General features: G+C 69.7%; 419 protein-coding genes, 4 tRNA genes, 3 rRNA genes, 1 other RNA gene and 4 pseudogenes (2 of these 431 only partly in view). 201 read left to right on the top strand and 230 right to left on the bottom strand.

Features of this window, described 5'->3' with window-relative positions; translation table 11 throughout:
- On the top strand, window positions 1-1,862 hold the 3' portion of the coding sequence (locus BLU22_RS04030; RefSeq protein WP_090212315.1) for a DEAD/DEAH box helicase. The gene continues 58 nt to the left of window position 1, outside the view; 1,862 of the gene's 1,920 nt are visible here — the last part of the coding sequence; its start codon lies beyond the left edge, outside the window; it ends in the stop codon at window positions 1,860-1,862.
- Window positions 1,863-1,916: 54 nt separating this feature from the next.
- Here BLU22_RS04030 and BLU22_RS04035 read toward each other — a convergent pair whose 3' ends face one another.
- Window positions 1,917-2,939, bottom strand: a complete 1,023-nt coding sequence (locus BLU22_RS04035; RefSeq protein WP_157718969.1) for an amino acid ABC transporter substrate-binding protein — start codon at window positions 2,937-2,939, stop codon at window positions 1,917-1,919.
- Between the two features lie 116 nt (window positions 2,940-3,055).
- Between BLU22_RS04035 and BLU22_RS04040 the strand changes: the two genes are divergently transcribed.
- Window positions 3,056-4,459, top strand: a complete 1,404-nt coding sequence (locus BLU22_RS04040; RefSeq protein WP_090212318.1) for a GGDEF domain-containing protein — start codon at window positions 3,056-3,058, stop codon at window positions 4,457-4,459.
- A gap of 66 nt (window positions 4,460-4,525) precedes the next feature.
- Here the strand turns inward: BLU22_RS04040 and BLU22_RS04045 are convergent, their stop codons facing one another.
- On the bottom strand, window positions 4,526-5,101 hold the full coding sequence (locus BLU22_RS04045; RefSeq protein ID WP_090212319.1) for a YceI family protein: 576 nt from the start codon (window positions 5,099-5,101) through the stop codon (window positions 4,526-4,528).
- 33 nt (window positions 5,102-5,134) lie between these two features.
- Window positions 5,135-5,686, bottom strand: coding sequence for a cytochrome b (locus BLU22_RS04050; protein WP_090212321.1), 552 nt, complete (start codon window positions 5,684-5,686; stop codon window positions 5,135-5,137).
- 190 nt (window positions 5,687-5,876) lie between these two features.
- On the opposite strand from BLU22_RS04050, the gene BLU22_RS04055 reads away from it, so the two are divergent.
- Complete coding sequence (locus BLU22_RS04055) at window positions 5,877-7,283, top strand: adenosylmethionine--8-amino-7-oxononanoate transaminase (RefSeq protein WP_090212322.1); 1,407 nt, start codon at window positions 5,877-5,879, stop codon at window positions 7,281-7,283.
- Window positions 7,284-7,483: 200 nt separating this feature from the next.
- The gene (locus tag BLU22_RS04060) at window positions 7,484-8,203 is read left to right on the top strand and encodes a 16S rRNA (uracil(1498)-N(3))-methyltransferase (protein ID WP_090212324.1); all 720 of its coding nucleotides are present in this window, start codon (window positions 7,484-7,486) and stop codon (window positions 8,201-8,203) included.
- A gap of 10 nt (window positions 8,204-8,213) precedes the next feature.
- Here the strand turns inward: BLU22_RS04060 and BLU22_RS04065 are convergent, their stop codons facing one another.
- The 8 genes and pseudogenes from BLU22_RS04065 to pilG all read right to left on the bottom strand — a co-directional run bounded on the left by BLU22_RS04065 (window position 8,214) and on the right by pilG (window position 20,471).
- Window positions 8,214-8,756, bottom strand: a complete 543-nt coding sequence (locus tag BLU22_RS04065; RefSeq protein WP_231975273.1) for a chemotaxis protein CheW — start codon at window positions 8,754-8,756, stop codon at window positions 8,214-8,216.
- Complete coding sequence (locus BLU22_RS04070; RefSeq protein ID WP_090216249.1) at window positions 8,753-9,787, bottom strand: chemotaxis protein CheB; 1,035 nt, start codon at window positions 9,785-9,787, stop codon at window positions 8,753-8,755. The genes BLU22_RS04065 and BLU22_RS04070 overlap by 4 nt, the downstream gene beginning before the upstream one ends.
- Window positions 9,783-15,996 (bottom strand): annotated as a pseudogene (locus BLU22_RS04075) (Hpt domain-containing protein); the annotation flags it as partial. The pseudogene BLU22_RS04075 and the gene BLU22_RS04070, both read right to left, overlap by 5 nt.
- 21 nt (window positions 15,997-16,017) lie before the next feature.
- Window positions 16,018-16,881, bottom strand: coding sequence for a CheR family methyltransferase (locus BLU22_RS04080; RefSeq protein ID WP_090216253.1), 864 nt, complete (start codon window positions 16,879-16,881; stop codon window positions 16,018-16,020).
- Window positions 16,882-16,930: 49 nt separating this feature from the next.
- Complete coding sequence (locus tag BLU22_RS04085; protein WP_090212325.1) at window positions 16,931-18,979, bottom strand: methyl-accepting chemotaxis protein; 2,049 nt, start codon at window positions 18,977-18,979, stop codon at window positions 16,931-16,933.
- An 85-nt stretch (window positions 18,980-19,064) separates the two neighbouring features.
- Window positions 19,065-19,601: a chemotaxis protein CheW gene (locus BLU22_RS04090; RefSeq protein ID WP_090212327.1), complete on the bottom strand. Its 537-nt coding sequence runs from the start codon at window positions 19,599-19,601 to the stop codon at window positions 19,065-19,067.
- Between the two features lie 46 nt (window positions 19,602-19,647).
- Window positions 19,648-20,013: a twitching motility response regulator PilH gene (pilH, locus tag BLU22_RS04095; protein ID WP_090212329.1), complete on the bottom strand. Its 366-nt coding sequence runs from the start codon at window positions 20,011-20,013 to the stop codon at window positions 19,648-19,650.
- A gap of 47 nt (window positions 20,014-20,060) precedes the next feature.
- Window positions 20,061-20,471 carry a twitching motility response regulator PilG gene (gene pilG / locus BLU22_RS04100; protein WP_090212331.1) on the bottom strand — a complete coding sequence of 137 codons (411 nt, stop codon included), beginning with the start codon at window positions 20,469-20,471 and terminating at the stop codon, window positions 20,061-20,063.
- A gap of 238 nt (window positions 20,472-20,709) precedes the next feature.
- Between pilG and gshB the strand changes: the two genes are divergently transcribed.
- The 7 genes from gshB (at window position 20,710) to BLU22_RS04135 (ending at window position 26,514) form a co-directional block, all read left to right on the top strand.
- On the top strand, window positions 20,710-21,669 hold the full coding sequence (gshB, locus tag BLU22_RS04105; RefSeq protein ID WP_090212332.1) for a glutathione synthase: 960 nt from the start codon (window positions 20,710-20,712) through the stop codon (window positions 21,667-21,669).
- 91 nt (window positions 21,670-21,760) lie between these two features.
- Window positions 21,761-22,651, top strand: a complete 891-nt coding sequence (locus BLU22_RS04110; RefSeq protein WP_090212334.1) for an energy transducer TonB — start codon at window positions 21,761-21,763, stop codon at window positions 22,649-22,651.
- Window positions 22,652-22,699: 48 nt separating this feature from the next.
- Window positions 22,700-23,269 carry a YqgE/AlgH family protein gene (locus BLU22_RS04115; RefSeq protein WP_090212335.1) on the top strand — a complete coding sequence of 190 codons (570 nt, stop codon included), beginning with the start codon at window positions 22,700-22,702 and terminating at the stop codon, window positions 23,267-23,269.
- Window positions 23,266-23,700 (top strand): Holliday junction resolvase RuvX, encoded by a 435-nt coding sequence (gene ruvX, locus BLU22_RS04120; protein WP_090212337.1) that lies wholly within the window; start codon window positions 23,266-23,268, stop codon window positions 23,698-23,700. Before BLU22_RS04115 ends, ruvX begins: the two co-directional genes overlap by 4 nt.
- A 15-nt stretch (window positions 23,701-23,715) precedes the next feature.
- The gene (gene pyrR / locus BLU22_RS04125; RefSeq protein ID WP_090212338.1) at window positions 23,716-24,231 is read left to right on the top strand and encodes a bifunctional pyr operon transcriptional regulator/uracil phosphoribosyltransferase PyrR; all 516 of its coding nucleotides are present in this window, start codon (window positions 23,716-23,718) and stop codon (window positions 24,229-24,231) included.
- Window positions 24,232-24,241: 10 nt separating this feature from the next.
- Window positions 24,242-25,246, top strand: coding sequence for an aspartate carbamoyltransferase catalytic subunit (locus BLU22_RS04130; RefSeq protein WP_090212340.1), 1,005 nt, complete (start codon window positions 24,242-24,244; stop codon window positions 25,244-25,246).
- Window positions 25,243-26,514 (top strand): dihydroorotase, encoded by a 1,272-nt coding sequence (locus BLU22_RS04135; protein WP_090212342.1) that lies wholly within the window; start codon window positions 25,243-25,245, stop codon window positions 26,512-26,514. The genes BLU22_RS04130 and BLU22_RS04135 overlap by 4 nt, the downstream gene beginning before the upstream one ends.
- Window positions 26,515-26,576: 62 nt before the next feature.
- On the opposite strand, the gene BLU22_RS04140 is transcribed toward BLU22_RS04135, so the two are convergent.
- The 3 genes from BLU22_RS04140 to BLU22_RS04150 form a co-directional block, all read right to left on the bottom strand.
- Window positions 26,577-26,984: an NINE protein gene (locus BLU22_RS04140; RefSeq protein WP_090212344.1), complete on the bottom strand. Its 408-nt coding sequence runs from the start codon at window positions 26,982-26,984 to the stop codon at window positions 26,577-26,579.
- Between the two features lie 82 nt (window positions 26,985-27,066).
- Window positions 27,067-28,212, bottom strand: coding sequence for a PilT/PilU family type 4a pilus ATPase (locus BLU22_RS04145; protein ID WP_090212345.1), 1,146 nt, complete (start codon window positions 28,210-28,212; stop codon window positions 27,067-27,069).
- 27 nt (window positions 28,213-28,239) lie between these two features.
- On the bottom strand, window positions 28,240-29,274 hold the full coding sequence (locus BLU22_RS04150) for a type IV pilus twitching motility protein PilT (RefSeq protein ID WP_090212346.1): 1,035 nt from the start codon (window positions 29,272-29,274) through the stop codon (window positions 28,240-28,242).
- A 72-nt stretch (window positions 29,275-29,346) separates the two neighbouring features.
- Here BLU22_RS04150 and BLU22_RS04155 point away from each other — a divergent pair, with 72 nt between their 5' ends.
- From BLU22_RS04155 to BLU22_RS04200, 10 genes are all read left to right on the top strand, one after another.
- Window positions 29,347-30,054, top strand: a complete 708-nt coding sequence (locus BLU22_RS04155; protein ID WP_090212348.1) for a YggS family pyridoxal phosphate-dependent enzyme — start codon at window positions 29,347-29,349, stop codon at window positions 30,052-30,054.
- 35 nt (window positions 30,055-30,089) lie between these two features.
- A complete protein-coding gene (proC, locus tag BLU22_RS04160) occupies window positions 30,090-30,908 on the top strand; it encodes a pyrroline-5-carboxylate reductase (protein ID WP_090212349.1) in 819 nt (272 codons plus the stop codon).
- A 9-nt stretch (window positions 30,909-30,917) separates the two neighbouring features.
- Entirely contained in the window at window positions 30,918-31,511 is a 594-nt protein-coding gene (locus BLU22_RS04165) for a YggT family protein (protein ID WP_090212351.1), read from the top strand.
- Window positions 31,511-31,816 (top strand): DUF167 domain-containing protein, encoded by a 306-nt coding sequence (locus BLU22_RS04170; protein WP_090212353.1) that lies wholly within the window; start codon window positions 31,511-31,513, stop codon window positions 31,814-31,816. Before BLU22_RS04165 ends, BLU22_RS04170 begins: the two co-directional genes overlap by 1 nt.
- Window positions 31,817-31,885: 69 nt before the next feature.
- Window positions 31,886-33,025, top strand: coding sequence for a homoserine O-succinyltransferase MetX (gene metX / locus BLU22_RS04175; protein WP_090212355.1), 1,140 nt, complete (start codon window positions 31,886-31,888; stop codon window positions 33,023-33,025).
- Between the two features lie 15 nt (window positions 33,026-33,040).
- A complete protein-coding gene (gene metW / locus BLU22_RS04180) occupies window positions 33,041-33,631 on the top strand; it encodes a methionine biosynthesis protein MetW (RefSeq protein ID WP_090212356.1) in 591 nt (196 codons plus the stop codon).
- 26 nt (window positions 33,632-33,657) lie between these two features.
- Window positions 33,658-34,077 carry a DUF4426 domain-containing protein gene (locus BLU22_RS04185; protein ID WP_090212359.1) on the top strand — a complete coding sequence of 140 codons (420 nt, stop codon included), beginning with the start codon at window positions 33,658-33,660 and terminating at the stop codon, window positions 34,075-34,077.
- Entirely contained in the window at window positions 34,074-34,670 is a 597-nt protein-coding gene (rdgB, locus tag BLU22_RS04190; RefSeq protein ID WP_090212360.1) for an RdgB/HAM1 family non-canonical purine NTP pyrophosphatase, read from the top strand. The genes BLU22_RS04185 and rdgB overlap by 4 nt, the downstream gene beginning before the upstream one ends.
- Window positions 34,667-35,842: a radical SAM family heme chaperone HemW gene (hemW, locus tag BLU22_RS04195; RefSeq protein WP_090212362.1), complete on the top strand. Its 1,176-nt coding sequence runs from the start codon at window positions 34,667-34,669 to the stop codon at window positions 35,840-35,842. Before rdgB ends, hemW begins: the two co-directional genes overlap by 4 nt.
- A gap of 29 nt (window positions 35,843-35,871) precedes the next feature.
- The gene (locus BLU22_RS04200) at window positions 35,872-36,195 is read left to right on the top strand and encodes a DUF3392 family protein (RefSeq protein ID WP_090212363.1); all 324 of its coding nucleotides are present in this window, start codon (window positions 35,872-35,874) and stop codon (window positions 36,193-36,195) included.
- Between the two features lie 67 nt (window positions 36,196-36,262).
- Here BLU22_RS04200 and trmB read toward each other — a convergent pair whose 3' ends face one another.
- The 4 genes from trmB to BLU22_RS04215 form a co-directional block, all read right to left on the bottom strand.
- A complete protein-coding gene (gene trmB / locus BLU22_RS04205; RefSeq protein ID WP_090212365.1) occupies window positions 36,263-36,985 on the bottom strand; it encodes a tRNA (guanosine(46)-N7)-methyltransferase TrmB in 723 nt (240 codons plus the stop codon).
- 83 nt (window positions 36,986-37,068) lie between these two features.
- On the bottom strand, window positions 37,069-37,866 hold the full coding sequence (locus BLU22_RS04210) for a thiazole synthase (RefSeq protein ID WP_197676770.1): 798 nt from the start codon (window positions 37,864-37,866) through the stop codon (window positions 37,069-37,071).
- A gap of 57 nt (window positions 37,867-37,923) precedes the next feature.
- Window positions 37,924-38,124 carry a sulfur carrier protein ThiS gene (thiS, locus tag BLU22_RS15140; protein WP_197676771.1) on the bottom strand — a complete coding sequence of 67 codons (201 nt, stop codon included), beginning with the start codon at window positions 38,122-38,124 and terminating at the stop codon, window positions 37,924-37,926.
- Between the two features lie 80 nt (window positions 38,125-38,204).
- Window positions 38,205-38,585 (bottom strand): DUF423 domain-containing protein, encoded by a 381-nt coding sequence (locus tag BLU22_RS04215; RefSeq protein ID WP_090212366.1) that lies wholly within the window; start codon window positions 38,583-38,585, stop codon window positions 38,205-38,207.
- Between the two features lie 109 nt (window positions 38,586-38,694).
- On the opposite strand from BLU22_RS04215, the gene mtgA reads away from it, so the two are divergent.
- Window positions 38,695-39,393 (top strand): monofunctional biosynthetic peptidoglycan transglycosylase, encoded by a 699-nt coding sequence (gene mtgA, locus BLU22_RS04220; protein WP_090212368.1) that lies wholly within the window; start codon window positions 38,695-38,697, stop codon window positions 39,391-39,393.
- A 184-nt stretch (window positions 39,394-39,577) separates the two neighbouring features.
- Here mtgA and rpoH read toward each other — a convergent pair whose 3' ends face one another.
- The 4 genes from rpoH to ftsY all read right to left on the bottom strand — a co-directional run bounded on the left by rpoH (window position 39,578) and on the right by ftsY (window position 43,556).
- Window positions 39,578-40,432, bottom strand: coding sequence for an RNA polymerase sigma factor RpoH (gene rpoH, locus BLU22_RS04225; RefSeq protein ID WP_090212369.1), 855 nt, complete (start codon window positions 40,430-40,432; stop codon window positions 39,578-39,580).
- 99 nt (window positions 40,433-40,531) lie between these two features.
- Window positions 40,532-41,542, bottom strand: a complete 1,011-nt coding sequence (gene ftsX / locus BLU22_RS04230) for a permease-like cell division protein FtsX (RefSeq protein ID WP_090212371.1) — start codon at window positions 41,540-41,542, stop codon at window positions 40,532-40,534.
- Window positions 41,542-42,210 carry a cell division ATP-binding protein FtsE gene (ftsE, locus tag BLU22_RS04235; RefSeq protein ID WP_090212372.1) on the bottom strand — a complete coding sequence of 223 codons (669 nt, stop codon included), beginning with the start codon at window positions 42,208-42,210 and terminating at the stop codon, window positions 41,542-41,544. The genes ftsX and ftsE overlap by 1 nt, the downstream gene beginning before the upstream one ends.
- The gene (gene ftsY, locus BLU22_RS04240; protein WP_090212373.1) at window positions 42,207-43,556 is read right to left on the bottom strand and encodes a signal recognition particle-docking protein FtsY; all 1,350 of its coding nucleotides are present in this window, start codon (window positions 43,554-43,556) and stop codon (window positions 42,207-42,209) included. The genes ftsE and ftsY overlap by 4 nt, the downstream gene beginning before the upstream one ends.
- A 120-nt stretch (window positions 43,557-43,676) precedes the next feature.
- Between ftsY and BLU22_RS04245 the strand changes: the two genes are divergently transcribed.
- The 6 genes from BLU22_RS04245 to BLU22_RS04270 all read left to right on the top strand — a co-directional run bounded on the left by BLU22_RS04245 (window position 43,677) and on the right by BLU22_RS04270 (window position 49,692).
- Window positions 43,677-45,029, top strand: a complete 1,353-nt coding sequence (locus BLU22_RS04245) for a M16 family metallopeptidase (protein WP_090216255.1) — start codon at window positions 43,677-43,679, stop codon at window positions 45,027-45,029.
- Window positions 45,026-46,507 (top strand): M16 family metallopeptidase, encoded by a 1,482-nt coding sequence (locus tag BLU22_RS04250; protein WP_090212375.1) that lies wholly within the window; start codon window positions 45,026-45,028, stop codon window positions 46,505-46,507. Before BLU22_RS04245 ends, BLU22_RS04250 begins: the two co-directional genes overlap by 4 nt.
- The gene (rsmD, locus tag BLU22_RS04255; protein WP_090212377.1) at window positions 46,507-47,106 is read left to right on the top strand and encodes a 16S rRNA (guanine(966)-N(2))-methyltransferase RsmD; all 600 of its coding nucleotides are present in this window, start codon (window positions 46,507-46,509) and stop codon (window positions 47,104-47,106) included. Before BLU22_RS04250 ends, rsmD begins: the two co-directional genes overlap by 1 nt.
- Before the next feature lie 79 nt (window positions 47,107-47,185).
- A complete protein-coding gene (locus BLU22_RS15230; protein ID WP_090212379.1) occupies window positions 47,186-48,778 on the top strand; it encodes a GGDEF domain-containing protein in 1,593 nt (530 codons plus the stop codon).
- Window positions 48,779-48,854: 76 nt separating this feature from the next.
- On the top strand, window positions 48,855-49,334 hold the full coding sequence (gene coaD / locus BLU22_RS04265) for a pantetheine-phosphate adenylyltransferase (RefSeq protein ID WP_090212381.1): 480 nt from the start codon (window positions 48,855-48,857) through the stop codon (window positions 49,332-49,334).
- Between the two features lie 106 nt (window positions 49,335-49,440).
- Complete coding sequence (locus BLU22_RS04270) at window positions 49,441-49,692, top strand: YfhL family 4Fe-4S dicluster ferredoxin (RefSeq protein ID WP_090212384.1); 252 nt, start codon at window positions 49,441-49,443, stop codon at window positions 49,690-49,692.
- Window positions 49,693-49,758: 66 nt separating this feature from the next.
- Here BLU22_RS04270 and BLU22_RS04275 read toward each other — a convergent pair whose 3' ends face one another.
- The 3 genes from BLU22_RS04275 to mutM form a co-directional block, all read right to left on the bottom strand.
- Window positions 49,759-51,630: a Na/Pi cotransporter family protein gene (locus BLU22_RS04275; RefSeq protein ID WP_090212386.1), complete on the bottom strand. Its 1,872-nt coding sequence runs from the start codon at window positions 51,628-51,630 to the stop codon at window positions 49,759-49,761.
- Between the two features lie 132 nt (window positions 51,631-51,762).
- Window positions 51,763-52,095, bottom strand: coding sequence for a multidrug transporter (locus BLU22_RS04280; protein WP_090212387.1), 333 nt, complete (start codon window positions 52,093-52,095; stop codon window positions 51,763-51,765).
- Between the two features lie 74 nt (window positions 52,096-52,169).
- Window positions 52,170-52,982, bottom strand: coding sequence for a bifunctional DNA-formamidopyrimidine glycosylase/DNA-(apurinic or apyrimidinic site) lyase (gene mutM, locus BLU22_RS04285; protein ID WP_090212389.1), 813 nt, complete (start codon window positions 52,980-52,982; stop codon window positions 52,170-52,172).
- A gap of 148 nt (window positions 52,983-53,130) precedes the next feature.
- Here mutM and BLU22_RS04290 point away from each other — a divergent pair, with 148 nt between their 5' ends.
- The 6 genes from BLU22_RS04290 (at window position 53,131) to BLU22_RS04315 (ending at window position 60,753) form a co-directional block, all read left to right on the top strand.
- The gene (locus tag BLU22_RS04290; RefSeq protein ID WP_090212390.1) at window positions 53,131-54,693 is read left to right on the top strand and encodes a methyl-accepting chemotaxis protein; all 1,563 of its coding nucleotides are present in this window, start codon (window positions 53,131-53,133) and stop codon (window positions 54,691-54,693) included.
- 117 nt (window positions 54,694-54,810) lie between these two features.
- Entirely contained in the window at window positions 54,811-56,007 is a 1,197-nt protein-coding gene (locus BLU22_RS04295) for a class I SAM-dependent rRNA methyltransferase (protein ID WP_090212392.1), read from the top strand.
- 92 nt (window positions 56,008-56,099) lie between these two features.
- On the top strand, window positions 56,100-56,792 hold the full coding sequence (locus BLU22_RS04300; RefSeq protein WP_090212393.1) for an MgtC/SapB family protein: 693 nt from the start codon (window positions 56,100-56,102) through the stop codon (window positions 56,790-56,792).
- 220 nt (window positions 56,793-57,012) lie between these two features.
- A complete protein-coding gene (gene ilvD / locus BLU22_RS04305; protein ID WP_090212395.1) occupies window positions 57,013-58,851 on the top strand; it encodes a dihydroxy-acid dehydratase in 1,839 nt (612 codons plus the stop codon).
- 80 nt (window positions 58,852-58,931) lie between these two features.
- A complete protein-coding gene (locus BLU22_RS04310) occupies window positions 58,932-59,693 on the top strand; it encodes a pseudouridine synthase (RefSeq protein ID WP_197676772.1) in 762 nt (253 codons plus the stop codon).
- A gap of 172 nt (window positions 59,694-59,865) precedes the next feature.
- Window positions 59,866-60,753, top strand: a complete 888-nt coding sequence (locus BLU22_RS04315; protein ID WP_090212397.1) for a diguanylate cyclase — start codon at window positions 59,866-59,868, stop codon at window positions 60,751-60,753.
- Window positions 60,754-60,786: 33 nt separating this feature from the next.
- On the opposite strand, the gene BLU22_RS04320 is transcribed toward BLU22_RS04315, so the two are convergent.
- The gene (locus BLU22_RS04320; protein ID WP_090212399.1) at window positions 60,787-61,302 is read right to left on the bottom strand and encodes a dihydrofolate reductase; all 516 of its coding nucleotides are present in this window, start codon (window positions 61,300-61,302) and stop codon (window positions 60,787-60,789) included.
- Window positions 61,303-61,396: 94 nt separating this feature from the next.
- Between BLU22_RS04320 and BLU22_RS04325 the strand changes: the two genes are divergently transcribed.
- Window positions 61,397-62,776 (top strand): DUF2868 domain-containing protein, encoded by a 1,380-nt coding sequence (locus BLU22_RS04325; RefSeq protein WP_231975275.1) that lies wholly within the window; start codon window positions 61,397-61,399, stop codon window positions 62,774-62,776.
- Complete coding sequence (locus BLU22_RS04330) at window positions 62,769-64,145, top strand: GTPase/DUF3482 domain-containing protein (RefSeq protein WP_090212403.1); 1,377 nt, start codon at window positions 62,769-62,771, stop codon at window positions 64,143-64,145. Before BLU22_RS04325 ends, BLU22_RS04330 begins: the two co-directional genes overlap by 8 nt.
- A 77-nt stretch (window positions 64,146-64,222) precedes the next feature.
- Here BLU22_RS04330 and BLU22_RS04335 read toward each other — a convergent pair whose 3' ends face one another.
- A complete protein-coding gene (locus BLU22_RS04335; protein ID WP_090212404.1) occupies window positions 64,223-64,963 on the bottom strand; it encodes a hypothetical protein in 741 nt (246 codons plus the stop codon).
- A 173-nt stretch (window positions 64,964-65,136) separates the two neighbouring features.
- On the opposite strand from BLU22_RS04335, the gene BLU22_RS04340 reads away from it, so the two are divergent.
- A complete protein-coding gene (locus BLU22_RS04340) occupies window positions 65,137-65,763 on the top strand; it encodes a 2OG-Fe(II) oxygenase (protein ID WP_090212406.1) in 627 nt (208 codons plus the stop codon).
- 75 nt (window positions 65,764-65,838) lie between these two features.
- Here BLU22_RS04340 and serA read toward each other — a convergent pair whose 3' ends face one another.
- Window positions 65,839-67,071 (bottom strand): phosphoglycerate dehydrogenase, encoded by a 1,233-nt coding sequence (gene serA, locus BLU22_RS04345; protein WP_090212407.1) that lies wholly within the window; start codon window positions 67,069-67,071, stop codon window positions 65,839-65,841.
- 184 nt (window positions 67,072-67,255) lie between these two features.
- On the opposite strand from serA, the gene BLU22_RS04350 reads away from it, so the two are divergent.
- From BLU22_RS04350 to BLU22_RS04365, 4 genes are all read left to right on the top strand, one after another.
- Window positions 67,256-68,647: an FAD-binding oxidoreductase gene (locus BLU22_RS04350; RefSeq protein ID WP_090212408.1), complete on the top strand. Its 1,392-nt coding sequence runs from the start codon at window positions 67,256-67,258 to the stop codon at window positions 68,645-68,647.
- A 70-nt stretch (window positions 68,648-68,717) separates the two neighbouring features.
- Window positions 68,718-69,383, top strand: coding sequence for a fumarylacetoacetate hydrolase family protein (locus tag BLU22_RS04355; protein WP_090212410.1), 666 nt, complete (start codon window positions 68,718-68,720; stop codon window positions 69,381-69,383).
- Between the two features lie 119 nt (window positions 69,384-69,502).
- Complete coding sequence (locus tag BLU22_RS04360; protein WP_090212411.1) at window positions 69,503-70,426, top strand: SdiA-regulated domain-containing protein; 924 nt, start codon at window positions 69,503-69,505, stop codon at window positions 70,424-70,426.
- Window positions 70,427-70,486: 60 nt separating this feature from the next.
- Window positions 70,487-71,431 (top strand): SdiA-regulated domain-containing protein, encoded by a 945-nt coding sequence (locus BLU22_RS04365; RefSeq protein WP_090212413.1) that lies wholly within the window; start codon window positions 70,487-70,489, stop codon window positions 71,429-71,431.
- 2 nt (window positions 71,432-71,433) lie between these two features.
- On the opposite strand, the gene BLU22_RS04370 is transcribed toward BLU22_RS04365, so the two are convergent.
- On the bottom strand, window positions 71,434-71,772 hold the full coding sequence (locus BLU22_RS04370) for a YegP family protein (RefSeq protein WP_090212414.1): 339 nt from the start codon (window positions 71,770-71,772) through the stop codon (window positions 71,434-71,436).
- A gap of 137 nt (window positions 71,773-71,909) precedes the next feature.
- Entirely contained in the window at window positions 71,910-72,581 is a 672-nt protein-coding gene (gene rpiA / locus BLU22_RS04375; protein ID WP_090212416.1) for a ribose-5-phosphate isomerase RpiA, read from the bottom strand.
- 136 nt (window positions 72,582-72,717) lie between these two features.
- Here rpiA and ilvA point away from each other — a divergent pair, with 136 nt between their 5' ends.
- The 6 genes from ilvA to BLU22_RS04405 all read left to right on the top strand — a co-directional run bounded on the left by ilvA (window position 72,718) and on the right by BLU22_RS04405 (window position 79,791).
- Window positions 72,718-74,253: a threonine ammonia-lyase, biosynthetic gene (gene ilvA, locus BLU22_RS04380; RefSeq protein WP_090212417.1), complete on the top strand. Its 1,536-nt coding sequence runs from the start codon at window positions 72,718-72,720 to the stop codon at window positions 74,251-74,253.
- A 97-nt stretch (window positions 74,254-74,350) separates the two neighbouring features.
- A complete protein-coding gene (locus BLU22_RS04385) occupies window positions 74,351-74,830 on the top strand; it encodes an RNA pyrophosphohydrolase (protein ID WP_090212419.1) in 480 nt (159 codons plus the stop codon).
- Window positions 74,831-74,870: 40 nt separating this feature from the next.
- Window positions 74,871-77,150 carry a phosphoenolpyruvate--protein phosphotransferase gene (gene ptsP, locus BLU22_RS04390; protein WP_090216260.1) on the top strand — a complete coding sequence of 760 codons (2,280 nt, stop codon included), beginning with the start codon at window positions 74,871-74,873 and terminating at the stop codon, window positions 77,148-77,150.
- A 122-nt stretch (window positions 77,151-77,272) separates the two neighbouring features.
- A complete protein-coding gene (locus BLU22_RS04395; protein WP_090212420.1) occupies window positions 77,273-78,055 on the top strand; it encodes a sulfite exporter TauE/SafE family protein in 783 nt (260 codons plus the stop codon).
- Between the two features lie 19 nt (window positions 78,056-78,074).
- A complete protein-coding gene (gene lgt, locus BLU22_RS04400; RefSeq protein ID WP_090212425.1) occupies window positions 78,075-78,869 on the top strand; it encodes a prolipoprotein diacylglyceryl transferase in 795 nt (264 codons plus the stop codon).
- A 127-nt stretch (window positions 78,870-78,996) separates the two neighbouring features.
- Window positions 78,997-79,791: a thymidylate synthase gene (locus BLU22_RS04405; protein ID WP_090212426.1), complete on the top strand. Its 795-nt coding sequence runs from the start codon at window positions 78,997-78,999 to the stop codon at window positions 79,789-79,791.
- A 70-nt stretch (window positions 79,792-79,861) separates the two neighbouring features.
- Here the strand turns inward: BLU22_RS04405 and BLU22_RS04410 are convergent, their stop codons facing one another.
- The 4 genes from BLU22_RS04410 to paaX form a co-directional block, all read right to left on the bottom strand.
- Complete coding sequence (locus tag BLU22_RS04410; protein WP_090212427.1) at window positions 79,862-81,184, bottom strand: TRAP transporter large permease; 1,323 nt, start codon at window positions 81,182-81,184, stop codon at window positions 79,862-79,864.
- Window positions 81,181-81,711 carry a TRAP transporter small permease gene (locus tag BLU22_RS04415; protein WP_090212429.1) on the bottom strand — a complete coding sequence of 177 codons (531 nt, stop codon included), beginning with the start codon at window positions 81,709-81,711 and terminating at the stop codon, window positions 81,181-81,183. Before BLU22_RS04415 ends, BLU22_RS04410 begins: the two co-directional genes overlap by 4 nt.
- A gap of 6 nt (window positions 81,712-81,717) precedes the next feature.
- Complete coding sequence (locus BLU22_RS04420; RefSeq protein WP_090212431.1) at window positions 81,718-82,764, bottom strand: TRAP transporter substrate-binding protein; 1,047 nt, start codon at window positions 82,762-82,764, stop codon at window positions 81,718-81,720.
- A gap of 354 nt (window positions 82,765-83,118) precedes the next feature.
- Window positions 83,119-84,042 (bottom strand): phenylacetic acid degradation operon negative regulatory protein PaaX, encoded by a 924-nt coding sequence (paaX, locus tag BLU22_RS04425; protein ID WP_090212432.1) that lies wholly within the window; start codon window positions 84,040-84,042, stop codon window positions 83,119-83,121.
- 240 nt (window positions 84,043-84,282) lie between these two features.
- Here paaX and BLU22_RS04430 point away from each other — a divergent pair, with 240 nt between their 5' ends.
- Genes BLU22_RS04430 through BLU22_RS04450 form a run of 5 tightly spaced genes read left to right on the top strand, consistent with a single transcriptional unit; the run spans window position 84,283 to window position 87,685 of the window.
- Window positions 84,283-85,425, top strand: a complete 1,143-nt coding sequence (locus BLU22_RS04430) for an amine dehydrogenase large subunit (protein WP_090212434.1) — start codon at window positions 84,283-84,285, stop codon at window positions 85,423-85,425.
- 10 nt (window positions 85,426-85,435) lie between these two features.
- Window positions 85,436-85,975: a MauE/DoxX family redox-associated membrane protein gene (locus tag BLU22_RS04435; protein WP_090212436.1), complete on the top strand. Its 540-nt coding sequence runs from the start codon at window positions 85,436-85,438 to the stop codon at window positions 85,973-85,975.
- Window positions 85,976-85,979: 4 nt separating this feature from the next.
- Window positions 85,980-86,603, top strand: coding sequence for a methylamine dehydrogenase accessory protein MauD (mauD, locus tag BLU22_RS04440; protein WP_090212437.1), 624 nt, complete (start codon window positions 85,980-85,982; stop codon window positions 86,601-86,603).
- A gap of 21 nt (window positions 86,604-86,624) precedes the next feature.
- The gene (locus BLU22_RS04445; RefSeq protein WP_090212439.1) at window positions 86,625-87,146 is read left to right on the top strand and encodes a methylamine dehydrogenase light chain; all 522 of its coding nucleotides are present in this window, start codon (window positions 86,625-86,627) and stop codon (window positions 87,144-87,146) included.
- A gap of 14 nt (window positions 87,147-87,160) precedes the next feature.
- On the top strand, window positions 87,161-87,685 hold the full coding sequence (locus BLU22_RS04450; RefSeq protein ID WP_090212441.1) for a cytochrome C: 525 nt from the start codon (window positions 87,161-87,163) through the stop codon (window positions 87,683-87,685).
- Window positions 87,686-87,850: 165 nt separating this feature from the next.
- Here BLU22_RS04450 and BLU22_RS04455 read toward each other — a convergent pair whose 3' ends face one another.
- The 4 genes from BLU22_RS04455 to paaN all read right to left on the bottom strand — a co-directional run bounded on the left by BLU22_RS04455 (window position 87,851) and on the right by paaN (window position 92,799).
- Window positions 87,851-89,341 (bottom strand): aldehyde dehydrogenase family protein, encoded by a 1,491-nt coding sequence (locus BLU22_RS04455; protein ID WP_090212443.1) that lies wholly within the window; start codon window positions 89,339-89,341, stop codon window positions 87,851-87,853.
- A gap of 142 nt (window positions 89,342-89,483) precedes the next feature.
- Entirely contained in the window at window positions 89,484-90,407 is a 924-nt protein-coding gene (gene feaR / locus BLU22_RS04460; protein WP_090212445.1) for a transcriptional regulator FeaR, read from the bottom strand.
- Between the two features lie 47 nt (window positions 90,408-90,454).
- Window positions 90,455-91,048 carry a phenylacetic acid degradation protein PaaY gene (paaY, locus tag BLU22_RS04465; RefSeq protein WP_090212446.1) on the bottom strand — a complete coding sequence of 198 codons (594 nt, stop codon included), beginning with the start codon at window positions 91,046-91,048 and terminating at the stop codon, window positions 90,455-90,457.
- A 68-nt stretch (window positions 91,049-91,116) separates the two neighbouring features.
- A complete protein-coding gene (gene paaN, locus BLU22_RS04470; protein WP_231975276.1) occupies window positions 91,117-92,799 on the bottom strand; it encodes a phenylacetic acid degradation protein PaaN in 1,683 nt (560 codons plus the stop codon).
- Window positions 92,800-93,228: 429 nt separating this feature from the next.
- Between paaN and paaF the strand changes: the two genes are divergently transcribed.
- From paaF to BLU22_RS04540, 14 genes are all read left to right on the top strand, one after another.
- The gene (paaF, locus tag BLU22_RS04475; RefSeq protein ID WP_090212449.1) at window positions 93,229-94,002 is read left to right on the top strand and encodes a 2,3-dehydroadipyl-CoA hydratase PaaF; all 774 of its coding nucleotides are present in this window, start codon (window positions 93,229-93,231) and stop codon (window positions 94,000-94,002) included.
- An 86-nt stretch (window positions 94,003-94,088) separates the two neighbouring features.
- Window positions 94,089-94,880, top strand: coding sequence for a 2-(1,2-epoxy-1,2-dihydrophenyl)acetyl-CoA isomerase PaaG (gene paaG, locus BLU22_RS04480; protein WP_090212451.1), 792 nt, complete (start codon window positions 94,089-94,091; stop codon window positions 94,878-94,880).
- A gap of 1 nt (window position 94,881) precedes the next feature.
- Complete coding sequence (gene paaH, locus BLU22_RS04485; RefSeq protein WP_090212452.1) at window positions 94,882-96,399, top strand: 3-hydroxyacyl-CoA dehydrogenase PaaH; 1,518 nt, start codon at window positions 94,882-94,884, stop codon at window positions 96,397-96,399.
- Window positions 96,392-96,850: a hydroxyphenylacetyl-CoA thioesterase PaaI gene (gene paaI, locus BLU22_RS04490; RefSeq protein WP_090212454.1), complete on the top strand. Its 459-nt coding sequence runs from the start codon at window positions 96,392-96,394 to the stop codon at window positions 96,848-96,850. Before paaH ends, paaI begins: the two co-directional genes overlap by 8 nt.
- Window positions 96,847-98,052: a 3-oxoadipyl-CoA thiolase gene (pcaF, locus tag BLU22_RS04495; RefSeq protein WP_090212455.1), complete on the top strand. Its 1,206-nt coding sequence runs from the start codon at window positions 96,847-96,849 to the stop codon at window positions 98,050-98,052. The genes paaI and pcaF overlap by 4 nt, the downstream gene beginning before the upstream one ends.
- 135 nt (window positions 98,053-98,187) lie before the next feature.
- The gene (paaK, locus tag BLU22_RS04500; RefSeq protein ID WP_090212457.1) at window positions 98,188-99,513 is read left to right on the top strand and encodes a phenylacetate--CoA ligase PaaK; all 1,326 of its coding nucleotides are present in this window, start codon (window positions 98,188-98,190) and stop codon (window positions 99,511-99,513) included.
- Between the two features lie 326 nt (window positions 99,514-99,839).
- Window positions 99,840-100,832 carry a 1,2-phenylacetyl-CoA epoxidase subunit PaaA gene (gene paaA / locus BLU22_RS04505; protein WP_090212458.1) on the top strand — a complete coding sequence of 331 codons (993 nt, stop codon included), beginning with the start codon at window positions 99,840-99,842 and terminating at the stop codon, window positions 100,830-100,832.
- 15 nt (window positions 100,833-100,847) lie between these two features.
- The gene (paaB, locus tag BLU22_RS04510) at window positions 100,848-101,129 is read left to right on the top strand and encodes a 1,2-phenylacetyl-CoA epoxidase subunit PaaB (protein ID WP_090212460.1); all 282 of its coding nucleotides are present in this window, start codon (window positions 100,848-100,850) and stop codon (window positions 101,127-101,129) included.
- 11 nt (window positions 101,130-101,140) lie between these two features.
- Entirely contained in the window at window positions 101,141-101,905 is a 765-nt protein-coding gene (gene paaC, locus BLU22_RS04515; protein ID WP_090212462.1) for a 1,2-phenylacetyl-CoA epoxidase subunit PaaC, read from the top strand.
- Between the two features lie 31 nt (window positions 101,906-101,936).
- Window positions 101,937-102,521, top strand: a complete 585-nt coding sequence (gene paaD / locus BLU22_RS04520) for a 1,2-phenylacetyl-CoA epoxidase subunit PaaD (RefSeq protein ID WP_090212463.1) — start codon at window positions 101,937-101,939, stop codon at window positions 102,519-102,521.
- 43 nt (window positions 102,522-102,564) lie between these two features.
- A complete protein-coding gene (gene paaE, locus BLU22_RS04525) occupies window positions 102,565-103,647 on the top strand; it encodes a 1,2-phenylacetyl-CoA epoxidase subunit PaaE (RefSeq protein WP_090212465.1) in 1,083 nt (360 codons plus the stop codon).
- A gap of 97 nt (window positions 103,648-103,744) precedes the next feature.
- On the top strand, window positions 103,745-105,781 hold the full coding sequence (gene paaZ, locus BLU22_RS04530; protein WP_090212466.1) for a phenylacetic acid degradation bifunctional protein PaaZ: 2,037 nt from the start codon (window positions 103,745-103,747) through the stop codon (window positions 105,779-105,781).
- Window positions 105,782-106,095: 314 nt separating this feature from the next.
- Window positions 106,096-108,105, top strand: coding sequence for a DNA helicase Rep (gene rep / locus BLU22_RS04535; protein ID WP_090212468.1), 2,010 nt, complete (start codon window positions 106,096-106,098; stop codon window positions 108,103-108,105).
- 58 nt (window positions 108,106-108,163) lie between these two features.
- Window positions 108,164-109,105 (top strand): class I SAM-dependent methyltransferase, encoded by a 942-nt coding sequence (locus BLU22_RS04540; RefSeq protein WP_090212470.1) that lies wholly within the window; start codon window positions 108,164-108,166, stop codon window positions 109,103-109,105.
- A 7-nt stretch (window positions 109,106-109,112) separates the two neighbouring features.
- Here BLU22_RS04540 and BLU22_RS04545 read toward each other — a convergent pair whose 3' ends face one another.
- Window positions 109,113-110,267: an HD-GYP domain-containing protein gene (locus BLU22_RS04545; RefSeq protein WP_090212471.1), complete on the bottom strand. Its 1,155-nt coding sequence runs from the start codon at window positions 110,265-110,267 to the stop codon at window positions 109,113-109,115.
- A 114-nt stretch (window positions 110,268-110,381) separates the two neighbouring features.
- On the opposite strand from BLU22_RS04545, the gene BLU22_RS04550 reads away from it, so the two are divergent.
- From BLU22_RS04550 to BLU22_RS04565, 4 genes are all read left to right on the top strand, one after another.
- Window positions 110,382-111,650 carry a DASH family cryptochrome gene (locus tag BLU22_RS04550; RefSeq protein WP_090212473.1) on the top strand — a complete coding sequence of 423 codons (1,269 nt, stop codon included), beginning with the start codon at window positions 110,382-110,384 and terminating at the stop codon, window positions 111,648-111,650.
- Between the two features lie 120 nt (window positions 111,651-111,770).
- Entirely contained in the window at window positions 111,771-112,061 is a 291-nt protein-coding gene (locus tag BLU22_RS04555) for a hypothetical protein (RefSeq protein ID WP_090212475.1), read from the top strand.
- 167 nt (window positions 112,062-112,228) lie between these two features.
- Window positions 112,229-113,212, top strand: a complete 984-nt coding sequence (locus tag BLU22_RS04560) for a TerC family protein (protein WP_090212476.1) — start codon at window positions 112,229-112,231, stop codon at window positions 113,210-113,212.
- Between the two features lie 51 nt (window positions 113,213-113,263).
- Complete coding sequence (locus BLU22_RS04565; RefSeq protein ID WP_090212477.1) at window positions 113,264-114,295, top strand: RNA methyltransferase; 1,032 nt, start codon at window positions 113,264-113,266, stop codon at window positions 114,293-114,295.
- Window positions 114,296-114,324: 29 nt separating this feature from the next.
- Here the strand turns inward: BLU22_RS04565 and BLU22_RS04570 are convergent, their stop codons facing one another.
- The 6 genes from BLU22_RS04570 to dadA all read right to left on the bottom strand — a co-directional run bounded on the left by BLU22_RS04570 (window position 114,325) and on the right by dadA (window position 119,354).
- A complete protein-coding gene (locus tag BLU22_RS04570; RefSeq protein WP_157718970.1) occupies window positions 114,325-115,080 on the bottom strand; it encodes a DUF2780 domain-containing protein in 756 nt (251 codons plus the stop codon).
- A 268-nt stretch (window positions 115,081-115,348) separates the two neighbouring features.
- Window positions 115,349-115,771: a c-type cytochrome gene (locus BLU22_RS04575; protein ID WP_090212479.1), complete on the bottom strand. Its 423-nt coding sequence runs from the start codon at window positions 115,769-115,771 to the stop codon at window positions 115,349-115,351.
- A 154-nt stretch (window positions 115,772-115,925) separates the two neighbouring features.
- Entirely contained in the window at window positions 115,926-116,474 is a 549-nt protein-coding gene (locus tag BLU22_RS04580) for a cupin domain-containing protein (protein WP_090212480.1), read from the bottom strand.
- Window positions 116,475-116,594: 120 nt separating this feature from the next.
- A complete protein-coding gene (gene alr, locus BLU22_RS04585; protein WP_090212482.1) occupies window positions 116,595-117,674 on the bottom strand; it encodes an alanine racemase in 1,080 nt (359 codons plus the stop codon).
- Window positions 117,675-117,730: 56 nt separating this feature from the next.
- Window positions 117,731-118,081: a RidA family protein gene (locus tag BLU22_RS04590; RefSeq protein WP_090212483.1), complete on the bottom strand. Its 351-nt coding sequence runs from the start codon at window positions 118,079-118,081 to the stop codon at window positions 117,731-117,733.
- Entirely contained in the window at window positions 118,056-119,354 is a 1,299-nt protein-coding gene (gene dadA, locus BLU22_RS04595) for a D-amino acid dehydrogenase (RefSeq protein WP_090212485.1), read from the bottom strand. Before dadA ends, BLU22_RS04590 begins: the two co-directional genes overlap by 26 nt.
- A gap of 154 nt (window positions 119,355-119,508) precedes the next feature.
- Here dadA and BLU22_RS04600 point away from each other — a divergent pair, with 154 nt between their 5' ends.
- Window positions 119,509-120,000 carry an Lrp/AsnC ligand binding domain-containing protein gene (locus BLU22_RS04600; protein WP_090212486.1) on the top strand — a complete coding sequence of 164 codons (492 nt, stop codon included), beginning with the start codon at window positions 119,509-119,511 and terminating at the stop codon, window positions 119,998-120,000.
- Window positions 120,001-120,048: 48 nt separating this feature from the next.
- Complete coding sequence (locus BLU22_RS04605) at window positions 120,049-121,350, top strand: NAD(P)/FAD-dependent oxidoreductase (protein ID WP_090216265.1); 1,302 nt, start codon at window positions 120,049-120,051, stop codon at window positions 121,348-121,350.
- A gap of 4 nt (window positions 121,351-121,354) precedes the next feature.
- Here BLU22_RS04605 and BLU22_RS04610 read toward each other — a convergent pair whose 3' ends face one another.
- Window positions 121,355-122,500: an MFS transporter gene (locus tag BLU22_RS04610; RefSeq protein WP_090212488.1), complete on the bottom strand. Its 1,146-nt coding sequence runs from the start codon at window positions 122,498-122,500 to the stop codon at window positions 121,355-121,357.
- Window positions 122,501-122,591: 91 nt separating this feature from the next.
- Window positions 122,592-124,085 (bottom strand): aldehyde dehydrogenase, encoded by a 1,494-nt coding sequence (locus BLU22_RS04615; RefSeq protein ID WP_090212489.1) that lies wholly within the window; start codon window positions 124,083-124,085, stop codon window positions 122,592-122,594.
- A gap of 276 nt (window positions 124,086-124,361) precedes the next feature.
- Here BLU22_RS04615 and BLU22_RS04620 point away from each other — a divergent pair, with 276 nt between their 5' ends.
- Window positions 124,362-125,684: an aspartate aminotransferase family protein gene (locus tag BLU22_RS04620; RefSeq protein ID WP_090212491.1), complete on the top strand. Its 1,323-nt coding sequence runs from the start codon at window positions 124,362-124,364 to the stop codon at window positions 125,682-125,684.
- Window positions 125,685-125,749: 65 nt separating this feature from the next.
- Here BLU22_RS04620 and rpmG read toward each other — a convergent pair whose 3' ends face one another.
- From rpmG to radC, 3 genes are all read right to left on the bottom strand, one after another.
- Window positions 125,750-125,905: a 50S ribosomal protein L33 gene (gene rpmG / locus BLU22_RS04625; RefSeq protein ID WP_090212492.1), complete on the bottom strand. Its 156-nt coding sequence runs from the start codon at window positions 125,903-125,905 to the stop codon at window positions 125,750-125,752.
- An 11-nt stretch (window positions 125,906-125,916) separates the two neighbouring features.
- Complete coding sequence (rpmB, locus tag BLU22_RS04630) at window positions 125,917-126,153, bottom strand: 50S ribosomal protein L28 (protein WP_090212494.1); 237 nt, start codon at window positions 126,151-126,153, stop codon at window positions 125,917-125,919.
- A gap of 219 nt (window positions 126,154-126,372) precedes the next feature.
- On the bottom strand, window positions 126,373-127,047 hold the full coding sequence (gene radC / locus BLU22_RS04635) for a RadC family protein (RefSeq protein WP_090212496.1): 675 nt from the start codon (window positions 127,045-127,047) through the stop codon (window positions 126,373-126,375).
- Window positions 127,048-127,233: 186 nt separating this feature from the next.
- On the opposite strand from radC, the gene coaBC reads away from it, so the two are divergent.
- From coaBC to argB, 4 genes are read left to right on the top strand one after another with little or no spacing between them, the layout of a single operon-like run.
- The gene (coaBC, locus tag BLU22_RS04640; protein WP_090212498.1) at window positions 127,234-128,442 is read left to right on the top strand and encodes a bifunctional phosphopantothenoylcysteine decarboxylase/phosphopantothenate--cysteine ligase CoaBC; all 1,209 of its coding nucleotides are present in this window, start codon (window positions 127,234-127,236) and stop codon (window positions 128,440-128,442) included.
- A 6-nt stretch (window positions 128,443-128,448) separates the two neighbouring features.
- Window positions 128,449-128,904, top strand: a complete 456-nt coding sequence (dut, locus tag BLU22_RS04645) for a dUTP diphosphatase (protein ID WP_090212499.1) — start codon at window positions 128,449-128,451, stop codon at window positions 128,902-128,904.
- A gap of 58 nt (window positions 128,905-128,962) precedes the next feature.
- The gene (locus tag BLU22_RS04650; RefSeq protein ID WP_090212501.1) at window positions 128,963-130,348 is read left to right on the top strand and encodes a phosphomannomutase/phosphoglucomutase; all 1,386 of its coding nucleotides are present in this window, start codon (window positions 128,963-128,965) and stop codon (window positions 130,346-130,348) included.
- A gap of 15 nt (window positions 130,349-130,363) precedes the next feature.
- Window positions 130,364-131,266, top strand: a complete 903-nt coding sequence (gene argB, locus BLU22_RS04655; protein WP_090212502.1) for an acetylglutamate kinase — start codon at window positions 130,364-130,366, stop codon at window positions 131,264-131,266.
- A 61-nt stretch (window positions 131,267-131,327) separates the two neighbouring features.
- Here argB and BLU22_RS04660 read toward each other — a convergent pair whose 3' ends face one another.
- Together BLU22_RS04660 and pyrE are read right to left on the bottom strand one after the other, a co-directional pair.
- Entirely contained in the window at window positions 131,328-132,806 is a 1,479-nt protein-coding gene (locus tag BLU22_RS04660; RefSeq protein ID WP_090212504.1) for a DUF3360 family protein, read from the bottom strand.
- 194 nt (window positions 132,807-133,000) lie between these two features.
- Window positions 133,001-133,642 (bottom strand): orotate phosphoribosyltransferase, encoded by a 642-nt coding sequence (pyrE, locus tag BLU22_RS04665; protein WP_090212505.1) that lies wholly within the window; start codon window positions 133,640-133,642, stop codon window positions 133,001-133,003.
- Between the two features lie 70 nt (window positions 133,643-133,712).
- Here pyrE and BLU22_RS04670 point away from each other — a divergent pair, with 70 nt between their 5' ends.
- Window positions 133,713-134,492 (top strand): exodeoxyribonuclease III, encoded by a 780-nt coding sequence (locus BLU22_RS04670; protein ID WP_090212507.1) that lies wholly within the window; start codon window positions 133,713-133,715, stop codon window positions 134,490-134,492.
- A 51-nt stretch (window positions 134,493-134,543) separates the two neighbouring features.
- Here BLU22_RS04670 and BLU22_RS04675 read toward each other — a convergent pair whose 3' ends face one another.
- Complete coding sequence (locus BLU22_RS04675) at window positions 134,544-134,924, bottom strand: DUF4870 domain-containing protein (protein WP_090212509.1); 381 nt, start codon at window positions 134,922-134,924, stop codon at window positions 134,544-134,546.
- Between the two features lie 40 nt (window positions 134,925-134,964).
- Window positions 134,965-135,684, bottom strand: a complete 720-nt coding sequence (gene rph / locus BLU22_RS04680) for a ribonuclease PH (protein ID WP_090212511.1) — start codon at window positions 135,682-135,684, stop codon at window positions 134,965-134,967.
- A gap of 194 nt (window positions 135,685-135,878) precedes the next feature.
- On the opposite strand from rph, the gene BLU22_RS04685 reads away from it, so the two are divergent.
- The 5 genes from BLU22_RS04685 (at window position 135,879) to BLU22_RS04705 (ending at window position 140,381) form a co-directional block, all read left to right on the top strand.
- Window positions 135,879-136,742 carry a YicC/YloC family endoribonuclease gene (locus BLU22_RS04685; RefSeq protein ID WP_090212512.1) on the top strand — a complete coding sequence of 288 codons (864 nt, stop codon included), beginning with the start codon at window positions 135,879-135,881 and terminating at the stop codon, window positions 136,740-136,742.
- Window positions 136,743-136,764: 22 nt separating this feature from the next.
- Window positions 136,765-137,385 carry a guanylate kinase gene (gmk, locus tag BLU22_RS04690; protein ID WP_090212514.1) on the top strand — a complete coding sequence of 207 codons (621 nt, stop codon included), beginning with the start codon at window positions 136,765-136,767 and terminating at the stop codon, window positions 137,383-137,385.
- A gap of 101 nt (window positions 137,386-137,486) precedes the next feature.
- On the top strand, window positions 137,487-137,750 hold the full coding sequence (gene rpoZ / locus BLU22_RS04695; RefSeq protein WP_090212515.1) for a DNA-directed RNA polymerase subunit omega: 264 nt from the start codon (window positions 137,487-137,489) through the stop codon (window positions 137,748-137,750).
- A gap of 59 nt (window positions 137,751-137,809) precedes the next feature.
- Window positions 137,810-139,933 carry a bifunctional GTP diphosphokinase/guanosine-3',5'-bis pyrophosphate 3'-pyrophosphohydrolase gene (spoT, locus tag BLU22_RS04700; protein ID WP_090212517.1) on the top strand — a complete coding sequence of 708 codons (2,124 nt, stop codon included), beginning with the start codon at window positions 137,810-137,812 and terminating at the stop codon, window positions 139,931-139,933.
- 64 nt (window positions 139,934-139,997) lie between these two features.
- Window positions 139,998-140,381 (top strand): RidA family protein, encoded by a 384-nt coding sequence (locus BLU22_RS04705; RefSeq protein WP_090212519.1) that lies wholly within the window; start codon window positions 139,998-140,000, stop codon window positions 140,379-140,381.
- Window positions 140,382-140,483: 102 nt separating this feature from the next.
- Here BLU22_RS04705 and BLU22_RS04710 read toward each other — a convergent pair whose 3' ends face one another.
- Window positions 140,484-141,335, bottom strand: a complete 852-nt coding sequence (locus BLU22_RS04710) for an NAD-dependent epimerase/dehydratase family protein (protein ID WP_090212521.1) — start codon at window positions 141,333-141,335, stop codon at window positions 140,484-140,486.
- Between the two features lie 194 nt (window positions 141,336-141,529).
- Here BLU22_RS04710 and BLU22_RS04715 point away from each other — a divergent pair, with 194 nt between their 5' ends.
- The 3 genes from BLU22_RS04715 (at window position 141,530) to BLU22_RS04725 (ending at window position 146,623) form a co-directional block, all read left to right on the top strand.
- Window positions 141,530-142,465 carry a hydrogen peroxide-inducible genes activator gene (locus tag BLU22_RS04715; protein WP_090212522.1) on the top strand — a complete coding sequence of 312 codons (936 nt, stop codon included), beginning with the start codon at window positions 141,530-141,532 and terminating at the stop codon, window positions 142,463-142,465.
- On the top strand, window positions 142,462-144,540 hold the full coding sequence (gene recG, locus BLU22_RS04720; protein ID WP_090212524.1) for an ATP-dependent DNA helicase RecG: 2,079 nt from the start codon (window positions 142,462-142,464) through the stop codon (window positions 144,538-144,540). The genes BLU22_RS04715 and recG overlap by 4 nt, the downstream gene beginning before the upstream one ends.
- Before the next feature lie 160 nt (window positions 144,541-144,700).
- Window positions 144,701-146,623 carry an FAD-dependent monooxygenase gene (locus BLU22_RS04725; protein ID WP_090212525.1) on the top strand — a complete coding sequence of 641 codons (1,923 nt, stop codon included), beginning with the start codon at window positions 144,701-144,703 and terminating at the stop codon, window positions 146,621-146,623.
- Between the two features lie 78 nt (window positions 146,624-146,701).
- On the opposite strand, the gene hdhA is transcribed toward BLU22_RS04725, so the two are convergent.
- The 3 genes from hdhA to BLU22_RS04740 form a co-directional block, all read right to left on the bottom strand.
- Complete coding sequence (gene hdhA / locus BLU22_RS04730) at window positions 146,702-147,466, bottom strand: 7-alpha-hydroxysteroid dehydrogenase (protein ID WP_090212527.1); 765 nt, start codon at window positions 147,464-147,466, stop codon at window positions 146,702-146,704.
- 139 nt (window positions 147,467-147,605) lie between these two features.
- The gene (locus BLU22_RS04735) at window positions 147,606-147,989 is read right to left on the bottom strand and encodes a helicase (RefSeq protein ID WP_090212529.1); all 384 of its coding nucleotides are present in this window, start codon (window positions 147,987-147,989) and stop codon (window positions 147,606-147,608) included.
- Window positions 147,990-148,087: 98 nt separating this feature from the next.
- On the bottom strand, window positions 148,088-148,360 hold the full coding sequence (locus BLU22_RS04740; protein WP_090212530.1) for an HU family DNA-binding protein: 273 nt from the start codon (window positions 148,358-148,360) through the stop codon (window positions 148,088-148,090).
- 216 nt (window positions 148,361-148,576) lie between these two features.
- Between BLU22_RS04740 and BLU22_RS04745 the strand changes: the two genes are divergently transcribed.
- Together BLU22_RS04745 and ubiA are read left to right on the top strand one after the other, a co-directional pair.
- The gene (locus tag BLU22_RS04745; RefSeq protein WP_394327538.1) at window positions 148,577-149,140 is read left to right on the top strand and encodes a chorismate--pyruvate lyase family protein; all 564 of its coding nucleotides are present in this window, start codon (window positions 148,577-148,579) and stop codon (window positions 149,138-149,140) included.
- A 72-nt stretch (window positions 149,141-149,212) separates the two neighbouring features.
- Window positions 149,213-150,103 carry a 4-hydroxybenzoate octaprenyltransferase gene (gene ubiA, locus BLU22_RS04750; protein WP_090212532.1) on the top strand — a complete coding sequence of 297 codons (891 nt, stop codon included), beginning with the start codon at window positions 149,213-149,215 and terminating at the stop codon, window positions 150,101-150,103.
- Window positions 150,104-150,200: 97 nt separating this feature from the next.
- Here the strand turns inward: ubiA and BLU22_RS04755 are convergent.
- Window positions 150,201-150,569, bottom strand: a pseudogene (locus tag BLU22_RS04755) (COG4315 family predicted lipoprotein); the annotation flags it as partial.
- 175 nt (window positions 150,570-150,744) lie between these two features.
- Between BLU22_RS04755 and phoB the strand changes: the two are divergent.
- From phoB to BLU22_RS04770, 3 genes are all read left to right on the top strand, one after another.
- Window positions 150,745-151,434, top strand: a complete 690-nt coding sequence (gene phoB / locus BLU22_RS04760) for a phosphate regulon transcriptional regulator PhoB (RefSeq protein ID WP_090212534.1) — start codon at window positions 150,745-150,747, stop codon at window positions 151,432-151,434.
- Window positions 151,435-151,489: 55 nt separating this feature from the next.
- Window positions 151,490-152,791 carry a phosphate regulon sensor histidine kinase PhoR gene (phoR, locus tag BLU22_RS04765; protein WP_090212536.1) on the top strand — a complete coding sequence of 434 codons (1,302 nt, stop codon included), beginning with the start codon at window positions 151,490-151,492 and terminating at the stop codon, window positions 152,789-152,791.
- Window positions 152,792-152,888: 97 nt separating this feature from the next.
- Window positions 152,889-154,220, top strand: coding sequence for a hemolysin family protein (locus BLU22_RS04770; RefSeq protein WP_090212537.1), 1,332 nt, complete (start codon window positions 152,889-152,891; stop codon window positions 154,218-154,220).
- Window positions 154,221-154,231: 11 nt separating this feature from the next.
- On the opposite strand, the gene BLU22_RS04775 is transcribed toward BLU22_RS04770, so the two are convergent.
- The 6 genes from BLU22_RS04775 to BLU22_RS04800 form a co-directional block, all read right to left on the bottom strand.
- Complete coding sequence (locus BLU22_RS04775; RefSeq protein ID WP_090212539.1) at window positions 154,232-155,149, bottom strand: M23 family metallopeptidase; 918 nt, start codon at window positions 155,147-155,149, stop codon at window positions 154,232-154,234.
- 92 nt (window positions 155,150-155,241) lie between these two features.
- Complete coding sequence (phoU, locus tag BLU22_RS04780; protein ID WP_090212541.1) at window positions 155,242-155,970, bottom strand: phosphate signaling complex protein PhoU; 729 nt, start codon at window positions 155,968-155,970, stop codon at window positions 155,242-155,244.
- 82 nt (window positions 155,971-156,052) lie between these two features.
- Window positions 156,053-156,880 (bottom strand): phosphate ABC transporter ATP-binding protein PstB, encoded by an 828-nt coding sequence (gene pstB, locus BLU22_RS04785; RefSeq protein ID WP_090212542.1) that lies wholly within the window; start codon window positions 156,878-156,880, stop codon window positions 156,053-156,055.
- A 55-nt stretch (window positions 156,881-156,935) separates the two neighbouring features.
- On the bottom strand, window positions 156,936-158,606 hold the full coding sequence (pstA, locus tag BLU22_RS04790) for a phosphate ABC transporter permease PstA (RefSeq protein WP_090212544.1): 1,671 nt from the start codon (window positions 158,604-158,606) through the stop codon (window positions 156,936-156,938).
- A 21-nt stretch (window positions 158,607-158,627) separates the two neighbouring features.
- On the bottom strand, window positions 158,628-160,913 hold the full coding sequence (locus tag BLU22_RS04795; RefSeq protein WP_090212546.1) for an ABC transporter permease subunit: 2,286 nt from the start codon (window positions 160,911-160,913) through the stop codon (window positions 158,628-158,630).
- Between the two features lie 142 nt (window positions 160,914-161,055).
- Window positions 161,056-162,024, bottom strand: coding sequence for a PstS family phosphate ABC transporter substrate-binding protein (locus BLU22_RS04800; RefSeq protein ID WP_090212547.1), 969 nt, complete (start codon window positions 162,022-162,024; stop codon window positions 161,056-161,058).
- A gap of 183 nt (window positions 162,025-162,207) precedes the next feature.
- Here BLU22_RS04800 and BLU22_RS04805 point away from each other — a divergent pair, with 183 nt between their 5' ends.
- Both BLU22_RS04805 and BLU22_RS04810 read left to right on the top strand, forming a co-directional pair.
- Window positions 162,208-162,609 carry an acyl-CoA thioesterase gene (locus BLU22_RS04805; protein ID WP_090212548.1) on the top strand — a complete coding sequence of 134 codons (402 nt, stop codon included), beginning with the start codon at window positions 162,208-162,210 and terminating at the stop codon, window positions 162,607-162,609.
- A 96-nt stretch (window positions 162,610-162,705) separates the two neighbouring features.
- Window positions 162,706-163,053 (top strand): YgiW/YdeI family stress tolerance OB fold protein, encoded by a 348-nt coding sequence (locus BLU22_RS04810; RefSeq protein WP_090212550.1) that lies wholly within the window; start codon window positions 162,706-162,708, stop codon window positions 163,051-163,053.
- 71 nt (window positions 163,054-163,124) lie between these two features.
- On the opposite strand, the gene BLU22_RS04815 is transcribed toward BLU22_RS04810, so the two are convergent.
- Window positions 163,125-164,222: a TRAP transporter substrate-binding protein gene (locus tag BLU22_RS04815; RefSeq protein WP_090212551.1), complete on the bottom strand. Its 1,098-nt coding sequence runs from the start codon at window positions 164,220-164,222 to the stop codon at window positions 163,125-163,127.
- A gap of 206 nt (window positions 164,223-164,428) precedes the next feature.
- On the opposite strand from BLU22_RS04815, the gene BLU22_RS04820 reads away from it, so the two are divergent.
- Entirely contained in the window at window positions 164,429-164,974 is a 546-nt protein-coding gene (locus BLU22_RS04820; protein WP_090212552.1) for a TRAP transporter small permease subunit, read from the top strand.
- A complete protein-coding gene (locus BLU22_RS04825; protein WP_090212553.1) occupies window positions 164,967-166,343 on the top strand; it encodes a TRAP transporter large permease in 1,377 nt (458 codons plus the stop codon). The genes BLU22_RS04820 and BLU22_RS04825 overlap by 8 nt, the downstream gene beginning before the upstream one ends.
- 66 nt (window positions 166,344-166,409) lie before the next feature.
- Here BLU22_RS04825 and aguA read toward each other — a convergent pair whose 3' ends face one another.
- The 3 genes from aguA to BLU22_RS04840 form a co-directional block, all read right to left on the bottom strand.
- Window positions 166,410-167,516, bottom strand: coding sequence for an agmatine deiminase (gene aguA, locus BLU22_RS04830; RefSeq protein WP_090212555.1), 1,107 nt, complete (start codon window positions 167,514-167,516; stop codon window positions 166,410-166,412).
- Between the two features lie 86 nt (window positions 167,517-167,602).
- Window positions 167,603-168,484 (bottom strand): N-carbamoylputrescine amidase, encoded by an 882-nt coding sequence (gene aguB, locus BLU22_RS04835; protein WP_090212557.1) that lies wholly within the window; start codon window positions 168,482-168,484, stop codon window positions 167,603-167,605.
- A gap of 135 nt (window positions 168,485-168,619) precedes the next feature.
- A complete protein-coding gene (locus BLU22_RS04840) occupies window positions 168,620-169,999 on the bottom strand; it encodes a glutamine synthetase family protein (RefSeq protein WP_090212559.1) in 1,380 nt (459 codons plus the stop codon).
- Window positions 170,000-170,265: 266 nt separating this feature from the next.
- Here BLU22_RS04840 and BLU22_RS04845 point away from each other — a divergent pair, with 266 nt between their 5' ends.
- The 7 genes from BLU22_RS04845 (at window position 170,266) to BLU22_RS04875 (ending at window position 178,180) form a co-directional block, all read left to right on the top strand.
- On the top strand, window positions 170,266-171,030 hold the full coding sequence (locus BLU22_RS04845; RefSeq protein WP_090212560.1) for a gamma-glutamyl-gamma-aminobutyrate hydrolase family protein: 765 nt from the start codon (window positions 170,266-170,268) through the stop codon (window positions 171,028-171,030).
- 27 nt (window positions 171,031-171,057) lie between these two features.
- Window positions 171,058-172,416: a glutamine synthetase family protein gene (locus BLU22_RS04850; protein ID WP_090212562.1), complete on the top strand. Its 1,359-nt coding sequence runs from the start codon at window positions 171,058-171,060 to the stop codon at window positions 172,414-172,416.
- Between the two features lie 35 nt (window positions 172,417-172,451).
- Window positions 172,452-173,810, top strand: a complete 1,359-nt coding sequence (locus tag BLU22_RS04855; RefSeq protein WP_090212563.1) for an aspartate aminotransferase family protein — start codon at window positions 172,452-172,454, stop codon at window positions 173,808-173,810.
- 116 nt (window positions 173,811-173,926) lie between these two features.
- Entirely contained in the window at window positions 173,927-175,021 is a 1,095-nt protein-coding gene (locus tag BLU22_RS04860; RefSeq protein ID WP_090212565.1) for an extracellular solute-binding protein, read from the top strand.
- Between the two features lie 266 nt (window positions 175,022-175,287).
- Window positions 175,288-176,439 (top strand): polyamine ABC transporter ATP-binding protein, encoded by a 1,152-nt coding sequence (gene potA, locus BLU22_RS04865; RefSeq protein ID WP_090212566.1) that lies wholly within the window; start codon window positions 175,288-175,290, stop codon window positions 176,437-176,439.
- A gap of 17 nt (window positions 176,440-176,456) precedes the next feature.
- Window positions 176,457-177,338: an ABC transporter permease subunit gene (locus BLU22_RS04870; protein ID WP_090216271.1), complete on the top strand. Its 882-nt coding sequence runs from the start codon at window positions 176,457-176,459 to the stop codon at window positions 177,336-177,338.
- Window positions 177,335-178,180 carry an ABC transporter permease subunit gene (locus tag BLU22_RS04875; protein WP_090212568.1) on the top strand — a complete coding sequence of 282 codons (846 nt, stop codon included), beginning with the start codon at window positions 177,335-177,337 and terminating at the stop codon, window positions 178,178-178,180. Before BLU22_RS04870 ends, BLU22_RS04875 begins: the two co-directional genes overlap by 4 nt.
- A gap of 174 nt (window positions 178,181-178,354) precedes the next feature.
- Here the strand turns inward: BLU22_RS04875 and BLU22_RS04880 are convergent, their stop codons facing one another.
- The 14 genes from BLU22_RS04880 to BLU22_RS04945 form a co-directional block, all read right to left on the bottom strand.
- Complete coding sequence (locus BLU22_RS04880; RefSeq protein ID WP_090212570.1) at window positions 178,355-178,987, bottom strand: SCO family protein; 633 nt, start codon at window positions 178,985-178,987, stop codon at window positions 178,355-178,357.
- 60 nt (window positions 178,988-179,047) lie between these two features.
- On the bottom strand, window positions 179,048-179,944 hold the full coding sequence (gene cyoE, locus BLU22_RS04885) for a heme o synthase (protein WP_090212571.1): 897 nt from the start codon (window positions 179,942-179,944) through the stop codon (window positions 179,048-179,050).
- Window positions 179,945-180,015: 71 nt separating this feature from the next.
- Window positions 180,016-181,053: a COX15/CtaA family protein gene (locus BLU22_RS04890; RefSeq protein WP_090212573.1), complete on the bottom strand. Its 1,038-nt coding sequence runs from the start codon at window positions 181,051-181,053 to the stop codon at window positions 180,016-180,018.
- A 211-nt stretch (window positions 181,054-181,264) separates the two neighbouring features.
- Window positions 181,265-182,263: a hypothetical protein gene (locus BLU22_RS04895; protein WP_157718971.1), complete on the bottom strand. Its 999-nt coding sequence runs from the start codon at window positions 182,261-182,263 to the stop codon at window positions 181,265-181,267.
- A 15-nt stretch (window positions 182,264-182,278) separates the two neighbouring features.
- Window positions 182,279-185,977: a tubulin-like doman-containing protein gene (locus BLU22_RS04900; protein WP_090212576.1), complete on the bottom strand. Its 3,699-nt coding sequence runs from the start codon at window positions 185,975-185,977 to the stop codon at window positions 182,279-182,281.
- A gap of 76 nt (window positions 185,978-186,053) precedes the next feature.
- Window positions 186,054-186,446, bottom strand: coding sequence for a hypothetical protein (locus BLU22_RS04905; protein ID WP_090212578.1), 393 nt, complete (start codon window positions 186,444-186,446; stop codon window positions 186,054-186,056).
- Between the two features lie 25 nt (window positions 186,447-186,471).
- On the bottom strand, window positions 186,472-187,947 hold the full coding sequence (locus BLU22_RS04910) for a hypothetical protein (RefSeq protein ID WP_090212580.1): 1,476 nt from the start codon (window positions 187,945-187,947) through the stop codon (window positions 186,472-186,474).
- Window positions 187,938-189,377, bottom strand: coding sequence for a zinc ribbon domain-containing protein (locus tag BLU22_RS04915; protein ID WP_090212581.1), 1,440 nt, complete (start codon window positions 189,375-189,377; stop codon window positions 187,938-187,940). Before BLU22_RS04915 ends, BLU22_RS04910 begins: the two co-directional genes overlap by 10 nt.
- Before the next feature lie 179 nt (window positions 189,378-189,556).
- Window positions 189,557-191,503, bottom strand: a complete 1,947-nt coding sequence (locus tag BLU22_RS04920) for a DUF7844 domain-containing protein (RefSeq protein WP_090216274.1) — start codon at window positions 191,501-191,503, stop codon at window positions 189,557-189,559.
- On the bottom strand, window positions 191,503-191,820 hold the full coding sequence (locus BLU22_RS04925) for a DUF2388 domain-containing protein (protein ID WP_090212583.1): 318 nt from the start codon (window positions 191,818-191,820) through the stop codon (window positions 191,503-191,505). The genes BLU22_RS04920 and BLU22_RS04925 overlap by 1 nt, the downstream gene beginning before the upstream one ends.
- Window positions 191,821-191,907: 87 nt before the next feature.
- Window positions 191,908-192,225 (bottom strand): DUF2388 domain-containing protein, encoded by a 318-nt coding sequence (locus BLU22_RS04930; RefSeq protein ID WP_090212584.1) that lies wholly within the window; start codon window positions 192,223-192,225, stop codon window positions 191,908-191,910.
- Window positions 192,226-192,366: 141 nt separating this feature from the next.
- Entirely contained in the window at window positions 192,367-193,302 is a 936-nt protein-coding gene (locus BLU22_RS04935; RefSeq protein WP_090212586.1) for a DMT family transporter, read from the bottom strand.
- Between the two features lie 152 nt (window positions 193,303-193,454).
- Complete coding sequence (locus BLU22_RS04940; protein ID WP_090212588.1) at window positions 193,455-193,859, bottom strand: hypothetical protein; 405 nt, start codon at window positions 193,857-193,859, stop codon at window positions 193,455-193,457.
- A 271-nt stretch (window positions 193,860-194,130) separates the two neighbouring features.
- On the bottom strand, window positions 194,131-195,036 hold the full coding sequence (locus BLU22_RS04945) for a LysR substrate-binding domain-containing protein (protein WP_090212589.1): 906 nt from the start codon (window positions 195,034-195,036) through the stop codon (window positions 194,131-194,133).
- A 168-nt stretch (window positions 195,037-195,204) separates the two neighbouring features.
- Here BLU22_RS04945 and BLU22_RS04950 point away from each other — a divergent pair, with 168 nt between their 5' ends.
- On the top strand, window positions 195,205-196,629 hold the full coding sequence (locus BLU22_RS04950; protein WP_090212591.1) for an aspartate ammonia-lyase: 1,425 nt from the start codon (window positions 195,205-195,207) through the stop codon (window positions 196,627-196,629).
- Window positions 196,630-196,811: 182 nt separating this feature from the next.
- On the opposite strand, the gene BLU22_RS04955 is transcribed toward BLU22_RS04950, so the two are convergent.
- A complete protein-coding gene (locus BLU22_RS04955; RefSeq protein WP_090212592.1) occupies window positions 196,812-197,621 on the bottom strand; it encodes a helix-turn-helix domain-containing protein in 810 nt (269 codons plus the stop codon).
- Between the two features lie 152 nt (window positions 197,622-197,773).
- Between BLU22_RS04955 and BLU22_RS04960 the strand changes: the two genes are divergently transcribed.
- The 3 genes and pseudogenes from BLU22_RS04960 to BLU22_RS15235 form a co-directional block, all read left to right on the top strand.
- Window positions 197,774-199,213 carry an alanine/glycine:cation symporter family protein gene (locus BLU22_RS04960; RefSeq protein ID WP_090212593.1) on the top strand — a complete coding sequence of 480 codons (1,440 nt, stop codon included), beginning with the start codon at window positions 197,774-197,776 and terminating at the stop codon, window positions 199,211-199,213.
- Between the two features lie 145 nt (window positions 199,214-199,358).
- A complete protein-coding gene (locus BLU22_RS04965; RefSeq protein WP_090212595.1) occupies window positions 199,359-200,348 on the top strand; it encodes an asparaginase in 990 nt (329 codons plus the stop codon).
- A 34-nt stretch (window positions 200,349-200,382) separates the two neighbouring features.
- A pseudogene (locus BLU22_RS15235) lies at window positions 200,383-200,532 on the top strand (AEC family transporter); the annotation flags it as partial.
- Between the two features lie 57 nt (window positions 200,533-200,589).
- On the opposite strand, the gene BLU22_RS04970 reads toward BLU22_RS15235, so the two are convergent.
- Together BLU22_RS04970 and BLU22_RS04975 are read right to left on the bottom strand one after the other, a co-directional pair.
- Window positions 200,590-201,801: a YeeE/YedE family protein gene (locus BLU22_RS04970; protein ID WP_090212597.1), complete on the bottom strand. Its 1,212-nt coding sequence runs from the start codon at window positions 201,799-201,801 to the stop codon at window positions 200,590-200,592.
- Window positions 201,802-201,964: 163 nt separating this feature from the next.
- A complete protein-coding gene (locus tag BLU22_RS04975) occupies window positions 201,965-202,180 on the bottom strand; it encodes a dodecin (protein ID WP_090212599.1) in 216 nt (71 codons plus the stop codon).
- 133 nt (window positions 202,181-202,313) lie between these two features.
- On the opposite strand from BLU22_RS04975, the gene BLU22_RS04980 reads away from it, so the two are divergent.
- Complete coding sequence (locus BLU22_RS04980) at window positions 202,314-202,727, top strand: PA0061/PA0062 family lipoprotein (protein WP_090212600.1); 414 nt, start codon at window positions 202,314-202,316, stop codon at window positions 202,725-202,727.
- A gap of 68 nt (window positions 202,728-202,795) precedes the next feature.
- Window positions 202,796-203,701 carry an AEC family transporter gene (locus BLU22_RS04985; RefSeq protein WP_090212602.1) on the top strand — a complete coding sequence of 302 codons (906 nt, stop codon included), beginning with the start codon at window positions 202,796-202,798 and terminating at the stop codon, window positions 203,699-203,701.
- A 95-nt stretch (window positions 203,702-203,796) separates the two neighbouring features.
- On the opposite strand, the gene BLU22_RS04990 is transcribed toward BLU22_RS04985, so the two are convergent.
- The 3 genes from BLU22_RS04990 to BLU22_RS05000 are packed head-to-tail and all read right to left on the bottom strand — an operon-like array spanning window position 203,797 to window position 207,211.
- Window positions 203,797-204,096: a YheV family putative zinc ribbon protein gene (locus BLU22_RS04990; RefSeq protein ID WP_090212603.1), complete on the bottom strand. Its 300-nt coding sequence runs from the start codon at window positions 204,094-204,096 to the stop codon at window positions 203,797-203,799.
- Complete coding sequence (prlC, locus tag BLU22_RS04995; RefSeq protein ID WP_162274134.1) at window positions 204,093-206,180, bottom strand: oligopeptidase A; 2,088 nt, start codon at window positions 206,178-206,180, stop codon at window positions 204,093-204,095. The genes BLU22_RS04990 and prlC overlap by 4 nt, the downstream gene beginning before the upstream one ends.
- 38 nt (window positions 206,181-206,218) lie before the next feature.
- Window positions 206,219-207,211, bottom strand: a complete 993-nt coding sequence (locus BLU22_RS05000; RefSeq protein ID WP_090212606.1) for a bile acid:sodium symporter family protein — start codon at window positions 207,209-207,211, stop codon at window positions 206,219-206,221.
- An 81-nt stretch (window positions 207,212-207,292) separates the two neighbouring features.
- Between BLU22_RS05000 and BLU22_RS05005 the strand changes: the two genes are divergently transcribed.
- Together BLU22_RS05005 and BLU22_RS05010 are read left to right on the top strand one after the other, a co-directional pair.
- A complete protein-coding gene (locus BLU22_RS05005) occupies window positions 207,293-208,102 on the top strand; it encodes an AraC family transcriptional regulator (RefSeq protein WP_090212608.1) in 810 nt (269 codons plus the stop codon).
- A 34-nt stretch (window positions 208,103-208,136) separates the two neighbouring features.
- Window positions 208,137-208,688 carry a gamma carbonic anhydrase family protein gene (locus BLU22_RS05010; RefSeq protein ID WP_090212610.1) on the top strand — a complete coding sequence of 184 codons (552 nt, stop codon included), beginning with the start codon at window positions 208,137-208,139 and terminating at the stop codon, window positions 208,686-208,688.
- Window positions 208,689-208,821: 133 nt separating this feature from the next.
- Here the strand turns inward: BLU22_RS05010 and acuI are convergent, their stop codons facing one another.
- From acuI to BLU22_RS05040, 6 genes are all read right to left on the bottom strand, one after another.
- Window positions 208,822-209,805: an acrylyl-CoA reductase (NADPH) gene (gene acuI, locus BLU22_RS05015; protein ID WP_090212611.1), complete on the bottom strand. Its 984-nt coding sequence runs from the start codon at window positions 209,803-209,805 to the stop codon at window positions 208,822-208,824.
- Between the two features lie 52 nt (window positions 209,806-209,857).
- Entirely contained in the window at window positions 209,858-210,490 is a 633-nt protein-coding gene (gene acuR, locus BLU22_RS05020; protein WP_090212613.1) for an acrylate utilization transcriptional regulator AcuR, read from the bottom strand.
- Between the two features lie 32 nt (window positions 210,491-210,522).
- Entirely contained in the window at window positions 210,523-210,837 is a 315-nt protein-coding gene (locus BLU22_RS05025; RefSeq protein WP_090212614.1) for a P-II family nitrogen regulator, read from the bottom strand.
- A gap of 1 nt (window position 210,838) precedes the next feature.
- A complete protein-coding gene (locus BLU22_RS05030) occupies window positions 210,839-211,780 on the bottom strand; it encodes a sodium-dependent bicarbonate transport family permease (protein WP_090212616.1) in 942 nt (313 codons plus the stop codon).
- Window positions 211,781-211,865: 85 nt separating this feature from the next.
- Window positions 211,866-213,668, bottom strand: a complete 1,803-nt coding sequence (oadA, locus tag BLU22_RS05035) for a sodium-extruding oxaloacetate decarboxylase subunit alpha (RefSeq protein WP_090212618.1) — start codon at window positions 213,666-213,668, stop codon at window positions 211,866-211,868.
- A gap of 11 nt (window positions 213,669-213,679) precedes the next feature.
- Window positions 213,680-215,095, bottom strand: a complete 1,416-nt coding sequence (locus BLU22_RS05040; protein WP_090212620.1) for an acetyl-CoA carboxylase biotin carboxylase subunit — start codon at window positions 215,093-215,095, stop codon at window positions 213,680-213,682.
- A gap of 284 nt (window positions 215,096-215,379) precedes the next feature.
- Here BLU22_RS05040 and BLU22_RS05045 point away from each other — a divergent pair, with 284 nt between their 5' ends.
- On the top strand, window positions 215,380-216,309 hold the full coding sequence (locus BLU22_RS05045; protein ID WP_173867167.1) for a LysR family transcriptional regulator: 930 nt from the start codon (window positions 215,380-215,382) through the stop codon (window positions 216,307-216,309).
- A 7-nt stretch (window positions 216,310-216,316) separates the two neighbouring features.
- Here BLU22_RS05045 and BLU22_RS05050 read toward each other — a convergent pair whose 3' ends face one another.
- Entirely contained in the window at window positions 216,317-216,529 is a 213-nt protein-coding gene (locus tag BLU22_RS05050; RefSeq protein WP_090212621.1) for a PA3496 family putative envelope integrity protein, read from the bottom strand.
- Between the two features lie 98 nt (window positions 216,530-216,627).
- Window positions 216,628-217,497 (bottom strand): transcriptional regulator HexR, encoded by an 870-nt coding sequence (hexR, locus tag BLU22_RS05055; protein ID WP_090212623.1) that lies wholly within the window; start codon window positions 217,495-217,497, stop codon window positions 216,628-216,630.
- Window positions 217,498-217,627: 130 nt separating this feature from the next.
- Between hexR and zwf the strand changes: the two genes are divergently transcribed.
- On the top strand, window positions 217,628-219,058 hold the full coding sequence (gene zwf / locus BLU22_RS05060) for a glucose-6-phosphate dehydrogenase (RefSeq protein ID WP_231975296.1): 1,431 nt from the start codon (window positions 217,628-217,630) through the stop codon (window positions 219,056-219,058).
- Between the two features lie 108 nt (window positions 219,059-219,166).
- Complete coding sequence (locus BLU22_RS05065; RefSeq protein WP_090212626.1) at window positions 219,167-219,625, top strand: hypothetical protein; 459 nt, start codon at window positions 219,167-219,169, stop codon at window positions 219,623-219,625.
- An 88-nt stretch (window positions 219,626-219,713) separates the two neighbouring features.
- Here the strand turns inward: BLU22_RS05065 and BLU22_RS05070 are convergent, their stop codons facing one another.
- The 3 genes from BLU22_RS05070 to BLU22_RS05080 form a co-directional block, all read right to left on the bottom strand.
- A complete protein-coding gene (locus tag BLU22_RS05070; protein ID WP_090212628.1) occupies window positions 219,714-220,133 on the bottom strand; it encodes a secondary thiamine-phosphate synthase enzyme YjbQ in 420 nt (139 codons plus the stop codon).
- 258 nt (window positions 220,134-220,391) lie between these two features.
- The gene (locus BLU22_RS05075; RefSeq protein ID WP_090212629.1) at window positions 220,392-220,724 is read right to left on the bottom strand and encodes a nucleotidyltransferase domain-containing protein; all 333 of its coding nucleotides are present in this window, start codon (window positions 220,722-220,724) and stop codon (window positions 220,392-220,394) included.
- Window positions 220,721-221,143: a nucleotidyltransferase substrate binding protein gene (locus BLU22_RS05080; protein WP_090212631.1), complete on the bottom strand. Its 423-nt coding sequence runs from the start codon at window positions 221,141-221,143 to the stop codon at window positions 220,721-220,723. Before BLU22_RS05080 ends, BLU22_RS05075 begins: the two co-directional genes overlap by 4 nt.
- A gap of 241 nt (window positions 221,144-221,384) precedes the next feature.
- Between BLU22_RS05080 and BLU22_RS05085 the strand changes: the two genes are divergently transcribed.
- The 3 genes from BLU22_RS05085 to BLU22_RS05090 all read left to right on the top strand — a co-directional run bounded on the left by BLU22_RS05085 (window position 221,385) and on the right by BLU22_RS05090 (window position 224,115).
- A complete protein-coding gene (locus BLU22_RS05085; RefSeq protein WP_090212633.1) occupies window positions 221,385-222,521 on the top strand; it encodes a Fic family protein in 1,137 nt (378 codons plus the stop codon).
- A gap of 133 nt (window positions 222,522-222,654) precedes the next feature.
- A complete protein-coding gene (locus tag BLU22_RS14940; protein ID WP_157718972.1) occupies window positions 222,655-223,647 on the top strand; it encodes a hypothetical protein in 993 nt (330 codons plus the stop codon).
- A complete protein-coding gene (locus BLU22_RS05090) occupies window positions 223,648-224,115 on the top strand; it encodes a Panacea domain-containing protein (RefSeq protein WP_090212634.1) in 468 nt (155 codons plus the stop codon). It begins immediately after the preceding gene.
- A 148-nt stretch (window positions 224,116-224,263) separates the two neighbouring features.
- Here BLU22_RS05090 and trpA read toward each other — a convergent pair whose 3' ends face one another.
- Window positions 224,264-225,073 carry a tryptophan synthase subunit alpha gene (gene trpA, locus BLU22_RS05095; protein WP_090212636.1) on the bottom strand — a complete coding sequence of 270 codons (810 nt, stop codon included), beginning with the start codon at window positions 225,071-225,073 and terminating at the stop codon, window positions 224,264-224,266.
- Window positions 225,070-226,287 (bottom strand): tryptophan synthase subunit beta, encoded by a 1,218-nt coding sequence (gene trpB, locus BLU22_RS05100; RefSeq protein ID WP_090212638.1) that lies wholly within the window; start codon window positions 226,285-226,287, stop codon window positions 225,070-225,072. The genes trpA and trpB overlap by 4 nt, the downstream gene beginning before the upstream one ends.
- Window positions 226,288-226,415: 128 nt before the next feature.
- Here trpB and BLU22_RS05105 point away from each other — a divergent pair, with 128 nt between their 5' ends.
- Window positions 226,416-227,303 (top strand): LysR family transcriptional regulator, encoded by an 888-nt coding sequence (locus BLU22_RS05105; RefSeq protein WP_173867191.1) that lies wholly within the window; start codon window positions 226,416-226,418, stop codon window positions 227,301-227,303.
- Between the two features lie 4 nt (window positions 227,304-227,307).
- Here BLU22_RS05105 and BLU22_RS05110 read toward each other — a convergent pair whose 3' ends face one another.
- Both BLU22_RS05110 and BLU22_RS05115 read right to left on the bottom strand, forming a co-directional pair.
- Window positions 227,308-227,901 (bottom strand): hypothetical protein, encoded by a 594-nt coding sequence (locus tag BLU22_RS05110; RefSeq protein ID WP_090212641.1) that lies wholly within the window; start codon window positions 227,899-227,901, stop codon window positions 227,308-227,310.
- Complete coding sequence (locus tag BLU22_RS05115) at window positions 227,898-228,650, bottom strand: SURF1 family protein (RefSeq protein WP_090212643.1); 753 nt, start codon at window positions 228,648-228,650, stop codon at window positions 227,898-227,900. Before BLU22_RS05115 ends, BLU22_RS05110 begins: the two co-directional genes overlap by 4 nt.
- Before the next feature lie 27 nt (window positions 228,651-228,677).
- Here BLU22_RS05115 and BLU22_RS05120 point away from each other — a divergent pair, with 27 nt between their 5' ends.
- Window positions 228,678-228,881 carry a twin transmembrane helix small protein gene (locus tag BLU22_RS05120; protein WP_090212645.1) on the top strand — a complete coding sequence of 68 codons (204 nt, stop codon included), beginning with the start codon at window positions 228,678-228,680 and terminating at the stop codon, window positions 228,879-228,881.
- 3 nt (window positions 228,882-228,884) lie between these two features.
- Here BLU22_RS05120 and BLU22_RS05125 read toward each other — a convergent pair whose 3' ends face one another.
- From BLU22_RS05125 to coxB, 4 genes are read right to left on the bottom strand one after another with little or no spacing between them, the layout of a single operon-like run.
- Window positions 228,885-229,772, bottom strand: coding sequence for a cytochrome c oxidase subunit 3 (locus BLU22_RS05125; RefSeq protein ID WP_090212646.1), 888 nt, complete (start codon window positions 229,770-229,772; stop codon window positions 228,885-228,887).
- Between the two features lie 57 nt (window positions 229,773-229,829).
- Window positions 229,830-230,381, bottom strand: a complete 552-nt coding sequence (locus BLU22_RS05130) for a cytochrome c oxidase assembly protein (RefSeq protein WP_090212648.1) — start codon at window positions 230,379-230,381, stop codon at window positions 229,830-229,832.
- Window positions 230,368-231,972 (bottom strand): cytochrome c oxidase subunit I, encoded by a 1,605-nt coding sequence (gene ctaD / locus BLU22_RS05135; RefSeq protein ID WP_090212649.1) that lies wholly within the window; start codon window positions 231,970-231,972, stop codon window positions 230,368-230,370. The genes BLU22_RS05130 and ctaD overlap by 14 nt, the downstream gene beginning before the upstream one ends.
- 5 nt (window positions 231,973-231,977) lie before the next feature.
- Window positions 231,978-233,117, bottom strand: coding sequence for a cytochrome c oxidase subunit II (gene coxB, locus BLU22_RS05140; RefSeq protein WP_090212650.1), 1,140 nt, complete (start codon window positions 233,115-233,117; stop codon window positions 231,978-231,980).
- A 235-nt stretch (window positions 233,118-233,352) separates the two neighbouring features.
- Here coxB and BLU22_RS05145 point away from each other — a divergent pair, with 235 nt between their 5' ends.
- The 3 genes from BLU22_RS05145 to BLU22_RS05155 all read left to right on the top strand — a co-directional run bounded on the left by BLU22_RS05145 (window position 233,353) and on the right by BLU22_RS05155 (window position 235,385).
- A complete protein-coding gene (locus BLU22_RS05145) occupies window positions 233,353-234,075 on the top strand; it encodes a pseudouridine synthase (RefSeq protein WP_090212652.1) in 723 nt (240 codons plus the stop codon).
- Between the two features lie 73 nt (window positions 234,076-234,148).
- Complete coding sequence (locus tag BLU22_RS05150; protein ID WP_090212653.1) at window positions 234,149-235,030, top strand: universal stress protein; 882 nt, start codon at window positions 234,149-234,151, stop codon at window positions 235,028-235,030.
- A gap of 139 nt (window positions 235,031-235,169) precedes the next feature.
- Window positions 235,170-235,385 (top strand): YdcH family protein, encoded by a 216-nt coding sequence (locus BLU22_RS05155; protein WP_090212655.1) that lies wholly within the window; start codon window positions 235,170-235,172, stop codon window positions 235,383-235,385.
- Between the two features lie 126 nt (window positions 235,386-235,511).
- Here BLU22_RS05155 and BLU22_RS05160 read toward each other — a convergent pair whose 3' ends face one another.
- Together BLU22_RS05160 and BLU22_RS05165 are read right to left on the bottom strand one after the other, a co-directional pair.
- A complete protein-coding gene (locus tag BLU22_RS05160; protein ID WP_090212656.1) occupies window positions 235,512-236,402 on the bottom strand; it encodes a PA4780 family RIO1-like protein kinase in 891 nt (296 codons plus the stop codon).
- Between the two features lie 93 nt (window positions 236,403-236,495).
- Entirely contained in the window at window positions 236,496-237,278 is a 783-nt protein-coding gene (locus tag BLU22_RS05165; RefSeq protein ID WP_394327549.1) for an endonuclease, read from the bottom strand.
- A 189-nt stretch (window positions 237,279-237,467) separates the two neighbouring features.
- On the opposite strand from BLU22_RS05165, the gene trhP reads away from it, so the two are divergent.
- Entirely contained in the window at window positions 237,468-238,841 is a 1,374-nt protein-coding gene (trhP, locus tag BLU22_RS05170) for a prephenate-dependent tRNA uridine(34) hydroxylase TrhP (protein ID WP_090212659.1), read from the top strand.
- 42 nt (window positions 238,842-238,883) lie between these two features.
- Here the strand turns inward: trhP and BLU22_RS15485 are convergent.
- A pseudogene (locus BLU22_RS15485) lies at window positions 238,884-240,212 on the bottom strand (putative bifunctional diguanylate cyclase/phosphodiesterase); the annotation flags it as partial.
- A gap of 938 nt (window positions 240,213-241,150) precedes the next feature.
- On the opposite strand from BLU22_RS15485, the gene uvrD reads away from it, so the two are divergent.
- The 4 genes from uvrD (at window position 241,151) to BLU22_RS05195 (ending at window position 246,086) form a co-directional block, all read left to right on the top strand.
- Window positions 241,151-243,340, top strand: a complete 2,190-nt coding sequence (gene uvrD, locus BLU22_RS05180; RefSeq protein ID WP_090212663.1) for a DNA helicase II — start codon at window positions 241,151-241,153, stop codon at window positions 243,338-243,340.
- A gap of 70 nt (window positions 243,341-243,410) precedes the next feature.
- Entirely contained in the window at window positions 243,411-244,514 is a 1,104-nt protein-coding gene (locus BLU22_RS05185) for a TRAP transporter substrate-binding protein (protein WP_090212664.1), read from the top strand.
- Window positions 244,515-244,666: 152 nt separating this feature from the next.
- Window positions 244,667-245,539, top strand: a complete 873-nt coding sequence (locus tag BLU22_RS05190; protein WP_090212666.1) for a Tim44 domain-containing protein — start codon at window positions 244,667-244,669, stop codon at window positions 245,537-245,539.
- Between the two features lie 139 nt (window positions 245,540-245,678).
- Entirely contained in the window at window positions 245,679-246,086 is a 408-nt protein-coding gene (locus BLU22_RS05195; protein WP_090212667.1) for an SMI1/KNR4 family protein, read from the top strand.
- Window positions 246,087-246,159: 73 nt separating this feature from the next.
- On the opposite strand, the gene BLU22_RS05200 is transcribed toward BLU22_RS05195, so the two are convergent.
- A complete protein-coding gene (locus BLU22_RS05200) occupies window positions 246,160-247,743 on the bottom strand; it encodes a TerC family protein (protein ID WP_090212669.1) in 1,584 nt (527 codons plus the stop codon).
- Between the two features lie 391 nt (window positions 247,744-248,134).
- On the opposite strand from BLU22_RS05200, the gene BLU22_RS05205 reads away from it, so the two are divergent.
- Complete coding sequence (locus tag BLU22_RS05205; protein ID WP_090212670.1) at window positions 248,135-248,833, top strand: DUF2076 domain-containing protein; 699 nt, start codon at window positions 248,135-248,137, stop codon at window positions 248,831-248,833.
- Between the two features lie 123 nt (window positions 248,834-248,956).
- Here the strand turns inward: BLU22_RS05205 and BLU22_RS05210 are convergent, their stop codons facing one another.
- The 10 genes from BLU22_RS05210 to BLU22_RS05255 all read right to left on the bottom strand — a co-directional run bounded on the left by BLU22_RS05210 (window position 248,957) and on the right by BLU22_RS05255 (window position 257,223).
- Window positions 248,957-249,493, bottom strand: a complete 537-nt coding sequence (locus BLU22_RS05210; RefSeq protein ID WP_090212672.1) for a DUF3299 domain-containing protein — start codon at window positions 249,491-249,493, stop codon at window positions 248,957-248,959.
- 73 nt (window positions 249,494-249,566) lie between these two features.
- Window positions 249,567-250,649: a 5-(carboxyamino)imidazole ribonucleotide synthase gene (locus BLU22_RS05215; protein ID WP_090212673.1), complete on the bottom strand. Its 1,083-nt coding sequence runs from the start codon at window positions 250,647-250,649 to the stop codon at window positions 249,567-249,569.
- 10 nt (window positions 250,650-250,659) lie between these two features.
- Window positions 250,660-251,151, bottom strand: coding sequence for a 5-(carboxyamino)imidazole ribonucleotide mutase (gene purE / locus BLU22_RS05220; RefSeq protein ID WP_090212675.1), 492 nt, complete (start codon window positions 251,149-251,151; stop codon window positions 250,660-250,662).
- Window positions 251,148-251,447, bottom strand: a complete 300-nt coding sequence (locus BLU22_RS05225) for a GIY-YIG nuclease family protein (RefSeq protein ID WP_090212676.1) — start codon at window positions 251,445-251,447, stop codon at window positions 251,148-251,150. Before BLU22_RS05225 ends, purE begins: the two co-directional genes overlap by 4 nt.
- Before the next feature lie 107 nt (window positions 251,448-251,554).
- A 5S ribosomal RNA gene (gene rrf / locus BLU22_RS05230) occupies window positions 251,555-251,670 on the bottom strand.
- A gap of 134 nt (window positions 251,671-251,804) precedes the next feature.
- Window positions 251,805-254,696 (bottom strand): 23S ribosomal RNA (locus BLU22_RS05235).
- Between the two features lie 261 nt (window positions 254,697-254,957).
- Window positions 254,958-255,033, bottom strand: a tRNA-Ala gene (locus BLU22_RS05240).
- Between the two features lie 31 nt (window positions 255,034-255,064).
- Window positions 255,065-255,141, bottom strand: a tRNA-Ile gene (locus BLU22_RS05245).
- A gap of 66 nt (window positions 255,142-255,207) precedes the next feature.
- A 16S ribosomal RNA gene (locus BLU22_RS05250) occupies window positions 255,208-256,744 on the bottom strand.
- Together the 16S, 23S and 5S rRNA genes with 3 tRNA genes alongside form the textbook arrangement of a ribosomal RNA operon.
- 402 nt (window positions 256,745-257,146) lie before the next feature.
- Window positions 257,147-257,223, bottom strand: a tRNA-Arg gene (locus tag BLU22_RS05255).
- Window positions 257,224-257,532: 309 nt separating this feature from the next.
- Between BLU22_RS05255 and gabT the strand changes: the two genes are divergently transcribed.
- On the top strand, window positions 257,533-258,813 hold the full coding sequence (gene gabT, locus BLU22_RS05260; protein ID WP_090212678.1) for a 4-aminobutyrate--2-oxoglutarate transaminase: 1,281 nt from the start codon (window positions 257,533-257,535) through the stop codon (window positions 258,811-258,813).
- A 10-nt stretch (window positions 258,814-258,823) separates the two neighbouring features.
- On the opposite strand, the gene siaD is transcribed toward gabT, so the two are convergent.
- The 27 genes from siaD to rpmH all read right to left on the bottom strand — a co-directional run bounded on the left by siaD (window position 258,824) and on the right by rpmH (window position 287,477).
- Window positions 258,824-259,618 (bottom strand): biofilm regulation diguanylate cyclase SiaD, encoded by a 795-nt coding sequence (gene siaD / locus BLU22_RS05265; protein WP_090212679.1) that lies wholly within the window; start codon window positions 259,616-259,618, stop codon window positions 258,824-258,826.
- Window positions 259,619-259,623: 5 nt separating this feature from the next.
- Complete coding sequence (siaC, locus tag BLU22_RS05270; RefSeq protein WP_090216279.1) at window positions 259,624-260,004, bottom strand: biofilm regulation phosphoprotein SiaC; 381 nt, start codon at window positions 260,002-260,004, stop codon at window positions 259,624-259,626.
- 23 nt (window positions 260,005-260,027) lie between these two features.
- Window positions 260,028-260,570 (bottom strand): biofilm regulation protein kinase SiaB, encoded by a 543-nt coding sequence (gene siaB / locus BLU22_RS05275; protein WP_090212681.1) that lies wholly within the window; start codon window positions 260,568-260,570, stop codon window positions 260,028-260,030.
- A 13-nt stretch (window positions 260,571-260,583) separates the two neighbouring features.
- Complete coding sequence (gene siaA / locus BLU22_RS05280) at window positions 260,584-262,578, bottom strand: biofilm regulation protein phosphatase SiaA (protein ID WP_090212682.1); 1,995 nt, start codon at window positions 262,576-262,578, stop codon at window positions 260,584-260,586.
- 145 nt (window positions 262,579-262,723) lie between these two features.
- On the bottom strand, window positions 262,724-263,764 hold the full coding sequence (locus BLU22_RS05285) for an NADP(H)-dependent aldo-keto reductase (protein ID WP_090212683.1): 1,041 nt from the start codon (window positions 263,762-263,764) through the stop codon (window positions 262,724-262,726).
- Between the two features lie 107 nt (window positions 263,765-263,871).
- On the bottom strand, window positions 263,872-265,056 hold the full coding sequence (gene cfaB, locus BLU22_RS05290) for a C17 cyclopropane fatty acid synthase CfaB (protein ID WP_090212685.1): 1,185 nt from the start codon (window positions 265,054-265,056) through the stop codon (window positions 263,872-263,874).
- A 185-nt stretch (window positions 265,057-265,241) separates the two neighbouring features.
- Window positions 265,242-266,555, bottom strand: a complete 1,314-nt coding sequence (locus BLU22_RS05295) for a hemolysin family protein (RefSeq protein WP_090212686.1) — start codon at window positions 266,553-266,555, stop codon at window positions 265,242-265,244.
- Window positions 266,556-267,211: 656 nt separating this feature from the next.
- On the bottom strand, window positions 267,212-269,047 hold the full coding sequence (glmS, locus tag BLU22_RS05300) for a glutamine--fructose-6-phosphate transaminase (isomerizing) (protein ID WP_090212688.1): 1,836 nt from the start codon (window positions 269,045-269,047) through the stop codon (window positions 267,212-267,214).
- Between the two features lie 13 nt (window positions 269,048-269,060).
- Window positions 269,061-269,834, bottom strand: coding sequence for a DeoR/GlpR family DNA-binding transcription regulator (locus tag BLU22_RS05305; protein ID WP_090212689.1), 774 nt, complete (start codon window positions 269,832-269,834; stop codon window positions 269,061-269,063).
- 256 nt (window positions 269,835-270,090) lie between these two features.
- Window positions 270,091-271,458: a bifunctional UDP-N-acetylglucosamine diphosphorylase/glucosamine-1-phosphate N-acetyltransferase GlmU gene (glmU, locus tag BLU22_RS05310; protein ID WP_090212691.1), complete on the bottom strand. Its 1,368-nt coding sequence runs from the start codon at window positions 271,456-271,458 to the stop codon at window positions 270,091-270,093.
- 159 nt (window positions 271,459-271,617) lie between these two features.
- Window positions 271,618-272,052 carry a F0F1 ATP synthase subunit epsilon gene (locus BLU22_RS05315; RefSeq protein WP_090212693.1) on the bottom strand — a complete coding sequence of 145 codons (435 nt, stop codon included), beginning with the start codon at window positions 272,050-272,052 and terminating at the stop codon, window positions 271,618-271,620.
- A 76-nt stretch (window positions 272,053-272,128) separates the two neighbouring features.
- Entirely contained in the window at window positions 272,129-273,505 is a 1,377-nt protein-coding gene (gene atpD, locus BLU22_RS05320; RefSeq protein ID WP_090212694.1) for a F0F1 ATP synthase subunit beta, read from the bottom strand.
- A 30-nt stretch (window positions 273,506-273,535) separates the two neighbouring features.
- On the bottom strand, window positions 273,536-274,405 hold the full coding sequence (atpG, locus tag BLU22_RS05325) for a F0F1 ATP synthase subunit gamma (RefSeq protein WP_090212696.1): 870 nt from the start codon (window positions 274,403-274,405) through the stop codon (window positions 273,536-273,538).
- Window positions 274,406-274,456: 51 nt separating this feature from the next.
- Window positions 274,457-276,001, bottom strand: coding sequence for a F0F1 ATP synthase subunit alpha (gene atpA, locus BLU22_RS05330; RefSeq protein ID WP_090212698.1), 1,545 nt, complete (start codon window positions 275,999-276,001; stop codon window positions 274,457-274,459).
- A 15-nt stretch (window positions 276,002-276,016) separates the two neighbouring features.
- Window positions 276,017-276,553, bottom strand: coding sequence for a F0F1 ATP synthase subunit delta (locus tag BLU22_RS05335; protein WP_090212700.1), 537 nt, complete (start codon window positions 276,551-276,553; stop codon window positions 276,017-276,019).
- 12 nt (window positions 276,554-276,565) lie between these two features.
- The gene (locus BLU22_RS05340; protein ID WP_090212701.1) at window positions 276,566-277,036 is read right to left on the bottom strand and encodes a F0F1 ATP synthase subunit B; all 471 of its coding nucleotides are present in this window, start codon (window positions 277,034-277,036) and stop codon (window positions 276,566-276,568) included.
- Window positions 277,037-277,136: 100 nt separating this feature from the next.
- Entirely contained in the window at window positions 277,137-277,364 is a 228-nt protein-coding gene (atpE, locus tag BLU22_RS05345; RefSeq protein WP_003241387.1) for a F0F1 ATP synthase subunit C, read from the bottom strand.
- 69 nt (window positions 277,365-277,433) lie between these two features.
- Window positions 277,434-278,252: a F0F1 ATP synthase subunit A gene (gene atpB, locus BLU22_RS05350; protein WP_090212703.1), complete on the bottom strand. Its 819-nt coding sequence runs from the start codon at window positions 278,250-278,252 to the stop codon at window positions 277,434-277,436.
- A 16-nt stretch (window positions 278,253-278,268) separates the two neighbouring features.
- Complete coding sequence (locus BLU22_RS05355) at window positions 278,269-278,667, bottom strand: F0F1 ATP synthase subunit I (protein WP_090216281.1); 399 nt, start codon at window positions 278,665-278,667, stop codon at window positions 278,269-278,271.
- A 142-nt stretch (window positions 278,668-278,809) separates the two neighbouring features.
- Complete coding sequence (locus BLU22_RS05360; protein WP_090212705.1) at window positions 278,810-279,679, bottom strand: ParB/RepB/Spo0J family partition protein; 870 nt, start codon at window positions 279,677-279,679, stop codon at window positions 278,810-278,812.
- Between the two features lie 10 nt (window positions 279,680-279,689).
- A complete protein-coding gene (locus tag BLU22_RS05365) occupies window positions 279,690-280,478 on the bottom strand; it encodes a ParA family protein (RefSeq protein WP_090212706.1) in 789 nt (262 codons plus the stop codon).
- A 15-nt stretch (window positions 280,479-280,493) separates the two neighbouring features.
- Window positions 280,494-281,141, bottom strand: coding sequence for a 16S rRNA (guanine(527)-N(7))-methyltransferase RsmG (gene rsmG / locus BLU22_RS05370; protein ID WP_090212708.1), 648 nt, complete (start codon window positions 281,139-281,141; stop codon window positions 280,494-280,496).
- Entirely contained in the window at window positions 281,141-283,033 is a 1,893-nt protein-coding gene (gene mnmG / locus BLU22_RS05375) for a tRNA uridine-5-carboxymethylaminomethyl(34) synthesis enzyme MnmG (protein WP_090212709.1), read from the bottom strand. The genes rsmG and mnmG overlap by 1 nt, the downstream gene beginning before the upstream one ends.
- 547 nt (window positions 283,034-283,580) lie before the next feature.
- Window positions 283,581-284,948, bottom strand: a complete 1,368-nt coding sequence (gene mnmE, locus BLU22_RS05380) for a tRNA uridine-5-carboxymethylaminomethyl(34) synthesis GTPase MnmE (RefSeq protein WP_090212711.1) — start codon at window positions 284,946-284,948, stop codon at window positions 283,581-283,583.
- A gap of 78 nt (window positions 284,949-285,026) precedes the next feature.
- The gene (gene yidC / locus BLU22_RS05385) at window positions 285,027-286,679 is read right to left on the bottom strand and encodes a membrane protein insertase YidC (RefSeq protein ID WP_090212712.1); all 1,653 of its coding nucleotides are present in this window, start codon (window positions 286,677-286,679) and stop codon (window positions 285,027-285,029) included.
- A 242-nt stretch (window positions 286,680-286,921) separates the two neighbouring features.
- Entirely contained in the window at window positions 286,922-287,326 is a 405-nt protein-coding gene (gene rnpA / locus BLU22_RS05390) for a ribonuclease P protein component (RefSeq protein WP_090212714.1), read from the bottom strand.
- A gap of 13 nt (window positions 287,327-287,339) precedes the next feature.
- Entirely contained in the window at window positions 287,340-287,477 is a 138-nt protein-coding gene (gene rpmH, locus BLU22_RS05395; protein ID WP_090212716.1) for a 50S ribosomal protein L34, read from the bottom strand.
- Window positions 287,478-288,086: 609 nt separating this feature from the next.
- On the opposite strand from rpmH, the gene dnaA reads away from it, so the two are divergent.
- The 6 genes from dnaA to pbpG all read left to right on the top strand — a co-directional run bounded on the left by dnaA (window position 288,087) and on the right by pbpG (window position 296,074).
- Window positions 288,087-289,496, top strand: a complete 1,410-nt coding sequence (dnaA, locus tag BLU22_RS05400; RefSeq protein WP_090212717.1) for a chromosomal replication initiator protein DnaA — start codon at window positions 288,087-288,089, stop codon at window positions 289,494-289,496.
- Window positions 289,497-289,527: 31 nt separating this feature from the next.
- Window positions 289,528-290,631: a DNA polymerase III subunit beta gene (dnaN, locus tag BLU22_RS05405; protein ID WP_090212719.1), complete on the top strand. Its 1,104-nt coding sequence runs from the start codon at window positions 289,528-289,530 to the stop codon at window positions 290,629-290,631.
- 97 nt (window positions 290,632-290,728) lie between these two features.
- Window positions 290,729-291,829: a DNA replication/repair protein RecF gene (gene recF / locus BLU22_RS05410; protein ID WP_090212721.1), complete on the top strand. Its 1,101-nt coding sequence runs from the start codon at window positions 290,729-290,731 to the stop codon at window positions 291,827-291,829.
- Complete coding sequence (gyrB, locus tag BLU22_RS05415) at window positions 291,826-294,246, top strand: DNA topoisomerase (ATP-hydrolyzing) subunit B (protein WP_090212722.1); 2,421 nt, start codon at window positions 291,826-291,828, stop codon at window positions 294,244-294,246. The genes recF and gyrB overlap by 4 nt, the downstream gene beginning before the upstream one ends.
- A gap of 280 nt (window positions 294,247-294,526) precedes the next feature.
- The gene (locus tag BLU22_RS05420) at window positions 294,527-294,787 is read left to right on the top strand and encodes a hypothetical protein (RefSeq protein WP_157718973.1); all 261 of its coding nucleotides are present in this window, start codon (window positions 294,527-294,529) and stop codon (window positions 294,785-294,787) included.
- 339 nt (window positions 294,788-295,126) lie between these two features.
- The gene (pbpG, locus tag BLU22_RS05425; RefSeq protein WP_090212725.1) at window positions 295,127-296,074 is read left to right on the top strand and encodes a D-alanyl-D-alanine endopeptidase; all 948 of its coding nucleotides are present in this window, start codon (window positions 295,127-295,129) and stop codon (window positions 296,072-296,074) included.
- A 205-nt stretch (window positions 296,075-296,279) separates the two neighbouring features.
- Here pbpG and BLU22_RS05430 read toward each other — a convergent pair whose 3' ends face one another.
- Entirely contained in the window at window positions 296,280-296,855 is a 576-nt protein-coding gene (locus BLU22_RS05430; protein ID WP_090212727.1) for a flavodoxin family protein, read from the bottom strand.
- Between the two features lie 154 nt (window positions 296,856-297,009).
- Between BLU22_RS05430 and ald the strand changes: the two genes are divergently transcribed.
- Both ald and BLU22_RS05440 read left to right on the top strand, forming a co-directional pair.
- Complete coding sequence (gene ald, locus BLU22_RS05435) at window positions 297,010-298,131, top strand: alanine dehydrogenase (RefSeq protein WP_090212728.1); 1,122 nt, start codon at window positions 297,010-297,012, stop codon at window positions 298,129-298,131.
- A gap of 436 nt (window positions 298,132-298,567) precedes the next feature.
- Window positions 298,568-300,541 carry a methyl-accepting chemotaxis protein gene (locus tag BLU22_RS05440; RefSeq protein WP_090212730.1) on the top strand — a complete coding sequence of 658 codons (1,974 nt, stop codon included), beginning with the start codon at window positions 298,568-298,570 and terminating at the stop codon, window positions 300,539-300,541.
- 55 nt (window positions 300,542-300,596) lie between these two features.
- On the opposite strand, the gene BLU22_RS05445 is transcribed toward BLU22_RS05440, so the two are convergent.
- The 6 genes from BLU22_RS05445 to glyQ form a co-directional block, all read right to left on the bottom strand.
- Window positions 300,597-301,982 (bottom strand): diguanylate cyclase, encoded by a 1,386-nt coding sequence (locus tag BLU22_RS05445; RefSeq protein ID WP_090212732.1) that lies wholly within the window; start codon window positions 301,980-301,982, stop codon window positions 300,597-300,599.
- 103 nt (window positions 301,983-302,085) lie between these two features.
- Window positions 302,086-303,285, bottom strand: a complete 1,200-nt coding sequence (locus tag BLU22_RS05450; RefSeq protein ID WP_090212733.1) for a Fic family protein — start codon at window positions 303,283-303,285, stop codon at window positions 302,086-302,088.
- A gap of 176 nt (window positions 303,286-303,461) precedes the next feature.
- On the bottom strand, window positions 303,462-304,196 hold the full coding sequence (locus tag BLU22_RS05455) for a lysophospholipid acyltransferase family protein (RefSeq protein WP_090212735.1): 735 nt from the start codon (window positions 304,194-304,196) through the stop codon (window positions 303,462-303,464).
- A gap of 7 nt (window positions 304,197-304,203) precedes the next feature.
- Window positions 304,204-304,743, bottom strand: a complete 540-nt coding sequence (gene gmhB, locus BLU22_RS05460; RefSeq protein ID WP_090212736.1) for a D-glycero-beta-D-manno-heptose 1,7-bisphosphate 7-phosphatase — start codon at window positions 304,741-304,743, stop codon at window positions 304,204-304,206.
- 246 nt (window positions 304,744-304,989) lie between these two features.
- Entirely contained in the window at window positions 304,990-307,044 is a 2,055-nt protein-coding gene (glyS, locus tag BLU22_RS05465) for a glycine--tRNA ligase subunit beta (protein ID WP_090212738.1), read from the bottom strand.
- The gene (gene glyQ, locus BLU22_RS05470) at window positions 307,041-307,991 is read right to left on the bottom strand and encodes a glycine--tRNA ligase subunit alpha (RefSeq protein ID WP_090212739.1); all 951 of its coding nucleotides are present in this window, start codon (window positions 307,989-307,991) and stop codon (window positions 307,041-307,043) included. Before glyQ ends, glyS begins: the two co-directional genes overlap by 4 nt.
- 273 nt (window positions 307,992-308,264) lie before the next feature.
- On the opposite strand from glyQ, the gene BLU22_RS05475 reads away from it, so the two are divergent.
- Window positions 308,265-309,152 (top strand): lysophospholipid acyltransferase, encoded by an 888-nt coding sequence (locus BLU22_RS05475; protein WP_090212741.1) that lies wholly within the window; start codon window positions 308,265-308,267, stop codon window positions 309,150-309,152.
- Window positions 309,153-309,293: 141 nt separating this feature from the next.
- On the opposite strand, the gene BLU22_RS05480 is transcribed toward BLU22_RS05475, so the two are convergent.
- The 6 genes from BLU22_RS05480 to def all read right to left on the bottom strand — a co-directional run bounded on the left by BLU22_RS05480 (window position 309,294) and on the right by def (window position 316,886).
- Window positions 309,294-310,946 (bottom strand): methyl-accepting chemotaxis protein, encoded by a 1,653-nt coding sequence (locus tag BLU22_RS05480; protein ID WP_090212742.1) that lies wholly within the window; start codon window positions 310,944-310,946, stop codon window positions 309,294-309,296.
- A 182-nt stretch (window positions 310,947-311,128) separates the two neighbouring features.
- Window positions 311,129-312,580: a TrkH family potassium uptake protein gene (locus BLU22_RS05485; RefSeq protein ID WP_090212744.1), complete on the bottom strand. Its 1,452-nt coding sequence runs from the start codon at window positions 312,578-312,580 to the stop codon at window positions 311,129-311,131.
- Window positions 312,581-312,663: 83 nt separating this feature from the next.
- Complete coding sequence (trkA, locus tag BLU22_RS05490) at window positions 312,664-314,037, bottom strand: Trk system potassium transporter TrkA (RefSeq protein ID WP_090212745.1); 1,374 nt, start codon at window positions 314,035-314,037, stop codon at window positions 312,664-312,666.
- Window positions 314,034-315,371, bottom strand: coding sequence for a 16S rRNA (cytosine(967)-C(5))-methyltransferase RsmB (rsmB, locus tag BLU22_RS05495; RefSeq protein ID WP_090212747.1), 1,338 nt, complete (start codon window positions 315,369-315,371; stop codon window positions 314,034-314,036). The genes trkA and rsmB overlap by 4 nt, the downstream gene beginning before the upstream one ends.
- Window positions 315,371-316,327 (bottom strand): methionyl-tRNA formyltransferase, encoded by a 957-nt coding sequence (gene fmt / locus BLU22_RS05500; protein WP_090212748.1) that lies wholly within the window; start codon window positions 316,325-316,327, stop codon window positions 315,371-315,373. Before fmt ends, rsmB begins: the two co-directional genes overlap by 1 nt.
- Before the next feature lie 49 nt (window positions 316,328-316,376).
- Window positions 316,377-316,886: a peptide deformylase gene (gene def, locus BLU22_RS05505; RefSeq protein ID WP_090212749.1), complete on the bottom strand. Its 510-nt coding sequence runs from the start codon at window positions 316,884-316,886 to the stop codon at window positions 316,377-316,379.
- Window positions 316,887-317,026: 140 nt separating this feature from the next.
- On the opposite strand from def, the gene BLU22_RS05510 reads away from it, so the two are divergent.
- Together BLU22_RS05510 and dprA are read left to right on the top strand one after the other, a co-directional pair.
- Complete coding sequence (locus tag BLU22_RS05510; protein WP_090212751.1) at window positions 317,027-318,055, top strand: LysM peptidoglycan-binding domain-containing protein; 1,029 nt, start codon at window positions 317,027-317,029, stop codon at window positions 318,053-318,055.
- 100 nt (window positions 318,056-318,155) lie between these two features.
- Window positions 318,156-319,277, top strand: a complete 1,122-nt coding sequence (dprA, locus tag BLU22_RS05515; RefSeq protein WP_090212752.1) for a DNA-processing protein DprA — start codon at window positions 318,156-318,158, stop codon at window positions 319,275-319,277.
- 34 nt (window positions 319,278-319,311) lie between these two features.
- Here dprA and BLU22_RS05520 read toward each other — a convergent pair whose 3' ends face one another.
- Window positions 319,312-319,863 carry a FlgO family outer membrane protein gene (locus BLU22_RS05520; protein WP_090212754.1) on the bottom strand — a complete coding sequence of 184 codons (552 nt, stop codon included), beginning with the start codon at window positions 319,861-319,863 and terminating at the stop codon, window positions 319,312-319,314.
- Window positions 319,860-320,537 carry a hypothetical protein gene (locus BLU22_RS05525; RefSeq protein WP_090212755.1) on the bottom strand — a complete coding sequence of 226 codons (678 nt, stop codon included), beginning with the start codon at window positions 320,535-320,537 and terminating at the stop codon, window positions 319,860-319,862. Before BLU22_RS05525 ends, BLU22_RS05520 begins: the two co-directional genes overlap by 4 nt.
- Window positions 320,538-320,852: 315 nt before the next feature.
- On the opposite strand from BLU22_RS05525, the gene BLU22_RS05530 reads away from it, so the two are divergent.
- Window positions 320,853-321,410, top strand: a complete 558-nt coding sequence (locus tag BLU22_RS05530) for an L-threonylcarbamoyladenylate synthase (RefSeq protein WP_090212757.1) — start codon at window positions 320,853-320,855, stop codon at window positions 321,408-321,410.
- Between the two features lie 50 nt (window positions 321,411-321,460).
- Entirely contained in the window at window positions 321,461-322,354 is an 894-nt protein-coding gene (locus BLU22_RS05535; RefSeq protein WP_090212758.1) for an alpha/beta fold hydrolase, read from the top strand.
- Between the two features lie 12 nt (window positions 322,355-322,366).
- Here the strand turns inward: BLU22_RS05535 and BLU22_RS05540 are convergent, their stop codons facing one another.
- From BLU22_RS05540 to hemF, 6 genes are all read right to left on the bottom strand, one after another.
- Window positions 322,367-322,771 carry a DUF3301 domain-containing protein gene (locus BLU22_RS05540; protein ID WP_090212760.1) on the bottom strand — a complete coding sequence of 135 codons (405 nt, stop codon included), beginning with the start codon at window positions 322,769-322,771 and terminating at the stop codon, window positions 322,367-322,369.
- Window positions 322,772-322,844: 73 nt separating this feature from the next.
- On the bottom strand, window positions 322,845-323,327 hold the full coding sequence (locus tag BLU22_RS05545; RefSeq protein ID WP_090212761.1) for an acyl-CoA thioesterase: 483 nt from the start codon (window positions 323,325-323,327) through the stop codon (window positions 322,845-322,847).
- Window positions 323,328-323,537: 210 nt separating this feature from the next.
- Window positions 323,538-323,909, bottom strand: a complete 372-nt coding sequence (locus tag BLU22_RS05550; protein WP_090212763.1) for a DOPA 4,5-dioxygenase family protein — start codon at window positions 323,907-323,909, stop codon at window positions 323,538-323,540.
- 3 nt (window positions 323,910-323,912) lie between these two features.
- Window positions 323,913-324,737: a shikimate dehydrogenase gene (gene aroE, locus BLU22_RS05555; RefSeq protein WP_090212765.1), complete on the bottom strand. Its 825-nt coding sequence runs from the start codon at window positions 324,735-324,737 to the stop codon at window positions 323,913-323,915.
- Window positions 324,737-325,129 (bottom strand): VOC family protein, encoded by a 393-nt coding sequence (locus BLU22_RS05560; RefSeq protein ID WP_090212766.1) that lies wholly within the window; start codon window positions 325,127-325,129, stop codon window positions 324,737-324,739. Before BLU22_RS05560 ends, aroE begins: the two co-directional genes overlap by 1 nt.
- A gap of 108 nt (window positions 325,130-325,237) precedes the next feature.
- Window positions 325,238-326,155 carry an oxygen-dependent coproporphyrinogen oxidase gene (gene hemF, locus BLU22_RS05565; protein WP_090212768.1) on the bottom strand — a complete coding sequence of 306 codons (918 nt, stop codon included), beginning with the start codon at window positions 326,153-326,155 and terminating at the stop codon, window positions 325,238-325,240.
- Between the two features lie 149 nt (window positions 326,156-326,304).
- On the opposite strand from hemF, the gene BLU22_RS05570 reads away from it, so the two are divergent.
- Complete coding sequence (locus tag BLU22_RS05570; protein ID WP_090212769.1) at window positions 326,305-327,279, top strand: quinone oxidoreductase family protein; 975 nt, start codon at window positions 326,305-326,307, stop codon at window positions 327,277-327,279.
- Window positions 327,280-327,400: 121 nt separating this feature from the next.
- Here the strand turns inward: BLU22_RS05570 and BLU22_RS05575 are convergent, their stop codons facing one another.
- From BLU22_RS05575 to zigA, 3 genes are all read right to left on the bottom strand, one after another.
- Window positions 327,401-328,369, bottom strand: a complete 969-nt coding sequence (locus BLU22_RS05575) for a CobW family GTP-binding protein (protein WP_090212770.1) — start codon at window positions 328,367-328,369, stop codon at window positions 327,401-327,403.
- A 206-nt stretch (window positions 328,370-328,575) separates the two neighbouring features.
- Window positions 328,576-329,220, bottom strand: coding sequence for a DUF1826 domain-containing protein (locus BLU22_RS05580; RefSeq protein ID WP_090212771.1), 645 nt, complete (start codon window positions 329,218-329,220; stop codon window positions 328,576-328,578).
- On the bottom strand, window positions 329,220-330,437 hold the full coding sequence (zigA, locus tag BLU22_RS05585; RefSeq protein WP_090212772.1) for a zinc metallochaperone GTPase ZigA: 1,218 nt from the start codon (window positions 330,435-330,437) through the stop codon (window positions 329,220-329,222). The genes BLU22_RS05580 and zigA overlap by 1 nt, the downstream gene beginning before the upstream one ends.
- Before the next feature lie 104 nt (window positions 330,438-330,541).
- Between zigA and folE2 the strand changes: the two genes are divergently transcribed.
- From folE2 to BLU22_RS05620, 7 genes are all read left to right on the top strand, one after another.
- Entirely contained in the window at window positions 330,542-331,441 is a 900-nt protein-coding gene (gene folE2, locus BLU22_RS05590) for a GTP cyclohydrolase FolE2 (RefSeq protein ID WP_090212774.1), read from the top strand.
- Window positions 331,438-332,103: a metal ABC transporter ATP-binding protein gene (locus tag BLU22_RS05595; RefSeq protein ID WP_090212776.1), complete on the top strand. Its 666-nt coding sequence runs from the start codon at window positions 331,438-331,440 to the stop codon at window positions 332,101-332,103. Before folE2 ends, BLU22_RS05595 begins: the two co-directional genes overlap by 4 nt.
- Complete coding sequence (locus BLU22_RS05600) at window positions 332,103-332,918, top strand: metal ABC transporter permease (RefSeq protein WP_090212777.1); 816 nt, start codon at window positions 332,103-332,105, stop codon at window positions 332,916-332,918. The genes BLU22_RS05595 and BLU22_RS05600 overlap by 1 nt, the downstream gene beginning before the upstream one ends.
- A 10-nt stretch (window positions 332,919-332,928) precedes the next feature.
- Window positions 332,929-333,801 (top strand): metal ABC transporter solute-binding protein, Zn/Mn family, encoded by an 873-nt coding sequence (locus BLU22_RS05605; protein ID WP_090212779.1) that lies wholly within the window; start codon window positions 332,929-332,931, stop codon window positions 333,799-333,801.
- A complete protein-coding gene (gene hisI, locus BLU22_RS05610; protein ID WP_090212781.1) occupies window positions 333,798-334,205 on the top strand; it encodes a phosphoribosyl-AMP cyclohydrolase in 408 nt (135 codons plus the stop codon). Before BLU22_RS05605 ends, hisI begins: the two co-directional genes overlap by 4 nt.
- Window positions 334,202-334,450 (top strand): membrane protein insertion efficiency factor YidD, encoded by a 249-nt coding sequence (yidD, locus tag BLU22_RS05615; RefSeq protein WP_090212782.1) that lies wholly within the window; start codon window positions 334,202-334,204, stop codon window positions 334,448-334,450. The genes hisI and yidD overlap by 4 nt, the downstream gene beginning before the upstream one ends.
- 115 nt (window positions 334,451-334,565) lie before the next feature.
- Entirely contained in the window at window positions 334,566-335,207 is a 642-nt protein-coding gene (locus BLU22_RS05620) for a hypothetical protein (RefSeq protein ID WP_090212784.1), read from the top strand.
- Window positions 335,208-335,269: 62 nt separating this feature from the next.
- On the opposite strand, the gene BLU22_RS05625 is transcribed toward BLU22_RS05620, so the two are convergent.
- A complete protein-coding gene (locus BLU22_RS05625) occupies window positions 335,270-335,983 on the bottom strand; it encodes a carbonic anhydrase (protein WP_231975277.1) in 714 nt (237 codons plus the stop codon).
- 257 nt (window positions 335,984-336,240) lie between these two features.
- Between BLU22_RS05625 and BLU22_RS05630 the strand changes: the two genes are divergently transcribed.
- From BLU22_RS05630 to BLU22_RS05640, 3 genes are all read left to right on the top strand, one after another.
- The gene (locus tag BLU22_RS05630) at window positions 336,241-337,143 is read left to right on the top strand and encodes a D-hexose-6-phosphate mutarotase (protein ID WP_090212785.1); all 903 of its coding nucleotides are present in this window, start codon (window positions 336,241-336,243) and stop codon (window positions 337,141-337,143) included.
- Between the two features lie 177 nt (window positions 337,144-337,320).
- Entirely contained in the window at window positions 337,321-338,715 is a 1,395-nt protein-coding gene (locus BLU22_RS05635) for an aspartate aminotransferase family protein (RefSeq protein WP_090212787.1), read from the top strand.
- 166 nt (window positions 338,716-338,881) lie between these two features.
- Window positions 338,882-340,249, top strand: a complete 1,368-nt coding sequence (locus BLU22_RS05640; RefSeq protein ID WP_090212788.1) for a glutamine synthetase family protein — start codon at window positions 338,882-338,884, stop codon at window positions 340,247-340,249.
- Between the two features lie 19 nt (window positions 340,250-340,268).
- Here BLU22_RS05640 and BLU22_RS05645 read toward each other — a convergent pair whose 3' ends face one another.
- Window positions 340,269-341,447, bottom strand: coding sequence for an acyl-CoA dehydrogenase (locus tag BLU22_RS05645; protein ID WP_090212790.1), 1,179 nt, complete (start codon window positions 341,445-341,447; stop codon window positions 340,269-340,271).
- 202 nt (window positions 341,448-341,649) lie between these two features.
- Here BLU22_RS05645 and BLU22_RS05650 point away from each other — a divergent pair, with 202 nt between their 5' ends.
- Window positions 341,650-342,057, top strand: coding sequence for a hypothetical protein (locus tag BLU22_RS05650; protein ID WP_090212791.1), 408 nt, complete (start codon window positions 341,650-341,652; stop codon window positions 342,055-342,057).
- 21 nt (window positions 342,058-342,078) lie between these two features.
- Here the strand turns inward: BLU22_RS05650 and BLU22_RS05655 are convergent, their stop codons facing one another.
- Genes BLU22_RS05655 through BLU22_RS05665 form a run of 3 tightly spaced genes read right to left on the bottom strand, consistent with a single transcriptional unit; the run spans window position 342,079 to window position 345,382 of the window.
- On the bottom strand, window positions 342,079-342,855 hold the full coding sequence (locus BLU22_RS05655; RefSeq protein WP_090212793.1) for a PP2C family serine/threonine-protein phosphatase: 777 nt from the start codon (window positions 342,853-342,855) through the stop codon (window positions 342,079-342,081).
- Window positions 342,856-342,860: 5 nt separating this feature from the next.
- Window positions 342,861-343,535, bottom strand: coding sequence for a VWA domain-containing protein (locus BLU22_RS05660; RefSeq protein ID WP_090212794.1), 675 nt, complete (start codon window positions 343,533-343,535; stop codon window positions 342,861-342,863).
- Window positions 343,536-343,591: 56 nt separating this feature from the next.
- Window positions 343,592-345,382 carry a hypothetical protein gene (locus tag BLU22_RS05665; RefSeq protein ID WP_090212796.1) on the bottom strand — a complete coding sequence of 597 codons (1,791 nt, stop codon included), beginning with the start codon at window positions 345,380-345,382 and terminating at the stop codon, window positions 343,592-343,594.
- A 565-nt stretch (window positions 345,383-345,947) separates the two neighbouring features.
- Here BLU22_RS05665 and BLU22_RS05670 point away from each other — a divergent pair.
- Window positions 345,948-347,873, top strand: a complete 1,926-nt coding sequence (locus tag BLU22_RS05670; RefSeq protein ID WP_157718974.1) for a methyl-accepting chemotaxis protein — start codon at window positions 345,948-345,950, stop codon at window positions 347,871-347,873.
- Window positions 347,874-348,126: 253 nt separating this feature from the next.
- Here the strand turns inward: BLU22_RS05670 and BLU22_RS05675 are convergent, their stop codons facing one another.
- Window positions 348,127-349,629 (bottom strand): acetyl-CoA hydrolase/transferase family protein, encoded by a 1,503-nt coding sequence (locus BLU22_RS05675; RefSeq protein ID WP_090212799.1) that lies wholly within the window; start codon window positions 349,627-349,629, stop codon window positions 348,127-348,129.
- Window positions 349,630-349,963: 334 nt separating this feature from the next.
- Here BLU22_RS05675 and BLU22_RS05680 point away from each other — a divergent pair, with 334 nt between their 5' ends.
- The 4 genes from BLU22_RS05680 to BLU22_RS05695 all read left to right on the top strand — a co-directional run bounded on the left by BLU22_RS05680 (window position 349,964) and on the right by BLU22_RS05695 (window position 351,713).
- Window positions 349,964-350,284 carry an ArsR/SmtB family transcription factor gene (locus tag BLU22_RS05680; protein ID WP_090212801.1) on the top strand — a complete coding sequence of 107 codons (321 nt, stop codon included), beginning with the start codon at window positions 349,964-349,966 and terminating at the stop codon, window positions 350,282-350,284.
- A complete protein-coding gene (locus BLU22_RS05685) occupies window positions 350,281-350,715 on the top strand; it encodes a YeeE/YedE family protein (RefSeq protein ID WP_090212802.1) in 435 nt (144 codons plus the stop codon). The genes BLU22_RS05680 and BLU22_RS05685 overlap by 4 nt, the downstream gene beginning before the upstream one ends.
- Window positions 350,716-350,717: 2 nt before the next feature.
- A complete protein-coding gene (locus BLU22_RS05690) occupies window positions 350,718-351,134 on the top strand; it encodes a YeeE/YedE family protein (protein WP_090212803.1) in 417 nt (138 codons plus the stop codon).
- 108 nt (window positions 351,135-351,242) lie between these two features.
- Window positions 351,243-351,713, top strand: coding sequence for a c-type cytochrome (locus BLU22_RS05695; RefSeq protein ID WP_394327539.1), 471 nt, complete (start codon window positions 351,243-351,245; stop codon window positions 351,711-351,713).
- Window positions 351,714-351,826: 113 nt separating this feature from the next.
- Here the strand turns inward: BLU22_RS05695 and BLU22_RS05700 are convergent, their stop codons facing one another.
- The 8 genes from BLU22_RS05700 to BLU22_RS05735 all read right to left on the bottom strand — a co-directional run bounded on the left by BLU22_RS05700 (window position 351,827) and on the right by BLU22_RS05735 (window position 360,032).
- Window positions 351,827-352,522 (bottom strand): cytochrome b/b6 domain-containing protein, encoded by a 696-nt coding sequence (locus BLU22_RS05700; protein ID WP_090212804.1) that lies wholly within the window; start codon window positions 352,520-352,522, stop codon window positions 351,827-351,829.
- 128 nt (window positions 352,523-352,650) lie between these two features.
- Window positions 352,651-355,224, bottom strand: a complete 2,574-nt coding sequence (locus BLU22_RS05705; RefSeq protein ID WP_090212806.1) for a TRAP transporter permease — start codon at window positions 355,222-355,224, stop codon at window positions 352,651-352,653.
- Between the two features lie 134 nt (window positions 355,225-355,358).
- Window positions 355,359-356,330 (bottom strand): TAXI family TRAP transporter solute-binding subunit, encoded by a 972-nt coding sequence (locus tag BLU22_RS05710; RefSeq protein WP_090212808.1) that lies wholly within the window; start codon window positions 356,328-356,330, stop codon window positions 355,359-355,361.
- A gap of 98 nt (window positions 356,331-356,428) precedes the next feature.
- Window positions 356,429-357,199, bottom strand: a complete 771-nt coding sequence (locus BLU22_RS05715; RefSeq protein ID WP_090212809.1) for an N-acetylmuramoyl-L-alanine amidase — start codon at window positions 357,197-357,199, stop codon at window positions 356,429-356,431.
- A 222-nt stretch (window positions 357,200-357,421) separates the two neighbouring features.
- Window positions 357,422-358,294, bottom strand: coding sequence for an endonuclease/exonuclease/phosphatase family protein (locus BLU22_RS05720; protein ID WP_090212811.1), 873 nt, complete (start codon window positions 358,292-358,294; stop codon window positions 357,422-357,424).
- A gap of 8 nt (window positions 358,295-358,302) precedes the next feature.
- On the bottom strand, window positions 358,303-358,947 hold the full coding sequence (locus BLU22_RS05725) for a thiol:disulfide interchange protein DsbA/DsbL (protein ID WP_090212812.1): 645 nt from the start codon (window positions 358,945-358,947) through the stop codon (window positions 358,303-358,305).
- A gap of 144 nt (window positions 358,948-359,091) precedes the next feature.
- Window positions 359,092-359,697, bottom strand: a complete 606-nt coding sequence (locus tag BLU22_RS05730) for a c-type cytochrome (protein ID WP_090212814.1) — start codon at window positions 359,695-359,697, stop codon at window positions 359,092-359,094.
- Window positions 359,698-359,741: 44 nt separating this feature from the next.
- On the bottom strand, window positions 359,742-360,032 hold the full coding sequence (locus BLU22_RS05735; protein WP_090212815.1) for a c-type cytochrome: 291 nt from the start codon (window positions 360,030-360,032) through the stop codon (window positions 359,742-359,744).
- A 223-nt stretch (window positions 360,033-360,255) separates the two neighbouring features.
- Here BLU22_RS05735 and yihA point away from each other — a divergent pair, with 223 nt between their 5' ends.
- Window positions 360,256-360,909 carry a ribosome biogenesis GTP-binding protein YihA/YsxC gene (gene yihA / locus BLU22_RS05740; RefSeq protein WP_090212817.1) on the top strand — a complete coding sequence of 218 codons (654 nt, stop codon included), beginning with the start codon at window positions 360,256-360,258 and terminating at the stop codon, window positions 360,907-360,909.
- A gap of 217 nt (window positions 360,910-361,126) precedes the next feature.
- Here yihA and polA read toward each other — a convergent pair whose 3' ends face one another.
- The gene (gene polA, locus BLU22_RS05745; protein ID WP_090212819.1) at window positions 361,127-363,916 is read right to left on the bottom strand and encodes a DNA polymerase I; all 2,790 of its coding nucleotides are present in this window, start codon (window positions 363,914-363,916) and stop codon (window positions 361,127-361,129) included.
- A gap of 77 nt (window positions 363,917-363,993) precedes the next feature.
- Between polA and BLU22_RS05750 the strand changes: the two genes are divergently transcribed.
- From BLU22_RS05750 to BLU22_RS05770, 5 genes are all read left to right on the top strand, one after another.
- Window positions 363,994-364,278, top strand: coding sequence for a DUF2782 domain-containing protein (locus BLU22_RS05750; protein WP_090212821.1), 285 nt, complete (start codon window positions 363,994-363,996; stop codon window positions 364,276-364,278).
- Window positions 364,279-364,345: 67 nt separating this feature from the next.
- The gene (locus BLU22_RS05755; protein WP_090212822.1) at window positions 364,346-365,296 is read left to right on the top strand and encodes a homoserine kinase; all 951 of its coding nucleotides are present in this window, start codon (window positions 364,346-364,348) and stop codon (window positions 365,294-365,296) included.
- 81 nt (window positions 365,297-365,377) lie between these two features.
- A complete protein-coding gene (locus tag BLU22_RS05760; RefSeq protein WP_197676773.1) occupies window positions 365,378-366,559 on the top strand; it encodes a YbfB/YjiJ family MFS transporter in 1,182 nt (393 codons plus the stop codon).
- Window positions 366,560-366,958: 399 nt separating this feature from the next.
- Window positions 366,959-367,828 carry a DMT family transporter gene (locus BLU22_RS05765; protein ID WP_090212826.1) on the top strand — a complete coding sequence of 290 codons (870 nt, stop codon included), beginning with the start codon at window positions 366,959-366,961 and terminating at the stop codon, window positions 367,826-367,828.
- 203 nt (window positions 367,829-368,031) lie between these two features.
- On the top strand, window positions 368,032-370,401 hold the full coding sequence (locus tag BLU22_RS05770; RefSeq protein ID WP_090216289.1) for a penicillin acylase family protein: 2,370 nt from the start codon (window positions 368,032-368,034) through the stop codon (window positions 370,399-370,401).
- A gap of 34 nt (window positions 370,402-370,435) precedes the next feature.
- On the opposite strand, the gene BLU22_RS05775 is transcribed toward BLU22_RS05770, so the two are convergent.
- Complete coding sequence (locus BLU22_RS05775; protein ID WP_090212828.1) at window positions 370,436-373,105, bottom strand: EAL domain-containing protein; 2,670 nt, start codon at window positions 373,103-373,105, stop codon at window positions 370,436-370,438.
- 165 nt (window positions 373,106-373,270) lie between these two features.
- Between BLU22_RS05775 and BLU22_RS05780 the strand changes: the two genes are divergently transcribed.
- Window positions 373,271-374,500, top strand: a complete 1,230-nt coding sequence (locus BLU22_RS05780) for a nucleoside recognition domain-containing protein (protein ID WP_090212829.1) — start codon at window positions 373,271-373,273, stop codon at window positions 374,498-374,500.
- A gap of 114 nt (window positions 374,501-374,614) precedes the next feature.
- Here BLU22_RS05780 and BLU22_RS05785 read toward each other — a convergent pair whose 3' ends face one another.
- The 7 genes from BLU22_RS05785 to BLU22_RS05815 form a co-directional block, all read right to left on the bottom strand.
- A complete protein-coding gene (locus BLU22_RS05785; protein ID WP_090212831.1) occupies window positions 374,615-375,391 on the bottom strand; it encodes a MetQ/NlpA family ABC transporter substrate-binding protein in 777 nt (258 codons plus the stop codon).
- A 56-nt stretch (window positions 375,392-375,447) separates the two neighbouring features.
- The gene (locus tag BLU22_RS05790) at window positions 375,448-376,116 is read right to left on the bottom strand and encodes a methionine ABC transporter permease (RefSeq protein WP_090212832.1); all 669 of its coding nucleotides are present in this window, start codon (window positions 376,114-376,116) and stop codon (window positions 375,448-375,450) included.
- Entirely contained in the window at window positions 376,116-377,123 is a 1,008-nt protein-coding gene (locus BLU22_RS05795; protein ID WP_090212834.1) for a methionine ABC transporter ATP-binding protein, read from the bottom strand. The genes BLU22_RS05790 and BLU22_RS05795 overlap by 1 nt, the downstream gene beginning before the upstream one ends.
- Window positions 377,124-377,270: 147 nt before the next feature.
- Window positions 377,271-377,648, bottom strand: a complete 378-nt coding sequence (locus BLU22_RS05800; protein WP_090212835.1) for a hypothetical protein — start codon at window positions 377,646-377,648, stop codon at window positions 377,271-377,273.
- A 36-nt stretch (window positions 377,649-377,684) separates the two neighbouring features.
- Window positions 377,685-378,473 carry a zinc ABC transporter permease subunit ZnuB gene (znuB, locus tag BLU22_RS05805; protein WP_090212837.1) on the bottom strand — a complete coding sequence of 263 codons (789 nt, stop codon included), beginning with the start codon at window positions 378,471-378,473 and terminating at the stop codon, window positions 377,685-377,687.
- A gap of 2 nt (window positions 378,474-378,475) precedes the next feature.
- Entirely contained in the window at window positions 378,476-379,249 is a 774-nt protein-coding gene (gene znuC, locus BLU22_RS05810) for a zinc ABC transporter ATP-binding protein ZnuC (RefSeq protein WP_090212838.1), read from the bottom strand.
- A complete protein-coding gene (locus BLU22_RS05815; RefSeq protein ID WP_090212840.1) occupies window positions 379,246-379,731 on the bottom strand; it encodes a Fur family transcriptional regulator in 486 nt (161 codons plus the stop codon). Before BLU22_RS05815 ends, znuC begins: the two co-directional genes overlap by 4 nt.
- Window positions 379,732-379,794: 63 nt before the next feature.
- Here BLU22_RS05815 and znuA point away from each other — a divergent pair, with 63 nt between their 5' ends.
- Window positions 379,795-380,892, top strand: coding sequence for a zinc ABC transporter substrate-binding protein ZnuA (gene znuA / locus BLU22_RS05820; RefSeq protein WP_231975278.1), 1,098 nt, complete (start codon window positions 379,795-379,797; stop codon window positions 380,890-380,892).
- Window positions 380,893-381,040: 148 nt separating this feature from the next.
- Here znuA and BLU22_RS05825 read toward each other — a convergent pair whose 3' ends face one another.
- Both BLU22_RS05825 and BLU22_RS05830 read right to left on the bottom strand, forming a co-directional pair.
- Window positions 381,041-381,505 (bottom strand): methyltransferase family protein, encoded by a 465-nt coding sequence (locus BLU22_RS05825; RefSeq protein ID WP_231975279.1) that lies wholly within the window; start codon window positions 381,503-381,505, stop codon window positions 381,041-381,043.
- 14 nt (window positions 381,506-381,519) lie between these two features.
- Window positions 381,520-382,092 carry a DUF6436 domain-containing protein gene (locus BLU22_RS05830; protein WP_090212841.1) on the bottom strand — a complete coding sequence of 191 codons (573 nt, stop codon included), beginning with the start codon at window positions 382,090-382,092 and terminating at the stop codon, window positions 381,520-381,522.
- A 110-nt stretch (window positions 382,093-382,202) separates the two neighbouring features.
- Here BLU22_RS05830 and BLU22_RS05835 point away from each other — a divergent pair, with 110 nt between their 5' ends.
- Window positions 382,203-383,138: an alpha/beta hydrolase gene (locus BLU22_RS05835; RefSeq protein ID WP_090212843.1), complete on the top strand. Its 936-nt coding sequence runs from the start codon at window positions 382,203-382,205 to the stop codon at window positions 383,136-383,138.
- Here the strand turns inward: BLU22_RS05835 and BLU22_RS05840 are convergent.
- The 6 genes from BLU22_RS05840 to BLU22_RS05865 form a co-directional block, all read right to left on the bottom strand.
- Window positions 383,135-383,488, bottom strand: coding sequence for a cupin domain-containing protein (locus tag BLU22_RS05840; protein WP_090212844.1), 354 nt, complete (start codon window positions 383,486-383,488; stop codon window positions 383,135-383,137). The genes BLU22_RS05835 and BLU22_RS05840 overlap by 4 nt on opposite strands.
- 2 nt (window positions 383,489-383,490) lie before the next feature.
- Window positions 383,491-384,420 carry a ZIP family metal transporter gene (locus BLU22_RS05845; protein ID WP_090212846.1) on the bottom strand — a complete coding sequence of 310 codons (930 nt, stop codon included), beginning with the start codon at window positions 384,418-384,420 and terminating at the stop codon, window positions 383,491-383,493.
- A 112-nt stretch (window positions 384,421-384,532) separates the two neighbouring features.
- The gene (locus tag BLU22_RS05850; RefSeq protein ID WP_231975280.1) at window positions 384,533-385,852 is read right to left on the bottom strand and encodes a hemolysin family protein; all 1,320 of its coding nucleotides are present in this window, start codon (window positions 385,850-385,852) and stop codon (window positions 384,533-384,535) included.
- An 85-nt stretch (window positions 385,853-385,937) separates the two neighbouring features.
- Complete coding sequence (locus tag BLU22_RS05855; protein WP_090212848.1) at window positions 385,938-387,905, bottom strand: BCCT family transporter; 1,968 nt, start codon at window positions 387,903-387,905, stop codon at window positions 385,938-385,940.
- 237 nt (window positions 387,906-388,142) lie between these two features.
- Window positions 388,143-389,642, bottom strand: a complete 1,500-nt coding sequence (locus BLU22_RS05860; RefSeq protein ID WP_090212850.1) for a YifB family Mg chelatase-like AAA ATPase — start codon at window positions 389,640-389,642, stop codon at window positions 388,143-388,145.
- 37 nt (window positions 389,643-389,679) lie between these two features.
- Window positions 389,680-389,943, bottom strand: a complete 264-nt coding sequence (locus tag BLU22_RS05865; RefSeq protein ID WP_090212851.1) for an accessory factor UbiK family protein — start codon at window positions 389,941-389,943, stop codon at window positions 389,680-389,682.
- Between the two features lie 407 nt (window positions 389,944-390,350).
- Here BLU22_RS05865 and glnK point away from each other — a divergent pair, with 407 nt between their 5' ends.
- The 3 genes from glnK (at window position 390,351) to sutA (ending at window position 392,787) form a co-directional block, all read left to right on the top strand.
- A complete protein-coding gene (glnK, locus tag BLU22_RS05870) occupies window positions 390,351-390,689 on the top strand; it encodes a P-II family nitrogen regulator (protein ID WP_090212853.1) in 339 nt (112 codons plus the stop codon).
- Window positions 390,690-390,981: 292 nt separating this feature from the next.
- Complete coding sequence (locus tag BLU22_RS05875; RefSeq protein ID WP_090212854.1) at window positions 390,982-392,235, top strand: ammonium transporter; 1,254 nt, start codon at window positions 390,982-390,984, stop codon at window positions 392,233-392,235.
- 237 nt (window positions 392,236-392,472) lie between these two features.
- The gene (gene sutA, locus BLU22_RS05880) at window positions 392,473-392,787 is read left to right on the top strand and encodes a transcriptional regulator SutA (RefSeq protein ID WP_090212856.1); all 315 of its coding nucleotides are present in this window, start codon (window positions 392,473-392,475) and stop codon (window positions 392,785-392,787) included.
- Window positions 392,788-392,857: 70 nt separating this feature from the next.
- On the opposite strand, the gene BLU22_RS05885 is transcribed toward sutA, so the two are convergent.
- From BLU22_RS05885 to lptM, 6 genes are all read right to left on the bottom strand, one after another.
- Window positions 392,858-393,565, bottom strand: coding sequence for an HAD family hydrolase (locus BLU22_RS05885; protein WP_090212857.1), 708 nt, complete (start codon window positions 393,563-393,565; stop codon window positions 392,858-392,860).
- Window positions 393,566-393,602: 37 nt separating this feature from the next.
- Window positions 393,603-394,175: a tyrosine-type recombinase/integrase gene (locus BLU22_RS05890; RefSeq protein ID WP_157718975.1), complete on the bottom strand. Its 573-nt coding sequence runs from the start codon at window positions 394,173-394,175 to the stop codon at window positions 393,603-393,605.
- A 61-nt stretch (window positions 394,176-394,236) separates the two neighbouring features.
- The gene (locus BLU22_RS05895) at window positions 394,237-394,926 is read right to left on the bottom strand and encodes a DUF484 family protein (RefSeq protein WP_090212861.1); all 690 of its coding nucleotides are present in this window, start codon (window positions 394,924-394,926) and stop codon (window positions 394,237-394,239) included.
- Window positions 394,927-394,928: 2 nt separating this feature from the next.
- Window positions 394,929-395,759, bottom strand: coding sequence for a diaminopimelate epimerase (gene dapF / locus BLU22_RS05900; RefSeq protein ID WP_090212863.1), 831 nt, complete (start codon window positions 395,757-395,759; stop codon window positions 394,929-394,931).
- A gap of 13 nt (window positions 395,760-395,772) precedes the next feature.
- Window positions 395,773-397,020, bottom strand: coding sequence for a diaminopimelate decarboxylase (gene lysA / locus BLU22_RS05905; RefSeq protein WP_090212864.1), 1,248 nt, complete (start codon window positions 397,018-397,020; stop codon window positions 395,773-395,775).
- 43 nt (window positions 397,021-397,063) lie between these two features.
- Window positions 397,064-397,198 carry an LPS translocon maturation chaperone LptM gene (gene lptM, locus BLU22_RS05910; RefSeq protein WP_090212866.1) on the bottom strand — a complete coding sequence of 45 codons (135 nt, stop codon included), beginning with the start codon at window positions 397,196-397,198 and terminating at the stop codon, window positions 397,064-397,066.
- 138 nt (window positions 397,199-397,336) lie between these two features.
- Between lptM and cyaY the strand changes: the two genes are divergently transcribed.
- From cyaY to rnk, 3 genes are all read left to right on the top strand, one after another.
- Window positions 397,337-397,669, top strand: a complete 333-nt coding sequence (gene cyaY, locus BLU22_RS05915) for an iron donor protein CyaY (protein ID WP_090212867.1) — start codon at window positions 397,337-397,339, stop codon at window positions 397,667-397,669.
- Complete coding sequence (locus BLU22_RS05920) at window positions 397,659-397,859, top strand: DUF1289 domain-containing protein (RefSeq protein WP_090212869.1); 201 nt, start codon at window positions 397,659-397,661, stop codon at window positions 397,857-397,859. Before cyaY ends, BLU22_RS05920 begins: the two co-directional genes overlap by 11 nt.
- Before the next feature lie 239 nt (window positions 397,860-398,098).
- On the top strand, window positions 398,099-398,503 hold the full coding sequence (gene rnk, locus BLU22_RS05925) for a nucleoside diphosphate kinase regulator (protein WP_090212871.1): 405 nt from the start codon (window positions 398,099-398,101) through the stop codon (window positions 398,501-398,503).
- Window positions 398,504-398,617: 114 nt separating this feature from the next.
- Here the strand turns inward: rnk and BLU22_RS05930 are convergent, their stop codons facing one another.
- The 3 genes from BLU22_RS05930 to argH form a co-directional block, all read right to left on the bottom strand.
- The gene (locus tag BLU22_RS05930; protein WP_090212872.1) at window positions 398,618-398,854 is read right to left on the bottom strand and encodes a TIGR02647 family protein; all 237 of its coding nucleotides are present in this window, start codon (window positions 398,852-398,854) and stop codon (window positions 398,618-398,620) included.
- 47 nt (window positions 398,855-398,901) lie between these two features.
- Window positions 398,902-399,360, bottom strand: a complete 459-nt coding sequence (locus BLU22_RS05935) for a hypothetical protein (protein WP_173867168.1) — start codon at window positions 399,358-399,360, stop codon at window positions 398,902-398,904.
- Window positions 399,361-399,452: 92 nt separating this feature from the next.
- Complete coding sequence (gene argH / locus BLU22_RS05940; RefSeq protein WP_090212874.1) at window positions 399,453-400,847, bottom strand: argininosuccinate lyase; 1,395 nt, start codon at window positions 400,845-400,847, stop codon at window positions 399,453-399,455.
- Between the two features lie 196 nt (window positions 400,848-401,043).
- On the opposite strand from argH, the gene BLU22_RS05945 reads away from it, so the two are divergent.
- From BLU22_RS05945 to BLU22_RS05980, 8 genes are all read left to right on the top strand, one after another.
- Complete coding sequence (locus tag BLU22_RS05945) at window positions 401,044-401,772, top strand: LytR/AlgR family response regulator transcription factor (protein WP_090212875.1); 729 nt, start codon at window positions 401,044-401,046, stop codon at window positions 401,770-401,772.
- 95 nt (window positions 401,773-401,867) lie between these two features.
- Window positions 401,868-402,806 (top strand): hydroxymethylbilane synthase, encoded by a 939-nt coding sequence (hemC, locus tag BLU22_RS05950; RefSeq protein WP_090212877.1) that lies wholly within the window; start codon window positions 401,868-401,870, stop codon window positions 402,804-402,806.
- A complete protein-coding gene (locus tag BLU22_RS05955) occupies window positions 402,803-403,573 on the top strand; it encodes a uroporphyrinogen-III synthase (protein WP_090212878.1) in 771 nt (256 codons plus the stop codon). Before hemC ends, BLU22_RS05955 begins: the two co-directional genes overlap by 4 nt.
- Window positions 403,574-403,626: 53 nt before the next feature.
- The gene (locus tag BLU22_RS05960; protein ID WP_090212880.1) at window positions 403,627-404,829 is read left to right on the top strand and encodes a uroporphyrinogen-III C-methyltransferase; all 1,203 of its coding nucleotides are present in this window, start codon (window positions 403,627-403,629) and stop codon (window positions 404,827-404,829) included.
- Window positions 404,826-406,064 carry a heme biosynthesis protein HemY gene (locus tag BLU22_RS05965; protein ID WP_090212881.1) on the top strand — a complete coding sequence of 413 codons (1,239 nt, stop codon included), beginning with the start codon at window positions 404,826-404,828 and terminating at the stop codon, window positions 406,062-406,064. Before BLU22_RS05960 ends, BLU22_RS05965 begins: the two co-directional genes overlap by 4 nt.
- An 84-nt stretch (window positions 406,065-406,148) precedes the next feature.
- Window positions 406,149-406,640, top strand: coding sequence for a disulfide bond formation protein B (locus BLU22_RS05970; protein ID WP_090212883.1), 492 nt, complete (start codon window positions 406,149-406,151; stop codon window positions 406,638-406,640).
- A gap of 207 nt (window positions 406,641-406,847) precedes the next feature.
- Window positions 406,848-407,306, top strand: coding sequence for a sigma D regulator (gene rsd, locus BLU22_RS05975; RefSeq protein ID WP_090212885.1), 459 nt, complete (start codon window positions 406,848-406,850; stop codon window positions 407,304-407,306).
- A gap of 74 nt (window positions 407,307-407,380) precedes the next feature.
- Entirely contained in the window at window positions 407,381-408,058 is a 678-nt protein-coding gene (locus BLU22_RS05980; RefSeq protein WP_090212886.1) for an AlgP family protein, read from the top strand.
- Here the strand turns inward: BLU22_RS05980 and BLU22_RS05985 are convergent.
- Window positions 408,049-408,507: a TIGR02444 family protein gene (locus BLU22_RS05985; RefSeq protein ID WP_090212887.1), complete on the bottom strand. Its 459-nt coding sequence runs from the start codon at window positions 408,505-408,507 to the stop codon at window positions 408,049-408,051. The two genes, BLU22_RS05980 and BLU22_RS05985, sit on opposite strands and share 10 nt — an antisense overlap.
- A 68-nt stretch (window positions 408,508-408,575) precedes the next feature.
- Here BLU22_RS05985 and BLU22_RS05990 point away from each other — a divergent pair, with 68 nt between their 5' ends.
- The 4 genes from BLU22_RS05990 to BLU22_RS06005 all read left to right on the top strand — a co-directional run bounded on the left by BLU22_RS05990 (window position 408,576) and on the right by BLU22_RS06005 (window position 412,561).
- A complete protein-coding gene (locus BLU22_RS05990; RefSeq protein ID WP_090212889.1) occupies window positions 408,576-410,486 on the top strand; it encodes an ATP-binding cassette domain-containing protein in 1,911 nt (636 codons plus the stop codon).
- On the top strand, window positions 410,483-411,064 hold the full coding sequence (locus BLU22_RS05995; protein WP_090212891.1) for a mechanosensitive ion channel family protein: 582 nt from the start codon (window positions 410,483-410,485) through the stop codon (window positions 411,062-411,064). Before BLU22_RS05990 ends, BLU22_RS05995 begins: the two co-directional genes overlap by 4 nt.
- A 6-nt stretch (window positions 411,065-411,070) precedes the next feature.
- Window positions 411,071-411,829: a TerC family protein gene (locus BLU22_RS06000; RefSeq protein ID WP_090212893.1), complete on the top strand. Its 759-nt coding sequence runs from the start codon at window positions 411,071-411,073 to the stop codon at window positions 411,827-411,829.
- A 99-nt stretch (window positions 411,830-411,928) separates the two neighbouring features.
- On the top strand, window positions 411,929-412,561 hold the full coding sequence (locus BLU22_RS06005; RefSeq protein ID WP_090212894.1) for a LysE family transporter: 633 nt from the start codon (window positions 411,929-411,931) through the stop codon (window positions 412,559-412,561).
- Window positions 412,562-412,622: 61 nt separating this feature from the next.
- Here BLU22_RS06005 and BLU22_RS06010 read toward each other — a convergent pair whose 3' ends face one another.
- The 5 genes from BLU22_RS06010 to BLU22_RS06030 all read right to left on the bottom strand — a co-directional run bounded on the left by BLU22_RS06010 (window position 412,623) and on the right by BLU22_RS06030 (window position 416,716).
- Window positions 412,623-413,363, bottom strand: a complete 741-nt coding sequence (locus tag BLU22_RS06010) for a penicillin-binding protein activator LpoB (protein WP_090212895.1) — start codon at window positions 413,361-413,363, stop codon at window positions 412,623-412,625.
- A 1-nt stretch (window position 413,364) separates the two neighbouring features.
- Entirely contained in the window at window positions 413,365-413,958 is a 594-nt protein-coding gene (gene lpoB, locus BLU22_RS06015) for a penicillin-binding protein activator LpoB (RefSeq protein ID WP_090212896.1), read from the bottom strand.
- 18 nt (window positions 413,959-413,976) lie between these two features.
- The gene (locus BLU22_RS06020; protein WP_090212898.1) at window positions 413,977-414,369 is read right to left on the bottom strand and encodes a YcfL family protein; all 393 of its coding nucleotides are present in this window, start codon (window positions 414,367-414,369) and stop codon (window positions 413,977-413,979) included.
- A gap of 10 nt (window positions 414,370-414,379) precedes the next feature.
- Window positions 414,380-415,753 (bottom strand): COG3014 family protein, encoded by a 1,374-nt coding sequence (locus BLU22_RS06025; RefSeq protein ID WP_090212899.1) that lies wholly within the window; start codon window positions 415,751-415,753, stop codon window positions 414,380-414,382.
- Window positions 415,754-415,942: 189 nt separating this feature from the next.
- A complete protein-coding gene (locus BLU22_RS06030) occupies window positions 415,943-416,716 on the bottom strand; it encodes an SDR family NAD(P)-dependent oxidoreductase (protein ID WP_090212901.1) in 774 nt (257 codons plus the stop codon).
- A gap of 159 nt (window positions 416,717-416,875) precedes the next feature.
- Between BLU22_RS06030 and BLU22_RS06035 the strand changes: the two genes are divergently transcribed.
- Window positions 416,876-417,334 carry a YaiI/YqxD family protein gene (locus BLU22_RS06035; protein WP_090216301.1) on the top strand — a complete coding sequence of 153 codons (459 nt, stop codon included), beginning with the start codon at window positions 416,876-416,878 and terminating at the stop codon, window positions 417,332-417,334.
- 4 nt (window positions 417,335-417,338) lie between these two features.
- Here the strand turns inward: BLU22_RS06035 and elbB are convergent, their stop codons facing one another.
- Window positions 417,339-417,992, bottom strand: a complete 654-nt coding sequence (gene elbB, locus BLU22_RS06040; protein ID WP_090212902.1) for an isoprenoid biosynthesis glyoxalase ElbB — start codon at window positions 417,990-417,992, stop codon at window positions 417,339-417,341.
- Window positions 417,993-418,245: 253 nt separating this feature from the next.
- Here elbB and hemB point away from each other — a divergent pair, with 253 nt between their 5' ends.
- Both hemB and ppk1 read left to right on the top strand, forming a co-directional pair.
- Window positions 418,246-419,256, top strand: coding sequence for a porphobilinogen synthase (hemB, locus tag BLU22_RS06045; RefSeq protein WP_090212904.1), 1,011 nt, complete (start codon window positions 418,246-418,248; stop codon window positions 419,254-419,256).
- Between the two features lie 22 nt (window positions 419,257-419,278).
- Window positions 419,279-421,492: a polyphosphate kinase 1 gene (ppk1, locus tag BLU22_RS06050; RefSeq protein WP_090212905.1), complete on the top strand. Its 2,214-nt coding sequence runs from the start codon at window positions 419,279-419,281 to the stop codon at window positions 421,490-421,492.
- Between the two features lie 70 nt (window positions 421,493-421,562).
- Here the strand turns inward: ppk1 and ppx are convergent, their stop codons facing one another.
- Entirely contained in the window at window positions 421,563-423,065 is a 1,503-nt protein-coding gene (gene ppx / locus BLU22_RS06055) for an exopolyphosphatase (RefSeq protein WP_090212907.1), read from the bottom strand.
- 178 nt (window positions 423,066-423,243) lie between these two features.
- Here ppx and trxA point away from each other — a divergent pair, with 178 nt between their 5' ends.
- The 3 genes from trxA to ubiD all read left to right on the top strand — a co-directional run bounded on the left by trxA (window position 423,244) and on the right by ubiD (window position 426,689).
- Window positions 423,244-423,570: a thioredoxin TrxA gene (gene trxA / locus BLU22_RS06060; protein WP_090212908.1), complete on the top strand. Its 327-nt coding sequence runs from the start codon at window positions 423,244-423,246 to the stop codon at window positions 423,568-423,570.
- 239 nt (window positions 423,571-423,809) lie between these two features.
- The gene (gene rho / locus BLU22_RS06065) at window positions 423,810-425,069 is read left to right on the top strand and encodes a transcription termination factor Rho (RefSeq protein ID WP_090212910.1); all 1,260 of its coding nucleotides are present in this window, start codon (window positions 423,810-423,812) and stop codon (window positions 425,067-425,069) included.
- A gap of 153 nt (window positions 425,070-425,222) precedes the next feature.
- Complete coding sequence (gene ubiD / locus BLU22_RS06070) at window positions 425,223-426,689, top strand: 4-hydroxy-3-polyprenylbenzoate decarboxylase (protein ID WP_090212911.1); 1,467 nt, start codon at window positions 425,223-425,225, stop codon at window positions 426,687-426,689.
- A gap of 12 nt (window positions 426,690-426,701) precedes the next feature.
- Here the strand turns inward: ubiD and BLU22_RS06075 are convergent, their stop codons facing one another.
- Window positions 426,702-427,151, bottom strand: a complete 450-nt coding sequence (locus tag BLU22_RS06075; protein ID WP_090212913.1) for an EVE domain-containing protein — start codon at window positions 427,149-427,151, stop codon at window positions 426,702-426,704.
- Between the two features lie 159 nt (window positions 427,152-427,310).
- Between BLU22_RS06075 and BLU22_RS15380 the strand changes: the two genes are divergently transcribed.
- Window positions 427,311-427,442 (top strand): hypothetical protein, encoded by a 132-nt coding sequence (locus tag BLU22_RS15380; protein WP_269457642.1) that lies wholly within the window; start codon window positions 427,311-427,313, stop codon window positions 427,440-427,442.
- A 16-nt stretch (window positions 427,443-427,458) separates the two neighbouring features.
- On the opposite strand, the gene BLU22_RS06080 is transcribed toward BLU22_RS15380, so the two are convergent.
- The 4 genes from BLU22_RS06080 to BLU22_RS06095 form a co-directional block, all read right to left on the bottom strand.
- A complete protein-coding gene (locus BLU22_RS06080; protein WP_090212915.1) occupies window positions 427,459-428,088 on the bottom strand; it encodes a 5-formyltetrahydrofolate cyclo-ligase in 630 nt (209 codons plus the stop codon).
- Between the two features lie 117 nt (window positions 428,089-428,205).
- Window positions 428,206-428,383, bottom strand: a non-coding RNA gene (ssrS, locus tag BLU22_RS06085) — 6S RNA.
- A gap of 31 nt (window positions 428,384-428,414) precedes the next feature.
- Window positions 428,415-428,747 (bottom strand): cell division protein ZapA, encoded by a 333-nt coding sequence (locus BLU22_RS06090; protein ID WP_090212916.1) that lies wholly within the window; start codon window positions 428,745-428,747, stop codon window positions 428,415-428,417.
- Window positions 428,744-428,953, bottom strand: coding sequence for a TIGR02449 family protein (locus tag BLU22_RS06095; RefSeq protein WP_090212918.1), 210 nt, complete (start codon window positions 428,951-428,953; stop codon window positions 428,744-428,746). Before BLU22_RS06095 ends, BLU22_RS06090 begins: the two co-directional genes overlap by 4 nt.
- A gap of 157 nt (window positions 428,954-429,110) precedes the next feature.
- On the opposite strand from BLU22_RS06095, the gene BLU22_RS06100 reads away from it, so the two are divergent.
- The 9 genes from BLU22_RS06100 (at window position 429,111) to gcvP (ending at window position 440,994) form a co-directional block, all read left to right on the top strand.
- Window positions 429,111-429,677, top strand: a complete 567-nt coding sequence (locus BLU22_RS06100) for a UPF0149 family protein (protein ID WP_090212920.1) — start codon at window positions 429,111-429,113, stop codon at window positions 429,675-429,677.
- A gap of 19 nt (window positions 429,678-429,696) precedes the next feature.
- A complete protein-coding gene (gene pepP / locus BLU22_RS06105; RefSeq protein ID WP_090212922.1) occupies window positions 429,697-431,031 on the top strand; it encodes a Xaa-Pro aminopeptidase in 1,335 nt (444 codons plus the stop codon).
- Window positions 431,032-431,033: 2 nt separating this feature from the next.
- Window positions 431,034-432,239: a 2-octaprenyl-6-methoxyphenyl hydroxylase gene (gene ubiH, locus BLU22_RS06110; RefSeq protein ID WP_090212924.1), complete on the top strand. Its 1,206-nt coding sequence runs from the start codon at window positions 431,034-431,036 to the stop codon at window positions 432,237-432,239.
- Window positions 432,240-432,289: 50 nt separating this feature from the next.
- Window positions 432,290-433,507: a 2-octaprenyl-3-methyl-6-methoxy-1,4-benzoquinol hydroxylase gene (locus tag BLU22_RS06115; protein WP_090212925.1), complete on the top strand. Its 1,218-nt coding sequence runs from the start codon at window positions 432,290-432,292 to the stop codon at window positions 433,505-433,507.
- A gap of 103 nt (window positions 433,508-433,610) precedes the next feature.
- The gene (locus BLU22_RS06120) at window positions 433,611-434,612 is read left to right on the top strand and encodes an extracellular solute-binding protein (protein ID WP_090212927.1); all 1,002 of its coding nucleotides are present in this window, start codon (window positions 433,611-433,613) and stop codon (window positions 434,610-434,612) included.
- Between the two features lie 139 nt (window positions 434,613-434,751).
- Entirely contained in the window at window positions 434,752-436,368 is a 1,617-nt protein-coding gene (locus BLU22_RS06125) for an ABC transporter permease (RefSeq protein ID WP_090212929.1), read from the top strand.
- 84 nt (window positions 436,369-436,452) lie between these two features.
- Window positions 436,453-437,538, top strand: coding sequence for a glycine cleavage system aminomethyltransferase GcvT (gene gcvT, locus BLU22_RS06130; protein WP_090212930.1), 1,086 nt, complete (start codon window positions 436,453-436,455; stop codon window positions 437,536-437,538).
- A 98-nt stretch (window positions 437,539-437,636) separates the two neighbouring features.
- On the top strand, window positions 437,637-438,020 hold the full coding sequence (gene gcvH / locus BLU22_RS06135; protein ID WP_090212932.1) for a glycine cleavage system protein GcvH: 384 nt from the start codon (window positions 437,637-437,639) through the stop codon (window positions 438,018-438,020).
- A 97-nt stretch (window positions 438,021-438,117) separates the two neighbouring features.
- Window positions 438,118-440,994, top strand: coding sequence for an aminomethyl-transferring glycine dehydrogenase (gcvP, locus tag BLU22_RS06140; RefSeq protein ID WP_090212933.1), 2,877 nt, complete (start codon window positions 438,118-438,120; stop codon window positions 440,992-440,994).
- Between the two features lie 153 nt (window positions 440,995-441,147).
- Here gcvP and BLU22_RS06145 read toward each other — a convergent pair.
- From BLU22_RS06145 to dnaG, 4 genes are all read right to left on the bottom strand, one after another.
- Window positions 441,148-441,224: transfer RNA gene (locus tag BLU22_RS06145), tRNA-Ile, on the bottom strand.
- A 102-nt stretch (window positions 441,225-441,326) separates the two neighbouring features.
- Window positions 441,327-444,332: an EAL domain-containing protein gene (locus tag BLU22_RS06150; RefSeq protein ID WP_090212935.1), complete on the bottom strand. Its 3,006-nt coding sequence runs from the start codon at window positions 444,330-444,332 to the stop codon at window positions 441,327-441,329.
- Window positions 444,333-444,443: 111 nt separating this feature from the next.
- Complete coding sequence (rpoD, locus tag BLU22_RS06155; protein WP_090212936.1) at window positions 444,444-446,297, bottom strand: RNA polymerase sigma factor RpoD; 1,854 nt, start codon at window positions 446,295-446,297, stop codon at window positions 444,444-444,446.
- Window positions 446,298-446,365: 68 nt separating this feature from the next.
- On the bottom strand, window positions 446,366-447,164 hold the final stretch of the coding sequence (dnaG, locus tag BLU22_RS06160) for a DNA primase (protein WP_090212938.1). 1,100 nt of this gene lie beyond the right edge of the window; the window shows 799 of its 1,899 coding nt (coding positions 1,101-1,899); its start codon lies beyond the right edge, outside the window — the gene reads right to left on this strand; the stop codon is at window positions 446,366-446,368.

Genomic DNA, 447,164 nt, shown 5'->3' on the forward strand with positions numbered 1-447,164 from the left:
GCTACACCCAGCCGACCCCGGTGCAGCAACGCGCCATTCCCGCCGTCCTGCAGGGCCGCGACCTGATGGTCGCCGCGCAGACCGGCACCGGCAAGACCGGCGGCTTCGCCCTGCCGGTGCTCGAACTGCTGTTCCCCGGCGGCCATCCCGACCGCGAGCACCGCCACGGCGCCAAGCAACCCCGCGTGCTGGTGCTGACGCCGACCCGCGAGCTGGCCGCCCAGGTCCACGACAGCTTCAAGCTGTATGCCCGCGACCTGCCGTTCAAGAGCGCCTGCATCTTCGGCGGCGTCGGCATGAACCCGCAGATCCAGGCGCTGGCCAAGGGCGTCGACGTGCTGGTCGCCTGCCCCGGCCGCCTGCTCGACCTGACCAACCAGAAGGCCATCGACCTGTCGCGGGTGGAAATCCTCGTCCTCGACGAAGCCGACCGCATGCTCGACATGGGCTTCATCCACGACGTGAAGAAGGTCCTCGCCAAGCTGCCGGGCAAGCGCCAGAACCTGCTGTTCTCGGCGACCTTCTCCAAGGACATCACCGATCTCGCCGGCAAGCTGCTGCACAACCCCGAACGCATCGAGGTGACTCCGCCGAACACCACGGTGGAGCGCATCGAGCAGCGCATCTTCCGCATCGGCGCCACCCAGAAGCGCGCCCTGCTCGCCCACCTGGTGACCGTCGGCGCCTGGGAGCAGGTGCTGGTGTTCACCCGTACCAAGCACGGCGCCAACCGCCTGGCCGAATACCTGTGCAAGCAGGGCCTGCCGGCCGCCGCGATCCACGGCAACAAGAGCCAGAACGCACGCACCAAGGCGCTGGCCGACTTCAAGGCCAACGAAGTGCGCATCCTGGTGGCCACCGACATCGCCGCCCGCGGCCTGGACATCGACCAGCTGCCCCACGTGGTCAACTACGAGCTGCCCAACGTCGAGGAGGACTACGTCCACCGCATCGGCCGTACCGGCCGGGCCGGGCGCAGCGGCGAGGCGATCTCGCTGGTCGCCCCGGACGAGGACAAGCTGCTCAAGGCCATCGAGCGGCTGACCAAGCAGCGCATCCCCGAAGGCGACATGCAGGGCTTCGACCCCAGCCAGGTGGTCGACAGCGGTCCGGCCGACAGCGACGAGCGTCCGCCGCGCCAGGGTCGCAGCCACGGCCGCAAGGACCTGCCGCAGGAGCGCAAGGAGCGTCCGGCACGCCAGGGCACCGGCCGCGGCGAGAAGAGCGAGAAAGCCGCCAAGACTGACAAGCCGGCCAGCACCGACAAGGGCCAGGCCCGTCCGCCGCGCGGCGAGCGCCCGGCCCGCGGCACCGCCAAGCCGGCCGGCGAGGCTGGCGAGGCGCGCCAGCGCCGTGACGGCGGCGGCCAAGGCCGCAACGAGCGCCGCAGCAGCAAGCCGGCGGCGATCCAGCTGGCCCCCGGCGAGCTGCCGCTGCCGACCCGCCCGGATCGCGATCCGGAAGCCTTCCTCGACGACGAATACGACAACTTCGGCAACAGCGTCGAGTACGTCAGCCCCTACCAGGGCAAGAAGTCGGGCCGTGGCCAGGGCCAAGGCCAAAGCGGCGCCGCTCGCCGCCCGGCCGGCAGCGCTCCCGCCGCCGCCAAGCCACGCGCACCCGGTGCGGCCAAGCCGGCCGGCAAGTCAGGCGGCAAGGGCCCGCGCCGCAACCCGCACAGCCTGATGAGCGATGCGCCGCTGCGCGAGCCGGGCAGCGCCCGCCCGCCGCGCGACACCCAGCCGCTGATCGTCCACAAGCCGTCGCGCACCGAGCGCCTGCCGACCGCCGAGCAGCTGGAAGAGCTCGAACGCCGTCCGCGCGGCGAGAAGCCGGCGCTGCTGACCCGTCCCAGCAAGTAATCGCCGGTCCCGGCCGCCGTCGCTCGGCGGCGGCCGGCCGGGCGCGCAACGCGCTCAGCGCAGCGGCGGCGGGAAGAACAGCCCGCCGTCGCGCCACAGCCGGTTGTAGCCGCGCTGCAGGCGCAGGGCACTGCCCTGCCCCAGGTTGCGCTCGAAGATGTCGGCATAGTTGCCGACCTGCACCACGACCCGCCGCGCCCACTGCGCATCCAGCCCGAGCGCCGCCCCGGCGTCCGGCACGTGCCCGGCCAGGGCCAGCACCTCGGCGCTCGCACCGCTGTCCAGCCCGTCGACGCTGGCCGCGTTCAGGCCATGCAGCTCGGCAATCTGGGTGGCGTTGATCACCCAGCGCACCACCGCGAACCAGTGCTCGTCGCCGGCCGCCACATAGGGGCCGAGCGGCTCGCGCGACAACGTCTCGTCGAGCATGCGCCAGCGCGCCGGATCGCTGATGCGCGTGGCACGCAGCGCCGCCAGCTCCGAATGGTCGCCGCTGACCAGCTCGCAGTCGCGGCGGATGAAGCGGTTCAGGCGTTCCTCGGAGCTCTCGGCAAGCACCGCGCGCAGCTCAAGGCCCCGGCTGCGCGACAGGTCGGCGAGATTGGCCGCGGTGGTCGTGCCGTCCTGCACGCAGACCCGCAGGCCGCGCGCCTGTTGCAGGCTGCGCAGCGGGCTGTCGGCCCAGACCATCAGCGCCTGGCCGTCGAGAAAGGTCGGTGCGACGAAGCGCACGCCCATTCCCAGATCGCGCCCGTAGGTCCAGGTGGCCATGCCGAAGGCGACGTCGACCTCGCCGCGCACCAGCGCCCGGAACTTGTTGGCGGTATTGATCCGCTCGATTTCCACCGCCTCGCCGTCGCCCAGCACCGCCGCGGCCAGTGCCCGGCAGAAATCCACATCGAAACCCACCGGCCGGCCACTGGCGTCGACGCCGCCGAAGCCGGGCGTGCCGTCCACCGCACAGCGCACCGCGCCGTGCGCGCGCACCCGCTCCAGCACATCGACCGCGGCCGGCGCCAGCGCCGGCCACAGCAGCACGCCGGCGACGACCAGCCGCCATCCCCACCTATGTCGCATCCCGCCCCCCTGCACGCCCGTCATGGCGCTGTGCTAGCCTCTTTTGCAGTCAAAACAAGGTAGCACGCATTCCCGGCCAGGCCCGCAGTGCCGCGAACCGCGTTCGGAGATCCCTCATGCGCGACTCGGCACCCCCGCTGCGCGGCAGCGTCAGAGTACGCCTGCGGCGCTTCTCGCAACTGATGGGCGCCGTCGTCGCGCTGACCATCGCCGCCCTGCTGGCCTGTCACCTGTGGCTGCAGCGCAGCGCGGTGGCGCTGGAGGAAGACCTGCTGCCGCACTGGAAGATGGCCCAGCAGCTGTACAGCGACGCGCGCGCCCTCAGCGCCCAGGCGACGCGCCTGCCACTGGCGCTGAGCGAGGGCGAACTGGATACCGTGCGCGCCCGGGTGGCCAGCCAGATGCAGCTGCTGGAAGAGGATCTGGCCCGCCTGGAGGCGCACACCGGGCTCACCGGCGACAGTGCCGCCCTGGCCCTGAGCATCGCCAAGCTGCAGGACGCCATCGCCCGCGCCAGCAGCGCCGCCAGCCAGCGCGTCGCCCTCGGCTGGGGAGCGGCGCTGAGCCTGGAAGTCAGCCACGAGGTCAACGCCCTGCGCCGCATCGAGCGCGATCTGGCGCGTCTGGTCGACGAGCAGACGGTGGTGCTCAGCAGCTACGCCAGCGCCCTGGCCACCGACAGCGAGCGTCTGCTCGACAGCCAGCGCAGCGCCTTCGCCCTGCAGCGCTGGCTGCAGACCCTGCTGATCCTGTTCGCCGGCCTGAGCATTGGCCTGCTGCTGATGGCCCAGTCGCGCCTGCTCGAACGCCGCCTGCTGCGGCGCATCGACCAGTTGCGCCAGACCATGGCCAGCGGCAGCGTCGACGAGCGCCTGCTGCACGCCGACGGGCGCGACGACGAGCTGGATGCCATGCAGGTCGAGCTGGCGCGCCTGCTCAACCGCCTGACCGAGCAGAACCAGGCCCTCGAACAGCTGGCCGCCACCGACACCCTGACCCGCCTGGCCAACCGCCGCGCCCTGCACGAGCGGCTCGCCCTGGAGGTGATGCGCCAGCAGCGCTATGCCCAGCCGCTGTCGCTGCTGGCCATCGACATCGACCACTTCAAGCAGGTCAACGACACCTGGGGACACGCCGCCGGCGACCGCGTGCTGCAGGATCTGGCGCAGATCCTCTGCAGCGGCGCCCGCCAGTCCGACCTGGTGGCCCGCTATGGCGGCGAGGAGTTCATCGTGGTGCTACCCGGCAGCCCGCGCGAGGGCGCAGAGGCGATGGCCGAGCACCTGCGCGCACGGGTCGTCGCGCAGCGCTTCAGCCTGCCCGGCGGCGCGACGGTGCCGGTCAGCATCAGCATCGGCAGCGCCACCCTCGCCGCCGGGGAAAGCGCCGACAGCCTGCTGGCCCGCGCCGACGCGGCGCTGTACCGCGCCAAGCACCTGGGCCGCAACCGGGTCTGCCTGGCGCCGGAGCCGTCCGCGCCCGAGGCCGCGCCGCCGCCGGAGGCGCCCGCCGCCTGCTGAGCCGCCGGCAGCAACGAAAACGCCGCCCCGAAGGGCGGCGTTTTCGTTGCTGCAAAGGCCTCGCCGTTACTGGCGCACGCCTTCCACGGAGATGATCAGCTCGACTTCCTGGGCGGCCGGACCGAGATCCTTCTGGATGTCGAAGTCCTTGAGCTTGAGCCTGGTGCTGCCCTCGAAACCGGCACGGTAGCCGCCCCAGGGATCCTGGCCCTCGCCGATGAACCGGGCGGCAATCACCACCGGCTTGGTCACGCCGTTCAGGGTCAGATCGCCGGTGATGTCGGCCGTGCCTTCGCCGGTGGACTTCACGCTGGTGGAGGCGAAGGTGGCGGTCGGGTGCTTGGCGACGTTGAGGAAGTCGGCGCTGCGCAGGTGCTTGTCGCGCTCGGCATGGTTGGAGTCGACGCTGGCGGTCTTCAGCTCGACCTTGACGGCGCTCGCCTCGGGCTTGGCGGCGTCGAAGCTGAAGCTGCCGTCGAAGTCCTTGAAGGTGCCGTACAGCCAGCTGTAGCCGAGGTGGCTGATCTTGAAGTTGACGAAGGCGTGCTGGCCTTCCTTGTCGATCTTGTAGTCGGCGGCCATGGCCTGGGCGCCACACAGCAGGGTACCGAGGCTCAGGGCCAGCAGGGATTTTTTCAGCATGGAGTCACTCCGGGTGCAGTCGGGGGATGGGATTCAGGCGTCGCGGCCCAGCATGCGCTTGAGGGTCGCGTCGCGGTCGATGAAATGGTGCTTGAGGGCAGCGGCGCCATGCAGCGCGGCCAGGCCGATCAGTGCCCAAGCCAGCCAGTAGTGCACGGCGCCGGCGATGTCTTCCTGGCCGGGCAAGCCGCTGAACAGCGCCGGCACCTCGAACCAGCCGAACACGCCGATCGGTCGGCCATCGGCGGTGGAGATCAGGTAGCCGGAGAGCATCAGGACGAACAGCCCGGCATACAGCAGGCCGTGAGCCAGCGCGGCGCCGCGGCGGGTCGCCGCGCTGTAGCTGTCGAGGGCCGGCGGCGGCGGGCTGATCGCACGCCAGAGCAGGCGCAGCAGCATGGCGGCGAACAGCAGGATGCCGACGCCCTTGTGGATATCCGGGGCGGTGCGGTACCAGGAGCTGTAGTAGTCGAGGCCGACCATCCACAGCCCCAGCCCGAACAGGGCGAAGACCGCCAGGGCCACGCCCCAGTGCAGAAGGATGCTGACCAGGCCGTAGCGGCGGGCCGAATTGCGCCATTGCATGAGAAGGATTCCGGTTAAAAGACCTGCGAACAAGCCTATCAACAAAGCCATCGATATAAAGCGCAATTTATGCGTCAAAAGAATTCAAAATATCGATGACTTTGCCGCACTGCGATCCCCGGCGGAGGCGCCCGCGACCGGATCGCGGCTACACTGTGCGCCCGTCCGTCACCGTCGAGGAACTCCGTCGATGAGCCACAACCAAGCCTGGATGGAGCGCGATCTCGCCGTGCTCTGGCACCCCTGCACGCAGATGAAGGATCACGAGCAGCTGCCGCTGATCCCGATCCGCTCCGGCTCCGGCGTATGGCTGGAGGACTTCGACGGCAAGCGCTACCTGGACGCGGTCGGTTCCTGGTGGGTCAACGTGTTCGGCCATGCCAATCCGCGCATCAACGCGCGCATCCGCGCCCAGCTCGACAGCCTCGAACACGTGATGCTCGCCGGCTTCAGCCATCAGCCGGTGATCGAGCTGTCCGAACGCCTGGTGGCGCTCACCCCGCCGGGCCTGTCCCGGGTGTTCTACGCCGACAACGGCTCCTCGGGCATCGAGGTGGCGCTGAAGATGAGCTTCCACTACTGGCGCAACGCCGGTCGCGGCGGCAAGCAGCGCTTCGTCACCCTGACCAACAGCTACCACGGCGAAACCATGGCGGCCATGTCGGTGGGCGACGTGGCGCTGTTCACCGACACCTACAAGCCGCTGCTGCTGGATACCTTCAAGGTCCCGAGCCCGGACTGCTACCTGCGCCCGGAAGGGGTGAGCTGGGAGGACCACTCGCGGGCGATGTTCGCCCACATGGAGCACACCCTCGCCGAGCATCACGGCGAGATCGCCGCGGTGATCGTCGAGCCGCTGATCCAGGGCGCCGGCGGCATGCGCATGTACCACCCGGTGTACCTGACCCTGCTGCGCGAGGCCTGCGACCGCTACGGCGTACACCTGATCGCCGACGAGATCGCCGTCGGCTTCGGCCGCACCGGCACACTGTTCGCCTGCGAACAGGCCGGCATCACGCCGGATTTCCTGATCCTCTCCAAGGCGCTGACCGGCGGCTACCTGCCGATGGCCGCGGTGCTGACCACCGACGACGTCTACCAAGCCTTCTACGACGACTACGCGACGCTCAAGGCCTTCCTCCACTCGCACACCTACACCGGCAACCCGCTGGCCTGCGCCGCCGCCCTGGCGACCCTGGACATCTTCCGCGACGACGCGGTGATCGAGCGCAACAAGGGGCTGGCCGAGCACATGGGCCGCGCCTGCGCCCACCTGGCCGACCATCCGCATGTCGCCGAGGTGCGCCAGACCGGCATGGCGCTGGCCATCGAGATGGTCGCCGACAAGGCCGACAAGACGCCCTATCCCTGGCAGGAGCGCCGCGGCCTGGCGGTCTATCAGCATGCCCTGGCGCGCGGTGCCCTGCTGCGCCCGCTGGGCAGCGTGGTCTACCTGCTGCCGCCCTACGTGATCAGCCCCGAGCAGATCGACTTCCTCGCCGAGGTGGCCAGCGAGGGCATCGACATCGCCACCCGCGAGGCGGTCAGCGTGAGCGTGGCGGCCGGCGGCCCGGCGACCTTCCACGATCCGGGCTGACCCGCTCGCGCGGCGCCGCCAGGACAAGGCGCGGCTGCCCATGGGAGGCATCCCCGCCGCGCTGTCGCGCCGGCCGGGCGCGACCCGACGCAACGCGTCGCCAGCAGCGTGGTGCGGCCCTTGCAGGGCCGCACCACGCTGCAAGCGGCGGACGGAAACCGGTAAGCTAGCCGCCCCGTCCTCGTCTGCCGCCATCCGCCATGCGCCTATCCCGCTTCTTCATCGACGCCCCCCTGTCCCTCGGTAGCCACGACCTGCCCGAGGCCCAGGCCCACTACATCGGCCGCGTGCTGCGCCATGCCGCCGGCGACGCGGTGCAGCTGTTCGACGGCAGCGGCCAGGAGTTCGTCGGCGAACTGCTCGAGGTGGGCAAGAAGAACGTGCGGGTGGAGCTGCGCGAGCAGTTCGCCGGTCTCGCCGAATCGCCGCTGCGCATCCACCTCGGCCAGGGCCTGTCGCGCGGCGAGCGCATGGACTGGGCGATCCAGAAGGCCACCGAGCTGGGCGTGGCGGAAATCACCCCGATCGTCAGCGAACGCTGCGAGGTACGCCTCAAGGACGAGCGCGCCGACAAGCGCCTGGCCCACTGGCGGCAGATCGCCGTCAGCGCCTGCGAGCAGTGCGGCCGCTCGGTGCTGCCGGTCATCCATCCGCCGCTGCCCCTCGCCGACTGGCTGGCGCAGACCGCCGCCGACCTGCGCCTGGTGCTGCACCCGGTCGCCGAGCCGCTGAGCGGCCATGCCAGGCCGACCTCGCTGGCCTTTCTGATCGGCCCGGAGGGCGGCCTGGCGGATGCGGAAGTACGGCAGGCCCAGGCGGCCGGCTATCGGGCGGCGCGCCTCGGCCCGCGGGTGCTGCGTACCGAGACCGCACCGGTGGTGGCGCTCGCCGTGGCGCAGCAGCTGTGGGGCGATTTCTGAGCCGCCGGGCTCAGCAGTCGACGGCCTGACCGACGCCGCGCCGCGGCAGGCTCCGCTGGTCCGCTGGGAACGCCGGCGGCGCGGCCTCCGTCCAGAGCCCGGTATCCAGCAGCAGCCGCTCCAGCGCCGGCAGGTCGGGAATCCGCGCCGACTCGCCGGCCAGCGTCACCGCCTCCAGCTCCAGCGCGGCGCAGACTTCGCCGCTGGCCGCCAGGTCGGACTCGACCTTGCAGGGCCGCGGCAGGCCCTGCAGCGCCAGGGCAAGGAAATCCAGCCCCCCGTGCCCGCCGAGGGCGTGCAGCACCGCGATGCGCCGCAGCGCCGGCGGCGCGCCGCCCGTCGCCGCCGCCTCGAACGACAGCAGCGGCACCCTCCGCTCGCGCCAGCGAACTGCGCCCAGATACCAGGCAGGCGCCGCCGCCCCGCCCGGCTCGACCGGCAGGAGATTGACCAGTTCGGCCAGCGCCACGCTGGGCAGCAACAGGGTACGCCCGAGCAACGGCAACAGCAGGGCGTTGAGCGCCGGCTGCGCCGGGACGTCCGGGCGGCTCACCGCACACCTCCGGCCAGCGCGTCCGCCGCGCATTCGGCCAGCTGCGCCACCAGGGCCTCGGCCAGCTCGCGCGGCGAGCCGCTGCGCGTGCTGTGACCGGCCTCGCGCAGGCTGTCCGGCAGGCCGCTACAGACGCAGCTGGCGGCGGACTGGGTCCAGATCTGCCCGCCCTGGCGGCGCAGATAGGCCGCCGCCGCGCTGCCGTCGCTGCCCATGCCGCTGAAGGCGATCACCCCGCAGCGACCGGCAAAGCGCTGGGCCAGGTTGAGCATCATCTGGTCGATGGAGGGGCTGTAGGGTTCGGGCCAGGAGCCCGCCGTCAGGCGCATGCGGCCGTCCTCGGCAAACCCCAGCTCGCAGCCGACCGGCGCCACCACCACCTCGCCGCAACGCAGCCAGTCGCCATCGCGCGGCGCGCCGACCGTCCACTGGCTGTGGCGGCCGACGGCCTGCGGCAGCTGCGTCTCGAAGGCCGCGTCGATGTGCTGGGCATAGACGAAGGCCAGCGGCAAGCCGGCCGGCAACGCATCGAGGAAGGCCTTGACCGCCGGCGGCCCGCCCAGCGAGGCGGCCAGCAGCCAGACCTGCTGCGCCGGCACGCCCGTGGCCGCCGGCAGCGTCGCCGGCAGCGGCAGCACCGCCGCGGCGGGCAACTGCGCACCGACCCCGGCCAGTGTCGGGCCGACCGGCGCGGCCGGATCGCCCAGCAGGCGCTTGAGCTTGCCGAGCAGGCGGCGCTCCCAGCGCAGGTACTGCTCGCTGCCGGGCGGCGGCGCCTGGTCCTCGCCGAACAGCAGGGGCACGCAGGCCTGCTCGAGCAGGTGCTCGACCAGCGGCGCCTCGTCGGGGCTGGCCAGGTCGACCAGCCACAGGTCGGCCGCGCAGGCCTCCAGGCGCTGCTCGTCCAACTGCTCCGGCGCCGCACAGAGCACCACCTGGTAGCCATTGAGCAGAAGGGCTTGCTGCAACGCCTGGCGCTGCGTCAGGGTATCGGCGATGACCGCGACGCGGCCGCTGAAAGACTCGTTCATGGGATATCGACCAGCTGCTGGATGTGCGCCAGGAGATCGCTCTCCTGGAAGGGTTTGCCAAGGTAGTGGTTGACGCCGATGGCCTCGGCGCGCTCGCGGTGCTTGGTGCCGGTGCGCGAGGTGATCATGATGATCGGCAGGTCGCGCAGGCGGGCATCGTGGCGCACCTGGCTGGCCACCTCGAAGCCATCCATGCGCGGCATCTCGATGTCCAGCAGCATCACGTCGGGCAGCACGTCCTGCAGCTGAGCCAGCGCGTCGACGCCGTCCTTGGCGGTCAGCACCTGCATGCCGTGGCGCTCCAGCAAGCGCGCGCTGACCTTGCGCACGGTGACCGAGTCGTCCACCACCATCACCAGCGGCGCCCGCTGGCCAGCGACGGCCGCGTCGGCCTGGGCGCACTGCAGCAACGGCTCCGGCTGCGCCTGGCGGGCGCGCAGCAGGGCGGCCACGTCGAGGATCACCACCACCCGGCCATCGCCGAGGATGGTCGCACCGCCCAGTCCCGGCACCGCGGCGAACTGGCTGCCCAGGCTCTTGACCACCACCTCCCGCGAGCCGGCCAGGGCGTCCACCTGCACCGCGCTGGGCTGCTCGCCACCGCGCAGCAGCACCACCGGCAGGGGACTGCCTGTCAGCGGAGCGGCGAACGCGGAGAGCGCCGTCCGCCCGGAGTCCAGCAACTCGCCCAGCCGGCAGATGCGGTAGCTGCGCCCGGCATACTCCAGCGTCGGCGCCTCGTCCCGGTTCGCACGCGCCAGCTGCTCCGGCGCCACGCGGACGATGCCCTCCACCGCACTGAGCGGCAGCGCATAGAGGTCGTCGCCGCACTCCACCATCAGCGCACGGTTGACCGACACGGTGAACGGCAGGCGGATCGCGAAGCGCGTTCCCTGCCCCGCCTGCGAGTCGATCTCGATCGCGCCGCCCAACTGGCGCACCGCGGAGGCCACCACGTCGAGGCCGACCCCGCGCCCGGAAATCTGCGTCACCGCACGGGCCGTGGAGAACCCGGCGGCAAGGATGAACTGCAGCGCTTCGTGATCGGGCAACGTCTGCCCGGCGTCCAGCAGCCCGCGCTCGATGGCCTTGCGGCGCACCGCGGCGACATCCACGCCGCCGCCGTCGTCGGCCAGGCTCAGGCAGATGTCGCTGCCCTCGCGCGCCAGGCTCAGGCGGATCGTGCCCTGTGCCGGCTTGCCGGCCGCCGCGCGCACCGCGGCCGTCTCGATGCCGTGATCGATGGCGTTGCGCAGCATGTGCTCCAGCGGCGCCTGCATGCCTTCCAGCACACGGCGATCCATCTCGCCCTCGGCATTGCTCACCTCCAGCTCGACCTGCTTGCCCAACTCGGCCGCCACCTGCCGCACGATGCGGCGCAGGCGCGGTACCAGCCGCTCGAAGGGCACCATGCGGGTACGCATCAGGCCCTCCTGCAACTCGGTGTTGACCCGCGCCTGCTGCAGCAGCAGGGTTTCGGCGTCGCGGTTGCGCGCGGCGAGGGTTTCCTTGAGGTCGAGCAGGTCGGAGGCCGACTCGAACAGCGCCCGCGACAGCTGCTGCAGCTGCGAATAGCGGTCCATTTCCAGCGGGTCGAACTCCTCGTAGCCGGCCCGTTCGCCCTCGCTCTGGTGGCGGGAGAGGATCTGCGCCTGGGTCTCGGTATCCAGGCGGCGCAACTGGTCGCGCACCCGCTCGATGGTGGCCTCCATCTCGCCCAGCGTGCCGCGCATGTCGCTCACCTGCTGCTCGACACGACCGCGGAAGATCGAGGTTTCGCCGGCCAGGTTGACCAGCCGCTCGAGCAGCTCGGCGGACACCTTGGCCTGCTCCTGGCCGCCGCGCCGCGGGTTGTCGCGCGGGGCGGCGGCGCGCTTGAGGAACGGCAGCTCGATCAGCGCCTCCTCGTCCAGCAGCTGCTCGGCCGTCTCGGCGACGACCGGCTCCGCGCTCGCCAGCGGCTCCGGATGAGCCTCGCGCGGCGCCTCGGCCGCCGGCTCGACCACGGTGGGCACAGCTGCCGGCGCGCTCGGCGGCAGACCCCGACACCGGCGGATCGCCTCCAGCTGCGCCCGGCCATCGGGCAAGGGCGCGTCCTCGCGCAGGGCCTCAAGCATGCGCAGCAGGCTGTCGTGGCAGGCATGCAGCACCTCGCTCAGCGCGGCATCGGCCTGCAGGCGGCCGTGCCCCAGCGCCTCGTAAAGGAACTCCAGCTCATGGGCCAGATCGCCGATCTCGCCCACCTCGGCCATCCGCGCCCCGCCCTTGAGGGTGTGCAGGTCGCGCTGCAGGGCCGCCAGCGGCGCCATCTGCGCGGGGTCCTGCAGCCAGCAGCGCAGCGCCTCGCCCGCCGACTCGATGATGTCGAAGCCCTCGTCGAGGAAGATCTCCAGCAGCTCGACATCGCGCTCGATCCTGGCCGGCGCCGCGGCGGGCGCTGCAGGCGGCGACGGCGGGCTCGCCACCGGCTCGACAGCCGCCGGAGACGCCTCGGCAGTCACCGGCTGCGGCCGCTCGCCGCCCTGGCGCAAGGCGCGCAACGCCCCCAGCAGGGCATCCGGGGCGGACTGCGGCTGGCCCTCGCGCAGGGCGTCGACCAGACCGACCAGACGTCCATGCCCCTCGCGCAGCAGCGTCAGACACGCCGCGTCCTCTTCCAGGCGACCGTCGGCAAGTCCCTCGTAGACGGCCTCCAGCTCATGGGCCAGATCGCCGATCTCCCGCACGCCCGACATCCGCGCGCCGCCGGTGAGGGTGTGCAGATCCTGCTGCAGGGCCGCCAGCACGAAGCCGGCCGGCGGTTCCTGCTCCCAGCGCTGCAGCACGTCGCCGACACTGTCGAGGATGTCGGTCGCCTCTTCGAGGAAGATGGCCAGCATTTCCCCATCGAGCGCGCCAGCGGGCAGCGCACCCGGACGCCGCTGGATGCCGGGCTCATGCAGCTCGCCGGGCGCTGCCGGCAACGCCGCCCGCGGGTCGCCGTCGTCCATCGCGGACAGCACGCCCTCCCCGGCCGCCGGCACGTCGCGCAGCGCCTGCAGGCACTCCGGGCGTGCCTCGACTTCGAGTCCGGCCGCCAGTTGATCGAGCATGCCGACCAGCGCCTCGTGCCCCATCGCCAGCGCTGCGAAGTGCGGCGCCGCCAGCGGCGCGGCACAGGCGGCCGCCTCGCGGTGGCAGTCCAGCAGGGCGTCGGCCAGCTCGACCAGCGCGCCCAGGTCGCGGCCGGCTGCCTGCCCGCGCAGCACTTCGAGCGCCGTCTGCAGCGCCTGCTGCTCGGCGGGCGGCAACGGTGCCTCGCGCCAGCGCAGCAGCAGCACCTCGGCATCGAGCAGCAGTCCTGCCGCCTCGCCCAGCAAGGGCGGCGTTCCGTCAGCATCGCCGGCGTCGCCGCGCTCGCCACCGAAGGCGGCCAGATGGCTGGCGTGCAACTGCTGCGCCCGCGCCAGCAGCAGGCTGCCGCCGGGCAGGTCGGTCAGCGGGCGGTACTCCAGCTCCGCCAGCCCGGCGTGCAGGGCTTCGCCGGCATCGCGCAGCAGGGCCACCGCCGGCGGCGCCAGCGGTACCCGATGGCTCTTGAAGTCCTTGGCCAGCCGTTCGAGGGGCGCCGCCAGCTCGGCGATCGGTTGTGCGCCGGCTACGCAGGCGCTGCCGCGCAGGGTATGCAGCGCCCGCTGCAGTTCGTCGGTCACCGCATGGGGCTGGCCGTCGTCGCAGCCGGCGAGGAAATCGTCGAGCGTCGCCAGGTGGGCCTCGGCCTCGCCGCGGAAGATTTCCAGCAACTGCGAGTCGCCCTCGGCGGCCGACGCTGCGGAGGGCTCTACCGGCGCGGGCGGCTCCGCCCGATCCGGCGCCAGGGCAAGAGACTCGCCGGGCGCAGGCTCGGCGACGGCAGGCGGCAACGGCTGCAGGAGCGCTGCGGGCAGCGCGCGGCCCTCGGCCAGCGCCTGGGCGCGGGCGGCCAGGCGGTCGACGTCGTCGCGCTGGCGCTGGGCGCCGGCGGCGTATTCGTCGACCAGCGCCGGCAGCACGGCGAGCACCTCGCCCACCAGCGCCTGCAGCGACGCATCGCCAGCCACACTGCGCTCGATGACCCGGTTGAGCAGGTTCTCCACCGCCCAGGCCAACTCACCCAGCACCAGCGCCCGCACCATGCGGCCGCTGCCCTTGAGGGTGTGGAAGGCGCGGCGCAGCTCGCGCACCGCCTCGGTGTCGGCAGGGGCGGCCTGCCAGCGCGGCAGCAGCGCGGCAATCTCGTCGAGCACCTCGCCGGCTTCCTCGATGAAGACTTCGCGCAGTTCCTCGTCGAGGGGCGCCTCGTCGGCGGGCGGCGGCAGAATCGTCACGATGCCCGGCGCGAGCGGTCCGGTGACGGCCAGCGGCGCCTCGGAGACAGGCCCGGTGTCGGTGTCGGTGTCGGTGTCGGTGTCGGTGTCGGTGTCGACAGGCTCGCCCGCCGGAGGCGCCGGAGCATGCTCCTCGTCCGCCGGAACCCCGGCTGTCGCAGCCGGAGCGGCCGGCATCGCGCCGGCGACACGGGCCGGCGACGGAGCACACGGCGGGTAGCCGAGTCCGGCCAGGCTGTCCTCGGCCACGTCGAGCAGCGCCTCGCCCTGGCTGGCGCCTTCGGCGAGGCGCTCCAGGTAATACTCGACGCTGGTCAGGGCATCGGCCAACGCATCCAGCTGCGGCCAGCTCGGCACCCGCTGTTCGGCCAGCACCTGCTCGCCGACGTAACGGGCGCAGGCGTCGAGCAGCGCCGCGGCACGCGGCAGCGCCAGCATTTCCAGGGCGCCGCGCACCTGGCCGAGCAGCGTCGGCACGCTCTCCAGCGCGCGATGGCTCCAGTGCGAAGCGATGAACTCGATGATCGCGTCCTTGGTCTGCTCCAGCCCGCTGCGCGCCTCGCGCAGGACCAGACGCTGCACCTGGCGTACATCGGTGGTCGGCAGCAGGCTGTCCTCGCTGGCGGCGGTGTCGCTGCTGCCGACCATGCCCGACAGGCTGGCCTCGACGAACAGCAGGGCGCCGGCAACATCCATCAGCGCGGCATCGTCCGGCGGCATCGGCGCGGCGGCCAGACGCGCCAGGCTGTCCAGCTGCTCGGCCAGCACCTTGCGCTGCTGTTCGAAGCCGAGCAGCAACAGGGTGTCGACCATCTGCTTGAGCGGTGCCTGCAGCGCCTGCAGCTCGCCGGCCTGGCGGCGGTCGCCGCGCACGAACAGGTCGAGGCGCTCCTTGAGGCGCACCAGCTCCTCGCGCAGGGCGCCCACCAGCGCCTCCAGCGTGCCGCGGTCGAGACCGCCCAGCTCGGCCGGCGTACTCGAGGCCTCCTCATCCAGCCGATAGTGTGCTTTGAGCGCGGCCAGGCGCGGCGTTGCGCCCGCGCTCCCGGCAACCGGCTGCAGCAGCGCGTCGAGCAGCTCGCCGCTCGGCGCCCGATTGAGCGCCGGCAGGCCCTCTTCGAGCAGGCGCTTGAACTCGCGGTCGACCTCGCGCAGCAGCGCGTAGAGCGCCGGGCTGGACTCGATGCTGCCGGCGCGCAGGCCCTCGACCAGCCCCGCCGCCAGCGACCAGAGCAAGCCGAGCGGCGCCTCGCCGCACAGCTCCTCGAGACGGGCGAAGACCTTGTCCAGCCGCTCCAGCTGGGCCGGCACCTCCTGGCCGCGCATCAGCCCGACCAGCGCCAGTTGCAGCATCTGCCGCAGCTTGCGCAGCAACGCCGGCAGCCCCGCCTGCTCCAGCGCCGCCAGGGCCTCGGCCGGCAGGGCAGCCCGAGGCACCGACAGGTCGACGCTGAACAGCGGCGCCGCGGGAGCCACGCCGCGGATCTGGCGCAGCGCGTTGCGCAGCGGCAGCAGCAGTTGCGGCAGGTCGCACTGGACCTGCTGCACCCGCTCCAGATAGCCGGGCAGCTGCAGGATCGCCTGCATCAGGAGCTGCAGGGCCTCGTCGCCCACGGCGAGCTGCCCGTCCACCAGCGCACGCAGCACCAGCTCCATGTCCTCGGCCAGGCGTACCGCCCCCTGGCACTCGACCATCCGCAGCGTGCCATGCACCTGATGCACATGGTTCAGGCAGAAGCGCAGACCGGTCACGTCCTCCGGCTGCTCGACGAACCCTTCCAGCGCCTGGCGCGCCTGGTCCAGGGTCGCAGCGATCTCGCCGCGCACCCACTCCAGGGCGACGTAGTCGTGCCGCTCACCCATAGCCTCTCCACACATCGCTCATCATCCCTTCCGGGTAAAGGCCAGTACCTGATTGTCGGCGACCGCCTGCAGCTGCGGGTGGTGCCAATCGCCCATCTCGCCCACGCCGATCACCAGCAGACCGCCGGGGCGCAGGCGTTCGACCAGTCGGGCGAGGACCTCTCGGCGCCGCCAGCGGCGGAAATAGATCAGCAGGTTCTGGCAGAAGATCACGTCCATGCCGCCCTGCGGCGCCTGCTCCAGATCGAGCACGTTCAACTGCACGAAACAGCAGCGCTGTCGCAGCGCGTCCCTCACCTGCCAGTCGCCGTCCGTCAGTGCTGCGAAATGACGCTGGCGCAACACCGCCGACAGCCCGCCCAGACGCTCGGGCCGGTAACGTCCGCAGCGCGCTCGCTCCAGCGCGGTCCGGCTGAGATCGCTGCCGGTCACCCCGAAGCGGGTCGGCAGGCCGGCCGCCTGCTGCGCCTCGGCAGCCAGCAGCGCCAGGGCATAGGCCTCCTCGCCGGAGGCGCAACCGACGCTCCACAGCTGCCAGGCACGGCCCGCGTCGGCCGCCGAGCCCAGCGCGCGCAGGTGTGCCGCGACACAGGCGAAGGACGGCGGATGACGGAAAAAGCGGGTTTCCTGCACGGTCAGGCGATCCATCAGGCAGGCCCATTCGAACGCGCCGCGCGGCCCTTCGCCCAGTTGGCGCCGGTACTCGGCGTAGCTGTGCAGACCCAGCTCGCGCAGGCGGGCGCCCAGCATGGTCTGCAGGTAGGTACGGCGCTGCGCCTCGACCACCAGGCCGCTGCGGGTTTCCAGCAGTTCCTGCCAGGCCGCGAACTCGCCGGGGTCGAACTCCGCGAGCGGCGTCATGGCCCAGGGTGAACTTGGCTGCATGTCGCGCCCCTCGTCGATGATGGGCATGGGCCATGGCCCATGCCGGGTCTCAGGCCGTTTCCCGCTGTTGCGGCAGGGTGAAGCCGGCCACCGACTGGCGCATGTCGCTGGCCATCTTGGCCAGGGTGCCGATGCTGCGCGCGGTGGCGGTGGTGCCGGTGGAGGTCTGCGAGGTGATCTCCTGGATCACGTACATGGTGTTGGCGATGTGGCTGGCCGAGGAGGCCTGCTGGCGGGCGGCGTTGGAGATGTTCTGGATCAGCGCGGCCAGGCTGCGCGATACCTTCTCGATCTCCTCCAGCGCCACCCCGGCGTCCTGGGCCAGGTGCGCGCCGCGCACCACCTCGCTGGTGGTCTGCTCCATGGAAATCACCGCCTCGTTGGTATCGGTCTGGATCGCCTTGACCAGCGCCTCGATCTGCTTGGTCGCCGCCGAGGAGCGCTCGGCCAGACGTTGCACCTCGTCGGCGACCACGGCGAAGCCGCGCCCGGCATCGCCGGCCATCGAGGCCTGGATCGCCGCGTTCAGCGCGAGGATGTTGGTCTGGTCGGCGATGTCGTCGATCAGGCTGACGATGTCGCCGATCTCCTGGGAGGACTCGCCGAGACGCTTGATCCGCTTGGAGGTGTCCTGGATCTGCTCGCGGATGTTGTCCATTCCGGCGATAGTGTTGTGCACCACCTCGTTACCGCGGTTGGCCAGCGCCACCGAGCGCTCGGCCACCGCGGCGGACTCGGCGGCGTTGGCCGATACCTGGTCGATGGATACCGCCATCTCGTTGATCGCCGCGGAGGCGCCGGCGATTTCCTGGGCCTGGTGCTCGGAGGCCTCGGCCAGGTGCATCGCCGTGCCCTGGCTCTCGTGGGCGGCGGCGGCCACCTGCATGGCGGTCTGGTTGATGGTCTCGACCAGCTCGCGCAGCTGGTCGATGGAGTAGTTGATCGAGTCGGCGATGGCGCCGGTGAAGTCCTCGGTCACGGTGGCCTGCACGGTCAGGTCGCCGTCGGCCAGATCGCCGATCTCGTCGAGCAGGCGCAGGATCGCGGTCTGGTTGCGGTCATTCTTCTCGGACGTCTCGGCCAGGGTGCGCCGGGTGTCGCGCACCAGGATCAGCGCCATCAGCACGATCGAGGCCAGCGCCAGGAGACCCAGCACGTAACCGGCCAGGGTGTTGAAGGTGCGCCCGCCGGCCAGGCTCTCGAAACCGCCGGCCAGCTCGGTGGTGCGCTCCAGCAGGCCCTGGGAGCGCTCGAAGATGTCGCTGGCCGCTGCGCGGACGCGGAACAGCTCCGAGGAGGTCTGCAGGATCTCGTCCACCGAACCGGCGACGAACTCGAACAGCTCGGCGGTGGCGTTCAGACGGGCGATCGCCTCGCCGTCGGTGACCCGCGAGATGCCCATGGCGGTATTGCCTTCGCGCATGCCCTTGAGCACCCGGCCGAACAGGCTGGCGTCGCGTCCGAAGCTGTCGGCGGCCTGCAGCGCGTCGCCGGAGCCGGCGAGCACCCGGTTGACCGCGGCGAGGATCCGCTCGGCGAGCAGAGTCTGGCGCTGCGCGACGATCACCTGGTCGGCCGGCGCGCCGTTCTCCAGCAGGATGTCGACCACCTCCTCGTACTCGCGCTGCAGTTGCGGCACGGTCTCGGCGAGGGTCTCGGCGACCTGGTGCAGCGACAGCACCGTCTGCTCGCGGGCGAGGATCGTCTCGGTACTCGCGCGCAGCGGCAGCCAGGCCTGCTCGACCGCCGTCAGCGGATCGGCCAGTTCGGCCGGCGCGGCGGGCAGCCCGGTCGCCGGATCGCCGGCAGTCAGCAGTTGCCAGCGCTGCACGAAGTCGTCGCGCTCCTCCTTGAGCAGGGCGAAGGCCGGCGCCTTGCCGGCGGCCGCCTCCAGGGCGTTCTTGGCCAGTCCCTGGGACAGCAGGCGCAGCTCGCCGGCATGACCGATGTACTGCTGGTCGTGGTCGGCCTGCCGGCTGAGGTAGGCGAAGTTGGCGAACAGCAGTGCGACCGAGACGATCAGCACCGCGAACAGTACGCCGATCTGCTGGCTGCTATGCATGCCGCTGAATAGATTGCCTGCGTTGAATGTCTTCATCTTCTGGCCCTCGCCTGGACCGTCCTCGCTGAGTGCTTGCCAAAAAACCGGGCGCAACCGGAGTCCTCCCGGTCACGCGCATGCCCTATCGGGCCACATCCAGAAACGCCGGCCGCGCGACCAGCGCATGCGGGCTGAAGACCAGCCAGTCGCGCTCGCGCCGGAACACGCCCTGTACCAGCGGCTGCAACGGCGCCTCCAGCGCGGGCAACGCCGCGTTGAAGCTGCTCACGGCGAAATGCTGCATGCCGAAGACTTCGTCGACCAGCAGGCCGGCGAACACCTCGTCCTGCTCGACCACCAGCACCCGCCGCTGCGGGCCTGCCGCCACCGGCGCGAAACCGAGCAGCTGACCAAGGTCCATGATCGGCAACAGCCGGCCGCGCACGTTGGCCACGCCGCGCACCCACTCGCGCACCCCGGGCAGGCGGGTCTGCCGCGGCTCGTGCAGCACCTCGCCCAGCTCGCTCATCGGCACCACGCAGTGGTGCTGGCGCAGGCGGAAACCGATGCCGCCCCACTGCGCCGCCACCTTGCGCCGCGCCGGCAGCGACAGACCGCGCTGCCGGCATTGCCGGTCGATCTCGCACAGTCGCTGGAAGGGAGTCATCGCCTCGCTCATGCCGGCCTCGGCCTCGTGAGCTGCGCCGCTTGCGGGCAGCATGGGTTCAGCCGGCCTGCACGGCAGCGATGGTCTTCAGCAGGAGGTTCTCGTCGATCGGCTTGGTCAGGTAGTCGCGCGCGCCCTGACGTCTGCCCCAGACCTTATCGGTTTCCTGATCCTTGGTGGTGACGATGATCACCGGAATGTGACCGGTGCCCGGATCGCGGGTCAGCTGGCGGGTGGCCTGGAAGCCGTTGAGCCCCGGCATCACCACGTCCATGAGAATGATGTCGGGACGCTCCTGGCGCGCCAGAGCCACACCGTCGCCGCCGTTCTCGGCACGTAGCACCTGATGCCCGTGCTTTTCGAGGATGCCGGCCAGCCGGTACAGCTCGGTCGGCGAGTCGTCAACGATCAATATGCGAGCCATGCAGTTTCCCTTCTCGATGAAGTCGGCAGCGACCCTCGGCCACTGTCTCAGATGGTGGGCTGCTCCTGGGGCACGAAGCCTGGAACATGATTCTTGATGGCGCCGAGCAGTTCTTCGCGGCTGAACGGCTTGGTCAGGTACTGGTCGGAGCCAACGATGCGCCCCTTGGCCTTGTCGAACAGGCCGTCCTTGGAAGACAGCATGATCACCGGCGTGGACTTGAAGGCGCTGTTGTTCTTGATCAGGGCGCAGGTCTGATAGCCGTCCAGGCGCGGCATCATGATGTCGACGAAGATGATCCCCGGACGCGAGTCGGCGATCTTGGCCAGGGCATCGAAGCCGTCGATGGCGGTGATGACGTCGCACCCCACCTTCTTGAGCAGGGTTTCCGCCGTGCGGCGGATCGTTTTCGAGTCGTCGATCACCATGACCTTCAAGCTCTCGGAGTGCTGTTCCATGTCTGCCCTACCATTACCTTGGCGAGTTGTCGTTCCATTCGGGGCCTGTCCCGACCCCGTCGCGCCGGGGCTTGGCGCCGGCCGGCGAGCCTTGTAGCACAGTCCGCCACAGGCGCCCCATCAATCCCGAAAGCGCGTGTTTTTTCCTTGACTCAAGGCAAGCCCAAGGCCACTTTGGCGCCTTGCAATCGCCATCCGACGGCGTCCGGCCGTCATCATGCAGTGGAGGACTCCCCCTATGAGCGTTCGCCTGGGCATCGTCATGGATCCCATCGCCCGCATTTCCTTCAAGAAGGACAGCTCGCTGGCCATGCTGCTGGCCGCCCAGTCGCGCGGCTGGTCGCTGTTCTACCTGGAGCAGCACGACATCTATCTGCGCGATGGCCAGGTGCGCGCCCGGCCCCGGCCGCTCAAGGTGTTCAACGACCCCAAGCACTGGTTCCACCTCGACGCCGAGCAGGACATCGCCCTGCACGAGCTGGACGTGGTGCTGATGCGCAAGGACCCGCCGTTCGACAGCGAATTCCTCTACTGCACCCACCTGCTGGAGCAGGCCGAACGCGAAGGCCTGCTGGTGGTCAACCGCCCGCAGAGCCTGCGCGACTGCAACGAGAAGCTGTTCGCCACCCGCTTCCCGCACTGCACGCCGCCCACCCTGGTGAGCCGACGCGTCGACATTCTGCGCGAGTTTGCCGCAGAGCAGCGTGACATCATTCTCAAACCCCTGGACGGCATGGGCGGCTCGTCGATCTTCCACCACCGCGCTGGCGACCCCAACCTGTCGGTGATTCTCGAGACCCTAACCGCCCACGGCAGCCGGCAGATCATGGCGCAGGGCTACCTGCCGGCGATCAAGGACGGCGACAAGCGTATCCTGATGATCGATGGCGAGCCGGTGCCCTATTGCCTGGCGCGCATTCCCGCCAGCGGCGAGACCCGCGGCAACCTGGCCGCCGGCGGCCGCGGCGAAGCGCGGCCGCTGACCGATCGCGACCGCTGGATCGCCGCCCAGGTCGGCCCGACCCTGCGCGAGCTGGGCCTGCTGTTCGTCGGCCTCGACGTGATCGGCGAGCACCTCACCGAGATCAACGTCACCAGCCCGACCTGCATCCGCGAGATCGATGCCGCCTTCGGCACAGACATCGCCGGCCAGCTGATGGACGCCATCGCCGCCAAGCTCGACGCCCGCGCGCGCTGAGCGCGAACGCCGTCGCGCCCCGCGCAGCAGCGCATGGACTTTTGCCGGGGGCGGCGGCAGACTGCGCCGACTCCCCGTCATGCGCCCACCGATGAACGCTGCCGCCTCCCCTTCGCTTCCTCCGCGCGCCCCGGCCGGCCGCCGCCTGGGCCTGACCCTGCTGTGCGCCGCGCTGCTGCACCTCGCCGTGCTGTTCGGCGTCGGCTTCTCGCTGCCGGCTCCGGATCTGCCGAGCAAGACCCTCGACGTGACCATCGCCACCTTCAAGAGCGAGACGCCGCCGGAGAAGGCCGAACTGCTCGCCCAGCACGACCAGCAGGGCAGCGGCAGCCTGGAGCAGCAGGCCACGCCGAAGACCACCGAGCGGGCTCCGTTCCAGGACAGCCGCATCAATCCGGTGGCCGCGCCCGCCGTGCCCCGGGCCAGTCCGCCGCCACCGCCGCCGCAGGCCAGCGTCACCACCCGCGCGCCGCGTCCGCAGCAGGCGCCCAGTCAGGCGCCGCCGCCGCGCCCGGCCGAACCGCGTCCCGCCGAGGCGCCGCGCTTCGACAGCAGCCAGCTGTCGGCGGAGATCGCCAGCCTGGAGGCACAGCTCAGCGACGAACGCGAGCTGTACGCCAAACGCCCGCGCGTCCATCGCCTCAACGCCGCCTCGACCATGCGCGACAAGGGCGCCTGGTACAAGGAGGAGTGGCGGCGCAAGGTCGAGCGGGTCGGCAACCTCAACTATCCCGACGAGGCGCGCCGCCAGCGCCTCTACGGCAGCCTGCGCCTGCTGGTGGCGATCAACCGCGACGGCACCCTGCGCGAGGTCGCCTTGCTCGAATCATCCGGCCAGCCGATCCTCGACCAGGCGGCGATGCGCATCGTGCGCCTGTCCGCGCCCTTCGCCCCGTTCAGCGGCGACCTGGCCGACGTCGACGTGCTGGAGATCATCCGTACCTGGCGCTTTGCCCGCGGCGACCGCCTGGCCAGCCAGTGAGCCGGGCGCGGACTTGAAGGCGGCGAGCCGAAGCCCGACACTACGGCCATGAACAGCACAACCCAGCACTCCCTCAAGCACCACTTCCTGATCGCCATGCCGCAGATGGACGATCCGAACTTCGCCCAGACCCTGATCTACCTGGTCGACCACAACGAGTTCGGCGCCATGGGCCTGGTGGTCAACCGCACCAGCGGCCTCACCCTGGCGCAGATTCTCGACCAGCTGCAGCCCGACATCCGCGCCGACGCGCGCTGCCAGACGCGGCCGATCTATGCCGGCGGCCCGGTGCAAACCGATCGCGGCTTCGTCCTCCACCCGCGCGGCTGGCAGTTCCATGCCACCCTGGAGCTGGGCGAGCTGGCCCTTTCCACCTCCCAGGACAGTCTGGTGGCGATCGCCGAAGGCCATGGCCCCGAACAGTGCCTGATCGCCCTCGGCTACGCCGGCTGGGACGCCGGCCAGCTGGAGGCCGAGCTGCTCGACAACGCCTGGCTGACCTGCCCGGCCGACCCGGCGATCCTCTTCGAGGTCGCCAGCGAAGAACGCCTGGCGCGCGCCGCCACCAGTCTGGGCGTCGACCTCGCCCTGCTGGCCCGCGAGGCCGGCCACGCATGAGCGGCCCGCGCCTGCTGCTCGGTTTCGACTACGGCACCCGGCAGATCGGCGTCGCCGTCGGCCAGGCGATCACCGGCCAGGCCCGCGAGCTGTGCGTGCTCAAGGCGCAGAACGGCGTGCCGGACTGGAGCCAGATCGAGAAACTGGTCAAGGAGTGGCAGCCGGACGCCATCGTCGTCGGCCTGCCGCTGAACATGGACGGCACGCCCAGCGAGATGAGCGCGCGCGCCGAGAAGTTCGCCCGCCGCCTGCACGGGCGTTTCAACCTGCCGGTACACACCCACGACGAGCGCCTGACCACCTTCGAAGCCAAGGGCCAGCGTCTGGCCCAGGGCCAGCGCGGCGGCTATCGCGAGCGCCCGGTGGACGCCCTGGCCGCCGCCCTGCTGCTCGAAGGCTGGCTGGAGCAACACGCAAGCCCATCGCACTGATCCCGAGGACTGCCCATGACCCTGCCCGATCCCGCTGCCCTGCTGTCGCAGATGGCCGACGACCTGCGTGCCCACCTGAACCGGCGCGGCATCCTTGAGCCGCGCTTCGTCGGCATCCAGACCGGCGGCGTGTGGGTGGCCCGCGCCCTGCTCGCCGAACTGGACTGCAGCGAGGCGCCGCTCGGCGCGCTCAACGTGTCCTTCTACCGCGACGACTTCAGCCGCACCGGCCTGCACCCGCAGGTGCAGCCCTCGGCGCTGCCCTTCGAGGTCGAGGACCAGCACCTGGTGCTGATCGACGACGTGCTGATGAGCGGGCGCACCGTGCGCGCGGCGCTCAACGAACTGTTCGACTACGGCCGCCCGGCCAGCGTGACCCTGGTCTGCCTGCTCGACCTGGATGCCCGCGAGCTGCCGATCCGCCCCGACGTGGTCGGCGCCACCCTGTCGCTGGCCCCCGAGCAGCGGGTAAAATTGCACGGGCCTGCACTGCTCGCCCTCGAGCTGCAGACCCTCGCCGCCTCCCACTGAGAACCCCCGCATGACGCCGACCGACGCCAAGCGCCCGCTGCAGCTCAACGACCAGGGCCAGCTGCGCCATTTCCTCTCGCTCGACGGCCTGCCCCGCGAGCTGCTCACCGAACTTCTCGACACCGCCGACTCCTTCCTCGAAGTCGGCGCGCGTGCGGTGAAGAAGGTGCCGCTGCTGCGCGGCAAGACCGTGTGCAATGTGTTCTTCGAGAACTCCACGCGCACCCGCACCACCTTCGAGCTGGCCGCCAAGCGCCTGTCGGCCGACGTGATCACCCTCAACGTGTCGACCTCCTCGACCAGCAAGGGCGAGACCCTGTTCGACACCCTGCGCAACCTCGAAGCGATGGCCGCCGACATGTTCGTGGTGCGCCACGCCGACTCCGGCGCCGCGCACTTCATCGCCGAGCACGTCTGCCCCGAGGTCGCGATCATCAACGGCGGCGACGGCCGCCACGCCCACCCGACCCAGGGCATGCTCGACATGCTGACCATCCGCCGCCACAAGGGCGGCTTCGAGAACCTCTCGGTGGCGATCGTCGGCGACATCCTGCACTCGCGGGTGGCGCGCTCCAACATGCTGGCGCTGAAGACCCTCGGCTGTCCGGACATCCGCGTGATCGGCCCGAAGAGCCTGCTGCCGATCGGCATCGAGCAGTACGGCGTGCGCGCCTACACCGACCTCGCCGAGGGCCTCAAGGACGTCGACGTGGTGATCATGCTGCGCCTGCAGCGCGAGCGCATGCAGGGCGGCCTGCTGCCCAGCCAGGGCGAGTTCTACAAGCTCTACGGCCTCACCGAGCAGCGCCTGGCGCTGGCCAAGCCGGACGCCATCGTCATGCACCCGGGGCCGATCAACCGCGGCGTGGAGATCGAGTCGGCGGTGGCCGACGGCGCCCAGTCGGTGATCCTCAACCAGGTGACCTACGGCATCGCCGTGCGCATGGCGGTGCTGTCCATGACCATGAGCGGCCAGCAGGCACAGCGCCAGATCGAACAGGGAGACGCCCAGTGAAAACCAGCATCCACGGCGCCCGCCTGATCGACCCGGCCAGCCGCCTCGACCAGACCTGCGACATCCACATCGACGCCGGGCGCATCGTCGCCCTAGGCGACGCCCCGCACGGCTTCGTCGCCGAACAGCAGATCGCCGCCCACGGCCTGATCGCCGCCCCCGGCCTGGTCGACCTCGCGGTCAGCCTGCGCGAGCCGGGCTACACCCGCAAGGGCAGCGTCGCCAGCGAGACCCGCGCCGCCGCCGCCGGCGGGGTGACCAGCCTGTGCTGCCCGCCGCTGACCCGACCGGTGCTCGACACCCCGGCGGTGGCCGAGGTGATCCTCGACCGCGCCCGCGACGCCGGCAGCGCCCGGGTGTTCCCCATCGGCGCGCTGACCCGCGGCCTCGACGGCGAACAGCTGGCCGAGCTGGTCGCCCTGCGCGATGCCGGCTGCGTGGCCTTCACCAACGGCCTGGCACCGATGCGCAACAACCGCGCGCTGCGCCGCGCGCTGGAATACGCCGCCACCTTCGACCTCACCGTGGTGTTCACCCCCCAGGACGCCGACCTGGCCGAAGGCGGCATGGCCCACGAGGGCGCCACCGCCAGCTTCCTCGGCCTCTCCGGCATCCCGGAAAGCGCCGAGACCGTGGCCCTGGCCCGCGACTTGCTGCTGGTCGAGCAGAGCGGCGTGCGCGCCCACTTCAGCCAGATCACCAGCGCGCGCGGCGCGCAGATGATCGCCGAGGCCCAGGCCCGCGGCCTGCCGGTGAGCGCGGACGTGGCGCTGTACCAGCTGATCCTCACCGACGAGGCGCTCAGCGGCTTCTCCAGCCTCTACCACGTACAGCCGCCGCTGCGCTCGCGCGCCGACCGCGACGCCCTGCGCGAGGCGGTGAAGAGCGGGGTGATCGGCGCCATCGCCAGCCACCACCAGCCCCACGAGGCGGACGCCAAGCTGGCGCCCTTCGCCGCCACCGAACCGGGCATCGCCAGCGTGGAGATCCTCCTGCCGCTGGCGCTGACCCTGGTGGAGGACGGCCTGCTCGACCTGCCGACCCTGCTGGCACGCCTGACCTGTGGCCCCGCCGACGCCCTGCGCCTGCCGGCCGGACGCCTGGCGCCGGGCGAGCGCGCCGACCTGGTGCTGTTCGATCCGCGCGCGCAGACCCTGGTCGGCGAGCACTGGCACTCCCGCGGCAGCAACTGCCCGTTCAACGGTCACTGCCTGCCCGGCGCGGTACGCCAGACCCTACTCGGCGGGCGCAGCACGCACCAGGGCTGAAGCCGCCCCCGCCGCAACGACCAGGCCCGCCAATCGGCGGGCCTGGTCGTTTTACTGCAGGCTCAGAACAGCCGGGCGTTGCGGATCGAGATCTGCTCGTTGAGGGTCCAGAAGTCGTAGAGCACGCCGATCAGGAAGAAGCCGCCGGTGCACAGGTAGAGGATGCCGGTGAGCCACTTGCCCATGTACATGCGATGCACGCCGAACACGCCGAGGAAGGTCAGCAGCACCCACGCCACGTTGTAGCTGGTGCGCCCGCCATGGAAGCGCAGGTCGGCCTCGCGGTCCATGCCGGGGATCAGCAGCAGGTCGATCAGCCAGCCGACGCCGAGCAGACCGAGAGTGAAGAACCAGATCGTGCCGGTCACCGGGCGTCCGTAGTAGAAGCGGTGCGCCCCCAGGAAGCCGAAGATCCACAGCAGGTAGCCGATGGTCTTGCTGTGGGTATCGTGGTGCAGTGCGTTGCTCATGCCGTGGTCCTTGAACGAAGGGAGATGGGCCTGGCCCGTACGGGTTCGACTCGCCGACGCGCGTCGCGTTCCCCCACCCCGCTCAGCGCAGCGGCGGCAGGCCGGGATCGTCCTCGTCGGCCAGGCTCAGGTTGAGGACGCTCTTCTCCAGCCGCGTGGCGTCGGTCTGCACGTCGAGCTTGATCATCAGGCGCAGGTCGTTGGCCGAGTCGGCATGGGCCAGGGCGTTCTCGTAGCTGATCTCGCCGGCCTCGTAGAGACGGAACAGCGCCTGGTCAAAGGTCTGCATGCCCTGCTCGGTGGAGCGCTTCATCAGCGCCTTGAGCTCGTGGACCTCGCCCTTGCGGATCAGGTCGGCGACCAGCGGGGTGTTGAGCAGCACCTCGATCACCGCGCGGCGACCCTGGCCGTCGGCGCTCGGCACCAGCTGCTGGGCGACGATGGCCTTGAGGTTGAGCGACAGGTCCATCCACACCTGCGGATGGCGGTCGGCGGGGAAGAAATGGATGATCCGGTCCAGCGCCTGGTTGGAGTTGTTAGCGTGCAGGGTGGCCAGGCACAGGTGGCCGGTCTCGGCGAAGGCCACCGCATAGTCCATGGTTTCGCGGGTGCGCACCTCGCCGATCATGATCACGTCCGGCGCCTGGCGCAGGGTGTTCTTCAGCGCCACCTCGAAGGAGTCGGTATCGATGCCCACCTCGCGCTGGGTGACGATGCAGCCCTGGTGCTGATGGACGAACTCGATGGGGTCCTCGATGGAAATGATGTGGCCCTGGGAGTGGCGGTTGCGGTGGCCGATCATCGCCGCCAGCGAGGTCGACTTGCCGGTGCCGGTGGCGCCGACGAACAGCACCAGGCCGCGCTTGGTCATCGACAGCTGCTTGAGCACTTCCGGCAGGCGCAGGTCGTCGAGACTGGGGATGCTGGTCTCGATGCGCCGCAGCACCATGCCCACCTGGTTGCGCTGGTAGAAGGCGCTGGCGCGGAAGCGGCCGATGCCGCGCGCGCTGATGGCGAAGTTGCACTCGTGATGCGCATCGAACTCCTGGCGCTGGGCCTCGCTCATCGACGCCAGCACCATGTTGCGCGCCGCCTCCGGCGACAGCGCGCCCCCGGCGATCGGCAGGATGCGCCCGTCGATTTTCAGCGACGGCGCGACGCCGGTGGTGATGAACAGGTCCGAGGCGCGCTTGTCGACCATCAGGCGCAGTAGTTGTTCCAGTTCCATGCCGGCTCCTTGCGGGCAGAGTGGGACTTACAGGCCTTCCGGGCTCTTGGCCTTCTCGCGCGCCGCCTCGCGGCTGACCAGGCCGCGGCCGACCAGGTTCTTCAGGCAGGCGTCGAGGGTCTGCATGCCCAGCGCGCCGCCGGTCTGGATCGCCGAGTACATCTGCGCCACCTTGTCCTCGCGGATCAGGTTACGGATCGCCGGAGTGCCGATCATGATCTCGTGGGCCGCCACCCGGCCGCCGCCGATCTTCTTCAGCAGGGTCTGCGAGACCACCGCCTGCAGCGACTCGGAGAGCATCGAGCGGACCATCGACTTCTCCTCGGCGGGGAACACGTCGACGATCCGGTCGATGGTCTTGGCGGCGCTGGTGGTGTGCAGGGTGCCGAACACCAGGTGGCCGGTTTCCGCCGCGGTCAGCGCCAGGCGGATGGTTTCCAGGTCGCGCATCTCGCCGACCAGGATGATGTCCGGGTCCTCGCGCAGCGCCGAGCGCAGCGCCTCGGCGAAGCCCAGGGTGTCGCGGTGCACCTCGCGCTGGTTGACCAGGCACTTCTTCGACTCGTGGACGAACTCGATGGGGTCCTCGATGGTGAGGATGTGCTGGTACTTGGCGTTGTTGATGTAGTCGAGCATCGCCGCCAGGGTGGTCGACTTGCCCGAGCCGGTCGGCCCGGTGACCAGCACCAGGCCGCGCGGCACCTCGGCGATGCGCCGGAACACCTCGCCCATGCCCAGCTCCTCCATGCTCAGCACCTTGGAGGGAATGGTACGGAACACCGCGCCGGCGCCGCGGTTCTGGTTGAAGGCGTTGACCCGGAAGCGTGCCACCCCCGGCACCTCGAAGGAGAAGTCGGTTTCCAGGAACTCCTCGAAGTCCTTGCGCTGCTTGTCGTTCATGATCTCGTAGATCAGCGCGTGAACCTGCTTGTGCTCCAGCGGCGGCAGGTTGATGCGGCGCACGTCGCCATCGACGCGGATCATCGGCGGCAGGCCGGCGGACAGATGCAGGTCGGAGGCGCCCTGCTTGGCGCTGAAGGCCAGCAGCTCGGTAATATCCATGGGTGTCCCCAATCACAAACAAGCGGGTAGAATGCCGCGGACAGGCAGCGACCGGGCAGGCAGCGCAGACAAATGTCCACGATCCCAGACAATATTGCAAAGGTCCGCGCCCGCATCCGTGCGGCAGCGCAAGCCGCCGGCCGCGAGCCGGCCAGCGTCGGCCTGCTGGCGGTGAGCAAGACCAAGCCGGCCGCCGCCCTGCGCGAGGCCCATGCCTGCGGCCAGCGCGACTTCGGCGAGAACTACCTGCAGGAAGCCCTGGGCAAGCAGGCCGAGCTGGCCGACCTGGACCTCGCCTGGCATTTCATCGGCCCGATCCAGTCGAACAAGACCCGCGCGCTGGCCGAGCACTTCGCCTGGGTGCATTCGGTGGACCGCCTGAAGATCGCCGAGCGCCTGTCCGCCCAGCGCCCCGCCAACCTGCCGCCGCTGAACGTCTGCCTGCAGGTCAACGTCAGCGGCGAGGCGAGCAAGTCCGGCTGCGCGCCGGAAGCGCTGCCGGCGCTGGCCGCCGCCGTCGCCGCACTGCCCAGCCTGCGCCTGCGCGGGCTGATGGCGATTCCCGAGCCGACGTCCGATCCGAGCGCCCAGCGCGCCGCCTTCGCCCGCCTGCGCGAACTGCAGGAAGGCCTGCCGCAGTCCCTCGATACCCTGTCGATGGGCATGAGCGACGACCTCGAAGCGGCCATCGCCGAAGGCGCCACCTGGGTGCGCATCGGCAGCGCGCTGTTCGGCGCCCGCGCCTATCCGCCTCCGAGCCAGACCACGCCGGGCGCCTGAGCGCCCGCCCGCACAGCACAGACAAGGAACCGCCCATGACCCATCCGCGCATCGCTTTCATCGGCGCCGGCAACATGGCCGCCAGCCTGATCGGCGGCCTGCTGGCCCGCGGCGTTCCCACCGCCCGCATCGTCGCCAGCGAACCCCACGCCGAGCAGCGCCAGCGCATCGCCGCCGAGCACGGCATCGCCGTGCTGGAAGACAACGCCGCCGCCGCGGCCGGCGCCGACATCGTGGTCCTCGCGGTCAAGCCGCAGGTGATGAAGGACGTCTGCCTGGCCCTGGCCCCGGCGCTGCCGCAAGGCGCGCTGGTCGTCTCCATCGCCGCCGGCATCCCCTGCGCCAGCCTGGAGCGCTGGCTAGGCGAGCAGGCCATCGTGCGCTGCATGCCCAACACGCCGTCGCTGCTGCGCGAGGGCGCCAGCGGCCTGTACGCCAACGCGCGCACCAGCGCCGCGCAGCGCGAGCAGGCCGGCGAGCTGCTCGGCGCGGTCGGCCTGGCCCTGTGGCTGGACGAGGAGGCACAGATCGACGCGGTGACCGCCGTGTCCGGCAGCGGCCCGGCCTACTTCTTCCTGCTGATGGAGGCGATGAGCGCCGCCGGGCAGCGTCTCGGCCTCGACGCCGCCACCGCCAGCCTGCTGGCCCGCCAGACCGCGCTGGGCGCCGCGCGCATGGCGCTGGAAAGCGACGTCGATCCGGCCGAACTGCGCCGCCGGGTGACCTCGCCCAAGGGCACCACCGAGGCGGCGATCAACGCCTTCCAGGCCGGCGGCTTCGAAGCGCTGGTCGATCAGGCGCTGCACGCCGCCGCCCACCGCTCGGCGCAGCTCGCCGAGCAACTTGGCCAATAAGGAGCCCCGATGAACGGACTCAGTACCGCCGCCGTCTATATACTGCAGACCCTCGGCAGCCTGTACCTGCTGATCGTCCTGCTGCGCTTCGTCCTGCAACTGGTGCGCGCCGATTTCTACAACCCGATCAGCCAGTTCGCGGTCAAGGCCACCAAGCCGCTGCTCAACCCGCTGCGCCGGCTGATCCCCGGTTTCGGCGGGCTGGACCTGGCTTCGCTGACCCTGGCGATCCTCGTCCAGCTCGTGCTGATGGCGCTGACCCTACTGCTGATGGGCCTCTTCGAGGCCGCGCTACTGCCGCAACTGCTGGTCTGGGCGCTGATCGGCGTCACCTCGCTGCTGATCAAGCTGTTCTTCTATGCGCTGATCGCCAGCGTGATCCTCTCCTGGGTCGCGCCGCACAGCCACAACCCCGGCGCCCAGCTGGTCGGGCAGATCTGCGAGCCGCTGCTGGCGCCGATCCGCCGCCTGCTGCCCAGCCTCGGCGGGCTGGACCTGTCGCCGATCTTCGCCTTCATCGCGCTGAATCTGGTCGACATGCTGGTGATCAAGAACCTCATGGTGATGACCGGCATGCCGCGCCTGCTGGCCCTGCTGGGCTGATGGCCTGGTTCCGCTGGGACGGCGCGGACCTGGTCCTCGACTGCCACCTGCAGCCCAAGGCGAGCAAGGACGAGTTCGCCGGGCTGCACGGCGAGCGGCTGAAGATCCGCCTCACCGCGCCGCCGGTGGAGGGCAAGGCCAACGCCCACCTGCTGGCCTTCCTCGGCAAGGCCTTCGGCGTGGCCAAGAGCCAGGTGACCCTGGAAAGCGGCGAGCTGAACCGGCAGAAACGCGTGCGCATCCGCGCGCCGCAGAAGCTGCCGGCCGAGCTGGCCGGCGAACTCGCCGCCGCCCGCCGGCCGTAGCGGCCGCGCCCTTGCCCCTGGGGGACGCGCTCTTTAGACTGGCGCCCTTCACGTTTCTGGAGCAGGTCCGTGCCATCCGTCTTCCCTGAAGATTCCGTCGGCCTGGTCAGCCCCCAGGTATTGCATTTCAAGGAACCCCTGCCGCTCGCCTGTGGTCGCCACCTGGCCGACTACGAGCTGGTCTATGAAACCTACGGCACGCTCAATGCCGAGCGCAGCAATGCCGTGCTGATCTGCCACGCGCTCTCCGGCCACCACCACGCCGCCGGCTACCACAGCGTCGACGACCGCAAGCCGGGCTGGTGGGACAGCTGCATCGGCCCCGGCAAGCCGATCGACACCCGCAAGTTCTTCGTCGTCAGCCTCAACAACCTCGGCGGCTGCAACGGCTCCACCGGCCCCGGCAGCCGCAACCCGGCCACCGGCCGCGCCTATGGCGCCGACTTCCCGGTGCTCACCGTCGAGGACTGGGTGCACAGCCAGGCGCGCCTGGCCGACGCCCTCGGCATCCGCCAGTGGGCGGCGGTGATCGGCGGCAGCCTCGGCGGCATGCAGGCGCTGCAGTGGAGCATCAGCTACCCCGAGCGCATCCGCCACTGCCTGGTGATCGCCTCGGCGCCCAAGCTGTCGGCGCAGAACATCGCCTTCAACGAGGTGGCGCGCCAGGCGATCCTCACCGATCCGGAGTTCCACGGCGGACATTTCCAGGAAAAGGGCGCGATCCCCCGACGCGGCCTGATGCTGGCGCGCATGGTCGGCCACATCACCTACCTGTCCGACGACGGCATGGGCGAGAAATTCGGCCGCGAGCTGAAGACCGACCAGCTCAACTACGACTTCCACAGCGTCGAGTTCCAGGTGGAAAGCTACCTGCGCTACCAGGGCGAGGAGTTCTCCGGGCGCTTCGACGCCAACACCTACCTGCTGATGACCAAGGCGCTGGACTACTTCGACCCGGCCGCCGCCCACGACGGCGATCTGGTGCAGACCCTGGCCCCGGCGCGCGCCGACTTCTGCGTGATCTCCTTCTCCACCGACTGGCGCTTCTCGCCGGCCCGTTCACGGGAGATCGTCGACGCGCTGGTCGAGGCGAAGAAGAACGTCTGCTACCTGGAGATCGAGTCGGCCCATGGCCACGATGCCTTCCTGATTCCCAGCCCGCGCTACATCCAGGGCTTCTCCCGCTACATGAACCGCATCGCCGTATAAGGAAAGCTGCCGACCATGCGTGCCGATCTCGAAATCATCCAGGAGTGGATCCCCGCCGGCAGCCGGGTCCTCGACCTCGGCTGCGGCAGCGGCGAGCTGCTGGCCTGGCTGCGCGAGCACAAGGGCGTCCACGGCTACGGCCTGGAACGCGACCCGGACAAGATCGCCCTGTGCCTGGAGCGCGGGGTCAACGTCATCGAACAGGACCTGGACCTGGGCCTCGACCACTTCGCCGACGACAGCTTCGACGTGGTGGTGATGACCCAGACCCTGCAGGCGGTGCACTACCCAGACCGCCTGCTCAAGGACATGCTGCGGGTCGGCAAGACCTGCATCATCACCTTCCCCAACTTCGGCCACTGGCGCTGCCGCTGGTACCTGCTGCGCCACGGCGAGATGCCGGTGTCGGAGTTCATGCCCTACACCTGGTACAACACGCCGAACATCCACTTCTGCACCTTCCGCGACTTCGAGGCGCTGTGCCGCGAGCTGCGCCTGCGGGTGCTCGACCACCTGGCGGTGGATCGCGACCACCGTCTGCACGCACTGACCCGCCGCTGGCCTAATCTGTTGGGTGAGATCGGCATCTACCGCATCACCCGCTGAACGCGGACCCTTGAAGGAGATTCCCCATGCGCCGTCTGACCCTGTTCCTGCTCTCCCTGTGCCTGGCCCTGCCGGCCGCCGCCGAGCGCCTGCAGCGCTTCGGCGACCTCGAAGTCCACTACAGCGTGTTCAACTCCAGCTTCCTGCAGCCGGACATCGCCACCGCCGCCGGGCTGACCCGCAGCAAGACCCAGGGCGTGCTCAACGTCGCCGTGCTGCGCGACGGCAAGGCCGTGCCGGCCGCCCAGGTCAGCGGCGAGGTGAAGAACCTGCTCGGCCAGACCCAGTCGCTGCGCTTCCGCCGCGTCACCGAGGGCGAGGCCGCCTACCACCTCAGCCAGTTCAAGATGACCGACCGCGAAGTGCTGACCTTCAACCTCAAGGTGCAGGAAGGCGGCGTCAGCCACAGCCTCACCTTCAACCAGGAAGTGTTCCCCGACGAATGAAAGCCCTGACCGAACTGGTGCTGGCCAGCCACAACGCCGGCAAGCTCAAGGAACTCCAGGCCATGCTGGGCGACGCCGTGCGCGTGCGCTCGGTGGCCGAGTTCAGCACTGTCGAGCCGGAAGAAACCGGCCTGTCGTTCGTCGAGAACGCCATCCTCAAGGCCCGCCACGCCGCCCGGATCTCCGGCCTGCCGGCGCTGGCCGACGACTCGGGCCTGGCGGTGGACGCCCTCGGCGGCGCGCCGGGCATCTACTCGGCGCGCTACGCCGGCGGGCTGGGCGATGCCGCCAACAACGCCAAGCTGCTGGAGGCGCTGCGCGACGTGCCGGACGCCGAGCGCGGCGCGCAGTTCGTCTGCGCCCTGGCGCTGGTGCGCCACGCCGACGATCCGTTGCCGATCCTCTGCGAAGGCCTGTGGCACGGGCGCATTCTCTTCGAGGCGCGCGGCGCCGGCGGCTTCGGCTACGACCCGCTGTTCTGGGTGCCGGAGTGCGACTGCGCCAGCGCCGAGCTGCCCGCCGCCGAGAAGAACCGCCTGAGCCACCGCGCCCGCGCCATGGTCCAGCTCAAGCAGCGGCTGGGCCTGGCTTGAGCCGCGCCGCTCCCGCCCCGGCCACGCCGGGGCTGCTGCGCCTGCCGCCGCTGGCGCTGTACGTGCACATCCCCTGGTGCGTGCGCAAGTGCCCGTACTGCGACTTCAACTCCCACGCCGCCGGCCCCGAGCTGCCCGAGGACGCCTACGTCGACGCCCTGCTCGCCGACCTCGATCTCGACCTGCCCGCCGCCCAGGGCCGCGAACTGACCTCGATCTTCTTCGGCGGCGGCACCCCCAGCCTGTTCTCCGCGCGCGCCCTCGACCGCCTGCTGCAGGGAGTGAACCGCCGCCTGGCCTTCGCCGCCGACATCGAGATCACCCTGGAAGCCAACCCCGGCACCTTCGAGCAGGCCAAGTTCCGCGACTACCGCCGCCTCGGCATCAACCGCCTATCGATCGGCGTGCAGAGCTTCCAGACCGAGCAGCTCAAGGCGCTGGGGCGCATCCACGACGGCCTCGAAGCGGTGCACGCCGCCGAGATGGCCCGCGCGGCCGGCTTCGACAACTTCAACCTCGACCTGATGCACGGCCTGCCGGGGCAGGATGTCGAGGGCGCGCTGGCCGACCTGCACCAGGCCATCGCCCTGGAGCCGACGCACCTGTCCTGGTACCAGCTGACCCTGGAGCCGAACACCCTGTTCTGGAGCCAGCCGCCGCAGATTCCCGAGGACGACATCCTCTGGGACATCCAGGAAGCCGGCCAGGCGCTGCTCGCCGCCGAGGGCTTCGTCCAGTACGAAACCTCCGCCTACGCGCGCGACGGCCGCCGCGCGCGGCACAACCTCAACTACTGGAGCTTCGGCGACTTCCTCGGCATCGGCGCCGGCGCCCACGCCAAGCTCAGCGATCCCGACGGGCGCATCCGCCGCACCTGGAAGACCCGCCTGCCCAAGGACTACCTCGACCCGGCCAAGCGCTTCCAGGCCGGCGAGCGGGTGCTGGAGGCGGCCGAGCTGCCCTTCGAGTTCATGATGAACGCCCTGCGTCTTACCGAGGGCGTGCCGGCGGCACTGTTCGAGCAGCGCACCGGCCTGCCGCTGGCCGGCATCGAGGCGGCCTGCGCCGCGGCGCGCGCCGCCGGGCTGCTGGAGCACGACCCGCAGCGCCTGCGCCCCACGCCGCGCGGCCAGCTGTTCCTCAACGACCTGCTGCAGCACTTCCTCGACTAGCCTCGCCACTGCGCCGACAAGGAGTCCGCATGAATACCGTCCTGGAGCTGTTCGTCACCCTGTCGCGCTGGTGCCGCGGGCACCTCGACGAGATCGCCCTGGCCCTGGTCGCCGCGCTGCTGGTGCTGTTCGGGCCGGCCTGCAACGCCTGGCTGCAGCGCCAGGCCGGCAGCCTGCACTTCCTGCTGCGTACCCTGCTGTTCGTCCTGCTCTGCGCCGTTGGCTACGGACTGCTGATCGTGCAGGCCAGCCCCTGGCTGGCCAGGGCCCTGGCACAGCTCAACGACTACGCGCTGGGCCCGGCGCTGCTGCTCGCCTTCGTCGCCGTCGGCGTGCTCGCCGAGCGGCGCTGAGCCTTCCCGGACGCCAACACGACGAAGCCGGGCATCGCCCGGCTTCGTCGTGTTCGGTGGCGTCGTCTCACTCGACGCGCTGGAACTTCAGATCCCACACCCCGTGACCGAGGCGCTCGCCGCGGCGCTCGAACTTGGTCACCGGACGCTCCTGCGGGCGCGGCACGTAGGCGCCGTCCTCGGCCAGGTTGTGGTAGCCGGGCGCGGCGTTCATCACCTCCAGCATGTGCTCGGCGTAGGGCTGCCAGTCGGTGGCCATGTGCAGCACGCCGCCGACCTTGAGCTTCTCGCGCACCAGCTCGGCGAACGCCGGCTGGACGATGCGCCGCTTGTGGTGGCGGGCCTTGTGCCAGGGATCGGGGAAGAACAGCAGCACGCGGTCCAGACTGGCGTCGGCCACACACTGGCGCAGCACTTCCAGCGCATCGCAGCTGTACACGCGGATGTTGGAGAGGTTCTGCGCCAGGGCGCCGGACAGCAGGGCGCCGACGCCCGGCTTGTGCACCTCGACGCCGATGAAGTCCTGCTCGGGAGCGCTCGCCGCCATCTCCAGGGTCGAGTGGCCCATGCCGAAGCCGATCTCGAAGGTGCGCGGCGCTTGGCGGCCGAACACCTGGTCGAAGTCGCGCAGGCCGTCTTCCAGCTGCAGGCCGAACTTCGGCCAGCCCAGGTCGAGGCCGCGCTGCTGGCCGTCGGTCATGCGCCCGGCGCGCATCACGAAGCTCTTGATGGTGCGCATCCGCGGCGCATCGCCGGCGGTCTCCGGCGCTTGTTGGATTTCGTCGGTCATGCTGCTTCCTGAAAGACAGGCGCGCCCTGCCGTCGGGCAGGGCGCGCGGAGGGGGCGGGCGACGCCTGCGCCGCCCGGATGGATCAGCGGATCAGCCCTTCCAGCGGCGAGGAGGCGCTGGCGTAGAGCTTCTTCGGCATGCGCCCGGCAAGATACGCCAGGCGGCCGGCGACGATGGCGTGCTTCATCGCCTCGGCCATCAGCACCGGGTGCCTGGCGTGGGCGATGGCGCTGTTCATCAGCACCGCCTCGCAGCCCAGCTCCATGGCGATGGCGGCGTCGGAGGCGGTGCCCACCCCGGCATCGACCAGCACCGGCACCTTGGCTTCCTCGAGGATGATCCGCAGGTTGTAGGGGTTGCAGATGCCCAGGCCGGTGCCGATCAGGCCGGCCAGCGGCATCACCGCGATGCAGCCGATCTCGGCCAGCTGGCGGGCGACGATGGGGTCGTCGCTGGTGTAGACCATCACGTCGAAACCGTCACGGACCAGCACTTCGGCGGCCTTGAGGGTCTCGATGACGTTGGGGAACAGGGTCTTCTGGTCGGCCAGCACTTCCAGCTTGACCAGGTTGTGGCCGTCGAGCAGCTCGCGGGCCAGGCGGCAGGTGCGCACCGCCTCCTCGGCGTCGTAGCAGCCGGCGGTGTTGGGCAGGATGGTGTACTTGTCCGGGCTGATCACGTCGAGCAGGTTAGGCTCGTCGGGATTCTGGCCGAGGTTGGTGCGGCGCACCGCGACGGTGACGATCTCCGCGCCGGAGGCCTCGATGGCCAGACGGGTCTCGTCGAGGTCCTTGTACTTGCCGGTGCCGACCAGCAGGCGCGAATGGTAGGTACGGCCGGCCAGGACCAGCGGCGTGTCGATCGGGGAAGACGGGCTCATCGGGAGTTCCTCTGCGGGCAGGCTCGGGCGGGAGAAGGTCGGGAACGGCAGCGGCGACTAGCCGCCACCGATGGCATGCACCACTTCGACCCGGTCGCCGTCGCCCAGCAGTGTGGTGGCGTGCTGGCTGCGCGGCACGATGTCGAGGTTGAGTTCGACCGCCACGCGCTTGCCGGCCAGGTCGAGCCGCGCCAGCAGGTCGGCGACGGACAGGCCGTCGGGCAGGTCGAGGGCTTCGCCATTGAGCTGAATGTGCATGGGTATCCGCTCGCAAACTCGGGGAAAGGCGGCATTCTAGCGCCCTTGACCGGGGATCACCAAGGCGCCGGGCGGACGCTTCAGAAGCCGCGCGGCCGCGCCCGCCAGGCGGCCAGCGCCAGGCACAGCCAGCCGAGCATGAAGCACAGCCCGCCCAGCGGGGTGACCATGCCCAGCTTCAGGCTGCTCAGGGTCAGCAGGTAGAGGCTGCCGGAGAATAGCAGGATGCCGGCGACGAACAGGACGCCGGCCGCGCCGAGCAGCCGCGAGCGCCAGTGCAGGGCCAGCGCGCCGACGCCGAGCAGGGCCAGGGCGTGGATCAGCTGGTAGAGCACGCCGGTCTGGAACACGGCCAGGTACTCGGGACTCAGCCGGGCGCGCAGGCCGTGGGCGGCGAAGGCGCCGAGGGCGACGCCGGTGAGGCCGAACAGCGCGGCGAGCAGGACGAAGGGGCGCGACATGGACGGACTCCGGCGCAGGAACGGGCGCCCATGATCGCCGTCGCCGGCCTGGCTGGCAAACCCGCATCTGCCGTTATACTGCCCCTCGACCCGACCACTGCGGTGCCGCATGCCCAAGCTTCGTCGCCTGTCCCGCCTCCTCGCCCGCCTGCTGCTCGGCGCCGTACTGGCCAGCGTGCTCGCCGTCCTGGCGCTGCGCTGGCTGCCGCCGCCGGGCAGCGCGCTGATGGTCGAGCGCCGCATCGAGGCCTGGCTGGCCGGCGAGCCCCTCGACCTGCAGCGCCAGTGGCGGCCGTGGACGGCGCTGGCGGACGACCTGAAGATGGCGGTGATCGCCGCCGAGGACCAGAAGTTCGCCAGCCACCACGGCTTCGACCTCGACGCGATCCGCGCCGCGCTGGCCCACAACGAGCGCGGCGCCGGCCTGCGCGGGGCCAGCACGCTCAGCCAGCAGGTGGCCAAGAACCTGTTCCTATGGTCCGGGCGCAGCTGGACGCGCAAGGCGCTGGAGGCCTGGTTCACCGTGCTGATCGAGGCGCTGTGGCCCAAGCAGCGGATTCTCGAGGTCTACCTGAACAGCGCCGAGTGGGGCCACGGGGTGTTCGGCGCCGAAGCCGCGGCACAGCACCACTTCGCCAAGAGCGCCCGCCACCTGAGCCGCCACGAGGCCAGCCTGCTCGCCGCGGTGCTGCCCAACCCGCGCGCCTGGAGCGCCGGGCGACCCAGCGCCTATGTCAGCCGGCGCGCCAACTGGATCCGCCAGCAGATCGGCCAGCTCGGCGGCAGCCGCTACCTGCAGCGCCTGTAGCGTCAGCGCGGCCGCGCCGCCCGGATCGCGCGCCGGGCACAGCGGAGCGCGCGGGAGCAAGGGGCGTATCCGGCGACGGTCGGCCGAGTCAGGCTTGCCGAGCGACAGGAGCAGATGACATCCCGCAGAAACGCCGAAGCCGCCTGCAGAGAGGCGGCTTCGGCGGTCGCGGGGCGAACCGGCGTCAGGCCAGCAGGTGGCCCTTGAGCTTGTTCATGGCGTTCTTCTCCAGCTGGCGGATGCGCTCGGCGGAAACGTTGTACTTGGCCGCCAGCTCGTGCAGGGTGGCCTTCTCCTCGGCCAGCCAGCGCTGGTAGAGGATGTCGCGGCTGCGCTCGTCGAGGCCGTCCAGCGCGTCGTGCAGGCTGGCGTTGGCGCTGTCGCTCCAGTCGGCTTCCTCCAGCTGGCGGGCCGGATCGTAGCGGTTGTCTTCCAGGTAGTGCGCCGGCGCCTGGAAGGCGGTGTCGTCGTCGGCGTCGCTGGCCGGGTCGAAGGCCATGTCCTGACCGGACAGGCGGCTTTCCATCTCGCGCACTTCGCGCGGCTCGACGCCCAGGCTCGCGGCCACCGCGTGGACTTCGTCGTTGTTCAGCCAGGCCAGGCGCTTCTTCTGGCTGCGCAGGTTGAAGAACAGCTTGCGCTGCGCCTTGGTGGTGGCGACCTTGACGATGCGCCAGTTGCGCAGGATGAACTCGTGGATCTCGGCGCGGATCCAGTGCACCGCGAAGGACACCAGGCGCACCCCCATCTCCGGGTTGAAGCGCTTGACCGCCTTCATCAGGCCGACGTTGCCTTCCTGGATCAGATCGGCCTGGGCCAGGCCGTAGCCGGAATAGCTGCGGGCGATGTGTACCACGAAGCGCAGGTGGGCCAGCACCAGCTGGCGAGCCGCTTCGAGATCCTGCGCGTAGTACAGACGCCCGGCCAGCTCGCGCTCCTGCTCGATCGACAGCAGCGGGATGCTGTTGACCGAATGCACGTAGGCCTCCAGGTTGGCGCCGGGGACCAGGGCATGGACAGGTTGCAGAGACGTGGACATGGACATCCTCCGAGGTTGCCGAATCAGCGCAGGACTATAGCACTGCGCCATTCAGACAGGGAATTGGCGGGAAATGTTCCCGCACGGCGCGCTCTGGCCCTACTGCGGGGCCAGCGCGCGCAGGTGGCGGGCCACCGCCAGCCAGGCGCCGACCCAGCCGAGCAGCAGGGCGCCGGCCAGCAGCGACAGGCCGTCGGCCAGCGGCACGCCGGCCAGGGCGAAGTCGCTGCCGTAGAGGCCGGACAGGCCGACCACCGACTGGTTCAGCCAGCCCAGCCCGACCTCCAGACCGCCCCAGGCGACCAGCCCGGCGCCGCCGCCGTACAGCGCGCCGCTGTAGAGGAACGGCCGGCGCACGTAGCCGTCGGTGCCGCCGACCAGCTTGATCACCTCGATCTCGGCGCGGCGGTTCTCGATGTGCAGGCGGATGGTGTTGCCGATCACCAGCAGCAGGGCCAGCACCAGGGTCACCGCCAGGCCGAACACGAAGCGCTCGCCCAGGTGCAGGATGGCGCCGAGGCGCTCGACCCAGAGCAGGTCGAGCTGCGCCTGCTCGACCCCGGGCAACGCCGCCAGCCGGGCGCGCAGCGCCTCCAGGGCCGGCTTGTCGATCTCCTGCGGGGTGACCAGCACCACCGCCGGCAGCGGATTCTCCGGCAGCTCGCGCAGCGCATCGCCCAGCCCGGAATGCTGCTGCAGGCTCTCCAGCGCCTGCGCCGGGCCGATCCACTCGGCGCTCAGCACCGTATCGAGCGCCGCGATCCGCTCGCGCAGCGCCAGCCCCTCGGCCTCGGGCAGCTCCAGGCGCAGGAACACGGAAATCTGCGCGGCCCGCTGCCAGGAGCCGCCGAGGCGCTCGACGTTGTCGAGCAGCAGCGCCAGTCCCATCGGCAGGGCCAAGGCGATGCCCATCGCCAGGCAGGTGAGAAAGCTGCCGAACGGCTGCGCGGCCAGCCGGCGCAGGCTGTCGGCCAGACTGGCGCGGTGGCTGTCCAGGTAGGCGCGCAGCAGGGCGCCCCAGTCGCTGCCGGGCTCGCGCTCGGGCAGACGCTTCTGCCGCGCCTCGGCGCTGCCCTCGACGCTGCCGCGCGGCAGCCGGGTGGCGCCCATCAGGCCGCCTCCCCGTCGCCGATCAGCCGGCCGCGCTGCAGGGTCAGCAGGCGGTGACGCATGCGCGCGATCAGCGCCAGGTCGTGACTGGCGATCAGCACCGTGGTGCCCAGGCGGTTGATGTCCTCGAACACCCCCATGATCTCCGCGGCCAGGCGCGGGTCGAGGTTGCCGGTGGGCTCGTCGGCGAGCAGCAGGGCCGGCTCGTGGACCACCGCGCGAGCGATGCCGACGCGCTGCTGCTGGCCGCTGGACAGGTCGGCGGGCAGGGCCTCGCCCAGGTCCTTGAGCGACACCCGCTGCAGCGCCTCGCCGACCCGCCGCGCGATCTCGCCGCGCGGCAGGCCGAGGATGCGCAGCGGCAGGGCGACGTTGTCGAACACGCTGCGGTCGAACAGCAGCTGGTGGTTCTGGAACACCACGCCGATCTGCCGGCGCAGGTAGGGAATCTCGGCGTTGCGGATCGCGCCGATGTCCTGCCCGGCGAGCAGCAACCGACCGCTGGTCGGTCGCTCCAGGGCCAGCAGCAGGCGCAGCAGGGTGCTCTTGCCGGCGCCGGAGTGCCCGGTGACGAACAGAAACTCGCCGCGCCGGGCATGGAAACTCAGCTCGTGCAGGCCGACATGGCCGTTGGGGTAGCGTTTGCCCACCTGCTCGAAACGGATCATCCGCGCTCCTGCTCCGCGAACAGCGCCTTGACGAAGGCCTCGGCCTCGAACGGGCGCAGGTCGTCGATGCCCTCGCCGACGCCGATGTAGCGGATCGGCAGCGGCAGCTGCTTGGCCAGGGCGAAGATCACCCCGCCCTTGGCGGTGCCATCCAGCTTGGTCAGCGCCAGGCCGCTGAGGTTGACCGCCTGGTGGAACAGCCGCGCCTGGCTGAGGGCGTTCTGCCCGGTGCCGGCGTCCAGCACCAGCAGGGTCTCGTGGGGGGCCGACTCGTCCAGCTTGCCGATCACCCGGCGCACCTTCTTCAGCTCCTCCATCAGGTTGTCCTTGGTGTGCAGGCGCCCGGCGGTGTCGGCGATCAGCACGTCGATGCCGCGCGCCTTGGCGGCCTGCACGGCGTCGAAGATCACCGAGGCGGAGTCGGCGCCGGTGTGCTGGGCGATCACCGGAATCTTGTTGCGCTCGCCCCACACCTGCAGCTGCTCGACGGCGGCGGCGCGGAAGGTGTCGCCGGCGGCGAGCATGACCTTCTTGCCCTCGTCCTGCAGCTTCTTGGCCAGCTTGCCGATGGTGGTGGTCTTGCCGGCGCCGTTCACGCCGACCACCAGGATCACGTAGGGCTGGCGGGATTCGACGCGCAGCGGCTGCTCGACCGGACGCAGGATCGCGGTGAGTTCCTCCTGCAGGGCCTTGTACAGCGCGTCGCTGTCGGCCAGCTCCTTGCGCGACACCCGTTTGGTGAGGTTCTGCATGATCGCGGTGGTCGCCTCGACGCCGACGTCGGCGGTCAGCAGGCGGGTTTCCAGCTCGTCGAGCAGGTCGTCGTCGATGGCCTTCTTGCCGAGGAACAGGCTGGCCATGCCCTCGCCGATGCTCGCGCTGGTCTTCGCCAGGCCCTGCTTGAGGCGGGCGAAGAAGCCCAGCTTGGCGGGCTTGTCCTCGACCGGCGCGGGCTCGGCAACCGCGAGCGCGGCGACGGGGGCCGGCTCGGGCTCGGGGATGGGCTCGGGAAGGACTTCGGCCGGCGGCGGCTCGACGACCGGCGCCGCGGCGAGCGGCTCGGACGGTGCGACGGGCAGCGGGATGTCGATGGCGGCGGGCGCAGCGACGACCTCCTCGCGGGCAGCGCTCGGTGCCTGCGGAGCGACTTCGGGTTCGAAGGCGGGGGGTTCGACGGCGGGGGGCTCGACCGGAGCGGCGGCCGGCGCTTCCACCGGCGCTGCGCTCGGCAGCGGCGCCGCCGCGGGCTCGACGGCCTCGGGCTGCGCCTTCTTGCGGAACCAGCCGAACAGGCCTTTCTTCTCTCCGCTGTCGGAGCTTTTCTTATCGTCTTTGGAACCAAACATGTGCGGCTTGCATCTCGAATGGGCGGCGCGCACCGGCGTGGCCGCCAGGAAAATGGTTGGGTATCCTAGCACCCCATGCCCGCCGGCGCTAAGCCGGCCCGCTCCGACAGGTCGACCGCCATGACAGCCTTCACACGCCGCTTCAGCGCGGCGCTGCTTATTGCCCTGGGCCTGCCGCTGGCCGCCCAGGCCGCCGCGCCGCAAGCGACCCACGAGTTCACACTGGACAACGGCCTCAAGGTCATCGTCCGCGAGGATCACCGCGCCCCGGTGGTGGTCTCCCAGCTCTGGTACAAGGTCGGCTCCAGCTACGAGAGCGCCGGCTTCACCGGCCTGTCCCACGCCCTGGAACACATGATGTTCAAGGGCAGCGGCAAGCTCGGCCCGGGCGAGTCGTCGCGCATCCTGCGCGAGCTGGGCGCCGAGGAGAACGCCTTCACCAGCGCCGACTACACCGCCTACTACCAGGTGCTGGCCCGCGACCGCCTGGAAATCGCCCTGGAGATGGAGGCCGACCGCCTGGCCAGCCTGGCGTTGCCGGCCGACGAGTTCGCCCGCGAGATCGAGGTGATCAAAGAGGAGCGCCGCCTGCGGGTCGAGGACAACCCCTCGTCGCTGGCCTACGAGCGCTTCAAGACCGCCGCCTACCCGGCCAGCGGCTACCGCAACCCGACCATCGGCTGGATGCGCGACCTGCAGCGCATGGACATCGACGACCTGCGCCGCTGGCACGACGCCTGGTACAGCCCCAACAACGCCACCCTGGTGGTGGTCGGCGACGTCGCCCGCGACGAGGTGAAGGCCCTCGCCGAGCGCCACTTCGCCGCCATCCCGAGCCGCCCGCTGCCGACCGCCAAGGCGCCGCTGGAAGTGGAGAGCCTCGGCGAGCGGCGCCTGAGCCTGCAGGTGCGCACCCAGCTGCCCAGCCTGCTGATGGGCTTCAACGTGCCGGGCCTGAGCAGCGCCGACAATCCCCGCGAGGTCCACGCCCTGCGCCTGATCGCCGCGCTGCTCGACGGCGGCTACAGCGCCCGCCTGCCCAGCCGCCTGGAGCGCGAGCAGGAGCTGGTCGCCGGCGCCTCGGCCTGGTACGACCCCTTCACCCGCGGCGACAGCCTGTTCGTGCTCTCGGCGACGCCCAACGTACAGAAGGGCAAGACCCTGGAGCAGGTCGAGGCCGGCCTGTGGGCCGAGCTGGAAGCCCTCAAGGCCAGCCCGCCGAGCACCGAGGAACTGGCCCGCGTGCAGGCCCAGGTGATCGCCGGGCTGGTCTACGAACGCGACTCCATCGCCCAGCAGGCCACCAGCATCGGCCAGCTGGAAACCGTCGGCCTGTCCTGGCGACTGCTCGACGAAGACCTCGCCGCCCTGCGCGCGGTCAGCGCCGCCGACATCCAGGCCGCCGCGCGCCGCCTGTTCCAGCGCGAGCGCCTGACCCTGGCGCAGGTGCTGCCCAAGGAGACCCCGCAATGAACAAGCGCCACCTGTGGCTGGTCGTGGTCCTGGCCGCGCTGCTCGGCCTGTTGCTGCTGATCGCCCGTCCGGCCGCCGAGACCCCGGCCGGCGCCGGCAGCGCTCCGCCTGCGGCCGAAGCGCCGCGCATCGCCTCGCTGGCCGCCCTGGACAGCCAGGCGCCGCCGCGCCGGGCGCTGGACATCCAGCGCTGGCAGACCGCCGAAGGCGCCCGCGTGCTGTTCGTCGAGGCCCGCGAACTGCCGATGTTCGACCTGCGCCTGACCTTCGCCGCCGGCAGCAGCCAGGACGCCGGCCAGGCCGGCCTCGCGCTGCTCACCAACGCCATGCTCAACGAGGGCGTCGACGGCCTGGACGCCAGCGCCATCGCCGCCGGCTTCGAGGGCCTCGGCGCGCGCTTCGGCAACGGCGCCTACCGCGACATGGCGGTCGCCTCGCTGCGCAGCCTGTCGGCCGCCGAGCAGCGGACGCCGGCGCTGGCGCTGTTCGCCCGGGTGGTCGGCGCGCCGAGCTTCCCGGCCGACGCCCTGGCGCGGGTCCAGAACCAGATCCTCGCCGGCCTCGAACAGCAGAAGCAGAACCCCGGCAAGCTGGCCAGCCGGGCGCTGTTCCGCCAGCTCTACGGCGAGCACCCCTACGCCTCGCCCAGCGACGGCACCGAGCGCAGCATTCCGACCCTGCAGCAGGCGCAGCTGCGCGCCTTCCACGCCCGCGCCTACGCCGCCGGCAACGCGGTGATCGCCCTGGTCGGCGACCTCTCGCGCGGCGAGGCCGAGGCCATCGCCGCGCAGCTCTCCGCCGCGCTGCCCCGCGGCCCGGCGCTGCCGCCGCCGCCCGCGCCAGAGGCGCCGGCCGCGCAGCGCGAGCACATCGAGTTCCCCTCCCAGCAGACCCACCTGATGCTCGCCCAGCTCGGCATCGAGCGCCGCGACCCGGACTACGCCGCGCTCTACGTCGGCAACCAGATCCTCGGCGGCGGCGGCTTCGGCACCCGGCTGATGGAGGAAGTGCGCGAGAAGCGCGGCCTGACCTACGGCATCTACTCGGCCTTCACCCCCATGCAGGTCGCCGGGCCGTTCATGATCAACGTGCAGACCCGCGCCGAACTGGGCGAGGCGACCCTCGAACTGGTACGCCAGCTGGTGCGCGAGTTCGTCGCCAGCGGGCCGAGCGAGGCGGAACTGGCCCGGGCCAAGCGCGAACTGGCCGGCAGCTTCCCGCTGTCCACCGCCAGCAACGCCGACATCGTCGCCCAGCTCGGCGCCATCGGCTTCTACGACCTGCCCAGCACCGCGCTGGAAGACTTCATGAACCAGGTGCAGCAGCTCGACGTCGCCCAGGTGCGCGCGGCCATGGCCCGCCACCTCAGGGACGACGCCTTCGTGGTGGTCAGCGCCGGCCCGACGGTCGACCAGCAGCCGCTGCCGCCGCCCCTGGAACGCCCCGCCGCGCAACCTGCCGGCATACCGGAGCACTGATGGCCAGATCCCCCGCACGACCCGCCCGCCCCGCCGCCCGCCTGGGCCAGCTGCGCATCATCGGCGGCCAGTGGCGCTCGCGGCGCCTGAACTTCCCCGAGGCGCCGGGCCTGCGCCCGACCCCGGACCGGGTGCGCGAGACGCTGTTCAACTGGCTGGCGCCCTACGTCGAAGGCGCCCGGGTGCTCGACCCCTTCGCCGGCAGCGGCGCGCTGCTGCTCGAAGCGCTGTCGCGCGGCGCCGCCGGCACCCTGGCCGTGGAGTTCGACCCCGCCGCCGCCGCCGCGCTGCGCGACAACCTCGCCCTGCTGCGCGCCGAGGGCGCCGAGGTGCGCCAGGGCGACGCCCTGCAGCGCCTGCAGCAGGACGCCGCGACGCCCTTCGACCTGGCGTTCCTCGACCCGCCGTTCCACAAGGAACTGCTCGCCCCGGCCTGCGCCCTGCTGGAGAGCCGCGGCTGGCTGGCGGCGGACGCCTGGATCTACACCGAGAGCGAAAGCGCGCCCTCGACCCTCGGCCTGCCGGGCAACTGGCGCCTGCACCGCGAAAAGCACACCGGCCAGGTCCACTACGCCCTCTGGCAGCGCCAGCGGCCCTGACATGACAGACGGATAGGGCGGCGCGTATGCTCCGGCGGTCTTTTGCCATCATGCATGGCGACCGTCACAGGATGTCCACATGCCGCCAGCTTCCCCCGCCCCCGACACCAGTTCAGCCTTCTGCACCCACCGCTGCCAGTGGGTGTTCAGCGGCCTGCTCCTGCTGCTCGGCCTGGGCCTGACCGTGCTGATCGCCACACGCCTGCAGGACCACGACCAGCTGCTGGCGCGCACTCAGTTCGAGCACCTGGCGCAAGCGCGCCTCGTCCGCCTGCACGAGCGCCTCGACGAGCGCGTGCGCGACCTGGAGTCGGTGCGCTACTTCATGGAAGCCTCGCAGGATGTCGACCTGCACGAATTCCGCCACTTCACCGCACCCCTGCTGCGCGACAACCTGGCGCTGGTCTGGGCGCCGCACCTGGACCTCTCCGGCAGCGACGCTGGCCAGCGCATGGAGCGCTTCAGCGCCCAGGCGCGGGTCCAGGTCGGCAGCACTTTCCGGCTGATCGAGGTGGACCCGCTCGGCAATCTCAAGCCGCTGCAGCCACGGGGCATGCACTATCCGCTGCTGTTCGTGCAGAACAGCAAGCTGGCCAATCTGCCGCTCGGGCTGGACCTGGCGTCCCCCGGCCCGCGCCGCGAGGCCATGCTGCGCGCCCTGGCCAGCGACCAGACGCGGATCAGCCGCAGCGTGCGGCTGGTCGGCCCGGCCCCCGAGGACAGCCAGGGACTGATCCTGATCACCCCGGTACGTCCGCTACACAAGCGTCATGCCCACACGGCGGATACCCCGCCCGAGGGCATGCTGGCCAACGGCATGAGCCTGCGCCAGTGGCTGGAGGACAGCCTCGGCACACCGCTGCGCACGCAACTGGCCCTGGAGCTGTACGACCTGACCGAGGGGCATGGCAGCGACGCGCCGATCTACCGCAGCGGCCAGGCGGCCGACAGTCCGCTGCACTGGCAGGGCCGCTTCTCGGTCGGCGGCAATACCTATCGCCTCGACGTGCGCCCCACGCCCGAGCTGCTGGGCAACCTGCCGCAAGACTCGCCCTGGCTGGCCCTGCTGACCGGCACCCTGCTCAGCCTGCTGCTCGCCATCCTGCTGTGGGTGCTGCTCAGCCAGCGCCGTCGCGCCCTCGCCCTGGTCGCCGAGCGCACCGCCGAATTGCGCGCCCTGAGCATCACCGACCCGCTGACCGGCATCCACAACCGCCGCTACTTCCTCGAACGCTTCGAGGCCGAACTGGCGCGCAGCCAGCGCGAGCAGCGCCCGCTGGCGCTGGTCATGCTCGACATCGACCATTTCAAGCGGATCAACGACGGCTTCGGCCACGACGTCGGCGATCTGGTGCTGCAGGAGCTGTGCCGGCGCATCGCCTCGCGCCTGCGCCGCGGCGACGAGTTCTGCCGGCTCGGCGGCGAGGAGTTCGTGGTGCTGTGTCCGGCGACCGATGCCGAACAGGCCGCGCAGCTGGCCGAGGCGCTGCGCGAGCAGGTGCGCAGCCAGCCCTTCCCGCAGGCCGGCGCGGTCACCGTCAGCCTGGGTGTGGCGGCCTGCGCGGGGGGCGGCGACGGCGCCACCCTGCTGCAACGCGCCGACCGCGCGCTGTACCGGGCCAAGGCCGGCGGCCGCGACCGCGCCTGCCTGGAGGCGCCGCCGGCGCCCTGAGCGCGGCGCTTGGAGCTGTCACGGACGCTGCGCTACCATCCGGCCTTCCGCGCCGCACAACAATCAGGACAACAGGATGAACCGAGCGCTCTATCCCGGCACCTTCGACCCGATCACCAAAGGCCATGGCGACCTGATCGAACGGGCCGCCCGGCTGTTCGACGAAGTCATCGTCGCGGTGGCCGTCAATTCCAAGAAGAATCCGCTGTTCAGCCTGGAAAAGCGCGTGGAGCTGGCCTCCGTGGTCTGCGCCCACCTGCCCAACGTGCGGGTGGTCGGCTTCTCCACCCTGCTGGCGCACTTCGCCCATGAGCAGCAGGCCAACGTGCTGATCCGCGGCCTGCGCGCGGTGTCCGACTTCGAGTACGAGTTCCAGCTGGCCAACATGAACCGCCAGCTGGCGCCGCAGGTGGAAAGCCTGTTCCTCACCCCGGCCGAGCACTACTCGTACATTTCCTCGACCCTGGTGCGCGAGATCGCTGCCCTCAAGGGCGACATCAGCAAGTTCGTCCACCCGGCGGTGGCCGAGGCGCTGCGCGAACGCCTGCAGGTCTGAGCGCAAAATCGCCGCGCCGCCGCCCTGCGACCGCGCGGCGGGTGCAGGGCGGCGGCGCTTGCGGCAAAATGGCGGCAACCAAGGCCTTTGTTCCAGGAGTTGCCCCATGTCCCTGATCATCACCGACGACTGCATCAACTGCGACGTCTGCGAACCCGAATGCCCCAACGGGGCGATTTCCCAGGGCGAGGAGATCTACGAGATCGACCCCAACCTGTGCACCGAGTGCGTCGGCCACTACGACGAGCCGCAGTGCCAGCAGGTCTGCCCGGTGGACTGCATCCCGCTCGACCCCAACCACGTGGAAAGCCGCGACGAGCTGATGCAGAAGTACCTGATCATCAGCGGCAAGGCCTGAGTCCCCGCCCAGGCAAGAACGCCGGCCACCCGCGAGGGTAGGCCGGCGTTTTGCATTGTGCGCCGCTTACAGATGGATCAGCGGCGCCTCGTCCTCGCTGCGGAACGGCAGCTGCGGCAGCAGCTCGCGCGCCTCGCCCAGCCCCAGCATCAGCACGTTGCGCAGGCTCTGGCTGATCCGGCTGGCGTAGCCCAGGTCGTTCATCAGCGAACTGGCCTGCATGCCGTCCAGGCCCTTCTCGCGCACCGCGACGAACAGCCGCTCGCGGAACTGCGCGTCGAAGCGCGCCGCCTCGCCGTCGAACAGCTCCAGGCGGGCGCGCAGCGCCTCGGTGGGCAGGTCGAGCAGACTGATGGTGCGGATCTCGCGCAGCACCCAGAGCATGTGCCGGCGCAGGTCGGCGTAGGCGGCGCTGAAGGCCGCAGACTGGCCGTTGAGCTGGCGGCCGAGGTTCTTCTGCAGGTGCTTGGCGTCCTTCACCGCGTCGACCAGCTGCAGCGCCACCACCTGGCTGGCGATCCAGGCCTGCTGGTGGGCGTCGTCGAGGTTGGCCTTGAGGCGGCCCATGTAGCTGACCAGGTCGCTGTACACGCCCTTGATGTGCTGCTGGTAGAGCTGGTCGGCGTCCAGCCCGCGGCTGGCGCTCTGCGCCGATTCGCGCAGGGCGTGCTCGTCGATCTGCGCGCTGCGCAGCTGGTCGATCGGCAGGTACAGGGCGTGGCAGATCACCTCCAGGCTCAGCCGCGCCAGGTGCTGCAGCTCGCGGGCCACCGCCTGCACCGCGGCGTCCGCCGAGTCCAGCGCGTTGTCGTCCAGATAGCGGGCGCGGGTCGGCACCTTGGCCGCCTCGGGCGCGGCGCTGCCCTGCACCGCGGCGATCAGCACGTGGGGCTCGGCCACCTCCGGCAGCCAGCGCTCCAGCGCCGTAGCCAGACGTCGATGCAGAGGCAGGAACAGCAGCACGCCCAGGCCGTTGAACAGGGTGTGGAACAGCGCCAGCTCCAGCAGCGCGTTGCCGGCGAAGCCGAGCTGCGCGGCGATCAGCAGCACCAGCGCGGTCAGCGGCTGCAGCAGCAGCAGGGCGAGGACGGCGACCACCAGGTTGAAGATCACGTTGGCCAGCGCCAGGCGCATCCCGGCACGCGCCCCGCCCAGCGCGCCGACCACCGCGGTGACCACCCCGCCGACGTTGGTGCCGATGGCCAGGGCGAAGGCCTGGTCGACGTCGATCTGCCCGGAGGACAGCGCGGTGAGCACCAGCATCAGGCTGGCGTGGCTGGACTGCACCACCGCGGTGACCAGCGCGCCGATGCCGACGAACAGCAGGATGCCCAGGATCCCCGGCACCTTGAACTGCGCCGGGTCGAACATCTCGGTGGCGTCGCTGAAGCCGCCCTTGATCAGGTCGATGCCGAAGAACAGGAAGCAGATGCCCAGCAGCACCCGGCCGACGCCCTTGCTGCGCGGGCCGTTGAAGCCGAGCAGGATGCCGAACACCGCCAGCGGCAGGGCCAGGTCGCCGAGGCTGGCGCTCTGCCCGGCCAGCGCCAGCAGCCAGATGCCGCTGGTGGTGCCGAGGTTGGCGCCGAACACGATGCACAGGCCGGCGCCCAGGCCGATCAGCCCGGTGCCGAGGAAGGCGATGGTCAGCAGCGACACCAGGGTGCTGGACTGCACCGTCACGGTGGCCAGCACGCCGAAGCTCAGGCTTTTCCAGGCGCGGTCGGTGGCCCTGGCCAGGAAGCGTTCCAGCTCGCCGCCGGCCAGCAGGCGCAGGCCCTCCTCCAGGCACTGCATGCCGAACAGGAACAGCGCCAGGCCGCCGGCCAGCCGCGTCCAGCCGGCGCTGAACCAGAACGACACGGCCAGGGCCGCGAGCAGCAGCCAGATGACGATCGTGTTGGATGAGTATTTGGACAAGGCTTCCCTCCTGAGCATGATGAGCCGCCCCTGTCGACGGGGCGGCCGGCGATTGTGACCGAAAGATGAAGCGTCAGGGAGGGGGACGGACGCTGGCCGGACAATCGCCCTGGCGAGGCGGGCGCGGGCGCAAGGTGCGCCGCGCGCGACTCAGCGCTGGTAGCCGCTGGCGCAGCCCAGACAGCGCACGAAGGCCTCGCGGCCCGGCTCGATCACCAGCGCATCGCCCGCTTCCTCGACGTTGCCGCCCAGCGCGCTGAACGGCAGGGTGACCACGAACACCGCTGCGCCCAGCGCCGTACCGGCGATCAGCAGCGGTCGGGCGATCAGCAGGTCGGCGACCATCGAATAGGCACGCGGCGCGTCGGCCTGGTACATCGGGTCGCTGCCGGCGCTGGCGGCGGCGAAGCTGGCCTGCAACGGCAGCAGGCTCAAACCGGCGCCGAGCAGCAGGGCGGGAAGCAGGGAACGGAGGCGGGGCATGGCAGGGGTCCTTTGCGCAATGACGGGCTGCCCCGACTATAGCAGCGTCGCGCGCCGCGCCTGCGTGAAGCCCATCAACGCTGGCAGCGCGGGCAGTAGACGCTGGCCCGCTGGCCCAGCTTGACCTCGCGCAGGGTGCCGCCGCAGACCGTGCAGAACTGCCCGCCGCGGCCATAGGCCAGCAGGGTCTGCTGGAAATAGCCGGGCTTGCCGTCGCCGCCGACGAAATCGCGCAGGGTGGTGCCGCCGCAGTCGATGGCGGCGGCGAGGATGCGCCTGATCTCCTCGGCCAGCTTCAGGTAGCGGGCGCGGGAGATCGATCCGGCCTCGCGGCGCGGGTCGATGCCGGCGGCGAACAGCGCCTCGGTGGCGTAGATGTTGCCGACCCCGACCACCACCGCGTTGTCCATGATGAACGGCTTGACCGCCATCGAGCGCCCGCGCGACAGCTGGTAAAGCCGTTCGCCGTTGAACGCCTCGCCCAGCGGCTCCGGCCCCAGCCGGCGCAGCAGCTCGTGTTCGAGCGGGTTCGCGCTCCACAGCAGCGCGCCGAAGCGCCGCGGATCGTGGTAGCGCAGCGCCAGCCCCGAATCCAGCTCGATGTCGACGTGGGCGTGCTTCTCCGCCGCCAGCCCGGCCTCGATCAGCCGCAGGCTGCCGGACATGCCCAGATGGCCGATCAGCGTGCCGCACTCGGCCTCGATCAGCAGGTACTTGGCGCGCCGGCCGACCCGCAGGATGCGCTGGCCGGACAGGCGCACGTCGAGATCCTCCGGCACCGGCCAGCGCAGGCGGCGCTCGCGGACGATCACGCGGGTCACCCGGCGGCCTTCCAGATGCGGGGCGATGCCGCGGCGGGTGGTTTCGACTTCGGGCAATTCGGGCATGGTGCGGCACCGCAACAGCAGGGTGCGCCAACATAGCAGGATTGTCGCAGCAGTAAAGTCGGTCTTTTGGCGCCAAAAGCTCAAGATCGCACCTTGGCGGCCGATGTAACCAGTCTGCAATCTTGCCGTGCCCTTGGAATACCCCGCCATGCTGACCCGCCAATCCATCGCCGCCCGCCTGGGCATCGCCTTCGCCAGCCTGGTCCTGCTGCTCGTCGTCGCCCTCGGCGTCGGCCTGTACGGACTCGCCGCGCTGGAAGACTCGACGCACGACCTGCGCCACAACGCCGGCCTGACCCACAACGCCGCCCAAGTGCGCCGCCTGGCCCTGGAACTGCGCCGCTTCGAGAAGGACAGCTTCATCAACCTCGCCGCGCGCGACAAGGTCGCCGACTACCGGCGCCGCTGGGACAGCACCCGGCAGAGCCTGGCCGCCACCCTCGAACAGGGCGCCGCCCTGGCCGGCGACAGCGCCCTGCGCGAGCAGTACCGGGACGCCCGCCGCGCGCTGGACGGCTACGCCAGCGGCTTCGCCGCGGTGGCGCTGCGCATCGCCGACGGCGAACTGGACGGCGCCGCCGCCGCCAACGCCGCGATGGGCCGGTACAAGGACGAGGTCTACCGCCTCGACGCCAGCGCCGCGGCCATCGACGCCAGCGCCCTCGCCCAGCTGGAAGCCGCCGAGCAGCGGGCCGGCGTCCAGGCCCGCAACGCGCGCCTGGGCCTGCTCGGCTTCGCCGTGCTGGCGGTGCTGGCCGCCGCCGTGCTGGCGCTGCGCATCACCCGCAGCATCACCGCGCCGCTGCGCGACGCCCTGGAGGCGACCCGCCGGCTGGCAGAGGGCGACCTGACCCATGCGCCGCAGAGCCGCCGGCAGGACGAGACCGGTCGCCTGCTGGCCGCCATGGGCAGCGCCAACCACAAGCTCGGCGCGCTGGTCGGCTCGCTGCACCACAGCAGCGACAACGTCCTGCAGCGCGCCCACGAGGTGCTGATCGGCAGCCAGGAGCTGGCCGCGCGCACCGAGGAACAGGTCGCCGCCCTGCAGCAGACCGCCGCCAGCATGGAGCAGGTCAGCGCCAGCGCGCAGCAGACCAGCGAGGCCACCGCCCAGGCCAACAGCCTCGCCGCCACCGCCGCGCGCACCGCGCAGAGCGGCGGTCGCGACGTCGAGGAGAACATCCAGCTGATGCGCGCGCTGGCCGACAGCTCGCAGCGCATCAACGACATCATCCGGGTCATCGACGGCATCGCCTTCCAGACCAACATCCTCGCCCTCAACGCCTCGGTGGAGGCGGCGCGGGCCGGCGAGCAGGGCCGCGGCTTCGCCGTGGTGGCCCAGGAAGTGCGCAGCCTGGCCAGCCGCAGCGCCGCCTCGGCGCAGGAGATCCGCGCGCTGATCGAGGACATCGGCGAGCGCATCCAGCAGGGCACCCGCCAGGCCGAGAACAGCGGACGGACCATCGGCGAGGCGGTGGCGGCCATCCACCAGCTGGCCGGGCTGATGCAGGAAATCTCCGCCGCCACCGGCGAGCAGCGCAGCGGCTTCGCGCAGATCAACGGCGCCATCGGCCAGCTCGACGGCACCACCCAGCACAACGCCAGCCTGGTCGAACAGTCGCGCGCCGCCGCCGCGGCCCTCGAAGAACAGGCCGAGCGGATGCAGCAGCAGGTCGCCGCCTTCAAGATCGACGCGCCGCGCGCCGCCTGACCCCGCACACCCGCCACCCGCCGCACGCCGGCGACGGCGACGGCGTGGCAGCCGAGCGCCGGCTGAGGGTGGCGGGGGGCTTTGCGCTATACTCCGCGCTTTTTGCGAGAGAGCCCCATGTCCCTGCCCAGCCTGCGACTGAAAGCCAACGCCGAGCGCCGTCTGCGCGCCGGTCACCTGTGGGTCTACAGCAACGAGGTGGACGTGGCGGCCACCCCGCTCAACCTGTTCGCCGCCGGCGACCAGGCGATCCTCGAAATGAGCAACGGCAAGCCCCTGGGCATCGTCGCGCTCAGCCCGCAGAACCTGATCTGCGCCCGTCTGGTGTCGCGCGACACCAAGCACCTGCTGGACAAATCGCTGCTGGTGCACCGCATCAACGTCGCCCTCAGCCTGCGCGAGCGGCTGTTCGACAAGCCCTTCTACCGCCTGGTCTACGGCGACTCCGACCTGCTCCCGGGCCTGGTGGTCGACCGCTTCGGCGACGTGCTGGTGGTGCAGCTGGCCTCGGCGACCATGGAGCGGCTGAAGGACGAGGTGCTCGCCGCCCTGCTCCAGGTGCTCAAGCCCGCCGCCGTGCTGTGGAAGAACGACAGCGCCGCGCGCGACGCCGAAGGCCTGGCCCGCTACGTGGAAAGCGCCTACGGCGAGGTGCCCGAGTGGGTGGCGCTGGAAGAGAACGGCGTGAAGTTCGAGGCGCCGGTGCAGGGCGGGCAGAAGACCGGCTGGTTCTACGACCACCGCCTGAACCGCGCGCGCCTGGCGCCCTACGTCAAGGGCAAGCGCGTGCTCGACCTGTTCAGCTACGTCGGCGGCTGGGGCGTGCAGGCGGCGGTGTTCGGCGCCTCCGAGGTGATGTGCGTGGACGGCTCGGCGCTGGCGCTCGATGGCGTCGAGCGCAACGCCGCGCTCAACGGCGTGGGCGAGAAGATGGCCTGCGTGGAAGGCGACGTGTTCGAGGCGCTCAAGGAACTGAAAGCCGCCGAGGAGCGCTTCGACGTGATCGTCGCCGACCCGCCGGCGTTCATCAAGCGCAAGAAGGACCTGAAGAACGGCGAGGCCGCCTACCGCCGCCTCAACGAGGCGGCCATGCGCCTGCTGAGCAAGGACGGCATCCTGGTCAGCGCCAGCTGCTCGATGCACCTGCCCGAGGACGACCTGCAGAACATCCTGCTCTCGAGCGCCCGCCACCTCGACCGCCACATCCAGCTGCTCGAACGCGGCGGCCAGGGCCCGGACCATCCGGTGCATCCGGCCATCGCCGAGACCCGCTACATCAAGAGCCTGACCTGCCGCATCCTGCCCAACGGCTGAGTGCGCCACGCACCGCCCGGCCCGCGCCGGGCGGCTTCCTCCGGGACGGCACGCCCGTGCTTCCCGCATGACATTGCTTGCCGGGGAATGCCATGCACAGCGACATCCTCCTCAACCTGCTGGTGGCCACCGCCATCGGCGCGCTCATCGGCCTGGAGCGCCAGTGGCGCCAGCGCCTGACCGGCCTGACCACCCACGCCCTGGTGGCCCTCGGCGCCGCGGTGTTCACCAGCCTGCCGCTGCTGGTCGACGGCGACACCAGCCCCAGCCGGATCGCCGCCCAGGTGGTCTCGGGCATCGGCTTTCTCGGCGCCGGGGTGATCCTGCGCGACGGCTTCAACGTGCGCGGCCTGAGCACCGCGGCCACCCTCTGGTGCTCGGCGGCGGTCGGCGTGCTGGCCGGCTCCGGCTTCGCCCTGCTGGCCGCCGAGGTCGGCGCGCTGATCCTCGCCACCCACCTGCTGCTCAACCCGCTGGGCCGCTGGATCAGCCGCCGCGCCCTGCAGGAAAACGAGACCGAGCAGTACTACCGCATCGAGCTGACCTGCAAGGCCTGCGACGAGGCGCGCATCCGCGCCCTGCTGCTCAAGGGCCTGAGCGACCAGCAACTGCGCCTGCAACGCCTGGAAAGCCACGCCCTCAAGGACAGCGACCGCGTCGAGGTCAGCGCCACCCTGCTGGCCCTGGAGCGCCGCGACGCCCTGCTCGAACGCCTGGTCGGCCAGCTCTGCCTGGATCCCAACGTCAGCGCCGCCAGCTGGCTGGCCGCGCCGCCGCCGGCCTGAGCGGGCTTTCGCCGCCGCGCCGCGGCGGCTTAAAATCGCCGCTTCCTGCCCCACCCTGGCGGACTCGTGAGCCACGTCCGAACCTGCGGCGACCCCGCACCCCGACGTCCTCCGGCGCGCAGACGGTCACTGCCGTTTGCCTCGGCCGCGCTCCGCGCTCACCATACTCACCAACGGGTCATGCACCCGCCCCTGATCAGCCTCCAGCAGGAACGCCGCAATGCCTGACTATCGCTCGAAAACCTCCACCTTCGGCCGCAACATGGCCGGCGCCCGCGCCCTGTGGCGCGCCACCGGGATGAAGGACGAGGACTTCAAGAAGCCGATCATCGCCGTCGCCAACTCCTTCACCCAGTTCGTGCCCGGCCACGTCCACCTCAAGGACATGGGCCAGCTGGTCGCCCGCGAGATCGAGAAGGCCGGCGGCGTAGCCAAGGAATTCAACACCATCGCCGTCGACGACGGCATCGCCATGGGCCACGACGGCATGCTCTATTCGCTGCCGTCCCGCGAGATCATCGCCGACTCCGTCGAGTACATGGTCAACGCCCACTGCGCCGATGCCCTGGTGTGCATCTCCAACTGCGACAAGATCACCCCCGGCATGCTGATGGCCGCCCTGCGCCTGAACATCCCGGTGGTGTTCGTCTCCGGCGGGCCGATGGAGGCCGGCAAGACCAAGCTGGCCGCCCACGGCCTCGACCTGGTCGACGCCATGGTCGCCGCCGCCGACGACAACTGCTCCGACGAGACCGTCGCCGAATACGAGCGCAGCGCCTGCCCGACCTGCGGCAGCTGCTCGGGCATGTTCACCGCCAACTCGATGAACTGCCTGACCGAGGCCCTCGGCCTGGCGCTGCCGGGCAACGGCACCACCCTGGCCACCCACAGCGACCGCGAGCAGCTGTTCCTGCGCGCCGGCCGGCTGATCGTCGAGCTGTGCCAGCGCTACTACGGCGAGGGCGACGAGTCGGTGCTGCCGCGCGCCATCGCCAGCTTCAAGGCGTTCGAGAACGCCATGACCCTGGACATCGCCATGGGCGGCTCGACCAACACCATCCTGCACCTCTTGGCCGCCGCCCAGGAAGGCGAGGTCGACTTCGACCTGCGCGACATCGACCGTCTGTCGCGCCGCGTGCCGCAGCTGTGCAAGGTCGCGCCGAACATCCAGAAGTACCACATGGAAGACGTGCACCGCGCCGGCGGCATCATCAGCATCCTCGGCGAGCTGGCCCGCGGCGGCCTGCTGCACACCGACGTGCCGACCGTGCACAGCAAGACCATGGCCGAGGCCATCGAGCAGTGGGACATCACCCGCACCAGCGACGAGGCGGTGCACACCTTCTTCAAGGCCGGCCCGGCCGGCATCCCGACCCAGACCGCGTTCAGCCAGAGCACCCGCTGGCCGACGCTCGACACCGACCGCTTCGAGGGCTGCATCCGCAGCGTGGAGAACGCCTACTCCCAGGAAGGCGGCCTGGCCGTGCTGTACGGCAACATCGCCGAAGGCGGCTGCGTGGTGAAGACCGCCGGCGTCGACGAATCGATCCACGTGTTCGAGGGCCGCGCGCGGATCTTCGAAAGCCAGGACGCCGCGGTGAAGGGCATCCTCGCCGACGAGATCCAGCCGGGCGACATCGTGGTGATCCGCTACGAAGGCCCGAAAGGCGGCCCGGGCATGCAGGAAATGCTTTACCCGACCAGCTACCTGAAGTCCAAGGGCCTGGGCAAGCAGTGCGCCCTGCTCACCGACGGCCGCTTCTCCGGCGGCACCTCGGGCCTGTCGATCGGCCACGTCTCGCCGGAAGCCGCCTCGGGCGGCGCCATCGGCCTGGTCGAGGACGGCGACAAGATCCTCATCGACATCCCCAACCGCAGCATCAGCCTGCTGGTCGGCGACGACGAGCTGAAGGCCCGCCGCCTGCACCAGGACCACAAGGGCTGGAAGCCGGCAGCAAAGCGTGCGCGCAAGGTCAGCACCGCGCTCAAGGCCTACGCCCTGCTCGCCACCAGCGCCGACAAGGGCGCGGTGCGCAACAAGGCGCTGCTGGAAGACTGATCCCCGCCGCCACGCCCGGACGCCCCGCTTGCGGGGCGTCCGTCTTTTTGCTCCGGCCACGTACGCCCGCAGGAGACCCCGTGCCCAGCGACACGCCCCCGTCCGCCAACCCCCTGCGCGTGCTCTACCGCGACGACTGGCTGCTCGCCGTGCACAAGCCGGCCGGCCTGCTGGTGCACCGCAGCCCCATCGACCGTCACGAGACCGAATTCGCCCTGCAGTACGCCCGCGAGCTCAACGGCGGCGAACACGTCTACCCGATCCACCGCCTCGACCGCCCGACCTCCGGGCTGCTGCTGTTCGCCCGCGATCCGGCCACCGCCAGCCGCCTGGGCAAGGCCTGGATGGCCGGCGAGATCGACAAGACCTACCTGGCCATGGTGCGCGGCTGGACCGCCGAGAGCGGGCTGATCGACCACCCGCTGCGCGAACACGCCACCGACCGCCGCGCCAGGGACGAACCGCAGCCGCTGCGCGACGCCCTGACCCGCTACCGCCGCCTGGCCACCACGGAGATCCCGGTGCAGATCGAAGGCTACCCGGCCAGCCGCTACAGCCTGGTCGAGCTCTACCCGCAGACCGGCCGCAAGCACCAGCTGCGCCGCCACCTGCAGCACATCAGCCACCCGATCATCGGCGACACCAACTATGGCCGCACCCGCCACAACCACTACTTCGCCGAACGCTTCGGCCAGGGCCGCCTGATGCTCGCCGCCACCGCCCTGAGCCTGCGCCATCCGGCCAGCGGCGAGCCCCTGCAGCTGCAGGCGGCGCCGGAGGACAGCTTCCTGCGGGTACTGTCGGTGTTCGCCGGGGACGCTGTCCCGCTCTCCACGAACTGAGGCGAAGCCGCAGCCGCCCTGTCGGCGCCGTCCCGACATCCTGCGTCGCAGCAATCGCTCGCGCTCGCCAACAGCATTTGTCGATCCTCCCCGACTTGCTTATGCTGGCTGGCCATGTGCCGCCAGCGCCTTGCGGGGCGGCCAGCCGCCACCGAGGGATCAGGGACGCGCCATGCCAGTAGAAGATGCACAGATCGAGCAGGCCATCCAGCACCTGGACGGCGCCAAGCGCAGCCATTTTCTCTGGACCCAGCGGTTGCTGCGCCTGGCCCTGCTCGGGGGCGAGCCGCAGGCCGACCTGCTCGCGGTCGATGCCGCGCAGCGCTGCGCCTTCGGCCACTGGCTGACGCACGAGGCCGGGCTACTCGCCCAGGTGGCGCCCGAAGTGCATCGCCAGCTGTGCGAGCTGCACGGACAGATGCACGGGGCCGCCCGCGAAGTCGGTCTCAGCATTCTCGCCCGCCAGGTGGCGCCGGCCGCACTGGATGCCTTCGAGCAGTTGCAGGAGCGCCTGATCGGGCTGATCGACGCCGGCCGCATGCGGCTGCTGGAGGTGCAGAACCTGAAGAACCTGCACGATCCGCTGACCGGCCTGCCGCAGCGGCGCCTGCTGCAGGACGCTTTCGGCCAGTTCCGCAAGCGCTGCCAGCGCGACGGCCGGCAGCCGTTTCTCGCCATGATCGACCTGGATCGCTTCAAGAGCATCAACGATCGCTTCGGCCACGGCATCGGCGACCGCGCGCTGTGCCACATGGTCGACACCCTGAGCGCGGTGCTGCGCGAGGACGAGGCGCTGTTCCGCTTCGGCGGCGAGGAGTTCGTCCAGCTGATCGCCGCGCGCGACGGCCGCGAGGCGGCCTGCGCGGTGCGCCGCGGCCTGGAGCGGCTGCGCCATGCGCCGCTGGCGCTGCCGGACGGCGGGCAGCTGCAGATGACCCTGACCGCCGGGCTGGTCGCGGTCGGCGAGCAGGAAGGCCTCGACGAGGCGCTCGCCCGCGCCGACGCGGCGCTGTACCGGGGCAAGCAGGACGGCCGCGACCGCTGCGTGCTGGCCGTCTGAGCGGCGCGCCCGGTCAGGTTGCAGGGGGCTGCGTCAGTCGGCCCGTTCCCAGGTTTCGAAGACGTAGGCCGGGGTCTGTTCGCCGGCCGGATGGGCTTGGCTGTCCACGCAGCGCCAGGCGCTGGTGTACTCGGGGAAGAAGGCGTCGCCCTGCACGCACAGGTCGATGCGGGTCAGGTAGAGGCGCGCGGCGTCGGCCAGGCCTTCGGCGTACAGCTGGCCGCCGCCGATCAGCATCACCTCGGCGGCGCCCTGCTCGCGCGCCCACTGCTCGGCGCGCATCCGGGCGTCGTGCAGCGAGGTGCAGACTTCGGCGCCCTCCAGACACAAGCCGCTCTGCCGGCTGACCACCAGATTCAGCCGCCCCGGCAGCGGGCGACCGATGGAGTCCCAGGTCTTGCGGCCCATGATCACCGGCTTGCCGAGGGTCAGCGCCTTGAAGTGGCGCAGGTCGGCCGGCAGGTGCCAGGGCATGCGGTTGTCCAGACCGATCACGCGGTTCTGCGCGTGGGCGGCGATGAGGGCGAGGGGCAGGCGTGAGGTCGTCATGGCGGCGAGGATAGCAGGCACATCCCCGGCTGACGATGCCGGCGCCGGCGCCAGCGGGTATTCTCTGCGCAGATTGCCCCGCCACGGAGGCCGCGTGCCGCTCAAGTCCATTCCCGAATCCCTCTGGCTGGCCGAAACCCTGCGCCTGAGCGAAGCCCGGGCCGGTACCCTGGAAGACGCCGAGGCCTGCCGCCAGGCGCGCGCCGGCGGCGGCGACCTGCGCCAGCGCCTGCTCGTCCGCGCCCGCTGGCTGGCGCAGCGCGACGGCCTCGACCGCGCGCTCGGCCACTGGCGCCAGGGCGCCGCACTGGCCCTGGCCCTGCTCGCCGCGCTGGCCCTGGGCAGCGGCGCCGGCCTGGCGCTGGCGGCGCTGGGCGACGGCAGCCGCCCGGTCAACCTGCTCTGGGCGCTGGGCAGCCTGCTCGGCCTGCACCTGCTGACCCTCGCCGGCTGGGCGCTGGGCAGTCTGTTCGGCGCCGGCGCCGGCAGCCTGCTCGGCCGCCTGTGGCTGGACCTCGGCCAGCGCCTGGCCCGCGATGCGCGCAGCGCCCTGCTCGGCCCGGCCTTGCTGGCGCTGCTCGGCCGCGCCGGGCTGCAGCGCTGGGCGCTGGGCCTGCTCAGCCACGGCCTGTGGCTGCTGGCCCTGCTCGCCGCGCTGGCGGTGCTGCTGGTGCAGCTGGCCACCCGCCGCTACGGCTTCGTCTGGGAAACCACCCTGCTGCCCAGCGCCAGCTTCGCCGCGCTGATCCACGGCCTCGGCGCCCTGCCGGCGCTGCTCGGCTTCGCCCAGCCGGACCTCGACCTGCTGCGCGCCAGCGGCGAGGCGGTGGTCGGCGGCGAGGCGGCGCGGCAGACCTGGGCGAGCTGGCTGCTCGGCGTGTTCCTGGTCTACGGCCTGCTGCCGCGCGCGCTGCTCGCCCTGCTCTGCCTGTGGCGCTGGCGACGCGGCCTGGCGCGCCTCGACCTGGACACCGGGCATCCCGACTATCTGGCGCTGCGCGAGCGCCTGCTGCCGTCCAGCGAGCGCCTCGGCATCAGCGATGCCGCGCCGGCGCAGCTGTACCGCCCGCAGGCCGGCAGCGCGCCGGCCGGCAGCGCCCGCGCCCTGCTGGTCGCCGTCGAGCTGGACGAGCGCCAGCCCTGGCCGCCGCGGGAAGCGTCCGGCGTCGAGGACGCGGGGATTCTCGACGACCGCGACAGCCGCCACCGCCTGCTCGAACGCCTGGCCGGCGCGCCGCCCGCGCGCCTGCTGATCGCCTGCGACCCACGCCGCTCGCCGGACCGCGGCACCCTCGCCCTGCTCGGCGAGCTGGCGCGCAGCGCCGGACAGACGCGGGTCTGGCTGCTTCCCGCGCCGCCCGGCGCAACCCTCGATACGCAGCGTCTCGGCGACTGGCAGGCGGCGCTCGACGCGCTGCAGCTGGCCCATGCCGGCGAGGCTCCCTGGCACTGGCTGGAGCACGGCGATGACTGAAGCGGCGCCCCTGAAACTGGCAGTGGTCGGCCACACCAACGTCGGCAAGACCTCGCTGCTGCGCACCCTGACCCGCGACGCCGGCTTCGGCGAGGTGTCGCACCGGCCGAGCACCACCCGCCACGTCGAGGGCGCGCGGCTGTCGGTGGACGGCGAGGCGCTGCTCGAACTCTACGACACCCCCGGCCTGGAGGACGCCATCGCCCTGCGCGACCACCTCGACCTGCTCGCCCCGCCCGCCGAACGCCTCGACGGCCCGGCGCGCATCGCCCGGCTGCTGGCCGGCGCCGAGGCGCGCGGGCGCTTCGAGCAGGAGGCTAAGGTGCTGCGCCAGCTGCTGGCCTGCGACGCCGGGCTGTACGTGATCGACGCCCGCGAGCCGGTGCTGGCCAAGTACCGCGACGAACTGGCGGTGCTCGCCGACTGCGCGCGGCCGCTGCTGCCGGTGCTCAACTTCGTCGCCAGCCCCGGCCACCGCGAGGCCGACTGGCGCGCCGCGCTGGCCCGCCTCGGCCTGCATGCGCTGGTGGGCTTCGACAGCGTGGCGCCGCCGCTGGACGGCGAGCGGCGCCTCTACCAAAGCCTCGCCCTGCTGCTGGAGCGGGCCCGCCCGCAGCTGGAGCGGCTGATCGCCGACCACGAGGCGCAGCGCCTGGCCAGGCGCGCCGCCGGCATCCGGCTGATCGCCGACCTGCTGCTGGATGCCGCCGCCTGCCGGCGCCTGGTCGACGCCGCCGCGCCCAGCCTGCAGGCCGCGCTCGAACGCCTGCAGGGCGACCTGCGCGCCCGCGAGCAGCGCTGCGTGGACGCCCTGCTGCGCCTGTACGCGTTCCGCGCCGAGGACGCCGACGCCGGCGAGCTGCCGCTGCTCGACGGGCGCTGGGGCGACGACCTGTTCCATCCGGAAACCCTGAAGCAGCTGGGCGTGAAGGTCGGCGGCGGGATGGCGGCCGGCGCCGCCGCCGGCGCCGGCATCGACCTGCTGGTCGGCGGCCTGACCCTGGGCGCGGCGGCGGCGCTGGGGGCGCTGGCCGGCGGCGGCTGGCAGACCCTGCGCAACTACGGCGAGCGGCTGAAAGGCAAACTGAGCGGCCAGCGCGAGCTGAGCGTCGACGACGCCGTGCTGCGCCTCTTGGCGCTGCGCCAGTGCCGCCTGCTCGACGCCCTGGAGGCGCGCGGACATGCCGCGCAGCAGCCGCTGCGCCTGGAGCGTCCGCAGGAGCAGGCCTGGCGTGAGGGACAGCTGCCGGAGCCGCTGCACCGCGCCCGCGCCCATCCCGAGTGGTCGGCCCTCAACCCCGGCCGCCGCGACGACGCGGCGTCGCGCCAGGAGGCGCTACACCGCCTGACGCAGGAGCTGCAGGCCTAACGGCCCAGCGCCGGCGGCCGCGGCGGAACGCCAGCCGCGCGCGGCGCAGACCCCGCGCAAGGCGGGGTGCCGGGCGACTACTGCCCGCCCTGCAGCGCCGCGCGGACCGCCTGCAGGGCGGCGGCGTAGTAGGCCTGGCCTTCGAGCGACTCGGCGAAAGCGACGAATTCGCCCAGCTGGGCGTCGCTCAGGTCGCGATAGACGTGCAGCAGGGTGTTTTCCAGATCGGCGTCGATCTTCTCCGCCAGACGCTCCCGCGAGCCGCCGAGCAACTGTTCGGGGCCGCCGTTGCCGAGCAGTCCGGGCAGACCCGGCAGCATCTGGCTGAGGCTGTCGGCGGCGACCCCGGCCAGCGCCAGGCTGACCTCGGCGCCGGCCTCGCGGGCCGGCAGCACGCGGCCCAAGCGTTGCACCAGGGCGCGCCGGGCGGCGCTGGCGGCGACCCGCGGCAGGCCGTCGGCGTGCTGCGCCAGCGCCGCCGGGGCGGTGGCCTGCACCTCGCGCAGCACCACCGCGCGGCCCAGCGGGCTGTCGAAGAAGCGGATCGCCGGCAGCGGGTCGGGCAAGCGGGCGCGCAGGCTGTCCAGTGCGCGGGTCTCCATCGCGGCGGCGGCGAAGCGCCGGTTGCTGTTGTCCACCAGCGCTTGGTACAGCGCCGGCGGCAGGGTGCCGCGATAGCGCTGCTGGGCGGCGGCCAGCGCGGCGCCGAAATGCTCGCGCTGCTGGGCCCAGCCGGCCAGTTGATAGAGCTGGTCGTGCTCGTCGGCGCGGCTCAGCAGGCTGACGAGGCTCAGGGCAAGGACAATCAGGACACGCATGGGAACTCCTGCAACAGAGCGCCTATTGTCGGGCGCGGGCGGCGAGCTTGTCGAGGCATGCGCCGACCGCCGCCCGCCAATAGGCGCAGGTTGGCCGGGCGGTGCCCGCGCGCTCGCGCATTTCCTCCCGGCGGGGCCTTCTGTCCGCCGGGCGGCGCCCCGTAGAATGGGCCATGACCGACGCACTCGCCCCCGCCCCCCTGATCGATGCGATTCTCGACGACCTGGCCCGCCAGGGCTGGTCGCTGCAGACCCGCGCCCTGCCGCCGGCGCTGAGCGCCGCGCTGGCCGACGACTGCCGCCAGCGCTATGCCCGCGGCGCCATGAACCGCGCCGCCATCGGCCGCGGCGGCGGCCAGCAGCTCGACGAGCGGATCCGCGGCGACCACATCCAGTGGCTCAACGGCGGCGAGTCGGCGGCGGTGGACGGTTACCTGGCGCTGCTCGACGAGCTGCGCGGGGCGCTCAACCGCGAGCTGTTCCTCGGCCTGGAGGACTACGAGTGCCACTTCGCCCTGTATCCGCCGGGCAGCTTCTACCGCCGCCACCTGGACCGCTTCCGCGACGACGACCGGCGCACGGTGACCACGGTGTGCTACCTCAACGACGACTGGCGCGCCGAGCACGGCGGCGCGCTGCGCATCGAGCTGCCCGACGGTAGCGAGCGCGACGTGCTGCCGGCCGCCGGCACCCTGGTGGTGTTCATGTCCGCCGATTTCCCCCACGAGGTGCTGGCGGCCAGCCGCGAGCGGCTGTCGATCGCCGGCTGGTACCGTCGGCGCGGCAGCGCGCCGCTGTAGCCAGCGGCGATTTGCGCCGCGCAGAAACGCAGAAGGGAGGCCAGTGGCCTCCCTTCTGCATTCACCCGGACGGGATCAGAACAGTACGCGGCAGCGGATGGTGCCGTTGACTGCCTGCAGCTTCTGCTGGGCCAGGTCGGAGTACTCGGCGTCGACGTCGATCACCACGTAGCCGACCTTCTCGTTGGTCTGCAGGAACTGGCCGGCGATGTTGATGCCGTTGTCGGCGAACACCTTGTTGATCTCGCTCATCACACCGGGGATGTTCTGGTGGATGTGCAGCAGGCGGTGCTTGCCCGGGTGCGACGGCAGGGCCACTTCGGGGAAGTTGACCGAGGACACCGAGGTGCCGTTGTCGCTGTACTTGACCAGCTTCTCGGCCACTTCCAGGCCGATGTTGGCCTGCGCCTCGGCAGTGGAGCCGCCGATGTGCGGGGTGAGGATCACGCGATCCAGGCCGCGCAGCGGGCTCTCGAACTCCTCGTCGTTGGACTTGGGCTCGACCGGGAACACGTCGATGGCGGCGCCGATCAGGTGCTCGTCCTTGATCGCCTCGGCCAGGTGGTCCAGCTCGACCACGGTGCCGCGCGCGGCGTTGATCAGGATGCCGCCCTTCTTCATCGCGCGGATTTCCTTCTCGCCGATCATCCACTGGGTGGACGGCAGCTCCGGCACGTGCAGCGAGACGATGTCGCACAGGCCCAGCAGCTCGTGCAGCGAGCCGATCTGCTGCGCGTTGCCGATCGGCAGCTTGGTCACCACGTCGTAGAAGTACACCTGCATGCCCATCGCCTCGGCCAGCACCGACAGCTGGGTGCCGATCGAGCCGTAGCCGACGATGCCCAGCTTCTTGCCGCGGATCTCGAAGGAGTTGGCCGCCGACTTGATCCAGCCGCCGCGGTGACAGGAAGCGTTCTTCTCCGGGATGCCGCGCAGCAGCAGGATGGCCTCGGCCAGCACCAGCTCGGCCACCGAGCGGGTGTTGGAATAGGGGGCGTTGAACACCGCGATGCCGCGTTCGCGGGCGGCGTTCAGGTTGACCTGGTTGGTGCCGATGCAGAAGCAGCCGACGGCGACCAGCTTCTTGGCGCAGTCGAAGACTTCCTCGGTCAGCTGGGTACGCGAGCGGATGCCGATGAAGTGCACGTCGGCGATCTTTTCCTTCAGTTCGTCGCCCGACAGCGCGCCCTTCAGGTACTCGATGTTGGTGTAGCCGGCGGCCTTGAGGGTATCCACGGCGTTCTGATGCACACCTTCGAGAAGAAGGAACTTGATCTTGCTCTTGTCGAGAGAGGTCGTCTTGCTCATCTGCGTAAACCTGTTGTCCCGGGGGTTGTCTGGGCGGTGGACAGCGCGGGCTGTGCCGACCCGCAAGTCGGCGGCGGGCGCGATTGGCGGGGGCCGTATGCTACCATAGCGCCCCCGCCACGCGCCCCATCCCCGAGCATGAAGCCTGCTCAGGGTGACCATGAACCGCCCGAGATTTCCGCAGATGACCCAAGCTGCCCTGATCGAAGAACTCAAGACCCTGGTCGAGCCCGGCAAGGTGCTGACCGACGCCGATTCCCTGGATGCCTACGGCAAGGACTGGACCAAGCAGTTCGCCCCGGCCCCCCTGGCCATCGCCTTCCCGAAATCCATCGAGGAAGTGCAGGCCATCGTGCGCTGGGCCAACGAGCGCAAGGTCGCCCTGGTGCCCTCGGGCGGGCGCACCGGCCTGTCGGCCGGCGCCGTCGCCGCCCACGGCGAGGTGGTGGTGGCCTTCGACTACATGAACAAGATCGTCGAGTTCAACGCCTTCGACCGCACCGTGGTGTGCCAGGCCGGGGTGGTCACCGAGCAGCTGCAGAACTTCGCCGAGGAGCAGGGCCTGTACTACCCGGTGGACTTCGCCTCGGCCGGCTCCAGCCAGATCGGCGGCAACATCGGCACCAATGCCGGCGGCATCAAGGTGATCCGCTACGGCATGACCCGCAACTGGGTGGCCGGCATGAAGGTGGTCACCGGCGCCGGCGAGATCCTCGAACTCAACCGCGACCTGATCAAGAACGCCACCGGCTACGACCTACGCCAGCTGTTCATCGGTGCCGAGGGCACCCTGGGCTTCGTGGTGGAAGCGACCATGCGCCTGGAGCGCGCGCCGAAGAACCTCACCGCGATGGTGCTCGGCGCGCCGGATCTCGACTCGATCATGCCGGTGCTGCACGCCTTCCAGAGCAAGATCGACCTGACCGCCTTCGAGTTCTTCTCCGACAAGGCACTGGCCAAGGTGCTGGCCCGCGGCGACGTGCCGCCCGCCTTCGAGACCGACTGCCCGTACTACGCGCTGCTCGAATTCGAGGCCAGCAGCGAGGAGGTGTCCAACGCCGCGCTGGAGCTGTTCGAGCACTGCGTCGAGCAGGGCTGGGTGCTCGACGGCGTGATGAGCCAGAGCGAGCAGCAGCTGCAGAACCTGTGGAAGCTGCGCGAGTACATCTCCGAGACCATCAGCCACTGGACCCCGTACAAGAACGACGTGTCGGTGACCGTCTCTAAGGTGCCGGCGTTCCTCAAGGAAATCGACGCCATCGTCGAGGCCAACTACCCCGACTTCGAGGTGATCTGGTTCGGCCACATCGGCGACGGCAACCTGCACCTGAACATCCTCAAGCCCGATGCGATGGCCAAGGAAGAGTTCTTCGCCAAGTGCGCCACGGTCAACCAGTGGGTGTTCGAGACCGTCGACAAGTACAACGGCTCGATCAGCGCCGAGCACGGCGTCGGCATGACCAAGCGCGACTACCTGGGCTACAGCCGCTCGCCGGAAGAGATCGCGCTGATGAAGGCCATCAAGGCGGTGTTCGACCCCAACGGCATCATGAACCCCGGCAAGATCTTCGCCTGACCCGCAGCGGGGCGGCAGCCGCAGCGCGGAGCCCGCCCCGCCCGCCACCCCGGATTACCAGGAGCCTGTCATGAGCTACCAGCACCAGTACCTCGACGGCACGCGCATCCACTTCCCGCTGGGCAAGGTGGTCTGCGTCGGGCGCAACTACGCCGAACACGCCCGCGAGCTGAACAACCCGATCCCCGAGGAGCCGCTGCTGTTCATCAAGCCGGCCAGCGCGGCGGTCGAACTGGAAGGCGGCTTCGCCATCCCCGAGGGGCGCGGCGAGGTGCACTACGAGGCGGAGATCGCCGTACTGATCGGCAAGCCGCTGTCGCGCCAGCCGGGCGACGAGGAAATCCGCGACGCCATCAGCGGTTTCGGCGTGGCCCTCGACCTAACCCTGCGCGAGGTTCAGGCGCGCCTCAAGGCCAAGGGCCATCCGTGGGAAATCGCCAAGGCCTTCGACGGCGCCTGCCCGCTGTCGCCCTTCGTGCCCGGCGACGCCGTCGAGGACCTGGGCGACATCGGCGTGCGCCTGAGCATCGACGGCGAGCTGCGCCAGGACGGCAACAGCCGCGACATGCTGACCCCGATCCTCGACCTGCTGCGCTACATCAGCGGCCACTTCTCCCTGCAACCGGGCGACGTGGTGCTCACCGGCACCCCGGCCGGGGTCGGCATCCTGCAGCGCGGCAACCGCCTGCTGCTGGAACTGGGCGACCTGTGCCGCGTCGAGAGCCGCGTGCTCTGAGCCCTGTCCGCGCCGGCCGCCGCTGACCGCGGCCGGCGCGCCTTCACGAAGTTTTCATCCGCCGCGCGGCATCCTCCGGCACCCGCCACCGCTACAACCCTGCCGAGTGCCCCGCCACCATGCCCGCGCCCGTCCGCCGCCCGCTCCTGCGCCGCCTGTCCGCTGCCGTCCTGCTGTGCCTGCTGATCGCCCTGCCGCTCGCCGCCCACCTGCTGCACTGGGACGACCAGCTGCGCCTGTACTGGCAGGAGCGCTCGACCGGCGCCGAACAGCGCGCCGCCGGCATCTGGCTGCCGGACTATCGCCTGGCGCTGGAGCGCGAGCTGCCCGGCCTGGCCGGCGACGAGACCTCCGGGCTGACCTGGAACGCGCCGACCGGCACCCTGTTCACCGTCACCGGCAAGCACCCGCAACTGGTCGAGCTGGCCACCGACGGCCGCATCCTGCGGCGCATCCGCCTCGCCGGCGTGGCCGATCCGGAAGCGGTCGAGTCCCTCGGCGACGGCCGCCTGGCCATCGTCGACGAGCGCCGCCGCCTGCTGACGGTGTTCCCCCTGCCCGCCACCGACGAGCCCCTCGACCTCGCCGCCTGGCCCCAGTACGACCTGGGCTTCGCCGAGGCCGGCAACAAGGGCTTCGAGGGGCTGGCCTGGGAGCCGCGCCGCCAGCGCCTGCTGCTGGCCAAGGAGCGCGACCCGCTGGGCCTGTTCGAGCTGCCGCTGCCGAGCGGGCCGAGCGCCGCCGTCAGCCTCGCCGCGCTCCCCTCCGCGTTCCTGCCGATGCGCGACCTGTCGTCGCTGGCCATCGATCCGCGCAGCGGCCACCTACTGTTGCTCTCCGACGAGTCGCGCCTGCTGCTCGAACTCGACCTCGACGGCCAGCCGCGCAGCTTCATAGCCCTGCGCGGCGGCCGGCACGGCCTGAGCACCAGCATCGAACAGGCCGAGGGCGTGGCGATGGACGACGCCGGCAACATCTACCTGGTCGGCGAGCCGAACCGCTTCTACGTGTTGCGCAAGACCGCCGGCACGGAACCGCATTAAGGAAAGATTCATCCAAGAGAGACATGCTCGGCACTCATCGAGTGCCGAGCCCCCTCTCCCATGCACCGCGCCCTGCCGACCATGCCCAGACTCCTGCCCCACCTGCGCCGCCTGCCCTGGCTGCTCGCCGCCCTGAGCCTGCTGCTCCTGCTGGCCTTCGCCCAGTACCTGCGGCTGTTCGAGCGCGGCTGGTTCTTCGTCCAGGAATGGCGGCACGCCGCCGAATGGCGCGCGCGCTCGCTCTGGCTGCCCGACTACCGGGTGGAGATCGAGGCGCAGGCGGTCGAGGGGCTGGACGACGACATCTCCGCGCTGACCTTCGATCCCGAGCGGCGCAGCCTGTTCACCGTCACCAACGCCAATCCGGAAGTCCTCGAACTGTCCCTGGACGGGCGCCTGCTGCGGCGCATCGCCCTGCGCGGCTTCGGCGATCCGGAGGCCATCGAGTACATCGCCCCCGGCCTCTACGTGATCAGCGACGAGCGCGATCAGCGCCTGTTCAAGGTGCGCATCGACGACGCCACCACCCGCCTGGACGCCGCCGACAGCCAGCAGCTGGCGCTAGGCATCGGCCGTAACGGCAACAAGGGCTTCGAGGGGCTGGCCTACGACCGCGCCGGCCAGCGCCTGTTCGTCGCCAAGGAGCGCGACCCGCTGCGCATCTACGAGATCCGCGGCTTCCCCCATGTCGACGCCGGGCAGCCGCTGGCCGTGCAGGTGAGCGACGATCCGCAGCGCGACGCCCGCCTGTTCGTCCGCGACCTGTCCAGCCTGCAGTACGACCCGCGCAGCGGCCATCTGTTGGCGCTGTCCGACGAGTCGCGGCTGATCATCGAGCTGGACACCACCGGGCGGCCGGTCAGCAGCCTGTCGCTGCGGGCCGGCCGGCACGGCCTGCGCCAGTCGGTGCCGCAGGCCGAGGGCATCGCCCTGGACGACGCCGGCAACCTCTATCTGGTCAGCGAGCCCAACCTGTTCTACCGCTTCGCCAGGCCGGCCGACTGAACTCAGCCCAGCGTCTCGTCGATCAGCTGCGCTTCGGGGGCGTATTTCTGCACCGACTCGATGCCCTGGTTGCAGCTGGCGGCGCTGGCGTACATCTGGCTCTGGCCGACGACCTGGCCATTGGTCGCCTTGAGCACGAAGTAGGGCCGCCCGTCCTTGGCGGTCAGCGGCTCGAAGGCCCCGGCGCGCGCGGCGTTGCGGCGCACCGAATCGATGCCCTTGAGCGCCGAGTCCTTGGCCTTGTAGTGCTCGCTGCTGAGGATCGTTTGGCCGTTGCCGGCCTCCAGGTTGAAGTGGTACTGGCCGTTGCTGCCCTTCTTCAGACGGAATTTGCCGGACATGTCCTGTCTCCTCGCATGGCGGATGTGCCTGCGATAAAGCTAGACGCGACAGGCGCAGGCTGCGCGATGCGGCAGCGCGCGGGCAGAAAAAACGCCGGGCTGCACAGGCAGGCCGGCGTCGAGGCGCGCGGTGCGGCTCAGCGCTGCAGGCTGCGCACGCCCTCGGCGGTGCCGAGCAGCAGCAGGTCGGCCGGGCGGGCGGCGAACAGGCCGTTGGTGACCACGCCGACGATGTTGTTGATGCGCTGCTCCAGCGCCACCGCATCGCCGACCAGCAGGTTGTGCACGTCGAGGATCACGTTGCCGTTGTCGGTGACGAAGCCCTCGCGGTACACCGGGTCGCCGCCCAGCTTGACCAGCTCGCGGGCCACATGGCTGCGCGCCATCGGCAGCACTTCCACCGGCAGCGGATAACCGCCGAGGCGCTCGACCAGCTTGCTCTGGTCGGCGATGCAGACGAAGGTCTTGGCCACCGCCGCGACGATCTTCTCGCGGGTCAGCGCGCCGCCGCCGCCCTTGACCAGCTGCAGATGGGCGTCGGCCTCGTCGGCGCCGTCCACGTAGAACTCCAGCTCCGGCACGCTGTTGAGGTCGTAGACCGGGATGCCGTGGCTCTTCAGGCGCGCCGCGGTGGCCTCGGAGCTGGCCACCGCGCCGTCGAAGTCGTGACGGATCTTCGCCAGCGCGTCGATGAAGCAGTTGGCGGTGGAACCGGTACCGACGCCGACGATGCTCTTGGCATCGAGACGCGGGTGGATGAAATCGACGGCGGCCTGGGCCACCGCCTGCTTGAGCTGATCCTGGTTCATGGCGGGTTCCGCAAAGGGGGGAAAGTGGCCGGCATTATAGCCCCAAGCACCCGCGGCGCGGCCCGCGCGGTTGGCCGAGCGGCAAGCGCAGGAGTAGACTCGGGCGATTGTGCATAGCCCGCCTGCGACCCCTCCCATGCTCGAACAGTACGTCAAGAAGATGCTCACCTCGCCCGTCTACGACGTGGCGGTGGAAACCCCCCTGCAACCGGCCCGCAGCCTCTCCGAGCGGCTCAACAACCAGATCCTGCTCAAGCGCGAGGACCTGCAGCCGGTGTTCTCCTTCAAGATCCGCGGCGCCTACCACAAGGCCGCGCTGCTCAGCGAGGAGGAGAAGGCGCGCGGAGTGATCGCCGCCTCGGCCGGCAACCACGCCCAGGGCCTGGCCCTGGCGGCGAAGAAGCTCGGCATCAAGGCGGTCATCGTCATGCCCAAGACCACCCCGGACATCAAGGTCCAGGCGGTGCGCGCGCGCGGCGCGCGGGTGGTGCTGCACGGCGAGGCGTTCCCCGAGGCGCTGGCGCACTGCCTGAAGCTGGTCGAGGAGAAGGGCTACACCTTCGTCCATCCCTACGACGACCCCGAGGTGATCGCCGGGCAGGGCACCGTGGCCATGGAAATCCTCCGCCAGCAACCGGGCCGGCTGGACGCGATCTTCGTGCCGGTCGGCGGCGGCGGCCTGATCGCCGGCATCGCCGCCTACGTCAAGTACCTACGCCCGGACATCAAGGTGATCGGCGTCGAGCCGGAGGAGTCCGACTGCCTGCGCGCCGCCATGGCCGCCGGCGAGCGCGTGGTACTGAGCCAGGTCGGGCTGTTCGCCGACGGCGTGGCGGTGGCGCAGATCGGCGCCGAGACCTTCCGCATCTGCCGCGAGCACGTCGACGAGGTGATCACCGTGAGCACCGACGAGATCTGCGCGGCGATCAAGGACATCTACGACGACACCCGCTCGATCACCGAGCCGGCCGGCGCCCTCGGCGTGGCCGGGATCAAGCGCTACGTGCAGCGCGAAGGCGTATCCGGGCAGACCCTGGTGGCCATCGACTCGGGCGCCAACGTCAACTTCGACCGCCTGCGCTACGTCGCCGAGCGCGCCGAGCTGGGCGAGCAGCGCGAGGCGATCATCGCGGTGACCATCCCGGAGAGGCCGGGCAGCTTCAAGGCCTTCTGCCAGGCCATCGGCAAGCGCTCGATCACCGAGTTCAACTACCGCTACAACCGCCCCGACCAGGCGCACATCTTTGTCGGCGTGCAGACCCACCCGGAGAACGACCCGCGCGAGCAACTGGTGAACCTGCTGCGCGAGCAGGGCTTCCCGGTGCTCGACCTAACCGACAGCGAGCTGGCCAAGCTGCACATCCGCCATATGGTCGGCGGCCATGCGCCGGGCGCGCAGAACGAGCGGGTGTTCCGCTTCGAGTTCCCCGAACGTCCCGGCGCGCTGTTCAACTTCCTCAACAAGCTCGGCGGGCGCTGGAACATCTCGATGTTCCACTACCGCAACCACGGCGCCGCCGATGGCCGCGTGCTGGTCGGCCTGCAGGTGCCGGACGGCGAGCTGGCGCTGCTCACCGAAGCCCTCGACGCCATCGGCTATCCCTACTGGTGCGCCAGCGACGATCCGGCCTACCGGCTGTTCCTCGGCAACTGCCCGGGCGAGCCGAACTGAGCCGGCGCGGCAGCGCGCAACGGCGCCGTCGCGCGCGTTGCCGCTGTCGCGGGCTTTGTGGAACAATCCGGGGATATCTGTATCCGAGGTGTCTGCCGTGATCGATTCCGATGGCTTCCGACCCAATGTCGGCATCATCCTCGCCAATGAGGTCGGCCAGGTCATGTGGGCGCGGCGCATCAACCAGGATGCCTGGCAGTTCCCCCAGGGCGGCATCAACCCGCAGGAGTCGCCGGAAGAAGCGCTGTTTCGCGAGCTGAACGAGGAAGTCGGCCTGGAGCCGCACGATGTGCGCATCCTCGCCTGCACCCGCGGCTGGCTGCGCTATCGTCTGCCGCAGCGCCTGGTGCGCACCCACAGCCAGCCGCTGTGCATCGGCCAGAAACAGAAGTGGTTCCTGCTGCGCCTGACCGGCGACGAACAGCGGGTGCGCATGGACCTCACCGGCAAACCGGAATTCGATGGCTGGCGCTGGGTCAGCTACTGGTACCCGCTGGGCCAGGTGGTGTCCTTCAAGCGCGAAGTGTACCGTCGTGCCCTCAAGGAGCTGGCTCCGCGCCTGCCCGTCCGCGACTGACCGAGACTGACCGAACTACAGGAGCGCCGCCCCTTTGACCATGCTCAACACGCTGCGCAAGATCATCCAGGAGGTCAACTCGGCCCAGGATCTGAACACCGCCCTGACGATCATCGTCGAGCGCGTGCGCGCCGCCATGGGCACCCAGGTCTGTTCGGTCTACCTGCTCGACCCGCAGAGCAACCGCTTCGTGCTGATGGCCACCGAGGGCCTCAACAAGGCCGCCATCGGCCGGGTCAGCATGGCCCCCAGCGAGGGGCTGGTCGGTCTGGTCGGCACCCGCGAGGAGCCGCTCAACCTCGAAGACGCCGCCAGCCACCCGCGCTACCGCTACTTCGCCGAAACCGGCGAGGAGCGCTACGCCTCCTTCCTCGGCGCGCCGATCATCCACCACCGGCGGGTGATGGGCGTGCTGGTGGTGCAGCAGAAGGAGCGCCGCCAGTTCGACGAGGGCGAGGAAGCCTTCCTGGTCACCATGAGCGCCCAGCTCGCCGGCGTGATCGCCCACGCCGAGGCTACCGGCTCGATCCGCGGCCTCGGCAAGCAGGGCAAGGCCACCCCCGACACCCGCTTCATCGGCGTGCCCGGCTCGCCCGGCGTGGCCCTCGGCACCGGTGTGGTGGTGCTGCCGCCGGCCGATCTGGAAGTGGTCCCGGACCGCCCGATCGACGACATCGACGGCGAGATCGCCTACTTCTACAACGCCATCGAGGCGGTACGGAAGGACATGCGCGAGCTGTCCGCGCGCCTGTCCAGCCAGCTGCGCCAGGAAGAGCGCGCGCTGTTCGACGTCTACCTGATGATGCTCGACGACGCCTCCATCGCCGGCGAGGTGGTCAAGGTCATCGAGACCGGCCAGTGGGCCCAGGGCGCCCTGCGCCAGGTGGTCAACGGCCACGTCAAGCGCTTCGAGCTGATGGACGACGCCTACCTCAGCGAGCGCGCCTCGGACGTCAAGGACATCGGCCGGCGCATCCTCGCCTACCTGCAGCAGGCGCGCCAGCAGGCGCTGGTCTACCCGGACAACACCATCCTGGTCAGCGAGGAGCTGTCGCCGGCGATGCTCGGCGAGGTGCCGCCCGGCAAGCTGGTCGGCCTGGTTTCGGTGACCGGCTCGAGCAACTCCCACGTCGCCATCCTCGCCCGCGCCATGGGCATCCCCACGGTGATGGGCGCGGTCGACCTGCCCTACGCCATGCTCGACGGCATCGAGCTGATCGTCGACGGCTACCGCGGCGACGTGTTCACCAACCCCTCCCACGGCCTGCGCCGCCAGTTCGCCGAGATCGCCGAGGAGGAGCGCCAGCTCAACCTCGGCCTCGACGCGCTCAGGAGCCTGCCCTGCGAAACCCTCGACGGCCACCACATGCCGCTGTGGGTCAACACCGGGCTGTTCGCCGACGTGGCCCGCGCCCAGGAGCGCGGCGCCGAGGGCGTCGGCCTGTACCGCAGCGAAGTGCCGTTCATGACCAACGAGCGCTTCCCCGGCGAGAAGGAGCAGGCGGCGATCTACCGCCAGCAGCTGGCCGCCTTCCACCCGCTGCCGGTGACCATGCGCACCCTGGACATCGGCGGCGACAAGGCGCTGTCCTACTTCCCGATCAAGGAAGAGAACCCGTTCCTCGGCTGGCGCGGCATCCGCATCACCCTCGACCACCCGGAGATCTTCCTGGTCCAGGCGCGCGCCATGCTCAAGGCCAGCGAGGGCCTGAACAACCTGCGCATCCTGCTGCCGATGATCAGCGGCCTGGCCGAGCTGGAAGAGGCCCAGCGCCTGCTGCAGCGCGCCTGGAGCGAGGTGCGCGAGGAAGGCTTCGACGTGCCGATGCCGCCGGTCGGGGTGATGATCGAGATCCCCGCCGCGGTGTTCCAGACCCGCGAGCTGGCCCGCCGGGTCGACTTCCTCTCGGTCGGCTCCAACGACCTGACCCAGTACCTGCTGGCGGTGGACCGCAACAACCCGCGGGTCGCCAGCCTCTACGACTACCTGCACCCCTCGGTGCTGCAGGCGCTCAAGCGGGTGGTCGACGACGCCCACGGCGTCGGCAAGCCGGTGAGCATCTGCGGCGAGATGGCCGGCGATCCGGCCGCCGCCGTGCTGCTGATGGCCATGGGCTTCGACTCGCTGTCGATGAACGCCACCAACCTGCCCAAGGTGAAGTGGCTGCTGCGCCAGCTGTCGCTGGCCCAGGCCGGCGAGCTGCTCGGGCGCATCCTCGATCTGGAACACCCCCAGGCTACCCATGCCCTGCTGCAGCAGACCCTGCGCGACCTGGGCCTGGGGCGCATGCTCAACCCGGTCGGCGGTCTGCCGGCCTGAGTCCCGCGCTGCGCGGCGATCCGGCGGCGCGGTCCGGCACCGCCTCCGGAGCGGGCCGCGTGCCGGTTGGAGCGCTGCGCGGCCATCCGTTACCATGCCGCCTTTAGTCGAAGGGGCGCGCGATGGAATTTCTTCTCTACCTGCTGCTGGGTGCCGCGGCCGGCGTGTTGGCCGGGCTGTTCGGCGTCGGCGGCGGCCTGATCATCGTGCCGGTGCTGGTCTACAGCTTCCAGGCCCAGGGTTTCGCCCCGGAAGTGCTCACCCACATGGCGGTCGGCACCTCGCTGGCGACCATCGCCTTCACCTCGATCAACTCGATCCGCGCCCACCAACGGCGCGGCGCGGTGCGCTGGGAGATCGTCCGCTGGCTGACCCTCGGCATCCTCGGCGGCAGCGTGCTCGGCGGCCTGACCGCCTCCTGGCTGCATGGCGACCTGCTGCAGAAGGTCATCGGCGTGTTCGCCATCAGCATGGCCGCGCAGATGACCTTCAACCTGCAGCCCAAGGCCAGCGGCGGCGTGCCCGGCAAGGCCGGCCTCGGCGTCGCCGGCACGCTGATCGGCTGGGCCTCGGCGATCATCGGCATCGGCGGCGGCTCGCTGACCGTGCCCTTCCTCAGCTGGCGCAGCGTGCCGATGCAGCAGGCGGTGGCCACCTCGGCGGCCTGCGGCCTGCCGATCGCCGTGGCCAGCGCGCTGAGCTTCATCTGGCTGGGCCAGGGCGAGGCGCAGCTGCCGGACTGGAGCCTGGGCTTCGTCTACCTGCCGGCGGTGCTCGGCATCGCCGCCACCTCGATGTTCTTCGCCCGCTTCGGCGCGCAGCTGGCGCACAAGCTGTCGCCGCTGCTGCTCAAACGCCTGTTCGCCCTGCAGCTGCTGGGCGTCGGCCTGAATTTCCTGCTCTGATCCCTTCCGAGGAGTGACCATGCTGGTTTTCCCGCAGATCGACCCGGTGGCTATCGCCCTCGGCCCGCTGAAGATCCACTGGTACGGCCTGATGTATCTGGTCGGCATCGGCGGCGCCTGGCTGCTGGCGACCCGCCGGCTGGCGCAGTTCGACCCGGCCTGGAACCGCGACAAGCTGTCCGACCTGGTGTTCTGGGTGGCCTGCGGGGTGATCCTCGGCGGGCGCTTCGGCTACGTGGTGTTCTACAACTTCGAGCAGTTCCTGGCCGATCCGCTGTGGCTGCTGCGCATCTGGGAAGGCGGCATGTCGTTCCACGGCGGCCTGCTCGGGGTGATGCTGGCGGTGTGGTGGTTCGGCAAGCGCAACGGCAAAGGCTTCTTCGCCCTGATGGACTTCATCGCCCCGCTGGTGCCGCTGGGCCTGGGCGCCGGGCGGATCGGCAACTTCATCAACGCCGAGCTGTGGGGCAAGCCCACCGACCTGCCGTGGGCCATGCTGTTCCCGGCCTGGAGCGACCCGCAGCAGCTGGCCCGCCACCCCTCGCAGCTCTACCAGTTCGCCCTCGAAGGGGTGGCGCTGTTCGCCATCCTCTGGCTGTACTCGCGCAAGCCGCGCCCGACCATGGCGGTGTCCGGACTGTTCGCCGCCTGCTACGGCGCCTTCCGCTTCCTCGTCGAGTTCGTCCGCGTGCCGGACGCCCAGCTCGGCTACCTGGCCGGCGGCTGGCTGACCATGGGCCAGATCCTCAGCCTGCCGATGATCCTCGGCGGCCTGGGCCTGATGCTCTGGGCCTACCGGCGCACCGCCCGCTGAACCTGCAGGGTGGGCAACGCGCGCAGCGATTGCCCGCCTTTCGGCCGGAACCGCTAGAAAACCGCGGCGCGGGTTTTCTACCCTACGCCCCCTGAGATTCCCCCACCCTCTTGCCCCGAGCCCTGCCATGAAACAGTACCTCGACCTGATGCGCCGCGTGCGCGAGACCGGCACCTTCAAGGCCGACCGTACCGGCACCGGTACCTGGAGCGTGTTCGGCCACCAGATGCGCTTCGACCTGGCCGACGGCTTCCCGCTGGTCACCACCAAGAAGTGCCACCTGAAATCCATCGTCCACGAGCTGCTGTGGTTCCTCAAAGGCGACACCAACATCCGCTACCTGCAGGACCACGGCGTGCGCATCTGGGACGAATGGGCCGACGAGCACGGCGAGCTGGGCCCGGTATACGGCTACCAGTGGCGCTCCTGGCCGGCGCCCAACGGCGAGTCCATCGACCAGATCGCCAACCTGATCGCGATGATCAAGAACAACCCGGACTCGCGGCGACTGATCGTCTCGGCGTGGAACCCGGCGCTGGTCGAGCAGATGGCCCTGCCGCCCTGCCACTGCCTGTTCCAGTTCTACGTCGCCGACGGCAAATTGAGCTGCCAGCTGTACCAGCGCAGCGCGGACATCTTCCTCGGCGTGCCGTTCAACATCGCCAGCTACGCGCTGCTGACGATGATGGTCGCCCAGGTCTGCGATCTCGCCCCCGGCGAATTCGTCTGGAGCGGCGGCGACTGCCACCTGTACGCCAACCACCTGGAGCAGGCCGACCTGCAGCTGTCGCGCGAGCCGCTGCCGCTGCCGCAGATGAAGCTCAACCCCGCGGTGAAGGACCTGTTCGCCTTCCGCTTCGAGGACTTCGAGCTGCAGAACTACCAGGCCCACCCGCACATCAAGGCCGACGTCGCGGTCTGACGGGCACCGGAAACGACGAGGCCCCGCCCGGCAGTGCCGGACGGGGCCTCGTCGCATTCGCGGACAGCCCTCAGAAGCTGAGCAGCCACAGGCTGATCCCGGGGAACAGGGCCAGCAGCACGATGCGCAGCAGGTCGGAGGTGATGAAGGGGATCACCCCGCGGGCGGTTTCCGCCAGCGGCACGTTGCCGGCGGCGCGCTGGACGATGAACAGGTTCATCCCCAATGGCGGCGTCACCAGACCGATCTCCACCACCATCAGGGCGAGGATGCCGAACCAGATCGACTTCTCGGACGGGTCCAGGCCGAAGAAGTCCAGGCCCATGATCACCGGGTAGAAGATCGGGATGGTCAGCAGGATCATCGCCAGCGAGTCCATCACGCAGCCGAGCAGCAGGTAGAGGACGAGGATCGCCGCCAGCACCAGCATCGGCGCCAGGCCGCTGTTCTTCACCCACTCGGCCAGCTCGTTGGGCATCTGGGTCAGCGCCAGGCCGGAGTTGAGCAGGTCGGCGCCGAGCAGCACGAGGAAGATCATCGCGGTGGTTTCCGCGGTGCCGAGCAGGCTGGTGCGGATGCCGTCCCAGCGCATGCCGCCCTGGATCACCGCGAGGATGCCGCAGGCCGCGGCGCCGATGGAGGCCGCCTCGGTGGGGTTGGACCAGCCGCCGTAGATGCCGACGATCACCACGGTGAACACGCCGATCACCGGCAGCACGTTGACGAACGCCTTGATCCGCTCGGCCGTGCTGGCCTTGGCCTGCTCCTGATCGTGGCCGCCTTCGCGGGCGACCATGATGCGCAGCACCACCATGTAGCCGATCACCGCGAGGATGCCGGGAATCACCGCGGCGACGAACAGCTTGGCGATCGACTCCTGGGTCAGCACCGCGTAGATGATCAGCGGCACCGACGGCGGGATCAGGATGCCCAGGGTGCCGCCGGCCGCCACGGTGGCGGTGGCCAGGCGGCCGGAATAGTTGTGCCGGCGCAGTTCCGGCAGGGCCACGTGGCTCATGGTTGCCGCGGTGGCCAGCGAGGAGCCGCAGATCGCGCCGAAGCCGGCGCAGGCGCCGATCGCCGACATGCCCAGGCCGCCCTTCCAGTGGCCGACGAAGGCCGCCGCGCAGCGGAAGATCGCCCGCGACAGGCCGCCGTGGGTGGCGAACTGGCCCATCAGCACGAACAGCGGGATCACCGCCAGGTCGTAGTTGGACAGCCGCGAGTAGGCGAGGTTGTTGAGGGTGAACAGCAGCGCGTTGATATCGCCGGAGTTCACCGCCAGGAAGCAGACCGCGCCGCCGATCAGCATGGTGATGCCGATGTGCACGCGCAAAACCAGCAGGGTCAGGGTAACGGCCAGGCCGATCAGGCCAAGACTCAGACCGCTCATGAACGACCTCCATGGGTCAGGCAGTGGGCGACCCGCCAGGCGCTGGCCAGCGCCAGCAGGGTCAGGCTGGGCACGATCAGCGCCAGCGGAATCCACATGGGGATCGACAGCAGGGTGGACACGTCGCCGTACTCCAGGTTGTCGAGCAGTTGCAGCGCGGTGCGCCAGGCGAGGATCAGCGCGGCGAGCATGCACAGGCTGTGGCCGATGGCGTCCAGACCGCGCTGCACGCAGCCCGGCAGCTTCATGGTGAAGGTGTCGACCTTGATGTGCAGGCCGCGCATCTCGCACAGCGGCAGGAAGGCGGCGATGGCGATGGACGCGCCGATCTCCATCAGCTCGATGTCGCCGCGGATCGGCTCGGCGAACAGCTTGCGGCCGATGATCGACACCAGCGACATGTTGATCAGCGCCAGCAGCACCACGCCGCCGGCCAGGGCGAAGAATTGGCAGACCCGATAAAGAACGCGGCCCCAGGGGCCGCGTTGCAGTTCCAGGTCGCCTTCGAAGGAAAGCGACTCAGCCATGGTCGTTTACCGTGCCGCCTGGGCCGAGGACGAGGCCTGGGCCGCGGCGATGCCGCGCACGCCCTGCAGCAGGGCATTGCCGTCGACGCCCTTGGCGGCGACTTCCTTGACCCAGTTCTGCGCCACCGGCTCGGCGGCCTTCTGCATGGCCGCGTAGTTGTCGGCGCTGATGTTGACGATCTGCTCGGCCGGAGTGGCCTGGATGGCGCTCTCCATGTGCTTGTCCCAGACGCCGCTGATCATGTTGTTGAGGGCCTCGCCGCTGTTGCGTTCGAGGATCTCCTGCAGGTCCTTGGGCAGGCTGGCGAACTTCTTCTCGTTCATCAGCATGGTCAGCACGGTGCTGGTCAGCGACGGCGAGCCGGCCGGCGGCTCGCTGTGGAAGCGGGTCACCTCGTCGACCTTGACGTCGCGGATGGTGCTCCAGGTGAACAGCACGCCGTCGATCACGCCCTTGGACAGCGATTCAGTCATCTGCGGCGGCGGCATGCTCACCGGCGCGGCGCCGAAGGATTCGACCAGCAGCGCGGAGGCGCGGTGCGAGGCGCGCAGCTTCATGCCCTTGAGGTCGTCGAGGCTGGTGATCGCCTTGCTGCGGGTGTGGAAGCCCATGCCGCCGTCGCCGTGCATGGCCAGCACCTTGTAGCCCTTGAAGTCTTCCTTGGCGTACTGCTGGTAGAACTTCCAGATGATCGGGTCGCTGTTGCGCGCGCCGTAGGGCATCAGGAACGGCTGCTCGACCGCCTCGATGCGCGGGAACTTGCCCGGCGAGTAGGACGGCGCGGTCCAGACGATGTCGGCGACGCCGTTGCGCACCATGTCGGCGAGCTTGGCCGGGGTGCCGCCGAGCTGCATGGACGGGTAGATCTGGCATTCCAGGCGGCCGGCGGACTCTTCCTTGAGCTTGGCGCACCAGGGCTCGAACATCTCGCGCTGCTGGTAGGAAGTGGACGGCAGGAAGTGACCGAACTTGAGGGTGTAGGTCTCGGCAGCCTGGGCGGAGGCGGCACAAGCAACGGCGGTGACCAGGGCGGCCAGCTTGAGGCGGATCATGGGTTGCTCCCGAATTATTCTTGTATCGGCTTGTAGGGCTCTGAGGCTCTTGCCAGCACGCGGCATCGCGGGGCTTGCGGCGAGCCCTCACGCCGAGCATACCCAAAAAGGGATACGGATCAACAATAAAAAAGTCGATTCCAGTATCCCTTTTATCGCCATTCGACAGGCCGCCACCGGCGCGCCCGAGCGCTGCGGCACGCGGATCGCCACACGATATCCGCAGAAAGCCTCATCAAGGCTTTGGATCGGCTCTTTTCTGCGCTGCGCCATGCGATACGCAAAAGTACCGCCAAGATGACCGCCCGGCGCACCTATCGTGGCGCGCGCGAGGCCGACGCCGCGCTTCGGCGCTCAGCGCAGCCCGCCGAAGCGCTGGTAGAAGTTCTCGCCGGCTTCCGGCAGCGGGCCGTCGGCGGTTTCCAGCACCTGGTTCAGCCACTGCTCGGCCGGGGCATAGATCAGCCGGTAGATGTTGCGGCACAGCTGGCGCGCGGCGCGCCCTTCCCAGTCGCCGGGGAGCAGCTCGTCGGGCAGCTGCGGGTCGCGCAGCAGCAGCTTGCGGTATTCGTGGATCAGCAGGGTGCGGGCCAGGAAGCAGTCCTGCGGCTCGTGCCGGTCGGCCTCGCGCAGCGCCTGCCAGAGCGGGCGGAACAGCTGGATGAACTCGCTGTAGTGGGCGCCGAGGGCGTCGATCTTCCAGCTCTCACGCACCTGCAGGCGCAGCGCCCGCGAGGCCAGCACCTCCTGGGCGGTGGTCTCGAACAGGATGGTGTCGTCCAGCGCCTCCAGCTCCTGCAGGGTCGCCGCCACGTCGGCGCGGTCGCAGCGCGGGTTGGCCAGCACGGTCGGCGCCAGCGCGCCGAAGCCCTGCCACTCCAGCTCCTCGCGCACCTGCTTGCGCTTGTCCGCCTCCAGCTGGGAGAGCACCGCCAGGCACCAGGTGCCGTCCCAGGCCGGCAGACTGCTGGTATAGATGCGCTTGAAGGCCTTCTCGAAGCGCCGCCGGCCGGGGCCGGTGAGGCTGTAGTAGCTGCGCCGGCCGACCTTGTCGGCCTTCAGCCAGCCGTCCTTGGTCAGGCGGAACACCGAGGTGCGGATCAGCCGCTGGTTGATGCCCATGGGTTCGAGCAGCTGGATCAGGCTGCCCAGCCAGACGGCGCCGCCATGGGGTTCGACCGCATCGCCGTAGACGGTGACGATCAGCGAACTGGCACGGATGGGCGTCTGCTCCTGAAAGCGCTGGATCAGGTTGGCAAGAGGCAGGAGGGAGGTCATGTCTGCAGAGAATCGCTGGAAAAACGCGACTATACCTAGGGGGTCGGGACGAATGCTACAACCCGACTACTGCGCTCGGACATTGCGCCTGCGGGCCGCCCGGCGCGGCCCGCCATGGCACAGGCAGACAAGCACTTGGCAGGCACAGCAATGCAGCACGACCGGTCAGCCGGCAGACTCGAAGCAGCCAACCCTCCGCTCCAGCACAGCGGCCCGATAAATAGAACAGGGAGCCATCCCATGCGACTACCCCCTTTCCTTGCACGCACGACCCTGGCGCTCGGCATGGCGCTGGCCGGCGCCGCCCAGGCCGAACTGCCGGCGGAAGAACTCGGTCAGGTCACCCTGCCCTTCCCGCCGGAACCGCACCGCGCCTACGTCGTCGACGTCGAGTTCGAGAACATGATCGCCACCCGGGTCACCGTGATCGACCCGGACAACAAGCGCATGCTCGGCATGCTCAGCACCGGCGGCATGGCGCCGATGGTGCCCTCGCGCGACCAGAAGCGGCTCTATACCGCCGACACCTACTGGTCGCGCTACGTGCGCGGCACCCGCACCGACATGCTCACCGCCTGGGACAGCTCGACCCTATCGCCGCTGTGGGAGGTGGAGATTCCGCCCAAGCGCGCCAACAGCATCACCGAGCGCTACGCGCTGACCACCAGCAGCGACGACCGCTTCGTCTACATCTACAACTTCACCCCGTCGACCTCGGTCACCGTGGTCGACGTCCAGGCGCGCAAGGCCGTCAACGAGATCGCCATCAGCGGCTGCATCCTCAACTACCCGGTGGGCGCGCGGCGCTTCGCCTCGCTGTGCGGCGACGGCAGCCTGCAGGTGCTGACCCTCGACGACAACGGCAAGGAAGTCTCCCGCCACCAGACGCCGATGTTCGATCCCAACCAGGTGAAGATGGTCGAGCGCGCCGTGGCCAAGGGCGACACCTACTACTTCACCACCACCGAAGGCGTGGTCCACCCGGTCGACCTGTCCGGCGACAAGCCGAAGTTCCTGCCGACCTGGTCGCTGGTCAGCGAGGACGAGAAGAAGGCCGGCTGGGCGCCCGGCGGCTGGCAGATGATGGCGCTGGCGCCGCAGCTCGACCGCCTCTACGTGCTGATGCACCCCGACCACCAGCCGCTGATGTGGGAAGATCCGAGCACCATCGTCTGGGTCTACGACCTGAAGACCCGGAAGAAGATCGGCACCCTGGAGGCGCCCGGCCTGATGTGGAGCCTGCACGCCACCAGCGACGCCAACCCGCTGCTGCTCGGCACCACCGTCACCGGCGACATGGAAGTGTTCGATCTGAAGAGCGGCAAGCACACCGGCACCGTGGAGAAGGTCGCCAAGACGCCGACCCTGATCCAGAGCCACTGAGGAGGCCGCCATGCCCATCGACCCGATCCTGATCCACGCCTGCGCCCTGGCGCTGGCGGCGATCCTCGCCACCGCGGCGACCCACAAGCTGCGCGCGCCGCACTGGTTCGCCGCGCAGCTGCGGGCCTACGCGCTGCTGCCCGAGGCCCTGCTCGGCCCGGCGGCGCGGGTCCTGCCGCTGGTCGAGGGCGCCATCGCCGTGGCCCTGCTGCTGCCGGCGAGCCGCGCCGCGGCGGCGCTGGCGGGCGCGGCGCTGATGCTGGCGTACGCCGGCGCCATCGCCATCAACCTGCAGCGCGGTCGCCACGACATCGACTGCGGCTGCGCCGGCCCCGGCGCCAGCCAGCCGCTGCGCCCGGCGCTGCTGCTGCGCAACGCCGCGCTGCTCGGCCTGGCGCTGCTCGCCGCGCTGCCGCCGCTGTCCCGCTCGCTAGGCCTGTTCGACGGTTTCGTCGCCCTCGCCGCCGCGGCGGTCATCCTGCTGCTCTACGCGGCGGCCGACGGTCTGCTGACCAACGCCCCGCGCCTGCTCAAACTGACTGGAAGGTGAAACCATGGAAGCCCTGATCGTTTCCAACATCCTGCTGTGGGTCCTGCTGATCGTCCTGGCCTTCGTGCTGATGGGCCTGGTGCGCCAGATCGGCGTGCTGCACGCTCGCCTCGCCCCGGCCGGCGCCCTGGTGATCGACAAGGGCGTGGCGGTCAACGCCGCCGCGCCGCAGATCACCGCCGCCGACCGCAACGGCCGTCCGGTGAACTTCGGCTACCCCTCCGACCGCGGCCAGCTGTTGTTCTTCCTCTCGCCCAGCTGCCCGATCTGCAAGTCGCTGCTGCCGGCGGTCAAGGCCATCGCCAAGGCGCGCAGCGACCTCGACGTGGTCTACGTCAGCGACGGCGAGCCGGAAGCCCAGGCCGCGCTGATCCGCGAGTTCAAGCTGGACGACGCCGCCTACGTGGTCGGCCCGGAGGTCGGCATGACCTACCAGATCGGCAAGCTGCCCTACGCGGTACTGATCGATAAGGCCGGCACCCTGCGCGCCAAGGGCCTGGTCAACTCCCGCGAGCATCTGGACAGCCTGTTCGAGGCCGAGCAGATGGGCATCGCCTCCCTGCAGGACTACCTGCACAACCCCGACCACGCTCACGGCCACGACAACGCCGTGAAGATCCACCAATAAGAAGGCCCGAGGAGACTCCCGATGAAACTACTGGACATGCTGTTCGAGCGCTCCGCGCGCCGGGTCGCCGACGTCACCTCGCGCCGCCAGGCGCTGTCGCGCCTGGGCTCCTGGCTGGTGGCCGGCGCCGCCCTGCCGCTGCTGCTGCCCATCGACCGCGCCTCCAAGGCCCACGCCGAAACCGGCAACCCCGGCGATCCGGGCGATCCCAGCAACTGCGACTACTGGCGCCACTGCTCGGTGGACGGCTTCCTGTGCAGCTGCTGCGGCGGCACCACCACCAGCTGCCCGCCGGGCACCGAAGTGTCGCAGATCACCTGGGTCGGCACCTGCCGCAACCCGGCCGACGGCAAGAACTACGTGATCTCCTACAACGACTGCTGCGGCAAGCAGGCCTGCGGCCGCTGCGCCTGCACCCGCAACGACAGCGAGGAGCCGATGTACCGGCCGTTCAACAACAACGACGTCAACTGGTGCCTGGGCGCCAAGTCCAACAGCGTCTACAACTGCACCGTCTCGGTGATCCGCGGCGTCGCGTCGTGACCGGAGGTGCCGCCATGCGACTGCTGATCCTCGCCGGACTGGCCGCCGTGCTGGCGGCGCCGCCGGCGCTGGCCCGCGCCATTCCCGACCCGCAACAGAAACCGGCGCCCGGCAACGAGGCGCCGCAGACGCCGATCGCCCAGGCCGGCTACAGCGCGGCGACCAACTACCAGCTGCAGTGCCTGGGCTGCCACCTGACCCACGGCGAGGGCGCGCCGCGCAACGACACGCCACGGATGACCGGCTTCGTCGGCAACTTCCTGCGCGTCGAGGGCGGCCGCGACTTCCTGGTCCGCGTCCCCGGCGTGGCCCAGTCGGCGCTCAGCGACGCGCAGATCGCCGAGCTGCTCAACTGGATCCTCGATCCGCAGGGTATGGCCGGCGCCAGCACCCCGGCCGACTTCCGCCCCTACAGCGCCACGGAAGTCGGCCAGGTGCGCCGCCAGGCCCTGCTCAACCTGCCCGGCACCCGCGCCGAGCTGATCGCCCGGATGCGCGCGCAGGGCATCGCCATCGACGACGGCATGGGCACGCCGTAGCGCCTGCGGGCGAGTGCTGCGACACGACACGGGCCGGCTCATGCCGGCCCGTGTCGTTTGCGCGCAACCCCGCCACCGGACGCAGCGCCGGCCACAAAAAAACGGGCGGGGCATCGCTGCCCCGCCCGTCTTCCCGCTCAGCGGTCGTCGCCGCCGCCCGCTCCGTCAGTGGGCGATGCACACCGACTTGATCTCGGTATAGGCCTCGATCACCGCGCGGCCGAACTCGCGGCCGACGCCGGACTGCTTGACCCCGCCGAACGGCATGTTGGGGTCGAGCAGCACATGGGCGTTGACCCACACGGTGCCGGCCTCGATGCGCGGCACCAGGTTCATCGCCTTGGTCAGGTCGTTGGTCCACAGGCTGGCGGCCAGGCCGTATTCGCTGTCGTTGGCCAGGGCGATGGCCTCCTCGTCGCTGTCGAAGGCCAGCACCGAGAGCACCGGGCCGAACACCTCGTCGCGGGCGATGCCCATCTCCTGGCGCACGTCGGCCAGCACGGTGGGCTGCACGTAGAAGCCGGCGCCCTCCAGCGGCGTACCGCCGGCCACCACGCGGGCGCCCTCGGCGCGGGCCCGGGCGATGTGCTCCAGCACGCTCTGCTGCTGGCGGCGCGACACCAGCGGGTTGATCGCCGCGCTCGCATCCATGCCCGGCCCGACCTTCAGCGCGGCCACCGCCTCGCCCAGCCGGGCGACGAACTCGGCGTAGCGCGAGCGGTGCACGTAGAAGCGCGAGGCGGCGGCGCACACCTGGCCCTGGTTGAGCAGGCCGCCGAGCAGCGCACCCTGCACGGCCTTGTCGAGGTCGGCGTCGGCCAGCACGATCATCGGGTTCTTGCCGCCCAGTTCGAGGGCGAAGCGGGTCATGTTCTGCATGGCGGCGATGCCGACGCCGCGGCCGACCTCGGTGGAGCCGGTGAACGACACCTTGCTCACCAGCGGGTGGCCGGCCAGGGCGTTGCCGATGCGGCTGCCGCGGCCGGTGACCAGGTTCAGCGCGCCGGCCGGCACCCCGGCCTCATGGGCCAGCTCGACCAGGCGCAGGGCCGACAGCGGGGTTTCGCTCGCCGGCTTGAGCACCACGGTGCAGCCGCAGGCCAGCGCCGGCATGGCCTTCCACAGGGCGATCATCAGCGGGAAGTTCCACGGGATGATCCCGGCCACCACGCCGACCGGCTCGCGGCGGGCGAAGGCGGTGTAGCGCGCGCCCTGCGGGATGGGGATCGACACGTCGAGGCTCTGGCCCTCGATCTTGGTCGCCCAGCCGGCCATGTAGCGCATGAACTCGACGCTGGCGCCGACGTCGAGCATGCGCGAGGTGTTGATCGACTTGCCCTGGTTGAGGGTTTCCAGCTGCGCCAGCTCCTCGCCGTGTTCCTCGACCAGCGCGGCGAAGCGCAGCAGGATGCGCTCGCGGTCGGCCGGGCGCAGGCCCGACCACACGCCGTTCCTGAACGCGGCATGGGCCGACTGCACGGCGCGGTCGAGCAGCGCCTCGTCGGCCTCGGCGACCTCGGCGATGCGCTCGCCGCTGGCCGGGTCGAGCACCGGGCTGCGCGGGCTGTCGTCGATCAGCCACTGGCCGTCGATGAAGCAGCCGTGACGGCGCTGAAGAAAGGCCGCGACCTGCGGCAGGACGTTGACGACACTCATGGGAATACCTCGCGGGCGCTGGATCGGGGAGCCGCGCACCGCCTCGGGCCTGCGCGCGGAGATTCGCCGGGCATTGTGCGCAGGCGCCGGAGCGCGTGCTTGTGCCTGCGTGCCAGGCCGCTTGCTCAGACTGCCAAGCGGCTCAGGCCTCCGGCCGGTAGCGCTTGCGGTACTCGCCGGGCGACACGCCGAAGCGCGCCTTGAAGGCGGTGGAGAAGTAGCTGGAGTCGGAGAAACCCCAGGCGTAGCCGAGCGCCGACAGCTTCAGCTCGCTGCCGGCGTGGCGCAGCGCCTCGGCGCAGAAGTCCAGGCGGCGGTTGCGGATGTACTGCGCCACCACCAGCTGGCGGCGGGCGAACATCCGGTACAGGCCGCGCAGCGACACGCCGATCTCGCGGGCGATCAGCTCCGGGCTCAGCTCAGGCTCGCAGAGGCGCCGGTCGATCAGCGTCACCGCGCGGCGGAACAGCCGCTCGTGCGGATCGTCGTCGCTGTCGACGCCGGCCAGCGCCGGGCGCAGCAGGCTGAGCAGGGCATCCAGGGTCGCCTCGCTCTCCGCCAGGCTCAGCCCTTCCTGGCGCGCCGACTCGCGCACCAGACTGTTGGCCAGCACCGCCACCGGGGTGTGCGCGGCGATCCGCGCGCAGCTGCGCACGCCGGAGAAGCGCAGGCTGCGCTCGACCACCTCGCGCGGCAGGATCAGGCTGAGCTGGCGCGAACTCTCGCCGTACTCGAACTCGCTGGGCCGCGCCGCATCGATCAGGGTGATGTCGCCGGGAGCGAGGACGATGCGCTGGGTGTCCTGGGCCATCTGCGCGCGGCCTTCGAGCTGGAACACCGCGAAGTAGCCCTTGTCCTCGCCGGCGGCCAGCTCGCGCTCGGTGCGGTACAGCCGCGCGTGGGCGATGTCGTTGAACGACATCTGCAGCGCGCCGCTCTGGTACTGCTCGATGCGCCCGGCGAACGCGTCGCCCAGCGCCTTGGCGCAGAAGCGCCCGCACAGCTCGTTGACGCGCTGCAGCCAGCCGTCGAGCGCCTGGTCCCGCGCCATGTGCCTGCTGTTCATTCGCCACCTCCCGGCATGTTCAGCCTGGCGCAGCCCGGCAGCGCCGCTCAGGACACGCCCTTGGGCTTGACCTCGGAGAGCGGCAGACGCGGCCGCTCGGCTTCCGGCTCGGCGAGCGGCGCGCACTCCTCCAGCTGGGTCAGGCAGCGCTCGGCGAGCACCTGGTACTCGCGGGTACCGGCCTGCTTCCAGGCCACTTCCTTGTCGCTGAGCTGACGGGCGACCCGCGCCGGCGCGCCCATCACCAGCGACTGCTCCTCGCAGGCGAAGCCGGCCTTGACGAAGGCGCAGGCGGCGACGATGGAGCGCGGCGCGATCTGCGCCTCGTCCATCACCACCGCGTTCATCCCGACCATGGCGTCCTCGCCGATCTGGCAGCCGTGCAGCACCGCGCCGTGGCCGACGTGGCCGTTGCGGGCGATGCGGGTGACGCTCTCCGGGAAGCCGTGGATCACGCAGGTGTCCTGCAGGTTGGCCCCCTCTTCGAGGACGATGCGCCCGAAGTCGCCGCGCAGGCTGGCCAGCGGACCGACGTAGCAGCCGGGGCCGACGATCACGTCGCCGATCAGCACTGCGGTGGGATGGACGTAGGCGGTGGGGTGCACCACCGGGGTGACCCCGGCGTAACGGTAGCAGGGCATGGCAAATCCTCGTTTCTTGTTGTTTTCAGCCCCGGCAGGCGCAACCTGCCGGGGTCGGGCAGCGGCGCTTATGCGCCGGCGACGTGGCGGCGGCTCTGCACCACCACGAAGCGCCGGGCGACGAAGGCCGCGTCGGTCAGCGCGGCATTCGCCGCCGGGTTGGCGCCGGTGCCGTGGAAGTCGCTGAACGCCGCCGACTGGTTGACGAACAGGCCGTTGTCCAGATTGACCGACAGCGCCACGCCGACATCCTGCGCCAGTTCCTCGGCCTGCTCCAGCACTTGCGCGTCGGTCGAGTATACCGCCAGGGTCAGCGCGCCCTTCTCGCTGAGGGTCTCGCGCACCAGCTGCAGGCTGTGGGCGGTGTCGTCGGTGGCGATGACGAAGCCGATCGGGCCGAAGCGCTCCTCCGCGTAGGCTTCGCGGGCGCTGGCGTCGACCTTGAGCAGCAGCGGGGTGCGCACGCGCGCCTCGGGGTACTCGGGATGCACACGCGCCTCGCTGTCCAGCAGCACCTCGCCGAGCGCGCGGCAGGCATCGATGCGCGCCAGGGTGGCCTCGGACTGGATGCAGCCGAGCACCGTGCAGGCGCGCTCGTTGTCGGCGAGGAACTTGCTCACCGCGCCGGCCAGCGCCTGCGCCACCTCGTCGAAGCCGAGCACGCCCTCGGCGGTGCGGATGCCGCCGCGCGGCACGTAGATGGCCTGCGGCGCGGTGCACATCTGCCCGGAATACAGGCTGAGGCTGAACGCCAGGTTGCGCGCCACCGCCTTCAGATCGGTCACGCTGTCGATCACCACGCTGTTCAGGCCGGCCTTCTCGGTGAACACCTGGGCCTGGCGGGCGTGGTCCTCCAGCCAGTTGCCGAAGGCGCTGGAGCCGGTGAAGTCGATCACCTTGATGCGCGGGTCGAGGGCCAGTTGCTTGGCCACCGGGGCGTCGAGGCTGTCCGGCACCAGGCTGACCAGCGCCGGGTCGAAGCCGGCCTCGGCGAGCACCTGCTGGCAGACCCGCACGGTCATCGCCACCGGCAGGATGGCGCCGGGGTGCGGCTTGACCAGCACCGGGTTGCCGGTGGCCAGGCTGGCGAACAGGCCCGGATAGGTGTTCCAGGTCGGGAAGGTCGCGCAGGCGATCACCAGGGCGATGCCGCGCGGCACGATGTGGAAGCGCTTGTCGACCACCAGCGGGTCGAGCTTGCCCTGCGGCTTGGTCCAGCGCGCCGTTTGCGGCACCTCGCGCAGCAGCTTCCAGGCCTGGGCCACCGCTTCCAGACCGCGATCCTGGGCGTGCGGGCCGGTGGCCTGGAAGGCCATCGGCAGGCCCTGCCCGGTGGTGTGCACGGCGGCGTGGGCGAAGTCGAAGCTCTGCGCGTTGAGGCGCTGGAGGATTTCCAGGCACACGCCGATCCACGCCTGCGGACCGGCGACGCGCCAGGCCGGCAACTGCGCCTGCAGATGACTCAGCAGGGCGTCGGTGTCCGGCTGGTCGTAGCTGATGCCCAGGTCGAAGCCGTAGGGCGAGCGCTCGCCGCCGACGCGGCCGGCGACCGCCGGGCAGGCCAGTTCGAAGTGGCGGCCCTGCAGCGCGGCGAAGTTGGCCGGGCCGGCGGCGGCGGCCTCCTCGCCGTAGGGACGCTGGCTTTCCGGGTAGGGCGTCCAGTGCTCGCGGCTGGCGATGGCGGCGATGGCGCGGTCGAGCAGCGGCTGGTGGCGGGCGAACAGGTCGAGAGCGGAAACGGAAGCGGGCACGGCGGGGATCCTCGGGGTGGCGCGCCGGAGCGACGGCCTCAAGCAAGACATTTGTCTAATCCGGCGAGTTTTTCTTGTATCACATCAACATAACCGCCGCCGGCGGAGAAATCCACACGCGGGGCAAAGCCCTTGCCGATCAAGGGAATACCGGCAGCGCATGGCCAAACCGGACGATTCCCCGCCACTTCGGGGCCGATTTGCCGCCCGACGGCCCGCCCGCGGCAGCCGACAAATGGCGATAAAACAGACACGGAAAATGACTTTGTATTTATTGATCCGTATCACTTTATGGGTATACTCGGGCGAAACGGCTGCTCCGCAGAACGCCTGAAACGCCCCGCACAGAGGGCTGGTCGCGGACGCAACAACAACTCCAATAAACCGGCCCGGCGCCACAGGCGCCCATGCGTGCCCGAGGATGTGTCCATGCCTCAGACCCTCAGCGTCCTGCCGCCCGAACAGGGCGTGCGCCTGATCACCCTGCAGCGCCCCGAAGCGCTCAACGCCCTCAACACCCAGCTGCTCGGCGAACTCGCCGCCGAGCTGGACGCCGCCGAAGCCTGCGCCGACACCCGCGCCGTGGTCATCACCGGCAGCTTGCGCGCCTTCGCCGCCGGCGCCGACATCAAGGAGATGGCCGAGCGCGATCTGGTCGGCATCCTCGAAGACCCGCGCCTGGCCCACTGGCAGCGCATCACCCGCTTCTCCAAGCCGCTGATCGCCGCGGTCAACGGCTTCGCCCTCGGCGGCGGCTGCGAGCTGGCCATGCACGCCGACATCCTCATCGCCGGCGAGGACGCCCAGTTCGGCCAGCCGGAAATCAACCTGGCGATCATGCCCGGCGCCGGCGGCACCCAGCGCCTGCTGCGCGCGGTGGGCAAGTCGCTGGCCATGCAGATGGTCCTCACCGGCGAGCCGATCAGCGCCCGCCGCGCCCTCGAAGCGGGCCTGGTCAGCGAGATCACCCAGCCCGAGCTGACCGTCGAGCGCGCCGTGGCCATCGCCCGCAAGATCGCCGAGAAGGCGCCGCTGGCGGTGCGTCTGGCCAAGGAAGCCCTGCTCAAGGCCGAGGACACCGACCTGGCCAGCGGCCTGCGCTTCGAGCGCCACGCCTTCACCCTGCTGGCCGGCACCGAGGATCGCAACGAGGGCATCCGCGCCTTCCAGGAAAAGCGCAAGCCGGCCTACAAGGGCCGCTGAGCGCTCCCGCCAGCGCCCGCGCCTGTCGCCCGAGAGCCTTCCGGGGGTGCCCCGCGCCCCTCTACTAATAAATAGAGAACGCCTTCATGAGCTTCGAACACATCCTCTTCACCATCGAGCAGGGCGTCGCCACCCTGACCCTCAACCGCCCGGAGCAGCTCAACAGCTTCAACGCGCAGATGCACAAGGAAGTCCGCGAAGCGCTCAAACAGGTACGCCAGAACCCCGAGGTGCGCTGCCTGCTGATCACCGGCAGCGGCCGCGGCTTCTGCGCCGGGCAGGACCTGGGCGACCGCAACGTGGCGCCGGGCGCCGCCGCCCCGGACCTGGGCGAGTCGATCGAGAAGAACTACAACCCGCTGATCCGCGCCCTACGCGACCTGCCGATGCCGGTGATCTGCGCGGTCAACGGCGTGGCCGCCGGCGCCGGCGCCAACATCGCCCTGGCCTGCGACATCACCCTGGCGGCGAAGTCGGCCAGCTTCATCCAGGCCTTCTGCAAGATCGGCCTGGTGCCGGACTCCGGCGGCACCTGGACCCTGCCGCGCGCGGTCGGCATGGCCCGCGCCAAGGCCCTCGCCCTGCTGGGCGACCGCCTCAGCGCCGAGCAGGCCGAGCAGTGGGGGATGATCTGGCGCTGCGTCGACGATGCCGCCCTGCAGGACGAGGCCCTCAAGCTGGCCCGCCAGCTGGCCACCCAGCCGACCTACGGCCTGGCGCTGATCAAGCGCGCACTGAACGCCAGCGCCAGCAACAGCTTCGACGCGCAGCTCGACCTGGAGCGCGACCTGCAGCGCCTGGCCGGGCGCAGCGAAGACTACCGCGAAGGCGTCGCCGCCTTCATGGCCAAACGCACCCCCGAATTCAAGGGCCGCTGAGATGACCGCACTGCATAAAGACGCCGCCATCGCGGTGATCGGCGCCGGCGCCATGGGCGCCGGCATCGCCCAGGTCGCCGCCCAGGCCGGCCATCCGGTGGCCCTGTTCGACACCCGCGAAGGCGCCGCCGCCCAGGCCATCGCCGGCATTGCCAGGCAGCTCGGCAAGCGCGTCGAGGCGGGCAAGCTGGACGCCGCCGAGCGCGACGCAGTGCTCGCCCGCCTGAGCCCGGCCGCCCGCCTGGAAGATCTCGAAGGCAGCGCCCTGGTGGTCGAGGCCATCGTCGAGAACCTGCAGGTCAAGCGCGAGCTGTTCGAGAAACTGGAAGCCATCTGCGGCGACGACTGCATCCTCGCCAGCAACACCTCCTCGCTGTCGATCACCTCGCTGGCCGCCACTTTGCAGCGCCCCGAGCGCGTCGCCGGCCTGCACTTCTTCAACCCGGCGCCGGTGATGGCGCTGGTCGAGATCGTCGCCGGCCTGGCCAGCGACAAGGCGGTGGTCGACTGCCTGTACGCCACCGCCAAGGCGTGGGGCAAGAAGCCGGTGCATACCAAATCGACCCCGGGCTTCATCGTCAACCGCGTGGCCCGGCCGTTCTACGCCGAGAGCCTGCGCCTGCTGCAGGAAGGCGCAGGCGACTGCGCCAGCCTCGACGCCCTGCTGCGCGACGCCGGCGGCTTCCGCATGGGTGCCTTCGAGCTGACCGACCTGATCGGCCACGACGTCAACTACGCGGTGACCTGCTCGGTGTTCGACGCCTACTACGGCGACTTCCGCTTCCAGCCCTCGCTGATCCAGAAGGAACTGGTCGACGCCGGCCGCTTCGGCCGCAAGAGCGGCCGCGGCTTCTACGACTACGCCGAAGGCGCCGAGCGCCCGGCGCCGCAGAGCCTGCCGGCCGCCGCCAAGCCCGCGTGCGTGGTGGTGGAGGGCGACCTCGGCCCGGCCTCTGCACTGGTCGAACGTCTCGAAGCCGCCGGCATCGAGATCGTCCGCCGCGATGGCGCCGGCCTGATCCGTGTCGGCGAGGCGGTGCTGGCGCTGAGCGACGGCCGCATGGCCGCCGAGCGCGCCCGTGACGAAGGCCTGCGCAATCTGGCGCTGTTCGACCTCGCGCTGGACTATTCGAAAGCCACCCGTCTGGCCGTGGCCTTCGCTGCCGACTGCGACGCGAGCACCCGCGAAGCGGTCGCCGGCCTGCTGCAGGCCGCCGGCATCAGCGTGACCGCAGTGACCGACAGCCCGGCGCTGGTGGTGCTGCGCACCGTGGCGATGCTCGCCAACGAGGCTGCCGACGCCGTGCTGCAGGGCGTCGGCTCTGCCTCCGACATCGACCTGGCGATGTGCGCCGGGGTCAACTATCCCAAGGGCCCGCTGGCCTGGGCCGATGCCATCGGCGTCGGCACCGTGCTGACCGCGCTCGACCACCTGCAGCGCAGCTACGGCGAGGACCGCTACCGTCCGTCCCTGCTGCTGCGCCGCCTGCACTGCGCCGGAGAGCGTTTCCATGGCTGACAACAACAACGAACTGACGCCCCAGCAACTGGCCGAAGCCTGCGCCGCCGCCATGAACGAGCGCGACCTGGCGGTGCGCCACCTCGGCATCAAGATCCTGCGCGTGGCGCCGGGTGCGGCCGACCTGCAGATGACCATCAGCGAGATCATGATCCAGGGCCACGCCAGCTGCCACGGCGGCTACCTGTTCACCCTCGCCGACTCGGCCTTCGCCTACGCCTGCAACAGCTACGACGACGTCTGCGTCGCGCTCGGCTGCAGCATCGACTACATCGCCCCCGGCCGCCTCGGCGACGTGCTCACCGCGCGCGCCACCGAAGTCAGCCGCAGCGGCCGCACCGGCAACTACGACGTGCGCATCGAGAACCAGCACGGCCAGCTGATCGCCGTGTTCCACGGCAAGTCCTACAAGATTCGCGGCACCGTCCGCCAGCAGGAGAATGAGGCATGAGCGAAGCCCTGATCATCGACGCCATCCGCACCCCGATCGGCCGCTACGCCGGCGCGCTGTCCGCCGTGCGCGCCGACGACCTCGGCGCGGTGCCGCTGCGCGCGCTGATGGCGCGCAACCCGCAGGTCGACTGGACCGCCGTCGACGACGTGATCTTCGGCTGCGCCAACCAGGCCGGCGAGGACAACCGCAACGTCGCGCGCATGTCCTCGCTGCTCGCCGGTCTGCCGATCAACGTGCCGGGCACCACCGTCAACCGCCTGTGCGGCTCGGGCATGGACGCCATCGGCAGCGCCGCCCGCGCCCTGCGCTGCGGCGAGGCCCAGCTGATGATCGCCGGCGGCGTGGAATCCATGTCGCGCGCCCCGTTCGTCATGGGCAAGGCCGAGAGCGCCTTCTCGCGCTCGGCCGAAATGTTCGACACCACCATCGGCTGGCGCTTCGTCAACGCCATCATGAAGAAGGAGTTCGGCATCGACTCGATGCCGGAGACCGCCGAGAACGTCGCCGAGCAGTTCAACGTCTCGCGCGCCGACCAGGACGCCTTCGCCCTGCGCAGCCAGCAGAAGACCGGCGCGGCCATGGCCCGCGGCCGCTTCGAGCGCGAGATCGTCCCGGTGGAGATTCCCCAGCGCAAGGGCCCGGCCAAGGTGGTCGAGCAGGACGAGCACCCGCGTCCGGACACCACCCTGGAGCAGCTGGCCAAGCTCGGCACGCCGTTCCGCGACGGCGGCAGCGTCACCGCCGGCAACGCCTCGGGCGTCAACGACGGCGCCTGCGCCCTGCTGCTGGCCAGCCCGGCCGCCGCCGCCCGCTACGGCCTCAAGGCCCGCGGCCGCGTGCTGGCGATGGCCAGCGCCGGCGTCGAGCCGCGCATCATGGGCATCGGCCCGGTGCCGGCGACCCGCAAGGTGCTGGAGCTGGCCAACCTCAGCCTGGCCGACATGGACGTGATCGAACTCAACGAGGCGTTCGCCGCCCAGGGCCTGGCCGTGCTGCGCGAGCTGGGCATCGCCGACGACGACGCGCGGGTCAACCCCAACGGCGGCGCCATCGCCCTCGGCCACCCGCTGGGCATGAGCGGCGCGCGCCTGGTCACCACCGCGCTCAACGAACTGGAAGAACGCCAGGGCCGCTACGCGCTGTGCACCATGTGCATCGGCGTCGGCCAGGGCATCGCCATGGTCATCGAGCGCCTGTAAGACCGCGCCCTGCCCGCCGTCGCGCCAGCCAGCGGCGAGCGGGCCAGGGTGGTACAACATCCGCAGCACGACAATAAAAGAACGGGCGGCCTCGCCAGTCGCCCGTGGCTCCACACAAGAACAACGAGAGATGCCATGAACGCCATGAACGATGCCCGCCTGCAATCCGCCCTGCTCGACCCGATGGAAACCGCCAGCCTCGATCAGCTGCGCGCCCACCAGCTGGAGCGCCTGCGCTGGACCCTGCAGCACTCCTACGACAACGTGCCGGTGTACCGGCAGAAGTTCGACGCCCTGGGCGTGCACCCCAGCGACCTGAAGTCGCTGGAAGACCTGGCCAAGTTCCCCTTCACCGGCAAGAGCGACCTGCGCGACAACTACCCGTTCGGCATGTTCGCCGTGCCGATGGAGCGCGTCTCGCGCATCCACGCCTCCAGCGGCACCACCGGCCAGCCCACCGTGGTCGGCTACACCGCCAACGACATCGACACCTGGGCCAACCTGGTGGCGCGCTCGATCCGCGCCGCCGGCGGCCGTCCGGGCGACCGCATCCACGTCGCCTACGGCTACGGCCTGTTCACCGGCGGCCTCGGCGCCCACTACGGCGCCGAGCGCCTGGGCTGCACGGTGATCCCGATGTCCGGCGGCCAGACCGAGAAGCAGGTCCAGCTGATCAAGGACTTCCAGCCGGACATCATCATGGTCACCCCCTCGTACATGCTCAACATCGCCGACGAGCTGGAGCGCCAGGGCATCGACCCGCACAAGCTGCCGCTGCGCCTGGGCATCTTCGGCGCCGAGCCGTGGACCGGCCAGCTGCGCGGCGAGCTGGAAAGCCGCCTGGGCATCCAGGCCATGGACATCTACGGCCTGTCCGAGATCATGGGCCCGGGCGTGGCCATGGAGTGCGCCGACTGCAAGGACGGCCCGACCATCTGGGAAGACCACTTCTACCCGGAGATCATCGACCCGGTGACCGGCGCGGTGCTGCCGGACGGCCAGATGGGCGAGCTGGTGTTCACCTCGCTGTCCAAGGAAGCCCTGCCGATGATCCGCTACCGCACCCGCGACCTGACCCGCCTGCTGCCGGGCACCACTCGCGCCATGCGCCGCATCGACAAGATCACCGGACGCAGCGACGACATGCTGATCATCCGCGGGGTCAACGTGTTCCCCACCCAGATCGAGGAGCAGGTGCTGAAAGTCAAACAGCTTTCCGCCCAGTACGAGCTGCATGTGTATCGCAACGGCAACCTCGACGGCATGGACGTGCTGGTCGAACTCAAGCCGGAGTTCGAGCACCTCGACGACATCGAGCGCCAGGCGGTGAGCCGCGAGCTGTCCCACCACATCAAGAGCAACGTCGGCATCAGCACGCGGATCAACATCTGCCCGTGCTTCACCCTCAAGCGCTCGGAAGGCAAGGCCTCCCACGTGGTCGACAAGCGCAAGGCCGTCTGAGCCCGCCGCATCCCCTTTCGGCCCCGCTTCGGCGGGGCTTTTTTCTGCCCGCGAGAAGCCCGCTGCGCCGATCATGCCCACGCTCTGCGTGGGCACGCCGCCACGGGCGCTCCAGCGCCCAGGGACGCGGAGCCTCCCGTCCCGGGCTCCCACGCCGGAGCGTGGGAGCCATCAGGCTCAGCGGCTCTGAAAACCCCTCCGCTCATTGCGAAAAATCACAAAGCGACACTGAAAGTATTTTCTTGCATGTGATTTGTGTATCACATATAAATATCGAACGCCCGGGCGCTGCCCTGCCTGCAACCATGGCTGGAGAAAACAAGAAAATGTACGCACAACTCGTCGAAACCGGAGTCAAGCGCGTCAAGAGCCTCGAGGAGATGTCTCCCGAGGAGCGCGCCTTCCAGGAACGCATCGATGCCGAGATCAAGATCGAGCCGAAGAACTGGATGCCGGATGCCTACCGTCAGACCCTGATCCGCCAGATCTCCCAGCACGCCCACTCGGAAATCGTCGGCATGCTGCCGGAAGGCAACTGGGTCACCCGCGCACCGACCCTCAAGCGCAAGCTGCAGCTGATGGCCAAGATCCAGGACGAGGCCGGCCACGGCATGTACCTGTACAGCGCCATGGAAACCCTCGGCGCCGACCGCGATGCGGAAATCGAGAAACTGCACAGCGGCAAGGCCAAGTATTCGAGCATCTTCAACTACCCGACGCTGAACTGGGCCGACATGGGCGCGGTGGGCTGGCTGGTCGACGGCGCCGCCATCGTCAACCAGGTGGTGCTGCAGCGCACCTCCTACGGCCCCTACTCGCGCGCGATGATCCGCATCTGCAAGGAAGAGAGCTTCCACCAGCGCCAGGGCTACGAAATCCTCCTGACCATGATGCGCCACGGCACCCAGGCGCAGAAGGACATGGTCCAGGACGCCATCAACCGCCTGTGGTGGCCGGCGCTGATGATGTTCGGCCCGAGCGACGCCGACTCGCCGAACAGCGCCCAGTCGATGGCCTGGAAGATCAAGCGCATGAGCAACGACGACCTGCGCCAGCGCTTCATCGACCAGACCGTGCCGCAACTGGAATTCCTCGGCTGCACCGCGCCCGACCCGGACCTCAAGTGGAACGAGGAGCGCGGCCACTACGACTTCGGCCCGATCAACTGGCAGGAGTTCTACGACGTACTCAAGGGCAACGGCCCGTGCAACCGCGAACGCATCGCCACCCGCCGCAAGGCCATCGAGGACGGCGCCTGGGTCCGCGAAGCCGCCGTCGCCCACGCTGCCAAACGCCAACAAAAACAAAAAGTCGCCTGACCGGAGAACCCCACCATGTCCGAATGGATCCTTTTCGAAGTCTTCGTCCGCTCCAAGCACGGCCTGAACCACAAGCACGTCGGCAGCGTCCATGCCGCCGATGCCAACATGGCCCTGGAAAGCGCCCGTGACCTGTACACCCGCCGCAACGAAGGCGTGAGCATCTGGGTGGTGCCCTCGGCACAGATCACCGCCACCGCCGGCGACGAGAAAGAGCCCTTCTTCGACCCGTCCCAGGACAAGGTCTACCGTCACGCCAGCTTCTACGAGCTGCCCGACGAAGTCGGCCACATGTGAGGACGCCGGTCATGACTGACAACAAGAACGACCTGATCGAATACCTCCTGCGCCTCGGCGACAACGCCTTGGTCAACGGCCAGCGCCTGTGCGAATGGTGCGGCCGCGCCCCGGCGCTGGAAGAGGAAATGGCGCTGATGAACGTCGGCCTCGACCTGGTCGGCCAGGCGCGCAACTGGTACGAGTACGCCGCCGAGCTGCTCGCCGACGGCCGCGACGCCGACCAGCTGGCCTTCCGCCGCGACGAGCGCGCGTTCCGCAACTGCCTGCTGGTCGAGCAGCCCAACGGCGACTACGCGGTGACCACCGCCAAGCTGTTCTTCTTCGACGCCTGGCACCTGCACACCCTCAAGGCGCTGTCCGCCTCCCGGGACGCGCGCATCGCCGCGATCGCCGCCAAGGGTCTCAAGGAAGTCACCTACCACCTGCGCCGCTCCGGCGAGTGGGTCGAGCGTCTGGGCGACGGCACCGAGGAAAGCCGCCGCCGCATGCTCGCCGCCATCGACGAGCTGTGGCGCTTCACCCACGACCTGCTGGCCGGCGACGAGATCCAGCAGCGCCTCGCGGGCGCCGGTATCGCCGCCGACGCCGAGAGCGTGGCGGCCGCCTGGCAGGCCAGCGTCGAGCAGTTGTTCGAGCGCGCCAGCCTGCCGGTGCCGCAGCCGGCCAGCTACTTCTATCTGGACGGCAAGCGCGGCCTGCACACCGAGCACCTGGGGATTCTGCTGGCCGAGATGCAGTTCCTGCAGCGGGCCTACCCCGATGCGACCTGGTAACGACCTGCCCACCCTGCCGACCGGAGGTGCCATGAGCATTGCAGCCGATCTCGACGCCCTGTTCGGCCCCCGCGCCGACAGTGCCGCGCCCAGCGCACTGATCGCCTCCGACGGCGGCGCGCGCGAGGCGGACGCATCCGACCTGCCGCGCGCGCGCCAGGTGCTGGAGCAGGTGATGGACCCGGAAGTGCCGGTGGTCAGCGTGGTCGACCTCGGCATCGTCCGCGAGGTCGACTGGCACGACGGCCACCTGCGGGTGGTCGTCACCCCGACCTACTCCGGCTGCCCGGCCACCGAGCTGATCGAAAGCGAGATCGCCCGGGCGCTGGAGCAGGCCGGCTTCCGTACCCCGCGCATCGAACGGCGCCTGGCGCCGGCCTGGACCACCGACTGGATCAGCGCCCAGGGCCGCGAGCGCCTGCGCGTCTACGGCATCGCCCCGCCGTCGGGCAGCAGCAGCAAGCGCAGCCTGCTCGGCGAGCCGGACACGGTCTGCTGCCCGCAGTGCGGCAGCCAGGACACCGAAGTGGTCAGCCAGTTCGGCTCCACCGCCTGCAAGGCGCTGTACCGCTGCCGCTCCTGCCTGGAGCCCTTCGACTATTTCAAGTGCATCTGAACGGCTCGCCCACAGCGCCGGCTTGAGCCTGGAGAACAATAAAATGAGCAAGTTCCATACGCTGACCATCCGCGAAGTGCGCCCGGAAACCCGCGACACCGTGTCGGTGGCCTTCGCCGTGCCCGAAGACCTGCGGGACAGCTTCCGCTACACCCAGGGCCAGCACCTGGTGATGCGCACCCGGATCGACGGCGAGGAAGTGCGCCGCTCCTATTCGATCTGCTCGGCGGTGAGCGACAACGACCTGCGCGTGGCGATCAAGCGCATCCCCGGCGGCCTGTTCTCCAGCTTCGCCAACGAGCAGCTCAAGGTCGGCGACACCCTGGAAGTGATGCCGCCGGCCGGCCACTTCTCCATCGCCCTGGACCCGGCGCGCGCCGGCAACTACCTGGCGGTGGCCGCCGGCAGCGGCATCACGCCGATCATGTCGATCGTCAAGACCACCCTGGAAACCGAGCCGGACAGCCGCTTCACCCTGATCTACGGCAACCGTTCCAGCGCCGCGACCATCTTCCGCGAGCAGCTCGAGGACCTGAAGAACCAGTACCTCGACCGCCTCAACCTGATCTTCGTGTTCAGCCGCGAGCAACAGGACATCGACCTGTACAACGGCCGCATCGACGCCGCCAAGTGCGACGCGCTGTTCTCCCGCTGGCTGGACGTGCCGAACCTCGACGCCGCCTTCATCTGCGGCCCGCAGGAAATGACCGAAGCGGTGCGCGATGCCCTGCGCCGCCACGACCTGATCGCCGAGCGCATCCACTACGAGCTGTTCACCGCCGGTACCCCGGGCGCCAGCGCGCAGAAGCGCGAAGCGCGCGCCGCGGCGCAGAGCGAAGGCGCGGTCAGCCAGGTCACCGTGGTCAGCGACGGCCGCAGCATGACCTTCGACCTGGCGCGCAACACCCAGAGCGTGCTGGACGCCGGCAACGCCCACGGCATGGACCTGCCCTACTCGTGCAAGGCCGGGGTGTGCTCCACCTGCAAGTGCAAGGTGATTGAAGGCGAGGTGGAGATGGACGCCAACTTCGCCCTGGAGGACTACGAGGTTGCCGCCGGCTACGTGCTGTCCTGCCAGTCCTTCCCGGTCAGCGACAAGGTGGTGCTGGACTTCGACCAGCTCTGAGCCCCCGCCACACCCGCGGCGCCCCGGCGCGCCGCGGCACAGAACAATCGCGGGCGGCCATGACCGCCCGTCTTGCCTTGCTTCGGGAGACTCCCTGATGACCACCCTACAAAGTTTCATCGGCGGCCGCTGGATCGGCGCCGACGCCGCCCAGGCGCTGAAGAGCGCCATCGACGGCCAGATCGTCGCCCACACCCACGCCGAGCGCCCCGACTTCGCCGAGGCCGTCGGCTTCGCCCGGCGCAACGGCAGCCAGGCGCTGAACCGCCTGGACTTCCAGAGCCGCGCGCAGATTCTCAAGGCGCTGGGCAAGTACCTGATGGAGCGCAAGGAGTCGCTCTACGCGATCAGCCACCACAGCGGCGCAACCCGCATGGACAGCTGGATCGACATCGAAGGCGGCGCCGGCACCCTGTTCGCCTACGCCAGCCTCGGCACCCGCGAGCTGCCCTCCGGCAACCTGATCCACGAAGGCCCGGCCATGCCGCTGGGCAAGCAGGGCCACTTCGCCGGCACCCACATCCTGGTGCCGCGCGGCGGTCTGGCGGTGCACATCAACGCCTTCAACTTCCCGATCTGGGGCATGCTGGAGAAGTTCGCGCCGACCTTCCTCGCCGGCATGCCGTGCATCGTCAAGCCGGCCACCGCGACCAGCTACGTCACCGAGGCCTGCGTGCGTCTGATGCACGAATCCGGCCTGCTGCCCGAGGGCAGCCTGCAGCTGGTGGTCGGCAGCACCGGCGACCTGCTCGACCGCCTCGACGGCCAGGACGTGGTGACCTTCACCGGCTCGGCCGACACCGCCGCCAAGCTGCGCGTCACCCCCAACCTGATCCGCCACTCGGTGCCCTTCACCGCCGAGGCCGACTCGCTGAACTGCGCGATCCTCGCCCCGGACGTGACCCCGGACGACGAGGAGTTCGAGCTGTTCGTCAAGGAAGTCGCCCGCGAGATGACGGTCAAGGCCGGGCAGAAGTGCACCGCCATCCGCCGCATCATCGTTCCCGACAACCGCCTCGACGCCGTCGCCGAACGCCTGGCCGCGCGCCTGACCAAGGTGGTGGTCGGCGACCCGAGCAAGGACGGCGTGAAGATGGGTCCGCTGGCCTCCCACGACCAGCTGGACGACGTCTCCGGCCGCGTCGAGGCGCTGCTGGCCAGCAGCGAGCTGCTGTTCCGCGGCGAGGCGCAGTTCGTCGGCGACAAGGTCGCCGAGGGCGCGTTCTTCGCCCCGACCCTGCTCAAGAGCCGCGACCCGCACGCCGAAGGCGGCGCCCACGACATCGAGGCCTTCGGCCCGGTCAGCACCCTGATGGGTTACGGCGACATCGACGAGGCCGTGGCCCTGGCCGCGCGCGGCAAGGGCAGCCTGGTGTCCACCCTGGTGACCCGCGACCCGCGTATCGCCGCGAAAGTGGTGCCGGCCGCTGCCGCCTGGCACGGCCGCGTGCACGTGCTGGACGCCGAGGCGGCCAAGGAGTCCACCGGCCACGGCTCGCCGCTGCCGCAGCTCAAGCACGGCGGCCCCGGCCGCGCCGGCGGCGGCGAGGAGCTGGGCGGCCTGCGCGCGGTCAAGCACTACCTGCAGCGCGCCGCGGTGCAGGGTTCGCCGACCATGCTCAGCGCCATCACCGGCGAGTACGTGCGCGGCGCCAAGGTCATCGAGACCGAGGTGCACCCGTTCCGTCGCCACTTCGAGGAGCTGCAGATCGGCGAGTCGCTGCTGACCCACCGCCGCACCGTCACCGAGGCCGACCTGGTCAACTTCGGCTGCCTGTCGGGCGACCACTTCTACATGCACTTCGACGAGATCGCCGCCAAGGAATCGCAGTTCGGCAAGCGCATCGCCCACGGCTACTTCGTGCTGTCGGCGGCCGCCGGCCTGTTCGTCTCCCCTGGCGTCGGCCCGGTGCTGGCCAACTACGGCCTCGACACCCTGCGCTTCGTCAGCCCGGTGGGCATCGGCGACACCATCCAGGCGCGCCTGACCTGCAAGCGCAAGATCGACCAGGGCAAGCAGTCCAGCCTCGGCACTCCGCAGGGCGTGGTGGCCTGGGACGTGGAGGTCACCAACCAGAACGGCGAGCTGGTCGCCAGCTACGACATCCTCACCCTGGTGGCCAAGCGCGGCTGAGCCCCTGCGCCGGCCCCGCGGGCCGGCCCGTGTTCCCCTCGCCCGCCCGGGCGAGGCGCGGGGTTGCGGGACTGCGCGCCCGCCCCCATCCCCAGGACGGTTTGCGGCGCGGCCCAGGGCCGGCGCTCCGCCACAAGCGGGGCCCGCTCCTCGGCCCGCCCCAAGCCCCTGCCGCACACCCTCCCCCTCCGCACCTGTCGCCGCATGAACCGTCGCGCACAGGCGACGACCGGCGCCCTTTGTCCCGCCCGGCCGCCGGCAGTGCGGCGCCGGCCTGTTAAACTCGCGCCTCCGCTTCGAACGATCCGAACCCCATGTCACGACTCAATCCCCGCCAGCAGGAAGCCGTGAACTACATCAGCGGCCCGCTCCTGGTGCTGGCCGGCGCCGGTTCCGGCAAGACCAGCGTGATCACCCGCAAGATCGCCTACCTGATCCAGCAGTGCGGCATCGCCGCCCGCCACATCGTCGCGGTGACCTTCACCAACAAGGCCGCGCGCGAGATGAAGGAGCGCGTCGGCAGCCTGCTGCGCGGCAAGGAAGGCGCCGGCCTGACCGTGTCGACCTTCCACAACCTCGGCCTCAACATCATCCGCAAGGAGCACGCCCACCTGGGCTACAAGAGCGGCTTCTCGATCTTCGACGAGCAGGACGTCAAGGCGCTGCTCGCCGACATCATGCAGAAGGAGTACCAGGGCGACGACGGCGTCGACGAGGTGAAGAACCTGATCGGCGCCTGGAAGAACGACCTGATCCTCCCCGAACAGGCGCTGGAAAAGGCGCGCAACCCGCGCGAGCAGACCGCCGCGATCGTCTACCTGCACTACCAGCGCACCCTCAAGGCCTACAACGCGGTGGACTTCGACGACCTGATCCTGCAGCCGGTCAAGCTGTTCCAGGACCACCCCGAGGTGCTGCAGAAATGGCGCAACCGGGTGCGCTACATGCTGGTCGACGAGTACCAGGACACCAACGCCAGCCAGTACCTGCTGGTGAAATTGCTGGTGGCCGAGCGCGCACAGTTCACCGTGGTCGGCGACGACGACCAGTCGATCTACGCCTGGCGCGGCGCCCGCCCGGAAAACCTGATGCAGCTCAAGGAGGACTTCCCCAGCCTCAAGGTGGTGATGCTGGAGCAGAACTACCGCTCGACCAGCCGCATCCTCAAATGCGCCAACGTGCTGATCGCCAACAACCCCCACGTGTTCGAGAAGCAGCTGTGGAGCGAGATGGGCCACGGCGACGAGATCCGCGTGATCCGCTGCAAGAACGAGGAGGCCGAGTGCGAGCGCATCGCCATGGAGATCCTCACCGAGCACCTGCGCAGCGGCCGTCCGTACAGCGACTTCGCGATCCTCTACCGCGGCAACTACCAGGCCAAGCTGATGGAGCTGAAGCTGCAGCACCACCAGGTGCCCTACCGCCTGTCCGGCGGCACCAGCTTCTTCGCCCGTCAGGAAGTGAAGGACCTGATGAGCTACTTCCGCCTGCTGGTCAACCCGGACGACGACAACGCCTTCCTGCGGGTGATCAACGTGCCGCGCCGCGAGATCGGCTCGGCGACCCTGGAGAAGCTCGGCAACTACGCCGGCGCGCGCCAGCTCAGCATGTTCGCCGCCTGCGACGAGCTGGGCCTGGCCGAGCACCTCGACGCCCGCTTCGTCGAGCGTCTGGCGCGCTTCAAGCACTTCATCGACCGGGTGCGCCGCGCCTGCAGCGAGGAGGAGCCGATCGCCGCGCTGCGCCAGATGATCGTCGACATCGACTACGAGAACTGGCTGAAACAGAACAGCTCCACCGACAAGGCCGCCGAGTACCGGATGAGCAACGTCTGGTTCCTGCTCGACGCGCTGAAGAACACTCTGGAGCGGGACGAGGACGGCGACATGACCATCGAGCAGGCCATCGCCAAGCTGGTGCTGCGCGACATGCTGGAACGCCAGCAGGAGGAAGAGGACGGCGCCGAGGGCGTACAGATGATGACCCTGCACGCCTCCAAGGGCCTGGAATTCCCCTCGGTGTTCATCATGGGCATGGAGGAGGAGATCCTCCCGCACCGCTCCAGCATCGAGGCCGACACCGTCGAGGAGGAGCGCCGCCTGGCCTACGTCGGCATCACCCGCGCCAAGCGCAACCTCGCCATCACCTTCGCCGCCAGACGCAAGCAGTACGGCGAGGTGATCGACTGCGCGCCGAGCCGCTTCCTCGACGAACTGCCCGCCGAAGACCTGCAGTGGGAAGGTCTCGACGACACCCCGGTGGAGGTCAAGGCGGTGCGCGGCAACAGCGCGCTGGCGGACATCCGCGCGCTGCTCAAGCGCTGAAGCGGCCGCCGCCTGCGGGTAGAATGCGCCCCCCGCCCCCATCCAGCGACGATCCGCCATGCACGCCGACGCCCTCGCCACCCTGCAGCAGCAGCTCCTCAGCGCCCTGAGCGCCGCCCCCGCCGAGACCCGCCGGCTGTTCCACGGCCGCGGCCGGCGCTGGCCGGGGCTCGAACACGTCACCGTGGACTGGCTGCAGGGCGTGGTGCTGGTGGCGCTGTTCCGCGCGCCGGAGGCGGCCGAACTGGAGCGCCTGCTGGCCATGCTGCAGGCCGTCGCCGCCAGCGCCGAGTGGCGCCAGAGCGGCGCCCACCACCTGCTGCTGCAGCACCGCTACCTGCCCGACAGCCGCACCGACTGGCTGCTGGGCGAGCCGCTGGAGGAGTGGCTGATCGACGAGGACGGCCTGCGCTACAAGCTCGACCTGGGCCGCAAGCAGAACAACGGCCTGTTCCTCGACATGCGCTACGGCCGGCGCTGGGTGCGCGAGCAGGCCGCCGGCCGGCGGGTACTCAACCTGTTCGCCTACACCTGCGGCTTCTCGGTGGCGGCCATCGCCGGCGGAGCCGCGCAGGTGGTCAACCTGGACATGGCCCGCGCCGCGCTCAGCCGCGGCCGCGACAACCACCGCCTCAACGGCCACGATCTGGCGCGGGTCGAATTCCTCGGCCACGAGCTGTTCAAGTCCTGGGGCAAGGTGCGCAAGTCCGGCCCCTACGACCTGGTGATCATCGATCCGCCGTCGTTCCAGAAGGGCAGCTTCGCGCTGACCAGCGACTACCGCAAGATCCTCCGCCGCCTGCCCGAGCTGCTCGCCGAGCGGGGCACGGTGCTGGCCTGCGTCAACGACCCGGCCATCGGCCCGGACTTCCTGATCGACGGCATGGCCGCCGAGGCGCCGCAGCTGCGCTTCGCCGAGCGCCTGGACAACCCGCCGGAGTTCGCCGACATCCATCCCGACAGCGGCCTCAAGGCGCTGGTGTTCCGCCGCGCCGACTGATGCGGGCCTAGGGCTCGGCGTAGAGCGCCGCCAGGCTGTCGCGCAGATCGCTCAGCCGCGCCCCGGCGGCCGGATCGCGGCGCACGATGCGCAGGCCGGTGGCGGCGTCGCCCAGGTCGAGCAGCGTCTCCGCGCCGTTCGCCGCCAGCACCCGCACCCTCGGCGTCAGCAGCGAGCCGGGGTGCTGCTCGACCACCCGCGCCAGCCGCCCATCGCTGAGGCGCACCAGCGAGCCGACCGGGTAGATGCCGATGGCCTTGACGAAGGCCTGGAACAGCCCGTCGTCGAAGTGCCCCTGCCAGGTCGCCATGCGGTGCAGCGCCTCGGCCGGGTCCCAGGCGTGCTTGTAGACCCGCTCGGACGTCACCGCGTCGTAGACGTCGCAGATCGCGCACATGCGCGCCAGCAGGCCGATCCGCTCGCCCGCCAGGCCGTGGGGATAGCCGCTACCGTCGAGCTTCTCGTGGTGATGCAGGCAGGCGTCCAGCACCGCCGCGTCGATCCGCCCGTCGCGGCAGAGGATGCGGTGACCGGCCTCGGGGTGGCCGCGGACGATGGCGAACTCCGCGTCGCTGAGGCGTCCCGGCTTGTTGAGGATCGCCTCGGGAATCGCCGCCTTGCCCAGGTCGTGGAGCAGCCCGGCCATCCCGGCCGCGCGCACCTGCGCCTCGTCGAGGTCGAGCTGCCGGGCCAGGGCGACCATCAGCGCGCAGACCGCCACCGAATGCATGTAGGTGTAGTCGTCGGCGCTCTTCAGCCGCGCCAGGCCGATCAGCGCATGGGGATGGCGCTCCACCGAGTCGCGGATTTCGTCGAACAGCGGCTCGAAGCGCCCGACATCCACCGCCTGGCCCAGCCGCACGCTGGCGAGCATCTCCGACACCGCGGCGCGGGCCGACAGGCAGACCTGCTGCGCCTGGCGCGCCTCCACCTCGATCGCCAGCGCGCTGAGCGGTGGCGGCACGGCTGGCGCTGCCGGGGTGTCGCTGCCCTGCGCGGTGTCGATCCACACCGCCAGCACCCCGGACTCGCGCACGCGGCGCAGGGCCAGCTCGTCGCCGAGCAGAAAACGCCGGCTCCACAGCGCGTGGCGCCGCGAACCGCAGAACTCGTGGACGAACATGCCGACCTGCAGGTCGGCAACTGCTATGCGCTTGAGCATGATCCCTGGCACTCGCACGGGCAGACGAAAGCTCCCTCAGCGGGCGATTATCCACTCTCCGCCCCGGCGCCGAACAGCCCGGCGGCGCTCCGTTTCCTTATGTCGAGGCTCGCCATGTCCACCCTGATCTACTGGTTCCGCAACGACCTGCGCCTGACCGACAACCCGGCCTTCGCCCGTGCCTGCCGGCAGGCCGAACGCCTGCTGCCGGTCTACTGCCACGCTCCCGAGGCCGCCACCGACTGGGGCTTCGCCCGGCTCGGCGCGCCGCGCCGGGCCTTCCTCGCCGCCGGCCTCGACGACCTCGCCGGGCAACTGGCCGCGCGCGGCAGCCGCCTGCTGGAACTCCACGGCCCGGCCGCCGAGCGGCTGGCGGAGCTGGCCCGCGCCGTCGGCGCCAAGGCGGTCCACGCCGAGGCGATTGCCGCCCCGGAGGAGCTGCAGGAGGAAGCGGCGCTGCGCAGCGCCGGCCTGCGCCTCGAAACCCACTGGCAGTCCAGCCTGCTCGACCCCGCCGCACTGCCGTTCCCCTGCGCCGAGCTGCCGGCGGTGTTCAGCGCCTTCCGCAACCGCGTCGAGCGCACCGGCGTGACGCCGCAGGCGCCGCAAGCGGCCGTCGAGCACCTGCCGCCGCTGCCCGCCGCGGCCGCCGGCCTGGACAACGAGCGCCCGCCGCTCCCGCTCTGGCACGGCGATCCGCGCAGCGCCTTCCCCTTCGCCGCCGGCGAGGGCGCCGCGCAGGCGCACCTGCGGCGCTACTTCGCCAGCGACCTGCCGGTGCACTACAAGGCCACCCGCAACGGCCTGTGCGGCGCCGACTACTCCAGCAAGCTGTCGCCCTGGCTGGCCAGCGGCGCGCTGTCGCCGCGCAGCGTGCATGCCGCCCTGCGTACCCACGAGGCCGCGTATGGGGCCAGCGACGGCAGCTACTGGCTGTGGTTCGAGCTGCTCTGGCGCGACTACTTCCGCTTCCTGCACCGGCAGCACGGCGCGCGCCTGTACCGCGCCCGCGGCCTGGCCGAACGGGCCGCCACACCGCGCCACGACGCCGCAGCCTTCGCCCGCTGGTGCCGGGGACAGACCGGCGAGCCGCTGGTGGACGCCGGGATGCGCGAGCTGGCCGCCAGCGGCTACCTGTCCAACCGTATGCGCCAGGTCGTCGCCAGCTACCTGATCCACGACCTCGGCGGCGACTGGCGCGCCGGCGCCGCCTGGTTCGAGGCGCAGCTGCTCGACTACGACGTCTACAGCAACCAGGGCAACTGGCTGTACATCGCCGGGCGCGGCACCGACCCACGCGGCGGGCGGCGCTTCAACCCGCAGAAACAGGCCGCCGAGTACGACCCGCAGGGCGTCTACCGCGCACTGTGGGCCGGGGACTGACGGAGCGCCCCGGGCCACTGGCACAAACGCCGGCGCTGGGCGATGATGCGCGCCTCGCGCCAGTAGGCACCAGGCAGGGATCGCCGTCATCGTTCACCTTGATCAAGACCCCGTCAGACCATGAGCCATCACCAAATCGTCCAGGAGCAGTTCAAGACCCGCCTCGGCACGCTGGTCAAGCGCGCCGACCTGGCACTGGAAAGCACCCGTCGCCCACCGCTGGCGCAACGCCCCGACTGCGCGAGGATCGTCGAGCAGCTGGGCACCATCAGCCGGCGCTGCGCGCTGATGCACAGCCTGGTCCACACCAACATGCTCCCCCGCGAGTTCGACGCCCTGCAGGAGCGCGAGATCGAGTTCCTGCGCAGCGCCGAGCGCTTCCTCGACTCGCTGCGCCGCCAGTTCGGCTGAGCCCGCACCGCCGCCGTCGGTGTCGACGGCGGCCTCCCGGCCAACTCTCCGGTTGCCGGCGCTCCGCCAAGCTCCTAGGCTGAAAGCGTGACGCCGGGCCCCTCTGACGGTCAGCACCGCCATGTCGGAGTCACAGTTGATGACATTTCGACTGTGAGGAGGGGACCATGACCGCCCTGCATAGCTTCCTGCTCGCCGACTTCCTCGGCACCGCCACCTGGCTGTGGCTGACGTTCTTCGCCGTGGTGATCGCCCTGCTGGCCTTCGACCTCGGCGTGCTGCACCGCGACGCGCACGAGATCGGCATCCGGGAGAGCCTGCTGCTGTCGGCCGGCTACATCAGCGTCGGCCTGCTGTTCGCGCTCTGGGTGTGGGGCCAGAAAGGTGGCGACGCCGGCATGGACTACCTGACCGGCTTCCTGATCGAGAAGTCGCTGTCGATGGACAACGTGTTCCTGATGGCGGTGATCTTCAACTTCCTCGGCATCCCGCGCCGCTACCAGCACAAGGTGCTGTTCTGGGGCATCCTCGGGGTGATCGTGCTGCGCGCCGCGATGATCGGCCTCGGCGCTGCGCTGATCCACCAGTTCAGCGGGATCCTCTACGTGTTCGGCGTGTTCCTGCTGCTCACCGGCGTGCGCATGCTGTTCGCCCGGCTCGACGAGACCCCGGACCTGGAGAACAACCTGCTGGTGCGCTTCCTGCGCAGCCACCTGCGCATCACCGAGCGCCTGCACGAACAGCGCTTCTTCGTCCGCCGGCCCGACACCAGCGGCAGACCGGTGCTGTGGATCACCCCGCTGCTGCTCGCCCTGATCCTCATCGAGTGCGCCGACGTGGTGTTCGCGGTGGACAGCGTGCCGGCGATCTTCGCCATCACCCAGGACCCGTTCATCGTCTACACCTCGAACATCTTCGCCATCCTCGGCCTGCGCGCGCTGTACTTCGCCCTCGCCGCGCTGATCCACCGCTTCGCCTACCTGAAGTACGCCCTGGCGCTGGTGCTGGTGTTCATCGGCGGCAAGATCTTCCTGGTCGGCATCATCGGCAAGCTCCCGGCGGCGCTGTCGCTCGGCGTAACCCTGAGCCTGCTGGTCGGCGGCGTGCTGGTGTCGCTATGGAAGACCCGCGACCGCGCCGCCGGAGGCTGAGCGGCCGGCCCCCTGCCCTCGCCACCCGCCCGGTGCTAGGATGCGCGCCCTATGCGCATCCACGACCTCGAAACCCGCCTCGCCGCCTGCGGCGCCCAGCCCTGCCATCGCGGGCGCATCCTGCGTGCCTGGCTGCACGGCCGGGCGCTGCACAGCGGGCCGCGCAACCGCCCGGCCGAAGACTTCTTCCCGCTGTCGGTACGCGCCGCGCTGCCGCAGCTCGACGAGGAGTTCGCCGCCCTGGCGCGGCTGCGCTCCGAGCATCCGGGCGCCGACGGCTCGGCGCGCCTGCTGGTCGAGCTGGCCGACGGGCAGATGGTGGAAAGCGTGCTGCTGCCCAGAGGCGGCCTGTGCGTGTCGACCCAGGTCGGCTGCGCGGTGGGCTGCGTGTTCTGCATGACCGGCAAGAGCGGCCTGCTGCGCCAGGTGGGCAGCGCCGAGATCGTCGCCCAGGTCGCCCTCGCCCGGCGCTTCCGGCCGGTGAAGAAGGTGGTGTTCATGGGCATGGGCGAGCCGGCGCACAACCTCGACAACGTGCTGGAGGCCATCCACCTGCTCGGCACCGACGGCGGCATCGGCCACAAGAACCTGGTGTTCTCCACGGTGGGCGATCCGCGGGTGTTCGAGCGCCTGCCGCGCGAGCGGGTCAAGCCGGCGCTAGCGCTGTCGCTGCACACCACCCGCAGCGATCTGCGCCGCGAGCTGCTGCCGCGCGCGCCGCAGATCGACCCGGCCGAACTGGTCGAGCTGGGCGAGGCCTATGCGCGCGCGGTCGGCTACCCGATCCAGTACCAGTGGACGCTGCTCAAGGGCATCAACGACAGCGTCGAGGAAATGGACGCCATCCTGCGCCTGTTCAGGGGCAAGTACGCGGTGCTCAACCTGATCCCCTACAACAGCCTGGAAGGCGACGCCTTCCAGCGCCCGGACGGCGAGCGCATCGTGCAGATGGTCCGCTACCTGCACAGCCGCGGCGTGCTGACCAAGGTGCGCAACAGCGCCGGCCAAGACATCGACGGCGGCTGCGGCCAGCTGCGCGCGCGGGCCGAGGTGCTGCGTAGCCGCCGCCCGCCAGTGAGCTGAAGCCCGCCCAGGCGCCAGCCACGACGGCTTCAGATACCGCTGCTACCGCTCGCCACCGGCGTGCCGACCATCGGCGCCGCCGGCACGCCCCAGATGCCGCCCAGGCTCTGCAGCAGCGTCCCGGCCAGGCCCTGGCCGGCGAGGAACTGCAGGAGTATCTGGCCGAACGGGCCGACCAGGCTGGAATCCATGCCCAGCAGCGCGAAGGCCTGGTCGACGCCGGCCCGGCTGTCGAGCGGCGCTGGCGGCGGCGCGGCCGGCGCGGGGCTGGCGCCGAGCAGGCCGCCCAGTGCGCCCAGTCGGCCGAGCACGCCGCCGGCGCCATCGCTCGCCTCGGCAGCCTGACCGGCAGAGCCGCCCAGCAGCTCCAGTCCCGGCACGCTGCCGGTCAGTTGCGCGTACTGATCCGCCGCCAGCTGGCTCTGCGCCAGGCCGAGCAACGCGCCGACCCCGCCCAGCGCCTGCTGCGGGGTGACCTGCAGGGCGCCCAGCTGGTCGAGCAGGGCCAGGGTCTGCGGATCGAGCAGAGCGCCGAGGGCGGCGGCGCCCGCCGGCAGTCCCAGCAGGCCGGGGACGAGCGGCGCGCTGCGGGCCTCTGCCGGGGCCTCTGCCGGGGCCACGGCGGGAGCGGTCGGGAGTGCGGGAGCGGTTTCGACGGCCGGTGTCACCTGCAGGGCCGGCGCTTGCGGCGCCACCAGCGCCTCGGCGCCGGGCTCGGCAGCGGAGACGCAAGCGCTGGCTGCCAGCAGCAGGGCGGACAGGCTGAGGGGGCGAAGCGGAAGCATGGGGCGAACCTCGAAGAAGGGATGCAGGCCGGGTTATGACCTGCGCGGCCGGGCAAATGCTGCGCGACGCAGCGAAGAATCCGGCGAACGGTGCGCGCGGCCCGAAGCGCGCCGGTAGCCGGATGCTTCATCGCGTCGGCGGGCAACCGCGCAAGGCATCGTCGGCGGTCCGGCGAGCGTGGCGCGGGCGCATGTCGCCGCGATGGCCGAGGCGCGGACACAAAAAAGCCGCCTCGCAAGGGGCGGCTTTTTCGCGACGGCGGCGAAATTACAGGCCGGACATCTTGGCGATGGCGCCCTTCAGCTCGTCGTCGGAGCAGTCGCCACAGGTGCCTTTCGGCGGCATGGCGTTGATGCCGGAGATGGCGGTGGCCAGGATGCCGTCGATGCCGCCCTTGGCGTCGGCACGGGCTTTCCAGGCGGCGGTGTCGCCGACTTTCGGGGCGCCCAGCACGCCGCTGCCGTGGCAGGCGTTGCAGTGCTTGGCGATGATGTCGTCGGCGCTGCGCGCGCCACCGCCGGCGGCCGCGGCCACGGCGCCCACGCCCTCGCATTCCTGGCCCGCGATGCACACCTTGCCCACCGGCTTGAGGCGCTCGGCAATCGCTTCGTCGGTCGCGGCCTGGGCGCCAACCGCCCACAGGGCCAGCACGGCAGCCTGGGCTGCCAGGAGTTTCTTGATCAGGTTCACCCTTACACCCTCTATCGTGGCTAGTCACACCCGGGGCGATGGGCCGCGCGGGCGGCGGCAGTATAACGGCAAAGCCGAAGCCGCCGAAACAACCCCGATGGTCGCAGGGGCTTGACGCCAAAGGCGCGGGTCGCAAGCCGCGCGCGGGCGGCGCTCAGAAGTTGGCCGGGGTGGTGGCGCTGATCAGCCGCGCCGGCGCGTCGAAGGGATTACGGAAGCGGTGCGGGCGCTCGCTCCTGAAGTAGTAGCTGTCGCCGCATTCGAGGACATGCACCTCGTCGCCGACGGTCAGCTCCAGACGCCCCGCGACCAGCACGCCGGCTTCCTCGCCGTCGTGAACCAGCATCTCCGGGCCGGTGTCGGCGCCGGGCGGGTAGGTTTCGTCGAGCAGCGACAGCGCGCGGTTGGGAAAGGCGCGGCCGACCAGGCGCATCGCCACCTCGCCGGCGCCGATGTCGACCAGCTCGTCGGCGCTGTAGACCACCTGCGGCTGGCTGGAGGGCGGCAGGTCCTGGGAGAAGAATTCCACCAGCGACATGGGGATGCCGCCGAGCACCTTCTTCAGCGAGCTGATCGAGGGACTGACGCTGTTCTTCTCGATCATCGAGATGGTGCTGTTGGTCACCCCGGCGCGCTTGGCCAGCTCGCGCTGGGACAGGCCCTTGAGTGTGCGGATGGCGTGCAGACGGGCTCCGACGTCCAAGGCGGGCGTCCTCCTCGATCATTCGGTGGATGGCGGGGGCGTTGTGTATAGCTTGGCAACGCTGTGCAGTATTTTCAACGAAACGCCCGTAGCCGGTCGAGCCCGCCGCCACGGGGGCGGCTACAGGCCGGCGCCGCGATAGTAGCGCGGCACCCGCTTGAGGTTGCACAGCAGCTGGTAGGGGATGGTTTCGGCGGCGGCGGCCAGCGCGGCGACCGGCACCTGCGCGCCCCACAGCTCGACGCGGCTGCCGAGGCCGGCCTGTGGCAGGTCGGTGAGATCGACGGTGAGCATGTCCATCGACACCCGGCCGATCAGCGCGGCGCGCACGCCGTCCACCGCCACCGGCGTGCCGTCCGGCGCGTGGCGCGGGTAGCCGTCGGCGTAGCCCATGGCCACCACGCCGACCCGGGTCGGCCGGGCGCTGACGAAGCGTGCGCCGTAGCCGACCGGCTCGCCGGCGGGCAGTTCGCGCACGGCGATGATCTGCGATTCCAGGGTCATCACCGGCTTGAGGCGCGCGGCCGCCTCCTGGGCCTGGGCGAACGGGCTGGCGCCGTAGAGCATGACGCCGGGTCGCACCCAGTCGCTCGGCACCTCGGGCCAGCCGAGCAGCGCCGGCGAGTTGCGCAGGCTGACCTCGCCACCGAGCCCCGCGCTGGCGGCGCGGAACGCGGCCAGCTGCTCGGCGCTGCGCGGACAGTCCAGTTCGTCGGCGCGGGCGAAGTGGCTCATCAGCACGATCTTTTCGACCTTGCCGCCGGCCTGCAGGCGCGCGTGGGCGGCGCGGTAGTCGGCCGGAGCGAAACCGACCCGGTGCATGCCCGAATCCAGCTTCAGCCACACGGTCAGCGGCCGCGCCAGGGGCGTGCGTTCGATGGCCTGCAGTTGCCAGAGCGAATGCACCACGCACCACAGGTCGTGCTCGACGATCAGCGCCAGCTCGTCGGCGGCGAAGAAGCCTTCCAGCAGCAGGATCGGCGCGCGGATGCCGGCCGCGCGCAGCTCCAGCGCCTCCTCGATGCAGGCCACGGCGAAGCCGTCGGCCTCCGCCGCCAGCGCCTCGGCGCAGCGCAGCGCGCCGTGGCCGTAGGCGTCGGCCTTGACCACGGCCAGGGCGCGGGCGCCGCCCAGTTCGCGGGCCAGGCGGTAGTTGTGACGCAGGGCGTCGAGGTCGATCAGGGCACGGGCGGGACGCATGGCGGGTCTTCTGCTGGTGAAAAAAGCCCGGCGCAAGCGGCCGGGCCAAGCAAGGGTCAGGGCAGCGCGGCCACCACGGTCATCTCGACGCGGGCACGCGGGTCGTACAGTTTCGCCTCGACGCAGGTGCGCGCCGGCGCGCAGCCGGCCGGCAGCCAGGCGTCCCACACCGCGTTCATTCCGGCGTAGTCGGCCAGGTCGGCGAGGTGGATGGTCACCGCCAGCAGGCGCGACTTGTCGCTGCCGGCCTCGGCGAGCAGGCGCTCGATGCTGGCCAGGGTCTCGCGGGTCTGCTGGGCGATGTCGCCGGCGTAGTCGTCGGCCAGCTGGCCGGCCAGGTAGACGGTGCCGTGGTGGACGACGATCTCGCTGTAGCGGGTCTCAGTGCGCAGGCGCTGGATGGGCATTGGGGGTGTTCTCCTTGGAAGAGCCGTAGCGGGAAATGTCCAGGCCCTGCGGGCTGATCTGCGGCCGCTTGTTGGCCATCAGGTCGGCGAGCAGGCGGCCGGAGCCGCAGGCCATGGTCCAGCCAAGGGTACCGTGTCCGGTGTTGAGGAACAGGTTGCGGTAGGGGGTGGCGCCGACGATCGGGGTGCCGTCCGGGGTCGCCGGGCGCAGGCCGGTCCAGAACTCGGCGCGCGCCAGGTCGCCGCCGCGGGGGTAGAGATCGGCGGTAATCATCTCCAGGGTCTCGCGGCGGCGCGGGTCGAGCGACAGGTCGAAACCGGCGATCTCGGCCATGCCGCCGACACGGATGCGCTTGTCGAAACGGGTGATCGCCACCTTGTAGGTCTCGTCGAGGATGGTCGAGGTCGGCGCCATGGCGGCGTCGACGATCGGCACGGTCAGCGAGTAGCCCTTCAGCGGGTAGACCGGCGCGCGGATGCCGAGCGGCTTGAGCAGCTGCGGCGAGTAGCTGCCGAGGGCCAGCACGTAGTGGTCGGAGGTCTCCAGCCGGCCGTCGATCCACACGCCGTTGATCCGCGCGCCGGCGTGGTCGAGGCGCTCGATGGTGCGGCCGAAGCGGAACTCGACGCCGAGGCTGCGGGCCATCTCGGCCAGCCGGCTGGTGAACAGGAAACAGTCGCCGGTCTGGTCGTTGGGCAGGCGCAGGGCGCCGGCCAGCTTGTCGGCCACCGCCGCCAGCGCCGGCTCGACGCGGGCGATGCCGGTGCGGTCGAGCAGCTCGTAGGGCACCCCGGCCCGCTCCAGCACGGCGATGTCCTTGGCCGCGGCGTCGAGCTGGGCCTGGCTGCGGAACAGCTGGGTGGTGCCGAGGCGGCGGCCCTCGTAGGCGATGCCGGTCTCGGCGCGCAGCTCGTCGAGGCAGTCGCGGCTGTACTCGGCCAGGCGCACCATGCGCTCCTTGTTAACCGCGTAGCGCGAGGCGGTGCAGTTGCGCAGCATCTGCGCCATCCACAGGTACTGGTCGAGGCTGGCGGTGGGCTTGATCGCCAGCGGCGCGTGGCGCTGCAGCAGCCATTTCAGCGCCTTCAGCGGGATGCCCGGCGCGGCCCAGGGCGAGGCGTAGCCGGGCGACACCTGGCCGGCGTTGGCGTAGCTGGTTTCCAGGGCGACGCCGGCCTGGCGGTCGACCACCACCACCTCGAACCCGGCGCGGGCCAGATAGTAGGCGCTGGCGGTACCGACCACACCGCCGCCAAGGACCAGAACTCGCATGCTTGCCTCCCGCACCCGCCACCGCGAATGAGCTGTTGTCGTGGCTTTCGATGGCCGCAGTATAGGAAGGCCGCCGCAGAGGTATTCACTGTTCTTGTGCCCGTTACTGGCGATAATTCCCGGCAAAATGGCTTTTCACGGAGAGGCATCCACCATGAACGACCGCAGCAAGAAGGGCCGGCGCGATCTCGACCGCACCGACCGCCAGATCCTGCGCATCCTCCAGCAGGAGGGGCGGATTTCCTTCACCGAGCTGGGCGAGCGGGTCAACCTGTCGACCACCCCGTGCACCGAGCGGGTGCGCCGCCTGGAGCGCGACGGGGTGATCCTCGGCTACCACGCCCGCCTCAACCCGCAGCAGCTGCGCGCGGGCCTCTTGGTGTTCGTCGAGCTGAGCCTGGACTACAAGTCCGGCGACACCTTCGAGGAGTTCCGCCGCGCGGTGCTCAAGCTGCCGCAGGTGCTGGAGTGCCACCTGGTGTCCGGCGAGTTCGACTACCTGATCAAGGCGCGCATCTCGGAGATGGCCTCCTACCGCAAGCTGCTCGGCGACATCCTGCTCAAGCTGCCGCACGTGCGCGAGTCGAAGAGCTACATCGTCATGGAGGAGGTCAAGGAGACCCTGGAGCTGCCGGTGCCGGACTGAGGCCCGATGGCCTATCCTGCCCGGCAGACTCCCGCCGAGGCCGCCGCCATGCCGACCCCGACCCACAGCCGCGAACACGCCCCTTCCTGGTACGCCGCCAGCGCCGCGCCGGCTCCGGCGCGGCCGTCACTGGAGGGCGAGGTCGTCGCCGACGTGTGCATCGTCGGCGGCGGCTACACCGGCCTCAACTGCGCCATCGAGCTGGCCCGGCGCGGCTACGCGGTGGTGCTGCTGGAGGCGCGGCTGCTCGGCTGGGGCGCCAGCGGGCGCAACGGCGGCCAGCTGATCCGCGGCGTCGGCCACGACATAGAGCGCTTCCTGCCGCTGCTCGGCGCCGACGGCGTGCGCCGCCTCAAGCGCTACGGCCTGGAGGCGGTGGAGCTGGTGCGCCGGCGCATCGACGAGTTCGCCATCGACTGCGACCTGCGCTGGGGCTACTGCGACCTGGCCAACCGTCCCGAGCATCTCGACGGCTTCCGCCGCGCCCGCGACGAGCTGCTGGAGCTGGGCTACCGCCACGAGCTGCGCCTGCTGCAGGCGGGCGAGATGCACCGGGTGGTCGGCTCGACGCGCTACTGCGGCGGGCTGATCGACATGGGCTCCGGGCACCTGCACCCGCTCAAGCTGGCGCTCGGCGAGGCGCGGGTGGCGGAGCGCCTGGGCGCGCGGCTGTTCGAGCGCTCGGCGGCGACGCGCATCGACTACGGCGCGCCGGTGCGCGTGCACACCGCGCGCGGCGCGGTGCGCGCCGAGCGGCTGATCCTCGCCTGCAACGCCTACCTGGACGGCCTGCAACCCTGGCTCTCCGGCAAGGTGCTGCCGGCCGGCAGCTACATCGTCGCCACCGAGCCGCTCGGCGAGGCACGCGCGCGGCAGCTGATCCCCGAGGACATGGCGCTGTGCGACCAGCGCGTGGCCCTCGACTACTTCCGCCTGTCCGCCGACCGGCGCCTGCTGTTCGGCGGCGCCTGCCACTACTCCGGGCGCGATCCGGCGGACATCGCCGCCTACATGCGGCCGAAGCTGCTCAGGGTGTTTCCCCAGCTGGCGGACGCGCGCATCGACTACGCCTGGGGCGGGATGATCGGCATCGGCGCCAACCGCCTGCCGCAGCTCGGCCGCCTGCCCGGCCAGGCCAACGTCTGGTACGCCCAGGCCTATGCCGGCCATGGCCTCAACGCCACCCACCTGGCCGCCGAGCTGCTGGCCCGGGCGATCCACGGCGAGGACGCCAGCGGCTTCGAGCTGTTCGCCGCCGTGCCGCACCCGACCTTCCCCGGCGGCCCGCTGCTGCGCGCGCCGCTGCTGGCCCTGGGCATGCTCTGGGAGCGGCTCAAGGAACGCCTGTAGCGCCCTACTCCGCCGCGCCGCGCAGCACGAAGGCGTCGCGGCGCGCCGCCAGCGCCAGCAACAAAAGCGCCCCCGCGGCCATCGACCAGGGCAGCACATGGCCGCTCAGCCACTGGCTGCCGGCGCCGGTGGACAGCGGCCCGAGCAGGCAGCCGATGCCCCACAGCAGGGCGATGTGCGCGTTGGCGCGCACCAGCGCGGCGTCGCGGTAGCGCGCGCCGACCAGGATCAGCGCCAGGGTGTAGAGGCCGCCGGCGCTGGCGCCGAACACCAGCAGCAGCGGCCAGACCAGCGGCGAGTGCAGCAGCGCCGGCAGCGCCAGGCTGCTGGCCAGCAGCAGCAGGGCGCAGCCGCGGAACAGCGCGGCGCGCGGCAGGCGGTCGGCGAGCAGGCCCAGCGGCAGCTGCAGCAGGGCGTTGCCGACCACCACCGCGCTGGTCATCTGCAGCACCCGGGCCTGGGGAAAGTCCTCGCGCAGCAGGTAGATCGGCAGCAGGGTGAGCACCATCGCCTCGAAGGCGGCGAACAGCACCACCGCCCAGGCGATGGCCGGCTGGCCGCGGCAGAAGCGCCACAGCCCCTGGCCGGCGCCGGCGTGCCCCGCCACCTGCGGCGCGCCCTCGCGCCCGGCCAGCAGCCAGGGGCCGAGCAGCAGCAGCGCGCTGGCCACCCAGAAGCCGGCATCCCCGGTCGTGCCCAGCACGCCGAGCAGCAGCGGCCCGCACAGCTGGCTGACCGCGAAGCCGGTGCCGTACAGCGCCACCAGCCGGCCGCGCCAGGCGTCGCTGACCAGCTGGTTGATCCAGCTCTCGCCGAGCACGAAGACCACGGTCAGCGACACCCCGAGCAGCAGGCGCAGCAGCAGCCACAGCGGGTAGGACGGCCACAGCGCCAGCCCCGCCACCGACAGCGCGCTGAGCCACAGGCACAGCTGCAGGCTGCGCCGCGTGCCGCACAGGCCGGCCAGCGGGCCGGTCAGCCGCGCGCCGAGCAGCACGCCGAAGGCCGGCATCGCCGCCATCACGCCGATGGCGAAGGCGCCGTAGCCCCAGGCGTCGAGGCGCAACGACACCAGCGGCAGGCTCACCCCCATCGCCAGGCCCACCAGCACCACGGCGCAGGTCACCGTCCCATAGGTCATCCACTGCACGGTCGTTCTCCTCTGCAACAAACGCGGCGGCCGGTCCCCCTCGCGGAAGACCGGCCGCCCTGCCCGGCCGCAGCCGGCCGGAAACCCCGGATCAGAGCCTGATCCAGGTCGCCTTGATCTCGGTGTACTTGTCGAAGGCGTGCAGCGACTTGTCGCGGCCGTTGCCCGACTGCTTGAAGCCGCCGAACGGCGCGGTCATGTCGCCGCCGTCGTACTGGTTGACCCACACGCTGCCGGCGCGCAGGGCGCGGGCGGTGCGGTGTGCCTTGGACAGGTCGGCGGTCCACAGCGCGGCGGCCAGCCCGTAGGGGGTGTCGTTGGCGATGCGGATCGCCTCGTCGATGTCGTCGAAGGCGATCACCGAGAGCACCGGGCCGAAGATCTCCTCGCGGGCGATCCTCATCGCGTTGCTCACCCCGTCGAACACCGTCGGCTCGACGAAGAAGCCGCCGGTGTCCTCCATGATCCGCCGGCCGCCGCAGCGCAGCGCAGCGCCCTCGGCGTGGCCAGCCGCGATGTAGCCGAGCACGGTGTCGAGCTGCTGGCGGTCGGCCAGCGCGCCGACGTTGGTGGCCGGATCGAGCGGATGGCCCGGCTGCCAGGCGCGGATCTCCTCCAGCAGCATGGCCATGAAGGCCTCCTTGATCGACGCCTCGACCAAGAGGCGCGAGCCGGCGGTGCACACCTCGCCCTGGTTGAAGCAGATCGCCCCGGCGGCGGCGCGGGCCGCGGCGCGCAGGTCGGGGGCGTCGGCGCAGACGATGTTCGGGCTCTTGCCGCCGGCCTCCGTCCAGACCCGCTTGAGGTTCGACTCGCCGGCGTAGATCAGCAGCTGCTTGGCGGTGCGCGTCGAGCCGGTGAACACCAGGGTGTCGACGTCCATGTGCAGGGCCAGCGCCTTGCCCACGGTGTGGCCGTAGCCGGGCAGCACGTTGAGCACGCCGGGCGGCAGGCCGGCGTCGACCGCCAGCTGGGCGACGCGGATCGCGGTGAGCGGCGACTTCTCCGACGGCTTGAGGATCACCGAATTGCCGGCGGCCAGCGCCGGGCCCAGCTTCCAGCAGGCCATCAGCAGCGGGAAGTTCCACGGCACGATGGCGGCGACCACCCCGACCGGCTCGCGGGTGACCAGGCCCAGCTCGTCCGGGCCGGTGGGTGCCACCTCGTCGTAGAGCTTGTCGACGGCCTCGGCGCACCAGCGCAGGCAGCGCGCGGCGGAGGGCATGTCGATCTTCAGGGCATCGCGCACCGGCTTGCCCATGTCGAGGCTTTCCAGCAGCGCCAGCTCCTCGCGGTGCGCGTCGAGCAGCTCGGCGAAGCGCTGCAGCACCGCCTTGCGCCGCACCGGCGCCAGCCGCGACCAGACCCCGGACTCGAAGGTGGCGCGGGCGTCGCGCACCGCGGCATCGGCGTCGGCGTCGCCACAGTTGGCCACCGCCGCCAGCCGGCGGCCGTCGATCGGGCTCAGGCAGTCGAAGGTCGCGCCGTCCGCCGCCGGCACATAGGCGCCATGGACGAAGGCGCGGCCTTCGATGGTCAGGTTCTGCGCGCGCTGTTCCCAGTCGGCGCGGCTCGGCATGCTCATGGGCGATCCTCCGCTGTCGGTGATGGCCCATCATGGCGGCGCCGAGGGCCGGGCCGCAAGCCGCGACGCCGCGGGCCGGCCTCCGCACCCGACCGCGGCGAGGCGCCGGCGCCGGACGCGCCGGCCACGGCGCAGGGCGCCTTCGGGGCGGCGGCAGCGGCCCGGCAGCACCGGCCGGGCTTGCGGAATCTTTGACAGATCGCCGGGAGCGGCGCTATATCGTTCAGGATATCGAACACCGACCACGCCCGATTCCTCCCGCACGCAGGTCCCGCCATGTCCATGGAAGCCACGCTCCCCGCGCTCGACGATTTCTGGATGCCGTTCACCGCCAACCGCCAGTTCAAGGCCAGTCCGCGCCTGCTGGCAAGCGCCGAGGGGCTGTTCTACCGCAGCGTCGACGGCCGGCAGATCCTCGACGGCTGCGCTGGCCTGTGGTGCTGCAACGCCGGCCACGGCCGCGCCGAGATCGCCGAGGCGGTGAGCCGGCAGATCCGCCAGCTCGACTACGCGCCGAGCTTCCAGATGGGCCACCCGCTGCCCTTCGAGCTGGCCAGCCGGCTCGCCGCCATCGCCCCGCCGGGGCTGAACAAGCTGTTCTTCACCAACTCCGGCTCCGAGGCGGCGGACACCGCGCTGAAGATCGCCCTCGCCTACCAGCGCGCCATCGGCCAGGGCACCCGCACCCGGCTGATCGGCCGCGAACTGGGCTACCACGGCGTCGGCTTCGGCGGCATCTCGGTCGGCGGCATGGGCGGCAACCGCAAGGCCTTCTCGGCCAGCCTGCTGCCCGGCGTCGACCACCTGCCGCACACCCTGGACATCGAGCGCAACGCCTTCAGCCGCGGCCTGCCGCTGCACGGCGCCGAACGCGCCGACGAGCTGGAACGCCTGGTGACCCTGCACGGCGCGGAAAATATCGCCGCGGTGATCGTCGAGCCGCTGAGCGGCTCCGGCGGGGTGATCCTGCCGCCGCTGGGCTACCTGCAGCGCCTGCGCGAGATCACCCGCCGGCACGGCATCCTGCTGATCTTCGACGAGGTGATCACCGGCTTCGGCCGGGTCGGCGAGGCCTTCGCCGCGCAGCGCTGGGGCGTCACCCCGGACCTCCTCGCCAGCGCCAAGGGGCTGACCAACGGCACGGTGCCGATGGGCGCGGTGTTCGTCGACGAGCGGATCTTCGAGGCCTTCATGGACGGCCCGCAGGGCATCGAGCTGTTCCACGGCTACACCTACTCGGGGCACCCGCTGGCCTGCGCGGCGGCGCTGGCGACCCTGGACATCTACCAGCGCGAAGGGCTGTTCCAGCGCGCCATCGAGCTGGAGGACTACTGGGGCGAGGCGCTGCTGAACCTGCGCGGCCTGCCGCACATCGTCGACATCCGCAACGTCGGGCTGGTCGGCGCCGTGCAGTTCGCCAGCGATCCGGCCGGCGCCGGGCTGCGCGGCTACCGGATCTTCGAGCGCTGCTTCCAGCAGGGCGCGCTGGTGCGCTGCAGCGGTGACACCCTGGCGCTGTCGCCGCCGCTGACCATCGACCGCGCGCACATCGACCACCTGCTGGAAACCCTCGCCGCGGCGATCCGCGCGGTGGCCTGAGGCGGTTTTCCCGGGCAACAAAAAACCCGCCACGAGGGCGGGTTTTTCTTCAAGGGCCGGATCAATTACTTGATCTTGGCTTCCTTGTAGATCACATGCTTGCGGACAACCGGATCGAACTTCTTGATCTCGAGCTTGCCGGGCATGGTGCGCTTGTTCTTGTCGGTGGTGTAGAAATGGCCGGTACCGGCACTGGACACCAGACGGATCAGGTCACGCATGATGATGCTCCTTAAACTTTTTCGCCGCGAGTACGCAGCTCAGCCAGAACGGCGTCGATGCCGCGCTTGTCGATGATGCGCATGCCCTTGGCCGATACGCGCAGACGCACGAAACGCTTCTCGGATTCGACCCAGAAACGATGGTACTGCAGGTTCGGCAGGAAGCGACGACGGGTTTTGTTGTTAGCGTGGGAAATGTTGTTCCCGGTAACCGGACCCTTACCGGTTACTTGACAGACTCTCGACATACCTCAGCCCTCTTGACCACATGCCCAACCCGGCATGGGTTGGCCGCTTGAATCGGTGTGAATCTCAGTTTCCATCGGGGTCTTACCAGCCATGCCAGCGGGCTGAAAGGCCGGGCCCCAGAAAAGAGCGCCGTTTTATAGCAGAAAGCCCCTGCACTCGCAAGGCACGCTTGCCGCTCCCGACCGTCGGCGCAACCGCGCCGCAGGCCGCGCAGCATCTCAGATCCAGCCGTATTCGGCGAGCGAAACCGGCTCGCCGTCGCCGATCACGAAATGATCCAGCACCCGCACCTCGACCAGCGCCAGCGCTTCCTTGAGCCTGGCAGTCAGCTGGCGGTCGGCCTGGCTGGGCTCGGCGACCCCGGAGGGATGGTTGTGGGTGAGGATCAGCGCCGCGGCGTTGTGCGCCAGGGCGCGCTTGACCACCTGGCGCGGGTAGACGCTGGCGCCATCGATGGAGCCGTGGAACAGCACCTCGAAGGCCAGCACGCGGTGGCGGGTGTCGAGGAACAGGCAGGCGAACAGTTCGTGGGGCTCGTGGCGCAGCCGCGCCTTGAGGTAGTCGCGCACCGCCTGCGGGCTCTCCAGCGCCGAATCGCGCTGGATGCGCGCGGCCAGGTGGCGACGGCCCATTTCCAGCACCGCCTGCAGCTGCGCATACTTGGCCGGGCCGAGGCCCAGATGGGCGCTGAATTCGCCCAGTTCGGCCTCCAGCAGCTGGCGCAGGCCACCGAACTCGACCAGCAGACGGCGGGCCAGGTCCACCGCGCTGCAGCCGGTCACCCCGGTGCGCAGAAAGATCGCCAGCAGCTCGGCGTCGCTGAGCGCCGCCGCGCCGCGAGCCAGCAGTTTTTCCCGCGGCCGCTCCTCGGCCGGCCAGTCGCGAATGCTCATCTTGCCCCTCCCTGTCGGTGTCGCAAACGGCCGCGACCACGGCCGTGGCGCCGCCGTGCGCCCCCTGCGGGGCGCCGGTGCGCTGTGCTATCTTAGCGGCCGATTCCGCGACCCGGCGGCGCAGGCCGTGACCCGCCTCACGCCGCGCGTCATCCATCCCCCACTTCCTCGAAACAAGGCAGGTTCATGCAGCGGCTGCAGCGTAAACGCATCGTCCTGGGAGTCGGCGGCGGCATCGCCGCCTACAAGAGCGCCGAACTGATCCGCCGCCTGCGCGACCAGGGCGCCGAGGTGCGCGTGGTGATGACCCGCGCCGCCCGCGAATTCATCACCCCGCTGACCCTGCAGGCGCTGTCCGGCCACCCGGTGTTCAACGACCTGCTCGACCCGGCCGCCGAGGCGGCCATGGGCCATATCGAGCTGGCCCGCTGGGCCGACCTGATCCTCGTCGCCCCGGCCACCGCCGACCTGATGGCGCGCCTGGCCCAGGGCCTGGCCGACGACCTCCTGACCACCCTGGTGCTGGCCAGCGACGCCCCGGTGGCGCTGGCCCCGGCGATGAACCAGGCGATGTGGCGCGATCCGGCCACCCAGGCCAACGCCGAGCGCCTCGCCGGTCGCGGCATGCGCCTGTTCGGCCCCGGCGCCGGCAGCCAGGCCTGCGGCGACAGCGGCCCGGGACGCATGCTCGAAGCCGACGAACTGGCCCAGCGCGCCGCCGACTGCTTCGAGCGCGGCCTGCTCACCGGTCGCCGGGTGCTGATCACCGCCGGGCCGACCCGCGAGGCGATCGACCCGGTGCGCTACGTCAGCAACCACAGCTCGGGCAAGATGGGCTTCGCCCTCGCCGAGGCGGCCGCCGAGGCCGGCGCGGCGGTGACCCTGGTCAGCGGCCCGGTGCACCTGCCGACCCCGCAGCGGGTCGCGCGCATCGACGTGGTCAGCGCCCGCGACATGCTCGCCGCCTGCGAGGGCGCCATGCCCTGCGACATCCTGATCGCCGCCGCGGCGGTGGCCGACTACCGCCCCGAGGCGGTCGCCAGCCAGAAGATGAAGAAGGACCCGGGCAGCGACGACGGCCTGACCCTGCGCCTGGTGCGCAACCCGGACATCCTCGCCACCCTGGCCGCGCGCGCCGACCGGCCGTTCAGCGTCGGCTTCGCCGCCGAGACCGAACACCTGCTCGACTACGCCGCGCGCAAGCTCAAGAGCAAGAACCTCGACCTGATCGTCGCCAACGACGTGGCCAACCCGCAGATCGGCTTCAACAGCGAGGACAACGCGGTCAGCGTGATCGACCGCGCCCTGCAGGCCACCCGTTTCGAACAGGCCAGCAAGGGACAGATCGCCCGCCAGCTGATCGCCTTCATCGCCGCCCGCTACCACCAGAGCTGATTTCCGATGCACGCACTGCAAGCCAAGATTCTCGACCCGCGCCTCGGCCGCGACTTCCCGCTGCCCGAGTACGCCACCCCCGGCTCCGCCGGCCTCGACCTGCGCGCCCTGCTGCAGGCCGACCTGACCCTGGAGCCCGGGCAGACCGTGCTGATCCCCACCGGCCTGGCCATCCACGTCGCCGACCCCAACCTCGCCGCGCTGATCCTGCCGCGCTCGGGCCTCGGCCACAAACACGGCATCGTGCTCGGCAACCTGGTCGGGCTGATCGACTCCGACTACCAGGGCGAGCTGATGGTCTCCTGCTGGAACCGCGGCCAGAGCGCCTTCACCATCGGCGTCGGCGAGCGCATCGCCCAGCTGGTGCTGGTGCCGGTGGTGCAGGCGCGTTTCGAGCTGGTCGAGTCCTTCGACGGCAGCACCCGCGGCACTGGCGGCTTCGGCCACAGCGGCCAGCACTGATCCGATCCCGGCGGTAGCGCCGCCATCCCCGAACCTGCGCACGGAGCCTCATCCGCACATGACTTCTGCACCCCAGCTGCCGGCCGGAATCTTCCGCGCCTACGACATCCGCGGCGTGGTCGGCGACAGCCTGACCGCCGACACCGCTTACTGGATCGGCCGCGCCATCGGCGCGGAAAGCCTCGCCTGCGGCGAGCCGGGCGTGGTGGTCGGCCGCGACGGCCGGCTGTCCGGCCCGGAACTGGCCAGCAGCCTGATCCGCGGTCTGTGCGAGGCCGGCTGCGACGTCACCGACGTCGGCATGGTGCCGACCCCGGTGCTGTACTTCGCCGCCAACACCCTCGGCCCGCGCAGCGGGGTGATGGTCACCGGCAGCCACAACCCGCCGGACTACAACGGCTTCAAGATCATGATCGCCGGCGAGACCCTGTCCGGCGAACGCATCCAGCGCCTCTACCGGCGCCTGCAGGACGGCGAGCTGAGCAGCGGCGCCGGCCAGTGCCGCCAGGCCGGGATCCTCGACGCCTACCGCGCGCGCATCCTCGGCGACCTGAAGGTCGAGCGCCGGCTCAAGGTGGTGGTCGACTGCGGCAACGGCGTGGCCGGAGTCAACGCCCCCGAGCTGATCGAGGCGCTGGGCTGCGAGGTGATCCCGCTGTTCTGCGAAGTGGACGGCACCTTCCCCAACCACCACCCCGATCCGGGCAAGCCGGAGAACCTCAGGGACCTGATCGCCAAGGTCGCCGAGACCGGCGCCGACCTCGGCCTGGCCTTCGACGGCGACGGCGACCGCGTCGGCGTGGTGACCAACACGGGCGAGATGATCTACCCCGACCGCCTGCTGATGCTGTTCGCCCGCGACGTGCTGGGCCGCAACCCCGGCGCCGAGATCATCTACGACGTCAAGTGCACCCGCGGCCTGGCCGGAGTGATCGCCGCCCAGGGCGGCCGGCCGCTGATGTGGAAGACCGGCCACTCGCTGATCAAGGCGAAGATGAAGGAAACCGGCGCCCTGCTGGCCGGCGAGATGAGCGGGCACATCTTCTTCAAGGAGCGCTGGTACGGCTTCGACGACGGCATCTACAGCGCCGCGCGCCTGCTGGAAATCCTCAGCCTCGACGGCCGCAGCGCCGCGGCGGTGTTCGCCGACTTCCCGGTGGCGCTGTCCACTCCGGAAATCAACATCAGCGTCGGCGACGAGCGCAAGTTCGCCCTGATCGAGGCCCTGCAGCGCGACGCCCAGTGGGGCGAGGCCAGCCTGTTCACCCTCGACGGCGTGCGCGTCGACTACCCCTACGGCTGGGGCCTGGTGCGCGCCTCCAACACCACCCCGGTGCTGGTGCTGCGCTTCGAGGCCGACAGCGCCGAGCAACTTTCGCAGATCCAGCAGGTCTTCCACGACCAGCTCAAGGCCGTGGCCGCCGATCTGGAACTGCCCTTCTGACAACTGGAGCCCAGCATGCCTCTCAATCGTGACGCCGCCGCCCAGGTGGCCCAGGTCCTCGCCGAGGCCCTGCCCTACATCCGCCGCTTCAGCGGCAAGACCCTGGTGGTCAAGTACGGCGGCAACGCCATGGAAAGCGACGAGCTGAAGACCAGCTTCGCCCGCGACATCGTGCTGATGAAGGCGGTCGGCATCAACCCGGTGGTGGTCCACGGCGGCGGCCCGCAGATCGGCGACCTGCTCAAGCGCCTGTCGATCGAAAGCCACTTCATCGACGGCATGCGCGTCACCGACGCGCAGACCATGGACGTGGTGGAAATGGTCCTCGGCGGCCAGGTCAACAAGGACATCGTCAACCTGATCAACCAGCACGGCGGCAGCGCCATCGGCCTGACCGGCAAGGACGCCGGGCTGATCAAGGCGAAGAAGCTCAAGGTCAGCCGCCAGACCCCGGAGATGACCCAGCCGGAAATCATCGACATCGGCCACGTCGGCGAGGTGGTGTCGGTCAACGTCGAGCTGCTCAACATGCTGGTGGCCGGCGACTTCATCCCGGTGATCGCGCCGATCGGCGTCGGCGAGAACGGCGAGTCCTACAACATCAACGCCGATCTGGTGGCCGGCAAGGTGGCCGAGGCGCTCAAGTGCGAGAAGCTGATGCTGCTGACCAACACCGCCGGCCTGCTCGACAAGCAGGGCCAGGTGCTGACCGGGCTGTCCACCGCCCAGGTCGACGGCCTGATCGCCGACGGCACCATCTACGGCGGCATGCTGCCGAAGATCCGCTGCGCCCTGGAAGCAGTGCAGGGGGGCGTGCACAGCGCGCACATCGTCGACGGCCGGGTGCCCAACGCGGTGCTGCTGGAGATCTTCACCGACAGCGGCGTCGGCACGCTGATCACCAACGCTCAGCAGTGAGCCGGCGGTCATGAAAAAAGGGGAGCCCGCGGGCTCCCCTTTTTCGTGTCGCCGGCGGACCTCAGTTCGCCAGGCTGCGGAACGATTCCAGCAGCGCCGGAATGCCCGGGAACATGCCGATGGCGGCCATCACCCCGCAGAGGATCAGGAAGGTGATGCCCGGGATGACCCAGCGGTCGCGCCGGCTCAGGCTCTGGCCGCGCGCCTTGTCGCCGATGATGCCGAGGTTGTCCAGCAGCATGGTCAGCGACCAGCCGAACACCGGATTCACCAGCGCCGAGGAGAAGATCACGATGGCCGCGGACTGCGAGGTCTTGCCCTCGCGGGTCATCTGCATGCCGGCTTCCAGCAGCGGCAGGTACACGCCGACCAGCAGCGCCACGCTGAGCACCGGCGGCCAGATCGCCAGGTCCATCGGGTAGCCCCAGATCGCGGCGACCACGCAGAGCAGGCCGGTGAGCAGCGCGCCGGCCGGGATCGGCCGCTTGGCGATGGCCGCCGGAACCATGTAGGTGCCCCAGGAGGACGTCAGGTTGCCGCCGCCCAGCGCGGTACCGACCACCTGGCGCGCCGCGGCGATGCACATGGTGTCGTCGATGTTCATCAGCACTTTCTTGGCCTTGGGCGGATAGTTCAGCTCCTGGAAGATCCGGTGACCGAGAAAGTCCGGCGACCACATGGCCACCGCCAATACCGCGAAAGGCGCCACGGCGATGAAGTGGTGCAATTCGGGCAGGCCCAGCTGCCAGCCGGTATTTTCACCCCACCAGTAAGCCGGATTCAGATTGGGAATACCCGGCTCGGTGCTGAATTCGAAGGGCGCGCCGAGCGCGAAGGCAATTACCGCGGCCATGATCGCGCCGAGCGGAATCGCCAGCCAGCGCATGCGGATGTGTTCGAGGTAGGCGTACATGACGATGGTGGCGAAGACGATCACGAAGGCCAGATACCCCATGTCGAAACCGTCGGCCCAGGCGAACAGGCTCTTGATCTGCGAGGTCACGCCGATGAAGCCCAGATAGAGCAGCAGACCGCCGCACACCCCGTCGCTGGTCAGCCGCGCCAGCAGGCTGCCGCCCTTGAGCATCCCCAGGGCGAAGCCCAGCACACCGACCATGATACCCAGCGCCATCGGGTGGCCGCCGGAGGCGACGATCAGCGGAATCAGCGGAATCAGCGGGCCGTGGGTGCCGGCGAGGTTGGCGTTGGGGTTGAGGAAACCGGAGAACAGCACCACGAAGAGGATCGCGGCGATCAGCATCTCGTAGCGGGCGTTCTCGATGACGAACTCGCTGGACAGCCCCAGGGGCGCGGCGAAGGCGGCTACCACCGCGGCGACCATGACGATCTTGCCGATGGTCGCGGCCATCGCCGGCACCCAGTCCTCCAGCTCGAAGCGGTAATCGCGCAGCGGCAGATTGATGCCCCAGCGCCGCGGCGCCATGATGCTCAGTTCGTGTTCGAGATATTCTTCCCGCGAGGCGAAGGCTGTTCTTGGCTTATGTAGCTCACGGTAGTTCTTTTGATTATTGTCACTCATATCTTCAACTACTTAAAAGTTAGGATTAAAGGCGAACGGCGGCCGTAGCCGCTTCGCCCTGATTAATCGCTATTATTCTTATGATATGGGACGCCCATGTCTGGCATGAGCGTCTGGCAGGCCTCGAACTGGAATGCCAATTCAGAAAAATAATCTTTTTAATAGTTGTTATATGGCCCGGACAATATCGCCGCTCAGATACCGTATTGCGCGCGATAGGCTTCCACTGCCGGCAGGTGGCGTTTCAGCTCCTGATCCTGGGCGAGATAATCCAGCACTTGGCTGAGCGAGACAATGCTCACCACGGGTATACCATAGTCGCGCTCGACTTCCTGGATCGCCGACAGCTCGCCCTGGCCGCGCTCCTCGCGGTTCAGCGCGATCAGCACACCGGCCGCCTGGGCGCCCTGCGCCTGGATGATCTGCATCACCTCGCGGATCGCCGTGCCGGCGGTGATCACGTCGTCGACGATCAGGGCCTTTCCGACCAGCGGCGCACCCACCAGGGTGCCGCCCTCGCCGTGCTCCTTGGCCTCCTTGCGGTTGAAGCACCAGGGCAGATCGCGACCGTGCTGCTCGGCGAGGGCCACGGCGGTGGCGCTGACCAGCGGGATGCCCTTGTAGGCCGGGCCGAACAGCACGTCGAAGTCCAGACCGCTGGCCTGCACTGCCTCGGCGTAGAAGCGGCCGAGCTGCGCCAGCGCCAGACCGCTGTTGAACAGCCCGGCGTTGAAGAAGTACGGACTGGTGCGTCCGGACTTGAGGGTGAACTCGCCGAAGCGCAGCACGCCGCGCTCGATGGCGAAACGGATGAATTCGCGTTGATATGCCTGCATGGGATACCCGATTTAGCAAAAAAAGCCGAAGTTCGGGTATCATACACACTGCTTTTTTCAGGGGCCATTTATGCGGATTGTCAGTGTAAACGTGAACGGTATGCAGGACGCCGTCGAGCGTGGCCTGCTCGGCTGGTTGCAGACCCAGAACGCCGACGTGATCTGCCTGCAGGATACCCGCGCCTCGTGCTACGACATGGAAGACCCGGCCTGGCAGCTGGACGGCTACAGCATGTACGCCGTGGATGCCGAGGTGCCCAGCCAGGGCGGGGTGGCGATCTACTCGCGCCTGCAGCCCAAGGCGATCATCTTCGGTCTCGGCTTCGAGCAGGCCGACCGCTACGGACGCTACCTGCAGGCCGACTTCGACAAGGTCAGCATCGCCAGCCTGCTGATGCCCAGCGGGCAGAAGGGCGACGAGGACCTGAACGCCAAGTTCAAGTTCATGGACGACTTCACCAGCTATCTGACCAAGCAGCGCCGCAAGCGCCGCGAGCACATCTATTGCGGCTCGCTGCATGTGGCGCACCAGAAGCTGGACGTGAAGAACTGGCGCGACTGCCAGCAGATGCCCGGCTTCCTCGCCCCCGAGCGGGCCTGGATGGATGAGGTGCTGGGCAATCTCGGCTACGTCGACGCCCTGCGCGAAGTCAGCCGCGAAGGCGACCAGTACAGCTGGTGGCCGGACACCGAGCAGGCCCAGCTGCTCAACCTCGGCTTCCGCTTCGACTACCAGCTGCTCAGCCCGGGACTGCGCCGCTTCGTGCGCAGCGCCCAGCTGCCGCGCCAGCCGCGTTTCTCCCAGCACGCGCCGCTGATCGTCGACTACGACTGGACGCTGAGCATCTGAGCCGCACGCCATACGAAAAAGCCGACCCCAGGGTCGGCTTTTTCGTGGCCGCTACTTGAGCGGACGCAGGCAGAAGGGATAGCGCCAGGGCTTGCCCTCGTTGGCCTTGATCCCGCCGATCACCGTCAGCACCAGCCCGACCACGCTGATCAGGGCGATCAGCGGAAAGCCGATCAGCACCTTGAGCAGCAGGGTGCAGACCAGCAGCGCCAGGGTCAGGGTGATCTGGAAATTCAGCGCCTCCTTGCCCTGGGCATCGACGTAGGGATCACTGTCGCGCTTGAGCTGCCAGACCACCAGCGGACCGACCACGTTGCCGATCATCGGCGCGAGGAACCAGGCGAAGGCCGCGTAGTGGCAGAGCATCGCCCACTTGCGCGCCTCGGCACCCGGACCGCCGCCGGGCAGCTCCGGCAGTTGCGTGTCGCTCATCGCTACCTCCCGGCGCGACCGGGCACCCGGCCGCGCGCCGTCAGTTGTCGAGGGCCGCGCGCTGCAGCTCGAACAGCTCGTCGATGCCCTTGCGCGCCAGGGCCAGCATGGCGTTGAGTTCCTCGGGCTGGAACGGCGTGCCCTCGGCGGTGCCCTGCACCTCGATGAAGCCGCCGGCGTCGGTCATCACCACGTTGAGGTCGGTGCCGGCGGCGGAGTCTTCCAAGTAGTCGAGGTCGAGCACCGGCTCGCCCTGGTACATGCCCACCGATACCGCGGCGACCAGCTGCTTGAGCGGATTCTGCTTCAGCGCGCCGCGCTTCTTCAGCGCCGCCAGGGCGTCGATCAGCGCCACGGTGGCGCCGGTGATCGAGGCGGTGCGGGTGCCGCCGTCGGCCTGGATCACGTCGCAGTCGATGTACAGGGTGTACTCGCCGAGCTTGGACAGGTCCAGCGCGGCGCGCAGCGAACGGCCGATCAGCCGCTGGATCTCCAGGGTGCGCCCGCCCTGCTTGCCGCGGGTCGCCTCGCGCTGGGTGCGCGAGCCGGTGGCGCGCGGCAGCATGCCGTACTCGGCGGTCAGCCAGCCCTGCCCCTGGCCCTTGAGGAAGCGCGGCACGCCGGCTTCGGCGCTCACCGTGCAGATCACCTTGGTGTCGCCGAACTCCACCAGCACCGAGCCCTCGGCATGCTTGGTGTAGTGGCGGGTGATGCGGATCGGGCGCATCTGATCGGCGGCGCGGCCGCTGGGACGATTCATCGGGGCAATCCTGTCTGAGTCTGGAAGTCGACGCCCATTATAGTGGCGCCAGCGCGAGGCGAACCACCGCGCCGTGCGGCGCAGTGGCCGGCGACCGGCGGGCGGCGCGACTGGCACCGGCGAGTGGGGTAAACTGCGCGGCCTGCACGGCGTCCGCGGGCGCCAACCGCCATATCCATCGCGAGGACCGCCCCATGGTACACAGCATGACCGCCTTCGCCCGCTGCGAGAGCGCCGGGCCGCACGGCACCCTGAGCTGGGAGCTGCGCTCGGTCAATCACCGCTATCTGGAGCCGCACCTGCGCCTGCCGGACGCCTTCCGCGACCTCGAAGGCGCGGTGCGCGACGCGCTGCGCCAGGCTCTGGCGCGCGGCAAGGTGGAATGCACCCTGCGCTTTGCCGAGGAAACCCGCGGCCAGTCGCTGAGCATCGACCGCGAACGCGCCGCTCAGGTGGTGGCCGCCGCCGAGGCGGTGGCCGCGCTGATCCAGCAGCCGGCGCCGCTCGATCCGCTGGAGGTGCTGGCCTGGCCGGGCGTGCTGGCCGGCGATGCCGCCGACCCGCAGGCGCTCAACGCCGCCGCGCTGGCGCTGTTCGAGCAGGCCCTGGGCGAGCTGCGCCACGGCCGCGCCCGCGAAGGCGCCGCGCTGGCCGCGCTGCTCGGCGAACGCCTGGACGCGATCGACGCCGAAGTCGCCAGCTTGCGCGAGCTGGTGCCGCAGATGCTCGCCGCCCAGCGACAGAAAATCGAAACCCGCTTCGCCGAATTCCGCGCCGAACTCGACCCCCAGCGTCTGGAGCAGGAAATGGTCCTGCTGGCGCAGAAGAGTGACGTCGCCGAGGAGCTGGATCGTCTGAGCACCCATGTGCAGGAAGTGCGCCGCGTGCTCAAGGCCGGCGGCGCCGCCGGCCGGCGCCTCGACTTCCTGATGCAGGAACTCAACCGCGAGGCCAACACCCTCGGCTCCAAGGCCTTCGACCCGCGCTCGACCCAGGCCGCGGTCAACCTCAAGGTGCTGATCGAACAGATGCGCGAACAAGTGCAGAACATCGAGTGATCCCGTCGTGACAGAACTTCGCATGAGCGCCGCTCCCGGCACCCTCTACATCGTTTCCGCGCCCTCCGGCGCCGGCAAGACCAGCCTGGTCAAGGCCCTGCTCGACAGCAACGAGCAGATCCGCGTATCGGTCTCGCACACCACCCGCGCCATGCGCCCGGGCGAGGTGGACGGGGTCAACTACCACTTCGTCGGCCGCGAGGACTTCCTCGCCATGCTCGAACAGGGTGCCTTCCTCGAACACGCCGAGGTATTCGGCAACTTCTACGGCACCTCGCAGCACTGGGTCGAGCGCACCCTCGCCGAGGGTTTCGACCTGATCCTGGAAATCGACTGGCAGGGCGCCCAGCAGGTGCGCCGACTGATGCCCCACGCGCAGTCGATCTTCATCCTGCCGCCCTCCCAGGAGGCGCTGCGCCAGCGCCTGAACAATCGCGGCCAGGACAGCGACGAGATCATCGAGGGACGCATGCGCGAGGCGGTCAGCGAGATGAGCCACTACATCGAATACGACTACGTGGTGATCAACGACCAGTTCAGCCATGCCCTGGAAGACCTCAAGGCGATCTTCCGCGCCCGCCAGCTCGGCCAGCAGGCCCAGCAGCAGCGCCACGCCGGACTGCTGGAGCGCCTGCTGGGGTGAGGGCCGATGCAATCGGCTCTTCCCTAACCATTGGCGATTTTTTAGACTAACCAATCCGCTCGGCTTGCCGGGCACTTGTCGTTTTATCTGCGAGGAACACCATGGCCCGCGTCACCGTTGAAGACTGCCTGGAAAACGTCGATAACCGCTTCGAACTGGTCATGCTGGCCAGCAAGCGCTCCCGCCAGCTGGCGACCGGCGGCAAGGAGCCGAAAGTGGCCTGGGACAACGACAAGCCGACCGTCGTCGCCCTGCGTGAAATCGCCGAAGGCCTGGTCGACAATGACGTGGTGCAACAGGAGGAGCTGGTCGAAGACGAGCCGCTGTTCGCCGCGTTCGAGGAAGACAACAGCGAGACGATCTGAATTGCCGGGTCGACGTCGCGCGCCCGAAGAGCCGGCACAGCCCGGTCTGGAGTGATGCCATGCCCAGCATAGACGCCTTCGCCGACCGCATCAGCCGCTATCTCGGCCCGGATCAGGTCAACCTGGTCCGGCGCGCCTACTACTACGCCGAACAGGCCCACGATGGCCAGCGCCGACGCAGCGGCGAGGCCTACGTCACCCATCCGCTGGCGGTGGCCAACATCCTCGCCGACATGCACATGGACCATCAGAGCCTGATGGCCGCGATGCTCCACGACGTCATCGAGGACACCGGGATTCCCAAGGAAGCCCTGGTCGCGCAGTTCGGCGAGACCGTCGCCGAACTGGTCGACGGGGTCAGCAAGCTGACCCAGATGGACTTCCAGACCAAGGCCGAGGCGCAGGCCGAGAACTTCCAGAAGATGGCCATGGCCATGGCCCGCGACATCCGGGTGATCCTGGTCAAGCTCGCCGACCGCCTGCACAACATGCGCACCCTGGAGGTGCTCTCCGGCGAGAAGCGCCGACGCATCGCCAAGGAAACCCTGGAGATCTACGCGCCGATCGCCAACCGCCTGGGGATGCACAGCGTGTTCGCCGAGTTCGAGGATCTCGGCTTCAAGGCCATGCACCCGATGCGCGCCGAGCGCATCAAGCGCGCGGTGAAGAAGGCCCGCGGCAACCGCCGCGAGATCGTCGGCAAGATCCAGGAGTCGCTGGCCAACTGCCTGGCCCGCGAGCATCTGGAGGGCGAGGTCACCGGCCGCGAGAAGCACCTCTACAGCATCTACGAGAAGATGCGCGGCAAGCGCCGGGCGTTCGCCGAAATCATGGACGTCTACGCCTTTCGCATCGTGGTCGACAAGGTCGACACCTGCTACCGCGTGCTCGGCGCCGTGCACAGCCTGTACAAGCCGATCCCCGGCCGCTTCAAGGACTACATCGCGATCCCCAAGGCCAACGGCTACCAGTCGCTGCACACCACCCTGTTCGGCATGCACGGCGTGCCCATCGAGATCCAGATCCGCACCCGCGAGATGGAGGAGATGGCCAACCACGGCATCGCCGCGCACTGGCTGTACAAGTCCAGCGACGAGGAAACCCCGCGCAGCACCCATGCCCGCGCGCGCCAGTGGATCAAGGGCGTGCTGGAGCTGCAGCAGCGCGCCGGCAACTCGCTGGAATTCATCGAGAACGTGAAGATCGACCTGTTCCCCGACGAGGTCTACATCTTCACCCCCAAGGGCCGCATCATGGAGCTGCCCAAGGGCTCCACGGCGGTCGACTTCGCCTACGCGGTGCATACCGACGTCGGCAACAGCTGCATCGCCTGCCGCATCAACCGCCGCCTGGCGCCGCTGTCCGAGCCGCTGCAGAGCGGCCAGACCGTGGAAATCGTCACCGCCCCGGCGGCGCGGCCCAACCCCAGCTGGCTGAACTTCGTGGTCACCGGCAAGGCGCGCACCACCATCCGCCATTCCCTCAAGCAGCAGCGCCGCTCGGAGTCGGTGAGCCTCGGCGAGCGCCTGCTCAACAAGGCGCTGGCCGGCTTCGACAGCCACCTCGAACAGATCCCCGCCGAGCGCCTGGCCGCCGTGCTGGCCGAATACCAGCTGGCCAGCCGCGACGACCTGCTCGAAGACATCGGCCTCGGCAACCGCATGGCCTACGTGATCGCCCGCCGCCTGCTCAGCGACAGCCTCGCCGCCGCCGCCGACGAGGCAGCGCCCGGCCACGACGGCCCGCTGGCGATCCGTGGCACCGAGGGCCTGGTGATCAGCTACGCCAAGTGCTGCACGCCGATTCCCGGCGACCCCATCGTCGGCCACCTGTCGGCCGGCAAGGGCATGGTCGTCCACCTCGATACCTGCCGCAACATCAGCGAACTGCGCGATACCCCGGACAAGTGCATCCCGCTGTCCTGGGCCAAGGACGTCTCCGGCGAGTTCAACGTCGAGCTGCGCGTCGAGCTGGAGCACCAGCGCGGCCTGATCGCCCTGCTCGCCGGCGCGGTGGCCAGCGCCGATGGCAACATCGAGAAGATCGGCATGGACGAACGCGACGGCCGCACCAGCGTGGTGCAGCTGGTGGTCAGCGTCCACGACCGCATCCACCTGGCACGGGTCATCAAGCGCCTGCGCACCATCAGCGGCGTGCTGCGCATCACCCGCGTGCGTTCCTGACACCGTTCCTGCGCGGCGCGCGCCCGTTCCGCGCGCCGCGCCTTCCCGACCGCAAGGAGTTCCCATGAGCAAGAGCGTGATCAGCACCGAGCAGGCCCCGGCCGCCATCGGCACCTACTCCCAGGCCATCAAGGCCGGCAACACCGTCTACCTGTCCGGGCAGATTCCCCTGGTGCCGGCCACCATGCAGATGGTCGAGGGCGGTTTCGAGGCCGAAGCCGTGCAGGTGTTCGAGAACCTCAAGGCAGTCTGCGAGGCCGCCGGCGGCTCGCTGGCCGACATCGTCAAGCTGAACATCTTCCTCACCGACCTGGGCAACTTCGCCACCGTCAACGAGGTGATGGGCCGCTACTTCCAGCAGCCCTACCCGGCCCGCGCAGCCATCGGCGTCGCTTCCCTGCCGCGCGGCGCCCAGGTGGAAATGGACGGCATCCTGGTCCTCGGCTGAGGCCGCCGCCCCTGCGCGCCATGCCGCGCGGGGGCAACAGCGGGCACGCCGCGCCCGCACACCCCGCCCCCCGACCTCGCCGTTACAGCGCCTGCCGCCTCCCTACTCCTGCCCCAGCAGCGCCGCATAGCCGGCCCGGTAGTCGGGATAGCGCGGCACCCAGCCCAGCGCCCGCGCCCGCGCATTGCGACAGCGCTTGCTGCCGCCACGCCGCACGCCGCTCGGCGCGCTCTCCTGCACCACACCCAGCCGCCCGCGCAGCCAGTCGACCACCTCGGCCAGCGGCGCCGGGGCATCATCGACGCCCAGGTAGCAGTCCGCCAGCGCCACGCCGCGCACCTCGGCCTGCAGCAGGCAGGCCAGCAGCGCCGCCGCATCGTCGGCATGGATGCGGTTGCCGTACAGCGGCGGCACGCTGGCCGGGCGGTAACCGTCCCGCACCTGGTTGAGCAGCCACTCGCGGCCCGGCCCGTAGATCCCGGCCAGGCGCACCACCGTCGCCGGCAGGCCGCTGCCCAGCGCCAGCGCCTCGGCCTCCAGAAGGATGCGCCCGCTGAAGCTGTCCGGCTGGCAGGGCGAGGCCTCGTCGACCCACTCGCCGTCCTGCTGGCCGTAGACCCCGGTGCTGGACACCAGCAGCAGGCGCCGCGGCCGCTGCCCGCGCTGCTCCAGCCAGCCGAGCAGGTGGCGCAGGCCGTCGACGTAGGCGGCGCGATAGGCCGCCTCGTCGCGTCCGTCGGGCGTCGCGCAGTAGACCAGCGTCTCCGGCGCCTGCGCCGGCCAGCCGGCCGGGCAAGCCGGCTGGCCGAGATCCGCCGCCACCGGCCGCAACCCCGCCGGCAGCGCCGCGACGTTGCGGCGCAGGCCGTACACCGTCCAGCCCGCCGCCGCCAACAGACCGCCCAGACGGCCGCCGATATCGCCGCAACCGGCGATCAGCACTGTGTGCGCCATGTTCTTGTTCCCCTCGTCGATGAACCCGGATACCCGCCGCCCAGCTTCGGCGCCGCACGCCCGCCTGGCAAGCCCGGCGCACCGCCCAGAGGCCCGTTGCCAGCGGGCCGGGCAGCCCCGACCGGGCCATTCGGCATGGTTGGTTATACAGCGAGCAACAGCTATGCTTGCGCAAGCCTTGATGGAATTTGCCTATGACACTCACGGAACTGCGCTACATCGTCACCCTGGCCCAGGAACAGCACTTCGGCCGCGCCGCCGAGCGCTGCCACGTCAGCCAGCCGACCCTGTCGGTGGGCGTGAAGAAGCTCGAGGACGAGCTGGGCGTGCTGATCTTCGAGCGCAGCAAGAGCGCGGTGCGTCTGACCCCGGTCGGCGAGGGCATCGTCGCCCAGGCGCAGAAGGTGCTGGAGCAAGCCCAGGGCATCCGCGAGCTGGCCCAGGCCGGCAAGAACCAGCTGGCCGCGCCGCTCAAGGTCGGCGCCATCTACACCGTCGGCCCCTACCTGTTCCCGCACCTGATCCCGCAACTGCACCGAGTCGCCCCGGACATGCCGCTGTACATCGAGGAAAACTTCACCCACGTGCTGCGCGACAAGCTGCGCACCGGCGAGCTGGACGCGATCATCGTCGCGCTGCCGTTCCACGAGGCCGACGTGCTGACCAAGCCGCTCTACGACGAGCCGTTCTACGTGCTGATGCCCGCCGACCACCCGTGGACCGCGCTGACCAGCGTCGACAGCTCGATGCTCAACGACAAGAGCCTGCTGCTGCTCGGCGAGGGCCACTGCTTCCGCGACCAGGTGCTGGAAGCCTGCCCGAGCAGCCGCAAGGGCGGCGAGGCGCACCCGCACACCACGGTCGAATCCAGCTCGCTGGAAACCATCCGCCACATGGTCGCCTCCGGCCTCGGAGTCTCGGTGCTGCCGTTCACCGCGGTGAACAGCCACCACTACGCCCCCGGGGTGATCGAGGTGCGCCCGCTCAACCCGCCGGTGCCGCACCGCACCGTGGCCATCGCCTGGCGCGCCAGCTTCCCGCGGCCCAAGGCCATCGAGGTGCTGGCCGACTCCATCCGCCTCTGCTCGGTGGCCCGGCCGCAAGGCGCGGAGCCGCTGCAACCGGCATGAGCGACCTGGCGCAGGTCGCCGTCACCACGCTCAAGGGCGTGGGTCCGGCGCTCGCCGAGAAACTCGCCAGGGTCGGCCTGGAAACCCTGCAGGACGTGCTGTTCCACCTGCCGCTGCGCTACCAGGACCGCACCCGCGTCACCCCCATCGGCGCCCTGCGCCCCGGCGGCGATGCGGTGGTGGAAGGCGTGGTCAGCGGCGCCGACATCGTCCTCGGCCGCCGGCGCAGCCTGCTGGTGCGCCTGCAGGACGCCACCGGCACCCTCAGCCTGCGCTTCTTCCACTTCAGCCAGGCGCAGAAGGACGCCCTCAAGCGCGGCACCAGCCTGCGCTGCTACGGCGAGGTACGCCCCGGCGCCACCGGCCTGGAGATCTACCACCCGGAATACCGCGCGCTCGGCGCCGACGAACCGTCCGGGCAGGTCGAGCAGAACCTCACGCCGATCTATCCGAGCACCGAAGGGCTCACCCAGCAGCGCCTGCGTGCTCTCAGCGAACAGGCCCTGCGCGCCCTCGACGGGCGCAGCCTGCCGGACTGGCTGCCCGCCGAACTGGCCCGCCGCCACCGCCTGGCGCCGCTGGCCGACGCGATCCGCTACCTGCACCGCCCGCCGCCGGACGCCGACCTCGAAGAACTCGCCGAAGGCCGCCACTGGGCCCAGCACCGCCTGGCCTTCGAGGAACTGCTGACCCACCAGCTGTCCCTGCAACGCCTGCGCGAGAGCGTGCGCGCCCAGCAGGCGCCGCCGCTGGCCAAGGCCACGCGCCTGCCGGCGCAGTTCCTCAAGGGCTTGGGCTTCGCCCCCACCGGCGCCCAGCAGCGGGTCGCCGCGGAGATCGCCTGGGACCTGCAGCAGCCGGCGCCGATGCTGCGCCTGGTGCAGGGCGACGTCGGCGCCGGCAAGACCGTGGTCGCCGCGCTGGCCGCGCTGCAGGCCATCGAGGCCGGCTACCAGGTGGCGCTGATGGCGCCCACCGAGATCCTCGCCGAGCAGCACTTCCTCAACTTCGGCAAGTGGCTCGCGCCGCTGGGCATCGAGGTCGCCTGGCTGGCCGGCAAGCTCAAGGGCAAGGCGCGCGCCGGCGCACTGGAACGCATCGCCGCCGGGGCGCCCATGGTGGTCGGCACCCACGCGCTGTTCCAGGACGAGGTGCGGTTCCGCAACCTGGCCCTGGCGATCATCGACGAGCAGCACCGCTTCGGCGTGCAGCAGCGCCTAGCGCTGCGCCAGAAGGGCGTCGACGGCCGCCTTTGTCCACACCAGCTGATCATGACCGCCACACCGATCCCTCGCACCCTGGCGATGAGCGCCTACGCCGACCTCGACACCTCGATCCTCGACGAACTGCCGCCCGGCCGCACCCCGGTGACCACCCTGGTGATCGCCGACAGCCGCCGCCCGGAAGTGATCGAGCGGGTCCGCGCCGCCTGCGCCGAAGGCCGCCAGGCCTACTGGGTGTGCACGCTGATCGAGGAATCCGAGGAGCTGACCTGCCAGGCCGCGCAGAGCACCTTCGAGGAACTCTCGCTGGCCCTCGGCGAGCTGCGCGTCGGGCTGATCCACGGGCGCATGAAGCCGGCGGAGAAGGCCGCGGTGATGGAGCAGTTCAAGGCCGCCGAGCTGCAGCTGCTGGTCGCCACCACGGTGATCGAGGTCGGCGTCGACGTGCCCAACGCCAGCCTGATGATCATCGAGAACCCCGAACGCCTCGGCCTCTCCCAGCTGCACCAGCTGCGCGGCCGGGTCGGACGGGGCAGCGCGGTCAGCCACTGCGTGCTGCTCTACCACGCGCCACTCTCCTGGATGGGCCGCGAGCGCCTGGCGATCATGCGCGAAACCGGCGACGGCTTCGTCATCGCCGAAAAGGACCTGGAACTGCGCGGCCCCGGCGAGATGCTCGGCACCCGCCAGACCGGCCTGTTGCAGTTCAAGGTCGCCGACCTGATGCGCGACGCCGACCTCCTCCCCGCCGCCCGCGAAGCCGCGCAGCAACTGCTCGAACGCTGGCCGCAGCACGTCAGCCCGCTGCTCGAACGCTGGCTCCGGCATGGGCAGCAATACGGGCAGGTGTGATCGAAGCCGCGCATGAGCCGGCGATCCGGTCCTGTCCCCCTTTTCAGGGGACAGGACGGTTTCTCTTGTCGACGTAATCTGCTTTTCGATGTCGAACAAACGGCGTAATGGTGTCCTGACGTAACGCTCAGTCGACAATAACGACAAGAGGATTCTGCTCATGCAATACCATCTGAACGGCTTCAAGCCCGGCAACTACCAGGTTCGCGACGAAGCGCGGGTGCCTGCCTCGCCGCCGCCGATGGTCGATCTGCCGCAGGAGGTGGATGTGCTGATCGTCGGCTGCGGCCCGGCGGGTCTGGCGCTGGCGCGCCAGCTGGCGGACTTTGCCGACATCAGGACCTGCATCGTCGAGCAGAAGGCCGGGCCCATGCTGTTCGGCCAGGCGGATGGTATTTCCTGCCGCACCATGGAAATCATGGAGGCCTTCAACAGCAGCGCCCTGCTGGAGAAGGAAGCCTACCAGCTGCACCAGAACGCCTTCTGGGAGCCGGATGCGCAGAATCCGCAGCACATCAAGCGCACCCACAAGGTGGCGGATGCGCGCCTGGGGCTGTCCGAGTTCACCCACTGCGTGGTGAACCAGGCGCGCCTGCACGACATCCTGCTCGACGGCATGGCGCATTCGGTCACCCACCTGGTGCCGCACTACAGCCGCCGCCTGCTGGCACTGAGCGTTGACCAGAGCCTGAGCCAGGACCTGGACGCCTATCCGATCACCGCGACCTTCGAGCGCAACGATGCCGGCCAGTCGGGCAGGGTCGAAACCCTCAAGGCCCGCTACGTGGTCGGCTGCGACGGCGCCCGCAGCGCGGTGCGCAAGAACCTCGGCATCGAGCTGCAGGGCGACTCGGCCAACAAGGCCTGGGGCGTGATGGACGTGCTGCTGGCCACCGACTTCCCGGACATCCGGGTCAAGAGCTTCATCCAGTCGAAGGACCACGGCGCGGTGATGCTGGTGCCGCGCGAGGGCGGCTATCTGGTGCGCCTGTATGTCGAACTCGACCTGCTGGGCAAGGAGCAGCGCGCTTCGCAGCTGAACATGAGCGTCGACGACGTCATCGCCAAGGCCCAGCTGATCATGAGTCCGTACCGGGTGGAGGTGAAGGAAGTCGCCTGGTGGTCCATCTACGAAGTCGGCCAGCGCGTGGCCGAGCGCTTCGACGACACCCCGGCGGGCAATCCGGACAAGCTGATTCCGCGCGCCTTCGTCGCCGGCGATGCCTGCCATACCCACAGCCCGAAAGGCGGCTGGGGCCTGAACACCTCGCTGCCGGACACCTTCAACCTGGGCTGGAAGCTGGCGGCGGTGCTGCAGGGCAAGGCGCAGCCGAAACTGCTGCAGACCTACGCCGCCGAGCGGCGCAAGGTGGCCTTCATGCTGATCAACGCCGACCGCGAGATGTCGGCGCTGGTCGCCACCCGTGCCAACAAGGACGCCACCGCGGCGAAGACCAGCACCGCCGAGATCGAGAAATTCATCGCCCGGCAGAACGGCTTCATCGCCGGCACCTCGATCGGCTACGACGAGTCCTGGCTGTGCACGGGGCACGAGCACCAGGCGCTGGCGAGCGGCTTCCCGATCGGCCAGCGCTTCCATTCCGCCCAGGCCGTGCGCGTGGCGGATGGCTGCCCGGTGCATCTGGGGCACCTGAACAAGGCCGATGGCCGCTGGCGCGTGTTCATCTTCGCCGACGCGCCCGGCCCGCTGGAGCCGGCCTCCCAAGCGGCCCGGCTGGTCGACTTCCTCGCCCACGACGCCAGCTCGCCGGTGCGCCAGTACACCCCGGCCGGCGCGGACGTCGACGCGGTGATCGACGTCTACGCGGTGTTCCAGCAGCAGGACCTGAGCATCGAGAACCTGCCGGACTTTCTCTGGCCGGCCAAGGGCAGATTCGGCCTGCGCGACTACGAGAAGGTCTTCCAGACCAGCGCGGCGCACGACGTGTTCGCCCAGCGCGGCATCGACCGCAACAAGGGCTGCATGGTGGTGGTGCGCCCGGACCAGCACATCGCCACCCTCCTGCCGCTGGATGCCCACGCCGAGCTGAGCCGGTTCTTCGCCGGGTTCATGCTGAAGTAGAGCGGCACACGCTCCCGGAAGAACGCCACAGCCCGCTGCATGCGGGCTGTGGCGCAGATGGGAGCAGGGATGGCGCCCTCACAGCTCCTGCTGGCCGCCGCCGCTGACCGTCAGCACCTGGCCGCTGATCCACGCCGCCGCCGGCGAGCAGAGGAACAGCGCGGCGTAGGCGATGTCGCGGCCTTCGCCCAGGCGGCCCAGCGGGGTGTGGCGGAGCATCGCCCGCTCGGTCTCGGCGCTGAGCACCTTGGCCAGCGCCGCGGTGCGGATCGCGCCGGGGGCGATGGCGTTGACGCGGATGCCGCGCGGACCGAGATCGAAGGCGATGTTGCGGGTCAGGTGGTTCTCCGCCGCCTTCGAGGCGGCGTAGGCGGCCATCTGCACGTTCTTGTTCTCGCCGGCCATCGAGCTGATGTTGAGGATCGCCCCGCCGCCGGCGCGCTCCATGTGCGGCGCGCAGAGCTGGGCGAGGTGGAACACCGAGAACACGTTCAGCTCGAAAGCCTTGACGAAGGTTTCCAGGGGCATGTCGAAGGGTTTCGGGCCGCCGCCGCCGGCATTGTTGACCAGCAGATCGATCCGTCCGAAATGGGCCAGCGCCGCCTCCACCAGGGCTTCGCGATCCGCCGCGCGGGTCACGTCGCAGGCCTGCGCGCAGGCGCGGTGACCGGCGGCGAGGAGTTCCCCGGCCAGCGCCTCGGCGCTGGCCTGCTGCAGGTCGCCGACCACCACCGCCGCGCCGGCGGCGGCGAACAGTTCGGCGATGGCGCGGCCGATCCCGGCGCCCGCGCCGGTGACGATGGCCACCTGCCCTTGTAGTCCGAATGCGTCGAATACCGACATCGTCTTCTCCCGGTTGTGGAATCCGTACCGTCCTTGGGTATAGGCGAGATCGACGGGCAGGACAAACGCACCCTGGAGGCAGGCACGCTGCGGGCTGCGGATGTACGGGAGCTGGCGGCGCCGGCAAGGGCGCCGGTTATTAGCCTGCGGCCTGGCGCCGGCCCGGACGCAGCTGCTGCACCAGGCCCTGGAACCAGATCGCCAGCGCCGGATTGCCGCTGATCTGGATGTCCTTGTTCTGGATGCCCTGCATGAAGGCCAGTTGCCGGTTGGCGGCGGTGAGGGTGGCGAAGCCGTAGGCGGCGTCGCGGAAGGCGATGCTGAACGCCGGATGGGGCACGCTGCCGGCGGCGCTGTGGATGCGCTGGTTCTCGACCCGGTAGTGGCGGGCGATGCGCCCGTCCTGGGTCTGCAGCTGGAAGACCAGTTCGCGGTCTTGCAGCTGGGCACGGAACACGGCGTTGCTGCGGCTGGCGCGGGCCAGCAGGCGCCCCAGCAACCAGAGCAGGAGGCGGAATTTCACGGTGGCATCCTCGGATGCGGATGAGCGGACGACGCTGTCGGAACATGCCGCGGCAGTGGCCCGGAGCCGGCCGGCTCCGGGCGGCGAACGGCGGGCGCTCAGCTCACCGCGTCGCGCAGCGCCTTGCCCGGCTTGAAGGAAACGGTGTTGCTGGCGCGGATCTTGACCGGCTCGCCGGTCTGCGGGTTCTTGCCCATGCGCGCGCCGCGATGGCGTTGCAGGAAGGTGCCGAAGCCCACCAGGGTCACGCTGTCTTCGCGGTGCAGGGCCTGGGTGATTTCGTCGAGCAGCGCGTTGATCACGCGGCTGGCCTGTTCCCTGCTGAGATCGGCCTGTTCCGCGACGGCGGCCACGAGTTCCGGTTTACGCATAAGTGCCTCATGAGATTGTTCTTGTTGTTGATGGACTGCGGCACGCGCAGTCGCCCTTCTCCCTGTCAGCCGCAGGCTCTGGCACGCGGCTGACCCGGCAAGGATGGCATGCTGGGGTGGGTCGCGCCAGCCTAGCCAATGGGCGTAGAGAAGCCGCGCACAGGCGCGCCGGGCCGCTCCGGCGGGCACATGCTAGACTGGCCGCCCCGTTTGCCCTTGCCCACCGTCATCGTGCCCCATTCCGTTTCCGCCGGCCCCACGTGGCTGGCCACCGACCGACTGCACCCCGCCCCCAGCGCCCGCGAACTGGACTGGCTGAACGAGCAGGGCTCGCTGACCCGCCGCCTCACCGCCCTCGGCGCCGGACGCTTCGCCGTCGAGCCGCTGTGCGAAGGCTGGCAGCTGCTGCGCGACGACGAGTGCGCCGCCCTCGGCGCGCCGTCCGGCAGCGAAGGCTGGGCGCGCGAGGTCTACCTGCACGGCGCCGGCCAGCCCTGGGTGTTCGCCCGCAGCGTGGCGACGCGCGTCGCTCTGGAGCGCGAGCCCTTCGCCCTCGCCGCGCTCGGCAACCGCTCGCTCGGCCACCTGCTGTTCAGCGATCCGGCCTTCGCGCGCGAGCCCATCGAGGCCTGCCGCTACCCGGCCGAGCTGCTGCCCGTGGCGGTGCGCGAGGCCGGCCTGTGGGGACGCCGCTCGCTGTTCCGCCGCGCCGGCCTCGGCGTGCTGGTCGCCGAGGTGTTCCTGCCGGCGCTGTGGCGGGCGGACGCCGCCCGGCGCTGAGCGCCGGCGCACGGCAGACGGCCCGCGCCACCCCGGGCCTATAATCGGCCCTTCGCCCACCGGAGCCCCGCGATGCCCGCCTTCCTGCTCAACGCCCTGGCCCGCCTGCACCCGCGCGCCCAGGACTTCATCGACCTGACCCGCCTGAACCGGCCGATCGGCATCTACCTGCTGCTCTGGCCGACCCTCACCGCGCTGTGGATCGCCGCCGAGGGCGTGCCGTCGCCGGGGCTGCTGCTGATCTTCGGCCTCGGCGTGGTGCTGACCCGTTCGGCCGGCTGCGCGATCAACGACTACGCCGACCGCGAGTTCGACGGCCACGTCAAGCGCACCCGCGACCGCCCGCTGGCCAGCGGGCGGGTCAGCGGGCGCGAGGCGCTGGCGCTGTTCGCCGCGCTGATGTTCGCCGCCTTCGCCCTGGTGCTGCTCACCGATCCGTTCACCATCGCCCTGTCGTTCGGCGCCCTGGGGCTGGCGGCGCTGTATCCGTTCATGAAGCGCCACACCCATCTGCCCCAGGTGGTGCTCGGCGCGGCCTATTCCTGGGGCATCCTGATGACCTTCAGCGCCACCCGCGGCGAACTGCCGGCGGCGGCCTGGCTGCTCTACCTGGCCAACCTGGCCTGGACGGTGGCCTACGACACCTACTACGCGATGACCGACCGCGACGACGACCTGCGCATCGGGGTGAAGTCCACGGCCATCCTGTTCGGCCGCGCCGACCGGCAAATCATCGCCGCCCTGCAGGGCGTGCACTTGCTCTGCCTGCTGCTCGCCGGCCTGCACTTCGGTCTGAGCGCCTGGTTCCAGCTTGGCCTGGCGCTCGCCGCCGGCTGCTTCCTCTGGGAGTACCGCAGCACCCGCGGAGGCGAGCGCATGGCCTGCTTCCACGCCTTCCTGCACAACCACTGGGCGGGTCTGGCGATCCTCGCCGGCACCGTGCTGGACTACGCGCTGCGCTGAACCCGGCCGCTCAGCGCTGCAGGCCGTCGCGCAGCCCGCCGTCCATCCCGCTGCCGGGCGGCATGCCCGGCATGCTTGGCGGCGCCTCGTGGGCGTGCGGATGCGCCGCATGCCAGACGCCCATCCGCCCGTCGCCGCTGCGCTCGCCCGGCTGGCGGTCGTGGACGAAGGTGTACAGCGGGCGGCCGCGATAGGCCCATTGCCGGCTGCCGTCCGGGCGCGCCACCAGGCTCCAGTCGCCGGAGGCGGCCGCGTCCGGGCCGGCCAGCAGCGGCGGCCAGTTGGCCGCGCAGGCGTCGTGGCAGCTGGAGCGCCCGTCGCCGTCCTTGTCGAAGGTGTACAGGGTCATGCCGCGGCCATCGACCAGCACGCCGTCCCTGGCCGTCGCCGGCTCGGCCGCCACGGCGGCGCCGTGCAGACCGCCCAGGGCGGCCAGCAGCGCCAGCGTCGCGGAGATTCTCGACATCGCAGTATCCTCGCTCACAATGGAAGAATGCCGCCGCCCGAGCGGCGGATGCGTGCCCGCGCCGCGGCGGCTCCCTGAGCATAGCCGGGCAACGGACGGCGGCGCCGACCTGTCACACCGCTGCAACAATTCCGTTATGTAATGCCGCTTACACACACGGAGAGCAGAGACCCCCATGGTTGGCAAATCCATCCTCATCGTCGACGACGAAGCACCGATCCGCGAGATGATCGCCGTCGCGCTGGAAATGGCCGGCTACGAGTGCCTGGAGGCGGAGAACACCCAGCAGGCCCACGCGCTGATCGTCGACCGCAAGCCGGACCTGATCCTGCTCGACTGGATGCTGCCCGGCACCAGCGGCATCGAGCTGGCGCGGCGCCTCAAGCGCGACGAGCTGACCGCCGCCACGCCGATCATCATGCTCACCGCCAAGGGCGAGGAGGACAACAAGATCCAGGGCCTGGAGGTCGGCGCCGACGACTACATCACCAAGCCGTTCTCGCCGCGCGAGCTGGTCGCCCGCCTCAAGGCGGTGCTGCGCCGCACCGGCACCAGCGACGGCGAGACGCCGATCGAGGTCGGCGGCCTGGTCCTCGACCCGCTCGGCCACCGCGTCACCATCGACGGCAAGCCGGCCGAGATGGGCCCGACCGAATACCGCCTGCTGCAGTTCTTCATGACCCACCAGGAACGCGCCTACACGCGCAGCCAGCTGCTCGACCAGGTGTGGGGCGGCAACGTCTACGTCGAGGAGCGCACCGTCGACGTGCACATCCGTCGCCTGCGCAAGGCGCTCGGCGAGGGCTACGAGAATCTGGTGCAGACGGTGCGCGGCACCGGCTATCGTTTCTCCACCAAGAGCTGAGGCCGATGCCCGGCTTTCCCGCCGCCCCGGGCGGCCGCTCGACAAGGATTGCAAGGTGAATCAAGACTGGCGCGGCCTCCTGTCCCGGCGCGTGCTGACGGTGGTCAGCCTCAGCCTGCTGCTCGGCCTGATCAGCGGCGAATACGCCTGGAGCCTGGTCGCCGGCCTCGGCGCCTACCTGTACTGGAACCTGCGCCAGCTGGTGCGCCTCTACCTGTGGCTCAAGCACGCCGGCCCCGACGAGCTGCCGCCGGAGAGCAACGGCCTGTGGGGCGAGGTGTTCGACGCCATCTACCACCTGCAGAAGCGCAACCAGCGCGCCCGCGGGCGCCTGCAGGCGGTGATCGACCGGGTGCAGGAGTCCACCGCGGCGCTGCGCGATGCGGTGATCATGCTCGACGCCCAGGGCAACCTGGAATGGTGGAACCGCGCCGCCGAGACCCTGCTCGGCCTCAAGGCCACCCAGGACGGCGGCCAGCCGATCACCAACCTGGTGCGCCATCCGCGCTTCAAGGAATACTTCGCCCAGGAGAACTACGGCGAGCCGCTGGAGCTGCCCTCGCCGGTCGGCGACCACATCCGCCTGCAGTTCCAGCTGACCCTCTACGGCAACGGCGAGCACCTGATGCTGGTGCGCGACGTGACCCGCGTCCACCAGCTCGAACAGATGCGCAAGGACTTCGTCGCCAACGTCTCCCACGAGCTGCGCACCCCGCTGACCGTGCTGACCGGCTACCTGGAAACCCTACTGGACAACGTCGACGAGGTGCAGCCGCGCTGGCGCCGCGCCCTGCAGCAGATGCAGCAACAGGGCACGCGGATGCAGAACCTGCTCACCGACCTGCTGCTGCTGGCGCGCCTGGAGGCCACCGACTACCCGGCCGACAACCGGCCGGTGGCCGTCGCGCCGCTGCTGCAGAGCATCCGCAGCGACGCCATCGCCCTGTCCGCCGAACGCGGCCACCGCATCGAGCTGCAGGCCGACCCGGCGCTGCTGCTCAAGGGCAGCGAGGCGGAGCTGCGCAGCGCCTTCTCCAACCTGGTGTTCAACGCGGTCAAGTACAGCCCCGAGGGCGGCGACATCCGTATCCGCTGCTGGCGCGACGCCGAGGGCGCGCACCTGGCGGTGCAGGACAGCGGCCCGGGCATCGAGGCCAAGCATATCCCGCGCCTCACCGAGCGTTTCTACCGGGTCGACGCCAGCCGCGCGGCCAACACCGGCGGCACCGGCCTGGGCCTGGCCATCGTCAAGCACGTGCTGCTGCGCCACCGCGCGCGGCTGGAGATCAGCAGCACGCCGGGCAAGGGCAGCAGCTTCGTCTGCCACTTCCCGCCGGCGCAGATCGCCACGCGCTGAGCCGCCCGCCCGCCGCGCGAGGCGGGCCGCCGCGGCCGCTTGTCAGATCCGCGGGCGGCGGCCATGCTTGGCGCTCCCTCCACTACCCGCGGCCATCATGGACCCAGCGTCGAGTCACCTCGCCAGTTATTTCGCCGATATCGGCCTGCTGCTGTTCGCCCTGTTCCTGGTCCTGCTCAACGGCTTCTTCGTCGCCGCCGAGTTCGCCATGGTCAAGCTGCGCGCCACCCGCGTCGAGACCATCGCCAGCCAGCACGGCTGGCGCGGGCATATCCTGCGCACCGTGCACGGCCAGCTCGACGCCTACCTGTCGGCCTGCCAGCTGGGCATCACCCTGGCCTCGCTGGGCCTGGGCTGGGTCGGCGAGCCGGCCTTCGCCCACCTGCTCGAACCCCTGCTGGCCCGCGCCGGCGTCGACTCGCCGGCGCTGGTGCACGGCATCGCCTTCTTCTCGGCGTTCTTCATCATTTCCTACCTGCACATCGTGATCGGCGAGCTGGCGCCCAAGTCCTGGGCGATCCGCCAGCCCGAGCGCCTGTCGCTGTGGACCGCAGCGCCGCTGTACGCCTTCTACTGGACGATGTACCCGGCGATCTGGCTGCTCAACGCCAGCGCCAACGCCATCCTGCGCATCGCCGGGCAGGGCGAGCCGGGGCCTCACCACGAGCACCACTACAGCCGCGACGAACTCAAGCTGATCCTCCACTCCAGCCGCGCCCGCGATCCGAGCGACCAGGACATGCGCGTGCTGGCCTCGGCGGTGGAGCTGGGCGAGCTGGAGGTGGTCGACTGGGCCAACTCCCGCGAGGATCTGGTCTGCCTGCACGTCGACGACAGCCTGGAGGCGATCCTCGAGCGGGTGCGCCTGCACAAGTACAGCCGCTACCCGGTGCTCGACGCCGAGCAGCGCTTCGTCGGCGTGCTGCACATCAAGGACCTGCTGCTGGCCCTGCCCGGCGCCGGCGACACCGCGGCCTTCGACCTGCAAGCCCTGCTGCGGCCGCTGGAGCGAGTCTCCAAGCACCTGCCGCTGAGCCGCCTGCTCGAACAGTTCCGCCAGGGCGGCGCGCACTTCGCCCTGGTCGAGGAGGCCGACGGCAAGGTGGTCGGCTTCCTGACCATGGAGGACGTGCTGGAGGTGCTGGTCGGCGACATCCAGGACGAGCACCGCAAGACCGAGCGCGGCCTGCTCGCCTACCAGCCGGGCAAGCTGCTGGTGCGCGGCGACACGCCGCTGTTCAAGATCGAGCGCCTGCTGGCGGTCGACCTCGACGACGTCGAGGCCGATACCCTGGCCGGGCTGGTCTACGACAGCCTCAAGCGCCTGCCCGAGGAGGACGAGATCCTCCAGACCCACGGCCTGCGCATCATCGTCAAGAAGATGCGCGGCCCGAAGATCGTTATCGCCAAGGTGCTGCGCCAGAGCTGAGCGGCGGCGCCTCAGTCGCCGCCGACGGCGAAGTTGGGCAGGCTGTCCACCGGCTGGGCGAAGCGGAAGGGGATCGACTCCACCGCCATGCCGACGTTGCGCTGCACCACGAAGTGCAGGTGCGGGCCGCTGCTGCGCCCGGTGTTGCCGGAGCGGGCGATGCGCTGCCCGGCGCGCACCCGCTGCCCGGCGGCCACCTGCAGCGAGCCCTGCTGCAGGTGCAGGTAGACACCCATGGTGCCGTCGTCGTGGAGGATGCGCACGAAGTTGCCGGCCGGATTGGGCGCGGCACCGGCCTGGTCGTTGAGGGTGGCGACCACCATCCCGGCGCGCGCGGCGAGGATCGGCGTGCCCTCGGGCATGGCGATGTCCACCGCGTAGCGGCCCTTGGGGGTGAAGTGGCTGTAGGTGCCGTTGGCGCCCTGGCTCTGGCGGAACGGCCCGCCGGCCCAGGGCAGCGGGTAGCGGTGCGGCTTGGGCAACAGGCGCGGATCGCCGAGGGCATAGCGCAGCCTGGGGGTGTAGCGCGGCGGCTGGGCCGGGTCGCGCGGCGCCAGGGTCAACAGGCGGATCTGGCTGCGCGGCGGGAGGATCCAGCGCACCGGCTGCCGCGGCGCGCCGGCGAGGTTGTCGGTGTCCTCCAGGCGCAGCTCGATCTGCACCGGGGCGAACAGCTCGTTGCGCACCCGCAGGGTGTGGCCGCCGGCATGGCGCAGGGTGTCGAGGTGCACGCTGCGCTGGATCTCGGCGCTGTCGCGGGCCTGTTCGGCGGCGGCCAGCTCGCCCAGCTGCACGAGGTGCGCGCCGGGCGCCGGGCGGTCGCTGAACGCCACCACGCCGCTGGCGTCGACGTGCCGGTAGATGGTCAGGGCGCCGGCCGGAGTGGCCAGCGCCAGCAGCAGGGCGGCGCAGAGCGGGCGGACGAGCATGGCAGCACCGGGGCAGGGAGGGAAACGCCGGCAAGCCTAGCAACCCGCCCGCCGCCGGGCTGTGACCGGCGGCGCAAAGGCGCCCGCGCGGCTCAGCGCGAGCCTTCGCCCTTGACCTCGGCCTGCATGCGCTCCAGGCCGATGTGGCGCACGTCGGTGCCGCGCACCAGGTAGATAACCAGTTCGGCGATGTTGCGCGCGTGGTCGCCGATCCGCTCCAGCGAGCGCAGCGCCCAGATCACGCTGAGCACCCGGGAGATCGAGCGCGGGTCTTCCATCATGTAGGTGACCAGCTCGCGCAGCGCGGTCTTGTACTCGCGGTCGACGGTCTTGTCGTACTGCGCCACCGACAGCGCCAGCTCGGCGTCGAAGCGGGCGAAGGCGTCCAGCGACTCCTGGACCATCTTGCGCACCTGCTCGCCGATGTGGCGCACCTCGACGTAGCCGCGCGGCGCCTCGCCCTCCTCGCACAGCTGGATGGCGCGCTTGGCGATCTTGCTGGCCTCGTCGCCGATGCGTTCGAGGTCGATCACCGACTTGGAGATGCTGATGATCAGGCGCAGGTCGGAGGCCGCCGGCTGGCGGCGGGCGAGGATGCGCACGCATTCCTCGTCGATGTCGCGCTCCATCTGGTTGATCTGGTCGTCCACCTCGCGCACCTGCTGGGCCAGGCCCGAGTCGGCCTCCACCAGCGCGTTGACCGCGTCGTTGACCTGTTTCTCCACCAGCCCGCCCATCGCCAGCAGGTGGCTGCGGATGTCCTCCAGTTCGGCGTTGAACTGTGCGGAGATGTGGTGGTTGAGGCTGTCTTTGTTGATCATGGATTGACTCCGCAATAGCTGACTGTCGGGTGCGCCGCGCGCGCCCTTCCCCGGTGCGCCTGGCGCACCCCGCCCCCGCGCACTAGCCGTAGCGACCGGTGATGTAGTCCTCGGTCTGCTTCTTCGCCGGGTTGGTGAACAGGGTGTCGGTGTCGCCGTACTCGACCAGTTTGCCCATGTACATGAAGGCGGTGTAGTCGGAAACCCGCGCCGCCTGCTGCATGTTGTGGGTGACGATGACGATGGTGTACTGACCCTTCAGCTCGTTGATCAGCTCCTCGACCTTGAGGGTGGAGATCGGGTCGAGCGCCGAGCAGGGTTCGTCGAGCAACAGCACTTCCGGGCGCACCGCCACGGTGCGGGCGATCACCAGACGCTGCTGCTGGCCGCCGGAGAGGCCCAGCGCCGAGTCGTGCAGGCGGTCCTTGACCTCGTCCCACAACGCCGCGCTCTTCAGCGCCCACTCGACGGTCTCGTCGAGCACGCGCTTCTGGTTGATGCCCTGGATGCGCAGGCCGTAGACCACGTTCTCGTAGATGCTCTTGGGGAACGGGTTGGGCTTCTGGAACACCATGCCGACGCGGCGGCGCAGCTCGGCGACGTCCTCGCCCTTGCGGTAGATGTTGTGGCCGTCGAGGCGGATCTCGCCGTCGACGCGGCAGCCGTCGACCAGATCGTTCATCCGGTTGAAGGTGCGCAGCAGGGTCGACTTGCCACAGCCGCTGGGGCCGATGAAGGCGGTGACGCGGTGCTTGGGAATGCGCATGTTGACGTCGAACAGCGCCTGCTTCTCGCCGTAGTAGAGGTCCAGGCCGGCCACTTCCAGGGCCAGCGGCTCCTCGGCCAGATTGAGCACCTGGCGCTTGCGGCCGAGCGCGTCGAGGTCGATGCCGTGGGCTTGATGTTGCATGTTGTGCTCCATTGGATCCGGGGCGGCGGGACGCCAGGGGCGTCCCGGCCGGCAATCAGTGTTCCAGCGCCTTGTACTTCTCGCGCAGGTGGTTGCGGATGTACACCGCGCTGAAGTTCAGCAGCGCGATGACCAGCACCAGCAGCAGCGCGGTGGCGTACACCAGCGGCCGGGCGGCCTCGACGTTGGGGCTCTGAAAACCGACGTCGTAGATGTGGAAGCCCAGGTGCATGATCTTCTGGTCGAGGTGCAGGTAGGGGTAGTTGCCGTCCAGCGGCAGACTCGGCGCCAGCTTGACCACGCCGACCAGCATCAGCGGCGCCACCTCGCCGGCGGCGCGCGCCACGGCGAGGATCAGGCCGGTCATCATCGCCGGGCTGGCCATCGGCAGCACCACCTTCCACAGCGTCTCGGCCTTGGTTGCGCCGAGCGCCAGCGAGCCTTCGCGCAGGGCGCGCGGGATGCGCGCCAGGCCTTCCTCGGTGGCGACGATGACCACCGGCAGGGTGAGGATCGCCAGGGTCAGCGAGGCCCACATCAGGCCCGGGGTGCCGAAGGTCGGCGCCGGCGCGGACTCGGGGAAGAACAGCCGGTCCAGCGAGCCGCCCAGCACGTAGACGAAGAAGCCCAGGCCGAACACCCCGTAGACGATCGACGGTACGCCGGCCAGGTTGTTCACCGCGATGCGGATCACCCGGGTCAGCCAGCCCTGCCTGGCGTACTCGCGCAGGTAGACCGCAGCGATCACCCCGAACGGGGTAACGATGATCGCCATGATCAGGGTCATCAGCACGGTGCCGAAGATCGCCGGGAACACGCCGCCCTCGGTGTTGGCCTCGCGCGGCTCGTCGCTGACGAACTCCCACAGCTTGGCGAAGTAGAAGCCCAGCTTGTCGAACAGGCCCATGGCGTTGGGCTGGTAGGCGCGGACGATCTTGTCCATGCCGATCTCCTGCTCGCGGCCGTCGGCGGTGCGCACCCGCAGGCTGTCGCGGCCGACCTGCTGCTGCAGGCCGACCAGGCGCGCCTCCAGCACCCGATAGTCGGCGTCCAGCTGGGCGCGCTCGGCGTCCAGGTCGGCCTGCGCGGTGGCGGTCAGGCGGCCTTCCAGCTCCAGCTTGCGGGTCTTCAGGCGCAGGCGTTCCAGGCCGTGGTTGATCCGGCCGATCTCGCCCTTCTCCAGGCGCATCACCTCGGCGTGCAGGGCGTTGCCGCGCTCGATGCGCTGCTGCAGGGCGTCGATGGCCGCCGCGCCGCTGGCCACCACCTGGCCGTTCTCGCTGACGCTGAGCAGGTAGCCGTAGAAGTTGCCCCACTCGCGGCGCTCCAGCACCAGCAGGTCCTCGGGGGTGCGCGGCTCATGCAGCCACTCGGCGATCACCCAGCTGAAGTCGGCGCCGAACACCTCGCGGTTGCCGACCTTGAGCAGCTCGCGGGTCATGAACTCGCCGCCGGCGGCATCCACCGGCAGGCCGCTGGCGGCCAGCCGGGCGCGCGGTACCTCTTCGCTCTCCACCGCCTCGCCGGCCATCAGCCGCGCCGGCTGGCCGGGGATGCGGTACTCGGCCTCGATCACGTCGGCCGGCCAGAAGTGGCCGAGGCCGCGGCTGGCGATCACCGCCAGCAGGCCCAGGGTCATGATCACGGCGATGGCCACCGCGCCGGCGTTCAGCCAGACCCAGGGCGAGCCGCTCTTGAACCAGGATTTCAGGGTTTGCTGTTTCACGGACGTCTACCTTTGCCGGTCTCAGAGCGAGGCATATTTCTTGCGCAGGCGGGTGCGGATCACCTCGGCCGCGGTGTTCATCACGAAGGTGAACATCAGCAGCACCAGCGCGGCGAGGAACAGCACGCGATAGTGGGTGCCGCCGACTTCGGACTCGGGCATCTCCACCGCCACGTTGGCGGCCAGGGTGCGCAGGCCCTCGAAGATGTTGGCCTCCATGATCGGCGTGTTGCCGGTGGCCATCAGCACGATCATCGTCTCGCCCACCGCGCGACCCAGGCCGATCATCAGCGCCGAGAAGATCCCCGGACTGGCGGTGAGGATCACCACCCGGGTGAGGGTCTGCCAGGGCGTGGCGCCGAGCGCCAGGGAGCCGTAGGTGAGGCTCTTGGGCACGCTGAACACCGCGTCCTCGGCGATCGAGTAGATGTTGGGGATCACCGCGAAGCCCATCGCCAGGCCGACCACCAGGGCGTTGCGCTGGTCGAAGGGAATGCCCAGGTCGTTGCTCAGCCACAGGCGCATGTCGCCGCCGAAGAACCAGTTCTCCAGGTGGCCGCTGATGCTCAGCGAGAAGGCGCCGAGGGCGAGGATCACCGGGATCAGCAGCGCCGCTTCCCAGCCGTCCGGCACACGCAGGCGGATGCTCTCCGGCAGGCGGCTCCAGCCCCAGGCGGCCAGCACGATGCCCACCGGGGTGAGCAGCAGTAGGCTGAAGATGCCCGGCAGGTGGCCCTCGACGTAGGGGGCGAGGAACAGGCCGGCGAAGAAGCCGAGGATCACCGTGGGCAGCGCCTCCATCAGCTCGATCACCGGCTTGACCTTGCGGCGCAGGGTCGGGGCCATGAAGTAGGCGGTGTAGATCGCCGCGCAGATCGCCAGCGGGGCGGCCAGCAGCATGGCGTAGAAGGCCGCCTTGAGGGTGCCGAAGGCCAGCGGCGCGAGGCTCAGCTTGGGCTCGAAGTCGGTGTTGGCCGAGGTCGACTGCCAGACGTACTTGGGCTCGTCGTAGCTTTCGTACCAGACCTTGCTCCACAGCGCGCTCCACGACACTTCCGGGTGCGGGTTGTCGAGCACGAAGCGCTGCAGGCGGCCCTCGCTCTCCACCAGCACGCGGCTGGCGCGCGGCGACAGCGCGGCCAGGGCGGCGCCCTCGGCGACCGGCTCGCTGAGCAGGGTGCGGTGCGCGGTGCTGTGGAACACCCCGAGGGTGCCCGCGGCGTCCAGGGCGACGAAGCCCTTGCGGCGCTCCTCGGGCAGGATCTGGGTGACCGGGCTGTCGCCCAGCTGGAACTCGCGGATGCGGGTCAGCTCGGCCTTGCCGTCGGCGTCGCGGACCATGAACCACTGGGCGATGCCGCCGGTCGAGTTGCCGATCATCAGCGAGATGCCGCCGAGCAGCGGGCTGACCGCGGTGACCCGCGTTTCGGCGTCGCCGGCCAGCTTGTAGCGGCCGTTGAGCGCCTGCTTGCGCAGGTCGAAGACGTCGGCGGTGGCGCGGCCGTTGATCACGTACAGCCACAGGTGGCGCGGGTCGATGACCAGTGCCTGCACCGGCTCGCCGATCTGCGGCAGGGCAAGGCGCTGCTCGTCGAGGGTCACCTCGCCGGTGAACAGGTTTTCCTCGCGGCTCAGGCTGCGCACGTGCAGCTCGCTGCCGGTGGCGGCGGCCAGCATCAGGGTCGAGCCGTTGACGTTGAGGGCGACGTGGTCGAGGGCGCGGCCCTGGGCGTCGAGGGTCAGCGGCTCGCGGCCGAACGGGTAATCGAGCTGCGGGACGATGGTCTTGACGTTGTCCGGGTAGCTGACCTTGTAGTTGTGCTGCAGCACCAGCGCCTGACCGTTGGACAGGCCGAGGATCAGCGTGCGGCTGCCCGGCTGGTCCTCGCCGAGGGAGGCGATGCGCGCGCCCTCCGGCAGCGGCACGGCCAGCCGGCTGAGCGCCTCGCCGCTCTTGAGATCGAAGAACTGCACCTGGCCGGCACGGTCCAGACGCATCGCCACCTGGTTCTGTTCCTCGACGGCGAGCAGCAGCGGCTCGGCCTGGCCGGCCAGCCAGGCCGGCTGCTGCGCCGGACGGGCGGTCAGCTCGGCGCCGCCGAAGATCGGCAGCACCACGTAGGCCAGGTAGAAGAAGATCAGGGTGATGGCGCCGAGCACCGCCAGGCCGCCGACCGACACGTACCAGTGGGCCAGACGATCCTTGAGGGCGCGCAGGCGGCGCTTGCGCTGCAGGGCCGGGGTGTTGAAGTCCAGCGCCTGCGGGGAAGTGGAAGAAGTCATGATGTGCTTAGCCAAGTCGTTCATGCGCTCACCCTAGCGGGGTCGTATGACATAAAAATGACAGCGCCGGGACGCGGCGAGGCCCGCCTCTCGCACGGGAGAAGCGGGCCTCGTCGGAATGGGGCCTGGCGGCCCCACGGCATCCCTGCCCCTGCCGGTCTCGGGCTTACAGGCCCAGTTCCTTCAGGGTCTTCTCCGCCACCTTGCTCGGCAGCGGGATGTAGCCGTCCTTGACCACGACTTCCTGACCTTCCTTGGACAGCACCAGCTTGACGAACTCGGCTTCCAGCGGGTTCAGCGGCTTGTTCGGCGCCTTGTTGACGTAGACGTAGAAGTAGCGCGCCAGCGGGAACTTGCCGGCCAGGGCGTTGGCTTCGCTGGCCTCGAAGGCTTCGCCGCCCTTCTTCGACAGCGGCACGGCGCGCACGCTGGAGGTCTTGTAGCCGATGCCGGAGTAGCCGATGGCGTTGAGGGTGCTGGACACCGACTGCACCACCGAGGCCGAGCCCGGCTGCTCGTTGACGTTGGCCTTGAAGTCACCCTTGCACAGGGCTTCTTCCTTGAAGTAGCCGTAGGTGCCGGACACCGAGTTGCGGCCGAACAGCTGCACCGGCTTGGTCGCCCACTCGCCGGTCAGGCCCAGGTCGCCCCAGGTCTTGATGTCCTTCTCGCCGCCGCACAGGCGGGTGTTGGAGAAGATCGCGTCGACCTGGGCGATGTCCAGCGACTTGATCGGGTTGTCCTTGTGCACGAACACCGCCAGGGCGTCGATCGCCACCGGCACCGCGGTCGGCTTGTAGCCGTGCTTCTCCTCGAAGGCCTGCAGCTCGCTGTCCTTCATCGGACGGCTCATCGGGCCGAGGTTGGCGGTGCCTTCGGTCAGCGCCGGCGGCGCGGTGGAGGAGCCGGCGGCCTGGATCTGGATGTTGACGTTCGGGTAGGCCTTCTTGTAGGCCTCGGCCCACAGGGTCATCAGGTTGGCCAGGGAGTCGGAACCGACGCTGGACAGGTTGCCGGACACGCCGGTGGTCTTGGCGTAGCTCGGCAGGGCCGGATCGACCGCGGCGACCGCACTGGCAGTGGCGACGCCAGCGGCGACGAAGGTCATGGCCGCCATCAAACGCTTGAGTTTCATGCCTTGCTCCTAACGGATAGGGATAGTTCGGATCGGGGCCAGTATCGGCAGGCCGCATGAACACTCTATGAAGCGTTTGTGACAGTTGCATGACGCCCGCTGCGACCGCCGGTCCTCGTCCGCCGGTCATGGTGCCCCGGTATACTGCGCGGCATTCGATAACAACAAGGCAGCGAACCGGCGATGAACGACTACGAACAGGAAGATCCGATCCCCCAGGGCGACCTGGCCCTGCAGATCACCGCACTGCCGCGCGAGACCAACGGTTTCGGCGACATCTACGGCGGCTGGCTGGTGGCGCAGATGGACCTGGCCGGCACGGCGATGGCCAGCCGCATCGCCGGCGGCCGGGTGGCCACCGTGGCCATCGACCGCATGGCCTTCCTGGTGCCGGTGGCGGTGGGCGCGCAGCTGTCCTTCTATACCCGCACGGTGGAAGTCGGCCGCAGCTCGGTGCGCCTGCTGGTCGAGGTGTGGAGCGACGACCCGCTGTCGGGCGAGTGGAGCAAGGTCACCGAGGCGCTGTTCGTGTTCGTCGCCATCGACGCCGGCGGGCGGACCCGGGCGCTGCCGCCGCGGCGCTGAGCGGTGCGGTGCGGTGCGGTGCGGTGCGAATTAAGTCTGGCTTCAGCCGCGCTCGCTAGCCTGTATCCATCGCTTCCCGATACAGGTAGACCCCCGATGAAACACCGCACCCTCCTCGCCCTGCTGCTCGCCTCGCTGTCCTCCACCGCCGCCCTCGCCGCCGGCTACAACGGCCCCGGCGCGCAGCAGAGCAACACCGTCGCCGCCGCCCTGGAGGCCGCCGACGAGACGCCGGTGGTGCTGGAAGGCCGCCTGCTGCGGCAGATCCGCGGCGAGCACTACGAGTTCGCCGACGCCAGCGGCAGCATCGAGGTGGAGATCGACCACGAAGACCTGCCGGCGCAGACCATCGACCAGAACAGCCGCGTGCGCCTGTTCGGCGAGGTCGACCGCGAGCTGCTCAAGCGCAGCATCGACGTCGAACGGGTCGAACTGCTGCCCTGAGGCATCGCCCGACAACGACAACGCCAGCCCTCGGGCTGGCGTTGTCGTTGTCGGTGCGCAATGCGCCCGCGTCAGGTGCGAATGTTGTAGATCAGCTTCTCGTTGTCCTCGGCGTAGTCGCGCAGGCGCTTGAGATAGGCCTTCTGCTGCGCCCACACCTTGGCCGCGGCCGGGTCGGCGGCGGCGCTGGCCTCGACCACCTCGGCGGCCACCTCGCGCAGGCGCGCGAGCACCGCGTCGGGCAGGCGGCGCACCTCCACGCCCTCGGCCTTGAGCTTCTCCATCGCCTCCATGTTGCGCGCGTTGTAGTCGTCGAGCACGTCGCCGTTGACGTCGCGCGCCGCAGCGCGAACGATCGCCTTGAGGTCGGCCGGCAGCTTGTCCCAGGCGGCCTGGTTGACGGTCAGCTCGAAGGTCACGTTGGGCTCCTGCCAGCCCGGGGTGTAGTAGTACTTGGCCGCCTTGTGCAGGCCCAGGGCCAGGTCGTTGTACGGGCCGATCCACTCGGTGGCGTCGATGGCGCCGGTCTGCAGCGCGGTGAATATCTCGCCGGCCGGCAGGTTGACCACGGTGCCGCCCATCTTGGTCAGCACCTCGCCGCCCAGGCCCGGGGTGCGCATCTTCAGGCCCTTGAAGTCGTCGACCGAGTTGATCTCCTTGTTGAACCAGCCGGCGGTCTGCACGCCGGTGGCACCGCAGGCGAAGGGCACCACGCCGAACGGCTTGTAGACTTCCTCCCACAGCGCCATGCCGCCGCCGTAGTGCAGCCAGGCGTTCATTTCCTGGGCGTTGGGGCCGAACGGCAGGGCGCAGAAGAACTGCGCCGCCGGCACCTTGCCCTTCCAGTAGTAGGGCGCGCCGTGGCCCATCTCGGCGGTGCCGCGCGACACCGCATCGAACACTTCCAGCGCCGGCACCAGTTCGCCGGCGGCGTAGATCTTCACCTGCAGGCGGCCGTTGCTCATCTCGTTGACCAGCCGGGCGAAGCGCTCGGCGCCGACGCCGACACCGGGGAAGTTCTTCGGCCAGGAGGTGACCATTTTCCAGGTAAAGGTTTCGGCGGGTGCGCCGCCCTGAGTTTCCGTGCTTTCGTTCTGCTTCTGGCAACCGGCCAGCGCGGTGGCGGCCAGGCCGACACCGGCGGCGGCGAGAATGTCGCGACGTTTCATGCAGGACTCCTTGTTGTTGTAGACCCCCGCCACCGCGATGACGGCAGGGGATGACGATGGGTTATCACGGACCATGCCCCGCGCTCAAGCATAGTTGCAGCAACTAAACTCGGAATGTCGTCACCGTTCAGAAGAGGATTGCCGCCGCTCCCGCGCATTGCGAGAATCCTCGGCCATACCAATTTACAACCAGAAGGATCTGCACCATGCCGGATTCGCCCCCTGCCCTGCTTGCCCTCGCCCGCCTGCTGCATGGCCTCAACGACCGCCTCGGTCGCGGCTGCGCCTGGCTGACCCTGTTCCTGGTCCTCGGCACCGCCGTGGTGGTGGTGCTGCGCTACGGCTTCGGCATCGGCGCCATCGCCGTGCAGGAAGCGGTGATGTACGCCCACGCCCTGGTGTTCATGGGCGCCGCCGCCTGGACGCTGCAACGCGGCGGCCACGTGCGGGTGGACATCTTCTACCAGAAGATGTCGCCGCGCCGGCAGGCGCTGGTCGACCTGTTCGGCCACCTGTTCCTGCTGCTGCCGGTGTGCCTGTTCCTGGCCTGGAACAGCTGGGACTACGTCACCGCCTCCTGGGCCACCGGCGAGGTGTCCAACGAGGCCGGCGGCCTGCCCTTCGTCTACCTGCAGAAGAGCATCATCCTGCTCATGCTGGCCAGCCTGATCCTGCAGGCGCTGGCCGACATCATCGTCTTCGGCTATCGCCTCGCCGGTCGCCTGCCATTCCCGGAGGTGCACCATGGCTGAGTTGATGGCGATCCTGCTGTTCGTCAGCATCTGCGTATTCCTGATGTCCGGCTACCCGGTGGCCATCACCCTGGGCGGCGTGTCGCTGCTGTTCGCCAGCCTCGGCATGCTCACCGGCACCTTCGACGGCAGCTACCTGCACGCCCTGCCCAACCGCCTGTTCGGCATCATGAACAACCAGACCATGCTGGCGGTGCCGCTGTTCGTGTTCATGGGCGTGATGCTGGAGAAGTCGCGGGTCGCCGAGGACCTGCTGGAGTCCATGTCGCGGCTGTTCGGCACCCTGCGCGGCGGCCTGGCGATTTCCGTCTGCGTGGTCGGCGCGCTGCTCGCCGCCTCGACCGGCATCGTCGGCGCCACCGTGGTGACCATGGGCCTGCTGGCGCTGCCGACCATGCTGCGCCGCGGCTACGACCCGGCCATCGCCACCGGCACCCTGGCCGCCACCGGCACCCTCGGGCAGATCATCCCGCCGTCGATCATCCTGGTGCTGCTCGGCGACGTGATGTCCAGCGCCTACCAGCAGGCGCAGCTGAAGATGGGCGTGTTCTCGCCGAAGACCGTCTCGGTGGGCGACCTGTTCATCGGCGCGCTGATTCCCGGCCTGGTGCTGGTCGGCCTGTACATCCTCTACCTGATCGGCGTGGCCATCCTGCAGCCGAAGAAGCTGCCGGCGCTGCCCCAGGAAGAACTCGGTCCCATCGAGTGGGGCAAGCTGTTCGCCGCTCTGGTCCCGCCGCTGGTGCTGATCGCCTGCGTGCTCGGCTCGATCCTCGCCGGCTACGCCACGCCCACCGAGGCGGCGGCGCTCGGCGCGGTGGGCGCCATGCTGCTGGCGCTGGCCAAGGGCAAGCTCAACCTCGGCCAGCTGCGCGAGGTGGCGCGCGGCACCACCGAGATCAGCGCCATGGTGTTCCTGATCCTGATCGGCGCCTCGCTGTTCTCCCTGGTGTTCCGCGGCTTCGGCGGCGAGGTGCTGATCGAGGACGTGTTCCAGCAGCTGCCCGGCGGCGTGCTCGGCGCCTTCTTCGTGGTCATGCTGGTGATCTTCCTGCTGGGCTTCATCCTCGACTTCATCGAGATCATCTTCGTGGTGGTGCCGATCGTCGGCCCGGTACTGCTGGCCATGGGCCTCGACCCGGTGTGGCTGGGGGTGATGATCGCCCTCAACCTGCAGACCTCGTTCCTCACCCCGCCGTTCGGCTTCTCGCTGTTCTACCTGCGCGGGGTGACGCCGCGCTCGGTGCCGACCAGCGTGATGTACAAGGGCGTGGTGCCGTTCATCGTCATCCAGATCGCCATGCTGGTGATCGCCTACCTGTGGCCGGGGCTGATCACCTGGCTGCCGGAGGCGGTGTACGGCCAGTGAGCGCCGCACACTGACACCGGAAGGGCCGGCTCCCCCAGGGGGCCGGCCCTTTTCGCTGGCGCCTTGTCAGCGCCGTTGCGGCGCCGGCTGCTGCTGGGTGATGCAGTGGATGTTGCCGCCGCCGAGGAGGATCTCGCGGCCCGGCACCATCGCCACCTCGCGCTCGGGGAACAGCCGGCGCAGCAGCGCCTCGGCCTCGGCATCGCGGGGGTCGGCGAAGCTCGGCGCGACGATGCCGCCGTTGACGATCAGGAAGTTGACGTAGGAGCCGGCCAGGCGGATCGACGGATCGCGCGGCTGGCTGCCGGCCACCCAGTCGACCCCGGCGCACTCCTCGGCGCTGGCGTACAGCGGGCCGGGGATCGGCATGCGGTGCACGGTCAGCGCCCGCCCGCGGGCGTCGCGGCTGCGCTCCAGCACCGCCAGCGCGGCGCGGCAGCGCGACCAGTTGGGGTCGCGCTCGTCGTCGGTCCAGGCCAGCAGCACCTCGCCGGGGCGCACGAAGCAGCAGAAGTTATCCACATGGCCGTCGGTCTCGTCGTTGTACAGGCCGTGGGGCAGCCAGATCACGGTGTCCACCGCCAGATGCTCGGCCAGCATCGCCTCGATGGCGGCGCGGTCCAGGTCGGGATTGCGGTTGCGGTTGAGCAGGCACTCCTCGGTGGTGATCAGGGTGCCCTCGCCGTCGACGTGGATCGCCCCGCCTTCCAGCACGAAGCCCTCGGTGCGGTAGCGCGCGCAGCCCTCGACGGCGAGAATCTTGCGCGCCAGCTGGTCGTCGCGCTGCCACGGCCAGTACAGGCCGCCAGCGAAGCCGCCCCAGGCGTTGAAGGTCCAGTCGACGCCGCGCACCGCGCCGCGCGCGTCGACCACGAAGGTCGGCCCGGTGTCGCGCACCCAGGCATCGTCGCTGCTCAGCTCCAGCACGCGGATCGCCGGGTGGTCGAGGCGCGCGCAGGCGTTCTCGTACTGCGCCGCGCTGACCCCGACCGTGACCGGCTCGAAGCGGGCGATGGCGTGGGCGACGGCGACGAAGGCGGCCTGCGCCGGCTTGGCGCCGAGGCGCCAGTTGTCCGGGCGCTCCGGCCAGAGCATCCAGGTGCGCGCGTGCGGCTCCCATTCGGCGGGCATGCGGAAGCCGTCGGCGCGCGGGGTGGTGTCGAGGGTGGTCATGCGGGGTACCTGTCGGGCTGGAGCGCTCCCGCGCGGGCGCGCGGGGGCACGGTGGGAAACGCTGCGCGTCCCTGCGCAGGGGCGGTCTAGACGGAGCGCTGCTCGCCGTCCAGGGTGGCCAGCGCGCCGTAGAGGTTCGGCCGGCGATCGCGGAACACCCCCCAGGCGCTGCGGGTGTGCTCCAGCTGGTCGAGGTCGAAGCGGTGCAGCAGCACGCCCTCCTCGCGCTCGTCCAGTTCGGCGACCTTGGCGCCGAAGGCGTCGGCGATGAACGAGGAGCCGTAGAAGGTGATGGCGTAGCCGTCCTGCTCCTCGCGGCCGACCCGGTTGCTGGCCACCAGCGGCATCAGGTTGGCGCCGGCATGGCCCTGCTGCACGCGCTGCCAGTGGTCGCGGGAGTTGATGTGCGGGTCGTGCGGCTCGCTGCCGATGGCCGTCGGATAGAAGAGGATCTCCGCGCCCTGCAGGGCCATGGCCCGCGCGCACTCGGGGAACCACTGGTCCCAGCAGATGCCCACGCCGATCTTCGCGTAGCGGGTGTTCCACACCTTGAAGCCGCTGTCGCCGGGGTTGAAGTAGTACTTCTCGTGGTAGCCGGGGCCGTCGGGGATGTGGCTCTTGCGGTAGACGCCGAGCAGGCTGCCGTCGGCGTCGATGATCGCCACGCTGTTGAAGCGCGCGCGGCCGGCGCGTTCGAAGAAGCTCACCGGCAACACCACCGCCAGCTCGCGGGCCAGCGCCTGGCAGCGGGCGATGGCCGGGTTGTCGGCCAGGGCGGTGGCTAGCTGCAGGTAGTCGGGGTTGGGCTTCTGGCAGAAGTACGGCGTCTCGAACAGTTCCTGGATCAGGACGATCTGCGCGCCGCCGGCGGCGGCCTGGCGCACCAGCTGCTCGGCGCGGGCGAGGTTGGCGGCGCGATCCCAGGAACAGGCCATCTGGGTAGCGGCGACGGTGACGATGCGGGACATGGGCGACCTCGTGCGACGCGGGAAAGGTTCTCCAAGCTGGCAGAGGATGGCGGCGGGGTCAAATGGCCGGCGCGCACGTCCGGGGCGGGCGACCTGCCGGCGGCCGCAGGGCCGGCGCCCCGGGCCGCCGCCGGTTCAGACCGTGTGCAGGTACCAGTTGTACTCCAGGTCGGAGATCGAGTGCTCGAACTCCTCCAGCTCGTGCTCCTTGCAGGCGACGAACAGGTCGACGTACTCGGGGCTGATGTAGCGGGCGAGGATCTCGCTGTCGTCGAGGGTGCGCAGCGCGTCGCGCAGGTTGTTGGGCAGGCTCTGTTCGAGCTGCTCGTAGGAGTTGCCCTCGATCGGCGCGCCCGGCTCGATGCGCCGGGTCAGGCCGTGATGCACGCCGGCCAGCAGCGCGGCCATCAGCAGGTAGGGGTTGGCGTCGGCGCCGGCCACCCGCTGCTCGATGCGCAGCGCGTCGGGATGGCCAGTGGGCACGCGCAGCGCCACGGTGCGGTTGTCCAGGCCCCAGGACGGTGCGTTGGGCACGTAGAACTGCGAGCCGAAGCGCCGGTAGGAGTTGACGTTGGGGCAGAGGAAGGCCATCGACGCCGGCAGGATTTCCAGCACCCCGCCGATGGCGTGACGCAGGGCGTCGCTGGCCAGCGGGTCCTCGGCGGCGAAGATGTTGTTGCCGTCGCGGTCGAGCAGCGAGATGTGCACGTGCAGCCCGTTGCCGGCCTGGCCCGGGTAGGGCTTGGCCATGAAGGTGGTGTCCATCTCGTGGTCGTAGGCGGTGTTCTTGATCAGCCGCTTGAGCAGCACCGCGTAGTCGCAGGCCTTGAGCGGGTCGGCGACGTGGTTGAGGTTGACCTCGAACTGCGCCGGGGCGCTTTCCTTGACGATGGCGTCGGCCGGGATGCCCTGGATGTGGGCGCCGTCGAGGATGTCGCGCAGGCAGTCGGCGTATTCGTCGAGATCGTCGATGGAGTAGACCTGCACCGCCTGCGGGCGCTTGCCGGAGATCGGCGAGCGCGGCGGCTGCGGGCGGCCGTTCACGTTCTCCTGGTCGATCAGGTAGAACTCCAGCTCGAAGGCGGCGCACACGGTCAGGCCCATGTCGGTGAAGCGTTGCACCACCCGGCGCAGCACCTCGCGCGGATCGGCGAAGAACGGCCCGGCGCCCTCCATCTCGTGCATGGTCATCAGCAGTTGCGCGGTGGGCCGGCGCTGCCACGGCTCCAGGCAGAGGGTGCCGGGGATCGGGTAGCAGACCCGGTCGGCATCGCCGATGTCCAGGCCGAGGCCGGAGCTTTCCACCGTGGTGCCCTGGATATCCAGGGCGAACAGCGAGGCCGGTAGGTTGATGCCCTTGTCGTAGACCTTGAGCAGGTTGCTGCGGTCGATGCGCTTGCCGCGCACCACACCGTTCATGTCCGCGATGAGCAGGTCCACGAACTGGACCTCGGGGTGCTCGCTGAGGAACCGGTTCGCTTCATCAAGCCGAACGACATTTGGAGGGGCCGACATGATGTCACACCTTTCTTGTTAAAAATTTCAACCACATATGCTCGGTTTTGAGTCAATCCCAAAGGCCAGGGGTTGTCAATAGGCCCAAATGTTGCACGCTGTTTGCCCCGGCAGCCCGCCATACGCCGCTTGTGCGGCGCAGAAAATCCACCGCGCGAGCGCGCGCCAGGCCCCGAATTCCGGCGCGGCGGGGCGCGGTTGTCGAATAAATCGAACAAGGCTACTCTCGGGGCAGAGCGGCCACCGGCATCGTCAAGCGAGGTTCCATGTCCTCCCAACCCCTGATCGGCGTCACCGCCTGCACCCGGCAGATCGGCCTGCATCCCTTCCACATCGCCGGCGACAAGTACCTGCGCGCCGTGGCCGTCGGCGCCGGCGGCCTGCCGCTGGTGATCCCGGCGCTGGCCGAGCTGATCGACACCCCCAGCCTGCTCGCCGGCCTCGACGGCCTGCTGCTCACCGGCTCGCCGTCCAACGTCGAACCGCACCACTACCAGGGCCCGGACAGCGCGCCGGGCACCCATCACGACCCGGCGCGCGACCGCCTGACCCTCAACCTGATCCGCGCCGCGGTGGACGCAGGGGTGCCGCTGCTGGGCATCTGCCGCGGCTTCCAGGAAATGAACGTGGCGTTCGGCGGCAGCCTGTACCAGAAGGTCCACGAGGCCGGGCCGTTCATGGACCACCGCGAGGACCCGGACAGCCCCCTGGAGGTGCAGTACGGCCTGCGCCACCCCGTCATGGTGCAGCCGGGCGGACTGTTCGAGCGCCTCGGCCTGCCGGCGAGCTTCGCGGTCAACTCGGTGCACGGCCAGGGCGTCGAGCGCCTGGCGCCGGGCCTGCGCGTCGAGGCCCTGGCCCCGGACGGACTGGTCGAGGCCTTCTCGGTGGCGGACGCGGCCGGTTTCGCCGTCGGCGTGCAGTTCCACCCGGAATGGCGGGTGCGCGAGCATCCCGCCTACCTGACGCTGTTCCAGGCCTTCGGCGACGCCTGCCGGCAGCGCGCCGCGCAACGCCGGGCCATGCTGTAAGGGAATGCCAGACATCGTGAGGACGCCATGGCCAGCAAGCTCGACTCACTCAGCCAGTGGCTGAAGGACCGCAAGATCATCGAGGTGGAGTGCCTGGTCCCGGACATGACCGGCATCGCCCGCGGCAAGATCAGCCCGACCAGCAAGTTCCTCGCCGAGCGCGGCATGCGCCTGCCCGAGAGCGTGCTGCTGCAGAGCGTCACCGGCGACTACGTCGAGGACGAGCTGTACTACGAGCTGCTCGACCCGGCGGACATCGACATGTTCTGCCGTCCCGACCCCAACGCGGTGTTCGTCGCACCCTGGGCGCTGGAGTCCACCGCCCAGGTGATCCACGACACCTACGACAAGTTCGGCAACCCCATCGACCTGTCGCCGCGCAACGTGCTCAAGCGCGTGCTGGCGCTCTACGCCGAGCAGGGCTGGCGGCCGATCGTCGCCCCGGAGATGGAGTTCTACCTGACCCAGCGCTGCGACGATCCCGACTACCCGCTGCAGCCGCCGGTGGGCCGCTCCGGGCGCCAGGAAACCGGCCGCCAGTCGTTCTCCATCGACGCCGCCAACGAGTTCGACCCGCTGTTCGAGGACATGTACGCCTGGTGCGAGGCCCAGGGCCTGGATCTGGACACCCTGATCCACGAGGAAGGCACCGCGCAGATGGAGATCAACTTCCGCCACGGCGACGCCCTGCACCTGGCCGACCAGATCTTCGTGTTCAAGCGCACCCTGCGCGAGGCGGCGCTCAAGCACAACGTCACCGTGACCTTCATGGCCAAGCCGATGACCGGCGAGCCGGGCAGCGCCATGCACCTGCACCAGAACGTGGTCGACGCGCACAGCGGGCACAACGTGTTCGCCAGCGAGGACGGCAGCATGAGCGAGCTGTTCCTCAACCACATCGCCGGCCTGCAGCGCTACATCCCCGAGGCGCTGCCGCTGTTCGCCCCCAACGTCAACTCGTTCCGCCGCTTCCTGCCCGACACCTCGGCGCCGGTCAACGTCGAGTGGGGCGAGGACAACCGCACCGTCGGCCTGCGCGTGCCCGACTCCAGCGCCCAGGGCCGGCGCGTCGAGAACCGCCTGCCCGGCGCCGACGCCAACCCCTACCTGGCCATCGCCGCCAGCCTGCTGTGCGGCTTCATCGGCATGCAGGAAGGCCTGCACCCCAGCCCGCCGGTCAAGGGCCGCGCCTACGAACGGCGCAACCTGCGCCTGCCGCTCAACCTGGAGGCGGCGCTGGAGGCGATGGAGCAGTCCAAGACCCTGGAGCGCTACCTGGGCCGGCGCTTCTGCCGCGGCTACGTGGCGGTCAAGCGCGCCGAGAACGAGAACTTCAAGCGGGTGATCAGCTCCTGGGAGCGCGAATTCCTGCTGCTGTCGGTGTGAACCCCGTCGATCCCCTGCAACCGGGAGGCCTTTCCATGACCCAGCCCCGCACCACCGCCGACTGGCAGGCGCTCGGCCGCCAGCACCTGCTGGCGCCGTTCAGCGACTACAAGCAGCTCGGCGCCAAGGGCGCGCGGATCATCCAGCGCGCCGACGGCGTCTACCTGTGGGACAGCGAGGGGCGCAAGATCCTCGACGCCATGGCCGGGCTGTGGTGCGTCAACGTCGGCTACGGCCGCCGCGAGCTGGCCGACGCCACGCACCGGCAGATGCTCGAACTGCCCTACTACAACCTGTTCTTCCAGACCGCCCACCCGCCGGCCATCGAGCTGGCCGCGGCGATCGCCGAGATCGCCCCGGCGGGCATGCGGCACGTGTTCTTCGCCGGCTCGGGCTCGGAGGCCAACGACACCGTGCTGCGCCTGGTGCGCCACTACTGGGCGATCAAGGACCAGCCCCAGAAGAAGGTGATCATCGGCCGGATCAACGGCTACCACGGCTCCACCGTGGCCGGCGCCAGCCTCGGCGGGATGAAGGCGATGCACGGCCAGGGCGACCTACCGATCCCCGGCATCGAGCACATCGCCCAGCCCTACTGGTACGGCGAGGGCGGCGCCATGGACCCGCAGGCCTTCGGCGAATGGGCCGCCGAGGAGCTGGAGAAGAAGATCCTCGAAGTCGGCGAGGAGCGGGTCGCGGCCTTCATCGCCGAGCCGATCCAGGGCGCCGGCGGGGTGATCATCCCGCCGCAGAGCTACTGGCCGCGGGTGCGCAAGATTCTCGCCAGGTACGACATCCTGTTCGTCGCCGACGAGGTGATCTGCGGCTTCGGCCGCACCGGCGAGTGGTTCGGCAGCCAGTACTACGGCCTCGAACCGGACCTGATGCCGATCGCCAAGGGGCTGACCAGCGGCTATCTGCCGATGGGCGGGGTGATCGTCCGCGATCATGTCGCGCAGACCCTCGCCGAGGGCGGCGAGTTCTACCACGGCTACACCTACTCCGGGCATCCGGTGGCCGCCGCGGTGGCGCTGGAGAACATCCGCATCCTGCGCGAGGAGAAGATCGTCGAGCGGGTCAAGGCCGAGACGGCACCCTATTTGCAGAAACGCTGGCAGGAGCTGGCCGACCACCCGCTGGTGGGCGAGGCGCGCGGCCTGGGCATGCTCGGCGCCCTGGAGCTGGTGCAGGACAAGAAGAGCCGCACGCGCTTTCCCGGCGGCATCGGCATGCGCTGTCGCGAGCACTGCTTCGCCAACGGCCTGATCATGCGCGCGGTGGGCGACACCATGATCGTCTCGCCGCCGCTGGTGATCGACCGCGAGGAGATCGACGCGCTGATCGGCCTGGTGCGCACCTGCCTGGATGCCACCGCGCGCGAGCTTGCGGGTTGAGTGCGGCGCCACACCTTGCCAGACTTCGCCGGGTGCGTTGGCCAGGATCACCGGAGGGTGCGGATGGCGACGGCGCTCCACAGCAAACACTCAGGAACGACAGGAAGCACAACCCGATGAAAGCATTCGCCAAGACTCTCCTCGCCGCGGCCCTGGCCAGCGGCATCGCCGCGACCGCCCAGGCCGAGGACAAGGTCGTCCACATCTACAACTGGTCCGACTACATCGCCCCGGACACCCTGGAAAACTTCGAGAAGGCCAGCGGCATCAAGCCGGTCTACGACGTGTTCGACAGCAACGAGGTGCTGGAAGCCAAGCTGCTCTCCGGCGGTTCGGGCTACGACGTGGTGGTGCCGTCCAACCAGTTCCTCGCCAAGCAGATCAAGGCCGGGGTGTTCCAGAAGCTCGACAAGTCCAAGCTGCCGAACTGGAAGAACCTCAACCCCGACCTGCTGCAGGCGCTGGAAAACGCCGATCCGGGCAACCAGTACGCCTTCCCCTACATGTGGGGCACCACCGGCATCGGCTACAACCCGGAGAAGGTCAAGGCCGCCCTCGGCGTCGACAAGATCGACTCCTGGGACGTGGTGTTCAAGCCGGAGAACCTGGAGAAGCTCAAGGCCTGCGGCGTGGCGATGCTCGACGCGCCCCAGGAGATCTACGCCGCCGCGCTGCACTACCAGGGCCTGAACCCCAACCCGCAGAACCCCGCCGAGGTGGCCAAGGCCGAGCAGCTGCTGCTCGCCGCGCGCCCCTACATCACCTACTTCCACTCCTCCAAGTACATCTCCGACCTGGCCAACGGCAACATCTGCGTGGCGGTCGGCTGGTCGGGCGACATCTTCCAGGCCCAGGCCCGCGCCGAGGAGGCCAAGGGCGGCGTCAAGGTCGACTACGTGATTCCCAAGGAAGGCGCCGCGGCGTTCTTCGACATGATGGCGATCCCGGCCGACGCCAAAAACGTCGACGCCGCCCACAGCTTCCTCAACTACATCCTGACCCCGGAAGTGGTGGCGCCGATCTCCGACTTCGTCTCCTACCCCAACGGCAACGCCGCGGCCACTCCGCTGGTGTCCGAGGCGATCCGCAACAACCCGGGCATCTACCCGAGCGCGGAAGTCTCGAAGAAGCTCTACACCTTCGCCGAGCTGAACCCGCAGGTGCAGCGCGCCATCACCCGCAGCTGGACCAAGGTCAAGTCCGGCCGCTGACCGCACGGCCTGTCCCGGCGGCGAGCCGCCGCCGGGCAGGTTTTTCACCGCCAAACGCCTAACTTTTACATTTCGGCTCTACGCTTGTGCGGCCGCAAGTGGCAACATGCGCAGCCCGCCGGCACGGCCACCCTGCAGTCGACCGGCCAGCGATTCCCGCAGGTGACACCGCCCACGCAACTCCAGCCCTTCCCTGCCCGGCGCACGCCGGCGGGGGCGTCGGCCATGGGGCCATGGGGTCCACTTTTCGACATTGGGAGTGTTTGATGGCAATAGCCTCCAGTGCCTACAAGAAAGCCCTGAGCGGCGCGTCGCAAGCCAAGGACGTGCTGGTCAGGATCGAGCGGGTGACGAAGAAGTTCGACGAAACCGTGGCGGTCGACGATGTCTCGCTGACCATCCACAAGGGCGAGATCTTCGCCCTGCTCGGCGGCTCGGGCTCGGGCAAGTCGACCCTGCTGCGCATGCTGGCCGGCTTCGAGCGGCCCAGCGAGGGACGCATCTTCCTCGACGGCCAGGACATCACCGACCTGCCGCCCTACGAGCGGCCGATCAACATGATGTTCCAGTCCTATGCGCTGTTCCCGCACATGAGCGTCGAGCAGAACATCGCCTTCGGCCTCAAGCAGGACGGCCTGGCCAAGGACGAAATCGCCGCGCGCGTCGCCGAGATGCTCAAGCTGGTGCACATGACCCAGTACGCCAAGCGCAAGCCCCACCAGCTCTCCGGCGGCCAGCGCCAGCGCGTCGCGCTGGCCCGTTCGCTGGCAAAAAGGCCCAAGCTGCTGCTGCTCGACGAGCCGATGGGCGCGCTGGACAAGAAACTGCGCTCGCAGATGCAGCTGGAACTGGTGGAGATCATCGAGCGGGTCGGGGTGACCTGCGTGATGGTCACCCACGACCAGGAAGAGGCCATGACCATGGCCGCGCGCATCGCCATCATGAACCAGGGCTGGATCGCCCAGGTCGGCAGCCCGATGGACATCTACGAGACCCCGGCCAGCCGCCTGGTCTGCGAGTTCATCGGCAACGTCAACCTGTTCGAGGGCACCCTGGTGCAGGACGACGCCGACCACGCGGTGATCGCCTGCCCGCAGCTGGAGCGGCCGATCTATGTCGGCCACGGCATCTCCACCCGTGCCGAGGAAAAGCAGGTCACCTACGCGCTGCGCCCGGAAAAGCTCCTGCTCAGCACGCAGATGCCCGAGGTCGAGCACGCCGACTACAACTGGTCGACCGGCAAGGTGCAGGACATCGCCTACCTCGGCGGCCATTCGGTGTACTACGTCGAGCTGCCCTCGGGGCTGGTGGTGCAGGCGTTCATGGCCAACTCCGAGCGCCATGTGAAGCGTCCGACCTGGGACGACGCGGTGTACCTGCACTGGGTCGACGACAGCGGCGTGGTGCTGCAGGCATGAACAGGCTCCTGCGACTGTTGCCCAGCGGCCGCCAGATGGTCATCGGCGTGCCCTTCGTCTGGCTGCTGCTGTTCTTCCTGCTGCCCTTCGCCATCGTGGTGAAGATCAGCTTCGCCAGCGCCGCAGTGGCCATCCCGCCGTACACCGAGGTGATCCAGTACGTCGACCAGCAGCTGCAGGTGCTGCTCAACCTCGGCAACTACATCTTCCTCGGCGAGGACGAGCTGTACCTGTCGGCCTACCTCGGCTCGCTGAAGATCGCCGCGGTCAGCACCCTGCTGTGCCTGCTGCTCGGCTACCCGATGGCCTACGCCATCGCCCGCGCGCCGCGCGAGCTGCAGACCGTGCTGCTGCTGCTGATCATGATGCCGACCTGGACCGCGATCCTGATCCGCGTCTACGCCTGGATGGGCATCCTCGGTAACAACGGCCTGCTCAACAGCGCGCTGCTGGGCCTGGGACTGATCGACGAGCCGCTGCAGATCCTCAACACCGACATCGCGGTGTACATCGGCATCGTCTACTCCTACCTGCCGTTCATGGTGCTGCCGCTCTACGCCAACCTGGTCAAGCACGACCCCAGCCTGCTGGAAGCCGCCGCCGACCTGGGTGCGCGCAGCCTGACCAGCTTCTGGAAGATCACCGTGCCGCTGTCGAAGAACGGCATCGTCGCCGGCTGCATGCTGGTGTTCATCCCGGCGGTCGGCGAGTTCGTGATCCCCGAACTGCTCGGCGGGCCGCAGACCCTGATGATCGGCAAGGTGCTCTGGCAGGAGTTCTTCAACAACCGCGACTGGCCGGTGGCCGCGGCGCTGGCAGTGATCATGCTGGCGATCCTGATCGTGCCGATCGTGCTGTTCAATCGCAACCAGGCCAAGGAACTGGAGGGCAAGCCATGAAGCGCTGGAGCTTCACCAACCTGATGCTGGTGGCGGGCCTGGCGTTCATCTACCTGCCGATGGTCATCCTGGTGATCTACTCGTTCAACGCCTCGCGGCTGGTGACGGTGTGGGGCGGCTGGTCGGTGCAGTGGTACACCGGCCTGCTCGACAACGCCCAGCTGATGGGCGCGGTGATGCGCTCGCTGGAGGTGGCCTTCTACACCGCCATCGCCGCCACCGCGCTGGGTACCCTGGCCGCCTTCGTGCTGACCCGCATCCCGCGCTTCAGGGGCCGCACCCTGTTCGGCGGGCTGGTCACCGCGCCGCTGGTGATGCCCGAGGTGATCACCGGCCTGTCGCTGCTGCTGCTGTTCGTGGCCATGGCCCAGCTGATCGGCTGGCCGGCGCAGCGCGGCCTGCTGACCATCTGGATCGCCCACACCACCTTCTGCTCGGCCTATGTCGCGGTGATCGTCTCGGCGCGCCTGCGCGAGCTGGACCTGTCCATCGAGGAAGCGGCGATGGACCTGGGCGCGCGGCCGTGGAAGGTGTTCCTGCTGATCACCATCCCGATGATCGCGCCGTCGCTGGCCGCCGGGGCGATGATGTCCTTCGCCCTGTCGCTGGACGATCTGGTGCTGGCCAGCTTCGTCTCCGGCCCCGGCGCCACCACCCTGCCGATGGAGATCTTCTCCGCGGTGCGCATGGGGGTGAAGCCGGAGATCAACGCGGTGGCCAGCCTGATCCTGCTCTCGGTGTCGCTGTTCACCTTCCTCGCCTGGTACTTCACCCGCCGCGCCGAGGAGCGCCGCAAGCGCGCCATGCAGCAGGCCATGCTGGAAACCGCCAGCGGCGGCTGAAGCGGCGGCCGTGCGCCGACCACGAACGACACAGGGCCACCCCTCGGGGTGGCCCTGTGTCGTTTGGCGCGCAGGAAAAGCGCCGCAGTCGTGCCACAGGGTAGAGACCCCGCGCAGCGATTTTCCACCGGGGCACCCGCGGCGGCGGCAAAGGCCGCGCGGCCGTGCTCCGCCCTACTCCTGGCGCAGCAGCGCCGGCAGCTGCGCGGCCAGCTTGTCGACGTTCAGCGGCGCGCGGATGAAGCCGCGCTGGCGGCCGTCCGGGCCGATGATCGCCAGGTTGCCGCTGTGATCCACCGTGTAGCGCTCCTGGCGGGTATCGCCGGGGATGAACGGGATGCTTACCGCCGCGGCGAGCTTCTGGATGTCCGCCAGCTCGCCGGTCAGGCCGTGGTAGCCGGCGTTGTAGAAGCCCAGGTACTGGCGCAGCTGCTCGGGGGTGTCGCGCTGCGGATCGACGCTGACCATGATCACCTGGTAGCGCTCGAGCAGCTCGGCCGGCAGCCGGCCGCGCAGCTGGCGCAGCTCGGCGAGGGTGGTCGGGCAGATGTCCGGGCAGAAGGTGTAGCCGAAGAACAGCAGGGTCCAGCGGCCGGTGAGCCGGTCCAGCGCCTGCGCCTCGCCCTGCTCGTCGAGCAGGCTCAGCGCCGGCAGCGCGCGACTCTGCGGCAGCAGGACGATGCCGGCATCCAGCAGCGCGGCCGGGTCCTGCTGCTGCGGCGCGTTGAGCACCTTGCCGACGGTGAGGCCGAGCACCAGGGCGACGACGGCGACGAGGATGAGGACGGTCTTGTGGGTTCGGGTCATGGGCTCTCTTCGCGGAAACGGTGGCCGGCGCGGCGCCGGCCGGGACAGGGTCGCCGCGACTCACCACGGCGGCGGCAGATGGTGATCCACCAGCAGCACGATGAACAGGGCGAACAGGTAGGTAATAGAGTACTTGAAGGTCCGCAGCGCGGCCTGCGGTCGGCTGTCACGGTACAGCGCCCAGGCCCAGTCGAGGAAGCGCGCGCCGAGCAGCAGCGCGCCGGCCAGGTACAGCGGCCCGCTCATGTGGATGACGAAGGGCAGCAGGCTGACGGCGAACAGGATCAGCGTGTAGAGCAGGATGTGCAGCTTGGTGTAGCGCTCGCCGTGGGTCACCGGCAGCATCGGGATCTCGGCCCTGGCGTAGTCGTCCTTGCGGTGGATGGCCAGCGCCCAGAAGTGCGGCGGCGTCCAGGCGAAGATGATCAGCACCAGCAGCAGCGCCTCGGCGTCCAGCCGGCCGCTCACCGCGGTCCAGCCGAGCAGCGGCGGCGCCGCCCCGGCCAGCCCGCCGATGACGATGTTCTGCGGCGTGGCGCGCTTGAGGAAACCGGTGTAGATCGCCGCATAGCCGAGCAGCGAGGCCAGGGTCAGCCAGGCGGTCAGCACGTTGGTGAAGGCCAGCAGCAGCGCCTGCCCGGCCAGCGCCAGCAGCAGGGCGAAGGCCAGCGCCGCCGCCGGCGAGACGCGCCCGGCCACCAGCGGCCGCAGGCGGGTGCGCGCCATCAGCGCGTCGATGCGCCGGTCCACCACATGGTTGACCGCCGCCGCCGCGCCGGCGCACAGGCCGATGCCCAGGTTGCCGAACAGCAGCACCGGCCAGGCCACCCAGCCGTCGCTGGCGAGGAACATGCCGACCAGCGCGGTGATCAGCATCAGCACCACCACCTTGGGTTTGGTCAGCTCCAGATAGTCGCGCCAGCCGGCGCGGCTGCGTGTTGCGCTCAGGGTTGCCATGCTCGTCTCCCCCTCGTTGCCGTCGCTCCCGGCCGGCACGGCGCGAACGCCGCATCCGCCGGACTCCCCCGTCACTCCGCCAGCGGCGCGGCCCCCGCGTACCGGGCGCGCTGCGTGGCCGGCGCCACCGCGCGCAGCCGGTAGTTGACCAGCACCAGCACCTGCAGCAGCAGCGCGCCGCCGAGGTTGTGGGCCACCGCCACGCCCAGCGGCAGGTGCAGCAGCACGTTGGCGATGCCCAGACTCACCTGCCCGGCCAGCGCCAGCGCCAGCAGCGCGGCGAGCCGCGTCAGCCCGGCGCGCCACAGCCGCACGGCCAGCGCCAGCAGCAGCAGCGCGACGACCAGCGCGCCGAGGCGGTGGCCGAGGTGAATGGCGGTGCGCGCCGCGCTGTCGAGCTGGCCGCCCAGGTAGTTGGGGCCGATCTGCTGGGTCAGGTGGAAGCCGTTGGCGAAGTCGGTGTCCGGCCACCACTGCCCATGGCAGGTAGGCAGGTCGACGCAGGCCAGCGCCGCGTAGTTGCTGCTCACCCAGCCGCCCAGGGCGATCTGCGCCACCAGCAGCGCCAGCGCCGCGCCGGCCAGACGGCGCAGACCGCGCGGTGCGGCAGCCGGCGCGACGCGCCCGGACAGGCGCAGGCTGAGCAGAAACAGCAGGCTGAGGGTGGCGAAGCCGCCGAGCAGGTGCGCGGTGACCACCTGCGGCCACAGCTTGAGGGTCACCGTCCACATGCCGAAAGCCGCCTGCAGCACCACCAGCCCCAGCAGCGCCAGCGGCAGGCGCAGCGGCTGACCGTCAGCCACGCGCCGGCGCAGCGCCTGCACCGCCAGGCTCAGCACCAGCAGGCCGAGCAGACCGGCGAAGTAGCGGTGGACCATCTCGATCCAGCCCTTGGCCACCTCCAGCGGCGCCTCGGGGAAGCGTTCCTCGGCCAGCGCCTGACCGTGCTCGCTCATCGGCACGCCGAGAAAGCCGTAGCAGCCCGGCCAGTCGGGACAGCCGAGGCCGGCGTGGCTGAGCCGGGTATAGGCGCCGAGCAGCACCACCAGCAAGGCCAGCAGCGTGGCGGCAAGGGCCAGTCCGAAATCCGTTCGGGTCGGGGTCGCCATGACGGTTCCTCCCCCTGGGGCCTGCATGGGCGGGCCGCGCGAGCGCGCGACCCGGCGCATCGGCAGCCTCCCCCCGGAGCGCCGCCTCTGCCGTTGAATCTAGCAGCCGTGGCGCAAAGCACACGCTGGGGTCGTCGATGCCACACGCAGCCGCCCCCGGCGCAGCCTGTTCAGGGCGGCGCCGGCGGCGGGCTTCAGGGGATGGGCGGGGTTATTCGAGGATGCTGCTGCGCAGGGTATTGCGCTTCTGCTGCTCGCCGGCGCCCGGCAACGCGCCGCCGAAGCCGCCCGGCTGGCGCGGCTCGGGAGCGGAGCGGGGCTTGGGCGGCAGCGCCGAACGGGCCTGCTCGAAGACATCCTGCGCCGGGCCGAAGCCGGCACGCGGCGAATTGCCGGGCAGGTAGACCGGCTGTTCCTGCCGCCGCTGCAGCGCCTGCTGGCGTGCCGCCTCGCGCAAGGCCTGGGCCTGTGCCGCCAGACGGGCCTGCTCCTGCTCGCGACGCCGTTGCTCGTCGAGGCGGCGCTGTTCCTGAGCCAGCTCCTCGCGCTGGCGCTGCACCTCGCGGCGGGCCTGCTCCTCGCGCTGGCGGGCAAGCTCGCGCTCGTGCTGGCGCTGCGCCTCCAGACGCAGGCGCTCTTCTCGCTCGCGCAGCTCGGCCTCGCGGCGCAGATTCTGCTGCTGGGTGCTCTGCGCCAGCAGGCGCTGGGCGGCGACCGAGCCGGGATACTGCTGCAGGGCCTGACTGGCTTCCCGCTCGCTGCAGGCATAGTCGCCGGCGGCGAAGCAGCGTTCGGCCGCCGCCAGATCCGGCCCGGCGGGTGCACGGCCGAGCCAGGCATAGGTGCCGCCGCCGACCAGCAGGGCAACGGCAGCGACCAGCGGCCACCTCTTCGTCGCCCGGGGGCGTACGGCCTCGACGCTGGCCGGCGCAGCGCCGGCGGGAGGCAGTCGCTCAGCGCGCACCAGCTTCTCCGGCGGCAGCTCGACGGCGGCGGCCTGAGGCACGCCCGGCGCAGCGACCAGCGTCGCTGCCGCTGCGGGGGCTGCAGGAGCAGGTGGCGGCGCGACCGGCGGTACCGGTGCTGTCTGTACCGGCGCACAGGCCACGCCGCAGTAGGGGCAGAAGGACACCGGCCCGCCCAGCGGGCTGCCGCAGCCGGGGGCGGTGCAGCTACGCAGCGGAGCGGCAGGGTTGGCGTTCTCGGACATGACCTCAGCCTCGCATCAGTTCATCACCGGCGGCGGCGGTGCCACCGGGGCGGCAGGGACGGGCGGCGCGAACAACCCGGCCAGCTCAGCCAGTTGTGCGGCCGGTTGCCAGTTGGCCAGTCCCTCGCGCCACAGCAGGCTGTCGCGGGTGACGTGGCCGCTCTGCGCGTACTGCTGCAGCAGGGCGAAGCTGTAGGGACCGTAGGTCTGCCCGGCCACGCTCAGGTGGTAGTCGTACTGCGGCTGCAGCGGCACGCCCGGCGGCGGGGGCGGCAGGCTGCCGGGCGGTGCCGGCGGAACCGCGGCCTGCGGCGCAGGCGCCGCGGCGGCGGGAAACGCCACACTGGCGGGCGCCGCGGCCGCACCCAGCTGCTGCTCCAGCCAGCCGGCCTGGAAGAACTCGGCGCGCAGTTGCAGCTTCTCGCGGTGCTCGGGGTGTACCTCGTCGGCATACACATCGCCGCGCGAGCCGGCCAGGCGCTCGGCGAAGCGCTCCAGCTGGCCGGCGGCACGTTCCTTCCAGCTCTGCACCTGGCTGGCCGGATGTTCGGCCAGACGCTGCTCGTACTCGCGCATCAGCAGTTCGGCAAGCTTGTAGGGGAAGGTCAGGAACAGGGTTTCCGCATTGCCGCCCTCGCCGGAGCGCTTGAGCGGACGGTAGGCCTGCTTGCGGCAGTCGTCGAACAGCGCAACCAGCGCGGCCAGCTGCTGCGGGCTGTGCAGGGTGTTCAGGCGTCGGCGTACCTGCTCGACGATCTCCGTGCGCTGCAGGGCATCCAGGCCGTTCTGGCGCACCGCGAACTCGTCGCCGACGGCGAAGTTGTCGCCGTCGATGAGGATCTCGTACTTATCGTCGGCGCGGCGCTTGAGTACGCCGAGGGCGATGGCGTGCAGGTACAGCTTGAAGTCCTCGGCGAGCTGGCGGTACTGCTCCTGGGTCAGCTGGATCGGCTGGACGAACTGGCTGGTGCGCTTGTGGGTGTGCAGCGGGATCAGCTGGCTTTCCTTGCGGTAGCTGGCCAGGTAGGTGGGCAGCGGGGTCAGCGCCGGCGCCGGGAAGCCGCTCAGCTCGACGTAGCAGACCAGCTTGCCGGGGGTGCCGGATTCGATGAACTGCAGCTGGTCGGCGACCATCCCGGTGCCCTGCGGCAGCTCCTGCTGCAGCATCGCGCCGTACAGGCGCTTGAACTCGACGGCGTCCTTGACGCCGATCATGCAGGTGTAGTTCTGCCGGCCGATGCCGAAGCCGCCGGTCAGGCTCAGCGGCACCCAGGGCATGGCGCGCTGCAGCAGCAGGCGGAACTTCTCGCGCTGCTCCTCCGCGGTCAGCAACGCCAGCGCGGCCAGCAGCGGATCGCCGGTCGCCACCTGGGCGCTGGCCGGCAGCTGCTGCGCCGCCTTGTTGCGCAGCTTGAACAGCAGTTCCTCGCGACCCTCGTCGCTCTGCAGCTTGGCGAACAGGCTGCGCGAGCCGCCGAAGTCGGCGAAGGCGTCCTTGGCCCACTCGCGCAGCTCCGGCGACTGCGTCGGCATCTCGTCGCTGCCCTGCGGCAGCGCCAGGGGGATCAGGGTGGCGTGGCGTTCGCGGATGTGCGCGTCGATGCGCGCGATGTCCTCGTCGATGCCGGCCAGCAGGCTGTCGACGGCATTGCGGCCGTCCTGCAGGCGGCCGACGAAGCCGCTCCACTGCACGCGTCCCTGGTGGTCGACGCCCTGCTTGCGGCCCAGCCAGTCGGACAGCTCGCGCAGCAGTACCGCGGCCTCGCGGGCCGCGACATGGCGCACGTAGAACAGCAGGCTGTCGCGCAGGGCTTCCTTGACCTGGCCGAGCACCGTCTCGGCCTGGCGCTCCTTGCCGCTCAGGCGCGCCAGCAGGCCCTTGCCGGTGGTTTCCTTGAGGCGCTCGAATTCGCGGGCCAGCTCGGCGGTTTCCAGCTTCTCGGCCAGTTCGGCGAAGCGCACGGCGTTGCGTTCGAGGGCCGGGACGATGCCGCTGGTTTCGTTCTCCAGGCGGTCCTTGAGCATTTCCACCAGCGCCAGGGTGTAATCCAGTCCGCCGCGCTCGTCGTCGTCCAGGCGGCGGAACAGCTGCTCGGGCAGCGCGTCCTCGCAGGTCAGTGCGGCCAGACGCTTGAGACGGTTCTCGCGGATCAGCGCCTCGTGGTTGTGCTCGGCGCTGTCGACCCGGTTGCCCTTGGTGTCGCGGTCGAGCTGCTGCTGGATCTCGCGCACGTGCTGCAGCCACTGGTCCTTGTCGGCGCCGCCATGCAGCAGCTGCTCGAACAGGTGCTCGACCTTCTGCTCGATCTGCGCGCCGACGCTCAGCCCGCCCTCGACCTGCAGCAGGTCGTCGGCGACCTGGTAGTGGGTGAACTCGCCGGTGGCGTGGGTCAGTTCGACCTTGGCGAGGAACTCCGGCAGTTCGGTGAAGGTGCGCGGGACGATGGCCAGCTGCTCGCGCAGGAAGTCGTCGCGCTCCTTGTCGGTCGGCCGGTTGCCGTTGAAGCCGGCGTTGGCGATGCCGAAGAAGGCCTTGAGCATCTGCTGCACCTGGCGGTGCAGGCGCACGTTCTGGCGGGCGTCGACCTGGGTGTCGAGCACCGCCTGGCCGAGCGAGGAGTAATGGGTGGTGAAGCGCAGTTCGGTGTCGTCGCCGTAATCCTGGGGCAGGCGTACGCGGTGCGGCTTGATCTTGTGCTGGTTCTGGTTGACCGCCACGGTGCGCTTGCCGTTGGCGAAGTCCTGGGAGGTGAAGTCGCTGAAGAAGACGTCCGAGAGCATCTCGTAGAGGTCTTCCATGTCGCCGGTCTTGGCCTGGGCGACGTTGGTGTTGTCGATGATGTAGGCGTCGTCGTAGGGCCGGTTGTCGATGAACAGGTTGTCCAATGCATCCCACTGCTGGACCAGGCGATGGCCGCGCAGGGCGGTTTCCAGCTCCATCAGCGCGGCATAGGCGTTGGCCTGGATGCGGTCGGGGTTGGTCTTGCTGACGAAACCGCCGGGCAGCACGAAGAACAGGTCGACCTTGCCCTCGACGTGCTTCTCCTTGAGGATCGCCTTGGCCAGGTAGCCCATGTCGAGGAAGGCCCCGGAGCCGGTGCCGCCGGCCGCCGAGCCACAGATCACCACGCGCACCTTGCCCGGCTCGATCTCCAGGCCCAGGCGCTTGAGCTTGTCGGCCTGAGCGCCGATGTTGCTGAGCAGGCGCTCCAGCTTGCTGCGGATCTTGTCGCGGATCACCGGGTACTTATCGAAGAAGTACAGCCGCGACAGGGCGCGAATCTGCCCGGCCCCCTTGCTCGGGTCGATGCCCAGCTGGCGGATCTTCGCCGGGGTCAGCGGGAACCACTCGGCGACCTCGCGGTGGCGCTTGAGTTCGTCGTCGGAGTGGGTGTACTTGCTCAGGTCGAGGCGCTCGATGAGCTTTTCCTCGGAGGTGAAGGCCACCTGCTCGGCCAGCACGTCGGTCTTCACCGACTTGCCGTCCTGGGTGACCTCGCCGGCGTCCAGGTCGAAGTTGATGAACTGCGCCAGCGGGAAGTCGGAGATCTGCTGGACCCGCGCATTGCCGCCCCAGATCGCGTTGAGGATGCGCCGGCGCAGGCGGATGTTGACCTTCATGCCGGTGCCGCCGAGGGCGATGAACAGGGTCGGGCGGATCTTCTCCGTGACCGTCGCGGGGCTCTGCGGCAGGGGGTTGAGGGGCTCGTTCATCGGTCGACTCCTTGGGCCAGGCGGCGCTGGCGAAAAATCCTCTGCCGGACGGCCGCAGCCGCCCGGCCTCGACGGCTCAGCGCTTGGCGGAGAAAGTCATCAGCCAGGCGACCAGCGAGGCGGCGGCCAGGCTGCCCAGCGGCGCCAGGTAGAGCGGGGCCATGAACTGTCCGGCATTGATGAAGGCCAGCACGGCGATGGCAGCGACCAGCAGCAGGGTCAGGAACAGGAACCAGCCCGAGGTGTTGGCGCGGCTCGGCGCCACCCGCTCGCGCACCCGCCAGTTGGCATAGGCGTTCTTGATCACGAAGAAGATCGCCGCCAGCACCACCAGGGCCACCACGCCGACGATCACGTCGCGGCTGTCGGCCTTGGGCGGGCCGAGGTCGAGGCCGGTGGCGGGGAGTGCGCTGGTGGTGGCGGTGAGGGGGCTGGTCACCGGGGCGGGCAGTGCGCTGCTTTGGGCCATGAAGAGACTTCCTTGCGGTTGGGCGTTACTTGAGGGTCACGGCGCTGTTCGGGGCCTGCCAGGCGATCCGGGGCGAGCCCAGACCGCGCGCCAGGGTGGCGACCTTCTCGCCGCGGGCGTCGTGGATGTCGAGCTGGGCGAACGGCTTGAGCAGCACCTTGCGCGCCTCGCCTTCGACCAGCAGGGTGGTCGGCCGGCGGGCAGTGAGGCGCAGGCCGGCATAGGCCAGCAGGCCGAGCAGCAGCAGGCCGGCGCCGAGCAGCGCCAGCAGCGGGCCGATCGGGTGGCTGATGCGCAGCAGCAGCGGGATGCGGGTGGCCGAGGCGGTGGTTTCCGCCGGGGGGATGAACACATCGGGCAACGCATCGCCGGGGAACAGCTCGTTCATGTGCTCGACGAACTGCGGCGAGATGCGCAGCTGCTGGTCGTTGAGCTGGATCTCCAGGTGCCCGGCACGCTGGTAGCCGCTGGAGAGCAGCACCTCGCTGGACCACAGCGAAGGCAGCGCCGGCAGCTGCAGGTCGATGCTCAGCGGCGCCGAGCGCTGGCCCGGGTCGAGATTCTCCAGCTCGGCCACGGAGAGCTTCGCCGCCAGCGCCTCGCCGGGGATGTCCAGACCGAGGTCGATGCGCGCCGAGGCGATCTGGTAGGGATTGAAGCGGTTCTCGAAGGCACCGAGCAGGGTGGCGGTCTTCGCCGTGCTGTCGGCGTCGAAGTCGAGGATCAGCGTCTGGCGGTCGGCCGCCAGGCTGGCGCCGACGCCGGGGGTGTCCTGCAGGCCGGTGGGCACGAAGCGCACCGCCGCCTGGGTCAGCGGCTTGAGGCGGGCCTGGGCGCCGGGCAGCACCTCGGCCAGCGCCGGCTGCGCCAGTACCGCTTCGAGGGCCTCGCCGGCCGCCGCGCCGTAGGCGATGGCATAGACCATCAGGCCGTTGGCGGCGTAATTGGGGCCCTGCACCGGCATCTTGCGCGGGAAGGCGGCGATCCGGCTGATCACCGCCTCGCGGTGCAGCAGGTCGTAGAACTCGCGGTTGCGCAGCTGGGTTTCGCGACTGTTGTTGGGGCTGTTCTTGTTGTTGGTGACGATCCAGACGATCCCCTCGCGGCCTTCCAGAGCGGTCTGGATGGCCGCCAGCAGGGCTTCCTTGAAGTCGGTGTCGGCATAGGCGCCGCCGGCCTTGCGGGCCAGGGCGAGCTGCTCGATGGCGACCTGCAGTTGCGGGTGGTTGCCCGGCCCGCGATAGCTCCACAGCGGCGAGGGATGCTGGCTGCTGGCCTGGTTGAAGCCGCCCAGCACCACCTCGCCGCTGCCGGCGGCGGCGGCGATCAGCTGGCCGACCAGCGGCTTGAAGCCCGATTGCGGGTCCAGATAGAAGGGCTCCATCCAGCCCGAGTTCTGCACCAGGAAGACCTGGCGCAGCGCGGTGGTTTCGGCCTGGGCGGCGGTGCACAGACCGAGCAGGAGGACGGCAGCGAGACGGCGAAGGTTGTTCAGGACCATCGGTAGAGGGCTCCGTTCGAGTCGATGGCCAGCCACAGGGCGTCGTCGAAGACCAGCCACTGCGCATCCCAGGGGCGCTCCACGCTCAGGTGCAGGCTGCGCCGTTCGCCGTCGATGCGCTCCAGACAGTAGTCGGTCGGGTGGGGGCCGGGATTGGCGAAGAACTTCTGCACCGAGGAACGGTGATCGACCCGCAGGCCGAGCAGCAGCCGCTCGGCGGCGAACTCCATGAACGGGTAGAACACCTGCTTCTGGGTGTGCAGGTTGCGGTCGTACTCGTCCCAGGGCCGCTGCAGCAAGGCATCGGACTGGATGCTCAGGTGGCCGGTGCCCATGCGCGTGCCCTGCAGCAGACGCCGCTCCTGGAGGCGACCGTCGAGCTTCACGTAGCACATGGCCTGCCGCTCGGTTTCGATCAGCTGCTGCCAGAAGCCTTCGCCGTCGCGGAACGGCGGGCCGAACTCCGGGTACGCCTGCCAGCCCTGCGGCCAGGCATGCCAGCGCACCTGCGCCTGCGCGCCGTCGTCCAGGCGCAGCTCCAGGTAGCCCTGACTGCCGACCCACAGCAACTGGCGGTCGGCGGCATTGAGGATCGGGGCGGACAGCTTCTGCAGCGCCGGGGCATCGATGTCCTCCAGCGCCCGGCTGCTCCAGGCCTCGCCAGCGCTGTCGGCCAGCAGCACGCGACCGTCCTGCAGCAGCGGCACATAGACGCGCCCTTCCAGTTCGCCCGGTGCACCCAGGGCTCGGCCGGAGCAGCGCTGCAGGCGATAGCTGAGCTGCAGCGGATCGACGCACAGGCTGGTGGCGCCCTCCGTACCGGCCAGCAGCAGGCGCGGGCCGGCGGCGGTGTCGAGCAGGGCCAGCCCCCAGGCCCAGAGCTCCAGGTCGAAGCCGCCCAGCGGCTGCTGCTCGGCGACCAGGCTCAGCCACTGCTCGCTGCTGCGCTGCCAGAGGAACAACTCGCCGGCGCGACTGAGGGCGAACAGAGCGTTGCCGTGGCCGCCCAGCGGCGCGGCGAAGTACAGCAGACCGCCCTTGCGCGGCGCCTTGAGGACCTGCCGGTGATCGTCGAGGCTGCCCGGCCGGGCGAGCAGGCGTTCGAGCAGGGCGCCGGCCGGACTGCCGGCGCGCTCATGGCAGCGCCAGCCGCCGGTCTGGCCATAGGGCGGCAGCCACGGCTGCGTCTCGCCCGGCGCGCCCAGCGGGGCGCCGCAGTGCGGGCAGTGGCGGAAGGCGGCGGGCAGGAAGGCCGACACCCGGCAGCGCGGACAGCGCCGGGTGGCGATGAGGAAATCGAGATCGCCGAGCGCCTCGGGCAGCGGAACGCCCCGATGGCTGCGCAACTGGAAGGCACCCTGGCCGTCTTGCGTCCAGAACTGGTCTTCGAGATGCCACTCGCAGGCATCGCCAGCGTCGATGATGTCCATATGATCCTGTCGTCACGATCCGTTGTGGATACACCAGCCCCCGGGAACGGATTGGCGCGGCGGCGGCGGTCGGATGACCGCGACCGTTGGTCGGTGCAAGTCGCTGTGGTGCGGCATGATGGCATGTGGAGATCGCTTGTCAATTGGCGCCTTGGCCGGACGATTTCCGGCCGGCGCCCTCACGGCAGCCGCAATCCGCCTTCGCTGCGATGCAGCGTGCGCAGCTGCTCGCCGAGGGCGGCGAGGTTGGCCGCGCCGCCGTCCAGTTCGACGCGCCGGGGCGGGTCGAGCAGCGCGCGCAACTGGCCGTCGAGGCGCTCGCCGAGCGCCTGCAGGCGCTGCTGGCGGGCCTGGCTGGCCCGTTCCAGGGCCTGCAGCTCCTCCGCCTGCGGCAGGCCGTAGCCGCCGTCGAGCAGTTCCGCCGGGCGGCTGAGGAAGCCGCTTTCCGCCAGCAGGCGGGCGAAGGTGCGCTCGGCCTGCGGCGCCGCGCCGTGGCGGCGATCCAGGTGGCGGCGCTTGAGCTCGTCGAGGGCGAGCAGTTGCTGGCGGCGCAGCGCGGCCTGTTCGAGCAGCAGCAGGGCGGCACTGGCGCGCAGATCGGCGGCGGCGAAATGCGCGCGCCGCGCGGCGGCCGGCAGGGCCAGCCAGTCCTCGACCGCCGCGACCGGCAGGTCCAGCTGGCGCCGGGCGATGGCGAACATCGCCCGGTAGCGCTCGGCGAAGGAGTCGAAGCGATAGCCCAGGCGCAGCGCCTCGCGCGGGTCGTCGAGCACCCGGCGGTCGGCCAGGCCGCGGGCGTCGAGCAGTTCCAGCAGGCCGCTCGGGGTGATGCTGTCGAGCCCGGCCAGGCGCGGATCGGCGCTGCCGCTGCGCAGCAGCTTGAGGGTCTCCACCGCGCAGTTGTTGCTGAGGAACCAGTATTCGCCGTCCTGGCTCCAGTGCAGTTCGGCGGCGCGCTCGGCCAGCGCGCGCACCTGGGACGGCGCCAGGCGCAGCGGCAGCGAGGCGAGGCCGCGCAGTTCCACCTTGGTGTATTCGTCGACCACCTGGGCCAGCGGCAGCAGGAACAGCCGCGAGGGATAGGCGCCGGTCAGGCCGTCCCAGCTCGACAGCTGCAGGTCGTCGACGAAGGCGCGGTAGGACAGCACCAGGTGCTCCTGCAGGTCCAGCCGGCAGTCCGGCCCCGGCGCGCGGCCCGGCGCGCAGATCACCAGGCGCAGCATGCTGTGACCCCAGCGGCTCACCCACTGGTCGTTGGCCTCGGCGTACAGGTAGTCCACCGCGTAGACCCGCGCCGGATCGAGGCGGCCGAGCGGCGCGCGGGCGAAGTCGCGGCCGGCGTCCAGGTATGGCAGGGTAGCGGCGCAGGTCGCGCGCGGCGCCGGCGCCCAGCCGAAGTGGTCGCGCAGGTAGCGGTACAGCGCCGGGCGGCGGCAGGCGTAGGCGGGATCGAGGAGGAAGTATTCGAGGTTGACCGCGACGAACTCGCGCGGGTTGTGCCGCTCGTAGGCGTCCGGACTGCGCAGCCACAGCGGATTGTCCGCCTCGCGGGCGCCGCGCCGGCCGACCCGCTCGGCCCAGCCGGCCAGGTCGAGCAGCCGCGGATCGTCGCCGAGGGTGAAGCGCCGCGCCGTCTGGCCGCGGCACTCGACGGGCAGGCCAGGCTCGCCGAGGCTGCGCGCCTGCTGCCGGCAGCGGCGGATAAGGCGCGCCTCGGCCGCGTTCCAGGCGCGCTCGCGGTCGTAGAGGTGGGCCAGTTCGTGGATCAGGGTGGCCAGCAGCTCGCGGCGCAGGGTGCCGTGGCTACGCCCGGTGCGCTGCCGGGCGGCGCTGCCGTCGGCCAGAGCCGGCAGCAGCCGGGCGTTCAGCTCGAAGGCGCTGCGCCGGCTCAGCCGGCCGTAGGCGTCGTCGGGCAGCGCCGTGCTCCAGCGCACCCGCACGCGGCGGTCGAGGCGCTCGCGCAAACGCGGCGGCAGCGCCGCCTGCGCCTCGTCGAGCAGGGCTTGGCTGGCGGCGCGTTCGGCGGCGCTCAGGCCGTCGGCCGCCAGCTCCAGGCGCAGCCCCGCGCCCGCCTCGGCGGCCAGCGCCAGGCCGAGGCCGCACAGCAGCGCCAGGGCGCGGCCGATCACCGGGCGAGCAGGGCCTGCGCCAGCTCGGCGTCGCTGGCCTGGTGGGCCTCGGGCAGGCGCTCGCGCAGCACGCGCAGGGCGGCTTCCAGTTGCGCGCCGCGGATCGCACCGTCGCTGGCAACGAAGCTGGCGGCGTCGTCGCGGGCCGCCTGCACCACCTTCAGGTCGCGGATCGAGGTGGTGGTGTCGGAGGTGAAGTCGAGGCTGCGGTCGAGGGCGCGCACCAGGATGTTGCTGGTGGCGACCAGGGTCTGCGCCTGGGCGCCGGCGGCGAGCAGCAGGCCGAGGGTCGCGACGGCGAGAGCGGAACGCATGGGAAAGTCTCCTGTGGGGTTGGGCGGGGCGGCCGCGCCGGGCGTCGGACGAAAAACGCCGGCATCCGGCGCCGCCCGCAGGCGGTCTTACAGCACCAGGATGGCGCGCGCCAGCTGGCGGTCGTCGGCGTCGAGCTGCGGGGCGCGCTCGCGGATGTGGCGCAGCGCGGCCTCCAGGCGCGCGCCGCGGATCGCCCCGTCGCTGGCGACGAAACTGGCGGCGTCGTCGCGGGCGGCGAGGACGATCTTGTCGTCGCCGAACGAGGAGGACAGGTCGCTGGTGCTTTCCGAGACGCCGACGCTGGCGCCGGCGAGGGCGTCGGTGGTCATCACGAAGCTGGTGGCCTGGGCCTGGGCGGCGCAGGCCAGCAGGCCGGCGGCGAGGAGAAGGGCGAAACGGGGCATGGCGATCATCCTGCAGTGGCATCACGGAATCGGTTCGGACCACGGGGGCGGCGCCGGGTTCGCCGGCGCCGCAGGGTCGGCACGGCGCGCAGACTGCCCGAAGCCCGGCCGCCTGCCAAGCCCGCCGCGCCGGGCGGCCGGCTAGGCGGGCGCCCCCGACGGCGCATGGCGGCGCACCGCCCAGAGCACCCCGCCGATCAGCAGGACGATGGCCAGCCCCTCCAGCGGGGTCGGCCCGCGCTGCAGGTAGAGGAAACCGTAGAGCAGCGCGAACAGCGTCTCGAAGACGATCAACTGGCCGCTCAGGGTCAGCGGCAGGCGCCGCGAGGCGGCGTTCCACAGCAGGTTGCCGAGCCAGGAGGCGAGCAGCGCGGCGGCCAGACTCAGGCCCCAGAAGGCCAGCCAGCGCGACTCGCCGGCCTCCACCCGCAGGCTGTCGGGGAACAGTACGGCGGCGCCCAGCCACAGCACGGCGGCCAGCAGGCCGGTGACGATGCCCCACAGGGTCGACCACTCGCCGCTGCTGAAGCGGCTCTGCTTGAGGTGGCGGGCGTTGGCGGCGGCAAAGGCGGTCCAACACAGCAGCGCGCCGAAGGCGCAGGCCACGCCCAGCAGTCGCTCCTCCAGCGGGCGCGCCGGCGCCGGGTCGAACAGCAGGGTTTCCAGGTTGATGCAGGCGATGCCGCCGAGCACCAGCAGCAGCGGCAGGGCCAGCCGGCCGAGGGGCAGCGCATCGGCCTCGCGACGACCGAGCAAGGCGACGGTCAGCGGCACCACGCCGACGATCAGCGCGGCGATCGCCACCCCGGCAAGCTGCACCGCGCTGGCCAGCAGCAGGTAATAGAGGAGGTTGCCGGTCAGCGCCAGCTCCACCAGCTTGAGGGCGTCGCGCAGGTTCAGCCGGCGCAGCAGGCCGGGCGCCACCGGCAGGGCGATCAGCAGCGAGACCAGCCCGTACAGGCCGTAGCGCGCGCAGCTGAGCAGCAGCGGGCCGAACTCCGGCAACAGCCCGGGAATCAGCAGCACCAGTCCCCAGGTCGCCCCGGCCAGCCCGCCATACAGCACCCCGCGCTTCATCGCCCACCCCCTCTGCCATCGAAGCGGCAGAGGATAGGGGGCATGCGGGGGCGGCGGCAAACCGGGCGACGACCGGCCCGCTTGCGGAGTGGCTCGCGACAGGATCGTCTTGGCTACTGCGCACAATCCGGCGGCGGAATGACGTTATCGACTCAGAGCGCGATGCTGCGCGCCGGATAAAACAGGATATTGAGCAGCAGCAGAAGTGCCCACAGACCGATTTCCAGAGTCTCGGAAATCGGTTGAATCCGTTTTATTGCGCCATATACATGCACTGCCAGCATGAACAGGAAAACCACGAAAAGCATGTCGAACGCATAACTGAAACCGGTTCCCGTGGTCACGGCACGCAGCATGGCCAGCTCGACCAGCAGAATGAACGCGCCGAGGCAGCGACCGAAATAGATGGCCAGGTGCCGATGCTCTGGAATGCTCCAGCCCATGGCCCTGGCCCAGGCCAGCGGGGCGATGAAGAGGGGCAATGCAAAGAACAACGTGGTCACGACCATCAGGATCGTGAGGTATTCCTTTGCGTACTGCGCGTAATAACCCAGCATCGAACGATCCCTCTCTCAGAAATGCATGAATACCTCTGAGACGCAGGGTCGATATTCCCGGATAACGCTGTCAAGCGCAGGCGGGAAATGCGGTACCAAAGAAGGTGCCGGCATATTTTTAAATCACTCTTAAGATGCAGGCAGATAATTCCAAGGCGCTATGCAAGCGTTATCTCTGCGGCAATAACAGCAGCCCTCGACGACGCAATTCTGCCCGGTGCGAATGAGCCCCGCGCCGAGCACGGCACAGCGCGCCCTGCGGCCGCGCGACTCACCCCGCAGGCCTGCCGCCCTCCAGCGCCCGCCACACCCGCCCCACCGCCGCCTTGCGCAGCAGCGCGCAGCGGTACAGGCGGATCTCCAGCGCCACCTGCCAGTGCTCGGCCCCGCACACCGCCAGCTCGCCGCGGGCCAGTTCGTGCTCCACCGACAGGCGCGGCACCCAGGCCACGCCGAGACCCTGCAGGGCCATGCTCTTCAGGCTGTCGGCCATCGCCGTCTCGTAGACGGTGGTGGCGCGCAGGCCGCGCTGGCGCAGCAGCAGGTTGACCGAGCGGCCGAGGAAGGCACCGGCGCTGTAGGCCAGCAGCGGCACGCTCTGCCCGCTGTCCAGGTCGTAGAGCGGGCGGCCGCTGGCGTCCGCCGCGCAGACCGGCAGCATCGCGGTGGCGCCCAGGGGCAGCGAGGGGAATAGTTCGGGATCGAGCTGCAGCGAGGCGTCCGGGTCGTAGTAGGCGAGGATCAGGTCGCAGGTGCCATCGCGCAGGGCGTGCATCGCCTCGCCGACGTTGGCCGCCACCAGGCGGCTCTTGATCGCCAGGCCGGCGCGGCGCAGGCCGGCGATCCAGCCGGGGAAGAAGCCCAGCGCCAGCGAGTGGGCGGCGGCGAACTGCAGCACCTCGCCCTGCTCGCCTTCCAGGTTGTGCAGGTGGCGCACCACTTCGCCGAGCTGCTCGACCACGCTGCGCGCGGTGACCAGGAACAGCTGGCCGGCCTCGGTGAGTTCCACCGGGGTGCGCGCGCGGTTGACCAGGGTCAGGCCGAGGGTGTCCTCCAGGGCGCGGATGCGCCGGCTGAACGCCGGCTGGGTGACGAAGCGGCGCGTCGCCGCCTGGGAGAAGCTGCGGGTGGCGGCCAGCGCGACGAAGTCTTCCAGCCACTTGGTTTCCAGGTTCATCGAGCCTCCGGCGCGCCGGGCAAGCCGCGGCGTCAGGTTATCGTTACAGGCGCGTCATGCCGAACCGGCATGACCCAGCGGGCAACGGCATTGGCCGCCGCGGCGCCGCAACCCCTAGTCTATGGGCATCGCGGCCCTGCCCGCACTGTCCCGGAACGCCATCCCATCATGTCCGCTGCTGCATCCTTCCGCACCGAAAAAGACCTGCTCGGCACCCTCGAAGTCCCCTGCGAGGCCTATTACGGCATCCAGACCCTGCGCGCGGTGCACAACTTCCGCCTCTCCGGCGTGCCGCTGGCGCACTATCCGAAACTGGTGGTGGCCCTGGCGATGGTCAAGCAGGCGGCGGCCGACGCCAATCACCGCCTCGGCCATCTCGACGACGCCAAGCACGCGGCGATCAGCCAGGCCTGCGCGCGGCTGATCCGCGGCGAGTTCCACGAGCAGTTCGTGGTCGACGTGATCCAGGGCGGCGCCGGCACCTCGACCAACATGAACGCCAACGAGGTGATCGCCAACCTGGCGCTGGAGGCGATGGGCCGGCCGAAGGGCGACTACCAGGCGCTGCACCCGAACAACGACGTGAACATGGCGCAGTCGACCAACGACGCCTACCCGACCGCCATCCGCCTCGGCCTGCTGCTCAGCCACGACGCCCTGCTGGCCAGCCTGGACAGCCTGATCCAGGCTTTCGCCGCCAAGGGCGAGGACTTCGCCTCGGTGCTGAAGATGGGCCGCACCCAGCTGCAGGACGCGGTGCCGATGACCCTCGGCCAGGAGTTCCGCGCCTTCGCCACCACCCTGGGCGAGGACCTCGACCGCCTCAAGCGCCTGGTGCCGGAACTGCTCACCGAGGTCAACCTCGGCGGCACCGCGATCGGCACCGGGATCAACGCCGATCCGCGTTACCAGAAGCTGGCGGTCGAGCGCCTGGCGGCGATCAGCGGCCAGCCGCTGGTGCCGGCCGCCGACCTGATCGAGGCCACCTACGACATGGGCGCCTTCGTGCTGCTCTCGGGCATGCTCAAGCGCACCGCGGTGAAGCTGTCGAAGATCTGCAACGACCTGCGCCTGCTGTCCAGCGGCCCGCGCACCGGGATCAACGAGATCAACCTGCCGCCGCGCCAGCCGGGCAGCTCGATCATGCCCGGCAAGGTCAACCCGGTGATCCCCGAGGCGGTCAACCAGGTGGCCTTCGAGGTGGTCGGCAACGACCTGGCGGTGACCATGGCCGCCGAGGCCGGCCAGCTGCAGCTCAACGTCATGGAGCCCTTGATCGCCTACAAGATGTTCGACTCGATGCGCCTGCTGCAGCGCGCCATGGACATGCTCCGCGAGCACTGCGTGGTGGGCATCACCGCCAACGCCGAGCGCTGCCGCGAGCTGGTCGAGCACAGCATCGGCCTGGTCACCGCGCTCAACCCCTACATCGGCTACGAGAACGCCACGCGCATCGCCAAGCTGGCCCTGGACAGCGGCCGCGGCGTGTTGGAGCTGGTGCGCGAGGAAGGCCTGCTGGACGAGGAGATGCTCGCCGACATCCTGCGCCCCGAGCACATGATCGCCCCGCGACTGACCACGCCCAAGCACTGAGTCGCCGCGACCGCGCCCCGCCCATCCCGTGGCGGGCGCGGGACCGCCCCTCTGCCAGGCGCCGCCATCCCCTCCTTGTCGGCATACAACGGGGCGGCGGCGCCTGCTTTCGTCCGCCGCCAGCGCCCCGCCCTCTCCCGCTGCAACGCTCGCGATAACTCCCGCCGCCGCGCGGCGCGCCTTCACTCGATCTCGAACAGCCCGTCGCGCAGGTGCGCGCCGCCGAGGCGCGCGCGGATGTCGGCATCGATGCGCGGGTCGTCCGGGGCGTAGAGCATCACCTGGCGATAGGCGGCGACCCGGTTGATCTCCGTGCCCAGGTAGTCCCAGACCACCCGGGTGCAGGCCGGGGTGCGCCGGTCGCCGCTGGAGACGCCGGTCTTCAGGCCGTTGAGGCGGCTGATCCGGCTCTTGAAGCTGGGGATCAGGATGGTCTGGCTCATCTCGTTGCCGGTCAGCGACTCGTAGTCGATGAGGAACAGCCGGTCCTGCAGGTAGAAGGCCGCGCCCAGGTAGCGGCAGCGCACCCAGTCCTCGGCCTCGCCGACCCGCGCGCGTTCCTGGCGCTCCTGGCGCTCGAACAGGTAGCTGCCGCGCTCCTCGCGCAGCTGCACCAGCGACAGCAGGATCCGCCCCGGCACCGACATGCAGTTGGCGTATTCGAAGTAGTAGCCGCAGTAGCGCTCCAGGCTGGCCGCATGCTGGCGCAGCGGCTGCAGCAGCTCGAGCAGCGGATCGCCCGCGGCGGGCGAGTCGCTGGCGCCGCGGGCGCCGACCAGGCGGGCGAACTGCTCGGCCGGCAGGCCCAGCTCGTACTCCTCGACACCGAAGAAATCGCAGATACGCTTGAGGTTGTAGGCGGTCGGCCGGCTCTGCCCGCTGAGGTACTTGTTGAACTGGGCACGGTTGATCGACAGCTTGCGGCACACCTCGGCAATCGAGCGGTAGTGGCTGCACAGCAGGCGGAGGTTGTCGCCGATGGCGTCGGACATGGGGCGGCTCCGGGTGATGCGAGTGACGCAAGTCTAGCATCGACTCGCATCACATCGCCGCGACCCGCGAAATTGCCGCGCGCGGCGGGTTGCCCAAAGATTTGCGCAGATGCCATCCCGGCCCGTTCAGAACAACAAGAGGCACCCACATCATGCTCGATCTCCTCAACGACCTGCTGTGGAGCAAGGTCCTCATCGTCGCCCTGGTCGGTCTCGGCCTGTTCTTCACCCTGCGCTCGTCGCTGGTGCAGCTGCGCTACTTCGGCGACATGTTCAAGATCTTCGCCAGCGCCAGCGTGCGCAAGGAAGGCCAGCTCAGCTCGTTCCAGGCGCTGATGCTCTCGGTGGCCGGCCGGGTCGGTGCCGGCAACATCGCCGGGGTGGCGGTGGCGATCATGCTCGGCGGCCCCGGAGCGGTGTTCTGGATGTGGGTGGTGGCGCTGCTCGGCATGGCCACCAGCTACTTCGAGTGCTCGCTGGCCCAGCTGTACAAGCGCCGCAACGCCGACGGCACCTACCGCGGCGGCCCGGCCTACTACATCCAGCACGGCCTCGGCCAGCGCTGGATGGCGGTGCTGTTCTCGGTGCTGCTGCTGGCCACCTTCGGCTTCGGCTTCAACGCCGTGCAGTCCTTCACCCTGGCCAGCTCGATGCACGATGCCTTCGGCGTGCCGACCCTGGCCACCGGCGTGGTGCTGGCGGTGGTGATGGCGGCGATCATCTTCGGCGGCATCAAGCGCATCGCCAGCATGGCCGACGTGCTGGTGCCGGTGATGGCGCTGTCCTACATCGGCATGGCGCTGTTCGTGATCGCCACCAACATCGGCGAAGTGCCGGCCACCCTGGCGCTGATCGTCAAGAGCGCCTTCGGCCTCGAAGAGGCCTTCGCCGGCAGCGTCGGCGCGGCCATCGTGATGGGCGTCAAGCGGGGCCTGTTCTCCAACGAGGCGGGGCTGGGCAGCGCGCCCAACGTCGCCGCGGTGGCCGAGGTGCCGCACCCGGCCGCCCAGGGCATCGTGCAGTCGCTCAGCGTGTTCATCGACACCCTGCTGATCTGCACCAGCACCGCGCTGATCATCCTGCTCTCCGGCGTCTACCAGCCCGGCACCGAGATGGCCGGCGTGGTGATGACCCAGACCGCACTGGCCGCGCTGGTCGGCGAGTGGGGGCGGATCTTCGTCAGCCTGGCGCTGCTGCTGTTCGTGTTCACCACCCTGGTCTACAACTACTACCTCGGCGAGAACGCGCTGGGCTTCTTCAGCCAGAAGCCGGCGCTGGTCAAGGCCTACCGCGCCCTGGTGATCGCCCTGGTGCTGTGGGGTTCGGTGCAGGATCTGTCCACCGTGTTCGCCTTCGCCGACGTGACCATGGGCCTGCTGGCGCTGGTCAACCTGATCGCCATCGCCCTGCTGTACAAGACCGGCCTGCGCCTGATGCGCGACTACGACGCGCAGATCCACGCCGGCACCGAGCAACCGGTGCTCGACCGTCGCCAGTTCGCCGACCTGGACCTCGACCCGGACGTCTGGAACCAGCACGGCGAGCGCAGCGCCGCGGCGCCGGACCACTCCGCCAGCCACCGCCGCGGCTGAGCGCGACGGCCGGCGCAGCCTCCCCGCGCCGGCCTCTCCCGGCAGACCCGAGAAGCGCCTCCCCAGGCCAATGGCGAGGTGCCTTCGGCCGGCTCGGCTGCGACAATCCCGGTCTTTCGTTGACGCGCATCCAGGAGTCGATGCCATGAACGCCCCCCGCCAGCTGCTGGTGCTCTACACCGGCGGCACCCTCGGCATGCAGATGAGCGCGGACGGCCTGGCGCCGGCCGGCGGCTTCGACACCCGCCTGCGCGCCGAGCAGGCCGCCCATCCCGAACGCCCGGCGCCGCCCTGGGTGTACCGCGAACTGAGTCCGCCGATCGACAGCGCCAACATGACCCAGGGCCACTGGCTGGCGATGCGCGAGGCCATCGTCGCCGCCGTCGAGCGCGACGGCTGCGACGCCGTACTGCTGCTGCACGGCACCGACACCCTGGCCTACAGCGCCGCGGCGCTGTCCTTCCTGCTCCTCGACCTCGGCCTGCCGGTCGTGCTCACCGGCGCCATGCTGCCGGCCGGCGCGCCGGGCAGCGACGCCTGGGACAACCTGTTCGGCGCCCTCGCCGCGCTGGCCGCGGGTGTCGCCCCTGGCGTGCACCTGTACTTCCACGGCCGCCTGCTGCACGGCGCGCGCGCCCTGAAGCGCGACAGCGCCTCCTTCGACGCCTTCGCCGAGGCGCAGCGCCCGCGCCAGGCGCCGCGCGCTGCGGTGCCGGCCAGCCTGGACTGGCGCCGCCCACGCCGCGCGGTGAACCTCGCCGTGCTGCCGCTGCACCCGGCGCTGCAGGCCGTCCAGGTCGAGGCGCTGCTGGACAGCGGCGTCGAGGCCGTGCTGCTGGAGTGCTACGGCAGCGGCACCGGCCCGGCCGACGACGCGGCGCTGCTGAACGCGCTGCGCCGCGCGCACCGCCGCGGCGTGGTGCTGGCGGCGATCAGCCAGTGCCCGCAGGGCCACATCGACTTCGCCACCTACGCCGCCGGCAGCCGCCTGGCCGCCTGCGGCCTGGTGTCCGGCGGCGGGATGACCCGCGAGGCGGCGCTGGCCAAGCTGTTCGCCCTGCTCGGCGCGGGCCTGGAACAGGCCGAGGCGGAGCGCTGGTTCGCCGTCGACCTGTGCGGCGAGCTGGCCGACTAGCGCACCGCGACAGGATTGGACGGCGGCGGGCGCCTCCGCGCTGCTGCTCAGCGCCCTGCCCACCGGCACCGGGCCGTTCATGCCCGCCGCGCACTACCGCCGCGAGGCGGCGCGGGTGTCGCGCGCCATCCTGCTGTCCACCCTCGGCTCGCTGGCCAGCCTGTCGCTGCTGCGGGTGCTGCTCGGCCCCCGAGGCAACGCCCCGCGGGCCGGACGATCCGCGGGGCTGCGCCGCGACGGCTCAGCAGCCGCCGAGGGTCGGCTTGACGCTCTCGCCGGGGAAGAACAGCGGGCGCAGGCGCACGCCGAAGGTGTTGCCGGCGAAGGCCGCCGCCACCCACAGCCAGCCGTGCAGGCTGCCCGAGGCGATACCGCTGAAGTAGGCGCCGATGTTGCAGCCGTAGGCCAGCCGCGCGCCGTAGCCGAGCAGCAGGCCGCCGAACACCGCGGCCAGCAGCGAGCGGCGCGGGATGTTCAGGTTCGGCGCGAAGCGCCCGGCCAGGCCGGCGGCCAGCAGCGCGCCAAGCACGATGCCGACATTCATCACCGTGGTGATGTCCTGCCACAGCGGCGCGGCCAGCGCCTTGGCGTTGGCCGGCGCCTGCCAGAAGGCCCAGGCCGAGACGTCCAGCCCCAGGCCCTGCGCCGCCTTGGCGCTCCACAGCGCGAACGCCGAGGTGACGCCCCACGGCCGCCCGGCCAGGGCCAGGGTCGCGTAGTTGAGCAGCACCAGCGCCAGCGCGCCCCAGAGCAGCGGCCAGGGGCCGCGCAGGAAGCGCTGCAGGCCGGCCGTGGCGCTCGCCGCCGGACGTTCCAGGGCGCCGTGGCGGCGCTTCTCCAGCACCACGGTAAGCACCGCGATCAGCGCGAACACCGCCAGGTTGAGGGCCAGCGCCGGCACCACGCCGAGGCTGTGGACCAGCGACAGCGGCGCCAGCGCCGGCAGGGCGAACCACCAGTCGACGTGCTGGGTGGCGATCAGCGAGCCGATGCAGAAGAACAGCAGGGTCACCAGCATCCGTGCGTTGCCGCCGCCCACCGTGTACAGGGTGCCGGAGGCGCAGCCGCCGCCCAGCTGCATGCCGATGCCGAACAGGAAGGCGCCGACGATCACCGAGGTACCGGCCGGCGAGACGAAGCCGGTGACCGGCTGGCCGAACAGCGAGCCGGCGCCGAGGGCCGGGAAGAACAGCAGCACGGCCAGCGCCAGCAGCACCATCTGCGCGCGCAGGCCGGCGCCGCGGCGTTCGACGATGAACACCCGCCAGGCCGAGGTGAAGCCGAAGGAGGCGTGATACAGGGCCAGGCCCAGGGCGCCGCCGACCAGCAGCAGCAGGGCCTGGCGGCTGTCGACCAGGCTGTTCAGGGCCAGGGCGGCCAGCAGCAGCAGGCCGCCGGCGACCAGCGGCGTGGCGCTGCGGCGCTCGGCCGCGAGGGGAAGGGCAGAACTCATGATGACTCCAGCAACGGACGAAAAAAGCCCGGGCATTCTAGTCAGGCATGTGTGCTGCCGATAGATCGTTAAGCTATTAGCAAATGACCGTACATCCGTCTGGCGCGCGGTTTTCCAGCTGCGGCGGGCCTAGCGACGCGCGCCCGCGCCCCGCCGCCCGGCCTCAGCTGCCGACGATGCGAAAGCCCACCTTGAGGGTCACCTGATAGTGGCCGACCAGCCCGTTCTCGATGTGGCCGCGGGTTTCCAGCACCTCGAACCAGTCCATGTGATGCACGGTCTTGGCCGCCTCGGCCAGCGCATTGTTGATCGCATCCTCGATGCTGGTGCGCGACGAGCCGACCAGCTCGATCTTCTTGTAGGTGTGGTGATCCGACATGACGGGCGCTCCTCTGTGCGTGGGTCCTTCTCAACGCTAGACAAGGCGCCGGCAAAGCGCCACGCCGGAGCGCTGCCGCGCGCCCGGCCGCCGCGCTATGCTGGAGTTCCCCCGCCACCGCCCGGAGCTTCGCATGCGCGCCCCTCTCCTGCTGGCCGCCCTGACCCTGCTCGGCGCCTGCGCCAGCCCGCTGCCCGCGCCCGATCCGCAACAGGCGTGGATCGAGCTGCGCAGCGAACCGGGCGATCTGCTGATGGCCGAACGCCTCGACGGCCGGCGCCTGAACGACGGCCGCTACTTCCAGATCGCCCCCGGCGCCCACCGCCTGGAGGCCAGCTACCGCTTCGAGGTGCAGGTCGGCCCGCTGATCGGCCGCGAGCCGGTGCAGATGCTCTGCTACCTGCGCCTCGACCACGACGCCTTCGCCGCCGGCGCGCGCTACCGGCTGGTCGCCCGCCACTACCTGTTCCAGCCGCGCCTGTGGCTGGAGGACGCCGACGGCCGGCGCCTGGCCGAGGGCCGCGAGCGCCACTGCATCCACCAGTAGGGTCGCGCCCGGTAGACTGGCGGGCGTGCCCTTTCCCGGCGGCCCGCCCGCCCTGCGATGGAGTCGCCATGACCGCCCTGCTGCTCGCCCTCTGGCCGCTGTTCGCGCTGATCGTCGCCGGCTATCTGCTGCACCGCGCCGACTTTCCCGGCGCGGCCTTCTGGCCCGGCGCCGAACGCCTCAACTACTTCGTGCTATTCCCCGCGCTGCTGGCCTCCAGCCTGGCCCGCGCGCCGCTGGACAACCCGGCGCTGCCGCGCCTGGCGCTGGCGGTGCTGCTCGCGCTGGGTCTTGGCTGGCTGGTGCTGCTGGCGCTGCGCCGGCTGCGCGGCTGGCCGGCGGCGCGCTTCGGCGCCCTGGTGCAGGGTTCGCTGCGCTTCAACACCTACCTGGGCCTGGCCGCCGTGGGCAGCCTGTACGGCGCGCCGGGGCTGACCCTGGCGGCGCTGATGCTGGCGCTGATGGTGCCGACGGTGAACCTGCTGTCAGTGTGGGCGCTGAGCGCCGAGCGCGGCGCCAGTCCCGCCGCGCTGCTGCGCCCGATCCTGCGCAACCCGCTGATCCTCGGCTGCCTGGCCGGGGTGGCGCTGAACCTCTCCGGCATCGGCCTGCCCGGCGGCAGCGAGCGCCTGCTCGGCCTGCTGGCCGCCGCCAGCTTGCCGCTGGGGCTGCTCTGCGTCGGCGCCGCCCTGCGCCCGCAGGAACTGCGCGGCGAGGGCGCGGCGCTGCTCGGCAACGCCCTGGCGCGGCTGCTGCTGATGCCGCTGCTGGCCCTGGGAGTGGCCCGGCTGCTGGGGCTGCCGGCGCTGGAGAGCAGCCTGCTGGTGCTGTTCTTCGCCCTGCCCACCGCGCCGACCGCCTACACCCTGACCCGCCAGCTGGGCGGCGACGCCCACCTGATGGCCGGGATCATCACCCTGCAGACCCTGCTGGCGGCGCTGAGCCTGCCGCTGCTGCTGGCCTGGGCGTTGTAAGGGCGCGGCCGGGCACCGACCGGTGGATGCCTGCCCGGCGACGGGGCAGCAAAAAGGCGCCCGCAGGCGCCTTTTGGCAACGCGGACGGCAGGCGTCACTGCCCGGCGTCGTCCTCGCGCTTCTTCAGCTTGGGATTGGGGAAGAACTGTACGGTCTGCACCTTGGGGTCGGCGGCCTTGGGCTTGAGCGCGCCGATGTTGACCCGGGTGGGCAGTTCCTTGGGCACCGAGTTGCCGCGGGCGTCGAGGGTATCGGCGTAGCCGCAGGTGACGCAGTGGCGGTTGGGGGTGCCGTCCTCGTCCCACATCTGGATGGTGTCCATCGCCTCGCAGGCCGGGCACACGGCGCCGGCGATGAAGCGCTTGGTCACGGTGACGATCGGTGCCTCGCTCATGCTGCCTCCTCGCTCAGACCGCTGTGGCGCAGCAGGGCGTCGATCGACGGCTCGCGGCCGCGGAAGTCGACGAACAGCTGCATGGCATCCTCGGAGCCGCCGCGGGCGAGGATCGCCTCGCGGAACGCACGGCCGGTTTCCGGGTTGAGCACGCCCTCTTCCTCGAAGCGCGCGAAGGCGTCGGCGGACAGCACCTCGGCCCACTTGTAGCTGTAGTAACCGGCCGCGTAGCCGCCGGCGAAGATGTGCGCGAAGCTGTTGGCGAAGCGGTTCCAGGCCGGCGGCTGCATCACCGACACCTGGTCGCGGATCTCCTGCAGCACGCCCTGCACGCCGCGGCCGTCGCCGTGGGTGGCGTGCAGCTCGAAGTCGAACAGCGAGAATTCCAGCTGGCGCAGCAGCATCAGCCCGGACTGGAAGTTCTTCGCCGCGAGCATCTTGTCCAGCAGCTCGCGGGGCAGCGGCTCGCCGGTCTCGTAGTGGCCGGAGATCAGCGCCAGCCCTTCCGGCTCCCAGCACCAGTTCTCCATGAACTGGCTGGGCAGCTCCACCGCGTCCCAGGCCACGCCGTTGATGCCGGAGGCGCCGGGGTATTCGACGCGGGTCAGCAGGTGGTGCAGGCCGTGACCGAACTCGTGGAACAGCGTGGTGACCTCGTCGTGGGTCAGCAGCGCGGGCTTGCCGGGTGCGGCCGGGGTGAAGTTGCACACCAGGTTGGCCACCGGGCTGATCCGCTCGCCGGCGGCATTGCGCCAGCAGTCGCGGGCGCCGTCCATCCAGGCGCCGCCGCGCTTGTTGGCGCGGGCGTAGAGGTCGAAGAAGAAGCGCCCGACCCGCTGGTCGTGCTCGCTGATCTCGAACAGGCGCACGTCCGGGTGCCAGCTGTCGAACTCCTTGAGTTCCGCAATCTGGATGCCGTACAGGCGCTCGACGATGGCGAACAGCCCGGACAGCACCTTGTCGATCGGGAACCAGGCGCGCACCTGCTCCTGGGAGAGGGCGTAGCGGCTCTGGCGCAGCTTCTCGCTGAAGTAGCCGACATCCCAGCTGTGCAGCTCGGCGACGCCCTGCGCGGCGGCGAAGGCGCGCAGCTCGGCCAGATCCTTCTGCGCGAACGGCTTGCCGCGCACGGCGAGGTCGCGCAGGAAGCCGAGCACCTGCTCGGTGGACTCGGCCATCTTGGTGGCCAGCGACAGCTCGCCGTAGTGGGCGAAGCCCAGCAGCCTGGCCAGCTCCTGGCGCAGGTCGAGGATCTCGGCCATCAGCGGACCGTTGTCGAACTGCCCGGCGTTGGGGCCCTGCTCGGAGGCGCGGGTGGCGTAGGCGGTGTACACCTCCTCGCGCAGCGCGCGGTCGTCGGCGTAGGTCATCACCGCGTAGTAGCTGGGGAACTCCAGGGTCACCAGCCAGCCATCCAGGCCCTTGGCCTCGGCGGCCTGGCGCATCTGCGCACGGGCCGACTCCGGCAGGCCGGCCAGCTGCGCCTCGTCGGCGAGGAGCTTGGTCCAGGCCTGGGTGGCGTCGAGCAGCTGGTTGGAGAACCGGCTGGACAGCTCGGAGAGGCGCATCTGGATGGTGCCGTAGCGCTGCTGCTGCTCGGCGGGCAGATCGATGCCGGACAGGTGGAAGTCGCGCAGGGTGTGTTCGAGGATGGTCTTCTGCGCCACTGCGAAACCGGCCGCCGCGGGGCTCTCGGCCAGCGCCTTGTAGGCCTGGTAGAGGCCGCGGTGCTGGCCCAGCTCGGTGTAGTAGGCCGACAGCTTGGGCAGGCAAGCCTCGTAGGCGGCGCGCAGCTCGGCGCTGTTGCACACCGCGTTGAGGTGGCTGACCGGGCTCCAGGCCTGGCCGAGACGCGCGTTCAGCGCGTCGAGCGCCAGCACCAGGCCGTTCCAGTCGGGCGTCTCGCCCTGGGCGGCGAGGATCTCGGCGATGGCCGCGCGGTTGTCTTCGAGGATCCGGTCGACGGCCGGCTCGACATGCTCGGGACGGATCGCCGAGTAGGGCGGCAGATCGAAGGCTTGCAGCAGGGGATTGTGGGCAGTCACGGCGTTTGACCTTGCAGTCGGAGGAATCACGAGGCTCATGGTAATGACAAATCCCCGCGCGCGCAGCCTGGCCGGCGCTATCGGGCCGATTGAGCGGCCAGCGGCTCGGCGCGCCGCGCATAGCGCTGCGCCAGCACCGCGCAGACCATCAGCTGGATCTGGTGGAAGACCATCAGCGGCAGCAGCGCCGGCCCCACCGCGGCGCCGGCGAACAGCACCTGGGCCATCGGCGCGCCGGTGGCCAGGCTCTTCTTCGAGCCGCAGAAGACGATGACGATGCGGTCCTCCAGGGAGAAACCCAGGCGCCGGCCGAGCCAGGCGGTGCTGCCCAGTACCAGGGCCAGCAGCAGGCAGCAGATCACCCCGAGCAGCAGCAGCGCCTCGACCGGCACCGTGTGCCAGAGCCCCTCGACCACCGCGGCGCTGAACGCGGTGTAGACCACCAGCAGGATCGACCCCTGGTCGACCAGGCGCAGGGTGCGGCCGTGGCGCTCCACCCAGGCGCCGAGCCAGGGGCGCAGCAGGTGGCCGGCGAGGAACGGCAGCAGCAGCTGCACGACGATCTGCCCGACCGCGCCGAGGCTGTCGGTCTCGGCGCCGCGCGCCTCCAAGAGCACGCCGACCAGCAGCGGGGTGAGGAAGATGCCGAGGATGCTGGAGGCCGAGGCGCTGCACACCGCGGCGGCGACGTTGCCGCGCGCCAGCGCGGTGAAGGCGATGGCCGACTGCACGGTGCCGGGCAGCGCGCACAGGTAGAGGATGCCCAGGTACAGTTCGGGGCCGACCCAGGGCGCCAGCCACGGGCGCAGGGCCAGGCCGAGCAGCGGGAACAGCGCGAAGGTGCAGGCGAACACCAGCAGGTGCAGGCGCCAGTGGCCGGCGCCGGCGAGGATCGCCTGGCGCGACAGCCGCGCGCCGTGGAGGAAGAACAGCAGCCCCACCGCCAGACGGGTGAGCTGCTCGAAGACCAGCGCGGCGGTCCCGCTGCAGGGCAGCAGGCTGGCCACGGCGATCACCGCCAGCAGGGCCAGGGTGAAGTTGTCGAACAGGATGCGCAGGTGGCGGAGCATGGCGGCGATCTCTTCTTGCCGGAACGGGAGGGCGACGGTAGCGTGACCGGCGATTGCCGACTAACGCGAAAAGGCCCAGCCATGTCGCCCAACGGACACCTGGACGCCCCGCCCCGCGAGCTGCGCGCCCTGCGCCGGCTGCCGCGCCCGCTCTACGGCCGCGCCGAGGCGCTGCCCAACCGGCTGCTCGGCTACCGCCACAGCCACCCCTGGGTACAACTCTCCTACGCCACCCGCGGGGTGCTCGACGTGCACACCGCCGGCGGGCGCTTCGTCGCCCCGCCGCAGCGCGCGGTGTGGATTCCCCCCGGCGTCGCGCACCGGGTGCGCGCCACGCCGGACGCGCGGATCAACAGCCTGTACATCGACCCGGCGGCGCTGGCCGGCGGCGGCGAGTGCCGGGTGCTGGCGATCAGCCCGCTGCTGCGCGAGCTGATCCGCGCCTTCGCCGCGCTGCCGGTGACCTACGCCGAGGACGGCGCCGACGGCCGCCTGGTGCGGGTGCTGCTCGACCAGCTGGCCGCCGCGCCGAGCGAGGCGCTGATGCTGCCGCTGCCCGGCGACCCGCGCCTGCGCCGGCTGTGCGCCGCGCTGCAGCGCCAGCCCGACGACGCCCGCGCCCTGGCCGCCTGGGGCCAGCGCCTGGGCGCGGCGGAAAAGACCCTCAGCCGCCTGTTCCGCCGCGAGACCGGGCTGACCTTCCGTGCCTGGCGCCAGCGCCTGCGGCTGTTCCACGCCCTGCCGCTGCTGGAGCGCGGCGAGCGGGTCACCGACGTGGCGCTGGCCTGCGGCTACGACTCCACCTCGGCGTTCATCGCCGCCTTCCGCGCCCAGTTCGGCGCCACCCCCGGCGCCTTCGCGGGCTCGCCAGAAGCGCCGCGGACGTGCTAACTAACCGCGCCCATTCAACAACAAGGAATCCAGCATGACCCTCCGCACCTTCCAGGGACGCGCCCCGCAGCTCGGCGCGCGGGTGTTCGTCGACCCCAGCGCCGTGGTGATCGGCGACGTGACCCTCGGCGACGACAGCTCGGTCTGGCCGCTGACGGTGATCCGCGGCGACATGCACGGCGTGGCGATCCGCATCGGCGCGCGCACCAGCATCCAGGACGGCAGCATGCTGCACCTCACCCACGCCGGCCCCTTCAACCCGGACGGCTACGCCCTGAGCATCGGCGACGAGGTGATCGTCGGCCACAAGGTGGTGCTGCACGGCTGCAGCATCGGCAACCGCGTGCTGGTCGGCATGGGCGCCATCGTGATGGACGGCGCGGTGGTCGAGGACGAGGTGGTGATCGGCGCCGGCAGCCTGGTACCGCCGGGCAAGCGGCTGGAAAGCGGCTATCTGTACGTCGGCAGCCCGGTCCGGCAGGCGCGCCCGCTGAACGACAAGGAACGCGCGTTCTTCGCCTACAGCGCCGGCAGCTACGTGAAGCTCAAGGACCAGCATCTGATCGAGGGCGGCAGCCAGGGCTGATGCCCGGGGAGCCGCTGCCGTCCCGAGCGTGCCCAGGCTCCCGCGTGGGCGTTCCTGTCCGCTCGCTTCCGTGGCCAGGGGTGGGAAACTGCCGCAGGCAGTTCCCACCGTCGAGCCGTACCTCAGCCGCGTCTCAGCGATTGACGTCCACCACCACCCGCCCGCGCACCTTGCCGGCGAGCAGTTCGCCGGCGGTGGGGATGACCTCCTCTAGGCCGATGGTGCGGGTGATCGGCGCCAGCAGGCGCTTGTCCAGGTCGCGGGCCAGGCGGCTCCAGGCCTCCAGGCGGTCGGCGCGCGGGCGCATCACGCTGTCGATGCCGGCCAGGGTCACGCCGCGCAGGATGAACGGCGCCACCGTGGCCGGGAAGTCCATGCCTTGGGCCAGGCCGCAGGCGGCCACGCAGCCGCCGTAGCGGGTGCTGGCGCAGACGTTGGCCAGGGTGTGGCTGCCCAGCGAATCGATAGCGCCGGCCCAGCGCTCGCGGCCCAGCGGGCGGCCCGGCGCGGACAGGCTGGCGCGCTCGACGATCTCCGCCGCGCCGAGGCTCTTCAGGTACTCGGCTTCCTCGGGGCGGCCGGTGGAGGCCGCCACGCGGTAACCCAGTTTCGCCAGCAGGGCGATGGCCACGCTGCCGACGCCGCCGTTGGCGCCGGTGACCAGCACCTCGCCCCGCTCCGGGGTGACGCCATGGCGCTCCAGGGCCAGCACCGCGAGCATCGCGGTGTAGCCGGCGGTGCCCAGCGCCATCGCCTCGGCGGCGCTGAAGCCGGCCGGCAGCGGGATCAGCCAGTCGCCGTTGAGCCGCGCCTGCTCGGCCAGGCCGCCCCAGTGGCCTTCGCCGACGCCCCAGCCGTTGAGCAGCACCGCGTCGCCGGCCTTGAAGTCGGGGTGGCGGCTCTCCTCCACCACGCCGGCCAGGTCGATACCCGGCACCATGGGAAACTGGCGCACCACCGGCCCCTTGCCGGTGATCGCCAGGGCGTCCTTGTAGTTCAGCGTGCTGTGGCTGACGCGCACCCGCACGTCGCCTGCGGGCAGTTGCGCCTCGTCGAGCGCCTGCAGGCTGGCACGGTAGCCGGTGTCGTCCTTGTCGATCAGGATGGCGCGGAACATGGATCACCTCTCTGGTTATTAGACCGGTCGTCTATAAATGGGCGATAAAAACTCAGCGCGGCAGCAGGGCGAGGAAGCCGCGGATGAAGGTCTCAAGCGGCGCGTCGTTCTGCACCAGCCGGGCGCGCAGCACGGCGCCCTCCCAGCCGATCCAGAAGAACGCCGCCAGCTCGTCGCAGTCCACCGTCGCCGCCAGGCTGCCGTCGTGCTGGGCGGCACGCAGGCAGGCGGCCAGGCGCGCCTGCCAGTCGCGCAGCACGGCTTCCAGCTGCTCGCGGAACCCTTCCGGCAATTGGGTCACTTCCTGGCCGAGGTTGCCGACCAGGCAGCCGCGCCGCCAGGCATGGCGCGCCATGCCGGCGCGGGCGTCGGCGACGAAGGCCTCCAGACGCGCCAGCGGCGGGCGCGAGGCGTCGAGCAGGCAGCGATCCAGCTTGGCCGCGAAGTAGCCGGCGTAGCGCTCCAGCACGGCGCGGCCGAAGGCCTCCTTGCTGGCGAAGTAGTGGTAGAAGGAGCCCTTGGGCACGCCGACCTCGCGCAGCACGGTGTCGATGCCGGTGCTGAGGAAGCCCTGCTCGGTGAGCAGGCGCATGCCGCAGTGCAGCAGGGCATCCTGGGTTTCGCGGTTGTCGCGGGCGATCTTCGGCGGGCGGCCGCGACGCGGCTGGGGGGCTGGCTGGGTCATGGGCCGATTATTAGACCGCCCGTCTCGAAAAATCAACCGGCCGGTTTGGCGGCGAACTTCTCCGGGCGCAGCACCTCCACCTCGGCCAGGTAGCAGATCATCGCGAAGTGGGCGTAGTAGCGCGCCTGCAGGTGCTGGGCGATGCGCTCGGCTAGCTCGCGCTCGCAGAGGACCTCGGCGCGGATGTTGCCGGCGGTGTCCCAGTCGGCGCGGCGCAGGCCGTGGGAGCCACGGCCGCGCACGTCGGAGAGGGTCCAGCCGGGGGCGCCGAGCTGTTCCAGGTCGGCGACCAGCTTGTGCTCCAGCGCCGCTTCGCAGATCACGGTGAGCAGGGTGGTATGGGCCATGTCAGAGTCCCCAGGCGATCAGTTGCTCGGCCAGCGCCAGGTACAGCGGTATGCCGATCAGGATGTTGAACGGGAAGGTGATGCCCAGCGAGGCGGTCAGAGACAGCGACGGGTTGGCCTCCGGCAGGGCCAGGCGCATCGCCGCCGGCACGGCGATGTAGGAGGCCGAGGCGGCCAGGGTGGCGAGCATCGCCGTGCCGCCCAGCGACAGGCCCATCAGCCGCGCCAGCAGGGCGCCGACCAGCGCGCCGAGCAGCGGCATGCACAGGGCGAAGGCGGCCAGGCGCACGCCGTACTGGCGCAGCGAGCCGAGCTGGCCGGAGGCGATCAGGCCCATCTCCAGCAGGAAGAACGCCAGCACCGGCTTGAACATGCCGGTGTACAGCGGCTCCAGCGGCTTGATCGCCTCCTTGCCGGCCAGCGCGCCGATCACCAGGCCGCCGAGCAGCAGCATGATGCTCTTGCCGAGGAAGATCTCGCGGCCCAGCTCCTTCCAGTGGGTGTCGCGGGAGATGCCCTTGGCCAGCAGGATGCCGACCAGGATCGCCGGGATTTCCAGGATCGCCACGAACAGCGGCATGTAGCTCTCGAAGAAGATCTGCCGCGAGGCCAGGTAGGCGACCACCACGGCGAAGGTGCCGGCGCTCACCGAGCCGTAGTGCGCGGCGACGCTGGCGGCGTTGATGCGGTCGAAGCGCAGCGCGCGCAGCAGGGCGAAGGCCAGCAGCGGCAGGACGATGCCCAGCCCCAGCACCAGCGCCGACTGGCCGAGCAGCGCCGGGCTGGCCTGCTCGGCCAGCTCGACGCCGCCGTGCAGGCCGATGGCCAGCAGCAGGACGATCGACAGGGTTTCGTAGAGCGCCGGCGGCAGCTTCAGTTCGCTCTTCAGCAGGCCCGCGGTCAGGCCGAAGACGAAGAACAGTACGACGGGATCGAGACTCATCGGCCCTCCTCGCGGGCGGTCGGTCGGTTGCTCTTTTTACAGTCCGGACGAAAAAAAGGGGAGCCATTCGGCTCCCCTGCAGGGCTTAACCCTCAATCTCGATGAGTACTTCACCGGGATTGACCCTGTCGCCCTTGACCACGTGAATCGCCTTGACGGTGCCGGCGATCGGCGCCTGCACCTCGGTTTCCATCTTCATCGCCTCGGTGATCAGCACCGACTGGCCGGCCTTGACCGCATCGCCTTCCTTGACCAGCACGTCGACGATGTTGCCCGGCATGGCGGTGCAGACGTCGCCCGGCGCGCTGCTCTGCTTGCGCTGGCCGCCGGCGCCGCCGACGAAGGCGTTGAGCGGCTCGAACACCACCTCTTCGGGCATGCCGTCGATGGCCAGGTAGAAGTGGCGCTTGCCGTCGTTCTTCACGCTGACCCCGGTGATGTCGACGCGGTAGCTCTCGCCGTGGACGTCGACCACGAACTCGGTGGGCACGCCTTCCTGGGCCGGCCGCGCAGCGGCGTCGGGCTGCGGCAGCAGCACTTCCGGCTTGAGGGTGCCGGCGGCGCGCTCTTCGAGGAACTTGCGCCCGATGTCGGGGAACATGGCGAAGGTCAGCACGTCCTCCTCGGACTTGGCCAGGCTGCCGATTTCCTCGCGCAGGCGGGCCATTTCCGGCGCCAGCAGGTCGGCCGGACGCACGTCGATGACGTCCTCGCTGCCGATGGCCTGGAAGCGCAGCGGCTCGTTGACCTGGCCCGGCGCGCGGCCGTAGCGGCCCTGCAGGTACAGCTTGACCTCGTTGGTGATGGTCTTGTAGCGCGCGCCGGCCAGCACGTTGAACACCGCCTGGGTGCCGACGATCTGCGAGGTCGGGGTGACCAGCGGCGGGTAGCCGAGGTCGGCGCGCACCCGCGGGATCTCCTCGAACACCTCGTTGATGCGGTGCAGGGCGCCCTGCTCCTTCAGCTGGTTGGCCAGGTTGGACATCATGCCGCCCGGCACCTGATTGACCTGCACGCGGGTGTCGACGCCGGTGAATTCGCTCTCGAACTGGTGGTACTTCTTGCGGATGCCGTAGAAGTACAGGCCGATCTCCTGCAGCAGCGCCAGGTCCAGGCCGGTGTCGTAGGGGGTGCCACGCAGCGCGGCGACCATCGACTCGGTGCCCGGATGGCTGGTGCCCCAGGCGAAGCTGGAGATCGCCGTGTCGATGTGCCCGGCGCCGGCCTCGATGGCCTTGAGCTGGCACATGGCGCCCAGGCCCGCGGTGTCGTGGGAATGGATGAAGATCGGCAGGTCGACCGCGGCCTTCAGCGCCTGCACCAGCTCGGCGCTGGCGTAGGGAGTGAGCAGGCCGGCCATGTCCTTGATGGCGATGGAGTCGACGCCCTTCTCCTGCATGCGCTGGGCCAGCTCGACGAAGGACGCGGTGTCGTGCACCGGGCTGACGGTGTAGCAGATGGTGCCCTGGGCGTGCTTGCCGGCGGCCTTGACCGCCTCGATGGCGGTGCGCAGGTTACGCACGTCGTTCATCGCATCGAAGATGCGGAACACGTCGATGCCGTTGACCGCGGCCTTGGCGACGAAGGCCTTGACCACGTCGTCGCTGTAGTGGCGGTAGCCGAGCAGGTTCTGCCCGCGCAGCAGCATCTGCAGGCGGGTGTTGGGCAGCGCCGCCTTGAGCTGGCGCAGGCGCTCCCACGGGTCTTCCTTGAGGAAGCGCACGCAGGCGTCGAAGGTGGCGCCGCCCCAGACTTCCAGCGACCAGTAGCCGACCCGGTCCAGTTTCTCGCAGATCGGCAGCATGTCTTCCAGGCGCATGCGGGTGGCGATCAGCGACTGGTGGGCGTCGCGCAGGATGGTGTCGGTGACGTGGATCTTGTTAGTCATGGCTCAATTCCTCACAGGCCCGCGTGGGCGGCGATGGCGGCGGCGATGGCCAGGGCCAGCTCTTCGGGCTTGCGCTTGACCGAGTAGTTGATCAGTTCCGGGTGGCTCTCGACGAAGCTGGTGTTGAACACGCCGCTGCGGAACTCCGGATTGCGGAGGATTTCCTGGTAGTAGGGCGCGGTGGTCTTCACCCCCTGCAGGCGCATGTCGTCCAGCGCGCGCAGGCCGCGGTCCAGCGCCTCCTCCCAGGTCAGTGCCCAGACGATCAGCTTCAGGCACATCGAGTCGTAGTAGGGCGGGATGGTGTAGCCGGTGTAGATCGCCGTGTCGGTGCGCACGCCGGGGCCGCCGGGCGCGTAGTAGCGGGTGACCTTGCCGAAGCTGGGCAGGAAGTTGTTCTTCGGGTCTTCGGCGTTGATGCGGAACTGGATCGCGTAGCCGCGGTGCAGGATGTCCTCCTGCTTGACCGACAGCGGCAGGCCCGAAGCGATGCGGATCTGCTCGCGGACGATGTCCAGGCCGGTGATTTCCTCGGTGATGGTGTGCTCCACCTGCACCCGGGTGTTCATCTCCATGAAGTACACCTCGCCCTCGGCGAGCAGGAACTCCACAGTGCCGGCGTTCTCGTAGCCGACCGCCTTGGCCGCCTTGACCGCCAGCTCGCCGATGTAGGCGCGCTGCTCGGGGGTCAGCTGCGGGCTGGGGGCGATCTCGATCAGCTTCTGGTTGCGGCGCTGGATCGAACAGTCGCGCTCGAACAGGTGCACGGTGTTGCCGAAGCTGTCGGCCAGCACCTGGGCCTCGATGTGCTTGGGATTGACGATGCACTTTTCGAGGAACACCTCGGCGCTGCCGAAGGCCTTGGTGGCCTCGGAGATCACCCGCGGGTAGGCCTGCTCCAGCTCGTCGCGGCTGTTGCAGCGGCGGATGCCGCGGCCGCCGCCGCCGGAGGTGGCCTTGAGCATCACCGGATAGCCGATGCGCTCGGCTTCGCGCAGCGCCTCGTCGAGGTCGGCGACGTTGCCTTCGGTGCCGGGGGTGCAGGGCACGCCGGCGGCGATCATCGAGCGGCGCGCCTCGGTCTTGTCGCCCATGCGGCGGATCACTTCCGCGCTCGGGCCGATGAACTTGATCCCGCGTTCGACGCAGATCTCCGCCAGCTCGGCGTTCTCGGAGAGGAAGCCGTAGCCCGGGTGCAGGGCGTCGCAGCCGGTTTCCACCGCCAGGTTGACCAGCTTGCGCGGGTTCAGGTAGCCGGCCAGCGGCTCGTCGCCGAGGTTGTAGGCCTCGTCGGCGCGCTTGACGTGCAGCGCATGGCGGTCGGCTTCGGAGTACACGGCCACCGAGCGGATGCCCATCTCGGCGCAGGCCCGCACGATACGCACGGCAATTTCGCCACGGTTGGCGATGAGGATTTTTCTTATCACGGGGTATCCCTCGGCAAGGGCTGACTGACCGGCCGGTCAGGCCGCAGGTTTTTTACCCTAGCGTCCGGGGGATGATTAAGAAAAATGAATAATTATTGGGAAAGGCATAAGCATTGGCTAATATGACCGCCGAACCCCGGTCGAAACGGTAACGGCGAGCCAGCGCCGATGCATTCTCGATCCTGACTTTTGGCCTAAGATGCCGGACGATCAGCGATCATGACTGCACGCAGGCGCACGCCCGGCATGCCGTCTGCCGGGCCCGAGAAACCCGGAGAAACCCGATGCGCAAATCCCTGATGCGCCTGACCCTGCGCCAGCTGCAGGTGTTCCGCGCGGTCTGCGCGACCCGCTCCTACAGCCGCGCCGCCGAGGAAATGGCACTCACCCAGCCGGCGGTCAGCCTGCAGATCCGCCAGCTCGAAGAGCTGGTCGGCCAGCCGCTGTTCGAGTACGTCGGCAAGAAGCTCTACCTGACCCCGGCGGCGGACGCCCTGCAGCGCGCCGGCGCGGACATCTTCGACCGCCTGGAAAGCCTCGACATGCAGCTGGCCGACCTGCAGGGCAGCCTGCAGGGCCAGCTCACCCTGACCGTGGAGTCCAGCGCCCAGTACCTGGTCTCCGAACTGTTCGCTGCCTTCCGCCTGCTGCACCCGGAAGTCAGCCTGCAGCTCAGCGTGGTCAACCACGCCCAGGCGCTGCGCCGGCTGAGCGTCAGCCGCGACGACCTCTGGCTGCTGTCCCAGGTGCCGACCAACCTGGCCCTGGAGTTTCTGCCGTTCATGGAGAACCACATCGTCGCGGTGGCCCGCAGCGACCACCCGCTGTGCCGGGAAACCCGGCTGAGCCTGCAGGACCTCACCGCCTGGCCGCTGCTGGTGCGCGAGCCGGGCTCGGGCACCCGCCAGGCCTGCGAAACCTTCTGCCACGACAAGCGCGCCCACTTCGCCACCACCCTGCAACTGGGCTCGCTGGAAGCGCAGCGCCAGGGCGTGCTGGCGGGGCTGGGCCTGGCCCTGCTGCCGCGCCACACGGTGAGTCTGGAACTGAGCTGCGGCCGCCTGCGCGAGCTGCCGGTGGCCGAGCTGCCGCTGCGCCACAGCTGGTGCGTGGTGCATCCGCGCGACCGCTACCTGAGCCCGGTGGCGCTGGCCTTCCTCGACTTCATCCGCGGCCAGCGCCCGCAGCTCAACGCCCTCAACCAGCGCCTCTGAGCCGGCCTCAGTGCGCGGCGGCACGGGCGCTGGCGCGCAGCGTGCGCAGGTAGTCGATGGCGATCAGTTCCGGGTAGTCGTCGATCTGCCGGTTCAGGCGACGCTCCTCGTTGTAGTGCTCGATGGCCCGGCGGAAGGCCATGCGGCGCTGGTCTTCCAGCTTGCGGCGGGTCTTGGCGTCCAGACGAGGGGTGGCGGCGAGTGCGCGATGGCCAGGCATGGTGTCTCTCCCATCCAGGGTTATCCGGGAGCTTGAGCATGCCGCAGCCGACGTGACGCCCTGGTGGCGTCGCGATGAACAGGCGGTGACAGCCGGCCTCAGCCCTCCTCGGCCGGCTTGATGGTCTTGGGCGACAGACGCAGGCTGCGCAGGCTGCGCTTGACGCTCTTCAGGTGGTTGACCAGGTCCGGACCGCGGGCCATGGCCACGCCCATCGCCAGCACGTCGATCACCACCAGGTGGGCGATGCGCGAGGTCAGCGGGGTGTAGATCTCGGTGTCTTCCTGCACGTCGATGGCCAGGTTGACGGTGGCCAGCTCGGCCAGCGGGGTCTGGCTGGGGCACAGGGTGATCAGCGTGGCGCCGCTCTCGCGCACCAGGTTGGCGGTGGTCAGGAGGTCCTTGGAGCGCCCGGACTGGGAGATGCAGATCGCCACGTCGCTGGGCTTCAAGGTCACCGCACTCATCGCCTGCATGTGCGGGTCGGAATAGGCGGCGGCGGTCAGCAGCAGGCGGAAGAACTTGTGCTGGGCGTCGGCAGCCACCGCGCCGGAGGCGCCGAAGCCGTAGAACTCCACGCGCTGGGCCTGGGCGATGGCGGCGATGGCGCGCTCCAGCGCAGCGATGTCGAGGTGCTCGCGCACCTCGATCAGGGTGTGCAGGGTGGTGTCGAAGATCTTCAGGCTGAAGTCGGCCAGCGAGTCTTCCTCGTGGATGGCGAACTGGCCGAAGCTGGCGCCGGCGGCCAGGCTCTGCGCCAGCTTGAGCTTGAGATCCTGGAAGCCGCTGCAGCCGATGGCGCGGCAGAAGCGCACGATGGTCGGCTCGCTGATGCCGACCTCGTGGGCGAGATCGGCCATCGAGCTGTGCATGACGGCGGCCGGGTCCTGCAGCACGTAGTCGGCGACCTTGAGTTCCGACTTTCGCAGCAGGGAGCGGGACTGGGCAATGTGTTGCAACAGATTCACGGGGCGGACTCGGTTATGATCGGCCAAAGCCGGAGGTAGTGACCTTGTAGTTATACTACAAGAGCTGCGCCAGCGCCCAGGCAAACCGTACCGGAGATACCCCGTGCAGCCCTCTTCCCTTCCCTGCGACATGCTGGTGTTCGGCGCCACCGGCGACCTCGCCCTGCACAAGCTGCTGCCGGCGCTCTATCACCTGCATCGGGAACAGCGGCTGCCGAGCGACCTGCGCATCCTCGGCCTGGCGCGCACGCCCATCGGCCTGAGCGCCTTCCAGGCCCTGGCCGAGCGCCACTGCCGGGCGCAGATCGCCCGCCACGACTTCGACGCCGAGACCTGGCAGCGCTTCGCCGCGCGCCTCGACTACTTCGCCATGGACGCCACCCAGAGCGCCGAATTCGGCCGGCTGGCGCGCCACCTCGGCGAGCGCTGCGGGCGCGGGCGCATCCACTACCTGGCCACCGCCCCGCAACTGTTCGCGCCCATCGCCGCGCACCTGGCCACCGCCCGCCTGGCCGGCCCCGACACGCGCATCGTGCTGGAGAAACCGATCGGCCACTCGCTGGAATCGGCGCTGGCGATCAGCGAAGCGATCGGCAAGGTGTTCGACGAATCCCAGGTGTTCCGCATCGACCACTACCTGGGCAAGGAAACCGTGCAGAACCTGATGGCCCTGCGCTTCGCCAACGCCCTGTTCGAGCCGGTGTGGCGCGCCGGGCACATCGACCACGTGCAGATCAGCGTGCTGGAAACCCTCGGCGTGGAGAACCGCGGTGCCTACTACGACCACGCCGGGGCGATGCGCGACATGCTGCAGAACCACCTGCTGCAGCTGCTCTGCCTGGTGGCCATGGAGGCGCCGGTGCGCTTCGACGCCGAGTCGGTGCGCAACGAGAAGGTCAAGATCCTCCAGGCGCTCAAGCCGCTGTCCGGCCTCGACGTGCGCGACAAGACCGTGCGCGGCCAGTACAGCAGCGGCCGGATCGGCGGCCAGGAAGTGCCGGCCTACTACTTCGAGAAGAACGTCGACAACGACAGCGACACCGAAACCTTCGTCGCCGTGCAGGCGGAAATCGACAACTGGCGCTGGGCCGGCGTGCCCTTCTACCTGCGCACCGGCAAGCGCCTGCGCCGCAAGTGCTCGGAAATCGTCATCCAGTTCAAGCCGGTGCCCCACAGCCTGTTCCCCGGCGCGCCGGAACAGGCCAACCGCCTGCTGATCCGCCTGCAGCCGGAGGAGCGCATCAGCCTGCAACTGATGGCCAAGAGCCCCGGCAAGGGCATGCTGCTGGAGCCGGTGGAACTGGACCTCAACCTGGCCACCGCCTTCTCCCGCCAGCGCCGCTGGGACGCCTACGAGCGCCTGCTGCTCGACGTCATCGAGGGCGACCCGACCCTGTTCATGCGCAAGGACGAGGTGGAAGCCGCCTGGCGCTGGGTCAACCCGATCCTCGACGGCTGGCACGAGTACTACCAGAAGCCCCGTCCCTACGCCGCCGGCAGCAACGGCCCGGAACAGGCCCACAGCCTACTGGAGCTGCAGGGCCGGCGCTGGATGGACTGAAGCGCCCACCCCGCCAGCCCGCAGCGCCGGCCCGAGCACCATCGCCTGAAACAGCATTCACGCGGCGCCGAAGGCGCCGCCCCCCTCCCCCTCGCCCGGAGCCTGCCGATGCGCCCCAACTTCTGGAAACTCTCCCAAGGGCCGCAGTACTTCTCGTACGCGGAAATCATCGAATCCATCGCCCACGGGCTGGTCTACCTGCACAAGGACACCGGCGCCAAGGGCACCTCGGCCACCTCGCAGGCGGAAGACTTCATCGCGGCGCCGACCGGCGACTACTTCTACCTGACCCACGGCAACCAGGGCATGTACCTGATCGGCCAGTTCTGCGGCCCCGCCAATCTGTTCTCCAAGTACGGCGACGGCTGGCTGGAACGCCCGTACAAGTTCATCGTCCCGGCCGTCACCGCGCAGCGCTACGAAGGCCCGCACAAGTGGTGGGCGCCGTCCGACCACTCGACCTTCACCCGCGTCGCCCCCGGCGACCTCGCGCTGTTCGAGCGCACGATCCTCAAGCCGCACTTCGACCTCGACCTGGCGCGCTTCGGGATCGACGTGCAGGGATAAAAGGTGGCGCCCGCACGGCAGACGGCCGGCGGCGACGCCTCCCGAACGGCCACCCGCCGCGCCACGACGGGCCGGACAGCCCGCGCGCTCACTCCCCGTGCAGCGTCACCACCAGCGTGCGCGCCCCGCCGCGGTTGCGGTGCTCGCACAGATAGATGCCCTGCCAGGTGCCGATGTTCAGCCGCCCGTCGCTGACCGGCAGGCTCAGGCTGCTGCCCAGCAGGCTGCTCTTGATATGCGCCGGCAGGTCGTCGCTGCCTTCCAGGGTGTGCCGGTAGTACGGCTCGTCCTCGCGCACCGTGCGGTTGAACCAGCTCTCGAAGTCGCCGCGCACCGTCGGGTCGGCGTTCTCGTTGAGGGTCAGCGAGGCGGAGGTGTGCTGGATGAACACATGCATCAGCCCGACGCGCATCTCGCGCAGCGCCGGGCAATGGCCGAGGATCTCGTCGGTGACCAGATGAAAGCCGCGACGGCGGGGTTGGAGCTGGAAGCGGTACTGGTGCCACATGGTCCGGCGCCCTGCGGGAATGGGGAAGGGAGCGGGATTATTGGCGGCGGTTGAGGGCAGGTCAAAAGCCTCGCCCCTGTGCATAACTTTTATCCACAATCGCCGATGACTCCCACGCTCCGCCGCGGAAGCCTGCCCTTGGATGCGCCGCATCCAGCCGCAGGAGCGGCGCAACGGGCGCAGTACCCGCTATCGAATCGCCGGGGCGGACTAGCCGGGATGGAACGCAGGGTGGACAAGGCTATGCCGCTGTCCACCCTACTTGCCGATGGCTGCCACGCGCTCGCGCTCGTAGAGCGTCTGTCCCACGCGGTGGATATGTTCCAGCAGCGCGGGGTTGTCGATATGCGCCAGCAGCGACAGGTCGATCTTCCACGGCAGCAACAGGTCGTCCAGCGCCAGCTCGATATCCAGCAGGTCACGGTGCTGCAGGCTCTCGCCCTGCAGGGTGAGGTCGATATCCGAACCGGGGCGCTCGCGGCCAAGGGCGCGGGAGCCGTAGAGGATGGCCGCCGTAACGCCGGGATGAGCGGCTAGCACCTCGCGAATCGCCTGCAGGGCGTCTGCCGGCAGACCGTAATCCGGGGTCATGCCTGCGGCTCCTCGCGGGCGCCCAGCACCTGCTCCAGCGCCCGCAGCAGCGGGTGGTGCTGCTGCTGGATATTGCGCAGGATCGCCTCGGCGGTTTCCTCGTTGTAGGTGTGCGAGGTGCGGTTGCGGTCGGCGAGCATCTGCATCCAGCCGGTGCCGTCGGCAACCAGCCCGCGGCTGAAGCCTTCACGGATGGCATCCCGCGAGCCGACCAGACCCTCGATCCCCTGCCAGACCAGAAAGTCCTTCAGCGTGTTCCAGCCCAGCTCGTAGCAGTACTCGAAGCCCTGGATCACCCCCTGCTTTTCCAGCTTCGACAGCGGGCGCTCGGCCATCAGGGCCATGGCCTCGTCCAGCTGCGCCAGTACCCGGCGAAAGTTATACAGGCGCTGCTGCCAGCGAATGGCCGGTGCGCTCATGGTGCTCTCCGCAAGGTCTGTTCTGGGGCGGGAGTGTAGCAAGGAGCGCGTACTGCCTCCGTAGGGCGGGATGGAACGCAGGGTGGACAACTCGCGCAGCGATTGTCCGCCGCTGGCGGGGCGGATCGGTTGTCCGCCCTGCTGGCTGGCCAGTGAGCCGAATAGGCGCCACAATCGGCTCACAGAATGAGCCGAATAGGTCCGTCATTCGGCTCATCGCGACGCGAAAAAAGGAGCGATCATGGAACCCCCGCGCTGGATCTGGCAGCACCCCGAGTGGCCGCAGTTGCATTGGCAGGCCGAGCGCCTGGCGCCGCTGCTGCGCGACTGCACCCAGGCCCAGGGCCGCCTGCTGGGCATGGCCGGCGTAGCCGGCGGCGAGTTCGCCGCCCAGGGCGAGCTGGACACCCTGCTGCAGAACATCGTCACCTCCTCGGCCATCGAGGGCGAGACGCTCAACGTCGGCTCGGTGCGCTCCTCACTGGCCCGGCGCCTGGGACTGGAGGCGGACGGCAGCGAGCGCACCAGCCCGCGCAGCGAAGGGCTGGCCGAACTGATGCTGGACGCCACCCGGCATTTCGACCAGCCGCTGAGCTTGGAGCGTCTGCTGCACTGGCACCGCCTGCTGTTCCCCGAGCAGGAACACGATCTGCTGCCCCGGCGCATCCGCGTCGGCGCGCTGCGCGGCGACGAGCCGATGCAGGTGGTCTCCGGGCGCATCGACCGGCCCACCGTGCACTTCGAGGCGCCACCGCGCGACGGCCTGGAGCAGCAACTCGGCGCCTTCCTCGACTGGTTCGAGGCCAGCCGTCGCGACACCGCCCTCGACCCGCTGCTGCGCGCCGGCATCGCCCACTTCTGGTTCGTCACCCTGCACCCCTTCGACGACGGCAACGGCAGGCTGACCCGCGCCATCACCGACCTGGCGCTGGCCCAGGCCGAACGGCAGGCGCTGCGCTTCTACGCCATGTCGGCGAGCATCCTCGACGACCGTCGCGGCTACTACCGCATTCTGGAGAGCAGCCAGAAAGCTACCCCGGATATCACTGACTGGCTCGAATGGTTCCTGCACACCCTGCTGCGCAGCCTGCAACAGGCGCTGGCGCGCATCGAGCGGGTGCTGGCCAAGGCGCGCTTCTGGCAACGGCACCGCCAGCAGGCGTTGTCCGCCGAGCAGATCAAGGTGCTCAACCGCCTGCTCGACGGCGGCGAGCGCGGCTTCGAGGACGGCATCAGCGCCGCCCAGTACCAGGCCGTCGCCAAGGTCTCCAAGGCCACCGCCACCCGGCACCTTGCCGACCTGCTGGAAAAGGGTTGTCTGGTGCGCCTGCCGGGCGGCGGGCGCAGCACCCGCTATCGGATCGCTTGGGCGGATTAGTCGGGATGAAGCGTAGGGTGTCCCGAGGCTGGTCAGAGGGGCGATCAGGAGCGCATCGCCATGTGGGCATGCTCAAGAAAATCAAATAATATACAGATGATATTTTTACAGCAGCAACGTAAATGGATTTTAAATGTCTATAGATGTTATTTCGCACATGGCTGAGCATAAAAATAAGGCAAGTGTAGACAGAGAGGCAGAGCTGCGGGTTGAGCTGTTTTTTTTGTCTCTGAAAAAGGCTTTGAACCGGGTTTATGGAAACCTCGGAGAATTGATTGAAGATGGTCTACTAAGGGCCACGAAATACAACATTGCTCTTTCGGTTATATGCTCTGCAATATTCAGTTATATTGCCCTTAGCGATGACATTAAGGCGCTGGTTCGGCGTGAGACCATCCCATTTCCCGTTAGGGATTTTGTTATTGGCTATGTCGGCGTAGAACATATAACCTTCTGGGTTGCTATTACAGGCTTTCTTATTGCTGCTTGGCTTTTTTGCTCAAGCGCAATTAGTGATATTATTCTAAAGCGGCAAAACAGGCGGTTACGCGCTGAAAATTTTGACCTGAAGAGCAAGAATTCAGGGATGTCAATAGACTGCCACGAATTGTTTAGCAAGTATATTTACTCGATTTTTAGAAAGTATGGCTATGGTAGTTCGGAGAGAATAAGCCTGTATGTGCTCGACTTGGAGCATTTCAGGTGTATTGGAAGGCACTCCAGTGATGAGAAGTATAGGGAGCTGCCTAAGAAAATGTATCCAAAGGAGGTTGGGTTTATAGGGGCAGCATGGAGAAAAGGAGATTTTTCAATTTCCGAGCTTCCTGATCCAAGTCTTCGGTTGTCCGAGTGGTTTGACTCAAATGAAGCCAACACTAATATATCGCGTGAGGCTTTACAGCAAATTGGAATGAAAAGCCGAGCTTTTCATTGCGTTCGCATACAAAATAGTAAAAGCACACCTGTAGCCATCATTGTTTTCGAGTCAACCAACAAAAAGCTTCCGAATGAGAAAACCGTGAATAAAGACTTCGGCAAGTATGAGGCCAGGATGATCGCTAATCTTTTGGATGCACTTAAGCCGCACATGGTTAACCTCGAGCTGGCTAAGCGGGAGGGATTCTAAATGACTGATAAGCTGCTTGATATAGTTAAGTATATCTTGCTAAATTATCCTTACCCTGATGACATGTCGGCATCTAGGATTACAAAGATGGTTTATTTGGCTGACTGGAAAGAGGCTATAAGTCATGGAAGGCAGATCACCAATATAAAGTGGTTTTTTAATCATCACGGGCCTTACAATGACGACATACTTCAAGCGGCTGCCAGAGATAAAGATATAAAGGTTACAGTCAAGAGCAATGCTTATGGCGGAAAGAAGACTCACATAGAAATTCTCGATAGAAGTCAAGAGGTGGAATTGAGCGAAGGCTCTTCGCAGACAATTGACTTTGTCATTGAGGCGACAAAGAAGAAGAGTTACACGGAATTTATAAAGCTTGTTTACTCAACCTATCCTGTCATATCTAGCGAAAAGTATCGTAGCCTAGATTTAGTTCGTAAAGCAGAAGAGTATAACGGCCTATCTTAGTGGTGGCTAATGACTGCCAAGCAGAACTAATCCGAATATGATTATGGCGGCTCCCATGCACACGTGAACTTTGGGTTTTTCTGAACCACGGAAAAGGCCGCTGCCCTAACGGACAGCGGCCTTTCTTATCCACTGCGAGAGCAGCATTTCACAGGCGAGCGCCGCGCACCCCCTCCGCCAACTCCCGGCAAAGCCCCAGCACATCCCCAACCGCCTGCTCTTTCGACGAAGCCTTGGCAATCCTGTCGATCAACGCCGAGCCGACCACCGCGCCATCAGCGCGCTTGGCCACTTCCGCAGCATGTTCCGGGGTGCGGATACCGAAGCCGATGCACAGCGGCAGGTCGGTGTGGCGGCGCAGGCGGGTCACCGCCTCTTCCACCTGATCCATGGTCGCAGCGCCGGCGCCGGTGACGCCGGCCACCGAGACGTAGTAGACGAATCCAGAGCTGCCGTTGAGCACGGTCGGCAGGCGGGCGTCGTCGGTGGTCGGGGTGGTCAGGCGGATGAAGTCGATACCGGCGGCCTGGGCCGGGTCGCACAGTTCGTCGTTATGTTCCGGCGGCAGGTCGACGACGATCAGGCCGTCGACGCCGGCTTCCTTGGCATCCTTGACGAAGCGTTCCACGCCGTAGATGTAGATGGGGTTGTAGTAGCCCATCAGCACCAGCGGGGTGTCCTGCTCGGTGGCGCGGAATTCGCGGACCATCTGCAGGGTCTTGTCCATGTTCTGGCCGTTGCCGAGGGCGCGGATGTTGGCCAGCTGGATCGCCGGGCCGTCGGCCATCGGGTCGGTGAACGGCATGCCCAGCTCGATCACGTCGGCGCCGGCACCCGGCAGGCCCTTGAGGATTTCCAGCGAGGTGGCGTAGTCCGGATCGCCCGCGGTGACGAAGGTGACCAGGGCGGCGCGGTTCTGTTCTTTCAGTGCGGCAAAGCGGCGGTGCAGACGGCTCATGCGTTGTTCTCCACGGTGTCCTGCAGGTGGTGCATCACGGTCTGCATGTCCTTGTCGCCACGGCCGGACAGGTTGATGACCATCAGGTGATCCTTGGGCAGCTTGGGTGCGCGCTTGAAGGCTTCGGCCAGGGCGTGGGACGACTCCAGCGCCGGGATGATGCCTTCCAGGCGGCAGCAGGTGTGGAAGGCGGCCAGCGCTTCGTGGTCGGTGATCGGCACGTATTCGACGCGGCCGACCTCGTGCAGCCAGGCGTGTTCGGGGCCGACGCCGGGGTAGTCGAGGCCGGCGGACACCGAGTGGGCGTCGGTGATCTGGCCGTCGGCGTCCTGCAGCAGGAAGGTGCGGTTGCCGTGCAGCACGCCGGGGGTGCCGCCGGCCATGCTGGAGGCGTGCTTGCCGGTGTCGATGCCGTGGCCGGCGGCTTCGACGCCGACGATGGCCACGCTCGGCTCGTCGAGGAATTCGTGGAACAGGCCGATGGCGTTGGAGCCGCCGCCGATGCAGGCGACCAGCGAGTCGGGCAGGCGGCCTTCCTTCTCCAGCATCTGCGCGCGGGTTTCGCGGCCGATCACCGCCTGGAAGTCGCGGACCATCGCCGGGTAGGGGTGGGGGCCGGCGGCGGTACCGATCAGGTAGAAGGTGTCGTGGACGTTGGTCACCCAGTCGCGCAGCGCCTCGTTCATGGCGTCCTTGAGGGTGCCGGTGCCGGCGGTGACCGGGACGACCTTGGCGCCGAGCAGCTTCATGCGGAAGACGTTGGCCTGCTGGCGGTCGATGTCGGTGGTGCCCATGTACACCACGCATTCCATGCCGAAGCGCGCGGCCACGGTGGCGCTGGCCACGCCGTGCATGCCGGCGCCGGTCTCGGCGATGATGCGCTTCTTGCCCATGCGCTTGGCCAGCAGGATCTGGCCGATGCAGTTGTTGATCTTGTGCGCGCCGGTGTGGTTCAGCTCCTCGCGCTTGAAGTAGATCTTCGCGCCGCCGAAGTGCTCGGTGAGGCGTTCGGCGAAGTACAGCGGGCTGGGGCGGCCGATGTAGTCGCGCTGGAAGTAGGCCAGCTCGTCGAGGAACGCCGGATCGTTCTTGGCGGCCTCATATTCGGCGGCCAGTTCGTTGATCAGCGGCATCAGGGTTTCGGCGACGAACTGGCCGCCGAAGCGGCCGAACAGGCCGCGCGCATCGGGGCCGTGGGAGTAGGTCTGGGTCATGGAATCTCCGGCGTGGGCAGAGGCGGAGCCGACAGGGGCGTCCGGCGATGGTTGCAATCTAACCAATGGCCGGGGCCGGGAAAAGCGATAAGATCGCCGCAACCTGTGAGGAAATGTCACCGATGAGCCTGCCCCGCGACCTGCCCCCGCTGAATGCCCTGCGCGCCTTCGAGGCCACTGCCCGGCTGGCCGGCGTCGGCCGCGCCGCCGAGGAGCTGCACGTCACCCACGGGGCGGTGAGCCGCCAGTTGCGCACCCTGGAGGAAGACCTCGGCGTGGCCCTGCTGGTCAAGGACGGGCGCGGCGTGAAACTCACCGCTGCCGGGCAGCGCCTGGCGGCGGTGGCCGGCGAGTCCTTCGCCGCGCTGCGCGCGCTCTGCGCGGAACTGCGCGAGGGCCGCGCCCAGGCGCCGTTCGTGCTCGGCTGTCCGGGCAGCCTGCTGGCGCGCTGGTTCATTCCCCGTCTGGATCGTCTGCAGCGCGACTTGCCGCACCTGCACCTGCAGCTGTCGGCCAGCGAGGGCGAGCTGGACCCGCGCCGGCCGGGGCTGGACGCCACTCTGTGCTTCGCCGCGCCGCCCTGGCCGGCGGACATGCGGGTGTTCGAGCTGGCCGGGGAGCGCATCGGCCCGGTGCTGTCGTCCCGTCACGCCCGCTACGCGGCGCTGCGGGCGGCGGCGCCCGGCGCGCTGCTCGACGAGCCGCTGCTGCACACCGCCTCGCGGCCGCAGGCCTGGCCGCAGTGGGCGCGGGCGCAAGGCCTCGATCCGGCCGCTCTGAGGCCCGGCCAGGGTTTCGAGCATCTCTATTACCTGCTGGAGGCGGCGGTGGCCGGCCTCGGCGTGGCCATCGCCCCCGAGCTGCTGGTCACCGACGATCTGGCCGCCGGACGGCTGGAAGCGCCCTGGGGCTTCGTCGAAACGCCGGCGCGGCTGGCGCTGTGGGTGCCGGCGCGCGGCGCCGATCCGCGCGCGGCGGAGCTGGCCGAATGGCTGCGCGCCGAACTGGGCGCCTGAGCACTCAGCCGATCTGGGAAATCTTCAGCAGGTAGCGCAGGTCGTCGAGGATCTGCTTGCCGTCGCTGCCGGCGGCGTAGCGCAGCACCAGATTGCCGTGGGGGTCGACGATCCACAGCTGCGCACCGGCCGGCAGTTGCGCGGCCGGGTAGCGCTCGGCATCCAGCACCAGTTGCAGCAGTTGCGGATACTCGGCCTGCAGGGTCGCGGCGTAGTCGGCCGCCAGCGCGGCGCCGTGGGCCAGCGCGTGGCTGGCGCGCGGCGCTTCGCGGCCGAGGCCGATGTGGATCTGCCGGGCCAGGTAGACCAGCGCGCGGCAGTCGGCGGCGCAGCCGTCGGGGGCGGTGACCAGCAGTTGCCAGCGCGGCGCGGCGAGCAGCTCGCCGCCATCCCAGGCGCCGGCCACGCCGAGGTCGGCCGGGGTCTGGCCGCTGGCGATCAGCTCGCCGTGGTAGCTGCGGCTCTGCGGCAGCCAGAACTGGCCGTGGTACATGGCGCTGGCCAGCAGCATCGGCCCGAGCACCACCGCCAGCAGGCCGAGCAGTTGCGCGCGGCCGCGCCAGCGCGGCAGTTTGTCAGCAATCGCGAGCGTGTTCATCGCATCCCTCCCCGTGTCGAGGACACGGCCAGCCAGACGGTCAGTCCCAGCAGGGTCGCCGCCAGGGCGAACCACTGCAGCGCATAGCCCAGGTGCTTGTCCGGGCTCATGTTCACCAGCGGCCAGGCGCCGACGTAGCGGGCCGGGCCGGGTTCCAGGCGCAGCTCGTCGGCCAGGCCCTGGCGGCCCAGCTCGCGCCACAGCGCGGCGGCGTCCACCGCATTGACCAGCCGCGGCCAGTCGCCGGCGGCCGCCGCGGCGCCGTCGCCGAGCAGGAAGGCGGCGCCCGGCGGACGGTGCACGCGGGCCTCCAGGCTCAGCTCGCCGGGCGGCGTGGCGAAGTGCGGCGGCACGCGGCGATCCGGCCAGGCCAGCCAGCCGCGGTTGACCAGCACCCAGCGCCCGCTGGGGCGGTCGAGAAAGGGTTGCAGCAGCTCGACGCCGACCCGGCCGTCGCGCAGGCGGTTGTCGAGCAGCAGGCTGTGGGCGGCGTCGAAGCGGCCGTGCAGGCGCACCCGGCGAAATCCCGGCTCGGCCAGCCCGGCCAGCTCGGCGACCGCCAGCGCCGGCAGCGCGGCGCGCTCGGCCTGGGCGGCGAGCAGGGCGCGCTTTTCCTCGCCGCGCTGCAGCTGCCAGACGCCGAGCCAGAGCAGCAGCGGCACCAGCAGCAGCGGCAGCACCGCCAGCCACCGCGCCACGCGCCGGCCGGCGCGCGGCGGGGCGGGACTGGCGCCGACTATACTGGCCATCGATCCTTCTCCCTCGCGGAGGCCGCGATGCTCAAGCTGGCCATCGTCGTCCTGCTGCTGGCCACCCTGGCCAGCCTGTTCGGCGGCCTGTTCTTCCTGGTCCGCGATGCCGGCCAGGGCCGGCGCCTGCTCGGCGCCCTGACCCTGCGCGTCGGCCTGACCGCGCTGACCGTGGCGCTGATCGCCTGGGGCCTGTATTCCGGACAACTGGTTTCCCATGTCACCTGGTAGGCCCTAGAGCACGTAGACGAAGACGAACAGGCCGATCCACACCGCGTCGACGAAGTGCCAGTACCAGCTGGCCGCCTCGAAGCCGAAGTGCTGCTCGGCATCGAAATGGCCGCGCAGGATGCGCAGCAGCATCACCGTCAGCATGATCGCGCCGAGGGTGACGTGGGCGCCGTGGAAGCCGGTGAGCATGAAGAAGGTCGCCCCGTAGATGCCCGAGCCGAGGGTCAGGCCCAGTTCCTGGTAGGCGTGGACGTATTCCTCGACCTGGAAGAACAGGAAGGCGGCGCCGAGCAGCACGGTCAGCGCCAGCCAGGCCTTGAGCGGACCGCGCCGGTTGGCCTTCATGGCGTGGTGGGCGAAGGTCAGGGTGAAGCTGGAGGAGACTAGCAGCACGGTGTTGAGCAGCGGCAGGTGCCAGGGGTCGATGACGCCGCTGGGCGGCGGGTAGCGCTGCGGGTCGGGGTTCTCCAGCAGCGGCCAGGCGAACTCGAAGCCCGGCCAAAGCATGGCGCTGACGCCCTTGTCGCCCTCGCCGCCGAGCCAGGGGCCGACGAACACCCGCACGTAGAACAGCGCGGCGAAGAAGGCGGCGAAGAACATCACCTCGGAGAAGATGAACCAGCTCATCCCCCAGCGGAACGAGCGGTCCATCTGCGCGCTGTACAGGCCGCCGCGGCTCTCGCGGATCACGTGGCCGAACCAGCCGAACAGCATCCAGGCCAGCAGCAGCGCGCCGACGAACAGCACCCAGGGGCCGTGGGAGGCGTCGTGGCCGGCCTTGAGGTCGTTGAACCACAGGCCCAGGCCGGTGAAGCTGACCAGCAGGCCGAGGCTGGCGATGATCGGCCACTGGCTCTGCTCGGGAACGTAGTAGCGCTCGTGGCTGGCCATGCTCGTTCTCCTCGCTCCGCGCCGGCGGCGCGGGCTGTCCGCGAATGGGGGGCCTGTTCAGTCGCCGCGCCGCGCCAGGGGCGCCTGGTCGGCGAGGTCGAACAGCGTGTAGCCCAGGGTCAGGTGGTGGACGTCGGCCGGCAGGTCGCGGTCGACGATGAAGCGCACCGGCATCTCGATGCGCTCGCCCGGCTGCAGCACCTGCCGGGTGAAGCAGAAGCACTCGGTCTTGTGGAAAAACGCCGCGGCCCGCGCCGGCGCCACGCTGGGCACCGCCTGCGCGGTCGTCGTTCGCTCGCCGGGGTTGCGGGCGACGAACAGCACCTGCTGGCTGGCGCCGGGGTGGACGACGATCTCCTCCTGCAGCGGGGCGAACTCCCAGCGCATGCCGGCGGCGTTGGTGGCGAGGAACTGCACACGCACGGTGCGCGTCTCGTCCACCGTCTGGCTGCCGGCGTAGGCGCCGGCGGTCTTGCCGTTGATGCCGAAGGCCTGGCACATCACCTCGTAGAGCGGCACCAGGGCGAAGCCGAAGCCGAACATCGCCACCACCACCAGCAGCAGGCGGCGTACCAGCCGCGCGGTGGGGACGCCCTCAGTCGTGCTCATGGCGGCGCTCCTGCAGCTCGGGCGGGGTCTGGAAGCTGTGGTAGGGCGCCGGCGAGGGCAGCGTCCACTCCAGGCCTTCGGCGCCGTCCCAGGGCTTGGCCGGCGCCGGCGCGCCGCTGCGGATGCAGCGGATGACGATGAACAGGAACAGCAGCTGGGTGGCGCCGAACAGGAAGGCGCCGACGCTGGAGACCATGTTGAAGTTGGCGAACATCAGGTTGTAGTCGGGGATGCGCCGCGGCATGCCGGCCAGGCCGACGAAGTGCATGGGGAAGAAGGCCAGGTTCATGCCGACGAAGCTCAGCCAGAAATGCAGCCGCGCCAGGGTCTCGTCGTACATCCGCCCGCTCCACTTCGGCAGCCAGTAGTAGACCGAGGCGAAGATGCCGAAGATCGCCCCCGGCACCAGCACGTAGTGGAAGTGCGCCACCACGAAGTAGGTGTCGTGGTACTGGAAATCGGCCGGGGCGATGGCCAGCATCAGCCCGGAGAAGCCGCCGATGGTGAACAGGATGACGAAGGCCACGGCGAACAGCATCGGCGCCTCGAAGGTCAGCGCGCCGCGCCACATGGTGCTCACCCAGTTGAACACCTTCACCCCGGTGGGCACGGCGATCAGCATGGTGGCGTACATGAAGAACAGCTCGCCGGTCAGCGGGATGCCCACGGTGAACATGTGGTGCGCCCAGACGATGAACGACAGGAAGGCGATGGCGCCGGTGGCGTAGACCATCGAGGTGTAGCCGAACAGCGGCTTGCGGCTGAAGGTGGGGATGATCGCGCTGACCGCGCCGAAGGCGGGCAGGATCATGATGTACACCTCGGGGTGGCCGAAGAACCAGAACACGTGCTGGAACAGCACCGGGTCGCCGCCGCCGGCGGCGCTGAAGAAGCTGGTGCCGAAGTGGATGTCCATCAGCATCATGGTCACCACCCCGGCCAGCACCGGCATCACCGCGATCAGCAGGAAGGCGGTGATCAGCCAGGTCCAGACGAACAGCGGCATCTGCATCAGGCTCATGCCCGGCGCGCGCAGGTTGAGGATGGTGGCGATGACGTTGATCGCGCCCATGATCGAGCTGATGCCCATCAGGTGCACGGCGAAGATGAAGAAGGTGACGCTGGGCGGCGCGTAGGTGGTGGACAGCGGCGCGTAGAAGGTCCAGCCGAAGTTCGGCCCGCCGCCCTCCATGAACAGGGTGCTGACCAGCAGGCCGAAGGCCGCCGGCAGCAGCCAGAAGCTGAAGTTGTTCATCCGCGGCAGGGCCATGTCCGGCGCGCCGATCATCAGCGGGATCATCCAGTTGGCCAGGCCGACGAAGGCCGGCATCACCGCGCCGAACACCATGATCAGCCCGTGCATGGTGGTCATCTGGTTGAAGAATTCCGGCTGGACGATCTGCAGCCCCGGCTGGAACAGCTCGGCGCGGATCACCATGGCCATGCTGCCGCCGAGCAGGAAGGCGGCGAAGCTGAACCACAGGTACATCGAGCCGATGTCCTTGTGGTTGGTGGTCAGCACCCAGCGCATCAGCCCGCGCGCCGGGCCGTGGGCATGCCCATGGGCATGCGGATCGATCACTGCGCTCATCTGTGTCACTCCTTCGCCTGCTGGTAGGCCGCGACGTCCTGCGGCGTGACCCGATCCCCGACGGCGTTGCCCCAGGCGTTGCGCTCGTAGGTGATGACCGCGGCCAGATCGACCGCCGAGAGCTGCTTGCCGAAGGCGGCCATGGCGGTGCCCGGCTTGCCGTCGACGACGATGGCGATGTGCCCGGCCGGCGCCCCGGTGGCGATGGCCGAGCCCTTGAGTGCCGGGAACACCGGCGGCATGCCGGCGCCGGTCGGCATGTGACAGGCCGCGCAGGCCCGCTCGTAGACCTGCTCGCCGCGCGCCATCAGCTCGTCGAGGCTCCACTCCTTGTCGCCCAGCGCCTTCTCGGCCTGCGCGGCGGCCTTGCGGGCGGCCAGCCAGGCGGCGTAGTCCTCGGGCGTCTTGGCCTCGACCACCACCGGCATGAAGCCGTGGTCCTTGCCGCACAGCTCGGTGCACTGGCCGCGGTAGATGCCCGGCTCCTCGATGCGCGTCCAGGCCTCGTTGACGAAGCCGGGAATGGCGTCCTTCTTCACCGCCAGCGCCGGCACCCACCAGGAATGGATCACGTCGGCGGCGGTGACCAGGAAGCGCACCTTGGCGCCCACCGGCACCACCAGCGGCTCGTCCACCTCCAGCAGGTAGTGGGCGTCCTTGGCGGCGCGGTTGTCGATCTGCTCGCGGGGGGTGGCCAGGTTGCTGAAGAACTCGACGTCCTCGCCCAGGTACTTGTAGTGCCACTTCCACTGGTAGCCGGTGACCTGGATGTCGACGTCCGATTCGCTGGTGTCGTAGATGTCGATCAGCGTGCGGGTCGCCGGGATCGCCATCAGCACGAGGATGACGAAGGGCACGATGGTCCAGAGGATCTCCACCGTGGTGCTCTCGTGGAACTGCGCCGGCGCCCGGTCGGGGGAGCGGCGGTGCCTGAGCATCGACCAGAACATCACCCCGAACACCACCACGCCGATGACCACGCAGATCAGGAAGATGGTCATGTGCAGGTCGAATACCGAGCGGCTGACCTCGGTGACTCCGGGGCTCATGTTCACGGCCCAGTTCGCCTGCGCCGTGCCGCTGAGCGCCGCCAGGCTGCCGACGATCCCCGTGGAGCCCAGCGCGAAGCATGAATGTCGTGACATTCCGGGTCCCCTTCTCGTTCTTGTTGTCTTGCCGGCTCCGGGCGCCGCAGGCTGCGCGGACGACCGGCGCCGGTGCCCGATTCCGTTCCCGACCACTCGACGAGCTGAGTATAGACAGCCCCCGCCGGCGCTCCAGGCGGGCGCCGGACGGTGCCGGCATGTCGCGGATTTCCCTGCATTTTTTCCTAGGGATCGCGCACAATCTGCACCTTCCGCCAGCCGCGAGTCCCCTGCGATGCGCCTCGACCGCTTCCTCGCCAAGCGCCCCGACCTCAGCCGCCGCGATGTGCGCCACCTGCTACAGGCGCTCCGCGTGAGCGTCGACGGCCAGCCCTGCGCCGACGGCCTGCGGGCGGTCGACGCCTTCAGCCGCATCGAGCTGGACGGCCGGACGCTGCAGGCCGGCTACCCGGCGCGCTACCTGATGCTGCACAAGCCTGCCGGCTGCGTCAGCGCCACCCGCGACCCGCAGCACCGCACCGTGCTCGACCTGCTGCCGGAGGCCGAGCGCGACGGCCTGCACATCGCCGGCCGTCTCGACGGCAACACCACCGGCCTGCTGCTGCTGACCAACGACGGCCTGTGGTCGCGGCGCCTGACCCTGCCGGGCAGCCATCTGCCCAAGGTCTACCGGGTGGAAACCGCCGAGCCGATCGGTGCCGAATACGTGGCGGCCTTCGCCGCCGGGATGCACTTCGCCTACGAGGACATCGTCACCCGCCCGGCACAGCTGGAGATCCTCGGCAGCCACCAGGCGCGGCTCACCCTGGTCGAGGGGCGCTACCATCAGGTCAAGCGCATGTTCGGCCGCTTCCGCAATCCGGTGGTGCACCTGCACCGCGAGCGCATCGGCAGCCTGGCGCTCGACCCGGCCCTGCAGCCGGGCCAGTACCGCGCCCTCGACGCCGCGGAGCTGACCGCGCTGGCCGCCGCCCTGGCGCCGGATCGGCTAGGATGAGCGACCCCGGCGCGGCCCCGAGCCCGCGCCCGCGGCGGCACAGCCGCCCTCACCGGCCCCAGGAGACCGCCCGATGACCCGCCTGCACACCATCCTCGCCGCCACCGACCTGTCCGCCGCCGCACGTCTGGCCTGCGAGCGCGCCGTCCGCCTGGCGAGCGCCTGCGACGCCCGCCTGGAGCTGCAGCATGTGGTCAATACCGGCGCGCTGGACAGCCTGCGCCTGCTGTTCGCCAGCCAGCCGGACGACCTGCAGCAACGCCTGCTCGACGAGGCCCGCGAGGAGCTGCGCAGTCTGCTCGCCGAGCTGCACGACGGCCTCAGCGGCAGCGCCAACCTGCACCTGGGCATCGGCAACGTGGTGAACGAGATAACCCTCCAGGCCGACGCCCTGGACGCCGACCTGCTGGTGCTCGGCGCCCACGGCAGCAGCCTGGTGCGCGACCTGATCGTCGGCTCGACCACCGAGCGGGTGCTGCGCCGCACCGGCCGGCCGCTGCTGGTGGTGCGCCGCCCGGCCCCTCGGGGCTACCGCCAGGTGCTGATCCCGGTGGACTTCTCGGCGCGCTCGCTCAAGGCCATCGAGGTGGCGCGCCGCCTGGCGCCCAAGGCGGCGCTGGTGCTGCTGCACACCTTCGAGGTGCCCTTCGAGGGCCGTCTGCGCCATGCCGGCGTCAGCGAGCAGGAACTGGCCGCGTTGCGCGCCAGCGCCCAGCGCGAGGGCGAGACGCGCATGGCCGAGCTGATCGCCCGCGCCGGCCTGCCGGCCGCTGCGCTGCACAGCCTGGTGCTGTATGGCGACCCCAGCGTGCAGATTCTCGAACACGAACGCCTGCAGGGCAGCGAGCTGATCGTCATCGGCAAGCGCGGCCAGAACAGCCTGGAGGACCTGCTGCTGGGCAGCGTCACCAAGCACATCCTCAGCCAGGCGCAGAGCGACGTGCTGGTGATCTGAGCCGGCGGCCGGATGCGCCGGGGCGTGGCGCCAACGTGACGCCGGTCAATGTCGCCACCCGCCCGGCGGGCGCAGGATGGACTCGAAAGGCGAGGCGCCATGTCCCGCCATCCCCCGAGACCACTGGCAGGAGCCACCCATGTTTCCCGAGTACCGCGACCTGATCACCCGCCTGAAATCCGAAGACGCCCATTTCGTCCGCCTGTTCGACGAGCACAACGAACTGGACCAGCGCATCAAGAACCTGGAGGCGCGCATCGAGCTGGGCACCGCCGCCGAAATCGACGCCCTGAAGAAGGAAAAACTGAACCTCAAGGACCAGCTCCACGAGATTCTCAAGGAAGCCGCCGCCTGACGGCTCGCCCCGCTCCCCGCCGTCCGGCGGGGAGCCTGTTGCCGGCGCGTCCGGCAGCGTTGTCCCTCCCGCCACCACACCCGCCAGCCGGACCGTCACGTACGCCGGACGAGCCGTGCGCGCGGCTCAGTGCAGCCAGGGCGGCGGCGGCTCCTCGCGCTGCGGCGGCGCGTCCTCGGCTTCCAGCGCGGCCTTGCGCCGCGCCTCGTCGGCCAGGGCGGCGTTGATCTCGCGCATCACCGCGTCGACATCGGCCTCCTCCTCCGGCTCCTCGAACTCGCCGCTCAGCACGCTGTCCGCCGTCAGCTTGCCTTCCTCGTAGAGCGCCCACATTTCCTTGGCGTGCTTGCAGCCCAGCAGTTCGGGGGCGAAGCGCCCGAAGTAGGCGTTCATGTTCGCCACATCGCGTTCGAGCATCTTGAACGCATGGTTGTTGCCGGCGGCGTCCACCGCCTGGGGCAGGTCGATCACCACCGGGCCGTCCGGGCCGAGCAGCACGTTGAACTCGGACAGGTCGCCATGCACCAGGCCGGCGCAGAGCATCAGCACCACCTGGCGGATCATGAAGGCGTGGTACTCGCGCGCCTGCTCGGCGGTCAGGTCGACGTCGTTGAGGCGCGGCGCGGCATCGCCGTCGGCACCGGCGACCAGCTCCATGAGCAGCACGCCGTCGAGGCAGTCGTAGGGCTTGGGCACCCGCACGCCGGCGCCGTCGAGGCGGTAGAGGGCCGCCACCTCGGCGTTCTGCCAGGCCTCCTCCTGCTCCTTGCGCCCGTACTTGCTGCCGCGGGCCATGGCCCGCGCGTCGCGGCTGTTGCGTACCTTGCGCCCTTCCTGATACTCGGCGGCCTGGCGGAAGCTGCGCTTGCCGGCCTCCTTGTAGACCTTGGCGCAGCGCAGCTCTTGGCCGCAGCGCACCACATACACGGCGGCTTCCTTGCCGCTCATCAGCGGGCGGATCACCGCGTCGATCAGGCCGTCCTCGACCAGCGGCTCAAGGCGTTTGGGGATTTTCATTGTCTTTGGTTCGGCTCTCTCGGTCCCGGAAACTGCGCCACGTTATACGGCAATCGCGCGGCGCGGCCCAGCCATCGCCGGGCGGAAGGCCGCTCAGCGGCGCAGCAGGCCGCCGACTTCCTCCAGCGCCAGGGCCTTGGCGGTGCCGAACAGGCCGGCCAGCATGCCGCCCAGCGGGTTGTGGCCGGGGCACTGGCCCATGTCCACCTCGCCGACCCAGGGATTGCCCCAGCCCATCTGGCAGGCGATGTCCTGGTTGCGCCGGCGTTCGGCGGCGCCGACCGCGTACATGCGGTGCCAGGCCTCGTAGAGCTGGCGGTCCTGGTCGGACAGGCGCAGGCCGTAGCGCTCGTGCATGTACAGGTAGGTGCGCGCCACCGCACCGCGGCTGTGCTCCGGCGGCATGGCCTTGCGGGCCTTGAAGTCGACCACCATGGCGCAGCGGCCGTACTGGCTCGGCTGCGCGTCGAGCATGGTCAGCGGGAAGTTGCTGCGGTCGCCGTTGACCTCGCCGATCGCCGGCACCAGGTTGTGCAGGTCGGCCTCGGCGCGGGCGAACACCGGATCGTTGCGGGTGCAGTTGTCGCGCCCGCCGTTCTTCCAGCACTGGCGCTGGTGGCCGATCACCCAGGCCGGCACCACATGCTCCCACTCGATGCGCGCGGCGCGCTGGGCGTTCTTGCGCGGCACGTAGCCACAGCTGTCCAGGTCGACGCGGTTGCCCTGGTAGCGGCAGCCGCAGTAGAAGGTCCGGCCCTCGTCGGTGTAGATCTCGCGGGCGATCTTCTTGGCTTCCTGGAAGGTACGCGGCGCCGGATCGTCGCTGGACACCAGGGTGAACAGCGCCGACAGCAGGATGGCGACGAGCGCCAGCAGCTTCTTGGCGGAGGAGTGGGTCATGGTGCGGGAGTCCCTGCAGTCGATCACGGGGGCGCGACTCTATGCGCTGCCCCGGCGCAAGGCAAGGCGCCGCCGCGCGGCGCACAACCGCTCGCCGGCGCGCATTTGCCGGCAAAGCACAGTAAAATTCCGCCCTTTTCGTAGGCCCTTGCGAGTCGCTGCGCCATGACCACCGCCTTCCGTCCCGAACTGCTCTCCCCCGCCGGCACGCTGAAAAGCATGCGCTACGCCTTCGCCTACGGCGCCGACGCGGTGTACGCCGGCCAGCCGCGCTACAGCCTGCGGGTACGCAACAACGAGTTCGACCACGCCAACCTCAAGCTGGGCATCGACGAAGCCCACGCCCAGGGCAAGAAGTTCTACGTGGTGGTCAACATCGCCCCGCACAACGCCAAGCTGAAGACCTTCCTCAAGGACCTGGAGCCGGTGGTGGCGATGGGCCCGGACGCGCTGATCATGTCCGACCCGGGGCTGATCATGCTGGTGCGCGACCACTTCCCTGCGCAGGCCATCCACCTGTCGGTGCAGGCCAACGCGGTGAACTGGGCCTCGGTGGAGTTCTGGCGGCGCATCGGCGTCAGCCGCATCATCCTCTCCCGCGAGCTGTCGCTGGAGGAGATCGGCGAGATCCGCGAGCAGGTGCCGGCCATCGAGCTGGAGGTGTTCGTCCACGGCGCGCTGTGCATGGCCTACTCGGGGCGCTGCCTGCTGTCGGGCTACCTCAACCACCGCGACCCCAACCAGGGCACCTGCACCAACGCCTGCCGCTGGGAATACAAGGTCCACGAGGGCAAGGAGGACGAGCTGGGCAACATCGTCCACGTCCACCAGCCGATCCCGGTGCGCCAGATCGACCCGCAGGCGGTGGAGCCGACCCTCGGCGCGGGCAGCCCGACCGACCAGGTGGTGCTGCTGGAGGAGAGCAACCGTCCCGGCGAGTACATGGAGGCGTTCGAGGACGAGCACGGCACCTACATCATGAACTCCAAGGATCTGCGCGCGGTGCAGCACGTCGAGCGGCTGACCCGGATGGGCGTGCATTCGCTGAAGATCGAGGGCCGCACCAAGAGCCACTACTACGTGGCGCGCACCGCCCAGGTGTACCGCAAGGCCATCGACGACGCGGTGGCCGGGCGGCCGTTCGACATGTCGCTGATGGACACCCTCGAATCGCTGGCCCACCGCGGCTACACCGAGGGCTTCCTGCGCCGCCACGTCCACGACGAGTACCAGAACTACCAGCACGGCTACTCGCTGTCCGAGCGCCAGCAGTTCGTCGGCGAGTTCACCGGCGTGCGCCGCGACGGGCTGGCCGAGGTGGAGGTGAAGAACCGCTTCCAGGTCGGCGACCTGCTGGAACTGATGACCCTGCAGGGCAACCTCAACTTCCGCCTCGAACGGATGCTCGACAAGAAGGGCGAGGCCGCCCAGGTGGCGCCGGGCAACGGCCACATCGTCTACCTGCCGGTGCCGGCGGAGGTCGAGCTCGACCTGGCGCTGCTGATGCGCCACCTCGACGGCGCCAGCACCCGCGGCTGAGGCGCTCGCACCGGGGCGGGGCGTCCGGCGCGGCGCCGCGCCTCAGGCCGCCTGGGCGCGCAGCAGTTCGGCGAGGCTGTCGGCCGGTACCGGGCGGCTGATCAGGTAGCCCTGGATCTCGTCGCAGCCGTGGGTGCGCAGGAACTCCAGCTGGGTGGTTTCCTCGACGCCCTCGGCGACCACCTCCAGGCCCAGGCTGTGGGCCATGACGATGATCGCCCGGGCAATCGCCGCGTCGCCGCCGTGGTCGCTGCCGTCCAGTTCGCGGATGAACGCCTGGTCGATCTTCAGCACGTCCACCGGCAGGTGCTTGAGGTAGCCGAGCGAGGAATAGCCGGTGCCGAAGTCATCGATCGCCAGGCGCACCCCCAGCGCGCGCAGGCGCCGGAACAGCTCGGCCACCGCGCTGACGTCGTCGCTGAGCTGGGTTTCGGTCAGCTCCAGCTCCAGCTGCGCCGGCGGCAGGCCGGTTTCGGCCAGCACCGCGGCGACCAGTTCGACGAAGTCGCCCTTGCGCAGCTGGTGCATGGAAATGTTCACCGACACCCGCAGCCAGTCCAGGCCCAGCGCATGCCAGGCGCAGGCCTGGCGGCAGGCCTGGCGCAGGACGAACTCGCCGATGGCGACGATCTGTCCGGTTTCCTCGGCCAGGCTGATGAAGCTGGCCGGCGACACCAGGCCGAATTCGGGATGGCGCCAGCGCACCAGCGCCTCGGCGCCGAGCAGGCGGTTGTGCGCCAGCACCAGCTTGGGCTGATAGAAGACTTCCAGCTGGCCGCGCTCCAGCGCCTTGTCCAGCTGCGCTTCGAGCAGCAGGCGCTCGCGGGTGCAGCCGCGCAGGCCCTCGCTGAAGAACTGCAGGCAGTTGCCGCCCAGCTGCTTGGCGCGCTGCATGGCCATGTTCGCCTGGCTGACCAGCGCGGCGGGGTCGCCGGCGGTTTCCGGCAGCAGGGCGATGCCCAGCGAGGCGCTGATCAGCAGCTCGTGCTCGCCGACCATCAGGCTGCGGCGCAGGGTGCCGAGCACCCGGCTGGCCAGTTGCTCCAGTTCGTCGGCGCCGAAGCGCCCTTCCAGCAGCACGGCGAATTCGTCCACCGACAGCCGCGCGATGGTGTCGGCCTCGCGCACGCTGGCGCTCAGCCGGCGGGCCATCTCGCGCAGCACGTCGTCGGCGATCTCGTGGCCGAGGCTGTCGTTGAGCAGCTGGAAACGGTCCAGGTCCAGATGCAGCAGGGCCAGGCTGCGCCCGCCCTGGCGCACGCGCTGGGTGGCCTCCTCGACGCGCTGCAGCAGCAGGGTGCGGTTGGCCAGCCCGGTGAGCTGGTCGTGGCTGGTCAGGTAGCGGCGCCGCGATTCCTCCTCGCGCCGCGCCCGCTCGCTGGCGCCCAGCTCGCGGGTGCGTTCGCTGACCAGCTCCTCCAGCGCCGCCTGGGTCTTGCGCAGCTGCGCTTCGGCCTCGCGGCGCTGGCCGACCTCGCGCGCCAGTTCGTCGTTGAGGCTCTCGACGCCGTGCCGGGACTGCTCCAGGTGCTCGATCAGCGCCTGGTTCTGGAAGCGCCGCAGCAGGTTGTGGTGGGTCACCCGGCTGACCTGCCAGGCGCTCAGGCTCAGCGCGCAGAGCAGCATCAGGCCGAAGGCGCCCCAGTGGGCGGCCGGGCCGCCGAGCAGGTAGAGGCTGGAGGGCAGCAGGCCGGGCACCGCGAAGGCCAGGAAGGCGCGCAGGCTGGCGGCGTACACCACGCTGGAGGCGATGATCGCCGCGGCCAGCAGGCCGTAGACCAGCGCCTGCTGCAGCGGCGTGGCCAGCGGCATGAGCAGCACGCCGACCAGCGCCAGGGTGCTGCCCGAGGCGGCGGCGCCGAGCAGGAAGTTGCAGCGCCATTGCGGCAGCGCCTGGCGCTCGGGGTCGGCGCGCTCGAAGGCCGAGGTCTGCCACAGGCGCAGGCCGACCAGCAGGGTCAGCCACAGCAGCAGGGGCGCGAGCAGGTGGTTGGCGCCGGCGTCCCAGAGCAAGCCGGCGCAGGTCAGGCCGCTGAGCAGCATCAGCAGGGTGGGCAGGCGCGAGCCTTCGTAGAGCTGGCGGGTCAGGGCGGCGTCGATCTGGGTGAGATAGCGGCGGCGCACCGCCTCCGGCTCCAGAGCGGGCGGCACCGTGTCCGTGCGGGCAAGCAGAATCATCAAAATGGCAAACCCTGTTCTTTTTTTATAGTTTTCCCCGGCCCGCGCAGGGCGCGTCGGGCGTGCGGCTCTTGGCGGCGCACAGACTCCAGAGTTTGCCCCGTCTTTCGCCGCACCGCTAGAATGCATCGATGCGCGAAGACCTATCCTTTCTGCTTAGTTCCCTCAACGACGCCCAACGCCAGGCGGTCGCCGCCCCGCTCGGCCGCCAGCTGGTGCTGGCCGGCGCCGGCTCGGGCAAGACCCGCGTGCTGGTGCATCGCATCGCCTGGCTGATCGAGGTGGAGGGCGCCGGCGCCCACTCGATCCTCTCGGTGACCTTCACCAACAAGGCCGCCGCCGAGATGCGCGTGCGCATCGAACAGCTGCTCGGCAGCAATCCGGCGGGCATGTGGGTGGGCACCTTCCACGGCCTGGCCCACCGCCTGCTGCGCGCCCACTGGCAGGAGGCGGGGCTGGTCGAGAACTTCCAGATCCTCGACTCCGACGACCAGCAGCGCCTGGTCAAGCGGGTGATCCGCGAGCTGGGCCTCGACGACAACAAGTGGCCGGCGCGCCAGGCACAGTGGTTCATCAACGGCCAGAAGGACGAGGGCATCCGCCCGAAACACATCCAGCCGGCCGGCGACCTGTACCTGGGCACCATGCTGCAGATCTACGCCGCCTACGAGGCCGCCTGCGCGCGCGCCGGCGCGGTGGACTTCGCCGAGCTGCTGCTGCGCTCACTGGAGCTGTGGCGCGACAACCCGGCGCTGCTCGCCCATTACCAGCAGCGCTTCCGGCACATCCTGGTCGACGAGTTCCAGGACACCAACGCCGTGCAGTACGCCTGGCTGCGCCACCTGGCGGCGCCGGCCGGCACGCCGGGCACCAGCCTGATGGTGGTCGGCGACGACGACCAGTCGATCTACGGCTGGCGCGGCGCGCGGATCGAGAACATCCAGCAGTTCGGCCGTGACTTCGCCGACGCCCAGACCATCCGCCTGGAGCAGAACTACCGCTCCACCGCGCGGATCCTCAAGGCCGCCAACGCGCTGATCGCCAACAACCAGGGGCGCCTGGGCAAGGAACTGTGGACCGAGGGCGACGAGGGCGAGCCGATCAGCCTGTACGCCGCCTTCAACGAATACGACGAGGCGCGCTTCATCGTCGAGCGCATCCAGGACGCCGTGCGCAAGGACGGCCTCAAGCGCAGCGAGATCGCCATCCTCTACCGCTCCAACGCCCAGTCGCGGGTGCTGGAGGAGGCGCTGCTGCGCGAACGCATTCCCTACCGGATCTATGGCGGCCAGCGCTTCTTCGAGCGCGCCGAGATCAAGAACGCCATGGCCTACCTGCGCCTGATCCGCCTGCGCGACGACGACGCGGCGCTGGAGCGGGTGCTCAACCTGCCGCCGCGCGGCATCGGCGAGAAGACCGTGGAAATCCTCCGCGAGGTGGCGCGCGGCCAGCAGCTGTCGCTGTGGCGCGCGCTGCACCAGGCGGTCGGCCAGAAGCTGCTGCCCGGCCGCGCCGCCGGCGCGCTGAACGCCTTCGTCGAGCTGATCGACACCCTCGCCCTGCGCGTCGAGGAGCAGCCGCTGCACCTGATCGTCCAGACGGTGATCGAGCAGAGCGGGCTGATCCCCTTCCACCTCGCCGAGAAGGGCGAGAAGGGCCAGACCCGCGTCGACAACCTCGAGGAGCTGGTCAGCGCCGCGCGCGCCTTCGAGCCGGCCGAGGACGCGCTGTCGCCGCTCGCCGCGTTCATCGACCACGCCGCCCTGGAGGCCGGCGAGGCGCAGGCCGAGGAAGGCGAGGACAGCGTGCAGCTGATGACCCTGCACAGCGCCAAGGGCCTGGAGTTCCCGCTGGTGTTCCTCGCCGGCGCGGAGGAAGGCCTGTTCCCCCACAAGATGAGCCTGGAAGAGCCCGGCCGCCTCGAAGAGGAGCGCCGCCTCGCCTACGTCGGCCTGACCCGCGCCATGCAGCGCCTGGTGCTGACCTACGCCGAGACCCGCCGCCTGTTCGGCAGCGAGACCTACAACAAGGTGTCGCGCTTCGTCCGCGAGATCCCGCCGGGGCTGGTCCACGAGGTACGCCTGGCCGGCAGCGTCAGCCGGCCGATGGCCGCGCAGCGCAGCGGCGCCAGCCCGTTCGCCGGGGCCGGCGTGCCGGAAACCGCCTTCGCCCTCGGCCAGCGCGTGCGCCATGCGCTGTTCGGCGAAGGGGTGATCCTCAACTACGAAGGCAGCGGCGCCCAGGCCCGCGTGCAGGTGAATTTCGACGCCGAAGGCAGCAAATGGCTGATGCTGTCCTACGCCAAGCTGGAAGGCCTGTAGCCGCCAGCCACGCTCCGCACAACGACAACCACGGCCGATAGCGGCCCCATCGAGCAATGGAGAACCCCCGATGAATCGTCGCCAACTGTTCGGCGCTGCCGCAGCGCTGCTGGCCGCCATGGGCCTGAGCGCCTGCAAGGACGACAGCCCCGCGCCCCAGGCCGCCGCCCAGCCGGCCGCCGCGCCGGTGCAGAACGTCACCTGGAAGATGGTCACCTCCTGGCCGAAGAACTATCCGGGCCTGGGCACCGGCGCCGAGGGCTTCGCCCAGCGGGTCAACGCCATGAGCGGCGGGCGCCTGACCATCAAGGTCTACGCCGGCGGCGAGCTGGTGCCGCCGCTGGAGGTGTTCGACGCGGTGTCGCGCGGCACCGCCGAGATCGGCCACAGCACGCCCTACTACTGGAAGGGCAAGGTGCCGGCGGCGCAGCTGTTCACCGCCGTGCCGTTCGGCCTGTCCACCCCGGAAATGACCGCCTGGCTGCATCACGGCGGCGGCCTGCAGCTGTGGGAAGAAGCCTACGCCCCGCACGGCGTCAAGCCGCTGGTGGCGGGCAACTCCACCATGCAGATGGGCGGCTGGTTCAACAAGGAAATCAACAGCCTGGAAGACCTCAAGGGGCTGAAGATCCGCACCCCGGGCCTCGGCGCGGAAGTCTACAACCGCCTCGGCGCGACCACCGTCAACCTGCCCGGCGGCGAAGTGTTCACCGCCATGCAGACCGGGGCGATCGACGCCACCGACTGGGTCAGCCCCTACAACGACCTGGCCTTCGGCATCCACAAGACCGCCAAGTACTACTACTACCCCGGCTGGCAGGAGCCGCAGGCGGTCATCGAGCTGCTGATCAACCAGAAGGCCTGGGACGCCCTGCCGGCCGACCTGCAAGCCATCGTCAGCGAAGCCGCACGCGCCGCCAACCAGGTGATGATCGACGAGTTCGTCTACAACAACGCCAAGGCGCTGGCAGAGCTGAAGAAGCAGGGCGTCGAGCTCAAGCGCTTCCCCGACCCGGTGCTGGCCGCCATGCGTCACGAGTCCGAGCAGGTGCTCGACCAGCTGGCCAGCCAGAACGAGCTGAACGGGCGCATCTGGAACTCGATGAAGGCCTTCCGCGAGGAAGTCGGCGAGATGCACAAGCTGTCCGAGAAAGAACTCTACAACTGGCGCTGATCCCCTCCCGGCTGCGCCGCGCCCGTCCTCCCCGCCATCGGCGGGCAGGGCGGCGCGCGGCGCAACAGCCCGAAACACTCTGCAACTGGTCGCCCGACCCGCACTGCGCAAAGATGACGCGCGTGAACCACCCCACCGAGAGTCCGCTCCCCATGCAACGATTCCTCAGCCTGGCCATGGCCCTGTGCCTCAGCCTGACGCTCAGCGTCGACGCCTTCGCCGCCAAGCGCTTCGGCGGCGGCAAGTCCTTCGGCTCCGCGCCGGCCCACCAGACCCAGCAACGCCAGACCCCGCAGGCCGCGCCGGCGCCGAACGCCGCCGGTGCCGCGGCTGCCGCCCGTCCGGCCAGCGGCGCCTCGCGCTGGCTCGGCCCGCTGGCCGGCATCGCCGCCGGCGGCCTGCTCGCCTCGATGTTCATGGGCGACGGCTTCGAAGGCTTCCAGCTGTTCGACTTCCTGATGCTCGGCGGTATCGCCCTGCTGGCGTTCATGGCGATCCGCGCCCTCGCCCGCCGCAAGCTGCAGGCCCAGGGCGCCACTCCGGCCTACGCCGGCATGGGCAACGCCCAGGCCTACCAGGCGCCGCAGCCGGCACCGGCCGCCAGCGGCGTGTTCGGCGGCGCCGCCCCGGCCGCCGCGCGCACCTTCAACGCTCCGGCCTGGTTCGACGAGCAGCGCTTCGTCGGCATCGCCCGCGAACACTTCATGAACCTGCAGCAGCACTGGGACGCGGCGGAGATGGACAAGATCGCCGAGTTCGTCACCCCGCAGATGCTCGACTTCCTGCGCCAGGAGCGCGCCAGCCTCGGCGACGGCTTCCAGTCCACCTACGTCGACAACCTGCAGGTGCAGCTCGACGGCGTCGAGCAGCAGGGCGGCAAGACCATCGCCACCCTGACCTTCGCCGGCGTGGCCAAGAGCTCGCGCTTCGACCAGGGCGAGGCGTTCAGCGAAAGCTGGCGCATGGAGCGCCTCGACGGCGACAACCAGCCCTGGCTGATCGCCGGCATCCGCCAGAACGGCTGAGGCCTCCTGTCCTGCGCAGAACCCCGGGCTTGCCCGGGGTTCTTCGTTTCAGTGCCGCCCCAGCGCGCGCCAATTGCCCCTCGCCAGCCTGTGCCGACTGGTCTATAAAGCCTTCCCCCACCCCGAGAGGAGCACCGTCGTGGAAGACGTCATCGACCGCCTGCGCGAACTGAACGAACCTGTGCCGGTCCCCCTGGAACTGCCGGACGAGGACCTGCTGGTGGAGATCCAGGAGCAGATCCTCATCCACCTGCCCTTCGAACTGCGCGAATACCTGCTCAAGGCCAGCGACGTGGTCTATGGCCACCTCGAACCGGTGACCGTCTGCGATCCGCAGTCGCACACCTACCTGCCGGACGTCGCCGCGCGGGCCTGGGATGCCGGCGTGCCGCGCTACCTGGTGCCGCTGTGCGAGGACGGCGGGCGCTACTACTGCGTCGCCGAGGACGGCGAGGTGCTGCTCTGGGAGGATGGCGAACTGGACGAGGAAGGCACCTGGGATTCGCTGTGGAGCTGGGTCGAGGACGTCTGGCTGGCGGACGCCTGAGCCGGCGCGAGCACTCCACGCCGGCGCACATAGCGCCGCCGGGCACGCGAGGGGTCGCGCGCCCGGCGCGGCATCAGCCGTCCGCGGGCACGGCGTGGCCGTCCTGCGGCAGCGGACGGAGGGTCATCTTGGCGATGCGCCGCTCCTTCACCTCGGTGACCACCAGCCGCCAGCCGGCATGCTCGACCCGGTCGCCGATCAGCGGCAGGCGGTCGAGCAGGCTCATCACCAGGCCGGCCAGGGTCTGGTAGTCGTCGGTCGGCCATGCCCGGAAGCCCAGCCGCTCGCGTAGTACCGCAAGGTTCAGCGCGCCGCTGACCCGGTAGCCGCCGTCCTCCAGCGCCTCGATGTCCGGGCCGTCCATCTCGCTGGCGTCCGGCAGCTCGCCGGCGATGGCTTCGAGGATGTCGGTGAGGGTCAGCAGGCCCTCGAAACCGCCGAACTCGTTGACCACGAAGGCCACGTGGGTCGAGGCCTGGCGCATCTGCTCCAGGGCGCTGAGCACCGAGGCGCTGTCGGGCAGGTTGATCGGCTGGCGGACCAGGCTCTCGATGTCCGGCGCCGTGCCCTTGAGCAGTTCCTTGAACAGCTCCTTCTTGTGGATGTAGCCCAGCGGCTCGTCGGCCGCCGCGCCGCGCGAGACCAGCAGACGCGAATGGGGCGAGTCGAGCAGCGCCTGGTGGATCTTCTCCAGCGGATCGTCCAGGTCGATGCGGTCGACCTCCATGCGCGGGGTCATCGCCGTCTGGATCGACTGCTCGGCCAGGTTGAGCACGCCGCTGATCATCACCCGCTCGCGGCGGTCGAACAGCGCCGCCTCGCCGCTGGCGCCTTCGAGCATGTCGGCGATCTCGTCGCCCACCTCGTCGGCCTGCACCTTGCCGCCCAGCAGGCGCATCACTGCGTGGGCGGTGCGCTCGCGCAGGCCGCGCTGGCCCTGCAGGCTGCGCTTGCGCCGCGCGCGCGCCAGCTGGTTGAAGAACTCGATGAGGATCGAGAAGCCGATCGCCGCGTACAGGTAGCCCTTGGGAATGTGAAAGCCGAAGCCCTCGGCGGTCAGGCTGAAGCCGATCATCATCAGGAAGCCCAGGCACAGCATGATCACCGTCGGCCGCGCGTTGACGAAGGCGGTCAGCGGCTTGCTGGCCAGTATCATCAGGGCCATGGAGATCACCACGGCGATCATCATCACCGGCAGGTGCTCGACCATGCCCACCGCGGTGATCACCGCGTCGAGGGAGAACACCGCATCCAGCACGATGATCTGCGCCACCACCAGCCAGAACCGCGCGTAGGTCCTGCTGCCAGCGACCTGGTGGCTGCGCCCCTCCAGGCGCTCGTGCAGCTCCATGGTGGCCTTGAACAGCAGGAACACGCCGCCGAACAGCATGATCAGGTCGCGGCCGGAGAAGGCATGCTCGAACACCTCGAACAGCGGCGCGGTGAGGGTCACCAGCCAGGCGATGCTGGCCAGCAGGCCCAGGCGCATCAGCATCGCCAGGCTCAGGCCGATCAGCCGCGCGCGGTCGCGCTGCTCCGGCGGCAGCTTGTCGGCGAGGATGGCGATGAACACCAGGTTGTCGATGCCCAGAACGATCTCCAGGACGACCAGGGTCAACAGGCCCAGCCAGGCCGTGGGGTCGGCAATCCATTCCATCAGTGCATGCTCTCGAAAGATTTACGGGTGCGGCCGGACAACCTGCGCGCGCGCGGCGCGGCAAAACGGGAGATCGACCGGAAGGGGAAGAGTGCAGCAGGCTGCTGCGAGGCGACCGGCCGGGGGGAGGGTGGCCGGGATCGGGGGCCGCTCACAGCCGGGCGGGCTGGGGGCGGTTCACTACAGGAACTGTCCATAGGGTCCATGGGGATGACAACGGAGTGCAGAGCCTAAAAGAATGACCGGCGAAATTCATCCGTTTACGGTGACAAAGTTTGACGCCGCGCCCGCAGGAGCGGAGGAAAACTCTTGCAATAGCTGCGTTTTGACACCCGCCCGCAGCGCCCCGGAAGATGCCGAGCCATCCGGCAACCGCATACACGAGTCCACCATGCACGCTGAAGAAAAACACCTGATCGATGGCCTGTTCTCCCGCCTGCGCGAAGTCGAGGGACATACCGCCGCGCGCGAGGCTCAGGCCGAAGCCCTGATCAACGAGCACCTCGCCCGCCAGCCGGCCGCGCCCTACTACATGGCCCAGGCGATCATCGTCCAGGAGAATGCCCTGCAGCAGCTCGACGGCCGCGTACGCGAACTGGAAGCCGAGCTGGAAGCCCTCAAGCGCGCCCAGCAGAGCGCGCCGCCGGCGAGCAGCGGCGGCTTCCTCGCCGGCCTGTTCGGCGGCAGCCGCAACCCGGCGCCGGCCACCACGCAGCCGGTGAGCGGCACGCCCAGCAGCCAGCCGGCCCGCAGCGGCTGGCAGGAGCCGAGCGCCGGCAGCCGTCCCGGCTTCGCCCGCCCGGGCGCCGCCCAGCCTGGGTTTGCCCAGCGCTCCGGCGCCGCGCAGCAGGGTGGCGGCTTCCTCGCCGGCGCCCTGCAGACCGCCGCCGGCGTGGCCGGCGGCATGCTGCTGGGCAACCTGCTGATGGACATGTTCCAGGGCGACGAGGCCGAGCAGGTGGCCGAACAGGCTCCGGCCGCCGCCGACGAACAGGCGCTGGCCGCCGAGGAACCGGTCGCTCAGGAGGAGTACTACGCCGACGGCGGCGAGGAAGGCGACTTCTTCGCCGACGACGAAGACTTCGTCTGACCCCACAGAGTGCCCCGCCGGGCGGCGGGGCACTGCCTTGCGCACCGCCCTCGCCGCCTAGCAGTGCGCCGCATCGGCGCCGCTCGCTGCGCGCTACCCGCCACGCTGGCGCAACCCCGGCAGCTACTCGGCGAGATCCTCTTCCTCCACCAGGCGCACCCGCTCGGCGTCCAGGGCATAGGCCGCATCGGCCAGGTCGTTGCTGACCGGCTCGACCTTCAGGGTGCCGCTCACCCACAGCGGCACGTAGATGTCGTCCAGGGCGATGCCGCGCGGGTAACGCACCAGTACGATCTGGTTCGGCGGCGGCGGCGGCACATGGATGCAGGCCCCCGGATAGGGCACCAGGAAGAAGGTGTGGAAGCGCCCCTGGGCATCGCTCTCCAGCGGCACCGGATAGCCGCCCAGGCGCAGCTCCTGGCCGTCCAGCGCGGCCACGGTGCGCGTCGAGTACATAACCTCCGGCAGCCCCTGCTGCTGCTTGAGCCCACCCTGGACATAGAACGGGCTGTCGGCCTCGGCGCCCTGATGCTCGATCTCCGGCATGTTCTCCAGCGCCTCCAGATCCTCCGGCGGCAGCAGGTCGAGCCAGTCCAGCTCCTCGGGTTCGGCATGGGCCAGCAGGGGAATCAGCAGCAGGGCGACCAGCAGACGGCGCACGCGAGGCACTCCACGAAGAAAGGGGGAACGCAGGGATGGCCCGCGGCGCCGCTTGCCGGCGCCGCGGGACGGATCAGGCCTTGATCAGCGCCTCGACCGCGCGGATGCGCGCATCGAGGGTGGCCCGGTCAGCACAGCGCAGGGTGGCATGACCGACCTTGCGCCCGGCCTTGAAGGCCTTGCCGTAGTGATGGAGGTGGCAATCGGCAACGGCCACCACCTGCTCCACCGGCGGCACGCTGCCAATGAAGTTGAGCATTGCGCTTTCGCCGACCTTGGCGGTCGAGCCCAGCGGCAGACCGGCCACCGCGCGCAGGTGGTTCTCGAACTGGCTGCACTCGGCGCCTTCGATGGTCCAGTGTCCGGAGTTGTGCACCCGCGGAGCGATCTCGTTGGCCTTCAGGCCGCCGTCGACCTCGAAGAACTCGAAGGCCAGCACGCCGACGTAATCGAGCTTGTCCAGCACACGGCCGACGTAGTCCTCGGCCAGCGCCTGCAGCGGATGCGCGCTGCTGGCCACCGACAGCTCGAGGATGCCGCCGACGTGGGTGTTGTGTACCAGCGGATAGAAGCGCGTTTCGCCGTCGCGGGCGCGCACCGCCACCAGCGACACCTCGCCGGTGAAAGGCACGAAACCTTCGAGGATGCACGGCACGCTGCCCAGCTCGGCGAAGGCGCCGGCGACGTCGGCCACCTCGCGCAGGACTTTCTGGCCCTTGCCGTCGTAGCCCAGGGTACGGGTCTTGAGCACCGCCGGCAGGCCGATGGCGGCCGCCGCAGCGTCCAGGTCGGCCTGCGACTGGACGTCGGCGAACGCCGGGGTCGGAATGCCCAGTTCCTTGAACAGCGACTTCTCGAACCAGCGGTCGCGGGCGATGCGCAGCGCCTCGGCACTCGGGTAGACCGGCACGAACTGCGACAGGAAGGCCACCGTCTCGGCCGGCACGCTTTCGAACTCGAAGGTCACCAGATCCACCTCGTCGGCCAGCTGGCGCAGGTGATCCTGGTCGCCATAGTCGGCACGGATGTGCTCGCCGAGTGCCTGTGCACAGGCATCCGGGGCCGGATCGAGGAAGGCAAAGTTCATGCCCAGCGGAGTACCCGCCAGAGCCAGCATGCGGCCCAGCTGACCGCCACCGATTACGCCGATTTTCATGGAGTTGGCCTCAGATCTCGCGGGGATCGGGGTTTTCCAGCACGCTCTCGGTCTGCTTGGCGCGGAACGTCTTGAGCGCGGAGTGGAACTGCGGATGCTTGCCGCCGAGGATGCTCGCCGCCAGCAGTGCGGCGTTGATCGCCCCGGCCTTGCCGATGGCCAGGGTGGCGACCGGCACGCCGCCGGGCATCTGCACGATCGACAGCAGCGAGTCGACACCGGAGAGCATCGACGACTGCACCGGCACGCCGAGCACCGGCAGGTGGGTCTTGGCCGCACACATACCCGGCAGATGGGCGGCGCCGCCGGCACCGGCGATGATCACCTCCAGGCCGCGGCCTTCGGCCTCCTCGGCGTACTGGAACAGCAGATCCGGCGTGCGGTGGGCGGATACCACCTTGACCTCGTGGGGAATGCCGAGCTTTTCCAGCATGTCGACGGTGTGGCTGAGGGTGCTCCAGTCGGATTTGGAGCCCATGATCACGCCTACCAGTGCGCTCATCGTCGTGCCTCGCGGTGGGGCGCCCTCCCGGGCGCAGCCTTGAAATCAAAAGCCACGCGGGATGCGTGGCTCGGGAATGGGATGAACGTCGCGACCTGCGCCGCGCGGCCGTCGAGTATACCCGTATGGCAGCGGCAGATCAGCACCCGTGCGGCGGAGGGCGAGGCAATAGTGCCCGCAGCAGTATTGTCGCTGACGCCGCAGTACAGCGCCCCGTTCTGGGCGCGCACCAGATAGACGTACCAGGTCCGCGCCTGCGCCGTCGTGCCGCCCTGCGGCTCCGCCTTGCCCTCCACCGGCCGCCCCTCCCCGTCGCGTTGCGTCCTTGTCGCCGCCGCCGTTCATTTTCGGCGCAAAGAGAAACCCCCGACCAGCGTGCGCTGATCGGGGGTTCGGTATAGGTGCTTGACGATGACCTACTCTCACATGGGGAAGCCCCACACTACCATCGGCGATGCGTCGTTTCACTGCTGAGTTCGGGATGGGATCAGGTGGTTCCAACGCTCTATGGTCGTCAAGCAATTCGGTTGGGATCTCGCCGTGGCGCGACCCCGAATCAGGTATGTGATAGCGGTGTTTCTATTCGGTATTTGCGGTTCATGCAAGCTTTCGGCCTGTCACACGCAACAATTGTCAGATTGTTTGGGTGTTATATGGTCAAGCCTCACGGGCAATTAGTATCGGTTAGCTCAACGCCTCACAGCGCTTACACACCCGACCTATCAACGTCGTAGTCTTCGACGACCCTTCAGGAAGCTCAAGGCTTCAGTGAGATCTCATCTTGAGGCAAGTTTCCCGCTTAGATGCTTTCAGCGGTTATCTTTTCCGAACATAGCTACCCGGCAGTGCCACTGGCGTGACAACCGGAACACCAGAGGTTCGTCCAACCCGGTCCTCTCGTACTAAGGTCAGCCCCTCTCAAATCTCAAACGTCCACGGCAGATAGGGACCGAACTGTCTCACGACGTTCTAAACCCAGCTCGCGTACCACTTTAAATGGCGAACAGCCATACCCTTGGGACCGGCTTCAGCCCCAGGATGTGATGAGCCGACATCGAGGTGCCAAACACCGCCGTCGATATGAACTCTTGGGCGGTATCAGCCTGTTATCCCCGGAGTACCTTTTATCCGTTGAGCGATGGCCCTTCCATACAGAACCACCGGATCACTAAGACCTACTTTCGTACCTGCTCGACGTGTCTGTCTCGCAGTCAAGCGCGCTTTTGCCTTTATACTCTGCGACCGATTTCCGACCGGTCTGAGCGCACCTTCGTACTCCTCCGTTACTCTTTAGGAGGAGACCGCCCCAGTCAAACTACCCACCATACACTGTCCTCGATCCGGATAACGGACCAGAGTTAGAACCTCAAGATTGCCAGGGTGGTATTTCAAGGATGGCTCCATGGAAACTGGCGTCTCCACTTCAAAGCCTCCCACCTATCCTACACAAGCAAGCTCAAAGTCCAGTGCAAAGCTATAGTAAAGGTTCACGGGGTCTTTCCGTCTAGCCGCGGATACACTGCATCTTCACAGCGATTTCAATTTCACTGAGTCTCGGGTGGAGACAGCGCCGCCATCGTTACGCCATTCGTGCAGGTCGGAACTTACCCGACAAGGAATTTCGCTACCTTAGGACCGTTATAGTTACGGCCGCCGTTTACCGGGGCTTCGATCAAGAGCTTCGCTTTCGCTAACCCCATCAATTAACCTTCCGGCACCGGGCAGGCGTCACACCCTATACGTCCACTTTCGTGTTTGCAGAGTGCTGTGTTTTTAATAAACAGTCGCAGCGGCCTGGTATCTTCGACCGGCGTGGGCTTACTGAGCAAGTCATTCACCCTCACCGGCGCACCTTCTCCCGAAGTTACGGTGCCATTTTGCCTAGTTCCTTCACCCGAGTTCTCTCAAGCGCCTTGGTATTCTCTACCCAACCACCTGTGTCGGTTTGGGGTACGGTTCCTAGTTACCTGAAGCTTAGAAGCTTTTCCTGGAAGCATGGCATCAACCACTTCGCATTCTAAAAGAACGCTCGTCATCAGCTCTCGGTCTTGAATTCCCGGATTTGCCTAAGAATTCGACCTACCACCTTAAACTTGGACAACCAACGCCAAGCTGGCCTAGCCTTCTCCGTCCCTCCATCGCAGTAACTAGAAGTACAGGAATATTAACCTGTTTCCCATCGACTACGCTCTTCAGCCTCGCCTTAGGGACCGACTAACCCTGCGTCGATTAACGTTGCGCAGGAACCCTTGGTCTTTCGGCGTGGGAGTTTTTCACTCCCATTGTCGTTACTCATGTCAGCATTCGCACTTCTGATACCTCCAGCCAGCTTCTCAACTGACCTTCACAGGCTTACAGAACGCTCCTCTACCGCTCATCCAAAGGATGAACCCGTAGCTTCGGTGTGTGGTTTGAGCCCCGTTACATCTTCCGCGCAGGCCGACTCGACTAGTGAGCTATTACGCTTTCTTTAAAGGATGGCTGCTTCTAAGCCAACCTCCTAGCTGTCTAAGCCTTCCCACATCGTTTACCACTTAACCACAACTTTGGGACCTTAGCTGACGGTCTGGGTTGTTTCCCTTTTCACGACGGACGTTAGCACCCGCCGTGTGTCTCCCACGCTGACACTTCCAGGTATTCGGAGTTTGCATCGGTTTGGTAAGTCGGGATGACCCCCTAGCCGAAACAGTGCTCTACCCCCTGGAGTGATACGTGAGGCGCTACCTAAATAGCTTTCGAGGAGAACCAGCTATCTCCGAGCTTGATTAGCCTTTCACTCCTATCCACAAGTCATCCCCTACCTTTTCAACGGGAGTGGGTTCGGTCCTCCAGTCAGTGTTACCTAACCTTCAACCTGCTCATGGATAGATCGCCCGGTTTCGGGTCTATACCCAGCGACTAAACGCCCTATTAAGACTCGCTTTCGCTACGCCTCCCCTATACGGTTAAGCTTGCCACTGAATATAAGTCGCTGACCCATTATACAAAAGGTACGCAGTCACCCAACAAAGTAGGCTCCCACTGCTTGTACGCATACGGTTTCAGGTTCTATTTCACTCCCCTCTCCGGGGTTCTTTTCGCCTTTCCCTCACGGTACTGGTTCACTATCGGTCAGTCAGTAGTATTTAGCCTTGGAGGATGGTCCCCCCATATTCAGACAAAGTTTCTCGTGCTCCGTCCTACTCGATTTCACTGCAAGGATCTTTTCGTATACGGGGCTATCACCCACTATGGCGGCACTTTCCAGAGCCTTCTACTAAAATCCAAGCAGCTTAAGGGCTAATCCCCGTTCGCTCGCCACTACTAAGGGAATCTCGGTTGATTTCTTTTCCTCAGGGTACTTAGATGTTTCAGTTCCCCTGGTTCGCCTCTTGCACCTATGTATTCAGTACAAGATACCCAGCTTATGCTGAGTGGGTTTCCCCATTCAGAGATCTCCGGATCAAAGTCTGTTTGCCGACTCCCCGAAGCTTATCGCAGGCTACCACGTCTTTCATCGCCTCTGACTGCCAAGGCATCCACCGTATGCGCTTATTCACTTGACCATATAACCCCAAGCAATCTGTGATCCGAGGATCTGATTGACTGTGATTATGTGCGTGAATGTCGACATTCGCCGAAAACTTGCGCTTGAACTCGCAAATTTTACCTTGACTTGAATGATCACCAGTGAAAGAGATCATTCAGTCTACTTCTATCACATACCCGAATTTTTAAAGAACGTCTGGCGATAAGACCAGAAATCAATGCTCGTTTCGCACTGCATGTTGCAGTACAAGCACTCATTTCTGAGCTTGGCGATTAAGTGGTGGAGCCAAGGAGGATCGAACTCCTGACCTCCTGCGTGCAAAGCAGGCGCTCTCCCAGCTGAGCTATGGCCCCATCTTTCGATCAGCCTGCGCACCACGACAATTGGTGGGTCTGGGCAGATTCGAACTGCCGACCTCACCCTTATCAGGGGTGCGCTCTAACCAACTGAGCTACAGACCCAATCGCCTTTCGCGAGTGAATCAAGCAATTCGTGTGGGAGCTTATGAGGAAGCTGAAGTCTTCGATTAAGGAGGTGATCCAGCCGCAGGTTCCCCTACGGCTACCTTGTTACGACTTCACCCCAGTCATGAATCACTCCGTGGTAACCGCCCTCCCTAAGGTTAGACTAGCTACTTCTGGAGCAACCCACTCCCATGGTGTGACGGGCGGTGTGTACAAGGCCCGGGAACGTATTCACCGTGACATTCTGATTCACGATTACTAGCGATTCCGACTTCACGCAGTCGAGTTGCAGACTGCGATCCGGACTACGATCGGTTTTGTGGGATTAGCTCCACCTCGCGGCTTGGCAACCCTCTGTACCGACCATTGTAGCACGTGTGTAGCCCTGGCCGTAAGGGCCATGATGACTTGACGTCATCCCCACCTTCCTCCGGTTTGTCACCGGCAGTCTCCTTAGAGTGCCCACCATAACGTGCTGGTAACTAAGGACAAGGGTTGCGCTCGTTACGGGACTTAACCCAACATCTCACGACACGAGCTGACGACAGCCATGCAGCACCTGTGTCAGAGCTCCCGAAGGCACCAATCCATCTCTGGAAAGTTCTCTGCATGTCAAGGCCAGGTAAGGTTCTTCGCGTTGCTTCGAATTAAACCACATGCTCCACCGCTTGTGCGGGCCCCCGTCAATTCATTTGAGTTTTAACCTTGCGGCCGTACTCCCCAGGCGGTCAACTTATCGCGTTAGCTTCGTTACTAAGTTCTCAAGGAACCCAACAACTAGTTGACATCGTTTACGGCGTGGACTACCAGGGTATCTAATCCTGTTTGCTCCCCACGCTTTCGCACCTCAGTGTCAGTATCAGTCCAGGTGGTCGCCTTCGCCACTGGTGTTCCTTCCTATATCTACGCATTTCACCGCTACACAGGAAATTCCACCACCCTCTACCGTACTCTAGCTCAGTAGTTTTGGATGCAGTTCCCAGGTTGAGCCCGGGGCTTTCACATCCAACTTGCTGAACCACCTACGCGCGCTTTACGCCCAGTAATTCCGATTAACGCTTGCACCCTTCGTATTACCGCGGCTGCTGGCACGAAGTTAGCCGGTGCTTATTCTGTTGGTAACGTCAAGACAGCAAGGTATTAACTGACTGCCCTTCCTCCCAACTTAAAGTGCTTTACAATCCGAAGACCTTCTTCACACACGCGGCATGGCTGGATCAGGCTTTCGCCCATTGTCCAATATTCCCCACTGCTGCCTCCCGTAGGAGTCTGGACCGTGTCTCAGTTCCAGTGTGACTGATCATCCTCTCAGACCAGTTACGGATCGTCGCCTTGGTGAGCCATTACCTCACCAACTAGCTAATCCGACCTAGGCTCATCCGATAACGCAAGGCCCGAAGGTCCCCTGCTTTCTCCCGTAGGACGTATGCGGTATTAGCGTTCCTTTCGAAACGTTATCCCCCATTACCGGGCAGATTCCTAGGCATTACTCACCCGTCCGCCGCTGAATCCGGTAGCAAGCTACCTTCATCCGCTCGACTTGCATGTGTTAGGCCTGCCGCCAGCGTTCAATCTGAGCCATGATCAAACTCTTCAGTTCAAATCAATCTGGGTTTTGAGAAAACCCTAAACTTGGCTCAGCAATCGCAAAAAACTCTCGAATTCACGAGTGTTACTTGTGATGCTGATAATCTTGCGACTGTCAGTCTTATCTCACAAGCACCCACACGAATTGCTTGATTCAACTTGTTAAAGAGCGTTTCGACCGAGCCAGTGTTTCGTCTCAACCGAGGCCGCGCATTCTACAGCAGCCTTTCAACCTGTCAAGCGATTTTTGAAAATTTCTTTTCAATTCAATCGCCTGGCGCCTTTCAGGCTGCTTGTCTGTCTGGCGTGGAGGTGAATCATACAGCATCGAAAATGCCTGTCAACACCTCTTTCAACTTTCTGATCTGTCGTTTAGCTCTGAGAAGAACATCTGCAAAAGCACACACAGAAAAGATGGCGCATCCGGCGGGATTCGAACCCACGACCACCGCCTTCGGAGGGCGATACTCTATCCAGCTGAGCTACGGATGCGTTGAACCTGTAATCCTAACGCTGCACTTAGCGGTTACCGGATTCCCGATTACGCGGCGCGGCGTGAAGCGTTACGCCGCGCATGATACGCGCCTCGGTCAGCGGAGTCCATGCGCTTGACGCAGCATCGTCGCCCGGCCATCGCGCGAGCGACGATGGTCGGGCGGGGGAACAGGCCGCGATGACTGAAGCGCAAATTGCCGCTCAACCACCGTCTTCTGGCCGATACTCTTCGGCAGGGTTGCAGCGCAGGCCGCCACCCGGCAGTTCGAGGATCATGGCCGAGCCGTCGGCCGCTGCGAGGTCATCATGGACAAGAGCAACGCTTCTCTGCTGCAACGCCGCGCGGACGCCGTCGCCCGTGGCGTCAGCCAGATCCACCCGATTGTCGCCGAGCGGGCGCAGGGGTGTACGGTGGTCGACGTCGAGGGTCGCGAGTACCTCGACTTCAGCGGCGGCATCGCCGTGCTGAATACCGGTCACCTGCACCCTAAGGTGGTCGACGCCGTGCAGGCGCAGCTCGGCAAGCTGACCCACACCTGCTTCCAGGTGCTGGCTTACGAGCCTTACATCGCGCTGTGCGAACGGATCAATGCGCTGGTACCCGGCGATTTCATCAAGAAGTCGCTGCTGGTCACCACCGGTGCCGAGGCGGTGGAAAACGCGGTGAAGATCGCCCGCGCCGCCACCGGACGGGCCGGGGTGATCGCCTTCACCGGCGGCTACCACGGGCGCACGATGATGACCCTGTCGATGACCGGCAAGAAGGTGCCCTATGCCGCCGGCATGGGCCTGATGCCCGGCGGCGTCTACCGCGCCCGCTTTCCCTGCGCGCTGCATGGCGTCAGCGTCGACGACGCCCTGGCGAGCATCGAGCAGGTGTTCAAGAACGATGCCGAGCCGCGCGACATCGCCACCATCGTCATCGAGCCGGTGCAGGGCGAAGGCGGCTTCCACCCCTGCCCGCCCCGTTTCATGCAGCAGCTGCGCGCCCTGTGCGACCGTCACGGCATCCTGTTGATCGCCGACGAGGTGCAGACCGGCGCCGGGCGCACCGGCAGCTTCTTCGCCATGGAGCAGATGGGGGTGGCCGCCGACCTGACCACCTTCGCCAAGTCGATCGCCGGCGGCTTCCCGCTGGCCGGAGTGTGCGGCCGTGCCGAAGTGATGGATGCCATCGCACCCGGCGGCCTGGGCGGCACCTATGCCGGCAATCCGCTGGCCTGCGCCGCCGCACTGGCGGTGCTGGAAGTGTTCGAGGAGGAGCGCCTGCTGGAGCGCGCGCGGGTCATCGGCGAGCGCCTGCAGACGGGGCTTCAGGCGCTGCAGGCACGCCATAGACAGATCGTCGAGGTCCGCGGCCTGGGCGCCATGCAGGCGATCGAGCTGGGCGAGCAGGGCGACCCGCGGGTGCCGGCCACGGCGCTGACCGCCCGGCTGGTCGCACGCGCCCGCGACAGGGGACTGATCCTGCTGTCCTGCGGCGCCTACGGCAACATCCTGCGCATCCTGGTACCGCTGACCGTCAGCGATGCGCAACTCGATCGGGGCCTGGCAATCCTCGGCGACTGCCTGGACGCCGCGGACTGAGCAGGCTTCTTCAGGCCTGCAGCGGGGCGATCACGCAGCGGTCGCGCCCGCTGTGCTTGGCCTCGAGCAGAGCACTGTCGGCACGGTTGAGGGTCTGCGAGTAGCCTTCCCCGGGGTGCTGCTCGGCGACGCCGAAACTGGCGCTGATCGACAAGCGCTCGCCGGCGACGCACAGGTCGAGATCGCGCAACCGGCCGCGCAGCCTTTCGATCACCGGCACCGCGATGTTCAGCGAGGTTTCCGGCAGCAGCAGCAGGAACTCCTCGCCGCCCCAGCGGCCGCACAGATCGTAGCCGCGCACCGCGCCCTGCAGCACCGCGGCGATCTGGCTGAGCACCTGGTCGCCGACGTCGTGGCCCCAGGTGTCGTTGATCTGCTTGAAGTGGTCGACGTCGACCATCGCCAGGACGAACGGCTGGGCGCCGCACTGGCTGCGTTGCTCCTCGTCGCGCAACCGCTCCATCAGCATGCGCCGGTTGGGCAGGCCGGTGAGGGCGTCGCGCAGCGAGGCCTCCTTGAGCGCCAGGTTGAGATCGCGGAGCATGTCCTGGTAGCGGTCGGAAATCCGCGCCACCTTTTCCAGCTGGCGCAGCTGGCGATGGTAGCGCTCGGACAGCGAGAGGTTCTGCTCGCGGGCCAGCGACTGGTAGCCGTCGGAGATCCGCGCGATGCGCTCCAGGCGCGACAGCTGGTCGAGGTTCTGCTGCTGCAGACGCGCCAGCGCCTCGCGCAGCGGATGACCATAGTGCTGCGGATCGCTCAGCAGGCTCTCGACCAGTTGATCCAGTTCGCGCTCGGCGCTCATGACGCTCACCCCTCGTAGGGCAGGATGGCGAAGGGGAAGCTGCAGTCCTCGCGGAACTCTTCGGCCAGTTCGGCGACCCGCTCGTTGCGGCTGTCGTAGTGCCAGTTGACGCTCACCGGCAGGCCGTCGCGGTGGGCGTCCTCGAGCAGGTCGAAGATGTCCATCAGCGCCTTGATCGAGCTGGTGTTGAGGTACAGCAGGCGCAGTTCCAGTTGCAGCGGACGGCCCGCCTCGCGCAGGAAGCGCTCGACCCAGTCGATCACCTGGCCGAACAGCTCGAAGGAGTTTTCCGGGTAGGAGTCGCCCTGCATGGCCAGCAGGCCCGCGTCCCAGTCGCCCTGGATGGCCGGCGAGGACTGGGTGCCGGGGATGTTCAGTTCAGTCATGGTCATACTCGTATTCGGTTGCATCAGATCACCGCGCGCAGGCTGAAGAAGGCGCGACCATCGGCCTGCGCCTTGAGCGAGGCCACCAGCGGCACGCTGGACTTGCGGGCGATGTCCAGCAGGCCAAGGCCGGCGCCGCTGGCGCTGCCCGCCTCGCGCGGCTTGCGCAGTTGTTCCTTGTAGGCGGCCTTGAGCTGGACCTTGTCCAGTCCGCCCAGGCCCTCGACGATCTGCAGCAGGCGCTCGCCGTCGGCGCGCTCGACCAGGTTGCCGGCCGATACCTGGTAGTGGCCCTGTTCGTCGCGGGCGATGGCCACGGTGGCCGAGGCGTCCTGCTCGCCGTAGCCCTGCTGCAGGGCGTAGTGGCGGATGTTCTGGGTCATCTCGATGTACACGGCGAACACGTCCATGGCCGCCGACGGCTGGGCCTGTTCGGCGGCCAGGTAGTTGCGCAGGGCGTTGCCGATCTCCTCGATCAGGCTGCGCGAGATCGGTCCGTTGAAGCACAGCATGATGCGCTGCTGCGTATAGCTCTCGCGCATGGCCAGCAGGTCGAGCATATCCATGGGATGTTTTCCCCTAGTCGAAGCGGAAGGAAAGAACGGTGATGTCGTCGCGCTGCGGCTGGCCGCCCTGGTAGGCCTCCAGGCTGGCGACGAACAGTTCGGCCTGCTCGCGCAGCGGGCGGCGGGCATGACTGCGCAGCAGTTCGATGAAGCGCGCGTTGCCGAAGCCGAAACCGTGCTCGCCGCCGGCCTGGTCGAGGAAACCGTCGGTGCACAGGTAGAAGGTCCAGCCCGGCTGCACGCGCATCTCCTGGTTGTGGTACTCGCCCTGGCGCTTGTCGCCCAGCGCGCGGCGGCCACCCTTGAGTTCCTGCACCTGCTCGCCGTCGCAGGCGAACAGCGCGATCTTCGCCCCGGCGAACAGCAGGCGGTGGCTGTGACGGTCGATCCACACCAGTCCGGCGTCCATGTTGGTGGCCAGCGCGCGCGACACCTGCTCCTCGCGCAGCATGCCGCGGATGGTGCGGTCGGTCTCGTGGAGGATCTGCGCCGGGTCGGCGGCACCGACCACGCTGACCGCATGGTCGATGGCCGCGCGCGCCAGCATGGTCATCAGCGCGCCGGGCACGCCGTGACCGGCGCAGTCGACCACGCCGAGCAGGTAGCCTTCGGCGCTTTCGCGATAGACGTAGAAGTCGCCGCCGACCACGTCGCGCGGCTTCCACAGCACGAAGTGGCGCTCGTCCAGCGAGGCCGACAGCTGCCGGTCGGGCAGGATGGCGCGCTGGATCAGGCTGGCGTAGTCGATGGAGTCGTCGATCTTCTTGTGCGCGGCGGCCATCTCGCGGTTGGCCTGCTCCAGCGCCAGGGTGCGCTCGCGGACCTTGCCCTCCAGCTCGGCGGTGTGCCGGCTGACCTGGGCGGCCATGCTGGCGAAGGCCGCCGACAGCTCGCCCAGCTCGTCGCCGCGCGGCGACGGCAGGTCGGTGTGGTAATAGCCGGCGGCGATCGCCTTGGCCGAATGCTTGAGGCGCTGCAGCGGATGCAGCAGCAGGCGCTCCACCGCATAGGCGAAGCCCAGCAGCAGGGCGGCCAGCAGCACCACCAGGGTGCCCAAGAGCGGCCAGACCCAGCGGTTGTCGAGGGCGCGCACCGCATGCAGGTCGGCCTGGGTCAGCAGGTGCCAGCCCAGCGGTTCTATATAGGTGAGCGCCAGCAGGTGCTCGACGCCGCCGATCCGCGCGTTGAGCAGCTGCACCGCGTCGGGATTGTCTTCGGCGCGGCGCATGGCGGCGCGCAGCGCCTCGCGCTGGTCGTCCTCCAGCAGGTCGAAGACCCGGCTGCGCGCCTGCCCGGCCAGTTCGTCGACGCCGGAGCTGTAGGCGATCAGCCGGGCATCCGGGTGCGCCTGGATGGCGCCGTCGGCGGAGACGATCATCGGCGTGATACCCGCCTCGTGGCTGACCATGAAGGCTTCGAGGAAGCTGCTGAGGTCGAGGCCGGTGCCGGCCAGGCCGAGGCGCTCGACGCCGTCGCGCACCTGCACGTTGAACCACACCTTGGTGACCTTGAGCTTGTGGTCGATGTTGACGTTCAGGTTGTAGCGCGCGTCGCTGCGCAGGCTGGCGAAGAACCAGGCGTCCTCGGGATCGTCCGGGTCGAGCACATAGCGCGGTGCGGCGGAAAAGCCCTGGCGGGCGTCGTTGAAGTAGTAGCCGCGGCTGCCGGCGGCGATGACGAAGTAGGAGCGGTCGCGAAAATCGCCGCGATAGCCCTCGGCCTCGGCGAAGAACGCCTGGCTGCGCTGGGCGTCGGCCTCGTCGCGCAGCCACTGGCGGGTCAGCTGCGAGTCGGCCAGGCGCTGCGCCAGGGCCAGCTCGCGGGCCACCGGGGCGAGGATGCGCTCGCGGTGCAGCAGGGTGAAGTTGCGCACGTAGGCCTCGCCGAAGTGCTGGCGGATGTCCTCCATGGCCCGCCAGCCGAGCAGGATCGACGGGATCAGCGCCAGAACGCAGGCCAGCAGCAACGCCAGCACCGATTTGCTCCGCAATCCCCAGTTTGCCGCCATGCTCCACCCTCGAATCCGTCCGCCTCGCGCGGCCGACGCAGCGGGCATTGTGCAGTCGGTCACAGGCGACTGCAATCGGCTCGCCGGCACCGGGCGCATCCGCCGCGCCGCGCGCCCGCCTCCGCGCGGAGGCGGGCGCTCCGGCTCAGGGCGCCGGGTTCGGCTGCGCGGTGTGGATCGCCTCGATGCTCGCCAGCACGGCATCGCTCAGCACCAGGTCGAGGCTGGCGATATTGCTGTCCAGCTGCTCCAGGGTGGTGGCGCCGATGATGTTGCTGGTGACGAACGGCCGGCCGGTGACATAGGCCAGCGCCAGCTGCGCCGGGTCGAGACCGTGTTCGCGGGCCAGGGCCACGTAGGCGCTGGCCGCCTGGCGGGCCAGCGGCGCGTTGTAGCGCTGGAAGCGCTCGAAGCGGGTCAGCCGGCCCTGGGGCGGGCGGGCGCCGTCCTCGTACTTGCCGGACAGCAAGCCGAAGGCCAGCGGCGAATAGGCCAGCAGGCCGACCTGCTCGCGGATCGCCATCTCCGCCAGACCCACCTCGAAGCTGCGGTTGAGCAGGTTGTAGGGGTTCTGGATCGACACCGGCCGCGGCCAGCCGCGGGTTTCGGCCAGTTGCAGGAAGCGGTGCAGACCCCAAGGCGTCTCGTTGGACAGACCGATGTGGCGGATCTTGCCGCTCCGCACCAGCTCGTCGAGCACTTCCAGGGAGTCCTCGATGGGCGTGATGTGGGCGTCCGGGTCGTGGCGGTAGCCGAGCTGGCCGAAGAAGTTGGTCGCCCGGTCCGGCCAGTGCAGCTGGTAGAGGTCGATGTAGTCGGTCTGCAGGCGACGCAGGCTGCCTTCGACGGCGGCGATCAGGTTGGCGCGGTCGTGATGCGGCTGGCCGCCGCGGATGTGCTGGATGCCGTTGCCCGGCGCGGCGGCCTTGCTGGCGACGATCCACTGCGCGCGCCCGCCGTGGCGCTTGAAGTAGTTGCCGATGATCGTCTCGGTGGCGCCGCAGGTCTCGGCCCGGGGCGGCACCGGGTACATCTCGGCGGTGTCGATGAAGTTGATCCCGGCGGCCCGGGCGCGGTCGATCTGGGCGAAACCTTCGGCCTCGCTGTTCTGTTCGCCCCAGGTCATGCTGCCCAGCGCCAGCGCGCTGACCCGGATGTCGGTGGTGCCGAGAGGACGGTAGAGCATCTGCCAACTCCTGTGCAAAAGGGCGATTCTAGGCGATGCGCGGCGCCCCCGGCAGGGCGACGCCGGGCGCTACCGGGACTTCGGGCGGGGATGGCGCTACGGCGCCCTCAGCGATAGAGGTCGGCGCGGCTCCACGGCAGGTCGTGGGAGCCATCGGCGCGCGGACGCACGGCGAGGATCTGGTGCAGGTTGATCCACTCGCGCTCGAACGCGTAGGCGCAGCCGGCCAGATACAACCGCCAGATGCGCAGGGCGCGCTCGTGGACCAGCCGCGCCGCCTCGTCCAGGCGCTGCTCCAAGCGCTCGCTCCACAGGTGCAGGGTGCGCGCGTAGTGCAGGCGCAGGCTTTCCACGTCGACCACTTCCAGGCCGGCCTCGCTCATGCGCGCCACCGCGGTGGCCAGGTGCGGCAGCTCGCCGTGGGGAAACACGTAGCGGTCGATGAACTCGCCGCCGCCGCGGCCGACCGGGCGGCCGTCGGTGTGCTTGGCGGTGATGCCGTGGTTGAGCACCAGCCCGCCCGGCTTCACCGCGCGCTGCAGGGTCTGGAAATACACCGCCAGGTTGGCATGGCCGACATGCTCGAACATGCCGACGCTGACCACCTTGTCGAAACGGCCATCGGCCGGCAGGTCGCGGTAGTCGCGGTAGTCCAGCTGCACGCGCCCCTGCAGCCCTTCGGCCAGCACCCGCTCGCGGGCCAGCGCCAGCTGCTCGCGGCTGAGGGTGATGCCGTAGACCTCGGCGCCGTACTCGCGGGCGGCGAAGCGCGCCAGCCCGCCCCAGCCGCAACCGACGTCGAGCAGCCGCTCGCCGGGCGCCAGGCGCAGCTTGCGGCACAGATGGCGCAGCTTGGCCTGCTGGGCGCTGTCGAGGTCCTCCGCGCCGGTCTCGTAGTAGGCGCAGGAATAGACCATGTCGCGGTCCAGCCACAACCGGTAGAAGTCGTTGGACAGGTCGTAGTGGTAGTGGATGTCGGCCGCATCGCTGGCGCGGTCGTGGGCGGCCCGCGACGGCGGCGCGGCGTCGTGTTCGTCGAGCAGCGCGGCGCTGAGCCGGTCGGCCAGGCGGATCACCGCCGCCATCGAGCCCTGCAGGTCCATGGCGCCCTCGACGTAGGCGCTGCCCAGCAGGTCGAGGCTGGGCCGGCCGAGGCGGCTCAGCAGCTGCGGGTCGCGCACCACCAGGGTGACCTCGGGATCGGGGCCGAGATCCAGTTGGTGCCCGTCCCACAGGCGCAGCCGCAGGGGCAGCTGCAGGCCGCGCAACGCGGCGGGAAGTTGCGCCAGCATGATCGTTCCTCCTGCAAGGGCAGCATGCCCTCCCAAGGGTAGACCAGTGGCGCCGGCTTGCCGCCGCCGCGCCGAGCGGCCCGCTCGGCGTGGCGTGGGGCGATAAGGTGCCGTCCTGTCGACCGCTGCTTCAGCGCCCCAACGCAGCGACGCCGCAGACGGAGCCCGCCTGCACACGAATCGGGCTACTCAGGTACTACGGCATCGCCCTCCCCTCCCTCGGGAATGGGCGCAGCCAGCACCTTGTCGATACGCTTGCCATCCATATCCACCACCTCGAATCGCCAACCGGCCCAGTCCACATGGTTCCCCGTACCGGGTACCCGGCCGAGCAGCAGCATGATCATGCCGCTGATGGTGTGGTAGCGCCCCTTGTCTTCCTCGGGGACGCTCTTGAGTTGCAGACGGTCCTTCATCTCGGGAATCGGAATGGCGCCATCCAGCAACCAGGAACCATCGGCGCGCTGGACAGCCCAGGCATCCTCGGCATTGCGCGGCGTGAACTCGCCGGTCACCGCTTCCAGGACATTCTGCAGCGTCACGATCCCCTCGATTTCGCCGTACTCGTCGATGACGAAGGCCATCTGCAGGTCATTGGCACGAAACTCTTCGAGCAGCTCCATGCCCGTCAGGGTTTCCGGGACATAGACGCAGGTCTGGAGGTTGGCCGAGAAGTCCGGCACCTCGCCCCTGGCCACACAGGCCAGGGCCTGCTTGGCATGGATGACGCCCAGCAGCTTGTCGAGGCTGCCATCGCAGACCGGGAAGCGCGTGTGCTCCGACTCGATCAGGATCTGCAGGTTCTCTTCGGGCGAGCGACGGATATCGACACACACGACATCCGAGCGCGGAATCATCAGCGAGCCCAGCTGGCGATCATCGAGGCGGAACACGTTGCGCACCATCTCGTGCTGGTGTTGCTCGATGACACCGGCCTCGGAACCCTCCTCCAGCAGGGCGTGGATCTCCTCCTCGGTGACGCTGCTATGGCTGCTCTGCTTGATGCCCATCAGGCGCAGCAAGGCATGGGTGGATACCGTCAGCAGCATGACGAACGGGCGGGTCAGCAGAGCCAGCACCTGCATCGGGCGCGCGACCAGTCGAGCAATCGACTCCGGACTGATCTGCCCGATGCGTTTGGGCACCAGCTCGCCCACCACGATGGAAACGTAGGTCACGACAATGACGACCGTGGCGGTGGCACCGATGCCGGCCGCATCTTCCGCCACGCCGAACGATTGCAGCCACTGCGACAGCGGACCGGCCAGCACGGCCTCACCGACGATACCGTTGAGGATGCCGATGGAAGTGATGCCGATCTGGATGGTCGACAGGAACGTGGTGGGGTCTTCCCCCAGCTTGAGGGCCACGGCGGCCGAACTGTCGCCATCGGCTGCCAGCTTCATCAGCCGCGCCTTGCGCGCCGTGACCAGGGCAAGCTCGGACATGGCGAAGATGCCGTTCAGCACGATCAGGCCGATCAGAAGCAGAATTTCCATGGCGGGCACCGTGAGTCAGCGGGACAGAAGGGAGAGGAGCACGGAGCCGGTGTGGAGTCGGCTGGAGTGGGTATGCAGCGGAGGGCGCTGGTGGTGCAGGTGAGGCGTGGCGACGGGAAGCGCCAACTATGACTGTCCATGAAAGGATCGAATTCGCCTAGAAAGGTGGGCAGGAAGGAAGATTTTACAAGCGGGGGAAACGGCGCCCAAGCACTGCCGCGGGCAGCTGATTGCCAGTTATTTCCGCCAGCAGCCGGCGCGGCCCGAGCCGCGATCGAGTCCTGCGGGAGAACTGACGTTTCCTCCCGACCGCGCCGTGCTTGCGGGCCTTACGCTGCGCATCGCGAAAGCAGCGCCCTTATCGCCTGCGACAGGACGCGCTTCGTACCTCTTTCGCCGCCAGAGCCCGCACGCTCGGCCCAGGAATGAAGTTCCATGCGCAGGGACGGGCGTTGATTGCGGGCCGCCAATAAAGACTCATTCTTCCCTAGCCACCTTCTGGCGGTTTCCGGAGTACGGCGCCGCCCCCAAGTTTCATCCTCGCCATGTTCGGCGCCGTTCGCTGCACTGCACATGGGGCGCATCAGACCGCGACTTCTGCGCCAGGATGAAACTTTATGGGTGCAGATAACTTTATGTCATCCCACAGCGCCGGCTTATTCCACGGTGACGCTCTTGGCCAGGTTGCGCGGCTGGTCGACGTCGGTGCCCTTGAGCACGGCGACGTGGTAGGACAGCAGTTGCAGCGGGAGGGTGTAGAGGATCGGCGCGAGCAGGTCGTGGATCGGCGGCATGGCCACCACGTGGGTGCCCTCGCCGTTGCCCATCCCCGCCTCGCGGTCGGCGAACACCACCAGCTGGCCGCCGCGGGCACGGACTTCCTGCAGGTTGGACTTGAGCTTTTCCAGCAGCTCGTTGTTGGGCGCCACGGTGACCACCGGCATGTCGCTGTCGACCAGCGCCAGCGGGCCGTGCTTGAGCTCGCCGGCCGGGTAGGCCTCGGCGTGGATGTAGGAGATTTCCTTGAGCTTCAGTGCGCCTTCCAGCGCCACCGGGTACTGCGCGCCACGGCCGAGGAACAGGGTGTGGTGCTTCTCGGCGAACAGCGCGGCGACCTGCTCGACGGTCTTGTCCATGGCCAGGGCGTCCTGCAGGTGGCCCGGCAGACGGCGCAGCGCCTCGACCAGCCCGGCCTCGACGCCGGCGTCGAGGGTGCCGCGCACCCGGCCGAGGGCCAGGGTCAGCAGCAGCAGGCCGACCAGCTGGGTGGTGAAGGCCTTGGTCGAAGCCACGCCGATCTCCGGACCGGCGTTGGTCAGCAGGGTCAGGTCGGACTCGCGCACCAGCGAGCTGGTGCCGACGTTGCAGATCGCCAGGCTGGCCAGGTAGCCGAACTGCTTGGCGTTGCGCAGCGCCGCCAGGGTGTCGGCGGTCTCGCCGGACTGCGAGATGGTGACGAACAGCGAATCGGGCTGCACGGCGACCTTGCGGTACCGGAACTCGCTGGCCACCTCGACCTGACAGGGAATGCCGGTCAGCTCCTCCAGCCAGTAGCGGGCGACCATGCCGGCGTGGAAGCTGGTGCCGCAGGCGACGATCTGCACGTTGCGCACCTTGGCGAACAGCTCGGCCGCCTGCGGGCCGAAGGCCTGCACCAGCACATGGTCGCTGCCCAGACGGCCTTCCAGGGTGCGCTGCACCACCTTGGGCTGCTCGTGGATTTCCTTGAGCATGAAGTGGCGGTACTCGCCCTTCTCTGCCGCCTCGGCGCCCTCGTGGAACTGCACCGCCTCGCGCTGCACCTCGCGGCCCTCGGCATCCCAGATGCGCAGCGCATCGCGGCGGATCTCGGCGATGTCGCCCTCCTCCAGGTAGACGAAGCGGTCGGTGACCTGGCGCAGGGCCAGCGGGTCGGAGGCGAGGAAGTTCTCGCCCAGCCCCAGGCCGATCACCAGCGGGCTGCCGCTGCGCGCGGCGAGGATGCGGTCGGGCTGCGCGGCGCTGATCACCGCCAGGCCGTAGGCGCCGTGCAGCTCGCGGACCACCGCCTTGAGCGCGTCGGCCAGTTCGGGCAGGCGCTTGAGGGTATGGTGCAGCAGATGGACGATGGTCTCGGTGTCGGTCTGCGAGCTGAACACGTAGCCGAGTCCCTGCAGGCGCGCGCGCAGCGCCTCGTGGTTCTCGATGATGCCGTTGTGCACCACCGCCAGTGCCTCGCCGGAGAAGTGCGGGTGGGCGTTGGCTTCGCTGGGCACGCCGTGGGTGGCCCAGCGGGTGTGGGCGATGCCCAGGCGACCGGGCAGCGGCTCGTCGCTCAGCGCCTGCTCCAGCGCGGCGACCTTGCCGATCCGCCGGCTGCGGCGCAGCAGGCCGTCCGGGCCGCAGATGGCCACCCCGGCGCTGTCGTAGCCGCGGTATTCGAGGCGCTTGAGGCCCTCGATCAGGATGGCGCTGACGTTACGTTCGGCAATGGCTGCAACGATTCCGCACATGGGGCAGTTCTCCTTAGCTGGCGTCGACGGCGGCGCAGATCAGCTTGATGCCACGCGCCAGAATCTGTTCGCGCGCCTCGGCTGAGAGGCGCTCGTCGGTGATCAGGGTATGGATGCTGCTCCACGGCAGCTCCAGGTTGGGCATGCGCCGGCCGACCTTGTCGGCCTCGGCCATGACGATGACTTCGCGGGCCACCTCGGCCATCACCCGGGACAGGCCGAGCAGCTCGTTGAAGGTGGTGGTGCCGCGCGCCAGGTCGAGGCCGTCGGCGCCGATGAACAGCTGGTCGAAATCGTAGGAGCGCAGCACCTGCTCGGCGACCTGGCCCTGGAACGATTCCGAGTGCGGGTCCCAGGTGCCGCCGGTCATCAGCAGCACCGGCTCCTGCTCCAGTTCGCGCAGCGCGTTGGCCACGCTCAGCGAGTTGGTCATCACCACCAGGCCGGGGCGGCGGTCCAGTTCGGGAATCAGCGCCGCGGTGGTGCTGCCGCTGTCGACGACGATCCGCGCATGCTCGCGGAGGCAGCCGGCGGCGGCGCGGGCGATGGCCTGTTTCCACGGCGACAGCGGCGGCCCCGGCTCGGCGACCAGCTCCTGAGGTACCGGCACCGCGCCGCCGTAGCGGCGCAGCAGCAGGCCGTTGCTTTCCAGCGCGGCGAGATCCTTGCGGATGGTCACTTCCGACGTCTCGAAGTGCCGGGCCAGCGCCTCCACCTGCACCTCGCCGCGCTCGGCGAGCAGGGCGAGGATGGCGTGGCGGCGCTGCGGGGTGTTGCGTTTGGACATGCGCAAGTTTCGATTCGAAAGCTTCAGGGGGCGAATCAAAACCCAGCATGGCGCAGGCGTCAAGCCTCTGTGGATAAAAGGCGCCGACCGACACACGGCATGACTGTGGACAAATCCCCCGTCCGAGCTATCCACAGCCATCGCTCGCCAGACACGCCACGGCCCTGTGGACAAACGCATCGTGCCGTTATCCACAGGGCCGCATGGGCTCGCATTGTCTGCGCGTGGCCGGGTTATCCACAGCCGCGCCGGCGACTCAGCTCTTGGGCGACTTCTGCGGACGCTGCCAGCCGTCGATGTTGCGCTGGCGCGCGCGACCGACCGCCAGGGCGCTGTCCGGCACCGCGCTGGTGATCACCGAGCCGGCTGCGGTGGTGGCGCCGGCGCCGATGGTGACCGGCGCCACCAGCGAATTGTTGGTGCCGATGAAGGCATCCTCGCCGATCACCGTGCGGTGCTTGTTGGCGCCGTCGTAGTTGCAGGTGATGGTGCCGGCGCCGATGTTGCTGGCCGCGCCGATCTCGGCGTCGCCCAGGTAGGCCAGGTGGCCGGCCTTGGCGCCCGCCCCCATGACCGCGTTCTTCAGCTCGACGAAGTTGCCGACGTGGGCCCCGGCGCCCAGCACGCTGCCCGGACGCAGACGGGCGAACGGCCCGCAGTCGGCGCCCTCGCCCAGCTCGGCGCCGTCCAGGTGGCTGTGGGCCTTGACCACCGCGCCGCGGCGCAGGGTGCTGTTGCGGATCACACAGTGGGCGCCGATCTCGACGCCGTCCTCGATGACCACGCGGCCTTCGAGGATCACGTTGACGTCGATGACTACGTCGCGGCCGGCCGTCACCTCGCCGCGCACATCGAAGCGCGCCGGATCGAGCAGGGTCACCCCCTGGGCCATCAGTCGCCGCGCGGCGCGCTGCTGGTAGTGGCGCTCCAGCTGGGAAAGTTGCAGGCGGTCGTTGGCGCCCTGCACTTCCATGGCGTCCTCCGGCTGCGCGGTGGCCACCGTCAGACCGTCGGCCACCGCCATGGCGATCACGTCGGTCAGGTAGTACTCGCCCTGGGCGTTGCGGTTGGACAGCCGACCCAGCCAGTCGGCCAGGCGCGCGCCGGGCAGGGCGAGGATGCCGGTGTTGCCCTCGCGGATCGCCCGCTGCTCGGCGCTGGCGTCCTTCTGCTCGACGATGGCGGTGACCCGCCCCGCAGCGTCGCGGACGATGCGCCCGTAGCCGCTGGGGTCGGCCAGCTCGACGGTGAGCAACGCCAGCTGTTCGGGAGCGGCCTGGGCCAGCAGGCGCTCCAGGGTCGGCGCCTCGATCAGCGGCACATCGCCGTAGAGCACCAACACCCGCTCGGCCTGGATGAACGGCAGGGCCTGGGCCAGGGCGTGGCCGGTGCCGAGCTGCTGCTCCTGCAGCACGAAATTCAGGTCGGCGGCGGCCAGGCGCTCGCGCACCGCATCGGCGCCGTGGCCGATCACCACGTGGATGCGCTGCGGATTCAGCGCGCGGGCGGTGTCGATGACGTGGCCGAGCATGGCCTTGCCGGCCACCGGATGCAGGACCTTGGGCAGCGCCGAGCGCATGCGCGTGCCCTGGCCGGCGGCGAGAATGACGATTTCCAGACTCATCGGAGAACTTCCCTTGCGGCTCCGTGCCGACGACGGAGCGGAATGAAGACCTGTCGGCACCCCGACCCGGCGGGTTGCCGACAGGCGCAAAATGAAAAAAGGGAATAGCCAAGGCTATTCCCTTTTCCCATGCAGCGGAGTACTGACCCGGCGGGCGGATCAGTGCACCGAACCACCGAACTTCTTGCGCAGCTCCTGAATGGTCCGCAGCTGCGCGGCAGCCTCGGCCAGACGGGCGGCAGCGGTGGTGTAGTCGAACTCGGCGCCTTTTTCGTTGAGCGCCTTCTCGGCAGCCTTCTGGGCTTCGAGAGCGGCCGCCTCGTCGAGGTCGCCAGCACGGATCGCGGTGTCGGCGAGGACCTTCACCATGTTCGGCTGCACTTCGATGAAACCGCCGGAGATGTAGTACACCTCCTGCTCGCCACTCTGCTTGATCACCCGCACCGGACCGGGCTTGAGATCGGTCAGCAGCGGGGCGTGGCCCGGCAGAATACCGATATCGCCCATGTTGCCGTGGGCGACGACCATTTCCACCAGCCCCGAGAACAGCTCTTCTTCCGCACTGACGATGTCGCAGTGGACTGTCATAGCCATATTCATGCCTCGGTTAGCAGGCGGCGCCACCGGGGTAGCCGCCGCCTGGTCGAGCGCCCGCTAGCGGGCGCGCCAGTTACAGTTTCTTGGCTTTCTCGATGGCTTCGTCGATGCCGCCGACCATGTAGAACGCCTGCTCGGGCAGGTGGTCGAAATCGCCATTGAGGATGCCGGCGAAACCGCGGATGGTCTCTTTCAGCGACACGTACTTGCCCGGGGAGCCGGTGAAGACTTCGGCGACGAAGAACGGCTGGGACAGGAAGCGCTGGATCTTACGCGCGCGGGCCACCAGCAGCTTGTCCTGCTCGGACAGTTCGTCCATGCCGAGGATCGCGATGATGTCCTTCAGCTCCTTGTAGCGCTGCAGCACGTACTGCACGCCACGGGCGGTGTCGTAGTGCTCCTGGCCGATCACCAGCGGGTCCAGCTGACGGGAGGTGGAGTCGAGCGGATCGACCGCCGGGTAGATACCCAGGGAGGCGATGTCGCGGGACAGTACCACAGTGGCGTCGAGGTGGGCGAAGGTGGTCGCCGGGCTCGGGTCGGTCAGGTCGTCCGCGGGAACGTAGACGGCCTGCACCGAGGTGATCGAGCCGTTCTTGGTGGAGGTGATGCGCTCCTGCAGAACGCCCATCTCCTCGGCCAGGGTCGGCTGGTAACCCACGGCGGACGGCATACGGCCCAGCAGCGCAGACACTTCGGTACCGGCCAGGGTGTAGCGGTAGATGTTGTCGACGAACAGCAGAACGTCGCGGCCTTCGTCGCGGAACTTCTCGGCCATGGTCAGGCCGGTCAGGGCCACGCGCAGACGGTTGCCCGGCGGCTCGTTCATCTGGCCGTAGACCAGGGCGACCTTGTCCAGAACGTTGGAGTCCTTCATCTCGTGATAGAAGTCGTTACCTTCACGAGTCCGCTCGCCCACGCCGGCGAACACGGAGTAACCGCTGTGTTCCATGGCGATGTTGCGGATCAGCTCCATCATGTTCACGGTCTTGCCGACGCCGGCACCACCGAACAGACCGACCTTGCCGCCCTTGGCGAACGGGCAGATCAGGTCGATCACCTTGATGCCGGTTTCCAGCAGCTCGTTGCCGCCGGCCTGCTCGGCGTAGGAGGGCGCGGCGCGGTGGATGGTCCAGCGCTCTTCTTCGCCGATCGGACCCGCTTCGTCGATCGGGTTACCGAGGACGTCCATGATACGGCCCAGGGTGGCCTTGCCGACCGGCACGGAAATGCCGGCACCGGTGTTGCTCACGTTCAGACCGCGCTTGAGGCCTTCGGTGGAACCCATGGCGATGGTACGGACAATGCCGTCGCCCAGCTGCTGCTGGACTTCCAGGGTGGTTTGCGCGCCTTCGACCTTCAGCGCGTCATAGACGTTCGGCACCTGATCGCGCGGGAATTCCACGTCGATAACGGCGCCGATGATTTGAACGATACGTCCGCTACTCATGTCTGGTTCCTCTGAATATTTGAACCTGTCTTACACCGCGGCAGCGCCGCCGACGATTTCCGAGATCTCTTGGGTGATCGCAGCCTGACGCGCCTTGTTATAGATCAGCTGCAGATCCTTGATCAGCTGACCGGCGTTGTCGGTGGCATTCTTCATCGCGATCATCCGCGCCGCCTGCTCGCAGGCGCTGTTCTCGACCACGGACTGATACACCTGGGATTCGACAAAGCGAACCAGCAGGGCATCCAGCAGTTGCTGGGCGTCGGGCTCGTACAGGTAATCCCACAGTCCCTGCTTGGCGCCGTCATCGGCGTCACTGCTGGGAGCCAGGGGCAGCAATTGCTCGACCGCCGGCTTCTGAACCATGGTGTTGACGAACTTGTTGGATACCAGGTACAGGCGATCCAGCTGGCCGTCGTTGAACTTGTCCAGCATCACCTTGACGCTGCCGATCAGGTCTTTGACCGACGGCGCTTCGCCAAGCTGACCGACTGCAGCCACCACGTTGCCGCCGTAGCTGCGGAAGAAACTGGCGCCCTTGTTGCCGATGACGCAGAAATCTGCCTCAACGCCGGCATCGCGCCATTCCTTCATGTTTTTGATCAGGGCCTTGAACAGGTTGATGTTCAGGCCGCCGCAGAGACCACGGTCGCTCGACACCAGGATGTAGCCGACGCGCTTGACCGGACGCTCCACCATGAAGGCGTGGCGGTATTCCGGGTTCGCCTTGGCCAGATGACCGATCACCTGACGGATGCGCTCGGCGTAGGGACGGCTGGCTGCCATGCGCTGCTGAGCCTTGCGCATCTTGCTGACCGCCACTTTCTCCATGGCGCTGGTGATCTTCTGCGTGCTCTTGATGCTCGCAATCTTGCTGCGAATCTCTTTTGCGCCTGCCATTTGACACCTTTCTGGGTTAGCAGGCGGGAGCCTTGCGGCTCCCGCTGCGGCTTACCAGCTCTGAGTGGCCTTGAACTTCTCGATGCCGGCCTTGAGGCCTGCGTCGATCTCGTCGTTGAAGTCGCCCTTCACGTTGATCTTCGCCATCAGGTCGGCGAACTCGCGGTTGAAGAAGGCGATCAGGGCCTGCTCGAAGGCGCCGACCTTGGCCACGTCGACGTCGGCCAGGAAGCCACGCTCGGCGGCGTACAGGGACACCGACATGTCGGCGATGGACATCGGCGCGAACTGCTTCTGCTTCATCAGTTCGGTGACGCGCTGACCATGCTCGAGCTGCTTGCGGGTGGCTTCGTCCAGGTCCGAGGCGAACTGGGCGAAGGCCGCCAGTTCACGGTACTGGGCCAGCGCGGTACGGATGCCGCCGGACAGCTTCTTGATGATCTTGGTCTGGGCCGCGCCACCGACGCGGGAAACCGAGATACCGGCGTTGACCGCCGGACGGATACCGGCGTTGAACATCGCCGATTCCAGGAAGATCTGCCCGTCGGTGATCGAGATCACGTTGGTCGGAACGAACGCGGACACGTCGCCGGCCTGGGTTTCGATGATCGGCAGCGCGGTCAGCGAACCGGTTTTGCCCTTCACTTCGCCCTTGGTGAACTGCTCCACGTACTCCTCGGAAACGCGGGAAGCGCGCTCCAGCAGACGGCTGTGGAGATAGAACACGTCGCCCGGGTAGGCTTCGCGGCCCGGCGGACGGCGCAGCAGCAGGGAGATCTGGCGGTAGGCCACGGCCTGCTTGGACAGGTCGTCGTACACGATCAGGGCATCTTCACCGCGGTCGCGGAAGTATTCGCCCATGGTGCAACCGGCGTACGGCGCGAGGAACTGCAGGGCCGCCGATTCGGACGCCGAGGCTGCCACCACGATGGTGTTGGCCATGGCGCCGTGCTCTTCCAGCTTGCGCACCACGTTGGCGATGGTCGACTGCTTCTGACCGACGGCCACGTACACGCAGCGGATGCCGCTGTTCTTCTGGTTGATGATGGCGTCGATGGCCATCGCGGTCTTGCCGATCTGGCGGTCGCCGATGATCAGCTCGCGCTGACCACGGCCGACCGGGATCATCGCGTCGACCGACTTGTAGCCGGTCTGTACCGGCTGGTCGACCGACTTACGCCAGATCACGCCCGGCGCGACTTTCTCGACCGCGTCGGTTGCCTTGGCGTTGATCGGGCCTTTGCCGTCGATCGGGTTGCCCAGGGCATCGACCACGCGACCCAGCAGTTCCGGACCGACCGGAACTTCGAGGATGCGGCCGGTGCACTTGGCGCTCATGCCCTCGGTCAGGCCCTGGTAGCTGCCCAGGACCACGGCGCCGACGGAGTCTTGCTCCAGGTTCAGCGCCATGCCGTAGATGCCGCCGGGGAACTCGATCATCTCGCCGTACATCACGTCGGCCAGGCCGAAGATGCGCACGATGCCGTCGGAGACGCTGACGACGGTGCCTTCGTTACGGGCCTGCGCGGATACATCAAGCTTGGCGATACGCTGCTTGATGATTTCGCTAATTTCGGAAGGATTCAGTTGCTGCATGCCATGCCCCTCAAATCAGGATTTCAACGCTTCGGCCAACTGGTTCAGTTTGCCGCGGACCGAACCGTCGATAACCAGGTCACCCGCACGAATGATCAAGCCGCCGATGAGGGCGGAGTTGACGACCGGGGTGGGCTGGACAGTTCGATCGAGCCGCTTCGACAAGGCGGCAGCCAGAGTCTGGAGTTGTTCTGCGCTCAGTTCGTGAGCCGTCTCGACCTCGACCTCGATCGAGCGCTCGGCCTCGGCCTTGAGCGCCTCGAACTGGTCGCGAACGGTCGGCAGCAGTTCCAGGCGATCGTTCTCGCCCAGGGCCACCACGAAGTTGCGGAACGACTCGTCGATGCGCTCGGCGCACAGCTCGGCCAGGAATTCGGCCTTGCGCTGCCAGGTCAATGCCGGATTGCGCAGCTGGGCGGTGACTTCGGGGGACTCCACGAAGGCGGCGGCCAGTGCCAGCATGTTCGACCATGCATCGGATTGTTTGGCTGCGGAAGCGAACTCGAAGGCGGCTTTCGCATAAGGCCGAGCAAGCGTATTGATAGTTGCCATCGCTCGCCTCGCTTAGAGTTGGGAGGCCAGTTTTGCGACCAGATCGTTGTGTGCCTTGGCGTCCACGGAGGACTCCAGGATCTTCTCGGCACCGGCAACGGCGAGAGCCGCCACCTGGGCGCGCAGCTGATCCTTGGCGCGATTCACTTCAACCTCGATTTCGGCCTTGGCGCTGACAAGCAGACGCTCGCCTTCGCTACGTGCCTGCTGCTTGGCTTCCTCGACGATCGCATTGGCGGTCTTGTTCGCCTTGTCGAGGATCTCGGCAGCCTGCTCCTTGGTTTCGCGGAGCATCTGGGCAGCTTTCTCCTGGGCCAGTTGCAGGTCGCGCTGGGCACGGCCGGCAGCATCCAGACCTTCGGCAATTTTCTTCTGGCGGGCTTGCATGGCTGCGGTGATTGGCGGCCACACAAACTTCATGGTGAACCAGACGAAAATAGCGAAGGCAATCGTTTGACCGAACAGCGTCAAGTTAATGTTCACAGCGATTTACCTCGTGCTATTTCGTTGGGTCCGGGTAATCCAATCCTCGGCGACAGGGTTGCGCGCGGGCACAACCCTGCCGAAAAACCGCGGATGCTTATTAGCCGGCAACAACGAAGATGAGGTACATCGCGATACCAACGCCGATCATCGGAACGGCGTCGAGCAGACCGGCCATCAGGAAGGTCTTGGTTTGCAGCTGCGGGCCGAGTTCCGGCTGGCGAGCGGTGGATTCCAGCAGCTTGCCGCCCAGCAGGGCGAAGCCGATGCCGGTGCCCAGAGCACCCAGACCGATCATGATGGCGGCAGCGATGTAGACGAGTTCCATAACAGCTCCTGAGGTTTTTAAGGGTTTAAGGTTTCGTGGTTAGGGGGTAAGGGTTCGGGTTCCACTCAATCAGTGGTGGTCTTCATGTGCAGCGCTCAGGTACACCACTGTCAGCACCATGAAGATGAAGGCCTGCAGCGGGATCACCAGGATATGGAAGATCGCCCAAGGCACATTCAGAGCCCACTGTGCCCAGAACGGCAGCAGCGCGATGAGAATGAACACAACCTCACCGGCATACATGTTGCCGAACAGACGCAGGGCGAGACTCAGCGGCTTGGTCAGCAGGCCGAGGATCTCGAGGAACAGGTTGAACGGAACCAGCGACCAGTGGTTGAACGGGGTGAACGCCAGCTCCTTGGTGAAGCCGCCGAAACCCTTGACCTTGACGCTGTAGAACAGGATCAGGATGAACACGCCGAGGGACAGGCCGAAGGTGCCGTTGGGATCGGCGGTCGGCACGATCTTGAAGTAGGGCACGCCGAGCAGGCTGGCCAGACCCGGGATGTAGTCCACCGGAATCCACTTCAGGCTGTTCATCAGGAACACCCAGACGAAGATGGTCAGCGCCAGCGGAGCGATCACCGGATTGCGGCCGTGGAAGGTGTCCTTGACCACGCCCTCGACGAACTCGATGCACATTTCCACGAGATTCTGCAGGCCCGAGGGGGCGCCGGCATTGGCTCGCTTGGCAACGCGGCTGAACAGGAACAGGAAGACCAGGCCCATCAGCACGGACCAGCCCAGGGTATCCACATGGATCGCCCAGAAGCCCATCTGTTTCACTTCGTCCGGGGTCTGGGCGATGACCCAACCCTTTTCCGGGTGGGAGCCAAAGACCAGGTTCTGCAGGTGGTGCTGAATGTATTCAGCCGGTGTGTTAGCCATAAAGACGCCTCAATGCTCAATGCTTCGGAAAGCCTTTCACCAGCAGGAGCGAACTGGCGGCGGTGCCCAGCACCAGCGCATAGCCGGCAAACAGTGCCGCCACATGCAACCGCTCCACTCCTGCAAACACCAGCGCAAACAACGCTGCCGTCAGAAACAGTTTGCCCATCTCGCCCGACCAGAAGGACTGGACGATGGCCTTGACCGAACGCGCTCCGAAGTAGCGGAACGCCTTGTACGCGAAGTACAGGTTCGGCAGTAATGCAATCATGCCGCCGAGCAGTGCCGAGTATCCGGCGACGGGGCCTTGCCAGACCCAGCCGGCCAGACCGGCCAGCACACTCATGCCCAGCTGCAGCAGGAGCAACGGGAACACCGCCAGACGGTGCAGGGGGGTCTTGTTGCGAATGTTCACCGCGTCGCCCCGCTGCTGTTGCTGAACGGCCCGCACTGCAAGCCTTGTGCCGACAAAATAGCGCCGGGAGTATATGGGGCTGAGTGGCCCGGTTCAACTGCCGGGTAGTGAATTAAGACCATTCGCTACACATCCACGCCTTTCAGCGGATGTGCGCCAGCACACCCTGCAACTCGTCAAGTGAGCCGTAGCGGATCACCAGCTGGCCCTTGCCTTGCTGACCGTGGCGGATCTCCACCGCGGCGCCAAGCCGCTCGGCCAGCCGCTGTTCGAGGCGCAGGATGTCCGGATCGGTCTTGACCGCCTCGCTCTCGACCTTGCCGCTGAGCCACTGGCGCACCAGGGCTTCGGTCTGGCGCACGGTCAGCCCGCGTGCGACAACCTGTCGCGCGCCCTCGACCTGGCGCTCGCCCGGCAGACCGAGCAGCGCGCGGGCATGGCCCATTTCCAGATCGCCGCGCGCCAGCAGGGTCTTCACTTCTTCGGGCAGAGCAATGAGACGCAGCAGGTTGGCCACGGTCACACGGGATTTGCCCACCGCGTCGGCGACCTGCTGCTGGGTGAGGTGGAACTCCTGCTGCAGACGCTGCAGGGCCATCGCCTCCTCGACCGGATTGAGGTTCTCGCGCTGGATGTTCTCGATCAGCGCCATGGCGATCGCCGCCTCGTCGCTGACCTCGCGGACCAGCGCCGGGATGCGCTCCAGCCCCGCCAGCTGACAGGCGCGCCAGCGCCGTTCGCCGGCGATGATCTCGTAGCGTTCGCCCTCGAGCGGACGCACCACCACCGGCTGCATCAGCCCCTGGCTGCGGATCGACTGGGCCAGCTCGTCGAGGGCCTGGGGATCCATGTCGCGGCGCGGCTGGTATTTGCCGCGCTGCAGGGCCTCCAGCGGCAGGTTGTGCAGCTCCTGCCCGGCGGCCCTGACGGCCTGGTCTTGCAGGGCCTTGACGCTGGTGCCGCCGAGCAGGGCATCCAGTCCGCGGCCGAGACCGCGCTTCTTCACAGCCATGTGCTACTCCTCAGGCGGGGGTGCGTCGGGTCCGCTCGCGCTGCCGCGCGAGGACTTCGCCGGCCAGCGCCTGGTAGGCCTTGGCGCCGCGGGACGACTTGTCGTAGACCAGCACCGGCATGCCGTGGCTGGGCGCCTCGGCCAGACGCACGTTGCGCGGGATGGTGGTGTCGTAGAGGGCCTCGCCGAAGTGCTCGCGCAGCTGCGCGGTGACCTCGTTGGTCAGGCCGATGCGCCCGTCGTACATGGTGCGCAGGATGCCCTCGATCTTCAGCTGCGGGTTGAGCAGGCCGCCGATGCGCTGAATGCTGTTGACCAGGTCGGAGAGCCCTTCCAGCGCGTAGTACTCGCACTGCATGGGGATGATCACCCCGTCGGCGGCGACCAGCGCGTTGATGGTCAGCATCGACAGTGCCGGCGGGCAGTCGATGAGGATGAACTCGTAGTCGCCGCGGATCGGCGCCAGCGCCTGGCGCAGGCGCTGTTCTTTGTTGGGCAGGTCGAGCAGGGTGACCTCGGCGGCGGTGAGGTCGCGGTTGGCCGGCAGCAGGTCGTAGCCGCCGTGCTCGGAGCGCTGCATCGCCTGGGCCGGCTCGCAGTGGCCGACCAGCACGTCGTAGACCGACTGTTCGAGGGCCAGCTTGTCGACGCCGCTGCCGGTGGTGGCGTTGCCCTGCGGATCGAGGTCGATCAGCAGCACGCGCTGCTGGCTGGCGACCAGCGAGGCGGCCAGGTTGACGCAGCTGGTGGTCTTGCCCACCCCGCCCTTCTGGTTGGCGATCGCGAATACTTTGGCCATGGCTGGCAGTCTCCCTCAAACGGTGCGGCGCAGTATCAGCAGATGACGCTGGCCCTGGCAACCGGGAACCTCCAGCGCGTGTTCGGCCTCGACGCGGAAGTCCGCCGGCAGCGCGGCCAGTTCCTCGCGCGGGTACTGGCCCTTCATCGCCAGCCAGCGGGTCTCGGCGTCGCCCAGATGGCGGGTCCAGTCGGCAAAGTCGGCCAGCGCGCTGAACGCCCGCGAGACGATGCCAGCGAACGGCTGCGCCGGCTGGAATTCCTCCACGCGGCTGTGGACAACGTCGAGGTTGGCCAGCTTGAGCTCGAGCTTCACCTGGGTCTGGAAGCGGCTTTTCTTGCCGTTGGAGTCCAGGGTGGTGAAGCGCCGCTCGGGGAACAGGATGGCCAGCGGGATGCCCGGCATGCCGCCGCCGCTGCCGACGTCCAGCCAGTCATCGCCGCCCTCGCGAACGAACGGCAGGATGCTCAGGCTGTCGAGCAGGTGGCGCGACACCATCTCGTCCGGGTTGCGCACCGCGGTGAGGTTGTAGGCCTGGTTCCACTTGATCAGCAGGCCCAGATAGGCGAGCAGGCGCTCCCGCTGGCCGGCGTCGAGGGCCACGCCCAGCTGTGCGGCGCCGTGCGCCAGTTCGGCGGCGTGCGCCGCAGTGACCAGGGACATCAGGAATTCTGCTCCAGCTGGCGGCCGGCGCCGCGTTTCTTCAGGTGAATCAGCAGCAGCGACACCGCTGCCGGGGTGACCCCGGGAATCCGCGAGGCCTGGCCGAGGGTCTGCGGACGGGCGCTGGACAGCTTGCCCTGGATCTCCTTGGACAGCCCGCCGATCGCGGTGTAGTCGAGATCCTCGGGCAGCGCGGTGTCTTCGCTGGCGCGCAGGCGCTCGATCTCGTCCTGCTGGCGGTCGATGTAACCGGCGTACTTGATGCGGATCTCCACCTGCTCGGCGACCTGGGGGTTATCCACAGCCGCGCCGGTGATCTCGGTCAGCCCGGCGTAGTCGATCTCCGGACGCGCCAGCAGGTTGTGCAGGTTGTACTCGTGGGTCAGCGGGGTGCCGAAGCGCGCAACGATGGCCTCGCCCTGGGCGGTGCCCGGGCGCACCCAGGTGCTCTTCAGACGCTGCTCCTCGCGCTCGATGCCTTCGCGCTTGGCGCAGAACGCTGCCCAGCGGCGGTCGTCGACCAGACCCAGCTCGCGGCCCTTCCCGGTCAGGCGCAGGTCGGCGTTGTCCTCGCGCAGGATCAGCCGGTACTCGGCACGCGAGGTGAACATGCGGTACGGCTCCTGGGTGCCGAGGGTGATCAGGTCGTCGACCAGCACGCCGATGTACGCCTCGTCGCGGCGCGGGCACCAGGCCTCGCGGCCCTGGGCGCGCAGCGCGGCGTTGGCGCCGGCGAGCAGGCCCTGGGCGCCGGCTTCCTCGTAGCCGGTGGTGCCGTTGATCTGCCCGGCGAAGAACAGCCCGCCGATTACCTTGGTCTCCAGCGAGTACTTGAGGTCGCGCGGATCGAAGAAGTCGTACTCGATGGCGTAGCCGGGCCGCACGATGTGCGCGTTCTCCAGGCCGCGGATCGAGCGGACGATCTGCAGCTGCACATCGAACGGCAGCGAGGTGGAGATGCCGTTGGGGTACAGCTCGTGGGTGCTCAGGCCCTCCGGCTCGATGAACACCTGGTGGCTGTCCTTGTCGGCGAAGCGGTGGATCTTGTCCTCGATCGACGGGCAGTAGCGCGGCCCGATGCCCTCGATGATCCCCGAGTACATCGGCGAGCGGTCGAGGTTGGCGGCGATGATCTCGTGGGTGCGCGCGTTGGTGTGGGTGATCCAGCAACTGACCTGCGGCGGGTGCTGCTCGCGCGAGCCGAGGAACGACATCACCGGCACCGGGTTATCCCCAGGCTGCTCGCTCATCCGCGAGAAATCCACCGAACGCCCGTCGATGCGCGGCGGCGTGCCGGTCTTCAGCCGGCCGACGCGCAGCGGCAGCTCGCGCAGGCGCTGTGCCAGCGCCAGTGACGGCGGATCGCCGGCGCGGCCGCCGGAGTGGTTCTCCAGGCCGATGTGGATAAGTCCGCCGAGGAAGGTGCCGGCGGTCAGGACCACGTTATCGGCGTGGAATTTCAGGCCCATCTGGGTGACCACCCCGCGGACCTGCTCGCCCTCGACGATCAGGTCGTCGGCGGACTGCTGGAATATCCACAGGTTGGGCTGGTTTTCCAGGATGCGCCGCACCTCCGCCTTGTACAGCGCGCGGTCGGCCTGGGCACGGGTGGCGCGCACCGCCGGCCCCTTGCGGGCGTTGAGGATGCGGAACTGGATGCCGGCCACGTCGGTGGCATCGGCCATGGCGCCGCCGAGTGCGTCGATTTCCTTGACCAGATGGCTCTTGCCGATCCCGCCGATGGCCGGATTGCAGCTCATGTGACCGAGGGTTTCCACGTTGTGGGTAAGCAGCAGGGTCTTCACCCCCATGCGTGCTGCGGCCAGTGCCGCCTCGGTACCGGCATGGCCGCCACCGATGACGATCACATCGAAACGGGAAGGGAAATCCACACGCACCTCGTGCCTGTTCGGAAAGGGAATTCGGGAAGCCGCGCAGTATAGAGGCTTCTCCGGGGTGAATGAAGCGCTGTGGACAAAAAGTAGCCAGCCGGGCGGGCAGCATTCCGCATGCTGACCAACAGAAAAATAGAAAGGATGAGTTTTTAAAAAGCCAGTTCTTGTGTTTGTTATAGGTGTGCATAGATTCTGTGGGTAACTCTTTAAATTCCTTTTAAATCAATGGCTTGAGTAATGAATAAGACTGTCCGCAAGTGCCTCTGAGGGCTTGGGACAAGACGCCTGAGGCTGTGTGTGGATGGCCAGTTTATCCACAGGGCGGGTTATTCACAGGAGGCCGGTGGTCTTGTCTACGGAGCTGAAGTGCGCTTGTCCACAGGGCTTGGCGGCGTGCACTGCCCCTGTGGACAAGTCCGGACGGACAGGCAGCAGGGGGCGAAGTCGCACCGGCGACCCCGCGAAGAGATAGGGATAGGAATGGAAAACGGGCGCGGCAGCGCCTGCCGACGGGACGTCGACAGGCGGCGGGAGGGCTACGGGGCTATTTGCCGATGCAGAAGCTGGAGAAGATCCGCCCGAGCAGGTCGTCGGGGGTGAAGGCGCCGGTGATCTCGCCGAGCGCCTGATGGGCCTGGCGCAGATCCTCGGCGAGCAGCTCGCCGGCACCCAGCAGGGTCAGCTGCTGGCGGCCGTGCTCCAGGCAGGAAGCGGCCTGGCGCAGGGCATCGAGGTGGCGGCGCCGTGCGCTGAAGCTGCTTTCGGTGGTCTGCTGATAGCCCATGCAGGCCTTGAGATGCTCGCGCAGCAGGTCGAGGCCGGCGCCGCTACGCGCCGACAGGCTGAGGCTGACATGGCCGTCGGCGCAGGTGTCCAGGCGTACCGCCTCGCCGGACAGGTCGGCCTTGTTGCGGATCAGGGTGACCCTGGCCGGGTCGGGACGTTGGTCGAGGAATTCCGGCCACAGGGCGAAGGGATCGGCCGCCTCCGCAGCGCTGGCGTCGACCACCAGCAGCACCCGGTCGGCTTCGCCGATGGCCTTGAGCGCACGCTCGACGCCGATCTGCTCGACCTCGTCGGCGGTGGCGCGCAGGCCGGCGGTGTCGACCACGTGCAGCGGCATGCCGTCGATGTGGATATGTTCGCGCAGCAGGTCGCGGGTGGTGCCGGCGATGTCGGTGACGATCGCCGCCTCGCGCCCGGCCAGGGCGTTGAGCAGGCTGGACTTGCCGGCATTCGGCCGCCCGGCGATCACCACGTTCATGCCGTCGCGCAGCAGCGCGCCCTGCCCCGCCTCGCGCTGCACCGCCGCGAGTGCGGCGCGCACGCCGTCGAGCTGGCCGAGCACGTGGCCGTCGGCGAGGAAGTCGATCTCCTCCTCGGGAAAGTCGATGGCCGCCTCGACGTACATGCGCAGCTCTATCAGCTGGTCGGCCAGACGCTGCACGCGGCGCGAGAACTCGCCCTGCAGCGAACGCACGGCGTTGCGCGCCGCCTGTTCGCTGCTTGCCTCGATCAGGTCGGCGATGGCCTCGGCCTGGGCCAGGTCGAGCTTGTCGTTGAGGAAGGCGCGCTCGCTGAACTCGCCGGGCCGCGCCAGCCGTGCGCCCAGCTCCAGGCAGCGGCGCAGCAGCACGTCGAGCACCACCGGGCCGCCGTGGCCCTGCAGTTCCAGCACGTCCTCGCCGGTGAACGAATGCGGCCCGCGGAAGAACAGCAGCAGGCCCTCGTCGATCACCTCGCCGTCGTCGGCATGGAAGCCGCAGTAGTAGGCATGCCGCGGTTCGGGTTCGCGGCCGCTGAGGGTGATGGCGATGGCGCGTGCGCGCGGGCCGGAAACGCGGACGATGCCCACGCCGCCGCGCCCCTGGGCGGTGGCGACGGCGGCGATGGTGTCACGGACGGGTTGCATGGCGACCTCCGGAGGGCGAACAGCAAGACGCCCCACGAGGGGGCGTCTGCGTTGGGTGTATCGGGCTGGGCGAGCGACTCAGGCCTTGGCGGCCCGCTCGATCTGCCGGGTAATGTACCACTGCTGGGCAATCGACAGGACGTTGTTGACCACCCAGTACAGCACCAGACCGGCCGGGAACCACAGGAAGAAGAAGGTGAAGACGATCGGCATCAGCTTGAGGATGCGCGCCTGCATCGGGTCCGGCGGTGTCGGGTTGAGGGTCTGCTGGAAGAACATGGTCGCGCCCATGATGATCGGCAGGATGAAGTACGGATCCTTGATCGACAGGTCGACGATCCAGCCCAGCCACGGCGCCTGACGGATCTCCACGCTTTCCAGCAGGGTCCAGTACAGGGCGAGGAACACCGGCATCTGCACCAGGATCGGCAGGCAGCCGCCCAGCGGGTTGATCTTCTCCTTCTTGTACAGCTCCATCATCGCCTGGGACATCTTCTGGCGGTCGTCGCCGAACTGCTCCTTGAGCGACTGCAGCTTGGGCGCCACCGCGCGCATGCGCGCCATGGACTTGTAGCTGGCCGCCGACAGCGGGAAGAACGCCAGCTTGATGATCACGGTGAGGAAGATGATCGACCAGCCCCAGTTACCGACGATGCTGTGGATAACCTGCAGCAGCCAGAAGATCGGCTGGGCGATGAACCACAGGAAGCCGTAGTCGACGGTCAGCTCCAGACCCGGCGACAGCTCCTTGAGCTTGTCCTGGAGTTTCGGACCGGCGTACAGGGTGGCGCTGGTTTCGGCGCTGGCGCCGACCGGCACGTTCAGCTGCGGGCCGACGAAACCGATGATGTAGTTGCCCTGGCTGTCCTTGCGGGTGGTGACCTGGTTGGTGTCGTCCTTGGCCGGTACCCAGGCGGTGACGAAATAGTGCTGCAGCCAGGCGACCCAGCCGCCCTGTACGGTTTCGCGCAGGTTCTTGTCGTCCATGTCCTTCATGGCGACCTTCTTGTACGGCTCCTCCGCCGTCCACAGCGCCGCGCCCAGGTAGGTGGCCATGCCGGTGGCGCTGGTCTGCGACGGATCGCCGCTGGCATCGCGCTTGAGCTGGGCGAACAGGTTGCCGCTCCACGGCTTGTCGCCCTGGTTGACGATGCGGTGGCTGACCGCGAAGTCGTAGCTGCCGCGCGTGAAGGTGAAACGCTTGAGGTAGTCGACGCCGGCTTCGCTGAAGGTCAGATCGACCACCAGCTGCTGCTGGCCGTCGGCCAGGCGGTACTGGCGCTGCTCCACGCTGTACAGCGGACGGCCGCTGGTGCGGGCATCCGGGCCGTCGCCGACCAGGCCGCTCTGCGCCACATAGGTACGCTCGTTGCCGTTGTCGAACAGGGCGAAGGGCACGTCGCGGTTCTGCAGGCTGCGCGGGTATTCCGGCAGCGCCAGCTGCACCACGTCGCCGCCCAGCGGGTCGATGGCCAGCTTGAGCACATCGGTTTCGACCTGGATCAGCGCCTGGCTCGGCGCCGCCGCGACGCTGGCTGGGGCATTGCTCTGCGGGTTGGCGCTGGGGATATCGGCAGTGTCGGTCGCCGGCTTGTCCACAGGCAGTGCCGGCGTGGCAGCGGCTGCCGGCGACGGCATCTGCGGTTGTCCGTAGTCCTGGTTCCACTGCAGAACCATCAGGTAAGACACGATTGCCAGAGCGACGATCAGTATCGAGCGTTGAATGTCCATGATTTTATGCGGCCATCGAAGAGGGTCGGGACGTGCGGGAGGGCGGCAGCGCGGAGTGGCGGCCGGCATGCCGGATGACACTGTGCTGCGGTCGTCGCGAAGTCGGCCAGCCTGCCCGCAGCGAGCCGCACAGCGCGATGGCCGGGGCGAGACGGGAGCGATGGCTGGGATGGAGGCGACGGCGGCCCACCGTCAGGGAGCTGACGGTGCAGCGATGAAGCGTGATCGGAGCGGACGCCGGATTACGCATCGGAAACCGGGGGGGCCGGCGATTCGGCAGCAGCTTCGGCGCGAGGCCGGTTGCGTGCCAGGCGTTTCCAGAGCTTGACGAACTGCTGGTGCAGCTCGGGATTGTCCAGATCGCCGAGACCCTTGCGCGCCACCACCACGATATCCAGACCGGCGAGCATCTGCTGATGCAGGCGGAAGGAATCGCGGATGATGCGCTTCAGGCGATTGCGCTCGACGGCAAGCTTGACGCTCTTCTTGCCGATCACCAGGCCGAGGCGCGGATGATCGAGTCCGTTGTCACGGGCCAGGAGCAGTACTGACCTGCCGGGAGCCTTGCCGATGGGGGAGTCGAAGACTGCCGAAAAGTGTCGGGACGTCAGCAGTCGCTTGTCCCGGCCGAAACTCCGACTCACCACCCGTTCCGGGCAATCAGACGGTGGTCAGACGCTTGCGGCCCTTGGCGCGACGACGCGACAGGACTGCACGGCCGTTCTTGGTTGCCATGCGCGCACGGAAACCGTGGTTGCGGGCGCGCTTCAGATTGCTGGGCTGAAAGGTGCGTTTCATTGTCAGTTACCTAGTGATCACGGCAGCCCGAGAGGGGCTCCCCTGTTAAAGAGATCGCGGATTCTAGAGAAAGCGCCGCCACAGGTCAATTTCCAACCAGCGGTCCGCTGCATTCATCCACAGCTGCGCCTTGTCTGCTCGCTGCTGTGCGGCGGCGATCTTCTCCTGCCAGCGCGCTGCCTGGCAAGCCGCGTGCGCAGCCGCGCCGGGTTGTCCACTGTCTACAACCAAAACAGACAATACGTTTTTAAAGAGCTAGTGATGGTTATGGTAGATGTGCAGGACATTTTCTGTGGATAAGTGCTCCCGGCCCTTGTCTGACAGGACTTGGCGGAACGTCAAAGGCTGTCGAGAAGAAGTGCTGCGGCTGTGCGGCAGCGGCGCACAAGCTGGGGATGGAAGGCGTGGTTATCCACAGGGGGATTTTCCGGCAGCTTATCCAGAGGGCTGAGCTGGGCTTTGCTGCACGCTTATCCACATCGGCGGCGAGCACGCGCAGTGCATGGAATGGTCGCCGTGCATCACGCCATGTGGATAACTTTGCCGGCGCTCGCTACAATGCCGCCTTTGCCCTGTCTATCAAGACGCTTTCCAAGCGAGGGAAACCGAGTGTCCGTGGAACTGTGGCAGCAGTGCGTGGAAGTTCTGCGCGACGAGCTGTCTTCCCAGCTGTTCAACACCTGGATCCGTCCGCTGCAGGCCGAAATGCACGGCGACGAGCTGCGCGTCTACGCGCCGAACCGTTTCGTCGTCGAATTCGTCAATGAGCGCTACATCAACCGTCTGCTCGAACTGATGAACGAGCGCGGCAACGGCCAGATGCCGGCGCTGAACCTGCTGGTCGGCAGCAAGCGCCCGGCGGCCGTGGTGCCGCCTCCGGTGGCCCCCGCACCGGCCAGCGAACCGCCTCCCAGCGCGCCGCAACCGGTACCGGCCGAGCCGCCGGCCGCCGCGCCGCGCACCGAGCGCAGCGTGCAGGTCGAGGGCGGCCTGAAGCACACCAGCTACCTGAACCGCAACTTCACCTTCGAGAACTTCGTCGAAGGCAAGTCCAACCAGCTGGCGCGCGCCGCCGCCTGGCAGGTGGCCGACAATCCCAAGCACGGCTACAACCCGCTGTTCCTCTATGGCGGCGTCGGCCTGGGCAAGACCCACCTGATGCACGCGGTGGGCAACCACCTGCTGAAGAAGAATCCCAACGCCAAGGTGGTCTACCTGCATTCCGAGCGCTTCGTCGCCGACATGGTCAAGGCCCTGCAGCTCAACGCGATCAACGACTTCAAGCGCTTCTACCGCTCGGTGGACGCCCTCTTGATCGACGACATCCAGTTCTTCGCCCGCAAGGAGCGCTCCCAGGAGGAGTTCTTCCACACCTTCAACGCCCTGCTCGAGGGCGGCCAGCAGGTGATCCTCACCAGCGACCGCTACCCCAAGGAGATCGAAGGGCTGGAAGAGCGCCTGAAATCGCGCTTCGGCTGGGGCCTGACCGTGGCGGTGGAGCCGCCGGAGCTGGAAACCCGGGTGGCGATCCTTATCAAGAAGGCCGAGCAGGCCAAGGTCGACCTGCCCCACGACGCGGCGTTCTTCATCGCCCAGCGGATCCGCTCCAACGTGCGCGAACTGGAAGGCTCGCTGAAGCGGGTGATCGCTCACGCCCACTTCACCGGCAGCGAGATCAGCATCGAACTGGTGCGCGAGTCGCTCAAGGACCTGCTCGCCCTGCAGGACAAGCTGGTCAGCGTCGACAACATCCAGCGCACCGTGGCCGAGTACTACAAGATCAAGATTTCCGATCTGCTGTCCAAACGTCGCTCGCGCTCGGTGGCGCGTCCGCGGCAGGTAGCCATGGCCCTGTCCAAGGAACTGACCAACCACAGCCTGCCGGAGATCGGCGACGCCTTCGGCGGCCGCGATCACACCACCGTGCTGCATGCCTGCCGCAAGATCGGCGAACTTCGCGAGCAAGATGCCGACATTCGCGAAGACTACAAGAACCTGCTGCGTACCCTGACCACCTGACGGGGATGCCTTTCGAGGCCAAGGATTCAAGATGCATTTCACCATTCAACGCGAAGCCCTGCTCAAGCCGCTGCAACTGGTTGCCGGTGTCGTCGAACGCCGGCAGACCCTGCCGGTGCTGTCCAACGTGCTGCTGGTGGTACAGGGCCAGCAGCTGTCGCTGACCGGCACCGACCTCGAAGTCGAACTGGTCGGCCGCGTCGAGCTGGACGAGCCGGCCGAGGCCGGCGAGATCACCGTGCCGGCGCGCAAGCTGATGGACATCTGCAAGAGCCTGCCGGGCGATGCGCTGATCGACATCCGCCTCGACGAGCAGAAGCTGCTGATCAAGGCCGGGCGCAGCCGCTTCAGCCTGTCCACCCTGCCGGCCAACGACTTCCCCTCGGTGGAGGAAAGCCAGGGCTCGCTGACCTTCGTGGTGGCGCAGAGCAAGCTGCGCCGGCTGATCGAGCGCACCAGCTTTGCCATGGCCCAGCAGGACGTGCGCTACTACCTCAACGGCATGCTGCTGGAAGTCAGCGCCGGCCAGCTGCGCGCCGTGGCCACCGACGGCCACCGCCTGGCGATGTGCGCCCTGGAGGCCGGCATCGCCGCCACCGACAAGCATCAGGTGATCGTGCCGCGCAAGGGCATCCTCGAACTGCAGCGCCTGCTCACCGAGCCGGACGAGGCGGTGAGCATCGTCCTCGGCCTGCACCACATCCGCGCCACCACCGGCGACTTCACCTTCACTTCCAAACTGGTGGACGGCAAGTTCCCCGACTATCAGCGCGTGTTGCCGCGCAATGGCGACAAGATGGTCGTCGGCGACCGCCAGGCGCTGCGCGAGGCGTTCAGCCGCACGGCGATCCTGTCCAACGAGAAGTACCGCGGCATCCGCCTGCAACTGGCCAGCGGCCTGCTGAAGATCCAGGCCAACAACCCCGAGCAGGAGGAGGCCGAGGAGGAGCTGCAGGTCGACTACTTCGGCGACGCGCTGGAGGTCGGCTTCAACGTCAGCTACCTGCTCGACGTGCTCGGCGTGATGACCACCGACCAGGTGCGCATCACCCTGGCCGACGCCAACAGCAGCGCCCTGCTGCAGGAGGCCGGCAACGACGATTCCACCTATGTCGTGATGCCGATGCGTCTCTGAGTCCTCGCGAAATGGCGGCGCAGACTGTGCATGAGGCTGTGGATAATTCTGTGCATAGTCTGTGGCGTTCGCCCCTCCACTTCCCGGTGCGCTAGCCATGTCCCTGGTCAAACTCAGCGTCAGCGCTGTGCGCAACCTGCAGCCGCTGAGTCTCGAACCCTCGCCGCGGATCAACCTGCTGGCTGGGGATAACGGCAGCGGCAAGACCAGCGTGCTGGAAGCTATCCACCTGCTCGGCCTGGCCCGCTCGTTCCGCAGCGCCCGGCTGAACCCGGTGATCCAGCACGACTGCGAGCAGGCCGTGGTGTTCGGCCAGGTGCGCCTGCTCGACGGCCGCCTCAGCCAGATCGGCATTGCCCGCGAGCGCGGCGGCGACTGGCAGATCCGCATCGACGGACAGAATGCGCGCAGCGCCGCGCAACTGGCCGAAGTGCTGCCGCTGCAGCTGATCAACCCCGACAGCTTCCGTCTGCTCGAAGGCGCGCCGAAGATCCGCCGGCAGTTCCTCGACTGGGGCGTGTTCCACGTGGAACCGCGCTTTCTCGGCGCCTGGCAGCGCCTGCAGGGCGCCCTGCGGCAACGGAACTCCTGGTTGCGCCATGGTAGAATCGACCCCGCTGCGCAGGCCGCCTGGGACCGCGAACTGGCCCTGGCCAGCGAGGCCATCGACGAATACCGCCGCGCCTATATCCAGGCGCTCAAGCCGGTGTTCGAGGACACCCTGGCACAGCTGCTCGAATTGCCGGAGCTGACCCTCAGCTACTACCGCGGCTGGGACCGCGAGCGCAGCCTCGGCGAGGTGCTGGCGGGGAGTCTCGCGCGCGACCGGCAGCTCGGCCACACCCAAGCCGGCCCGCAGCGCGCCGATCTGCGCCTGCGCATCGGCAGCCACAATGCCGCCGACATCCTCTCGCGCGGTCAGCAGAAGCTGGTGGTCTGCGCCCTGCGCATCGCCCAGGGCCACCTGCTCAACCGGGCCAAGCACGGGCAGTGCGTCTATCTGGTGGACGACCTGCCCTCGGAACTCGACGAACAGCACCGACACGCACTGTGCCGCCTGCTGGAAGACCTCGACTGCCAGGTGTTCATCACCGGCGTCGACGGCGAAACCCTCAAAGACGGCTGGCGCACGGACACGCCGGTCGCCATGTTCCACGTGGAGCATGGCCGTATTGAATCCTCGGGAGTGAAGGCATGAGCGAGAACAACACGTACGACTCCTCCAGCATCAAGGTGCTGAAAGGTCTGGATGCCGTACGCAAGCGCCCCGGCATGTACATCGGTGACACCGACGACGGCACCGGTCTGCACCACATGGTGTTCGAGGTGGTGGACAACTCCATCGACGAGGCGCTGGCCGGCCACTGCGACGAGATCAGCATCACTATCCATACCGACGAGTCGATCACCGTGCGCGACAACGGTCGCGGCATTCCGGTGGATATCCACAAGGAAGAAGGCGTTTCCGCCGCCGAGGTCATCATGACCGTGCTGCACGCCGGCGGTAAGTTCGACGACAACAGCTACAAGGTCTCCGGCGGTCTGCACGGCGTCGGCGTCTCGGTGGTCAACGCGCTGTCCGAGCAGCTGGTGCTGACCATCCGCCGCAGCGGCAAGGTCTGGGAACAGACTTACGTGCATGGCGTGCCGCAGGCCCCGCTAGCCGCGGTCGGCGATACCGACGGCAGCGGCACGCAGATCCACTTCAAGCCCTCCGCCGAGACCTTCCGCAACATCCACTTCAGCTGGGACATCCTCGCCAAGCGCCTGCGCGAACTGTCGTTCCTCAACTCCGGGGTCGGCATCGTGCTCATCGACGAGCGCAGCGGCAAGGAGGAGCTGTTCAAGTACGAGGGCGGCCTCAAGGCCTTCGTCGACTACCTCAACACCCACAAGACCGCGGTCAACCAGGTGTTCCACTTCAGCGTGCAGCGCGAGGAAGACGGCGTCGGCGTGGAAGTGGCGCTGCAGTGGAACGACAGCTTCAACGAGAACATCCTCTGCTTCACCAACAACATCCCGCAGCGCGACGGCGGCACCCATCTGGCCGGCTTCCGCTCGGCGCTGACCCGCCACCTGAACAACTACATCGAGGCCGAGGGCCTGGCCAAGAAGTTCAAGGTCAGCACCACCGGCGACGACGCCCGCGAAGGCCTCACCGCGATCATCTCGGTCAAGGTGCCGGACCCCAAGTTCAGCTCGCAGACCAAGGACAAGCTGGTCTCCAGCGAGGTGAAGACCGCGGTCGAGCAGGAAATGGGCAAGTACTTCGCCGATTACCTGCTGGAGAACCCCAACGAGGCCAAGGCGGTGGTCGGCAAGATGCTCGACGCCGCACGGGCCCGCGAGGCCGCGCGCAAGGCCCGCGAGATGACCCGGCGCAAGGGCGCGCTGGACATCGCCGGCCTGCCCGGCAAGCTGGCCGACTGCCAGGAGAAGGACCCGGCGCTGTCCGAACTGTACATCGTCGAGGGTGATTCGGCCGGCGGCTCGGCCAAGCAGGGCCGCAACCGCAAGACCCAGGCGATCCTGCCGCTCAAGGGCAAGATCCTCAACGTCGAGAAGGCGCGCTTCGACAAGATGCTCTCCTCCCAGGAGGTCGGCACCCTGATCACCGCGCTGGGCTGCGGCATCGGTCGCGACGAGTACAACATCGACAAGCTGCGCTACCACAACATCATCATCATGACCGATGCCGATGTCGACGGTTCGCACATCCGTACCCTGCTGCTGACCTTCTTCTTCCGCCAGCTCCCCGAGCTGATCGAGCGCGGCTACGTGTACATCGCCCAGCCGCCGCTGTACAAGGTCAAGAAGGGCAAGCAGGAGCAGTACATCAAGGACGACGAGGCCATGGAGGAATACATGACCCAGTCGGCCCTCGAAGATGCCAGCCTGCACGTCAACGACCACGCCCCCGGACTGTCCGGCACCGCGCTGGAAAGTCTGGTCAACGACTGGCGCACGGTGATGAAAACCCTCACCCGCCTGTCGCGCCTCTACCCCCAGGAGATCACCGAGCACTTCGTCTACCTGCCGCGTGTCGAGCTGGAGCAGCTTGCCGACCAGAGCGCCATGCAGGGCTGGATCGACACCCTCGGCGAGCGCCTCAAGGCGGTGGAAAAGTCCGGGCAGAACTGCCGGTTCAGCCTGCGCGAGGATCGCGAGCGCAAGCTGTGGCTGCCTGAGGTGGAGATCTTCGCCCATGGGCTGTCCAGCTACGTCACCTTCAACCGCGACTTCTTCGCCAGCAACGACTACCGCAGCGTCACCGACCTGGGGGCGAAGATCGTCAACCTGCTGGAAGACGGCGCCTATGTGCAGCGCGGCGAGCGCAAGAAGCCGGTGGCCACCTTCAAGGAGGCCCTCGACTGGCTGATGAGCGAAAGCACCAAACGCCACAGCATCCAGCGCTACAAGGGCCTCGGCGAGATGAACCCCGAGCAGCTGTGGGAAACCACCATGGATCCGGCGGTGCGGCGCATGCTCAAGGTGACCATCGAGGACGCCATCGCCGCCGACCAGATCTTCAACACCCTGATGGGCGATGCCGTGGAACCGCGCCGCGAGTTCATCGAGAGCAACGCCCTGGCGGTGTCGAACCTGGACGTGTGAGGATTCGCCCTGTGGACAAGAAACTGTCCACAGGGCGAGCGAAGATAAAACCCCCGGCGCATTCCAGTGTGCCGGGGGTTTTATCCATCTGCAGCATGTTGTGGATAAGCTGCGCCGATTTTTATCCACAGCGCGCTGTCATCGATACTCGCGTCGGGCGCAATGATTGCGCCGGCAACGTTTTGCATATTCCGTACATTCGGTGCAGGATTGACGCGGTACAAACGCAACGGGGTGGTGTCATCGACAAGGGATCGCCATCGACGAGACAAGGTGGAATATGGACAACATGAAGGATGCAAGCAATATCTCAGGGACGAGCGCCGGCACGCCCCTGAACCATCAAGGCGAACAACGTTTGCCCGACCACAGCCGTGTGGATACGTCCCTGCGCGCCAGCGTGGTGTTCGCCCTGCGGGTCTACAACACCCAGATACTCGAAGGGCAACTGCGGCCGCATATCGAGCGGGCGCTGACGGCGGAAACCGTCGGTCAGATGCGCCAGATCGTCGCTTCCGCGGATCGCCTGCTGCACAAGTGAGGTTCTGCGCGGCGCCAGGCCCGTGCCGCTCTCGGCGCCGCCGGTAGGCGCGGCGCAGGGCCTGCGCCTGAGCGGGAAACGGCAGAATTCCGTTGCACCGCCGCGTGCTTGGCGCAACACTTCTTTCCCACGGACATGCGCCGCATCGTGGCGCGCGAAGGATGCAACCGGCAGAGCGATCTGCCGGTTTTTTTGTGCCCGCCTGCATAGTGCCAATCGCTATCGAAGATATGTGCAAACGGTCTTGTGGCATCTGCGCGGATGCCGGTGGGCCGATCGGCGGTGCATTAGAGTTTGTCTATGGGCGCTGTCTTTCTTCATCTATCTGGAAGTCTTGTCATGTGGGCTAGAAACATTCTCTGTGGGATCGGGCTGGCGTGCCTGTGCGCCGCCGCGCTGCCGCCGCTTGCGGTACAGGCTGCCGAGCGCTCTGCCGGCGCGGCGCAGGCCCGTCAGGGACTGGAGCTGGCCTCCACCAGCGCGCTGGTGGTCGACCTGCAGAGCGGTCGCGAGGTCTACGCCAGCCATGCCGACGTGGTGCTGCCGATCGCCTCGATCACCAAGCTGATGACCGCCATCGTGGTGCTGGACGCCCGCCTGCCGCTGGACGAGGTGATTCCGGTGACCATCCGCGATACCCGCGAGCTGCAGGGGGTGTTCTCCCGGGTGCGGGTCAACAGCCAGCTGAGCCGCCGCGAGCTGCTGCGCCTGGCGCTGATGTCCTCGGAGAACCGCGCAGCCTCCGCCCTCGCCCACCACTATCCGGGTGGCCACGCGGCCTTCGTGGCGGCGATGAACGCCAAGGCGCGCGCGCTCGGCATGCGCAAGAGCCGCTTCACCGAGCCGACCGGGCTGTCCAGCGGCAACGTCTCCACCGCCCGCGAACTGGTGCAGCTGCTGCAGGCTGCGCAGCAGTACCCGCTGATCCGCGAGATGAGCACCACGCCAAACCGCGACGCGCATTTCCGCAAGCCCAACTACGCGCTGAGCTTCTTCAATACCAACCCGCTGGTGCGTAAGGGCGACTGGAGCATCCAGGTCAGCAAGACCGGCTTCACCAACGACGCCGGGCATTGCCTGGTGATGCTGACCCGCCTGGACGGACACCCCACCGCGGTGGTGCTGCTCGACTCCTTCGGCAAGTACACCCGCATCGCCGATGCCAACCGCCTGCGGCGCTGGATGGAGAGTGGCCAGAGCGCGCCGATCCCCGACGCCGCGCGCCGCTACAAGCAGCAGAAGGTGCAGCAGTTCCGCCAGATGCAGGCGGCGCGCTCGGACGGCTGAGTCTGGGCTGATCCGCCCGCCGCCTCCCGCGTGGGAGCCGGCGGGCGGTCGCCTGCCTGGCAGCGGCCAGCTGCCGATGCCGTGGCATGGCGCAGCGATGTCCACAGTGCCTGCGCATGCCGCCCTTGATTCTGGTCGTGCCTGCAGCGGCCACCCCGTCCATGGTTCTCCCGCCTCGCTACCGCTGCGGGCATAGCCGTCCGCTTCAGCCGCGCAGGCGTGCGGCGAACTCGGCTACCCGCGTGCCGAGCAGGCGGGCGGTATCCAGGTCGCCCTTGCGCGGCGCCTCCTGCGGCGAGGCGTCGGACGGCGAGATGGCCAGCGCTCCGGCGAAACCGGCGGTCCAGTTGATGTCGTCGGGGCCGTTGTCCTTGCGATTGGCCGGCAGCAGGCCGGTGCCGATCCACAGCTGGCCGTGTTGCTGCGACAGGGTGAAGAAATAGGCGATGGTGGAAAACTTGTCGCCGTTGACCGAGGCCGAGTTGGTGAAGCCGGCGGCCAGCTTGTCCTTCCAGTGCGACTGGAACCAGGGCTTGGAGCTGGCGTCGGCGAACCTCTTGAACTGCCAGGCCGGTCCGCCCATGTAGGTCGGCGAGCCGTAGACGATGGCATCGGCGGCGGCCAGGCTGTCCCAGCCGCCGGCCGGCAGCTCGCCCTGGTCGTCGATGCGCAGCAGGCTGACGTCGCTGCCGGCGACTGCGGCGGCTCCTGCGTGTACGGCGGCGGCCTGCTGGGCGGTATGGCCGTAGCCGCTGAAATAGACGATGGCGATCTTCGACATGCCGGACTCCCCTGGATTGCGGGCCGCGTTGTGCGGCGAATGCTGGTGGGGAAAACGATAGTCCAGGACCGGTGCAGCAGTTGCCGGCCCCGCCGGACGGCAGCCTGCATGCTAGGCTCGCAGCAGGCCCATACGCCAGTCACGGAGAACGGTCATGCGCATCGGTGTCCCCCGAGAGATCAAGAACCACGAGTATCGCGTCGGCCTCACCCCCTCGTCGGTAGCCGAGCTGTGTGGCCACGGCCATGCGGTGTGGGTGGAGAGTCAGGCCGGTGCGGCCATCGGCTTCGGCGACGCGGACTATGCGGCGGCCGGGGCCAGGGTGGTCGCCGATGCCGCCGAGGTGTTCGCGGCCGCCGAGCTGATCGTCAAAGTCAAGGAGCCATTGGCCGCCGAGCGCGCCCGCCTCGGAGCGCAGCACACCCTGTTCACCTACCTGCATCTGGCCGCCGACCGTACGCAGACCGATGAGCTGCTGGCCAGCGGCGCCACCTGCATCGCCTACGAGACCGTCACCGACGCCCAGGGACGGCTGCCCTTGTTGGCGCCGATGTCCGAGGTGGCCGGGCGCATGGCCATCCAGGTCGGCGCCAGTTGCCTGGAGAAGGCTCGCGGCGGTCGTGGCGTGCTGCTTGGCGGAGTGCCGGGCGTGGCGCCGGGCAAGGTGGTGATTCTCGGCGGCGGGGTAGTCGGCAGCCAGGCGGTGGCGATGGCGGTCGGTCTGGGCGCCGAGGTCTGCGTGCTGGATCGCAGCCTGGATGCCCTGCGCCGGCTGGATGCCCAGTACGGCAACCGCATCGTCACCCTGTACTCCACCGGCAGCGCGCTGCGCGAGCGGGTGCTGGCTGCCGATCTGGTGATCGGCAGCGTGCTGATTCCCGGGGCGGCGGCGCCCAAGCTGATCGACGCCGAGATGATCCGGCAGATGCAGGCCGGCTCGGTGCTGGTCGATGTGGCCATCGACCAGGGCGGTTGCGCCGAGACGTCGCGGCCGACCACCCATGCCGAACCGACCTACGTGCTCGACGGCGTGGTGCACTACTGCGTGACCAACATGCCCGGCGGCGTGGCGCGCACCTCCACGCTGGCGTTGAACAACGCCACCCTACCCTGCGTGCTGGCGCTGGCCGGCAAGGGCGTGCGGCGGGCACTGAGCGAAGACCCGTACCTGCGTCAGGGGCTCAACGTGGCGGCCGGCGGCATCGGCAACGCCGGGGTGGCCGCTGCCCACGGGTTGCCGCTGCACAGCGCCGAGGTGCTGCTGGCACGGCTGTGACTGTTCCACGTGAAACATCCGGTGAAGGCGGTTGCGTCGTTGTTCCACGTGGAACCTGGCCTGGCTGGTGCCGATGCACTCATTCAGGGGTTATCCAGTGAGTTATCCACAGGCTGGTGATCCGTTGCGCTACGCTGGGGATGGTATGCGCCTTGCAATTCCCCCTGCGCACGGCGAGCAATGGCGCTGCCTGTGTGGAAGCGTGCGCCACCTTGGGGCGTGATTGTGCCGGCAGGTGCATGGTTGCCGACCGCCAGGCGGAATACTTATCCACAGGATGTTGATGTAGAGCAAAGGCCGGGTGCCTGTGGCTTTTTATCAATATGAGTGATGCAGCGCACAACTTATCATCGCCCCGCAGATTTCTTCCGCCGCAGACCCGGTCGACCGCCGGGCCTGCGACTTGCCAGACACCCCTCCAGGACGGTCCTTTTCCATGATGGCTCTATACAACCTATCGATCCGCAACAAGCTGTTGCTCATCCTGCTCCTGCCCGTGCTGGGGCTGGTCTACTTCGCCGTGGCCGGCATCGTCGAGCGCCAGCGTACCTATGCCGAGATGCAGCGTCTGGAGGATCTGGCCGAGCTGGCCGGGCTGGTCAGCGCGCTGGTGCACGAGACGCAGAAGGAGCGCGGCATGAGCGCCGGTTTCGTCGGCAGTCGCGGCGCGCGTTTCGCCGTGGAGCTGCCACGCCAGCGTGAGGCTACCGACCAGCAGCTGCAGAGCCTGACCCGCTTCCTCGCGCAGACCCCGAATGCCGAGCTGGGCAACGGCATCGTGCGCCGGCTCGATGCCGCGCGCAGCCGGCTGGGCAGCCTGGCCGAGCAGCGCCAGGGTGTCAGCGCGCTGAACATCGGCGCCGACCAGGCGGTCGGTTACTACACCGCGCTCAACACCGAGCTGCTCGACGTGGTCGGCGAGCTGGCCCGTGGCACCGCCCAGGGCGAGCTGGTCCAGCGCCTGGCCGCCTACTACAACCTGCTGCAGAGCAAGGAACGCGCCGGCATCGAGCGCGCGGTGCTGACCAACACCTTCGCCGCCGACCGCTTCACCGAGGCGCTGTTCCTGCGCTTCACCGGCCTGGTCGGCGAGCAGAACGCCTACACCCACACCTTCCTCAGCCTGGCGCCGAACGCCCTGCAGGAGCGCTACAAGCAGAGCATGGGCAACCCGGTGGTCGCCGAGACCGAGCGGCTGCGCGCGCGCGCTTTCGAGCGCGCGGTCAGCGGCGGTTTCGAGGTCGACCCCAACCAGTGGTTCACCCGTCAGACCGAGAAGATCGACCTGCTCAAGCAGGTCGAGGACGCCGTGGCCGCCGAGCTGCTGGGCGTCGCCCAGCGCCTGGGCAGCGATGCCCGTCGCGATCTGGTGGTGCAGGTCGCGGTGGCGTCCCTGGCGGTGGGCCTGGCCCTGCTGCTGGCCCTGCTGGTGACGCACAGCCTGACCGGCGTCTTGCGGCGCACCCTGCAGACCATCGCACAGAGCGAGGGCGACCTGAACCGCCGCCTCGAGGTGCTGGGCAACGACGAGCTGGCGCAGCTCAACCGCGCCTTCAACGAGGCGACCGACAAGACCCGTCTGCTGGTGCAGCGCATCAGCGAAAGCGCCCACGCGGTGCACGAGGCGAGCATGGACATCGCCGCCGGCAACCAGAACCTGGCGCAGCGCACCGAGGAGGAGTCCGCCTCGCTGGTGGAGACCGCGGCGAGCATGGAGCAGATCGCGGCGACCGTGCGGCACACCGCGGACAATGCCGTCCAGGCCCGTCAGCTGGCGGACAGCCTGCAGCAGCAGGCCCGCGAGGCCGCCGAGCTGGCCAGCCGCACGCAGACAGCGATGACCGAGATGCGCGAGGCCAGCGAGAAGGTGGCCAGCATCGTCGGCGCCATCGACCAGATCGCCTTCCAGACCAACCTGCTGGCGCTCAACGCCTCGGTCGAGGCGGCGCGGGCCGGCGAACAGGGCCGCGGCTTCGCCGTGGTGGCCAGCGAGGTGCGCCACCTGGCCCAGCGCAGCGCCGAGGAAGCCGGCGCGATTCGCGGGCTGATCGGCGACAGCGTGCAGAAGGTCCACGAGGGGGTGGCGCTGGTCGAGCAGAGCGACCGCAGCCTGATCGACATCCAGGGCGGCGTGACCCGGGTCACCAAGCTGATCGCCGACATCGCCGCGGCGGCCGACGAGCAGTCCAAGGGCGTCGAGCAGATCAACCTGGCCATCGCCCAGCTCGATCAGGTCACCCAGCAGAACGCCCGTCTGGTCGAGGAGGCGGCCAACGCCAGCCAGGAGCTGGACGCCCAGGCCGGCGAGATGGCGGCGCTGGTCGGCCAGTTCCACGTCGATGCCGGGCTGGCCCCGGTGGCGCGCCGCGAACGCCCGCCGGCGCGCGGCGCCGCGCGTACCCCGGCCTGAGTGTCGTCTGGCCGTCGCCGCAGCGCGACGGCCAGGACGGGTGAGGCGGAGCGCCCTATTCCTCCGCCGCCACCACCACGCGGTTGCGCCCGCCGTGCTTGGCCCGATACAGGGCCTCGTCGGCGCGGCGCAGCAGGCGCTGATAGTCGGGATGGCCGTTGTGCAGGGCCAGGCCGATGCTGACCGTCACCTGCAGGCTCTGCTCATGGGGCAGGCGGAAGAGATCGGCGGCGATCTTCTTGCGCAGGGTCTCGGCGGCCTTGAGCGCGCTGTCGGCACTGACGTCCACCAGCAGCATCAGGAACTCCTCGCCGCCCAGGCGGAACACGTAGTCGCCGCCGCGGCTGTGGTTGCTGAGCAGGGTGGCCAGTTGCTGCAGCACCTGATCGCCGGCGTCGTGGCCGAAGCGGTCGTTGATCTGCTTGAAGTGGTCGACGTCGACGGCCAGCACCGCAAAACGGTTGCCGCGCTGGCGCGCATAGGCGATCTCCTTGCCCAGCACCACCGGCAGGAACTTGCGATTGAGCAGGCGGGTCAGCACGTCGCGGCCGGCCTCCAGCTCGTTGACCTGCTCGAACAGCCGCTCCAGGTGATAGCCGATGCTCTTGGCCTGCTCGCGCAGGTCGCGCAGGCGCTGCATGCGCTCGCGCGGTTCGACGCCGCCCGGCAGGCCGAACATCGGCAACAGCACCTCGTCGATGTGCTGCATGGCCTGCAGGATCAGCTCGGCCTCGGGGGTGCCCTCGAAGGCATGGCTGCCCTTGTGGCGGAACCACAGACCGAATTCGGTGCTGCCGATGCGCGGCAGCTGGCTGGCCTCCAGGCCGACGGCCAGGTCGAACATCAGCTGGTTCTCCCAGTCCAGCAGCGCGGCGCGCTGGCGCTCCTTCTCGCTGCCGATGTTCTGCGCCACGGCGAACAGCCGGTAGGCCTCCTCGGCGCGCGAGTTGCGCTCGTGGGAGCTGGCGTAGGCCTGGCTCATGATCTCCATGGCCAGGTCGATGACGTCGGCGATCAGGCGCACCGCCGGGAACAGTCGCGCATCCTCGGCCGGCAGCAGTTCCTGCAGCAGTGCGGCAAAACGCGCCTTGAGGTGGCGGGCGCCGCGCAGCACCAGATGCACGGGCACGTCGATGCGCGCGTGGACTTCGCCGACCTGGGTCTGCAGGGCGATCACCGCCGGCAGCTCCTCGTCGAGGCCGGCGGCGAACAGGCTGACGATCCAGCGCTGCATAGAAGCGTGCAGGCGGCTCTGTACCTGGTCGTGGGAGAGGAAGTGACTGGCCTGCGAGTCCTGCAGCATCTGCTCGTAGAAGTGGCTGGCCAGCAGCTCGCAGCGCGCCCGGGCCTGGTCGCCGACCAGCTGGCGTACCTCTGGCGGGAAGGCGGCCAGCAGCTGTGCCCATTCGCTGGCGAGCCGTTCGGGAGAGTGTCGGGGCATGGGGCAATCCTGGGGCGGGGCAGAAGCAGGGGGCGGCTATGGTCGCAGAGTCCCGCGCCGCCTGCCAATCGCCGTTCCGGCGCTCTGCCGCGGGCCGGCGCGCTCAGCCGGCCTGGGCTGCCCGGCGCCAGGCCAGCCCGGCCGCGGACAGGCGATATTGCTGGCGGCTGCTCTTGGGCTTGTCGGGAATGGTCATCTCCAGCAGCCCGGCTTCCAGGGCCGGCACCAGGTACAGGGTGCGGAAGTTGGCATCGCTCTTCAGGCCCAGTGCGTCCTGCAGGGCCTTGCGGCTCATCACCCCGCTGCAGGCGCGCAGCAGGCGCTCGACTTCACCTGCGACATGACTTGTATCCGCACTTTTTACTTCACCTGCAGCATATACTGCGACATGACTTGTTTCTTCACCTGCAACTTCGCCTGCAGCTTCACCTGCAACATGCACTGCGACTTTGCTGGCGACATGCCCTGCAGGCATGTCCGGTAGCGCACTGGCGGGCCGGCGGGCGGCCGGGCGCGCACTGCGCAGCAGGCTGAACTCGACCCACAGGCCATCCTGCTCGCGGCGCAGCACCGGCTCGGCCAGACCGCGGCCGCGGCAGGCATCGAGCAGCTTGTCGATGCCCAGCCCCCAGCCGCCGATCAGCCCGGCGCGCTGGAAGGCGTGGGCGATGTCGGGGTTGGCCGGGCGCGACAGCAGGCGGGTCTTCAGGCTGGCGACGCTCCAGTCCTCGGGCAGGCGGGCCGGATTCCACAGCTGGATGCGGTCGGCGTGCAGGCGGATCTGCACCGGCAGGCCGCTGGCGTAATCCTTGTGGACGATGGCGTTGAGCAGTGCCTCGCGCAGCGCCGCCAGCGGCACCGGATAGCGCTCCGGCGGCAGCGCTTCGCCGTCCGCGGGACCGCGCTGCAGGTGTTGTTCGAGCAGCTCCAGGCTGCGCTGCAGCTGGGCGAACAGGTGGCCGCCGAGCAGGTGATGTTCGATCAGCTCGTGCTCGCGGTTGAAGTGGCCGATGCGGATGTAGGCGCCGGCGACGAGCTTCTCCGGGCTGGCATGGAACAGCAGCACGGCGGCGCGCTTGAGGTGGAACAGCTGCAGCTGTTCCACCAGCGCGGCATCGCCCTCCTCGGCCATCCCGGCGCGCTGGCGGAACTCGGCCAGCGCCTGGACATCGAGGTCGCCCAGGCGCATCTGCACGACCGGCTGGTCGTCCCAGCTGTCGCCGTGCTCGCCGCCGGCTGGGCGGTTGCCGGCGCTGCGCGGCGGCGGGAAGTCTTTCCACTCGATGTCTGCGTGCTCTTTCATCCGGATACCCTGGCTGTGCTGATGGGGGGCCGGGGCATGTTAACCAAATGCAGCGGCGCAGGTACGCACGGCAGCGCAGGCGGGCGGCGAGACGGAATGACGGAGGGGAAGTTAGGGACAGGCGCGGGGCCGCGGCGCGGCGACGGCCACCCGGGCGGGTGGCCGTGGGGGCGGGATCAGCGGCGGGCGCTGCCGTTGATCGTCTGCATGGTGGCGGCGATCCAGGCTTCGGCGCGCTGGCTGAGTTCGGCCACCGCGCGCGGACCTTCGCCCTCGGCGTACAGCGGCGCACCGATCACCACGCGGATGGTGCCGGGATGCTTGGCCCAGCCGTCGCGCGGCCAGCACTCGCCGGCGTTGTGGGCGATCGGCAGCACCGGCAGGTTGGCGGTCACCGCCAGGGAGGCGCCGCTGCGCGAGAACTTGCCCATCTCGCCGGCCGGCACGCGGGTGCCCTCGGGGAATACCAGCAGCCAGAAGCCCTGCTGCAGGCGCTCCTGACCGATGCTGGCGACCTGCTTGAGGGCCTGCTTGGGGTTGCCTCGGTCGATGGCGATCGGCTTGATCAGCGCCATCGCCCAGCCGAAGAACGGAATGCGCAGCAGCTCGCGCTTGAGCACCAAGGCCAGCGGGGCGAACAGCCCGGTGAGGTAGAAGGTTTCCCAGGTGCTCTGGTGCTTGGCCAGCACCACGCAGGGCTGCGCGGGGATGTTGTCCAGGCCTTCCACCTCGTAGCGGATACCGAGCACCACGCGGGTCAGCCCCACGGCGAAGCGACACCAGGTGCGTGCGATCAGCACGTAGCGGGCGCGCAGCGGCAGGAACGGCGCGACGGGCAGGCACAGCAGGCACCAGATCATCGCGCTGAGGGCGAGCAGAACATAGAAGACGAGGGTACGCAGAGCCTGCATGGGCGGTTCAGGCCTCCTCGGCCAGCAGATGGGCGGCGACCGCCGCCAGGTTGTCGAAAACTTTCACGCTTTCCGGCACGCCTTTGGCCAGGGTGCGCTCGCCCTTGCCGCTGCGCACCAGCACCGGCTGGCAGGCCACGGCCTGGGCGGCTGCGATGTCGCCGGGGCTGTCGCCGACGAACCAGACGCCGTCGAGGCGGGCGTCGTAGTGCGCGGCGATCTGCAGCAGCAGGCCGGGCAGCGGCTTGCGGCAGGCGCAGCCGTCGTCGGGGCCGTGCGGGCAGTGGACGATCAGGCCGAGCTGGCCGCCCTGCTCCGCCACCAGCTGGCGCAGGCGCGCGTGCATGGCGTCGAGGATGGCCTCGTCGTAGTAGCCGCGGGCCAGGCCCGACTGGTTGGTGGCTACCGCCACGGTCCAGCCGGCGCGGCTGAGGCGGGCGATCGCGTCGATCGAGCCGGGGATCGGGATCCACTCGGCGAGCGACTTGATGTAGGCGTCGGAGTCTTCGTTGATGACCCCGTCGCGGTCGAGAATCAGCAGTTTCATAACGGCAGCCTCAAGCTGCGGAGGATGGAGCGGATCGTAGGGTGGGTCAGGCCGCAGGCCGTAACCCACCAACCGGCCGCCAGGCCGGCGTCGTCCAATGGATGCCTGACGGCATCCTTGGTGGGTTACGCCGCGGTGCGGCTAACCCGCCCTACGTGGCTGTGGATAAAGGCGACAGCCCATCCACAGGCCGGCTATTCGCGGCCTGTGGATAACGAGCGGGCCGTTATCCACAGGTGCAGGGCCTCAGCCGAGCAGCGAGATGTCCGCCACGCCGAGGAACAGCCCGCGCAGCTGGGCCAGCAGCGCGTAGCGGTTGGCGCGCACGGCGGCGTCGTCGGCGTTGACCAGCACTTCCTCGAAGAACGCATCCACCGGCGCGCGCAGCGCGGCCAGGCGCTGCAGCACGGCGTTGTAGTTGCGCGCCGCGGCCAGCGGGGCGACCGCCTCGGCGGCCTGGCTGACCGCCAGGGCCAGGGTCTGCTCGGCCGGCTCGATCAGCAGGCTGCTGCTGACCTCGCGCGGCACCTCGCCTTCGGCCTTGGCGAGGATGTTGGACACCCGCTTGTTGGCGGCGGCCAGGGTGGCGGCCTCGGCCAACTGGCGGAACGCCTGCACGGCCTGCACGCGCTGGTCGAAGTCCAGCGGCGCACTCGGCGCCAGGGCGCGCACCGCCTGGTACACGGCCACCTCGACGCCCTCGTCCTCGTAGCGGGCGCGCAGGCGGTCGAACACGAAGTCGAGCACCTGGGCGGCCAGGCCGTCGGCCTTGACCTTGTCGCCGTACTGCTCGACGGCGAAGGCCACTGCCTGCACCAGGTCGAGGTCCAGCTGCTTCTCGATGAGGATGCGCAGCACGCCCAGAGCGGCGCGGCGCAGGGCGTAGGGATCCTTGGAGCCGGTGGGCAGCATGCCGATGCCGAAGATGCCGACCAGGGTGTCGAGCTTGTCGGCCACCGCCACGGCGGCGCCGGTCAGGGTGCTCGGCAGCTCGGCGCCGGCGCCGCGCGGCATGTACTGCTCGTTGAGGGCCAGGGCCACGTCGGCCGGCTCGCCATCGTGCAGCGCGTAGTAGTAGCCGGCGATGCCCTGCATCTCCGGGAACTCGCCGACCATCTCGCTGGCCAGGTCGCACTTGGACAGCAGGCCGGCGCGCGCGGCGCGCTCGGCGTCGCCGCCGATGCGCGCGGCGATAAAGGCGGCGAGTTCGGAAACTCGTTTAGCCTTGTCGAACACGCTGCCCAGCTGGGCCTGGAACACCACGTTGGCCAGGCGCTGGTTGTTGTCTTCGAGGGCGTGCTTCTTGTCCTGCTTGAAGAAGAACTCGGCATCGGTCAGGCGCGGGCGCACCACCTTCTCGTTGCCGGCGACGATCTGCGCCGGGTCCTTGGACTCGATGTTGGCCACGGTGATGAAGCGCGGCAGCAGCTTGCCGTTGCCGTCGACCAGGCAGAAGTACTTCTGGTTGTCCTGCATGGTGGCGATCAGCGCTTCCTGCGGCACCTCGAGGAAGCGCTCCTCGAAGGAGCAGACCAGCGGCACCGGCCACTCGACCAGCGCGGTCACCTCGTCCAGCAGCGCCGGCGGCACGATGGCCTTGCCGTTCTGCTCGCTGGCCAGCTCGGCGACGCGGGCGTCGATCAGCGCGCGGCGCTCGGCGAAGTCGGCGATCACGTAGGCGCTGCGCAGGTCCTCGGCGTAGCTGGCCGGGTTGCTGATGCGCACCTCGTGGTTGGCGTGGAAGCGGTGGCCACGCGACACGCGACCGGCCTGCTGGGTGAGGATGGTGCAGTCGACCACCTGCTCACCCAGCAGCATCACCAGCCACTGGGTGGGACGCACGAACTCCTCGCGGCGGGCGGCCCAGCGCATGCGCTTGGGGATCGGCAGCTCGTTCAGCGAAGCCTCGACGATGCCCGGCAAGAGGCTTTCGGCCGGCTGGCCGGCGATGGACTGGACGAACTTCAGCTTCGGGCCGCTGGTGTCGACCTGCTCCAGATCGACGCCGCACTTCTTGGCGAAGCCCAGGGCGGCCTGGGTCGGCTGGCCGTCCTTGTCGAAGGCGGCCTGCACCGGCGGGCCGTCCAGACGCACTTCGCGGTCCGGCTGCTGGGTGGCCAGCTGCTCGACGAGGATCGCCAGGCGGCGCGGCGCGGCGTAGTAGCGCGCCTTGGCGTAGCCGAGGCCGGCGGCCTTGAGGCCCTTCTCGACGCCGGCGAGGAACGCCTCGGCCAGGCTCTTCAGCGCCTTGGGGGGCAGCTCTTCGGTGCCCAGTTCGACCAGAAAATCTTGTGCACTCATTCCGCGGCCTCCTTCAGCTTGGCCAGTACTTCGTCACGCAGTTCGGGGGTGGCCATCGGGAAGCCGAGCTTGGCGCGCGCCTGCAGGTAGCTCTGCGCCACGGCGCGGGCCAGGGTGCGCACGCGCAGGATGTACTGCTGGCGCGCGGTCACCGAGATGGCGCGGCGGGCGTCGAGCAGGTTGAAGGTGTGCGAGGCCTTGACCACCATCTCGTAGGTCGGCAGCGGCAGCTCGAGGGCCATCAGGCGGTTGGCCTCGACCTCGTAGAAGTCGAACAGCTCGAACAGCTTGTCGACGTTGGCGTGCTCGAAGTTGTAGGTGGACTGCTCCACCTCGTTCTGGTGGAACACGTCGCCGTAGGTGACCTTGCCGAACGGGCCGTCGGAGTAGACCAGGTCGTACACCGAGTCGACGCCCTGCAGGTACATGGCCAGGCGCTCGAGGCCATAGGTGATCTCGCCGGTCACCGGATAGCACTCGACGCCGCCGACCTGCTGGAAGTAGGTGAACTGGGTGACTTCCATGCCGTTGAGCCAGACTTCCCAGCCCAGGCCCCAGGCGCCGAGGGTCGGCGATTCCCAGTTGTCCTCGACGAAGCGGATGTCGTGGACCAGCGGGTCGATGCCGATGGCGCGCAGCGAGCCGAGGTACAGGTCCTGGATGTTGTCCGGGTTCGGCTTGAGCACCACCTGGAACTGGTAGTAGTGCTGCAGGCGGTTGGGGTTCTCGCCGTAGCGGCCGTCGGCCGGGCGGCGCGAGGGCTGCACGTAGGCGGCGTTCCAGGTCTCGGGACCGATGGCGCGCAGGAAGGTGGCGGTGTGGAAGGTGCCGGCGCCCATTTCCATGTCGTAGGGCTGCAATACCACGCAGCCCTGCTCCGCCCAGTAGCTTTGCAGGGCGAGGATCAGGTCCTGGAAGGTGCGCACGGCAGGCGTAGTCTGGCTCACGAAATCACCTGTTCTGAGGCTTGCGTAAAGGCGGCGAGTATAACCGAAGGCGCCGGTTGTGTAGGGGCGCGTATGGGCCGGCACGCGGCGCTGCGCGGTGCGGCTGGCGGCGTTGGTGCTCGCGACGGGGGTTCTGGCGAGGCGTGGGTTGGACGACCGGATGAGGGCGATGTTCCACGTGGAACAGGCGCTGGCGCTTCCGCGGCCGGTGCGGGTGCAGTGTCCGGTGGAGGGTTACAATGCCCTCCCTCAGTCCAACCGCCGGAGAATCCCGTGGAGAAGATCAAAGGCGCCCTGGTGGTGGGCGCGTTGCGGCTGGTCGCCGCCCTGCCCTGGCCCGCCGTGCAGCGCCTCGGCGCGGCGCTCGGCTGGCTACTGTGGAAGCTGCCGAACCGCTCGCGCGAGGTGGTGCGCATCAACCTGGCGAAATGCTTTCCGGAGCTGGGTGCGGCCGAGCGCGAGGCGCTGGTCGGACGTACCCTCGGCGAGGTGGGGAAGAGCTTCGCGGAAAGCGCCTGCATCTGGCTGTGGCCGGCGCCGCGCACCCTGCAGTACGTGCGCGAGGTGGAGGGGCTGGAGGTGTTCCAGGCGGCACTGGCCAGCGGCAAGGGCGTGGTGACCATCACCAGCCATCTCGGCAACTGGGAAATCCTCGGCAGCTACCTGAGCAGCCTGTGCAATCCGATCCTGTTCTACCGCCCGCCCAAGCTGCAGGCGGTGGACGAGCTGCTGCAGAAGCAGCGGGTACAGATGGGCAACCGGGTGGCGCCGTCGACCAAGGAGGGCATCCTCGGTGTGATCAAGGAGGTGCGCCGCGGCGGCGTGGTGGGCATCCCCGCCGATCCGGAGCCCGGCGAGGGCAGCGGGGTCTTTGTGCCGTTCTGCGCGGTGCAGGCGCTGAGCAGCAAGTTCGTGCCGGGCATGCTGGCCGGACACAAGGCGGTCGGGGTGTTCCTGCACGCGGTGCGCCTGGAGGACGGCAGCGGTTTCCGGGTGATCTTCGAGGCGGCGCCGGAGGAGATGTACAGCAAGGATCCGGAGGTCGGCGTGGCGGCGATGAGCCGGGTGGTCGAGAGCTACGTGCGCCGCTGGCCAAGCCAGTATATGTGGAGCATGAAGCGCTTCAAGAAGCGCCCTCCGGGCGAGCCGCGCTGGTACTGACCGGCACCGGCACTGGCGCGGCGTGCCGATCAGCCCGCCCCGGTATGGCCAACCCCTCCGTCACGAAAAACGCCGTTTCCCCGGCAGCGGGGAAACGGCGTTTTCATGGGGGGCGAACCCTGCCCCGCCTTGCGGCCTGTGTCAGAACGCCGGACTCGGCTCACGGACGGCCCGCGCGCTGCGATTCGCCGCCGGGGTCTGACGCTGCGCCGCGCCGCCCTGGTTGTCGAGGCGGAACACCGCCATCGCCGCGGCCAGCGCCTCGGCCTGTTGCTGCAGGCTGTGTGCGGCCTGGGCGCTGTCGCCGACCAGCTGGCGGTTGACCTGGGTGCTCTGGTCCATATCCACCACCGCGCGGCTGACCTGTTCGACCGCCGTGCTCTGCTCGCGGCTGGCGGTGCTGATCTCGCTCATGATCTGCGAGACGCGGGCGATGGCGGCGACGATTTCCTCGGTGGTGTGCCCGGCGTCGTCGACCAGCCCGGCGCCGCGCTCGACGCTCTGCAGGGTTTCGCCGATCAGCGCCTTGATGTCCTTGGCGGCGTCCGCGCTGCGCTGGGCCAGATGGCGCACCTCGTTGGCCACCACGGCGAAGCCGCGCCCCTCCTCGCCGGCGCGCGCCGCCTCGACCGAGGCGTTGAGGGCGAGGATGTTGGTCTGGAAGGCGATGCCGTCGATGATCGCGACGATGTCGGCGACCTGCCGCGAGCGGTTGTTGATGTCGCCCATGGTTGCCACCACCTCCTGCATCAGCTCGCCGCCGCGGCTGGCCACGCGGGTCGCCGAGGCGGCCAGCTGGTCGGCCTGACGGGCGTTGTCGGCGTTCAGGCGCACGGTGGCGCCGAGCTCCTCCATCGCTGCGGCGGTGGCGGTCAGCGCGCTGACCTGTTGCTCGGAGCGCTCGCGCAGCTCGTCGCCATGCCGGCTGATCTGCGTGCTGCCGACCGACACCGCATCGGCCGCCTGGCGCACCCGCGCCACGGTGCCCTGCAATTGGGCGGCCATCGCCAGCAGCGCGGCCAGGATGCTGTCGGCCGCCCCCTGGGGACGGGCCGCGACGGCCAGTTCGCCGCGGCCGATGGCAGCGGCCAGCTCGCGCACCTCGTCCGGCTCGGCGCCCAGCTGGGCCAGCAGACGGCGGGTGATCAGCGCCGCCAGCAGCACGCCGCAGAGCAGCGCGGCCGCGCAGAGGACGATCATCAGCCAGGAAAAGCTGGAGGCGATCTCGGTGGCCCGCTGCGAGTCGCGGCGGATCTCGCCTTCCTGCAGGTCGATGAAGGCGTTGATGCTGGCCAGCCAGTCGCTGAACGCCGGGGCGGCCTTGTCGAGCAGCAGGGCCTGGGCCTCTTGCGTCCGGCCGTCCTGCTGGGCGGCGATCACCGCGCTGGCCAGCGGCAGGGTGCGCTGCTCGACCTCGCGGATCGCCGCGGCCAGCTCGCGCTCCTTCTGCAGCACGCCGTTGCCGCTCAGCAGGCCGTCGAGCACGCGCTGCGCCTCGGCGTAGCTGTCGGCCAGGCGGCGGAGCTCGGCGAGCGCGGCCTGCCGCTCGGCGGCCGAGCGGGCCAGCACCACGTCGCGCAGGGCGATGGCGCGGTCGTGCACGCTGCCGCGGAAGTTGATCGCCTGGCGCTGCTTGACGCTGTGCTGCGCGTCGATGGCGACCAGGCTGTTCCTGATCACCCCCACGCGATTCACGCCGATCAGGGTCAGCACGACCATCATCGCCAGGATGACGGCGAAGCCGAGGGCCAGGCGCTGGCCGATGCTGAGTCTTCTTCTTGGAGTGGCCGGCATTGTGGAGCTCCGCTATGACGGGTTGAAGTTATACGGATTGTACGGTTTGTATAATATTTTTGTACAGGTTTTGACGTGGCCCGGCGAGCGGGCAAAAGAAAGCCGCCAGGCCCGGTGGGCACTGGCGGCTGGTGGCGGCGAACGGGGGCGAACGGGGGCTGGCGACCCGCCCCGCGCGGTCTTCAGTAGCGCCAGAACGCCGGCGACAGCAGCACCACCAGGGAGAACACTTCCAGACGGCCGAGGATCATCGCCAGGCTGAGCAGGATCTTGGCGCTGTCCGGCAGGTTGCCGTAGTGAGCGGTGGCCTCGCCGAGGGCCGGGCCGAGGTTGTTCATGCACGAGGCCAGGGTGGAGAAGGCGGTGACCGGGTCGAGGCCGGTGCCGAGCAGCAGCAGCATCAGGCCGAAGAAAGTGACCATGTACACCGCGCAGAAGCCCCACACCGACTCGATCACCCGGTCGGGCACGCGGCGGCGGCCCATCTTCACCCCGAACACGCCGCTGGGATGCAGCAGGCGCTGGATCTCGCGCTGGCCCTGGCGCACCACCAGCATGGCGCGCATCACCTTCATGCCGCCGCCGGTGGAGCCGGCGCAGGCGCCGATGAAGGTGGTGTAGAGCAGCAGGAACGGCAGGAAGCTCGGCCAGACGCTGAAGTCGTCGACGCCGAAGCCGGTGGTGGTGGCCACCGAGACCACCTGGAAGGCGGCGTAGCGCACCGAGTCCAGCGGGTGTTCGTGGTGGCTGTAGATCAGCAGGATCAGGGTGGTGACGGCGAACACGCTGGCCAGCAGGGTCAGGTAGGTGCGGCACTCGGCGTCGCGCAGGTAGGCCTTCAGCGAGCGGCTGCGCAGGGCGAGGAAGTGCAGGGCGAAGTTGATCCCCGAGGCGGCCATGAAGAAGATGCAGATCGCCTCGATCAGCGCGCTGTCGAAGTAGCCGATGCTGGCGTCGTGGGTGGAGAAGCCGCCGATGGCGATGGTCGCGAAGCTGTGACCGATGGCGTCGAACAGGCCCATGCCAGCCAGCCAGTAGGCCAGCGCGCAGAACACCGTCAGGCCGCAGTAGATCAGCCACAGGGTCTTGGCGGTGTCGGCGATGCGCGGCGACAGCTTGTTGTCCTTCAGCGGTCCGGGCATCTCGGCGCGGTACAGCTGCATGCCGCCGATGCCGAGCATCGGCATCACCGCCACCGCCAGCACCACGATCCCCATGCCGCCCAGCCACTGCAGCTGCTGGCGGTAGTAGAGGATCGCGTGGGGCAGCGTGTCGATGCCGGTGAGCACCGTGGCGCCGGTGGTGCTCAGCCCCGAGAAGGCCTCGAACAGCGCATCGGGCACGCTCATCGCCGGAGTGTCGCTGAGCAGCAGGGGGATGGTGCCGAACAGGCCGAGGACCGTCCAGAACAGCGCGGTGATCAGGTAGCCGTCGCGCACGCGCAGCTCGCCGTGCGCCTCGCGGGTCGGCAGCCAGATCGCCGCGCCGGTCACCAGGGTGATGGCGAACGACCAGACGAAGCTGCGCCAGACACCTTCCTCGTAGTGGAGGTCGATCAGCAGCGGGGGCAGATGGGTGATGCTGAACAGCATCAGCAGGATGCCGAGAATGCGGAAGATGACGGCGTAGTGCATGGTCGGAAACTACCGGCGCAAGGGCTGAGCGGGAGGGGAGCACCGGCCGCCGGCCGCCTGCGGGCGACCGCCGGCCGGGCGGTTCAGAAGAAGGTCAGGCCGGCCTGGAACAGCCGCTCGACGTCGCGGATGTACTTCTTGTCGACGAGGAACAGCAGGATGTGGTCGCCCGATTCGATCAGGGTGTTGCCGTGGGCGATCAGCACCTCCTCGTCGCGGACGATGGCGCCGATGGTGGTGCCCGGCGGCAGCGGCACGTCGGCCACCTTGCGCCCGACCACCTTGCTCGAGCGCGCATCGCCGTGGGCGATGGCCTCGATGGCCTCGGCTGCGCCGCGGCGCAGCGAGTGCACCGCGACGATGTCGCCGCGGCGCACGTGGGTCAGCAGGGTGCCGATGGTGGCCTGCTGCGGGCTGATGGCGATGTCGATCTCGCCGCCCTGGATCAGGTCGACGTAGGCCGGGTTGCTGATCAGGCTCATCACCTTGCGCGCGCCGAGGCGCTTGGCCAGCAGCGAGGACATGATGTTGGCCTCGTCGTCGTTGGTCAGGGCGAGGAAGATGTCGGCGTCGGCGATGTTCTCCTCGACCAGCAGGTCGCGGTCGCTGGCGCTGCCCTGCAGGACGATGGTGCTCTCCAGGGTGTCCGACAGGTAGCGGCAGCGCGCCGGGTTCATCTCGATGATCTTGACCTGGTAGCGGCTCTCGATGGCCTCGGCCAGGCGCTCGCCGATGTGCCCGCCGCCGGCGATCACCACCTTGCGGTAGCTGTCCTCCAGGCGGCGCAGTTCGCTCATCACCGCGCGGATGTGGCTGCGCGCGGCGATGAAGAACACCTCGTCGTCGGCCTCGATCACCGTGTCGCCCTGGGGAATGATCGCCCGGTTGCGCCGGTAGATGGCCGCCACCCGGGTGTCGATGTTGGGCATGTGCTCGCGGATCTGTTTGAGCTGCTGGCCGACCAGCGGACCGCCGTAGTAGGCGCGGATGCCGACCAGCTGAGCCTTGCCCTCGGCGAAGTCGAGCACCTGCAGGGCGCCGGGGTATTCGATCAGGCGCTTGATGTAGTTGGTCACCACCTGCTCGGGGCTGATCAGTACGTCGACCGGGATCGCCTCGTTGCTGAACAGGCCGGCGCGGGTCAGGTAGGCCGCCTCGCGCACCCGGGCGATCTTGGTCGGGGTGTTGAACAGGGTGTAGGCGACCTGGCAGGCGATCATGTTGGTTTCGTCGCTGTTGGTCACCGCCACCAGCATGTCGGCGTCGTCGGCACCGGCTTGGCGCAGCACCGTCGGATAGGAGCCCTTGCCCTGGATGGTGCGGATGTCCAGGCGGTCGCCCAGGTCGCGCAGGCGGTCGCCGTCGGTGTCGACCACAGTGATGTCGTTGGCCTCGCTGGCCAGGTGTTCGGCCAGACTGCCGCCGACCTGTCCGGCGCCGAGAATGATGATCTTCATCCGGTGACTGCTCCTTGCGCGCGCGCGGGCGCGGCGGCGATCTTGATCAGCTTGGCGTAGTAGAAGCCGTCGTGGCCGTCGACCTGGGCCAGCAACTGGCGACCGTGGGGCTGCTTGACCCCGAACGGGCCGGGAATGTCCAGCTCGCGCGCGCCGGGGGTGCGCGCGAGGAAGGCGGCGATCACCTCGGTGTTCTCGGTGGGCAGGCTCGAACAGGTGGCGTACAGCAGCACGCCGCCGACCTCGAGGGTCGGCCACAGGGCGTCGAGCAGCTCGCCCTGCAGGGCGGCCAGCGCGGCGATGTCGCCTTGCTGGCGGGTCAGCTTGATGTCCGGATGGCGGCGGATCACCCCGGTGGCCGAGCAGGGCGCGTCGAGCAGGATGCGCTGGAACGGTTTGCCGTCCCACCACTCCCCGACGGCGCGGGCGTCGGCGGCGACCAGCCTGGCGTCGAGCTGCAGGCGGGCGAGGTTCTCGCGCACCCGCACCAGGCGGCTCTCTTCCAGGTCGACGGCGGTGACCGCCAGCGTCGGCTCGGCTTCCAGCAGGTGGCAGGTCTTGCCGCCGGGGGCGCAGCAGGCGTCCAGCACGCGCAGGCCGGGCTTGAGTTCGAGCAGGTCGGCGGCCAGCTGGGCGGCCTCGTCCTGCACGCTGACCCGGCCCTCGGCGAAGCCCGGCAGGGCGGTGACGTCGCAGGGCACCGCCAGCTGCACGCCATCGACGCTGAACGGGCAGGCGCGTGCGGCGATGCCGGCGGCGGCCAGCTCGGCAAGATAATCATCGCGCGAGCCGTGGCGGCGGTTGACCCTAAGGGTCAGCGGCGGATGGCTGTTGTTGGCGGCGCAGATCGCCTCCCAGTCGGCCGGCCAGTGCGCCTTGAGCGCCTTCTGCAGCCAGCGCGGATGGGCGGTGCGCGCCGCCGGGTCGCGCTCCAGTTCGGCGAGCAGCGCCTCGCCCTCGCGCTGGGCGCGGCGCAGCACGGCATTGATCAGGCCCTTGGCCGAGGATTTCTTCAGCCGGTCGACGCAGCCGACCGTCTCGCCGATCGCCGCGTGGGCGGGGATGCGCGTGTACAGCAGCTGGTACAGGCCGACCAGCAGCAGCGCCTCGAGATCGGTGTCGGCGGCCTTGAACGGCTTCTGCAGCAGCTTGCCGGCGAGCAGGGCCAGACGCGGTTGCCAGCGTGCGGTGCCGAAGGCCAGCTCCTGGGTCAGGCCGCGGTCGCGCGGCTCGACCTTGTCCAGCTGCGCCGGCAGCGCGCTGCCCAGCGAGGCCTTGCCGGCGAGCACGGCGCCGAGGGCGCGGGCGGCGGCCAGCCGCGGATCGACGGCCATCAGGCCAGCACCTGGCCGGCGGCGAACTGCTCGCGGCGGCTGTTGTACAGGTCGGCGAAGTCCAGCGGCTTGCCGCCGGGCAGCTGCAGGCGGGTCAGGCGCAGCGCGCCGGCGCCGCAGGCCACGGTCAGGCCGTCGCGACTGGCGGCGAGGATGGTGCCGGGCGCGCCCTGCCCTTCGCCCTGGCCTTCTTCGACGAGCTCGGCGGCGTAGACCTTGAGCGCCGCCGCGCCGAGGCTGGTGTGGCAGACCGGCCAAGGATTGAAGGCGCGCACCAGGCGTTCCAGCTCCACGGCCGGACGGCTCCAGTCGAGGCGTGCCTCGTCCTTGTTGAGCTTGTGGGCGTAGGTGGCCAGCGCGTCGTCCTGCACCTCGCCGTGCAGGGTGCCGGCGGCCAGCTGCGGGATGGCCTCGACCACCGCCGCGGCGCCCAGCGTGGCCAGGCGGTCGTGCAGGCTGCCGCCGGTATCGTCGTCGGCAATCGGCGTGGTCACCTTGAGCAGCATCGGCCCGGTGTCCAGACCCGCCTCCATCTGCATCACGGTGACGCCCGATTCGGCGTCGCCGGCCTGCACCGCGCGCTGGATCGGCGCGGCGCCGCGCCAGCGCGGCAGCAGCGAGGCGTGGCTGTTGATGCAGCCGAGCTTCGGGATGTCGAGCACCGCTTGCGGCAGGATCAGGCCGTAGGCCACCACCACCAGCAGGTCGGGCGCCAGCGCCGCCAGCTCGGCCTGGGCGGCCGCATCGCGCAGGGTCGCCGGCTGGTGCACCGGGATGCCGTGAGCGACGGCGAGCTGCTTGACCGGGCTGGCCATCAGCTTCTGGCCGCGGCCGGCCGGGCGGTCGGGCTGGGTGTACACCGCCACCGGCGCGAGGCCTGCGTCGAGCAGGGCCTGGAGGTGGACGGCGGCGAATTCCGGGGTACCGGCGAAGACGATGCGCAGGGGCTGGCTCATGGGCTCTCGCTCAAGAAAAAAGGCTTGCCGCGGCAAGCCTTCAGGGAAATCAGGGATGTTGCAGACGATGCTGTTTTTCCAGCTTCTTCTTGATCCGGTCGCGCTTGAGGCTGGACAGGTAGTCGACGAACAGCTTGCCGTTGAGGTGGTCGCACTCGTGCTGGATGCACACCGCCAGCAGGCCTTCGGCGATCTCCTCGAACGGCTGACCGTCGCGGTCCAGCGCCTTGATGCGCACGCGCAGCGGCCGGTCGACGTTCTCGTAGAAGCCGGGCACCGACAGGCAGCCTTCCTGGTAGGGGCCGAGTTCCTCGCAGAGCGGCTCCAGCTCGGGATTGATGAACACGCGCGGCGCGCTCTGGTCCTCGGACAGGTCCATCACCACCACGCGCTTGTGCACGTTGACCTGGGTCGCCGCCAGACCGATGCCGGGCGCGGCGTACATGGTCTCGAACATGTCGTCGACCAGCTGGCGCAGGGCGTCGTCCACCACGTCGACCGGCTTGGCGAGGGTGCGCAGGCGCGGATCGGGGAATTCGAGAATGTTGAGGATCGCCATATGCCTTTGTGATGCACTTGTGAAATCGCGGAATAACCGGCTGCTACCATCCCGGCAGTCTGCAATCTGCGCGCAACGCCGCGGATTTCGCCTGCCGGCGGCCGGTTCGTGGTTCGCCACATGATAAAGGGATTCATCTCATGAGGAAAACTTTCGTCGCCCTGCTGCTGCTGCTGGCGCTGGGCACCGCCGCACAGGCCGAGATCCGCCTGCGCGAGGGGCATCCGCAGCAGTACAGCGTGGCGCGCGGCGACACTTTATGGGACATCTCGGCACGCTTTCTCCAGCAGCCCTGGCAATGGCCGCAGGTCTGGGCGGTCAACCCGCAGGTGCGCAATCCCCACCTGATCTACCCGGGCGACGTGCTCAACCTGGTCTACCTCGACGGCCAGCCGCGCATCGTCCTGCAGCGCGGCGAATCGCGCGGCACCGTGCGCCTGTCGCCGCAGGTGCGGCGCGAAGCGCTGGCCGAGGCGATTCCGACCATCCCACTGGGCAAGATCAACAGCTTCCTGCTCAGCAACCGGATCGTCGACGACGCCGCCGAACTGGAGCGCGCGCCCTACATCCTCGCCGGCAACGCCGAGCGGGTGGTCAGCGGCGCGGGCGACCGCATCTACGCGCGCGGCGACTTCGCCGCCGGGCCGGCGGTCTACGGCCTGTTCCGCCGCGGCAAGGTCTACAGCGACCCCAAGAGCGGCGAAGTGCTGGGCATCAACCTGGACGACATCGGCAGCGCCGAGGTGGTCGCCCGGGAAGACGACATCGCCACCCTGCGCCTGACCCGCACCACCCAGGAGGTGCGCCTGGCCGACCGCCTGCTGCCCACCGAGGCGCGGCAGATCAGCTCCACCTTCATGCCCGCCGCGCCGGTCGAGGCCATCGACGGGCTGATCCTCGACGTGCCGCGCGGCGTCACCCAGGTCGGCCTGCTGGATGTGGTCACCCTCGACAAGGGCCGCCGCGACGGCCTCGACGAGGGCCATGTGCTGGCGGTCTACAAGACCGGCGAGACGGTGCGCGACCGGGTCACCGGCGAGCGCGTCAAGGTACCCGACGAGCGCGCCGGGCTGCTGATGGTGTTCCGCAGCTACGACAAGCTCAGCTACGGCCTGGTGCTGATGGCCCAGCGTCAGCTGGCGGTCGGCGACAAGATCCGCAATCCCTGAGCGGGTGGCGCGCGCCACGCGCCCGACCGATCTGCCGCGGCACGGGCAGGGCGCGTCGCCGGCGGCCACCCGCCCTGCCCACCCGCTGCGAGGTGTCGTCATGCCGCATGCCCCTGCCCTGTCCCCCGCCGAATTGGAAGCCCGTCTGCGCCTGCACGGCCTGCCGGAGATCGGCCCGCGGCGCTTCCGCGCCCTGCTTGCCGCCTTCGGCAGCGCTGGCGCCGCCCTGAGCGCTCCGGCCAGCGCCTGGCGCGCCCTCGGCCTGCCTGCCGTCGCCGCCGAGGCGCGCCGCAGCGCGTCCGTGCGCGAGCAGGCGGCCGGCGCGCTGGCCTGGCTGCAGGATGATCGCCACCACCTGCTCTGCCACGACGACCCCGGCTACCCCGCCCTGCTCGGCCAGCTTCACGACGCGCCGCCGCTGCTGCTGGTCGCCGGCGCACCGGCTCTGCTGGAGCGCCCGCAACTGGCACTGGTCGGCAGCCGCCGGGCCAGCCGTCCCGGGCTGGACACCGCCCAGGCCTTCGCCCGCAGCCTGGCCGGCGGCGGTTTCGTGGTCACCAGCGGACTGGCGCTGGGCATCGACGGCGCCGCCCACCTGGGCGCGCTGGAAGCCGGCGGGGCCACAGTGGCGGTGCTCGGCACCGGTCTGCAGTGCCTCTACCCGCGCCGGCATGCCGGCCTGGCCGCGCGCATCGTCGCCGAGGGCGGCGCGCTGGTTTCCGAGCTGCCGCTGGGCACCCCGCCGCAGGCCGGCAACTTCCCGCGGCGCAACCGGATCATCAGCGGCCTGTCCCTCGGCGTGCTGGTGGTCGAGGCCAGCCCGTCCAGCGGCTCGCTGATCACCGCCCGGCTGGCCGCCGAACAGGGCCGCGAGGTGTTCGCCATTCCCGGCTCGATCCACCACCCCGGCGCGCGCGGCTGTCACCAGCTGATCCGCGAGGGCGCGCAACTGGTGGAATGCATCGACGACATCCTCGCCGCCCTGCGCGGCTGGCAGAACCTCGCGGCGCTGCCCGCCGAGGCCGCCGCCGCCGCCCGGCCTGCCGCCACCCCGCCCGCCACGGGCGGCCTGCTCGACCTGCTGCGCGCCGAGCCGCAGAGCAGCGAAGCGCTCGCCCTGCGCAGCGGCCTGGAACTGCCGGAGGTGCTCGTCCAGCTCACCGAGCTGGAGCTGGACGGACGGGTGGCCTGCGAGCAGGGATGCTGGGTCTATCGGGGGTGAGGCGACGCCCGTGCGCTAGCCGGGCGCCGGATGCTCAGCGTCTGCCGCGCAGCATCGACCAGACGCTGTCGGTGACCGGCAGCGCGTAGTCGTGGACGGCGATGATGGCGTTGGTGCTGGGCTGCACCACCTTCAGATTGACGAACACGTAGTTCTTGCTTTCGGCATAGGAACCGACGATGACCGCTTTGGCCGCATGGGTGCTGGCCAGTTCGTGGACTTCGCGGGTCAGCATCATCTCGCCCTGGTCCTGGCGCATGTAGACGCTGTTGCCGAACTTCATCTCCACGATCTTGTAACCGGCCTGGGTGAAACGTGCGGACACCTGCTCCGACACCAGGCGCCCGAGGGTGGAGGACTGCTCCAGGGCGTCGATATTCACCAGCGTGGCCACCAGCAACGGGCCGCTGCCGGCCGGCAGGCGATCCTCCAGTTGCAGCATCAGGACATCGGCGGCCTGCTGGTTGGTGGGAATGAAGGGATTGCGGGCGGCGGACTCGTAGGTCGGCCCTTTGGGGGCATGGGCGCATCCGGCAAGGCCGAGCAGCGCCAGAACGAGCAGCGGGATGGCGTGCGCGGCTTTCATTGGACTGCCCCCTTGACCGGCAGCGCGGTGGTCGGCCAGTTCTCGTACAGGCTGAAGTCGGCGTCGCTGGTGTAGTAGGCGCTGGTGCTCTGCATGTAGTAGCGGTCGGCGCTCGACACGCTGGCGGTGACGACGATTTCGGTGCGCGGCGTGGGGCCGCTGGCGAATTCCGAGCGCAGCCAGTGAGCGCTGTCCGCCGCCACGGCGGCGGTGACCATGGCCGCGCCGGGGGAGACGTTCTCGTAGATGTTGCGCAGCACCCACAGGCCGCCGGCCAGGGCGGTCAGGCCGCCGGTGGTCTTGTACTGCAGGCGGTTTCTGGAGAAGCGCAGGGGTTCGGCGGACACCTCGACGGTCAGGGTGTCGCTGCGTGCGTCGCTCTTCATCACCGGGTAGCCGGCCGCCGTCAGGGAGGCGATCAGCTGCTGGCTGAAGGCTTTCTCGAAGGGGCTCTGCTGCTCCGGCTGGCGCACGTACAGCGGCCGCCTGGTCGGCATGGCGGCAACCATCTGCCGCGCCGTATCCTTGGCAATCAGTTGCCAGTGGGAGGCCGCCTGCAGTTTCTTCTGGGTGTCGTAGGGGAAGTTGGTGGCAACCGGGGTTTCCGTATGTCTGGCGCAACCGCCGACGAGTACGATGCCCGTCAACAGGCCTGTGATGACGACCTTTTTCATGTGTCCATCCCTTTGAGGCGCATGGGCCGCAGCCGCGTTCGGTAGTGCCCACGATATGCCTCCGGTGCGCCGCGAACATGCTTCCCTGCGGCTGCGACCCAAGCTCACTCGGGGCAGGTTCGACGTTTTGCATCCGTCGACCTGAGTGTAGAAACGGACCTTGGGGGCGCAATCGGATTCTTTTGACGCGCGCTGTAACTATTTTGCCGATCCCGTACCCGCGCCAGCGCCTCCCCGGTGGTCCGGACGGGCTGCCGGGCCGTGTGCGAGTCGCTACACTGCGCGCCGTTTCGGACGCAGGCGGTGGAGGTGGCAATGGTCGGTCAGTGGCGATTGGGGCAGGTAGCGCGCACGGTGCGCGAGGGCGGGGTGATCGCCTATCCCACCGAGGCGGTGTGGGGGCTGGGGTGCGATCCGTGGAATGCCGCGGCGGTGCGGCAGTTGCTGGCGCTCAAGGCGCGGCCGGTGGAGAAGGGGCTGATCCTGGTGGCCGCGGACATGGCGCAGTTCGCCTTCCTGCTCGACGACCTGCCCGAGGCCTGGCTCGACCAGCTGCGTGGCAGCTGGCCGGGGCCGAACACCTGGCTGGTGCCCCATCGCGGGCGTCTGCCGGCCTGGATCACCGGGCGTCACGACAGCGTCGCCCTGCGGATCAGCGATCATCCTCTGGTGCGGGCGCTGTGCGCGCACACCGGTCCGCTGGTGTCCACCTCGGCCAACCCGGCCGGCCGGCCGGCGGCGCGTTCGCGGCTGCGGGTCGAGCAGTATTTCGGCGGCTGTCTGGACGCCGTGCTCGGCGGCGAGCTGGGCGGGCGGCGCAATCCGAGCCTGATCCGCGACCTGCGCTCGGGTCAGGTACTGCGCCCGGCCTGAGCGCCGGCGGCGGCTACACTGGCGACGAGGAGTCCGGCGCAGGAGCCGCCATGCCGTTGCATCCCTGGTCCCATCCGGCGTCGGCCGGGTTCGTTCTGCGCGGCTGGCACAGCCCGCCCGGCGGGCGACCGCTGCTGCACTTCCTGCACGGCAACGGCTTCTGCGCGCGCACCTACGAGCCGCTGCTGCGCCTGTTGGCGGAGGACTTCGACCTCTGGCTGTGCGATGTCCAGGGCCATGGCGACAGCGACCACGGCGGCCGTTTCCTCGGCTGGAACCGCAGCGCCGAACTGGCTGCGGAGGCCTTCCGGGCCGGCCGCGCGCGCTTCGGCGCGGTGCCGGTGCTGGCCTGCGGGCACAGTTTCGGCGGGGTGCTCAGCGCCCTGATGCTGGCCGCCGAGCCGCAGCTGTTCCAGCGTGCCGTGCTGCTCGATCCGGTGCTGTTTCCGCCGGCTATGATCGGCGCGATGGCGCTCTCCGAGCTGCTCGGTCTGCAGGAGCGCCACGCCCTGGCGCGCCAGGCCCGCAGCCGGCGGCGCTGCTGGAGCGACCGCGCCGCCGCCTACGCCGCCCTGCACGGGCGCGGCATCTTCCGCGGCTGGAGCGATGCGGCGCTGCACGCCTACGTCGAGCATGCCCTGCAGCCCGTTGCCGACGGTGTCGCGCTGAAGTGCCGGCCCGAGCGCGAGGCGGAGATCTTCGCGTCCTATCCGCGCCGGCTGTGGGCGACCCTGGCGCGGGTGACGACGCCGACGCTGGTGCTGCACGGGCGTGCCAGCTATCCCTTCGTCGCTCGCGGGGTGGCGCGCTGGTGTGCGGGCAACGCCCATGTGACGGCGCGCCTGGTCGAGGGCGGGCACTGTTTCATGCAGGAGGACCCTGCGGCCTGCGCCGGGCGGGTCAGGGATTTCCTGCGTGCCGGCGAGCTGACGCTGCGCGATTGAGCCGGGGGCGGTTCAGCCGCGGGGCGGGCGCTGCTGGCGCTGGCGCCAGGCGTCGAGGTGGATCACCCGGTCGGCGAGCGGATCCTCGCGCTCTTCCGGCGGGCGCATCGGGTGCGGAGCCAGTTCGATGCGCAGCGGGTGGCGGCCGCGCAGGAGGATGCGTCCGGGGTGGCGCTGCTCGCCGGTGACGGTGAATTCGAAGGCGAATTCGCGGACCAGGCGGCGCTGGCCGTTGCGGTCGCGCAGCAGGCGCAGGCCGCGGAAGGCGACGTTGTCGTCGAGCAGCAGCACGTCCTCGCGCAGGCAGGCCTGGCGCACCAGCGCCAGGGCCAGCTCGCGGCGGCCGTGGGCGTGCCACAGCCAGGCGCCGACCGCCAGGAGGCCGAAGGCGACGGCCAGCTCGCCGAGGCTCAGCACGCCACGCTCCCGGCGCGCCGGCCGGCGAGCACAGGTGGGCGGAGGTGCGGCGGCTGGCTCATGGCGCGGCGTCTCAGACTTCGTCCTTGATCGCCTGGTAGCGGCTTTCCAGCTCGCGGCGGATCTGCCGGCGCTGCTGGGCCTGGGCGAAGCGGCGGCGCTCCTCGGCGGTCTGCGGATCGAGGGGCGGCACCGGCACCGACTTGCCGTGGCCGTCGACGGCGACCATGGTGAAGAAGCAGCTGTTGGTGTGGCGCACGCTCTGGTTGCGGATGTCCTCGGTGATCACCTTGATGCCGATCTCCATGGAGGTGCTGCCGGTGTAGTTGACCGAGGCGAGGAAGGTGACCATCTCGCCGACGTGGATCGGCTCGCGGAAGATCACCTGGTCCACCGAGAGGGTGACCACGTAGCGGCCGGCGTAGCGGCTGGCGCAGGCGTAGGCGACTTCGTCGAGGTACTTGAGCAGGGTGCCGCCGTGGACATTGCCGGAGAAGTTGGCTTTGTCCGGGGTCATCAGGACGCTCATGGTCAGCTGGGTATTGCCGGCTTGCATAGGTGTGTCGTGCCCGTGGGAGGTGGGGAGGACGCTACTTTAGTCGAATGTGGGTGGGCTTTGTCGAGGAAATTGCAGCGATCTGTCGGATGACGTCGGCGAACGCGCGCATCCGCCGATAGCCTTCCTGTCGCCAACTGCCAGCGAACGGCGACGAGGTGCGGCGAATTGTCGCGCTTCTTGGCGCGATCGGGAAGCGGCGCGGCGCGCCTAGATTTCCTCGCCGGCGGCGCGCTCGGGGAGCATCGACAGGTCCAGCGGCTGCGCCGAGCCGAGCCACAGGGCGCGGTCGCGGTGGTCGGCGAGCGGTTCGCCGCTGAGCGGATGCAGCAGCACGGTGAGGTCGCCGCGGTTGAGCAGCAGCCAGGGCAGCACCGCGGCGAGCGCCTCGGCGCGGAACGCCAGCTGGCAGCTCCACTGCGGGTGCGGGCCGACCGGACGCTGGTGCAGGCGGCCCATGGTCACGGCGAAGCGCTCGGCGGCGGCGCTGCACAGCGCGCGGGCCTGCTCCAGGGTGGCGGCGTCGAAGTAGACGTGGGCGTGCCAGCCGCGGATTGCGGCGCCGTCGCGGTAGTCGTGCATGGTTCAGCCCTCGTTCAGCTGGCGGCGCAGTTCGGCGAGCACCGGCGCGCTGTCCGGGCGCACCCCGCGCCAGAGGAAGAACGCCTCGGCGGCCTGCTCGACCAGCATGCCCAGTCCGTCGAGGGTGCGCGCCGCGCCCTGCTCGGCGGCCCAGCGGTTGAAGGCGGTCGGCGCCTTGGCATACATCATGTCGTAGCAGACGGTGTGTCCCGGCGCGATCAGCCGCGGCGAGATCGGCGGCAGCTCGCCGGCCAGGCTGGCCGAGGTGCCGTTGACGATCAGGTCGACCGGCGCGTCGATCCAGTCGAAGCCGCTGGCCACCACCGGGCCGAGGTCGGCGAACAGCCGCGCCAGCTCCTCGGCGCGCGCCACGGTGCGGTTGGCGATCACCAGCTCGGCCGGCCGTTCGGCCAGCAGCGGCTCCAGCACGCCGCGCACCGCGCCGCCGGCGCCGAGCAGCAGGATGCGCTGGCCGCGCAGGGCGAGGCCGGCATTGACGGTGAGGTCGCGCACCAGGCCGGCGCCGTCGGTGTTGTCGCCGAGCAGGCGGCCGTCGTCCAGCTTCTTCAGGGTGTTCACCGCACCGGCGCGGGCGGCGCGCTCGGTCAGCGCGTCGGCGAGGCGGAAGGCCTCCTCCTTGAACGGCACGGTGACGTTGGCGCCGCGGCCCTCGCGGAAGAAGGCGCGGGCGAAGCCGGGGAAATCGTCCAGCGGCGCCAGCAGGGCGTCGTAGATGAGCGGCTCGCCGGTCTGCGCGGCGAACAGGCGGTGGATCAGCGGCGACTTGCTGTGGCCGATGGGGTTGCCGAACACGCAATAGCGGTCCATCAACGGGACTCCTCGATCAGGTTGGACAGTTCGATCAGGTTGCGGTCGGGGTCGCGCAGGTACACCGAGCGGATCGGTCCGGTCGCGCCGGTGCGCGCTACCGGACCTTCCTCGATGGGCACGCCGCAGGCCTGCAGGTGGGCGATCGCCTGCTCCAGCGGCGTCGCGACGAGGAAGCACAGGTCGGCCGAGCCGGGCGTCGGCCGCGCGGCCTTGGGCTCGAACTCGCCGCCGTGGGGATGCAGGTTGATCTTCTGTCGACCGAAGGCGAGCGCGGTGCGCCCACCGGTGAAGGTGACCGGCCGCATGCCCAGCACCCGCGCGTAGAAGTCGCAGGTGGTGGGGATGTCGGCCACGGTCAGCACCAGATGGTCGAGGTGTTCGATCTGCATGGGGCGCTCCTCGGCTTCAGGGGGGGCAAGGCGGTGCAGCCTCGTCCACCGCCGGCGTGGCGGTGGACGAGCGCTGCGCGGGGCCCTCGCCCTGCGGAGTGACGGGGCTCAGGCGTTCTCGCCCAGCCAGTCGCGGTCCTTGAGGAAGTAGTCGGTCAGGCGCGCCTCCGGGGTGCCCGGCTCCGGCTGCCAGTCGTAGCCCCAGCGCACCAGCGGCGGCAGCGACATGAGGATCGACTCGGTACGCCCGCCCGACTGCAGGCCGAACAGGGTGCCGCGGTCGAACACCAGGTTGAACTCGACGTAGCGGCCACGGCGGAAGGACTGGAACTCGCGCTCGCGCTCGCCGAAGGGCGTGGCCTTGCGGCGCCGGACGATCGGCAGGTAGGCCTCGACATAGGCGTCGCCCACCGCGCGGATGAAGGCGAAGCAGGTGTCGAAGTCCCACTCGTTGAGGTCGTCGAAGAACAGGCCGCCGATGCCGCGCGGCTCGCCGCGGTGCTTGAGGTGGAAGTAGCGGTCGCACCATTCTTTGTAGCGCGGGTAGACGTCGGCGCCGAACGGCGCGCAGGCGGCGCGGGCGATGCGGTGCCACTCGATGCAGTCTTCCTCGCTGGCGTAGTAGGGAGTCAGGTCGAAGCCGCCGCCGAACCACCAGACCGCGTCCTCGCCCTCCTTCTCGGCGCTGAAGAAGCGCACGTTGGCGTGGGAGGTGGGCACGTAGGGGTTTTCCGGGTGGATCACCAGCGACACGCCGAGGGCCTGGAAGCTGCGCCCGGCCAGTTCCGGACGGTGGGCGCTGGCCGAGGGCGGCAGGGCGTCGCCGAACACGTGGGAGAAGTTGACCCCGCCCTTCTCGATCACCGCGCCGTTCTCGATCACCCGGGTGCGCCCGCCGCCGCCGCCGGGGCGCTGCCAGGCGTCCTCGCGGAAGCGCGCGCGGCCGTCCTCGGCCTCCAGGGCGGCGCAGATGCGGTCTTGCAGGTCGAGCAGGTAGGCCTTCACGGCGGCGATACGGTCGGTCACTTTTCACCTCGGGTCCGGGTCTGGCCGCACGGTCTGGCCGGCGGCGCGCAAGTCGGCGGCAAGCATACCATCGCGGTTTGCCGGCGGCGCTTGACGCAGATCGTGGCGGGGGGTTGGATGATCGCCCTGTCATCCGCGAGGTTCCGCCCATGCCCACACGCATCCAGCTCAGCCGCCACGGCGGCCCCGAAGTGCTCGAATACGCCGACTTCACCCCGCCCGCGCCCGGCCCGCGCGAGGTGTGGGTGCGCAACCGGGCGATCGGCTTGAACTTCATCGACATCTACTACCGCGACGGCCTGTACCCGCTGAACCTGCCCTCGGGCCTCGGCAGCGAGGGCGCCGGCGAGGTCGAGGCGGTCGGCGCCGAGGTGCACGAATTCAGGGTCGGCGACCGGGTCGCCTACTGCACCGGCCCGCAGGGCGCCTACGCCGAGCTGCACTGCCTGCCGGCCGACTGCCTGGTGCCCCTGCCGGAGGCGGTGAGCTTCGAGCAGGCCGCCGCGGCGCTGCTCAAGGGCCTGACCGTGCAGTACCTGCTGCGCCAGATCGGCCGCTTCCAGGGCGGCGAGACCGTCCTGTTCCACGCCGCGGCCGGCGGCGTCGGCAGCCTGGCCTGCCAGTGGGCGAAACTGCTGGGGGTGAAGCTGATCGGCACCGTGGGCTCGGCAGAAAAGGCCGAGCGCGCCCGCGCGCTGGGCGCCTGGGCGACCATCGACTACCGCCGCGAGGACGTTCGCGCGCGGGTGCTGGAACTGACCGACGGCCAGAAATGCCCGGTGGTGTTCGACTCGGTGGGCAAGGACACCTGGGACATCTCTCTCGACTGCGTGGCCAGACGCGGCCTGCTGGTCAGCTTCGGCAACGCCTCGGGGCCGGTCAGCGGGGTCAACCTCGGCATCCTCGCGCAGAAGGGCTCGCTGTTCGTCACCCGCCCGACCCTGTCCGGCTACGCCGACACCCCCGAGCGGCTGCGCGCCATGGCCGCCGAGCTGTTCGCGCTGCTCGGCAGCGGCCAGCTGCAGGTAGACATCGCCCAGCGCCATCCGCTGCGCGAGGCGGCCGAGGCGCAGCGCGCGCTGGCGGCGCGGCAGACGGTGGGTTCGACCATCCTGCTGCCCTGAGCGGGCATGAGGCGGTGCAGGGTGGGAGGTTCGCGCAGCGATCTGCCACCGCTGCTGCGCATGGTGGGCAATTGCTGCGTGAGTTGCCCACCCTACAGGCTGCTGCCCTGAGCGGTGCGCCCTACCCCAGCCGGCAGGCGTCCAGCGCGGCGACGAGCGCGGCGGCGTCCTGTTCGCGGGCGAAGATCAGCTCCAGCCTTGAGTCGCGGCGCCATTCGCTGGGGCGCCAGTGCAGCGCCGCGCCGTCGAGGGCGTTGGCGCTGTACCAGTTGCCGTCCTCGCCATGCACCACCAGCTTGGCGCGTCGCCAGTCGAGGCCGGCCAGCCAGGCAGCCAGACGCGCGCGGTCGAAGCGCTGGCCGGGGTGCCAGCGCCAGCCGATGCTCCAGCCGTCCGCCTCGGCATGCTGGCGGCAGATCGGCTGCGCCGGGTCGCTCCACAGGGTCGGCAGCGCGGCGGGCGCGCTGGGCAGCGCGGGCGTGTCCGGCCCGTCCACGGCCTGGCTGGCATGGCCCGGCAGTTCGGCCAGGGGCAGCCGGCCCTGGGTGACCCAGCACAGCGGACGCGCCGGCAGTTGCGCGGCGAGCAGCGCCCGCGCGGTGGCGTCCAGCGTCTCGCTCTTGTTCAGCACCAGCAGCCCCGCCTCGCCCAGCGCCGCCTGCTGGGCCGCGGGCAGCGGCCGGCCGGCGGCCAGCGCGGCGGCGTCGAGCACCACCACGCTGGGCTGCACCGCCAGCACCTCGCGCCAGGGCTCCTGCTGCAGCTGGCGCAGCAGTTCGACCGGATGGCCGAGCCCGGACGGCTCGATCAGCAGGCGGTCGGGACGCGCCTGGCGCAGCAGGCGGCCGAGGCCGACCTGGAAAGGCGCGCCGTTGACGCAGCACAGGCAGCCGCCGGCGACCTCGCCGAGGGCCACGCCGTCGGCGTCGGTCGTCAGCAGCGCGGCATCCAGGCCGATCTGGCCGAACTCGTTGATCAGCACCGCCCAGCGTTCGGCGGCCGGCTTCTGCGCCAGCAGCTCGCGGATCAGGGTGGTCTTGCCGGCGCCGAGCGGCCCGGCGATCAGGTGGGTGGGGATCTGCTGGAGCATGGAAGGCCTGTGGATAACTGTGTGGGCAATCTGTGCCGGGGATGTGACCAAACTGTGCGGACAGCACAGGCCGGCCTCCTGCGCCGGCCCGCGGCACGGCCAGCCGGTCAGCGCACGCGGCGCAGCCTAGCGCGCTGCGCCGCGGCTGTCGCTCCCGTCAGCACGTTGCGCCGGCCTTGCTGTGCCGCGCCCTGCGGGCTGCCGGCTCAGTCCAGCCAGTCGAGGGTCAGCAGCAGGCGACGCTCGCCATCGGCCACTGGCGGCGAGCGGTGGACGATGGCGGTGTGCTCGTTGCCGACCCAGCGTTCGCCCTTGAGCAGGGCGACATGGCCAGCCGCCATCTTGTGGATAAGTTCCGGGCGCTGTGGTTCGGCAGCCGCCTGGCCGATCCGCTGGCGCGGCATGCTGCCTTCGCCCAGCCACTCGCTGCCCGGCCCGGCGTAGGTGCTGACCAGCCGCAGCGGCACGCGGTCGATGTGAAAGCGCGGACACATGGCCCGATCCAGCAGCCGCAGGCGCAGGCCGACGCGGCGCGCATCGAGCAGGCAGGCATAGGCGTCGAGCAGCCAGGCGACATCGGCGACGAACGCGGCATGGCCGGGCAGTCCGGCAGCCCCGCCGGCCAGCGTCGGCAGGCTGCAGCCGCTGCCGTCGGCGGCGATTTCCACGCTCAGCGACTCGGCCAGCGGCGTGCCCTGCGCCAGCAGCGCGGCGACGAAACCGGCCACCGCCGGCGACAGCTCGCGCTCCCAGATCGCCAGGTTGACCCCGTCGTGCAGCGCCTCGGCGAGCACGGCGGGATCGCTGCCGCGTATCTGGCGCGGCAGCGGTGCCAGCTGCAGGGTGGGCATCAGGCGGCCTCCTCGTCGGCCTCGGCCAGCCAGGCGTCGAACGGATCGTCCAGCGCCAGCCAGGCCTGCTCGCCGAGGGCCATTTCCGCCTCGCTTAGCAGGCAGGCGTCCAGCTCGGCGTGCAGGCGGGCGAAATCGACGTGCTGGCCGATGAACACCAGCTCCTGGCGGCGGTCGCCGCAGCCGTCCTGCCAGTGGGCGAGGATCGCCGCCTGGCTTTCCGCATCCTGTGGCCACTGCTCGCGCGGCACCGCATGCCACCAGCGCCCGGCGTAGCCGTGGCGCATCAGCCCGCCGGCCTGCGACCAGCTGCCCGCTTCCTCGGGCCGGCTGGCCAGCCAGAACCAGCCCTTGGAGCGCAGCAGGCGGCCGTTGTCCCACTCGCGGTGCAGGAAGTCGTGGAAGCGCTGCGGGTGCAGCGGCCGGCGCGCGCGCCAGGCGGTCGAGGCGATGCCGTATTCCTCGGCTTCCGGCAGATGCTCGCCGCGCAGCTCGGCCAGCCAGCCCGGCGCCTGGGCGGCGCGCTCGAAGTCGAAGCGCCCGGTATCGAGGATCTTCGCCAGCGGCACCCGGCCCATCACCATCGGCAGCACCTCGGCCTGCGGGTTGAGGCGGGCGAGCAGGGCCAGCAGCTCCTCGCGCTCGGCGCCGGAGATCAGGTCGATCTTGCTGACCAGAATCACGTCAGCGAACTCCACCTGATCGATCAACAGATCGGTGACCGAACGCTCGTCGTCCTCACCGAGGCTCTCGCCGCGCTCGGCCAGCGCCTCGGCCTCGTGCAGGTCGCGCAGGAAGTTCACCCCGTCGACCACCGTGACCATGGTGTCCAGGCGCGCCAGATCGGCGAGGCTCTGCCCGCTCTCGTCGCGGAAGGTGAAGGTCTCGGCCACCGGCAGCGGTTCGGCGATGCCGGTGGACTCGATCAGCAAGTAGTCGAAGCGCCCCGCGCCGGCCAGCCGGGCGACCTCCTCCAGCAGATCCTCGCGCAGGGTGCAGCAGATGCAGCCGTTGCTCATCTCCACCAGCTTCTCCTCGCCACGGCTGAGGCTGACGCCCTGCTGCACGGCGGCGGCGTCGATGTTCACCTCGCTCATGTCGTTGACGATCACCGCCACGCGCAGGCCGTCGCGGTTCTTCAGTACATGGTTGAGCAGGGTGCTCTTGCCGGCGCCAAGGAAGCCGGAAAGCACGGTGACGGGAAGGCGGTTGTCCATCGGAGGAACCTCGCAGGCGGGCGAACGGAAGAAAGCGGCTTGCCGTCTGTGGCGGCATTCTTGTTACAGTATAACAATCCAATCAAGACGAGACGACGCCCTCGATGAACGCTTCGCTGCTGCCGGATATCGCCGCGCAAACTTCCACCGCCTGCCTGCCGCTGCAGCGGGTCGGCATGGCCGGCATCGCCCAGCCGCTGCGCCTGCACGGCGAACGGCTGGCGGCGCGGATCGACGCCGGGGTCAGCCTCGACGACGCCGGCGCGCGCGGCATCCACATGTCGCGGCTGTACCTGGCGCTGGAGGCGCTGGAGCACGAGGAGCTGACCCCGGCGCTGCTGGCACGGCTACTCGACGCCTTCCTCGACAGCCATGCCGGGCTGTCGCAGCGCGCCCACCTGGACATCCACTGCGAGGCGCTGCTGCGCCGCCCGGCGCTGGTCAGCCCGCTGGCCGGCTGGAAGGGCTACCCGCTGCGGATCTCCGCCAGCCGCGTGCGTGGCGCGGCGCTGCGCCTCGGCCTGCGCGTGGAAATCGGCTACTCCTCGACCTGCCCCTGCTCGGCGGCGCTGGCCCGCCAGTTGATTCAGCAGCGCTTCGCCGCCGACTTCGCCGGCCGCGAGCTGCGGCAGGAGGCGGTGCTCGACTGGCTGGGCAGCAGCGCCGGAATCCTCGCCACCCCGCACAGCCAGCGCAGCCGGGCGATCCTCGACGTGCAGCTCGGCGCCGCCTGCCATGAACTGCCCCTGCTGGCGCTGATCGACGGCGCCGAAGCGGCCCTCGGCACCGCCCTGCAGACCGCGGTCAAGCGTGCCGACGAACAGGCCTTCGCCCTGGCCAACGGACAGAACCTGATGTTCTGCGAGGACGCCGCGCGGCGCCTGCACCGCGCCCTGCGCGCCCTGCCGCAGCTGGACGCCTTCAGCGTGCGCGTGGAGCACGCCGAGAGCCTGCATGCCCACGATGCGGTGGCGGAAAGCCGCTGGAGCCGGGAGGCGGCATGATCCACGCCGAAGGCCTGCAATGGGGCGTGCCGGGACGGCCGCTGACCCCGCCGCTCGACCTGCAGCTGCGGGCCGGCAGCCTGACCGCCGTGGTCGGTGCCAACGGCTGTGGTAAGAGCAGCCTGCTGCGGGTGCTGGCCGGCCTGCAGAAGCCGCTGGCCGGGCGGCTGCGGATCGCCGTGCAGGGTCTTGGCGCCATCGGCTACCTGCAGCAGCAGGCGGCCATCGACCGCCAGTTCCCCATCGAGCTGGCCGAACTGGTCGCCGCCGGCCTGTGGCGCACGCGCCTGCCGCGTGCCGCGCGGCGGGCGCGGCTCGATGCGGTGCTGGCCGCCTGGGGCCTGAGCGAACTGGCCGGCCGGCCGCTGATCGCGCTGTCCGGCGGCGAACTGCAGCGCGGCCTGCTGGCCCGTCTGGAGCTGACCGACGCACCGCTGCTGCTGCTCGACGAACCGGCCGCCGCCCTCGACGAGGCCGGTCAGCGCCTGCTCTGGCAGCGCCTTGCCGACTGGCAGCGCAGTGGCCGCACCCAGCTGGTGGTCTGTCACGATCTGGCCGGTGCGCGCGCGCACCTGCCGGACTGCCTGCAGATCCGTGCCGATGGCTGCCGCTGCGGGCCAGCCCGCGACCTGCTGGACGCACCGCTGGCACAGGTGGCCTGATGCTCGACCTGCTGTGGCAGCCCTTCGCCGAATTCGCCTTCCTGCGCCGCGCCCTGGCCGGTGGCGTGGCGCTGGTCCTGAGCATCGCCCCGCTGGGGGTGTTCCTGATGCTGCGCCGCATGAGCCTGATGGGCGATGCCATCGCCCACGGCGTACTGCCCGGCGCGGCACTGGCGTTCTGGCTGTACGGCCTGAGCCTGCCGGCCCTGGCCGCCGGCGGCCTGATCGCCGGCCTCGGCATGGCGGCGCTGGCGGCCTGGGTGACGCGGCGCACCGGCCTGCGCGAAGACGCCAGTCTGGCCGCCATCTACCCGATCGCACTGGCCAGCGGCGTGCTGCTGCTCGGCCTGGCCGGGCGGCGCATCGACCTGCTGCACCTGCTGTTCGGCTCGGCGCTGGCGGTGGACGCCGCGACCCTGCGCAGCATGCTGATCGTCTCCGCCGCCAGCCTGCTGCTGCTGGCGCTGATCTACCGCCCGCTGGTGCAGGACAGCCTCGACGCCCTGTTCTTGCGCAGCGTCAGCCGCCGGGGTGCGCCGGCCTATGCGCTGTTCCTCGCCCTGGTGGTGCTCAACCTGGTGTCCGGCCTGCATGCCATCGGCGCGCTGATGGTGATCGGCCTGCCGGTGCTGCTCGGACTGGCCGCCGCCCTCGGCGCGCTGTGCGTCTGGCTCGGCCTGCTGCTGTCGTTTTACGCCAACCTGCCGAGCGGGCCGTGCATCGTGCTGCTCGCCGGTATCGCCTACCTGCTGTCGGTATGCCTCGGGCCGGTTCACGGCCTGCTGCGCCGCAGCCCGCCACCCATGCCCTGCTGAGGATCGCGCCATGCGCCGACTGTTTGCCCTGCTTGCCCTGTGCCTGCCCCTGACCCTGCACGCCGCCGACCGGCCGCAGGTGGTCGCCACCTTCAGCATCCTGGCCGACCTGACCCGCGAGATCGGCGGCGACGACATCGAGCTGACCAGCCTGGTCGGCGCCGATGCCGACGCCCATGTGTTCGAGCCGAGTCCGCGCGACCTGCGCCAGATCCTCGCCGCCGACCTGCTGATCGCCAACGGCCTGGGCTTCGAACCCTGGCTGGAGCGCCTGTGGGCCAGCGGCGAGGCGCGCGGCCGGCGCATCGACGCCAGTGCCGGGGTGCTGCCGCTGCAGGTCGAGGAGGACGGCCGGCGCAGCGCCGATCCGCACGCCTGGCAGAGCCTGGGCAACGCCGAGATCTATGCGCGCAACATCGCCCGCGCGCTGAGCGAGCTGGACCCGGCCAACGCCGCCGACTACGAGGCGCGCCGCGATGCCTGGCTGGCGCAACTGGATGCCCTGCGCGGCGAAATCGCCCCGCACCTGAGCGCGCTGCCCGCCGAGCGCCGCCGGGTAGTGACCAGCCACGATGCCTTCGGCTACTTCGCCCGCGAGTGGGATCTGCAGTTCAGCGCCGCCCAGGGCGTCAGCGACGCCGCCGAGCCTGCGGCGGCCGAGATCGCTGCGCTGATCCGCCAGCTGCGCGAGGAACAGGTACGCGCCCTGTTCGTGGAGAACATCCGCGATCCCCGGCTGATCGAACAGATCGCCGCCGAGGCCGGCGCCCGGGTCGGCAGCCCCCTGTACTCCGACGCCCTGGCCGCCGAGGGGCCGGCCAGCAGCTATCTGGGCATGTACCGGCAGAACGTCGAGCGGCTGCTCGAAGTGCTGCAGCCGTGAGCCTCTGGCTGCAGCTGGAGCAAGCCGGCGCCGGCCGTCAGCGATCACTCGACGAGGTGCTGGCGGCGATCCCGTGGAATGCCGACGGCCTGATCGCCGCCATCGCCCAGCAGCACGACAGCGGCGAGGTGCTGATGCTGGCCTGGATGAACCGCACTGCGCTGGAGGAAACCCTGCGCAGCGGCCGGGTCTGTTACTGGTCGCGCTCGCGCCGCGCGCTATGGCGCAAGGGCGAGAGCGGCGGCCATGTCCAGCGACTGCTCGTCGCCCACCTGGACTGCGACGGCGATGCGCTGCTGCTGCAGGTCGAGCAGCAGGGACCGGCCTGCCATACTGGCCGCCGTTCCTGCTTCTACAACCGCCTGGAGGACGACCGCCTGACGGTCGCCAGCTCGCCGCCATGAAAAGCCTGCTGATCGCGCTGGTGCGCTTCTATCAATACGTCATCAGTCCGCTGATCGGCCCGCGCTGCCGTTTCCAGCCGACCTGCTCGCAGTACGCGGTCGAGGCGCTGCAGCGCCACGGCGCGCGGCGTGGTGGCTGGCTGACCCTGCGCCGGCTGGCGCGCTGCCACCCGTGGGGCGACTCGGGTTACGACCCGGTACCGCCCTGCGCCTGCCGGCGCGACGGCGACGCACGGCGGCACTGAGCGGCCTGCCCAGAACGGGCGCGGCGTGCCCTGCCAGCGGCGCACTGGCGAAGCCGGCGATCTGCATCTATGTTCTCTGGCTCTTTGCCACCAGCCCCCGGGAGTCTCCGCCCTGATGAACATCGCCGCTCTGCGCGCCCACATCGATTCTGCCCTGCAGCACGAAGCCCTCCATCACGCCCTGACCCGCGACATCGAGGCGCGTCTGGACGAGTTGCACCGCGCCATCCGCCTGCCCGGCGAGGAGCCGGCCGCGACCCTGCTGCGCTTCGTGCATGTCTATGTGGGCGAGGTGCCCGACCTGCTCGAAGCCGCCGCCAGCGTCGCCGACCAGGCCGGCCTCGATGCGCAGGTCCGCCCGCTGTTGCGTCTGGCCGAGGCCTTCTTCCTCAGCCCGCCGGCGCTGCTCGACGGCCATCACGGCCTGGAGGCGATCCTCGACGAGGCCTACCTGGCCCACCGTCTGGTCGAAGAGGTCAACGACCGCTACATCCTGCACTTCGGCCAGCCGCTGATTCCCCTGGACACCACCGCCGCCAACCTGGTCGCCCACGCGCTGATCGGCGACGCCTTCGCCAACCGCCTGGACGCCGCCGTGCAGCAGGCCTGCGAGGTACTGCTGGAGGCGCGGATCTTCGCCAGCGATTCGGCGCAGCGTTACCGCGAGCAGCTCGCCAGCCCGACGCTGGAGGCCGCCTGGCAGCGCTGGCCGTGCCTGTCGCGGCGCCTCGGCGTGGAGCTGCGCTTCACCCACTGAGCGCCAACGAAAACGCCCCGCGCGCCTGACGGCGCGCGGGGCGTTGGCATGACCGGCGGGGCTCAGCCGCCGAAGCGCGAGCGCGGCGTGGCCATCGGCACCACCTCGCCGTCCAGCGGCAGGAAGCGTCCGCTCTCGGCGTCGTAGGCGATGATTTCGCTGGTCTCGATGTTGTACACCCAGCCATGGATGAACACCTGGCCGCTGGCCACCCGCGCCGCCACCGAGGGGTGGGTCAGCAGGTGGTTGAGCTGGGCCACCACGTTCTCCTCGGTGAGCAGCTCCAGGTGTTCCTGGCCGCAGTCGCAGCGGTCGAAGTTCTGCTCCACCACGGTGCGCGCGACCTCGGCATGGCGCAGCCAGCCCTTTACCGTCGGCATGCTTTCCAGCGACTGCGGGTTGAGCACCGCTTTCATCGCGCCGCAGTCGGAGTGGCCGCAGATGATGATGTGGCGCACGCCCAGGGCGACCACCGCGTACTCGATGGCGGTGGACACGCCGCCGTTCATCTGCCCGTAGGGCGGCACCACGTTGCCGACGTTGCGGGTGACGAACAGGTCGCCCGGCGAGCTCTGGGTGATCAGCTCGGGGACGATGCGCGAGTCGGCGCAGGTGATGAACATGGCGCGCGGGTTCTGCGCGGTGGCGAGCTTCTTGAACAGCTCTTCCTGGGCCGGGAAGACTTCGCTGCGAAAGCGCTTGAAGCCCTCGACGATGCTGCCCAGCGCGGCGTCGGCGCTGGATGGCGTGTGCTTCTCTTGTACGGGTTCTTTCACGATCGGCTCTCCGCGCCGCACGTCCGCCCGGCTTGTGGCTGCGGACGCTTCACGGCTGCTGTTAACGACAACGGCGGCGGCGCACAAGTCACACCGCCCGACACGGATTTGGCGGCCGGCGCGGCGCCGCGGGGTGGCCGGGCCGGCGGCGGCAGCCTTCGCCGGGCGCCGCTACTGTGCGGCGGCGCCGAGCGGCACATGGCGCGGCGGTGGCCGGCGCGGAATAATGCCGCCTTCCCCGCCCCCGGAGCCTTGCCGTGACCCTGATCCGCCGCGAAACCTTCGACGACCTGCCCTGCTGGCGGGTGCAGACCCCCGACGCCGAGCTGCGCATCGTCGAGCAGGGCGCACAGATCCTCGACTACCGCCGCCACGGCGAACCGCCGCTGCTCTGGCTCAGCGAGCAGGCGCGCGGCGAGCGCGGCCAGTCGGTGCGCGGCGGGGTGCCGGTGTGCTGGCCGTGGTTCGGCGATCTGGCGCGCAACCCGGCCGCCCTGCTCGCCCAGTACCGCGGCGCCGCCGCGCCCTTCCACGGCCTGGTGCGCACCCTGCCCTGGGAGTGCCGCGAGCAGGGCGTGGTCGACGGCGTGGCGCGCCTGCTGCTGGTCTGCCCGCAGCCCGAGAGCGGCCTGCCCGGCTGGCCGCAGGCGGTCGAGGTGGCCCTGGAGATCCGCCTCGGCGCGCGCCTGGAGATCGCCCTGCACAGCCGCAACACCGGGCCGCGGCCGGTGTGGATCAGCCAGGCGCTGCACAGCTACTTCGCGGTCGGCGACATCCGCCAGGTGCGCGTCGAGGGGCTGGACGGCTGCCGCTACATCGAGACCCTCGACGGCTGGCGCGAATGCCGCCAGCAGGGCGCGCTGCGCTTCGCCGGCGAGACCGACCGCCTGTACCTCGACCTGCCGGCGCGGCTGAGCCTGGTCGATCCGCTCTGGCAGCGCCGGCTGTGCCTGGAAACCCGCGGCTCGCGCTCGGCGGTGCTGTGGAACCCGTGGATCGACAAGGCGCAGCGCCTGTCGCAGTTCGCCGCCGACGCCTGGCAGCGCATGCTGTGCATCGAGACCGCCAATGTCTGGGACGACTGCGTGGAGCTGGCGCCGGGCGGCGAACACGCGCTGCGCCTGAGCCTGTGGAGCGAGCCGCTGGCGGGAGATGCCTGAGGGCGTCGGTGCGGCAGATCCCCAGGTGCTTGCCGAGGCGGACCTGCCGGCACGGCGAGGGCGCCGCACCGGCCGATTGCGCGGCTGCGGCGGGGACGGACGAGCGCCCCGGCGGCGATTGACTTTCCCGCGCGGGCGCCTCGAATATGTGCAGAAAATCCAACGAGGTGTTCAGCCATGAGCTCCAGCGGTATCGCCGAATCGGCCGTCGCCAGCCTCGCCGCCGGCGAGCGCCAGCGTTTCCTCGACCGCCACCCGCGCTGCGCCGAACTGGCCGCGCGGGCGCGCCATGCGCTGTTCGGCGGCGTGCCGATGCACTGGATGAGCGACTGGTCGACGCCGCTGCCGCTGTTCGTCGAGCGCGCCCAGGGCGCGCGCTTCGTCGACGTCGACGGCCACGAGTACATCGACTTCTGCCTCGGCGACACCGGCAGCATGTTCGGCCATTCGCCGGCGCCGATCGCCCAGGCGCTGCGCGAGCAGGCCGGCAACGGCCTGACCAGCATGCTCCCCGGCGAGGACGCAGTGGTCTGCGGCGAGCTGCTCGCCGAGCGCTTCGGCCTGCCCTACTGGCAGGTGACCACCACCGCCACCGACGCCAACCGCTTCGTGCTGCGCTGGGCGCGGGCGATCACCGGACGCAAGGTGATCCTGCTGTTCGACGGCTGCTACCACGGCACCGTCGACGAGGCCATGGTGCGCGGGCGCGACGGGCGCACCGTGCACCGCCCCGGGCTGATCGGCCAGGCGCGCAACCTGACCCAGCACAGCCGCGTGGTGCCGTTCAACGACCTGGCCGCGCTGGAGGCGGCGCTGGCGCCGGGCGACGTCGCCGCGCTGCTCTGCGAGCCGGCGCTGACCAACATCGGCATGGTGCTGCCCGAGCCCGGCTTCCTCGCCGCGGTGCGCGAGCTGACCCGCCGCGCCGGCACCCTGCTGATCCTCGACGAGACCCACACCATCTCCACCGGCCCCGGCGGCTGCACCCGCGCCTGGAGCCTTGAGCCCGACTTCCTGACCCTCGGCAAGCCGGTGGCCGGCGGCGTGCCCTGCGCGGTGTACGGCTGCAGCGCGGCCATGGCCCAGGCCATGCAGCTGGCCCGCCAGCACGCCAGCGAGCAGGGCCACGGACACGGGCACAGCGGCATGGGCACCACCCTGTCGGCCAACGCCCTGGCCATGCACTGCATGCGCGCCAGCCTCGAACGGGTGATGACCCCGGCGGCCTACGCGCACATGCTGGCCATGGCCGCGCGCCTGGCGGCGGGGCTGCGCGCGCTGCTCGCCCGCCACGCCCTGCCCTGGTCGGTGAACGAGCTGGGTGCGCGCTGCGAGTTCCAGTTCTGTGCCACGCCGCCGCAGAACGGCGCCGAGGCCGAGGCGGCCTTCCACGACAGCCTGCAGCAGGCCCTGCACCTGTACCTGATCAACCGCGGCATCCTGATCACCCCGTTCCACAACATGACCCTGTGCTGCCCGGACACCTCGGCCGCCGACGTCGACCGCCTGCTCGCCGTCCTCGACGAGGCGCTGAGCGCGCTGCTGGCGATCCCCGGCGCGCGGGCGGGCTGAGCCATGACCGCCTACCCTGCCGGCGGCGCGCCGGGGCGCTGATCCGCGCGTGCCGACGCTCCGGCGTCGGCACGTCAGCGGCCGCCGCCGGAGCGCGCCAGCCCTCGGGCCGGATGCGCCGCGCGCCCCGCCCCCGCCGTACCGTCGCCACACAAGGATTGCCCCCATGCGTTTCGCCGATCTCCAGGAAGCCGACGCCTTCCTCGCCGCCCATCCCGAGGTGCAGAGCTTCGAGCTGTTCGTCATCGACCCCTGCGGCGTGCCGCGCGGCAAGCTGCTGCGCCGTGAGGAGCTGCGCGCCGTCTACCAGAGCGGCCGGCCGCTGCCGAGCAGCATCCTCGGCCTGACCATCCGCGGCGAGGACGTCGACGCCACCGGGCTGGTCTGGGACGTCGCCGACGCCGACTGCTGGGCCTTCCCGCTGCCCGGCAGCCTCGCCCTGCAGACCTGGCGCGCGCAGCCCACCGCGCAGTTGCAGGTGTCGATGCACCCGAGCCACGGCCTGCCGGCCAGCGTCGCCGACCCGCGCCACGTGCTGGCGCGGCAGGTCACCGCCCTGCAGGCCGAGGGTTACCGCCCGGTGATGGCCGCCGAGCTGGAGTTCTACCTGCTCGACCGGCAGCGCGACGCCGCCGGCCGGCCGCAGCCGGCGCGCCAGGCCAACGGCGTACGCCCGCAGGCGCCGCAGGTCTACGGCGTGCTGGAGCTGGAGCAGCTGGCGCCGTTCCTCGACGACCTCTACGCCGCCTGCGCCGCGCAGAACCTGCCGGCGCGCACGGCGATTTCCGAGTACGCGCCGGGACAGGTGGAAATCACCCTCGAACACCGCACGGATGCCCTGCAGGCGATGGACGAGGCGGTGCGCTACAAGCGCCTGGTGCGCGGGGTGGCGCACAAACACGGCCATCAGGCCTGCTTCATGGCCAAGCCGTTCGGCGAGCTGGCCGGCAGCGGCCTGCACCTACACGTCAGCCTGGCCGACGCGGCCGGCAACAACCTGTTCGCCAGCGAGGAGCCGACGGGAACGCCGCTGCTGCGCCAGGCCATCGGCGGCCTGCTGGAGACCCTCGACGACGGCCTGGCGGTGTTCTGCCCCAACGCCAACTCGTTCCGCCGCCTCCAGGCCAACAGCTACGCGCCGCTGGCGAAAAGCTGGGGGGTGAACAACCGCACCGTGTCGCTGCGCGTGCCGGGCGGACCGGCGGCCGGCCGGCACATCGAGCACCGCATCTGCGGCGCCGACGCCAATCCCTATCTCGCCGCCGCGTTGCTGCTGGCCGGCATCCGCCGCGGCCTGCGCGAGGGGCTCGATCCCGGCGCTCCCATCGACGGCAACGGCTACGCCCAGGCGCGCGAGACGCTGCCCACCGACTGGCTGAGCGCGCTGCGCGCGCTGGAGCGGTCGGCCTGGGCGCGCGAGGCCCTCGGCGCGGATTTCCACCGCGTCTACCTGGCGATCAAGCAGGAGGAATACCGCCAGTTCATGGCCGAGGTCGGCGAGCAGGACTGGCGCTGGTACCTCGGCCACGCCTGAGCGCGGCCCGGCGCCGCGCTCAGAAGAACGCCTGGATGCCGGTCTGCGCGCGGCCGAGGATCAGCGCGTGGATGTCGTGGGTGCCCTCGTAGGTGTTGACCACCTCCAGGTTGACCAAGTGGCGAGCCACGCCGAACTCGTCGCTGATGCCGTTGCCGCCGAGCATGTCGCGGGCGTTCCGGGCGATCTCCAGCGCCTTGCCGCAGCTGTTGCGCTTCATGATCGAGGTGATCTCCACCGCCGCGCTGCCCTCGTCCTTCATCCGCCCCAGGCGCAGGCAGCCCTGCAGGGCCAGGCAGATCTCGGTCTGCATGTCGGCGAGCTTCTTCTGGATCAGCTGGTTGGCGGCCAGCGGGCGGCCGAACTGCTGGCGGTCCAGCACGTACTGGCGTGCGGTGTGCCAGCAGGCCTCGGCGGCGCCCAGCGCGCCCCAGGCGATGCCGTAGCGCGCCGAGTTCAGGCAGGTGAACGGGCCTTTGAGGCCGCGCACCTCGGGGAAGGCGTTGTCCTCGGGGACGAACACGCTGTCCATGACGATCTCGCCGGTGATCGAGGTGCGCAGGCCGATCTTGCCGTGGATGGCCGGGGCGGACAGCCCGGCCCAGCCCTTCTCCAGCACGAAGCCGCGGATCTCGCCGGCCTCGTCCTTTGCCCAGACCACGAACAGGTCGGCGATCGGGCTGTTGGTGATCCAGGTCTTGCGCCCGGACAGCCGCCAGCCGCCGTCGACCTTGCGCGCCCGGCTGGCCATGGCGCCGGGGTCGGAGCCGTGGTCCGGCTCGGTCAGGCCGAAGCAGCCGATCCACTCGCCGCTGGCCAGCCTGGGCAGGTACTGGCGGCGGGTCGTCTCGTGGGCGAACTCGAAGATCGGCAGCATCACCAGCGAGGACTGCACGCTCATCATCGAGCGGTAGCCCGAGTCGATGCGCTCGATCTCGCGGGCGATCAGCCCGTAGCAGACCTGGTTGAGGCCGCTGCCGCCGTACTCGGCGGGCAGGGTCGCGCCGAGCAGGCCGAGCGCGCCCATCTCGCGGAAGATCGCCGGGTCGGTGGTTTCCTGGCGGAACGCCTGCAGCACCCGCGGGGCCAGGTGCCCGGCGGCGAACTGCCGCGCGCTGGCCTGCACCATGCGTTCCTCGTCGCTCAGCTGCCGGTCGAGCAGCAGCGGGTCTTCCCAGTTGAAACGGGCCTTGGCCATGAGCGAATCTCCGGTGGTTGTTGTCGTTTGTCTCGATGCTAGGCCGCCTTGACGTTCGCGGCAATCGAGGCGGGCCGCTGCCTTTTGCCGGCCACTGGAGTAATGTTGACGTATGGGTGGCGCCGGTTTTCGGCGCACGGGTGGCCGGCAGTCCGCGCGCCGGCACGCCCGCCCTGCCGAGAGGACGCACAAGGAGGAAACGATGCCGTTCATGTCTCGCCCCACGCCTGCGCTGCTGCTGGCCGCGCTGCTGCTCGGCGGCTGCGCCGACGAGCAGGCGCCGGCGGCGATCCCGCGGGCCGACGGCCATTACGTGCGGGTGGTCGAGCTGGCCGACGGCCAGCGCAGCGTCCTGGAGGCGCATGTGGTGCGCAACGGGCAAGCGCGCTTCGTCGCCGCCGAACTGGACGCCAAGCAGCGCATCAAGGCGCACTTCCCGCTGGCGCGCAATGCGGTGGTGGAGATGGGCAGTTGCGGCGCGGTGCTGTGGACGCCGCCGGCGAACGTGCTCAATCCCCGCGAATGGATGGCGGTGCGCGCCGGCGGCGCGGCGGACTGTCCGATTCCGCTGCACGCCAGCAGCTGGACGGTGCTGGGCACCGGTCGCTGAGCGCCGCCCGGCGCCGGCGGTCTAGCCGCGCAGGCCGGCGGAGAGCAGGGCGATCGAGCAGTCGTCGCTGCTCTTGCGGGCGAAGGCCTGCTCCAGGTTGGCGGCGAGGATCGCCTCCATCTTGGCCTTGGGCAGCGTGGCGTTCCAGCCCAGCAGCTTCTGGATGGCGCCCGCCGCCGGGGTGCCGGAGGCCTTGAGGTAGAGGCTTTCCGCGGTGCCGTCGCTCATCACCACGAAGCCCAGCGGGCCGGCGTCCTCGCCGCGCAGGATGCGCAGGTGGCGCACCGCCGAGGCGTCGGTGAGAAAGCGCGTGGTGTTGGCGAACTCGCCGTTGTCGGGGGGCGACAGCGCCTCGACCTGGCCGCCGGCACCGAGCCGGGCGATCAGCCCGTCGCCCAGGTGGCCGGCCAGGTAGCGGCCGCCCTGGTGGACGACGAACAGCAGGGTGCAGGCCAGGTCCTCGACCCGGCAGTCCATGCGCTTGGCCTGCCGGCGCAGGGCCGCCAGGCAGTAGTCGGCGAGCTGCCGGGCGACGCCGGGGGCATCCGTGGCGGACTGCGCCCAGAGCGCGTCGAAGTGCCGGCAGACGAAGCGGATCGTCGCGCGCACCGCCACCTCGGCGCCGAACTCCGAATGCGGCCGCGAGCCGGCGCCGTCCGCCAGGGCGATGCAGGCGATGTCGCGGCCCTGACGGCTCGACACGTAGTCCTGGCAGGGCGTCTGGGTTTGCGCGTGGGAGCGCCCGACGATGCGGGCGCAGGCCGTCTTGTAGCGGAATTCGGCAGCCGTGGTCGACATGGAACTCAGACTCTCCCCCAGGCGCTGATCCCGGCGACGTCCAGCTCCACCGCCTCGCCCGGGGTGGACTGCGAGACGCGCGACACGCTGCGGCTCAGCCAGGTGAAGAAGTCGGCGAAGTTGAGGCCGTTGAGGCGCAGCGGCGGACGCATCGGCGACAGCCGGCCGAGCACCTGCAGGTTGGCGGCGTCGCCGATGGCGATGGGGAACACGGTGAGCTTCTTGTCGGCCACCAGGCTCTCGATGCGCGCTGCGGCCAGGGCGATGTCGTCGGTCGGCTCGCCGTCGGTCATGATCACCATCCACGGCTGGTAGTAGTCGACGCCGGCGCGCTTGTAGTCCTCCTTGCGCGCCTCCAGCAGGTCGAGGGCGAGGGTCACGCCCTGGCCCATCGGGGTCATGCCGTTGGCCTTCAGGTCGGGCACTTCCTGGCGCTCGATGGACATGAAGTCCAGGGCCTTCTGCACGCTGCTGCCGAAGGTGACGATGCTGATCTCCACGGCGTACTGCGCCACCTCGTCTTGGCGGATGGCCTCGAAGAACATCTGTACGCCCGATTGCAGCTCCTGGATCGGCGCGCCGTCCATCGAGCTGCTGACGTCGAGGACCAGGCAGATGGGAACGCGGGCGGTCGGGTTCTCGACGAGGTCTTCCTGACGGAGTACGTATTCTTCTTGCATGTCTGTCCCTTCTTCTGTGGCGGGGTGTTGGGTCACGGGCGGGCGCAGCAGCGCCGTCAAAAAAAACCGAGGAACCCCCGTGGCGGCTTGCCGCCCGCCGGACGCGGGGCGGCGCGTGGCGCGGGGCCGGGGGCCGGGGCGGGCGCGGGGCGGGCGAAGCCCTGGCCCAGCAGCGGCAGGCGCAGGCCGACCGCCTGCTGGGTGCGGCGGCTCTGGTCGGCCATCTGTTCGAGGTTGGCGCGGTTCACGCACTCCGGGCACCAGGTCTGCTTGCCCTGGCGCTGCATGCTGCGCAGCCATTGTTCCGATTCGATGTAGCGCGCGCCGCACTTGCCGCACAGCGCGTCCATCGGGTCGCGGATGCGAAAGCCCATGGGGAACAGCTCGTCGCTGGTGTGCTCCTTCTCCAGCGAGTAGCGGTAGCGCTGCAGCAGGCGCTGCCACTCGTCGATCGGGGTGCGCCGGTTCATCCGGAAGGTGTTGTGGAAGGCCTCGCGCAGCGGATAGGGCAGGTTGCTCCAGATCCGCTGCCAGGGGCCCTGCGGGGCGTTCTTGCCGGGGAAGTTGTCCTCGCCCTGGATGAACAGGTAGGGGAAGTCCATGGCCTTGATGTTGTCCATCGGCGAGCCGCCGCCCTGCTGCGAGTAGGGCGGCTTGCCCGGATGCAGGAACATGAACAGCATGGTCGCCACGGCGAACAGTTCGTGCTCCTTGCTGCGCAGGTAGTCGCCGTAGTGGCGGCCCTGGATCTCCGGCGCGGTGAAGTTCACCGTGCCGACCGGGCAGGGGAAGTTCTCGATCTGGAAGCTGTCGGTGTCGACCAGCCACAGCTGGCGGCTGTCCTCGCCGACCAGCAGGTTCAGCGGGTTGATGTCGCCGACGATGATGTTCAGCCGGTGCAGGAAGTCGATGTGCTCGACGAAGGCGATGCACAGGTTGACCAGGTCGCGGCGCCGCCAGTGCGGGAAGTTCTTCTCCAGCACCGGCTTGACGAACATGCTCGACTGCACGGTGCGTCCGCTGGCGCGCGGCATCAGGTAGCCGATGAACTCGCCGGCCTCGTTGAGGGCCAGTTCGGTGGGCCAGCACAGGCCGGGGCGCTCGATCCGCCGGCTGACCATCAGCTCGATCTTGCGCCGGCGCAGCTCGCTCAGCTTGTGCGGATGGTAGACCTTGCAGACTTCGCCGGCGCTGTCGGTGGCGAAGATGCTGCCCTCGCCGCCGGCGCTGATCGCCGCGCCGAGCCGCAGATGCCGCCCGGACGGAGTGCGGATCGCCGCGCCGCTGGCCGGCAGCTGGCGCACGCTGAGCGGACGGTCGCTCTCGGTGAGCGGGGTGCTCGGCAGGGCGAAGGGAGCGACCGGCGGAGTCGGGCTGGCCGGCGCGGGCGCTGCCGGCAGCGGCGCGCGGCGCGGCGGGCCGTCCCACAGCGCCACCGGGACGCCCGCCGCCTCGGCCTGGCGGGCCAGCGGGCGGTCGCGACTGATCAGGATCATCGCGTAGTCGCGGGCCAGCTGCAGCAGCTTGGCGGCCGCCTGGTCCCCGGCGCGGCCGAGCAGGAACAGCGCGCCGCCGCGAAACTCGATGTGCTGCAGGCTGTCGCCCGGCTGCAGCGCGCGGCCGTCGGGCAGCGCGGTCATGGGCTGCGCCGGGCGCTTGCCGAGGGTGCGCAGGAGCGCCTGGGCGTTCTGCCCGACCGGCGCGTCCTGTGGCGCACACTCCAGCCCGCCGGTCGCGGCGGCGATCAGGAACGGCGTCCCGCTGCGCTGGCGGATCCGGGCCAGGATGTCCGGATCGTCGAGAAACACGCGGGTATCAATCAGGATGTTTGCGCTGTGCTGGGCCATTGCGGGAGTTCGACTGGGGGAAACGGGTACGCCAGGCGTCAATCTCATTTCCGGGGCGATGTCAAGACGCAAGCCTAACCTATCGTCAGAACCATTGCCATCGCCCCGGGCGCTGCCGCCGGCCGGGGCTGCGGCGCGCCAGGGAAGCCACTATGACAGCACGCCGTCGGCGTGCTTTGACGCGGCGCAGCATGGGGCGCATCGCCTGCCGAACGGGCGCCGTGACGGGCTCGCGGGATTGCCGAGAGGTGCGATTGACAGCGCTCGAAGGGCCGGCTTAGGCTCGGTCGACGGCATGCCGGAGCGCTCCCGAGGATTGCGCGGGAGGTGCCGCGGCGCCCGCCGGCCGCACCGCAGCGGCCAGCCGTGTTGCGCAGCAGGAAGGGGAGGAACAGGCCCGCGCAGCCGGTGATCGTCGAGCAGGGAAGCTGTCCGCAGGATGTCGGGCAGAGCAGAACAGGTGAAATGTGAGACCGGCTCCCCGCTGCCCCGCTGCCCCGCTGCCCCGCCAGCGCGCCGGCGCGTGGATTTCGCCGCAACCCCAACTAGCCAGAAGAATAACAACATGAAACTGAAACTGACCCTCAGCCAGCGCATTCTCGCCGCCGTGGTCGCCCCGCTGGTGGCCATCTTTGCCATCCTCGGCGGGCTGATCACCGTCCAGCTCAACGATTCGGTGCCGGCCCTCATCGAGGACGGCAGCCGCGCCCAGGTCGAGGCCCGCGGCGACGAAGTCAGCCGCTGGCTGGGCGGCTACCAGCGCTGGCTGGGCCTGCTGGCCCAGGACAGCGAACTGCGCGACGGCCGCGAACTGGCGGCCTACCAGGCCTGGCTGGCGCAGCGTCACAAGGGCGATGCGGCCATCGAGACGCTGTTCTTCGCCAACCGCGACGGCCTGGCCATCACCCACGACGGCAAGGCGCCCAACGTGCGCGAGCGCGAGTACTTCAGGAAGCTGGTGGTCGAGGGCAGCGCCGAGCGCGTCCTCGCCAATCCGGTCCTCTCGCTGGTCACCGGCCGCCCGGTGGCGGTGATGGCCGAGGTGGTCACCGACGCCCGCGGCGAGCGCATCGGCCTGGTGGCGATGGCCCTGTCGATGGACGAGCTGTCGCGCATGGCCTCGGGGCTGGAAATGGGCGCCGGCAGCTACGGCTGGGTGGTCGACGGCAACGGCATGCTGGTCGCCCACCCCTCGCCCGAGGCGCGGATGAAGATCAACGTGACCGCCGCCGACCAGCACGGCTATCGCGGCCTGGATGCCCACGGCCAGCGCTTCGTGCGCGGCGAGGCGGGGATCGGCGGGATCCTCAACCCGCAGGGCGAGGCGATGACCATGATCTGGTCGCCGATTTCCGGCACCCCGAACTGGACGGTCGGCGTATCGGTGCCGGACAGCACCTTCACCGCTGCCACCCGCAGCCTGCTGTGGGGCGTCGGTCTGGTGATCGGCCTGTCGCTGCTGATCATCGTGGTGCTGAACACCGTGGTGACCCGCCGCCTGCTGCGCCCGATCAGCCACACCGCGCGGGCCATGGAGGATATCGCCCGCGGCGAGGGTGACCTGACCCGGCGTCTGCAGGTGTCCAGCAACGACGAACTGGGCGAGCTGGCGCGGCAGTTCAACGCCTTCGTCGAGCGCATGCAGGGCACCCTGAAGGAAGTGCGCAAGAGTACCTACGCGGTGCTGGACGGCTCCCAGCAGGTCAGCCAGGGCGCCGAGGAGCTGGCGGCGCGTACCGAGCAGCTGGCGGCCAACCTGCAGGAAACCTCGGCCTCGATGGAGGAGATCACCTCCACGGTGAGCCACACCACCGAGTCGGCCAGCCAGGCCAACCAACTGGCCAGCGGCGCGGCGCACATCACCCGCCAGGGCAGCGAGGCGATGCAGCAGGTGGGCAGCACCATGGGCGAGATCAACGAGTCGGCGGGCCGCATCGGCGACATCATCTCGATGATCGACTCGATCGCCTTCCAGACCAACATCCTCGCCCTCAACGCCTCGGTGGAGGCGGCGCGGGCCGGCGAGCACGGTCGCGGCTTCGCGGTGGTCGCCCAGGAAGTGCGCACCCTGGCCAGCCGCGCCGGTGCGGCGGCGCAGGAGATCCGCGCGCTGATCGACACCTCGGTCGGCCACACCCGCCAGGGTACGCAGATCGTGCAGAAGGCCGGCGGCACCATGCGCGAGATCCTCGACAGCGTCACCCGGGTGTCCGACGTGATCGCCGAGATCAGCAGCAGCGCCCGCGAGCAGAGTGCCGGCATCGGCCAGATCAACACCGCGGTGGCGGAGATGGATGCGATGACCCAGGCCAATGCGGCGATGGTCCAGCAGAGCTCCAGCGCCGCGCAGCAGATGCGCGAGAGCGCGCTGCGCCTGGGCGAACTGGTCGATGGCTTCATCCTCGGCGACGAGGAGCCGGCGGCAGGCGGCAATCGCAACGGCGCGCCGCAGACGGCGACCCGGCCGAGCCGCAGCGTCGAGTTCGGCTGAGTCGTACAGGCCGCCGCGCCCCACCAGACCCCCGCGCCCGCACGCGGGGGTTTTGCGTTCTGCTCCTCGGGTGCGCGCCGTGGGAGAAAAGCCTACCCCAGCGACGCCAGACCGGGCTGTCCCAGTAGCCCTAGGCGCTTGCGCCCGGTACATGAAGGGGGGGCAACCGGAGGCGGCAAGCATTGGCGAGGTGCGGAAACGACTGCGCCGCCCGGAGGCGGCGCAGTCTTGCAGCGGTCAGTGGATCAGGCGATCACTTCTTGCCCAGCATGTGGCCGGTCTGCTGCATGTTGGTGTGCCAGGAGAAGGCCTCGCTGAGGATGTGCGGGGTCTGGCCGCCGACGGTGGCGCAGGCGCGGTCGAAGTAGTCCTGCATGGCCGGGCGGAAGTCCGGGTGCACGCAGTTGTCGATGATCACCTGGGCACGCTCGCGCGGGGCCAGGCCGCGCAGGTCGGCCAGACCCTGCTCGGTGACGATGATGTCGACGTCGTGCTCGTTGTGGTCGACGTGCGGGATCATCGGCACGGCGGAGGAGATGGCGCCGCCCTTGGCGATGGACTTGGTGACGAAGATGGCCAGGTGGGCGTTGCGGGTGAAGTCGCCCGAGCCGCCGAGGCCGTTCATCATGTGGGTGCCGTTGACGTGGGTCGAGTTGACGTTGCCGTACATGTCGAACTCGAGGGCGGTGTTGATGCCGATGATGCCGATGCGACGGACGATCTCCGGGTGGTTGGAGATTTCCTGCGGGCGCAGCACCAGCTTGTCCTTGTACTTGTCGAGGTTGGCCATCACGTGGTGGCACATGCGCTCGGACAGGGTGAAGGAACAGCCGGAGGCGGCGGCCAGCTTGCCGGCGTCGAACAGTTCGAAGGTGGAGTCCTGCAGCACCTCGGAGTACATGGTCATGCCGGTGAAGTTGGACTTCAGCAGGCCGCTCATCACGGCGTTGGCGATGGTGCCGACGCCGGCCTGCAGCGGCAGCAGGCTGGGGGTCAGGTTGCCGCACTCGACTTCCTTCTCCAGGAAGGCGATCAGGTGGTCGGCGATGGCCTGGGTCTCGTCGTCGGACGGCAGCACCGCGGAGTAGGAGTCTTCCTGGTCGGTGATGACGATGGCGGCGATCTTCGCCGGGTCGCAGGGAATGTACGGGGTGCCGATACGATCCTGGCCGTTGATCAGCGGGATCGGGCCGCGGCCCGGGCGCTTGGCCGGCAGGTAGATGTCGTGCAGGCCTTCCAGGGCGGCCGGGTGGGCCAGGTTCAGCTCGACGATGACCACGTCGGCTTCGGCGAAGCTGGCCGAGTTGCCCACGGAGGTGGTCGGCACGATGCCGCCGTTCTCGGTGATGGCGCAGGCTTCGATGATCGCCACGTCGACCTTCGGCAGGCTGCCGGCACGCAGCTGCTCGGCGGTGTCGGAGAGGTGCTGGTCGATGAACATCACTTCGCCGCTGTTGATCGCCTTGCGCAGGCCGGCGTCGGACTGGAACGGCATGCGGCGGGCCAGCAGACCGGATTCGGCCATCAGCTTGTCCATATCGTTGCCCAGGCTGGCGCCGGTGATCAGGGTGATCTTCAGTTCTTCCTGGCGAGCGCGCTCGGACAGGGCGATCGGCAGCTTCTTGGCTTCGCCGGCGCGGGTGAAGCCGCTCATGCCAACGGTGTTGCCGTTCTTGACCAGCTTGGCCGCTTCTTCGGCGGTGGTGATCTTGTCGGTCAGGGACTGCAGGCGAATACGATCGGAGTACTGGGACATGGAGCGGTTCCTTTGATACGGCCTAGGGCGACATACAGTGCGCCGAGTCTAAGGATTCACTATCGTTACGCCTTTAAGACTAAGGTCGTAATGTGCCGAACGGTTTTCCGCCGTGATCGCGACCTTTTGCCACAGCACCGGCCCTTGGCGGATCGGCAAAGACGCGGCCCGGCGATCCCGGCGCAGGCCTGGGCGAGAGCCTCCGGGCGGGGGCGCGAGGCGCCATTGTGGCGGGCCGGGCGCGATCTGCGGTACGGGTTGCCGGCATTCAATATATTGAAAGATATTTTGTTTTGATGCAGATTGTCTGGCGTCAGATGCTTGCGGAGTCGCCATGGCCGCCCATCCCGTCGATCTGTCGCCCCTGCAGCAAGCCGCCGGCCGGGCGGCCCGCCTGCTCAAGACGCTGGGCAATCCCGAGCGCCTGCTGCTGTTCTGCCAGCTGGCCGAGGGCGAGCGCAGCGTCGGCGAGCTGCAGGCAACGCTGGGCATCCTCCAGCCAACCCTGTCGCAGCAGCTCGGCGTGCTGCGCCGCGAGGCGCTGGTGGCGACCCGCCGCGCCGGCAAACAGGTCTACTACCGGATCACCGACCCGGCGGCGCTGGCGCTGATCCATACCCTTTATCGGCAGTTCTGCACGGAGGAGTGTCCATGAACATCGACTGGGCCAGTTTCACCCCCTGGAGCGCGCTGGCCGGCGGCATCCTGCTCGGCTTGGCGAGCGGGCTGTTCGTCCTGGCCAACGGGCGCATCGCCGGGATCAGCGGGCTGCTCGGCAGCCTGTTCAATCCGCAGGCCGGCGGCCGCCTGGACAGCCTGCTGTTCGTCCTCGGCCTGCTGCTGGCGCCCTGGCTGTGGCAGGCGTTCGCCGCCTTGCCGGCCATCGAGATGCAGGTCGGCGTGCCGGCCCTGCTGCTGGCCGGCCTGCTGGTCGGCTTCGGCGCGCGCCTCGGCGCCGGCTGCACCAGCGGCCATGGCATCTGCGGCCTGTCGCGGCTGTCGCCGCGCTCGCTGGTCGCCACCCTGTGCTTCATGGCCAGCGGTTTCGCCAGCGTCTTCGTCGTCCGCCACCTGCTCGGAGCCTGAACATGAGTCGTCTGACCGCCTTTCTCGCCGGGCTGCTGTTCGGCCTCGGCCTGCTGCTGGCCGGTATGGCCGATCCGGCCAAGGTGCTGGCCTTCCTCGACCTGGCCGGCGCCTGGGACCCGTCGCTGGCGCTGGTCATGGGCGGCGGCATCGCCGCCGCGCTGTTGCCCTTCACCCTCGCCAAGCGCCGCCAGCGTTCGCTGACCGGCTGCCCGATGCAGCTGCCGAGCAAGCGCCAGCCGGATCGCGCGCTGGTGACCGGCAGCCTGATCTTCGGCATCGGCTGGGGCATCGCCGGCATCTGTCCGGGGCCGGCGCTAGTGGTGCTGGGCAGCGGGCATGCCGGCATCCTGCCGTTCGTGATCGCCATGCTGGCCGGCATGGGGCTCTACCAGTGGTACGACAGCCACCGGGCGTGAACCGCGCGGTTTCGGGGCGGTCGATGAAACGGCTACCCTAGCGCCTTCGCCGCCCATGGTGGGCGGCGAGCCGTGATGATGCCCAGCAAGGAAAGGGAGAAACACTCGATGATGAAGAAACTGATTGCCTGCAGCGCCGGTCTGCTGATGGCCGGCGCGGCCAGCCTGGCCATGGCCCAGGTCAGCCCGGAAGACCAGATCAAGTTCCGCAAGGCCGGCTACAGCTACATGTCCTGGAACATGGGCAAGCTCAAGGCGCAGGTCATCGACGGCTCGGTCGCCTACGACCAGAAGCAGGTCGAAGCCGCCGCCAACGCCATCGCCGCCATCGCCAACTCCGGCATGGGCGCGCTGTACGGGCCGGGCACCGAGAAGTCGGTCGGCAACCAGAAGACCCGCGTCAAGCCGGAATTCTTCACCCAGAAGGACGAGGTCGCCAAGGTGGCCATCGCCTTCAACCAGGCCGCCAACGAGCTGGCCAAGGTTGCCGCCGGCGGCGACAAGGCGGCCATCGCCAAGGCCTTCGGCGACGTGGGCAAGAGCTGCAAGGGCTGCCACGACCAGTTCCGCATGGACTGATCGGTTGCCGCTGCAGGGGGCGCATCGCGCACCCTGCGCAGCCGCCGCGGTGCGCCGTACGCACCGGGCGGCGGCAAAACGCACAAGGGCGACCCGCGGGTCGCCCTTGTGCGTTACCAGGCCGGCGTGCTCTGCACCGGGGGCGGCGGCGGGGCGGGAATCCAGCTGCCGCCGGCCGCCCAGACGGTGGCCCCGGCGAAGGCCAGGGCAACCAGCAGCGCCGGCAGGCTGCCGCCGCTGGCCGGATTGACCGGCCGCGCGGCCGGCACCCTACGCTTGCCGTGCAGCATCGCCTCGATCAGGTTCTCGCCATGCACCAGGCGGTAGAACAGCAGCGCGGCCAGGTGCAGGACGATCAGCGCGATCACCAGCCACATGCCCTGGCGGTGCAGGCCGGTCAGGGCGCTGCTGGTGTCGCCGTCGACCAGCCGGTACAGCGGGCCGGTGAAGGCGATGTCGTCGTTGGCCACCAGGCCGCTGGCGACCTGGAAGCCCAGCGCGCCGAGCATCGCCAGCACCGACAGCCAGCCCAGGGGGTTGTGGCCGGCGCCGTGCCATTCGCCGCGCAGGTAGGCCGGCAGGCTCTGCGGCAGGTGCAGCACCTGGCCGAAGCGCACGTAGGTGGAGCCGAGCACGCCCCAGGCCAGGCGGAAGGCCAGCAGGCCGGCGACGAACAGGCCCAGACGGCCGTGCCAGGCCATCCAGTTGCCGCCGAGCCAGCCGGTGAGCAGCGCGGCGCTGACGCTGAGGGCGAGCAGCCAGTGGAAGAGACGGGTGGGCAGATCCCAGATGTGGACGTGGATGGTCATCGGCGATTTCCTTGCCAGAACGGAACAGGACAGCGCCGGCGTGTCGCGAAACACGCCGGCGCTGCGTACTGCGAACTTTACCCGAACAGGCGCATGACCCCGCACCTGCGGTGCGGGGTCATGCGGACTCAGGAGCGGGCGGGTAGCACGGCGGCGGCACGCCGGCGCCGGTCCTGCAGCAGCCAGACCAGGCCGAACAGGGCGAAGGCCGGCAGCCAGATCAGCTCCTTGGGCCAGCGCGCGGTGGGCGCGCGCACGTCGAGGATCTGCTGGTCGAACTCCAGACCCAGATCGGCCGCCGGGCTGCCGAAGGCGACGTTGTCGATCAGCGTCTTGCCGTCCTGCTCGTAGAGTTGGAGGCCCAGCTTGCCGAGGCGCTCCTCGCCGGTCGCGCCGGCCGGCACCGGCAGCAGCACGGTGAAGGTGCGCGGATCGCCCAGGGCGTCTTCGCCCTGGATGCGCAGGCGCAGGTTGCTGTCGGCCTCCACTTCGCCGAGCGCGCGGGCCAGTTCGGCCGGCGGCACTGCGCGGTAGGGGTCGTGCAGCATGTCCATCCAGAAGCCCGGGCGGAACAGGCTGAAGGCGATCAGCAGGAGCAGCAGGCTCTCGTACCAGCGGCTCTTGACCAGGAAGAAGCCCTGGGTGGCGGCGGCGAAGATCAGCATCGCCACGGTGGCGACGACGAAGATCAGCACGCCATGGGCGAAGCCCACGTCGATCAGCAGCAGGTCGGTGTTGAAGATGAACAGGAACGGCAGCGCCGCGGTGCGCAGGCTGTAGAAGAACGCCACCAGGCCGGTCTTGATCGGATCGCCCTTGGACACCGCAGCGGCGGCGAACGAGGCCAGGCCCACCGGCGGGGTGACGTCGGCCATGATGCCGAAGTAGAAGACGAACAGGTGCACGGCGATCAGCGGCACGATCAGACCGTTCTGCTGGCCGAGGGCGACGATCACCGGCGCCAGCAGGCTGGACACCACGATGTAGTTGGCGGTGGTCGGCAGGCCCATGCCGAGGATCAGGCTGAACACCGCGGTGAGCGCCAGCATCAGCAGCAGGTTGCCCATCGACAGGAACTCGACCAGGTCGGCGAGCACCAGGCCGACGCCGGTCTGCGACACCGCACCGACGATGATCCCGGCGGTGGCCGTGGCGATGCCGATGCCGATCATGTTGCGCGCGCCGGCGATCAGGCCCTCGCGCAGGTCGACGCAGCCGTCGATGAAGCTGCCGTGGGTTTCGCCGCCGTCGCCGCGCAGCCAGCCGAGCAGCGGGCGCTGGGTGAGCAGGATCACCACCAGCATCATGGTGCCCCAGAAGGCCGACAGGCCGGGGGACAGGCGCTCGATCATCAGGCACCAGACCAGCACCACCACCGGCAGCAGGAAGTGCAGGCCGGAGAGCAGCACCGCGCGGGTTTCCGGCAGTGCGTCGAGCGGCTTGTCGGGATCCTCGGCGGGCAGCGGCGGGTGGCTGGCGGCGATCTTCAAGAGGCCCAGGTAGGCCACCGCGAGCAGCGCGCCGATGCCCGGCAGGGCGTAGTCGCCGAGCGCCGGCTTGAGCCAGCCGAGGCCGTAGTAGACCGCCAGCGACAGGCCGGAGATCAGCGCGGCGCCGAAGGCGAAGCCGGTCAGGCGGCGCAGCCAGGGCTTGGGCTGACGCGCGCCGATCGGCTGCAGGCCGAGTTTCAGCGCTTCGAGGTGGACGATGTAGAACAGCGCGATGTAGGAGATCGCCGCCGGCAGGAAGGCGTGCTTGATGATCTCCACGTAGGGCATGCCGACGTACTCGACCATCAGGAAGGCGGCGGCGCCCATCACCGGCGGCATGATCTGGCCGTTGACCGAGGAGGCTACCTCCACCGCGCCGGCCTTCTCCTTGGAGAAGCCGACTTTCTTCATCATCGGGATGGTGAAGGTGCCGGTGGTCACCACGTTGGCGATCGACGAGCCGCTGATCACCCCGGTCAACGCCGAGGACACCACGGCGGCCTTGGCCGGGCCGCCGCGCAGGTGGCCGAGCAGGCTGAAGGCCAGCTGGATGAAGTAATGGCCGGCGCCGGCGCGTTCGAGCAGCGCGCCGAACAGCACGAAGAGGAACACGAAGCTGGTCGACACGCCGAGGGCGATGCCGAACACGCCTTCGGTGGTGATCCACTGGTGGTTGGCCAGCGCGCTGAAGCTCACCCCGCGGTGGGCGAGCAGCGCCGGCATCCACGGCCCGGCGACGCTGTAGGCGAGGAACGCCAGGGCGATCACCGCCAGCGCCGGGCCGAGGGCGCGGCGCGCGGCCTCCAGCAGCAGCGGGATGCCGATGCAGGCGGTGACCAGGTCGAGGGTGGTGAGGTTGCCCGGGCGTTGCGCCAGCTGCTCGTAGGCGACGAACAGGTAGGCGGCGCAGGCCGCGGCGGCCAGGCCGAGGGCGATGTCGGCAAGCGGCACGCGGTCGCGCGGCGAGCGCCTGAACGCCGGGTAGGCGAGGAAGGCCAGCAGCAGGGCGAAGGCCAGGTGGATGGCGCGGGTCTCAGTGTCGTTGAACACGCCGAAGCCGAACACGAAGGGCAGGGGCGATGCGATCCACAGCTGGAACAGCGACCAGAGCAGTGCCAGCCCGGCAATGATGCCGGCCATGGCGCCGGCGGGGCTACGGCCGCCGACGTCCTGGGCGATCAGCTCCTCGGTGGAGAGTGGTTTGTCTTGCATGGGATGAGCCTGCAACGGAAAGCGGATAACGCCGGAACCCGCGGCCTCGCGGCGCGCGGGTTCCGGTGGGAAGCTGCGTGGCGGGCGCTACTAGCAGCGTAGCAGCGCCCGGCGCGGACGGCGTGCGGGACGCCTTACAGCCAGCCGCGCTCCTTGTAGTAGCGCGCGGCGCCCTCGTGCAGCGGGGCGGACAGGCCGACCTTGATCATGTCCTCGGCCTTGAGGTCCTTGAACGCCGGGTGCAGGCGCTGGAAGCGCTCGAGGTTGTCGAACACCGACTTGACCAGCTGGTAGACCACTTCCGGGTCGGCCTTGGCGCTGGTGGACAGCACCGCCTTGCCGCCGATCGACGCGGTCGGCGCGTCGTTGCCCTTGTACAGGCCGCCGGGGATCTCGGCCTTGGTGTAGTAGCTCTTCTCGGCCAGCAGCTTGTCGATCTCGGCGCCGGTCACCGGCACCAGCACCGCGTCGACGGTGGTGGTGGCTTCCTGGATCGCGCCGTTGGGATGGCCGACGAAGTAGGTCATGGCGTCGATGTTGTTGTCGCCCAGCGCGCTGGCCTGCTCGGCCGGCTTGAGTTCGGCGGCCAGGGCGAACACCGACTTGTCCCAGCCCTTGACGCGCATGATCTCGTCGAGGGTATCGCGCTGGCCGGAGCCGGGGTTGCCGATGTTGACGCGCTTGCCCTTGAGGTCGTCGAAGCCGGCGATCTTGGCGTCGCGGCGGGCGAGGATGGTGAACACCTCGCTCTGCAGCGAGAACACCGCGCGGATGTCGTCCATCGCGCCCTCGGCCTGGAACGGCGCCTCGCCCTTCATCGCCTTGTACTGGTGGTCGGACTGCATGATGCCGAAGTTGAACTCGCCGCTGCGGATGCCGTTGACGTTGGCCACGCCGCCGCCGCTGGCCGGGGCGTTGCACTTGATGCCGTGCTCGGCCGAGCCGCGGTTGAGGAAGCGGCAGATCGACTGGCCGGCGACGTAGTAGACGCCGGTCTGGCCGCCGGTGCCGATGGTGACGAACTTGTCCTGGGCATGGGCGGTACTGCCGAGCGAGAGACCTGCCAGTGCTGCCGACAGGGCCAAGACCAAGGATTTGCCTTTCATGGGGTGCTTCCTTCTTCTGGTTATGGTGATGCGCCGCGGCTCTTGTGGAGCGCGGCGCAGAGGGCAAGTTTAACCGCAAACGGCGCCGGTCGAGCCGGCTAGTCGGGCAGCGCCAGCAGCAGGGCGGCGGTGTGCAGGTCGGGCTGGCCGTCGTGGCGCGCGGGGCGGTACTTCATCTGGAAGGCGGTGATCACGTTGCGGGTGGCCTGATCCAGCTCACCGTGCTGCGGCACCGCGTAGCCGACGCGGGCCAGCTGGTGCTGGAACCAGGCGGTGCCCGGCACCTGGCCGTCGAGCTGGCGCAGCCGTTCCTGCACCGTGGCGGGCTCTGGCCAGGGAATCAACCCGGCGGCGCCGAGCCTGGCCCAGGGGAACAGCGGGCCGGGGTCGACCTTGCGTTGCGGGGCGATGTCGCTGTGGCCGACGATGTTGATCGGCGCCACGCCGTGGCGCGCCTGGATGTCCTTGAGCAGGGCGATCAGGGTGTCGATCTGCGCGGGCGGGTAGGGCTGCCAGGTACGCCCGTGCGGGGTGTCGGTGTAGCCGCGGTTGACGATCTCGATGCCGATCGAGCTGGCGTTCAGCCAGGTCCGACCGCGCCACTGGCTGTCGCCGGCATGCCAGGCGCGGCGCTGCTCGTCGACCATCCGGTAGACCTTGTCGCCCTCTGCCGGCAGCAGGTAGTGGGCGCTGACGCCACCGTTCTTCAGGGTGCGCAGCGACTCGTCGAGGTCGCTGGAGGTGTAGTGGACGACGATGAATTCGACCCGACTGCCGTGGTCGACGGAGCGCTGCGAGTCGTCGAAGCGCAGGCCGCCGGCGCAGCCGCCGAGCAGCAGGGAAAGGGCGAGCAGGGGGAGAGTCTTCATGATCCAGGGACGGGCGTGCGGTGCGGGCATCCAGCATAGCGCGTCGGGATGCGGGTTGGGTGCCGCCCGGGGGCATTGCGGTGCCTGGCGCTGATGCGCGGGCGCGGTGAGCGGTGTATCCGCCGAGGTGCGGTCCTGCGGCGGCCTCATGCGCTGCGGGGAGTCGTCCAGGGTGGTCGCAGCGCGGCGGCAGGGGCCGGGGCGTGCCCGCCGCCTGGCTGCTCAGCGGCCGGTCGGGGCCGGCTCGGGACCGCTGACCAGGGCCTGGCGACGCAGCGCGCCGGGCAGGCGGATCTCCACCGCCACCGGCAGGTGGTCGGAGATCGGTGCGTCCAGCACCGCCATGCGCTGCAGGGCCAGCTCGGGGCTGAGCAGGATGTGGTCGATGCAGCGCTGCGGCTGCCAGCTGGGGAAGGTGGCGCAGGTCTGCGGGGCGAGCAGGCCGAGGTCGCGCAGCGGCGAGTGTTCGAGCAGTTCGCTGGCGTGGGTGTTCATGTCGCCCATCAGCACGCAGTGGCGGTAGCCGTGGATCAGTTCGCGGATGTAGGCCAGCTGGCGGGTGCGCGCCTTGGCGCCGAGCGCCAGGTGCATCATCACCACCGCCAGCGCCTGCGGGCCTTCGCCGAAACGCAGCAGGATCGCGCCGCGTCCGCGCGGGCCGGGCAGCGGGTGATCTTCCAGCAGGCTCGGACGCAGGCGGCTGAGCAGGCCGTTGCTGTGCTGGGCCAGCGGGCCCAGGTTGCGGTTGAGCTGCTGGTACCAGTAGGGGAAGTCGCCGAGCTGGGCGAGGTGCTCGACCTGGTTGACGTAGCTGGAGCGCAGGCTGCCGCCGTCCACTTCCTGCAGGGCGACCAGGTCGAAATCGCCGAGCAGCGTGCCGATGCGCTGCAGGTTGGCGGCGCGTTCGCGGTGCGGCAGCAGGTGCTGCCAGCTGCGGGTCAGGTAGTGATGGTAGCGGCGGGTGCTGATGCCGACCTGGATGTTGAAGCTGAGCAGGCGCAGCGAGTCGCCCGGACCGGCCGCCGCGCCGGCCCGGGGGTTGTGCTGCGCGCTGTGGCTACCGGGCGCGCGGCGCTCGATCCAGCGCCTGAGCATGGCGGCGCTTACTGGGCGGCTGCGGGCTGGCTGGCGCGCTCCTTGGCGATCAGGTGATCGGCGACCTTGAGGGCGCCCTCCGGACCGCCGGCGCTGCCCAGGTCGAAGCGGTACTTGCCGTTGACCACCATCACCGGTACGCCGGTGATCTGGTAGGACATCGCCAGTTTCTTGGCCTTCTCCATCTGCCCCTTCACGGCGAAGGAGTTGAAGGTCTTCAGGAAGACGTCCTTGTCGACGCCCTGGCCGGCGAGGAACTCGGCCATTTCCTCGGGGGTGGCGAGCTTCTTCTGCTCGTTGTGGATGGCGGAGAAGACCGCCTGGTGGACCTTGTCCTCCACGCCCATCGCTTCGAGGGTCAGGAACATCTGCCCGTGGACGTTCCACAGGCCGCCGAACAGGGCGGGCACGCGGACGAAGTTGACGTCTTCGGGCAGCTTCTCGGCCCAGGGCAGGATGCTCGGCTCGAACTGGTAGCAGTGCGGGCAGCCGTACCAGAACAGCTCGACCACCTCGATCTTGCCGGGCTGGGCGACCGGAACCGGGCTGCCCAGTTCGACGTACTGCTTGCCGGCCTGGATGTCTTCGGCTGAGGCGGTGGCGCCGAACAGGCTGAGGCCGGCGAAGACGGCGGAGAGAACCAGATTACGCATGCTGAACTCCTGAACGGGTGCGGGGTGCGCGGTACGGGATTGGACGCCGCGGTGGCGGCCGAGTTCGCCGGATTGTAGGCGAGACGGGTACGAAAAAGGGCGGCCGTAGCCACCCTTTTTGTGTTGCAGACTATACCGGGGTGCTCAGTGCAGGCCCTGGATATAGCTGGACACCGCTTCGATGTCCTTGTTGCTCAGCTTGGCGGCGATGGCGCGCATGATCATGCTGTCGCCGTCGTTGGTGCGGTTGCCTTCGCGGAAGTCGGTCAGCTGCTTGGCCACATAGGTGGCGTGCTGGCCGTTCAGTTTCGGGAAGCCGGCCAGGTCGTTGCCGGCGCCGTTGGGCGAGTGGCAGCCGGTGCAGGCAGGCATGCCGGCTTCCAGGTTGCCGCCGCGGAACAGTGCTTCGCCGCGCTCGACCAGCTTGGGATCGGCCTGACCGATGCTGCCGGTCTGGCTGGCGTAGTAGGCGGCGATGTCGGCCAGGTCCTGATCGCTCAGGTTGGTCAGCAGGCCGGTCATTTCGACTACCTGACGATTGCCACTCTTGATGTCGTTCAGCTGCTTGAGCAGGTAGCGCTCGCCCTGGCCGGCCAGTTTCGGGAAGTTCGGTGCCAGGCTGTTGCCATCCGGGCTGTGGCAGGCGCCGCACACGGCGGTCTTGGCCTGGCCGGCAGCGGCGTCGCCAGCAGCCTGTGCCAGACCGGTAACGCCCAGGGTCAACAGCAGACTCACGAGTAGTTTGTTCATCAGCTAATCCAACTACGGCTAAGTGGGGAATGGGGTAGGCGGACTTACTTGCTCATCCACTCGATGGTGGCTTTGTAGTCCTCGGCGCTGCAGTCCATGCACATGCCGCGCGGCGGCATGGCGTTCAGGCCGTTGGTAACGCTGGCGACCAGTGCGTCCATGCCTTTTTCCAGGCGCGGTTTCCAGGCTTCGGCATCGCCCTTTTTCGGGGCTCCGGCGACGCCGGCGTTGTGACACACGGCGCAGGCCTTGTTGTAGACCGCTTCGGGTTCCTGGGCAGCCTGCACGGAGGCAGTCATGGCAGCGAGCGACACAGCGAGCAGCAGTTTCTTCATGGTCGACCTCTTCTCATCGGATGAAGACGGCCCGGCGCTCTGCTGGCGGGGTCCGTCCAGGCTAACACGGAATCTTGGCGGTAAAGCGCACACAAAATCCGTGGCATTATATACACGCGACGTCAAAACGGAAACGGAACCACCGTCCGCGACACTTGGTCGCAGCCCAATTCAGTCCCAGTCTGCGCGCGCCTGCGGCGCAGGCAAACAACAGGCCCACGCCATGTCCGTCAAGAATCCGATCCTCGGCCTGTGTCAGCAGGCCGCCTTCATCAAGAGCGCCGCCCAGGTCGATCAGTGCCCGCCGGACGAGGGTTTCGAAGTGGCCTTCGCCGGGCGCTCCAACGCCGGCAAGTCCAGCGCGCTGAACACCCTGACCCACGCCCGTCTGGCGCGTACCTCGAAGACCCCGGGGCGCACCCAGCTGCTCAACTTCTTCCGTCTCGACGACATGCGCCGGCTGGTCGACCTGCCCGGCTACGGCTACGCCAAGGTGCCGATTCCCCTCAAGCAGCACTGGCAGCGTCACCTGGAGGCCTACCTGGGCAGCCGTCACAGCCTGGTCGGCGTGGTGCTGATGATGGACATCCGCCATCCGCTCACCGAGTTCGACCGCATGATGCTCGACTGGGCGCTGGCCAGCCGCCTGCCGATTCACGTGCTGCTGACCAAGGCCGACAAGCTGACCTTCGGCGCGGCGAAGAATGCGCTGCTCAAGGTGCAGAAGGACATTCGCCAGGGCTGGGGCGACGTGGCCAGCGTGCAGCTGTTCTCCGCGCCCAAGCGCCAGGGCATCGAGGAGGCGCAGGCGGTGCTGGCCGGCTGGCTGGGGCTGCTGGAGGGCGTCGATGCCGACGCGGAGGTCGCGCAGGGCTGAGCGGCGCCGGGTCGCGAATTGCGGGCAAAAAAAAGCCGGACTTCCGAGGTGGGGGGAGGGAAGTCCGACCTTGTAATGCCGCAGTCTCAGGCTGCGGCAGTCTGCCAACAGGTGTTGCAAGCACTCATTGCTCCGCGAGGGGCTGCCAACCACTCGTAACATCCGACCGCGGCGGCGGCGCGATGGTTCCCCCGTTCGTCGCCGCGCCGCGTGCGTCTCAGTGCGCCTCGTCCCAGTTGGCGCCGACCCCCGCTTCCACCAGCAGCGGCACGTCCAGCGCGGCGGCACCGCTCATCAGCGGCAGCAGGCCGGCCCTGAGCGCCTCGACCTGATCCTCGCGCACCTCCAGAACCAGTTCGTCATGGACCTGGAGGATCATCCGCGCATCCAGCCCGCTGTCCTGCAGCCAGGCATCCACCGCGACCATGGCGCGCTTGATGATGTCGGCGGCGCTGCCCTGCATGGGCGCGTTGATCGCCGTGCGTTCGGCGGCCTTGCGCATCGCGCCGTTGCGCGAGCGGATCTCCGGCAGGTACAGGCGGCGGCCGAACAGGGTCTCGACATAGCCCTGCTCGGCGGCCTGCGCGCGGGTGCGCTCCATATAGGCCAGTACGCCGGGGTAACGGGCGAAGTAGCGCTCGATGTACTCCTGGGCTTCCTTGCGCTCGACGCCCAGCTGCTTGGCCAGGCCGAAGGCGCTCATGCCGTAGATCAGCCCGAAGTTGATCGCCTTGGCACGGCGGCGCTGCTCGGCAGTGACCTGCTCCAGGGCGACGCCGAACACCTCGGCGGCGGTGGCGCGGTGCACGTCGCGGTCGTGGCGGAAGGCGTCGAGCAGCCCGGCGTCCTGGGCCAGGTGGGCCATGATGCGCAGCTCGATCTGCGAGTAGTCGGCGGCGACCAGCCGGTAGCCCGGCGCGGAGACGAAGGCCTGGCGGATGCGCCGGCCCTCGGCGGTGCGGATCGGGATGTTCTGCAGGTTGGGGTCGCTGGAGGACAGCCGTCCGGTGGCGGTCACCGCCTGGTGGTAGCTGGTGTGGATGCGCCCGGTGCACGGGTTGATCTGCTCGGGCAGACGGTCGGTGTAGGTGCTTTTGAGCTTGCTGACGCTGCGGTACTCGATCAGCACCTGGGGCAGCGCGTGGCCCTGCTCGGCCAGCTCGGCCAGCACGCTCTCGGCGGTCGAGGCCTGGCCCTTGGCGGTCTTGGCGAGGATCGGCAGGCCGAGCTTGTCGTAGAGGATGGCGCCGAGCTGCTTGGGCGAGGCGAGATTGAACTCCTCGCCGGCCAGCTCGAAGGCCGCCCGTTCGAGCTGCTGCATCTTCTCGCCCAGCTCGACGCTCTGCTCGCCGAGCAGCTGGGCGTCGACCAGCGCGCCGTGGCGCTCGATGCGCGCCAACACCGGCACCAGCGGCATCTCGATGTCGGTGAGCACTTGCGCCAGGGTTGGCTCCGCCTGCAGCTTCTCCCACAGGGTGCGGTGCAGGCGCAGGGTGACGTCGGCGTCCTCGGCGGCGTAGGGCCCGGCCTGTTCCAGGGCGATCTGGTCGAAGGTCAGCTGCTTGGCGCCCTTGCCGGCGATGTCCTCGAACTTCACCGTCGTCTCGTCCAGGTACTTGAGTGCCAGGCTGTCCATGTCGTGGCGCGTCGCGGTCGAATCCAGCACGTAGGATTCGAGCATGGTGTCGAAGGCCACCCCGCGCACCGCGATGCCGTAGCGGGCGAGGATGTTGATGTCGTACTTGGCGTGCTGGCCGACCTTGGCCTTGGTCGGGTCCTCCAGCAGCGGCTTGAGCGCGGCGAGCACGGTGTCGCGGTCCAGCTGCTCGGGCACGCCCATGTAGCTGTGGGTCAGCGGCACGTAGGCGGCCTCGAACGGCGTGATCGCGAAGGAGAGGCCGACCAGTTCGGCCTGCTGGGCGTCGAGGCCGGTGGTCTCGGTGTCGAAGGCGAACAGCGGCGCGGCTTCGAGCTTCGCCAGCCAGGCGGCGAAGCGCGCCGGGTCGAGCAGGGTTTCGTAGTGTCGCGGGGCGGCGGCCGGTTCCGGCTTGTCCACTGTCGTCGCGGTATCGCCGTCGGCGGCGAACAGGTCGGCGGTCGCGGTCGGCGCCGGCTGGCTGTCCAGCTGGCGCTGGGCCTCGTCCAGCCAGCTCCTGAACTCCAGCTCGCGGTACAGCGGCAGCAGCGCGGCGTGGTCCGGCGCGGCGGGGTGCAGTTCGTCGAGGTGCACGTCGAGTGCCACGTCGGTCTTGATGGTGGCCAGCTGGTAGGACAGGTAGGCCATCTCGCGGTGTTCCTCGAGCTTGGCCGGCAGCGACTTGGCGCCGCGGATCGGCAGCGCCGGCACCCGGTCGAGGCTGGCGTAGATCAGGTCGAGGCCGCCGCCCAGGCCCTGCAGCAGGCCCAGCGCGGTCTTCTCGCCGACCCCCGGCACGCCGGGGATGTTGTCGACCTTGTCGCCCATCAGCGCCAGGTAGTCGATGATCAGCTCCGGGCCGATGCCGAACTTGGCGATCACCCCGTCGCGGTCCAGGTAGGTCGGCGGGTTGGTCATGGTGTTGACCAGGGTGATGTGGCCGTCGACCAGCTGGGCCATGTCCTTGTCGCCGGTGGAGATCAGCACCGGGCGCTCGGCGGCGGCGCTGGAGCGCGCCAGGGTGCCGATCACGTCGTCGGCCTCGACCCCCTCGATGCACAGCAGCGGCAGGCCGAGGGCGCGCACGCAGGCGTGCAGCGGCTCGATCTGCACGCGCAGGTCGTCGGGCATCGGCGGGCGGTGCGACTTGTAGTGCTCGAACAGCTCGTCGCGGAAAGTCGGCCCCTTGGCGTCGAACACCACCGCGAAGGGGCTGTCCGGGTACTGCCTGCGCAGGCTCCTGAGCATGTTCAGCACGCCTTTCACCGCCCCGGTGGGCAGCCCCTTGGCGGTGTGCAGCGGCGGCAGGGCGTGGAAGGCGCGGTACAGGTAGGAGGAACCGTCCACCAGGACGAGAGGGGCTAGACTCATAGGGAAATCGACTCTTGGGCGATGCGACCGGGGTAAGATAACCGGACAATTCACAGCAAAGGGACAAGGTTACCACCATGCGCGCAATCAACCGTCTGCTGCTCGCCGGCCTGCTGGCCGCCACCCCGCTGGTCGCCAGTGCCGAGGACGCGGCGCCGAGCGGCGAACCGGATGTGACCATCCGCCAGGAAGGCGACAAGACCGTCCAGGAGTACCGCATCAATGGCTTCCTCTATGCCATCAAGGTCACCCCCAAGACCGGCAAGCCGTACTTCCTGGTCCGCGCCGACGGCGACAGCAACTTCATCCGCTCCGACAGCCCGGACATGCTGATCCCGCAGTGGGAAATCTTCCGCTGGTGACCGGCTGCGGCGGCCGGTCCGCCCCGGTCGCCGCAGCGCCTCGCCCCTTGCCGCGCAGGTAACCGCGATGTCCGTCTTCACCCCGCTCCAGCGCCCCGAACTGCAGGCCTTCCTCGCGCCCTACGGCCTCGGCCGCCTGCTCGACTTTCAGGGCATCGCCGCCGGCACCGAGAACAGCAACTTCTTCGTCAGCCTGGAGCGCGGCGAGTATGTGCTGACTCTGGTCGAGCGCGGCCCGCGCGAAGCCCTGGGCTTCGCCGTCGCCCTGCTCGACGTGCTGCATGCCGCCGGCCTGCCGGTGCCCTACGCGCTGCGCACGGCGGACGGCACCGCCATCGGCGAGCTGGCCGGGCTGCCGGCGCTGCTGCAGCCGCGCCTGCCCGGCCGTCACGTCGGCCTGCCCAATGCGCACCACTGCCAGGCGGTCGGCGAACTGCTGGCGCGCCTGCACCTGGCCACCCGCGCGGCATGCATCGAACGACCTAGCGACCGCGGCTTCGCCTGGATGCTCGGCGAGGGTCCGCTGCAGGCGCTGCGCCTGGACGACGCCGGGTGCGCGCTGCTGCGCGGCGCGCTGGAGGAAATCGCCCGCCTGCGCCCGCGCCTCGACGCGCTGCCGGCGGCCAACCTGCACGGCGACCTGTTCCGCGACAACGTGCTGTTCGACGGCAACCGCCTGTCCGGGGTGATCGACTTCCACAACGCCTGCTCCGGGCCGATGCTCTACGACCTGGCGATCGCCGCCAACGACTGGTGCGTGGAGCCCTGCGGCGCCTTCGACCGCGCGCGCCTCGACGCGCTGCTCGCCGGCTACGCCGCGCTGCGCCCGTTCGGCGCCGCCGAGGCCGAGCTGTGGCCGGCCATGCTGCGCGCCGCCTGCGTGCGCTTCTGGCTGTCGCGGCTGATCGCCGCCGAGGCCTTCGCCGGCCAGGACGTGCTGATCAAGGACCCCGCGGAATTCCGCCAGCTGCTGCAGGCGCGCCAGGGCGCGCTGCCGGGCTTGCCCTTCGCCCTGTAGGCCGGCGCGTTTGCTGCGCGGCGGCGGAGTGTTTATGGTGCACGGACAATAACAATACGAGTCCGTCCCATGGACATGCGCATGCAACGCTTCAAGGTACTGGGCGCCGGCATCTTCAGCCTGCTGCTGACCCTCGGCATCGCCCGTTTCGCCTACACCCCGCTGCTGCCGCTGATGCAGCAGCAGGCCGGCCTCGGCGTCGCCGACGCCGGCTGGCTGGCGGCCCTCAACTACACCGGCTACCTGTGCGGTGCGCTGCTCGCCGCACTGATCGGCGACCTGCGTCTCAAGGACCGTCTTTACCGCATCGGCCTGCTGGTCGCCGTCGCCAGCACCCTGGCGATGGCGCTGAGCGACCACCTCGCGGTGTGGGCGCTGTCGCGCTTCGTCGCCGGGCTGAGCAGCGCCGCCGGCATGCTGCTCGGTACCGGGCTGATCCTCAACTGGCTGCTCCGCCACGGCCTGCGCGGCGAACTGGGCATCCACTTCTCCGGCATCGGCCTGGGCATCGTCGGCTGCGCCGCCACGGTGGCGGCGCTGGAGCACTGGCTGGACTGGCGCCAGCAGTGGCTGGCCCTCGGCGTCCTCGGCGTGCTCCTGCTGATCCCGGCGCTGCGCTGGCTGCCGCCGCCCCCGGCACAGGCGGCGGGCGGGGGCGCCAGCGCGGGCATGGCCGACAACCCGCCCGGTGCGCTGTTCATGCGCCTGCTGATGGCCGCCTACTTCTGCGCCGGGATCGGCTACGTGGTCAGCGCCACCTTCATCGTCGCCATCGTCGAGCGCCTGCCGGGACTGGCCGGGCAGGGCACCCTGGTGTTCCTGGCGATCGGCATCGGCGCCGCGCCCGGGTGCATCCTCTGGGACTTCGTCGCCCGGCGCATCGGCATGCTCAGCGCGCTGCTGCTGGCCGCGCTGCTGCAGATCGGCGGCATCCTGCTGCCGCTGGCCGGCGGCCTGGCGGCGGCGCTGAGCGGCGCGCTGCTGTTCGGTGCGACCTTCATCGGCATGGTCAGCCTGGTGCTGACCATGGCCGGGCGCTACTACCCGAGCCGCCCGGCGAAGATGATGGGGCGCATGACCCTCTCCTACGGCGCGGCGCAGATCGTCGGCCCGGCGCTCACCGGCTGGCTGGCGCTGCGCCTGGGCAGCTACGACGCCGGGCTCTACCTGGCGGCGGGCGCGATGCTGCTGGGCAGCGGCCTGCTGCTGGTGCTCAAGGGGCTGGAACGGCGCGAACTGCGCTTGGCGCCGCTCGGCGGCTGAGGGTACGACGGGGGAGGGGCCGAGGCCGCTTGTGGCGGCCGGTTGGCACTGATTGCGGGAGAGACGCGCCGCTCCGCCTTGTGGACGGTGGCGCGTGCAGACCTTGCCGCTGGCGGGGTCTGCCTTGCTCGCAGCGTCTGGCGAGACGGCTGGACGTTCGCGCGGACGGGCACCGGCCGCTGGGTACCTGACAAAACCTCACGGCGGCGACGAGCGCGGGCACGGTACGCCGGTTGCCGGTGGCGGTCAATCGCGGCGTGGACCGGGCTGTGCCCGGCACGCGGCGGGGAAGCGTCCGGCCCCGCCGCCGGGCGCGTCCCGCCCGCTCTGCGCTGCTGACTCGGCGCGGGGCTGCAGGTCTGTGCGATCCTTGCGGCGTCTTCTTCCCGGAGTGATGCGATGTCCGCCACCCGCCCGCTCAAGGGCATCCTGCTGATCTGTCTGGTCGCCCTGCTGCTGGCCTGCCTCGACAGCCTGTCCAAGGCCCTGGCCGCCGGCTATGGCGTACTGCTGGTGCTCTGGGTGCGCTACCTGACCCAGAGCCTGCTGCTCGCTGCCTGGCAGTGGCCGCGCCGGGGTCGGCCGCCGCTGCGCGTGCAGTGCCCCGCGCTGCAGCTGTGGCGCGGGTTGAGCCTGCTCGGCCTGAGCCTGTTCTTCCTTTCCGCGCTGAGCCTGCTGCCGCAGGGGGAGGCCACTGCGGTGCAGTTCCTCGCCCCGCTGCTGGTGGTGGTGCTGGCCGTGCCGCTGCTCGGCGAGCGCGCCAGCCTCGGCCAGTGGCTGGCGGTGGGCCTGGGTTTCGCCGGGGTGCTGATCATCGTCCGCCCCGGCGGCGGGCTGCTGACCCCGGCGATGCTGCTGCCGGTGTGCTCGGCGACCTGCTACGCGCTGTACCAGATCTTCACCCGCCTGATCGGCACCCGCGACAGCGCGGCGGTCAGCAACCTGTGTACCGGGGTGATCGGCCTGACCGGCCTCAGCCTGCTGCTGCCCGGGTTCTGGGCCGGCTGGCCGGAGGCCGGCGCGCTGCTGGCGATGGCCTCGCTGGGTGCCTTCGCGGTGGTCATCCACACCCTGCTGACGATGGCCTTCCAGAGCTGCTCACCGGTGCTGCTGGCGCCGTTCGGCTACCTGCAGATTCCCTTCGCCGCGCTGCTCGGCCTGCTGGTCTTCGACCACCGCCCCGAACCCGGCGCCCTGCTGGGCATGGCGGTGATCATCGCCAGCGGCCTGCTCAGCGCCGCCCTGCAGGCCCGCCGCCGGCCGCGCTAGGCGCCGGCCGACGCGCGTGCTCGCCGGACAGCCCGCCGGCGCTGCGCAGCCGCCGCTGGCCGGGAATCGCCAGTGCCAGCGGGCTGGCCGCGCTGCGCGCCGGCCGCTGCCAGCGCGGTGCCGGGCGGCTACCATAGGCGCCCCTGCCGTTCGCCGGAGCCCTGCCGATGCCGTCCCCTTCCCCGTCTTCCCGCCGTCCGCGCCTGCGCCGCTGGCTCGGCGGCCTCGCCGCGCTGCTGGCGCTGGGCGTCGCCGGCGCGGTCTGGTATGTCAGCGGCCAGCAGCCGCTGCGCCGCGGCGAGCTGCCGCTGGCCGGACTGGGCGCGCCGGTCGAGGTGGCCTACGACAGCCAGGGCGTGCCGCACATTCGCGCCGCCAGCGAGGCCGACCTGTACCGCGCGCTGGGCTTCCTGCATGCCCAGGAGCGGCTGTTCCAGATGGAGATGCTGCGCCGTCTGGCGCGCGGCGAGCTGGCCGAGGTGCTCGGCGCCTCGCTGGTCGACGCCGATCGGCTGTTCCGCACCCTGCGCCTGGACGAGCGGGCGCGGACGATGGCCGCCCGCGCCGCCGAGCGCGGCGGCCCGGCCTGGCAGGCGCTGCAGGCCTACCTGGACGGCATCAACCAGTTCCAGGCCAGCCGTCCGCTGCCGATGGAGTTCGACCTGCTGGGCATCCGCCCGCGGCCCTTCACCGCCGAGGACAGCTTCAGCGTGGTCGGCTACATGGCCTACAGCTTCGCCGCCGCGCTGCGCACCGAGCCGGTGCTCACCCACATCCGCGACAACCTGGGCGCCGACTACCTGGCGATCTTCGCCGCCGACACCGACACCGACACCGACACCGACACCGCCGGCGCGCCGCTGGCGGCGGCCGACTGGCGCGGCCTGCAGGCGCTCGCCGCGCTGGCCGGGCAGCTGCCGGGCGCCGGCTTCGCCCCCTTCGAGGGCAGCAACGCCTGGGCCATCGCCGGCCGCCGCAGCGCCAGCGGCAAGCCGCAGCTGGCCGGCGATCCGCACATCGCCTTCAGCGCCCCGCAGGTCTGGTACAGCGCGCACCTGAGCGCGCCGGGTTTCGAGCTGTACGGCCAGTTCCACGCGCTGATCCCCTTCGCCCTGCTCGGCCACAACCGCGACTTCGGCTGGAGCCTGACCATGTTCCAGAACGACGACATGGACCTGATCGCCGAGCGCGTCCACCCCGAGGACCCCGGGCAGGTCTGGCACGCCGGGCGCTGGGTGGCGCTGGAGCAGCGCCGCGAGCGCATCGCGGTGAAGGACGCCGCGCCGGTCGAGCTGACCCTGCGCCGCTCGCCCCACGGCCCGCTGATCAACGATGCCCTCGGCGAGCTGGGCGGGCCGACGCCGCTGGCCCTGCGCTGGGTGTTCCTCGACGCCGACAACCCGATCCTCGACGCCTTCTACCGCCTCAACCGTGCCGACCGCCTGGACGCGGCGCGCGCCGCCGCCGCCGACATCCACGCCCCGGGCCTCAACCTGGTGTGGGCCTCGGCCCGCGGCGACATCGCCTGGTGGGCCGCCGGGCAGCTGCTGCAGCGCCCGGCCGGCGCCGATCCGGCGTTCGTCCTCGACGGCGCCAGCGCCGCCGCCGACACCCCGCGCGCCCTGCCGTTCGCCGCCAACCCGCAGGAGGAGAACCCGGCGCGCGGCTACGTGCTGTCGGCCAACCAGGCGCCGGCGGGGCAGGCGGTGCCCGGCTACTACAACCTCGCCGACCGCCACCGCCGCCTGCAGGAACGCCTCGACGCGCGCGCCGCCGGCTGGACCCTGGAGCACAGCCGCGCCCTGCAGCTGGAGGACGCCACCGGCTACCCGCAGCGCCTGCTGGCGCCGCTGCTCGCCGAGCTGCGCGCCGCGGTGCCGGCCGCCGAGCGCCCGCTGCTCGACGAGCTGAGCGCCTGGGACGGCGCGCACCGCCTCGACTCGCGCGCCGCGGTGCTGTTCAACCAGTTGACCTACCAGATCGCCCGCGAGGCGCTGGCCGACGAGCTGGGCGAGGCGTTCTTCGCCGCCCTGCTCGACACCCGCGCCATCGACAGCGCGCTGCCGCGGCTGGCGGGCGCCGCCGATTCGCCCTGGTGGGACGACCGCCGCAGCGCGGCCCGCGAGGACCGCGCGGCGATTCTCGCCCGCGCCTGGAGTGCCAGCCTGGCGCACCTGCGCGCGACCCTCGGTAGCGAGGCCGACTGGCAGTGGGGTCGCGCCCACAGCCTGACCTTCGCGCACCCGCTGGGCCGCGTGGCGCCGCTGGATCGCCTGCTCAACGCCGGGCCCTTCGCCGCCCCGGGCGGGCGCGAGGTGCCCAACAACCTGGCCCACAGCCTGGGCCCGGCGCCCTGGGCGGTGGAGTACGGCCCGTCGATCCGCCGGCTGATCGACTTCGCCGCCCCGCAGCAGGCCCTGGCCAGCACGCCGCTGGGGCAGAGCGGCATCCCCTTCGACCGCCACTACGCCGACCAGGCCGTCGCCTACCTGCAGGGCGGCTACCGCAACATGCTTCTGGACGCGGCGGAGATCGCCGCCGATACGCGCGGGGTGCTGCGCCTGCGGCCGTGACCGCGGACGCGCTCTGGTCGGCGGCGGCCGGGGCTCAGCAGGCCTGCCCGGCCAGCGCCCGCCAGGCGCTCTGCCGCTGCCAGTGCTGCAGCCAGGCCGGCAGCTGCTCGGCCGGCATCGGCCGGGCGATGCCGTAGCCCTGCACCAGGCGGCAGCCGAGGCTGTGCAGGGCGAAGGCGTGTTCGAGGGTTTCCACGCCCTCGGCGATCACCTGGCGGTTGAAGGCGGCGGCCAGGCGGATCACGCCGTCGACGATGGTGCGGTCGTCGGCGTCGACCAGCATGTCGCGCACGAAGCTCTGGTCGATCTTCAGGGTGTCCACCGGCAGCTTGCGCAGGTAGGTGAGCGAGGAGTAGCCGGTGCCGAAGTCGTCGAGGGCGAAGCGCACGCCCAGCAGGGTGCACTGGCGCACCACGGCGATGGCCTGCGCCATGTCGGCGATGGCTGCGGTTTCGAGGATTTCCAGCTCCAGGCGCGCGCGCGGCACCTGCGGGTGGCGGGCCAGCAGGGCGTCCAGGCGCGCGGTGAAGTCGGCGTGCATCAGCTGATGGGCGCTGAGGTTGACGCTCATCTCCAGCGTCAGGCCGTCGTCCTGCCAGCGTTCGAGCTGGGTCAGCGCCTGCTCCAGCACCCATTCGCCCAGCGCGCGCTCCAGCGCCGGGTCGCTCTCGATGTAGGGCAGGAACTCGCCGGGCGCGACCAGGCCGCGCTGCGGGTCCTGCCAGCGGATCAGTGCCTCGACGCCGAACACCCGGCTGTCGGCGAGATCGACCTTGGGCTGGTAGTGGAGGACGAACTCGCCCTGCTCCAGGGCCTGGCGCAGGCGCTCCAGGGTGCGCCGGTGGCCCTGGGCCTTGCGGTCGTTGTCCGGGTCGAACAGGTGGTAGCCGTTGCGCCCGGCCTCCTTGGCCCGCAGCATCGCCTGGTCGGCGTGGCGCAGCAGGGTTTCGCCGTCGACGTTGTCGTCGGGGTAGAGGCTGACGCCGATGCTCGCCGAGGTCTGCAGCAGGGTGCCGGCGCTGCGCAGCGGGGTGCCGACGGCGGCCAGCACGCGGTCGAGGATCGCCGCGCAGTCCTCCGGCGACTCGATGTCGGCGAGCAGCAGGGCGAACTCGTCGCCGCCCAGGCGCGCCAGGGTGTCGTCGCTGCGCAGCACCTGGCGCAGGTTCTCGGCCACCGCCTTGAGCAGCGCGTCGCCGGCGGCGTGGCCATGGCGCTCGTTGATCTGCCGGAAGCCGTCGAGGTCGAGCAGGCACACCGCCAGCGAGTGCTCGCTGCGCGCGCAGCGGGCGATGGCCTGCTCCAGGCGGTCGGCGAGCAGGCGGCGGTTGGGCGCGCCGGTCAGCGGATCGTAGTGGGCGGCGCGGTCCAGTTCGGCCTGGTGATTCTTCAGCGGGCTGATGTCGGAGAAGATGCCGACGTAGTGCTGCGCCTGGCCGGCGGCGTCGCGCACCGTGGAGAGCGACAGGAGCTGCGCGTAGCGCTCGCCGTTCTTGCGCCGGCCCCACACCTCGCCGCTCCATACCCCGTGCTCCCGTAGCGTCCGCCAGAGGTCGGTAGCCGGAGCGTCGGTGCCGTCCTCGCCGTCGAGCCACTGCGGCCGCTGGCCGAGCGCCTCGCTCGGCGCGTAGCCGGTGATGCGCACGAAGGCCGGGTTGACCCGTACGATGCGCCGCGCGGCGTCGAGCACCATGATGGCCTCGTAGCTGGCCTCGAACACCGCCGCCGCTTCCTGCTGCGCCAGTTCGGTGCGCTTGCGCTCGGTGATGTCGCGGGCGATGCCGAACAGCCCGGTGACCGCGCCCGACTCGTCGAGCAGCGGCCCCTTGCTGGCGAAGAACACCACCTGGCGGCCCTGGTGGGTGACCGTGTGCTCGTCGAAGGACTTCACCTGGCGGCTGTCGAGCACCGCGCGGTCGTTGCGCTCGACCTGCGCGGCGGTGGCGGCGTCGAACAGCTGGGCGTCGGTCTTGCCGAGCAGCGCCTGCGGCGGCTGGCCGACGAACTCGGCGGCGGCGCGGTTGGCCAGCAGGTAGCGGCCCTCGCGGTCCTTGACGAAGATCGCGTCGGGGGTGCCGGTGACGATGGCGTCGAGCAGCCGGCGGTGGAAGTCCAGGCCCTCGCGGGCGCGCTTGAGCAGCTCGATGATCAGGCTGAGCGCGGCGCCGGTGACCAGGAAGAAGTACAGCTGGAACAGCTCGGCCTGCGAGGCGACGCGCAGGCTGTGCAGCGGCGGCATGGCCAGGAGGACGATGCTGGCGGTCGCCACCAGGGTGGCCAGCAGGCCCGGCAGCAGGCCGCCGAGCAGCGCGCTGAGGGCGATCGGCAGGATGTACAGGATCAGCACCGGGCGTCCGCCGAAGGCCTCGGCGAAGTGCTGCCGCACCGCCGCGACCAGCAGGGTGATGAGCACCGCGAACAGGTAGACGAACCAGCGCTGCTGCGCGGCCAGGCGACCGCTGCCGGGCAGGTTGTCGAGCCAGGCGGTACCGCCGCCGGCGGTCGCTGCCGGCACTGCGCGCAGGGCGAAGTACAGCAGGGTGGCGGTGACCAGCACGAACAGCGCGCCCTTCCAGCTGGAAGCGCGGACGATGGCTTCCTTGTCGACGAACAGCGCCAGCAGCTGGTCGGAGAGGAAGATCCAGCCGAGTGCCAGCAGGCAGTAGGTGAGCGTCACCAGGCGAATGAACGGCATGCGGGCCATGGGACTTCCTTCGCTATCCTGTCGGGCGATGGTGCCACAGGCCGATTCGGCGCTCCAAGCGTCGCGGCGTGTCGCAGGCCGCCCGCGCTCCGCCGGGCCGCGCGCGCTACCGCGCGGGCGCGCCGCACCGCTATCATCGCCGGCTCTATCGCAAGGGGATCGATCATGCTCAACGGCCTGTGGCTGGGATTCTTCGTCGTCGCGGCCATCGCCGCCTTCGGCCGCTGGCTGGTCGGCGACGAGGCCGGGGTGTTCGCCGCCATGGTCGAGAGCCTGTTCGCCATGGCCAAGCTGTCGGTCGAGGTGATGCTGGTGCTGTTCGGCACCCTGACCCTGTGGCTGGGCTTTCTGCGCATCGCCGAGCGCGCCGGGTTGATCGAGGTGCTGGCGCGGCTGCTCGCGCCGCTGTTCCGCCGGCTGATGCCGGAGGTGCCGTCCGGTCATCCGGCGCTGGGGCTGATCACCCTGAACTTCGCCGCCAACGGCTTGGGCCTGGACAACGCGGCGACGCCGATCGGCCTCAAGGCGATGCGCGCGCTGCAGGAACTCAACCCGCGGCCGGACACCGCGAGCAACGCGCAGATCCTGTTCCTGGTGCTCAACGCCTCGTCGCTGACCCTGCTGCCGGTGTCGATCTTCATGTACCGGGTGCAGCAGGGCGCCGCCGATCCGACCCTGGTGTTCCTGCCGATCCTGCTGGCCACCAGCGCCTCGACCCTCGCCGGCCTGCTGGCGGTGGCCTTCATGCAGCGCCTGCGCCTGTTCGACCCGGTGGTGCTGGCCTGGCTGGGCGGCGCCGCCGTGCTGCTCGGCGCGTTCATGGCCTTTCTCGGCGGGCTGTCGGCCGTCGCGCTGGCCTCGCTGTCCGCGCTGCTCGGCAACCTGACCCTGTTCGGCCTGATCCTCGCCTTCCTGCTGCTCGGCGCGCTGAAGCGGGTGCCGGTCTACGAGGCCTTCGTCGAAGGCGCCAGGGAAGGTTTCGAGGTGGCGAAAAACCTGCTGCCCTACCTGGTCGCCATGCTCTGCGCGGTGGGCGTGCTGCGCGCCTCCGGAGCGCTGGAGTTCGGCCTCGACGGCATCCGCGCGCTGGTCGAGTGGGCCGGCTGGGACACCCGCTTCGTCGACGCCCTGCCCACCGCGCTGGTCAAGCCGTTCTCCGGCAGCGCGGCGCGCGCGCTGCTGATCGAGACCATGCAGAGCCACGGCGTCGACAGCTTCCCGGCGCTGCTCGCCGCCACCGTGCAGGGCAGCACCGAAACCACCTTCTACGTGCTCGCCGTGTACTTCGGCGCGGTCGGCATCCAGCGCGCCCGCCACGCGGTCGGCTGCGCGCTGCTCGCCGACCTGGCCGGGGTGCTGGCGGCCATCGCGGTGTGCTACTGGTTCTTCGGCTGAGGCTTGCCGGGGAGACGCACCTTGCCTGCCGTGCTTGCGAACCATGCCCCACAAACACGAAGCCCCCGCATATCGCGGGGGCTTCGTCGTTCAGAGTGCGGGGCGGGCGGCGAATCAGAACGCCGGCACCACCGCGCCCTTGTACTTGTCGGCGATGAAGGCTTTCACCTCGTCGCTCTGCAGGGCCTTGGCCAGCTTCTGCATGGCCGCGCCGTCCTTGTTGTCCTTGCGCGCCACCAGGATGTTCACGTAGGGCGACTCGCCGCCTTCGATCACCAGGGCGTCCTTGGCCGGGTTGAGGCCGGCTTCCAGGGCGTAGTTGGTGTTGATCAGCGCCAGGTCGACCTGCTTGAGCACCCGCGGCAGGGTCGCCGCTTCCAGCTCGCGCACCTTGATGCCCTTGGGATTCTCGACGATGTCCTTGGGCGTGGCGGTGATGCTGGTGTCGTCCTTGAGCTGGATCACCCCGGCTTTGTCGAGCAGCAGCAGGGCGCGGCCGCCGTTGGTGGCATCGCTGGGGATGGCCACGGTGGCGCCTTCGGGCAGGTCGGCGAGCTGCTTGAACTTCACCGAGTAGGCGCCGAACGGCTCGACGTGGATGCCGGCGACGCTGACCAGCTCGGTCTTGCGGCTGGCGTTGAACTCGTCGAGGTAGGGCTGGTGCTGGAAGAAGTTGGCGTCGAGGTTGCCCTGCTGCACCTGCAGGTTGGGCTGCACGTAGTCGGTGAACACGCGCACCTTCAGCTCCACGCCCTGCTTGGCCAGCATCGGCTTGACGAACTCCAGCAGCTCGGCGTGCGGCACCGGGGTGGCGGCGACGTTGAGGGTCTCGGCCTGGGCGGCGGCGGAGAAGGCGGTGGCGATCAGGGTCGCGGCCAGCAGTTTTTTCATTGTTCAGCTCCTTGTGGGACGGGGTGGCGGGGCGGCGGATGGCCGCCCGGCCGGATTCACTTGCGCGAGAAGCGTATCACCAGGCGGTCGCCGACGCTCTGCAGCACCTGCACCAGCACCAGCAGGAGGATCACGGTGACCGCCATGACGTCCGGCTGGTAGCGCTGGTAGCCGTAGCGCACGGCCAGATCGCCGAGGCCGCCGCCGCCGATCAGGCCGGACATGGCGGTGTAGGACACCAGGGTGATGGCGGTGACGGTGACCGCGGCGAGGATCCCCGGACGCGCCTCGGGCAGCAGGGCGTCGACGATGATCTGCCGGGTGCTGGCGCCCATCGCCTGGGTCGCCTCGATGATCCCGCGGTCCACCTCGCGCAGCGCGGTTTCCACCAGGCGGGCGAAGAACGGCGTGGCGCCGACCACCAGCGGCGGGATGGCGCCGGCGACCCCCAGCGAGGTGCCGACGATCAGCTCGGTGAGCGGGATCATCACGATCAGCAGGATCACGAAGGGCACCGAGCGCAGCACGTTGACCACGAAGGACAGCAGCGCGTACAGCGGCCGGTGGTCGAACAGCTGGCGCGGGCCGGTCATGAACAGCAGCACGCCGAGCGGCAGGCCGAGCAGCACGGTGAACAGCAGGGACCCGCCGAGCATCGCCAGGGTGTCGAGGCCGGCCTGCCAGATTTCCGGCCAGAACACGTTGGGCAGCAGTTTCTCCAGCATCAGCGCAGCATCTCCACGTGGACGTCGGCGGCGTTCAGGCGCGCCAGGGCGGCGTCCAGGTCGCCGCCGGTGAGGGCCAGGGTCAGCTGGCCGTAGGGGGTGTCGCGGATGCGGTCGATGCGCCCGGCGAGGATGCTGTAGTCGACCCCGGTGTCGCGCGCGACCTGGCCGAGCAGCGGCGCGTAGGTGGCCTCGCCGCGGAAGGTCAGGCGCAGGATGCGCCCGGGCACGTGGGCGAAGTCGTCCTGGCGGGCGTCGGCGTCGACGTGCTCGTCTTCCAGCACGAAGCGCTGGGTGGTCGGATGCTGCGGATGGAGGAACACGTCGGCCACCGCGCCCTGCTCGACGACGGTGCCGCCGTCCATCACCGCCACGCGGTCGCAGACCCGGCGGATCACGTCCATCTCGTGGGTGATCAGCACTATGGTCAGCTTCAGCTCGCGGTTGATCTCGGCGAGCAGCTGCAGCACCTGGGCGGTGGTCTGCGGGTCGAGGGCGCTGGTGGCCTCGTCGCACAGCAGGATCTTCGGTTCCAGGGCCAGCGCGCGGGCGATGCCGACGCGCTGCTTCTGGCCGCCGGAGAGCTGCGCCGGGTACTTGTGCGCGTGCTCGCCGAGGCCGACGCGGGCCAGCAGCTCGCTGACGCGGGCATCGATGGCCGCGCGCGGCAGCTCGCCGGCCAGCTTCAGCGGCAGGGCGACGTTGTCGGCGACGGTCTTCGAGGCCAGCAGGTTGAAGTGCTGGAAGATCATCCCGATGCGCTGGCGCAGGCGGCGCAGGCCGGCGGCGTCGAGGGCGGTGGCGTCGTCGCCGTCGATCAGGATGCGCCCGCCGGAGGGCTCCTCCAGGCGGTTGATCAGGCGCAGCAGGGTGCTCTTGCCGGCGCCGGAGTGGCCGATCAGGCCGAAGATCTCGCCGGCGCCGATCTGCAGGCTGGTGGGGTGCAGGGCGGGAATCTCCCGGCCGTCGACCCGGTACGCCTTGTGGACGTTGTCGAATTGGATCACGGAAACACCTTGTGGGTGGGGGCGTGGAGGCGGCGCACAGGGCGGGCTCCAGGCGAAGGCGCCCAGTCTAGCCGCCTTCGCTTAGCGCAGAAAATTCCTTGGGGAAGTATTTATATAACGGGATGACTGCCTTGCGCCGGGCGGCGCTCAGCGCTCGCTCGGCCGCTGCAGGGCGCCGCCCAGGCCGTTGGTCAGCGCCGGCGCCTGCGGCAGCAGGGCGCGGGCATTGGCCAGCGCGGCGGTGGCGGCGTTCAGGTCGCCGGCCTCCAGGGCCTGCTGGCTGCGCTGCAGCCAGGCGTCGGCGAGCAGGCGCTGGGAGTGCTCCAGGGCCGCGGCGTCGTGGCCCTGCTGCAGCTGGCGGAAGGTGGCGGTGGCGGCGTCCAGCTCGCCGGCGGCGACCTGTGCCTCGAGCTGCGCCACGGCCGCCGGGCGCACGGCGGCGGACGGCGTCTGGGGCTGGCTCTGGCAGGCGGCCAGCAGCGGCAGGAGCAGCAGCGGCAGGCAGCGGAGGGCGGGCAGGGTCATGGCTTGAGCCTCGGACTGTTCACAAAGTGAGCAATTCTACACCGCCCGGCGCGGCAGCAGGAAGCTCAGCAGGCACAGCCCGGCGGCGCTGACCACGATCGACGGCCCGGCCGGGGTGTCCTGATACCAGGACAGCGCCAGCCCGGCACACACCGCGAGCAGGCCGAGGACGCTGGCGCCGCCGGCCATCTGCTCGGGGGTGCGCGCATGGCGCTGGGCGGCGGCGGCGGGGATGATCAGCAGCGAGGTGATCAGCAGCACGCCGACGATCTTCATCGCCACGGCGATGACGATGGCGATCAGCAGCATCAGCGCCAGGCGGATCGCCGCCACCGGCAGGCCCTCGACGCGGGCCAGCTCCTCGTGGACGGTGATCGCCAGCAGGGGGCGCCACAGCCAGGCGAGCAGGGCCAGCACCAGCGCGCTGCCGGCGACGATCCACAGCAGATCGCCGGAGCCGACCGCCAGCAGGTCGCCGAACAGGTAGGCCATCAGGTCGACGCGCACCTCGTCGAGCAGGCTGACGGTGACCAGGCCGAGCGACAGGGTGCTGTGGGCGAGGATGCCCAGCAGGGTGTCGCTGGCCAGCGGCTGGCGCTGCTGCAGGGCGACCAGCAGCAGGGCGAGCAGCACGCAGCCGACGGTCACCGCCAGGGTCGGGCTGACGTCGAGCAGAAAGCCCAGCGCCACGCCGAGCAGCGCGGCGTGGGCCAGGGTGTCGCCGAAGTAGGCCATGCGCCGCCAGACCACGAAGGAGCCGAGCGGGCCGGCGACCAGCGCCAGGGCGAGGCCGGCGAGCAGGGCGTTGAGGAGGAAGTCGGGCATGTTCAGTGCTTGCAGTGGGGGCCGTGGACGTGGGGTTTGGGCGCCAGCACCACGCTGCCGTGCAGGTCGTGGGCGTGGTCGTGCTGGTGCTGGTAGATCGCCAGGCTGCGCGCGTCCTGGCCGAACAGCTGGCGGAAGATCGGGTCGTTGCTGACCTGCTCGGGATGCCCGGAGCAGCACACGTGGTGGTTGAGGCAGATCACCCGGTCGGTGGCGCTCATCACCAGGTGCAGGTCGTGGGACACCATCAGCACGCCGCAGCCGTAGCGCTGGCGCAGCACGCCGATCAGCCGGTACAGCTCGGCCTGGCCGGCGACGTCGACGCCCTGCACCGGCTCGTCCAGCACCAGCAGCTCGGGCCGGCGCAGCAGGGCGCGGGCCAGCAGCACGCGCTGCAGCTCGCCGCCGGAGATCTTCTGCAGCGGGCTGTCGATCACCTGGGCGGCGCCGACCTCGGCCAGCGCCGCCTCGGCGCGGGCGCGGTCGACGCCGGGCACCAGGCGCAGGAAGCGCAGCACCGACAGCGGCAGGGTCGGTTCGACGTGGAGCTTCTGCGGCATGTAGCCGATGCGCAGCCTGTCGCGGCGCCAGACGCTGCCCGTGTGCGGGGCGAGCAGGCCGAGCACCACGCGCACCAGGGTGGTCTTGCCGGCGCCGTTGGGGCCGATCAGGGTGACGATCTCGCCGGGCGCCAGGGCCAGCTGCACATCCTGCAGCACGCGGTTGCCGGCGAACTCGACGCCGACGCCGTCGAGGCGGAGCAGCGCATCGCTCATGGCTGTACCCGGCAGCGGCTGCACAGGCCGACCACCTCGACCATCTGGCTTTCCACGGCGAAACCCACCTCGCCGGCGGCGGCGGCGATGGCCGCGCCGATGGCCGGCTGCTGCACCTCGATGGCGGTGCTGCACTGGCGGCAGAGGAAGAAATGCCCCTGGTGGCTCTGCCCCGGATGGTTGCAGCCGATGAACGCGTTCAGCGAGGCGATGCGGTGGATCAGGCCGTTTTCCAGCAGGAAGTCCAGCGCCCGGTAGACGGTCGGCGGCGCGGCGCGGCGGCCGTCCTCAGCGCTCAGCACGCCGAGGATGTCGTAGGCGCCGAGCGGCTGATGGCTGCGCCAGACCAGTTCCAGCACGCGGCGGCGCAGGGCGGTCAGGCGCGCGCCGCTGCTGGCGCACAGCGCGTCGGCGGTGGCCAGGGCGGCGGCCACGCAGTGGCTGTGGTCGTGGGGGTGGCAGGCCAGCGGTGTGGCGGTCATGGCGACACTCCAGGACGAAGGGACGTTATTATATAGCCGTTTACCCAACCGAGAGAGTCCGCCGTGCTCCGTCCGTCTTCCCTGCTGCCCGCCGCCGCGCTGGCCGCCCTGTTGATCGCCCCGGCGCAGGCCGAGGTGCGCGTGCTGACCAGCATCAAGCCGCTGCAGCTGATCGCCGCCGCCGTGCAGGACGGCGCCGGCAGCCCCGACGTGCTGCTGCCGCCGGGCGCCTCGCCGCACCACTACGCGCTGCGCCCCTCGGACATCCGCCGCCTCGGCGAGGCCGAGCTGTTCTACTGGGTCGGCCCCGATCTGGAAAGCTTCCTGCCGCGCGTACTGGAAGGCCGCCAGGCGCCGACCCTGAGCCTGCAGACCCTGCCCGGCCTGCACCTGCGCCGCTTCGGCGAGGAGCACCGGCACACCGACGCCGATGAGCACGCGCACGGCGCCGCCGCGCAGGCTGGTCACGATCACGACGATCACGACGATCACGACGATCACGACGATCACGACGATCACGACGATCACGACGATCACGACGATCACGCAGACCACGCAGACCACGCAGACCACGCAGACCACGCAGACCACGCAGGGCATGCCGGTGCCGGCGACGATCACGACCATGCCCATCGCCCCGGCAGCCTCGACGCCCATCTCTGGCTGCTGCCGGCCAATGCCCGGCTGATCGCCGTGCGGATGGCCGCCGACCTGGCCGCCGCCGATCCGCACAACGCCGCGCGCTACCGGACCAACCTGGCCGCCTTCGAGCAGCGCCTGGCGGTCAGCGACGCGCGGCTCAAGGCGCGCCTGGCGCCGCTGGCCGGCAAGCCGTTCTTCGTCTTCCACGAGGCCTTCGACTACTTCGAGGAGGCCTACGGCCTGCGCCACGCCGGAGTGTTCGCGGTGAGCGCCGAGGTGCAGCCGGGCGCCCGACACGTCGCGGCGATGCGCGAGCAGCTCAAGGCCGCCGGGCCGAGCTGCGTGTTCAGCGAGCCGCCGCTGCGCCCGCGCCTGGCGGAAACCCTCAGCGCCGGCTTGCCGGTGCATCTCGCCGAACTGGACGCCCTGGGCTTCGCCCTCAAGCCCGAGGCCGGCGCCTACGAGACGCTGCTGGAAACCCTCGGCGCGGAACTGGCGGGCTGTCTGGAGCGGCTCTGAGGCCCGGAGCCTGCCAGCCCGTGCAGCGCTGGCGCGGGCTGGCGATACCTCGGCATCGCTCGACAACCGCTGCGCGGGCTTTCGACCCTGCGCCCGGCAACGGACGCGGGCGGACGGGTCACCGGCGGCCCCGGATGCCCCGCTCGCCCTACAGCCAGCGCCTGACCCGCGCGCAGTAGGCGCGGTATTCGGCGCCGAACAGCTGCTGCAGCGCGCGCTCCTCGGCGCGGATCTGCCCGCGGTCGATCAGCAGCACGAACAGCAGCGGCGCCAGCAGCGCCAGCGGCTGGCCCAGCCACAGGGCGAAGGCGAGCAGCAGCAGGGCGTCGCCCAGGTAGATGGGGTTGCGCGAGCGGGCGAAGGGGCCCCCTTCGACCAGCCGGCTGGCGCGCTGCGGATGCAGCGGATCGACCGTGGTGCGCGCCCGCCACAGCGTCCACACGGCCGCCAGCATCAGTCCCAGCGCCGCCAGGGCGAGCAGCACGGCCAGCCCGCGCAGCGTCGCGCTGTCGAGGCGGGCGGCGGGCCAGGCGCGGTGCAGCGCCCAGCCGCCCAGCGCGCAGAGCGCGGCGAGCAGTGGCGGCGGCATCCAGCGGTGCAGGGTGGCGAGCATCGGGCGGGCCTCGTTCAGTCGTCCTGCCAGGGACAATAGCAGCCCACCGCCAGGGTGCCGGTGCTCTGTAGCGGGCGGCCGGCGAGCAGCGCCTCGATCACCGGCTCGATGAAGCTGTTGGCCGAGGTGCATACCGCGCCTTCGCTGTAGGGGCCGACGTAGGCCAGGTTGCCGTCGCGGTCCCAGATCGCCACCGCCGGGCTGGCCGGCAGCCGCTCGGCGCCGGGCAGCTCGGCCAGCGGCCGCAGGGCGCCCAGGCTGTCGGGCAGGCGGCCGCGACTGCCGGGTTTCTGCCAGACGTAGAAGTCGACGCCCTGGCCGGCGAAGTGGTCGAGCAGCTCGGCCAGGTGCTGCTGGTTGCCGACGTTGCACGGGCACGGCGGGTCCCACAGGTGCACCACGCGGATCGTCCCGCTGCCGGCCAGCTCGGCGGGCAGGCGCAGGGCGCCGGCGTCGAACAGCACGGTGCTTTCGCCGAACGGGCGGATGTAGCGGGCCTGATACCAGGCGTACAGGCTGCCCAGGCCGATCACCCAGAGCAGAACGAATAGACTGACGAAGACGGTCTTGCGGCGCGAAGCGGACATGGTGGTGGAACTGGTCGGCCAAGGGGCGCCCAGCTTGCCATGTCGCGGCGCCGGTCTGAAGATCGCAGGCAGCGGCCGATCAGCGCATCGGCCGGCAAGGGGGCATCGCCATGCAGGACAGTTTCGATCCCGCACTGCTGCGCCGGCAGCTGCCGCCGCTGAGCGCCGCGGCGGCGGCCGAGGGCGACGCGCAGGTGCAGGCCTACCGGCGCTTCTACGCCCTGGCGCAGCGCCCGGGCCTGCGCAGCCGCCTCGGCTGGGTGGCGGCCGGTGGCCGGCGCCTGGCGGTGCAGGCCTGGTGGCGCGACAGCGCGCGGGCCACGCTGTTGCTGCTGCACGGCTACTACGACCACATGGGCCTGTACCGCCATGTGCTGGACTGGGCGCTGGCGATGGACTTCGCCGTGCTGGCCTGCGACCTGCCCGGCCACGGCCTGTCCGAGGGCGCGCCGGCGAGCATCGACGACTTCGCCGAGTACCAGGCGGCGCTGGCCGCGCTGTTCGAGGCCGCCGGGCAGCTCGGCCTGCCGCAGCCCTGGCACCTGTTCGGGCAGAGCACCGGCGGCGCCATCCTGCTGGATTACCTGCTCGGCGGCGCGCCGCGCCCGGAGATCGGCCAGAGCGTGCTGCTCGCGCCGCTGGTGCGGCCGCGCGCCTGGGGCCGCTCGAAGCTCGGCTATCACCTGCTCAACCCCTTCGTCAGCCAGATCGCCCGGCGCTTCAGCGACAATTCCGGCGACGCCGCCTTCCTCGATTTCGTGCGCCACGATCCGCTGCAGGCGCAGGTGCTGCCCACCGCCTGGGTCGGCGCGCTGGCGCGCTGGATTCCGCGCATCGAGCAGGCGCCGGCCTCGGCGCAGCGGCCGCTGATCATCCAGGGCGACGCCGACATGACCGTCGACTGGCGGCACAACCTAGCGGTGCTGGCCGACAAGTTCCACGGCGCCGAGCAGCTGATCCTGCCCGGCGCGCGGCACCATCTGGTCAACGAGGAAGCGGGCCAGCGCGCGCGCCTGTTCGCCCTGCTCGGCGAGCGTTTCGCCTAGGACGCGGCGGGCGCAGGCGGGGCCGGCGCGTCGAGATGCACCGCCAGCCACACCGTCGGCCGGTCCGCCGCGGTGGCCTCGACCCGGTGGCGGCAGCCGGCCGGGATCAGCAGGTGGTCGCCCTCCGCCAGCGCGCGCGGCGCCGGCTCGCCGTCCAGTCGCAGCAGGGCGTGGCCGGCGAGCAGCAGCACCCATTCGTCCCAGTCCTGTGCGTACCAGAAGCCCGGCGGGCTGGCCTGGCCGTGGGAGACGATGCGCTCGATGCGGCAGCCGGGCCGGTTCAGCAGGTCGTCGAAGCGCTCGCCGCCGCGGGCGTCGGGCAGCGGGCGGAACAGGTTGGCGGCCGGCATACTCAGCCCAGCGCGGTGTCGAGGAACATCATCACCGCGAAGCCGAGCATCAGGCCGAGGGTCGCTTGGGTCTGGTGGCCGTTGCGGTGGGTCTCGGGGATCACCTCGTGGGACACCACGAAGATCATCGCCCCGGCGGCCAGTCCCAGGCCGACCGGGTAGGCCAGGGCGAAGCCGCTGGACAGGCCGATGCCGACCAGCGCGCCGAGCGGCTCCATCAGCCCGGAGGCGGCGGCGACCAGCACCGAGAAGCCCGGCGCCAGGCCGGCGCTGCGCAGCGCCAGGGCCACCGCCAGGCCCTCGGGGATGTCCTGGATGGCGATGGCGCTGGCCAGCGGCAGGCCGACGCTCAGGTCGCCGCCGGCGAAGCCGACGCCGATGGCCATGCCCTCGGGCAGGTTGTGCAGGGCGATGGCCAGCACGAACAGCCAGACCCGGTTGAGCCGCTCGCACTCCGGGCCGCAGGGGCCGGTGCTGGCGTGCTCGTGGGGGGTGAAGTAGTCGAGGCCGAGCATCAGCAGCACGCCCAGGCCCAGGCCGAACACCACCACCAGGGCGGCGCCCGGCGCGCTGCCGAGGATCGTCTCGGCGGCGGCGAGGCCCGGCAGGATCAGCGAGAAGGCGCTGGCCGCCAGCATCATCCCGGCGGCGAAGCCGAGCATGCTGTCCTGGCTGCGCTGGCTCACCCGGCCGAGGCCGATGGCCAGCAGCGCGCCGCCGGCGGTGGCGACGAAGCCGGCGCTGCCGCCGAGCAGCGCGCGCTGCAGGCCGAGCGGCTCGACGGCGGCGAAGGCGTTGGCGATCCCGGCCAGCAGCAGCGCCAGCAGCGCGCTGAGCGCGGCGAGCAGGCCGCCGGCGATCAGCGGGTGCTGGCGGGCCTGCAGCAGCCAGGCGTTGCGCAGTTCGGCGTTGAGGGTCTGGGTGTCGGACATGGCGGCGGCTTCGGCAGCGGAGATACTTCCATTAGAGCCGATCGGCGCGCCTGCTGCAGCGCAACGCCGCCGATGGGCGCGATGCACGGCGACTATCGCCGCGCGCGGTTGCTCAGCCCTGCGCCTCGCCGGCGCCCGGCGCCGCGGTGCGGGTCACCATCACCTGGTCGATGCGGTAGCTGTCGACGTCCATCACCTCGAAGGTGTAGCCGCCCCAGGTCACGCTGTCGGTGCGCTTGGGCACCCGGCGCAGCATGGTCATCAGGAAGCCGGCGAGGGTCTCGTACTCGTCCTCGTGGGGCACGCTGTCGATCTCCAGGGCGCGGCGCACGTCCTGGATCGGGGTGACGCCGTCGATCAGCCAGGAGTTCTCGTCGCGGCGCACGATCTGCTCCTCGTACCAGGGCGAGACCATGTCGCCCATGACGATGCTCATCACGTCGTTGAGGCTGATCAGGCCGACCACCAGGCTGTACTCGTTGACGATCAGGGCGAAGGTCTCGCCGGCCTGGCGGAACTGCTTGAGCACCTCGGCAAGGGTCAGGCGGTCGGGCACCACCAGCGGCTTGCGGAGCAGGCCGGGGTCGGCGAGGGAGATCGGCTGGTCGCCGAGCACGCGCTGGAACAGGTCCTTGATGGTCACGTAGCCGACGATGTGGTCGATGCCGCCGTCGCACACCGGGTAGGCCGAGTAGGGCTCGTCGGCGATCCGCGAGCGGATCAGCGCGTCGGGGTCGTCGATCAGGAAGTAGACGATGCTGTCGCGGTGGGTCATGGCGCTGGGCAGGGTGCGGGTTTCCAGCTCGAAGATGTTCTCGATGACCTGTTGTTCGCTGGCCGCCAGGGTGCCGGACTGGGCGCCGGCCTGGGTCATGGCGAGGATGTCCTCGGGGGTGATGCTGTCGTCGCGCTGCTTGGGCAGCTTGAGCAGGGCGATCACCCCGCCGACCAGCCAGGCGTAGACCAGCACCAGCGGCTTGAGCAGGGTGGTGAGCAGACGCATCGGGCCGATGACGCGGATGGCGAGTTGCTCGGGGACGGCCATGGCGACCTGCTTGGGAATCAGGTCGGTGACCACGATGAACAGCGAGGTGGTGAGCACGAAGGAGGCGACGAAGGCGAGGGTGGTGGCCTGTTCGGCGCTTAGCCAGGCTGCGAGCAGGCGCTCGAACGGCGGGCTGAGCAGGCCCTCGCCGACGATGCCGCCGAGGATCGCCAGGGCGTTCATGCCGATCTGCACCACGGTGAAGTAGTGGCCGGGGTTTTCCTGGATGGCGATGACCCGCAGCGCCTCGGCGTTGCCCTCGTCGGCCATCTGCCGCAGCTTCACCGGCCGCGAGGCGGCCAGGGCGATTTCCGCCAGGGAGAAGAACGCGCTGAGCAGGATGAGCAGGGCGAGCAGGAGCAGGCTGTGGCTGGCAGTCAGGGACATGGGCGGTCTGCGGGCTGTGGATAACGTCCGGAGGGTAGCATGGGCGCCCGGCGGCGGTGATGACCGCGCCGGGCGCCGGGCCGCTTCAGCGCACCACGTGGAGGAAGTGCATGTGCTGCTCGTACTGGTCGAGGATGTCGTCGATCACCTCGTCGCGCGACCAGCCCATCACGTCGTAGTCCTGGCCGCCTTCGAGCAGGTGGACCTCGGCGCGGAAGTACTTGCGCTCCTCGCGCTCGTCGCCTTCGAGCATCACGAAGCTGGGCTGCACGTAGGCGCGCGGGCGCACCTCGTAGACGAAGTCGACCTCGCTGCCGTGGCTGACCTCCAGACGGATGCGCTGGTCGTCGCCGCTCTCGACCCTGGCGCTCAGGCCCTGCTTGCGCAGCTCCTCGGCCACCGCCTCGCCGGCCGGCAGCACCACCTCGGCGAGGAAGCGGTTGACGTGGGCGCGGCGCGGGAACATCACCAGGTTGCGCAGGCGCCGCTGCCAGCCGCCGGGGCTGCGCGCCTGGCGGGTGTGTCCGGAGGTCTGGTGGCGCAGCACGCGCTTGGTGGAGTCCAGGTGCAGGGCCTTGAGCAGCCCCCACATCGAGGCCAGCAGGATCACCGAGAACGGCAGGGCGCTGGCGATGGTGGCGGTCTGCAGGGCGCTGAGGCCGTCGGCCAGCAGCAGGGCGATGGCCACCACGCCGATCGAGGCGGCCCAGAAGATCCGCTGCCACAGCGGGGTCTGCGGGTTGCCGCCGGAGGCGAGCATGTCCACCACCAGCGAGCCGGAGTCGGCCGAGGTGACGAAGAACACCACCACCATCAGCACCGCCACCGTCGACAGCACGCTGGACAGCGGGAACTGTTCGAGGAAGGCGAACAGCGCCAGCGAGCTGTCCTGGCCGACGGTGTCGGCCAGGCTGGTCAGGCCGTCCTGCATGATCATGTGGATGGCGCCGTTGCCGAACACCGTCATCCACAGCAGGGTGAAGCCGGCGGGGACGAACATCACCCCGGTGACGAACTGGCGGATGGTCCGCCCGCGCGAGACGCGGGCGATGAACATGCCGACGAACGGCGACCAGGACATCCACCAGCCCCAGTACAGCAGGGTCCAGCCGCCCAGCCAGTCGGTCGGCTCGTAGGCGTAGAGGTTGAAGGTCTTGCTGACGATCTCCGACAGGTAGCTGCCGGTGTTCTGCACGAAGGTTTGCAGCAGGTACACGGTGGGGCCGAGCACCAGCACCAGGGCCAGCAGCAGCACCGCCAGGCCGAGGTTCAGCTCGGAGAGGATGCGGATGCCCTTGTCCAGCCCGGTGACCACCGACAGGGTGGCCAGCGCGGTGACGCCGACGATCAGCGCGATCTGCACGGCGGTGCCGACCGGCACGTCGAACAGGTGGTTGAGGCCGCTGTTGATCTGCAGCACGCCGTAGCCCAGCGAGGTGGCCACGCCGAACACCGTGCCGAGGATGGCGAAGATGTCCACCGCGTGGCCGATGGGGCCGTGGATGCGCTCGCCGATCAGCGGATAGAGCGCCGAGCGCAGGGTCAGCGGCAGGTTATGCCGGTAGCAGAAAAACGCCAGGATCAGCGCGACGATGGCGTAGATCGCCCAGGCGTGCAGGCCCCAGTGGAAGAAGGTCAGCTTCATCGCCTCGCGGGCGGCCTGCACCGTGTTGGGCTCGCCCACCGGCGGGGCGACGAAGTGCATCACCGGCTCGGCGACGCCGAAGAACATCAGGCCGATGCCCATGCCGGCGGAGAACAGCATGGCGAACCAGGTGGTGTTGCTGTAGTCGGGCTGGCTGTGGTCGGGGCCGAGCTTGATGTCGCCGTAACGGCTGACGGCGAGGAACACCACGGTGATCAGGATCAGCGCCACGGCCAGTACGTAGAACCAGCTGGCGTTGCCGACGATCCAGTTCTGCACCTGGCCGAACAGGGTCTGGGCGGTCTGTGGCAGGGCCACGGCGAAGGTGACCAGGGCGAAGATCAGCAGAGCCGAGCCGAAGAACACCGGGGGGTTGAGGGTGCGCGCCAGGCGCGGGGAGGTTTCCATTGTGCAAGCGCTCCTTTTGATCGGATGGCCGCCAAGGGCGGACGGGAGGTTGCGCACGGCTCGCGCCGGGGCGCGGCGCACGATCTCCCGAGGGCGACGACTGTCGCCGTGTTGCGGGCTTTTCCATCTCTTTTCGCCACCGATCGATGCCGGAAAGATCTGGGGTGGCCAGCCAGTCTAGCACGTCGATAGCTTTTTCAGGGATTTTGAAGCTTGCCGATAGCTTGGCTGTATCGCTTAGCCGCCGTCGTGCTCGCCCAGACGGTACTGTAGCGCCTCGGCCAGATGGGCGCGGGCGATGGCCGGCGCGCCCTGCAGGTCGGCGAGGGTGCGCGCCACCTTGAGCACCCGGTGCAGGGCGCGCAGCGACAGGCGCAGGCGCTCGCCGGCGCTTTCCAGCCACTGCCGGTCGGCCTCGGCGAGGTGGCAGTGGCGCTGCAGGCCCGGCAGGTCGAGATGGGCGTTGGCGCAGCCCTGACGCTGCTGCTGCAGCGCATGTGCCGCACTCACCTGGCGGGCCAGCGCGGCGCTGTCCGGGCCCTCGGCGGTGGCCTGCAGGCGCGGCGTCTCGCGGCGCACATGCAGGTGCAGGTCGATGCGGTCGAGCAACGGCCCGGACAGCCGCGCCCGGTAGCGCTGCACCTGCTCCGGGGTGCAGCGGCAGCGCCGCTCGGCGTCGCCCAGGTAGCCGCAGGGGCAGGGGTTCATCGCCGCCACCAGCTGGAAGCGCGCCGGAAAGCGCAGGGTGCCCTGGGCGCGGGCGATCACCACCTCGCCGCTCTCCAGCGGCTGGCGCAGGGCGTCGAGCACCGCGCGGGAGAACTCCGGCAGCTCGTCGAGGAACAGCACGCCGTGGTGCGCCAGGCTGATCTCGCCGGGACGCGGGCGGCTGCCGCCGCCGACCAGCGCCGGCCCGGAGGCGTTGTGATGGGGCTGGCGGAACGGCCGCCCCGGCCAGCCGCCGAGCGCGGCGCTGCCGGCCAGCGAATGGATGGCGGCGACTTCCAGCGCCTCGTCCTCGGCGAGCGCCGGCAGCAGGCCGGGCAGGCGGCTGGCCAGCAGGGTCTTGCCGGTGCCTGGCGCTCCGCTGAGCAGCAGGTTGTGGCGGCCGGCGGCTGCCACCAGCAGGGCGCGCTTGGCGGCCAGCTGGCCCTGCACCTCGGCGATGTCGCCCGGCGCCGCCGCCGGCTGCGGCAGCCCGGCGGCGATCCAGGGCTGGAGCGGCGTGTGGCCGGCCAGGTGGGCGACCACGGCGAGCAGGTGGTCGGCGGCGTAGACGGTCAGCCCGCGGGCCAGACAGGCCTCCTCGGCGTTGTCGCGCGGCACCAGCAGGGCGCGTCCGGCGGCGCGCGCGGCCAGCGCCGCCGGCAGCACGCCGCGCAGCGGGCGCAGGGCGCCGGACAGCGCCAGCTCGCCGAGGCACTCGACGCCGTCCAGGCTGGCGGCGGGCAGCTGGCCGCTGGCGGCGAGGATGCCCAGGGCGATGGCCAGGTCGAAGCGCCCGCCTTCCTTGGGCAGGTCGGCGGGCGCCAGGTTGAGGGTGATGCGCCGGTTGGGGAACTCGAAGCCGCAGCTCTGGATCGCGCTGCGCACGCGGTCCTTGCTCTCGCGCACGGCGGTTTCCGGCAGGCCCACCAGGGTCAGCGAGGGCAGGCCGTTGGCCAGGTGCGCCTCGACGCTGACGGCGGGGGCGTCGAGGCCGAGCTGGGCGCGGCTGTGGACGATGGCGAGGGACATGATCGCTCCTTGATCGGCTGTCCCGCGGAACCCGGCCTTAGTGCGGCTGCGGCGGCTCCAGGCGGGCTTCCAGTTCGGCGACGCGCGCTTCGAGGGCTTCGAGGCGCGCGCGGGTGCGCGCCAGCACCGCCATCTGTGCGTCGAATTCGTCACGGCCGACCAGATCGAGCTTGCCGAAGGCGCCCGACAGCAGGGCCTTGAACTGGGCTTCCAGCTCGGCGCGCGGCAGCGGCGAATCGGCACTGAACAGGCGGCTGGCCTGACTGGCGAGAAGGTCGAGGACGGCTTTGGGCGGCAGCATGGGCGGTTTCCGGCAGATGAACGCCGGCAGTCTAGCAGAAGCGTCCGGTGCATCGTGCGCCGCGGCGGCGCCGGGATGGGGCGGCGGATCGTGCCGTTTTCGAGCAATGCCGGATCGTCCGTGCACCGCCTTGGTGCATGTCGCCGGGGTGGCGGCCGTCGCGCCCCGGCGCGGCGCGTAAAAGCAGGCGTTGCGTGGAGTTGGCACCCTTTCTGCAGAAGGATCGTTACCGGTGCCGAGGCGCCAGCGGCGTGCGCCAGGACAGGCCGGCACGCACGGCGCGGAGCCACGCCGGCCGGGTCAGCGGCGCCGTGCGCGCGGCGCGTTACAAATGCCGGACTCTGCGCTTAGACTTGCCCTGGGTTCATCGCTTCCTGGGGCAAGTCCACCATCACGGGAGAATTTCTATGAAGCTAGTCACCGCCATCATCAAACCCTTCAAGCTCGACGACGTGCGCGAGTCGCTGTCGGAAATCGGCGTACAGGGCATCACCGTTACCGAGGTCAAGGGCTTCGGCCGTCAGAAAGGCCACACCGAGCTGTATCGCGGTGCCGAGTACGTCGTCGACTTCCTGCCCAAGGTCAAGCTGGAAGTGGCGATTGCCGACGACCAGCTGGATGCGGTGATCGACGCCATCACCAAGGCCGCCAACACCGGCAAGATCGGCGACGGCAAGATCTTCGTGGTCAATCTGGAACAGGCGATCCGTATTCGTACCGGCGAAAGCGGTACCGACGCGATCTAAGCGCGCTACTCCACCGAACCCCCACGCCCCAGGAGTACACCATGATTTTGCGCCAATCGACCGGGCAGGACGTCCCGGTGCCTCTCGCCAGTCCCCCTCGGCATGCCGCCAGCGGCGGGCGTTGCGCCTGCGCCGGCCGGCGACAGCTGCCCGGACGCTGATCCGCGCGCCGCAGGCCCAGACGGCCAGCGCGCGGCGACCTCAACTCGATTTTTGACATGGCCGGGTTCCCGTCGTCCGGGAGCCTGCGCCGCCTTGCGCCCCGGCGCTTTCGGCTAGAGGCAGAAAAGACATGGAAAACACCGACCTGATACCCCTGCAATACGCCCTCGACACCTTCTACTTCGTCATCTGCGGCGCCCTGGTCATGTGGATGGCCGCGGGCTTCGCGATGCTCGAAGCCGGCCTGGTGCGGGCCAAGAACACCACCGAGATCCTCACCAAGAACGTCACCCTGTATGCCGTGGCCTGCGTGATGTACATGCTGGTCGGCTACCACATCATGTACTCCAGCCCGGAGGGCGGCTTCCTGCCCAGCCTGGGCTTCCTGATCGGCGACGAGCACGCCGTCGAGGTGGTCGCCGCCGGCGGCGCGGATGCGCCCTACTACTCGGCGCGCGCCGACTTCTTCTTCCAGGTGGTGTTCGTCGCCACCGCCATGTCGATCGTCTCCGGCGCGGTGGCCGAGCGCATGAAGCTGTGGGCCTTCCTCGCCTTCGCGGTGGTGATGACCGGCTTCATCTACCCGGTGCAGGGCTTCTGGAAATGGGGCTCGGGCTTCCTCAACGAGGCCGGCTTCCTCGACTTCGCCGGCTCCGGCGTGGTCCACCTGTGCGGCGCCTCGGCGGCCCTGGCCGGTGTCCTGCTGCTCGGCGCGCGGCGCGGCAAGTACGGCGCCAACGGCCAGATCAACGCCATCCCCGGCGCCAACCTGCCGCTGGCGTCGCTGGGCACCTTCATCCTCTGGCTGGGCTGGTTCGGCTTCAACGGCGGCTCGCAGCTGAAGATGAGCACCATCGAGGACGCCAACGCGGTGGCCAGCGCCTTCCTCAACACCAACATGGCGGCGGCCGGCGGCCTGCTCGCCGCGCTGGTCTGCGCCCGCCTGCTGTTCGGCAAGGCCGACCTGACCATGGCCCTCAACGGCGCCCTGGCCGGTCTGGTGGCGATCACCGCCGAGCCGGTGGCGCCCTCGATCCTCGCCGCGACCCTGATCGGCGCGGTCGGCGGGGTGCTGGCGGTGGCCGGCGTGGTGACCCTCGACAAGCTGAAGATCGACGACCCGGTCGGCGCCATCTCGGTCCACGGCCTGGCCGGGATCTGGGGTCTGCTGGCGGTGCCGCTGAGCAACGGCGACGCCACCTTCGCCGCCCAGCTGCTCGGCATCGTGTGCATCTTCGCCTGGGTGTTCGGCGCCAGCCTGGTGGTCTGGGGCATCCTCAAGGTGGTGATCGGCCTGCGCGTCGATGCCGAGGAGGAATACACCGGCGTGGACATCGCCGAGTGCGGCATGGAGGCCTACCCGGAGTTCACCCGCAAGGCCTGATCCGGCCGGCCCGTGCTGCGGCGCGGGGCAATACGCGAAGGGCGCCTGCGGGTGCCCTTTGTTTTTTCCGGCGCCACGCTAGAATGCGCGCCACATGTGTTTCTGGCCGCCTGGCGGCACCGCTGCGGCGGTTTTCCGGCGCCTGGACACAGCAACGCTTTTCTCCCGGTCGACCGCGCGCAGTTGCCGTCGCTGGGCTATAACCAACCTGCTTTGCCAGCACCACGGGGGTTCATCATGAGCGAAGAAGAACTGGAACAGGACGACCTGGACAGCGTCGAGGGCGACGAGGAAGAGGGATTCGGCGCCGCGCCGGACGATGACGGCGACAGCGACGACGAGGCTCCCGCCCCGGTCGCGAAGAAGACCAAGAAAGCCGTCGATCCGGAGGAGCTGCCCTCCATCGAAGCCAAGCAGAAGGAGCGCGATGCGCTGGCCAGAGCCATGGAAGAGTTCCTGGCGCGCGGCGGCAAGGTGCAGGAGATCGACTCCAACGTGGTCGCCGACCCGCCGAAGAAGCCGGAAGGCAAGTACGGCAGCCGCCCCATCTGAGGCGCGGAGCGATGCGAGGCGGGCCCGGCGGATGCCGGGCCCGCCTTTTTTGTGCCCGCGCGCCGCGCGTTCAGGGCTGCCCGGCGTGCCAGCGCGCGAGCAGCGCCGGCAGCTCGGCGAGGCTGGCGATCTGCGCCTGCGGGGCGCCGGCGCCCGGCCAGGGCGCGCCCTGCGGGTTGAACCACACGGCGCGCAGGCCGGCCGCCTGGGCGCCGGCGATGTCGTCGCGAGGATGGTCGCCGATGTGCACCGCCGCCGTGGCCGGGACCCCGGCCGCGGCGAGGGCGGCATGGAAGATGCGCGGGTCGGGCTTGCCGATGCCCAGCGCCTCGGCGTTGAAGGCGAACTGGAAGTAGTCGGCGATGCCGATGCGCGCCACGTCGGCGTTGCCGTTGGTCAGCACGCCGAGGCGGAACTGCCGGCTCAGCTGCGCCAGGGTCGGGCGCGCCTCGGGGAACAGGGTGACGCGCTGGCGGGCGGCGAGGAAGTGCTCGAAGGCCGCCGCCGCCAGCCGCGCCGCCTCGGCGGCGGGATAGCCAGCCTGCTCCAGGCTGTGGCGCAGCGCGCGGCGGCGCAGTTCGCTGATCCGCCCCTGGAGGATCGGCTCGCGTTCCAGCAGCCACTGGCGGTTGTGCTGCAGGCGCTCGGCCGCCGCGGCGCCGAGACGCGGCGCGTGGCGCGCCAGCCAGTTGAGCAGTTCGGCCTCGGCGGCGTACAGCACCGGGGCGACGTCCCACAGGGTGTCGTCGAGGTCGAAGGTGATCAGGCGCACGGGCATGGCGGTCTCCGGGATGGTGATGGGGGCGGGACGAGGCTCAGTCCTCGAACTCGCCGTCGGGCGCGGCAGCGGCGCGGCGCGCGCGCGGATGGGCCTGGCGGTAGACCTGGGCGAGGTGCTGGAAGTCCGCCGCGCGGGCGCTCCACTCGGGCGCCGCGCGGCCGGGCTCCGGCGGTTCGCCCAGCGGCGCCTGCGGGCTGCCCTGGAGGCGCGCGATGCCGGCGCGGCGCACCCGCTGTTGCACGGCGCGGCCGGTCAGGCGCTGGCCGTTGCGGGCGACGAACAGCGCCGGGCTCGCCGCGGCGCAGGTGGCCCGCTGCTGCAGCCAGGCCTGCAGCGCCTGACGCGCCGCGCGGGCGAGCGGCAGGTCGCGGCACAGGCCGCCGTGTCCGGCGACGCGCAGCCGGCCGGCGTCGAGGTCGAGCTGCGCGCAGTCCAGCGCGCTCAGCTCGATCAGGCGCAGCCCGGAGCAGTAGAAGAGTTCCAGCATGGCCAGATCGCGGCAGAGCAGGAAGGCGTCGTCCGCCGCCTGCTCGGCGCTGGGCGCGGCCGCGTCGGCGGCGGGCTGGTCGGCGGCAGGTGCGCGGCGGGCGTCCGGTTCGCGGTGCATGGGACCTCCTGGGCGGCGTGCGGCGGTTCTGCACCCCGGCCGCCCTGGCGGGCGGCGCGCCTCAGCGGGCCGGACGCAGCGGCGGCAGCAGCCGGGGCAGCAGGCGGGCGACGATTTCCGCGACATGGCCGAGAAATACCATGCCCAGCGAGCTCTTGTAATGGTGCGGGTCGGGGCTGCCGAGCGCCAGCACGCCGTGCAGGCCCTGGTGGTCGAGCACCGCCACCGCCGCCGAGCCGATGCGCTCGGCCGGGGCGGCGGGGAACAGGAAGGCCAGCTCCTCGGCGCGCAGCACGCCGCAGACGGTCTTCTGGCCGCCGAGCAGGGCGCCGATGGCCTGTTCGGCCTCGCGCGCACCGACCCAGCGGCCGACGACCGGCGGCTGCTCGTTGAACAGCAGCAGGCTGACGTAAGGCACCTTGAACTCGTGGCGCAGGCTGTCCTCGACGGCGGCGACCAGCTCTTCGAGGCTGTCGGCGTCGAGCAGGGCGACGATCAGCCGGCGGGTGCGCTCGAACAGCCGGTCGTTGTCGCGGGCCACGTCCATCAGCTGGGCGAGGTGGCTGCGCAGCTCCTGGTTGCGCTCGCGCAGCAGGCGCAGCTGGCGCTCGACCAGCGACACCGCATGGCCCGCCTCGTGGGGAATGCGCAGGGTTTCCAGCAGCGCGTCGCGGCCGACGAAGAACTGCGGGTGCGCCGCCAGCCAGGCGGCGACCTGTTCGGCGTCCAGCTCGGGCACCGGCTCGTGCATGCTCACAGGCGCACCTGGCCTTCGAACACCCGCACCGCCGGGCCGGTCATGATCACCGGCTGGCCGGGGCCGGCCCACTCGATGCTCAGGGTGCCGCCGGGCAGTTCGATCTGTACCGGCGAGGCCAGCCAGCCCTGGCGGATGCCGGCCACCGCGGCGGCGCAGGCACCGGTGCCGCAGGCCCGGGTCTCGCCGCAGCCGCGCTCCCAGACGCGCAGGCGCGCGCGGTGGGCGTCGAGCACCTGGAGGAAGCCGATGTTGGCCTTCTGCGGGAAGCGCGGGTGGACTTCCAGCTGCGCGCCGAGCGTGTGCACCGGCGCCGCGTCGACGTCGGCGACGCGCAGCACGCCGTGGGGGTTGCCCATCGACACCGCGGCCAGTTCGACCAGCTGGCCGCCGACCTCGACCTCGTAGGCGACGGCGGCTTCCGGGGCGAGGAAGGGGATCTCGGCGGGCTCCAGGCGCGGCGCGCCCATGTCCACGCCGATCTGCCCGTCGCTGCGCAGGTTCAGCTCGATGATGCCGCCGCGGGTCTCGACGCGGATGCGTTTCTTGGCGGTCAGGCGCTTGTCGGTGACGAAGCGGGCGAAGCAGCGCGCGCCGTTGCCGCACTGCTCCACCTCGGAGCCGTCGGCGTTGAAGATGCGGTAGCGGAAGTCCACGTCCGGCCGGCTCGGCGGCTCGACGATCAGCAGCTGGTCGAAGCCGACGCCGGTGTGGCGGTCGCCCCACTGGCGCACGTGCTTGGGCTGGATGTGGGCGTGCTGGGTGACCAGGTCGATGACCATGAAGTCGTTGCCCAGCCCGTGCATCTTGGTGAAACGCAGCAGCATGCCGGCCTCCGGATCAGTTGGGCAGCAGGCTTTCGCCGGCGTACAGCTCTTCGACGGTTTCGCGGCGACGCACCAGGTGGGCCTGCTCGCCGTCCACCAGCACCTCGGCGGCGCGGCCGCGGGTGTTGTAGTTGGAACTCATGACGAAGCCGTAGGCGCCGGCCGAGCGCACCGCCAGCAGGTCGCCTTCGGCCAGCACCAGCTCGCGGTCCTTGCCGAGGAAGTCGCCGGTCTCGCAGATCGGCCCGACCAGGTCGTAGGGGCGCGCCTCGCCGGCGCGCGGCTGCACCGGGACGATGTCCATCCACGCTTGGTACAGCGCCGGGCGGATCAGGTCGTTCATCGCCGCGTCGATCACCGCGAAGTCCTTGTGCTCGGTGTGCTTGAGGTACTCGACGCGGGTCAGCAGCACGCCGGCGTTGGCGACGATCGAGCGGCCCGGCTCGAACACCAGGGCCAGCTCGCGCCCGGCCAGGCGTTCGCGCACCGCGGCGATGTAGTCGCCGGCCAGCGGCGGCTGCTCGTCGCGGTAACGCACGCCGAGACCGCCGCCCAGATCCAGGTGCTTGATGGCGATGCCGCGCGCGGCGAGACGGTCGACCAGCGCCAGCAGGCGTTCCAGGGCGTCGAGGAAGGGTTCCAGTTGGGTCAGCTGCGAGCCGATGTGGCAGTCGACGCCAACCACTTCCAGGTTCGGCAGCTCGGCGGCGCGGGCGTACACGGCCTCGGCGATGTCGATGCTGATGCCGAACTTGTTCTCCTTGAGGCCGGTGGAGATGTACGGGTGGGTCTGCGCGTCGACGTCGGGGTTGACGCGCAGCGACACCGGCGCCTTGACGCCCAGCTCGGCGGCGACTTCCTGCAGGCGCTCCAGCTCGACGTCGGACTCGACGTTGAAGCAGTGCACGCCGACTTCCAGCGCGCGGCGCATGTCGTCGCGGCTCTTGCCGACGCCGGAGAAGACGATCTTGGCCGGCGTGCCGCCGGCGGCCAGCACGCGCTCCAGCTCGCCGCGCGAAACGATGTCGAAGCCGGCGCCGAGGCGCGCCAGCACGTTGAGCACGCCGAGGTTGGAGTTGGCCTTGACCGCGAAGCACACCAGATGCTCCATGCCGGCCAGGGCGTCGGCGTAGGCGCGGTACTGCGCCTCGATGTGGGCGCGGGAATAGACGTAGGTGGGGGTGCCGAAGCGCTCGGCGAGGGCGGGCAGGGACACGCCTTCCGCGAACAGCTGGCCGTCGCGGTAGTCGAAAGGTTGCATGCAGGCCTCCTGGGGGCGTCCGCCCACAGGCGGACGCGCGGGATCAGAGTTCGAAACGGTCTTTGCTATTGCCGGCTTTCTCGTCGCCTGGCAGGTACAGCGGACCTTTCTGGCCGCAACCGGTGAGCCCGGCGCTGAGCACGAACAGCGCGAGCAGGGGAAGCAACAGGCGCTTCATGGCGGAAATCCTTGTAAAAGCAACGATTGCGCCGGAGTATACCGACCCCCCGAGGGCTTGCCTATGCGCCGGGATGCACGGCGGGCGCGGCCTGCGCGGGGCCTTTGTGTGCAACCCGGTTCCCGCGGAGAACAGCCCATGAGCCTCACCGAAGCCCGCTTCCACGACCTGGTGGATGCCCTGCAGGAGGCGCTCGAAGACGCCTTCGACGCCAGCGATCTGGACCTTGACCTCGAGAACAGCGGCGGCGTGCTGACCGTGCGTTTCGACAACGGCAGCCAGCTGATCTTCAGTCGCCAGGAGCCGCTGCGCCAGCTGTGGCTGGCGGCGCGTTCCGGCGGTTTCCACTTCGACTACGACGAGAACGCCGGCGGCTGGGTGTGCGACGCCAACGGCGAGGCGCTGCCCGCCATGCTGGCGCGGCTGACCCGCGAGCAGGCCGGCTGCGAGGTCGATTTCGGTGCGCTCTGAGGGTGCTGGCGCGCCGCGCGACGCGGAAGGGCGCATCGCCTCGCCGTGCGTCGGCAGCTGCGGACTGGACGCGCGCGACGTCTGCCGCGGCTGCGGCCGGCTGCGCGAGGAAATCCGCCAGTGGCGCGGCGCCGACGACGCGCTGCGCCTGGAAATCCGTGCCCTGGCCGAGGCGCGGCAGGCCGGCTGAGGCCTTGCCTATTCCCCTTGCTGTGCTATGGTCGGGCGCAAACCCCGCCTGCGCCGGTTGTGTAAAGACACCGCGTCTGGCGATGCGCCGTTGAAGCCCCCGTCCACGCCAAGCCCCCTGCGGGCCCGGCGTCCCGTGGCTTTCGCTTTGCCTCGCCGACGTTTGCGACGTTTTCACACAGCCTGTCCGGGCGGGGTTTTGCGTTTTCCTCACCGACCCCAAGGAGCACTGCCGACATCATGAGCCTGCCACCACCGATTACCATCACCCGTCTCGACCTGCAGCGTCTGGAAAAGCTGCTGGACAGCCTGGAGGACTACGGCCCCACTGCCGAGGCACTGGAGCGCGAGCTGGAGCGCGCCGAGGTGGTCGGTCTCGACGCGGTGCCGCCGGGCGTGGTGACGATGAACTCCACCGCCCATTGCCGCGAGGAAGCCAGCGGCAAGGAATATCACCTTACCCTGGTCTACCCCCACGAGGCGGGCGCCGAGGGTTCGGTGTCGGTGCTCGCCCCGGTGGGCTGCGCCCTGCTCGGCCTGTCGGTGGGACAGACCATCGACTGGGCGGTGCCCGGCGGCAAGAGCCTCAAGCTGACCCTGCTGGGCGTCGACTACCAGCCGGAGGCGGCCGGCGAGGTACGCTGAGCGCCGCCCCGCAGGCGCAAGGCAAACAGCCCGCGACCGGGAAACCGGCGCGGGCTGTTTGCGTTCCGGCGACCACGACGGGCCTTGCCCACCATGGCCGCCTTGCGGCGGGCGTCAGGCCGGCTGCAGGATGGTCAGCACGGTGCGCAGCTGTTCGGTGGCGTCGAGGCCCAGGCTGGTCAGGTAGCCGCCGTCGACCTGGGAGATCAGACCCTTGGCGAACAGGCGCTCGCCGGCGGCGATCAGCGTCGGTGCGGCGTCGTGGTGGATCTTCAGCCCCTCCAGGGTGTTGTCCGGGTTGAACAGGGTCAGCAGTTCCAGTTCGGCGATCAGTTCGGCATTCAGGCGCATGAGCGACTCCAGTACGGAGGCGGCAGCCGGATGCTGCCACCGGTTTGTTATTCGTCTTCCTCGTCCGCGTCCTGCAGGGCCTCGGGCAGCTCCGGCAGGGCGCGCAGCATCTGTTCGTAGCCGGCGCCGTCGAACGGGCGGTTGTCGGCGAGCATGTTCTCGATCTCGTGGGCGAGGATCAGCGCCATCAGGCGCACCGCCTCGCTACGCTCGTAGCCGACCAGGGTCAGCTTGTTGAGGGTGGCCTGGGCTGCGGCCGGCTCGCCGGCGGCGACCTGGTTCTCGATGGCCTCGATCAGTTTCTCTTCGGCGAAGACGGCATCGTCCTCGGCACTGTGTTCGGTCATGGTGGGGGGCTCTTCGCGGGGCGGCGGGTTTTCTTCGTCCAGCCGGCAGAGGGTGCAGCTGCCGTCGTCGGGGCGGCTGGTTTCGATGTAGCGCAGGCGCCGGCTGGCCGACTGGCGGTCGGCTGCGACGCGAAAGCGCGGGCGGTCGGGGGTGGACATGGCGGGCATTCCGGGCGGCCTTGGCCTCCTTCATAACCCGCCACTGCCGGGCGCGGCAAGCGCTCCTTGGTCGGAGCGCTGCCGCAGCGACCTCAGCGTGCGGCCAGCAGCTCGCGGCCGCGGACCACGGCGGCGCGCACCTGGGCCGGGGCGGTGCCGCCGATGTGGTCGCGGGCGTTGACCGAGCCTTCCAGGGTCAGCACGGCGAACACGTCGGCGTCGATCTGGTCGCTGAACTGGCGCAGCTCGTCCAGGCTCATCTCGGCCAGGTCCTTGCCGGTCGCCACGCCGTACTTCACCGCGTGGCCGACGATCTCGTGGCAGTCGCGGAACGGCAGGCCCTTGCGCACCAGGTAGTCGGCCAGATCGGTGGCGGTGGAGAAGCCGCGACGGGCGGCCTCGCGCATCACCTCGACGCGCGGCCGGATCGCCGGGACCATGTCGGCGAAGGCGCGCAGCGAGTCGCGCAGGGTGTCGGCGGCGTCGAACAGCGGCTCCTTGTCCTCCTGGTTGTCCTTGTTGTAAGCCAGCGGCTGGCCCTTCATCAGGGTCAGCAGGCCGGTCAGGGCGCCGAACACGCGGCCGCTCTTGCCGCGCACCAGCTCGGGGACGTCCGGGTTCTTCTTCTGCGGCATGATCGACGAGCCGGTGCAGAAGCGATCCGGCAGCTCGATGAAGTTGAACTGCGCGCTGGTCCACAGCACCAGCTCCTCGGAGAAGCGCGACAGGTGCATCATCGCCAGGGAGGCGGCGGCGCAGAATTCGATGGCGAAGTCGCGATCCGACACGCCGTCCAGCGAGTTGCCGCCGATGGCCTCGAAGCCGAGCAGCCGGCAGGTGATCTCGCGCTGGATCGGGTAGGTGGTGCCGGCCAGCGCCGCCGAGCCCAGCGGCATGCGGTTGACCCGCTTGCGGCAGTCGACCAGGCGCTCGTAGTCGCGCGACAGCATCTCGAACCAGGCCAGCAGGTGGTGGCCGAAGGTCACCGGCTGGGCGGTCTGCAGGTGGGTGAAGCCGGGCATGATCACCTCGGCGTGCTGCTCGGCCTGCGCCAGCAGGCCCTCTTGCAGGCGGGTGATCTCTTTGATGATCACGTCGATCTCGTCGCGCAGCCACAGGCGGATGTCGGTGGCGACCTGGTCGTTGCGGCTACGCCCGGTGTGCAGCTTCTTGCCGGTGATGCCGATGCGGTCGGTCAGGCGCGCCTCGATGTTCATGTGCACGTCTTCCAGATCGACGCGCCAGTCGAACTGGCCGGCTTCGATCTCGCCCTGGATCTGGGTGAGGCCGTCGATGATCGCGTCGCGCTCGGCGACGCTCAGCACGCCGGCCTGTTCGAGCATGGTGGCGTGGGCGATGGAGCCCATGATGTCGTGGCGGTACAGGCGCTTGTCGAAGTCGACGGAGGCGGTGAAGCGGGCGACGAAGGCGTCGACCGGCTCGCTGAAGCGGCCGCCCCAGGACTGGTTGGTTTTTTCGCTGCTCATCGGTGTCTCATGCTGTGCGTGCGGGGTACGAAGGAATGGCCGGCATGATAGCAGCTCGCTCGCGCTGGCCGGATGCCCGGCGCCGCATGGCACTTTTCGCGCCAGAAGACGGTCTTAGCGGTAATGACCAGGACCGGCGGTCAGTTTCGTGCGCTGGTCTATTCTTCAGCATGTCCCTCGCAGGAAGCCGAGCATCATGAATGTCCTGATCGTCGCTGACGCAATCGAGGCGCGCGAGCGCCTGCTCCGGCTGGTCGGCCAGCTCGATGGCTGCCGTGTCCTCGACCCCGTTGCCGGTGGCGAGGGTGCCCTGGCGGCGCTCGACAGCCAGCCGGTGGATGTACTGCTGCTGGGTCTGGCCGACCTGCCGCTGGCCGCGCGGCTCACCGAGCGCGAGCAGACGCCGGCGCTGCTGCTGTATCTGCCGGAGGCGGGCGCGCTGGCCGCCGAGACACTGGCCGAGGCGGACATCGCCCATGTCTGCCTGGACGACGACGCGGCGACGCTGGCCGTCGCCCTGGCGCGGGCCCAGCGTCCGACGCGCAACCAGCTGCTGACCCTGACCCGTCCGCCACGGCCGGGCCAGCCGCCGCGCAGCCACATCGGCGCGCGCACCCGCCGCGGCGTCGACCTGATCCCCATCGACGAGGTGTGCTACTTCGTCGCCGACCACAAGTACGTGACCCTGCGCCACACCCATGGCGAGGTGCTGCTCGACGAAACCCTCAAGGCGCTGGAGGAGGAGTTCGGCGCGCGCTTCGTGCGCATCCACCGCAACGCGCTGGTGGCCCGCGCGCGCATCGAGCGCCTGCAGCGCACCCCGCTGGGCCACTTCCAGCTGCATCTGGCCGGGCTCGGCGAGGAGACCCTGACCGTCAGCCGCCGCCACGTCAGCGGCCTGCGCAAGCTGATGCAGACGCTCTAGCCGGGCCCCGGCCCGGCCCTTGCCTTGGGCCAATCCAGCCGCCCGGCGGAGCCTGCTATCATCGCGGCCATCCGACAGTGCTTCTGGAATCGCCCATGTCCCGCCAAATCCGCATCGCCACCCGCAAGAGTGCCCTCGCCCTGTGGCAGGCCGAATACGTCAAGGCCCGCCTCGAAGCCGCCCACCCGGGCCTGACCGTGACCCTGGTGCCGATGGTCAGCCGCGGCGACAAGCTGCTCGATGCGCCGCTGGCGAAGATCGGTGGCAAGGGTCTGTTCGTCAAGGAACTGGAAACCGCCCTGCTGGAAGATGAAGCCGACATCGCCGTGCACTCGATGAAGGACGTGCCGATGGACTTCCCCGCAGGCCTGGGCCTGTACTGCATCTGCGAGCGCGAAGACCCGCGCGACGCCTTCGTCTCCAACACCTACGCCAGCCTCGACGCGCTGCCGGCCGGCAGCGTGGTCGGCACCTCCAGCCTGCGCCGCCAGGCCCAGTTGCTGGCGCGCCGCCCGGACCTGGAAATCCGCTTCCTGCGCGGCAACGTCAACACCCGCCTGGCCAAGCTCGATGCCGGCGAGTACGACGCGATCATCCTCGCCGCCGCCGGGCTGATCCGCCTCGGCTTCGAGGCGCGCATCCGCGACTTCATCAGCGCCGAGGACAGCCTGCCGGCCGGCGGCCAAGGCGCGGTGGGCATCGAGTGCCGCAGCGCCGACGCCGAAGTGCATGCGCTGCTGGCGCCGCTGCACCATGCCGATACCGCCGACCGGGTCAACGCCGAGCGCGCACTGAACAAGCGCCTCAACGGCGGCTGCCAGGTGCCGATCGCCTGCTACGCGCTGCTGGAAGGCGGCGAGCTGTGGCTGCGCGGCCTGGTCGGCCAGCCCGACGGCGGCGAGCTGCTGCGCGCCGAGGCCCGTGCCCCGCGCGCCGCCGCCGAGACCCTCGGCGTGCAGGTCGCCGAGGCGCTGCTGGCGCAGGGCGCGGCGCGGATTCTCGCCGCGGTCTATGGCGAGGACGGCCAGCCGTGACGGCCTGGCGCCTGCTGCTGACCCGTCCGGCCGAGGACTGCGCGGCGCTGGCGCAGACCCTCGCCGGGCACGGCATCTTCGGCCACTGCCTGCCGCTGCTGGCCATCGAGACGCTGCCCGAGACGCCTGAGCAGCGCGCGCTGTTCCTCGATCTGGACCGCTACTGCGCGGTGGTGGCCGTCAGCAAGCCGGCGGCGCGCCTGGGCCTCGAACGGCTCGACCGCTACTGGCCGCAGCCGCCGATGCGCCAGCGCTGGTTCGCGGTCGGCGCGGCGACCGGCGCACTGCTCGACGCCTACGGGCTGGACGCCCACTGGCCGGAGGCCGGCGACGACAGCGAGGCGCTGCTGGCCCTGCCGGCGCTGCAGCAGGCCATCGCGGTGCCCCAGCCGCGGGTGCTGATCCTGCGCGGCGAGGGCGGGCGCGACTGGCTCGGCGAGCAGTTGCGCGGGCAGGGGGCGAGCGTCGACTATCTTTCCCTGTATCGCCGCACGCTGCCCGACTACCCCGCCGGCGCGCTGAGCGCGACGGTTCGCGAGCAGGCGCTCAACGGCCTGGTGGTCAGCAGCGGCGAGGGGCTGGCCAACCTGCAGCGCCTGGCCGGCGCGGACTGGCCGCAGCTGGCCCGCCTGCCGCTGTTCGTGCCCAGCCCGCGGGTCGCCGCGCTGGCCCGCGAAGCCGGCGCGGAGCACGTGCACGACTGCCGCGGCGCCAGCGCCGCGGCGCTGCTGGCCTGTCTGGCCGGCGCCGCCATGGAATCTCGATGACGGCCGGCTGCGCAGCGCCGCCGGCCGTGTGACCCCACAAGAAGGATGCTCCAGTGACAGACGCCGCTCCGCAACCCGACACCGTCCCCGCCGCCGCTCCGGCCGGCGCCGCGCCCCAGGCCCCGGCCAGCCCGGCCCGTGCCGGCGGCGGGCGTTCCCTGACCTTCCTCGCCCTGCTGCTCGGCGCCGGCGGCCTGCTGCTGGGCGGCTGGAGCCTGTCCCAGCTGCAGGGCCTGCAGGGCATCGACCACCAGCAGCTGGAACGCCTGCAGGGCGTCCAGGGGCAGGCCGAGAGCCTGCAGGGACGGGTCCGCCAGCTCGACGAGCAACTGGGCCGTCTGCCGGCGCCGGCCGCACTAGCCGAGCGCGAGCGTCTGCTCGCCGAACTGCAGGCCGGCCAGCAGCAGCTCGCCCGGCGGGTCGACCGGGTGCTCGGCGCCAGCCGTCAGGAGTGGCGCCTCGCCGAGGCTGAACACCTGCTGCGCCTGGCCACCCTGCGCCTGACCGCGCTGCAGGACGTCAACAGCGCGCGCTTCCTGGTCGACGCCGCCGACCAGATCCTCCGCGACCAGGACGACCCGGCGGCCTTTGCCGCCCGCGAGCAACTGGCGCGCGGTCTCGAAGCGCTGCGCCAGCTGCCGGCGGTGGACCGCACCGGGCTGTTCCTGCAGCTGGCCGCGCTGAGCGAGCAGAGTGCCGCGCTCAACACCCGGCGCCCGGAATTCCGCGCCGGCACGGCCGAGGTGCCGGCCGCCGCGCAGGTCGCCGAGGGCGATGGCGCCAGCCGCTGGGCGGACTGGTGGCAAAGGCTGAGCGGTTTCGTACGCCTGGAGGTCGGCGCCGCGGACGAGGTGCGGCCGCTGCTGGCCGGCGAGACCCTCGAACAGCTGCGCCTGGCCCTGCGCCTGACTCTGGAGCAGGCGCAGTGGGCGGCGCTGAATGCCCGCCCGGAGGTCTACCGGGCCGCGCTGGAGCAGGCGCGCGCGCTGCTGCAGCGCTACTTCGGTCTCGACGAGGCGCATAACCTGGCCTTCTACGAACGCCTCGGCGAACTGGCGCAGCAGCCGGTGGCCCAGGCCATGCCCGATCTGACCCCGGCGCTGAACGCCCTGCAGGCCTATCTGGACCAGCGGGCGCGTGCCGAACTGGAAGCGGCCGGCGCCGCCAACACCGAGGCGGCTACCGGGAACGCCGCCGCCGCGCCCGAGCCGGTCGTGGTGCCTTCTGAGGCCGAGCTGCAGGAGGTGCAGCCATGAGAAAGCGCACCTTCCTGCTGCTGCTGCTGGCGATCCTGGTCGCCGCGCTGCTGGGGCTGGCCATCGCCGACCATGCCGGCTACGTGCTGATCGCCTACAAGGGTTTCCGCTACGAATCGACCTTCTGGGTGTTCCTCGCCCTGGGCGGCGGTCTGTTGGCGCTGGCCTACGCCCTGCGCCGACTGCTCGGCCTGCTGGGCGCCTCCGGGCGGCTGGTCAATCCCTGGTCGGGGCGCAACCGCCAGCGGCGTGCCCAGCAGGCCGCCCAGCGCGGCTTCCTGGAGCTGGCGGCCGGGCGCTGGTCCCATGCCTTGCGCCTGCTGCGGCGCGCCGCCGAGCAGGGCCAGCAGCCGCTGGTCGCCTATCTGGCTGCGGCGCGCGCGGCCCACGAGCTGGGCGAGCACGAACGCGCCGACGCCCTGCTGCGCGAGGCCCTGGAGCGCGAGCCCAAGGCCGGCGTGGCGGTGGGACTGGTGCAGGCCGGGCTGCAGATCGAGCGCGGGCAGGACGAGCAGGCGCTGGCCGCGCTGCTGCGCATCCGCGAGCAGCACCCCCGGCATCCGCGCGTGCTGCGCCTGTTGCCGCAGGTCTACGAGCGTCTGCAGGACTGGCAGGGTCTGTGCCAGCTGCTGCCCGACCTGCAGCGCCAGCAGACCTTCAAGGTCGCCGAACTGGAAGCGCTGGAGCGGCGTGCCTGCCATGCCCTGCTGGAGCAGGCGGCGCAGCGCTGCAGCGCCGGCGATGCCGCGCCGCTGCGCCAGGCCTGGCAGCAGCTGGCCCCGGCCGCGCGCCAGCAGGCGGCGCTGCTGGCCGCCTATGTCGAGCAGTTGCGCCACTTCGGCGCGGCTGCCGAAGGCGAGGCCGAGGAGCTGCTGCGCGCGGCCCTGGAGCGGCAGTTCGACGTCACCCTGGTGCGCCTCTACGGCCTGCTGCAGGGGCGCGACCTGGCGCGCCAGCTGGGCGCCGCCGAGGGTTGGCTGAAGGCTCAGCCGGGCAACGCCGCGCTGCTGCTGGCGCTGGGCCGGCTGTCGCTGCGCAACCGGCTGTGGGGCAAGGCGCGCGACTACTTCGAGCGCAGCCTGGCCGTCGAGCGCAGCGCCGAGGCCTGCATCGAGCTGGCGCGCCTGCTCGGCCAGCTCGGCGAGGGCGCCCGCAGCCAGCAGGTGCTGCAGCAGGGGCTCGGGCTGCTCGGCCGCGACCTGCCGGCCTTGCCGCTGCCGGTTCCGGCACGCTGAGTCCGCCTGCGCCAGCGGGTCGCCTTGAAAGGCGGCCCGGCTTTCCTCTACCGTAACCGCCCCTTGCCGCCCCCCGGAGTCGCCATGCTGCTGGCCAACCCCCGTCTGCTCAACCTGCTGGTCTTCCTCGGCTGTGCCGCGCTGCTGGCGTTCGGCCTGTACCTGGAGCATGTCGAGGGGCTGGCGCCGTGCCCGCTGTGCGTGGTGCAGCGCATCGAGTTCGTCGCCGTCGGCCTGACCTGTCTGGCGGCCGCCCTGCACGGCCCGCAGCGCCGTGGCCGGCGCGTCTACGCCGTGCTGACCCTGCTGTTCGCGGGGGCCGGCATGGCCTCGGCGGGCCGGCAGATCTGGCTGCAGACGCTGCCGCCCGACCAGCTGCCGGCCTGCCTGCCGAGCCTCGACTATATGCTGGAGGCGCTGCCCTTCCAGGACATCGTGCGGATGATGCTGCACGGCACCGCCGACTGCGCCGAAGTGACCTGGAGCCTCCTGGGGCTGAGCATCCCCGAGTGGAGCCTGCTGGCCTTCACCGCCTGCGCCGCGCTGGCGTTGTTCCAGGGGCTGCGCCGCGACTGAGCGGAACGACTCTCCTTTCGCGCCAGAAACTGAACGGTCGTATTAAAGTTTTTCCCCTCCCTGCTTGAAGGCGTCGGAAAGCCGGCATAGTCTGCCCGCACGGGGACGCGAGAAGATCCCCGCGTCGGTACGGCCAGCAGTCTGTGCTGAGTCGCCAGTGGCGTACCTTGCATGGAAACAGGACTGCCAACCGGCAGGGGGGAGAACATGCTCGAGAATTGCCGCAATGCCCAGGAGCGCTGGGGAGGCGTACACCGTTTGCTTGACCGCTGGCTGCAGGCGCGCCAGCAGCTGATCGAGGCCTACCAGCAGATCAAGACCCACCCGCAGGCCTGCGGCCAGCGGCTGCAGGAGTTCTGCGACTGCCTGGTCGACTACGTGTCGGCCGGGCACTTCGAGATCTACGGCCAGCTGCTCGACGAGGCCCGCGCCTTCGACGACCGCCGCGCCCTCGAACTGGCCGGACAGGTCTACCCGCTGCTGGAGAGCAGCACCGCCGCGGCGCTGGACTTCAACGACCGCTGCGACAACGGCGACTGCCGCGACGGCGCCGGCCTGGCGGTCGAGCTGCAGCGCCTGGGCCAGCAGCTGCACGAGCGCTTCGAGCTGGAGGACTGCCTGATCGAGGTGCTGCACAACGCCCACAGCCAGGTGGGCGCGGTCTGAGGCGCCCGGGCGTCTGGCTACGCAGTCGGCGGAGGGCTAGTATCAGGGCACACTCATCGCCAGGAGGCGCGCCCATGTCGGCCAAGAAAAAGTCCGTCAACACCCCGTTGCACCTGCTCCAGCAGCTGTCCCACAGCCTGCTGGAGCATCTCGAATCCGCCTGCAGCGAGGCATTGGTCGAGGCCGAGAAGCTGCTCGCCAAGCTGGAGAAACAGCGCGGCAAGGTGCAGGACAAGCTGCACAAGGCCAACCAGAAGCTGCAGGACGCGGCCCAGGCCGGCAAGCTCAAGGCGCAGGCCCGGGCGCGGGAAAGCATCGCCGAGCTGGAAGAACTGCTCGATACCCTCAAGGCGCGGCAGACCGAGACGCGCGACTACATCGGCCGCCTGAAGCTCGACATCGAGCAGAGCCTGCACCTCGCCCAGGGCGTCGGCAAGGTCCGCGAGGCGGTCGCCGCCGTCCTGCACAGCCGTGACGGCGCCGCGCCCCAGCCGGCGCCGCGCACCACCCGCCGGGCTCCGGCAAGCACTGCGCCGGCCGCTGTCGCCACCGCCACGCGCACCCGCAAGACGCCGGCCAAGAGCGCCGTCCAGGCGCCGGTTGCGGCCGCCGACGCGCCGCTCACCCCGGCCGCCAAACCGGCCCGCAAGCGCAGCACGCCGGCAGCCAAACCGGCCAGCGCCCCGCCCGCTGCCGCCGCGCCGGCCCAGCCCGTAGCCGCCAAGCCCGCCGACAAGCCGTCTCAGTCCTGAGCAGCGGCCGCCGCCCGCAGGCTCGCGAGCAGCGCGGCCGGCAGTTGTTCAACGCATAGCCGTTCCAGCCAGGTCGCCGCGGCTTCGCCCGGCGGCCAGTCGGCGGCGGTCTGTTCCAGGCGTTCCAGCAGCAGGCGCTCGGCGTCCAGTTCCAGGGCTGCCAGGCGCTGGCGCAGGGCGGCCAGCCCGGCGTCCTGCTGCGCGGGAGTCTTCCAGGCCCGTCGCAGGTGGCGCAGCGGCGCCGTCACCTGGTCTTGCCAGGCGTCCGCCAGGCGCCTGAGCGCCACCACCCGCTGCGCCTCGGGCCGGCTGCCGCGTCGCTCCAGCCACAGCCCGGCCAGCAACAGGCAGACATCCACGCCATGCGCGTCCTGTGCCTGCAGGCAGCGCTCGGCCACCCCTTCCTGCGCGTAGAGCGCCGTGGCGAACTCCCACAATCCGTGCTGCATGCTGCCTCCGCCGGGGCGCGGACGAAGCTGCTAAACTGCGCGCCCGCCGATCGCCCATTTCCGTGACCATGATCCGACTCCTGAATCTTACCCTGCAGCGTGGCCCGCAGCGCCTGCTCGAAGGCGCCGACCTGACCCTGCACGCCGGCCAGAAGGTCGGCCTCATCGGCGCCAACGGCGCCGGCAAGTCCTCGCTGTTCGCCCTGCTGCGCGGCGAGCTGGGCCCGGATGCCGGGGACTGCCAGCTGCCGCCGGACTGGCGCATCGCCCACATGCGCCAGGAGGTCGATACCCTCGAGCGCCGCGCGGTGGACTACGTGCTCGACGGCGACCAGCACCTGCGTCGCGTGCAGCACGCGCTGGCCGCCGCCGAGGCCGCTCACGACGGCGCGGCCATCGCCCAACTGCACCACGACCTGGACGTGGCCGACGGCTACACCGCCGATGCCCGCGCGCGCAAGCTGCTGGCCGGGCTGGGCTTCTTGCCGGCGCAGATGGAGCAGGCGGTCGGCGACTTCTCCGGTGGCTGGCGGATGCGCCTGAACCTGGCCCAGGCGCTGATGTGCCCGTCCGAGCTGCTGCTGCTCGACGAGCCGACCAACCACCTCGACCTCGACGCCATCCTCTGGCTGGAGGAGTGGCTCAAGGGCTACCCCGGCACCCTGCTGCTGATTTCCCACGACCGCGATTTCCTCGATGCGGTGGTCGATCACGTGGTGCATCTGGAGCAGCAGAAGCTGACCCTGTATCGCGGCGGCTATTCGGCCTTCGAGCGCACCCGCGCCGAGCGCCTGGCCCAGCAGCAGCAGGCCTTCGAGAAGCAGCAGGCGCAGCGCGCGCACATGGAAGACTTCATCCGCCGCTTCAAGGCCAAGGCCAGCAAGGCGCGCCAGGCGCAGAGCCGCATCAAGGCGCTGGAGCGCCTCGAAGAGCTGGCCCCGGCGCACATCGACTCGCCCTTCGACTTCGTGTTCCGCGAGGCGGACAAGGTCTCCAGCCCGCTGCTCGACCTCAGCGAGGGGCGCCTGGGTTACGGCGACAAGAGCGTGCTGGACAAGGTCAAGCTGCAGCTGGTGCCCGGCGCGCGGATCGGCCTGCTCGGCCCCAACGGCGCCGGCAAGTCGACCCTGATCAAGACCCTGGCCGGCGAACTGCAGCCGCTCGGCGGACGCCTGACCCGCGGCGAGAACCTTGCGGTCGGCTATTTCGCCCAGCACCAGCTCGACTCGCTGGACCCCAAGGCCAGCCCGCTGCTGCACCTGCAGCGCATCGCCCCCGCCGAGCGCGAGCAGACCCTGCGCGATTTCCTCGGCGGCTTCGATTTCCGCGGGCCGCGCTGCGACGAGCCGGTGCTCAACTTCTCCGGCGGCGAGAAGGCGCGCCTGGCGCTGGCGCTGATCGCCTGGCAGAAGCCCAACCTGCTGCTGCTCGACGAACCGACCAACCACCTCGACCTGGAGATGCGCCTGGCGCTGACCCTGGCCCTGCAGGACTTCGAGGGCGCGGTGCTGGTGGTGTCCCACGACCGCCACCTGCTGAAGAGCACCACCGACGCCTTCCTGCTGGTCGCCGACGGTCGCGTGCAGGCCTTCGACGGCGACCTCGACGACTACGGCCGCTGGCTGGTCGACTACCGCGCCCGCCAGCAGCCGGCGAGCGAGGCGCCGGCAAACGCCGACAAGACCGACAAGCGCGCCCAGCGCCAGGCCGCCGCCGCCCTGCGCCAGCAGCTGGCGCCGCGCAAGAAGGCCGCCGACAAGCTGGAGAAGGACCTCGGCGCGCTGCACGGGCAACTGGCCGCGCTGGAGGCCCGTCTCGGCGACAGCGCGCTCTACGAGGCGGCGCGCAAGGACGAGCTGCGCGGCCTGCTGGCCGAGCAGGCGGCGCTGAAAGGCCGCGAGGCCGAGCTGGAGGAGGCCTGGCTGCTGGCGCTGGAAGAACTCGAAGCCCTGGAAGCCGAGCTGGGTGGCGCGGCATGAAGGGCTGGCTGGCCCAGTGGCTGGGCGAGTGGAGCGGAACCCTGCTGCTCGGCGGGCAACTGCTGCTGATCCTGATCGCCGGCTTCGTCCTGCAGCGTCTGGTGGCCCGCGGCCTGACGCGTCTGGCGACCCGCTACCAGCTGCCCGGCGAGCTGCTGCTGCCGCTGCGCGGCGCGCTGCGCTGGCTGATCATGGGCAGCGCGCTGATGCTGGCGCTGGAGCATGTCGGGGTGTCCGCCGGGGTGCTGTGGGCGGCCTTCTCCGGCTTCGTGGCGGTCGCCGCGGTGGCCTTCTTCGCGATCTGGAGCGTGCTCTCCAACCTGTTCTGCGCCGTGCTGATCTTCACCGTCGGGCCGTTCCGCCTGGGCGACCGGGTGGAGGTCATGGAGAGTTTCGACAAGCCCGGCGCCAAGGGCCGGGTGATCGCCATCAACCTGCTGTACACCACCCTCGAAGAGGAGAGCGACACCGGCACCGGCGCCCTGCTGCAGATCCCCAACAGCCTGTTCTTCCAGAAGGTCGTGCGCCGCTGGCGCGGGACCGAGCTCCAACCATCCCTTCCCCCCCACGAGACCTGATCCATCATGGAATGGCTTTCTAACCCGGAAATCTGGGTTGCTTTCCTCACGTTGACCGCCCTGGAAATCGTCCTCGGCATCGACAACATCATCTTCATCTCGATCCTGGTCAGCCGCCTGCCCAAGGAACAGCAGCCCAGGGCGCGTTTCTTCGGCCTGGCCCTGGCGATGGGCACGCGGATCCTGCTGCTGCTGTCCATCGCCTGGGTGATGCGCCTGACCGCCGACCTGTTCACCGTGTTCGAGCAGGGCGTCTCCGGGCGCGACCTGATCCTGTTCTTCGGCGGCCTGTTCCTGCTGTTCAAGAGCACCATGGAAATCTGGCACAGCCTGGAAGGCGAGGCCGAGGAGAACACCGCGGGCGGCGCGGCCAAGGCCGGCTTCGTCGGCATCATCCTGCAGATCGCGGTGATCGACATCGTCTTCTCGCTGGACTCGGTGATCACCGCCGTCGGCCTGGTGCAGGACGTGCCGGTGATGGTCGCGGCGATCGTCATCGCCGTGCTGGTGATGATGCTCTCCGCCGGCACCATCAGCGACTTCATCGAGAAGCACCCGTCGCTGAAGATCCTCGCCCTGTCGTTCCTCATCGTGGTCGGCACCCTGCTGATCGCCGAGGCCTTCGATGTGCATGTGCCCAAGGGTTACGTCTACTTCGCCATGGCCTTCTCGCTGGCGGTGGAGGCGATCAACATCCGCATGCGCACCGCGTTCAAGCGCAAGCTCAACGAGCCGGTCAAGCTGCACAAGGACCTGCCGGACTGAGGCCGTTCCCGGCCGGCCCGCGGGCCGGCCAGCGACTCGTTCCAACGCGCCGGCCCGTCATGGGCCGGCGGCGTTTCCGCCCTACGGAGAACTGTTCCCATGAGTCCGGATACCTGGATCGCCTTCTTCGCCGCCTGCTGGGTGATCAGCCTGTCGCCCGGCGCGGGCGCCGTGGCCTCGATGGCCTGCGGCCTCAACTACGGCTTCCGCCGCGGCTACTGGAACGCCGTCGGCCTGCAACTGGCGCTGCTGCTGCAGATCGCGGTGGTCGCCGCCGGTCTCGGCGCGCTGCTGGCCACCTCGGAAAGCGCCTTCGCGGCGCTCAAGTGGTGCGGCGTCGCCTATCTGGCCTGGCTGGGCTGGAAGCAGTGGCGGGCGCCCGTCGCGGCGCTGTCCGAGGCCGATGCCCGGCGGCCCCTCGGCCGGCCGCTGACCCTGCTGCTGCGCGGCTTCCTGGTCAACGCCAGCAATCCCAAGGCGATCGTGTTCATCCTCGCCGTGCTGCCGCAGTTCCTCGATCCGACCCGCCCGCTGCTGGCCCAGTACCTGACCATGGCGGCGACCATGGTGGCGGTCGACCTGGTGGTCATGGCCGGCTACACCGGACTGGCCGCGCGGGTGCTGTGCCTGCTGCGCACGCCGCGCCAGCAGCGTCTGCTCAACCGCAGCTTCGCCGCGCTATTCCTCGCCGCCGCGGCGCTGCTGGCGACCCTGCGCCGCGCGCCGGCCTGAAACGCCAAGGGCGACCCCGGAGGGTCGCCCTTGGCGTATGGCGTGGCGGGGGGAGCCGGCTTCAGCGCAGGATCACCGGCGCCTCGTCCGGCGGCAGGTGGTTGCCCGCCGGCGCGCCGCCGTAGCCCTCGCCGACGCCGAGCAGCTGCTCGCGCAGCTGGCGGGTGACGTCCTCGCCGAGCGCCCGCGACACCTCGCGCACCACCCGCCCGCGGTTGGGGGTGACGCGGATGTCGTTGCCGTTGACCAGCTTGACGTCCTGCGCCTCGCCCATCGCGGTGAACGCCGAGGTGACCTCGAAGGTGCGCGTGTCGATCAGGCTGAAGTCCGCCACCAGGGTCAGGCCGAGCACCTTGGAGTAGCTGTCGGTGTTGGCGATGTCGTTGAGATCCTGGCGGAAGTCGAGGTCCGACAGGGTGCCGAACAGCACGTAGTCGGCGCCCTTGAACTGCCCGTCGCGGATGCGCCGGATCACGTCGTAGAGGCCCTCGCCGTCCTCGGCGGTGTAAGGGCGGCCCTGGATCAGCTGGAACATCCCGGACTTGATGATCTCGCCCTTGATGTCGCCGCTGAACTTGCGCAGCTCGCCGCGCTCGATGTAGCTGTAGGTGCCCTCGACTTCCTGGTAGCTGGACGCGGCGCTGGCCGACATCTGGTTGACGTGCATCTGGCTGTGCGCGCTGACCATGCGGATGTACTCGCGCACCCGCTCCTCGTAGGCCAGGTCGGTCACCGCCACCTTGGGCGCGGCCTGGCAGGCCAGGCTCAGGCCCAGGGCGAGAAGGGCGATCAGTGCTCGCATGTCAGCGCTCCGTGGTCTTGCGGATTTCCTTCTCGTCCATCCATTCGGCCAGACCGCTCTCGACGTCGATCAGCTGCAGGCTGAACTTGTAGAACACGTCCTTGTAGTCGCTGCTGCGCTTGACGATGGAGCTGATCGAGCCTTCCAGGCGGTACTTGGCGGCGACCATGTTGCCGGTGCGGGCGACGGTGGAGCTCTTGTACAGGCCGCTCTGGTTCTGCAGCTTGAGCTGGTCGACCTGGCTCTGCATGTCGGTGTTGTCGCTGGCGAAGCGCGCCACGCCGGACTTCATCAGCTGGGTCTTGATCGAGGTGGTGATCTCGCGGGTGTCGATGTACTCGCTGGTCTTGTTCTTCACGTCGTAGACCTGCACCACCGGACGGCCCTGCAGAGTGCCGGACTGGGCCAGCGAGCGGGTCATCGACTCGGCGATCATCTGCAGGTCGGTGGAGCCGAACTCGTTGGTCACCAGCTCGACGGCCTTGCTGTCGCCGTAGCCGATGTTGCCGCCGCCGAGGACGGGGGAGGAGGTGGAGGCGCAACCGCTGGCCAGCAGGGCGAAGGCGGCGACGAGGGAAAGGCGTGCAAACGGCATGTCGGGGTCTCTCTTGGATCAGCGGAACAGGTTGACGGAGTTTTCCGGGGTCTGGACTTCCAGGCGGAAGTCGGTGGCCTGCGGCACCGGGGCGATGGCCGACAGCACGCTGGTCTGGGTGCCGTACAGGGTCAGGCTCTTCCAGCCTTCCTCGCCGGCCACCGGGAAGCCGTCGCTGCCCAGCCAGGCGAAGCGGTAGTACATCGACTTGTTCTTGTGGCTGGTGTTGCTCAGCTCGGCCTTGACGGTGAGAAAGCCGTTCTCGCGGGCCACGCGCATGGCGCCCACTTCGATGTGCTTCATGCTGCCGAGCGAGACCACCTTGCTGGCGGCGCTGCCCGGCGCCGGCGGCGGGGTGGCGCAGCCGGCCAGCAGGGCCAGGCCGATGGCGGCGATCAGGGGATAACGCATGGGGGACTCCTTAACGGGGGGTGGCGCTGGCCTGCAGCGAGCTGCCGGCGGGTTTGCGGGCGTTGCCGGCGACGAACAGCTGGCTGCCGATGCTGCGCAGGGTGACGACCTGGTAGTCGTGCTCGACCCGGATACGTACCGGCTGGCCGGCCAGCTCCAGCTGGTGCTCGCCCTTGCTCAGGCGCAGGCGGGCGACCCGGGTGCTGTCGGGCAGGGTGCGCCAGGTGCGCTCGTCGGCGCCCTCGGTGATCGCCGAGGCGATGCCGACGGCCAGGCCGGCCAGCGGGTTGACGTCGTTGAGCTGCTTCTGCGCGACGCTGCGGGTGATCGCCCGCACGCTGGTGCGCAGGATGATGCCGGGCATGTCGTCGCGCAGGGCGCGGCGCGACATGGCGTCGGTGCTGTTCAGCTCGGTCAGCGCCAGGCTCTTGCCGTCGACGGTCAGGCTGGCCGGCTTGGGCGTGGAGGCGTCGGGCTTGATCACCGGGAAGGACAGCGGGGTGATGATCAGGCCGTTGCTGGTGGGGATCGGCAGGGGGATGCGTACCGAATCGCGGGCCGGCGCCAGGCCGCTCTGCACCACCACCAGCACGTCGCTGTCCTCGCCGTTGCGCGGCTGGTCGAGATCGCTCAGCGCCGCTTCCAGCAGCGGGGTATTGGGGCGCAGCTCGGCGGCCTTGCGGTAGCCCGGCGCAGCCAGGCCCTTCTCGCCCAGCGCCTCGTAGACGAAGCCGGACAGGTAGTGGCTGAAGGCGCTCTGGTAGCTGTTCTTCAGGCCGACCACCTCGGGGGCGTCGAGGGTTTCCAGCGGGTAGCCCTGCAGGTCCTTGAGGGTCGCGGTGATGCCTTTCTTCTCGGCCTCCTCCTCGCGCTTGAGGTATTCCTGGTCGCGCAGTTCGGCGATCACCGCCTCGCGCTCGTGGGTCTTCTTGATCTCGGTGCGCGCGGCGTCGAAGTCGTTCTCGACTAGGTGGTTGAGGGCCAGCTGGGTGGTCAGCATGACCTTCTCGTAGTCGTAGCCCTCGTAGCGGCGCACCTTGTCGTTGACCAGGTAGCTGCCGAACTCGCCCAGGTACTTGCCCGGGTCGGCCTTCACCGACTCTTCCCACTCGAACACCTGGCGGTCGGCCGCCCGCCAGGCCTCGCGGCTGCCGGCCAGGTCGCCGCTGGCGCGCAGCAGCTCGCCCTTCTCCAGGTAGTAGAGCAGGTCCTTGTCTTCGGCCTTGTTGTTCTTCTCCAGCAGCGTCAGGGCTTCGCCGACGTTGCCGGTGGCCAGGTGCTGGCTGGTGGCGGTGAGTTCGCTGTCGTAGCTGCGGAAAGCGGAGCAGCCGGCCAGCGGCAGGGTGGCACAGAGTGCCAGCGTGAGGAGGGCGCGGGATGCCATGGCGAACCTTTGCGAGAAGTGGGGATCCCCCGGACGAACCGGGCGTTCGGGTAAAGGGCGACCCCAGGGCATTTCGCTTGTGGCATCCGTGCTGATTCCCGCATCCCGGGACTCGATTCCGTGTAAGCATCGAGGAGGTGGCGGGAACTTTATCAGGAAGGTGTTGTATCGGTCACCGCCGCCGTTGGTCTACCAGGGCACAGCCTGGTCGTTCCAGTCGCGGAAGCTGCCGCTGTCGGCCGGTGTGCGGCGGTCGATGACCTCGAGCAGGTGGCTGGCGGCCAGGCCGGGGGTGAACAGCCGCTCGGCCGGCACGCCGGCCTGGAAGGGTTTCGACAGCGCGGTGTCGGTGGTGCCCGGGTGCAGCAGCAGGACCCGCGCCTGCGGGTTGAGGCGCGCCAGTTCGATGGCGGCGGTGTGCAGCAGCTGGTTGAGCGCGGCCTTGCTGGCGCGGTAGCTGTACCAGCCGCCGAGCCGGTTGTCGCCGATCGAGCCGACCCGCGCCGAGAGGGCGGCGAAGCAGCACGGGTGGCGGCCGCGCAGCAGCGGCAGCAGGTGCTTGAGCAGCAGCGCCGGGGCGAAGGCGTTGGTCTGGAAGCTGGCCTGCAGGCTCGCCAGGCTGAGCTGGGCGAGGCTCTTCTCGGCCAGCGCGGCGTCCTGCTGGAGAATCCCCAGGGTGCTGATCGCCAGGTGCAGGCGCGGCGTCTGGCTGCGCAGCTCGTCGGCCAGGGCGGCCAGCGCGACCTCGTCGCGGGCGTCCAGGCTGCGCTGCTGCAGGCGCGCGCCGTGGCCGGCGGCGAGCGCCGCCAGTCCCGGGCTGCCGCTGGCGCTGCGCGACAGCGCCCAGACCCGCGCCACATCGGGGCGCGCCAGCAGTTGCTGGCACAGCGCCAGGCCGATGCCGCGGCTGGCGCCGCAGATCAGTACCTCGGCCGGCTCGTCGAGGGTGTTCCAGAAGGTCATGGCAATGCTCCGTTGCAGGGGCGGTGCTGGCCGCCGGGCTCGTGTCTTGCAGTCTTGGCCGCGCGTGCGGCGAAGGCAACCGTCGGCGCGCCGCGCTGGGAGCGGCGCGGCCGTTCGCCTACCATGGGCGGCTGTACGGACCGAAGGGAGCGCATGAGCATGCGTGTGTGGATCGATGCCGACGCTTGCCCGCGGGCGGCCCGGGATCTGGTGGTGAAATTCGCCCTGAAGCGCAAGTTCGAGGTGCTGCTGGTCGCCGGCCAGCCCCAGGTCCGGCCGGCCTTCGCCTGCGTGCGGCTGATCGTGGTGCCCAGCGGCCCGGATGCGGCCGACGACTACCTGGTCGAGCATGCGCTGCCCGGCGATCTGGTGATCTGCTCGGACGTGCCGCTGGCCGACCGGCTGGTCAAGCGGGGCGTGGCGGCGCTGGACCCGCGCGGGCGCGAGTTCGACGAGCGCAACATGGGTGAGCGCCTGGCGGTGCGCAACCTGTTCACCGACCTGCGCGAGCAGGGCCAGGTCGGCGGCGGCCAGGCGGCCTATGGCGACCGCGACCGCCAGGCCTTCGCCAATGCGCTGGATCGCCTGCTCAACGCGCTGGCGCGCAAGGCGCCCTAGGCGGTCAGGCCAGCTCCAGCACCCGGTCGACCAGCTTGTTGATCCCGCTGGCCGCCTCGGCCAAGGTCTTGGCCAGCATGTAGGCCGGGGTGGTGACCAGCTTGTGCGGTGCATCGACGACGATCTCGTCCACTGCGCAGTCGACGTGCTCGGCGCCCATGCTGCCCAGGGTCGCGGCGGTGTCCGGGTCGTGGCCTATGGTGCACTGCACGCCGGCGCCGAAGATGCGCGTGGCCATGGCCGGGGCGATGCACATCAGGCCGACCGGCTTGTGCGCCGCGGCGAAGCCGCGCGCGGCGCGCAGCACGTCCGACTGCACGGTGCAGCTGGCGCCCTTGAAGGCGAAGTCGGAGAGGTTCTTCGCCGCGCCGAAGCCGCCGGGGATCACCAGGGCGTCGAAGTCGGCGGGGTCCAGCTCGGCCACGTCGCGGATCTGCCCGCGGGCGATGCGCGCCGCCTCGACCAGCACGTTGCGGTTCTCGGTCATTTCCGCGCCGGTCAGGTGGTTGATCACGTGGTGGTGGGGCATGTCCGGCGCGAAGCACTGCACCTGGGCGCCGCGCTGGCTGAGGCGCAGCAGGGCGATCACGCTTTCGTGGATCTCGGCGCCGTCGTAGACGCCACAGCCGGAGAGGATCACGGCGACCTTCTTGCTCATTGCGGGTTCTCCTTGCAGATGTGCACGGCCGCGGCACTGCCGGGCGGCGCGAGCGGAATGGGCCTGCTGCAATCCTAGCCGCAAGCGGGGTGCGGCGGCCACGCGCAAGTGGTCGGGGCGGGGGCAAAGGGCTAATGTAGGGCTCTGCAGCAACGTCGGGTTGCGCTGAGACAGGGCGCGCGCGGTGTTCTGTTCGTCATAATCGCCCCATAGACTGTCAAGCTGTGCCCGTTCCCGGGCTCTGGAGTGCGCCGTGAGCTTTACCCCCGCCAATCGCCTGTTCCCCGCCACCCGCCTGCGCCGCAATCGCCGCGACGACTTCTCGCGCCGTCTGGTGCGCGAGAACCGGCTGGGCGTCGACGACCTGATCCTGCCGGTGTTCGTGCTGGAGGGCGAGAACCGCCGCGAGCAGGTCGAGTCGATGCCGGGGGTCGAGCGCCTGTCCATCGACCTGCTGCTCGAGGAGGCCGAGGAGCTGGTGGCTCTGGGCATTCCGGCTCTGGCGCTGTTCCCGGTGACCCCGGCGGAGAAGAAGTCGCTGCTCGCCGAGGAGGCCTGGAACCCCGAGGGCCTCGCCCAGCGTGCCACCCGTGCCCTGCGCGCGCGCTTCCCCGAACTCGGCATCATCACCGACGTGGCCCTCGATCCCTTCACCACCCACGGCCAGGACGGCATCCTCGACGCGCGTGGCTACGTGCAGAACGACGTCACCGTCGACGCCCTGGTGCGCCAGGCGCTGTCCCATGCCGAGGCCGGCGCCCAGGTGGTGGCGCCCTCGGACATGATGGACGGGCGCATCCAGGCGATCCGCGAGGCGCTGGAGCTGGCCGAGCACGGCAACGTGCGGATCATGGCCTACTCGGCCAAGTACGCCAGCGCCTACTACGGCCCGTTCCGCGACGCGGTCGGCTCGGCGGGCAACCTCAAGGGCGGCAGCAAGGAAACCTACCAGATGGACCCGGCCAACGCCGACGAGGCCCTCCACGAGGTGGCCCTCGATCTCGCCGAAGGCGCCGACATGGTGATGGTCAAGCCGGGCATGCCCTACCTGGACATCCTGCGCCGGGTGAAGGACGAGTTCCGCGCGCCGACCTTCGTCTACCAGGTCAGCGGCGAGTACGCCATGCACATGGCGGCGATCCAGAACGGCTGGCTGTCCGAGGCGGTCATCCTCGAGTCTTTGGTCGCGTTCAAGCGCGCCGGGGCCGATGGCATCCTCACCTACTTCGCCAAGCGCGCGGCCCAACAGCTGAAGCAGGGCTGAAGACCCTGCAGGACACAACGGAATGAATACCCACGGATCCATCGACCAAGAACTGCCGGAAACGCCGGCGACCCCCGCCGAACTGGCAGCGCCGGACAGCGCCGCGCCGCTCGACGACGCTCCCGTCGCGGTCGTCGCCGAAGACGCCCCGGCGGTGCCGAGCCTCGACGACAGCAGCCTGTACATCCACCGCGAACTGTCCCAGCTGCAGTTCAACATCCGCGTGCTGGAGCAGGCGCTGGACGAGTCCACGCCGCTGCTCGAGCGCCTGAAGTTCCTGCTGATCTTCTCCAGCAACCTCGACGAGTTCTTCGAGATCCGTGTCTCCGGGCTGAAGAAGCAGGTCACCTTCGCCCGCGAGCTGGCCGGCGCCGACGGCCTGCAGCCGCACCAGGCGCTGGCGCAGATTTCCGCGGTGGTCCACGAGCAGGTGGCGCGCCAGTACGCGATCCTCAACGAGGTGCTGCTGCCGGCGCTGGAGAAGCACCAGATCCGCTTCATCCGCCGGCGCCACTGGACCACCAAGATCAAGGCCTGGGTGCGCAAGTATTTCCGCGAGGAAATCGCGCCGATCATGACGCCGATCGGCCTCGACCCGACCCACCCGTTCCCCCTGCTGGTCAACAAGAGCCTGAACTTCATCGTCGAGCTGGAAGGCATCGACGCCTTCGGCCGCGACTCGGGCCTGGCGATCCTGCCGGCGCCGCGCCTGCTGCCGCGGGTGATCCGCATCCCCGAGGAAGTCGGCGGCACTGGCGACAACTTCGTGTTCCTCTCCTCGATGATCCACGCCCACGCCGACGACCTGTTCCACGGCATGAGCGTCAAGGGCTGCTACCAGTTCCGCCTGACCCGCAACGCCGACCTGTCGGTGGATGCCGAGGACGTCGAGGACCTGGCCCGCGCGCTGCGCGGCGAGCTGTACTCGCGGCGTTTCGGCGACGCGGTGCGCGTCGAGGTGGCCGACAACTGCCCGCAGCACCTGGTCGACTACCTGCTCAAGCAGTTCGGCCTGTCCGAGTCGGAGCTGTACCGGGTCAACGGTCCGGTCAACCTGACCCGGCTGTTCTCGATCACCGGTCTGGAGAGCCAGCGCGAGCTGCAGTACGCGCCGCTGACCCCGGTGATTCCCAAGCTGCTGCAGAGCAGCGACAAGCTGTTCAACGTGGTCGGCAAGCAGGACGTGCTGCTGCTGCACCCCTTCGAGTCGTTCACCCCGGTGGTCGACATGCTGCGCCAGGCCGCCAAGGACCCCCATGTGCTGGCGATCAAGCAGACCCTGTACCGTACCGGCGCCAACTCGGAGATCGTCGACGCGCTGGTGGAAGCGGCGCGCAGCGGCAAGGAAGTCACCGCGGTGATCGAGCTGCGCGCGCGCTTCGACGAGGAGTCCAACCTGGCCCTGGCCAGCCGCCTGCAGCAGGCCGGTGCTGTGGTGATCTACGGCGTGGTCGGTTTCAAGACCCACGCCAAGATGATCCTCATCCTGCGCCGCGAGAACGGCGAGCTGGTGCGCTACGCCCACCTGGGCACCGGTAACTACCACGCCGGCAACGCCCGTCTGTATACCGACTACAGCCTGCTGACCTCCGACGAGGTGCTCTGCGAGGACGTCTCCAAGCTGTTCGACCAGCTGATCGGCATGGGCAAGACGCTGCGGATGAAGAAGCTGCTGCATGCGCCCTTCACCCTGAAGAAGACCCTGCTCGACATGATCGCCCGCGAGGCGCAGTTCGCCAGCGAGGGCAAGCCTGCGCATATCATCGCCAAGATCAACTCGCTGACCGACCCCAAGGTGATCAAGGCGCTGTACAAGGCCAGCCAGTGCGGGGTGAAGATCGACCTGATCGTGCGCGGCATGTGCTGCCTGCGTCCGGGCATCCCCGGGGTGTCGCACAACATCCAGGTGCGCTCGATCATCGGCCGCTTCCTCGAGCACACCCGCGTCTACTACTTCCTCAACGGCAGCGACGAGCAGATCTACCTGGCCAGCGCCGACTGGATGGAGCGCAACCTCGACAAGCGGGTGGAGACCTGCTTCCCGCTGGAAGGCAAGAAGCTGATCGGGCGGGTCAAGAAGGAGCTGGAAGCCTACCTGGCCGACAACACCCAGGCCTGGGTGCTGCAGACCGACGGCAGCTACCAGCGCCTGCAGCCGACCGGCAACCAGAATCCGCGCAACGCCCAGGCGCTGATGCTGGAGAAGCTCAACAGCACACCGCTGTCGGCGCGCTGAGCCGACACGGGCGGCAAACGAAAGGGGCGGCTCCTCGCGGGGCCGCCCCTTTTCTGTCGCCGGTCCGGACTCAGCGGCCGCTGAGGCTGTAGCCGACCCGCGCCAGCCACTGCGCCTCGGCGGCGATGTCGGCCTCGGTCAGCGGGTTGGCCGCCAGCCAGCCGGGCGGGAACACCGCCTCCAGGCTGCGCGGGCCGACCACGAACTCCACCTCGGGCATTTCCTGCATGCCGCGGATGTGGTGGAACAGGATGGCGAAGCGCAGCACGATGCACAGGCGTACCAGCTTGTCGCCTTCCTCGCCGAATTCGGCGAAGCGCTCCACCGGGATGTTGCGCCGGTGGCCGCGCACCAGCAGGGCGAGCATCTGCTGGTCGATGCGCGAGAAGCCGGCCAGGTCGGCGTGTTCGAGGATGTAGGCGCCGTGCTTGTGGTAGTGGTAGTGGGCGATGTCCAGACCGACCTCGTGGACCCGCGCCGCCCAGCCGAGCAGCTCGCGGTGCCAGTCGTCGTTGAGGCCCCAGGCCGCGCCGACCTTTGCGAGGATCGACTGCGCCTTGGCCTCGACCCGCGCGGCCTGCTCCAGGTCCACGTGGCAGCGCTCCATCAGCGCCGACAGGGTGCGCTCGCGCACGTCCTCGTGGCTCTGCCGGCCGATCATGTCGTAGAGCACGCCCTCGCGCAGGGCGCCCTCGGTGTGCTGCATCGACTGGATGTCCAGGGCGTCGAAAGTCGCCTCGAGGATCGCCAGGCCGGCCGGCAGGATGCCCTGGCGCTCCGGCTTGACGCCGTCGATGGCCAGGGCGGCGAGGCTGTCGGCCTTGAGGATCTTGCGCTTGAGCCAGGCCAGTCCGGCCGGGGTGATCTCGCCGTTGCTCTGCCCGGCGGTCTTCAGCGCCTGGCCGATGGCGCGGATGCTGCCGGAGGAGCCGATCGCCTCGGCCCAGCCGTGCCTACGGATCGCCTGCTCGAAGCCCATCAGCTCCAGGCGCGCCGCGGTGTAGGCCTGGGCGTAGCGTGCCAGACTCAGCTTGCCGTCGGCGAAGAAGCGCTTGGTATAGCTGACGCAGCCCATCTGCTGGCTCTCGCGCAGCAGCGAGTCGAAGCGCTCGCCGATGATGAACTCGGTGCTGCCGCCGCCGATGTCCACCACCAGACGCTTGCCGCCGGCATCCGGCAGGCTGTGGGAGACGCCCAGGTAGATCAGGCGCGCTTCCTCGCGGCCGGAGACCACCTCGACCTGGTGGCCGAGCAGCTCCTCGGCGCGGCGGATGAACACCGCGCGGTTGCGCGCCTCGCGCAGCGCGTTGGTGGCGACGATGCGCACCGCGCCCTGGGGCAGGCCGTTGATCAGCTGGGCGAAGCGGCGCAGGCAGTCGAGGCCGCGGGTCATCGCCGCCTCGTCGAGGTTGCGCTGCTCGTCGATACCTGCTGCCAGCTGCACCTTCTCGCCGAGCCGCTCCAGCAGGCGGATTTCGCCCTGGTCCACGCGGGCCAGCACCATGTGGATGCTGTTGGAGCCGATGTCGATGGCGGCGATCAGCGGGAAGGCTTCGGCGGGGGTATGCGGCATGCTGGGAAGGTCTCGCGGAAAAACGACAGAATTCTGCAATCATAGAGCAAAGCAGGCGACGGCAGGATGACAGTATCGCGCGCCGTCCGGCCGGGCGGGCGGCGGCGCCTTTCGATTGGCGGCGAGTGGGGCTATCATGGCCGCCTTCATTTCGCAGACGAGTCGCGGAGAATCCCCCATGAGCGAATTCATCACCAACGTCACCGACGCCAGCTTCGAGCAGGACGTGCTCAAGGCCGACGGTCCGGTCCTGGTCGACTACTGGGCCGAGTGGTGCGGTCCGTGCAAGATGATTGCCCCGGTGCTGGACGAGATCGCCAAGGACTACCAGGGCAAGCTCAAGGTCTGCAAGCTGAACATCGACGACAATCAGGACACCCCGGCCAAGTTCGGCGTGCGCGGCATCCCGACCCTGATGCTGTTCAAGAACGGCAACGTCGAGGCCACCAAGGTTGGTGCGCTGTCCAAGTCGCAACTGGCGGCCTTCCTCGACAGCAACATCTGAGTCGAACAGGCGAAAAAACCCCGTTCCCGGCGGGGTTTTTTGCCTCTGCATGCTGGACTCTGCCGCAACGGCAGTGGTAAATTCGGCCCGCAACCCGCTTCCGGTTGCCTCCCGCACGCCGTCGCCGACGCATCTCGTTCCGAGCATTCCGATCAGGCTTTCGCAGCGATCCTGCCGTCTTCCTGCGGCGCGGCTCCCCAAGCTCAACGCTTTCCTCTCGCATACCTGCACGTCATCCTATGAATCTGACCGAACTCAAGCAAAAGCCGATTCCCGAACTGCTGGAAATGGCCGACCAGATGGGCCTGGAGAACATGGCCCGGTCGCGCAAGCAGGACATCATCTTCGCCCTGCTGAAGAAGCATGCGAAAAGCGGCGAGGAGATCTCCGGTGACGGCGTGCTGGAGATCCTCCAGGACGGCTTCGGCTTCCTGCGCAGCGCGGATTCCTCCTATCTGGCCGGCCCGGACGACATCTACGTCTCGCCCAGCCAGATCCGCCGCTTCAACCTGCGCACCGGCGACACCATCGTCGGCAAGATCCGTCCGCCCAAGGAAGGCGAGCGCTACTTCGCGCTGCTCAAGGTTGACACCATCAACTTCGACCGCCCGGAGAACGCCAAGAACAAGGTCCTGTTCGAGAACCTGACTCCGCTGTTCGCCAACAAGCGCATGAAGATGGAGGCCGGCAACGGTTCCACCGAGGACCTCACCGGCCGGGTGATCGACCTCTGCGCACCGATCGGCAAGGGCCAGCGCGGCCTGATCGTCGCCCCGCCGAAGGCGGGCAAGACCATCATGCTGCAGAACATCGCCGCCAACATCACCCGCAACAACCCCGACTGCTACCTGATCGTGCTGCTGATCGACGAGCGTCCCGAGGAAGTGACCGAGATGCAGCGCACCGTGCGCGGCGAAGTGGTCGCCTCGACCTTCGACGAGCCGCCGGCCCGTCACGTGCAGGTCGCCGAGATGGTCATCGAGAAGGCCAAGCGCCTGGTCGAGCACAAGAAGGACGTGGTCATTCTGCTCGACTCCATCACCCGTCTGGCGCGCGCCTACAACACCGTGATCCCCAGCTCCGGCAAGGTGCTCACCGGCGGTGTCGACGCCCACGCCCTGGAGAAGCCCAAGCGCTTTTTCGGCGCCGCGCGCAACATCGAGGAGGGCGGCAGCCTGACCATTCTCGCCACCGCGCTGGTCGACACCGGCTCGAAGATGGACGAGGTGATCTACGAGGAGTTCAAGGGCACTGGCAACATGGAGCTGATCCTCGACCGCCGCGTCGCCGAGAAGCGCGTGTTCCCGGCGATCAACATCAACAAGTCGGGCACCCGCCGCGAAGAGCTGCTGACCGGCGAGGAAGAGCTGCAGCGCATGTGGATCCTGCGCAAGATCCTCCACCCGATGGACGAGATCGCCGCCATCGAGTTCCTCCTCGACCGTCTCAAGGACACCAAGACCAACGAGGAATTCTTCCAGTCGATGAAGCGCAAGTAAGGCTTCTCCCTGGCAGCAGCGACGACGGCCGGCATTCCCGGCCGTTGTCGTTTGCGCCGTCCGGCGGCGCTGCGGCGCGGCGCCCGGTGTGGTTCCGACGACCGCCATTCGGCGCTAGACTGGCCGCCCTTCGCATCATCCCGAGGCTCAAGCATGCAGTACCGCGACCTGCGCGATTTCATCCGCGGCCTGGAGGCGCGCGGCGAGCTCAAGCGCATCCAGGTGCCCATCTCCCCCGTGCTGGAAATGACCGAGGTCTGCGACCGCACCCTGCGCAAGGGCGGCCCGGCGCTGCTGTTCGAGAACCCCACGGGCTTCCAGATGCCGGTGCTCGGCAACCTGTTCGGCACGCCGAAGCGGGTTGCGCTGGGCATGGGCGCCGAGGATGTCGGCGAGCTGCGCGAGATCGGCAAGCTGCTGGCCTACCTCAAGGAGCCGGAGCCGCCCAAGGGCTTCAAGGATGCCTGGAGCAAGCTGCCGCTGCTGAAGAAGGTCGTCAGCATGGCGCCCAAGGTGCTCAGGGACGCCCCCTGCCAGGAGGTGGTGGTCGAGGGCGACGAGGTCGACCTCGGCAAGATTCCGGTGCAGCACTGCTGGCCGGGCGACGCCGCGCCGCTGATCACCTGGGGCCTGACCATCACCAAGGGGCCGAACAAGGAGCGGCAGAACCTCGGCATCTACCGTCAGCAGGTGATCGGCCGCAACAAGGTGATCATGCGCTGGCTGAGCCACCGCGGCGGTGCGCTGGACTTCCGCGAGTGGTGCCAGAAATACCCGGATCGCCCCTACCCGGTGGCTGTGGCGCTGGGCGCCGATCCGGCGACCATCCTCGGCGCGGTCACCCCGGTGCCGGACACCCTATCCGAGTACGCCTTCGCCGGCCTGTTGCGCGGCTCGCGCACCGAACTGGTCAAGGCCATCGGCTCCGACCTGCAGGTGCCGGCCTATGCGGAGATCGTTCTGGAAGGCCACATCCATCCCAGCGAGACGGCTCCGGAAGGTCCCTACGGCGACCACACCGGCTACTACAACGAGGTGGATACCTTCCCGGTATTCACCGTCGAGCGCATCACCCAGCGCAGGAACCCGATTTACCACAGCACCTACACCGGCCGCCCGCCGGACGAGCCGGCGATCCTCGGCGTCGCCCTCAACGAGGTGTTCGTGCCGATCCTGCAGAAGCAGTTCCCGGAGATCGTCGACTTCTACCTGCCGCCGGAAGGCTGCTCCTACCGCATGGCGGTGGTGACCATCAGGAAGCAGTATCCCGGCCACGCCAAGCGGGTGATGCTCGGCGTGTGGAGCTTCCTGCGCCAGTTCATGTACACCAAGTTCGTCATCGTCACCGACGACGACATCGATGCCCGCGACTGGAACGACGTGATCTGGGCGATCACCACGCGTATGGACCCCTCGCGCGACACCGTGCTGATCGACAACACGCCGATCGACTACCTGGACTTCGCCTCGCCGGTATCCGGGCTGGGTAGCAAGATGGGCCTGGACGCCACCCACAAGTGGCCGGGCGAGACCGACCGCGAGTGGGGGCGGGCGATCGAGCGCGATCCGGGCGCGGTGGCGCGGGTCGATGCGCTGTGGAGCCAGCTGGGCCTCGACTGACGCCGGGCGGCCTCAGCGCAGGGCGAGCACCGCCTGCCACTGCGCGGCGTCCACCGGCATCACCGACAGGCGGCTGCCCTTGTGCACCAGGGGCAGCTCGGCCAGCGCCGCGCAGGCCTTCAGGCGCGGCAGGCCGATCAACTCGTCGAACACCTCGACGCACTCGACGTCCAGCGCACTCCACGGGTTGCGCGCGGCACTGGCCTTGGGGTCGAAGTAGGGGCTCTGCGGGTCCAGCGCGCTGGGGTCGGGATAGGCCGGCGCGAGGATTCGCCCGACGCCGGCGATCCCCGGCCGCGGGCAGCTGGAGTGGTAGAAGAAGAACAGCTCGCCGGCCTGCATGGCGCGCAGGAAGTTGCGCGCCTGGTAGTTGCGCACCCCGTCCCAGCGCGTCCGGCCGAGACGGCGCAGGTCCTTGATCGACAGTTCGTCGGGTTCCGATTTCATCAGCCAGCAGGGCATAGCGAGGCTTCCTGTGCGGGGCCCGGCGCACGCGGGCGCGCAGGCGATGGACGGTGTGGCGGGCAAATTGCAAGGCCCGCGGGCTTGGCGGAGAATGGCGCGCCCTGCCAGGTTACCGGCAGGTTCGTGAGCGTTTGGCCTGGAAGGAGGAGGCGCCGGATGAAGCGCAAGCCCGATGTGTTGTGGGTGCTGGTCATTCTGTTCGGTCTGGGGCTGGTGACCACCGGCTATGCCCAGAGCCAGTGGATGGCCCAGGAGCCGCCGCCGCTGCACGGCGAGCTGCCGCACTGAGCGGCGTCGCGTCCCTTCACGCCTGCCCGTCGAGGTCAGGGCGGCAGCCGCGGAACCAGCCACGGTCGCTGACCGTGGCATGCAGCGGCACATCCCAGCTTTCCAGCGGCAGGCGGTCGACCTGCTGACAGGCGTGCGCCAGACCGAGCAGCAGCGGTTTCTGCCAGTTCGGGTGGCGCAGGCGGTAGGCCAGCGCGCGGTCGTAGAAGCCGCCCCCCATGCCCAGGCGTCCGCCGCGGGCGTCGAAGCCGACCAGCGGCAGCAGCAGCAGATCCAGGGTCCAGGGCTTGCGCTGGCGGTGCGCCTGCGGGCGCGGTTCGGCGATGCGGAAGCGGTTGCGGCGCAGCGTCTCGCCGTTATCGACGCGCTGGAACAGCATGCGGGTGCGTGGCCAGCGCGCCAGCAGCGGCAGGTAGACGCGCTTGCCGCGGCGCAGCGCTTCGCGGTGCAGCAGCGCCGGATCGATCTCGCCGTCGTTGGGCAGGTACAGGGCCAGGTGGCGGGCGCGGCGGAACAGCGGATGCTGGGCCAGCTGGCGGTACAGGGCGCGGGCGGCCTGGCGTTGCTCGGCCGGGGTCAGGGCGCGGCGTCGCTCGCGCAGCTGGCGGCGCAGGGCAGGGCGGGAGAGCTGCTCGGCGTGGATCATTGGGCGAAGGCTCCGGTCGGATGCGGCAGGGCGCGGGCCGGAGCGGGGCAGGACGGGGCGATGTGCCCGGGACGGTCGCGAGCCCGGCGGGCGCCGGATTCGGCTGACTGGGTGGAACGACTCCCCGAAGTGCCGCTGTCGGTGTGGCCCTTGAACCCGAAAGTTCAAGGTGGAGGCTGCAGGAAGCGTTAAGGCTTTCCGTCGAGCGGACATGCGCACCGGCTTCGAATTGCAGCCCCCGGGCTAAGTGAATCGGCTCAGGGACGTAACCGACTGGCCAACACACCAGGGAGCTGGGAGGGAGTTTACCGCAAACGCCGGGCTTGTCACCCCTGGCGTGGCGTTGTCTGGGCCGTGTCCGGCGGGACGTCCTGCAGGGCGCGGTCGACCTTCTCCAGCAGCGCGCGGACCCGCTCGCGGGTTTCGCCGTCGGCCGGCGCGGCCTTGGCCTGGCACTGCAGGAGCTCGTGGGCGATGTTCAGCGCCGCCAGCACGGCGATGCGCTCGGCGCCGATCACCCGGCCGCCGTTGCGGATCTCGCGCATCTTGCTGTCCAGGTAGCGTGCGGCGCTCTCCAGGTTGCCGCGTTCCTGGGGCGGGCAGGCGATCGGATAGTCCTTGTCGAGGATCTGCACGGTGACGGCATGCGGCAATGTCATGGGTCCTGCTCCAGGGCTGTGAGACGCGAAATGACCGATTCGACCGTCTGGCGCGCCCGTTGTTGCCGTTCGAGCAGGCGCGCCCGTTCCTCGCGCCACTGCAGCTCGCCTGCGCGCAGGCGCAGGTTCTCTTCGCGCAGGCGGTCGTTCAGGCGGATCAGCTGGTCGAGCTTCGCCGCGAGGAGGGTGAGGTCGTCGTCTGCCATGGGCTCTCGCTGGGCGCGCAAAGGGCGCGCCGAATATACAGGATGACGGGCTGGCCCGCCCGCTCCGGGCGGCCGGCGTCGATGGTCTTGGGCCGGCTGGCGGTGCTAGGATTGTCCCCCGATTCTAGTCATCCGCTCCCGGTGCCGCCTAGCTGCCATGACCTCTTCCGCATCCGCCTATTCCGCCTTCGCAGCGCTGCTGAGCAGCGCCGGCCAGTCCATTTCCCCCGCCGAACTGCACGGCCTGCTGCTCGGGCGCACCTGCGCCGGCGCCGGCTTCGCGGTCGAGCCCTGGCTGGCGGCGGCGGCCGAGCTGCTCGACAGCGCCCCCGACGAGCGCCTGCGCCAGGCTCTGGGCGGCCTGCAGGCGATGGTCAAGAGCGAACTGGAGGCCGGCGAGCTGTCGCTGGTGCTGCTGCTGCCCGCCGACGAGGCGCCGCTGGCCGAGCGCACCGCGGCCCTCGGCCTGTGGTGCCAGGGCTTTCTCGCCGGTTTCGGCCTCACCGCCCGCGAAGGCGCGCTGTCCGCCGAAGGCCGCGAGGTGCTCGAGGATCTGGCGGCCATCGCACGCATCGAGGAGGCGCTGGAGGAGTCCGAGGACGCCGAGAGCGACTACATGGAAGTGATGGAATACATGCGCGTCGCGCCGCTGCTGCTGTTCAACGAGAGCGGCGGGCTGGGCGCTGCCGCGCCGGCCGCCGACGCCAAGCCGTCCGTGCATTGATCGCCGAGGAAAACCGCCGATGACCCGCATCCCGTCGTCCGAGTATGCCCGCCGCCGCCAGGCACTGATGGCGCAGATGGCGCCGGGCAGCATCGCCCTGCTGCCGGCCGCCGCGCAGCAGCTGCGCAACCGCGACGTCGAGCACGTCTACCGCCAGGACAGCGACTTCCAGTACCTGAGCGGCTTTCCCGAGCCCGAGGCGGTGCTGGCGCTGATTCCCGGCCGTGCCGAGGGCGAGTACGTGCTGTTCTGCCGCGAGCGCAATCCCGAGCGCGAGCTGTGGGACGGCCTACGCGCCGGACAGGCCGGCGCGCTGCGCGACTACGGCGCCGACCAGGCGTTCGCCATCGACGAGATCGACGAGATCCTCCCCGGCTTGATCGAGGGCCGTTCGCGGGTCTACTACGCCCTGGGCGCCAGCGCCGAGTTTGATCGCCAGCTGGTCGGCTGGCTGTCCAGCATTCGCAGCCGCGCCCGCCAGGGCGCCACGCCGCCGGGCGAGTTCGCCGCGCTCGACCAGCTGCTGCACGAGATGCGCCTGATCAAGAGCGAGGCGGAAATCGCCGTGATGCAGGCCGCCGCGGAGATTTCCGCGCGCGCCCACGTGCGCGCCATGCAGGCCAGCCGCGCCGGCCTGTACGAATACCACCTGGAAGCCGAGCTGGACTACGAGTTCCGCAAGGGCGGAGCGAAGATGCCGGCCTACGGCTCGATCGTCGCCGCCGGGCGCAACGCCTGCATCCTCCACTACCGCGAGAACGACGCCGAGTTGCGCGACGGCGACCTGGTACTGATCGACGCCGGCTGCGAGATCGACTGTTACGCCAGCGACATCACGCGCACCTTCCCGGTCAACGGGCGCTTCTCCGTCGAGCAGCGGGCGATCTACGAGCTGGTGTTGGCCGCCCAGGCCGCCGCCTGCGCCGAGATCGCCCCCGGCAAGCATTGGAATCAGGCCCACGAGGCCAGCGTGCGAACCATCACCGCCGGGCTGGTGGAGCTGGGCCTGCTCGCCGGCGAGGTCGAGGCGCTGATCGCGGCCGAGGCCTACAAGCCGTTCTACATGCACCGCGCCGGCCACTGGCTGGGCATGGACGTCCACGACGTCGGCAACTACAAGGTCGGCGGCGCCTGGCGCGCACTGCAGCCGGGCATGGTGCTGACCGTCGAGCCGGGCATCTACATCGCTCACGACAACGCCGCCGTCGAGCCGCGCTGGCGCGGCATCGGCGTGCGCATCGAGGACGACGTGGTGGTGACCGCCGAAGGCTGCCGGGTCCTCACCGGCGGCGTGCCGAAGACGGTCGCCGAGATCGAGGCGCTGATGGCTGCCGCGCGCAGCCCGGCGGCCTGAGCATGGCGGCCCCCGAGCACGCCGGTCGCGGCCGGATCGCCATCGTCGGCGGCGGTCTGGTCGGCGCCAGCCTGGCGCTGGCCCTGCTGCAGGGCGGCGCCCACGAACGCGGCTGGCGGATCAGCCTGATCGAGCCGCATGCCCCCGGCGACGGCTTCCAGCCCAGCTACGACGCGCGCTGCTCGGCGCTGGCCTGGGGCACCCGGCTGATCTACGAGCGCCTCGGCCTGTGGGCGGCGATCGCCGCGCGCGCCGAGCCGATCACCCGCATCCATGTCTCCGAGCGCGGCCGCTTCGCCGCCACCCGGCTGAGCGCCGCCGAGGAAGGCGTGCCGGCGCTGGGCTACGTGGTGGAGAACGCCTGGCTCGGCCACTGCCTGTGGCAGCGCCTGCAGGGCGTGCCCGGCCTCGACTGGCACTGCCCGGCACGGGTGGCGCAGGCCCGGGCCCAGGCCGGCGGCTACCGCCTGACCCTCGACGACGGCAGCCCGCTGGACTGCGAGCTGCTGGTGCTGGCCGACGGCGGGCGTTCCGAGCTGCGCACCCAGTTGGGCATCCATGTACGGCGCACGCCCTACGGGCAGACCGCGCTGATCGCCAACCTCACGGCCGAGCGGGGCCACGGCGGCGAAGCCTTCGAGCGCTTCACCGCAGACGGCCCGATGGCCCTGCTGCCGATGGCCGAGCGGCGCTGCGCGCTGATCTGGACCCGCCCCGAGGCGGATGCCGAGCGCCTGCTGGCGCTGGACGAGCGGGCCTTCCTCGCCGAGCTGCAGGCGGTCTTCGGCTATCGCCTCGGCGCCCTCGGCCGGCTCGGCGCGCGGCATGCCTATCCGCTGGCGCTGCTGGAGGCCGAGGAGCAGGTGCGCAGCCATCTGGTGGTGATCGGCAACGCCGCCCACGGCCTGCACCCGATTGCCGGGCAGGGCTACAACCTGTCCCTGCGCGACGTCGTGGCGCTGGCCGACAGCCTGCTGCGAAGCGATGCCGGGCTCGGCGAGCTGGCCGGCCTGCAGCGCTACCTGGACGGCCAGCGCCTCGACCAGACGCTGACCGTGGGCTTCTCCGACCGGGTCACCCGGTTGTTCTCCAACGCCCGCACGCCGCTGGCGCAGGCCCGCGGCCTCGGCCTGCTGGGCATGGAGCTGTGCCCGCCGGCGCGCCACGCCTTCGCCCGCCAGGCCATGGGCCTGGGTACCCGGCCCTGAGCCGACTTCCTTCGAGACGCGAGCGCCCGGCAGGGCAAGGAGCAGCGCAGATGCACGCAGATCTGATCATCGTCGGCGCCGGCATGGTCGGCAGCACCCTGGCGCTGGCCCTGGAGGGCAGCGGCCTGCGCGTCCTGCTGCTGGACGGCGGTGCGCTGGAGGCGGCGCCGTTCGCCGCCGGACAGCCCTTCGAGCCGCGAGTCAGCGCGCTGTCCGAGGCCAGCCGGCGGATTCTCGCCCGGCTCGGCGCCTGGGACGGCATCCTCGCCCGGCGCGCCACGCCCTACACCGCCATGCGGGTGTGGGACGGCTCGGGCACCGGGCAGATCGACTTCCGCGCCGCCAGCGTGCATGCCGAGGTGCTCGGCCACATCGTCGAGAACCGCGTGGTGCAGGACGCCCTGCTCGAACGGCTGCAGGCATCGACGGTCGAGCTGTGGCCGCAGGCGCGCCTGGAGCAGCTGCGGCGCAGCGCCGACGGCTGGCTGCTGACCCTCGCCGACGGCCGCCAGCTGCGCACTCCGCTGCTGGTCGCCGCCGACGGCGCGCGTTCGGCGGTGCGCCAGCTGGCCGGCTGCGCGACCCGCGAGTGGGACTACCTGCATCACGCCATCGTCACCAGCGTGCGCTGTGCGCAGCCCCACCAGTCCACCGCCTGGCAGCGCTTCACCGACACCGGTCCGCTGGCCTTCCTGCCGCTAGAGCGCGACGGCGACCGCCACTGGTGCTCGATCGTCTGGTCCTGCCCGCCGGCGCAGGCCGAGCAACTGATGGCGCTGGACGACGGCACCTTCGCCGCCGCACTGACCCGGGCCTTCGAAGCGCGCCTGGGCGCGGTGCTGGAGGTCGACCCGCGGCTGTGCCTGCCGCTGCGCCAGCGTCACGCCAAGCGCTACGTGGAGCCGGGACTGGCGCTGATCGGCGACGCCGCGCACAGCATCCACCCGCTGGCCGGGCAGGGCGTCAACCTCGGTTTCCTCGATGCCGCGACCCTCGCCGAGGTGCTGCTGCACGCCCACGGGCGTGGCGAACGGCTGGCCGGGCAGCGTGTGCTGGGCCGCTTCGAGCGCCGGCGGATGCCCGCCAACCTGGCGATGATGGCGGCGATGGAAGGTTTCGAGCGGCTGTTCCAGGCCGACGACCTGGCCCTGCGCTGGCTGCGCAACGCCGGCCTGCGGCTGATGGACGGCCATCACCTGGCCAAGGGCCTGTTCGTGCGTCAGGCGCTCGGCCTGTCCGGCGACCTGCCGGCGCTGGCGCATGCCTGAGGCGCGAAACATTCCGTTGGTCGGCACGGTTCTGCCTATTGAGAAAGTAAATGGGAGTAACTATCATTTTTCGCCATTACTCCCCCTCAACGAGGCGCGCTCCATGCAGGCAAACAAGCAGCTCCTGGCAGCCCTGATGCTGACCACCCTGGCCGGTACCGTTCAGGCCGCCGACGAAGTCGTGGTCTACTCCTCGCGGATCGACGAGCTGATCAAGCCGGTGTTCGACCAGTACACCGCCAAGACCGGGGTCAAGGTCAAGTTCATCACCGACAAGGAAGCCCCGCTGCTGGCCCGCCTCCAAGCCGAAGGCGCCAACACCCCGGCCGACCTGCTGATCACCGTGGACGCCGGCAACCTCTGGCAGGCCGAGCAGATGGGCGTGCTCAAGCCGATCCAGTCCAAGGTCATCGAGGCCAACATCCCCAGCCAGTACCGCTCCAGCGGTAACGCCTGGACCGGCCTGTCGCTGCGCGCGCGGACCATCGTCTACTCCACCGAGCGGGTCAAGCCCGAGGAGCTGTCCACCTACGAGGCGCTGGCCGACGAGAACTGGGACGGCCGCCTGTGCCTGCGCTCGGCGAAGAAGGTCTACAACCAGTCGCTGACCGCCACCCTGATCGAGACTCACGGCGCCGAGAAGGCCGAGCAGATCGTCAAGGGCTGGGTCGCCAACCTGGCCACCGATCCGTTCGCCGACGATACCGCGCTGATCCAGGCCATCGACGCCGGCCAGTGCGACGTCGGCATCGTCAACACCTACTACTACGGCCGCCTGCACAAGGAGCAGCCGGACCTCAAGGCCAAGCTGTTCTGGCCGAACCAGCAGGACCGCGGCGTCCACGTCAACCTGGCCGGCGCCGGCGTTACCGCGCACGCCCCGCACGCCGCCGCCGCGCAGCAGCTGCTGGAGTGGATGACCACCCCGGAAGCCCAGGCAGTGTTCGCCGGCGTCAACCAGGAGTTCCCCGCCAACCCGAAGGTCCAGTCCTCCGCCGAGGTGTCCGCCTGGGGCGAGTTCAAGGCCGACAGCATCCCGGTGGAAGTGGCCGGCAAGCGCCAGGCCGAGGCAATCCGCCTGATGGATCGCGCAGGTTGGAACTGATTCGCGTCCGCTAACGGTTATATACTCGACGCCCCGGCCCTGGCCGGGGCGTTTTCGTTCTGGTGCCGTGGCGTCGCGGGCGTTGCGGTGAGTCGTTCCGGGTGCCCTCGCGGTGCCGCAGTCTTGTCGAGGAATCCGCGTGAGCCACTTAGCCCAACGCCGCTGGTATCCGCCGGTGGTGCTGATCGCCGCCCTGGTGCTGTTGCCGCTCAGTGTCCTGCTGCTGAGCTGGGGCGAGGTGGACGGCGAGATCTGGAGCCACCTGTGGGATACCCAGATGCCGCGCCTGCTGGGCAACACCCTGAGCCTGGTGCTCGGCGTCGGCAGCGGCGTGGTGCTGCTCGGCGTCAGCCTGGCCTGGCTCACCGCGCTGTGCGAGTTTCCCGGGCGCAAATGGCTGGACTGGGCGCTGATGCTGCCCTTCGCCATCCCCGCCTACGTGCTGGCCTTCGTCTTCGTCGGTCTGCTGGACTTCGCCGGGCCGGTGCAGAACCTGCTGCGCGAGCTGTTCGGCAGCGGCCTGCGCCTGCCCAGGGTGCGCTCCACCGGCGGGGTGATCACCGTGCTGGTGCTGGTCTTCTACCCCTACGTCTACCTGCTGGCGCGCAACGCCTTCCTCGCCCAGGGCCGCGGCCTGATGGAGGCGGCGCGGGTGCTCGGCCTGTCGCCCTGGCAGGCGTTCTGGCGGGTCGCCCTGCCGATGGCGCGCCCGGCGATCGGCGCCGGCCTGGCGCTGGCGATCATGGAGACCCTGGCCGACTTCGGCGCGGTCTCGGTGTTCAACTTCGACACCTTCACCACCGCCATCTACAAGACCTGGTACGGCTTCTACAGCCTGTCCAGCGCCACCCAGCTGGCCAGCCTGTTGCTGCTGGTGGTGATGCTGGCGCTGTACGTCGAACGCCGCTCGCGCGGCGCCAGCCGCGCCGGCAACGAGCGGGCACGCAGCGCGCCGCTGTACCGCCTGCGCGGCGTCAAGGCGCTGGCCGCCAGCGCCTGGTGCGGCCTGGTGTTCCTCTGCGCCTTCGTGGTGCCGATGCTGCAGCTGCTCGCCTGGTTCTGGCAGCGCGGGCGTTTCGATTTCGACGAGCGCTACCTCGGGCTGATCCTGCACACCCTCTACCTGGGCGGTCTGGCTGCGCTGGTCACCGTGACGGTGGCCATGCTGCTGGCCTTCGCCCGCCGCCTGACGCCGACCCGGCGCATGCACGGGCTGGTCGGCCTGGCCAACCTCGGCTACGCGCTGCCCGGCTCGGTGCTGGCGGTCGCGCTGATGCTGGCCTTCAGCTGGCTGGACAACCGCCTGGTGATCCCGCTGTCCAGCGCGCTGGGCGGCGCCGGCAAGCCGCTGCTGCTGGGCAGCCTCTACGCCCTGCTGCTGGCCTATCTGGTGCGCTTCATGGCGGTGGCCTACGGGCCACTGGAAGGCAGCCTGGCGCGCATCCGCCCGTCCCTGCCGGAGGCCTCGCGCAGCCTCGGCGTCGGCGGTGCGCGGCTGTTCGGCCGGATCTACCTGCCGCTGCTGCTGCCCGGCACCCTGAGTGCGGCGCTGCTGGTGTTCGTCGACGTGCTCAAGGAGATGCCGGCGACCCTGCTGATGCGCCCGTTCGGCTGGGACACCCTGGCGGTGCGGGTGTTCGAGATGACCAGCGAGGGCGAGTGGGCGCGTGCCTCGCTGCCGGCGCTGAGTCTGGTGCTGGTCGGCCTGCTGCCGGTGATCGGCCTGATCCGCCGTTCGGCGCGCCGCTACGGCTGATCCGCCGGGCGCATGGCCGCGCGCATGTTCCGTTCACGGTTTGCGGCTACAATGCGCGCCATTCGACGCCCGGAAGGAGATCCCATGGGACAGCGTACTCCCCTCTATGACCTGCACGTGGCGCTGGGCGCCAAGCTGGTCGATTTCGGCGGTTGGGACATGCCGCTGCATTACGGTTCGCAAGTCGAGGAGCATCATCAGGTGCGTCAGGACTGCGGCGTCTTCGACGTCTCCCACATGACCGTGGTGGATGTCGCCGGCGCCGAGGCCCAGGCCTTCCTGCGCCGCCTGCTGGCCAACGACGTGGCGCGCCTGGAGGCCCCGGGCAAGGCCCTGTACAGCGCCATGCTCAACGAGGCCGGCGGGATCATCGACGACCTGATCGTCTACCGCAGCGCCGCCGGCTACCGTCTGGTGGTCAACGCCGCCACCCACGACAAGGACCTGGCCTGGATGCGCGCGCAGAGCGAAGGCTTCGCCGTCGAGCTGCACGAACGCGACGACCTGGCAATGCTCGCCGTGCAGGGCCCCCACGCCCTGGAGCGCTGCGCCGAGCTGGTGACCCCGCCGCGCGCCAGCCTGATCCGCACCCTGCAGCCGTTCCACGGCCAGGCCGAAGGCGACTGGTTCATCGCCCGCACCGGCTACACCGGCGAGGACGGCCTGGAGATCCTCCTGCCGGCCGACGAGGCGCCCGGCCTGCTCAACGACCTGGTCGGCGCCGGCATCGCCCCGGTCGGCCTCGGCGCGCGCGACACCCTGCGCCTGGAAGCCGGGCTCAACCTCTACGGCCAGGACATGGACGAGACGGTCACCCCGCAGGCCGCCAACCTCGGCTGGACGGTGGCCTGGGAGCCGGCCGAGCGCGATTTCATCGGTCGCGCCGCGCTGGAGGCGCAGCGCGCCGCCGGCGGCGCGGAAACCAAGCTGGTCGGCCTGGTGCTGGAGGAGCGCGGCGTGCTGCGTGCCCACCAGGCGGTGCGCGTCGAGGGGCTCGGCGACGGCGAGATCACCAGCGGCAGCTTCTCGCCGACCCTCGGCAAGTCGATCGCCCTGGCCCGCGTGCCGGCCGGCACCGGCGAGCGCGCCGAGGTGGAAATCCGCGGCAAGTGGTACCCGGTACGGGTGGTCAAGCCGGCCTTCGTGCGCCACGGCAAGCCGCTGATCTGAGGAGGCGGGGCGTAGCCGCGGCGGCTGCGCCCGTGTAACGTGATGCCATCTTCCCTGCCGGCCGCGCCCCGGCACCGAACCGCACAAGGACTCCGACCATGAGCAACACTCCCGCCGAACTGCGTTACGCCGCCAGCCACGAATGGGCCCGCCTGGAAGCCGACGGCAGCGTCAGCGTAGGCATCACCGACCACGCCCAGGCCGCCCTGGGCGACGTGGTGTTCGTCGAGCTGCCCGACCTCGGCCGCCAGTTCGCCGCCGGCGAGCAGGCCGGCGTGGTCGAGTCGGTCAAGGCCGCCTCCGACGTCTACGCGCCGCTGGCCGGCACGGTGATCGCCGTCAACGAGGCGCTGGCCGACGCCCCCGAGGCGATCAACGCCGAGCCCTACGCCGCCTGGTTCTATCGCCTGCAGCCGGTCGACGCCGCCGAGCTGGACAAGCTGCTCGACGCCGCCGCCTACCAGGCCAGCTGCGACGCCTGATCCCCGATCCCGCCGGTAGCCCGCTGCCGGCGGGTTGCCGGCTCCCTGCCTGTGCCTCCGGCTGCCGCCGCGGCCGGAATCCTGCGGAGTCCGTGCCATGTCCCAGCCCCGTCCCGCCGACCTGCTGCAACCCGAAGCCTTCCTGCACCGCCACCTCGGCCCGGATGCCGACGAGCAGCGCGCCATGCTCGCCGCGCTCGGCCTCGCCAGCCGCGCCGAGCTGATCGGCCAGGCCCTGCCGGCGGCGATCCGCCTGCGCGCCCCGCTGGCCCTGCCGCCGGCCCTCGACGAGCAGGCCGCGCTGGCCCGCCTGCGCGGCTACGCCGAGCAGAACGAGCGCTGGACCAGCCTGATCGGCATGGGCTACCACGCCACCCACACCCCGCCGGTGATCCTGCGCAACGTGCTGGAAAACCCCGGCTGGTACACCGCCTACACCCCCTACCAGGCGGAGATTTCCCAGGGCCGCCTGGAGGCGCTGCTGACCTTCCAGCAACTGACCTGCGACCTCACCGGCCTGCCGCTGGCCGGCGCCTCGCTGCTCGACGAGGCCACCGCCGCCGCCGAGGCGATGGCCATGGCCCGGCGGGTGGCGAAGAGCGCCAGCCAGCGCTTCTTCGTCGACGAGAACTGCCACCCGCAGACCCTCTCGGTGCTGCAGACCCGCGCCGCCGGCTTCGGCTTTGAGCTGGTGGTCGACGCGCCGGAGCGTCTCGGCCAGCACGAGGTGTTCGGTGCCCTCTTGCAGTACCCCGACACCCACGGCGAGATCCGCGACCTGCGCCCGCTGATCGAGCAACTGCACGCCCGGCAGGCGCTGGCCTGCGTGGCCTGCGACCCGCTGGCCCTGCTGCTGCTCACCCCGCCCGGCGAGCTGGGCGCCGACATCGCCCTGGGCAGCGCCCAGCGCTTCGGCGTGCCGCCGGGCTACGGCGGCCCGCACGCGGCGTTCTTCGCCTGCCGCGAGGAGTACAAGCGCGCCATGCCCGGGCGGATCATCGGCGTGTCGAAGGACGCCCGCGGCCAGCCGGCGCTGCGCATGGCCCTGCAGACCCGCGAGCAGCACATCCGCCGCGAGAAGGCCAACTCCAACATCTGCACCGCCCAGGCGCTGCTGGCCAACATGGCCGCCTTCTACGCCGTCTACCACGGCCCGGCGGGGCTCAGGCGCATCGCCGGGCGCGTGCAGTGGCTCACCGCGATCCTCGCCGCCGGCCTCGAACGCGGCGGCATCGTCCGCCTCAACCGCTGCTTCTTCGACACCCTGACCCTGGAGGTCGGCGGCGCCCAGCAAGCGATCCTCGACAGCGCCCAGGCGGCGCGGATCAACCTGCGCATCCTCGGCCGCGGGCGCCTCGGCGTCAGCCTCGACGAAACCTGCACCCTGGACACCGTGGCGCAGTTGCTGCGGATCTTCCTCGGCGTAGGTCACGGCCTCGACCCCGCCGTGCTGGGCGACGATCCGGCGCTGCCCGGCGGCCTCCCCGCCGCGCTGGCGCGCACCTCGGCACTGCTCGAACATCCGCTGTTCAACCGCCACCACAGCGAGACCGCCATGCTGCGCTACCTGCGCCGCCTGCAGGAGCGCGACCTGGCGCTGGACCGCAGCATGATCCCGCTCGGCTCCTGCACCATGAAACTCAACGCCGCCAGCGAGATGCTGCCGGTCAGCTGGCCGGGCTTCGCCGAGCTGCACCCCTTCGCGCCGCGCGAACAGGCGCGCGGCTACGCACGGCTGTTCGCCGACCTGCAGGCCTGGCTGGCGGCGATCACCGGCTTCGACGCGATCAGCCTGCAGCCCAACTCCGGCGCCCAGGGCGAATACGCCGGGCTGCTGGCGATCCGCGCCTGGCACGCCAGCCGCGGCGAGGCGCAGCGCGACATCTGCCTGATCCCCGCATCGGCCCACGGCACCAACCCGGCCAGCGCGGCGATGCTCGGCCTGCAGGTGGTGGTGGTCGACTGCGACGGCAGCGGCAACGTCGACCTGCCCGACCTCGCGGCCAAGGCCGCGGCGGCCGGCGCGCGGCTGGCCTGCCTGATGATCACCTATCCCTCGACCCACGGGGTGTTCGAGGAAGGCATCGGCGAGATCTGCGCAGCGATCCACGCCCACGGCGGCCAGGTGTACATGGACGGGGCGAATCTCAACGCATTGGTCGGCCTGGCCCGCCCGGCCGACTTCGGCGCCGACGTGGCGCACATCAACTTGCACAAGACCTTCTGCATCCCCCACGGCGGCGGCGGCCCGGGCATGGGGCCGATCGGCGTCAAGGCGCACCTGGCGCCGTTCCTCGCTAACCACCCCGTCGTCGAACTGGATGGCCCGCGGCCCGGCAACGGCGCGGTCAGCGCTGCGCCCTGGGGCAGCGCGGGGATCCTGCCGATCAGCTGGATGTACATCGCCATGCTCGGCCCGCAGCTGCGCGAGGCCAGCGAGGTAGCGATCCTCAACGCCAACTACCTGGCCGCGCGCCTCGACGGCGCCTACCCGGTGCTCTACCGCGGCCGCCACGGCCGGGTGGCCCACGAGTGCATCCTCGACCTGCGCCCGCTCAAGGCGGCCAGCGGGATCGGCGAGGAGGACGTCGCCAAGCGCCTGATGGACTACGGCTTCCACGCGCCGACCATGTCCTTCCCGGTGCCCGGTACCCTGATGATCGAACCCACCGAGAGCGAATCCAAGGCCGAGCTGGATCGCTTCGTCGAAGCCATGCTGGCGATCCGTGCCGAGATCGCCAAGGTCGAGTCCGGCGAGTGGCCGGCCGACGACAACCCGCTCAAGCGCGCGCCGCACACCCTGGCCGACGTCACCGCCGAATGGAGCCGTCCCTACAGCATCGCCGAAGCGGTGACCCCGACCGCCCATACCCGCGCGAGCAAGTACTGGCCGGCGGTCAACCGGATCGACAACGTGCTGGGCGACCGGCAACTGGTCTGCGGCTGCGGGGCGCTGGAGGACTGGCGGGGGTAGGCGGGAAGCTGGGCCGTCGCATGGCGCGGAGCGGCATTGCCGGAGCCGGTCTCGTTGGCTGGCGGCAACGGCTTGCGGGAGGCGGGTTGGAAAGTCGCCGACCCCCGAAAACGACTCAGGCCCGCAGCGAGGCGGGCCTGAGCGTTGTGCATGTGGTGGGCCCAGCAGGGCTCGAACCTGCGACCAAGCGATTATGAGTCGCCTGCTCTGACCAACTGAGCTATAGGCCCCAACGGGATGCTGCGCGATCCGGGCGGGGCAGGGCGCGGGGTGTCGTCCTGGCCGCCTGCCGGGCTCCCGTGGCGGGGAGCCTGTGCAGCAGAGCGGCGCGATTATAGCGATGCCCGTGTGTCGGCGCCAAGGGTGACGTCCCGGGCGACCAGGAAGCGCTCGGCGAAGGCCTCGGCCGGCAGCGGTCGGCTGAGCACGTAGCCCTGGATCTGCTGGCAGCCTTCGAGGGCGAGGAAGCGTTCCTGGGACTTGGTTTCCACCCCCTCGGCGATCACCGTCAGCTGCATGCTGCGGCCCAGGGCGATGATGGCGCGGGCGATGGCGGCGTCGTTGGGGTCGTCGGGCAGGCCGTCGACGAAGGACTTGTCGATCTTCAGGGTGTCGATGGGCAGGCGCTTGAGGTAGCTGAGCGAGGAGTAGCCGGTGCCGAAGTCGTCGATGGCCAGCTGCAGGCCCAGTTCGCGCAGGCTTTGCAGCACCGGCAGCGCTTCCTCCTTCTGGCTCATCACGAAGGTTTCGGTGATTTCCAGTTGCAGCTTGTCGGGGCTCAGCCCGCAGGACTGCAGCAGTTCGCCGATGCGCGCGCTCAGGTGCGGCTGGCGCAGTTGCGGGCCGGAGAGGTTGACCGCCAGCGGGCCGAAGTCGGCGTAGCAGGCCTGCCAGGCGGCCATCTGCCGGCAGGCCTGTTCCAGCACCCAGTCGCCCAGTTCGACGATGCTGCCGTTTTCCTCGGCGATGGCGATGAAACGGTCCGGCGGCACGTCGCCGAGGGTCGGATGGTGCCAGCGCAGCAGGGCCTCGGCACCGACCAAACGGGCGTCGTTGAGGCATTGCTTGGGCTGGTAGTGCAGGCTCAGCTCGCCGCGCTCCAGGGCGCGGCGCAGGTCGTTCTCCAGGTTCATCCGCTCGGTGGCCTGGAAGCTCAGGTCGGCGCTGTAGAACTCGAAGCGGTTGCGGCCCTTGGCCTTGGCCCGGTACATGGCGGCGTCGGCGTTCTTGACCAGGGTGGCGACGTCCTCGCCGTGCTCGGGGAACAGGCTGACGCCGATGCTCGAACTCATGAAGAACTCGTGCTCGCCGGCGCGGAACGGGCGGGCGAAGGCGCTCATCAGCTTGTTGGCGACCAGCTCGACGTCCTCGATGCAGTGGACGCTGGGCATCAGCACGATGAATTCGTCGCCGCCCAGGCGCGCCACGGTGTCGACTTCGCGCAGCTGTTCGCGCAAGCGGCGGGCGATGCCCTTGAGCAGCAGGTCGCCGACCGGATGGCCGAGGGTGTCGTTGATGTGCTTGAAGCGGTCGAGGTCGAGGAACAGCACGGCGCCGCGGCGTTGCTCGTTGAGCGCCTCGTCGAGGGCCATCTGCAGGTGGTTCTCGAACAGCAGGCGGTTGGGCAGGCCGGTCAGCGGGTCGTGGTGGGCCTGGTAGTCGAGGCGCGCCTGGGCATGCTTGAGCGGGGTGATGTCGGCGAACACGGCGACGAAGTGCGTGGTTTCGCGGCTGCCGTTGCGCACCGCGCTGATGGTCAGCCAGGCCGGGTAGGGCTCGCCGTTCTTGCGCCGGCTCCAGATCTCGCCCTGCCAGTGGCCGTCCTGCTCGATGCCGAGGTGGATTTCCTGGCGCAGTTCCTGGTTGTGCTGGGAGCCGGCCAGCAGCTGGGTGGTCTGGCCGAGGGCCTCGCTCTCGCTGTAGCCGGTGATGGCGCTGAAGGCGCGGTTGATCGCGACGATGTGCTGCTCCAGGTCGGTGATCATCACGCCTTCGGCGGTGTTCTCGAATACCGCGGCGGCCTGCTGGAGCTTCTCCTGCATGCGTTCGCGCTCGGTGATGTCGCGGATGATGCTCAGCAGGCAGGCCTGGCCGTCGATCTGCAGCGGCTGGGCGCTGAGTTCGCACAGGCGCAGCTGCTGCGCGCGGTTGCGGATCTGCACGACCATGTGCTGCACGCTGCCCTCCTGCTCCAGGCGGCGCAGCAGGCGCTTGCGTTCCAGGGCGTTGGGCCACAGGCCGATGCTCAGGGTGGTGTGCCGCAGGGCTTCCTCGCTGGCGTAGCCGGTGATGCGGGTGAAGCCGGGGTTGACGTCGAGCAGCTGGCCGTCGTGCAGGCGGGTGATCATCAGGCCATCCGGGGTGGCGCAGAAGGCCTTGGCGAACTTCTCCTCGGAGAGGCGCAGCTGCTGGCGCGTCTGGCGCAGCGCGGCGAGATCGCGCAGCGCCACGACCAGCGCCGGCTGGCGGCCGAGCTGCAGGTGGCGGGCCGAGAGCAGGCCGTTGAACTCGCTGTCGGCGCCGCACTGCAGGCTGATTTCCAGGTTCTGCACCTCGCCGGCCTGCAGGCGCTGCAGCAGCTGCTCGCCCTGGCGGGGATCGCCCCAGATCGGCAGCTCGCTGACCGGGCGTTCGGCGAGCTGGCGGGCGTCGAGTCCGCTGTGGTGGGCGAAGCAGTGGTTGGCGGCGAGGATGCGTCCGTCGTCGCGGTCGAGCAGCAGCATGATGTCGGGGCTGTGCAGGAAGGCGTTGCGGAACAGCTCCTGGCTGCGGCGCTCCTCGTCGATGTCGATCAGCAGGCCGGCCAGGCCGGGGCCGTCGGGTAGCGCGCGGAAGCTGGCCAGGCTCAGCACCCAGCGCAGCCGGCCGTCGGCGCCGATCAGCCTGTGGCTGTGGCGCAGCAGCGGCGCCTCGGCGCTGACCGCGCGGTAGGCGGCCAGAGTGGCCTCGGCATCGTCGGGATGCAGGGTACGGCCGAGGAAGTCGGCGTCGAGCCAGGCGTCGGCCGGATAGCCGAGCAGCGCCTCGACCTGGCCGGACATGTGGCTGAAGCGCAGGTCGGCCTGGCGCATTTCCCAGCTGGCCAGGGGCAGGCGGGCGAGGCTCTGCGGATCGCCCGGCAGGCCCGGATGGCGCTTGCGTTCGGCGAGCAGATGCCGTGCCCGCTGCAGGCGCTGTCGGTAGCCGAGGGCTACGAGGGTCGCCAGCAGGGCGGACAGGGCGGCGAGGAGGGCTGGCGTGTCGGCCTCGGCGGACATCCAGTCGGCGAGGGCGGCATGGCAGGGCGGGGCGAGCAGCAGTGCCAGGCACAAGGTGGCCGGAGCCTTCAGGCGCAGCATGACGGTCCCTCGATTGCGCGGTTGTCGCGAAAGTGTAGAAGCTCGCCTGCCGCCGTGCGTAAAAAAGCCCCGGGACCTTGCGGTGCCGGGGCTTGTCACGAGCCGTCGCGCTTACTCGTCGAGGAACGAGCGCAGGTGTTCGCTGCGGGTCGGGTGGCGCAGCTTGCGCAGCGCCTTGGCCTCGATCTGGCGGATGCGCTCGCGGGTGACGTCGAACTGCTTGCCGACTTCCTCGAGGGTGTGGTCGGTGTTCATGTCGATGCCGAAGCGCATGCGCAGCACCTTGGCTTCGCGGGCGGTGAGGCCGCCGAGCACTTCGCGGGTGGCTTCCTTGAGGCTTTCCACGGTCGCCACGTCGATCGGCGACTGCATGGTGGAGTCCTCGATGAAGTCGCCCAGATGCGAATCCTCGTCGTCGCCGATCGGCGTCTCCATGGAGATCGGCTCCTTGGCGATCTTCAGCACCTTGCGGATCTTGTCCTCGGGCATGTCCATGCGCTCGCCCAGTTCTTCCGGAGTCGGCTCGCGGCCCATCTCCTGGAGCATCTGCCGCGAGATGCGGTTGAGCTTGTTGATGGTCTCGATCATGTGCACCGGGATGCGGATGGTGCGCGCCTGGTCGGCGATCGAGCGGGTGATCGCCTGGCGGATCCACCAGGTGGCGTAGGTCGAGAACTTGTAGCCGCGGCGGTATTCGAACTTGTCCACCGCCTTCATCAGGCCGATGTTGCCTTCCTGGATCAGGTCGAGGAACTGCAGGCCGCGGTTGGTGTACTTCTTGGCGATGGAGATCACCAGGCGCAGGTTGGCCTCGACCATCTCCTTCTTGGCGCGGCGTGCCTTGGCCTCGCCGATCGACATGCGGCGGTTGATTTCCTTGATCTCGGCGATATCGAGATCGAGTTCCTGCTGCAGGTCGATGAGGGTCTGCTGGCAGGCCTTGATGTCATCCTGCAGGCGGGCGATGGCTTCGGCGTATTTGGCCTTGCCGGCGGTCAGGCCGTCGATCCAGCCGAGGTCGGCTTCGTTGCCGGGGAACAGCTTGAGGAAGTCGGCGCGCGGCATGCGCGCATCGCGCACGCACAGCTGCATGATGGCGCGTTCCTGGGCGCGTACGCGGTCGAGCGCGTCGCGGACCATGACGACCAGCGCGTCGAACTGCTTGGGCACCAGCTTGATCGGCATGAACAGCTCGGCCAGCGCGTCCAGCTCGGCATCGCCCTGGGCGCTGCCACGGCCGTGCTTCTTGAGAATCTTGCGGGCCTTTTCCAGCTGCTCGGCCACGGCGCCGAAGCGGCGGGCGGCTTCTTCCGGGTCGGGGCCACCGTCGCCCTCTTCCTCGGTGTCGGTCTTCTCCTCGCCGTCCTCTTCCTCGTCGTCGTCGCTGGCGGCCGCGGGGGCTTTGGCGACCGGCGGCGGTACCGCCTCGCTCTCGGCGGGCAGGCTGCCGTCGTCGGGATCGATGTAGCCGCTGAGGACGTCGGAGAGGCGTCCGCCTTCGCTGACGATGCGCTGGTATTCGGCGAGAATGCTTTCTACCGAGCCCGGGAAGCGGGAGATGGCCGCCATCACTTCGCGCAGGCCTTCCTCGATGCGCTTGGCGATTTCGATCTCGCCTTCGCGGGTGAGCAGCTCGACGGTACCCATTTCGCGCATGTACATGCGCACCGGGTCGGTGGTGCGGCCGATGTCGCTCTCCACCGCGGCCAGGGCGGCGGCGGCTTCCTCGGCGGCGGCCTCGTCGGTATCCGCCTCGGCGAGCAGCAGGGCATCGGCATCCGGGGCAGTCTCGAATACGTTGATGCCCATGTCGTTGATCATGCGGATGATGTCTTCGACCTGTTCCGGATCGGAAATGTCTTCCGGCAGGTGGTCGTTGACCTCGGCATAGGTCAGGTAGCCCTGCTCGCGACCGCGGGCGATCAACTCTTTGAGACGGGATTGCTGTTGCGCTTTTACGGACATGTTCACCCTATCCACTGAAGGTCTTGGCGGGCTGAAAAGAAGCCGAGGATTATAGCCGAATCGGGGGGTCAGGTGCCAGATGGCCCCGGCGATGCGCTGCTGGTACTCCGGCTCAGCAGGTCGCGCAGGCGGAGCTTTTCCTCCGCGCTGAGTTCGCTGTGCCGCGCTTTGCGCAACAGGCCTTCGAGGCTGCGCTCACGCTGGCGGGCTGCCAAGGTAGTTATAGTGTCGAAAAACTGTTGTTCAAGGTTGTCGCGACTGATCAGCCATTCCTTTTCCGCCAGGCTGCGCAGCAGGCGGCCCTGCTCGGTGCCGTGCCAGCGTGCCAGCAGTTGCAGCGAATTCTGCTGCGGATGCTTCTGCAGCGATTCCAGCAGGGATACCAGCAGCTGGGCGTAGGTGTCGTCTTCGGCGGCGAAGTGTCCGGCATCCTCGACCTTCTGCGCCAGTTGCGGGTGATGCAGCAGGGTGCGCAGGGCGCCCAGGGTCGGCGATTCGACACCGGCGCCGCGGCGCGGCGGCAGGATCGCCGGCGGTTCGCGGCGCTGCCAGGAGCGGGCGCCTTTCCATTCGTCGCCGCCCGCGCGCGGGTCGCGCCACGGCTGTGCGCTGGCCGGCGGCGCTGCGGCGTCGTGGCCGAGGTGGGCGGGTGGTGCGCTCGGGCGCTCGGCGTGCTCGCCGAGCGTCGCCGGGTCGAGGCCGGTCAGTTCGCCGAGGCGCTGGCGCATCAGGGCGCGCAGGTTGGCGCCGGGCAGGCGCTCGATCAGCGGCATCGCCAGGGTGGCCAGGTGCGCCTTGCCCTCCAGGGTGCTGGGGTCGGCTTCCTCCATCAGGTGACGAAAGAAGTAGTCGGCCAGCGGCTGGGCC

Origin of the sequence: Pseudomonas guangdongensis (genome assembly GCF_900105885.1) — a bacterium.
Classification (GTDB): domain Bacteria; phylum Pseudomonadota; class Gammaproteobacteria; order Pseudomonadales; family Pseudomonadaceae; genus Geopseudomonas; species Geopseudomonas guangdongensis.

Coding starts and splice junctions, on each gene's coding strand:
- BLU22_RS05655 (WP_090212793.1), bottom strand. CDS start 342,855: ATGTCGACCACGGCTGCCGAATTCCGCTACAAGACGGCCTGCGCCCGC.
- BLU22_RS05115 (WP_090212643.1), bottom strand. CDS start 228,650: ATGGCCAGTATAGTCGGCGCCAGTCCCGCCCCGCCGCGCGCCGGCCGG.
- BLU22_RS04705 (WP_090212519.1), top strand. CDS start 139,998: ATGAGCAAGAGCGTGATCAGCACCGAGCAGGCCCCGGCCGCCATCGGC.
- gmhB (WP_090212736.1), bottom strand. CDS start 304,743: ATGAAACTGCTGATTCTCGACCGCGACGGGGTCATCAACGAAGACTCC.
- BLU22_RS04295 (WP_090212392.1), top strand. CDS start 54,811: ATGTCCCTGCCCAGCCTGCGACTGAAAGCCAACGCCGAGCGCCGTCTG.
- BLU22_RS05520 (WP_090212754.1), bottom strand. CDS start 319,863: ATGAAAGCCGCGCACGCCATCCCGCTGCTCGTTCTGGCGCTGCTCGGC.
- BLU22_RS04545 (WP_090212471.1), bottom strand. CDS start 110,267: ATGCTCAAGCGCATAGCAGTTGCCGACCTGCAGGTCGGCATGTTCGTC.
- BLU22_RS04945 (WP_090212589.1), bottom strand. CDS start 195,036: ATGAACCTGGAAACCAAGTGGCTGGAAGACTTCGTCGCGCTGGCCGCC.
- BLU22_RS04620 (WP_090212491.1), top strand. CDS start 124,362: ATGTCCATGGAAGCCACGCTCCCCGCGCTCGACGATTTCTGGATGCCG.
- siaB (WP_090212681.1), bottom strand. CDS start 260,570: ATGGATATGCTCGACCTGCTGGCCATGCGCGAGAGCTATACGCAGCAG.
- BLU22_RS05480 (WP_090212742.1), bottom strand. CDS start 310,946: ATGCCGGCCACTCCAAGAAGAAGACTCAGCATCGGCCAGCGCCTGGCC.
- BLU22_RS06100 (WP_090212920.1), top strand. CDS start 429,111: ATGACCTCTTCCGCATCCGCCTATTCCGCCTTCGCAGCGCTGCTGAGC.
- BLU22_RS04280 (WP_090212387.1), bottom strand. CDS start 52,095: ATGCCCCGCCTCCGTTCCCTGCTTCCCGCCCTGCTGCTCGGCGCCGGT.
- coaD (WP_090212381.1), top strand. CDS start 48,855: ATGAACCGAGCGCTCTATCCCGGCACCTTCGACCCGATCACCAAAGGC.
- fmt (WP_090212748.1), bottom strand. CDS start 316,327: ATGAGCCAGCCCCTGCGCATCGTCTTCGCCGGTACCCCGGAATTCGCC.
- rep (WP_090212468.1), top strand. CDS start 106,096: ATGTCACGACTCAATCCCCGCCAGCAGGAAGCCGTGAACTACATCAGC.
- pbpG (WP_090212725.1), top strand. CDS start 295,127: ATGTGGGCTAGAAACATTCTCTGTGGGATCGGGCTGGCGTGCCTGTGC.
- yihA (WP_090212817.1), top strand. CDS start 360,256: ATGTCCGTCAAGAATCCGATCCTCGGCCTGTGTCAGCAGGCCGCCTTC.
- lgt (WP_090212425.1), top strand. CDS start 78,075: ATGCTGGTTTTCCCGCAGATCGACCCGGTGGCTATCGCCCTCGGCCCG.
- BLU22_RS04910 (WP_090212580.1), bottom strand. CDS start 187,947: ATGGTCCTGAACAACCTTCGCCGTCTCGCTGCCGTCCTCCTGCTCGGT.
- gcvP (WP_090212933.1), top strand. CDS start 438,118: ATGTCCCAGCCCCGTCCCGCCGACCTGCTGCAACCCGAAGCCTTCCTG.
- BLU22_RS04950 (WP_090212591.1), top strand. CDS start 195,205: ATGTCCGCTGCTGCATCCTTCCGCACCGAAAAAGACCTGCTCGGCACC.
- pyrR (WP_090212338.1), top strand. CDS start 23,716: ATGACCCTGCCCGATCCCGCTGCCCTGCTGTCGCAGATGGCCGACGAC.
- rsmD (WP_090212377.1), top strand. CDS start 46,507: ATGGCCAGATCCCCCGCACGACCCGCCCGCCCCGCCGCCCGCCTGGGC.
- BLU22_RS06035 (WP_090216301.1), top strand. CDS start 416,876: ATGCGTGTGTGGATCGATGCCGACGCTTGCCCGCGGGCGGCCCGGGAT.
- paaH (WP_090212452.1), top strand. CDS start 94,882: ATGACCGCACTGCATAAAGACGCCGCCATCGCGGTGATCGGCGCCGGC.
- BLU22_RS06080 (WP_090212915.1), bottom strand. CDS start 428,088: ATGATCCACGCCGAGCAGCTCTCCCGCCCTGCCCTGCGCCGCCAGCTG.
- BLU22_RS05830 (WP_090212841.1), bottom strand. CDS start 382,092: ATGTCCGCTTCGCGCCGCAAGACCGTCTTCGTCAGTCTATTCGTTCTG.
- metW (WP_090212356.1), top strand. CDS start 33,041: ATGCGTGCCGATCTCGAAATCATCCAGGAGTGGATCCCCGCCGGCAGC.
- BLU22_RS04810 (WP_090212550.1), top strand. CDS start 162,706: ATGAAACACCGCACCCTCCTCGCCCTGCTGCTCGCCTCGCTGTCCTCC.
- rph (WP_090212511.1), bottom strand. CDS start 135,684: ATGAATCGTCCCAGCGGCCGCGCCGCCGATCAGATGCGCCCGATCCGC.
- mutM (WP_090212389.1), bottom strand. CDS start 52,982: ATGCCCGAATTGCCCGAAGTCGAAACCACCCGCCGCGGCATCGCCCCG.
- BLU22_RS05850 (WP_231975280.1), bottom strand. CDS start 385,852: ATGTCCCTGACTGCCAGCCACAGCCTGCTCCTGCTCGCCCTGCTCATC.
- BLU22_RS05875 (WP_090212854.1), top strand. CDS start 390,982: ATGGAAAACACCGACCTGATACCCCTGCAATACGCCCTCGACACCTTC.
- BLU22_RS05695 (WP_394327539.1), top strand. CDS start 351,243: ATGATGAAGAAACTGATTGCCTGCAGCGCCGGTCTGCTGATGGCCGGC.
- BLU22_RS04435 (WP_090212436.1), top strand. CDS start 85,436: ATGCCCATCGACCCGATCCTGATCCACGCCTGCGCCCTGGCGCTGGCG.
- BLU22_RS04330 (WP_090212403.1), top strand. CDS start 62,769: ATGACTGAAGCGGCGCCCCTGAAACTGGCAGTGGTCGGCCACACCAAC.
- BLU22_RS04675 (WP_090212509.1), bottom strand. CDS start 134,924: ATGAGCGACACGCAACTGCCGGAGCTGCCCGGCGGCGGTCCGGGTGCC.
- BLU22_RS05600 (WP_090212777.1), top strand. CDS start 332,103: ATGCTCGACCTGCTGTGGCAGCCCTTCGCCGAATTCGCCTTCCTGCGC.
- BLU22_RS05755 (WP_090212822.1), top strand. CDS start 364,346: ATGTCCGTCTTCACCCCGCTCCAGCGCCCCGAACTGCAGGCCTTCCTC.
- atpB (WP_090212703.1), bottom strand. CDS start 278,252: ATGGCTAACACACCGGCTGAATACATTCAGCACCACCTGCAGAACCTG.
- coxB (WP_090212650.1), bottom strand. CDS start 233,117: ATGTCACGACATTCATGCTTCGCGCTGGGCTCCACGGGGATCGTCGGC.
- pepP (WP_090212922.1), top strand. CDS start 429,697: ATGACCCGCATCCCGTCGTCCGAGTATGCCCGCCGCCGCCAGGCACTG.
- dapF (WP_090212863.1), bottom strand. CDS start 395,759: ATGCTGCTGCGTTTCACCAAGATGCACGGGCTGGGCAACGACTTCATG.
- BLU22_RS05085 (WP_090212633.1), top strand. CDS start 221,385: ATGGAACCCCCGCGCTGGATCTGGCAGCACCCCGAGTGGCCGCAGTTG.
- BLU22_RS05965 (WP_090212881.1), top strand. CDS start 404,826: ATGAGAAAGCGCACCTTCCTGCTGCTGCTGCTGGCGATCCTGGTCGCC.
- BLU22_RS04980 (WP_090212600.1), top strand. CDS start 202,314: ATGCGCGCCCCTCTCCTGCTGGCCGCCCTGACCCTGCTCGGCGCCTGC.
- BLU22_RS05970 (WP_090212883.1), top strand. CDS start 406,149: ATGCTGCTGGCCAACCCCCGTCTGCTCAACCTGCTGGTCTTCCTCGGC.
- paaE (WP_090212465.1), top strand. CDS start 102,565: ATGAGCAAGTTCCATACGCTGACCATCCGCGAAGTGCGCCCGGAAACC.
- BLU22_RS04915 (WP_090212581.1), bottom strand. CDS start 189,377: ATGGACATCATCGACGCTGGCGATGCCTGCGAGTGGCATCTCGAAGAC.
- BLU22_RS04615 (WP_090212489.1), bottom strand. CDS start 124,085: ATGAGCATGCCGAGCCGCGCCGACTGGGAACAGCGCGCGCAGAACCTG.
- BLU22_RS04605 (WP_090216265.1), top strand. CDS start 120,049: ATGCCGACCCCGACCCACAGCCGCGAACACGCCCCTTCCTGGTACGCC.
- zigA (WP_090212772.1), bottom strand. CDS start 330,437: ATGGACAACCGCCTTCCCGTCACCGTGCTTTCCGGCTTCCTTGGCGCC.
- BLU22_RS04115 (WP_090212335.1), top strand. CDS start 22,700: ATGAACAGCACAACCCAGCACTCCCTCAAGCACCACTTCCTGATCGCC.
- BLU22_RS05450 (WP_090212733.1), bottom strand. CDS start 303,285: ATGAAAGAGCACGCAGACATCGAGTGGAAAGACTTCCCGCCGCCGCGC.
- gcvT (WP_090212930.1), top strand. CDS start 436,453: ATGGGACAGCGTACTCCCCTCTATGACCTGCACGTGGCGCTGGGCGCC.
- BLU22_RS05550 (WP_090212763.1), bottom strand. CDS start 323,909: ATGCACGACTACCGCGACGGCGCCGCAATCCGCGGCTGGCACGCCCAC.
- BLU22_RS04430 (WP_090212434.1), top strand. CDS start 84,283: ATGCGACTACCCCCTTTCCTTGCACGCACGACCCTGGCGCTCGGCATG.
- aguA (WP_090212555.1), bottom strand. CDS start 167,516: ATGACCACCCTCGACACCACCCCGCGCGCCGACGGCTTCCGCATGCCC.
- BLU22_RS04560 (WP_090212476.1), top strand. CDS start 112,229: ATGACCGCCCTGCATAGCTTCCTGCTCGCCGACTTCCTCGGCACCGCC.
- pcaF (WP_090212455.1), top strand. CDS start 96,847: ATGAGCGAAGCCCTGATCATCGACGCCATCCGCACCCCGATCGGCCGC.
- BLU22_RS04590 (WP_090212483.1), bottom strand. CDS start 118,081: ATGCCCATCCAGCGCCTGCGCACTGAGACCCGCTACAGCGAGATCGTC.
- BLU22_RS04875 (WP_090212568.1), top strand. CDS start 177,335: ATGAAGCGCTGGAGCTTCACCAACCTGATGCTGGTGGCGGGCCTGGCG.
- BLU22_RS04905 (WP_090212578.1), bottom strand. CDS start 186,446: ATGGCCCAAAGCAGCGCACTGCCCGCCCCGGTGACCAGCCCCCTCACC.
- BLU22_RS05335 (WP_090212700.1), bottom strand. CDS start 276,553: ATGGCAACTATCAATACGCTTGCTCGGCCTTATGCGAAAGCCGCCTTC.
- BLU22_RS04965 (WP_090212595.1), top strand. CDS start 199,359: ATGAACGCCCCCCGCCAGCTGCTGGTGCTCTACACCGGCGGCACCCTC.
- phoB (WP_090212534.1), top strand. CDS start 150,745: ATGGTTGGCAAATCCATCCTCATCGTCGACGACGAAGCACCGATCCGC.
- BLU22_RS05835 (WP_090212843.1), top strand. CDS start 382,203: ATGCAGGACAGTTTCGATCCCGCACTGCTGCGCCGGCAGCTGCCGCCG.
- BLU22_RS05430 (WP_090212727.1), bottom strand. CDS start 296,855: ATGTCGAAGATCGCCATCGTCTATTTCAGCGGCTACGGCCATACCGCC.
- cfaB (WP_090212685.1), bottom strand. CDS start 265,056: ATGCTGGCGCAACTTCCCGCCGCGTTGCGCGGCCTGCAGCTGCCCCTG.
- BLU22_RS04565 (WP_090212477.1), top strand. CDS start 113,264: ATGCGCATCCACGACCTCGAAACCCGCCTCGCCGCCTGCGGCGCCCAG.
- BLU22_RS04740 (WP_090212530.1), bottom strand. CDS start 148,360: ATGCGTAAACCGGAACTCGTGGCCGCCGTCGCGGAACAGGCCGATCTC.
- BLU22_RS05595 (WP_090212776.1), top strand. CDS start 331,438: ATGATCCACGCCGAAGGCCTGCAATGGGGCGTGCCGGGACGGCCGCTG.
- paaZ (WP_090212466.1), top strand. CDS start 103,745: ATGACCACCCTACAAAGTTTCATCGGCGGCCGCTGGATCGGCGCCGAC.
- BLU22_RS05790 (WP_090212832.1), bottom strand. CDS start 376,116: ATGCTGGAGAAACTGCTGCCCAACGTGTTCTGGCCGGAAATCTGGCAG.
- paaD (WP_090212463.1), top strand. CDS start 101,937: ATGAGCATTGCAGCCGATCTCGACGCCCTGTTCGGCCCCCGCGCCGAC.
- atpG (WP_090212696.1), bottom strand. CDS start 274,405: ATGGCAGGCGCAAAAGAGATTCGCAGCAAGATTGCGAGCATCAAGAGC.
- BLU22_RS04845 (WP_090212560.1), top strand. CDS start 170,266: ATGTCCTCCCAACCCCTGATCGGCGTCACCGCCTGCACCCGGCAGATC.
- BLU22_RS05560 (WP_090212766.1), bottom strand. CDS start 325,129: ATGCAGATCGAACACCTCGACCATCTGGTGCTGACCGTGGCCGACATC.
- BLU22_RS05750 (WP_090212821.1), top strand. CDS start 363,994: ATGCGCGCAATCAACCGTCTGCTGCTCGCCGGCCTGCTGGCCGCCACC.
- BLU22_RS05365 (WP_090212706.1), bottom strand. CDS start 280,478: ATGGCCAAAGTATTCGCGATCGCCAACCAGAAGGGCGGGGTGGGCAAG.
- ruvX (WP_090212337.1), top strand. CDS start 23,266: ATGAGCGGCCCGCGCCTGCTGCTCGGTTTCGACTACGGCACCCGGCAG.
- BLU22_RS05700 (WP_090212804.1), bottom strand. CDS start 352,522: ATGACCATCCACGTCCACATCTGGGATCTGCCCACCCGTCTCTTCCAC.
- BLU22_RS06095 (WP_090212918.1), bottom strand. CDS start 428,953: ATGGCAGACGACGACCTCACCCTCCTCGCGGCGAAGCTCGACCAGCTG.
- BLU22_RS04275 (WP_090212386.1), bottom strand. CDS start 51,630: ATGCTCAGGAGGGAAGCCTTGTCCAAATACTCATCCAACACGATCGTC.
- sutA (WP_090212856.1), top strand. CDS start 392,473: ATGAGCGAAGAAGAACTGGAACAGGACGACCTGGACAGCGTCGAGGGC.
- BLU22_RS05575 (WP_090212770.1), bottom strand. CDS start 328,369: ATGCTCCAGCAGATCCCCACCCACCTGATCGCCGGGCCGCTCGGCGCC.
- atpD (WP_090212694.1), bottom strand. CDS start 273,505: ATGAGTAGCGGACGTATCGTTCAAATCATCGGCGCCGTTATCGACGTG.
- BLU22_RS04855 (WP_090212563.1), top strand. CDS start 172,452: ATGACCCAGCCCCGCACCACCGCCGACTGGCAGGCGCTCGGCCGCCAG.
- BLU22_RS04540 (WP_090212470.1), top strand. CDS start 108,164: ATGCACGCCGACGCCCTCGCCACCCTGCAGCAGCAGCTCCTCAGCGCC.
- paaG (WP_090212451.1), top strand. CDS start 94,089: ATGAGCTTCGAACACATCCTCTTCACCATCGAGCAGGGCGTCGCCACC.
- BLU22_RS06010 (WP_090212895.1), bottom strand. CDS start 413,363: ATGCGAGCACTGATCGCCCTTCTCGCCCTGGGCCTGAGCCTGGCCTGC.
- BLU22_RS05690 (WP_090212803.1), top strand. CDS start 350,718: ATGAGTCGTCTGACCGCCTTTCTCGCCGGGCTGCTGTTCGGCCTCGGC.
- ppx (WP_090212907.1), bottom strand. CDS start 423,065: ATGCCGCATACCCCCGCCGAAGCCTTCCCGCTGATCGCCGCCATCGAC.
- BLU22_RS04555 (WP_090212475.1), top strand. CDS start 111,771: ATGAGCCATCACCAAATCGTCCAGGAGCAGTTCAAGACCCGCCTCGGC.
- BLU22_RS04050 (WP_090212321.1), bottom strand. CDS start 5,686: ATGCAATGGCGCAATTCGGCCCGCCGCTACGGCCTGGTCAGCATCCTT.
- BLU22_RS04070 (WP_090216249.1), bottom strand. CDS start 9,787: ATGAACGAGTCTTTCAGCGGCCGCGTCGCGGTCATCGCCGATACCCTG.
- BLU22_RS04550 (WP_090212473.1), top strand. CDS start 110,382: ATGTCCACCCTGATCTACTGGTTCCGCAACGACCTGCGCCTGACCGAC.
- glnK (WP_090212853.1), top strand. CDS start 390,351: ATGAAGCTAGTCACCGCCATCATCAAACCCTTCAAGCTCGACGACGTG.
- BLU22_RS05360 (WP_090212705.1), bottom strand. CDS start 279,679: ATGGCTGTGAAGAAGCGCGGTCTCGGCCGCGGACTGGATGCCCTGCTC.
- paaF (WP_090212449.1), top strand. CDS start 93,229: ATGCCTCAGACCCTCAGCGTCCTGCCGCCCGAACAGGGCGTGCGCCTG.
- BLU22_RS05315 (WP_090212693.1), bottom strand. CDS start 272,052: ATGGCTATGACAGTCCACTGCGACATCGTCAGTGCGGAAGAAGAGCTG.
- glmU (WP_090212691.1), bottom strand. CDS start 271,458: ATGAGTCTGGAAATCGTCATTCTCGCCGCCGGCCAGGGCACGCGCATG.
- BLU22_RS04040 (WP_090212318.1), top strand. CDS start 3,056: ATGCGCGACTCGGCACCCCCGCTGCGCGGCAGCGTCAGAGTACGCCTG.
- BLU22_RS05840 (WP_090212844.1), bottom strand. CDS start 383,488: ATGCCGGCCGCCAACCTGTTCCGCCCGCTGCCCGACGCCCGCGGCGGC.
- BLU22_RS04420 (WP_090212431.1), bottom strand. CDS start 82,764: ATGATCCGCCTCAAGCTGGCCGCCCTGGTCACCGCCGTTGCTTGTGCC.
- rpmB (WP_090212494.1), bottom strand. CDS start 126,153: ATGTCGAGAGTCTGTCAAGTAACCGGTAAGGGTCCGGTTACCGGGAAC.
- pilG (WP_090212331.1), bottom strand. CDS start 20,471: ATGGAACAGCACTCCGAGAGCTTGAAGGTCATGGTGATCGACGACTCG.
- BLU22_RS06025 (WP_090212899.1), bottom strand. CDS start 415,753: ATGGCATCCCGCGCCCTCCTCACGCTGGCACTCTGTGCCACCCTGCCG.
- BLU22_RS04715 (WP_090212522.1), top strand. CDS start 141,530: ATGACACTCACGGAACTGCGCTACATCGTCACCCTGGCCCAGGAACAG.
- BLU22_RS05980 (WP_090212886.1), top strand. CDS start 407,381: ATGTCGGCCAAGAAAAAGTCCGTCAACACCCCGTTGCACCTGCTCCAG.
- trpA (WP_090212636.1), bottom strand. CDS start 225,073: ATGAGCCGTCTGCACCGCCGCTTTGCCGCACTGAAAGAACAGAACCGC.
- BLU22_RS05985 (WP_090212887.1), bottom strand. CDS start 408,507: ATGCAGCACGGATTGTGGGAGTTCGCCACGGCGCTCTACGCGCAGGAA.
- BLU22_RS05825 (WP_231975279.1), bottom strand. CDS start 381,505: ATGCTCGCCACCCTGCACCGCTGGATGCCGCCGCCACTGCTCGCCGCG.
- BLU22_RS04925 (WP_090212583.1), bottom strand. CDS start 191,820: ATGCGTTCCGCTCTCGCCGTCGCGACCCTCGGCCTGCTGCTCGCCGCC.
- radC (WP_090212496.1), bottom strand. CDS start 127,047: ATGAGCATTCGCGACTGGCCGGCCGAGGAGCGGCCGCGGGAAAAACTG.
- pyrE (WP_090212505.1), bottom strand. CDS start 133,642: ATGCAGGCATATCAACGCGAATTCATCCGTTTCGCCATCGAGCGCGGC.
- BLU22_RS06075 (WP_090212913.1), bottom strand. CDS start 427,151: ATGCCCTGCTGGCTGATGAAATCGGAACCCGACGAACTGTCGATCAAG.
- BLU22_RS05455 (WP_090212735.1), bottom strand. CDS start 304,196: ATGCAGGCTCTGCGTACCCTCGTCTTCTATGTTCTGCTCGCCCTCAGC.
- BLU22_RS05650 (WP_090212791.1), top strand. CDS start 341,650: ATGCCGTTCATGTCTCGCCCCACGCCTGCGCTGCTGCTGGCCGCGCTG.
- lpoB (WP_090212896.1), bottom strand. CDS start 413,958: ATGCCGTTTGCACGCCTTTCCCTCGTCGCCGCCTTCGCCCTGCTGGCC.
- BLU22_RS05530 (WP_090212757.1), top strand. CDS start 320,853: ATGGTCGGTCAGTGGCGATTGGGGCAGGTAGCGCGCACGGTGCGCGAG.
- BLU22_RS04820 (WP_090212552.1), top strand. CDS start 164,429: ATGCCGGATTCGCCCCCTGCCCTGCTTGCCCTCGCCCGCCTGCTGCAT.
- paaA (WP_090212458.1), top strand. CDS start 99,840: ATGTACGCACAACTCGTCGAAACCGGAGTCAAGCGCGTCAAGAGCCTC.
- BLU22_RS04895 (WP_157718971.1), bottom strand. CDS start 182,263: ATGTCCGAGAACGCCAACCCTGCCGCTCCGCTGCGTAGCTGCACCGCC.
- BLU22_RS05285 (WP_090212683.1), bottom strand. CDS start 263,764: ATGCTCTACCGTCCTCTCGGCACCACCGACATCCGGGTCAGCGCGCTG.
- BLU22_RS06000 (WP_090212893.1), top strand. CDS start 411,071: ATGGAATGGCTTTCTAACCCGGAAATCTGGGTTGCTTTCCTCACGTTG.
- BLU22_RS04455 (WP_090212443.1), bottom strand. CDS start 89,341: ATGAGTGTCGTCAACGTCCTGCCGCAGGTCGCGGCCTTTCTTCAGCGC.
- BLU22_RS05295 (WP_090212686.1), bottom strand. CDS start 266,555: ATGGAAATTCTGCTTCTGATCGGCCTGATCGTGCTGAACGGCATCTTC.
- BLU22_RS05635 (WP_090212787.1), top strand. CDS start 337,321: ATGAGCTCCAGCGGTATCGCCGAATCGGCCGTCGCCAGCCTCGCCGCC.
- BLU22_RS05780 (WP_090212829.1), top strand. CDS start 373,271: ATGCTCAACGGCCTGTGGCTGGGATTCTTCGTCGTCGCGGCCATCGCC.
- BLU22_RS05200 (WP_090212669.1), bottom strand. CDS start 247,743: ATGGAATGGATTGCCGACCCCACGGCCTGGCTGGGCCTGTTGACCCTG.
- BLU22_RS05715 (WP_090212809.1), bottom strand. CDS start 357,199: ATGAAGACTCTCCCCCTGCTCGCCCTTTCCCTGCTGCTCGGCGGCTGC.
- BLU22_RS04185 (WP_090212359.1), top strand. CDS start 33,658: ATGCGCCGTCTGACCCTGTTCCTGCTCTCCCTGTGCCTGGCCCTGCCG.
- BLU22_RS05110 (WP_090212641.1), bottom strand. CDS start 227,901: ATGAACACGCTCGCGATTGCTGACAAACTGCCGCGCTGGCGCGGCCGC.
- BLU22_RS04140 (WP_090212344.1), bottom strand. CDS start 26,984: ATGAGCAACGCACTGCACCACGATACCCACAGCAAGACCATCGGCTAC.
- BLU22_RS06120 (WP_090212927.1), top strand. CDS start 433,611: ATGCAGGCAAACAAGCAGCTCCTGGCAGCCCTGATGCTGACCACCCTG.
- BLU22_RS05705 (WP_090212806.1), bottom strand. CDS start 355,224: ATGCAAGACAAACCACTCTCCACCGAGGAGCTGATCGCCCAGGACGTC.
- cyaY (WP_090212867.1), top strand. CDS start 397,337: ATGAGCCTCACCGAAGCCCGCTTCCACGACCTGGTGGATGCCCTGCAG.
- BLU22_RS04815 (WP_090212551.1), bottom strand. CDS start 164,222: ATGAAACGTCGCGACATTCTCGCCGCCGCCGGTGTCGGCCTGGCCGCC.
- BLU22_RS04795 (WP_090212546.1), bottom strand. CDS start 160,913: ATGAACGACTTGGCTAAGCACATCATGACTTCTTCCACTTCCCCGCAG.
- rpoD (WP_090212936.1), bottom strand. CDS start 446,297: ATGTCCGTAAAAGCGCAACAGCAATCCCGTCTCAAAGAGTTGATCGCC.
- ftsX (WP_090212371.1), bottom strand. CDS start 41,542: ATGGGCGCCACCCGGCTGCCGCGCGGCAGCGTCGAGGGCAGCGCCGAG.
- BLU22_RS05535 (WP_090212758.1), top strand. CDS start 321,461: ATGCCGTTGCATCCCTGGTCCCATCCGGCGTCGGCCGGGTTCGTTCTG.
- gabT (WP_090212678.1), top strand. CDS start 257,533: ATGGACAAGAGCAACGCTTCTCTGCTGCAACGCCGCGCGGACGCCGTC.
- pstB (WP_090212542.1), bottom strand. CDS start 156,880: ATGCAACATCAAGCCCACGGCATCGACCTCGACGCGCTCGGCCGCAAG.
- def (WP_090212749.1), bottom strand. CDS start 316,886: ATGGCGATCCTCAACATTCTCGAATTCCCCGATCCGCGCCTGCGCACC.
- trmB (WP_090212365.1), bottom strand. CDS start 36,985: ATGACCGACGAAATCCAACAAGCGCCGGAGACCGCCGGCGATGCGCCG.
- BLU22_RS05665 (WP_090212796.1), bottom strand. CDS start 345,382: ATGGCCCAGCACAGCGCAAACATCCTGATTGATACCCGCGTGTTTCTC.
- BLU22_RS04650 (WP_090212501.1), top strand. CDS start 128,963: ATGACTTCTGCACCCCAGCTGCCGGCCGGAATCTTCCGCGCCTACGAC.
- BLU22_RS04045 (WP_090212319.1), bottom strand. CDS start 5,101: ATGCTGAAAAAATCCCTGCTGGCCCTGAGCCTCGGTACCCTGCTGTGT.
- ftsY (WP_090212373.1), bottom strand. CDS start 43,556: ATGTTTGGTTCCAAAGACGATAAGAAAAGCTCCGACAGCGGAGAGAAG.
- BLU22_RS04315 (WP_090212397.1), top strand. CDS start 59,866: ATGCCAGTAGAAGATGCACAGATCGAGCAGGCCATCCAGCACCTGGAC.
- BLU22_RS05065 (WP_090212626.1), top strand. CDS start 219,167: ATGCGCCCCAACTTCTGGAAACTCTCCCAAGGGCCGCAGTACTTCTCG.
- BLU22_RS05000 (WP_090212606.1), bottom strand. CDS start 207,211: ATGCTCCGCCACCTGCGCATCCTGTTCGACAACTTCACCCTGGCCCTG.
- mtgA (WP_090212368.1), top strand. CDS start 38,695: ATGCCCAAGCTTCGTCGCCTGTCCCGCCTCCTCGCCCGCCTGCTGCTC.
- BLU22_RS04960 (WP_090212593.1), top strand. CDS start 197,774: ATGCTCGATCTCCTCAACGACCTGCTGTGGAGCAAGGTCCTCATCGTC.
- BLU22_RS04445 (WP_090212439.1), top strand. CDS start 86,625: ATGAAACTACTGGACATGCTGTTCGAGCGCTCCGCGCGCCGGGTCGCC.
- BLU22_RS05205 (WP_090212670.1), top strand. CDS start 248,135: ATGCACGCTGAAGAAAAACACCTGATCGATGGCCTGTTCTCCCGCCTG.
- BLU22_RS05090 (WP_090212634.1), top strand. CDS start 223,648: ATGACTGATAAGCTGCTTGATATAGTTAAGTATATCTTGCTAAATTAT.
- dut (WP_090212499.1), top strand. CDS start 128,449: ATGCACGCACTGCAAGCCAAGATTCTCGACCCGCGCCTCGGCCGCGAC.
- BLU22_RS04710 (WP_090212521.1), bottom strand. CDS start 141,335: ATGGCGCACACAGTGCTGATCGCCGGTTGCGGCGATATCGGCGGCCGT.
- BLU22_RS04145 (WP_090212345.1), bottom strand. CDS start 28,212: ATGGAACTGGAACAACTACTGCGCCTGATGGTCGACAAGCGCGCCTCG.
- dnaN (WP_090212719.1), top strand. CDS start 289,528: ATGCATTTCACCATTCAACGCGAAGCCCTGCTCAAGCCGCTGCAACTG.
- elbB (WP_090212902.1), bottom strand. CDS start 417,992: ATGAGCAAGAAGGTCGCCGTGATCCTCTCCGGCTGTGGCGTCTACGAC.
- purE (WP_090212675.1), bottom strand. CDS start 251,151: ATGAGCGCACTGGTAGGCGTGATCATGGGCTCCAAATCCGACTGGAGC.
- BLU22_RS04250 (WP_090212375.1), top strand. CDS start 45,026: ATGAACAAGCGCCACCTGTGGCTGGTCGTGGTCCTGGCCGCGCTGCTC.
- BLU22_RS05735 (WP_090212815.1), bottom strand. CDS start 360,032: ATGAAGAAACTGCTGCTCGCTGTGTCGCTCGCTGCCATGACTGCCTCC.
- BLU22_RS04935 (WP_090212586.1), bottom strand. CDS start 193,302: ATGAAGCGCGGGGTGCTGTATGGCGGGCTGGCCGGGGCGACCTGGGGA.
- BLU22_RS05130 (WP_090212648.1), bottom strand. CDS start 230,381: ATGAGCACGACTGAGGGCGTCCCCACCGCGCGGCTGGTACGCCGCCTG.
- BLU22_RS05150 (WP_090212653.1), top strand. CDS start 234,149: ATGACCCGCCTGCACACCATCCTCGCCGCCACCGACCTGTCCGCCGCC.
- rsmB (WP_090212747.1), bottom strand. CDS start 315,371: ATGGCCGTCGATCCGCGGCTGGCCGCCGCCCGCGCCCTCGGCGCCGTG.
- hdhA (WP_090212527.1), bottom strand. CDS start 147,466: ATGTCGGTATTCGACGCATTCGGACTACAAGGGCAGGTGGCCATCGTC.
- BLU22_RS04570 (WP_157718970.1), bottom strand. CDS start 115,080: ATGCTTCCGCTTCGCCCCCTCAGCCTGTCCGCCCTGCTGCTGGCAGCC.
- proC (WP_090212349.1), top strand. CDS start 30,090: ATGACCCATCCGCGCATCGCTTTCATCGGCGCCGGCAACATGGCCGCC.
- BLU22_RS04245 (WP_090216255.1), top strand. CDS start 43,677: ATGACAGCCTTCACACGCCGCTTCAGCGCGGCGCTGCTTATTGCCCTG.
- BLU22_RS04660 (WP_090212504.1), bottom strand. CDS start 132,806: ATGAGTGACAATAATCAAAAGAACTACCGTGAGCTACATAAGCCAAGA.
- BLU22_RS04900 (WP_090212576.1), bottom strand. CDS start 185,977: ATGAACGAGCCCCTCAACCCCCTGCCGCAGAGCCCCGCGACGGTCACG.
- BLU22_RS05645 (WP_090212790.1), bottom strand. CDS start 341,447: ATGGCCAAGGCCCGTTTCAACTGGGAAGACCCGCTGCTGCTCGACCGG.
- BLU22_RS04685 (WP_090212512.1), top strand. CDS start 135,879: ATGGTACACAGCATGACCGCCTTCGCCCGCTGCGAGAGCGCCGGGCCG.
- BLU22_RS04415 (WP_090212429.1), bottom strand. CDS start 81,711: ATGGCTGAGTCGCTTTCCTTCGAAGGCGACCTGGAACTGCAACGCGGC.
- BLU22_RS05155 (WP_090212655.1), top strand. CDS start 235,170: ATGTTTCCCGAGTACCGCGACCTGATCACCCGCCTGAAATCCGAAGAC.
- ubiH (WP_090212924.1), top strand. CDS start 431,034: ATGGCGGCCCCCGAGCACGCCGGTCGCGGCCGGATCGCCATCGTCGGC.
- BLU22_RS15230 (WP_090212379.1), top strand. CDS start 47,186: ATGCCGCCAGCTTCCCCCGCCCCCGACACCAGTTCAGCCTTCTGCACC.
- BLU22_RS05890 (WP_157718975.1), bottom strand. CDS start 394,175: ATGCACCGCGAACCGGACGCCCGCCGCGCACCTGCCGCCGACCAGCCC.
- rpoZ (WP_090212515.1), top strand. CDS start 137,487: ATGGCCCGCGTCACCGTTGAAGACTGCCTGGAAAACGTCGATAACCGC.
- paaX (WP_090212432.1), bottom strand. CDS start 84,042: ATGACCTCCCTCCTGCCTCTTGCCAACCTGATCCAGCGCTTTCAGGAG.
- BLU22_RS05945 (WP_090212875.1), top strand. CDS start 401,044: ATGAATGTCCTGATCGTCGCTGACGCAATCGAGGCGCGCGAGCGCCTG.
- BLU22_RS04930 (WP_090212584.1), bottom strand. CDS start 192,225: ATGCCCCGTTTCGCCCTTCTCCTCGCCGCCGGCCTGCTGGCCTGCGCC.
- prlC (WP_162274134.1), bottom strand. CDS start 206,180: ATGAGCCTCGTGATTCCTCCGACTGCAAGGTCAAACGCCGTGACTGCC.
- folE2 (WP_090212774.1), top strand. CDS start 330,542: ATGAACGCTTCGCTGCTGCCGGATATCGCCGCGCAAACTTCCACCGCC.
- BLU22_RS05845 (WP_090212846.1), bottom strand. CDS start 384,420: ATGTCCGACACCCAGACCCTCAACGCCGAACTGCGCAACGCCTGGCTG.
- BLU22_RS05865 (WP_090212851.1), bottom strand. CDS start 389,943: ATGCTGCCGCCCAAAGCCGTCCTCGACCTTCTCGCCAGTCAGGCCAGC.
- BLU22_RS04055 (WP_090212322.1), top strand. CDS start 5,877: ATGAGCCACAACCAAGCCTGGATGGAGCGCGATCTCGCCGTGCTCTGG.
- rpmH (WP_090212716.1), bottom strand. CDS start 287,477: ATGAAACGCACCTTTCAGCCCAGCAATCTGAAGCGCGCCCGCAACCAC.
- paaY (WP_090212446.1), bottom strand. CDS start 91,048: ATGCCCTGCTACCGTTACGCCGGGGTCACCCCGGTGGTGCACCCCACC.
- BLU22_RS05815 (WP_090212840.1), bottom strand. CDS start 379,731: ATGACCGCCACACCGCTGGCCTGCCACCCCCACGACCACAGCCACTGC.
- BLU22_RS05885 (WP_090212857.1), bottom strand. CDS start 393,565: ATGCCCGTGCGCCTGATCACCTTCGACCTCGACGACACCCTGTGGGAC.
- trhP (WP_090212659.1), top strand. CDS start 237,468: ATGACCACCGCCTTCCGTCCCGAACTGCTCTCCCCCGCCGGCACGCTG.
- BLU22_RS04355 (WP_090212410.1), top strand. CDS start 68,718: ATGAGCTACCAGCACCAGTACCTCGACGGCACGCGCATCCACTTCCCG.
- paaI (WP_090212454.1), top strand. CDS start 96,392: ATGGCTGACAACAACAACGAACTGACGCCCCAGCAACTGGCCGAAGCC.
- BLU22_RS04035 (WP_157718969.1), bottom strand. CDS start 2,939: ATGCGACATAGGTGGGGATGGCGGCTGGTCGTCGCCGGCGTGCTGCTG.
- BLU22_RS05855 (WP_090212848.1), bottom strand. CDS start 387,905: ATGGAAACCTCCCCGCGCCTGGCGCGCACCCTCAACCCCCCGGTGTTC.
- gmk (WP_090212514.1), top strand. CDS start 136,765: ATGAGCGCCGCTCCCGGCACCCTCTACATCGTTTCCGCGCCCTCCGGC.
- BLU22_RS05025 (WP_090212614.1), bottom strand. CDS start 210,837: ATGGCCCATACCACCCTGCTCACCGTGATCTGCGAAGCGGCGCTGGAG.
- BLU22_RS04395 (WP_090212420.1), top strand. CDS start 77,273: ATGGAATTTCTTCTCTACCTGCTGCTGGGTGCCGCGGCCGGCGTGTTG.
- oadA (WP_090212618.1), bottom strand. CDS start 213,668: ATGACTAACAAGATCCACGTCACCGACACCATCCTGCGCGACGCCCAC.
- BLU22_RS05760 (WP_197676773.1), top strand. CDS start 365,378: ATGCAACGCTTCAAGGTACTGGGCGCCGGCATCTTCAGCCTGCTGCTG.
- BLU22_RS05185 (WP_090212664.1), top strand. CDS start 243,411: ATGAATCGTCGCCAACTGTTCGGCGCTGCCGCAGCGCTGCTGGCCGCC.
- thiS (WP_197676771.1), bottom strand. CDS start 38,124: ATGCACATTCAGCTCAATGGCGAAGCCCTCGACCTGCCCGACGGCCTG.
- BLU22_RS05075 (WP_090212629.1), bottom strand. CDS start 220,724: ATGACCCCGGATTACGGTCTGCCGGCAGACGCCCTGCAGGCGATTCGC.
- BLU22_RS05785 (WP_090212831.1), bottom strand. CDS start 375,391: ATGAAAAAACTGCTGGCCGCGACCCTGATCGCCACCGCCTTCTCCGCC.
- BLU22_RS05895 (WP_090212861.1), bottom strand. CDS start 394,926: ATGCACGAGCCGGTGCCCGAGCTGGACGCCGAACAGGTCGCCGCCTGG.
- BLU22_RS04080 (WP_090216253.1), bottom strand. CDS start 16,881: ATGCAGCCAAGTTCACCCTGGGCCATGACGCCGCTCGCGGAGTTCGAC.
- paaB (WP_090212460.1), top strand. CDS start 100,848: ATGTCCGAATGGATCCTTTTCGAAGTCTTCGTCCGCTCCAAGCACGGC.
- BLU22_RS05670 (WP_157718974.1), top strand. CDS start 345,948: ATGAAACTGAAACTGACCCTCAGCCAGCGCATTCTCGCCGCCGTGGTC.
- BLU22_RS04370 (WP_090212414.1), bottom strand. CDS start 71,772: ATGTCCGGCAAATTCCGTCTGAAGAAGGGCAGCAACGGCCAGTACCAC.
- lptM (WP_090212866.1), bottom strand. CDS start 397,198: ATGAAGCGCCTGTTGCTTCCCCTGCTCGCGCTGTTCGTGCTCAGCGCC.
- gcvH (WP_090212932.1), top strand. CDS start 437,637: ATGAGCAACACTCCCGCCGAACTGCGTTACGCCGCCAGCCACGAATGG.
- ubiA (WP_090212532.1), top strand. CDS start 149,213: ATGCCCGCCTTCCTGCTCAACGCCCTGGCCCGCCTGCACCCGCGCGCC.
- polA (WP_090212819.1), bottom strand. CDS start 363,916: ATGAGTCTAGCCCCTCTCGTCCTGGTGGACGGTTCCTCCTACCTGTAC.
- BLU22_RS04150 (WP_090212346.1), bottom strand. CDS start 29,274: ATGGATATTACCGAGCTGCTGGCCTTCAGCGCCAAGCAGGGCGCCTCC.
- BLU22_RS05995 (WP_090212891.1), top strand. CDS start 410,483: ATGAAGGGCTGGCTGGCCCAGTGGCTGGGCGAGTGGAGCGGAACCCTG.
- rpoH (WP_090212369.1), bottom strand. CDS start 40,432: ATGTCCACGTCTCTGCAACCTGTCCATGCCCTGGTCCCCGGCGCCAAC.
- acuI (WP_090212611.1), bottom strand. CDS start 209,805: ATGTTCCGCGCCATCCTGATCGACAAGGACGACACCGGCTACCGTGCC.
- BLU22_RS04805 (WP_090212548.1), top strand. CDS start 162,208: ATGAACGACTACGAACAGGAAGATCCGATCCCCCAGGGCGACCTGGCC.
- ald (WP_090212728.1), top strand. CDS start 297,010: ATGCGCATCGGTGTCCCCCGAGAGATCAAGAACCACGAGTATCGCGTC.
- BLU22_RS05675 (WP_090212799.1), bottom strand. CDS start 349,629: ATGTCCCAGTACTCCGATCGTATTCGCCTGCAGTCCCTGACCGACAAG.
- BLU22_RS04860 (WP_090212565.1), top strand. CDS start 173,927: ATGAAAGCATTCGCCAAGACTCTCCTCGCCGCGGCCCTGGCCAGCGGC.
- BLU22_RS05050 (WP_090212621.1), bottom strand. CDS start 216,529: ATGCCTGGCCATCGCGCACTCGCCGCCACCCCTCGTCTGGACGCCAAG.
- BLU22_RS04890 (WP_090212573.1), bottom strand. CDS start 181,053: ATGGCGACCCCGACCCGAACGGATTTCGGACTGGCCCTTGCCGCCACG.
- BLU22_RS05725 (WP_090212812.1), bottom strand. CDS start 358,947: ATGCGTAATCTGGTTCTCTCCGCCGTCTTCGCCGGCCTCAGCCTGTTC.
- yidD (WP_090212782.1), top strand. CDS start 334,202: ATGAAAAGCCTGCTGATCGCGCTGGTGCGCTTCTATCAATACGTCATC.
- BLU22_RS06020 (WP_090212898.1), bottom strand. CDS start 414,369: ATGCGTTATCCCCTGATCGCCGCCATCGGCCTGGCCCTGCTGGCCGGC.
- BLU22_RS05570 (WP_090212769.1), top strand. CDS start 326,305: ATGCCCACACGCATCCAGCTCAGCCGCCACGGCGGCCCCGAAGTGCTC.
- glmS (WP_090212688.1), bottom strand. CDS start 269,047: ATGTGCGGAATCGTTGCAGCCATTGCCGAACGTAACGTCAGCGCCATC.
- pilH (WP_090212329.1), bottom strand. CDS start 20,013: ATGGCTCGCATATTGATCGTTGACGACTCGCCGACCGAGCTGTACCGG.
- BLU22_RS04340 (WP_090212406.1), top strand. CDS start 65,137: ATGACCGACGCACTCGCCCCCGCCCCCCTGATCGATGCGATTCTCGAC.
- ilvA (WP_090212417.1), top strand. CDS start 72,718: ATGCTCGAACAGTACGTCAAGAAGATGCTCACCTCGCCCGTCTACGAC.
- BLU22_RS05030 (WP_090212616.1), bottom strand. CDS start 211,780: ATGAGTCTCGATCCCGTCGTACTGTTCTTCGTCTTCGGCCTGACCGCG.
- BLU22_RS05445 (WP_090212732.1), bottom strand. CDS start 301,982: ATGCCCCGACACTCTCCCGAACGGCTCGCCAGCGAATGGGCACAGCTG.
- trpB (WP_090212638.1), bottom strand. CDS start 226,287: ATGACCCAGACCTACTCCCACGGCCCCGATGCGCGCGGCCTGTTCGGC.
- ilvD (WP_090212395.1), top strand. CDS start 57,013: ATGCCTGACTATCGCTCGAAAACCTCCACCTTCGGCCGCAACATGGCC.
- BLU22_RS04770 (WP_090212537.1), top strand. CDS start 152,889: ATGGACCCAGCGTCGAGTCACCTCGCCAGTTATTTCGCCGATATCGGC.
- BLU22_RS05775 (WP_090212828.1), bottom strand. CDS start 373,105: ATGGCCCGCATGCCGTTCATTCGCCTGGTGACGCTCACCTACTGCCTG.
- BLU22_RS06030 (WP_090212901.1), bottom strand. CDS start 416,716: ATGACCTTCTGGAACACCCTCGACGAGCCGGCCGAGGTACTGATCTGC.
- BLU22_RS05125 (WP_090212646.1), bottom strand. CDS start 229,772: ATGGCCAGCCACGAGCGCTACTACGTTCCCGAGCAGAGCCAGTGGCCG.
- BLU22_RS04990 (WP_090212603.1), bottom strand. CDS start 204,096: ATGAGCGAGGCACCGATCGTCACCGTGACCAAGCGCTTCATCGCCGGC.
- BLU22_RS06150 (WP_090212935.1), bottom strand. CDS start 444,332: ATGCTGCGCCTGAAGGCTCCGGCCACCTTGTGCCTGGCACTGCTGCTC.
- BLU22_RS05145 (WP_090212652.1), top strand. CDS start 233,353: ATGCGCCTCGACCGCTTCCTCGCCAAGCGCCCCGACCTCAGCCGCCGC.
- BLU22_RS05215 (WP_090212673.1), bottom strand. CDS start 250,649: ATGAAAATCGGCGTAATCGGTGGCGGTCAGCTGGGCCGCATGCTGGCT.
- ppk1 (WP_090212905.1), top strand. CDS start 419,279: ATGAATACCCACGGATCCATCGACCAAGAACTGCCGGAAACGCCGGCG.
- siaC (WP_090216279.1), bottom strand. CDS start 260,004: ATGACTGAACTGAACATCCCCGGCACCCAGTCCTCGCCGGCCATCCAG.
- BLU22_RS04200 (WP_090212363.1), top strand. CDS start 35,872: ATGAATACCGTCCTGGAGCTGTTCGTCACCCTGTCGCGCTGGTGCCGC.
- znuC (WP_090212838.1), bottom strand. CDS start 379,249: ATGAGCGATGCGCTGCTCCGCCTCGACGGCGTCGGCGTCGAGTTCGCC.
- alr (WP_090212482.1), bottom strand. CDS start 117,674: ATGCGTCCCGCCCGTGCCCTGATCGACCTCGACGCCCTGCGTCACAAC.
- BLU22_RS06090 (WP_090212916.1), bottom strand. CDS start 428,747: ATGACATTGCCGCATGCCGTCACCGTGCAGATCCTCGACAAGGACTAT.
- BLU22_RS04350 (WP_090212408.1), top strand. CDS start 67,256: ATGACCCAAGCTGCCCTGATCGAAGAACTCAAGACCCTGGTCGAGCCC.
- BLU22_RS05990 (WP_090212889.1), top strand. CDS start 408,576: ATGATCCGACTCCTGAATCTTACCCTGCAGCGTGGCCCGCAGCGCCTG.
- mauD (WP_090212437.1), top strand. CDS start 85,980: ATGGAAGCCCTGATCGTTTCCAACATCCTGCTGTGGGTCCTGCTGATC.
- ubiD (WP_090212911.1), top strand. CDS start 425,223: ATGCAGTACCGCGACCTGCGCGATTTCATCCGCGGCCTGGAGGCGCGC.
- cyoE (WP_090212571.1), bottom strand. CDS start 179,944: ATGGCAACCCTGAGCGCAACACGCAGCCGCGCCGGCTGGCGCGACTAT.
- BLU22_RS05640 (WP_090212788.1), top strand. CDS start 338,882: ATGCGTTTCGCCGATCTCCAGGAAGCCGACGCCTTCCTCGCCGCCCAT.
- BLU22_RS05860 (WP_090212850.1), bottom strand. CDS start 389,642: ATGTCCCTCGCCATCGTCCACAGCCGCGCCCAGCTCGGCCTCGACGCC.
- BLU22_RS05765 (WP_090212826.1), top strand. CDS start 366,959: ATGTCCGCCACCCGCCCGCTCAAGGGCATCCTGCTGATCTGTCTGGTC.
- BLU22_RS04940 (WP_090212588.1), bottom strand. CDS start 193,859: ATGCTGGGTTATTACGCGCAGTACGCAAAGGAATACCTCACGATCCTG.
- BLU22_RS05620 (WP_090212784.1), top strand. CDS start 334,566: ATGAACATCGCCGCTCTGCGCGCCCACATCGATTCTGCCCTGCAGCAC.
- rsd (WP_090212885.1), top strand. CDS start 406,848: ATGCTCGAGAATTGCCGCAATGCCCAGGAGCGCTGGGGAGGCGTACAC.
- BLU22_RS04725 (WP_090212525.1), top strand. CDS start 144,701: ATGCAATACCATCTGAACGGCTTCAAGCCCGGCAACTACCAGGTTCGC.
- BLU22_RS06115 (WP_090212925.1), top strand. CDS start 432,290: ATGCACGCAGATCTGATCATCGTCGGCGCCGGCATGGTCGGCAGCACC.
- BLU22_RS04850 (WP_090212562.1), top strand. CDS start 171,058: ATGGCCAGCAAGCTCGACTCACTCAGCCAGTGGCTGAAGGACCGCAAG.
- yidC (WP_090212712.1), bottom strand. CDS start 286,679: ATGGACATTCAACGCTCGATACTGATCGTCGCTCTGGCAATCGTGTCT.
- BLU22_RS04155 (WP_090212348.1), top strand. CDS start 29,347: ATGTCCACGATCCCAGACAATATTGCAAAGGTCCGCGCCCGCATCCGT.
- BLU22_RS04270 (WP_090212384.1), top strand. CDS start 49,441: ATGTCCCTGATCATCACCGACGACTGCATCAACTGCGACGTCTGCGAA.
- BLU22_RS04800 (WP_090212547.1), bottom strand. CDS start 162,024: ATGAAACTCAAGCGTTTGATGGCGGCCATGACCTTCGTCGCCGCTGGC.
- BLU22_RS05730 (WP_090212814.1), bottom strand. CDS start 359,697: ATGAACAAACTACTCGTGAGTCTGCTGTTGACCCTGGGCGTTACCGGT.
- BLU22_RS04840 (WP_090212559.1), bottom strand. CDS start 169,999: ATGTCGGCCCCTCCAAATGTCGTTCGGCTTGATGAAGCGAACCGGTTC.
- recG (WP_090212524.1), top strand. CDS start 142,462: ATGAGCGACCTGGCGCAGGTCGCCGTCACCACGCTCAAGGGCGTGGGT.
- ftsE (WP_090212372.1), bottom strand. CDS start 42,210: ATGATCCGTTTCGAGCAGGTGGGCAAACGCTACCCCAACGGCCATGTC.
- BLU22_RS05510 (WP_090212751.1), top strand. CDS start 317,027: ATGAGGAAAACTTTCGTCGCCCTGCTGCTGCTGCTGGCGCTGGGCACC.
- BLU22_RS04085 (WP_090212325.1), bottom strand. CDS start 18,979: ATGAAGACATTCAACGCAGGCAATCTATTCAGCGGCATGCATAGCAGC.
- hemC (WP_090212877.1), top strand. CDS start 401,868: ATGTCCCGCCAAATCCGCATCGCCACCCGCAAGAGTGCCCTCGCCCTG.
- phoU (WP_090212541.1), bottom strand. CDS start 155,970: ATGATCAACAAAGACAGCCTCAACCACCACATCTCCGCACAGTTCAAC.
- paaC (WP_090212462.1), top strand. CDS start 101,141: ATGACTGACAACAAGAACGACCTGATCGAATACCTCCTGCGCCTCGGC.
- siaA (WP_090212682.1), bottom strand. CDS start 262,578: ATGGCGGCAAACTGGGGATTGCGGAGCAAATCGGTGCTGGCGTTGCTG.
- BLU22_RS05660 (WP_090212794.1), bottom strand. CDS start 343,535: ATGCAAGAAGAATACGTACTCCGTCAGGAAGACCTCGTCGAGAACCCG.
- BLU22_RS05190 (WP_090212666.1), top strand. CDS start 244,667: ATGCAACGATTCCTCAGCCTGGCCATGGCCCTGTGCCTCAGCCTGACG.
- BLU22_RS05485 (WP_090212744.1), bottom strand. CDS start 312,580: ATGCACTACGCCGTCATCTTCCGCATTCTCGGCATCCTGCTGATGCTG.
- gyrB (WP_090212722.1), top strand. CDS start 291,826: ATGAGCGAGAACAACACGTACGACTCCTCCAGCATCAAGGTGCTGAAA.
- BLU22_RS05720 (WP_090212811.1), bottom strand. CDS start 358,294: ATGCTCAGGCGCTGGATCGAGCGCCGCGCGCCCGGTAGCCACAGCGCG.
- BLU22_RS04410 (WP_090212427.1), bottom strand. CDS start 81,184: ATGAGCGGTCTGAGTCTTGGCCTGATCGGCCTGGCCGTTACCCTGACC.
- BLU22_RS04170 (WP_090212353.1), top strand. CDS start 31,511: ATGGCCTGGTTCCGCTGGGACGGCGCGGACCTGGTCCTCGACTGCCAC.
- BLU22_RS05070 (WP_090212628.1), bottom strand. CDS start 220,133: ATGTGGCACCAGTACCGCTTCCAGCTCCAACCCCGCCGTCGCGGCTTT.
- mnmE (WP_090212711.1), bottom strand. CDS start 284,948: ATGCAACCCGTCCGTGACACCATCGCCGCCGTCGCCACCGCCCAGGGG.
- BLU22_RS04880 (WP_090212570.1), bottom strand. CDS start 178,987: ATGACCCGAACCCACAAGACCGTCCTCATCCTCGTCGCCGTCGTCGCC.
- zwf (WP_231975296.1), top strand. CDS start 217,628: ATGCTGGTGTTCGGCGCCACCGGCGACCTCGCCCTGCACAAGCTGCTG.
- rho (WP_090212910.1), top strand. CDS start 423,810: ATGAATCTGACCGAACTCAAGCAAAAGCCGATTCCCGAACTGCTGGAA.
- coaBC (WP_090212498.1), top strand. CDS start 127,234: ATGCAGCGGCTGCAGCGTAAACGCATCGTCCTGGGAGTCGGCGGCGGC.
- BLU22_RS14940 (WP_157718972.1), top strand. CDS start 222,655: ATGTCTATAGATGTTATTTCGCACATGGCTGAGCATAAAAATAAGGCA.
- BLU22_RS05605 (WP_090212779.1), top strand. CDS start 332,929: ATGCGCCGACTGTTTGCCCTGCTTGCCCTGTGCCTGCCCCTGACCCTG.
- BLU22_RS06005 (WP_090212894.1), top strand. CDS start 411,929: ATGAGTCCGGATACCTGGATCGCCTTCTTCGCCGCCTGCTGGGTGATC.
- BLU22_RS04090 (WP_090212327.1), bottom strand. CDS start 19,601: ATGAGCGAGGCGATGACTCCCTTCCAGCGACTGTGCGAGATCGACCGG.
- serA (WP_090212407.1), bottom strand. CDS start 67,071: ATGAGCAAGACGACCTCTCTCGACAAGAGCAAGATCAAGTTCCTTCTT.
- BLU22_RS05930 (WP_090212872.1), bottom strand. CDS start 398,854: ATGCGCCTGAATGCCGAACTGATCGCCGAACTGGAACTGCTGACCCTG.
- rpiA (WP_090212416.1), bottom strand. CDS start 72,581: ATGAACCAGGATCAGCTCAAGCAGGCGGTGGCCCAGGCCGCCGTCGAT.
- ptsP (WP_090216260.1), top strand. CDS start 74,871: ATGCTCAACACGCTGCGCAAGATCATCCAGGAGGTCAACTCGGCCCAG.
- argB (WP_090212502.1), top strand. CDS start 130,364: ATGCCTCTCAATCGTGACGCCGCCGCCCAGGTGGCCCAGGTCCTCGCC.
- BLU22_RS05305 (WP_090212689.1), bottom strand. CDS start 269,834: ATGTCCAAACGCAACACCCCGCAGCGCCGCCACGCCATCCTCGCCCTG.
- BLU22_RS04110 (WP_090212334.1), top strand. CDS start 21,761: ATGAACGCTGCCGCCTCCCCTTCGCTTCCTCCGCGCGCCCCGGCCGGC.
- znuB (WP_090212837.1), bottom strand. CDS start 378,473: ATGCCCGACTTCCTCCTCAACGCCCTGCTCGCCGGCCTCGCCCTGGCG.
- ctaD (WP_090212649.1), bottom strand. CDS start 231,972: ATGAGCGCAGTGATCGATCCGCATGCCCATGGGCATGCCCACGGCCCG.
- BLU22_RS05525 (WP_090212755.1), bottom strand. CDS start 320,537: ATGAAAAAGGTCGTCATCACAGGCCTGTTGACGGGCATCGTACTCGTC.
- BLU22_RS05420 (WP_157718973.1), top strand. CDS start 294,527: ATGGACAACATGAAGGATGCAAGCAATATCTCAGGGACGAGCGCCGGC.
- BLU22_RS04975 (WP_090212599.1), bottom strand. CDS start 202,180: ATGTCGGATCACCACACCTACAAGAAGATCGAGCTGGTCGGCTCGTCG.
- BLU22_RS05045 (WP_173867167.1), top strand. CDS start 215,380: ATGCGCAAATCCCTGATGCGCCTGACCCTGCGCCAGCTGCAGGTGTTC.
- BLU22_RS04365 (WP_090212413.1), top strand. CDS start 70,487: ATGCACCGCGCCCTGCCGACCATGCCCAGACTCCTGCCCCACCTGCGC.
- BLU22_RS04670 (WP_090212507.1), top strand. CDS start 133,713: ATGCGGATTGTCAGTGTAAACGTGAACGGTATGCAGGACGCCGTCGAG.
- BLU22_RS05005 (WP_090212608.1), top strand. CDS start 207,293: ATGTCGCCCAACGGACACCTGGACGCCCCGCCCCGCGAGCTGCGCGCC.
- BLU22_RS04970 (WP_090212597.1), bottom strand. CDS start 201,801: ATGAGTTCTGCCCTTCCCCTCGCGGCCGAGCGCCGCAGCGCCACGCCG.
- recF (WP_090212721.1), top strand. CDS start 290,729: ATGTCCCTGGTCAAACTCAGCGTCAGCGCTGTGCGCAACCTGCAGCCG.
- BLU22_RS05010 (WP_090212610.1), top strand. CDS start 208,137: ATGACCCTCCGCACCTTCCAGGGACGCGCCCCGCAGCTCGGCGCGCGG.
- BLU22_RS05545 (WP_090212761.1), bottom strand. CDS start 323,327: ATGCAAGCCGGCAATACCCAGCTGACCATGAGCGTCCTGATGACCCCG.
- spoT (WP_090212517.1), top strand. CDS start 137,810: ATGCCCAGCATAGACGCCTTCGCCGACCGCATCAGCCGCTATCTCGGC.
- BLU22_RS05160 (WP_090212656.1), bottom strand. CDS start 236,402: ATGAAAATCCCCAAACGCCTTGAGCCGCTGGTCGAGGACGGCCTGATC.
- lysA (WP_090212864.1), bottom strand. CDS start 397,020: ATGCAACCTTTCGACTACCGCGACGGCCAGCTGTTCGCGGAAGGCGTG.
- BLU22_RS04405 (WP_090212426.1), top strand. CDS start 78,997: ATGAAACAGTACCTCGACCTGATGCGCCGCGTGCGCGAGACCGGCACC.
- uvrD (WP_090212663.1), top strand. CDS start 241,151: ATGCGCGAAGACCTATCCTTTCTGCTTAGTTCCCTCAACGACGCCCAA.
- BLU22_RS05680 (WP_090212801.1), top strand. CDS start 349,964: ATGGCCGCCCATCCCGTCGATCTGTCGCCCCTGCAGCAAGCCGCCGGC.
- BLU22_RS04825 (WP_090212553.1), top strand. CDS start 164,967: ATGGCTGAGTTGATGGCGATCCTGCTGTTCGTCAGCATCTGCGTATTC.
- atpA (WP_090212698.1), bottom strand. CDS start 276,001: ATGCAGCAACTGAATCCTTCCGAAATTAGCGAAATCATCAAGCAGCGT.
- feaR (WP_090212445.1), bottom strand. CDS start 90,407: ATGAACAGCAGGCACATGGCGCGGGACCAGGCGCTCGACGGCTGGCTG.
- BLU22_RS05685 (WP_090212802.1), top strand. CDS start 350,281: ATGAACATCGACTGGGCCAGTTTCACCCCCTGGAGCGCGCTGGCCGGC.
- dprA (WP_090212752.1), top strand. CDS start 318,156: ATGCCGCATGCCCCTGCCCTGTCCCCCGCCGAATTGGAAGCCCGTCTG.
- BLU22_RS04130 (WP_090212340.1), top strand. CDS start 24,242: ATGACGCCGACCGACGCCAAGCGCCCGCTGCAGCTCAACGACCAGGGC.
- BLU22_RS04165 (WP_090212351.1), top strand. CDS start 30,918: ATGAACGGACTCAGTACCGCCGCCGTCTATATACTGCAGACCCTCGGC.
- rnk (WP_090212871.1), top strand. CDS start 398,099: ATGAGCCTGCCACCACCGATTACCATCACCCGTCTCGACCTGCAGCGT.
- BLU22_RS05120 (WP_090212645.1), top strand. CDS start 228,678: ATGCTCAAGCTGGCCATCGTCGTCCTGCTGCTGGCCACCCTGGCCAGC.
- glyS (WP_090212738.1), bottom strand. CDS start 307,044: ATGAGTGCACAAGATTTTCTGGTCGAACTGGGCACCGAAGAGCTGCCC.
- BLU22_RS04335 (WP_090212404.1), bottom strand. CDS start 64,963: ATGCGTGTCCTGATTGTCCTTGCCCTGAGCCTCGTCAGCCTGCTGAGC.
- BLU22_RS04600 (WP_090212486.1), top strand. CDS start 119,509: ATGAACGACCGCAGCAAGAAGGGCCGGCGCGATCTCGACCGCACCGAC.
- BLU22_RS04215 (WP_090212366.1), bottom strand. CDS start 38,585: ATGTCGCGCCCCTTCGTCCTGCTCGCCGCGCTGTTCGGCCTCACCGGC.
- dadA (WP_090212485.1), bottom strand. CDS start 119,354: ATGCGAGTTCTGGTCCTTGGCGGCGGTGTGGTCGGTACCGCCAGCGCC.
- BLU22_RS04360 (WP_090212411.1), top strand. CDS start 69,503: ATGCCCGCGCCCGTCCGCCGCCCGCTCCTGCGCCGCCTGTCCGCTGCC.
- acuR (WP_090212613.1), bottom strand. CDS start 210,490: ATGACCCAGCCAGCCCCCCAGCCGCGTCGCGGCCGCCCGCCGAAGATC.
- BLU22_RS05800 (WP_090212835.1), bottom strand. CDS start 377,648: ATGACCCTGCCCGCCCTCCGCTGCCTGCCGCTGCTGCTCCTGCCGCTG.
- trxA (WP_090212908.1), top strand. CDS start 423,244: ATGAGCGAATTCATCACCAACGTCACCGACGCCAGCTTCGAGCAGGAC.
- BLU22_RS04775 (WP_090212539.1), bottom strand. CDS start 155,149: ATGCTCGTCCGCCCGCTCTGCGCCGCCCTGCTGCTGGCGCTGGCCACT.
- BLU22_RS04300 (WP_090212393.1), top strand. CDS start 56,100: ATGCACAGCGACATCCTCCTCAACCTGCTGGTGGCCACCGCCATCGGC.
- BLU22_RS04450 (WP_090212441.1), top strand. CDS start 87,161: ATGCGACTGCTGATCCTCGCCGGACTGGCCGCCGTGCTGGCGGCGCCG.
- BLU22_RS04290 (WP_090212390.1), top strand. CDS start 53,131: ATGCTGACCCGCCAATCCATCGCCGCCCGCCTGGGCATCGCCTTCGCC.
- rdgB (WP_090212360.1), top strand. CDS start 34,074: ATGAAAGCCCTGACCGAACTGGTGCTGGCCAGCCACAACGCCGGCAAG.
- BLU22_RS04985 (WP_090212602.1), top strand. CDS start 202,796: ATGACCGCCCTGCTGCTCGCCCTCTGGCCGCTGTTCGCGCTGATCGTC.
- atpE (WP_003241387.1), bottom strand. CDS start 277,364: ATGGAACTCGTCTACATCGCTGCCGCCATCATGATCGGTCTGGGTGCT.
- aroE (WP_090212765.1), bottom strand. CDS start 324,737: ATGGACCGCTATTGCGTGTTCGGCAACCCCATCGGCCACAGCAAGTCG.
- BLU22_RS15380 (WP_269457642.1), top strand. CDS start 427,311: ATGAAGCGCAAGCCCGATGTGTTGTGGGTGCTGGTCATTCTGTTCGGT.
- rsmG (WP_090212708.1), bottom strand. CDS start 281,141: ATGTCCCTGGTCACTGCGGCGCACGCCGCCGAACTGGCGCACGGCGCC.
- siaD (WP_090212679.1), bottom strand. CDS start 259,618: ATGAGCGCCGAGCGCGAACTGGATCAACTGGTCGAGAGCCTGCTGAGC.
- rpmG (WP_090212492.1), bottom strand. CDS start 125,905: ATGCGTGACCTGATCCGTCTGGTGTCCAGTGCCGGTACCGGCCATTTC.
- gshB (WP_090212332.1), top strand. CDS start 20,710: ATGAGCGTTCGCCTGGGCATCGTCATGGATCCCATCGCCCGCATTTCC.
- aguB (WP_090212557.1), bottom strand. CDS start 168,484: ATGTCCCGCATCGTCACCGTCGCCGCTACCCAGATGGCCTGTTCCTGG.
- paaK (WP_090212457.1), top strand. CDS start 98,188: ATGAACGCCATGAACGATGCCCGCCTGCAATCCGCCCTGCTCGACCCG.
- BLU22_RS04210 (WP_197676770.1), bottom strand. CDS start 37,866: ATGAGCCCGTCTTCCCCGATCGACACGCCGCTGGTCCTGGCCGGCCGT.
- BLU22_RS05710 (WP_090212808.1), bottom strand. CDS start 356,330: ATGAAAGGCAAATCCTTGGTCTTGGCCCTGTCGGCAGCACTGGCAGGT.
- BLU22_RS05580 (WP_090212771.1), bottom strand. CDS start 329,220: ATGCCCACCCTGCAGCTGGCACCGCTGCCGCGCCAGATACGCGGCAGC.
- BLU22_RS05440 (WP_090212730.1), top strand. CDS start 298,568: ATGATGGCTCTATACAACCTATCGATCCGCAACAAGCTGTTGCTCATC.
- BLU22_RS04060 (WP_090212324.1), top strand. CDS start 7,484: ATGCGCCTATCCCGCTTCTTCATCGACGCCCCCCTGTCCCTCGGTAGC.
- BLU22_RS05935 (WP_173867168.1), bottom strand. CDS start 399,360: ATGTCCACCCCCGACCGCCCGCGCTTTCGCGTCGCAGCCGACCGCCAG.
- potA (WP_090212566.1), top strand. CDS start 175,288: ATGGCAATAGCCTCCAGTGCCTACAAGAAAGCCCTGAGCGGCGCGTCG.
- trkA (WP_090212745.1), bottom strand. CDS start 314,037: ATGAAGATCATCATTCTCGGCGCCGGACAGGTCGGCGGCAGTCTGGCC.
- BLU22_RS05080 (WP_090212631.1), bottom strand. CDS start 221,143: ATGAGCGCACCGGCCATTCGCTGGCAGCAGCGCCTGTATAACTTTCGC.
- argH (WP_090212874.1), bottom strand. CDS start 400,847: ATGAGCAGCGAAAAAACCAACCAGTCCTGGGGCGGCCGCTTCAGCGAG.
- BLU22_RS04955 (WP_090212592.1), bottom strand. CDS start 197,621: ATGTCCGACGCCATCGGCGACAACCTCCGCCTGCTGTGCAGCCACTAC.
- BLU22_RS04320 (WP_090212399.1), bottom strand. CDS start 61,302: ATGACGACCTCACGCCTGCCCCTCGCCCTCATCGCCGCCCACGCGCAG.